Source organism: Caulobacter segnis (assembly GCF_019931575.1).
Taxonomy (GTDB): Bacteria; Pseudomonadota; Alphaproteobacteria; order Caulobacterales; family Caulobacteraceae; genus Caulobacter; species Caulobacter segnis_C.
On the sequence record NZ_CP082923.1, the window covers coordinates 2,316,843 to 2,772,195 of the forward strand.

Annotated in this window: 410 protein-coding genes, 5 tRNA genes, 4 pseudogenes and 1 riboswitch (2 of these 420 only partly in view); of the genes and pseudogenes, 177 read left to right on the forward strand and 242 right to left on the reverse strand. The window is 68.4% G+C overall.

Annotation, left to right across the window (positions count from 1 at the left end; all coding sequences use genetic code 11):
* From K8940_RS10660 to K8940_RS10670, 3 genes are all read right to left on the reverse strand, one after another.
* Positions 1–775, reverse strand: the 5' portion of a protein-coding gene (locus K8940_RS10660; RefSeq protein ID WP_223395382.1) for a cysteine synthase A. 236 nt of this gene lie to the left of the window's left edge; the window shows 775 of its 1,011 coding nt (coding positions 1–775); the start codon lies at positions 773–775; the stop codon falls past the left edge of the window.
* Positions 776–957: 182 nt separating this feature from the next.
* Positions 958–2,187 (reverse strand): SAM-dependent methyltransferase, encoded by a 1,230-nt coding sequence (locus K8940_RS10665; RefSeq protein WP_223395384.1) that lies wholly within the window; start codon positions 2,185–2,187, stop codon positions 958–960.
* Between the two features lie 55 nt (positions 2,188–2,242).
* The gene (locus tag K8940_RS10670) at positions 2,243–3,682 is read right to left on the reverse strand and encodes a cryptochrome/photolyase family protein (protein ID WP_223395385.1); all 1,440 of its coding nucleotides are present in this window, start codon (positions 3,680–3,682) and stop codon (positions 2,243–2,245) included.
* 61 nt (positions 3,683–3,743) lie between these two features.
* Here K8940_RS10670 and kdsA point away from each other — a divergent pair, with 61 nt between their 5' ends.
* The 5 genes from kdsA to K8940_RS10695 all read left to right on the forward strand — a co-directional run bounded on the left by kdsA (position 3,744) and on the right by K8940_RS10695 (position 9,599).
* Positions 3,744–4,607, forward strand: coding sequence for a 3-deoxy-8-phosphooctulonate synthase (gene kdsA / locus K8940_RS10675; protein WP_223395386.1), 864 nt, complete (start codon positions 3,744–3,746; stop codon positions 4,605–4,607).
* A gap of 3 nt (positions 4,608–4,610) precedes the next feature.
* On the forward strand, positions 4,611–5,612 hold the full coding sequence (gene rfaD, locus K8940_RS10680; protein ID WP_223395387.1) for an ADP-glyceromanno-heptose 6-epimerase: 1,002 nt from the start codon (positions 4,611–4,613) through the stop codon (positions 5,610–5,612).
* Positions 5,613–5,725: 113 nt separating this feature from the next.
* The gene (locus tag K8940_RS10685) at positions 5,726–7,192 is read left to right on the forward strand and encodes an OB-fold domain-containing protein (RefSeq protein ID WP_223395388.1); all 1,467 of its coding nucleotides are present in this window, start codon (positions 5,726–5,728) and stop codon (positions 7,190–7,192) included.
* Between the two features lie 11 nt (positions 7,193–7,203).
* The gene (locus K8940_RS10690) at positions 7,204–8,406 is read left to right on the forward strand and encodes an acetyl-CoA acetyltransferase (RefSeq protein ID WP_223395389.1); all 1,203 of its coding nucleotides are present in this window, start codon (positions 7,204–7,206) and stop codon (positions 8,404–8,406) included.
* Positions 8,407–8,450: 44 nt separating this feature from the next.
* The gene (locus tag K8940_RS10695; protein ID WP_223395816.1) at positions 8,451–9,599 is read left to right on the forward strand and encodes a DUF3089 domain-containing protein; all 1,149 of its coding nucleotides are present in this window, start codon (positions 8,451–8,453) and stop codon (positions 9,597–9,599) included.
* Here K8940_RS10695 and K8940_RS10700 read toward each other — a convergent pair.
* Together K8940_RS10700 and K8940_RS10705 are read right to left on the reverse strand one after the other, a co-directional pair.
* Positions 9,570–9,953, reverse strand: coding sequence for a DUF6285 domain-containing protein (locus K8940_RS10700; RefSeq protein WP_223395390.1), 384 nt, complete (start codon positions 9,951–9,953; stop codon positions 9,570–9,572). The two genes, K8940_RS10695 and K8940_RS10700, sit on opposite strands and share 30 nt — an antisense overlap.
* On the reverse strand, positions 9,950–10,915 hold the full coding sequence (locus tag K8940_RS10705; RefSeq protein ID WP_411675594.1) for a phosphotransferase family protein: 966 nt from the start codon (positions 10,913–10,915) through the stop codon (positions 9,950–9,952). Before K8940_RS10705 ends, K8940_RS10700 begins: the two co-directional genes overlap by 4 nt.
* A 105-nt stretch (positions 10,916–11,020) precedes the next feature.
* On the opposite strand from K8940_RS10705, the gene K8940_RS10710 reads away from it, so the two are divergent.
* Positions 11,021–11,965, forward strand: coding sequence for a DUF808 domain-containing protein (locus tag K8940_RS10710; RefSeq protein WP_223395391.1), 945 nt, complete (start codon positions 11,021–11,023; stop codon positions 11,963–11,965).
* A 4-nt stretch (positions 11,966–11,969) separates the two neighbouring features.
* On the opposite strand, the gene recG is transcribed toward K8940_RS10710, so the two are convergent.
* The 6 genes from recG to K8940_RS10740 form a co-directional block, all read right to left on the reverse strand.
* The gene (gene recG / locus K8940_RS10715) at positions 11,970–14,066 is read right to left on the reverse strand and encodes an ATP-dependent DNA helicase RecG (protein ID WP_223395392.1); all 2,097 of its coding nucleotides are present in this window, start codon (positions 14,064–14,066) and stop codon (positions 11,970–11,972) included.
* A gap of 162 nt (positions 14,067–14,228) precedes the next feature.
* Positions 14,229–14,531 carry a hypothetical protein gene (locus tag K8940_RS10720; protein WP_223395395.1) on the reverse strand — a complete coding sequence of 101 codons (303 nt, stop codon included), beginning with the start codon at positions 14,529–14,531 and terminating at the stop codon, positions 14,229–14,231.
* A gap of 149 nt (positions 14,532–14,680) precedes the next feature.
* Entirely contained in the window at positions 14,681–15,418 is a 738-nt protein-coding gene (locus K8940_RS10725) for an amino acid ABC transporter ATP-binding protein (protein ID WP_223395397.1), read from the reverse strand.
* Entirely contained in the window at positions 15,415–16,074 is a 660-nt protein-coding gene (gene tcyL, locus K8940_RS10730) for a cystine ABC transporter permease (protein ID WP_223395399.1), read from the reverse strand. The genes K8940_RS10725 and tcyL overlap by 4 nt, the downstream gene beginning before the upstream one ends.
* Positions 16,075–16,078: 4 nt before the next feature.
* Complete coding sequence (tcyJ, locus tag K8940_RS10735) at positions 16,079–16,864, reverse strand: cystine ABC transporter substrate-binding protein (protein ID WP_223395401.1); 786 nt, start codon at positions 16,862–16,864, stop codon at positions 16,079–16,081.
* A gap of 72 nt (positions 16,865–16,936) precedes the next feature.
* Entirely contained in the window at positions 16,937–18,052 is a 1,116-nt protein-coding gene (locus K8940_RS10740; RefSeq protein ID WP_223395402.1) for a beta-ketoacyl-ACP synthase III, read from the reverse strand.
* 239 nt (positions 18,053–18,291) lie between these two features.
* Between K8940_RS10740 and K8940_RS10745 the strand changes: the two genes are divergently transcribed.
* The 4 genes from K8940_RS10745 (at position 18,292) to K8940_RS10760 (ending at position 21,375) form a co-directional block, all read left to right on the forward strand.
* Entirely contained in the window at positions 18,292–18,825 is a 534-nt protein-coding gene (locus K8940_RS10745) for a porin family protein (RefSeq protein ID WP_223395403.1), read from the forward strand.
* 127 nt (positions 18,826–18,952) lie between these two features.
* Positions 18,953–19,336, forward strand: a complete 384-nt coding sequence (locus tag K8940_RS10750; RefSeq protein WP_223395404.1) for a hypothetical protein — start codon at positions 18,953–18,955, stop codon at positions 19,334–19,336.
* On the forward strand, positions 19,336–20,256 hold the full coding sequence (locus K8940_RS10755; protein WP_223395405.1) for a sterol desaturase family protein: 921 nt from the start codon (positions 19,336–19,338) through the stop codon (positions 20,254–20,256). Before K8940_RS10750 ends, K8940_RS10755 begins: the two co-directional genes overlap by 1 nt.
* Positions 20,257–20,325: 69 nt before the next feature.
* Complete coding sequence (locus K8940_RS10760; protein WP_223395406.1) at positions 20,326–21,375, forward strand: alpha/beta hydrolase-fold protein; 1,050 nt, start codon at positions 20,326–20,328, stop codon at positions 21,373–21,375.
* 2 nt (positions 21,376–21,377) lie between these two features.
* Here the strand turns inward: K8940_RS10760 and K8940_RS10765 are convergent.
* Together K8940_RS10765 and K8940_RS10770 are read right to left on the reverse strand one after the other, a co-directional pair.
* A pseudogene (locus K8940_RS10765) lies at positions 21,378–22,416 on the reverse strand (NUDIX hydrolase).
* Positions 22,355–22,999 (reverse strand): YfbR-like 5'-deoxynucleotidase, encoded by a 645-nt coding sequence (locus tag K8940_RS10770; RefSeq protein WP_223395407.1) that lies wholly within the window; start codon positions 22,997–22,999, stop codon positions 22,355–22,357. The pseudogene K8940_RS10765 and the gene K8940_RS10770 overlap by 62 nt, the downstream one beginning before the upstream one ends.
* A gap of 105 nt (positions 23,000–23,104) precedes the next feature.
* On the opposite strand from K8940_RS10770, the gene K8940_RS10775 reads away from it, so the two are divergent.
* Together K8940_RS10775 and K8940_RS10780 are read left to right on the forward strand one after the other, a co-directional pair.
* On the forward strand, positions 23,105–23,917 hold the full coding sequence (locus K8940_RS10775) for a universal stress protein (RefSeq protein WP_223395408.1): 813 nt from the start codon (positions 23,105–23,107) through the stop codon (positions 23,915–23,917).
* Between the two features lie 34 nt (positions 23,918–23,951).
* Entirely contained in the window at positions 23,952–24,326 is a 375-nt protein-coding gene (locus K8940_RS10780; RefSeq protein WP_223395410.1) for a hypothetical protein, read from the forward strand.
* A 15-nt stretch (positions 24,327–24,341) separates the two neighbouring features.
* Here K8940_RS10780 and K8940_RS10785 read toward each other — a convergent pair whose 3' ends face one another.
* The 5 genes from K8940_RS10785 to K8940_RS10805 form a co-directional block, all read right to left on the reverse strand.
* On the reverse strand, positions 24,342–25,151 hold the full coding sequence (locus tag K8940_RS10785) for a hypothetical protein (protein WP_223395412.1): 810 nt from the start codon (positions 25,149–25,151) through the stop codon (positions 24,342–24,344).
* A gap of 100 nt (positions 25,152–25,251) precedes the next feature.
* Entirely contained in the window at positions 25,252–26,121 is an 870-nt protein-coding gene (locus K8940_RS10790) for an AAA family ATPase (RefSeq protein WP_223395414.1), read from the reverse strand.
* A gap of 89 nt (positions 26,122–26,210) precedes the next feature.
* Complete coding sequence (gene pseH / locus K8940_RS10795) at positions 26,211–26,789, reverse strand: UDP-4-amino-4,6-dideoxy-N-acetyl-beta-L-altrosamine N-acetyltransferase (protein ID WP_223395415.1); 579 nt, start codon at positions 26,787–26,789, stop codon at positions 26,211–26,213.
* A complete protein-coding gene (locus tag K8940_RS10800) occupies positions 26,782–27,501 on the reverse strand; it encodes a cytidylyltransferase domain-containing protein (RefSeq protein WP_223395416.1) in 720 nt (239 codons plus the stop codon). Before K8940_RS10800 ends, pseH (K8940_RS10795) begins: the two co-directional genes overlap by 8 nt.
* Positions 27,498–29,297, reverse strand: coding sequence for a tetratricopeptide repeat protein (locus tag K8940_RS10805; RefSeq protein WP_223395417.1), 1,800 nt, complete (start codon positions 29,295–29,297; stop codon positions 27,498–27,500). The genes K8940_RS10800 and K8940_RS10805 overlap by 4 nt, the downstream gene beginning before the upstream one ends.
* Before the next feature lie 187 nt (positions 29,298–29,484).
* Between K8940_RS10805 and flbT the strand changes: the two genes are divergently transcribed.
* The 11 genes from flbT to K8940_RS10860 all read left to right on the forward strand — a co-directional run bounded on the left by flbT (position 29,485) and on the right by K8940_RS10860 (position 39,301).
* A complete protein-coding gene (flbT, locus tag K8940_RS10810; protein WP_223395418.1) occupies positions 29,485–29,910 on the forward strand; it encodes a flagellar biosynthesis repressor FlbT in 426 nt (141 codons plus the stop codon).
* A complete protein-coding gene (gene flaF, locus K8940_RS10815) occupies positions 29,870–30,232 on the forward strand; it encodes a flagellar biosynthesis regulator FlaF (protein WP_223395419.1) in 363 nt (120 codons plus the stop codon). The genes flbT and flaF overlap by 41 nt, the downstream gene beginning before the upstream one ends.
* 284 nt (positions 30,233–30,516) lie before the next feature.
* A complete protein-coding gene (locus K8940_RS10820) occupies positions 30,517–31,335 on the forward strand; it encodes a flagellin (protein WP_223395420.1) in 819 nt (272 codons plus the stop codon).
* 277 nt (positions 31,336–31,612) lie between these two features.
* Positions 31,613–32,431, forward strand: coding sequence for a flagellin (locus tag K8940_RS10825; protein ID WP_223395422.1), 819 nt, complete (start codon positions 31,613–31,615; stop codon positions 32,429–32,431).
* Positions 32,432–32,562: 131 nt separating this feature from the next.
* Positions 32,563–32,886 carry a hypothetical protein gene (locus tag K8940_RS10830; RefSeq protein WP_411675595.1) on the forward strand — a complete coding sequence of 108 codons (324 nt, stop codon included), beginning with the start codon at positions 32,563–32,565 and terminating at the stop codon, positions 32,884–32,886.
* 180 nt (positions 32,887–33,066) lie between these two features.
* A complete protein-coding gene (locus K8940_RS10835; RefSeq protein ID WP_223395426.1) occupies positions 33,067–33,903 on the forward strand; it encodes a flagellin in 837 nt (278 codons plus the stop codon).
* Positions 33,904–33,968: 65 nt separating this feature from the next.
* Positions 33,969–34,523, forward strand: coding sequence for a UDP-4-amino-4,6-dideoxy-N-acetyl-beta-L-altrosamine N-acetyltransferase (gene pseH / locus K8940_RS10840; RefSeq protein WP_223395427.1), 555 nt, complete (start codon positions 33,969–33,971; stop codon positions 34,521–34,523).
* A 79-nt stretch (positions 34,524–34,602) separates the two neighbouring features.
* Positions 34,603–37,470 (forward strand): hypothetical protein, encoded by a 2,868-nt coding sequence (locus K8940_RS10845; protein ID WP_223395428.1) that lies wholly within the window; start codon positions 34,603–34,605, stop codon positions 37,468–37,470.
* 57 nt (positions 37,471–37,527) lie between these two features.
* On the forward strand, positions 37,528–38,214 hold the full coding sequence (locus tag K8940_RS10850; protein WP_223395429.1) for a hypothetical protein: 687 nt from the start codon (positions 37,528–37,530) through the stop codon (positions 38,212–38,214).
* A gap of 21 nt (positions 38,215–38,235) precedes the next feature.
* On the forward strand, positions 38,236–38,637 hold the full coding sequence (locus K8940_RS10855; protein ID WP_223395430.1) for a hypothetical protein: 402 nt from the start codon (positions 38,236–38,238) through the stop codon (positions 38,635–38,637).
* 154 nt (positions 38,638–38,791) lie between these two features.
* Entirely contained in the window at positions 38,792–39,301 is a 510-nt protein-coding gene (locus tag K8940_RS10860) for a single-stranded DNA-binding protein (RefSeq protein WP_223395431.1), read from the forward strand.
* Positions 39,302–39,516: 215 nt separating this feature from the next.
* Here K8940_RS10860 and K8940_RS10865 read toward each other — a convergent pair whose 3' ends face one another.
* The gene (locus K8940_RS10865; protein ID WP_223395432.1) at positions 39,517–40,011 is read right to left on the reverse strand and encodes a GNAT family N-acetyltransferase; all 495 of its coding nucleotides are present in this window, start codon (positions 40,009–40,011) and stop codon (positions 39,517–39,519) included.
* Between the two features lie 360 nt (positions 40,012–40,371).
* Here K8940_RS10865 and ppdK point away from each other — a divergent pair, with 360 nt between their 5' ends.
* The 4 genes from ppdK (at position 40,372) to K8940_RS10885 (ending at position 45,255) form a co-directional block, all read left to right on the forward strand.
* The gene (gene ppdK, locus K8940_RS10870; protein WP_223395434.1) at positions 40,372–43,059 is read left to right on the forward strand and encodes a pyruvate, phosphate dikinase; all 2,688 of its coding nucleotides are present in this window, start codon (positions 40,372–40,374) and stop codon (positions 43,057–43,059) included.
* A 74-nt stretch (positions 43,060–43,133) separates the two neighbouring features.
* On the forward strand, positions 43,134–43,793 hold the full coding sequence (locus K8940_RS10875) for an SAM-dependent methyltransferase (RefSeq protein WP_223395436.1): 660 nt from the start codon (positions 43,134–43,136) through the stop codon (positions 43,791–43,793).
* A gap of 84 nt (positions 43,794–43,877) precedes the next feature.
* Positions 43,878–44,324 carry a GlcG/HbpS family heme-binding protein gene (locus tag K8940_RS10880; RefSeq protein WP_223395438.1) on the forward strand — a complete coding sequence of 149 codons (447 nt, stop codon included), beginning with the start codon at positions 43,878–43,880 and terminating at the stop codon, positions 44,322–44,324.
* A 16-nt stretch (positions 44,325–44,340) separates the two neighbouring features.
* Positions 44,341–45,255 carry a DUF4861 family protein gene (locus K8940_RS10885; protein WP_223395440.1) on the forward strand — a complete coding sequence of 305 codons (915 nt, stop codon included), beginning with the start codon at positions 44,341–44,343 and terminating at the stop codon, positions 45,253–45,255.
* Positions 45,256–45,361: 106 nt separating this feature from the next.
* On the opposite strand, the gene wrbA is transcribed toward K8940_RS10885, so the two are convergent.
* Entirely contained in the window at positions 45,362–45,961 is a 600-nt protein-coding gene (gene wrbA, locus K8940_RS10890) for an NAD(P)H:quinone oxidoreductase (protein ID WP_223395441.1), read from the reverse strand.
* Positions 45,962–46,051: 90 nt separating this feature from the next.
* Positions 46,052–46,756 carry a pirin family protein gene (locus K8940_RS10895; protein WP_223395442.1) on the reverse strand — a complete coding sequence of 235 codons (705 nt, stop codon included), beginning with the start codon at positions 46,754–46,756 and terminating at the stop codon, positions 46,052–46,054.
* 145 nt (positions 46,757–46,901) lie between these two features.
* Here K8940_RS10895 and K8940_RS10900 point away from each other — a divergent pair, with 145 nt between their 5' ends.
* The gene (locus K8940_RS10900; RefSeq protein ID WP_223395443.1) at positions 46,902–47,801 is read left to right on the forward strand and encodes a LysR family transcriptional regulator; all 900 of its coding nucleotides are present in this window, start codon (positions 46,902–46,904) and stop codon (positions 47,799–47,801) included.
* Between the two features lie 12 nt (positions 47,802–47,813).
* Here K8940_RS10900 and K8940_RS10905 read toward each other — a convergent pair whose 3' ends face one another.
* The 3 genes from K8940_RS10905 to K8940_RS10915 form a co-directional block, all read right to left on the reverse strand.
* A complete protein-coding gene (locus K8940_RS10905; protein ID WP_223395444.1) occupies positions 47,814–48,305 on the reverse strand; it encodes a hypothetical protein in 492 nt (163 codons plus the stop codon).
* 67 nt (positions 48,306–48,372) lie between these two features.
* Positions 48,373–49,965 carry an ice nucleation protein gene (locus K8940_RS10910; protein WP_223395445.1) on the reverse strand — a complete coding sequence of 531 codons (1,593 nt, stop codon included), beginning with the start codon at positions 49,963–49,965 and terminating at the stop codon, positions 48,373–48,375.
* A 173-nt stretch (positions 49,966–50,138) separates the two neighbouring features.
* Positions 50,139–51,464 carry an Hsp70 family protein gene (locus tag K8940_RS10915; RefSeq protein ID WP_223395446.1) on the reverse strand — a complete coding sequence of 442 codons (1,326 nt, stop codon included), beginning with the start codon at positions 51,462–51,464 and terminating at the stop codon, positions 50,139–50,141.
* A gap of 206 nt (positions 51,465–51,670) precedes the next feature.
* Between K8940_RS10915 and K8940_RS10920 the strand changes: the two genes are divergently transcribed.
* Together K8940_RS10920 and K8940_RS10925 are read left to right on the forward strand one after the other, a co-directional pair.
* Positions 51,671–53,515, forward strand: coding sequence for a methyl-accepting chemotaxis protein (locus tag K8940_RS10920; RefSeq protein WP_223395447.1), 1,845 nt, complete (start codon positions 51,671–51,673; stop codon positions 53,513–53,515).
* A 55-nt stretch (positions 53,516–53,570) separates the two neighbouring features.
* The gene (locus K8940_RS10925; RefSeq protein ID WP_223395449.1) at positions 53,571–54,752 is read left to right on the forward strand and encodes an NAD(P)/FAD-dependent oxidoreductase; all 1,182 of its coding nucleotides are present in this window, start codon (positions 53,571–53,573) and stop codon (positions 54,750–54,752) included.
* A gap of 35 nt (positions 54,753–54,787) precedes the next feature.
* On the opposite strand, the gene K8940_RS10930 is transcribed toward K8940_RS10925, so the two are convergent.
* From K8940_RS10930 to K8940_RS10940, 3 genes are all read right to left on the reverse strand, one after another.
* A complete protein-coding gene (locus K8940_RS10930; protein WP_223395818.1) occupies positions 54,788–57,046 on the reverse strand; it encodes a DEAD/DEAH box helicase in 2,259 nt (752 codons plus the stop codon).
* Positions 57,047–57,276: 230 nt separating this feature from the next.
* On the reverse strand, positions 57,277–57,921 hold the full coding sequence (locus tag K8940_RS10935; protein ID WP_223395450.1) for a DsbA family oxidoreductase: 645 nt from the start codon (positions 57,919–57,921) through the stop codon (positions 57,277–57,279).
* Between the two features lie 108 nt (positions 57,922–58,029).
* Complete coding sequence (locus K8940_RS10940; RefSeq protein WP_223395451.1) at positions 58,030–59,355, reverse strand: diguanylate cyclase domain-containing protein; 1,326 nt, start codon at positions 59,353–59,355, stop codon at positions 58,030–58,032.
* 229 nt (positions 59,356–59,584) lie between these two features.
* Here K8940_RS10940 and K8940_RS10945 point away from each other — a divergent pair, with 229 nt between their 5' ends.
* Together K8940_RS10945 and K8940_RS10950 are read left to right on the forward strand one after the other, a co-directional pair.
* On the forward strand, positions 59,585–60,712 hold the full coding sequence (locus tag K8940_RS10945) for a CaiB/BaiF CoA transferase family protein (protein WP_223395452.1): 1,128 nt from the start codon (positions 59,585–59,587) through the stop codon (positions 60,710–60,712).
* Positions 60,713–60,922: 210 nt separating this feature from the next.
* Positions 60,923–61,888 (forward strand): YihY/virulence factor BrkB family protein, encoded by a 966-nt coding sequence (locus tag K8940_RS10950; protein WP_223395453.1) that lies wholly within the window; start codon positions 60,923–60,925, stop codon positions 61,886–61,888.
* Here the strand turns inward: K8940_RS10950 and K8940_RS10955 are convergent.
* The 4 genes from K8940_RS10955 to K8940_RS10970 all read right to left on the reverse strand — a co-directional run bounded on the left by K8940_RS10955 (position 61,857) and on the right by K8940_RS10970 (position 63,886).
* Positions 61,857–62,105, reverse strand: a complete 249-nt coding sequence (locus K8940_RS10955; protein ID WP_223395454.1) for a sulfurtransferase TusA family protein — start codon at positions 62,103–62,105, stop codon at positions 61,857–61,859. The genes K8940_RS10950 and K8940_RS10955 overlap by 32 nt on opposite strands.
* On the reverse strand, positions 62,098–62,841 hold the full coding sequence (locus K8940_RS10960; protein ID WP_223395455.1) for a pseudouridine synthase: 744 nt from the start codon (positions 62,839–62,841) through the stop codon (positions 62,098–62,100). The genes K8940_RS10955 and K8940_RS10960 overlap by 8 nt, the downstream gene beginning before the upstream one ends.
* 10 nt (positions 62,842–62,851) lie before the next feature.
* Positions 62,852–63,760, reverse strand: a complete 909-nt coding sequence (locus K8940_RS10965; RefSeq protein ID WP_223395456.1) for a class I SAM-dependent methyltransferase — start codon at positions 63,758–63,760, stop codon at positions 62,852–62,854.
* A 36-nt stretch (positions 63,761–63,796) separates the two neighbouring features.
* A tRNA-Ser gene (locus K8940_RS10970) sits at positions 63,797–63,886 on the reverse strand.
* 97 nt (positions 63,887–63,983) lie between these two features.
* On the opposite strand from K8940_RS10970, the gene K8940_RS10975 reads away from it, so the two are divergent.
* The 11 genes from K8940_RS10975 to K8940_RS11025 all read left to right on the forward strand — a co-directional run bounded on the left by K8940_RS10975 (position 63,984) and on the right by K8940_RS11025 (position 76,787).
* The gene (locus tag K8940_RS10975; RefSeq protein WP_411675596.1) at positions 63,984–65,000 is read left to right on the forward strand and encodes a septal ring lytic transglycosylase RlpA family protein; all 1,017 of its coding nucleotides are present in this window, start codon (positions 63,984–63,986) and stop codon (positions 64,998–65,000) included.
* A gap of 42 nt (positions 65,001–65,042) precedes the next feature.
* Positions 65,043–65,669 (forward strand): dTMP kinase, encoded by a 627-nt coding sequence (gene tmk / locus K8940_RS10980; RefSeq protein WP_223395458.1) that lies wholly within the window; start codon positions 65,043–65,045, stop codon positions 65,667–65,669.
* Positions 65,666–66,676: a DNA polymerase III subunit delta' gene (locus K8940_RS10985; RefSeq protein ID WP_223395822.1), complete on the forward strand. Its 1,011-nt coding sequence runs from the start codon at positions 65,666–65,668 to the stop codon at positions 66,674–66,676. The genes tmk and K8940_RS10985 overlap by 4 nt, the downstream gene beginning before the upstream one ends.
* Entirely contained in the window at positions 66,673–67,461 is a 789-nt protein-coding gene (locus tag K8940_RS10990) for a TatD family hydrolase (protein WP_223395460.1), read from the forward strand. The genes K8940_RS10985 and K8940_RS10990 overlap by 4 nt, the downstream gene beginning before the upstream one ends.
* Positions 67,458–68,264, forward strand: coding sequence for an MBL fold metallo-hydrolase (locus K8940_RS10995; protein ID WP_223395461.1), 807 nt, complete (start codon positions 67,458–67,460; stop codon positions 68,262–68,264). Before K8940_RS10990 ends, K8940_RS10995 begins: the two co-directional genes overlap by 4 nt.
* 206 nt (positions 68,265–68,470) lie before the next feature.
* Positions 68,471–68,677 carry a hypothetical protein gene (locus tag K8940_RS11000; RefSeq protein ID WP_223395462.1) on the forward strand — a complete coding sequence of 69 codons (207 nt, stop codon included), beginning with the start codon at positions 68,471–68,473 and terminating at the stop codon, positions 68,675–68,677.
* Between the two features lie 287 nt (positions 68,678–68,964).
* On the forward strand, positions 68,965–70,677 hold the full coding sequence (gene kdpA / locus K8940_RS11005; RefSeq protein ID WP_223395463.1) for a potassium-transporting ATPase subunit KdpA: 1,713 nt from the start codon (positions 68,965–68,967) through the stop codon (positions 70,675–70,677).
* Positions 70,678–70,688: 11 nt separating this feature from the next.
* Positions 70,689–72,758, forward strand: a complete 2,070-nt coding sequence (gene kdpB, locus K8940_RS11010) for a potassium-transporting ATPase subunit KdpB (protein WP_223395464.1) — start codon at positions 70,689–70,691, stop codon at positions 72,756–72,758.
* Between the two features lie 27 nt (positions 72,759–72,785).
* Entirely contained in the window at positions 72,786–73,364 is a 579-nt protein-coding gene (kdpC, locus tag K8940_RS11015; protein WP_223395465.1) for a potassium-transporting ATPase subunit KdpC, read from the forward strand.
* Positions 73,364–76,069: a sensor histidine kinase gene (locus tag K8940_RS11020; RefSeq protein ID WP_223395466.1), complete on the forward strand. Its 2,706-nt coding sequence runs from the start codon at positions 73,364–73,366 to the stop codon at positions 76,067–76,069. Before kdpC ends, K8940_RS11020 begins: the two co-directional genes overlap by 1 nt.
* A gap of 7 nt (positions 76,070–76,076) precedes the next feature.
* Positions 76,077–76,787, forward strand: a complete 711-nt coding sequence (locus K8940_RS11025; RefSeq protein ID WP_223395467.1) for a response regulator — start codon at positions 76,077–76,079, stop codon at positions 76,785–76,787.
* A 3-nt stretch (positions 76,788–76,790) separates the two neighbouring features.
* Here the strand turns inward: K8940_RS11025 and K8940_RS11030 are convergent, their stop codons facing one another.
* The gene (locus K8940_RS11030) at positions 76,791–77,507 is read right to left on the reverse strand and encodes an energy transducer TonB (protein ID WP_223395469.1); all 717 of its coding nucleotides are present in this window, start codon (positions 77,505–77,507) and stop codon (positions 76,791–76,793) included.
* A gap of 4 nt (positions 77,508–77,511) precedes the next feature.
* Positions 77,512–79,677, reverse strand: coding sequence for a TonB-dependent receptor (locus K8940_RS11035; protein WP_223395472.1), 2,166 nt, complete (start codon positions 79,675–79,677; stop codon positions 77,512–77,514).
* Positions 79,678–79,680: 3 nt separating this feature from the next.
* Here K8940_RS11035 and K8940_RS11040 point away from each other — a divergent pair, with 3 nt between their 5' ends.
* Positions 79,681–79,908 (forward strand): hypothetical protein, encoded by a 228-nt coding sequence (locus tag K8940_RS11040; protein ID WP_223395474.1) that lies wholly within the window; start codon positions 79,681–79,683, stop codon positions 79,906–79,908.
* A gap of 642 nt (positions 79,909–80,550) precedes the next feature.
* Here the strand turns inward: K8940_RS11040 and K8940_RS11045 are convergent.
* Entirely contained in the window at positions 80,551–82,881 is a 2,331-nt protein-coding gene (locus K8940_RS11045; RefSeq protein WP_223395475.1) for an acetamidase/formamidase family protein, read from the reverse strand.
* A gap of 464 nt (positions 82,882–83,345) precedes the next feature.
* Here K8940_RS11045 and K8940_RS11050 point away from each other — a divergent pair, with 464 nt between their 5' ends.
* Together K8940_RS11050 and K8940_RS11055 are read left to right on the forward strand one after the other, a co-directional pair.
* Complete coding sequence (locus K8940_RS11050) at positions 83,346–85,694, forward strand: TonB-dependent receptor (RefSeq protein ID WP_223395477.1); 2,349 nt, start codon at positions 83,346–83,348, stop codon at positions 85,692–85,694.
* Between the two features lie 252 nt (positions 85,695–85,946).
* Positions 85,947–87,236, forward strand: a complete 1,290-nt coding sequence (locus K8940_RS11055) for a CynX/NimT family MFS transporter (protein ID WP_223395479.1) — start codon at positions 85,947–85,949, stop codon at positions 87,234–87,236.
* An 18-nt stretch (positions 87,237–87,254) separates the two neighbouring features.
* On the opposite strand, the gene K8940_RS11060 is transcribed toward K8940_RS11055, so the two are convergent.
* Positions 87,255–87,860: a TetR/AcrR family transcriptional regulator gene (locus K8940_RS11060; protein ID WP_223395481.1), complete on the reverse strand. Its 606-nt coding sequence runs from the start codon at positions 87,858–87,860 to the stop codon at positions 87,255–87,257.
* A 111-nt stretch (positions 87,861–87,971) separates the two neighbouring features.
* On the opposite strand from K8940_RS11060, the gene K8940_RS11065 reads away from it, so the two are divergent.
* The 4 genes from K8940_RS11065 (at position 87,972) to K8940_RS11080 (ending at position 92,905) form a co-directional block, all read left to right on the forward strand.
* The gene (locus K8940_RS11065; RefSeq protein WP_223395482.1) at positions 87,972–89,399 is read left to right on the forward strand and encodes an efflux transporter outer membrane subunit; all 1,428 of its coding nucleotides are present in this window, start codon (positions 87,972–87,974) and stop codon (positions 89,397–89,399) included.
* Positions 89,400–89,422: 23 nt separating this feature from the next.
* Positions 89,423–90,574, forward strand: coding sequence for an HlyD family efflux transporter periplasmic adaptor subunit (locus tag K8940_RS11070; protein WP_223395483.1), 1,152 nt, complete (start codon positions 89,423–89,425; stop codon positions 90,572–90,574).
* A gap of 24 nt (positions 90,575–90,598) precedes the next feature.
* Entirely contained in the window at positions 90,599–92,146 is a 1,548-nt protein-coding gene (locus tag K8940_RS11075; RefSeq protein WP_223395484.1) for a DHA2 family efflux MFS transporter permease subunit, read from the forward strand.
* Positions 92,147–92,236: 90 nt separating this feature from the next.
* A complete protein-coding gene (locus tag K8940_RS11080; protein ID WP_223395485.1) occupies positions 92,237–92,905 on the forward strand; it encodes a TetR/AcrR family transcriptional regulator in 669 nt (222 codons plus the stop codon).
* Between the two features lie 265 nt (positions 92,906–93,170).
* Here K8940_RS11080 and K8940_RS11085 read toward each other — a convergent pair whose 3' ends face one another.
* The 6 genes from K8940_RS11085 to K8940_RS11110 all read right to left on the reverse strand — a co-directional run bounded on the left by K8940_RS11085 (position 93,171) and on the right by K8940_RS11110 (position 99,889).
* Positions 93,171–94,334 carry a glycosyltransferase gene (locus K8940_RS11085; protein WP_317847037.1) on the reverse strand — a complete coding sequence of 388 codons (1,164 nt, stop codon included), beginning with the start codon at positions 94,332–94,334 and terminating at the stop codon, positions 93,171–93,173.
* Positions 94,335–94,466: 132 nt separating this feature from the next.
* Positions 94,467–95,630 (reverse strand): glycosyltransferase family 4 protein, encoded by a 1,164-nt coding sequence (locus tag K8940_RS11090; protein WP_223395486.1) that lies wholly within the window; start codon positions 95,628–95,630, stop codon positions 94,467–94,469.
* Positions 95,623–96,828: a hypothetical protein gene (locus tag K8940_RS11095; protein WP_223395487.1), complete on the reverse strand. Its 1,206-nt coding sequence runs from the start codon at positions 96,826–96,828 to the stop codon at positions 95,623–95,625. Before K8940_RS11095 ends, K8940_RS11090 begins: the two co-directional genes overlap by 8 nt.
* A 31-nt stretch (positions 96,829–96,859) precedes the next feature.
* Entirely contained in the window at positions 96,860–97,765 is a 906-nt protein-coding gene (locus K8940_RS11100) for a BNR repeat-containing protein (protein WP_223395488.1), read from the reverse strand.
* On the reverse strand, positions 97,758–98,726 hold the full coding sequence (locus tag K8940_RS11105) for a hypothetical protein (protein ID WP_223395490.1): 969 nt from the start codon (positions 98,724–98,726) through the stop codon (positions 97,758–97,760). Before K8940_RS11105 ends, K8940_RS11100 begins: the two co-directional genes overlap by 8 nt.
* A complete protein-coding gene (locus K8940_RS11110) occupies positions 98,723–99,889 on the reverse strand; it encodes a glycosyltransferase (RefSeq protein WP_223395492.1) in 1,167 nt (388 codons plus the stop codon). The genes K8940_RS11105 and K8940_RS11110 overlap by 4 nt, the downstream gene beginning before the upstream one ends.
* A 188-nt stretch (positions 99,890–100,077) precedes the next feature.
* On the opposite strand from K8940_RS11110, the gene K8940_RS11115 reads away from it, so the two are divergent.
* From K8940_RS11115 to K8940_RS11135, 5 genes are all read left to right on the forward strand, one after another.
* Positions 100,078–101,328 carry a glycosyltransferase family 4 protein gene (locus K8940_RS11115; protein ID WP_223395494.1) on the forward strand — a complete coding sequence of 417 codons (1,251 nt, stop codon included), beginning with the start codon at positions 100,078–100,080 and terminating at the stop codon, positions 101,326–101,328.
* Between the two features lie 15 nt (positions 101,329–101,343).
* On the forward strand, positions 101,344–102,537 hold the full coding sequence (locus K8940_RS11120; protein ID WP_223395496.1) for an LptF/LptG family permease: 1,194 nt from the start codon (positions 101,344–101,346) through the stop codon (positions 102,535–102,537).
* Between the two features lie 146 nt (positions 102,538–102,683).
* Complete coding sequence (locus K8940_RS11125) at positions 102,684–103,211, forward strand: RNA polymerase sigma factor (RefSeq protein ID WP_223395498.1); 528 nt, start codon at positions 102,684–102,686, stop codon at positions 103,209–103,211.
* 115 nt (positions 103,212–103,326) lie between these two features.
* A complete protein-coding gene (locus K8940_RS11130) occupies positions 103,327–104,316 on the forward strand; it encodes a FecR family protein (RefSeq protein WP_223395500.1) in 990 nt (329 codons plus the stop codon).
* A 2-nt stretch (positions 104,317–104,318) separates the two neighbouring features.
* Positions 104,319–106,748, forward strand: a complete 2,430-nt coding sequence (locus K8940_RS11135; protein ID WP_223395502.1) for a TonB-dependent receptor domain-containing protein — start codon at positions 104,319–104,321, stop codon at positions 106,746–106,748.
* Here the strand turns inward: K8940_RS11135 and K8940_RS11140 are convergent.
* Positions 106,745–107,713, reverse strand: a complete 969-nt coding sequence (locus K8940_RS11140) for a purple acid phosphatase family protein (protein ID WP_223395505.1) — start codon at positions 107,711–107,713, stop codon at positions 106,745–106,747. The genes K8940_RS11135 and K8940_RS11140 overlap by 4 nt on opposite strands.
* A 199-nt stretch (positions 107,714–107,912) precedes the next feature.
* Here K8940_RS11140 and K8940_RS11145 point away from each other — a divergent pair, with 199 nt between their 5' ends.
* Positions 107,913–108,653 carry a tetratricopeptide repeat protein gene (locus K8940_RS11145; RefSeq protein WP_223395507.1) on the forward strand — a complete coding sequence of 247 codons (741 nt, stop codon included), beginning with the start codon at positions 107,913–107,915 and terminating at the stop codon, positions 108,651–108,653.
* Positions 108,654–108,761: 108 nt separating this feature from the next.
* Here K8940_RS11145 and K8940_RS11150 read toward each other — a convergent pair whose 3' ends face one another.
* The gene (locus K8940_RS11150; protein WP_223395509.1) at positions 108,762–111,086 is read right to left on the reverse strand and encodes a TonB-dependent receptor; all 2,325 of its coding nucleotides are present in this window, start codon (positions 111,084–111,086) and stop codon (positions 108,762–108,764) included.
* A gap of 137 nt (positions 111,087–111,223) precedes the next feature.
* Between K8940_RS11150 and K8940_RS11155 the strand changes: the two genes are divergently transcribed.
* The gene (locus tag K8940_RS11155) at positions 111,224–111,673 is read left to right on the forward strand and encodes a transcriptional repressor (RefSeq protein ID WP_223395511.1); all 450 of its coding nucleotides are present in this window, start codon (positions 111,224–111,226) and stop codon (positions 111,671–111,673) included.
* Here the strand turns inward: K8940_RS11155 and K8940_RS11160 are convergent.
* Complete coding sequence (locus K8940_RS11160; RefSeq protein ID WP_223395513.1) at positions 111,670–112,725, reverse strand: LacI family DNA-binding transcriptional regulator; 1,056 nt, start codon at positions 112,723–112,725, stop codon at positions 111,670–111,672. The genes K8940_RS11155 and K8940_RS11160 overlap by 4 nt on opposite strands.
* Before the next feature lie 187 nt (positions 112,726–112,912).
* Here K8940_RS11160 and K8940_RS11170 point away from each other — a divergent pair, with 187 nt between their 5' ends.
* The 5 genes from K8940_RS11170 (at position 112,913) to K8940_RS11190 (ending at position 121,654) form a co-directional block, all read left to right on the forward strand.
* The gene (locus K8940_RS11170) at positions 112,913–114,478 is read left to right on the forward strand and encodes a glycoside hydrolase family 28 protein (protein ID WP_317847033.1); all 1,566 of its coding nucleotides are present in this window, start codon (positions 112,913–112,915) and stop codon (positions 114,476–114,478) included.
* 65 nt (positions 114,479–114,543) lie between these two features.
* A complete protein-coding gene (locus K8940_RS11175; protein WP_223395515.1) occupies positions 114,544–117,609 on the forward strand; it encodes a TonB-dependent receptor domain-containing protein in 3,066 nt (1,021 codons plus the stop codon).
* A gap of 161 nt (positions 117,610–117,770) precedes the next feature.
* Complete coding sequence (locus tag K8940_RS11180; RefSeq protein ID WP_223395516.1) at positions 117,771–119,384, forward strand: glycoside hydrolase 43 family protein; 1,614 nt, start codon at positions 117,771–117,773, stop codon at positions 119,382–119,384.
* 109 nt (positions 119,385–119,493) lie between these two features.
* Positions 119,494–120,948, forward strand: a complete 1,455-nt coding sequence (uxaC, locus tag K8940_RS11185) for a glucuronate isomerase (protein WP_223395517.1) — start codon at positions 119,494–119,496, stop codon at positions 120,946–120,948.
* A complete protein-coding gene (locus K8940_RS11190; protein ID WP_223395518.1) occupies positions 120,920–121,654 on the forward strand; it encodes an IclR family transcriptional regulator in 735 nt (244 codons plus the stop codon). Before uxaC ends, K8940_RS11190 begins: the two co-directional genes overlap by 29 nt.
* 15 nt (positions 121,655–121,669) lie before the next feature.
* Here K8940_RS11190 and K8940_RS11195 read toward each other — a convergent pair whose 3' ends face one another.
* The 5 genes from K8940_RS11195 to K8940_RS11215 form a co-directional block, all read right to left on the reverse strand.
* Entirely contained in the window at positions 121,670–123,073 is a 1,404-nt protein-coding gene (locus tag K8940_RS11195; RefSeq protein ID WP_223395519.1) for a glycoside hydrolase family 30 protein, read from the reverse strand.
* Complete coding sequence (locus tag K8940_RS11200; RefSeq protein ID WP_223395520.1) at positions 123,073–125,361, reverse strand: beta-glucosidase; 2,289 nt, start codon at positions 125,359–125,361, stop codon at positions 123,073–123,075. Before K8940_RS11200 ends, K8940_RS11195 begins: the two co-directional genes overlap by 1 nt.
* Before the next feature lie 18 nt (positions 125,362–125,379).
* Positions 125,380–126,909 (reverse strand): tryptophan halogenase family protein, encoded by a 1,530-nt coding sequence (locus tag K8940_RS11205; protein WP_223395521.1) that lies wholly within the window; start codon positions 126,907–126,909, stop codon positions 125,380–125,382.
* Between the two features lie 113 nt (positions 126,910–127,022).
* Positions 127,023–129,875, reverse strand: coding sequence for a TonB-dependent receptor (locus tag K8940_RS11210; protein WP_223395522.1), 2,853 nt, complete (start codon positions 129,873–129,875; stop codon positions 127,023–127,025).
* A 154-nt stretch (positions 129,876–130,029) separates the two neighbouring features.
* Positions 130,030–131,070, reverse strand: a complete 1,041-nt coding sequence (locus K8940_RS11215) for a LacI family DNA-binding transcriptional regulator (protein ID WP_223395524.1) — start codon at positions 131,068–131,070, stop codon at positions 130,030–130,032.
* Positions 131,071–131,277: 207 nt separating this feature from the next.
* Between K8940_RS11215 and K8940_RS11220 the strand changes: the two genes are divergently transcribed.
* Both K8940_RS11220 and K8940_RS11225 read left to right on the forward strand, forming a co-directional pair.
* Positions 131,278–132,336 (forward strand): alginate lyase family protein, encoded by a 1,059-nt coding sequence (locus K8940_RS11220; RefSeq protein ID WP_263285794.1) that lies wholly within the window; start codon positions 131,278–131,280, stop codon positions 132,334–132,336.
* A gap of 56 nt (positions 132,337–132,392) precedes the next feature.
* The gene (locus K8940_RS11225; RefSeq protein ID WP_223395527.1) at positions 132,393–132,974 is read left to right on the forward strand and encodes a DUF2939 domain-containing protein; all 582 of its coding nucleotides are present in this window, start codon (positions 132,393–132,395) and stop codon (positions 132,972–132,974) included.
* On the opposite strand, the gene K8940_RS11230 is transcribed toward K8940_RS11225, so the two are convergent.
* Genes K8940_RS11230 through K8940_RS11275 form a run of 10 tightly spaced genes read right to left on the reverse strand, consistent with a single transcriptional unit; the run spans position 132,971 to position 143,177 of the window.
* Positions 132,971–133,456, reverse strand: coding sequence for a tyrosine phosphatase family protein (locus tag K8940_RS11230; protein WP_223395530.1), 486 nt, complete (start codon positions 133,454–133,456; stop codon positions 132,971–132,973). The two genes, K8940_RS11225 and K8940_RS11230, sit on opposite strands and share 4 nt — an antisense overlap.
* On the reverse strand, positions 133,453–134,214 hold the full coding sequence (cobS, locus tag K8940_RS11235; RefSeq protein ID WP_223395532.1) for an adenosylcobinamide-GDP ribazoletransferase: 762 nt from the start codon (positions 134,212–134,214) through the stop codon (positions 133,453–133,455). Before cobS ends, K8940_RS11230 begins: the two co-directional genes overlap by 4 nt.
* A 2-nt stretch (positions 134,215–134,216) precedes the next feature.
* Positions 134,217–135,248, reverse strand: coding sequence for a nicotinate-nucleotide--dimethylbenzimidazole phosphoribosyltransferase (cobT, locus tag K8940_RS11240; protein ID WP_223395535.1), 1,032 nt, complete (start codon positions 135,246–135,248; stop codon positions 134,217–134,219).
* Positions 135,245–136,705 carry a cobyric acid synthase gene (locus K8940_RS11245; protein WP_223395536.1) on the reverse strand — a complete coding sequence of 487 codons (1,461 nt, stop codon included), beginning with the start codon at positions 136,703–136,705 and terminating at the stop codon, positions 135,245–135,247. Before K8940_RS11245 ends, cobT begins: the two co-directional genes overlap by 4 nt.
* Positions 136,693–137,619, reverse strand: a complete 927-nt coding sequence (gene cbiB / locus K8940_RS11250; RefSeq protein ID WP_223395538.1) for an adenosylcobinamide-phosphate synthase CbiB — start codon at positions 137,617–137,619, stop codon at positions 136,693–136,695. The genes K8940_RS11245 and cbiB overlap by 13 nt, the downstream gene beginning before the upstream one ends.
* Positions 137,609–138,394 (reverse strand): ABC transporter ATP-binding protein, encoded by a 786-nt coding sequence (locus K8940_RS11255; protein ID WP_223395540.1) that lies wholly within the window; start codon positions 138,392–138,394, stop codon positions 137,609–137,611. Before K8940_RS11255 ends, cbiB begins: the two co-directional genes overlap by 11 nt.
* Positions 138,391–139,380 (reverse strand): FecCD family ABC transporter permease, encoded by a 990-nt coding sequence (locus K8940_RS11260; protein ID WP_223395541.1) that lies wholly within the window; start codon positions 139,378–139,380, stop codon positions 138,391–138,393. The genes K8940_RS11255 and K8940_RS11260 overlap by 4 nt, the downstream gene beginning before the upstream one ends.
* Positions 139,377–140,210 (reverse strand): ABC transporter substrate-binding protein, encoded by an 834-nt coding sequence (locus tag K8940_RS11265; protein WP_223395543.1) that lies wholly within the window; start codon positions 140,208–140,210, stop codon positions 139,377–139,379. Before K8940_RS11265 ends, K8940_RS11260 begins: the two co-directional genes overlap by 4 nt.
* A complete protein-coding gene (locus K8940_RS11270; protein ID WP_223395545.1) occupies positions 140,207–141,217 on the reverse strand; it encodes a threonine-phosphate decarboxylase in 1,011 nt (336 codons plus the stop codon). The genes K8940_RS11265 and K8940_RS11270 overlap by 4 nt, the downstream gene beginning before the upstream one ends.
* A 7-nt stretch (positions 141,218–141,224) precedes the next feature.
* A complete protein-coding gene (locus tag K8940_RS11275; protein ID WP_223395546.1) occupies positions 141,225–143,177 on the reverse strand; it encodes a TonB-dependent receptor plug domain-containing protein in 1,953 nt (650 codons plus the stop codon).
* A 145-nt stretch (positions 143,178–143,322) separates the two neighbouring features.
* Positions 143,323–143,512, reverse strand: a riboswitch (cobalamin riboswitch).
* A gap of 36 nt (positions 143,513–143,548) precedes the next feature.
* Here K8940_RS11275 and cobU point away from each other — a divergent pair.
* The 3 genes from cobU to mazG all read left to right on the forward strand — a co-directional run bounded on the left by cobU (position 143,549) and on the right by mazG (position 146,755).
* On the forward strand, positions 143,549–144,076 hold the full coding sequence (gene cobU, locus K8940_RS11280) for a bifunctional adenosylcobinamide kinase/adenosylcobinamide-phosphate guanylyltransferase (protein ID WP_223395548.1): 528 nt from the start codon (positions 143,549–143,551) through the stop codon (positions 144,074–144,076).
* 494 nt (positions 144,077–144,570) lie between these two features.
* Positions 144,571–145,959 (forward strand): MFS transporter, encoded by a 1,389-nt coding sequence (locus K8940_RS11285; RefSeq protein ID WP_223395550.1) that lies wholly within the window; start codon positions 144,571–144,573, stop codon positions 145,957–145,959.
* Positions 145,931–146,755, forward strand: a complete 825-nt coding sequence (gene mazG, locus K8940_RS11290) for a nucleoside triphosphate pyrophosphohydrolase (protein WP_223395552.1) — start codon at positions 145,931–145,933, stop codon at positions 146,753–146,755. Before K8940_RS11285 ends, mazG begins: the two co-directional genes overlap by 29 nt.
* On the opposite strand, the gene hflX is transcribed toward mazG, so the two are convergent.
* The 8 genes from hflX to dusB all read right to left on the reverse strand — a co-directional run bounded on the left by hflX (position 146,752) and on the right by dusB (position 156,660).
* Positions 146,752–148,092 carry a GTPase HflX gene (gene hflX / locus K8940_RS11295; RefSeq protein ID WP_223395555.1) on the reverse strand — a complete coding sequence of 447 codons (1,341 nt, stop codon included), beginning with the start codon at positions 148,090–148,092 and terminating at the stop codon, positions 146,752–146,754. The genes mazG and hflX overlap by 4 nt on opposite strands.
* Positions 148,093–148,102: 10 nt before the next feature.
* Positions 148,103–148,351 (reverse strand): RNA chaperone Hfq, encoded by a 249-nt coding sequence (hfq, locus tag K8940_RS11300; protein WP_013079113.1) that lies wholly within the window; start codon positions 148,349–148,351, stop codon positions 148,103–148,105.
* A gap of 157 nt (positions 148,352–148,508) precedes the next feature.
* A complete protein-coding gene (locus tag K8940_RS11305) occupies positions 148,509–149,372 on the reverse strand; it encodes a D-amino-acid transaminase (protein ID WP_223395557.1) in 864 nt (287 codons plus the stop codon).
* The gene (ntrX, locus tag K8940_RS11310; protein WP_223395558.1) at positions 149,373–150,761 is read right to left on the reverse strand and encodes a nitrogen assimilation response regulator NtrX; all 1,389 of its coding nucleotides are present in this window, start codon (positions 150,759–150,761) and stop codon (positions 149,373–149,375) included.
* Positions 150,758–153,019, reverse strand: coding sequence for a sensor histidine kinase NtrY-like (locus K8940_RS11315; RefSeq protein ID WP_223395559.1), 2,262 nt, complete (start codon positions 153,017–153,019; stop codon positions 150,758–150,760). The genes ntrX and K8940_RS11315 overlap by 4 nt, the downstream gene beginning before the upstream one ends.
* An 82-nt stretch (positions 153,020–153,101) precedes the next feature.
* Positions 153,102–154,523 carry a sigma 54-interacting transcriptional regulator gene (locus K8940_RS11320; RefSeq protein WP_223395560.1) on the reverse strand — a complete coding sequence of 474 codons (1,422 nt, stop codon included), beginning with the start codon at positions 154,521–154,523 and terminating at the stop codon, positions 153,102–153,104.
* Positions 154,524–154,525: 2 nt separating this feature from the next.
* Entirely contained in the window at positions 154,526–155,656 is a 1,131-nt protein-coding gene (locus K8940_RS11325; protein WP_223395561.1) for a two-component system sensor histidine kinase NtrB, read from the reverse strand.
* On the reverse strand, positions 155,653–156,660 hold the full coding sequence (dusB, locus tag K8940_RS11330; protein ID WP_223395562.1) for a tRNA dihydrouridine synthase DusB: 1,008 nt from the start codon (positions 156,658–156,660) through the stop codon (positions 155,653–155,655). Before dusB ends, K8940_RS11325 begins: the two co-directional genes overlap by 4 nt.
* A 98-nt stretch (positions 156,661–156,758) precedes the next feature.
* Here dusB and K8940_RS11335 point away from each other — a divergent pair, with 98 nt between their 5' ends.
* Genes K8940_RS11335 through K8940_RS11345 form a run of 3 tightly spaced genes read left to right on the forward strand, consistent with a single transcriptional unit; the run spans position 156,759 to position 159,551 of the window.
* Positions 156,759–157,907, forward strand: coding sequence for a bifunctional 2-C-methyl-D-erythritol 4-phosphate cytidylyltransferase/2-C-methyl-D-erythritol 2,4-cyclodiphosphate synthase (locus tag K8940_RS11335; protein WP_223395563.1), 1,149 nt, complete (start codon positions 156,759–156,761; stop codon positions 157,905–157,907).
* 37 nt (positions 157,908–157,944) lie between these two features.
* Entirely contained in the window at positions 157,945–158,436 is a 492-nt protein-coding gene (locus tag K8940_RS11340; protein ID WP_223395564.1) for a CinA family protein, read from the forward strand.
* On the forward strand, positions 158,436–159,551 hold the full coding sequence (locus K8940_RS11345) for an FUSC family protein (protein ID WP_223395566.1): 1,116 nt from the start codon (positions 158,436–158,438) through the stop codon (positions 159,549–159,551). The genes K8940_RS11340 and K8940_RS11345 overlap by 1 nt, the downstream gene beginning before the upstream one ends.
* Here the strand turns inward: K8940_RS11345 and K8940_RS11350 are convergent.
* Both K8940_RS11350 and lipA read right to left on the reverse strand, forming a co-directional pair.
* Positions 159,548–160,024 (reverse strand): type II toxin-antitoxin system RatA family toxin, encoded by a 477-nt coding sequence (locus tag K8940_RS11350; RefSeq protein ID WP_223395569.1) that lies wholly within the window; start codon positions 160,022–160,024, stop codon positions 159,548–159,550. The genes K8940_RS11345 and K8940_RS11350 overlap by 4 nt on opposite strands.
* 4 nt (positions 160,025–160,028) lie before the next feature.
* Positions 160,029–161,006 (reverse strand): lipoyl synthase, encoded by a 978-nt coding sequence (lipA, locus tag K8940_RS11355; protein ID WP_223395571.1) that lies wholly within the window; start codon positions 161,004–161,006, stop codon positions 160,029–160,031.
* Between the two features lie 83 nt (positions 161,007–161,089).
* On the opposite strand from lipA, the gene K8940_RS11360 reads away from it, so the two are divergent.
* The 3 genes from K8940_RS11360 (at position 161,090) to K8940_RS11370 (ending at position 164,317) form a co-directional block, all read left to right on the forward strand.
* Positions 161,090–162,166 carry an alpha/beta fold hydrolase gene (locus tag K8940_RS11360; RefSeq protein ID WP_223395573.1) on the forward strand — a complete coding sequence of 359 codons (1,077 nt, stop codon included), beginning with the start codon at positions 161,090–161,092 and terminating at the stop codon, positions 162,164–162,166.
* Between the two features lie 89 nt (positions 162,167–162,255).
* A complete protein-coding gene (locus K8940_RS11365) occupies positions 162,256–163,809 on the forward strand; it encodes an AMP-binding protein (protein ID WP_223395575.1) in 1,554 nt (517 codons plus the stop codon).
* A 112-nt stretch (positions 163,810–163,921) separates the two neighbouring features.
* Positions 163,922–164,317, forward strand: a complete 396-nt coding sequence (locus K8940_RS11370; protein ID WP_223395576.1) for a DoxX family protein — start codon at positions 163,922–163,924, stop codon at positions 164,315–164,317.
* Here the strand turns inward: K8940_RS11370 and K8940_RS11375 are convergent.
* From K8940_RS11375 to eno, 9 genes and pseudogenes are all read right to left on the reverse strand, one after another.
* A complete protein-coding gene (locus K8940_RS11375; RefSeq protein WP_223395578.1) occupies positions 164,314–165,777 on the reverse strand; it encodes a DUF6880 family protein in 1,464 nt (487 codons plus the stop codon). The genes K8940_RS11370 and K8940_RS11375 overlap by 4 nt on opposite strands.
* Positions 165,778–165,796: 19 nt before the next feature.
* Complete coding sequence (gene lpdA, locus K8940_RS11380) at positions 165,797–167,197, reverse strand: dihydrolipoyl dehydrogenase (RefSeq protein ID WP_223395579.1); 1,401 nt, start codon at positions 167,195–167,197, stop codon at positions 165,797–165,799.
* Between the two features lie 86 nt (positions 167,198–167,283).
* On the reverse strand, positions 167,284–167,760 hold the full coding sequence (locus tag K8940_RS11385) for a glutathione peroxidase (protein ID WP_223395581.1): 477 nt from the start codon (positions 167,758–167,760) through the stop codon (positions 167,284–167,286).
* Between the two features lie 18 nt (positions 167,761–167,778).
* Complete coding sequence (locus tag K8940_RS11390; protein WP_223395583.1) at positions 167,779–169,074, reverse strand: pyruvate dehydrogenase complex dihydrolipoamide acetyltransferase; 1,296 nt, start codon at positions 169,072–169,074, stop codon at positions 167,779–167,781.
* 12 nt (positions 169,075–169,086) lie between these two features.
* Positions 169,087–169,170 (reverse strand): annotated as a pseudogene (locus K8940_RS11395) (aldehyde-activating protein); the annotation flags it as partial.
* 406 nt (positions 169,171–169,576) lie between these two features.
* Positions 169,577–170,956, reverse strand: coding sequence for a pyruvate dehydrogenase complex E1 component subunit beta (locus tag K8940_RS11400; protein WP_223395584.1), 1,380 nt, complete (start codon positions 170,954–170,956; stop codon positions 169,577–169,579).
* Entirely contained in the window at positions 170,953–171,984 is a 1,032-nt protein-coding gene (gene pdhA, locus K8940_RS11405; RefSeq protein WP_223395586.1) for a pyruvate dehydrogenase (acetyl-transferring) E1 component subunit alpha, read from the reverse strand. The genes K8940_RS11400 and pdhA overlap by 4 nt, the downstream gene beginning before the upstream one ends.
* Positions 171,985–172,150: 166 nt before the next feature.
* Positions 172,151–172,453: an FtsB family cell division protein gene (locus K8940_RS11410; RefSeq protein WP_047405705.1), complete on the reverse strand. Its 303-nt coding sequence runs from the start codon at positions 172,451–172,453 to the stop codon at positions 172,151–172,153.
* 458 nt (positions 172,454–172,911) lie between these two features.
* A complete protein-coding gene (eno, locus tag K8940_RS11415) occupies positions 172,912–174,192 on the reverse strand; it encodes a phosphopyruvate hydratase (RefSeq protein ID WP_223395587.1) in 1,281 nt (426 codons plus the stop codon).
* A 114-nt stretch (positions 174,193–174,306) separates the two neighbouring features.
* Between eno and K8940_RS11420 the strand changes: the two genes are divergently transcribed.
* Positions 174,307–175,077, forward strand: a complete 771-nt coding sequence (locus K8940_RS11420) for an enoyl-CoA hydratase (protein WP_223395835.1) — start codon at positions 174,307–174,309, stop codon at positions 175,075–175,077.
* Between the two features lie 3 nt (positions 175,078–175,080).
* On the opposite strand, the gene K8940_RS11425 is transcribed toward K8940_RS11420, so the two are convergent.
* From K8940_RS11425 to secG, 4 genes and pseudogenes are all read right to left on the reverse strand, one after another.
* Entirely contained in the window at positions 175,081–176,088 is a 1,008-nt protein-coding gene (locus tag K8940_RS11425; protein ID WP_223395589.1) for a retropepsin-like aspartic protease, read from the reverse strand.
* A gap of 121 nt (positions 176,089–176,209) precedes the next feature.
* A complete protein-coding gene (gene rpmF, locus K8940_RS11430) occupies positions 176,210–176,392 on the reverse strand; it encodes a 50S ribosomal protein L32 (protein ID WP_010919589.1) in 183 nt (60 codons plus the stop codon).
* Positions 176,393–176,517: 125 nt separating this feature from the next.
* A complete protein-coding gene (locus K8940_RS11435) occupies positions 176,518–178,170 on the reverse strand; it encodes a CTP synthase (protein ID WP_223395591.1) in 1,653 nt (550 codons plus the stop codon).
* Between the two features lie 209 nt (positions 178,171–178,379).
* Positions 178,380–178,832, reverse strand: a pseudogene (gene secG, locus K8940_RS11440) (preprotein translocase subunit SecG); the annotation flags it as partial.
* 141 nt (positions 178,833–178,973) lie between these two features.
* On the opposite strand from secG, the gene K8940_RS11445 reads away from it, so the two are divergent.
* From K8940_RS11445 to K8940_RS11455, 3 genes are all read left to right on the forward strand, one after another.
* Positions 178,974–179,489 (forward strand): GNAT family N-acetyltransferase, encoded by a 516-nt coding sequence (locus tag K8940_RS11445; RefSeq protein ID WP_223395595.1) that lies wholly within the window; start codon positions 178,974–178,976, stop codon positions 179,487–179,489.
* 770 nt (positions 179,490–180,259) lie between these two features.
* The gene (locus tag K8940_RS11450) at positions 180,260–180,892 is read left to right on the forward strand and encodes a DsbA family protein (protein WP_223395597.1); all 633 of its coding nucleotides are present in this window, start codon (positions 180,260–180,262) and stop codon (positions 180,890–180,892) included.
* Positions 180,893–180,994: 102 nt separating this feature from the next.
* Positions 180,995–182,419, forward strand: a complete 1,425-nt coding sequence (locus tag K8940_RS11455; RefSeq protein ID WP_223395599.1) for a serine hydrolase domain-containing protein — start codon at positions 180,995–180,997, stop codon at positions 182,417–182,419.
* A 7-nt stretch (positions 182,420–182,426) separates the two neighbouring features.
* On the opposite strand, the gene mfd is transcribed toward K8940_RS11455, so the two are convergent.
* The 3 genes from mfd to K8940_RS11470 are packed head-to-tail and all read right to left on the reverse strand — an operon-like array spanning position 182,427 to position 186,945.
* A complete protein-coding gene (mfd, locus tag K8940_RS11460) occupies positions 182,427–185,894 on the reverse strand; it encodes a transcription-repair coupling factor (protein WP_223395602.1) in 3,468 nt (1,155 codons plus the stop codon).
* 20 nt (positions 185,895–185,914) lie between these two features.
* Complete coding sequence (locus K8940_RS11465; protein WP_223395605.1) at positions 185,915–186,208, reverse strand: succinate dehydrogenase assembly factor 2; 294 nt, start codon at positions 186,206–186,208, stop codon at positions 185,915–185,917.
* Between the two features lie 23 nt (positions 186,209–186,231).
* Complete coding sequence (locus K8940_RS11470; protein WP_223395607.1) at positions 186,232–186,945, reverse strand: class I SAM-dependent methyltransferase; 714 nt, start codon at positions 186,943–186,945, stop codon at positions 186,232–186,234.
* Between the two features lie 140 nt (positions 186,946–187,085).
* On the opposite strand from K8940_RS11470, the gene K8940_RS11475 reads away from it, so the two are divergent.
* Positions 187,086–188,648, forward strand: coding sequence for a DEAD/DEAH box helicase (locus K8940_RS11475; protein WP_223395609.1), 1,563 nt, complete (start codon positions 187,086–187,088; stop codon positions 188,646–188,648).
* Positions 188,649–188,709: 61 nt separating this feature from the next.
* Here K8940_RS11475 and K8940_RS11480 read toward each other — a convergent pair whose 3' ends face one another.
* Complete coding sequence (locus K8940_RS11480) at positions 188,710–189,405, reverse strand: HTTM domain-containing protein (protein ID WP_223395610.1); 696 nt, start codon at positions 189,403–189,405, stop codon at positions 188,710–188,712.
* A complete protein-coding gene (locus tag K8940_RS11485) occupies positions 189,402–189,842 on the reverse strand; it encodes a hypothetical protein (protein WP_223395612.1) in 441 nt (146 codons plus the stop codon). Before K8940_RS11485 ends, K8940_RS11480 begins: the two co-directional genes overlap by 4 nt.
* Before the next feature lie 177 nt (positions 189,843–190,019).
* Here K8940_RS11485 and K8940_RS11490 point away from each other — a divergent pair, with 177 nt between their 5' ends.
* Positions 190,020–190,292 carry a hypothetical protein gene (locus tag K8940_RS11490; RefSeq protein ID WP_223395613.1) on the forward strand — a complete coding sequence of 91 codons (273 nt, stop codon included), beginning with the start codon at positions 190,020–190,022 and terminating at the stop codon, positions 190,290–190,292.
* A gap of 59 nt (positions 190,293–190,351) precedes the next feature.
* On the opposite strand, the gene K8940_RS11495 is transcribed toward K8940_RS11490, so the two are convergent.
* Positions 190,352–191,503: a glycosyltransferase family 61 protein gene (locus K8940_RS11495; RefSeq protein ID WP_223395615.1), complete on the reverse strand. Its 1,152-nt coding sequence runs from the start codon at positions 191,501–191,503 to the stop codon at positions 190,352–190,354.
* Positions 191,504–191,568: 65 nt separating this feature from the next.
* Entirely contained in the window at positions 191,569–193,026 is a 1,458-nt protein-coding gene (locus tag K8940_RS11500; RefSeq protein WP_223395616.1) for a coniferyl aldehyde dehydrogenase, read from the reverse strand.
* Positions 193,027–193,220: 194 nt separating this feature from the next.
* Between K8940_RS11500 and K8940_RS11505 the strand changes: the two genes are divergently transcribed.
* Both K8940_RS11505 and K8940_RS11510 read left to right on the forward strand, forming a co-directional pair.
* Entirely contained in the window at positions 193,221–194,282 is a 1,062-nt protein-coding gene (locus K8940_RS11505; RefSeq protein ID WP_223395617.1) for a GGDEF domain-containing protein, read from the forward strand.
* Positions 194,283–194,418: 136 nt separating this feature from the next.
* Positions 194,419–195,234, forward strand: a complete 816-nt coding sequence (locus K8940_RS11510) for an enoyl-CoA hydratase/isomerase (protein ID WP_223395619.1) — start codon at positions 194,419–194,421, stop codon at positions 195,232–195,234.
* Here the strand turns inward: K8940_RS11510 and K8940_RS11515 are convergent.
* Genes K8940_RS11515 through K8940_RS11525 form a run of 3 tightly spaced genes read right to left on the reverse strand, consistent with a single transcriptional unit; the run spans position 195,221 to position 197,941 of the window.
* Positions 195,221–196,543: an acetamidase/formamidase family protein gene (locus K8940_RS11515; protein WP_223395621.1), complete on the reverse strand. Its 1,323-nt coding sequence runs from the start codon at positions 196,541–196,543 to the stop codon at positions 195,221–195,223. The two genes, K8940_RS11510 and K8940_RS11515, sit on opposite strands and share 14 nt — an antisense overlap.
* Before the next feature lie 12 nt (positions 196,544–196,555).
* The gene (locus tag K8940_RS11520; RefSeq protein WP_223395624.1) at positions 196,556–196,951 is read right to left on the reverse strand and encodes a DUF6165 family protein; all 396 of its coding nucleotides are present in this window, start codon (positions 196,949–196,951) and stop codon (positions 196,556–196,558) included.
* Positions 196,952–197,941 carry a glycosyltransferase family 9 protein gene (locus K8940_RS11525; protein WP_223395627.1) on the reverse strand — a complete coding sequence of 330 codons (990 nt, stop codon included), beginning with the start codon at positions 197,939–197,941 and terminating at the stop codon, positions 196,952–196,954.
* A 100-nt stretch (positions 197,942–198,041) separates the two neighbouring features.
* Between K8940_RS11525 and K8940_RS11530 the strand changes: the two genes are divergently transcribed.
* The 3 genes from K8940_RS11530 to K8940_RS11540 are packed head-to-tail and all read left to right on the forward strand — an operon-like array spanning position 198,042 to position 199,731.
* The gene (locus K8940_RS11530) at positions 198,042–198,602 is read left to right on the forward strand and encodes a TetR/AcrR family transcriptional regulator (RefSeq protein ID WP_223395630.1); all 561 of its coding nucleotides are present in this window, start codon (positions 198,042–198,044) and stop codon (positions 198,600–198,602) included.
* 15 nt (positions 198,603–198,617) lie between these two features.
* Positions 198,618–199,412, forward strand: a complete 795-nt coding sequence (locus tag K8940_RS11535; protein ID WP_223395632.1) for a lysophospholipid acyltransferase family protein — start codon at positions 198,618–198,620, stop codon at positions 199,410–199,412.
* A complete protein-coding gene (locus tag K8940_RS11540) occupies positions 199,405–199,731 on the forward strand; it encodes a hypothetical protein (protein ID WP_223395635.1) in 327 nt (108 codons plus the stop codon). The genes K8940_RS11535 and K8940_RS11540 overlap by 8 nt, the downstream gene beginning before the upstream one ends.
* A gap of 12 nt (positions 199,732–199,743) precedes the next feature.
* On the opposite strand, the gene K8940_RS11545 is transcribed toward K8940_RS11540, so the two are convergent.
* The 9 genes from K8940_RS11545 to K8940_RS11585 are packed head-to-tail and all read right to left on the reverse strand — an operon-like array spanning position 199,744 to position 206,982.
* Positions 199,744–200,136: a HesB/IscA family protein gene (locus K8940_RS11545; RefSeq protein WP_223395637.1), complete on the reverse strand. Its 393-nt coding sequence runs from the start codon at positions 200,134–200,136 to the stop codon at positions 199,744–199,746.
* A 14-nt stretch (positions 200,137–200,150) separates the two neighbouring features.
* Entirely contained in the window at positions 200,151–200,513 is a 363-nt protein-coding gene (locus K8940_RS11550) for an SUF system Fe-S cluster assembly protein (RefSeq protein WP_223395639.1), read from the reverse strand.
* Between the two features lie 8 nt (positions 200,514–200,521).
* The gene (locus tag K8940_RS11555) at positions 200,522–201,748 is read right to left on the reverse strand and encodes an aminotransferase class V-fold PLP-dependent enzyme (RefSeq protein WP_223395641.1); all 1,227 of its coding nucleotides are present in this window, start codon (positions 201,746–201,748) and stop codon (positions 200,522–200,524) included.
* The gene (sufD, locus tag K8940_RS11560) at positions 201,748–202,776 is read right to left on the reverse strand and encodes a Fe-S cluster assembly protein SufD (RefSeq protein ID WP_223395643.1); all 1,029 of its coding nucleotides are present in this window, start codon (positions 202,774–202,776) and stop codon (positions 201,748–201,750) included. Before sufD ends, K8940_RS11555 begins: the two co-directional genes overlap by 1 nt.
* Positions 202,773–203,522 (reverse strand): Fe-S cluster assembly ATPase SufC, encoded by a 750-nt coding sequence (sufC, locus tag K8940_RS11565; RefSeq protein WP_223395644.1) that lies wholly within the window; start codon positions 203,520–203,522, stop codon positions 202,773–202,775. Before sufC ends, sufD begins: the two co-directional genes overlap by 4 nt.
* Positions 203,515–203,904, reverse strand: a complete 390-nt coding sequence (locus K8940_RS11570) for a hypothetical protein (RefSeq protein ID WP_223395645.1) — start codon at positions 203,902–203,904, stop codon at positions 203,515–203,517. Before K8940_RS11570 ends, sufC begins: the two co-directional genes overlap by 8 nt.
* On the reverse strand, positions 203,901–205,370 hold the full coding sequence (gene sufB, locus K8940_RS11575; RefSeq protein ID WP_223395647.1) for a Fe-S cluster assembly protein SufB: 1,470 nt from the start codon (positions 205,368–205,370) through the stop codon (positions 203,901–203,903). The genes K8940_RS11570 and sufB overlap by 4 nt, the downstream gene beginning before the upstream one ends.
* Positions 205,370–206,509 carry a cysteine desulfurase family protein gene (locus tag K8940_RS11580; RefSeq protein WP_223395649.1) on the reverse strand — a complete coding sequence of 380 codons (1,140 nt, stop codon included), beginning with the start codon at positions 206,507–206,509 and terminating at the stop codon, positions 205,370–205,372. The genes sufB and K8940_RS11580 overlap by 1 nt, the downstream gene beginning before the upstream one ends.
* Positions 206,506–206,982 (reverse strand): Rrf2 family transcriptional regulator, encoded by a 477-nt coding sequence (locus K8940_RS11585; RefSeq protein WP_223395651.1) that lies wholly within the window; start codon positions 206,980–206,982, stop codon positions 206,506–206,508. The genes K8940_RS11580 and K8940_RS11585 overlap by 4 nt, the downstream gene beginning before the upstream one ends.
* Before the next feature lie 181 nt (positions 206,983–207,163).
* On the opposite strand from K8940_RS11585, the gene K8940_RS11590 reads away from it, so the two are divergent.
* Together K8940_RS11590 and K8940_RS11595 are read left to right on the forward strand one after the other, a co-directional pair.
* Positions 207,164–207,814, forward strand: a complete 651-nt coding sequence (locus K8940_RS11590; RefSeq protein ID WP_184719478.1) for an alpha/beta hydrolase — start codon at positions 207,164–207,166, stop codon at positions 207,812–207,814.
* 140 nt (positions 207,815–207,954) lie between these two features.
* Positions 207,955–209,235, forward strand: coding sequence for an NAD(P)/FAD-dependent oxidoreductase (locus tag K8940_RS11595; RefSeq protein ID WP_223395653.1), 1,281 nt, complete (start codon positions 207,955–207,957; stop codon positions 209,233–209,235).
* A gap of 3 nt (positions 209,236–209,238) precedes the next feature.
* Here K8940_RS11595 and K8940_RS11600 read toward each other — a convergent pair whose 3' ends face one another.
* Entirely contained in the window at positions 209,239–210,342 is a 1,104-nt protein-coding gene (locus K8940_RS11600) for an anhydro-N-acetylmuramic acid kinase (protein WP_223395655.1), read from the reverse strand.
* 42 nt (positions 210,343–210,384) lie between these two features.
* Between K8940_RS11600 and K8940_RS11605 the strand changes: the two genes are divergently transcribed.
* The 5 genes from K8940_RS11605 (at position 210,385) to K8940_RS11625 (ending at position 214,286) form a co-directional block, all read left to right on the forward strand.
* A complete protein-coding gene (locus tag K8940_RS11605) occupies positions 210,385–210,435 on the forward strand; it encodes a hypothetical protein (RefSeq protein WP_024265744.1) in 51 nt (16 codons plus the stop codon).
* A gap of 96 nt (positions 210,436–210,531) precedes the next feature.
* The gene (gene tyrS / locus K8940_RS11610; protein WP_223395657.1) at positions 210,532–211,857 is read left to right on the forward strand and encodes a tyrosine--tRNA ligase; all 1,326 of its coding nucleotides are present in this window, start codon (positions 210,532–210,534) and stop codon (positions 211,855–211,857) included.
* Positions 211,858–211,954: 97 nt separating this feature from the next.
* A complete protein-coding gene (locus K8940_RS11615; protein WP_184719472.1) occupies positions 211,955–212,416 on the forward strand; it encodes a peroxiredoxin in 462 nt (153 codons plus the stop codon).
* Positions 212,417–212,665: 249 nt separating this feature from the next.
* Entirely contained in the window at positions 212,666–213,817 is a 1,152-nt protein-coding gene (locus K8940_RS11620; RefSeq protein WP_223395659.1) for a peptidoglycan DD-metalloendopeptidase family protein, read from the forward strand.
* Positions 213,798–214,286 (forward strand): polymer-forming cytoskeletal protein, encoded by a 489-nt coding sequence (locus K8940_RS11625; RefSeq protein ID WP_223395661.1) that lies wholly within the window; start codon positions 213,798–213,800, stop codon positions 214,284–214,286. Before K8940_RS11620 ends, K8940_RS11625 begins: the two co-directional genes overlap by 20 nt.
* A 164-nt stretch (positions 214,287–214,450) precedes the next feature.
* Here K8940_RS11625 and prfB read toward each other — a convergent pair.
* The 3 genes from prfB to K8940_RS11640 form a co-directional block, all read right to left on the reverse strand.
* Positions 214,451–215,573, reverse strand: a protein-coding gene (prfB, locus tag K8940_RS11630; RefSeq protein WP_223395663.1) for a peptide chain release factor 2 whose coding sequence is annotated in 2 segments (ribosomal slippage) — positions 214,451–215,503 and positions 215,505–215,573 — 1,122 coding nt in all. Because the reading frame shifts where the segments join, the coding sequence is not laid out codon by codon here.
* A 181-nt stretch (positions 215,574–215,754) separates the two neighbouring features.
* Positions 215,755–218,124, reverse strand: a complete 2,370-nt coding sequence (locus K8940_RS11635; protein ID WP_223395665.1) for a penicillin-binding protein 1A — start codon at positions 218,122–218,124, stop codon at positions 215,755–215,757.
* A 169-nt stretch (positions 218,125–218,293) separates the two neighbouring features.
* Positions 218,294–219,484 (reverse strand): N-acetylmuramoyl-L-alanine amidase, encoded by a 1,191-nt coding sequence (locus K8940_RS11640; RefSeq protein WP_223395667.1) that lies wholly within the window; start codon positions 219,482–219,484, stop codon positions 218,294–218,296.
* Positions 219,485–219,923: 439 nt separating this feature from the next.
* Between K8940_RS11640 and K8940_RS11645 the strand changes: the two genes are divergently transcribed.
* The 4 genes from K8940_RS11645 (at position 219,924) to K8940_RS11660 (ending at position 225,182) form a co-directional block, all read left to right on the forward strand.
* A complete protein-coding gene (locus K8940_RS11645) occupies positions 219,924–220,142 on the forward strand; it encodes a hypothetical protein (protein ID WP_223395669.1) in 219 nt (72 codons plus the stop codon).
* Entirely contained in the window at positions 220,066–222,813 is a 2,748-nt protein-coding gene (locus K8940_RS11650) for a ribonuclease E/G (protein ID WP_223395671.1), read from the forward strand. The genes K8940_RS11645 and K8940_RS11650 overlap by 77 nt, the downstream gene beginning before the upstream one ends.
* 172 nt (positions 222,814–222,985) lie before the next feature.
* A complete protein-coding gene (locus K8940_RS11655) occupies positions 222,986–224,401 on the forward strand; it encodes a tetratricopeptide repeat protein (RefSeq protein WP_223395672.1) in 1,416 nt (471 codons plus the stop codon).
* A 34-nt stretch (positions 224,402–224,435) separates the two neighbouring features.
* Positions 224,436–225,182, forward strand: coding sequence for a DsbA family protein (locus K8940_RS11660; RefSeq protein ID WP_223395673.1), 747 nt, complete (start codon positions 224,436–224,438; stop codon positions 225,180–225,182).
* Between the two features lies 1 nt (position 225,183).
* On the opposite strand, the gene K8940_RS11665 is transcribed toward K8940_RS11660, so the two are convergent.
* Both K8940_RS11665 and thiS read right to left on the reverse strand, forming a co-directional pair.
* Positions 225,184–225,996, reverse strand: coding sequence for a thiazole synthase (locus K8940_RS11665; protein ID WP_223395674.1), 813 nt, complete (start codon positions 225,994–225,996; stop codon positions 225,184–225,186).
* A gap of 45 nt (positions 225,997–226,041) precedes the next feature.
* Positions 226,042–226,242: a sulfur carrier protein ThiS gene (gene thiS, locus K8940_RS11670; protein ID WP_013079290.1), complete on the reverse strand. Its 201-nt coding sequence runs from the start codon at positions 226,240–226,242 to the stop codon at positions 226,042–226,044.
* Between the two features lie 79 nt (positions 226,243–226,321).
* Between thiS and aroQ the strand changes: the two genes are divergently transcribed.
* The 4 genes from aroQ (at position 226,322) to aat (ending at position 229,355) form a co-directional block, all read left to right on the forward strand.
* Entirely contained in the window at positions 226,322–226,762 is a 441-nt protein-coding gene (gene aroQ / locus K8940_RS11675) for a type II 3-dehydroquinate dehydratase (RefSeq protein WP_223395675.1), read from the forward strand.
* A gap of 61 nt (positions 226,763–226,823) precedes the next feature.
* Positions 226,824–227,336: an acetyl-CoA carboxylase biotin carboxyl carrier protein gene (gene accB / locus K8940_RS11680; RefSeq protein ID WP_223395676.1), complete on the forward strand. Its 513-nt coding sequence runs from the start codon at positions 226,824–226,826 to the stop codon at positions 227,334–227,336.
* Between the two features lie 5 nt (positions 227,337–227,341).
* A complete protein-coding gene (gene accC / locus K8940_RS11685) occupies positions 227,342–228,688 on the forward strand; it encodes an acetyl-CoA carboxylase biotin carboxylase subunit (RefSeq protein WP_223395677.1) in 1,347 nt (448 codons plus the stop codon).
* A gap of 13 nt (positions 228,689–228,701) precedes the next feature.
* Positions 228,702–229,355, forward strand: coding sequence for a leucyl/phenylalanyl-tRNA--protein transferase (gene aat / locus K8940_RS11690; RefSeq protein ID WP_223395679.1), 654 nt, complete (start codon positions 228,702–228,704; stop codon positions 229,353–229,355).
* Here aat and K8940_RS11695 read toward each other — a convergent pair.
* Positions 229,292–229,948 carry a DUF2155 domain-containing protein gene (locus K8940_RS11695; RefSeq protein ID WP_223395681.1) on the reverse strand — a complete coding sequence of 219 codons (657 nt, stop codon included), beginning with the start codon at positions 229,946–229,948 and terminating at the stop codon, positions 229,292–229,294. The two genes, aat and K8940_RS11695, sit on opposite strands and share 64 nt — an antisense overlap.
* Before the next feature lie 5 nt (positions 229,949–229,953).
* Positions 229,954–230,349, reverse strand: a complete 396-nt coding sequence (locus K8940_RS11700) for an NADH:ubiquinone oxidoreductase subunit NDUFA12 (protein ID WP_223395683.1) — start codon at positions 230,347–230,349, stop codon at positions 229,954–229,956.
* 278 nt (positions 230,350–230,627) lie between these two features.
* Between K8940_RS11700 and K8940_RS11705 the strand changes: the two genes are divergently transcribed.
* Positions 230,628–233,351 (forward strand): ribonucleotide reductase, encoded by a 2,724-nt coding sequence (locus K8940_RS11705; protein ID WP_223395685.1) that lies wholly within the window; start codon positions 230,628–230,630, stop codon positions 233,349–233,351.
* Positions 233,352–233,559: 208 nt separating this feature from the next.
* Positions 233,560–234,432, forward strand: a complete 873-nt coding sequence (locus K8940_RS11710; protein ID WP_223395687.1) for a pentapeptide repeat-containing protein — start codon at positions 233,560–233,562, stop codon at positions 234,430–234,432.
* Between the two features lie 84 nt (positions 234,433–234,516).
* Here K8940_RS11710 and aspS read toward each other — a convergent pair whose 3' ends face one another.
* Both aspS and tpiA read right to left on the reverse strand, forming a co-directional pair.
* Positions 234,517–236,355 (reverse strand): aspartate--tRNA ligase, encoded by a 1,839-nt coding sequence (gene aspS, locus K8940_RS11715; RefSeq protein WP_223395689.1) that lies wholly within the window; start codon positions 236,353–236,355, stop codon positions 234,517–234,519.
* 122 nt (positions 236,356–236,477) lie between these two features.
* Positions 236,478–237,239 carry a triose-phosphate isomerase gene (gene tpiA, locus K8940_RS11720; RefSeq protein WP_223395691.1) on the reverse strand — a complete coding sequence of 254 codons (762 nt, stop codon included), beginning with the start codon at positions 237,237–237,239 and terminating at the stop codon, positions 236,478–236,480.
* A 140-nt stretch (positions 237,240–237,379) separates the two neighbouring features.
* Here tpiA and K8940_RS11725 point away from each other — a divergent pair, with 140 nt between their 5' ends.
* Both K8940_RS11725 and trpE read left to right on the forward strand, forming a co-directional pair.
* Positions 237,380–239,341 carry a peptidylprolyl isomerase gene (locus tag K8940_RS11725; protein WP_223395693.1) on the forward strand — a complete coding sequence of 654 codons (1,962 nt, stop codon included), beginning with the start codon at positions 237,380–237,382 and terminating at the stop codon, positions 239,339–239,341.
* Entirely contained in the window at positions 239,341–240,876 is a 1,536-nt protein-coding gene (trpE, locus tag K8940_RS11730; protein ID WP_223395695.1) for an anthranilate synthase component I, read from the forward strand. Before K8940_RS11725 ends, trpE begins: the two co-directional genes overlap by 1 nt.
* A 22-nt stretch (positions 240,877–240,898) precedes the next feature.
* Here the strand turns inward: trpE and K8940_RS11735 are convergent, their stop codons facing one another.
* Positions 240,899–241,108 carry a hypothetical protein gene (locus K8940_RS11735; protein WP_223395697.1) on the reverse strand — a complete coding sequence of 70 codons (210 nt, stop codon included), beginning with the start codon at positions 241,106–241,108 and terminating at the stop codon, positions 240,899–240,901.
* A gap of 115 nt (positions 241,109–241,223) precedes the next feature.
* Between K8940_RS11735 and K8940_RS11740 the strand changes: the two genes are divergently transcribed.
* The 6 genes from K8940_RS11740 (at position 241,224) to lexA (ending at position 246,296) form a co-directional block, all read left to right on the forward strand.
* Complete coding sequence (locus tag K8940_RS11740; RefSeq protein ID WP_223395698.1) at positions 241,224–241,820, forward strand: anthranilate synthase component II; 597 nt, start codon at positions 241,224–241,226, stop codon at positions 241,818–241,820.
* A gap of 13 nt (positions 241,821–241,833) precedes the next feature.
* Complete coding sequence (trpD, locus tag K8940_RS11745) at positions 241,834–242,859, forward strand: anthranilate phosphoribosyltransferase (RefSeq protein ID WP_223395699.1); 1,026 nt, start codon at positions 241,834–241,836, stop codon at positions 242,857–242,859.
* The gene (trpC, locus tag K8940_RS11750) at positions 242,856–243,644 is read left to right on the forward strand and encodes an indole-3-glycerol phosphate synthase TrpC (protein ID WP_223395700.1); all 789 of its coding nucleotides are present in this window, start codon (positions 242,856–242,858) and stop codon (positions 243,642–243,644) included. The genes trpD and trpC overlap by 4 nt, the downstream gene beginning before the upstream one ends.
* 60 nt (positions 243,645–243,704) lie before the next feature.
* Positions 243,705–244,502, forward strand: a complete 798-nt coding sequence (gene lepB, locus K8940_RS11755; protein WP_223395701.1) for a signal peptidase I — start codon at positions 243,705–243,707, stop codon at positions 244,500–244,502.
* 51 nt (positions 244,503–244,553) lie between these two features.
* Positions 244,554–245,420: a class I SAM-dependent methyltransferase gene (locus tag K8940_RS11760; protein WP_223395702.1), complete on the forward strand. Its 867-nt coding sequence runs from the start codon at positions 244,554–244,556 to the stop codon at positions 245,418–245,420.
* 171 nt (positions 245,421–245,591) lie between these two features.
* On the forward strand, positions 245,592–246,296 hold the full coding sequence (lexA, locus tag K8940_RS11765) for a transcriptional repressor LexA (RefSeq protein ID WP_223395703.1): 705 nt from the start codon (positions 245,592–245,594) through the stop codon (positions 246,294–246,296).
* Between the two features lie 171 nt (positions 246,297–246,467).
* Here lexA and K8940_RS11770 read toward each other — a convergent pair whose 3' ends face one another.
* Together K8940_RS11770 and K8940_RS11775 are read right to left on the reverse strand one after the other, a co-directional pair.
* Positions 246,468–247,235, reverse strand: coding sequence for an isocitrate lyase/phosphoenolpyruvate mutase family protein (locus K8940_RS11770; protein WP_223395704.1), 768 nt, complete (start codon positions 247,233–247,235; stop codon positions 246,468–246,470).
* A gap of 46 nt (positions 247,236–247,281) precedes the next feature.
* A complete protein-coding gene (locus tag K8940_RS11775; protein ID WP_223395705.1) occupies positions 247,282–249,384 on the reverse strand; it encodes a ComEC/Rec2 family competence protein in 2,103 nt (700 codons plus the stop codon).
* A gap of 243 nt (positions 249,385–249,627) precedes the next feature.
* On the opposite strand from K8940_RS11775, the gene gltX reads away from it, so the two are divergent.
* Both gltX and gltA read left to right on the forward strand, forming a co-directional pair.
* A complete protein-coding gene (gene gltX / locus K8940_RS11780; protein ID WP_223395707.1) occupies positions 249,628–251,040 on the forward strand; it encodes a glutamate--tRNA ligase in 1,413 nt (470 codons plus the stop codon).
* Positions 251,041–251,107: 67 nt separating this feature from the next.
* A complete protein-coding gene (gltA, locus tag K8940_RS11785) occupies positions 251,108–252,388 on the forward strand; it encodes a citrate synthase (RefSeq protein ID WP_223395709.1) in 1,281 nt (426 codons plus the stop codon).
* A 55-nt stretch (positions 252,389–252,443) separates the two neighbouring features.
* Here the strand turns inward: gltA and K8940_RS11790 are convergent, their stop codons facing one another.
* Entirely contained in the window at positions 252,444–252,707 is a 264-nt protein-coding gene (locus K8940_RS11790; protein ID WP_223395711.1) for an EscU/YscU/HrcU family type III secretion system export apparatus switch protein, read from the reverse strand.
* On the reverse strand, positions 252,704–254,350 hold the full coding sequence (locus K8940_RS11795) for a flagellar hook-length control protein FliK (RefSeq protein WP_223395713.1): 1,647 nt from the start codon (positions 254,348–254,350) through the stop codon (positions 252,704–252,706). The genes K8940_RS11790 and K8940_RS11795 overlap by 4 nt, the downstream gene beginning before the upstream one ends.
* Before the next feature lie 303 nt (positions 254,351–254,653).
* Between K8940_RS11795 and K8940_RS11800 the strand changes: the two genes are divergently transcribed.
* A complete protein-coding gene (locus tag K8940_RS11800) occupies positions 254,654–256,327 on the forward strand; it encodes an ATP-binding protein (protein WP_223395836.1) in 1,674 nt (557 codons plus the stop codon).
* Here K8940_RS11800 and lpxB read toward each other — a convergent pair.
* The 15 genes from lpxB to rpsB all read right to left on the reverse strand — a co-directional run bounded on the left by lpxB (position 256,289) and on the right by rpsB (position 271,196).
* Positions 256,289–257,473 carry a lipid-A-disaccharide synthase gene (gene lpxB, locus K8940_RS11805; protein WP_223395715.1) on the reverse strand — a complete coding sequence of 395 codons (1,185 nt, stop codon included), beginning with the start codon at positions 257,471–257,473 and terminating at the stop codon, positions 256,289–256,291. The genes K8940_RS11800 and lpxB overlap by 39 nt on opposite strands.
* On the reverse strand, positions 257,473–258,315 hold the full coding sequence (gene lpxI / locus K8940_RS11810) for a UDP-2,3-diacylglucosamine diphosphatase (RefSeq protein WP_223395717.1): 843 nt from the start codon (positions 258,313–258,315) through the stop codon (positions 257,473–257,475). Before lpxI ends, lpxB begins: the two co-directional genes overlap by 1 nt.
* Positions 258,316–258,324: 9 nt before the next feature.
* A complete protein-coding gene (gene lpxA / locus K8940_RS11815; RefSeq protein WP_223395719.1) occupies positions 258,325–259,116 on the reverse strand; it encodes an acyl-ACP--UDP-N-acetylglucosamine O-acyltransferase in 792 nt (263 codons plus the stop codon).
* Positions 259,113–259,592, reverse strand: coding sequence for a 3-hydroxyacyl-ACP dehydratase FabZ (gene fabZ / locus K8940_RS11820; RefSeq protein WP_223395720.1), 480 nt, complete (start codon positions 259,590–259,592; stop codon positions 259,113–259,115). Before fabZ ends, lpxA begins: the two co-directional genes overlap by 4 nt.
* Positions 259,593–259,594: 2 nt before the next feature.
* Positions 259,595–260,614 (reverse strand): UDP-3-O-(3-hydroxymyristoyl)glucosamine N-acyltransferase, encoded by a 1,020-nt coding sequence (gene lpxD, locus K8940_RS11825; RefSeq protein WP_223395721.1) that lies wholly within the window; start codon positions 260,612–260,614, stop codon positions 259,595–259,597.
* Between the two features lie 53 nt (positions 260,615–260,667).
* Entirely contained in the window at positions 260,668–261,306 is a 639-nt protein-coding gene (locus K8940_RS11830) for an OmpH family outer membrane protein (RefSeq protein WP_223395722.1), read from the reverse strand.
* A 2-nt stretch (positions 261,307–261,308) separates the two neighbouring features.
* A complete protein-coding gene (gene bamA / locus K8940_RS11835; protein WP_223395723.1) occupies positions 261,309–263,672 on the reverse strand; it encodes an outer membrane protein assembly factor BamA in 2,364 nt (787 codons plus the stop codon).
* Positions 263,673–263,692: 20 nt separating this feature from the next.
* Positions 263,693–264,889 carry a M50 family metallopeptidase gene (locus K8940_RS11840; RefSeq protein WP_223395724.1) on the reverse strand — a complete coding sequence of 399 codons (1,197 nt, stop codon included), beginning with the start codon at positions 264,887–264,889 and terminating at the stop codon, positions 263,693–263,695.
* 21 nt (positions 264,890–264,910) lie between these two features.
* The gene (gene dxr, locus K8940_RS11845) at positions 264,911–266,110 is read right to left on the reverse strand and encodes a 1-deoxy-D-xylulose-5-phosphate reductoisomerase (RefSeq protein WP_223395726.1); all 1,200 of its coding nucleotides are present in this window, start codon (positions 266,108–266,110) and stop codon (positions 264,911–264,913) included.
* Complete coding sequence (locus tag K8940_RS11850) at positions 266,098–266,943, reverse strand: phosphatidate cytidylyltransferase (RefSeq protein WP_223395728.1); 846 nt, start codon at positions 266,941–266,943, stop codon at positions 266,098–266,100. Before K8940_RS11850 ends, dxr begins: the two co-directional genes overlap by 13 nt.
* Positions 266,903–267,682, reverse strand: a complete 780-nt coding sequence (gene uppS, locus K8940_RS11855; RefSeq protein ID WP_223395730.1) for a polyprenyl diphosphate synthase — start codon at positions 267,680–267,682, stop codon at positions 266,903–266,905. Before uppS ends, K8940_RS11850 begins: the two co-directional genes overlap by 41 nt.
* A 50-nt stretch (positions 267,683–267,732) precedes the next feature.
* On the reverse strand, positions 267,733–268,299 hold the full coding sequence (gene frr / locus K8940_RS11860; protein ID WP_223395731.1) for a ribosome recycling factor: 567 nt from the start codon (positions 268,297–268,299) through the stop codon (positions 267,733–267,735).
* Between the two features lie 28 nt (positions 268,300–268,327).
* On the reverse strand, positions 268,328–269,071 hold the full coding sequence (gene pyrH, locus K8940_RS11865; RefSeq protein ID WP_223395732.1) for a UMP kinase: 744 nt from the start codon (positions 269,069–269,071) through the stop codon (positions 268,328–268,330).
* A 189-nt stretch (positions 269,072–269,260) separates the two neighbouring features.
* Positions 269,261–270,199, reverse strand: coding sequence for a translation elongation factor Ts (gene tsf / locus K8940_RS11870; RefSeq protein ID WP_223395733.1), 939 nt, complete (start codon positions 270,197–270,199; stop codon positions 269,261–269,263).
* Between the two features lie 148 nt (positions 270,200–270,347).
* Entirely contained in the window at positions 270,348–271,196 is an 849-nt protein-coding gene (gene rpsB, locus K8940_RS11875) for a 30S ribosomal protein S2 (protein ID WP_223390181.1), read from the reverse strand.
* A 353-nt stretch (positions 271,197–271,549) separates the two neighbouring features.
* Here rpsB and K8940_RS11880 point away from each other — a divergent pair, with 353 nt between their 5' ends.
* Positions 271,550–272,200: a haloacid dehalogenase-like hydrolase gene (locus K8940_RS11880; protein ID WP_223390182.1), complete on the forward strand. Its 651-nt coding sequence runs from the start codon at positions 271,550–271,552 to the stop codon at positions 272,198–272,200.
* A 146-nt stretch (positions 272,201–272,346) separates the two neighbouring features.
* On the forward strand, positions 272,347–272,541 hold the full coding sequence (locus K8940_RS11885) for a DUF1294 domain-containing protein (RefSeq protein ID WP_223390183.1): 195 nt from the start codon (positions 272,347–272,349) through the stop codon (positions 272,539–272,541).
* Between the two features lie 770 nt (positions 272,542–273,311).
* Here the strand turns inward: K8940_RS11885 and K8940_RS11890 are convergent.
* The 3 genes from K8940_RS11890 to sidA all read right to left on the reverse strand — a co-directional run bounded on the left by K8940_RS11890 (position 273,312) and on the right by sidA (position 277,324).
* Positions 273,312–273,662: a GFA family protein gene (locus K8940_RS11890; protein ID WP_223390184.1), complete on the reverse strand. Its 351-nt coding sequence runs from the start codon at positions 273,660–273,662 to the stop codon at positions 273,312–273,314.
* A 104-nt stretch (positions 273,663–273,766) separates the two neighbouring features.
* Positions 273,767–277,198 (reverse strand): DNA polymerase III subunit alpha, encoded by a 3,432-nt coding sequence (dnaE, locus tag K8940_RS11895; protein WP_223390185.1) that lies wholly within the window; start codon positions 277,196–277,198, stop codon positions 273,767–273,769.
* Between the two features lie 36 nt (positions 277,199–277,234).
* Positions 277,235–277,324 carry a cell division inhibitor SidA gene (sidA, locus tag K8940_RS11900; protein ID WP_156136740.1) on the reverse strand — a complete coding sequence of 30 codons (90 nt, stop codon included), beginning with the start codon at positions 277,322–277,324 and terminating at the stop codon, positions 277,235–277,237.
* Positions 277,325–277,491: 167 nt separating this feature from the next.
* Between sidA and K8940_RS11905 the strand changes: the two genes are divergently transcribed.
* Positions 277,492–278,451 (forward strand): nucleoside hydrolase, encoded by a 960-nt coding sequence (locus tag K8940_RS11905; protein WP_223395837.1) that lies wholly within the window; start codon positions 277,492–277,494, stop codon positions 278,449–278,451.
* A 10-nt stretch (positions 278,452–278,461) separates the two neighbouring features.
* Here the strand turns inward: K8940_RS11905 and K8940_RS11910 are convergent, their stop codons facing one another.
* From K8940_RS11910 to K8940_RS12045, 28 genes are all read right to left on the reverse strand, one after another.
* Entirely contained in the window at positions 278,462–279,148 is a 687-nt protein-coding gene (locus K8940_RS11910; RefSeq protein WP_223390186.1) for an ABC transporter ATP-binding protein, read from the reverse strand.
* Positions 279,141–280,421, reverse strand: coding sequence for a lipoprotein-releasing ABC transporter permease subunit (locus K8940_RS11915; protein WP_223390187.1), 1,281 nt, complete (start codon positions 280,419–280,421; stop codon positions 279,141–279,143). The genes K8940_RS11910 and K8940_RS11915 overlap by 8 nt, the downstream gene beginning before the upstream one ends.
* On the reverse strand, positions 280,421–281,743 hold the full coding sequence (gene proS, locus K8940_RS11920; protein WP_223390188.1) for a proline--tRNA ligase: 1,323 nt from the start codon (positions 281,741–281,743) through the stop codon (positions 280,421–280,423). Before proS ends, K8940_RS11915 begins: the two co-directional genes overlap by 1 nt.
* Before the next feature lie 440 nt (positions 281,744–282,183).
* Positions 282,184–282,444, reverse strand: a complete 261-nt coding sequence (locus K8940_RS11925; protein ID WP_223390189.1) for a DUF1467 family protein — start codon at positions 282,442–282,444, stop codon at positions 282,184–282,186.
* Positions 282,444–282,863: a methylmalonyl-CoA epimerase gene (gene mce / locus K8940_RS11930; protein ID WP_223390190.1), complete on the reverse strand. Its 420-nt coding sequence runs from the start codon at positions 282,861–282,863 to the stop codon at positions 282,444–282,446. Before mce ends, K8940_RS11925 begins: the two co-directional genes overlap by 1 nt.
* Before the next feature lie 74 nt (positions 282,864–282,937).
* Positions 282,938–283,675, reverse strand: a complete 738-nt coding sequence (locus K8940_RS11935; RefSeq protein ID WP_223390191.1) for a rhomboid family intramembrane serine protease — start codon at positions 283,673–283,675, stop codon at positions 282,938–282,940.
* 1 nt (position 283,676) lies between these two features.
* Positions 283,677–285,356: a ribonuclease J gene (locus K8940_RS11940; protein ID WP_223390192.1), complete on the reverse strand. Its 1,680-nt coding sequence runs from the start codon at positions 285,354–285,356 to the stop codon at positions 283,677–283,679.
* Positions 285,356–286,141 carry a type III pantothenate kinase gene (locus K8940_RS11945; protein WP_223390193.1) on the reverse strand — a complete coding sequence of 262 codons (786 nt, stop codon included), beginning with the start codon at positions 286,139–286,141 and terminating at the stop codon, positions 285,356–285,358. The genes K8940_RS11940 and K8940_RS11945 overlap by 1 nt, the downstream gene beginning before the upstream one ends.
* Positions 286,138–286,893, reverse strand: coding sequence for a biotin--[acetyl-CoA-carboxylase] ligase (locus tag K8940_RS11950; protein WP_223390194.1), 756 nt, complete (start codon positions 286,891–286,893; stop codon positions 286,138–286,140). The genes K8940_RS11945 and K8940_RS11950 overlap by 4 nt, the downstream gene beginning before the upstream one ends.
* Positions 286,880–288,325: an NADH-quinone oxidoreductase subunit NuoN gene (gene nuoN / locus K8940_RS11955; RefSeq protein WP_223390195.1), complete on the reverse strand. Its 1,446-nt coding sequence runs from the start codon at positions 288,323–288,325 to the stop codon at positions 286,880–286,882. Before nuoN ends, K8940_RS11950 begins: the two co-directional genes overlap by 14 nt.
* A gap of 7 nt (positions 288,326–288,332) precedes the next feature.
* The gene (locus tag K8940_RS11960; RefSeq protein ID WP_223390196.1) at positions 288,333–289,835 is read right to left on the reverse strand and encodes an NADH-quinone oxidoreductase subunit M; all 1,503 of its coding nucleotides are present in this window, start codon (positions 289,833–289,835) and stop codon (positions 288,333–288,335) included.
* Positions 289,832–291,898, reverse strand: a complete 2,067-nt coding sequence (nuoL, locus tag K8940_RS11965) for an NADH-quinone oxidoreductase subunit L (RefSeq protein ID WP_223390197.1) — start codon at positions 291,896–291,898, stop codon at positions 289,832–289,834. Before nuoL ends, K8940_RS11960 begins: the two co-directional genes overlap by 4 nt.
* 8 nt (positions 291,899–291,906) lie before the next feature.
* Entirely contained in the window at positions 291,907–292,212 is a 306-nt protein-coding gene (gene nuoK, locus K8940_RS11970) for an NADH-quinone oxidoreductase subunit NuoK (RefSeq protein ID WP_223390198.1), read from the reverse strand.
* Entirely contained in the window at positions 292,209–292,826 is a 618-nt protein-coding gene (locus K8940_RS11975; RefSeq protein WP_223390199.1) for an NADH-quinone oxidoreductase subunit J, read from the reverse strand. The genes nuoK and K8940_RS11975 overlap by 4 nt, the downstream gene beginning before the upstream one ends.
* 82 nt (positions 292,827–292,908) lie before the next feature.
* On the reverse strand, positions 292,909–293,400 hold the full coding sequence (gene nuoI / locus K8940_RS11980) for an NADH-quinone oxidoreductase subunit NuoI (RefSeq protein ID WP_184719347.1): 492 nt from the start codon (positions 293,398–293,400) through the stop codon (positions 292,909–292,911).
* A 10-nt stretch (positions 293,401–293,410) separates the two neighbouring features.
* Positions 293,411–293,635 carry a hypothetical protein gene (locus K8940_RS11985; RefSeq protein ID WP_223390200.1) on the reverse strand — a complete coding sequence of 75 codons (225 nt, stop codon included), beginning with the start codon at positions 293,633–293,635 and terminating at the stop codon, positions 293,411–293,413.
* The gene (locus tag K8940_RS11990) at positions 293,632–293,868 is read right to left on the reverse strand and encodes a hypothetical protein (protein WP_223390201.1); all 237 of its coding nucleotides are present in this window, start codon (positions 293,866–293,868) and stop codon (positions 293,632–293,634) included. Before K8940_RS11990 ends, K8940_RS11985 begins: the two co-directional genes overlap by 4 nt.
* Positions 293,868–294,932, reverse strand: coding sequence for an NADH-quinone oxidoreductase subunit NuoH (gene nuoH / locus K8940_RS11995; RefSeq protein WP_223390202.1), 1,065 nt, complete (start codon positions 294,930–294,932; stop codon positions 293,868–293,870). Before nuoH ends, K8940_RS11990 begins: the two co-directional genes overlap by 1 nt.
* Before the next feature lie 3 nt (positions 294,933–294,935).
* On the reverse strand, positions 294,936–296,999 hold the full coding sequence (gene nuoG, locus K8940_RS12000) for an NADH-quinone oxidoreductase subunit NuoG (protein WP_223390203.1): 2,064 nt from the start codon (positions 296,997–296,999) through the stop codon (positions 294,936–294,938).
* A 5-nt stretch (positions 297,000–297,004) separates the two neighbouring features.
* A complete protein-coding gene (nuoF, locus tag K8940_RS12005) occupies positions 297,005–298,324 on the reverse strand; it encodes an NADH-quinone oxidoreductase subunit NuoF (protein ID WP_223390204.1) in 1,320 nt (439 codons plus the stop codon).
* Between the two features lie 3 nt (positions 298,325–298,327).
* On the reverse strand, positions 298,328–298,594 hold the full coding sequence (locus K8940_RS12010; RefSeq protein ID WP_223390205.1) for a hypothetical protein: 267 nt from the start codon (positions 298,592–298,594) through the stop codon (positions 298,328–298,330).
* Positions 298,591–298,815: a hypothetical protein gene (locus K8940_RS12015; RefSeq protein ID WP_223390206.1), complete on the reverse strand. Its 225-nt coding sequence runs from the start codon at positions 298,813–298,815 to the stop codon at positions 298,591–298,593. The genes K8940_RS12010 and K8940_RS12015 overlap by 4 nt, the downstream gene beginning before the upstream one ends.
* A gap of 1 nt (position 298,816) precedes the next feature.
* Positions 298,817–299,506 (reverse strand): NADH-quinone oxidoreductase subunit NuoE, encoded by a 690-nt coding sequence (gene nuoE, locus K8940_RS12020; protein WP_223390207.1) that lies wholly within the window; start codon positions 299,504–299,506, stop codon positions 298,817–298,819.
* Entirely contained in the window at positions 299,503–299,835 is a 333-nt protein-coding gene (locus K8940_RS12025; protein WP_223390208.1) for a nuclear transport factor 2 family protein, read from the reverse strand. The genes nuoE and K8940_RS12025 overlap by 4 nt, the downstream gene beginning before the upstream one ends.
* Positions 299,832–301,082 (reverse strand): NADH-quinone oxidoreductase subunit D, encoded by a 1,251-nt coding sequence (locus tag K8940_RS12030; RefSeq protein ID WP_223390209.1) that lies wholly within the window; start codon positions 301,080–301,082, stop codon positions 299,832–299,834. The genes K8940_RS12025 and K8940_RS12030 overlap by 4 nt, the downstream gene beginning before the upstream one ends.
* A 3-nt stretch (positions 301,083–301,085) precedes the next feature.
* Entirely contained in the window at positions 301,086–301,700 is a 615-nt protein-coding gene (locus K8940_RS12035) for an NADH-quinone oxidoreductase subunit C (RefSeq protein ID WP_223390210.1), read from the reverse strand.
* Positions 301,697–302,293 carry a NuoB/complex I 20 kDa subunit family protein gene (locus tag K8940_RS12040; RefSeq protein ID WP_223390211.1) on the reverse strand — a complete coding sequence of 199 codons (597 nt, stop codon included), beginning with the start codon at positions 302,291–302,293 and terminating at the stop codon, positions 301,697–301,699. The genes K8940_RS12035 and K8940_RS12040 overlap by 4 nt, the downstream gene beginning before the upstream one ends.
* The gene (locus tag K8940_RS12045; RefSeq protein WP_125158569.1) at positions 302,263–302,640 is read right to left on the reverse strand and encodes an NADH-quinone oxidoreductase subunit A; all 378 of its coding nucleotides are present in this window, start codon (positions 302,638–302,640) and stop codon (positions 302,263–302,265) included. The genes K8940_RS12040 and K8940_RS12045 overlap by 31 nt, the downstream gene beginning before the upstream one ends.
* 301 nt (positions 302,641–302,941) lie before the next feature.
* Between K8940_RS12045 and K8940_RS12050 the strand changes: the two genes are divergently transcribed.
* From K8940_RS12050 to K8940_RS12060, 3 genes are all read left to right on the forward strand, one after another.
* A tRNA-Asp gene (locus tag K8940_RS12050) sits at positions 302,942–303,018 on the forward strand.
* A 67-nt stretch (positions 303,019–303,085) separates the two neighbouring features.
* Positions 303,086–303,162 (forward strand) — tRNA-Asp (locus K8940_RS12055).
* 82 nt (positions 303,163–303,244) lie between these two features.
* Positions 303,245–304,240 (forward strand): LLM class flavin-dependent oxidoreductase, encoded by a 996-nt coding sequence (locus K8940_RS12060; RefSeq protein ID WP_223390212.1) that lies wholly within the window; start codon positions 303,245–303,247, stop codon positions 304,238–304,240.
* On the opposite strand, the gene K8940_RS12065 is transcribed toward K8940_RS12060, so the two are convergent.
* From K8940_RS12065 to clpX, 7 genes are all read right to left on the reverse strand, one after another.
* Positions 304,237–305,448, reverse strand: a complete 1,212-nt coding sequence (locus tag K8940_RS12065; protein WP_411675550.1) for a glycosyltransferase family 4 protein — start codon at positions 305,446–305,448, stop codon at positions 304,237–304,239. The two genes, K8940_RS12060 and K8940_RS12065, sit on opposite strands and share 4 nt — an antisense overlap.
* Positions 305,449–305,514: 66 nt before the next feature.
* Entirely contained in the window at positions 305,515–305,715 is a 201-nt protein-coding gene (locus K8940_RS12070) for a hypothetical protein (RefSeq protein ID WP_223390213.1), read from the reverse strand.
* Between the two features lies 1 nt (position 305,716).
* Positions 305,717–306,589, reverse strand: a complete 873-nt coding sequence (locus K8940_RS12075; RefSeq protein ID WP_223390214.1) for an SPFH domain-containing protein — start codon at positions 306,587–306,589, stop codon at positions 305,717–305,719.
* A gap of 125 nt (positions 306,590–306,714) precedes the next feature.
* Positions 306,715–306,789 (reverse strand) — tRNA-Val (locus K8940_RS12080).
* 209 nt (positions 306,790–306,998) lie between these two features.
* Positions 306,999–307,277, reverse strand: a complete 279-nt coding sequence (locus K8940_RS12085; RefSeq protein WP_013079364.1) for an HU family DNA-binding protein — start codon at positions 307,275–307,277, stop codon at positions 306,999–307,001.
* Positions 307,278–307,420: 143 nt separating this feature from the next.
* On the reverse strand, positions 307,421–309,820 hold the full coding sequence (gene lon, locus K8940_RS12090; RefSeq protein WP_223390215.1) for an endopeptidase La: 2,400 nt from the start codon (positions 309,818–309,820) through the stop codon (positions 307,421–307,423).
* 399 nt (positions 309,821–310,219) lie between these two features.
* On the reverse strand, positions 310,220–311,482 hold the full coding sequence (clpX, locus tag K8940_RS12095; RefSeq protein WP_223390216.1) for an ATP-dependent protease ATP-binding subunit ClpX: 1,263 nt from the start codon (positions 311,480–311,482) through the stop codon (positions 310,220–310,222).
* A 338-nt stretch (positions 311,483–311,820) separates the two neighbouring features.
* Between clpX and K8940_RS12100 the strand changes: the two genes are divergently transcribed.
* A complete protein-coding gene (locus K8940_RS12100; protein WP_223390217.1) occupies positions 311,821–312,495 on the forward strand; it encodes an HAD-IB family hydrolase in 675 nt (224 codons plus the stop codon).
* A gap of 83 nt (positions 312,496–312,578) precedes the next feature.
* Here K8940_RS12100 and K8940_RS12105 read toward each other — a convergent pair whose 3' ends face one another.
* The 6 genes from K8940_RS12105 to K8940_RS12130 all read right to left on the reverse strand — a co-directional run bounded on the left by K8940_RS12105 (position 312,579) and on the right by K8940_RS12130 (position 317,332).
* The gene (locus K8940_RS12105; protein WP_411675551.1) at positions 312,579–313,211 is read right to left on the reverse strand and encodes an ATP-dependent Clp protease proteolytic subunit; all 633 of its coding nucleotides are present in this window, start codon (positions 313,209–313,211) and stop codon (positions 312,579–312,581) included.
* Positions 313,212–313,389: 178 nt separating this feature from the next.
* Positions 313,390–314,748 (reverse strand): trigger factor, encoded by a 1,359-nt coding sequence (gene tig, locus K8940_RS12110; protein ID WP_263285773.1) that lies wholly within the window; start codon positions 314,746–314,748, stop codon positions 313,390–313,392.
* Between the two features lie 182 nt (positions 314,749–314,930).
* Positions 314,931–315,015: transfer RNA gene (locus K8940_RS12115), tRNA-Leu, on the reverse strand.
* Positions 315,016–315,059: 44 nt separating this feature from the next.
* Positions 315,060–316,511, reverse strand: a complete 1,452-nt coding sequence (locus K8940_RS12120; protein ID WP_223390219.1) for an NAD(P)H-hydrate dehydratase — start codon at positions 316,509–316,511, stop codon at positions 315,060–315,062.
* A gap of 21 nt (positions 316,512–316,532) precedes the next feature.
* Entirely contained in the window at positions 316,533–317,102 is a 570-nt protein-coding gene (locus tag K8940_RS12125) for a histidine phosphatase family protein (protein ID WP_223390220.1), read from the reverse strand.
* Positions 317,099–317,332: a hypothetical protein gene (locus tag K8940_RS12130; RefSeq protein ID WP_223390221.1), complete on the reverse strand. Its 234-nt coding sequence runs from the start codon at positions 317,330–317,332 to the stop codon at positions 317,099–317,101. Before K8940_RS12130 ends, K8940_RS12125 begins: the two co-directional genes overlap by 4 nt.
* 247 nt (positions 317,333–317,579) lie before the next feature.
* Here K8940_RS12130 and K8940_RS12135 point away from each other — a divergent pair, with 247 nt between their 5' ends.
* The 3 genes from K8940_RS12135 to K8940_RS12145 all read left to right on the forward strand — a co-directional run bounded on the left by K8940_RS12135 (position 317,580) and on the right by K8940_RS12145 (position 321,857).
* Positions 317,580–317,918 (forward strand): P-II family nitrogen regulator, encoded by a 339-nt coding sequence (locus K8940_RS12135; protein ID WP_099577548.1) that lies wholly within the window; start codon positions 317,580–317,582, stop codon positions 317,916–317,918.
* 48 nt (positions 317,919–317,966) lie between these two features.
* The gene (gene glnA, locus K8940_RS12140) at positions 317,967–319,376 is read left to right on the forward strand and encodes a type I glutamate--ammonia ligase (protein WP_223390222.1); all 1,410 of its coding nucleotides are present in this window, start codon (positions 317,967–317,969) and stop codon (positions 319,374–319,376) included.
* Between the two features lie 300 nt (positions 319,377–319,676).
* Entirely contained in the window at positions 319,677–321,857 is a 2,181-nt protein-coding gene (locus K8940_RS12145; RefSeq protein WP_223390223.1) for a TonB-dependent receptor, read from the forward strand.
* A gap of 59 nt (positions 321,858–321,916) precedes the next feature.
* Here the strand turns inward: K8940_RS12145 and K8940_RS12150 are convergent, their stop codons facing one another.
* Positions 321,917–322,309: a putative quinol monooxygenase gene (locus K8940_RS12150; protein ID WP_223390224.1), complete on the reverse strand. Its 393-nt coding sequence runs from the start codon at positions 322,307–322,309 to the stop codon at positions 321,917–321,919.
* Between the two features lie 57 nt (positions 322,310–322,366).
* Positions 322,367–322,726, reverse strand: coding sequence for a Kazal-type serine protease inhibitor family protein (locus K8940_RS12155; protein WP_223390225.1), 360 nt, complete (start codon positions 322,724–322,726; stop codon positions 322,367–322,369).
* Positions 322,727–322,888: 162 nt separating this feature from the next.
* Here K8940_RS12155 and K8940_RS12160 point away from each other — a divergent pair, with 162 nt between their 5' ends.
* The 3 genes from K8940_RS12160 to parE all read left to right on the forward strand — a co-directional run bounded on the left by K8940_RS12160 (position 322,889) and on the right by parE (position 327,936).
* Entirely contained in the window at positions 322,889–324,352 is a 1,464-nt protein-coding gene (locus K8940_RS12160) for an amidohydrolase (RefSeq protein WP_223390226.1), read from the forward strand.
* Entirely contained in the window at positions 324,352–325,704 is a 1,353-nt protein-coding gene (locus tag K8940_RS12165; protein WP_223390227.1) for an amidohydrolase family protein, read from the forward strand. The genes K8940_RS12160 and K8940_RS12165 overlap by 1 nt, the downstream gene beginning before the upstream one ends.
* A 105-nt stretch (positions 325,705–325,809) precedes the next feature.
* Positions 325,810–327,936 carry a DNA topoisomerase IV subunit B gene (gene parE, locus K8940_RS12170; RefSeq protein ID WP_223395840.1) on the forward strand — a complete coding sequence of 709 codons (2,127 nt, stop codon included), beginning with the start codon at positions 325,810–325,812 and terminating at the stop codon, positions 327,934–327,936.
* 642 nt (positions 327,937–328,578) lie between these two features.
* Here parE and K8940_RS12175 read toward each other — a convergent pair.
* Positions 328,579–329,298 (reverse strand): EcsC family protein, encoded by a 720-nt coding sequence (locus tag K8940_RS12175; RefSeq protein WP_223390228.1) that lies wholly within the window; start codon positions 329,296–329,298, stop codon positions 328,579–328,581.
* Between the two features lie 263 nt (positions 329,299–329,561).
* On the opposite strand from K8940_RS12175, the gene K8940_RS12180 reads away from it, so the two are divergent.
* Positions 329,562–329,906, forward strand: a complete 345-nt coding sequence (locus K8940_RS12180) for a hypothetical protein (protein ID WP_223390229.1) — start codon at positions 329,562–329,564, stop codon at positions 329,904–329,906.
* Positions 329,907–330,053: 147 nt separating this feature from the next.
* Here the strand turns inward: K8940_RS12180 and K8940_RS12185 are convergent, their stop codons facing one another.
* Both K8940_RS12185 and K8940_RS12190 read right to left on the reverse strand, forming a co-directional pair.
* Entirely contained in the window at positions 330,054–330,563 is a 510-nt protein-coding gene (locus K8940_RS12185) for a hypothetical protein (protein ID WP_223390230.1), read from the reverse strand.
* On the reverse strand, positions 330,560–331,825 hold the full coding sequence (locus K8940_RS12190; protein WP_223390231.1) for an AAA family ATPase: 1,266 nt from the start codon (positions 331,823–331,825) through the stop codon (positions 330,560–330,562). Before K8940_RS12190 ends, K8940_RS12185 begins: the two co-directional genes overlap by 4 nt.
* A 216-nt stretch (positions 331,826–332,041) precedes the next feature.
* Between K8940_RS12190 and K8940_RS12195 the strand changes: the two genes are divergently transcribed.
* From K8940_RS12195 to K8940_RS12205, 3 genes are all read left to right on the forward strand, one after another.
* On the forward strand, positions 332,042–332,737 hold the full coding sequence (locus K8940_RS12195) for a chromosomal replication initiator DnaA (protein WP_223390232.1): 696 nt from the start codon (positions 332,042–332,044) through the stop codon (positions 332,735–332,737).
* A 205-nt stretch (positions 332,738–332,942) separates the two neighbouring features.
* Positions 332,943–335,180, forward strand: coding sequence for an RNA degradosome polyphosphate kinase (locus K8940_RS12200; protein WP_411675552.1), 2,238 nt, complete (start codon positions 332,943–332,945; stop codon positions 335,178–335,180).
* Entirely contained in the window at positions 335,177–335,563 is a 387-nt protein-coding gene (locus K8940_RS12205; RefSeq protein ID WP_223390233.1) for a hypothetical protein, read from the forward strand. The genes K8940_RS12200 and K8940_RS12205 overlap by 4 nt, the downstream gene beginning before the upstream one ends.
* Here the strand turns inward: K8940_RS12205 and K8940_RS12210 are convergent.
* Positions 335,560–336,543 (reverse strand): phosphotransferase, encoded by a 984-nt coding sequence (locus K8940_RS12210; protein ID WP_223390234.1) that lies wholly within the window; start codon positions 336,541–336,543, stop codon positions 335,560–335,562. The genes K8940_RS12205 and K8940_RS12210 overlap by 4 nt on opposite strands.
* Before the next feature lie 182 nt (positions 336,544–336,725).
* Between K8940_RS12210 and K8940_RS12215 the strand changes: the two genes are divergently transcribed.
* Entirely contained in the window at positions 336,726–338,225 is a 1,500-nt protein-coding gene (locus K8940_RS12215; RefSeq protein WP_223390235.1) for a Ppx/GppA phosphatase family protein, read from the forward strand.
* A gap of 154 nt (positions 338,226–338,379) precedes the next feature.
* The gene (locus tag K8940_RS12220; RefSeq protein ID WP_223390236.1) at positions 338,380–338,652 is read left to right on the forward strand and encodes a hypothetical protein; all 273 of its coding nucleotides are present in this window, start codon (positions 338,380–338,382) and stop codon (positions 338,650–338,652) included.
* Positions 338,653–338,673: 21 nt separating this feature from the next.
* Here the strand turns inward: K8940_RS12220 and K8940_RS12225 are convergent, their stop codons facing one another.
* The 3 genes from K8940_RS12225 to K8940_RS12235 all read right to left on the reverse strand — a co-directional run bounded on the left by K8940_RS12225 (position 338,674) and on the right by K8940_RS12235 (position 341,612).
* Positions 338,674–340,137 carry a serine hydrolase domain-containing protein gene (locus K8940_RS12225; protein WP_223390237.1) on the reverse strand — a complete coding sequence of 488 codons (1,464 nt, stop codon included), beginning with the start codon at positions 340,135–340,137 and terminating at the stop codon, positions 338,674–338,676.
* 153 nt (positions 340,138–340,290) lie between these two features.
* Complete coding sequence (locus K8940_RS12230; RefSeq protein ID WP_223390238.1) at positions 340,291–340,971, reverse strand: B3/4 domain-containing protein; 681 nt, start codon at positions 340,969–340,971, stop codon at positions 340,291–340,293.
* A gap of 14 nt (positions 340,972–340,985) precedes the next feature.
* The gene (locus tag K8940_RS12235; protein ID WP_223390239.1) at positions 340,986–341,612 is read right to left on the reverse strand and encodes a LysE/ArgO family amino acid transporter; all 627 of its coding nucleotides are present in this window, start codon (positions 341,610–341,612) and stop codon (positions 340,986–340,988) included.
* Positions 341,613–341,681: 69 nt separating this feature from the next.
* Here K8940_RS12235 and K8940_RS12240 point away from each other — a divergent pair, with 69 nt between their 5' ends.
* Positions 341,682–342,581, forward strand: coding sequence for a LysR family transcriptional regulator ArgP (locus K8940_RS12240; RefSeq protein WP_223390240.1), 900 nt, complete (start codon positions 341,682–341,684; stop codon positions 342,579–342,581).
* Here K8940_RS12240 and K8940_RS12245 read toward each other — a convergent pair.
* The 4 genes from K8940_RS12245 to rnd all read right to left on the reverse strand — a co-directional run bounded on the left by K8940_RS12245 (position 342,578) and on the right by rnd (position 348,600).
* Positions 342,578–344,065: a PAS domain-containing sensor histidine kinase gene (locus K8940_RS12245; RefSeq protein WP_223390241.1), complete on the reverse strand. Its 1,488-nt coding sequence runs from the start codon at positions 344,063–344,065 to the stop codon at positions 342,578–342,580. The genes K8940_RS12240 and K8940_RS12245 overlap by 4 nt on opposite strands.
* A gap of 121 nt (positions 344,066–344,186) precedes the next feature.
* Positions 344,187–345,488, reverse strand: coding sequence for a serine hydrolase domain-containing protein (locus K8940_RS12250; RefSeq protein WP_411675553.1), 1,302 nt, complete (start codon positions 345,486–345,488; stop codon positions 344,187–344,189).
* 109 nt (positions 345,489–345,597) lie between these two features.
* Positions 345,598–347,232: an ATP-binding protein gene (locus K8940_RS12255; protein WP_223390242.1), complete on the reverse strand. Its 1,635-nt coding sequence runs from the start codon at positions 347,230–347,232 to the stop codon at positions 345,598–345,600.
* Positions 347,233–347,430: 198 nt separating this feature from the next.
* On the reverse strand, positions 347,431–348,600 hold the full coding sequence (rnd, locus tag K8940_RS12260; protein WP_223390243.1) for a ribonuclease D: 1,170 nt from the start codon (positions 348,598–348,600) through the stop codon (positions 347,431–347,433).
* Between the two features lie 137 nt (positions 348,601–348,737).
* On the opposite strand from rnd, the gene purM reads away from it, so the two are divergent.
* A complete protein-coding gene (purM, locus tag K8940_RS12265) occupies positions 348,738–349,763 on the forward strand; it encodes a phosphoribosylformylglycinamidine cyclo-ligase (protein WP_223390244.1) in 1,026 nt (341 codons plus the stop codon).
* Positions 349,763–350,344 (forward strand): phosphoribosylglycinamide formyltransferase, encoded by a 582-nt coding sequence (gene purN, locus K8940_RS12270; RefSeq protein WP_223390245.1) that lies wholly within the window; start codon positions 349,763–349,765, stop codon positions 350,342–350,344. The genes purM and purN overlap by 1 nt, the downstream gene beginning before the upstream one ends.
* 38 nt (positions 350,345–350,382) lie before the next feature.
* Here purN and K8940_RS12275 read toward each other — a convergent pair whose 3' ends face one another.
* A complete protein-coding gene (locus K8940_RS12275; RefSeq protein ID WP_223390246.1) occupies positions 350,383–350,733 on the reverse strand; it encodes a PRC-barrel domain-containing protein in 351 nt (116 codons plus the stop codon).
* Positions 350,734–350,919: 186 nt separating this feature from the next.
* On the opposite strand from K8940_RS12275, the gene K8940_RS12280 reads away from it, so the two are divergent.
* The gene (locus K8940_RS12280) at positions 350,920–351,558 is read left to right on the forward strand and encodes a DedA family protein (RefSeq protein WP_223390247.1); all 639 of its coding nucleotides are present in this window, start codon (positions 350,920–350,922) and stop codon (positions 351,556–351,558) included.
* Positions 351,559–351,563: 5 nt separating this feature from the next.
* On the opposite strand, the gene K8940_RS12285 is transcribed toward K8940_RS12280, so the two are convergent.
* Both K8940_RS12285 and ndk read right to left on the reverse strand, forming a co-directional pair.
* Positions 351,564–352,205, reverse strand: coding sequence for a YoaK family protein (locus tag K8940_RS12285; RefSeq protein WP_223390248.1), 642 nt, complete (start codon positions 352,203–352,205; stop codon positions 351,564–351,566).
* Between the two features lie 81 nt (positions 352,206–352,286).
* Entirely contained in the window at positions 352,287–352,706 is a 420-nt protein-coding gene (gene ndk / locus K8940_RS12290) for a nucleoside-diphosphate kinase (protein ID WP_223390249.1), read from the reverse strand.
* 94 nt (positions 352,707–352,800) lie between these two features.
* Between ndk and K8940_RS12295 the strand changes: the two genes are divergently transcribed.
* Together K8940_RS12295 and K8940_RS12300 are read left to right on the forward strand one after the other, a co-directional pair.
* The gene (locus K8940_RS12295; protein WP_223390250.1) at positions 352,801–354,666 is read left to right on the forward strand and encodes an ABC-F family ATP-binding cassette domain-containing protein; all 1,866 of its coding nucleotides are present in this window, start codon (positions 352,801–352,803) and stop codon (positions 354,664–354,666) included.
* A gap of 87 nt (positions 354,667–354,753) precedes the next feature.
* The gene (locus tag K8940_RS12300) at positions 354,754–355,152 is read left to right on the forward strand and encodes a hypothetical protein (RefSeq protein WP_223390251.1); all 399 of its coding nucleotides are present in this window, start codon (positions 354,754–354,756) and stop codon (positions 355,150–355,152) included.
* Here the strand turns inward: K8940_RS12300 and K8940_RS12305 are convergent.
* From K8940_RS12305 to K8940_RS12325, 5 genes and pseudogenes are all read right to left on the reverse strand, one after another.
* Positions 355,153–355,431, reverse strand: a pseudogene (locus tag K8940_RS12305) (c-type cytochrome); the annotation flags it as partial.
* A 164-nt stretch (positions 355,432–355,595) separates the two neighbouring features.
* On the reverse strand, positions 355,596–358,103 hold the full coding sequence (locus K8940_RS12310) for an MASE1 domain-containing protein (RefSeq protein WP_223390252.1): 2,508 nt from the start codon (positions 358,101–358,103) through the stop codon (positions 355,596–355,598).
* Positions 358,104–358,173: 70 nt separating this feature from the next.
* Positions 358,174–358,518: a peptidase inhibitor I78 gene (locus K8940_RS12315; RefSeq protein WP_223390253.1), complete on the reverse strand. Its 345-nt coding sequence runs from the start codon at positions 358,516–358,518 to the stop codon at positions 358,174–358,176.
* Complete coding sequence (locus tag K8940_RS12320; protein WP_223390254.1) at positions 358,515–358,976, reverse strand: DNA polymerase III subunit chi; 462 nt, start codon at positions 358,974–358,976, stop codon at positions 358,515–358,517. Before K8940_RS12320 ends, K8940_RS12315 begins: the two co-directional genes overlap by 4 nt.
* 1 nt (position 358,977) lies before the next feature.
* Entirely contained in the window at positions 358,978–360,459 is a 1,482-nt protein-coding gene (locus tag K8940_RS12325; RefSeq protein WP_223390255.1) for a leucyl aminopeptidase, read from the reverse strand.
* A gap of 227 nt (positions 360,460–360,686) precedes the next feature.
* Here K8940_RS12325 and lptF point away from each other — a divergent pair, with 227 nt between their 5' ends.
* From lptF to K8940_RS12360, 7 genes are all read left to right on the forward strand, one after another.
* Entirely contained in the window at positions 360,687–361,826 is a 1,140-nt protein-coding gene (lptF, locus tag K8940_RS12330) for an LPS export ABC transporter permease LptF (protein ID WP_223390256.1), read from the forward strand.
* The gene (gene lptG / locus K8940_RS12335; RefSeq protein ID WP_223395844.1) at positions 361,823–362,929 is read left to right on the forward strand and encodes an LPS export ABC transporter permease LptG; all 1,107 of its coding nucleotides are present in this window, start codon (positions 361,823–361,825) and stop codon (positions 362,927–362,929) included. The genes lptF and lptG overlap by 4 nt, the downstream gene beginning before the upstream one ends.
* Positions 362,922–365,351 carry an LPS-assembly protein LptD gene (locus K8940_RS12340; RefSeq protein WP_223390257.1) on the forward strand — a complete coding sequence of 810 codons (2,430 nt, stop codon included), beginning with the start codon at positions 362,922–362,924 and terminating at the stop codon, positions 365,349–365,351. Before lptG ends, K8940_RS12340 begins: the two co-directional genes overlap by 8 nt.
* Before the next feature lie 166 nt (positions 365,352–365,517).
* Positions 365,518–366,888: a peptidylprolyl isomerase gene (locus K8940_RS12345; protein ID WP_223390258.1), complete on the forward strand. Its 1,371-nt coding sequence runs from the start codon at positions 365,518–365,520 to the stop codon at positions 366,886–366,888.
* Entirely contained in the window at positions 366,885–367,883 is a 999-nt protein-coding gene (gene pdxA / locus K8940_RS12350) for a 4-hydroxythreonine-4-phosphate dehydrogenase PdxA (protein ID WP_223390259.1), read from the forward strand. Before K8940_RS12345 ends, pdxA begins: the two co-directional genes overlap by 4 nt.
* A 22-nt stretch (positions 367,884–367,905) precedes the next feature.
* Positions 367,906–368,724 (forward strand): 16S rRNA (adenine(1518)-N(6)/adenine(1519)-N(6))-dimethyltransferase RsmA, encoded by an 819-nt coding sequence (gene rsmA / locus K8940_RS12355; protein ID WP_223390260.1) that lies wholly within the window; start codon positions 367,906–367,908, stop codon positions 368,722–368,724.
* A 5-nt stretch (positions 368,725–368,729) separates the two neighbouring features.
* A complete protein-coding gene (locus tag K8940_RS12360; protein WP_223390261.1) occupies positions 368,730–369,251 on the forward strand; it encodes a GNAT family N-acetyltransferase in 522 nt (173 codons plus the stop codon).
* On the opposite strand, the gene K8940_RS12365 is transcribed toward K8940_RS12360, so the two are convergent.
* Complete coding sequence (locus K8940_RS12365; protein ID WP_223390262.1) at positions 369,248–369,658, reverse strand: MerR family DNA-binding protein; 411 nt, start codon at positions 369,656–369,658, stop codon at positions 369,248–369,250. The two genes, K8940_RS12360 and K8940_RS12365, sit on opposite strands and share 4 nt — an antisense overlap.
* A 69-nt stretch (positions 369,659–369,727) precedes the next feature.
* Between K8940_RS12365 and K8940_RS23895 the strand changes: the two genes are divergently transcribed.
* The 3 genes from K8940_RS23895 (at position 369,728) to K8940_RS12380 (ending at position 372,756) form a co-directional block, all read left to right on the forward strand.
* Complete coding sequence (locus K8940_RS23895) at positions 369,728–370,474, forward strand: glutaredoxin family protein (RefSeq protein WP_223390263.1); 747 nt, start codon at positions 369,728–369,730, stop codon at positions 370,472–370,474.
* 71 nt (positions 370,475–370,545) lie between these two features.
* A complete protein-coding gene (locus K8940_RS12375; protein WP_223390264.1) occupies positions 370,546–372,225 on the forward strand; it encodes a sensor histidine kinase in 1,680 nt (559 codons plus the stop codon).
* Positions 372,226–372,498: 273 nt separating this feature from the next.
* Positions 372,499–372,756, forward strand: a complete 258-nt coding sequence (locus tag K8940_RS12380) for a GlsB/YeaQ/YmgE family stress response membrane protein (RefSeq protein ID WP_223390265.1) — start codon at positions 372,499–372,501, stop codon at positions 372,754–372,756.
* 45 nt (positions 372,757–372,801) lie between these two features.
* On the opposite strand, the gene gmk is transcribed toward K8940_RS12380, so the two are convergent.
* The 9 genes from gmk to K8940_RS12425 all read right to left on the reverse strand — a co-directional run bounded on the left by gmk (position 372,802) and on the right by K8940_RS12425 (position 380,493).
* Positions 372,802–373,449, reverse strand: a complete 648-nt coding sequence (gene gmk, locus K8940_RS12385; RefSeq protein WP_223390266.1) for a guanylate kinase — start codon at positions 373,447–373,449, stop codon at positions 372,802–372,804.
* Positions 373,442–374,323 (reverse strand): YicC/YloC family endoribonuclease, encoded by an 882-nt coding sequence (locus tag K8940_RS12390; protein ID WP_223390267.1) that lies wholly within the window; start codon positions 374,321–374,323, stop codon positions 373,442–373,444. The genes gmk and K8940_RS12390 overlap by 8 nt, the downstream gene beginning before the upstream one ends.
* A 4-nt stretch (positions 374,324–374,327) precedes the next feature.
* Entirely contained in the window at positions 374,328–375,443 is a 1,116-nt protein-coding gene (mltG, locus tag K8940_RS12395; protein ID WP_223390268.1) for an endolytic transglycosylase MltG, read from the reverse strand.
* Positions 375,440–376,720, reverse strand: a complete 1,281-nt coding sequence (fabF, locus tag K8940_RS12400) for a beta-ketoacyl-ACP synthase II (RefSeq protein WP_223390269.1) — start codon at positions 376,718–376,720, stop codon at positions 375,440–375,442. The genes mltG and fabF overlap by 4 nt, the downstream gene beginning before the upstream one ends.
* 166 nt (positions 376,721–376,886) lie before the next feature.
* Positions 376,887–377,123: an acyl carrier protein gene (locus tag K8940_RS12405; protein WP_004615098.1), complete on the reverse strand. Its 237-nt coding sequence runs from the start codon at positions 377,121–377,123 to the stop codon at positions 376,887–376,889.
* 165 nt (positions 377,124–377,288) lie between these two features.
* Complete coding sequence (locus K8940_RS12410; protein ID WP_411675554.1) at positions 377,289–378,182, reverse strand: class I SAM-dependent methyltransferase; 894 nt, start codon at positions 378,180–378,182, stop codon at positions 377,289–377,291.
* Between the two features lie 46 nt (positions 378,183–378,228).
* Positions 378,229–378,969 (reverse strand): 3-oxoacyl-[acyl-carrier-protein] reductase, encoded by a 741-nt coding sequence (fabG, locus tag K8940_RS12415; protein ID WP_223390270.1) that lies wholly within the window; start codon positions 378,967–378,969, stop codon positions 378,229–378,231.
* A gap of 17 nt (positions 378,970–378,986) precedes the next feature.
* The gene (gene fabD / locus K8940_RS12420; RefSeq protein ID WP_223390271.1) at positions 378,987–379,931 is read right to left on the reverse strand and encodes an ACP S-malonyltransferase; all 945 of its coding nucleotides are present in this window, start codon (positions 379,929–379,931) and stop codon (positions 378,987–378,989) included.
* Positions 379,932–380,013: 82 nt separating this feature from the next.
* Positions 380,014–380,493 carry a group II truncated hemoglobin gene (locus K8940_RS12425; protein ID WP_223390272.1) on the reverse strand — a complete coding sequence of 160 codons (480 nt, stop codon included), beginning with the start codon at positions 380,491–380,493 and terminating at the stop codon, positions 380,014–380,016.
* Between the two features lie 115 nt (positions 380,494–380,608).
* Here K8940_RS12425 and K8940_RS12430 point away from each other — a divergent pair, with 115 nt between their 5' ends.
* The 3 genes from K8940_RS12430 (at position 380,609) to K8940_RS12440 (ending at position 383,237) form a co-directional block, all read left to right on the forward strand.
* Positions 380,609–381,148, forward strand: coding sequence for a peroxiredoxin (locus K8940_RS12430; RefSeq protein ID WP_223390273.1), 540 nt, complete (start codon positions 380,609–380,611; stop codon positions 381,146–381,148).
* Positions 381,149–381,217: 69 nt separating this feature from the next.
* Entirely contained in the window at positions 381,218–382,342 is a 1,125-nt protein-coding gene (locus tag K8940_RS12435) for a helix-turn-helix domain-containing protein (protein ID WP_223390274.1), read from the forward strand.
* A gap of 70 nt (positions 382,343–382,412) precedes the next feature.
* Positions 382,413–383,237: a sterol desaturase family protein gene (locus tag K8940_RS12440; protein ID WP_223390275.1), complete on the forward strand. Its 825-nt coding sequence runs from the start codon at positions 382,413–382,415 to the stop codon at positions 383,235–383,237.
* On the opposite strand, the gene K8940_RS12445 is transcribed toward K8940_RS12440, so the two are convergent.
* Entirely contained in the window at positions 383,212–383,886 is a 675-nt protein-coding gene (locus K8940_RS12445; RefSeq protein ID WP_223390276.1) for a hypothetical protein, read from the reverse strand. The two genes, K8940_RS12440 and K8940_RS12445, sit on opposite strands and share 26 nt — an antisense overlap.
* Positions 383,887–384,157: 271 nt before the next feature.
* Between K8940_RS12445 and rpsF the strand changes: the two genes are divergently transcribed.
* The 7 genes from rpsF to alr all read left to right on the forward strand — a co-directional run bounded on the left by rpsF (position 384,158) and on the right by alr (position 391,704).
* Positions 384,158–384,538 carry a 30S ribosomal protein S6 gene (rpsF, locus tag K8940_RS12450; RefSeq protein ID WP_223390277.1) on the forward strand — a complete coding sequence of 127 codons (381 nt, stop codon included), beginning with the start codon at positions 384,158–384,160 and terminating at the stop codon, positions 384,536–384,538.
* A gap of 15 nt (positions 384,539–384,553) precedes the next feature.
* Positions 384,554–384,835 carry a 30S ribosomal protein S18 gene (gene rpsR / locus K8940_RS12455; RefSeq protein WP_223390278.1) on the forward strand — a complete coding sequence of 94 codons (282 nt, stop codon included), beginning with the start codon at positions 384,554–384,556 and terminating at the stop codon, positions 384,833–384,835.
* Positions 384,836–384,848: 13 nt separating this feature from the next.
* The gene (gene rplI / locus K8940_RS12460; RefSeq protein WP_223390279.1) at positions 384,849–385,433 is read left to right on the forward strand and encodes a 50S ribosomal protein L9; all 585 of its coding nucleotides are present in this window, start codon (positions 384,849–384,851) and stop codon (positions 385,431–385,433) included.
* A 198-nt stretch (positions 385,434–385,631) separates the two neighbouring features.
* Positions 385,632–388,073 carry a TonB-dependent receptor plug domain-containing protein gene (locus tag K8940_RS12465; protein ID WP_223390280.1) on the forward strand — a complete coding sequence of 814 codons (2,442 nt, stop codon included), beginning with the start codon at positions 385,632–385,634 and terminating at the stop codon, positions 388,071–388,073.
* Positions 388,074–388,287: 214 nt separating this feature from the next.
* Positions 388,288–389,817, forward strand: coding sequence for a replicative DNA helicase (locus K8940_RS12470; protein ID WP_223390281.1), 1,530 nt, complete (start codon positions 388,288–388,290; stop codon positions 389,815–389,817).
* An 81-nt stretch (positions 389,818–389,898) separates the two neighbouring features.
* Complete coding sequence (locus tag K8940_RS12475) at positions 389,899–390,585, forward strand: MarC family protein (RefSeq protein WP_223390282.1); 687 nt, start codon at positions 389,899–389,901, stop codon at positions 390,583–390,585.
* A 39-nt stretch (positions 390,586–390,624) separates the two neighbouring features.
* The gene (gene alr, locus K8940_RS12480; RefSeq protein WP_223390283.1) at positions 390,625–391,704 is read left to right on the forward strand and encodes an alanine racemase; all 1,080 of its coding nucleotides are present in this window, start codon (positions 390,625–390,627) and stop codon (positions 391,702–391,704) included.
* On the opposite strand, the gene K8940_RS12485 is transcribed toward alr, so the two are convergent.
* A complete protein-coding gene (locus K8940_RS12485; RefSeq protein ID WP_223390284.1) occupies positions 391,701–392,285 on the reverse strand; it encodes a hypothetical protein in 585 nt (194 codons plus the stop codon). The genes alr and K8940_RS12485 overlap by 4 nt on opposite strands.
* 163 nt (positions 392,286–392,448) lie before the next feature.
* Between K8940_RS12485 and radA the strand changes: the two genes are divergently transcribed.
* From radA to K8940_RS12515, 6 genes are all read left to right on the forward strand, one after another.
* On the forward strand, positions 392,449–393,831 hold the full coding sequence (gene radA / locus K8940_RS12490; RefSeq protein WP_223390285.1) for a DNA repair protein RadA: 1,383 nt from the start codon (positions 392,449–392,451) through the stop codon (positions 393,829–393,831).
* Entirely contained in the window at positions 393,828–394,445 is a 618-nt protein-coding gene (locus K8940_RS12495) for a CvpA family protein (RefSeq protein WP_223390286.1), read from the forward strand. Before radA ends, K8940_RS12495 begins: the two co-directional genes overlap by 4 nt.
* Positions 394,442–395,944 (forward strand): amidophosphoribosyltransferase, encoded by a 1,503-nt coding sequence (purF, locus tag K8940_RS12500; RefSeq protein ID WP_223390287.1) that lies wholly within the window; start codon positions 394,442–394,444, stop codon positions 395,942–395,944. Before K8940_RS12495 ends, purF begins: the two co-directional genes overlap by 4 nt.
* Positions 395,945–395,953: 9 nt before the next feature.
* On the forward strand, positions 395,954–396,937 hold the full coding sequence (locus K8940_RS12505) for a bile acid:sodium symporter family protein (RefSeq protein WP_223390288.1): 984 nt from the start codon (positions 395,954–395,956) through the stop codon (positions 396,935–396,937).
* Between the two features lie 48 nt (positions 396,938–396,985).
* The gene (locus tag K8940_RS12510) at positions 396,986–397,741 is read left to right on the forward strand and encodes an SDR family NAD(P)-dependent oxidoreductase (protein WP_223390289.1); all 756 of its coding nucleotides are present in this window, start codon (positions 396,986–396,988) and stop codon (positions 397,739–397,741) included.
* 191 nt (positions 397,742–397,932) lie between these two features.
* Positions 397,933–399,426 carry a PAS domain-containing methyl-accepting chemotaxis protein gene (locus K8940_RS12515; RefSeq protein ID WP_223390290.1) on the forward strand — a complete coding sequence of 498 codons (1,494 nt, stop codon included), beginning with the start codon at positions 397,933–397,935 and terminating at the stop codon, positions 399,424–399,426.
* Here the strand turns inward: K8940_RS12515 and K8940_RS12520 are convergent.
* The 16 genes from K8940_RS12520 to K8940_RS12595 form a co-directional block, all read right to left on the reverse strand.
* On the reverse strand, positions 399,423–400,541 hold the full coding sequence (locus K8940_RS12520) for a serine hydrolase domain-containing protein (RefSeq protein ID WP_223390291.1): 1,119 nt from the start codon (positions 400,539–400,541) through the stop codon (positions 399,423–399,425). The genes K8940_RS12515 and K8940_RS12520 overlap by 4 nt on opposite strands.
* 87 nt (positions 400,542–400,628) lie before the next feature.
* Positions 400,629–402,392: a ribosome biogenesis GTPase Der gene (gene der / locus K8940_RS12525; RefSeq protein ID WP_223390292.1), complete on the reverse strand. Its 1,764-nt coding sequence runs from the start codon at positions 402,390–402,392 to the stop codon at positions 400,629–400,631.
* A gap of 129 nt (positions 402,393–402,521) precedes the next feature.
* The gene (locus K8940_RS12530) at positions 402,522–403,952 is read right to left on the reverse strand and encodes a PQQ-like beta-propeller repeat protein (RefSeq protein WP_223390293.1); all 1,431 of its coding nucleotides are present in this window, start codon (positions 403,950–403,952) and stop codon (positions 402,522–402,524) included.
* Positions 403,949–404,707: a tetratricopeptide repeat protein gene (locus K8940_RS12535; RefSeq protein WP_223390294.1), complete on the reverse strand. Its 759-nt coding sequence runs from the start codon at positions 404,705–404,707 to the stop codon at positions 403,949–403,951. The genes K8940_RS12530 and K8940_RS12535 overlap by 4 nt, the downstream gene beginning before the upstream one ends.
* A gap of 155 nt (positions 404,708–404,862) precedes the next feature.
* Positions 404,863–405,690, reverse strand: a complete 828-nt coding sequence (gene panB, locus K8940_RS12540) for a 3-methyl-2-oxobutanoate hydroxymethyltransferase (protein WP_223395846.1) — start codon at positions 405,688–405,690, stop codon at positions 404,863–404,865.
* Positions 405,691–405,770: 80 nt separating this feature from the next.
* The gene (locus tag K8940_RS12545) at positions 405,771–406,151 is read right to left on the reverse strand and encodes a hypothetical protein (RefSeq protein WP_223390295.1); all 381 of its coding nucleotides are present in this window, start codon (positions 406,149–406,151) and stop codon (positions 405,771–405,773) included.
* Positions 406,144–406,728: an RNA polymerase sigma factor gene (locus tag K8940_RS12550; protein WP_223390296.1), complete on the reverse strand. Its 585-nt coding sequence runs from the start codon at positions 406,726–406,728 to the stop codon at positions 406,144–406,146. The genes K8940_RS12545 and K8940_RS12550 overlap by 8 nt, the downstream gene beginning before the upstream one ends.
* 22 nt (positions 406,729–406,750) lie before the next feature.
* Positions 406,751–407,137: a DUF6249 domain-containing protein gene (locus K8940_RS12555; protein ID WP_223390297.1), complete on the reverse strand. Its 387-nt coding sequence runs from the start codon at positions 407,135–407,137 to the stop codon at positions 406,751–406,753.
* Positions 407,138–407,253: 116 nt separating this feature from the next.
* Positions 407,254–407,562 carry a hypothetical protein gene (locus tag K8940_RS12560; protein WP_223390298.1) on the reverse strand — a complete coding sequence of 103 codons (309 nt, stop codon included), beginning with the start codon at positions 407,560–407,562 and terminating at the stop codon, positions 407,254–407,256.
* Complete coding sequence (locus tag K8940_RS12565; RefSeq protein ID WP_223390299.1) at positions 407,559–408,074, reverse strand: RNA polymerase sigma factor; 516 nt, start codon at positions 408,072–408,074, stop codon at positions 407,559–407,561. The genes K8940_RS12560 and K8940_RS12565 overlap by 4 nt, the downstream gene beginning before the upstream one ends.
* Complete coding sequence (locus K8940_RS12570) at positions 408,074–408,487, reverse strand: hypothetical protein (RefSeq protein WP_223390300.1); 414 nt, start codon at positions 408,485–408,487, stop codon at positions 408,074–408,076. The genes K8940_RS12565 and K8940_RS12570 overlap by 1 nt, the downstream gene beginning before the upstream one ends.
* Positions 408,488–408,500: 13 nt before the next feature.
* A complete protein-coding gene (locus K8940_RS12575; protein WP_223390301.1) occupies positions 408,501–408,680 on the reverse strand; it encodes a hypothetical protein in 180 nt (59 codons plus the stop codon).
* Positions 408,681–408,727: 47 nt separating this feature from the next.
* Entirely contained in the window at positions 408,728–409,402 is a 675-nt protein-coding gene (locus tag K8940_RS12580; protein ID WP_263285799.1) for an HAD family hydrolase, read from the reverse strand.
* A gap of 115 nt (positions 409,403–409,517) precedes the next feature.
* Complete coding sequence (locus K8940_RS12585; protein WP_223390303.1) at positions 409,518–409,865, reverse strand: ArsC family reductase; 348 nt, start codon at positions 409,863–409,865, stop codon at positions 409,518–409,520.
* A gap of 42 nt (positions 409,866–409,907) precedes the next feature.
* Positions 409,908–410,579 carry a DNA alkylation repair protein gene (locus K8940_RS12590; protein WP_223390304.1) on the reverse strand — a complete coding sequence of 224 codons (672 nt, stop codon included), beginning with the start codon at positions 410,577–410,579 and terminating at the stop codon, positions 409,908–409,910.
* On the reverse strand, positions 410,579–411,157 hold the full coding sequence (locus K8940_RS12595; RefSeq protein WP_223390305.1) for a 2'-5' RNA ligase family protein: 579 nt from the start codon (positions 411,155–411,157) through the stop codon (positions 410,579–410,581). The genes K8940_RS12590 and K8940_RS12595 overlap by 1 nt, the downstream gene beginning before the upstream one ends.
* Before the next feature lie 126 nt (positions 411,158–411,283).
* On the opposite strand from K8940_RS12595, the gene K8940_RS12600 reads away from it, so the two are divergent.
* The 5 genes from K8940_RS12600 to K8940_RS12620 are packed head-to-tail and all read left to right on the forward strand — an operon-like array spanning position 411,284 to position 415,304.
* Positions 411,284–411,667 carry a BlaI/MecI/CopY family transcriptional regulator gene (locus K8940_RS12600; protein ID WP_223395848.1) on the forward strand — a complete coding sequence of 128 codons (384 nt, stop codon included), beginning with the start codon at positions 411,284–411,286 and terminating at the stop codon, positions 411,665–411,667.
* On the forward strand, positions 411,657–413,147 hold the full coding sequence (locus tag K8940_RS12605; RefSeq protein ID WP_223390306.1) for a M56 family metallopeptidase: 1,491 nt from the start codon (positions 411,657–411,659) through the stop codon (positions 413,145–413,147). Before K8940_RS12600 ends, K8940_RS12605 begins: the two co-directional genes overlap by 11 nt.
* 46 nt (positions 413,148–413,193) lie before the next feature.
* Entirely contained in the window at positions 413,194–414,732 is a 1,539-nt protein-coding gene (locus K8940_RS12610) for a GMC oxidoreductase (RefSeq protein WP_223390307.1), read from the forward strand.
* Complete coding sequence (locus K8940_RS12615) at positions 414,729–415,058, forward strand: hypothetical protein (RefSeq protein WP_223390308.1); 330 nt, start codon at positions 414,729–414,731, stop codon at positions 415,056–415,058. The genes K8940_RS12610 and K8940_RS12615 overlap by 4 nt, the downstream gene beginning before the upstream one ends.
* Positions 415,059–415,109: 51 nt before the next feature.
* Positions 415,110–415,304, forward strand: a complete 195-nt coding sequence (locus K8940_RS12620; RefSeq protein ID WP_223390309.1) for a hypothetical protein — start codon at positions 415,110–415,112, stop codon at positions 415,302–415,304.
* A 13-nt stretch (positions 415,305–415,317) separates the two neighbouring features.
* Here the strand turns inward: K8940_RS12620 and K8940_RS12625 are convergent, their stop codons facing one another.
* From K8940_RS12625 to K8940_RS12670, 10 genes are all read right to left on the reverse strand, one after another.
* Positions 415,318–415,788 carry a DUF2147 domain-containing protein gene (locus K8940_RS12625; RefSeq protein WP_223390310.1) on the reverse strand — a complete coding sequence of 157 codons (471 nt, stop codon included), beginning with the start codon at positions 415,786–415,788 and terminating at the stop codon, positions 415,318–415,320.
* Between the two features lie 108 nt (positions 415,789–415,896).
* Positions 415,897–416,559 (reverse strand): peroxiredoxin, encoded by a 663-nt coding sequence (locus tag K8940_RS12630; RefSeq protein WP_223390311.1) that lies wholly within the window; start codon positions 416,557–416,559, stop codon positions 415,897–415,899.
* A 106-nt stretch (positions 416,560–416,665) separates the two neighbouring features.
* On the reverse strand, positions 416,666–417,394 hold the full coding sequence (locus K8940_RS12635; RefSeq protein ID WP_223390312.1) for a response regulator transcription factor: 729 nt from the start codon (positions 417,392–417,394) through the stop codon (positions 416,666–416,668).
* Positions 417,395–417,522: 128 nt separating this feature from the next.
* Entirely contained in the window at positions 417,523–420,762 is a 3,240-nt protein-coding gene (locus K8940_RS12640) for an autotransporter outer membrane beta-barrel domain-containing protein (protein ID WP_223390313.1), read from the reverse strand.
* A gap of 205 nt (positions 420,763–420,967) precedes the next feature.
* Positions 420,968–422,773, reverse strand: coding sequence for a CIA30 family protein (locus K8940_RS12645; RefSeq protein WP_223390314.1), 1,806 nt, complete (start codon positions 422,771–422,773; stop codon positions 420,968–420,970).
* Between the two features lie 26 nt (positions 422,774–422,799).
* Positions 422,800–425,310, reverse strand: coding sequence for a zinc-dependent metalloprotease (locus tag K8940_RS12650; protein ID WP_223390315.1), 2,511 nt, complete (start codon positions 425,308–425,310; stop codon positions 422,800–422,802).
* A 16-nt stretch (positions 425,311–425,326) separates the two neighbouring features.
* The gene (locus tag K8940_RS12655; protein WP_223390316.1) at positions 425,327–428,377 is read right to left on the reverse strand and encodes a TonB-dependent receptor domain-containing protein; all 3,051 of its coding nucleotides are present in this window, start codon (positions 428,375–428,377) and stop codon (positions 425,327–425,329) included.
* Positions 428,378–428,787: 410 nt separating this feature from the next.
* Positions 428,788–429,399, reverse strand: a complete 612-nt coding sequence (locus K8940_RS12660) for a YceI family protein (RefSeq protein ID WP_223390317.1) — start codon at positions 429,397–429,399, stop codon at positions 428,788–428,790.
* A 157-nt stretch (positions 429,400–429,556) separates the two neighbouring features.
* Entirely contained in the window at positions 429,557–430,975 is a 1,419-nt protein-coding gene (locus K8940_RS12665) for a family 43 glycosylhydrolase (RefSeq protein WP_223390318.1), read from the reverse strand.
* A gap of 23 nt (positions 430,976–430,998) precedes the next feature.
* The gene (locus K8940_RS12670) at positions 430,999–433,857 is read right to left on the reverse strand and encodes a TonB-dependent receptor (protein WP_223390319.1); all 2,859 of its coding nucleotides are present in this window, start codon (positions 433,855–433,857) and stop codon (positions 430,999–431,001) included.
* Between the two features lie 464 nt (positions 433,858–434,321).
* Here K8940_RS12670 and K8940_RS12675 point away from each other — a divergent pair, with 464 nt between their 5' ends.
* The 7 genes from K8940_RS12675 (at position 434,322) to K8940_RS12705 (ending at position 440,769) form a co-directional block, all read left to right on the forward strand.
* Entirely contained in the window at positions 434,322–435,158 is an 837-nt protein-coding gene (locus K8940_RS12675) for an alpha/beta fold hydrolase (protein ID WP_223390320.1), read from the forward strand.
* Positions 435,159–435,345: 187 nt separating this feature from the next.
* Positions 435,346–436,011, forward strand: a complete 666-nt coding sequence (locus tag K8940_RS12680; protein WP_223390321.1) for an isochorismatase family protein — start codon at positions 435,346–435,348, stop codon at positions 436,009–436,011.
* Positions 436,012–436,075: 64 nt separating this feature from the next.
* Positions 436,076–436,345 (forward strand): DUF1427 family protein, encoded by a 270-nt coding sequence (locus K8940_RS12685; RefSeq protein WP_223390322.1) that lies wholly within the window; start codon positions 436,076–436,078, stop codon positions 436,343–436,345.
* 98 nt (positions 436,346–436,443) lie between these two features.
* Positions 436,444–438,294 carry an amidohydrolase gene (locus K8940_RS12690; protein WP_223390323.1) on the forward strand — a complete coding sequence of 617 codons (1,851 nt, stop codon included), beginning with the start codon at positions 436,444–436,446 and terminating at the stop codon, positions 438,292–438,294.
* Positions 438,295–438,296: 2 nt separating this feature from the next.
* Entirely contained in the window at positions 438,297–438,725 is a 429-nt protein-coding gene (locus tag K8940_RS12695) for a DoxX family protein (RefSeq protein ID WP_223390324.1), read from the forward strand.
* Positions 438,722–439,417, forward strand: a complete 696-nt coding sequence (locus K8940_RS12700) for a YoaK family protein (RefSeq protein ID WP_223390325.1) — start codon at positions 438,722–438,724, stop codon at positions 439,415–439,417. The genes K8940_RS12695 and K8940_RS12700 overlap by 4 nt, the downstream gene beginning before the upstream one ends.
* Complete coding sequence (locus K8940_RS12705; RefSeq protein WP_223390326.1) at positions 439,414–440,769, forward strand: alginate export family protein; 1,356 nt, start codon at positions 439,414–439,416, stop codon at positions 440,767–440,769. Before K8940_RS12700 ends, K8940_RS12705 begins: the two co-directional genes overlap by 4 nt.
* Positions 440,770–440,773: 4 nt before the next feature.
* Here the strand turns inward: K8940_RS12705 and K8940_RS12710 are convergent, their stop codons facing one another.
* The 3 genes from K8940_RS12710 to K8940_RS12720 form a co-directional block, all read right to left on the reverse strand.
* Positions 440,774–442,114, reverse strand: coding sequence for a hypothetical protein (locus K8940_RS12710; RefSeq protein WP_223390327.1), 1,341 nt, complete (start codon positions 442,112–442,114; stop codon positions 440,774–440,776).
* 77 nt (positions 442,115–442,191) lie between these two features.
* Entirely contained in the window at positions 442,192–445,257 is a 3,066-nt protein-coding gene (locus K8940_RS12715; protein WP_223390328.1) for a TonB-dependent receptor domain-containing protein, read from the reverse strand.
* A 46-nt stretch (positions 445,258–445,303) separates the two neighbouring features.
* Positions 445,304–446,635, reverse strand: coding sequence for a dicarboxylate/amino acid:cation symporter (locus K8940_RS12720; protein ID WP_223390329.1), 1,332 nt, complete (start codon positions 446,633–446,635; stop codon positions 445,304–445,306).
* Between the two features lie 243 nt (positions 446,636–446,878).
* Here K8940_RS12720 and K8940_RS12725 point away from each other — a divergent pair, with 243 nt between their 5' ends.
* Both K8940_RS12725 and K8940_RS12730 read left to right on the forward strand, forming a co-directional pair.
* Positions 446,879–448,717, forward strand: coding sequence for an ATP-binding protein (locus tag K8940_RS12725; RefSeq protein WP_223390330.1), 1,839 nt, complete (start codon positions 446,879–446,881; stop codon positions 448,715–448,717).
* On the forward strand, positions 448,717–450,057 hold the full coding sequence (locus K8940_RS12730; RefSeq protein WP_223390331.1) for a sigma-54-dependent transcriptional regulator: 1,341 nt from the start codon (positions 448,717–448,719) through the stop codon (positions 450,055–450,057). The genes K8940_RS12725 and K8940_RS12730 overlap by 1 nt, the downstream gene beginning before the upstream one ends.
* A 6-nt stretch (positions 450,058–450,063) precedes the next feature.
* Here the strand turns inward: K8940_RS12730 and K8940_RS12735 are convergent, their stop codons facing one another.
* The 5 genes from K8940_RS12735 to K8940_RS12755 form a co-directional block, all read right to left on the reverse strand.
* Positions 450,064–451,395: an MmgE/PrpD family protein gene (locus K8940_RS12735; protein WP_223390332.1), complete on the reverse strand. Its 1,332-nt coding sequence runs from the start codon at positions 451,393–451,395 to the stop codon at positions 450,064–450,066.
* Entirely contained in the window at positions 451,392–452,522 is a 1,131-nt protein-coding gene (gene add / locus K8940_RS12740) for an adenosine deaminase (RefSeq protein ID WP_223390333.1), read from the reverse strand. Before add ends, K8940_RS12735 begins: the two co-directional genes overlap by 4 nt.
* Positions 452,522–453,844: an NCS2 family permease gene (locus K8940_RS12745; protein WP_223390334.1), complete on the reverse strand. Its 1,323-nt coding sequence runs from the start codon at positions 453,842–453,844 to the stop codon at positions 452,522–452,524. Before K8940_RS12745 ends, add begins: the two co-directional genes overlap by 1 nt.
* Positions 453,841–454,944 (reverse strand): nucleoside hydrolase, encoded by a 1,104-nt coding sequence (locus K8940_RS12750; protein WP_223390335.1) that lies wholly within the window; start codon positions 454,942–454,944, stop codon positions 453,841–453,843. Before K8940_RS12750 ends, K8940_RS12745 begins: the two co-directional genes overlap by 4 nt.
* Positions 454,945–455,039: 95 nt before the next feature.
* A protein-coding gene (locus K8940_RS12755; RefSeq protein ID WP_223390336.1) for a TonB-dependent receptor domain-containing protein crosses the window boundary here: on the reverse strand, positions 455,040–455,353 show its 3' portion. Its footprint extends 2,653 nt past the window's final position; 314 of the gene's 2,967 nt are visible here — the last part of the coding sequence; its start codon lies off the right edge, out of view; its stop codon occupies positions 455,040–455,042.

Consider the following 455,353-nt stretch of genomic DNA (forward strand, 5'->3'; position numbering starts at 1 on the left):
GGAACGGGAAGTCGACGGCCAGATCCTCCAGATTGGCGGTGACGCGGCCCTGGCCGATGCCCTCGCTGATCGAGGTCCCCTCGGCCTTCAGCTCGCCGTCCTTGTACCAGCTGAAGAGCGAGGCGCCGTAGGGGTCGGCCAGGCCAATCTTCACGCCGGGCTTGCGCTCGCGCAGCGCCGCGGCGACGCCGGCCAGCGTGCCGCCAGAGCCCACCGCGCAGATGAAGCCGTCGACCGCGCCGCCAGTCTGCGCGAAGATCTCCGGGCCGGTGGTGCGATAGTGGGCCTCGCGGTTGGCGACGTTGTCGAACTGGTTGGCCCAGATCGCGCCATTGGGCTCGGTCTTGGCGAGTTCCTCGGCCAACCGCCCGGAATAACGGACATAATTGTCGGGGTTGGAGTAGGGGGCGGCGTCCACCTCGACCAGCTCGGCGCCCAGCAGGCGGATGGCGTCCTTCTTCTCCTGGCTCTGGGTGCGCGGGATGACGATCGTCGTCTTGTAGCCCAGCGCCGAGGCGACCATGGCCAGGCCGATGCCGGTGTTGCCGGCCGTGCCCTCGACGATGCGGCCGCCGGGCTTCAGCAGGCCCTTGGCCTCGGCGTCGCGGATGATGCCCAGCGCGGCGCGGTCCTTGACCGACTGGCCGGGGTTCATGAACTCGGCCTTGCCCAGGATCTCGCAGCCCGTGGCCTCGCTGGCGCGCTGGAGGCGGATCAGCGGGGTGTTTCCGATCGCGTCCAGGACGGTGGGGAGAACGCTGGGCAGGGCGGTCATGATGGGCCTTCGAGGGACGTCTTGGATCGCTGGTAGATCGTGCCGCGCCCCGCCAGCGCAACCCCAATTTTCCTGAACGCGGATGAGCCCGGCCGACAAAGCCTGAGCCCGGCCATAGGTTTGGCGGGCTATCCACAGGTCTGGCGTTTCGATACAGAGCCGATTGGCTTGGTATTCGGCGCCTAGCTCCGGCTCAGGCCCAGCTGGATCACGTTCGTCCGCTCGGTGCGGAAGCCGGCCTCGCAATAGCTGAGATAGAACCGCCACAGCCGCCGGAAGCGCTCGTCGAAGCCGTCCTTGCGGATGTCGCTCCAGGCGGCCTCGAAGCGGCGACCCCATTCGGCCAGGGTGTCGGCATAGTTCTGGCCGAAGCGCTTGAGATCGCTCCATTCCAGGCCCGCGCGCTCGGTCTCTTCCTTCAGGCGCGCCTCGCTGGGCAACATGCCGCCTGGGAAGATGTAGCGCTGGATGAAGTCGGTGCGGCCGCGGTACTTCGAGAACAGCTCGTCGCGGATGGTGATGATCTGCAGGCCCGCGCGGCCGCCGGGCCTCAGGGTCTCGCGGATCTTGTCGAAATAGGCCGGCCAGTAGGCCTCGCCCACCGCCTCGAACATCTCGATGGAGGCGACAGCGTCATACTGGCCCTGGACGTCCCGATAGTCGATCAGCTGGATGTCCGCCTTTTCCGAAAGGCCCTGTTCGAACAGGCGCTTGCGGGCGAAATCGTACTGGGCCTGGGAGATGGTGATGCCGGTGACCCTGGCCCCGACCTCCTTGGCCGCGAACTCGGCGAAGCCGCCCCAGCCGCAGCCGATCTCCAGCACGTGCTTGCCCGGCGTCAGATCGATGGTCCGCGCCAGGGCCGCGTACTTGGCGGCTTGCGCCTCGGGCAGGGGCTGGTTGGGCCGCTCGTACAGGGCCGACGAGTAGGTCATGCTGGGGTCCAGCCAGCGCGAATAGAAGCCGTTGCCCAGGTCGTAGTGGGCGTGGATGTTGCGCTTGGAGCCGGCCCGGCTGTTGCCGTGCAGCAGGTGGTAGAGGACGTTGACCGCGCGCATCACCGGATTGCCCGACAGCAGCGCCGACAGCCGGTCGAAGTTCAGCGAGAAGGCCTCCAGCACGGCCGACAGGTCCGGCGTCTCCCATTCGCCGGCCATGAAGCCCTCGGCGAAGCCGATGGTCCCGGCCGAGAAGGCGCGGCGGATGAAGTTGTAGTCGTTGATCCGAACGATCGCGTCCGGTCCGGGCTGGTCGCCCGTGACCCTCAGGGTCTTGCCGGTTGGCAGGATCCAGGTGACCGAACCCGTGTCCCAGTTGGTCGCCACCACGCGAAGAGCGGCGCGGAAGGCCGTCGGCGCGGCCTTCAGGTCGGGATCGTTCCAGAGCGCAGTATCCAAGGCGAGGCCTCGCATCCGGTGACGCGTTTATTAACGCTGTTAACCACCGTTTCGTAAAGCCCCGGCTCAGCTAGAGGCTGCGGTAAGCCTCCATCGCCTTTTCGCGCGCTTGAGCGTGGTCCACGATCGGTCTTCCATAGAGACGTTTGGCGGCGGCCGGCAGATGCAAGGCCCAGGTCCACGGCTTGTGGATAACGTCGTCGGGAACGCTGGCCAGCTCCGGAATCCAGCGCCGGACATAGGCGCCCCTCGGGTCGAACTTCTCGCCCTGGGCGATGGGATTGAAGATCCGGAAATAGGGCGAGGCGTCGGCGCCGCTGCCGGCCACCCACTGCCAGTTGCCGACATTGTTGGGCAGGTCGGCGTCGACCAGGGTGTCCCAGAACCAGGCCTCGCCCTCGCGCCAGTCGACCAGCAGGTGCTTGATCAGGAACGAGGCGACGATCATCCGCACGCGGTTGTGCATGAAGCCGGTGGCCCATAGCTCGCGCATGCCGGCGTCGACGATGGGGTAGCCGGTCTCGCCCTTCGTCCAGGCCTCGAAGGCGGCGTGGTTCTTCACCCATGGAAAGGCGTCGAACTCGGGCTTGAAGTTGCGGGTCGGCAGGTCCGGCCAATGGAACAGGATGGCGTGGTTGAATTCGCGCCAGCCGATCTCGGACAGGAATTTCTCGACCTCGGCGGCGGGGGCGTCGCCGTGCTCGGCGGCGTTGCGGGCGGCCAGCCAGACCTGGCGCGGGCCGATCTCGCCGAAATGCAGGTGCGGCGACAGGCAGGACGTGGCCTCGACGCCCGGCAGATCCCGCTTCTCGCCATAGCCATCGACCGGCCCCGACAGGAAAGCGTCCAGCTGCGCCAACGCCCCGGCCTCGCCGGGCGTCCAGAGGCCGAACCCCTTGGACCAGTCGGGCTTGCTCGGATGCAGGCCCCAGGTTTCGAGGCTTTCAGCGCGGGGGAAATGCTCCGGCGCTTTCAACGCCTTGGGCGCGGGATCCACGGTGACGTGGCTCAGGTGCTCGCGCGCCGCGCGCCAGTAGGGCGTGAAGACCTTGTAGGGCTGACCCGCCCCGTTCTTGACGGTCCAGGGCTCGTTCAGCAGGCCGGCGTTGAAGCTCTGGCCATCGACGCCGGCGTCCTTCAGGCGGGTCTTGATCGCGGTGTCGCGGTCGATGCTGGCCTTGTCGTAGAGCCGGTTCCACAGCACGCCGGTCGCGCCGGCGTGGCGGATGACGTCGTCCAGCACCTCGGCGGCGACGCCCTTGCGCAGCACCAGCCTATTGCCAAGCTTCTCAAGGCTTTCACCCAGGCTCTTCAGCGACTTGTCCAGCCACCACAGCGAGGCCGCGCCCCTCGGGCGCAGGCCAGGCGTCTCGTCGAGGACGTAGAGGCAGATCACGGGGCGGCCGCTGTCGGCGGCATGGCGCAGGGCGGGATTGTCGGCTATGCGCAGGTCGTTGCGGAACCAGACGATGATGGCCCCACTGTCGTCACTGTTCTTCCGCACTTGCACCGTCCTGCCCGAAGGGTCACCTCTTGGGCGCCCGAAGTCCTAATACGCCGGAATACTCGCCTTGGATCAGCCGCAAGCCGTCTCCCCGAACGCCGTCGTCGAGATCAAGACGCCGACCGGCGCGCCCGTCCGCATCGGCAATGGCGAGAAGCTGTCGATCATCGCTGGCCCCTGCCAGATGGAAAGCCGTCAGCACGCGCTGGAGACGGCGCACGCGCTGAAGGAGATGGCCGACCATCTCGGGATCGGCCTGATCTACAAGACCTCGTACGACAAGGCCAACCGCACCTCGGCCAACGCCCAGCGCGGCATCGGCCTTCACGACAGCCTGCCGATCTTCCAGGAAATCCGCGAGGTCACCGGCCTGCCGACCCTGACCGACGTGCACGAGACTAGCCACTGCCCGATCGTGGCCGAGGCCGTCGACGTCATCCAGATCCCCGCCTTCCTGTGCCGCCAGACCGACCTGCTGGTCGCCGCCGCCAACACCGGCCGGGCGATCAACATCAAGAAGGGCCAGTTCCTGGCCCCGTGGGACATGAAGAACGTGGTCGCCAAGGTGACCGGCGCGGGCAACCCGAACGTCATGGCCTGCGAGCGCGGCGCCTCGTTCGGCTACAACACCCTGGTCAGCGACATGCGGTCCCTGCCGATCATGAAGGAGATCGGCTGCCCGGTGGTGTTCGACGCGACCCACAGCGTCCAGCAGCCGGGCGGGCAGGGCACGTCCTCTGGCGGCCAGCGCGAGTTCGTCCCGACCCTGGCCCGCGCGGCCGTGGCCGTCGGCGTGGCCTGCGTGTTCATCGAGACCCATCCGGATCCCGACAACGCCCCGTCGGACGGTCCCAACATGGTGCCGATGAGCCAGTTCGAGGCCCTGGTCGCCAACCTGCTGCGCTACGACGCCCTGACCAAGGCGGCGTAAGGCATGAGCCGTCGCATCGTTCTCGTCACCGGCGGCGCGGGCTTCATCGGCTCGAACGTCGTCGCCCGCCTCTGCGAGGATCCGGCCCTGGACGTCGTGGTCTGCGATCGTCTGGGCGACGCGGCCGCCGGCAAGTGGCGCAACATCGCCAAGCACCCGATCGCCGACTTCGTCGCGCCCGAGCAGCTCTTCGATTGGCTGGCCAGGCGCGGCGCCGAGGTCGAGCTGATCATCCACATGGGCGCGGTGTCCTCGACCACGGAAGCCGACGCCGACAAGATCGTGCAGTCCAACTTCGTGCTGTCGCGGAATCTCTGGGACTGGTGCGTGGAGCACGGCAAGCGCCTGATCTACGCCTCGTCGGCGGCGACCTATGGCGACGGAAGCCTCGGTTTCGAGGGCAAGGACGACCTGGCCTCGCTGCAGGCCCTGCGACCGCTGAACGCCTACGGCTGGTCCAAGGCCCTGTTCGACATCTATGCCGTGCGCGAGGCCCATCGCGGTCGCGCCCCGGCCCAGTGGGCGGGCCTGAAGTTCTTCAACGTCTATGGTCCCAACGAGGACCACAAAGGCGGCATGAAGTCGGTCGTCGCCCAGATCTGGCCGCGCGTCGCGGCCGGCGAGGGCGTCAAGCTCTTCAAGTCGCACCACCCGGACTACGAGGATGGCGGCCAGCTGCGCGACTTCGTCTATGTCCGCGACGCGGTCGACGTCATCGCCTGGCTGTCCAGGAGCCCGGCCGTGAACGGCGTCTTCAACCTGGGCTCGGGCCACGCGCGTTCGTTCCGCGACCTGGCCGTGGCGACCTTCGAGGCCGCCGGCCGCACGCCCGACATCACCTATATCGACATGCCCGAAGTGCTGCGCGGCAAGTACCAGTACTACACCCAGGCCGACATGAGCCGCCTGCGGGCCGCGGGCTACAACGCGCCGATGACCGCCCTGGAGGACGGCGTGGCCGACTACGTGGCCGGGTACCTCAACACGGACGACCCTTACCGCTGATCCTGGGCCGCCGATCCCTTCCGCTGACGTCAGGGCACGGTTGCGAGGCGCTGTCGCCGGCGTAGGCTGACCTTCGAGATCGAGGCGCGAACCTCGACGTCAGGGAGTTGGTCATGGCCGGCATCGCCGCCTGGGGCGCCTATGCGCCGCGTCTTCGTCTGAGCCGCAAGGCGGTGACCGAGGCCAACGCCTGGGTCGCCCCGAACCTGAAGGCCAAGGGCAAGGGCGAGCGGTCGATGGCCAACTGGGACGAGGACGCCCTGACCATGGCGGTCGAGGCGGCCCGCGACGCCCTGGGTCCCGACGATGATCGTTCTCATATCGACAGCCTCTACTTCGCCTCGACGACCGCGCCGTTCGCCGACCGGCTAAACGCGGGGATCGTCTCGGCGGCCTTGACCCTGGAGAAGTCGATCGCCGCTAGCGATGTCACCGGCTCGCAGCGCTGCGGCCTGACGGCGCTGGGCCAGGCCCTGGCCGCTGGCGGGACCGCGCTGGTCGCCGTCGGCGAGCACCGGAAGGCCCGCGCGGTCTCGGCCCAGGAGCTGGACTTTGGCGACGGCGCGGCGGCGTTCGTGGTCACCGACGATCCCGGCGCGGCGGAACTTCTGGGGCGGGGCTCCGTCACCGACGACTTCGTCGACCACTTCCGGGGCGACGACGGCGGCTTCGACTACTACTGGGAGGAGCGCTGGATCCGCGACGAAGGTGTCGTCAAGCTGGTCCCGCCAGCGATCAGGAAAGCGCTGGAAATTGCTGGCCTAAGCCCTTCCGACATCGATCATTTCTGCTTCCCGTCGACCTTCGCCGGCATGGCCGCGACCCTGGCCAAGGCGGTCGGGATCCGGCCCGAGGCCGTTCGCGATAACCTCGCCGCCGTGATGGGCGAGGCCGGCTGCGCGCACGGACCGATCATGTTCGCGCATGCCTTGGAAGACGCCAAGAAGGACGAAGTCATCCTGGTCGCCCAGTTCGGTCAGGGCGCCGAGGCGCTGGTGTTCCGCGCCACGGGAGCCGGCCACGGCCCGGCGCGCGGCGTCACCGGCTCGTTGGCCGATCGCCAGGAAGAGACCAACTACCTGAAGTTCCTGACCTTCAACGGCCTGGTCGAATGGGACAAGGGCATGCGGGCCGAGAAGGACAACAAGACGGCCCTGACGACCCTGTATCGCAACGAGGACATGATCCTGGGCCTGGTCGGCGGCCGCTGCCGCGAGACCGGCGTCGTCCAGTTCCCGCGCACCCGCATCTCGGTCGCGCCGAACAATCCCGCCGTCGACACCCAGGAGCCGTACCGCTTCGCCGAGCGCAAGGCTTTGGTGCTGAGCTATTCGGCCGACTACCTGACCTTCTCGATGGCCCCGCCAAACCACTACGGCATGATCGTCTTCGAGGGCGGCGGGCGGATCATGATGGACATCACCGACGTCGCGCCGGGCGATGTCGAGACCGGCCTGCCGGTGCGGATGGTGTTCCGCATCAAGGAGGTCGACGAGAAGCGCGGCTTCGTCCGCTACTTCTGGAAGGCCGCGCCGGATCGCGCGGCCATCGCCTCTCAAACCGCTCAAGCCGCCGAATAGGGAGACCGATCATGCCTCAGGGTATCCGCGACAAGGTCGCCATCCTCGGGATGGGGTGTTCGAAGTTCGGCGAGCGCTGGGACGCCGGCCCCGACGACCTGATGGTCGAGGCCTATCTGGAGGCCATGCAGGACGCCGGGGTCGAGCCGACCCAGCTGGACGCGGCCTGGTTCTCGACCCACATCGACGAGATCGGCTCGGGCAAGGGCGGCACGCCGCTGTCGATCGCGCTTCGTCTGCCCAACATCGCCGTCACCCGGGTCGAGAATTTCTGCGCCTCGGGCTCGGAGGCCTTCCGGGGCGCGGTCTACGCCGTGGCGGCGGGGGCGGCCGACATCGCCTTGGCGGTCGGCGTGGAGAAGCTGAAGGACACCGGTTATGGCGGCCTGCCGGTCGCCAATCCCGGCACGCTCAATCCGCAGGTCATGCCGAACGGCTCGGCGCCGGGCAACTTCGCCCAGCTGGCCAGCGCCTATCGCGCCAAGCATGGCGTCTCCAAGGACGACCTCAAGCGCGCCATCGCCCACGTCTCGGTCAAGAGCCACGCCAACGGCGCCAAGAACCCCAAGGCCCACCTCCGGAAGCCGATCACCGCCGAGCAGGCCCTGAACGCGCCGATGATCGCCGAGCCGCTGGGCCTGTTCGACTGTTGCGGCGTGTCCGACGGCGCGGCGGCGGCCATCGTCACCACGCCCGAGATCGCCCGGAGCCTGGGCAAGCACGACCTTGTCACCGTGAAGGCGCTGCAGCTGTCGGTCTCGAACGGCTACGAGAGCCAGTACAACGGCTGGGACGGCAGCCACTTCCACACCGCCCGCGTCGCCGCCGGCAAGGCCTACAAGGAAGCCGGCATCGAGCGGCCGCGCGAGCAGATTTCGATGATGGAGGTGCACGACTGCTTCTCGATCACCGAGCTGGTGACGATGGAGGACCTGTTCATCTCGCCCGAGGGCCAGGGCTGGCGCGACGTGCTGGACGGCTTCTACGACGCCGACGGCGGGGTGCCGTGCCAGATCGACGGCGGCTTGAAATGCTTCGGCCATCCGATCGGCGCCTCGGGCCTGCGGATGTTGTACGAGATGTACCTGCAGCTCCAGGGGCGAGCCGGCGAGCGCCAGCTTTCCAATCCCGTTTTCGGCATGACCCACAATCTGGGCGGCGCCCCGGCCAGCAATGTCTGCTCGGTGGCGATCATCGGCCAGGAAGGGGCGTAGGAAAGGGGCTTAAAGCCTGGCGGGGCTTGGTGTACCCAGGTTTCATGGGCGGTCAGTTCAAAGGCTTTAAGCGTTGGATCTTCGCCGGGGCGGTGCTGTTGCTGGCGCTGATCCTCGCGCCGGCCTTCGTGTGGCGCTACGACATCCTCAGCAACGCCCTGGACCCCAAGGTCCCGTTCCTCACCTATCACCCGCCGCCCGCGCCGGACTACGGCCAGGCCGCCTCGTGGGCGCTGCTGCCCCGTAACGCCGAGCGGACCGCGCCGGCCGACCGGCCGGTCGACGTGTTCTTCGTCCACCCGACCACCTTCGACGGCGGCCGCGACTGGAACGGCGGGATCGACCAGCCCAAGGCCCAGCGCTTCCTGTCGCGGGTGGTGATCCCGAACTACGCCGGGCCGTTCGACCGGGTCGGACGGGTGTTCGCGCCGCGCTACCGCCAGGCCAGCCTCTACACCTATCTGACCCTGCGCGACGACGCCCGCGAGGCGCGGCGCTTCGCCTATGGCGACGTGCTGCAGGCCTTCCGGGCCTATCTGGTCCGCTATGGCCAGGACCGGCCGTTCGTCATCGTCGGGGTCGAGCAGGGCGGTTCGCTGGCCGCGCGCCTGCTGCGCGAGGAGATCGCCACCAAGCCGGAGCTGAAGCGCCGCCTGGTGGCCGCCTATCTGATCGAGACCGCCGCGCCCGCCGACGAATACGCGCCCGACGCGCCCTTGCCGGCCTGCGAGCGCAAGGCCGAGACCGGCTGCGTGGCCGCCTGGATCTCGGCGCCGGAAGGCGATTTCCAGCGGGTGCAGGAGCTTATCGGCCGGTCGCTCGTCTGGGACCGCTCGGACCAGCTGGTCAATCTCGAGGGCCGCACGCCGCTGTGCTTCAATCCGCTGCTCGGCGCCGTCTCGCCCGAGCGGGCCCCGGCGCGGCTGAACCTGGGGGCGACCAACGCCACGGGGCTGGACTGGGGCGCCCGGCCGGCCTTCCTGCAGCGCCAGGTGGCCGCGCGGTGCGAGAACGGCGTGCTGCGCACCAGCAAGCCCAAGTCCAGTGCGCTGCGCGACAGCGGGTCCTGGGCCGACCGGCGCAAGGTCGACGCCTACAACCTGTTCTACGCCGACCTGGAGGCCGACGCCCTGGCGCGGGTCGCGGCGATGACAGGTCGGCCGCTAGCCGCTACGCCCCCCGCCATCCAGTAGGGCCGCCAGGCCGCCATAGGTCGGCTGGTCGATGGCGATCTGGCCGATCGCCGTGGCGCGCAGGTGGGCCAGCAAGGCGGGCTCCAGCGGATCGATCGCGCCGGTCTTCAGCGCCTCGCACAGCCCGGCGTTCAGCGTGGCGAAGTCGCCCGTCTGACCCAGCAGCGCCGTCAGCCGCGCGACCGCCTCGGCCTCCAGCCGCGCGCCGTATTCGGCCTCGCGGGCCAGGGTCGCGCGGGCGTTGTCGGCCACCCGGGCCAGGAAAGCCTGGCGGGCGTCGCCGGGGACGGCCGGTTCGGCGTCGAAGGCGGCGACGGCCTCGGAGAGCTCGGCGGCCGTGGGATGGCTGATCATGCGGCCTCCATCAGGGCCACCAGGTCGATCTCGGTCTCGCTGGTCCGACGGCCGATCATGGCGCGCTCGATCGAGCGGTCCGCGCCCGTCACGAAGCTTTGATACATCATCAGGCACATGACGCCCCACTTCAGCGAGCCCAGGGCCTGCCAGAACCGGACGCGGTCCAGCGTGATTCCGCCGCCGTGGCCGTCCAGCAGGTCATCGTAGTCGCCAAAGCCGCCGACGGGCTTCTTCCATGCGCCGAAACGCCAGGAATTGACGCAGATCCAGCCCAGGTCCTCGGCGGGGTCGCCCAGGTGGGCCAGCTCCCAATCCAGCACCCCGACCAGACCGCCGGTCGGATGGATCATCAGGTTGCCGTTACGAAAGTCGCCGTGGACCAGAACCGGCCGTTCGGGCGGCGGCGGGGCGATGGCCTCCAGCCAACGGAAGGCCGCCTCCAGGATCGGCCGCCGCGCGCCCAGTTCGCGATAGATGGCCTCGTAACGCGCCAGCTCGCCGCGCGCGTCCGAGGTCGCCAGCGGCGGTAGTCCCTCGGTGGGGACGGCGTGGATCCGGGCCAGCACCTGGCCGCAGCGGCGCGCCAGGCCCAGCCGGACGGCGGCGAAGGCCTCATCGCGGACGATCCGGCGGCCCAGGGTCTCGCCCTCCAGGCGACGCATGACATAGGCTTCGCCCAGGCCGTCCTCGGGCGCGCAGACCTGGACCACGCTGGGCGTCGGCGCGCCAGCGGCGTCGGCCGCGCGGATCAGGGCGGCCTCGGCGGCCAGGGCCAGGGCGGTCTCGCGCATGGCCGCGCCCTCGGGGCGGCGACGCAGGATCAGCGGCGTCCCGTCGTCCAGGTCGAAGGCCCAGGTTTCCAGGCTGGCGCCCCCCGACAGCCGGCGGGCGTTGATCGCGCGCGTCGCGGTCGGCGACAGGCGCGGGGCGAGGTGGTCAAGGGCGGCGGCGACGTCCATGGAAGAAGCTTCCAGTCTTGACCCGGCGTCACGCAAGAGCCCCGCATCTTTACGGCGAGGCCGCAGCGCCTTAGGCACGAGGCTCAACTCTTTTCAGGATCGCCCATGCCCTCCGGTCTCGCCGCGCTGCTCGACGACGTCGCGGCCATCACCAAGCTCGCCGCCGCCTCGCTGGACGACGTGGGCGCCGCCGCCGGCAAGGCCGGCACCAAGGCGGTGGGCGTGGTGGTCGACGACGCGGCGGTTACGCCCGGCTACGCCATGGGCTTCACGCCGGACCGCGAGCTGCCGATCGTCTGGAAGATCGCCCTGGGGTCGCTGCGCAACAAGCTGCTGTTCTTGCTGCCCGGCGCCCTGGTGCTATCCGCGTTCGCGCCGTGGGCCGTGACGCCGATCCTGATGGTCGGCGGCGCCTATCTCGCTTTCGAGGCCACCGAGAAGGTCATGGAGGCCTTCACGCCGCAGGCCGAGGGCGAGGCGATTGAGGAACTGGCGCTCAGCGGGCCGGCCCTCGAGAAGCAGAAGGTCGACGGCGCGATCCGCACCGACCTGATCCTGTCCGGCGAGATCATGGCCATCGCCCTGGCCGAAGTGGCCCACCTGGGCCTGGCGATGCAGGCCGGAGCGCTGGCCGCGGTCGGCGTGCTGCTGACCATCGCCGTCTATGGTGCGGTGGCGCTGATCGTGAAGATGGACGACATCGGCCTGCATCTCTCGCGTCGCCAGGGCAAAGGAGCCCAGGCCTTCGGCCGTGGCCTGGTCAAGGCCATGCCGGTGACCATGGAGGCCCTGACCGTGATCGGCACGGCCGCCATGTTGTGGGTGGGCGGCGGCATCATCGTCCACGGTCTGGAGAAGTTCCACCTGACGCCGATCCCGCACTGGGTCGAAGGCTTCTCGCACTGGGCCAGCCTGGTCCCTGGCGTCGGCGCCATCACCGGCTGGCTGGCCTTTGCGCTCGGCTCGGCCGTGGTCGGCCTGGTCATCGGCGGCGTCCTGGCGGGCCTGATGCACCTCTGGCATCACCGCAAGGGCGCGGCGGCGCACTGAGGCCTTAGCCCGCCTCGTTCAGCGGCGAGGCTGGTTTCCAGTCGAACAGCTCCTGCAGCATCCGCAGGGCCTGGCCGCGCGGCGAGGTCAGCTCGGGGTCGCGGGCCAGGATCAGGCGGGCGTCGTCGGCGGCGACGGCGATCAGGTCGCGGTGCGCTACCGGGTCAGCCAGGCGATAGGCCGGAAAGCCGCTCTGCTTGAGGCCCAGCGGGTCGCCGCCGCCGCGCAGCTCCAGATCCTTCTCGGCGATCTCGAAGCCGTCGTCGCTGCGGCGCAGGATGTCGAGGCGCTTCTGGGCCACCTCGGACAGCGGCGGGTCGTAGAGCAGCACGCACGAACTTTCCCGCTCGCCCCGGCCGACGCGGCCGCGCAGCTGGTGCAGCTGGGCCAGGCCGAAGCGGTCGGCGTGCTCGATGACCATGATGCTGGCGTTGGGGACGTTGACCCCGACCTCGACCACCGTGGTGGCGACCAGCACGCTGACCTCGCCGTCGACGAAGCGCTGCATGACCGCGTCCTTGTCGGCGGCCGGCATCTGGCCATGGACCAGCCCGACGCCTGGCAGGTGGCGGGCGAGGTCGGCGGCGCGGTCCTCGGCGGCGCGCAGGTCGACCTTGTCGGACTCGGCGACCAGTGGGCAGATCCAGAAGGCCTGGGCGCCGCCGGCGATGGCGCCGCGCAGGCGCTCGACGATCTCGGGCACGCGCGGGGTCGGCGCGGCGCGGGTGGCGACCGGCGTGCGGCCCGGCGGCTTCTCGTCGATGCGCGAGACGTCGAGGTCGCCGAAGACGGTGAGCTCCAGGGTGCGCGGGATCGGCGTCGCCGACATGGCCAGCAGGTGGACGCCCCAATCCTCGCCCGAGGGGCCCTTGTCCTGCAGGCGCCGACGCTCGTTGACGCCGAAGCGGTGTTGTTCGTCGATAATGGTCAGGGCCAGACGCTTGAAGGCGACATCGTCCTGGAACAGGGCGTGGGTGCCGACGGCGACGTGGTGGGTCCCGTCCGCCAGCCCCGCGAGCTTGGCCGAGCGACCGGCGCCCTTGTCGCGGCCGGTCAGCAGCACCGCCGACAGGCCCAGCGCCCGCAGCGGCGCGGCGATGGTCTCGAAATGCTGGCGGGCCAGGATTTCGGTCGGGGCCATCAGGGCCGACTGGAAGCCAGCTTCGGCGGCGTCGGCCATGGCCAGCATGGCCACCACCGTCTTGCCCGAGCCCACGTCACCCTGCAGCAGCCGACTCATCCGCTCGCCCGAGGCCAGGTCGCCGCGAATTTCCGAAAGGCTGCGGATCTGGGCGCCGGTTAGCTTGAAGGGCAGAGCCTTCTCGGCCGCGTCCGACAGGTCGCCGGACGGGATGCGCGGGCCGGGCGTCGCGCGGCGCGAGGCCTTGCGCTGGGCCAGGGCCAACTGGTGGGCCAGGAGCTCGTCATAGGCCAGGCGCCGGCGCGGCCGGGCCAGGGGCGACAGGTCGGCCTCGCTGGCCGGGGCGTGCAGGACCGTCAGGGCCTCGCGCCAGCCCGGCAGCTTCTCGCGTTCGCGCCAGGCGGCGTCCTGCCACTCGGGCAATTCGGGCGCGCGCGCCAGGGCTTCGAGGGCGAACTTGCGGAAGGTGCGCGAGGGCAGGCCGTGCATGGCCGGATAGACCGTCTCGACCTCGGGAATGTCTCCGGCGCGTTCCTCGTCGACGATATAGTCCGGGTGGGCGATCTGGAGTTCGGAGGCGTACTTGTCCGGCCGCTCGACCTTCCCGCTGACCGCGCGTCGGGCGCCCTTGGGGTGTTGACGCTCAAGGTGAGGGCCATGGCCCTTGAACCAGATCAGGGTCAGGAAACCCGTCCCGTCCCAGGCGCGTATCTTCCAGGGCTGGCTGGGGCGTTGCGACGGGAAATGGGCGTCGATGGTGACGATGAAGGTCTGGACCTGGTCCTCGACGGCCTGGTCCACCGTCGTCACGCTCCGCCGGATCAGGCCGGTCGGCGCTGTGAACAGCACGTCGCGGGTGATCGGCCCGGCCAGCTTTTCGACCAGGGGCGCGACACGTGGGCCCACGCCCTTGAGCGTGGACACCGAGGTGAACAGGGGGAAGAGAATCTCCGGGCGCATCTGACCGGACCATAACCGGTCCCGCGCCCGGAGGCAGACCCCTCGAGCGCGTTAGGTTTAAGTGTGAGCGGTTAAACCGCTCGAACGCGCTCTAAATGTAAAGGCTGGAGTCTGTCTGGTTTAGATGACCTCATCTAAACCAGACAGAGCTCTAGGGGCCGATCAGTCGCCCTGATTCATGATCGGCTGAAGGGCTATGACGATGTCGGAATATTCGTCGGCGCGCGACGCACCCGAGACGTTCAGGCGCGTGTAGAGCCAGGTCGCGCCATGCCGGGCATAGGCCTCGGACCAGCGGGCCTTGGAGTCGATCAGGTTGTTGGCCTCGCCCGCGTAGACGACGGCCCCCTTGGAGTCGACGTACACGTAGTTCCCGGCGATCGTGGTGTTGGGATCACCGTTCTCGGCCAGCTTGTAGCGGTACACGGCGCCCGAGGCGCCCTTGAGTTCGATGTAAGGCTTCACGCTGTCCTCGCCAATAAAAGCCACCCGGCGTAGGGCTTTTGGATTCAATTATTTAGAGTGCGTCTGAGCAGCGAGGCCGCCTACGCATTCGCCTGACGCGATACCACGACGTGAAGCGTCCCGTGGGCCAAATTATGGCTACCGAGAGACTACTGCAGGACGCCAGACCTGGCCAGGAACCGACGGGTCCGCTCCTCGCGGGGAGATGCGAGCAGCTGGCGGGACGGTCCTTGCTCCACGATCACGCCGCCGTCCATGAAAATCGTTCGGTCGGCGACATCTCGCGCGAAATCCATCTGGTGGGTGACGATCACCATGGTCCGCTTCTCGGCCGCCAGGTCGCGGATCACGGCCAGCACTTCGCCCACCAATTCAGGGTCCAGCGCCGAGGTCGGCTCGTCGAACAGGATGACCTCGGGGTCCATGGCCAGGGCGCGGGCGATGGCGCAGCGCTGCTGCTGGCCGCCGGACAGCGCGGCTGGATAGGCATCGGCGCGACCGCCCAGACCGACCTTCTCCAGCAGGGCGATTCCCTTGGCGCGCGCCTCGCCCGGATCGGCCTTGCGGACCACGATCGGGCCCTCGATCACGTTCTCCAGCGCCGTGCGGTGCGGGAAGAGGTTGAAGTTCTGGAAGACGAAGCCGACCTGGCCGTTCAGGGCCCTGGCCAGCGGGACCTTGCCGCCGTTGGCGACGCCCGCGATGGTCAGCTCGCCGCCGTTCAACGGCTCCAGGCCCGCCAGGCAGCGCAGCAGGGTGCTCTTGCCCGAGCCGCTGGGGCCGATCACGGCCACGACCTCGCCGGGGACGACGGTCAGGTCGACGCCCGCCAGCACGGGCGTGTCGCCGAAGCTCTTCCTCAGGCCCTTGGCGTCAATGGCGCTCATCGCCGGCCCTCCGCGGCGCGGCGCTCGAGACGACCCTGCACGGCCGCCAGGACCGTGGAGACGATCCAGTAGATGGCCGCCGCGGCCAGGTACATCGTGAAGATCTCGTAGGTGCGGGCGGTGATCAGCTGGGCCTGACGGAACAGTTCGGGCACCTGGATGGTGGCCGCCAGGGAGGTGTCCTTGACCAGGCCGATGAAGCTGTTGGACAGCGGGGCCACGGCGGTGCGGGCGGCCTGGGGCAGGATCACCCGGCGCAGGGTCTGGCCCCGGCTCATGCCCAGTACGCTGGCGGCTTCCCACTGGCCCTTGTCGACGGCGGCGATGGCGCTGCGCAGGATCTCGCAGGCGTAGGCGGCGATGTTCAGCGAGAAGCCGATGCCGGCGGCGACCAGCGGCGGCATCTCCAGCCCGAACTGCGGCAGGCCATAATAGATCAGGAACAACTGCACCAGCAGCGGCGTGCCCCGGAAGGCCGAGACATAGACCGCCGCCGGCCAGCGTAGCAGCGGGGTGCGCGCCAGCCGCATCAGGGCCAGGCCGAAGCCCAGCAAGACGCCCACGCCCATGCCGATGACGCTGAGCAGCACCGTATAGCCGGCGCCTTTCAGCAGCAGGGGCGCGGACTGGCGCAGCAGGTCGAGACCGGTCTCCATGGGTCTAGCGGGTGACGTCCGCGCCGAACCACTGCTGGGAGATCGCCGTCAGTTTGCCGCTCGCGCGCAGGGCGTTGATGGCCTGGTCGATCACCACCTTGAGGCCCGGATCCTTCTTCATGGCCACGCCCGCGCCCTGGGCGGCGAACGGCGGCCCCGAGGCGACGAATTCCGGCGAGGTCTTGACGAAGTCGGCGGCGACCAGGCGGTCGTTCAGCACCACGTCGATGCGGCCGGCGCGCAGGTCCTGGTACTTGGTCGGATCGTCGTCATAGGTGCGGACATCGGCCTTGGCCACGTTGGCGCGGACCCACTGCTCGTAGTTGGTGCCCAGGCCCACGCCGACCTTCTTGCCGACCAGATCCTCGGGCTTTTCCAGACCGGGCCTGTCCTTCAGCTTGATGATCTGGATGCCCGAGACCGTGTAGGGCTCGGAGAAGTCGTACTTGGCCTGGCGGTCGGGCGTGATGGTGATCTGGTTGATCACGACGTCGACGCGGCCGGATTCCAGCGCGCCCAGCAGGCCGGCGAACGGCGCGGGGCTGAAGGCGACCTTCACGCCCAGCTGCGCGGCCAGGGCCTTGGCGAAGTCGACCTCGAAGCCGGCCAGCTGGCCGTCCTTGTCCTGGAAGTTGAACGGCGGATAGGTGCCCTCCAGGCCGACGCGCAGCGTCCCGGACGCCTTGATCCGCTCCCAGCCGGTGGCGCCAGCCTTGGGCTTGGGGGCGCAGGCGGCGACCAGGGCGAGGCCAAGACCGGACAGGACGGCGCGGCGGGCGGGGAATCGCATCGGAACGACCTTGGGACGAAACAATCCGGCCCAGTTCTATACGCCGGCGCGCCGTTCGCCAGCCCGAACTGGCTACCGCTTGCGGACGAACACCGTGCCGGCCGAATAGCCGGCGCCGAAGCTGCAGATCAGGCCCGTCTCGCCCGCCGCGAAGTCGTCGTTGGCGGTGTGGAAGGCGATGATCGAGCCGGCCGAGCTGGTGTTGGCGTACTCGTCCAGAATGATGACGTTCTCGCCCGGGGCGGGATCGCGACCCAGCACCTTGCGGCCGATCATCTCGTTCATGTTGATGTTGGCCTGGTGCAGCCAGAGACGCTTCAGCGTCGTCGGGTCGATGCCCAGGTCGCTGGCGTGCTCGACGATCATCTCGCTGACCATCGGCACCACTTCGCGGAACACCTTGCGGCCCTCCTGGACGAACAGCTTGTCCTTGGCGCCGATACCCTCGGGCGCGGCGCGGTTCAGGAAGCCGAAATTGTTGCGGATGTTGTTCGAGAACTGGGTCTTCAGGCGCGTGCCCAGGATTTCCCAGCCGTCGGTCGCCTGATCGGCGGCCTCGACGATCACGGCCGTGGCCACGTCGCCGAAGATGAAGTGGCTGTCACGGTCCTTGAAGTTCAGATGGCCCGAGCAGATCTCGGGATTGACCATCAGCACGGCCTTGGCGCTGCCGGTCGTGACGAAGTCGGCGGCGGTCTTGATGCCGAAGGTGGCCGATGAGCACGCCACGTTCATGTCGAAGGCGAAGCCCTCGATCCCAAGGGCCTGCTGAATCTCGATGGCCATGGCCGGGTAGGGGCGCTGCATGTTCGAGGCCGCGCAGATCACCGCGCCGATCTCGGAGACGGGCTTGCCCCAGCGTGCGATCGCCCGCTTGGCCGCCTCGACCGCCATCTCGGCCAGGATCGACAGTTCGTCGTTGGAGCGCTCGGGGATGACCGGGCGCATCAGGTCGGGATCGATGATGCCGTCCTTGTTCATCACGAAGCGCGACTTGATGCCGGACGCTTTCTCGATGAATTCAGGCGAGGAGGGGGCCAGGGCGACGACCTCGCCGGCCGCGATGGCCTGCGCGTTGGCGGCGTTGAACCGCTCGACGAAGGTGTTGAAGGCTTCGACCAGCTCGGCGTTGGAAATGCTGTGGGGTGGGGTGAACAGCCCCGTGGCGGCGATGACGGCTTGCGGCAAGACGGCGGTCCCGATGATACGCGCGGACCTCTTCCTCGATGGGGGCGGGCCCGCGTTCTGACGCTTGTTTGAGCCCGTAGATAGCATGGAAGACGCCCCCGTCATCCCCGTGGCTTTTCAGCCACGACACGCAATGACCTTAAACGCGGCCGTGAACCGCCGCATGGCCGCCGCGTTATCCGCCTAGCCCTAGGCTGGCTGAGGGAGCTGAAGACTACGAGTAGAATTGGAGTACAACAATGAAGACTCTCATCGCCACTACCCTGGTCGCTGGTTCGGTTCTCGCGACTCCGATGTTCGCTCAGGCTCAGAATTCGACGGATGTCTATGGCTCGGTGAACTATGGCCAAACTCGGACGAAGGGCGCGGACACCGGCGCTATTCAAGGGCGCGTGGGCGCCAAGTTTACGCCTAATTTTGGCGTCGAGGCCGAGGTGGCCGGCGGCGTCGACAGCGACACGACCTATACGTCGGCCGGTTCGGCCAAGGTGAAGGCCGAGCACCAGGCGGCCGCCTACGCCGTCGGCTACCTGCCGGTGACCCCGAACCTGGACCTGCTGGCCCGGGCCGGCTACGGCACGACCAAGTTCTCGACGAACAATCCGGCCGCCACCCAGTTCGACGGCAGCCGCGAAAGCTGGAATTACGGCGTCGGCGCCGAATACAAGCTGGACGGCAAGAACGGCATCCGCGCCGACTGGACCAAGTCCGAGTACACCAAGAGCGATCTGAGCTCGAACACGGTGTCGGTGGGCTACGTCCGCCACTTCTAGGCGCGGCCCCACCGACCTGAACGACGGCGCGCCTCTCGCGGGGCGCGCCGTTTTTCATGGGCGCTTGACGCTCGCCGTCGGCTCGGCAATCTGAACGGCAATAAGTTACGGGGGAGACGCGTCGGGTTTGGACAAGGCGCTATTGATTCAACTGGGCGGCTCCGTCGCGGCCGTCGTCCTGCTCGTGGCCTTGGCGGCGTGGCTGGGCGTGACGCGGGCGACCCCGCCGCTGGACGCCGAGGCGGCCAGGGCGCTGCTGGCCCAGGAATTTCCCGATCACCGGCCAGGCGCCGTCTGGATCGCCGCCGACGGCGCCGGGGTCATCGCCCGCGCGGACGCCCTGGCCCTGGTGCTGTACCGGCGTGGCGACGGCTATGTGGCCCGCGACCTGCCATGGGCCGCCGTCGCGGCGCTGAAGCCCACCAATGGCCGACTGATCCTGCGCCTGGCCGACGCCCGTCCCGTCCTGGCCGTCAATGACGACGTCTGGCCGCCGAAAGAGCTCGCCTGATGCTGAAAGCCGCGTTCGATCCCGTCCAGTTGGCCATCCCGTTCTTCGTGGTGGCGATCGTCCTGGAGATCCTCTTGGGCCGCTTCGGCAAGGCCCGCGCGAACTACGAGGCCCGCGACGCGGCCATGTCGCTGAGCATGGGCCTGGGCAGCAACGTGGCCGGCCTGCTGCTCGGCGGCGTGATCTTCGCCGCCACGGTCTGGGTCTGGCATCACCGCATCTTCACGATCCCGATGACGGCCGTCTGGGCCTGGGTCGTGCTGTTCCTGCTGGAGGACCTGACCTACTACTGGTTCCACCGCCTGGCCCACGAGCGGCGGATCTGGTGGGCCAGCCACGTCAACCACCACACCTCGACTCACTACAACCTGACCACCGCCCTGCGGCAGACCTGGACGGGCGGCGTGGCCGGGACCTGGCTGCTGTGGCTGCCGCTGTCGTTCCTGGGTTTCCCGCCGGCCATGGTCGCGATCCAGAAGGGGGTCAGCCTCGTCTACCAGTTCTGGATCCACACCGAGGCGATCAAGCGCATGCCCCGCTGGTTCGAGGCGGTGTTCAACACACCCTCGCATCACCGCGTGCACCACGCCCGCAACGCCCGCTACCTGGACGCCAACTACGCCGGGATCCTGATCATCTGGGACCGCATGTTCGGCACCTTCATCCCCGAGGTCGACGAAGAGCCTTGCCGCTACGGTACGGTGAAGAACCTGGGCAACTTCAACCTGCTGTACAACGTCTTCCACGAGTGGATCGGCATCGGCAAGGACGTGGCCGGTTCGAAGTCGCCGCGCGAGGTCCTGGGCTACGTCTTCGGCCCGCCGGGCTGGAGTCCCGACGGCTCGCGCGACACGTCCCGCACGCTGAAGGCCAAGTGGCGGGCGCGGACCGAGGCGGGTGAGGGGATCTCGCCGCAATAAAGCCTCACTGTGGCGAGCTGATCCTGGGTTGAGTGGCGTCCTCCCCGAAGCTCACACGGAGAGCCCCAGATGCTGCGGTTCATCGGTCTGCTCGTCGCGGCCATGGTCGTGCTCGCCCTCGCGCCCGGCGCTCGGGCACAGAGCCAGATCCGCGATTTCACCATCGCCTCCAGGGCCTTCGACGGAAACAAGATCGGCCTCGACGGCCAGCGGCGCGCGCGGGCCTACCTGCCGGACGGCTACGCCACGTCGGGCCGGCGCTATCCGGTCATCTACTTCCTGCACAATGTGTTTGACGACGAGAAGGCCGTGTTCGACCGCGACGGTTTCGGGCGGCTGCTGGACCAGGCGATCGCGGCCAAGGCGATCCCGCCGGTCATCGTCGTGACGGCCGACTTCAGCACGCCGCTGGGAAGCTCGATCTACGCCAGCTCGCCCGTCACCGGCCGCTGGGACGACTTCCTGGCCGTCGAACTGGTGGGCTGGACGGACCGAACCTTCCGCACCCTGGCCCGGCGCGAGAGCCGAGGTCTGGCCGGCGACCGGATGGGCGGCCACGGCGCCCTGGCCATGGGCATGCGCCACGCCGACGTGTTCGGCGCCGTCTACGCCCTGCACCCAGTTGGCGCGGGCGTCGGGATGCAGCCGATGTGGTCACGGCCAAACCTCGAGCTCCTGCAAAGCGCCAAGTCGCTGGGCGACCTCAAGGGCGACGGCTTTTCACAGCTCTTCACGGCCATCTACCAGGCTCACCTGCCCAATCCGGACAAGCCGCCGCTCTATGTCGACCTGCCGGCGCGCAAGGTTGACGGCAACGTCGTGGTCGACGCCCGCGCGACAGCGCGACTGATCGACAGCTTCGCGCTCGACCATCAGGTTCTGCGCCACGCCGATGCGCTCAAGAGCCTGCGCGGGTTGAAGTTCGACTGGGGCCGCAACGATCCCAATCCCGACCACGTGATTTCCGCCCAGGCCTTCTCGCGTCTGCTGACCGAACTGGGCGTGCCGCACGAGGCCGAGGAATATGTCGGCGGCTGGGGCGACCGTACCTGGGGCGAGACCGGTCGGGTCTACACGGCCATGCTGCCGTTCTTCGCCCGCACCCTGGCCGGCGAGTAGAGTCAGTCCCGCAAAAGCGGCAGCGACAGGCCCGTGGCCTGGCGCGTGGCGACCATGTCGCGGCGGAAGCGAAACAGCTCGGCCGGGCGGCCGCCGGTCTCGGCGTCCAGGCGTCCCAGCCCCTCGACCAGTTCCTCGCGCTCGACCACGCGGCGGAAGTTCTGCTTGTGCAGCTGGACGCCGGCGATGGCCTCGACCGTGCGCTGCAGGGTCGAGAGGGTGAACTCCTCGGGCGTCAGCTCGAACACCACCGGGCGGTACTTGATCTTACCGCGCAGGCGCGAGAGGCCCGTGGCCAGGATCCGACGGTGGTCCGAGATCATCGGTTCGCCCAGCGCGGCCGACAGGGCCTCGGGCTCGGCCGGATCGTGGCCGTCGGCGCGATCGCGGTCGCGTGCGGCCTCAGGGGCCAGGCCGGCCTCGTAGAGCAGCTCGTAGCGCTCCAGCACCCGTTCCTCGTTCCACGGCGCGCCGTCCAGGGCGAAGGCCAGGCGGGCGCGCGACCACTTGGCGGCGTCGTCGCCGGACCAGCGTTTCAGCGCCGGGGCGATGGCCTCGTCCAGCAGGGTGGGGCGACCCAGACGCCAGTCCTCCCAGGGGAAGAACCGCGTCCAGGGCGCCCAGGCGGTGTCGGGCGCGTCGGTGTCGACGGCCTTGGGCGTCAGGCCCAGATAGCCGACCGAGACGACGCGCGCCGCGCCGGCCCCGACCTCGGCGCGCGGCGCGTCGCGGCCCTTGTCGCCGAAGGTGTAGAGCTGCTCGACATAGCCCAGCTGGAACCGGGTCTGGGCGGTCACGAAGGCGCGAAGGCCCAGCTCGAAGGTGCGGTGCGCTTCGGGATCGAACGGGCCGAACGGCAGGCCCGAGAGCGGCGAGGCGATGTCGGTGACGGCGTCGTGCGGTCGCACGGTCAGGACGACGGCCTCGCCGTCGCGGATCGCGACGACCACCGCCGAAAGGCCGATGACGACCGAGATGCTCATTCGGTCTCGAACGCCGCGCTGGGCGCGGACTCGAAGCCGGCGGCCTTCGACAGCACATGGAACCGCTGGACGTAGCGGGCCTGGGCCTCGAAGGGCGGCTGCGGAATGATGCGCAGGTCGTAGCCGACCGGCGGCGCGCCGAAGATCGACAGGGACTCGGCGTGCTCGAAACCCGCCAGCTGGGTGGCCTCGAAGAAGGCGCAGGCGCGGTCGGCCTGCTTGATCAGTTTCTTGATCGGGGCGGGGGTCTTCACGGGCAGGCCGAAGCGGATGTGGATGGCGTCCTCCAGCCTAGCCTCGAAATCCTTGTAGCTCACCCCCAGCGCCGCCTTGAACGGGCTGATCATGTCGCCGATCACGTATTCGCTGGCGTCGTGGAGGAGGGCGGCCAGGCGCCAGCGCGGCTCCAGGTCCGGCTTGATGTGCGCGGCGATCTCCTCGACCACCAGGCTGTGCTGGGCCACCGAGAAGCCGTGGTCGCCGACCGTCTGGCCGTTCCACCGCGCGACGCGGGCAAGGCCGTGGGCGATGTCCTCGATCTCGATGTCCATCGGCGACGGATCGAGCAGGTCGAGCCGACGTCCGGAGAGCATTCTTTGCCACGCGCGGGGCGGTGCGCCCCTATGCAGCCCTTTGGCCACGAGATCGTTCCTTACGGTGAAGGTGGTTGACTGGCGCATCGGTTGAGAAAGATCAATGTGGCGGTCGCCGTCATCTGTGGAAATGCCCTTGAAGGGAGTTCGATCATGAGTTGGGCGAGAATCATGGTTCCGCTGGCCGGAACCCCGAACGACAAGGGCGTCATCACCTCCGCCGCGGCTTTGGCCGGAGCATTCCAGGCCGAGCTGGCCTGTGTCCATGCTCCCGCCGACATGGCCGACCTGATGCCCTGGATGGGCGAAGGGTTCATGGGCGGCGTGCAGGTCACCGCGCTGGAAAGCCTCAAGGAAGCCGCGCAGGAAGGCGCCAAGGCCTGCGGCAAGCTGGCGGCCGACACCGCCTATCCGCGCACGCGGGTCATCAGCCTGGACTCGCCCGTCTGGGCGGGTCTGGCCATGGAAGGGCGCCTGTCGGACGTCATCGTGTTCGACGACGCCTCGGCGCGCGGCAAGGGGCCGTTGGCGGAGGCGTTCCAGCAACTGGTCGCCGACGAGCAGCGCCCGACCTTGGTGGCGCGTCCCGGCTTTAAGGTCGACGGCGTGGCCCTGGTGGCCTGGGACGGCGGCAAGGAAGCCAGCCGCGCCATGCGCACGGCCCTGCCGCTGCTGCAGAAGGCCAGCTCGGTGATCGTGGCCGGGGCGCCCGCCGCCTCGTCGCGGGCCTTCGAGCTGGAGCGGCTGGTGGAATTCCTGTCCGCCCGCGGCGTCAAGGCCGCGGTGAAGGTTCTCGAGGGCGGCAACGACGCCGCGAGCCTGCTGCTGGGGGCGGCGAAGGACACGGGGGCGAACCTCCTGGTCGCCGGCGCGTTCGGTCATCCCAGGCTGCAGGAGTTCATCTTCGGGGGGACCACCCGCACGCTGCTCAACAGCGACGGGCCCTCGCTGTTCCTGTCGCACTGACAATTCAAATCAAGAGAGAAGGGGAGACTGGCGAATGTCCCTGTCCCGTATCGTCATGCGCCTCGCGCGCAATCCCGGCACCGAGTTCGCCGGCGGCGACGACCATCGTGGCTACGCTCTGACCGCGCCTCTGACCGAGGACGGCCATATCGACGAGGGCGAATACGCCAAGGTGAAGGGCGAGTGCAGCGTGCGCCGCTTCGCGCCGGACGAGGACGCCGTGGATGGCCGCCTGAACAGGCGCGGGACCCGCTGGTTCTTCGACTATGACGACGAGGACAGCACCGACGACGAGCCGCTGCACCGCCTGGGCGAGCACCGCTTCGCCCTGGGCGAATACGTCACCGTCACCGATGAGGATGGTCGTCCGCTGACCTACAAGGTGATGGAGGTCGTGCCGGTCCAGTAGGACCGGCGCGGGCCCTCAGCCGCCCACGTTGTGGCGGACCAGGGCCTTCATGTCCCGGAAGATGTCGTGGTCGTCGGTGTTGCGGGTCTTGGCCTCGACGACGGCGACGGCCAGCGGGCCGCCCTTGGGGCCGCGCGCCTCGTAGCCCGCCAGGCGATAGCCCTTGGGGGCCTTGTCGTTGGCCAGGATCAGGGTCGAGCGCACGGCGTCGCCGCCCTTCTTGGCGCGGATTTCGGCGCCGTGGTCGTCGGCCTTGATGGTCACGTCGCCGTCGTGCTCGTCTTCGGCCGAGACGTTGACCCCGCCTTCGGTCTTGACGTTGACGTTCTTGTTGACCTTCACCTCGGCGGCGCCGCCGTCGCTGTTGATGGTCAGGTGGCCGATGCGGATGTCGGCGCTGTCGTCATTGGCGTCGATATTGATCCCCGGCAGGTGGATGCTCGTCTTGTTCTTGCCGGTTTTGCCCGTCTTTTCCGGCGGCTTCGGCGTGGCCGGCGGGGGGGGCATGATCGTCTTCAGCTCGCCCTCGATCGGCGCCAGCGCCGCCTCGGCGTCGCCGCCGTTCAGGCGGACCAGGCGCAGGTTCACCGTGGCCTCGGCCGACTCGTAGCCGCAGGACTGGCCGTCCTCGGCGACGCTGACGCGTGTCAGCTGGCCCTGGCGGTCGGGGCAGTCCAGGCGATCGATGACGCGCATCGGCTCGCGACGGCCGATGCGCCGCTCATGGCGGTCCGGCTGATCGGTCTGGGCGGGGTGGCAGGCGGTCAGGGCCGTCGCGCCGACGCCGATCGTCAGCGCCGCGGCCAGCCATTTGGAATGACGCATGGGTGCTTCCTGGGACCTTCCCTCGTTCGCGCGGGAAGGTGGTCGCACGCTCGGCGCGCGTCCAGTGAATTCAAGGTAACGGCTGTTTGGTCGCGGCCGGCTATTGGCCGGGACGCGCCCCTGAGCCCTCGCGGCGGGCCAGGAAGGCCAGGCGCTCGAACAGGTGCACGTCCTGCTCGTTCTTCAGGAGGGCGCCGTGCAGCGGAGGGATCAGCTTGGTCGGATCCTTCTCGCGCAGGACGGTGTCGTCGATGTCCTCGACCAGCAGCAGCTTCAGCCAGTCCAGCAGCTCGGAGGTCGACGGCTTCTTCTTCAGGCCCGGCACCTTGCGCATGTCGTAGAAGATGCGCAGCGCCTCGGCGACCAGCTTCTGCTTGATGCCCGGGAAGTGGACGTCGACGATGGCCTGCATCGTCGCCTCCTCGGGGAAGCGGATGTAGTGGAAGAAGCAGCGGCGCAGGAAGGCGTCCGGCAGTTCCTTCTCGTTGTTCGAGGTGATGATCATCACCGGCCGGACCTTGGCCTTGATGGTCTCGCCGGTCTCGTAGACGTAGAATTCCATGCGATCGAGCTCCTGCAGGAGGTCGTTCGGGAACTCGATGTCGGCCTTGTCGATCTCGTCGATCAGCAGCACCGGGCGCTGTTCGCTCTCGAACGCCTCCCAGAGCTTGCCCTTCTTGATATAGTTGCTGACGTCCTTGACCCGCTCGTCGCCCAACTGGCTGTCGCGCAGGCGGGTGACGGCGTCGTATTCGTAGAGGCCCTGCTGGGCCTTGGTCGTCGACTTGATGTGCCAGGTGATCAGGGGCGCGCCCATCGCCTTGGCGACTTCGTAGGCCAGCACGGTCTTGCCGGTGCCGGGCTCGCCCTTGATCAGCAGGGGACGCTCCAGGGCCACGGCGGCGTTCACCGCGACCTTCAGGTCCTCGGTCGCCACGTAGTCGGAAGTGCCTTCGAAGCGCTGGCTCATGAATCGGATCCGGTTCGAACAGTTGTTCAAATTGAACGGATCAAACTACCGGCGCGAACGCCGTTGGCAAGTACCGCGATCGATCCGGGTCAAAGCGGAGCGTCGAGGGCGGCTTCGCTGAAGCCCTTGGCGAGCAGCCGGGCCCGCACGCGCGGCCGGTCCGCCCGCCAGTCCTCGGCCAGCAGGCCCAGGCCGATCACGTCGACGGGACGGCCCTGCTTGACCACGTGGGCGCGCAGCAGGGCCTCGCGCTGGAAGCCGCTGGAGAGGTGGGAGGCGAGGGCGGCCGTGTTGGTCGCCAGCACCTCGGACCACAGCTTGCGCAGGCCCAGACCCTCGAAGGCGTGGTCGGCGACCTTGAACTCGGTGAAGCCGCCCACGCCCAGGCCGCGAGCGCCTTCCTCGGCCAGGTAGCGGGCGATGGTGGCGCGGCCCTGGTCGCGGTCGATGTCGACCAGGCTGGTCAGGCCGACGGGCGCGTCGGCCAGCAGGACGATCCAATCATGGCGGCGGCGGTTGGCGGCCAGGCCGTCGAACCAGCGATCGTGCTCGTCGCGCGCGATCAGGTGGTCGGAATACATGAAGGCCGCGACGCGCGGGCTGTTGCGCCAGGCCAGAAGCCGGTCGCGGTCCTCCTCGCCGACAGGGCGCAGACGCACGTCAGACACGGCGGTCGCCTCCCAGCATGGCCAGGTCCGGCCGGCCATGGACGAAGGCGCGGACGGCGTCGGACGTGAAGTCCGGATCCTCCGCGTAGAGGGCGTCGTAGACCGCGCGGACGAAGTCCAGGTCGTCGGGCCGATCGACGGTCCAGCGCACCTCGCCCTCATGGGCGTCCTGGGCGTAGCCGGCCAGCCGGAAGCGCTCCGGATGGCGATACAGGAACGGGGTCACGTGCTCGCGATCATAGGGATCGGTCGTCGCCGCCGCCGCCTGCCGCAGGGCGTCGGCGCGCATCACCTCGACGTCCAGCCCCTTGGGAAAGGTGCGCGGCTCGGCGACGTTCGACGCGTAGTCGGCGCCGGTCTCGCGGAAGCGGGCGACGGTGGTGTCGATCACGGTCGGATCGGCCAGCGGACAGTCTGCGGTCAGGCGGACCAGGGTGTCGGCCGGGCCGAAGGCGTCCAGCGCGCCGATGAAGCGCCCCAACACATCGGTCAGGTCGCCGCGATGGACGGGCACGCCGGCCGCCGCGAGGGTTCGCGCCAGGACGTCGTCGCCGGACTCGACTGAGGTGGCCACGACGATGCGGTCCAGGGACCCGGCCCGCCGCAGGCGCTCGATCTGGCGCAGGATCATCGGCGCGCCGGCCACGGGCGCCAGCACCTTGCCCGGAAGACGGGTCGAGGACATCCGGGCCTGCAGGACGGCGAGGATCATTTCGCGCCGGCGACCTTGTCGGACAGGGCCTGGGCGACCCGCGTCATCACCGGCTCCCAGTCGCTGAAGTCGGCGGGCGAGAACACACGGGTCTGCGGGTACCAGGGATAGTGATCGGTCCCGAGCTTGGTCCAAACCGCCGGGGCGGTCATCAGCCACATCGGCGCGCCGGCGGCGCCGGCCAGGTTGGCGGTGGCGTTGGAGAAGCCGATGACCAGGTCGACCGCTGCGCAGAGGGCGGTCACGTCGTCGAGGTCTTCCTTCAGGTCGATGCCCGGCGGCTGCCAGATGTCCACGCCGAGCTTGGCCTTGGCGAAGGCGATCTCTTCCTCGCAATCGCCGTACTGCAGGTTCACGAAGGTCACGCCGGGGGTCCGCAGCACCGCGCGCCAGGCTTCGAAGGGCGAGAACTGGCGGCCGCGCTCGGCGTTCAGCTTCAGGCTCTTCCACAGCAGGCCGACCTTGGGCGCGGGCCCCAGCTTTTCCAGTTCGGCCTTCCAGTGGGCGACGCGCGCCGGGTCGGGCTTCAGATAGTTCGTCGTCTTGGGGAAAGTCTCGACCGAGCCGCGCAGGCTGGGCAGGAAGTCGCCGATCGCGGCCCAATAGTCGAATCGGTCCCAGTTCTCGACTTCCGGCGCGGTGCGGAAGATCCGGCCCTCGAACGACACCGTGCGGTGCGGAGTGACCTCGATCCCCGGAAATGAACGCTGGAACAGCGGGATCAGGCGGCGCTGGACCGCCAGGGTCAGCGCGCCGTCAGGGCCCAGCCGCTCCAGGATGTCGGGCAGCATGTTGGCGAACATCACCTCGTCGCCCAGGCCCTGCTCGGCGCTGATCATCAGGGTCTTGCCCCGCAGGTCCTGGCCCGACCAGCGCGCGCCGGGGATGTGGAAGCGCGGCGCCTCGCTCATGTCCGGCGAGAAGCGGGCCTCATAGGCCTCCCAGCCCTCGGCCACGCGGCCCAGGGCCAGCAGGATCGTGGCGCGGGCGAAACGCATCATCGCCAGGTCCTCGGCCGAACCGGGGTGGCGCATGGCCGATTCGCAGTCCTCCAGCGCGCCGTGAACGTCGCCCAGGTCCAGCTTGGCGAAAGCCCGGTTGTGGTAGGCCTTCGCGAATTCGGGCTCCAGGCGCAGGGCCTCGTCGAAGAAGACCAGCGAGCCGGCGCTGTCGGCGACATTACAGAGCACCGTACCGAGGGTGTTCCAGAGCAGGGCCGAGGTCGGATTGGCGCCGATCGCGGCCTTCAGCACCTCGATCGCCTCGCTCTCGCGGTTCAGTTCGCGCAGGGCGCAGGCCAGGTTGTTGGCGCCTTCAACGTCGTCGGGCCGGGCCAGGCGGTAGTGGGCGAAGAACTGGGCCGCGATCTCCGGCATGTTCATGCGGAAGGCCAGGCGCCCCAGATCCCCAGCCACAGGGCCATGATCGGGCAGCAGCTTCAGCGCCGCCTCATACGCGCGCAGGGAAGACGCGAAGTCGCCGGTCTTCTCGCGGGCGATGGCCAGGATGTGCCAGGCCAGGCCCAGGCGCTCGTCCTTCTCCAGCAGCTTCAGGGCCGTCTTGTCGGCCGTGGCGTAGTCGCCCAGCTTCACCGCCTGGATGGCGCGCGCCAGGGGCTTGGCGTATTCGGCCTTCTTGGTTTCCTGCGCCTGCCGGTTCAGGCGCTCCAGGGCCTCGGTCGAGGCCGAATCGCCCACCGCATTGGCGATCAGACCGGGATGCGGAACCGCCGCCGCCCCGATATCGACCTGGGCGAGGGCGCTCGCGGAACTTTCCAGGGCTTTCTTGCGGGACATTTCGGCGGACCTCAGACTCTGGTGTTAACCATGTTTTGAGGGGCTATGCTTAATTGAGTCCTAAGCTGCGGCTCACGGTCGCAAGGGTGGCAAGACAGCGTTAACACGTGCGCGTCTAGCTTGCCCTTCAAGCCGTCGTCATCGACGGTACCGGGCGAAGCGGCGTCAACGAAGGAGCGGCCTTAAAGTGCCTTTGAAGCTGTCGCTGAAGCCCGGCGAGAAATTCGTTCTCAACGGCGCCGTGGTCCAGAATGGAGACCGGCGCGGTGTTCTGGTGCTCCAGAATAAGGCGTCCGTCCTTCGCGAGAAGGACATCATGCAGCCGGATCAGGTCACGACGCCCGCGCGTCGGATCTATTTCCCGGTGATGATGATGTACCTCGATGAGGGCGTGGCGGAGAAGTTCTACGAGGAATTCGCGACGCGCCTTAACGATTTCATGGGTGTTGTGCGCAATCCTGTGGTTCTTCAGGACTGCATCGCCATTTCGAAACACGTCATGGCGCGTGAGTACTACAAGGCTCTTATGCTGAGCCGTAAGTTGATTGAATACGAAGACGAGAGGTTGGGGCATGTCTCTTCGGGCGTATCAGCAGGCGGCGACGCGGGCTGAGAATCCCCGTGAAATGGAGTACCGCCTGTTCGGGCAGGTGACGCGCGCCCTCATGGACGCGTCGCAGGCCCCGGTGGACGACTTCAACACGCGGATCGACGCACTGGATTGGAATCGCAAGGTCTGGTCGGCCTTGGCGACCGACTGTTCCATGCCGGAAAATCAGCTTCCGATGGAACTGCGCGCCAGCATCATCTCGTTAAGCCTGTGGGTCGGTCGTCACTCCAGCGCCGTGATGCGCAAGGAGGAGGATTTCGAGCCCCTGATCGAGATTAACCGCATGATCATGCAGGGTCTGTCCGGCCGCGCCGACGCGGCCTGATTTTTCCCGAGGAGCGGCGCGTTGCGCGCCGCCTGATTCTTCGGTTTCCGCAAGACTGAACGTCTTGCCTACCCATTCCGGAAAAACCTGCCGCCCGGCGAATCCTGCATTCGCCGGGCGGCTTCGTTTTCGGGCTTAGTGATTTCACTAATTCAATAAAATCAGCAATTTAGCTGTTGGCGCCGAGCTGGTCTCGGTTGGCCCGCCGCTTGCGATGGTTCGCGCGGGCAAAACGCCCGCCCGGCAATACGCCGGATAAATCCGACCAAAATGGTAGGTATCAAATGCTGAACTCGATCAACACCAATGCTGGTGCGCTTCTCGCGCTCCAAAACCTGAACGCAACTAACACGGAGCTCGCCACCACTCAGAGCCGTATCAACACCGGCAAGAAGATCGCTAACGCCAAGGACAACGGCGCGATCTGGTCGATGGCCAAGATGCAAAGCGCGAGCTCGAGCTCGTTGAACGCCGTGAAGGATTCGCTCCAGCGCGGTCAATCGACGATCGATGTTGCTCTCGCGGCAGGCGACACCATCACCGATCTGCTCACGAAGATGAAGGAAAAGGCCCTGGCCGCTTCCGACACCTCGCTGAACACCGCCTCGTTCAACGCCCTGAAGACCGACTTCGAATCCCTGCGCGACCAAATCCAAAAGGCCGCGGAGAATGCGAAGTTCAACGGTGTCAGCCTGGCTGACGGGACCACCACGAAGCTGAGCTTCCTGGCCAATTCGGACGGGGACAACTTCACGGTGAACGCCCAGACGCTGTCGCTGGCGGGTCTGAACCTGACGGGCGTGACCTTCACTGACGCTGCTGATGCGAAAACGAAGATCACCGATCTCACCAACGCGCTGCAAACGGCGACGAACAAGCTGTCGTCCCTCGGTACGTCCTCGACCGGTCTGGATACTCACCTGACCTTCGTGGGCAAGCTGCAGGACAGCCTGGACGCCGGCGTCGGCAACCTGGTGGACGCGGATCTGGCGAAGGAAAGCGCCAAGCTCCAGTCGCTGCAAACCAAGCAGCAGCTGGGCGTGCAGGCTCTCTCGATCGCCAACCAGACCCCGCAGTCGATTCTGTCGCTGTTCAAGGGGTGAGCCCGATACGCCGGACGGCTGTCAAAAGCCGTCCGGCGCCTCTTTCCTGCTGGGTGCGCAACAAGTGCCCGGCAACAATTGCCTATGTCGAAAGCCTCCCGGCAGGAATTGCCGGGAGGCTTCGTCGTTAATGGATCTATAACCCAAAAAATTCAGCGCCTTAGCAGGATTGTCGCACCCCGGCAGAATTGGCCCGGCAATTGCTGCTGACCTTTTCGAGCAAAACGCTCCCGGCAGCCAAAATGGCGTCGGACACCTTGAAAAGGACCCTATTCGTATGCCGCTGAATAGCATCAATACGAACGCCGGCGCTCTGATCGCCCTGCAGAACCTCAACACCACGAACTCGGAGTTGCAGGTCACTCAACAGCGCATCAACACCGGTAAGAAGATCGCCAGCGCCAAGGACAACGGCGCCATCTGGGCGATGTCCAAGACCCAATCGTCCACCGCTTCGTCGCTGAACGCCGTGAAGGACTCGCTGCAACGCGGTCAGTCCACCATCGACGTGGCCCTGGCCGCCGGTGACACCATCACCGACCTGCTCGGCAAGATGAAGGAAAAGGCCCTGGCCGCTTCCGACACCTCGCTGAACACGACCTCGTTCAACGCCCTGAAGGCGGACTACGATTCGCTGCGCGACCAGATCGAAAAGGCCGCCACGAACGCCAAGTTCAACGGCATCAGCATCTCTGACGGTTCGACCACCAAGCTGACCTTCCTGGCCAACTCGGATGGTTCGGGCTTCACCGTCAACGCCCAGACGCTGTCGCTGGCGGGTCTGAACCTGACGGGCACGACCATCACCAACGCCGCCGACGCGAAGGCCAAGCTGACGGACCTCGCCAACGCCATCCAGACGGCCACCAACAAGCTGGCCTCGCTGGGTACGTCGTCGACCGGCCTCGACACTCACCTGACCTTCGTCGGCAAGCTGCAAGACAGCCTGGACGCCGGCGTCGGCAACCTGGTGGACGCGGATCTCGCCAAGGAAAGCGCCAAGCTGCAGTCGCTGCAAACCAAGCAGCAGTTGGGCGTGCAGGCGCTGTCGATCGCGAACCAGTCGACCTCGTCGATCCTGAGCCTGTTCCGCTAGGGAACGGGAGGAGGCGGGTCCGCGTGACCCGCCTCCGCCTTTCCTAGAGGGCGAGCACGGGAGAAATTTCAACAGAAGAGGAGGGCCGGCCCATAAGCGCCGGTAATGAGAACATGGAACCAAAAGCCGCTTTGTCGGCCATCAGAGACTTCGTCGCTTCTTCGAACGCCCCGGACCTGTCCGAGGGCGCGCAAACCGTTTCGGGCGAGAGCGCGCAAGTCACCGCGCCGCAATCGGTCCACGAAGCCGAGCCGGTTCATCCGGTCGACGATGGTCCCCAGCCGGGCGACCTGCGTCTGGTCATCGAGCAGGACGACGGTACGGGCGACTACATCTACAAGACGGTCGACCGCCGCACCGGCGAGACGCTGAATCAGTACCCGCGCGAGCAGGTCCTGAAACTGCGCGAGGCGACCAGCTACACGTCCGGCGACGTCTTCGACGGCCAAGCCTGAGGGCTACATAGGGTCAGGCGGAAGGGCGGGTGCGACGGCGAGCCGCACCCGTAAACAGACATGGTTTATAAGCGTTAACCATAATCTTACTTTCTGACCTCAATTTTGGCGGCGAACGGATCGCACGCCGAATCGCGCGCGGTCGCAACCAACGGCAAAATCGCCGATCGGAGGCCGCGCATGACGCTGAGCGTCAATACGAACCAGCCCGCGCTGATCGCGCTGCAGAACCTGAATCGCACCAACGATCAGATGCAGGCGGTGCAGACCCGCATCAACACGGGCGAGTCGATCTCCACCGCCAAGGACAACGCGGCCGTCTGGTCGATCGCCCAGGAGCAGCGCGCCGACATGAGCGCGCTCGGCGCGGTCAAGATGAGCCTGGATCGTGCGACCTCGATCGCCGACGTAGCCCTGGCCGCCGGCGAGTCGGTCTCCGACCTTCTGAAGCTGATGCGCGAGAAGGTGGTGGCCGCCAAGGACACCTCCCTGACCACGACGTCGCTGATCTCGCTGAACAGCGACTTCCAGGGGCTGCTGAAGAACCTGCAGCAGGTGATTTCCAGCGCCGTGTTCGACGGGGCCAACCTGCTGGACGGCAGCCAGGCCGCCGACATGACCTTCCTGGCCGACGCCGACGCGGCCCAGGCCATCACGCTCAGCCTGCAGAACCTGTCGCTGGGCGGCACGATCAACACCCTGGCGGCGACTGACGACATCCTGACGCCGGCCAACGCCTCGGCGGTGTTGACGCGCCTGGACGCCACGATGAGCGCGGTCAACCAGGCCGTCGGCAACATCGGCACCCAGGCCAAGCAGATCGACGCCCACAGCAACTTCGTGAGCAAGCTCAACGACGTGCTGGAAACCGGCGTCGGCAACCTGGTCGACGCCGACCTCGCCAAGGAAAGCGCCCGCCTTCAAGCCTTGCAGGTGAAGCAGCAACTGGGCGCTCAGGCCCTGTCGATCGCCAATGGCGCGCCGCAGATCATCCTGTCTCTGTTCAAGGGCTCGTAACGCTAGGTTAGGCGTCGTCGTGGGGCTAAGCTCTTCCCGGGCTGGCTGGGGATTCGGCGACGAGCATGATCGAGTTGCGCGACTTGCGGGACGAAGACGAAGGGGTCCTCTTTCAGTGGCGTTCAGAGCCCGAGGTCGATCGCTGGATGTCGGACGCCGATCTGCCCAGCCGCGAGGCTCACGCCGCTTGGTTCAAGGCCTTGCGGACCGATCCCGATATGCGCGGCTGGATGATCATCCGCGGCGACGCGCCCATGGGGCTGCTGACGCTGACCGGACTCAACAGCCACCACCGCCGCGCCAGCTGGAACTGGTTCCTGGGCTCGGCCGACGCGCGGGGCAGGGGCGTCGGACGGGCCGCCCAGGTGCTGGGCTTGGACCGCGCCTTCGGCGAGCTGGGCCTGCACAAGGTGTTCGCCGAGGTCATGGCCGACAACGACGCCGCCCTGAAGGCGCAGTCGTCCGCCGGGTTCCGCCGCGAGGGCTATCTGCGCGGTCACGTGCTGAAGGACGGCCGGCCGCGCGACGTCGTGCTGCTGGGCATCCTGGCTTCGGAATGGACCGAGCTGCGCGAGGACGCGCGCCGGGCGCTTTCGGACGCAAACCTTATCGCGGCTTAACGTCAATTCTTAACGGGACGTCAGCGGCGGACTGGCAAGGATACGAGCGGGGGATTCCGAGTCCCCGTCAGGACAGGCCGTGATCACGTTCGATTCCAGCATTCTGCTCAGCTACTATCAGGCCCGCTCGGGCGTGACGGCTGCTGCCGCGTCTGGAACGACGACCTCGGCGTCGGGCTCCAAGGCCGTGGTGCCCACCGCGCCGTGGCTGAGCGGCGCCACGCCAGCGGCCAGCGACCTGGTCCGCTCGGCGCTGAACGGCCGCAAGTTCGTCGATGAGGCGGCCAGCGCCACGACCCTCAAGGGCGCCAGCGGCGACTACAAGAAGCTGTTCGCCACCTACCAGGCCCTGAACACCCTGTCGGCGCTGGCGGCCCGCGCCGGCGAGAAGGGCGTCACCGACGGCGAGATCACGCGTCTGCAGACGGCGTTGATGAAGGGGCTGGGCGAGATCAGCAGCTACGTCCAGAACCTGTCGCTGGACCAGGCGCGGCTGACCACCGGCGCGGTCATGACCACGGACAAGAGCACCGTGGGCGTGCCCAAGGCGACCTACGCCTACACGACGGACACGATCTACAGCGGCCAGATCGACGACGAAGTGCCCAAGTTCCAGGGCGATGTCTCGTTCAATGTCGCGGTGAAGAACTTCGGGGTCACCACCGATGTGACCATGGACCTGTCCGAGATGGGCTCGACGCCCCGGACCATGTCCAACGTCGTCAGCTACATGAACAACAAGCTGAAGGACGCCGGTTTCCGGACGACCATCTCGCTGCAGCGCACGACCGGCGAGGAACGCACGGTCCAGGTCGCCGGCAAGCCCGTGACCCTGCCGGCGACCGGCGACGACTTCGCCCTGAAGATCAACGGCGACTCGGCCGAACAGCTGACCTTCAGCGCGCCGACCACGGCGCCGGCGGTCTATGTCACGACCAAGGCCGGCGATCCGGACCCGGACAAGGACACGACCACAGACGACGCCGTCTACGAGACGACCCTGACCAAGTACAGCGCCGCCGGAACGGGCGGCGGGGCGGGCGCGGGCGCGCCGGGCGGCAAGGTCTTCACCGAGACCCTGCAGGGCACGATCTCGGGCGTCCGCAAGTCGGTGACCGGGGCGGACGGCTCGATCTACATGCTGGCCGACGTCGACACCGCGGTGGACGGCAAGACCGACCTCGACGGCCAGGTCATCAAGGGCGAGAGCGACGTCGCGCTGCTGAAATACGACAGCGCCGGCCACCTGCTGTACGCCCGCACCCTGGGCGCGACCGACGAGGCCAGCGGCCTGTCCCTGGCCGTGGCCGACGATGGCAGCGTCGCCGTGGCCGGCTCGGTCACCGGGCGCCTGGCCGGCGCGGTCAACGGCCCGATCAACAGCGGCGACACCGCCACGACCAGCGACAGCTTCGTCACCCGCTACGACGCCAAGGGCGATGAGCAGTGGACGGTGCGTCGCGGCGGTCTGCAAGAGGACGAGGCCACGGCCCTGGCCTTCGGCGCCGACGGCGTCCTCTATGTCGGCGGCCGCAGCAAGTCGGACTTGCCGGGGGCGACCGGCTCGGACCCCAGCGGCGGCTGGGACGCCTATCTGTCGGCCTTCGCCACGGACGCCAACGGCCAGCCCAAGGCGCTGTTCACCCAGAAGTTCGGCACGACCGAGAACGACTCCGTCTCGGACATCGTCGTCAACGGCTCGCAGGTCATCGTCGGCTCCAAGGAGAACGGCGAGGCGATGCTGCGCAGCTTCGACGTGGCCACCAGCGTGGTGACCGAGAACGTCACCCAATTGAACCAGTACGGCGCCTACGAGTCCGTGCCGGTGACCTACACCAAGACCGCGACCGCCACCGCCGGCTCCACGCGCGACCTGGGCTCGCTGAAGGGCGGCGAACTGGTAGGGCTGAAGATCGACGGCGGCCAGCTCTATGTCGGCGGCTACACGGCCAACAACCTGATGTCGATCAACGGCGCCACGACCGCGCCGTCGGGCGGCATGGACGCCTTCGTTGGTCGCATGTCGCTGGACATCTCCAGCAACAGCGCCGACGCCCTGACCTATTACGGCGGCACCGGCGACGACACGGTCACCGGCTTCGACGTCAAGAACGGCACCGCCTGGCTGGTCGGCTCGGCCGGCGCCAATCTGGACGGCCAGACGACGGTCGGGACCAAGGACGGCTACGTCGCCCAGGTCAATGTCGGGACGGGCGATGTCGACTGGAGCCAGCGCCTGACCGGCAAGGACGGCTACGCCACCCCGACCTCGGTGGCGGTCTCGTCGTCGGGCGCCTCGCCCCTGGACCTGTTCGGTCTGCCCGCCGGCAAGATGGACTTCACCCAGTCCGACCGCATCGTCTCGGCGACCGCGGCCCGGGCCGGCGACACCTTCCAGATCCGCACCCGCGAGCGCGGCGCCCTGACCACGATCACCATCGAGGCCAGCGACACGCTCGAGACCCTGGCCGACAAGATCAAGCGCGCCTCCGGCTTCCGGGCCAAGGTCGAGATCGGTTCCAGCGGCGACAGCCGGGTGCTGAAGATCAGCCCGGCCTCGAACACCTCGACGATCGAGATCGTGGCCGGCAAGGGCGGCACCGACGTGCTGACCGCCCTGGGGCTGGGCGGTGGCGTCGTGCGCGCCACCAAGACCGACGACGGCAAGACCGTCTCGGCCGACGGCAACGGTCCGGTCTACGGCCTGCAGCTGCCGCCGGAGCTGGACCTGACCAGCGAGACGGGACGCAAGAACGCCAACGTGGTCATCACCCGCGCGCTCTCGCAGATCCGCACGGCCTATCGCGAGATCTCCGACGCGGCCCTGGGCGTGAAGAGCGACACCGGGACGAGCTCGGGCAAGACCGGCGGCACGGTCCCGGCCTATCTGACCAACCAGCTGGCCAATTACCAGGCCGCGCTGGACCGTCTGACCGGCGGAAGCTAGCCCTCTTTTGAAGTGGCCGAGCTTGAAAGCGTCATCGACGCGTCGTAGCCAGGGGCCATGGACTTTCTGAAAGATCGACGGGTCATCCTCGGCGGCGGCGCGGCGCTCGCGCTGCTGGCGGGTCTGGGCATCGCCGTGGCCGTGATGTCCGGCCACGACAAGAAGCCGACCGAGGAGCCGCCGGCCTCGCGCGCCGGGTTGATTGTCGAGACCGGACGTGACGACGACACCAAGCTGGATCCCGCGCGCCCGTTGCGCTGCTTCGTGGGCGGGGCCTTCGTCGGTGAGATCACCCTGGCCGAATGCGCCAAGAAGAACGGCGTGGCGACCGGGGCCCTGGACGTGGGCGTCGACGAGACGGGCGCCCTGGCCGCCGCCGACCAGGCCGGCACCGTCCTGACGCCGCTGCCGCCGACCCCGACCGTCACCGCGCCGGCGGCCACAACGCCGTCCAGCTCGGCTACGCCCTCGACCCCGACCGGCGCCTCGGCCAACGCGCCGCTGGCCGCCTGCTGGCGCTACGCCGGCAACGAGTGGCGGCGCCTGCCCGGCGAGATCACCCTCAACGCCTGCGCCCAGCAGCTGTTCAATGGCCGCTGCGAGCGGACCGGCGGCGCCACCTACGGCCGCTGGGGCGAGGAGACTCTGCGCCTGGTGCCGGGCCGCGTCGAGATCTCGTCCGACAACCGCAGCTTCCACGCCGTGTTCGAGCAGGGCTCCAACTGCTCTATCCCGAACGGCTGATAGGTTTTATAAGTGTAATCCATGAAGCAGACCGTCCTCGCCGTCGCCGCCGTCCTGGCCGTTTCCAGCCTCGCGCTCACGGGTTGCGAGAAGCAGACCAAGGCGCCCTTCGAGCAGGGCGTCTGCTTCCAGGTGGCGACCAACAAGGACGGCACGCTGCGCTTCAATCCGGTGGCCCGCGACGTGCCGCAGATGGAGGAATGCGCCGCCACGCTCGAGGGCGTGCGCATCCGCTTCGTCCGCATGGGCCAGTCCAACAGCCTGGGCATGGTTGGCGCCTACCAGGGCTCGTTCATCTTCCTCGAGAAGGAAGGGATCTATGTCGGCCAGACCTATGAGGGCCCGCGCTTCATGTCGCTGGTCCGCACGGGCGACGGCCGTCTGGCCGTGCCGGGCGCCATTCGCCGCGAACCGGCCCAGTAGGGCGGGAGAGGGCGGGGCGCATCGTCCGTCCACAGCCCTCTTGCCCGTCCACAAGAACGTTACAAGAACAAAACTTGCGCCGGCATTAGCCTCTCGTTAACGTCTCGCCTCAGATTCCGGCGCGAGGGTCGCCGGGCGAGAACAAGGGCGAGCGATGGCTGGCAGCGTCAATAAGGTCATTCTGGTGGGCAATCTCGGGGCTGATCCCGAGATCCGCAGCCTGGGTTCGGGCGACCGCGTCGCCAATCTCCGTATCGCGACGTCCGAGACCTGGCGCGACCGCAACAGCGGCGAGCGCAAGGAAAAGACCGAGTGGCACCGCGTCGTGATCTTCAACGACAACCTGGTGAAGGTGGCCGAGCAGTACCTGCGCAAGGGCTCGACGGTCTACATCGAGGGCGCGATCCAGACCCGCAAGTGGACCGACAACACCGGCGTCGAGAAGTATTCGACCGAGATCGTGCTGCAGAAGTTCCGTGGCGAACTGACCATGCTGGGCGGTCGCGGCGACAGCGCCGGCGCCTCGGCGGGCGGCGGTGAGGAATACGGCGGCGGCTATTCGGGCGGCGGCGGCTCCAGCTTCGGCGGCGGCGCGCCGCGCAGCCAGCCCAGCGGCCCGCGCGAGAGCTTCTCGGCCGACTTGGACGACGAGATCCCGTTCTAGAAATGACGGTTTTTCCCGGTGTGCGGATCATCACAGCCTGATCCGCCCCGTGGTCTTAGACGAAGCCGGTCTGCTTCTTCTCGGGAGTCGGATCGGTGGGGACAGTGGAGCAGCCCGTACAGCGGCTTCGAGCCAATGACGGAGAGCCTCCACGGGGGCGAGCGGCGAGCGATCCGGGGACGGGCGCTCGCCGCTTTCTTATGGCGCGTGTCTTTCTAGCGGATCAGATCGGCGGGACGCGCCCACCGATACCGCACCACCTCGACCGCGCGACCGCCCGGAACCACCTCGGCATAGCGCGCGGCCTCGACGCCGCCCTGACGCGCGTAGAAGTCCAGCGCCGCGGCGTTGGGCGCATAGACCTCCAGATGCAGCGGCGCGCCGGCGTGGTCCTCGATCAGCCATCGCGCCACCTCGGCCAGCAGCCGCGTTCCCAGGCCGCCGCCCTTGCGCTCGGGCGCGACGTGCAGGTTGTCGAGCAGGGCGCCGACCTCGGGATTCAGCCTGAACGAGGCATAGGCCAGGCCGACCGGCGCGCCGTCCTCCATCGCCGCCAGGATCAGGTCGCGAGCGGGGTCGAAGTCCGCGAACCGGGCGCGCCAGCTGGCGCGCGAGGCGTCAAACAGGTCATGGTCCAGATAGGCGTCGCCATACAGGCCGCGATAGGCGACCTGGCGGCTGCGGGTATGGAGATCCGCGATGGCGTCCACGTCGTTTCGGGACGTCCCGAGTCGGGCGATGTGTGGTTTCACGCCCGCGAGAAGAAGCGTATCGCGCCGCGAAGACAACCCGCTCCAATCGTCCGGTCGCCGCTCAAGTCGCGGGTTTGCCGCGCCCGTGTTCGAAATCTGGCCAAGTCCGCTGAGCGGACAACGTTGTCATTGGAATTATTTGCCGAATTCTCTTGTTGGTCCCCGGAACGCGAACCGCCAGTGGACGCGTTCTTGGACGAAGTGCTAGTGAACGCCCGGATATTGCACTGCGGGATCACGACAAAGCAGCGCTGTTCCAAGGTGAGACGACCCCATCAGAGGGCGCGACCTTCTTCACTGATCGCAGGGTGAGAAAAAATGCCGGTTGAGACGTTGACCAAGGCCCGTTGGGTGTACGCATTCGGCGGAGGCGGCGCGGACGGCGACGCCTCGATGAAGAACCTCCTCGGAGGCAAGGGGGCCAATCTCGCGGAGATGTCGGCCCTGGGCCTGCCGGTGCCGCCAGGCTTCACCATCACCACCGAGGCCTGCGTCCACTACTATTCCAACGGCAAGCAGTACCCGGCCGAGCTGGCCGAACAGGTCAAGATCGGCCTCGCCAAGATCGAGGAGATCACCGGCAAGGCGTTTGGAGACGTGACCAACCCGCTGCTGGTCTCGGTGCGCTCGGGCGCGCGGGCCTCGATGCCGGGCATGATGGACACGGTGCTGAACCTGGGCCTGAACGACGAGACCGTCGAAGGCCTGGCCAAGCTGTCGGGCGACCGCCGCTTCGCCTACGACAGCTACCGCCGCTTCATCCAGATGTACTCGAACGTCGTGCTGAACCTCGAGCACCACATGTTTGAGGAGATCCTGGACGACCACAAGGATCGCCTGGACGTCCATGTCGACACCGGTCTGACGGCCGACGACTGGGCCGCGGTGATCAAGGACTACAAGGCCGCCGTCAGCGACCACCTGGGCAAGCCGTTTCCGCAGGACGCCCAGGAGCAGCTGTGGGGCGCCGTCGGCGCGGTGTTCGCCAGCTGGATGAACGACCGGGCCAAATTCTATCGCCGCATGCACGACATCCCCGAAAGCTGGGGCACGGCCGTGAACATCCAGTCGATGGTGTTCGGCAACATGGGCGACACCTCGGCGACCGGCGTGGCCTTCACCCGCAACCCGTCGAACGGCGACAACCGCCTGTACGGCGAGTTCCTGATCAACGCCCAGGGCGAGGACGTGGTGGCCGGCATCCGCACGCCGCAATCCCTGACCAAGGTGGCCCGCGAGGAGATGGGCGATGTCGCCCCCTCGATGGAAGAGGCGATGCCGGAGGTGTTCGCCCAGTTCAAGTCGGTGGTCGAGACGCTGGAGCGTCACTACCGCGACATGCAGGACATCGAGTTCACGGTGGAGCAGGGCAAGCTCTACATGCTGCAGACCCGCAGCGGCAAACGCACCGCCAAGGCGGCGCTGAAGGTCGCCGTGGACATGGCCGCCGAGGGCGTGATCAGCAAGGAAGAGGCCGTGGGCCGCGTCGAGCCGGCCTCGCTAGACCAGCTACTACACCCGACCATCGATCCGACCGCTCACCGTGACGTGGTCGCCAAAGGCCTGCCGGCCTCGCCCGGCGCGGCGACCGGCAAGATCGTGTTCGACAGCGATGCGGCCGAGAAGGCCGCCGCCAACGGCGAGTCCGTGATCCTGGTGCGCGAGGAGACCTCGCCCGAGGACATCCACGGCATGCATGCCGCCCGCGGCATCATCACGGCGCGCGGCGGCATGACCAGCCACGCCGCCGTCGTGGCGCGCGGCATGGGCCGGGCCTGCGTCTCCGGCGCCGGCGACGTCGCCATCTTCGAGAAGGAAGGCCTGTTCCGCGTCCGTGGCCGTGAGTTCAAGGCCGGCGAGATCATCACCATCGACGGCTCGACCGGGGACATCCTGGCCGGCGCGCCGAAGATGATCGAGCCCGAGCTGACCGGCGACTTCGCCACCCTGATGGGCTGGGCCGACCAGGTCCGTCGCCTGAAGGTGCGGGCCAACGCCGAGACGCCGCTGGACGCCAAGACCGCCCGCCAGTTCGGCGCGGAAGGCATCGGCCTGTGCCGCACCGAGCACATGTTCTTCGACGACACCCGGATCGCCGCCGTGCGCGAGATGATCCTGGCCGACGACGAGAAGGGCCGCCGCGCCGCCCTGGCCAAGATCGCCCCGTTCCAGAAGGCCGACTTCGTCGAGCTCTTCACCATCATGGAAGGCCTGCCGGTCACGATCCGCCTGCTGGATCCGCCGCTGCACGAGTTCCTGCCGCACACCGAGGAAGACGTTCAGGCCGTGGCGACCGCCACGGGTCTCGACGCCGCCAAGCTGCTGCGCCGCGCCAAGGAGCTGCACGAGACCAACCCGATGCTGGGCCACCGCGGCTGCCGCCTCGGCGTCTCGTATCCCGAGATCTACGAGATGCAGGTCCGGGCCATCCTCGAGGCGGCCTGCGAGATCGCCAAGTCGGGCAAGGCCGCTCCCGTGCCGGAGATCATGCACCCGCTGGTCGCCAAGGGCGAGGAGATGAAGTACCTGCGTGACCTGACCGACCGCGTCGCCAAGGCGGTGCTGGAAGAGCAGGGCGTGGCGCTGACCTACACCGTCGGCACCATGATCGAGCTGCCGCGCGCCGCCCTACGGGCCGGCGATCTGGCCGCCAACGCCGAGTTCTTCAGCTTCGGCACCAACGACCTGACCCAGACCACGTTCGGCATCAGCCGCGACGACGCCGGCAAGTTCCTGGGCGCCTATATCGACAAGGGCATCTTCGAAAAGGACCCCTTCGTCAGTCTCGACCAGGACGGCGTCGGCGACCTGATCCGCATCGCCGCCGAGCGCGGTCGCGCAGCCCGTCCGGACGTCAAGCTGGGCATTTGCGGCGAACACGGCGGCGACCCGGCCTCGATCGGCTTCTGCGAGAAGGTCGGCCTGGACTACGTGTCCTGCTCGCCCTACCGCGTGCCGATCGCGCGTCTGGCGGCGGCCCAGGCGGCGCTCGCCAACAAGGCCTAACCCACTTCAAGGGCCTCGGACTGGACAGTCCGGGGCCCTTTCCCTATCCGGGATAGGCATCTCGGGGGACGTTCATGGCCTATCTGCGCTGGCGCCGGTTCACGGAACTGGCTTCGCTGGACCGCCCGTGGCTGGGCGAGCTGTTCATGCGCAAGCGGAACAAGCCGATCGTCGCCGCCCCGGTCGAGAAATGGGACGCCGAGTACCAGGACGGGATCTATGACCGCCTGAGCCGTTCCGAGCAGCGCCACCATCACCGCTTGCTGGCCGCCGTGATCGCCGACCGCTGGCCCAATCCGCGCGTGCTGGAGATCGGGGCGGGCGAGGGGGTGTTCTACGAGGCCCTGCGCGCCCACCGACCGGCGCGCTATGTCGGCGTCGACTTCTCCAGGCCCGCCGTCGAGCGCGGCGAGACCCGCCTGGCGCCCGAGATCGCCATCGGCGAGGTCAAGATGGTGCTGGGCGATGGCCGCACCTTCGCGACCGACGAGACCTTCGACGTCGTGGTGTTCTCCGAGTGCGTCGAGCACCTGGGCGAGGTCGAGGACCTGGTGGCCCATTACGCCCCGAACCTGAAGCCAGGCGGCGCGGTCGGCCTGACCATGTGGCTGGCCTTGAAGCCCTTGCGCCTGTGGCATCGTTTGAAGGTGCTGGGCGAGGTGCTGGACGAGGCGGTGATCAACACGCCGTGGGGCGGCGGCTGGCTGATCGCCGTGGTGCGGCCGAAGATCTGAGTGGAATAACCAATCCGATATTTTGGCTAGACCAATTTTCGCCGCGCGTTATATCCGGAAGCGAGACTTCTGGGAGGAAGCACGATGCTGGCGATCCTGGCGCTTGCCGCCGGTCTGGCGACCGAACCCTTGACGCTTCCCGTCGCCGTCGATCTGGCCAGGGCCGCGATCGACGTCTGCGCCGCCAGGGGCGCGCATGTCTCGGCCGCCGTGGTCGACGCCAAGGGTAACCCGCTGGTCGTCCTGCGCGATGAGCAGAGCCCCAAGCCCCCGATCGCAGCGCCGCGCAAGGCCAACGCCGCCGTGGTCTTCGACCAGCCCGGCAGCGTCATGGAGCCGCGCGAGAAGACCGACTCGGACTTCGCCGCCAGGATCGCCGCCGATCCCGAGCATCTGAACCCGCACGCCGGCTCCCTGCCGTTGCATGTCGGGGCCACGCTGGTGGGCGGTCTGGGCGTCGCCGACACAGGCCACGAGGCCGCCGACGGTTGCGCGCGCGCCGCCCTGGCCCGTTTTCCGCAGTTCCACTGAGCGTAGAGAGCGTCCGATGAAGAAGACCCTGGCCCTCGCCGCCGTCCTGACCTTGTCGCTGGGCGTCGCCCACGCTCAGGAGCACGGCCCGGTCACGCCGCTGCCCAAGCCTGACGCGGAGGGCCAGAAGCCGCGCGCGACCGTGGTGCTGGCCCCGTACCGCTTCAACGACATCCTCTGGGAGAACGACCGCACCGCCCACCGGATCTACAGCCGCGACCTGGAAAAGGCCGAGCCGCCGTCGACCTCGGGTATAGACGCCTGGGGCAAGAGCCAGCGCTGGCCCTATATGGACCGCCAGCTGAAGACCGGCGACCAGCACGCCAACCATGGCGAGGGCCTGGACTTCTACGACGTGGGCACGGGGCGAGGCGCGGGCGGCCTGGGCGTCTGGGCCGACAACAAGCTGTGGACCTCTCGCAACTGGTCCAGCTGGAAGGTGATCCAGAACGGACCGGACGTGGCTTCGTTCAGCGTCGACTACGCCCCCTGGCCGGTGGACGTGGATCGCAAGGTCTGGGAGACGCGGACCTTCACCCTGCCGCTGGGCACGAACTTCACGCGGATGGTCTCGACCATAAGCTCCGACAAGCCGGGGCCGCTGGTGGTCGGCATCGGCATCTCCAAGCGCAAGCGCGCCAGCGGGACGGGCGTGTTCCGCAAGGACCTGGCGCCCGGCCGGGTGACGTTCTGGGAGCCGGCCGATCCGGAGAAGGGTTCGATGGCGATCGCCCTGATGGTCGATCCCGCGTCGGTCGTCGAGGTGCGCCAGGACTTCGACAACTACCTGGTCCTGATCAAGGTCGAGGCCGGCAAGCCGTTCGTCTACTACATGGGCGCGGCCTGGGACAAAGGCCTGGACTTCCATACGCCGGCCGAGTGGGACGCCTATGCGGCCGCCCAGAAGGCGGACTTCGACCCCAAGCACTAGTTCAGACGAAAACCGCCCCGAGGCGGGAGGGAAGCCTCGGGGCGGTTCGTTGGGTCGTCCGCCTTGGGGAGGGCGCGGACGACCGGGCTGCGCGGCCTAGAGCGGCTTAGCCGTGCAGCTTGAGGGCGGTCTCGGCGATCTTGCGGCCCTGGTAGCGGGCGCCGGTCAGCTCGTTCTCGGTGGGCTGACGCGAGCCGTCGCCGCCGGCGATGGTCGTGGCGCCGTAGGGGCTGCCGCCGGTGATCTCGTCCAGGGTCATCTGGCCGGCGTGGCCATAGTCCATGCCGACGATCACCATGCCGAAGTGCAGCAGGTTGGTGATGATCGAGAACAGGGTGGTCTCCTGGCCGCCGTGCTGGGTGGCGGTCGAGGTGAAGGCCCCGCCGACCTTGCCGTGCAGCGCGCCGCGGGCCCACAGGCCGCCGGCTTGGTCGAGAAACGCGGCCAGCTGCGAGCTCATGCGGCCAAAGCGCGTGCCCGTGCCGACGATGATCGCGTCGTAGTCGGCCAGTTCGGCGATGGTCGCGACCGGCGCTTCCTGGTCGAGCTTGAAGTGGGCGCTCTTGGCGACCTCCAGCGGGGCCGTTTCCGGCACGCGCTTGATGTCGACCTGCGCGCCGGCTTCGCGGGCGCCTTCGGCCACGGCCTTGGCCATGGTCTCGATATGGCCGTAGGACGAATAGTAGAGAACCAGAACCTTGGCCATGACGGCCTCCTTGACGATGTGGACGGGGAGGTCGGACGCGAAGCTAGGCAAGCCTCGCGTCCGTTTCTTGAACGCTTACGTCTCGAGCCCCTACGACAGGGCCGCGTCGACCAGAACGAGTTCGGCGTCTTCCAGGGCCGTGACGGTGATCGCGTCCTCGTCCTTGATGCCGGCGCCGTCACGGGCGTTCAGCTTGACGCCGTTGACCTCGACCACGCCGACGGCGGGGACCAGATAGCCGGTGCGGTCCTTGCCCAGGGCGTAGGTCGTGCTCTCGCCGGCCTTCAGCGTCGCGCCCAGGACGCGGGCGTCGGTGCGGATCGGCAGGGCGTCGGCGTCATCGGCGAAACCCGAGGCCAGCGTCACGAACTTGCCAGACCGGTCGCCCTTGGGGAACGGCTTGGCGCCCCACGACGGCGCGGACCCGAAGGTCTTGGGCTCGATCCAGATCTGGAAGATCCGGGTCGTTTCCGGCTCGAGGTTGTACTCCGAGTGACGGATGCCCGTGCCCGCGCTCATCACCTGGACGTCGCCGGCCTCGGTGCGGCCCTTGTTGCCCAGGCTGTCCTGGTGGGTGATCGCGCCGTCGCGGACATAGGTGATGATCTCCATGTCGCTGTGCGGATGCGGCGGGAAGCCGGTGTTCGCGGCGATCTCGTCGTCGTTCCAGACCCGCAGCGCGCCCCAGTTCATGTTGCTGGGATCGTAGTAGCTGGCGAAAGAGAAGTGGTGCTTGGCCTTCAGCCAACCGTGGTCGGCGCCGCCAAGCTTGTCGAACGGTCTGCGATCGATCATGGCTCTAACCTTTCAATCCCTCTGGGCCTTGGCCCTCTGAAGCGCCGCGTCGGCGGCGCGTCCTGTTGAGGAGAAGATAGGCGATCCCATGGGATCCGAAATGGAAACTGTTGAAACTCATCGTTTCCAAAACTAATCTCTAGCCATGTCCAAGCTTCCCGATCTCGAAGGCCTCGCCGTGTTCGCCAAGGTGGTCGAGCTGCGCTCGTTCGCCGCCGCCGCCGATGATCTGGCCATGTCCAAGGCCACGGTCTCCAAGGCTGTCACCCGGCTGGAGGAGCGCCTGGGCGCGCGCCTCTTCAATCGCACCTCGCGCCGCCTGGCCCTGACCGACGCCGGCCAGTCCCTGGTCGAGCGCGCCACCCGCGTCCTGGCCGAGGCGCAGGCGGCCGAGGAGGAGGCGTCCAGCCAGTCCTCGGCCCCGCGCGGCGTGGTGCGGATGGCCGTGCCGATGTCGCTGGGCATCACCAGCCTGGCCCCGGTGCTGCCGGGCTTCTTCACCGCCTATCCGGACGTCTCGGTCGAGCTGCACCTTTCGGACGCCACGATCGACCTCGTGGGCATGGGCTTTGACCTGGCCCTGCGCGTGGCGGCCCTGCCGGACAGCTCGCTGGTCGCCCGTCGCCTGCGGGCGGTGAAGCGGCATGTCGTGGCGTCGCCGGGCTACTGGAACAAACACGGCCGTCCCACCCATCCCGCCAACCTGGCCGAGCATCGCGGCCTGACCTATGGCCACCAGAACGCGCCCGAGACCTGGCGCTTCCAGAAGGGGGGCGAGGAGGCGGCCGTGCGGCCCCGATCGGTGATCCGGGCCAATAACGGCGACGTGCTGGTCCCCTCGCTGATCGCCGGCGTCGGCGTGGCGGTGCTGCCGGACTTCATCGTCGGCGCGGCCGTGGCCGACGGACGGCTGGAGGCGGTGCTGACCGATTGGACGGCGACCCCGATCGCCCTGCACCTAGTCATGCCGCCCGGCGGTCCGCGTCCCGCGCGGGTCGAGGCGCTGGCCAACTATCTGGGCAAGGCGCTGGCCGGCAAAGGCTAGGGCGGGTTTCCGCTACTTCACCCGCTTGAACGTCAGGCTCTGGTCCGGCGGCCCGGGCACGCCGTCGACGTCCTGCTCGACCTTCAGGGTGTCGGGATCGACCAGCCACACCTTCATGGTCTGCTTGCGGCCGGTCTTGTTGCTGGTCACGGCCGAGATCCCGCGCAGGCCGTCGCGCATCACGCTGATCATCACGATCTGGGTGTTGACCACGGCCTTGGTCGGCGTCCCGTCCAGCGGCGCGTCGGCGAACTGGATCGCGGCCAGGCCCTCGTCGTCCTCCTCGATCAGCGTCCAGGCCAGGCTCTTGCCGTCGTCCTTGGTCACGTCGACCTCGGCGGCCAGCGGCGCGGGGCCGGTCAGGGCCTCGTTGAAGGTCGAGGCCTTGAGGTCGATCGTCCAGCGGCCGAGGGCGCCCAGCGGACCGCTCTGGGCCATGGCCGGCGTGACGGAGGCCAGTACAGCTCCAGCGATCATCAGAGCGGAAAAGGCGGATCGGGTCATGCGGCGGCTCCTTGAGGCGCCGCCATCAGACGCCCGTGCGGCGCCCTGCGTCTAGAAGCTTTTGACCCTAGAGGCTGTCTACCTGGGTCGGCGTCAGGGCGCCGACCTGCAGCGGGGTCATGGCCGCCAGGTTGGTGGTCGACAGCCAGTCCAGTTGGTTGATCGTCAGGCCCGGGATCTGGGACGGCAGCAGGTAGCCGATCTGGGTCGTGGTCAGGCCGGCGATCACCGAGGTCGACAGCGAGCCGATCTGGGTCGAGGTCAGGCCGGCCACCTGGGTGGCGTTGAGCTGGCTGAAGGCCGTGCCGGAGAGGCTGCGCACCTGGTAGGACGACAGCCCCTTCAGCGACGAAGCCGTCAGCGAGGACATCTGGGGCGCCGACAGCGCCGCCAGGTCCGTCACCGAGATGGCGCCCAGCTGCGCGCCGGTCAGGGCCCCGACCTGGGTCGTGGAGAACTCGCCGATGTCAGTGGTGGTCAGCCCGCCCAGCTGCGTCGCCGTCAGGCCGGTGACCTGGGTCGTCGACAGGGCCTGGAAGCCGGTGGCGTCCAGTCCCGACAGGTTGGCGACCGAAAGGCCGCCGATCTGGGTCGCGGTCAAGCCGCGGACCTGGGTGCTGGAGAGCTCGGCGAAGTCCGTCGTCGATAGGCCAGCGATCTGGGTGGCCGCCAGGCTGGAGAGCTGGGTGGTGCTCAGGGTCGCCACCTGGGTGGCCGAGAGGGCGCTGATATTGGTCGCCGACAACGCCGCGAACTGGGTGGGCGTGAGGCCGGCGACCTGGGTCGTCGTCAGTTCGGCGAAGTCGGTCTCGTTCAGCCCCCGGATCTGGGTGGCGGTCAGACCACCGATCTGGGTCGAGGTCAGGTTGGCGACCTGGGTCGCCGAAAGGCCGCTGAAGCCGCCGCTGAGGCCCGACAGCTGCGTCGAGGTCAGGGCCGCCACCTGGGTGTCGGAAAGACCCGTGGCCTGGGTGGTGGTCAGGCCCGCCAGCTGGGTCGCCGAGAACTGGTTCAGGGTCGAGCCCAGGCCCGCGACCTGGGTCGAGGACAGCGCGCCGATCTGGGTGGCCGTCAGGCCCTTCAGCTGGGTCGAGGACAGCGCCCCGAACTGCTGATCGCTCAGGGCGGGGATAAGGGATGAGGACAGGGCCCCCAGTTGGGCCGCCGACAGCACCTGCAGCTGGGTCGAGGCCAGCTCGCCCAGGTCCGTGACGTTCATCGCGCCAAGCTGGGCGGCGGTCAGCAGCTTCAGCTGGGTCGTTTCCAGCGAGCCGATCTGGGTGGCGTCCAGGGCCGTGAAGTGGGTGGCGTCCAACGCGCCGATCTGGGTGGCGCTCAGCACGTCCAGGCGGCTGGCGTCCATCTGGGCCAGCTGGGTCGAGGTCAGGGCGTTCAGCTGGTTGCCGCTGAAGGCCGCCAGCTGCTCGGCGTCGAAGATCAGGTTCTGGGCGAAGGCCGGAATTTGGGTGGCCGTCAGGCCCTTCACCGCCGTGTTCGACAGGGCCGAGACCTGGGCCGCCGACAGGCCCGACAGGGCGGTGTTGGAGATCGCGGCGACCTGGGTGCTGGCCAGGGTCTCCAGTTTGGTGGTCGACAGCCCTTGGATGGTGGTCGCCGACAGGGCGGACATCTGGGCGGCGGAGAGGTACGAAATCGGCACTGGACTCGTTGCCCCTCTGATCGCAACGCGAATCGTTCGCGTTAACTATAGGCCAAGGCGAAGGGCGCAGCCATGCGACCTAAAGTCTGGCGGCGGAACCCAGAAATCTCCGCCAAGGTTGTGCCCGCGACGTGAAAACTCTCATAAATATCGCGTTTAATCGGCTGGTAACCTCAGTCGGCGCGCATGGTCCATAGGTCCAGGTCGCTCTCGCGGCCGATCAGGGCCAGGCCCGAGGCGATGGACTCGAACTCGCCGCCGCTCTCGATCTTGGCGGGGCCGAAGCGGCGGAGGAAGATCTCGCGCACGGCCGGCACGAACGAGCTGCCGCCGGTCAGGAAGACGCGGTCGACCCCGGCCTCGGCCAAGCCGGCCCGCTCCAGCGCCTCGCCGACGGCGGTCTCGATGGCGGCCAGTTCGGGGGCGATCCAGCCCTCGAAATCGGTCCGCGCCACGGTCTTCTCGATCTCGACCGAACCGGCCTCGAAGCGGAATGTCGCCTCCGTCTGGCTGGACAGCGCCTCCTTCAGCGCCGAGACCGACTTGTAGAGGGCGTAGCCGTGGTTGCCGTCCAGCACCTCGATCAGGGCGGCGATCTTCTCGGGCTCCAGCGCCGTGCGCTCCAGGGCGCGGATGTCGCGCATGTCCTTCGACGCCCGCAGCAGGGCCAGCTGGTCCCAGCGGGCAAAGGCGGCGTAGTAGCGCTGCGGGATCGGCAGGTTGTTGGAGAACGACCTGTACTCCGACCCTTTGCCCAGCTCGGGCGAGACCAACTGGTCGATGATCCGGTAGTCGAAGGCGTCGCCGGCCACGCCGACGCCCGACCGCGACAGCGGCGTCGAGCGCAGCGTGCCGTCGGGATCGCGCTGGAAGCGAACCAGCGAGAAGTCGGACGTGCCGCCGCCGAAGTCGGCCACCAGCACGGTGGCGTCCTGCGTCAGCTGGCGCGCGAAGAAGAAGGCCGCGCCGACGGGCTCGTAGGCGTAGCGGATGTCGCTGAAGCCCAGGCGCTTGAAGGCCTCTTCATAGCGGGTCAGGGCCAGGGTCTCGTTGGGCGAGGATCCGGCGAAGGTCACCGGCCGACCGACGATGATGCGCGGGGGCAGGGCGGCCAGCTGGTCGCCGGCGTGGTCCTTCAGCCGCAGCAGGAACGCCGCCAGCAGGTCCTCGAACTGGTAGCGCTTGTTGAGGATCCGCGTCTCGGTGAAGGCCTGTGAGGCGGCGAAGGTCTTGAACGACTGGATGAACCGCGTCTCCAGCGGATCCTCCAGATAGGACTCGATCGCCCACGGGCCGGCCTCGACCACGCGCTCGTTCACCGCGCCGGGCGCGCCCTGCACGCTGTGGAAGCTGAGCGCCGAGCGGAAGGCGAACAGGTCGCGGTTGTCGATCGTGTAGCGGACCAGGTGCGCGTGGTCGTCGCCGTGGGTCAGCGAGACGACGGTGTTGGTGGTGCCGAAGTCGACGCCAATGGTCGGCGCGAGTTGTGCGGCCGTCATGGGATGGCTCGATATGGTCGGAACGGGGAGGGGCGTGCGTCGTAGCGCCTCCCCGAAGAACGTCAAGCGACATGACCGGTTTAAGCGCTCATTTACGCTCGGCGCCGGAATCCTGTCGCGTAACGGAGCCGGGCGGGACGATTCTCCTGACACCGGTTCCCTTGCGCATGAAGTATCGGCGCGAAGCGTGGTTTTGGGGGAACGCGGTGAAGCTCGACGACCTGAAGATCTCCTCGAAGGTTCTTCTGCCGGCCGCCGTGCTGGCCGCCGCCACCGTGGCCTGCGCCGGCCTGGGCGTGTGGCAGCAGAAGCGCGCCGACGCGGCGACCGAGGTGCTGGTCAAGCATCGCTCGCCCGCCGAGGTCCAGTCCGCCCGCTTCCTGCGCCGGATCAGCATGATGGGCTACGCGGCCCACCGCACCGTGACCTATGACGGCGCCTCCGAGCAGGCCGTCGCCGCGTCCAAGGAACTCGACAAGGTCTATGGCGAGGGCAAGGAGAGCCTCGACAAGATCGCCGCCGCCGACCCGGCGACCGCCGACTACACGGCCGGCATGAAGACCAGGCTGGACGCGGCCTATGCCGACGCCCGCTCCGCCGCCGACCTGGGCCTGAGGAACGACGACGCCGGCTCGCTGGGCGGGCTGGCCAAGGTCGATCCCGCCATCGACGCCATGGCCAAGGAAGGCAAGGCCTGGGGCGACGCCTACAACAAGGAGACGGCGGCCATGGTCGCCAAGGCCAGCCAGTCCGCCGCGGCCGGCTCGTGGCTGACCCTGCTGTTCGGCCTGGGCGCGGCGGCCTGCGGCATGGGCTTCGCGCTCTATATTGGCTCGTTCAAGATCTCGCGCCCGGTGCGCTCGCTGTCACGGACCATGACGGGCCTCGCCGACGGCCAGTTGGACGTCGAGGTGGTGGGCGCGGCCCGCAAGGACGAGGTCGGGCTGATGGCCCGCGCCGTCCAGGTGTTCAAGGACAACGCCGTGGCCCTGCGCTCGTCCGAGGCCGAGCAGGCCCGGATCTCGGCGGCCAGCGAAAGCGAACGGGCTCGCAACGAGGAAGTCTCGTCGGCCGCCGCCCGCGAGCAGGCCTTCGTCATGGAGCGTCTGGCCGGCGCCCTGTCGCGCCTGTCGAACGGCGACCTGACCGTGCGCATCGACGATGCGTTCCCGGCCGGCTACGAGGCCATCCGCAACGACTTCAACGGCGCCATCGTCCAGCTGGACGACGCCATGGGCGGCATCGTCGCCGTGGTCGGGACCGTGGGCTCCAGCGCCGACGAGATCGCCGCCGCCGCCGACAACACCGCCCGCCGCAGCGAGCAACAGGCCGCCAGCCTGGAAGAGACCGCCGCGGCCCTGGACGAGATCACCGCCACGGTGCGCCGCGCCTCCCAGGGCGCCGGCGAGGCCAGCCGCGTCGTCACCTCGACCCGCTCGGACGCCGAGAAGTCCGGCGACGTCGTACGCGGCGCCGTAGACGCCATGACCCAGATCGAACAGTCCTCGGCCAAGATCGGCAATATCGTCGGGGTGATCGACGAGATCGCCTTCCAGACCAACCTGCTGGCCCTGAACGCTGGTGTCGAGGCGGCTCGCGCGGGCGACAGCGGCAAGGGCTTCGCGGTCGTGGCCCAGGAAGTGCGGGCCCTGGCCCAGCGTTCGGCCGACGCCGCCAAGGAGATCAAGGCGCTGATCAACGCCTCGACGGCCCAGGTCGACGAGGGCGTGCGCCTGGTCGGCCAGACCGGCGAGGCCCTGGACGGCATCGTGCTGAAGGTCGGCGAGATCGATGCTCTGGTCTCCGAACTGGCGGGCTCGGCGAGTGAGCAGGCCCGGGGCCTCAACGAGGTCAACGCCGCCGTCAACCAGATGGACCAGGGCGTGCAGCAGAACGCCGCCATGGTCGAGCAGGCCACGGCCGTCAGCCACGCTCTGAAGAGCGAGATCGGCGGCTTGGTGAGGATGATCGGCCGCTTCGAAGTCAGCCAGAAGGCCGCGCCTCAGCGCCAGCAAGTCGCCTCGCGGCCGGGTTACCGCCGCGCGGGCTGATTGACTTCCCGCCTCGCGTCCGGTCGAACGGGCGCGAGCAAGCAGTGGGAAGATCTTGGAAAACTTCGACGTCCTGGTGATCGGCGCGGGCGCGGCCGGCATGATGTGCGCTATCGAGGCCGGCAAGCGCGGGCGTTCGGTGCTCGTGATCGACCACGCCAAGGCCCCGGGCGAGAAGATCCGCATCAGCGGCGGCGGGCGGTGCAACTTCACCAATACCGGCGCGTCGATCCATAATTTCCTGTCGGCGAACCCGAAGTTCGCCCTGTCGGCCCTGCGTCGCTATCGGCCGAGGGACTTCGTCGCCCTGGTCGAGCGGTATGGCATCGCCTACCACGAGAAGACCCTGGGCCAGCTCTTCTGCGACGGCTCGGCCATGCAGATCATCACCATGCTGCTGACCGAGATGAAGGCCGCCGGCGTGCAGTTGCGGCTGCTGACCGGCGTCGAAAAGGTCGCCAGGACGGACGCCGGTTTCGAGGTCTCGCTATCGTCCGGCGATGTTCGGTGCCGTTCGCTGGTCGTGGCCAGCGGCGGCAAGTCGATCCCGAAGATGGGCGCGACCGGCCTGGGCTACGACATCGCCAAGCAGTTCGGCCTGAACATCGTCGAGACCCGCCCCGCGCTGGTGCCGCTGACCTTCGAGGCCGGCATGCTGGCCCGGCTGACGCCGCTGTCGGGCGTGGCGCTGGACGCCGTGGTCGCCCATGGCAAGACCAAATTCCGCGAGGGGATGCTGTTCACCCACCGGGGCCTGTCAGGGCCCTCGATCCTGCAGATCTCGTCCTACTGGCGCGAGGGCGACGAGATCCGGGTCGACATGGCCCCGGGCGTCGACGTCCTGGCGGCGCTGAAGACGGCGCGCACGGCCACGCCGCGCCAGGCGGTGGCGACGGTGCTGTCGACCCTGCTGCCCAAGCGCGTCGCCCAGGCCGTCGCCGACGAGGAGGCGGCCGGGAAGGGCAATATCGCCGACTGTTCGGATAAGGTGCTGGGCCGGCTCGCCGCGGCGGTCAACGCCTGGACCTTCAAGCCCGTCGGCTCGGAAGGCTATCGCACGGCGGAAGTGACCCTGGGGGGGGTCGACACCGACGGCCTCGACTCCCGCACCCTGGAGGCCAAGGCCGTTCCGGGCCTCTACTTCATCGGCGAGGTGGTCGACGTCACCGGCTGGCTGGGCGGCTATAACTTCCAGTGGGCCTGGGCGTCGGGCTGGTCGGCGGGGCAAGAGGCCTAAGAAAAAGCCCCTCCGGTGAGGGAGGGGCTCGTCATCTACTTCTTCTTGAACGGCTTGCCCGCCGGCTTGCCGCCGGGCTTGGCGTCGAAGCTCTTGGCCTTGAAGGGTTTGGGGCCCTTGAACGGCTTGCCAGGACCGGCGTCGTCGCGCTTGCCGGCATAGGGCTTGGAATAAGGCTTCGGACCGGCGGCGTTGTCGCTGAAGCTCTTCTTGAACGGCTTCTTGGGGGCGTCGCCATCCGGGCGCGGGGCGCGGGGCTTGAACTCGCGCGGCGCGTCGGCGCCGGCCTCGTGGCGCGGCTTGAAGGCGCGCTTGGGGGCGCCTTCCGAGTCCTGCGGCGAATACGGACGCGGGGCGTCGTTGTCGCGCTGGAAGGGGCGAGGCGCGTCGTTGTCGCGGGGGGCGCGGCGCGGCTTGTAGTCGCCCTTGGGCTCTTCGCCGCGGCCGTAGGGCTTGGCGTTGCTGACGCCGTCGTCGCCATAGCTGGACGGACGCGGCGTGTGGTCGCGCGAGCCCGGGGCGTTGGCGCGCGGCGCGCGGGGCGCGTCGTCACGAGGGGGGCGCGGCTTGAACTCGCGCGGCGCGGCGTCGTCGCGCGGCGGACGCGGGGCGTACTCACGGCGAGGACCGGCGTCGCGGGCGGCGGGGGCCGTGGTCGGGGTGATCGAGACGTCCTCGCGCACCGTCTGCTGGACCGCCGCGCCGAACTTCACGGCCGCCTCGGCCGAGATCTCGAACTTGGTGTCGTAGTCGAAGATCCGGATCGACCCGATGTCCTTCTTGGTGATGTGGCCCAGGCGGCAGATCAGCGGGATCAGCCACTTGGGGTCGGCGTTGTTGCGACGGCCGGTGTTAAGGCGGAACCACTCCGATCCGCTCATGTCGACGCGCGGCTCGCGCTCGGGGCGGTCGCCGCCGAAGTCACGATCGCGCCCGAACTCACGCGGCTCGCGGCTGCGCGGGCCCGGATCGGCGCCGTGACGCGGGTCGTCATAGATCTCCTCCGGGGCCGGCAGCTTGGCGCGACGGGTCCGGATCAGCGCGGCGGCGATCTCCAGCGGCGTGCGCTTGGCCAGCATGGCCTCGGCCAGGGCGGTGTCTTCCTCGACCACGGCCTCGTTGAAGATCGGGTCGTCGAGCAGGCGCTCGGTGTCCTTGACGCGGATCTCGTCGGCGGTCGGGGCGCCGCCCCACTGGCCTTCGACACCGGCGGCCATAAGCAGCTGCTCGGCCTTGCGACGACGGGTGTAGGGGACGACCAGGGCCGAGACGCCCTTCTTGCCGGCCCGACCGGTGCGGCCCGAACGGTGCAGCAGGGTCGCCTTGTTGACCGGCAGTTCGGCGTGGATCACCAGACCCAGGTCCGGCAGGTCCAGACCGCGCGCTGCGACGTCGGTGGCGACGCAGACGCGGGCGTGGCCGTCGCGCAGGGCTTGCAGGGCGTCGGCGCGTTCGCGCTGCGAAAGCTCGCCCGACAGGCCGACGACGTCGAAGCCGCGCTCGCGCAGCTTGGAATGCAGCGAGCGGACGCTTTCACGGGTGTTGGCGAACACCAGGGCGCCAGGGCTTTCAAAGTAGCGCAGCAGGTTGACGACCGCGTGCTCGACCTCGTTGGGGGCGACGCGGACGGCGCGGTATTCGATGTCGCGGTGCGGCTCGTTGCGGCCGATGGTGTCGATGCGGATGGCGTCGTTCTGATAGCTCTTGGCCAGCTGCACGATATCGCGCGCCAGGGTGGCCGAGAACAGCAGGGTGCGGCGCTCGGCCGGCGCGGCGTCGAGGATGAATTCCAGATCCTCGCGGAAGCCCATGTCGAGCATCTCGTCGGCCTCGTCGAGGACGGCGACCTTCAGCTCCGACAGGTCCAGGTGGCCGCGCTCGATGTGGTCGCGCAGTCGCCCCGGGGTGCCGACGACGATGTGCGCGCCGTAGTTCAACGCCCGTTGTTCACGACGCGCATCCATGCCGCCGACGCAGTTGACCACCACGGCCATGGCCTGGGCGTACAGCCAGGTCAGCTCGCGATTGACCTGGATGGCCAGCTCGCGGGTCGGGGCGATGACCAGGGCCAGCGGCGCGCCGGCGCGGCCGAAGATCTCTTCGTCGCCCAGCAGGGTGGGGGCGGCGGCCAGGCCGAAGGCCACGGTCTTGCCTGAGCCGGTCTGGGCGCTGACCAGCAGGTCACGGCCTTCGGCGTCGGCTTCAAGCACGGCGGCCTGGACGGGGGTGGGCTCGGCGTAACCCTGAGCGGCGAGAGCCCGCTCGAGAGCGGGGTGGGAGGCGGGGAAGGGCATCTGGGTCCAGTTCATTTGCGGCCGCGCACACAAAAAACGCGCGGCTCGCGCCAATGACCAAATCGGGCCCCCTTGGAGCCTTGATGCTCCCCTCGGACCGCTTCTTGGTCGAATTCCAACGAAAATAGCCCCCTTCCGCCGCCGAGGCGACGTTAGGGGGCTCGATGAGGGGCCTTATGCGCTTGTTGCGCTGCAAAAAGCAAGGGCGACGGTGTCGCGATCTGCGTTCCCTAGCTGGTCAGCGCCTGGTCGATCGCCTGGACGATGCGTTCGGGCGTCTCGGCCCCGACCACGGCGACCTTGCCGGCGAAGATGGCGAACGGCACGCCGGTGACGCCGCCCTGGACGGCCATGGCGTGCTCGCGGGCCACGGCCTCCTTGTCGGCGCCTTCGGAGAGCAGTTGCAGAACGACCAGTCGCTCCATGCCCGCCGCCTCGGCGATGTCGGCCAGCACCATCGGGTCGCCGATGTCGAGGCCCTGCTCGAAATAGGCCTTGAACAGGGCTTCGACAACCTGGTCCTGCACGCCGGCCGTCAGGGCCCAGCGGATCAGGCGATGGGCCGCGTTGGTGTTGGGCGAGACCGCGATGGCCTCGAAGTCGAACGCGATGCCTTCCTCGGCGCCGCCCTCGACCAGGGCCGCGTGGACGGCCTTCAGCCGCTCGGGGTCCTTGAACTTGGCGGCCATGTACTGCTTTCGGTCGACGCCCTCCTCGGGAAGCGTCGGGTCCAGCTGGTAGGGCCGCCAGATCAGCTTGGCCTCGACGTCGGGGCGCAGGGCCACGGCCGACTTCAGGCGCCGCCAGCCCAGATAGCACCAGGGGCAAACCACGTCGGCGACGACGTCGATGATCAAGGGCTGGGACTGGGCCACGGCGAACGCCTTTCGAAACAATGTCCGCTACAGGACAGGTTCCATATAGGACCTGCCGCTACGGCGCCCAAGCTTCACTTTAAAGGCGACGAGAAGCGCGGCTTGGCCTCAGCCGGCGTCGCGCTTCAGGGCGCTGGCGGCGGCGCGTTCCAGGGCCTTGACCGCGCCTTCGCCCGGCTGGACCTCGGCCACGCCGATGTCGAACTCGCAGACGAACGGCGGACGGTCGTCGCCGGCGTCAAAGGCGGTGCAACTGATCACGGCGGCGATCCGCTCGGCCGCGGCGCGGGCCGCGTTCTGGTTGGTCGCCGGCAGGGCCAGGGCGAAGACCTCGGTGGCCAGGCGCGCCGGGGTGTCCTCGACCCGGACCAGGCGACCGACCATCGAGCCGATCTGCGGGATGGCGCGGTCCAGCCAGCCGTTCTGGCGAGCCCAGGCGGTGTCGGACTTTTCGGCGATGCGCAGGACGCAGATCGACAGCGGCCGGGCGCGCTCGACGGCGGCCTTGGACAGGCGCGCCAGGTGGGCGGCGAACAGGTCGCGGGTGAAGAGGCCGGTGGCGGCGTCCATCAGGCCCGAGCTGCGGGCCTTTTCCAGGGCGCCGCGAATGGATTCGCCGCGCCGGAAGCTGCGGGCCAGCTCCATGACCCGCATGGCCGTCTCGACCTCGGGCGTCTGGGGCGAGGCTACGTCCGAGATGCCGCGATGGAAGGCCTCGGACATGGTCACGTAGCTCTCGGCCTTCAGGTAGAGCAGGGCCGGGATGTGGAAGAGGCGCGTGTTGCGGCGCATGCCGGCCGCGATCGACAGGGCTTCCTGCTGGCTGTCGCCGGCCCACAGGACCACGGCGTCGAAAGCCCGCTCGTGCAGATAGTCGAAAGCCGTATAGGCGGTGAAGGCGCCGACCACCTCGGCCCCGCTGGCCTGCAGGGCGTTCGACAGCGCCAGGAACTGCGGGGCGGGCTCGCCGACCGCCAGGATGCGGACCGGAACCTCCGAGGTCTCGGGCAGGTCCAGGCGGCGGCCGCGATCGCCGAAGGTCTCGAGGCGCAGCTCGAACTCTTCCTCGGCGACGGCCGTGCGCACCAGGCTTTCCAGGCGCAGGGCGGCCTGGGACGGGTGCAGCGGCGGCGACAGGGTCAGGTCGAAGGCGGGGTTGCGCTGGTCGCCGTCCGGATCGCCGATGGCGATGACCGGCAGGCGGCGCGGGGTGACGGCGGCCTTGAGGCGACGGGCCAGGCTCTGGGTCTCGGGACCGGCGCTGGCCAGGTCGACGATGACGGCCTCGATCGGCAGGTCGCCCAGGGCGGCGAGGGCGGCGTAGGGCCCCCGGGCGGTGATCGTGCGCCAGCCCAGTCGGTCCAGCCCTTCGGCCAGCGGTCCGGCGCGAACATCGTCGCGCGCCACGATCAGGATCCGGGCGTCAACCGCCAAACCAACCTCCGCCCGAATGCCGGCTCGCTCGCTCATATGAGGACGGCCCAGATTCGAGGCTGCAACATAGCAGAGGCTTTGCGGCGTCAAAGGTACGGAACGCCGCAGGCTGGGGGTGAATCGCCGATCGTCGCCCCCGGTCGCGCAAGGGCTTGCCTGACCGAACGTCATGGCCGCTCTAGTGGCGACCGACCGGCCGCGTTCGAAGAGCCGACAGGGAGATTTGACCATGGGCCAGGGGCCGCTTTCGGGGCTGAAGATCGTCGAGTTCGCCGGCATCGGTCCGGGACCGTTCTGCGGCATGCTGCTGTCGGACCTGGGCGCCGACGTCGTGCGGATCGACCGCAAGGGGCAGGGGCGCGGCTCCCCGGCCGACGTGACGGCGCGCGGCCGCCGCTCTGTGGCGCTGGACCTCAAGCACCCCGAGGCGATCGAGACCTGCCTTAAGCTGCTGGACCAGGCCGACGGCCTGATCGAGGGCTTCCGGCCCGGCGTGATGGAGCGGCTGGGCCTGGGTCCCGACGTGGCGCTGGCCCGCAATCCCAAGCTGGTCTACGGCCGCATGACGGGCTGGGGCCAGACGGGCCCCTACGCCAAGGCCGCCGGCCACGACATGAACTACATCGCCATCACCGGGGCGCTGGCCGCCATCGGCACGGCGGACAAGCCCGTGCCGCCGCTGAACCTGGTCGGCGACTTCGGGGGCGGGGCGCTGTACCTGGCCTTCGGCCTGCTGGCCGGGGTGATCCACGCGCGATCGACCGGACAGGGCCAGGTGATCGACTGCGCCATGAGCGATGGCGCGGCCTCGCTGATGGCCATGTTCTACGGCTTCAAGGCCGGCGGTATGTGGAACGAGGGGCGGCGGACCAACCTGCTCGACGGCGGAGCGCACTTCTACGACACCTACGAATGCGCGGACGGCAAGTGGATCTCGATCGGCTCGATCGAGCCGCAGTTCTACCTGCTGCTGCTGGAGAAGACCGGCATCACCGACCCGCAGTTCCAGCACCAGATGAGCCGCGAGGAGTGGCCGCAGCTGCGCGAGAAACTGGCGGCGGTGATCAGGACCAAGAGCCGGGACGACTGGTGCGCGATCATGGACGCCACCGACGTGTGCTTCGCGCCCGTTCTCACCATGGACGAAGCGCCCAAGCACGCCCACAACGCCGCTCGCGAGACCTTCGTCGAGGTGGCCGGGGTCATGCAGCCGGCGCCCGCGCCGCGCTTTTCGGCCACGCCCGGCGCCATCCAGGGACCGCCGCCGAAGATCGGCGCGGACAACGACCAGGCCCTGGCCGACTGGGGTTTCTCGCCGGACGCCATCTCCGGGCTGAAACACTCCGGAGCCCTCTGAGACCTGACGAACACGTTCAGGTCCGGTTCAGGCGGCGGGCCTCATCTTGCGGGTGTCGATCGGTCGCTGCGCCATCCGTCCCTCGATGTGGCGATCGATTCACAGGTACGTCCTGCGGAGACGCGTCGTTCTTCCCGAACGGCGCGTCTTTGACGATTCCGGGCCCGGTTTTGACTCCGGCCAGTTTTGACTCCGGGGTCCCGCATCGCCATGGTCCGCCAGATGCAAGACCCGCTGCACCGCATCCGCTGGCGCGACCTCGACCTGGATCCGACGCACTGGGCCCGCGAAATCCTGCGTGTGCTGGGCCTGGCCCTGTCGCGGCTGTGGGGTCGCGACGTCATGCTGTACGTCGGCGGCGTCTCGTTCTTCGCCCTGCTGGCCGTGTTTCCGGGGCTGGCGATTCTGCTGGGCCTCTACAGCTTCTTCCTGACGCCCGAGAGCGCCGCGCACCAGGCCACCAAGCTGGCCGAACTGATTCCCTCCGGCGCCCGGTCGATGTTCGTGGACGAGTTCGCCCGACTGGCCCACGCCCCCGGCCAGACCATCTCCCTGCAGAGCGGCGTCGTGCTGATTGTCGGCGCCTACGCCGCCCATCGCGGCTTCAAGGCGCTGTTGGCCGGGCTGTCGTTCATCCACGACGAGGAGAACCAGCGCGGCTTCTTCAGCTTCAACCTGATGGCCCTGCTAGTGCTGATCGCCGCCTTCGGCCTGCTGTTCGTGATGTCGGGGATCTTCCTGACCCTGCGACTGCTGGGGGCGGCCCTCAACCTGCGTCCGCTGGCGGGCGTGCCGTGGATCCAGTCCGAATGGACCTGGGCCAGCTTCGGCATCGTGTTCGGCATGAGCCTGGTCTACCGCTACGCCATGTCGCGCGAGCCGGTCGGCTGGCGCGCCTCGATCGCCGGCGGGACGGCGGCGGCGGCGCTGTGCGTCTTCATGTCCTGGGCCAGTGCCTTCTATGTCGAGAAGGTCGTCCATCTGGGCGCGACCTACGGCTCGATCTCGGCGGTGATCATCTTCCTGATCTGGCTGTCATGGAGCGTGAACGCGATCTTCTTCGGCGGCGCCCTGGCCACCGAGGTCGAGATCGCCCTGGACGAGCGCCCCCGGGCCCTGCTGGAGGGCCCCAAGGCGATCCCGCTCAAGCCGCCTTCAGAATACGAAACCGAATGACCCCGTCGTCCTGGTCGGCGACCTCCAGCACGGTGGCGCCGATCTGGCCGGCGAAGTGCGGGACGTCGATCCGGGCCATCGGGTCGGTGGCCAGCAGCACCAGCTCGGCGCCGGCCGGCGCGGCCTCGTGGGCCTTGCGCAGCTTCAGGGTCGGGACCGGGCAGTGATGGCCGCGGGCGTCGATCAGGATCGGTTCAGGCCCAATTGAACTAGGCATCCGCGAACACCCCCTCGGCCTCGGCGGCCGGCAGGATGCGATGCTGGCCGGGCTCCAGGTCGCCGGGCAAGACCAGGCCACCGATCCGCTCGCGATGCAGCGAGACGACGTGGTTGCCGACGGCCGCGAACATGCGGCGCACCTGGTGATAGCGGCCCTCGGTGATGGTCAGCCGGGCGGTCTTCGGATCGACGACGTCCAGTTGGGCCGGCAGCAGCGGCTTTTCCTCGCCGTCCAGCATCAGCGTCCCGGCGGCGAAGACCTCGCCCTCCGAACCGTCCAGCGGACGGTCCAGGGTCGCCAGATACGTCTTGGGCACATGGCGCTTGGGCGAGATCACCCGATGCAGGAAGTCGCCGTCGTCGGTGATCAGGATCAGGCCGCTGGTGTCCTTGTCCAGCCGCCCGACCGTCGACAGGGCCGGGTCGCGCAGCCGCCAGCGGCGCGGCAGCAGATCGTAGATCTTGTCGCCGTCCTCCTTGTGCGAGCAGGTCACGCCCAGCGGCTTGTGCATCATCAGCACCAGCGGGGCGGGCGGATCGACCGGGACGCCCCGGATCGTCATGCGTTCGGGCAGGGTGGCGTCGACGGCGACGCGCAGGCCGGCGTCCTTCAGGATCTTGCCGTCCAGCACGACCTTGCCGCCCGCCACCAGCGCCTGGACCTCCTTGCGGCTGCCATAGCCCAGATTGGCCAGCAGACGGTCCAGACGGGCCATCAGCGCCTTTCCGCTCATTTCCCCATGCTCACTTTCGGGCCTCGAAGACCTTGTAGCCGCCGCCTTCGCCGACCAGCCGGACCTTGGCGAAGCTCTCGGCCAGGATCGCCTCGTAGGGCAGGTGGCGGTTGGCTACGATCCACAGGCTCCCGCTCTTGCGCAGGGCGCCGGCGGCGGCGCGGATGAAGGCCTGGCCCAGCGTCTTGTCCTCGCCGCCGCCCTCGTGGAACGGCGGGTTGCTGACGATGAAGTCCAGGTCCTTCAGCTCGACCTGGCGCACATCGCCCCAGACGAACTCGGCGCGGGGATCGGCGACGTTGCGCCTGGACACCTCGACCGCTCGGCGGTCCAGCTCGACCAGGGTCAGCTTGGTGACCTTCTTCGACGCCAGGACGTTCAGGGCCAGCAGGCCGATGCCCGAACCGAAGTCGGCGCCGACGCCGGAGAATTCCGGCAGCACCTGCAGCAGGGCGTTGGTGCCGGCGTCCAGGCGGTCCCAGCTGAAAACGCCCGGCTGGGTCCACAGGCCGTTCACGCTGATCCGGCGCGGGGCGCCGGCGGCGATGGTCTCGGCCAGGCCCTTGATCTCCGTCGGGCGGACCACGACGCAGATCCGGTTGTGCCGCCGGGCGCTCTCGCCAACCTCGCCGCCCAGGGCCTCCAGCTCCTTCTTCAGGCGCAGGCCGCCACGGTCCTTGGGGGCGAAGGCCGTCAGGCGACCGCCGGGCGCCAGGATTCGCAACGCCTGGGCGAGGACAAATCGTCGTTCCACCGCGCCAGCCGGGGCGCGAACGGTCACGGCGTTAAGAGATTCGTCCGCGATCGAGGCCAGATCCGTCGAGCCGACGATCAGCGGCGACAGCTGCACGGCGTCCGCCGCCGTGGGCGCCAGATCGTGGTCGGCCTGGCCATAAAGCGCGGTAGAAGTCGCCGACATGCTTGTCCTGAAAGGGTTTTTCGTCGCTGTGCGATGTGGCGGACAGGGTGGGATTCGAACCCACGGTAGGCTTCCACCTACGGCGGTTTTCAAGACCGCTGCCTTAAACCACTCGGCCACCTGTCCGGAGCAGGCGGCTATATCAGCGCGCCCGGTCCTTAACCAGACTTCAAAACAATCGCGTGATCATGTCCGCTCGGAAGAGGTGTGGATCCTCTGGACGATGAGCGGAATGACCCTGCGCGGCGAGACGATCTGGCGGAACCTGTGCGGCCTTGGCCTGATGGTCGTGGCCGCCCTGACCCTGTCCGCCTGCGCCACGCCCAAATACGCCACGGGCAAGGGCGGCTACACGGTTTCGGCCCGCAACGACACCACGCGCGGCTCCGCGCCGCGCGCCGGCTCGACGGTCGGCCGGGACGGCAAGCCGCTGCGCGGCACCGAGAAGCCCTATCAGATCAACGGCGTCTGGTACTATCCGAAGGCGGATCCGAACTACAACGAGGTCGGGATCGGCTCGTGGTACGGCGAGCAGTTTCATAACCGTCGCACCGCCAACGGCGAAACCTTCGACATGGACATCCCGTCGGCGGCCCATAAGACCCTGCCGCTGCCCAGCCTGGTCGAGGTGACCAATCTCGACAACGGCCAGAAGATGATCGTGCGGGTCAACGACCGTGGACCGTTCGTCGGCGACCGTGTCATCGACCTGTCCAAGGCGGCCGCCGAGCAGCTGGGCTATCGCCGCCAGGGCGTGGCCCGGGTGCGCGTCAAGTACATCGGCCCCGCCTCGAGCAGCGCCTTCACCGCGCCGCGCCAATATGCCCGCGTCGAGCCCGCGCCGGTTCGCGCCGGGCCGCGCAGCTTCGACGACATCAAGGAACCGACGCAGCGGGTGCAGGTGCTGCCGCAGCGACAGGCGCCGGATCCGGTCTGGAGCCCGCCGCCCGCGCCGGTCCAGCAAGCGGCCGCCCCACCGATCGGTTCGCCCGATCCTGTCCTGGCCTCGACCAAGGCCTATCGCGTGCAGGCCGGTTCGTTCTCCAACCGTGAGAACGCCGAAAAGGCCGTGCGCCAGCTGGCCGGCGCCGGCCGGGCCTTCATCGACACCATCGAGCGCGCCAGCGGCACGCTCTATCGCGTCACCGTGCTAGCGGGCCAGGACGAGGGCGAGGCCTGGAGCCTGCGTGATCGTGTCGAGTCCCTGGGCTATCAGGGCGCGACCGTGCTTCGGCCCTAAGGGGCTCTGGACAAGCCTCGCGATCCGGCCGAATGGAGGCCGGTGACCCAGGGTTTCTTCATCAGTTTCGAAGGCGGGGAGGGGGCTGGAAAGTCCACCCAGATCCGCCGCCTGGCCGAGCGGCTGCAAGCGGCCGGCCATGACGTCGTCGTGACTCGCGAGCCGGGCGGCAGTCCGGGCGCCGAAGCCATCCGCGAACTGCTGGTCAATGGGGCCGCAGATCGCTGGTCGCCAGTCACCGAGACCCTCCTGATGTACGCCGCCCGCCGCGATCACGTGGAGCGGGTGATCCGCCCGGCCCTCGCGCAGGGCAAGGTCGTGCTTTGCGACCGCTTCGCCGATTCCACCCGGGCCTATCAGGGCGCGGGCGGCGATGCGCCGGCCAGCCTGATCGCCTCGCTGGAGGAGCACGTGCTGGCCGGCACGGTTCCGGTCCTGACCTTGATCCTGGACCTGCCGGCCGAGGTCGGCCTGCGCCGGGCTGAGGCGCGCGGCGGGGCGGCGCGGTTCGAGTCGAAGGGCCTGCCGTTCCACGAGCGTCTGCGGGCCGGCTATCTGGAGATCGCCCGCCGCGAGCCCGAACGTTGCGCCGTCATCGACGCCGACGCCGAGCTGGACGCGGTCACCGCGGCCATCGCCGACACCGTAACCCAACGGCTGGACCTCTGATGATGACGCCGGCCCACCCCCGCGACGTCTATCGCCTGGACGGCCAATCGGCCGCCGAGGCCGCATTCATCGACGCGCTGGAGCGCGGCCGACTGCACCACGCCTGGCTGCTGACCGGTCCCGAGGGCGTCGGCAAGGCGACCCTGGCCTACCGCATGGCCCGTCGCCTGCTGGGCGCGCGGCCCGAGCCATCGCAGGGTCTGCTGGGCGCCGCGCCCTCCGACGTGGTCAGCCGCCAGGTCGCCGCCCGCTCGCATCCCGACCTGATGGTGCTGGAGCGCCTGACCGACGACGGCAAGGCCAGGAAGTCGATTCCCGTCGACGAGGCCCGCCAGTTGCCGGAGTTCTTCTCCACGACGCCGGCCGTCTCGCCCTATCGCGTGGCGATCATCGACGCGGCCGACGACCTCAACGTCAATGCGGCCAACGCCGTGCTGAAGACCCTGGAAGAGCCACCGCCGCGCGGGGTGATCCTGCTGATCAGCCACGCGCCCGGCAAGCTGTTGCCGACCATCCGCTCGCGTTGTCGCCGCCTGGCCGTTCCGGCGCCGGGGATCGCCGCGGCGGCCGAGATGGTCGAGCGGATGGCCGATCTGCCGCATCGCGACGCCGAGCGTCTGGCTCGCATGGCCCACGGCGCGCCGGGCAGGGCGTTGCAACTGGCCACCGCCGGGGCCATCGCCATGGACGACGCGGCCAACGAGATCCTGCGCGGCCTGCCCAAGATCGACGAGGGCGCGCTGTTGGCCATGGCCGACACCTTCCGGGGCGCGGATGGCATGGCGCGGTTCGAGCTGCTGATGAGCCGCCTGGCCGACCAGGTGCGGATCTTCGCCGCCCAGGTCGCCGCCGACGGCAAGAATTCGCCGGGCCTGGACCGCTGGGCGGCCGCGTGGGAGCGGCTCTCCAACGTCCCCGGCGAGGTCGAGGCGGTGAACCTGGATCGCGCCGACGCCTTCTGGAGCGTCATCTCGGACTTGCGCGCGGCGGCCAAGGCGGCGATGTGAGCCGCATGCTCATCGACAGCCATGTGAATCTCCACGCGCCCCAGTTCGCCGAGGACAAGGACGCCGTCATCGCCCGCGCTCGAGAGGCGGGCGTCGCGCTGATGGTCACCATCTGCGACAAGGTCTCGTCCTTTGAGGCCGTGCACGCCATCGCCATGGCCGAGCCGGACATCTGGTGCACGGTCGGCACGCACCCGCACGAGGCCAAGGAGGATCCCGGCTTGACCGCCGCGCGCCTGGTCGAACTGGCCCAGCGCCCGCGCGTCATCGGCATCGGCGAGTGCGGCCTGGACTTCCACTACGACCTGTCGCCCCGCGAGGTTCAGGCCCGGGTGTTCCGCGAGCACTGCATCGCCGCCCGCGAGAGCGGCCTGCCGCTGGTGGTCCACACTCGCGAGGCCGACGAGGTGATGGCGCAGATCCTCGAGGAGGAGCACGCGGCTGGGCCGTTCAAGATCCTGATGCACTGCTACACCAGCGGTCCGGCGCTGGCCGCCCGCGCCGCCGCCCTGGGCGCGTGGTTCTCGGTGTCGGGTATCGCCACCTTCAAGGCGGCCGAGGATGTGCGGGCGGTGATCCGCGACATGCCGGCCGACAGGATCATCGTCGAGACCGACTGCCCGTACCTGGCCCCCGTGCCGATGCGCGGCCGCCGCAATGAGCCGGCCTATCTGCCGCACATCTACGACAAGCTGGCCGAGATCCGGGGCTGGAGCCGGGCCGATACAGAGGCGCGGACCGAGGACGCCTTCTTCACCCTGTTCGACCGGATCCCCAGGGCATGACGGGACCGCTGGAGTTCACCATCCTGGGCTCCGGCTCGTCCGGCGGCGTACCCCGCGCCGACGGCAATTGGGGCGACTGCGATCCGGCCGAGCCCAAGAACCATCGCTCGCGCTGCTCGCTGCTGGTGCGGCGCCAGGGGACGGGTGGGCCGCACCACGAGACCACGGTCATCGTCGACACCGCGCCGGACCTGCGGCTGCAGACCGCCGCGGCCGGGGTGAAGCGGGTCGACGGGGCGCTGTTCACCCACGACCACGCCGACCAGGCTCACGGCATCGATGACCTGCGGCCGTTCTTCCTGAACCAGCGCCAGCGCATCCCGACCTGGATGGACCAGGCCACGCATGACGGCCTGCTGACGCGGTTCGAGTACATCTTCAAGACGCGGGGTGGCTATCCGGCCATCCTGGAGCCGCGTCTGATCCCGCCGCTGGGCGAGGACTTCGCGATCGAGGGGCCGAGCGGGACGATCCCCGTCCACACCTTCGACGTCGATCACGGCGAGATCCGCGCGGTCGGCTACCGCTTCGGCGGGGTGGCCTATACGCCGGACGTCCGCGCCATTCCGGACGGCAGCTGGGCCGATCTCGAGGATCTCGACGTCTGGATCGTCGACGCCCTGCGCTGGACGCCGCATCCGACCCACGCGCACGTCGAGCTGGCGCTGGAGTGGATCGCCCGCGCCAAGCCGCGCCGGGCCATCCTGACCAACCTGCATATCGACCTGGACTACAACGCCCTGACCGCCCGGCTGCCGCCCGGCGTCGAGGCCGCCCATGACGGCCTACGGTTCACGCTCTGAGAATTCGGCGACGGAAAGTCGCTGGCGAAACGTCGTTGTAGGCGTGAACCTCCGGGCGGGATGGCAAGGTCCAGCCGGGTCGCCCCGTTCGCCCGAGTTTGTCGAAACTTGGCCACACGTAACAGAGTTGAAATATGCCCGCCCAACAACACCGTCATAGGGACGCGGTAGAGTCACTTTCCCGTGCGTCACTGACCAGACCTCCCATGGCTGAAACCGTCACCGTCTCTCGTGAAATGTTCCAACGTCTGCGGGCGCGCCTGCCGGCGGTCACCCGCGAGCACCTGTTCGACTGCTATGCGATCAGCGAGACCACCTGGACCAAGCTGCGCGACGGCCGGCCGGTGAAGCGCACCACCCTGGACCGCATCCTGGCCAAGCTGGCGCTGCTGGACGCCCGGGTCGCCGCCTAGCGGACTATCTTTACGCCGCCCTTATGCGGCGGCTCGGCTTCAATATGGAGCCCTTACGCGCCGAAATGGTCTTTCGGCCTCCGACACCAAAGGAGGCCTCGATGGCTGATCTTTTTTATGGGGCGCTGGCCTTGGGCCTGTTCGCCCTGTTCGGCGCTTTCGCCGCCGCGCTGAGGCGCGTCTGACCATGCTCGTGACTCTTCTCTGGGCAGCCGGGGCCGTCGTGGTCGCCGGCTACATGGTCGCGGCCATGCTGCGTCCCGACAAGTTCTGACGGACCAATCCCAATGACCTGGCAAGGATGGGCGGAGATCGCCCTGACCCTGAGCCTGGCGGTCGCTATCGGCTGGCCGCTGGGCGTTTTCATGTCGCGCGTCTGGAATGGCGAGCGAACCTTCCTCGATCCGGTGATGCGCCCGATCGAGCGTCTGTTCTACGCCGCCTGCGGCGTCGATCCGAAGAAGAGCCAGAGCTGGCATGCCTACGCCCTGGCGCTGCTGACCTTCAACCTGGTCGGCTTCTTCCTCGTCTACGCGGTCCTGCGCCTGCAGGGCGTGCTGCCGCTGAACCCGCAGGGCTTCCCAGGCCTGTCGGGCCACCTGTCGTTCAACACGGCGATCAGCTTCGTCACCAACACCAACTGGCAGAGCTATGCGGGTGAGGCGACCATGTCGACGCTCAGCCAGATGCTGGTGCTGACGGTGCAGAACTTCGTCTCGGCCGCCACCGGCGCGACCGTCGCCGCGGCGCTGGCCCGCGCGTTCGTCGCCAACCGGGGCGAGGGCGTCGGCAACTTCTGGGCCGACCTGATCCGCACCACGCTCTACGTGCTGCTGCCGCTGTCCTTCGTCGTGGCGATCCTGCTGGTCGCCCTGGGCCTGCCCCAGACCCTCATCGCCGGCGTCACCGCCCACACGCTGGAAGGCGCCGAGCAGAAGATCTCGCTCTACGCCGTCGCCTCGCAGGAGGCGATCAAGATGCTGGGCATCAACGGCGGCGGGATCTTCAACGCCAACTCGGCCCACCCGTTCGAGAACCCGACGCCGCTGACCAACCTGATCACGGCCGTCTCGATCAACGTGCTGGGCTGGGCCGCCTTCTTCGCCTTCGGCCGCATGGTGCTGGCCAAGAAGGACGTCCGCGCCCTGGTCATCGCCGCCTTCGTGCTGCTGCTGGCCGGCGCGGCGGGGGTGTACGCCACCGAGACCCAGGCCCCGCCGGCCCAGGTCGCCGCCAAGGTCGACGCGTCGGTCAACATGGAAGGCAAGGAGGTCCGCTTCGGCGCGCCCGCCACCGCCGCCTGGGTCGCGGCCACGACCGGCGCCTCGAACGGCTCGGTCAATGGCATGCACTCCAGCCTGATGCCCCTAGGCGGCGGCATTGCAATGTTCCTGATGCAGTTGGGCGAGATCCTGCCGGGCGGCATCGGCTCGGGCGTCGCGATCATGGTCGTCATGGCCCTGCTGTCGGTGTTCGTCGCCGGCCTGATGGTCGGCCGCACGCCGGAATATCTGGGTAAGAAGGTCGAGGCCCGCGAGATCCAGTTCTCGATCCTGGCCGTCGTCATCATCCCGCTGTCGATGCTGGGCTTCTCGGGCCTGGCCGCCGTGCTGCCCGAGGCGTTGAAGGGCCTGATGCACTCAGGACCGCATGGCCTGTCGGAGATCCTCTACGCCTATGTCTCGGGTACGGCCAACAACGGCTCGGCCTTCGCCGGCCTGACCGCCAACGCCCCCTGGTGGGACGTGACGCTCGGGATCGCCATGGCCCTGGGCCGCTTCCTGCCGATGGTGGCCGTCCTGGCCATCGCCGGGGCCCTGGTCGCCAAGCCCAAGCTGGCCCCCACCGCCGGCACCCTGCCGACCGACGGCGGTCTGTTCATCGGTCTCCTGATCGGGGTGATCCTGATCCTGGGCGGCCTGCAATTCTTCCCCGCGATGGCGCTGGGACCGATCGTCGAGCACTTCCAGGCGCTCGGCGCGGTCGCGGCCCTCCGCTGAGTGGTGATCCCATGAGCTCCATCGATATCCATGCCGGCGAAGGCCGCCGCAAGGCCTCGGCCCTGGCTGGCGGCCTCTCCGGCGCCGTCCTGGCCCGCGCGGCCAAGGACGCCTTCCTCAAGCTCGATCCGCGCAAGCTGACCGGCAATCCGGTGATCTTCGCCACCTGGATCGTGGCCCTGCTGTCCACCGCTTCGGCCGTCGCGGCGCTGGCCGCTCATCAGGCGGCGGGCTTCGCCATCCAGGTCGCCGTCTGGCTGTGGGCCACGGTGCTGTTCGCCAACCTGGCCGAAAGCGTCGCCGAAGGGCGCGGCAAGGCGGCCGCCGACAGCTTGCGCGCCACCCGTGTGACGACCAAGGCCAAGCTGATCATCGACCCGACCACGGGGACCTACATCCCAACCCCGGCCCACAAGCTGGGCATGGGCGAGATCATCTTGGTCGAGGCCGGCGATGTGATCCCGACCGATGGCGAGATCATCGAGGGCATGGCCAGCGTCAACGAGGCGGCCATCACCGGTGAGAGCGCTCCGGTCATCCGTGAGAGCGGCGGCGACCGCTCGGCCGTAACCGGCGGCACCACGGTCGTCTCCGACTGGATCAAGGTGCGCGTGACGGCCGAGGCGGGCTCGACCTTCCTCGACCGGATGATCGCCATGGTCGAGGGCGCGGACCGGCGCAAGACGCCGAACGAGATCGCTCTCGCCGTGCTGCTGGCCGGGCTCACCTTGATTTTCCTGATCGCGGTCGTGACCCTGCTGGGCCTGGGCAAGTTCTCGGGCGTGGCGCTGGACCCGCTGGTGCTGGGCGCGCTGTTCATCACGCTGATCCCGACGACGATCGGCGGCCTGCTCAGCGCCGTGGGCATCGCCGGCATGGACCGCCTGCTGAAGGTCAACGTCCTGGCCACCTCGGGCCGCGCCGTGGAGGCGGCGGGCGACGTCGACACCCTGCTGCTGGACAAGACCGGCACCATCACCTTCGGCAACCGCATGGCCACCGAGGTGATCCCGGCGCCGGGCGTGCGGCCGGAGGCGGCGATGCGCGCGGCCCTGATGGCCTCGCTGGCCGACGAAACGCCGGAAGGGCGCTCGATCGTCGAACTGGCCCGCAACCAGGGCCTGGCGGCTGAGCCCCCGGCCGGCGCCACGGCCATCCCGTTCACCGCCCAGACCCGCCAGTCGGGTCTGGATCACGAGGGTCGCAGCTGGCGCAAGGGCGCGGTGGACGCCGTCTATCGCTCGCTGGCCCTGGACCCCAAGAGTGTCGCGGCCGAGTTGACCGCCGCGATCGACCGCATCGCCCGTTCGGGCGGCACCCCGCTGGCGGTCAGCGAGGACGGCGTCCTGGTCGGCGTCATCCACCTGAAGGACGTGGTCAAGCCCGGCGTCAAGGAGCGCTTCGCCGACCTGCGCCGCATGGGCCTGCGCACGGTGATGATCACCGGCGACAACCCGGTGACCGCCGCCGCGATCGCCTCGGAAGCCGGCGTCGACGACTTCCTGGCCGAGGCTACGCCCGAGGACAAGCTGCGGCTGATCCGCGAGGAGCAGGGCAAGGGGCGTCTGGTGGCCATGTGCGGCGACGGCGCCAACGACGCGCCTGCTCTGGCTCAAGCCGATGTCGGCGTGGCCATGCAGACCGGCGCCCAGGCCGCCCGCGAGGCCGGCAACATGGTCGATCTCGACAGCGACCCGACCAAGGTCATCGAGATCGTCGAGGTCGGCAAACAGATGCTGATCACCCGCGGGGCGCTGACGACCTTCTCGATCGCCAACGACGTGGCCAAGTATTTCGCCATCATCCCGGCGATGTTCGTGGTCTCGCTGCCGGCCCTTGGCGCGTTGAACGTCATGCGCCTGCACAGCCCGCAGAGCGCGATCCTGTCGGCGGTGATCTTCAACGCCCTGGTGATCATCGCCCTGATCCCTCTGGCCTTGAAGGGCGTGAAGTACCGCGCCATCGGGGCTGGCAAGCTCTTGTCGCGCAACCTGACCCTCTACGGGATCGGCGGCTTGGTCGCGCCTTTCGTGGGCATCAAGCTGATCGACCTCGTGGTCTCGGCCCTCGGCCTGGCCTAAACACGAGCCATCGGAGATTCATCCGTCATGCTATCTCACCTTCGTCCCGCCCTGGTCTCCATGGGCCTGTTCACCGCCCTGCTGGGCGTGGCCTATCCGCTGGCCGTGACCGGCGTCGCCCAGGCGGCGTTTCCGGCCCAGGCCGGCGGCAGTCTGATCCGCGACGCCGGCGGCGAGGTCCTCGGCTCGGCCCTGATCGGCCAGGTCTTCGCCAGGCCGGAATATTTCCACGGCCGTCCGTCGGCGGCCGGGAACGGCTACGACGCCGGCGCCTCCAGCGGCTCCAACATGGGGCCGCTGAACGACAAGCTGATCGCGCGCGAGAAGACCGACGCCGCCGCCCTGCGGGCCGAGAACCCCGGCGTGGTCATCCCGGCCGACGCGGTGACCACTTCGGCCTCGGGGCTCGATCCCGACATTTCGCCGGCCAACGCCCGCTTCCAGGCGCCGCGCGTGTCTCGCGAGCGCGGGGTTCCGGTCGGCCAGGTGGCGGCGCTGATCGACGCCCAGGTCCAGCCGCCGCTGCTGGGCTTCATCGGCCAGCCCCGCGTCAACGTGCTGGCCCTCAACCGGGCGCTCGACGCCCGCTTCCCGAAAGGCGGATAGTGCCGGCGGACGACCGCTCTCAAAACGAACCCGGGCGTCCTGACCCCGAGGCGCTCCTGGCCGCCGCCAACAAGGCGGGCCGGGGGCGTCTCAAGGTGTTTCTGGGCATGGCCCCGGGCGTGGGCAAGACCTACGAGATGCTGCGCGCCGCTCGCCGCCGTAAGGCTGAGGGCGTCGACGTGCTGATTGGCGTGGTCGAGACCCACGGCCGGCGCGAGACCGAGAGCCTGCTGCGCGGCATGGACGTCCTGCCGCGCAAGCCGATCGAGCATCGCGACCGCGTCCAGATGGAGTTCGACATCGACGCGGCGCTCGAGCGCAGGCCTCGGATCCTGCTGGTCGACGAGTACGCCCACTCCAACGCCGTGGGCTCGCGCCATCCCAAGCGCTGGCAGGATGTCGAGGAACTGCTGGCCGCCGGCGTCGACGTCTGGACGACCCTGAACGTCCAGCACCTGGAAAGCCTGGTCGACGTCATTCAGCGCATCACGGGCGTGCGCCAGCGGGAGACCGTGCCCGACAGCGCGCTGTCTCGCGCCGACGCCATCGAGCTGGTCGACATCACGCCCGACGAACTGCGCGAACGGATGGCTGCGGGCAAGGTCTATGTCCCCGAGACCGCGCGACTGGCCGCCGACAACTTCTTCAAGGTCGAGAACCTCACGGCCCTGCGCGAACTGGCCCTGCGCCGGGCGGCCCAGACCGTCGACGACCAGCTAGTCGCGGCCATGCGCGAGAAGGGTGTCGAAGGCCCCTGGGCGGCGGGCGAGCGGATCCTGGTCCTGGTCAGCGGCGACGCGATGGCCGGGTCACTGGTTCGCGCCGGCCGCCGGCTGTCCGACATGATGATGGACGCCCCGTGGATCGTCGCCCATGTCGAGCGCACCGATCGACCGGCGGCGGGCGAGGGGAGCGCGGCCCGCCTGCGCGACGCCTACCGCCTGGCCGAACAGCTGGGCGGCGCCACGCTGGCGCTGACGGGCGGCGACATCGTCGCCACGGTCATGGCCTATGCCCGCCGCCACAACGTCACCCAGATCGTCATTGGCAAGACGGTCGAGCGCCGGTGGCGCGAGCTGCTGGGGCGCTCCCTGGCCACCGCTCTGCTTCGCGAGGCGCGCGGCGTGGCGGTGCATGTCGTCACAGAGGCGGCGCCCGAGCGCGAGTCGAAAACCGTCCAGCCGGTCGGTCTCGGTTCCTGGCGAGGCTATGTCGTCGGCGCGCTGTTCGTGCTGGCCGCGACCCTGGGCGCCTGGGGCCTGGACGTCGCCTTCGACCGCGTCGATCTGGGGATGATCTTCCTGGCGGCGGTGCTAGCCGCCGGCGTGCTGCATGGCCTCAAGCCGGCCCTCGCCGCGGCGACCGTGGCGTTCTTCATCTACAACTATCTGTTCTTGGAGCCACGCTACAGTCTGGCGATCGGCGCGCCGACCGACTTCATCACCCTGGTGGTCTTCTGGGCCGTCGCCCTGGCGTCGGGCGGCCTCGCCGGCCGGGTGCGCGATCAGGCCCTGGGCTCGCAGCGGCGGGCCGCGGCCGTCACCACCCTGCTGGCGGCCAGTCGCACCCTGTCGGCCGCCGCGGGTCGCGACGCCGTGGCCAGGGCCGCGGCCGAGCAGGTCTCGGCCGCGGCGGGCGGCCGGTCGATGGTCCTGCTGCCCGAGGGCGACGAGCTGGCCCCGACCGCTGGTTCGCCCACCCTGGAGCCCCTGGACGCCGCCCAGATGGCCGCCGCGCGCTGGGCCTGGGAAAAGGGAGAGGCCGCCGGCTTTGGTACGGGCACCCTGCCGCAGGCCCGCTGGACCTTCTGGCCGCTGGAGGGCGTCCGCTCCCGCACCGGCGTGGCCGGGGTCGAGGCCGGCGTCGCGCCGCCTGGCTCCGATCCGGAGCGGCTGGTGCTGGCGCTCTTGGAACAGGCCGCCGTCGCCCTGGAGCGCTCGCAGCTGGCCGCCGAGGCGCTGGAGACCGAAACCCTGCGCCGCGCCGACCGCTTCCGCTCGGCGCTGATGAACTCGGTCAGCCACGACCTGCGTACGCCGCTCTCGACCGTGCTGGGCGCCTCCACGACGCTGATCGAGTACGGCGACAGGATGAAGGCGGCGGTCCGCGACGACCTGCTGCTCAGCATCCGCGAGGAGGCCGAGCGCCTCAGCCGCTACGTCGCCAATCTGCTGGACATGACCCGGCTGGAGGGTGGCGGACTGAAGCTGCGGAGCGACTGGACCGATGTCCGCGACGTCCTGAACGCCGCCGCCGAGCGGGTGTCGCGTCGGCTAGGCGGCCGCGTGCTGTCGCGGGACTATCCAGGAACCCTGACCATGATCCAGGCGGACGCGAGCCTTCTGGAGCAAGTCATTGTCAATATTCTGGAAAATGCCATCGCCTACAGCGATCCGGGCAGCCGGATCGAGATCGCGGCCTACGAGGATCGCGCCAATATCGTGATCAGCATCGAGGACGAGGGCAGGGGCGTCCCGGTCGCCGAACTGGAGCGGATCTTCGACAAGTTCCGTCGCCTGGAGGAGCCCAGCGATCGTCACCAGGGCGCGGGCCAGGGGGCGGGTCTGGGCCTGGCCATCGCCAAGGGCTTCGTCGACGCCATGGGCGGCCGGATCGCCGCCGCCAGCCCGATCCACGACGGACGCGGCACGCGGATGCTGATCAGCCTGCCCAAGACCATCGCCACGCCGCGTGATCTGCTATGAATCGCCCATGACCGCCAAAGGGCTAGCAAGCCGCCAGCGCATCCTCGTCATCGACGACGAGCCGCAGATCCATCGGTTCCTGGGACCGGCGCTGGACGCCGCCGGCTACGAACCGTTGCGGGCCGACAGCGGCCAGGAAGGCCTGCGCGGCGTCGCGCTGTGGTCGCCGGACGCCGTGGTGCTGGATCTGGGCCTGCCGGACATGGATGGCAAGGAGGTGCTGGAGAAGGCTCGGGCCTTCTATGACGGCCCGATCCTGATCCTGTCGGCCCGCGACCGCGAGATTGAGAAGATCGAGGCGCTGGATCGCGGCGCCAACGACTATGTCGAAAAACCCTTTGGTGTCGGTGAGTTGCTGGCGCGTCTTCGCGCCGCGCTGCGCCAGACCGGACGCGCCCAGACGCCCAGCGGTCCGATCCGGGCGGGCGATGTCGAGATCGACCTGGAGAAGCGCCGCGTCACGCGGGCCGGCGTCGCGGTAAAGCTGTCGCCGCGCGAATACGACGTCCTGACCCGTCTGGCGCTCGGGCACGGCAAGGTCCTTACCCACAAGGACCTGCTGACCGCCGTCTGGGGGCCAGCCCACGCCCAGGACACGCAATATCTGCGCGTCTTCGTCGGCCAGTTGCGCCAGAAGCTGGAGGCGGATCCAGCGACGCCTCAGCTCCTGCAGACCGAGCCGGGTATCGGCTATCGCTTCGTCGGCGACGACGCCTAGCCGCTAGCGGAACTGGAACCAGATCTCGAACTCGGTGTCGGCGCGCAGGCCGGCGGGCGGTTTCGGGAACGGTCCGGCGCGCTGGACCGTGGCGATGGCCAGGCGGTCCAGCATGGGATCGCCGCTGGTGCGCGCGATGCGGATGTCGCACGGCGTCCCGTTCGGCATCAGGTGGAAGGCGATCTGGGCTCCGCCGCGCAGATGGGCGGTCGGCGGACGCCGCGCCATGATCATCCGCCACACCAGGTCCTGGTAGCGCTGCAGGGCGTCGTCGGCCCTCGGTGGCGGTTCGACGACCGCGGCCGTCTGGATCGGCGCCGGCGCGGCCGAGGACGGTGCGGGCGAGGGGCCCTGGACCGGCGCGGCCGCCGGCGTCACGGGCGTGGCCGAGGCGAGCGTGCCGGCCGGGCTGGGCTTGGCCGTCGCCTTGCTGGTCGTCTCCGTCACGGCCGGCTTCTTTCCCGGCTCGACCACCTGACGGACGATCGGCCGGGGCGCCGGTTCGGGGTGAATGAGGTCGACCGGCACCAGGCTGACCACGATGTTGGGCGGGGCCGGCGCCGGCGGCGGGGCCGGCGCCTCGAAGGTCACCAGCGCCAGCTGCGCGGCGACGATGCCGCAGGACGACACGAAGGCGACTCCCTTCTGCAGCAGCGCCTGGCGGCCCCACTGCTGAAAGCCGACGTGTCGCCCGGCCGCGAGGACGGCGATTGGGGTCATGGCCCTAGAACCTCGCGGTCAGCCCGACGTCGACCGAGCGGCCCCGGCCGGGCGTCTGGCGCAGCGAACCGGTCGCGCCATAGTCGCCCAGCGAGACGCCGCCCAGCGGCAGGTCGTAGCTCTGGTTGGCCAGGTTCTCGACCGCCAGGCTCAGGGTCACCGTCTTCCACTGATAGGCGGTGCGGACGTTCAGCAGTTGATAGGCCGCGGTCTTGCGCTCGTTGCGGACGGGATCGACACGATCCTTATCGGCGACCAGCTCCAGCTCGACGGCGCTGGTCCAGGGGCCCTTGGCGTGTTGCAGCGCGATGCGGCCGTTCAGCGGCATCTGGCGATAGAGCGGCGCGCCGTTGGCGCGGTTCTCGCCATGCAGGGCGCTGAGCGTCGCTTCCAGGCGCGCCTTGCCGAACGCCTCGCTGGACCACAGCGGCGCCTGGGCCGAGACGTCGACGCCCCGGAACTCGGCGTCCACATTGACGAATTGCAGCTGAACGAACCCACTGGGCATGCCCATCATGTTGGTCAGGTCGGCGATCTTGCGCGCGTCGATGAAGTCGTCGACCCGCGTGTAGAACGGCTCGATCTTCAGCCGCCAGCCGTCCTCGCCGCCGCGGCTGAACTGTACGGCGCCGCTGAAGGTGTCGGCCTTCTGGGCCTTCAGGGCCAGGTTGCCGACATAGCCGTTGCCGTCGCCGTACCAGCCGATCATCTGGCTGGACATAGCGCCGCGACCCCAGGCGTAGAGCTGGTAAAGGTTCGGCGACTGGGCCTTGCGGGCGTAGCCGGCCTCCAGCGTCACCCCGGCGGTCGGCGCGTAGCGGAGCAGGGCAGTCGCGCCCCAGTTCCCATCGTCGTGCTTATGGTCGGCGGCGTTGAAAGCCGTCGCCGCCATGGCGTCCTTCATGCTCATCATGCCGGTGGAGTAGGGCTGGACGTCGCCGGTGTTCATCGACACCGCGTCGTGGCGCACGCCGACCACGCTGGAGAGCTTGTCGGACCAGTGCGAATCCAGCTCGGCGAACACGCCGAAACGGTCGCGGCGGCCGTCATTGACGTTCAGATAGGTGTTGGGACCCATCATCATGCTGCCGGCCACGGCCGGCCAGCTGTCGTCCAGCGCCTGGTGGTGGAACTCGCCGCCGACCCGCAGGGTCTGACGGGCGTCCAGCATGACGTCGGCCTTGGCCGTCACGCCGCTGGACTTGACCCAGGTGTCCATGGGCATGCCGCCGTCGGCGTCGCCGCCCTTGTCGTCCAGGAAGTTCATCTTGTGGCGGACGTCGCGGTGATAGGCGGTGACGTCCAGCGCGCCCCAGGCGAACGCGCCCTGGTAGCGGCCGGTCAGCGCCCAGGACCGGTTCAGGGTCATGTCCATCCACTGGTTGGGAAAGCCTTCGTACGGCGAGTAGTCGAGGCTGCCCTTGATCGTGAACAGGCCCACGCCGGTGCGCCGACCGACCGTCAGCGCGTGGCTGGTCTTGGCGTATTCGGTCGAGCGCGCGGCGCCATCGCCGTCGCCGCCGCGATAGTTGCGGGCCTTGGCGCCCGAGCCGGCGTAGCCGACGCTCCAGCGGTCGTTGGCCACGGTCGCCTGCAGCGCGCCGCCCACGGCGTCGTCGTTGCTCCGGTAGAAGGCCGAGGTCTCGCCGGTGAACAGCATCTGGCCCGGCTGGGCGAACTTGGGATCGGCCGACCGCGCGGCGATGACGCCGCCGATATTGTCGCCCCCGAAGCTGACCGGCGACACGCCCTTGATGACCAGGACGGCGTCCAGGGTCTGCGGATCGACATAGGACAGCGGCGGGTTCATGAAATTGGGGCAGGCCATGTCGACCGGCGCGCCGTCGATGGTGACGATCACCTTGTCTTCGCCCAGGCCCCGGATCGACGGCAGGCTGGAGAAGCCGCCGGCGCCCTGGGCCGCGACGCCAGGCGTGGCGCGCAGGATCTCGGTGAGGTCGCTGGACGAGGCCTTCTTGTGGCCGGCCGCGACGTGATCGACGACATGGGCCGACAGTCCGGCCGGGCCGACGTCCGAGGCGGCGGACGTGGTCTCGACCTCGACATCGCGCAGTTGCAGCGTGGCCTGGGCCGCGGCGGGCGTCGCCGCCAGGGCGACGGCGATGGCCAGCCAGGAGGTCGTGGAGCGGTTGAAGACGGTGCGGATCATGGAGTGGGCATCCAGTCGCCGGGACTTGTGTCCGTCGGCGACTTTTTCTGTTTCAATTTCAAAGAGTTCCCGGAGCGGCTTGACGTGTCCGGCGTGGCGGCTGGTCAGGCCTGGCGCGACGCGATCGGCGCGCCGGGCCTCAGCAAGCGGCGCAGCAGACGAAGCGTCAGCTGCTCGGCGACGGACCAGGAAGTTTCGACCGCGCGGATCATCGCGTATCTCCAAGGCTGAATGAGCCTGGAGCTCACACTAGAGTTCGCCGCGCCGCGTTCTTTGCTCGGGAGCAACCCGGGAACCGTAAGACCGGCGGTCCAGGGAATTGGGCATCTAGTATTTCTGATAATATATCTTAGACGTTATTTGTATCAGCGGCGCCCTGTCAGCTGTCACTTGTCACTGACTCCTATTCCTGCGTATCGCAGCTGGGCCGTTACGAGTTGCCACGACGTTCCGCGTTTTCGCGGATTTCTGACTCCAACCCTGCGACTGGCTGATCGCAATTGCTGCGACTGACGAAGTGCGCCCAAACCGTCGGTCGCCGCTGCGTCCGGGCGTCCAGAACTCGGTAGACAAACCCGCCGACCGCTCCGACCGCAGCGGCGTACGTCCAGCGCCGACGCAGATCCGTTGGCCGGGCCCGTGATCGCTCGCTCAGCTGCAGAACCATTGTTCTCGGCAGCTCTGTCGTCAGCAGAAACAAAGGATCACGCATTGCGTGCGAAAACACGCTTTGCCAGCCAACGACCTTGCTGTGACGATATCGGCTCAGGGCCTGGCTTGCACCCGCGCGGCGAGTTTCGCCCGCGCCTCCGTGACGGTGGCGGGGGGCGTCCGCTGGAACGCCCGCGTCTTGAAAACGTGCGACGCCCCCTGCTAGCTGGCGAACATGGCCTTGCGGATGATGGCGTGGACCCCCCAGTTCCCGTTCGCCACTTGGGTGACACCAAAGTCAACGCCCACGGAAAGCAACGAGATCGCCTCGTCTTCGCTGAGGTTCCGGGTCGTCATCAGGAAGCGCCGCGCTTTCCGGAAGGCGTCGCGCATCGCAAGGTCAATTGAGGACTTCTTGTAGACCTCGCTTTGCGCCGACGGCCCCATCTCTTTCAGGTACTCGGGATGGCTGAAGCCGAAGATCACCCATTCATCCTTGGTTTCGAGCAACGGATAGTCGAGATCCCGCAGCGGCTCGCGCGCGGTGCTGGCGGGGTGGAGAACGACTTGGATTAGCGCCGTCATCGAGCATTCGATCGCCGTGCCGCACAGTTCGGAATCGCCTTGGGAGGCATGCGGATCGCCCAATGAGAGCAGGCCGCCCGGCACGCCGACGGGCAGGAAAAGGCTGGCGCCGGCCCCCAGGCGCCAGTTGTCGATATTGCCGCCAAAGTTGGACGGCGGGACGGAATCGACCGGGTCGGCATGGTTTGGCGCCATGGCCACCACGCCGAAGTGCGGCCGCACGGGCACCTCGATGTCGCGCAGCACGTCGAAGTTCCGCACGACGGTGTCGAGATTCACGGGCACGCCGGGATAGTCGATCCGATCGTGCGTCACGCCGAAAGGATCGGTCTGCGGCGTCCAGCGATAGTTGTAGACGGCGTGCGCGCACGCCCGGCCGTGTTGGTGCTCCACCTCGTAGATGGTCACCACCTCGCGCGGCTTGGGCTCGGTGAGCAGGTCGGTGTAGTGAAAGCCCCAATAGGCGGCGGCGTTGCTGCCGAACGCGCGGCCCCGGAAGCGGCTATTCTGGCTGGGGCGCGGCGTGATCTCGAGGATCTTGACCTCGACCACGTCGCCGGGCCTGGCGCCGGCGATCGCGATCGGTCCGGTGCAGATGTGCACCCCGAACCCCTCCCCCGCCCCGCGCCCCAACGCCGAGCCGTCGATGGGCCCCGCGCCCCGCCGATCGACCGCCTTGCCCTCCGCCGTCCAGCGAAAGACGCTTTCGGCGCCAGGATCGCCTTCGATCATTCGCTCGTAGTCGTCATAGGCGTGGTGGGTCAGCGTCTCGACCGTGACGTAGTCGCCGGACTCGACCTCGATCACGGGTTTCAGGGCGCGGCTGAAATAGCCCCAATGGACGGTTTCGGGAGACGCCTTCAGAAGATGATGGCGAGGGCCGCGCTCGACCGGCGGCTGGCGTATGTCCTCGGACGGCGCGCCGTCCGCGACCTCGCCGTCCTCGTCCTCGACGGGCGCCAAACCTGGCGGGACACGCTTGGGTTTGCGGATCGAGGTGGGCAGCCCGCGAAGCAGGACCCGTCCGTTTTCGTCGTTGGCCGCCGGCGCCTTGCGATATTCGCGCGGGCTGACGCCATACTGCTCTCGGAAGGCGCGGCTGAAGGAGGCGGAGTCGTTGAACCCCCACTGGAAGAGGATCTCGGAGATCGACTTCTGCGCATGCAGCGGGCTTCCCAGATCCAGCCGGCAGCGCTCCAACCGTCGCGCCTTGAGGAAATGGCCGAAGCTCTCGTCAATGGAGGCGAACAGCTTCTGCAGGTAGCGCGACGATATGCCGTGCTCCTTGGCGACCTGCTGCAGGTTCAACTCGGGATCGCTGAGGCGCATTTCGATGGTCTGGAAGACGCGGTCCAGTAGCGAGGCTCGCCCGCCGGCCGAACCGCCCCTGTCCTTGTCGGGGGCGGAGTCGAGCAGCAGAGCGGCGATGAACTCGGGCAAGGCGGCCTCAACGGGCCGCATGTGATCGGCCTCCACCTCATTGAGGGTTTCAGCGACCGAGCTCAGCAAGCCCGAAAGCATGCCCCCCAGGCCGGATGCGCCATCCAGGCAGTTGATCGCGGCGGGCGCAGGCGTTCGGGATTTCAGCGTCGGCAAGGCCTGCGGAACACGGGTGATCAGCAGCCGGCCATCGCCGCGCAAATCCAGGCGCGCGCCGACCAGGTCGCTTCCGCACACGATGGCGCCCTCGGCGAGGATCCGCGCGGTCCGACCGCTGGTCACGGTCAGTTCGCCGTCAAGCAGTAGGACCAGCCAGATGCAGGACGCGCTCTGGCTGAAGTCGACGGCCAGCGACTGCCGCGTACCGGCGATACGGATGAACTGCATTCCCAGAGCCGTGCGGAACGTGACCAGCTCGCCGTAAATCTCAGCCTGGTTGTCCAGCAACTCGATCGACAGTCGCTGCAATGCAAAGCGCCAAGCTTCCTGGCGCTGCTCCTTGGGAAAGGCGTTAGTTGTAAAGCGCACCGTTGATCTCGAAGCAGACTTCCTTCCGGTGACGGAACTGTCCGCCAGCCGAACCTGGATCGAATTGTCCCTTCAAATTCGGGCGGCGCGACGCGGGGGCGACTACAAATCCGGGTCGCGGGGCAATTGCCAAGTATTCGTGCGGAGAGGTCTTCGCCGACGCCGTTTCGAGGCAGAAGCTCAGATCGGTTTGCGCCATGGCGCCCCGCGCGCTTGCACCAGCGCGCACGCCTTGCGCCCCGAGCGTCGATCCTGACACGAAAACCCGGCCTGCCCCGCATCTCGCGATCCCGGCTCAAGCGGCGCCCCCGGGTGGCGCAGCGCAAGAAATGGGACGCTGGACGTCAAGATGGATCGCACGCCCAGCCCCAGTGTGGCCGAGCTAGAGCTCGTTCGTCGGCGCAGGCCAGACGGGTTCAGCCTGGACCACAGAGGGCATGCTGATGCGTTTGCAATATTGTGGAATGGCGACCACCAGGGTGGCGCTGCTGTTGTCGGTTTCGATGACCGTGCTCGCATCCATGGCGACGCCGGCCCTCGCGGTGGAACCGACCGTCGACCAACAGGCCGGCCAGTTGGAAGAGGTGGTGGTGACGGCCGAAAGGCGCCCCGTCGACCTCCAGAAAAGCGCCTTGTCGGTGTCGGCGGTGACGGCCGAGACCCTGACCCAGGGCAACATCACCGACATCACCGGCCTCAACGGCCTGGTGCCCGGACTGGTCGTCGCCCGCAGCGGCGGCGGCGAACGGGTGATCTCGATCCGCGGCATCGGTTCGGAAACCCCGGAGAACACCAACACCCAGCCGGGCGTGTCCTATCACGTCGATGGCGTCTACATCTTCAACTCGATCGCCGCCAACGCCGCTTTCATCGACGTGGCCCAGGTCGAGGTGCTGCGCGGCCCGCAGGGCACGATGTTCGGCCAGGGCTCGACCGGCGGCACCATCAACGTGGTCAGCAACAAGCCCGTGCTCGGTGAATATGCCGGGACCGTCAATCTGGGCGGCGGCAATCACGGGCTGTTCAAGGGCGACGCGGCGCTCAACGTCTTCCTGGGCGACAAGTTCGCGATCCGCGGCGTGGTCCAGCGCTACGAGCATGACGGCTACGCCAAGGCGACCGGGGTGGCCGGACAGCCGGACTATCCGCTGGATGAGGCCGATGAGACCGGCTGGAAGCTGTCGGCCCTCTGGGCGCCCACAGACGACCTCTCGGTGACCCTCAGCACGATCCAGTATAGAAGCGACACCAACGGACCGGCCCAGAAGAACATCCTGGACCCCAACCCTGACCCCCGCGAACTGACCCAGGACTATCCAGGCCACTCGCTGGTGGACACCAAGCTGTATTCGGCGGTCGTCAAATACAGTCTGCCCTGGGCGACCCTGACCTCAATCAGCAGCTACCAGAAGCTGCTCAGCGCGCAGGCGTGGGACGCCGACGCCCTGACGGCCGACCTGTTCTACGCGGAGACCTACAGCCCGCTGACTTTCGGCGGCTATCGCTACGACCACGTTCCCCTGTGGCGTAGCCGGGGTAAGTCCTACACCCAGGAGGTCAACCTCACCTCCAAGACCGACGGACCGTTCCAGTGGATCGCCGGCGCGGTCTATCTGAAGTCGACCAACTCGCAGTACATCGTCGAGTACAACGCCGACGACGACAACCTCGTCACACCGCCTCTTCCCGAGGACACGCCCTGGAACGACCCGCGCGTAGCGGCCCTTTCCTACGCCGAGCTGTCGGCGATCACGCGCAAGTCGTGGGCGGCCTATTTCCAGGGAACCTACCAGATTTCCGACAAGCTCAGCGTCATCGCGGGCCTGCGCTACAACGACGACAAGTACAGCGGCGAGGCCGCGAGCAACGGATCGGCCACGTCCGGCGCCTATCTCCAGCCTCAGCCGACCGAAGGCCTGGGCACGCAGGAGACTACCGGTAAGCTTGCGCTGAACTACCAGTACACTCCGTCCAACATGCTCTACGCCAGCTATACGCGCGGCTACAAGCCGGGCGGGATCAACAGCTCGGCCGCGTCCGGCAATTCCTATTCGATCAAGCCGACCTTCAAGCCAGAAGTCGTCGACTCCCTGGAGGTCGGTTCGAAGAACCGCTTCATGAACAATAGGCTGCAGTTGAACCTCTCGGCCTTCGTCTACGACTACAAGGACATGCAGTTCCTGGAGGAAGACCCGATCCTCTACGGCGAGGGAGCCAGCAACGCGCCCAGCGCCCGGATCTATGGCCTGGAGGCCGAGACGTCGTGGCTGGCCTCCCGGCACTGGCGCATCGAGGGCTCGGTCTCGCTGCTGAAGGGTGAGTTCGACAAGGATTACTACGCGCTTGACCAGGCCAAGGCCGAGGCGGCGCAGAACGCGGCCGGCTATCCAGGCTACCTGTTCTGGACCAACTTCTTCCCCGCCGTCCTGGCGCGCGACGCCGTCCGTCAGAACATCAACGGCAACGACGTGCCCAAGCTGCCCGACGTGCAGGGCTCGCTCAGCGCCACCTACACCAATCACCTGGGGCCGGGCTTCCTCACGGCCAAGGCCGAGTACACCTATCGTGGTCAATACCAGTACCGGCTGTTCAACGAAGGCGCGATCGACACCGTACCGTCCTACGACGTCGTCAACCTGTTCTTCAAATACGAGCCGGACGACAGCAAGGTCGCCTTGTCGCTGTCGGTGACCAACCTGTTCGACACCGCCGGCCTGAACTCGCGGTTCAGCGACCCCTATGGCAGCGCCCAGGTGACCGACACCTTCATCCCGCCGAGGCAGTGGATCGCCTCGGTCGGCTACAAGTTCTGACCGGTCGGCCTGGCGGGAGCGGCCTTCGCCGATCGAAGAGGCGCGGGGTCGCCGCCCTGCCGCCTGATCAACTGCATCGCCGATCGTCAAGTCTTGAGGCGCGAAGCGTCAAGCCTGGGCGCCGGGACCGGCGCACCCTGGGAACACTGGAAAAGGCGCGTCTTGTCGCGTCCGGCGTCGTTTCATGGCCCCAGGGCGGCCAGGCGCAGGCGTCGGACCAGACCCCTGGCGGCGATGGCGAGGAGTTGAGGCATGTCGCGCAGCATCTTGATCATGGTCGTGGTGTCGCTGGGGTTCTTCTTCGTCACGGCGACCACCTTCACCTCTCTGGGCTACGTGCTCTATTCCATGGTGGCCGAGCTGGGCTGGTCGCAGGCCGCCGCGGGCATGAGCTTCTCGATCCTGGGCTTAGCCTGTGGGCTCAGCAGCCCCCTGCCCCCGATGCTGATGAAATGGGTCGGCACCCGCCTGACGATGTTTCTCGGCGGACTGGCCCTGGCGGTCGGCTTCCTCCTGGCGGCCAGGGTTCACGGCATTGGCGTGTTCTTCGCCGCCACGGCGCTGATGGGCGTGGGGTTCTCGTTGGTCGCGCCCTCGCCGGCGGTCTACCTGCTGGCGAGCTGGTTTCCGAAGACCTCATCGCGCATGATCGGCTTCTATTTCATGGCGGGCGCCTTCGGCGGCGTGGTCGGGCCGCTGGTGGTCGGCGCCATCGTCTCGACGACAGGTAGTTGGCGGACGCACTGGATGGTGATGTCCGTCACCGCCCTGGCGGTTGGATTGGTCAGCCTGGCGGCGGTGAAGGACGCCGTCCCCGTCACTGACGTCTCCGACGTCAAGAACGCTGGTCTAACGGAGAAGACCGCCGACGCGCTGGCGAAGCCCGTGTCATGGACGGTGCGCCAGGCGCTGACGAGCCGGTCGTTCATCCTGCTGGCCCTGGCGATGATGATTGTCCAGACCGTCGTGACCACCATGCACTCGTCGCTGGTGGCCCACGTCGCCAGCTTCGGCCATGGTCCCGCGTCCGGCGCCTTCGCCATGAGCCTGCTGGCCCTGACGGGCACGCTGACCAAGGGCGTGACCGGCGCTCTGAGCGAGAAGGTCAACCCCAAGCTCCTGCTGGTCTGGGGCCTGGCCCTCCAGGGCGCGGCCATGCTGCTGCTTTGTGTCGCCGGTACGCCGGCCCTGGCCTATGTGTCCGCCCTGCTGTTCGGCGTCGGCTGGGGCCTGTCCTGGCTCAGCGCCCACGTGCTGCTGCTGCGCTACTTTGGCAGCGCCATCGCCGGTGAGATGGTGGCGATGGCCACCATGGCCACGACCTTCGCCGTCGTTGGCCCGCTGGTGGCCGGTTGGAGCGCCGACACGACCGGCAGCTTCGTTCCGGTATTCCTGATCCTCGCTGGCCTTCTGGCCCTGACGGTGATCATCACCGGTCTCCTTTTGCGGCCGCCGACGCGCCTCGCGATCACCTTGAACACGACGAGCAGCAGCGCCGAACGCGAGCCCATTGACGCACCGTCGCTGAGCGCCGCCGAATGACGGCGCTCGATACGGTCGCTACGCCGTATGCCCGTAAGCCCTAATGAAGGTGTCGGCCGCTGCCTCGGCCGCAGCGGTCAGGACGTCGTCGTCGACGCTGCTCGCCGATCCCTCCAAGAGGCGCTGGACCGGTCCGGCCTCGCACAGGGCGTGCAACTGGTCGACGGCCGTCCAGGGGTCGGCGCGACGCATGCGCCCTTCGTCCATGGCCCGGGCGAAGTCATAGGCCATCCGGGTCCAGCCGCGTTTGGGGCCGTTTTCGTAGAAGAGACGGCCAAGGTCCGACTTGGCGCCCTCGGCATAGACGATCCGGCGAAAGGCGATGACCTCGTCACCCGTGATGAAGCGCACGAAGGCCAGGGCGAAGCGACGCACGGCTTCGGCTAGGTTCTCACCGCCGTGGAAGGTGTCGAACATCGGCTCGACCTGCGCGGCCCCCTTCTCCAGCATCACCGCGACGAACAGGTCCTCCTTCGAGGCGAAGTAGCTGTAGAGCGTCTGTTTGGAGCCGCCCACGCGCGCGGACACCTCGGCCATGCTGGCCGCGACATAGCCGCGCTCGAGGAACACGCCCTTGGCGGCCTCCAGGATGGCCAGCCGCTTCTCTTCGCTCTTCACCCGCATCGGCCCGGGGCCTCCAAACTCATTTCTGGACCGACGTGTACACTTTTCACTTGACGGCGTCATGTCGAAATATAATTAGACCGAACAGTACGGTTTAGAAATGAGAAGCCGATGCCCTCCCCCAACGCTCTTCGCGCCGTGATCGCCAGCGCGCTGCTGACCAGCGGCCTCGGCGCCTGCGCCGCCCTGCCCGCGACCCCGCCCGCCAAGACGCTGAACGCCCCGTCCGCCTACGCCTCGGCGACCAGCCTCCAGGCGCCCGCCGTCAACTGGCCGACGGACCAGTGGTGGACCGCCTACGGTGATGCGCAATTGAACAGCCTGATGGACGAGGCGCTGTCCGGCTCGCCCGACCTGGCCAAGGCCCAGGCGCGCCTGGCCAAGGCCCAAGCCGCCACAGCCCAAGCCCGGGCGGCGACGCTTCCTAGTGTTGAGGCCAACGGGTCCTACGCCTCGGTCAAGCAGAGTTACAACAATGGGATTCCCGCCGCCTTCACCCCCAAGGGCTACAATGACAGCGGCCGCGCCACGCTGGACTTCGCCTGGGAACTGGACTTCTTCGGCAAGAACCGCGCGGCCCTGGCGGCGGCGACCTCGGACGCCGAAGCCGCCAAGGCCGACGCCGCCGAGGCGCGTCTGGTCCTCTCGACCAACATCGCCGCCGCGTATGCCGACCTGGCCCAGCTGTTCGCCGACCGCGACGCCAGCCAGGATGCCGCGCGTATCCGCGAGCAGTCCGCCAGCCTGACCGCCGACCGCGTGGCCAACGGCCTGGAGAACCAGGGCGCGGCCGAGCAGGCCAAGGCGCGTCTGGCCTCGGCCCGCGCCGATCTGGCGGCCTTGGACGAGCAGATCGGTCTGACCCGCAATCGCCTGGCCGCCCTGCTGGGCGAGGGACCCGACCGAGGCCTGGCCATCACCCGCCCCGCCTCCGCCACGATCAAGGCGTTCGGCCTGCCGGCCAATCTCAGCGCCGACCTGATCGGCCGCCGCCCCGACGTCGTCGCCGCGCGCCTGCGCGCCGAGGTCGCCAGCCAGCGCATCAAGCAGGCAAAGGCCCAGTTCTATCCGGACGTGAACCTGTCGGCCTATTTCGGCCAGCAGGCGCTGGGGCTGGACCTCTTGACCAACGCCGGCTCGCGCATCGGCTCCATCGGCCCTGCCGTCCGCCTGCCGATCTTCGAGGGCGGACGCCTGCGCGCCAACTATCGCGGCGCGGCGGCCGACTACGACGCCGCCGTGGCCAGCTACAACGGAACCCTGGCCCAGGCCCTGCAGGACGTGGCCGACGCGGCCGTCAGCGCCCGCGCCCTGGACGTGCGCCTGACCCAGAGCCGCGCCGCCCTCGACGCCTCGACCGCCGCCCACGCGATCGCCGTCCAGCGCTATCGCGGCGCCCTGTCGACCTATCTCGACGTCCTCACGGCCGAGGACGCGATGATCGCCAACCAGCGGTCGGTCGCCGATCTCGAAACCCGCGCCTTCACCCTCGACGTTGCGCTCGTGCGCGCCCTCGGCGGCGGCTACCGCGCCGCCTGATCCCCTATTCCCGGAGCCCTCCCATGTTCGACACCGAGTCCGCCGGCGAAAGCCAAGCCCCCGCCGCCGTCGACGCCCCCAAGGCCGACACCCCCAGGCGCAAGCAGCTGTTCGCCGGCCTGGCGGGCGCAGTGCTGGTCGCAGGCCTCGGCTACGGCGCCTGGTACGCCCTCTTCGGATCGCACCATGTCGAGACCGACAACGCCTATGTCGCCGCCGACGCCGCCCAGGTCACGCCGCTGGTCGGCGGTCCGGTGCGCAGCGTTCAGGTGCGCGACACCCAGACCGTCCAGCGCGGCCAGGTGCTGGTGACCCTGGACGACAGCGACGCCCGCATCACGCTGGCCTCGGCTGAAGCCGACCTGGCCAAGGCCCAGCGCCGGGTGCGCGGCTATCTCGCCACCGACGAGAGCCTGACGGCCCAGATCACCGCCCGCGAGGCCGCCCAGGCCAGCGCCGCCGCCACACTGGCCTCGGCCCAGGCCGACCTGGAGCGAGCCCGCATCGACCTGGACCGCCGCAAGGCCCTGGCCGTCAATGGCGCGGTGTCGGGCGACGAGCTGACCCGCGCCCAGAACGCCTTCGCCAACGCCCAGGCCGCCGCGACCTCGGCCAAGGCCGCCCAGGTCCAGGCCCAGGCCAACCGCGCCGCGGCTGTCGGCTCGCTGAGCGCCAACACCGTCCTGACCGACGGGACCACCGTCGAGACCAACCCCGAGGTCGCCGCCGCCCGGGCCCGCGTCGAGCAAGCCCGGCTAGACCTCGCCCGCACGGTCATCCGCGCGCCGATCGACGGCGTCGTCACGCGCCGCAATGTCCAGATCGGCCAGCGCGTCGCCCCCGGCGCGACGCTGATGCAGGTGGTCCCGATCCAGCAGGCCTATGTCGACGCCAACTTCAAGGAAGGCCAGTTGCGCAAGGTGGCGATCGGCCAACCGGTCGCGCTCAAGGCCGACCTCTACGGCGGCTCGGTGACCTATCACGGCAAGGTCGTGGGCCTGTCGGGCGGCACCGGCTCGGCCTTCGCCCTGATCCCGGCCCAGAACGCCACCGGGAACTGGATCAAGGTTGTCCAGCGTCTGCCGGTCCGCATCGCCCTCGACCCGGCCGAGCTGAAGGCCAACCCGCTGCGCGTCGGCCTGTCGATGACCGCCGTCATCGACACGCGCCGCTGATCCCAAGCGCCAAGGATCGCCGTCATGGCCCAGGCCTTACCCGCCGCCGCGCCCGCCCCGTCCCAGGCCCTGTCGGGTCCGGCGATGATCTTCGCCGGCCTCGTCCTGGCCGCCGCAAACTTCCTGGTGGTGCTTGACACCACCATCGCCAACGTCTCGGTGTCGAACATTGCCGGCGCGCTGGGCGTTTCGCCCAGCCAGGGCACCTGGGTCATCACCTCCTACGCCGTCGCCGAGGCGGTCGTGGTGCCGCTGACCGGCTGGCTGTCGGCCCGGTTCGGAGCGGTGAAGGTGTTCGTCGCCGGCATGATCGGCTTCGGCTTCTTCTCGTTCCTGTGCGGCCTGGCGCCGTCGCTGAGCCTGCTGGTTCTGTTCCGGGTGCTGCAAGGCGCCTGCGGCGGTCCGCTGATGCCGCTGTCTCAGACCCTGCTGCTGAAGGTCTTCCCGCCCAAGTACGCACCAGCGGCGACAGGCCTTTGGGCCATGACCACCCTGGTCGCGCCCATCCTTGGGCCGATCCTGGGCGGAACCCTGTGCGACAATGCCGGCTGGGCCTTCATCTTCTGGATCAATGTGCCGGTCGCGGCGATCTGCGCCTGGTTCGCGTGGAGGCTGCTGCGCCGTCACGAAACGCCGCTGACCCACGCGAAAGTCGACCTGGTGGGCCTTGGCCTGCTGATCGTCTGGGTCGGCGCGCTGCAGATCATGGTCGATCTGGGCAAGGAGCACGAATGGTTCGCCTCGCCGCTGATCGTCAGCCTTGGGATCGTCGCGCTCCTGGGCTTCCTGGCCTTTCTGGTCTGGGAGCTGACCGACGCCAATCCGATCGTCGACCTGCGCGTCTTCCGCCATCGCGGCTTCAGCGCCAGCGTGATCACGCTCAGCGTCGCCTTCGGAGCCTTCTTCGGCATCAACGTCCTGACCCCGCTGTGGCTGCAGCAGAACATGGGCTACACGGCCACCGACGCGGGCTATGTCACCGCCCTGCTGGGTGTGACGGCGGTCATGATGGCCCCGTTCGCGGCCGGCATGTCGGCCAAGGTCGATCCGCGCCGCCTGGTGTTCATCGGCCTGGTCTGGATGGGTCTGATCACCCTGATGCGCAGCCAAGCCAACTCGCAGATGGGCTTCTTCGACATCGGCCACTGGCTGCTGCTGCAGGGCTTCGGCATGCCGCTGTTCTTCGTGCCGCTGACGGGCCTGGCCCTGGCCTGCGTCGACGAGAAGGAGACCGCCAGCGCCGCTGGCCTGATGAACTTCTGCCGCACCCTGTCGGGCGCCATCGCCACCTCGATCGTCAGCACGGTCTGGACCGACAACGCCAGCCGCAACCACAACACCCTGTCGGGAGCGCTGAACGATCCGCAGGGCGTGATGGACCAAATGAACCTGACCGGCATGACCAACGAGCAGGCCCTAGGGACCGTCGACCAGCTGGTCCAGGGTCAGAGCGTCATGCTGGCGACCAACCAGGTCTTCCTGGCGATGGCGGTGCTGTTTGTCGCCGCGGCCCTGATCATCTGGCTGGCGCCGAAGCCGACCCGCGCCATCGACACCTCGGCGGCGCACTGACGCGTCCACCTCGCCCCCACGCCTGGCCGCCGCCCGGTCCGGCGGCCCACGTGGGGGGCGCCCTTTCCGTCGTTTCCAAGGATTTTGCACGTGAGCGCCAGGATCCCGACATTCGAGACGCCGTACGATCGCCTTGTCGAAGCGGCGACCGCCCTCTTCTATGAACACGGCTTTCGCGCCGTCGCGGTCAACGACATCGTCGCTCGCAGCGGCGTCACCAAATCCACGCTCTATCGCTATTTCGAGTCCAAGGACGATCTGGCCGCGGCCTGCCTCAGCAAGCTGGCGCTCGACGACCTGGAAGAACTCGTGGCCATCGCCAAGCGGCTCTCGGCCGCCCCCATGGCGCAGTTTGGCGCGATCGTGGCGGCGGCCGCCGCCAAGATGGGACATCCAGCTTATCGGGGCTGGCTGCTGTCGAACCTCGAGGTCGAGATCCACGACGACCACCACGTCATCAGCAGGGTCTGCAAACTTTATAGGACGCGGCTGCGAAGCCATCTGCGGGAAGCGGCCGAACAGGCGGGCGTCGCCACGCCCGATCTGCTGGTTGGCGGCCTGCTGCTGCTTCTCGAGGGGGCTGGCGTGAGCTTCCGCAGCCTAGGCCACGAAGAGGCGGCGGCTAGCATGATCCGGGGCTGGGAGATCCTTTTGCGCGAGCACGGGGTTCATCATCCCGTCGAGCAGGAGACCCCTTCTATGCGCGTGGCCAGGCCCAAACCTCCGCCTTGCGCAGGATGGAGATCGGCCGCGCCCTGAAATCATCTTCTCTGGTTGGGTGCGCTGGGCTCGGGGGCGCCAGTTCGTGGCCGGTGAAGGTCTTGGCCCTCTGGGCCAGGACCGGCGTGGCGGCGACGATCAGGGGCGCGGCGATGATCAGCTTCTTCATGGGACGACTTCTCCTGCAATGGAGATCGATGGATCCCGACTGACGCTTACGATGCGCCGGCCCGCATTCGCCCACGATGGCCGCGACATTACCGATCCCCAATCGCCGTCCGACGAGGCCAGACCGCCGGCGTCGTCAGGCCGGCTGCTCGTCCCGTCCGCCTTCGAACCCGTGTCGCGGTTTCGGCGGCGGACCAAGCTGCGACATGACGCGGAGATAGGCTTCGGAGGCGTCCTCGAGCGTGAAGCGTCGAGCTTGCGCGAGGCTCAGGGTTTCGTCCTGGGAAGACGGCCGGACCCTTGCGATCGCCTCGGCCAGCGCCTCTTCGTCGCCCACCGGGACGAGCTGGCCCATGGCGCCGTCGCCAAGCAGGGTTCCCATGCTGCGGCTGCAATCGGTGGCGACGATCGGGAGGCCAGCGGCCAGCGCTTCGAGAACGACGGCGGGTACGCCTTCGTAGTTCGAGGAGAGAAGCAGGACGTCGAACGACGGCAGGAGGCTCGCCGGTTCCGGCGCATAGCCCCGGAACATCACCTGCTCCTCAAGTCCGAGCGCCCGCGCAAGGCGTTCGAGCTTGGCGCGTTCCGGCCCGTCGCCGATCACCGTCAGCGTATCGCCTTCCCGGGCCCCGCGTCCGAAAGCGCCAAGCATCAGGGCGATGTTCTTTTGCGGCGTGAGTCGGCCCACGCATACGAAACGTCGGCTGGCGCTTTCGCGCCGCGCGAGGCTTCGGTCCGCTCGCAGGCTTTCGATCAGCGGCCTGGACAAGGCGGGATCGGGAATGATCGTGATCCGGTCGGCCGATACGCCGAGGCTTTCACGGATCTCGTCGCTCATCGGCGTCTCCATGCCGATGAAATGATCGAGACAGCGTCCCTGGACCTTGAGCCACAGGCGGTAGAAGAAGCGAAACCACCGTGGCTGGTCCTGGCGATCGAGGTCGTTGCTGACCTTCAGTAGAACGGGCGGACAGTCGCGGCCGAGCAGGCCTTTGAGGGCCACCGCCACGATGGCGTAGGTGTTGCCCGCGCAGAACAAGACGTCGGGACGGAGTCTTCGCACCACCCTGGGAAGCGTCCAGATCATCCAGAGCGTTTCAATCTTCGCCATGCGCGGGTCGGCGTTGGGCGGCGAGACGAAATCGAGGTCCGCGCCGACATCGTCGCGCATGTCGCCATTGGAGCGGCCCATGAACAGGGGCGCGTCGACGTTCAGGGCGCGCCATTGTCGCACCAGGCGCAACGCGATCCGTTCGACGCCCCCGGGCTCGAAACTATGCAGGAAGGTCAGGACACGCAGGGGGCGCCTCCGGGGCCGGGAGGTCGAGCCTCGTCCAAGGCGACGCTAGCACGCGACCCAAGCAGGATCGTCACCGTGATCATGAAGATTTTTCGCTTGCGCCATCTTCGCAGCGGTGCGCTCTCACGCCAATCACCGCCAGACCGACTGGCCTAGATCCAGCGATCGTCGCGGGGCGTGCGCCCGCGCCTGCGCGGCTTCGGCGATGAAGCCGGGCAACCGCTGGTAGATCGCCGCGCCCGTACGGTCGAAGGCCTTTTGGCCGAAACGCTCGAGCACCCGCGTTCGCGCCGCCGCGCCCATCCCCGCCAGACGCTCGGGCCGCGACAGCAGGCGTCCCAGCGCCTCGGCCAGCGCCCAGGGATCGCCAGGCGGTGCGGTCAGGCCCGTCACGCCGTTCTCGATGCTGTAGGGCAGTTCGCCGACCTCCGAGGCGATGACCGGGAGCCCCGCCTGCATGGCCTCGTGGGCGGCGATACAAAGCCCTTCGGACCGCGACGGCTGCAGATAGAGATGCAGGCCGGCCAGGAACTCGCGGGGGCGATCGCTGTATCCCGCCAGTTCGATCGTGCTCAAGCCGTGGCGGGCGATGCGGTCTTCCAGCGCCGCGCGGGCCGCGCCCTCCCCCGCGATCCGCAAACGGACAGGGGTGGGAAACCGACACCCCTGGGCCTGAAGCCGCGCCAAGGCCTCGATCAGGACATCATAGCCCTTCACCGGGTGCAGACGGCCGAGCGATCCCAGTTCAAGGGTTTGCCCCGGCCGCCAGGGTTGGGCCTGGGGCGCGTCGGGGTCGGCGGCGAACAGCGGCCAGGCGACCAGCCGCGAGGGCGGAACCTCCAGCCGCTCGGCGGTCAGGTCGGTGACGCTGTGGGAGTCGCCGACCCATAGCCGCGAGCGCGCCTGGCGCAGGCGCAGCAGCAGCAGGTTGGCCAGCTTCAGGCGCGCGGCGTGCTGCCAGCTGACGACGGGTACGCACAGTCGCTGTCCGACGATCTGGCCGAGCAGGGTCGCTCGGGTCAGGGAGGTCCAGATCACGTCGGGCTTCCAGTCGCGCAGACGGGCGTCCAGCCAGGCCAGGGTCCTGCGGTGATCCTTCTCGCCGCCCGGCCGGACATGGACGGTTAGGCCCGCGGCCTCCATGGCCGGGATGGCGCGGCCGTCGCGCCGGGTCAGGGCGAAGACCTCCAGACGGGCACCCTGGGCGATCAGGGCGCGCGCCACGGCCGGCGCCGGCAAGGCCGCGCCGCCGCCCTCGACGGAATTGATCACATAGGCGATGCGCAGCTCAGCCATGGGCCCGCTCCGGTTCGGCGAGCGCGGCCACGGGCCAGTTCAAGCCGGCGATGCGCGCCACCACGCGCGCCGCGCGCACGGCCGAGGGCTCCTCGGTCAGGTCGAAGCTCTCGGCGAACATCGCCTGCTGCGCCGGACGCCAGCGCGCCTCGTGCTCGATCCGGGCCGAGACCAGCGCGGCCCCCAGCTGGTCGGGCGTCTCGATGACCGGCCCGGCCCGCCAGTGGCCATAGTTGGGATCGCCCTGCCAGGCGTGGCGATGGCTGTTGAGGAAGACGCACGGCCGAGGTTTCAGCAGGAACTCGTAGACCTGGCTGGAGACGTCGCCGAGATAGATGTCGGCCCGCTGGGTGTAGGCCATGGTGGTCGAGGCGCGGCTGCCCAGGTCGATATGGATGTTGGGCGCGCGCAGATAGCGCTCCTCGATCCGTCCGGCCCGGTCCAGCCGCAGCTTGTCGATCGTGACCACGAACGGCCGCTCGAACAGCATGACGTGCGGGGCGAAGATCAGGTGGTGGTCGTCGTGCTCGACGAACCAGTCCAGCACCTGGCGGCCCGCCTCGTACCAGGACGACAGGTGCGGCGAAACGTGCGGATTGTAGAGCACCACCGGCCGGCCATCGTCGATCAACGGATGAGTGGCCCGTTTCCGGGGCAGGAGATCGAACTTCGGATAGCCGACAACCGAGATCTTTTCGGGATCGACCCCGGTCTCGACGACCAGTCGGTCACGGACCTTACGACCCGAGACCAGCACGTGATCGAAGCCGGCGCTGGCCTTGTCGAAGCCGATGGCGCGGTCGCCGGCCCCATGCCGGGTATGGATGATCTTCAGGTGGTTGAGGCCGTAGCGGGTCTTGAGGATCAGCGAGGTCTTCTCAGCCACGACCAGAATGTCCAGCGACCGGAAGAAGTCGAGGTTGTCGCCGTAGACCAGCAGCTTGGTCGCCGGCAGCACGGCCTCGGCGGTCGCGGCCAGGACCCGCGAGGCCCGCCGCGTCAGGTCCAGTTCGACCAGGTCGACGCCATGGCCGATCAGTCCCGCGCCCAGGCGGACCACCTCGGCGGTCAGCCGCCGGTTGGTGGTCGCCACCACGATCTCCAGGCCGAGTTCCGCCCGCGCCAGCGCCAGGGCGATGGGCAGGCTGTGAGCCACCTGGTGGACCTGATCGTGATTGAAGAGGAAACCGATGCGCATGGCCAAACGACGCCGTGCATCTCGGGCCCTCTCATCGATTTATCGGCGCCCCTTTCAACCGCCGCGGTGTCCAGAGCGATCGGTCGATCCGCTTGACGTCGAACAGGGTGACCGGGCCGCAGGCCGACAGCGTATGCAGGCCTTGCGAATATGGCGTCGCGCCGGGCGGAAGGCTCAAAGACGCCGCCGCCTCGGCCTCGAAGCGCTCGGTGTCGAGCCTAAGGATCGTCAGCAGGCGGATGCCGCCGCCATAGGTGCGCGTGCAATCCTGCACGGGAAGGCGCGGCAGGCCGTCCTCGATCCAGGCCGTGCCACCCGGCCGGCTGGACGCGAGATCGTTGCGGACCGGATTGCCCGGATGGGTCCGCCAAGGTCCGGTCAGGCGCTCGGCGAAGGCGAAATGGAGGCGACCTTGCTTCCAGCGCTGCGGCCCGGTCGGCGAATAGGCCAGCCACCACAGGCCGTCGTAGTGGAACGGGGTGGCGTCGATGGCCGGGGTGTCCAGCTCCAGTCGAACCACCGGCTCCCAGACCTCCGGAAACGCCGCCGCGCGATAGAGCGTCAGCGCGCCGGACCGGTAGGCCTCCGGCAGCATCCAGGTCTCGCCATCGGCCTCGAAGACCTGCGGATAGGACAGGTGCCAGGGTTCCCGCAGCACTACCGAGCGCCGGACCGGCGTGAAGTCGGCGCCCAGTTCGATCAGCTCGATGACGCCATGACGGGTCCGGTAGTCATAGGCTTCGACGAACAGATGAAGACGGCCGTCGCGCCAGACGCCGAACGGATCGGCCAGGAACTTCCGCCGCCCCTCCTCGGGGAGCCAATGGACGGGCGCGTCGGGGGAGAACCCGCGCCGGGCGATCTCGGCGATCGGCGTTTCGACCAGACCGACCCGCCAGATATCCCGGCCCGGGATCTTCAGGCGCCAGCTAGTCATGGGCGCCGCCGGCTTCGATCTCGGCCGGGACGATCGGACCGCGTGATCCGGAGGCGCGCCGCACGCCGCGCGCCAGATCGGCCGCGCCGAGCCCGACGATGACGGCCAGATGCAGGCCCAGGGTCATGACCGCCAGCGCCGCCAGCAGCACGGCGACGGCGGAGTGGGTCCCCAGCAGGAGCAGCATCAGGTTTCCGAACACCAGATCCTTGTTGGAGATCAGCGGAATGCGCGACACCAGGAAGCGGATCGCCAGGAGCACGATCCAGAGGCCAGGGGCGACGCCCGGCAGGGCCATGCTCCAGATCAGAACCGTGAGCGCGGTCCAGACGACCAGGCGAAGGCCACAGACGGCGGCGACATAGACCAGCTGTTCCAGGCGCAGCGAGAACACTCGGCGCCCGAACACCAGGACGCCGACCGAGATCGCCACCGGAATGAGTCCCGACCACAAGGCCGGCCCCAGCCGTTGGGCGAAATCCAGGTCTCGCAGCTGCGTGGCGCTGATCGCCGCCAGGGCCAGGGTCAGGAGATTGCCCAGCAACGCCGAGACGATGTTGGCGTCCTTGATGGCGGCGAACGGCGCGGACACGGCGCCGGCCGCCCGTCGCGCCCAGACATAGAGAAACGCCTCGCCGCTATAGCCGAGCACGACCTCGTTGATGACGTTCTTGCGCAGCAGGGCCTCGAAGCCCGCCAGGGGCAGGTTCCAGAGTCGCCGGAAGACCGCGAAGTCGAAGAGCGTCTGCGTCAGGTAGAGCAGCAGGAAGGCCGGCCAGACGAGAGGCGGCAGTCGGCCGATCGTCTTCAGCACCTCGGAGGACGCGCCGCCCAGCTGCAGGACGATGGCCACGACGAGTCCGATCGACAGGACGCCGCCCAGCCAGATCCACCGCCGCGAGGTCTTCTCGCCCGCGACGTTCGAAACCTCATAATCAACGGTCGACGCCACCCGTGTCATGCCCGCGCGCCAGCCGCGATCGACCGATAGTGGTCGAACAGATCGGCGAAGTGATCGATGTCGCGTCGCACCCAGGCCGCCGCCTCGACCGCCGCGGCCTTCAAGGCCTGGGCGTCGCGAGCGAATAATCGGCGGATGGCCTGGGCGGCGGCCTCGGTGTCGCCGGCGCGGTAAATTTCCGAGGTCGCCGGCTGGGCCAGGTGGGCGAAGCCGCCGCGATCGGGCCCCACGACGGGAAGGCCGCTGGCCATGGCCTCGGCGGGGATCAGGCCGAAGGTCTCGGATTCGCAGCCATGCACGAGGGCGTCGGCGCTGGCCAAATGGGCCGCCAGCAGCGCGCGATCGCGGATCGGCGGCAGAATGCGGACGTGAGGATTGCCGGCGGCGGCGCGGGCCACGCGCGCGCGGTCGATGCCGTCGCCGATCAGAACGAGACCGATCGGGGCGTCGGCGCGGGCGCGCATTGTCGCCTCGATGACCATCGGCCAGCGCTTCTCCGGGTGGAAGCGCCCAACGCCGAGGACCAGCCTGGCGTCATCCGGGCAGGCGCAGGCCGCGAGCAGGCTGGACCTCAACGCCTCGTCGCGCTTGCCGGGCGAGAATGCGCCGCGGTCGATGCCGAGCGGCACGCTTTCCACCGCGCCAACGCCCTGCCCCATCAGACGATCGGCTAGCCAGGGGCCGCCGGCGACGACGGAGCCGAACCCTCCGGCCAGCTTGCGCAGATAGCTCCAGAACCAGCCGAACAGCTGGTCAATCTGCCGGGGGCTGGCGACCGGAGCCAGCCATCTTTGAGGATAGGACGCCACGGGATCGGCGTGCATGAACATCGCCCGCGCGGAAGGCCCCGCCCAGCTGGCGACGACCGCGGCGCCGCGCCAGGGCGAGGAGGCCTCGACCAGATCCGGGGCCAGGGCGTCGAGCTGGCGGTGGACCGACCCAGCGTCCCAGAACATGTGATAGTTGGCGTCGAATGGCAGGCGTGGCGCGCGGACCTGGATCACGCCGCCGGCGGCGCGAGGCTCGAAGCCGTCCCGCGGTCCCGGCGCGATGACGAAGAGTTCGTGGCCCAGTTGGGCGGCCGCCTCGAACTTGCGGTCGATATAGGTCCGCACGCCCCCGCCGGTGGGCGAATAGAACTCGGCGACATCCACTACCCGCATCGTGCTTCCCGAAAAGCCCCGCCGCCACCGCTAGCTCAACACCGTGACGGTGTGATGCCGGCGGCCGCCTTCACAAAAGGACGATGTGAGCCGGTGTAGGTCTCATCGATTTCGAAATTCCGTGTGGTGATGGGGCAAGCGCGTCGTCTTGGTCGGCTGGGACGGGGCGTGCACGTGGAAGGACTATCATGGACATCAAGGCGCTGACGCACACCGATGGTGCGCGCCCGTTGCGGATTGCCTTGTTCTCGGGGAACTACAACTACACCCTCGACGGGGCCAACAAGTCGCTGAACCGGCTGGTCGGCCATCTGCAGAGCACGGTTGGCGCCCAAGTGCGGGTCTACTCCCCGACCGGGCCGAATCCCGCGTTCGAGCCCGCCGGCGAGCTCGTGTCGGTGCCGTCGGTGAAAATCCCGTTCCGGCGCGACTATCGGCTGGCCCTAGGCCTTCCCGGCGCGGTGCGTCGGGACGTCGAGGCCTTCAAGCCAGACCTCGTGCACCTTTCGGCCCCCGACCTCCTGGGTTCGGCGGCCCTGCGACTCGGCCGGAGCCTGAAAGTCCCGGTAGTCGCCAGCCTGCACACGCTGTTCGACACCTATCTCGACTATTACGGACTCGGGCGGCTGCGGCCGCTGGCGCGCCGCCAGCTCTGGAAATTCTACGGCGCCTGCGACTATGTCATGGCCCCGACCGAGGCCATCGGCGACGAGCTTCGGGCCCACAACCCGACCGCCCGCGTGCGGACCTGGGCGCGCGGCGTTGATCCAGAGCTCTTCCACCCCGGACAGCGCAACGAGGCCTGGAGGCTGAGCCACGGCTTCGCCCCGGACCGCCCGGTGATCGTATTCCTGGGACGGATCGTCATGGAGAAGGGCCTGGCGGCCTTCGCGGAAACCATCCGAATGATCGAGGCGGCGGGGCACGCTCCCCAGGTGCTGGTGATCGGCGACGGCCCGGCGCGCGGCTGGTTTGAGGAGCGGCTGCCGGGCGCTGTGTTCGCCGGTTTCCTGTCGGGCGAGGCGTTGGCGACCGCCCTGGCTAGCGGCGACATCTTTCTCAATCCCAGCACCACCGAGACCTTCGGCAACGTCAATCTCGAGGCGATGGCCTGCGGCCTGGCCATGGTCTGCGCCGATGCGCCCAACACCCGCGCCCTGCTGCGGCACGGACGCAACGCCAGGCTCTGCGTCGACCAGCCGAGCGCCTATGCCGAGGCGATGACCGAGCTCATCCTCGCGCCCGATCTTCGCCGGCGTCTGGGCGCGGCGGCGCTGGAGCGCAGCGCCGCCTATCGCTGGACGGAAATCCTCGACGAGGTCGTGGAGGTCTATGCCGAGGCTCTGGGCGCGCGCGCGACCACGCCATCCCCGCGGGTTCAGGCGTGGCGGCGCGGCGCGATGGTCGAGCCACAGGCCGCCAGTCTGCCGGCGCTCTGAGCCTCGCGCACGATCATGATCCCCAACACCCTCGACCGGTATCTGCTGAGGCGGACCCTGACGCCGATGGCCGCCGTGCTGATCAGCACGATGGTGGCGTTCCTGATGGAGCGCCTCATGCGCTCCTTCCAACTGCTCTCGCAGACCACGGACGGCTTCAAGTTCCTGAGCGAACTGCTGGTCAATCTTATCCCGCACTATGTGGGCCTGACCTTGCCCGGCGGCTTCTTCATCGGCCTGTTCGTGGTCGTCAACAGCCTGAACAAGAGCTCGGAGATCGACGCGATCCTGGCCAGCGGCATGTCGCTGGGCCGCTTCGCCGCGCCCTTCGTGAGCCTCGGCGTCGTGCTGATGGCGTTCAGCGTGCTGCTGTTCGGCTTCATCCAGCCCTACAGCCGCTATGCCTACCATGCGGTGTTGCACGCGGCCGAAAAGGCCGGATGGAACGGCGACGTGCGGCCCAAGGCCCTGCTCTCCACGGGGCCCGTCTTCCTGACCGCTGATCGCACCGACGCCAGCGGACGCCGCCTCGAGCGCGTCTTCATCCGCAAGATCGAGGCGGACGGACGAGAGGACGTGCTGACGGCGATCTCGGCGGAGGTCCGCAAGGACGGGGGCGATCGCCGCGTCACGCTTGAGCTGCACGATGGCCGACAGGTGAGCACGACCCGCGACGCCCGGGTCTATGTCACCGACTTCTCGCGTTTTGCCTTCGACCTGCCGCTGTCGCTGTCGGCCAAGCTGTTTCGGGTGCGCGGCGACGACGTCAGCGAGCTGACGCTCGTCGAGCTGGCGCAGCGGGGCTTTGGCAAGGCGCCGCCCGCCCTGCCCCGGCAGACCCTGCTGGCCGAGTTCTACGCCCGCTCGTCGCGCGCACTGATACTGCCCTTGCTGCCGCTGCTGGCCGTTCCCTTCGGCCTCAGCGCCAAGCGCGCGGGATCGGGGTCGGCGATGGCCGCCGGCGGGGTCCTGTTGTTTCTCTTCGAGACCTCGATGATCCTTGGCCAGGCCATGGCCTCGGGCGTTGGCCTTCCGGCGGCGCTGACGATCGGCCTGCCGGCCGCCGTCTTCATGACCGCCTGCTTCGCCACCTGGATCGCCAGCCGAAAGCGCCCCGGCGAGAACCCCGTCAGCTGGATGACCGAACGCATCGCCGCGCTCTTCGCCGCCATCGCCCAGGCCCTCGGCGCGCGCTGCGCCGTCGCCTGAGGCCCGACTTGCCTTCGTCGCGCCACCAAGCCATGTGTCTCTGGCTCCCACCGACTCCCTCAGCGGGCCGAATACCTGGCGATGACGACCGACGCCGAAAGCCAGCTTCCGATCTCGTCCCCCGATCGCCTGGGCCCTCGCGCGCGATGAAGGACGCCATTTCCGATCTTTCGCCGCTGGCGGCGGTCTATCTCGAACGCCGCGAGGACATGCGGCGGTTCTTCCTGGCGCGGCTGAACGGCCGCGGCGACGTCGAGGATCTCGTCCAAGAGCTTTACCTGAAGGTCCAGGCGGTCACCGAGGAGCCGATCGAGAACCCGCAGGCCTATCTCTATCGGCTCGCCTCGAACCTGATGCTGGATCGGCTCCGCCAAGCCCGGCGCGCGGGCGCGCGCGACACCGAATGGCGGCGGACGAACCACGCGACGGTCGGCGTGCTGGACGTCGCCGACACCCCGGACGCGGAGAGCGCGGTCATCGCGCGGCAGCGACTGGAGAAGTTGTCGAAGGCCCTGGAGGCCCTCTCGCCGCTGACCCAGCGCGTCTTCCGTCTACACAAGTTCGAGGGTTTGACCCACGCGGAGACCGCCGAGCGACTCGGCATCTCGCGCAGCGCTGTCGAAAAGCACGTCAGCCTGGCGCTGAGCCACCTCGTCACGCGGGTGGGACGATGACGACTGTGACCTTTACGCCTCACCTTACCGCGATAGGGAGAGAAGGTTGCGACCGCGTGGCGTCAATATGGCGGCGCCCGTTCCAGACCTGGCGCGAAGGAAGCGCGAACCGTCGATGACCGAGTCCGTCCACCAAGATCCGATCCAGCGGGCGGCCGCCGACTGGTTCGCCAGGCTGCAGGGCGATGCGGCCCTGGAGGACTGGACGGCGTTCCAGGCCTGGCTGGAAGCCGACCCGGAGCATGCCGCCGCGTACGAGGCGGTCGAGGCGGTGTGGCTGGACCTTGAGGATCTGCCCGCCAACGACATCCTGGCCGAGCCGGCCGATCAGGCGCCGCTCGCGGCCAATGTCATACCCCTGCGTCGTCCCAGCGCATCCTCGCGGCGGGGCGTTCTGATTGGCGTCGGTGTCGCCGCCGCGGCCGCCGTCGTGGCGCTGGTCGCCGCGCCGCGGTTCGCCCAGCCGACCTTCACCGACTATTCGACCAAGCGCGGCGAGACGCGCGAAGTCGCCCTGGCCGACGGTTCGCGGCTGACCCTGGGCGGCGCGACCACCCTGCGCGTCCATCTCGACGCCAAGCAGCGCGACGTGACCCTGGTCGATGGCGAGGCGAGCTTCGACGTCGCCCATCTGGAGAACCGCCCCTTCCTCGTGATCGTGGGCGCGCGCCAGGTGCGGGTGCTGGGCACGGAGTTCAACATCCTGCACCACGCCGGAAGCCTCGCCGTCTCCGTGCGTCGCGGCCTAGTGTCGGTCTCCGGTGGTCCCGAGGGCGCGGTGCGCCTGGCTCGCGGCCAGCAACTGGCCCAGGCGCCCGGCGCGGTCGCCAAGGTTCGAGACGTCGAGCCCGACACCGCCTTCGCCTGGAAATCCGGCAAGCTGATCTACGACCGCACGCCGCTGACTCAGGTCGTCGCCGAGCTCAACCGCTATGTCGCGACGCCAATCCGCGTTGATCCCAGCGCCGCCTCGGTGACAGTGTCGGGCGTACTGCTGGTCGACGAGGAGGCCGCCATGGTCCGGCGCCTGGAACTGTTCGCGCCCATCGTCGCCGAGACGACGTCCAACGGGGTGATCCTCAAGGCCAAGTCGGCGCGCCGCTGACCGTGCGGGGCAGGATCGACCGCGGCGGGCGCCTCTGGGCCGTGGCCCTAGGAGCGGGCCTGGCCGGCTTCGCCGGCTCGGTGCAAGCCGCGCCGCGCTTCTTCGCCAGCCGCCAATCCCCTGTCGTGCGGCTGCAGATCGCCGCCAAGCCCGTCCATGCGGCCCTGATCGATTTCGCCCTGCAGGCGGAGCTGTCACTGGGCGGGGATCTGGAGGCCTGCAACGGCCAATCGCCGGCCCTGGCCGGTCGTCTGTCGGTCACGGTCGCGCTCGACCGCCTGCTGGCCGGCAGCGGCTGCGGCTACGGCCAACCCGATCCGCATACGGTGATCATCCGTCGCTTGGCCGCCCCACCGCGTCCAGCCAAGTCCGCCCCAGCGGTCGCGCCGCTGGGCCTGGGCGAGGTCGTGATCACTGCTCAGCGTTATCCCAACCTGCCCGGCCGTACGCCCTACGCCATCTCGGTGGTGTCGGGCGGCGCCCTCGAGCGCGAGGCGGTCACCAGCCTCTACGACCTGACCGGTCAGGTCGCGGGGATGACCGTGACCAATCTGGGCCCCGGGCGCGACAAGGTGCTGTTGCGCGGCCTGTCGGACGGCGCCTTCACGGGCCAGGCCCAGTCGATGGTGGCGCTCTATCTGGACGATGTACCGATCACCTACAACGCGCCCGACCCGGATCTGCGGCTGGCCGATGTGGAGCGGGTGGAGATCATGCGCGGCCCCCAGGGCACGCTCTACGGCGGCGGCACGCTCGGCGGGGTGATACGGATCGCCACCCGCAAAGCCGATCTTGACCGTTATCAGGCCAGCATCCTGGCCGGCGTCGGCTGGACAAAGGGCGGCGATCGGAGCGACGAGTTGGAGGCGATGGCCAATCTGCCGATCGTCCATGGTCGCTTGGCCCTGCGCGCCGTCATCTATCGCGACCAGCAAGGCGGCTACATCTCCAACCGCGCCCTGGGGCTCAAGCACGCCAATGGCTCCGAACGGGCTGGCGTGCGAGCCAGCCTCCGGGCGGCCCTGGCCCCGGGTTGGACCGCGACGCTGGGCCTCACCAACCAGTCGATCAACAACAATGACACCCAGTATGGCCTGCGTAGACTCGGCCCCAAGGTCCGCGACACGGTTGTTCGCGAGCCCCACGAAAACGACTTCGACCACCTGTCGCTGACCCTGGCCGGCGAGGGCGATTGGGGACGCACGACGGGATCGGTCTCGCGGCTCTCCCACCATTTCGGCAGTCGCTACGACGCGACCTCGGTCTCGACACTCTATGGTCTGGCCGGGGCGCCGGCGGCGTTCGACGAGGACAAGGGCACCGACCTGACCGTGGCCGAGGTGACCTACGCCACGCCCGGCGAGCATCGGCTGCATGGCCTCGTCGGCGCGTTCGCCTCGACGGGGTCCATCCGGCTTAGCGCCAGCCTGCACGCGCTTCCCGCCGGCTCGCCCGCCGCCTATGCCGAGCGGCGGCGCGACACCATCCGCGAGACCGCGCTCTACGGCGAGGCGACCTTCGACGCCACACCGCGCCTGTCGGCGACGGCGGGCCTGCGCTGGTTCGATTTCCGGTTCGACACCGACTCGACGATCACCCAGTCGGCGGGCCAGCGGCGGACGATCCAGTCCGCCGACGCCGCGGGCTTTTCTTCCAAGATCCTGATTAGCTATGACGCCAGACCCGGCCTGCTGTTCTACGCTCAGACCGCCGAAGGCTATCGTCCTGGCGGCTTCAACACCGCGGGCCGCATCGGCCAGATCTTCGACGCCGCCGGGACTCCGCCGAGCCGCTACAAGGCCGACGAACTCTGGAATTACGAACTGGGGGTGAAGCTGCGCGCCTTCGACGACCGCCTGCAGGGTCGTGCGGCCGTGTTCTACGCCACCTGGGAGTCCGTGCAGAGTGACCAATACCTGGTCGATGGCGCGGCCTATACGGCCAATATTGGCAATGGCGACAACCGCGGCGTCGAGGCCGAGGCCGCCTTCCGGGTGAGCGAACGGCTCGACCTGCGCGCCGCGGCGCTACTCAACGATCCGGAGGTCACCAAGCTCAACCTGGCCTTCAGCACGCGCAAGTACGCCAGCCTTCCCGGCGTCGCGCGCGCCTCGGCCAGCCTTGGCTTCGACTACCACCGGGATCTGGCCAACGGCCCGACGCTTCGGCTGCAGGGCCAGGCGTCCTATGTCGGCGGCTCCTATCTGACGTTCGACGCCGACACCTCCCACGAGATGGGCGAGTATCTGGGGCTGCGAGGCGTGGCCAGCCTGACCACGCCGGGCTGGACCCTGGCCGCGACGCTGGACAACCCCCTGAACAGCCGCGCCAACAGCTTCTCGTTCGGCAACCCGTTCCTGATCACCCGCGATCAGATCATCACCCCGCCCCGCCCCCGGACCCTGACCGTGCGGCTGACGGCGCGGTTCTAGGCGTTCGCCCGGGCGCCGCCCGCGCCCTCGCGGGGCAACCGCGCGCGGTAGACCGCCTGGCCTTCGAGATCGCGGAACTCCAGGTCGAGTGTTTCGGCCTCCAGCCTGAAGGCCGCGAAGCCGGGCCGCGAGAGGCAGAAGCGGGTGCCGGCCACCGCTTCGACCTTGTCACCGGCGTCCGCGCCGGATCCGGTGCAGATGTAGTCGACGCGTCCTCGGCGGATGTGCTGCAGGCTATGGTCGTGGCCGTTGACATAGGCTTGCACGCCATGGGCTTCGAGCAGCGGCGCGACCTTCTCGACGAGCTCGGGACTGTCGCCATGGCCGCCCGAGTAGATGGGGTGATGGCCCATGACGATCTTCCAGGGCGCGCGTGAACGGCTCAGTTCGCGCTCCAGCCAGGCGATCTGCTGGGCGTCGTCGTGGCGCTCGCGGTGACCACGCGCCATCTGCTGGAGCATCTCGTCGTAGTTGCCGCCGTCCACCAGGGGCGCGGTGTCGATCACGAAGAGATCGAGCAGGCTCGAACCGAGGGCCTCGCCGCCGATCTTGAAATAGCGGCTGGGCATGCGCCAGCGCGAGCTCAGCGCGGTATAGTCGATCTGCGCCTGGACCGCGCCGCGATAGTCGTGGTTGCCGAGCGCGGCGTACCAGGGCGTCTGCAGGGCCGGCGCGTCGTAGACGTCTTCGAAGGACGCGCGCCAGTGCGGGTCGTCCACCGACTTGACGCCGGCCGGATAGAAGTTGTCGCCGGCCGACAGCACGAAGCGGCTGGCCAGATCCCGCGCCGTCACGCCCATGACCTGGGCGACCTGGCGCTGGGAGCGCTTGCCGCGACGTCCCCAGTCGCCGAGCGCGACGAAGGCGATCGCCTCGCGCTCGTCCGCGACGGCCGGAGCGGCGAAGACCGTACTCGCGGCGAGTCCTTGCAGAAGCGCGCGGCGGCCCAGGGACGATCGGGACATCAGAACCTCCGGAACGATCCGCGGGCCCAGGCGACCCGTGCTCTCAAGGACGGCGCCGGCCCGCCAACCTCTCACGGTTTGGCGAAAACCTCATGCGCTCAAGACGCCATTAATTGAGAGTCACTTGCATTAGCAAATTGACCGTGGCACGAGCCCATTAAGCAAGGCCGAGACTGGAAAGCGGCCCGTCGAGGTCCGCGTGTCCGAGCTTCCCCCGCCGTCCATTCGCCTCGCCCGCCTCGCGGATCTGTCCCAGGCGTCGCTGCGAGCGCTGATCGAGAACTCGCCGGCCGAAGCCGCCGCGATCCTGCGCGTGGGCGCCGAGGCCGGTCTCGCGGAGGCCCAGGCGGTCTATGGCCAGATGCTGCTGGACGGACGTGGCGTGAAACCCGATCCGGCGACGGCCCTGTCCTGGTTCCTGGCCGCGGCGCGGCAGGACCATGCCATGGGCATGAACATGGCCGGGCGCTGCCTCGACCAGGGTTGGGGCGCGCCGGTCGACAAGGCGGCGGCGGTGGCGTGGTTCCAGCGCGCCGCCGAGGCGGGCCTGGACTGGGGCATGTACAACTACGCCAGTGCGCTGGGCCTGGGCGCCGGCGTGGCCCGGGACGAACAGGCGGCCGTGGCGTGGTTCGAGGCGGCCGCCAGGTTGGGCCACGTGAAATCGATCAACTTCCTGGGCGGCTTCTACGAGGAAGGCCGCCTGAAGCCGCGCGACCTGGAGTTGGCGCGCGCCTGCTACGCCAGGGCGGCGGACGGCGGCGACTTCCGGGGGCAGTTCAACCTGGCGCGGTTGCTGGCCGAGGACGGCCACGTCGATGACGCGCTGGAGCTGATCGCCCTGGCGCGCGAGGCCAGCCCGCCAGGGTTCCGGGCGATCATGGCCCAGTACCTGCGGGCGTCGCCCATCCCGGCCCTGCGCCAGGCCGCGATCGGCTGAGCAAGGCCCCTCGCCTCTTCCGGAGTTTTCGCCGCGCCGACGAAAAAGCGCGCCCCGCCGGCGGGGCGAGGCGCGCAGTCGAGATTCCGATCGCTAAGGGGAGGAAGATCAGAACCGGTAGTTGGCGCTCAGGATCGCGGCGCGGCCGTCGCCGGGCGTGGCCCAGCCGTTGTTGCGGCCGCGCGTGTAGTACTCCTCGTCGGCGATGTTCTTGACGTTGAGCTGCAGGTCCAAGTTGTCGTTGACCTTGAAGGCGGCCATGGCGTTGTGGACCCAGTAGTCCTGGCTCTTGTAGAGCGGGGCCACGCCATTGTTCAGGTAGAACGCGCCCTGATAGGTCGCGCCGTAGCCGATCGTGATGCGCGGCGTGACCTGATAGGTCGTCCACAGGCTGCCCGAGTTCTCGGGCGTGTTGGTCAGCGGGTTGCCGGCCTGGGCGTCGATGCCCGTATTGGCCAGGGTGCGGTCCGAAACGCTCTGGATCACTTCGCTGTCCAGATAGGTGTAGTTGGCGAAGACCGACCACTTGTCGCTGATCTTGCCGCTGGCCCCCAGCGAGAAGCCGTCGACCCGCGACTTGCCGTCCAGGACCTGGTCGGGAAGCGTCGGATCGCCCGAGGCGACCTTGTAGTTGGTGCGCTCGTTGCGGAAGATCGCGGCGGTCAGCAGCAGGCGGCCCTCGAAGGTCTCCCACTTGCCGCCCAGCTCGATGTTCTCGCCCTTCTCCGGATCGACGTTGCAGTTGGCCGCGCCCGTGGTCGAGGTGGCCGTGCAGCCGCCGTTGACCGAGGCCTGCGACGGGGTCTGGGTGTTGCCATAGGCCAGGTACAGGCTGGCGTTCTTGACCGGCTTGAAGACCAGGCCGGCGCGGTACGAGAAAAGGTTGTCGCCGTTGCGGGCGATGGCGCCGACGGTCTCGACCGGACCCGTGGCCGGGTAAGGCGTGGCGATGCTGGTGGGAACGAACTCGCCGTCGGTCTTCTCGTAGCGCAGGCCGAAGTTGAACTCGAGCTTGTCGCTGAGCTTGGCGGTGTCGAACAGATAGACGGCCTGATTGTCCATCTTGCCGTCGCTGCGCGCGGTGACCACGAAGTTCACCGGACCGGTATAGACCGTGTTCGGATTGGTGATCGACATCGCCGGCAGGGTCGGGTTCGGCGTCGCGCCGCCGGGGTTGCGCAGCGAGTTGCCGCTGTCGAGGTGATAGTCCTCGGAGCCGATCGAGAAGCCGACGACCAGGTTGTGCTGGACGCCGCCGGTGGCGAACCGAGCGTTGAAGTCGGTCTGGCTGTAGAACAGCTTGTTCTTGGTGTCGCGCGTCGTGCCGCGCGGACCGCTGGGCGTGAAGGTGTTCGGCGCCGTGCAGGCCGCGCCCGCCGGGGTCTGTCCGTTGGCCAGGCACCAGGTCCCTTGCGGCGGGTCGACGCGGCTGAACTGGGTGACTTCCTGGTAGCGGGTAAGGTTGCGGACCGAGAAGGCCTCGCTGAAGTCGTGCTCGAAGCGCGCCGTGAACGCGTCGACCTTGGTCTTCTGCCTGTCGACGTTCGAGTAGCCGTAGTAGTTGCCGGGATCCACACCCGGCAGCGGGCCGTGATAGAGCGCGTTGACGTAGTATGGCACGCCGTACTGCGGGACATTGTCGTCCGTCTGATGGACGTAGCTCAACGTCACGCGGGTGGGCGTGCCCAGGCCGAAGGCCACTGACGGCGCGATCCCCCAGCGCTTGAACTGTTCGACGTCGCGGCCCGGGACGTCGTTGCGGTGGACCATCGCGTTCAGGCGCACGGCGATCGTGTCGGTCAGCGCCTTGTTGGTGTCGATCGTCAGGCGGCCGTACTTGTCCGTGCCGGCGCCCGCGCCGATCACCGTCTGGTCGCTGGCCTTGGGCGTCTTGGTGACGATGTTGATCGTGCCGCCCAGCGAGCCCGAGCCCGAATAGACCGAATTGGCGCCGGCGATCACCTCGACCTGTTCCAGGTTGAAGGGATCGGTGCGGGTGTACTGGGCGCTGTCGCGCACGCCGTCGACGGTGATGTCGTTATTGGCCGAGTAGCCGCGCAGGTTGATGCTGTCGCCATAGCCGCCGCCGCCCTCCCCGGCCCCGAAGGTGATGCCGGGCTGGGTGGATAGGATCTCGCGAAGCGACAGCAGGTTCTGGGCCGAGATCGTCTCGGACGAGATGATGGTGATCGACTGCGGGGTGTCGCGCAGATTGGCGGTGTTCTTCGAGGAGGACAGCTTCTCCTTCTTGGCGTCGATCTGGACGCCCGAGATCTCGTTGGCGCTGTCGGCCGGGCTGGCGGTCGGGGCCGGAGCGTCCGCCGCGTGCGCCAGGGCTGGCGCCAGGCCGAGACCGGCCAGGCCGGCGACGGCGCTCATGCCCATCGCGCGACGGCTGCGAGCGCGAACATAGCCGCGTGAGATGTGTTGCATGTCTGAACCCCCGAAACGCCGCAACAGCGCGGCCACGCTTGAGATTGCGAGGCGTTCTTAGTTTTTTACCGTAAGATTGCAATAGCAATTAAGAGTCATTATCAGAACAAAATCGAGCACGCCCCGGAGACGCGCACGTGAGCCAGCCCGTGACGGCGTCCGCGCCGCCCATCGAAAACACGTCCGGCTCGAGCGGGCGGACCGGCGTCCGGTTCACCGAGGCGCGACGGGACATCATGGACCTGCTGGGCCAAGCCCCCTCGCCCCTGGACGCGGAAGCCATCTACGCGCGCCTGCGGGACGGCGGTTCCCGGCGCAATCGCGCCTCGATCTATCGCGCCTTGCAGCACCTGCAGGCCCGAGGTGCCGTGCTGGGCTACGCCGTCGGTCGCCGCCGGGTGTTTCGGGTCGCGGACGCAACGCCCGTCGTGCGGATCCTGGATCGCCTGACGGGGCAGCCCTCGCTCGCGGACATCGGCGCGGTGACGGCGCAGATCGAGGCCGCGCTGGAGGCGCAGGGACTTCAGCTACGCGGCTATGTCGAGCTTCACGTGGCGCCGCTGTCGAAGGGGGCTGGCGCCGCCTAGTTTCTCGCCGGGCCGACCGACTGGCGGTGCACCAGGGTCAGGTCGATCCGCTCGTGCGGCCAGCTGGTGCGCGCGCCGCTGATCATGTCCAGCAGCCGCTCGGTCACGGCCTGGGCCATGTCGACCAGCGGCCGCCGGATGGTGGTCAGGGCGGGCGTGATCATCGAGGCGATGTCGCTGCCGTCGAAGCCGGCGAGCGACAGCTGATCGGGAATGGACACCCCGCGTTCGCGGGCGATCTTGGCCACGGCGGCGGCCATGATGTCGTTGGCGGCGAAGATCGCCGTCGGCGGCTGGTCCAGGGACAGCAGCGCCGCGGCCGCGGCCGCGCCGCTGTCGAAGCCATAGTCGCCCTGGCGCAGATAGGCCTCGGGCATGCTCCCGCCGATGCCTTCGAGGAAGCCGGCCTTGCGTTCCTGGGCTGAGCGGAAGTGCGCCGGTCCCTCGACCATGGCGATCCTACGGTGCCCAAGCTCCAGCAGGTGCTGGCCCAGGGCCCGGGTCGCGCCCCGCTCGTTGCTGACCAGCATGCAGGGATATTCGGGCAGCGACACCGACGCGATCCCGACCGACGGCACGCCCAGGCGCGTCAGGCGCTCGGGAATGGCGGCGATCTCGGACGTCGGCGGCAGGACGATCAAGCCATCCACGCGCGAGCGCCGCACGAAGTTCTCGATGTCGGTGGCGATGTCGGGATTGGCGAAATGCACCGGGCGGACGACCAGTTCGTAGCCGTGCGAGGAGCAGGCCTCGACGATGCCGCGCTGCAGGGCGCCGATCACGTGGGCGTTGGGATCGTCCTGGACCATGGCGATCAGGAACGAGCGCCCGGAAGCCAGGGCTCGCGCCCGGGTGCTGGGGCTGTAGCCGAGGCGCTCGATGGTCTCGAGCACGGCCTTGCGCGTCTCGGCGCCGACATGAGGCGACTCGTTGAGCACCCGGGAGACGGTGCGAATCGACACGCCGGCCGCGAGGGCGACGTCGTCGATCGTGACGGACAGCGCCGCGCCAAACTCGCCTCGCCCCACGCGGATCTCCCTTGTTCCCAGCATGTGGCATACAACGGCATTTATATGATTGCTAGCGTTGGCATTCGCGCTGCCAGCGCTGGCATTTTTAATGCTACCGCTACCATTTCCCATTGACTCCACCCTGAGTGCGGCGTTTTCCTCTGGCTCAACGGCCCGCGCCAGACGGGTTTGGGGGAGCGCAAGGATGAGACTCGACCGTAGAGGAATAATGCTGGCGGGCCTGGTCGGGGCCAGCGCGATGACGCCCGCGAACCCCGCGTCCGCGGCGGCGCCCAAGCCCACCTCGCCTGCCGACCACTGGTTCAACATCCGCGACTACGGCGCCGTCGGCGATGGCGCGCGGATCGACACGACGGCCATCAACAAGGCGATCGCGGCCGCCGCGGCGCATGGCGGCGGCACGGTCTATTTCCCGCCGGGAACCTACGCCAGCTACACCCTGCGCCTGAAGAGCAAGGTCACCCTGCTGCTGGACGTCGGCGCGGTGCTGCTGGCCGCCGACACGCCGCCGGGCGGTCCCGGCTACGACAGCCCGGACGAGGGCGCGGCTGACAACAAGTTCCAAGACTACGGCCACAGCCACTGGGCCAACAGCCTGATCTATGGCGAGGGCCTGCACGACATCGCGATCGTTGGCCAGGGGCTGATCTGGGGCAAGGGCCTCAGCCGGGGCCATCGCTTCGAGACCGATCCGCCCGACGTCAGCGGTCCCGGCGTCGGCGACAAGGCCATCGCCCTGAAGAACTGCCGCAACGTGCTGCTCCGCGACTTCAAGGTGCTGCAGGGCGGCTGGTTCGCCCTGCTGGCCACCGGCGTCGACAACATGACCATCGACAACCTGGTCGTGGACACCAATCGCGACGGCTTGGACATCGACTGCTGCCGCAATGTCCGCGTCACCAACTGCACGATCAACTCGCCGTGGGACGACGGCATCTGCCCCAAGAGCTCGTTCGCGCTGGGCTATGCCCGGCCGACCGAGAACCTGACCATCTCGGACTGCTTCCTGACCGGCGACTTCGAGATGGGTTCGGTGATCGACGGCACATGGAAGCGCATGCCGCCGACCTTCTCGGGCTATGGCCGCATCAAGCTGGGCACGGAGTCCAACGGCGGCTTCAAGAACGTCACCATCACCAACTGCGTGTTCGACAACTGCTACGGCCTGGCGCTGGAGACGATGGACGGGGCCCTCACCGAGGACATCGCCATCAGCAACATCACCATGCGTGGCCTGCGCTTCCCGCCCCTGTTCCTGCGCCTGGGCAGCCGGATGCGCGGGCCGGCGGGCGCGGAGGTCGGCAAGCTGCGGCGGGTGACGATCCAGAATATCGTCAGCCACGGCGCCAAGCCCTGGCCCTCGATCATCGCCGGCGTCGCCGGTCATCCGGTCGAGGACGTCAAGATCAGCGACGTCTATTTCCACCAGCAGGGCGGCGGCTCGGCCGAGTTGGCCCGGCGCGATCCGCCCGAGGCCGACAAGGCCTATCCGGACCCCGACATGTTCGGCGACCTGCCGGCCAACGGCTTCTTCATCCGCCACGCCCGCAACATCGAGATGAGCAACGTCGAGATCGCCGTCGAAGCGCCCGACGCGCGCCCGGCCTTCTGGATGCGGGACGTGACCGATATCGACCTCTTCCGCCTGCGCCTTCCCCGAGGGGCCGGCAAGGGGCCGGACTTCGCCCTGAATGAGGTCACGGGCTTCCGGAGCTTCGGCAGTCGCTGGCTCGAGGACAAGCGCTTCGACGGCGCCGTCACACAGACATTCTGACCGGCCGCCAAGGCCGACGGGATCAGCAAAGGGCGGCCGAAGAGCCGTCACAGGAGGGAATTCAAATGAGCAACAAACATTATCTGACCGCGGCCTCGCCGATCGCGCTCGCCGCTTTTCTGCTTTTGCCAGCGCTGGCAAACGCTCAAACCGCGCCCGCGCCCGCGCCCAGCGACGGCGCCGAGGTCGAGACCATCGTGGTCACGGGCTCGCGCCTGGCCTCGCGCGGCTTCGGCGCCCCGACGCCGGTCTCGGTGGTCGACGCCGAGGAGTTCAAGCAGTCGGGCGCCGTCAACGTCGAGCAGGTGCTGAACAACGCGCCGCAGTTCATCGGCTCGCAGAACAACGGCCCGACGGCCAACACCGTCCCCGGCGGCACGGCCACGCTGAACCTGCGCGGCTTCGGCGCCCAGCGGAACCTGGTGCTGGTCAACGGCCGTCGCTTCGCCATCGCCGGCGCGGACCAGACGACCGACATCAACACCATCCCCGCCTCGCTGATCCGTCAGACCGAGGTCGTCACCGGCGGCTCGTCGGCCGTCTACGGCTCGGACGCCATCACCGGCGTGGTCAACTTCGTCCTACGCCAGGATTTCGAGGGCGTGGAGCTGAACGTTCAGGAAAACTGGGACAGCCACACCACAACGCGCACCCACAACATCGACCTGACGGTCGGCGGTAACTTCGCCGACGGCAAGGGCAACGCCGTCGTGTCGGTGAACTATCTGGACCGCGGCGCCATCTCCCGGCGGATGCGGGGGAATTGGGCCTATGACTCGCTGTCGGACGGCTGCGTCACCGCCGCCTCGTTCAGCAAGAGCAAGGCGGGAACACCGTTCTCGCCGCCGTCCGGCCAGACCTGCGTGCAGGCCGGCGGTCGCCAGGGCCTGATCGCCGGCGGCAGCGGCGACATTCCGAACGGCCGCTTCACCGGCGTGCCGCTGGTCGGCTCGTCCACCTCGAACCCGGCCCTGGACGCGGCCCTGACCGCCGCCGGCCTGGGCGGCATGGGCTCGCGCGGTTTCACCTTCAACGACGCCGGCACGACGGCCCGCCCCGCCCTCACCCCGCAGGACGACTTCAACCTGGGCCCCGACAACTACCTCATCATCCCGCAGAAGCGCTGGATGCTGAACGCGATGGGCCACTACGACTTCAACAGCAAGGTCACCGGCTACGTCGAGGCGCACTACAGCAACAACGTCGTCGACATGCAGCTGGCCCCGACCAACATCAACGGGCCGTTCCTGTTCAACGTGAACAACCCCTACCTCTCGACCCAGATGCAGGAAGTCCTGCGCCAGATGGACCTGAAGGAGGTGGGCACGACGACGGTGACGACCGGCACGGCCAGCCGCACTACGGTGGCGGGCGATGGTCTGGCGGTGATCAATGTCGGCCGCCGCCTGCGCGAGGTCGGCCTGCGCCGCAACAACGCCGAACGCAACGTCTTCCGCTTCGCCGCCGGTTTCCGGGGCGAGCTGGGCGACGTGTCGGAAAGCTTCCTGCGCGACCTGAAGTACGACGCCTACTACACCTACGCCCGTACCTCCGAGACCGACCACCAGGACGGCAACGTCTCGCGCAGCCGCTTCCAGGCCAACCTGCTGTCGGTCGGCGGCGCCGCGCCGGTGCTGAACATCTTCGGCTCGAACATCTCGGCCGCCGGCGTCCAGGCCATCGCCATCGGGGCCACCAACATCACCGAGGCCAAGCAGCAGGTCGCCGCCGCCAACCTGTCGGGCGAGGCCTTCAGCCTGCCGGCCGGTCCTGTCGACTTCTCCGCGGGCCTGGAGTGGCGCTACAACGCCGCCAAGTACATTCCCGACGAGTTCCTGCGCTCCGGCGACGTGGTCGGCTTCAACCCCGGCCTGCCGACGGGCGGCAGCACGATCGTCAAGGAAGTCTACGGTGAAGTCCGCGCCCCGATCCTGGCCGATCTGCCGTTCATCAAGAACCTGACCGCCAACGGCGCCTTCCGCTATTCGGACTACAATCTGAAGGGCGTCGGCGGGGTGTGGACCTATTCGGTTGGCGGCGCCTGGGCCGTGACCTCGGACCTGAACTTCCGCGGCCAGTTCCAGCACGCCATTCGCGCGCCGAACGTCGGCGAGCTGTACGGCGGTCTGGCCCAGAGCTTCGACGCGGCCACCGACCCCTGCTCCAGCCGCGCCCCGAGCGCCCAGCAGACCGCCGCCGTCCGCGCCGTCTGCGAGGCCACCGGCGTGCCGGCCGCCCAGGTCTTTTCGGCGGGCGTGCAGTCCAACACCATTATCGGCAACCTGTCGGGCGGCAACCCGAACGTCGGCATCGAGAAGTCGGACACCTACACGGTCGGCGTCGTGCTGACGCCGCGCGGGGTTCCGGGCCTGGCGGTCAGCGTCGACTACTTCAACATCGACCTGACGGGCGCCATCTCGCAACTGGGCGGCGGCCTGAACAACACGCTGAACCTCTGCTACTACGTCGTGCAGAGCGCCAGCAGCGAGTTCTGCCAGGCCATCAAGCGCAACCCGGTGACCGGCGAGATCGCTCCGCCCTACTACGCGACGATCACCAACGCCAACACCGGCGGCCTGAAGACGGCCGGCGTCGATTTCGCCGCCAACTACCGGTTCAAGACCGACTTCGGCTGGCTGCCGGACGACAGCGGCTTCGACATCTCGACCAACTGGACCTGGACCGACGAGTTCACCTCGACGCCCGTCCAGGCCTTCCCGAACATCAAGAACTACTGCGTCGGGGCGTTCGGCACGGCCTGCGGCCAGCCGATCCCGGAATGGAAGGGCGGCACGCGGATCACCTGGCGCACGGGCCCGCTCAGCCTGAGCGTCAAGCACCGCTTCATCGGTTCGGTCACGACCGACAAGTACCTGCTGCCCAAGCGTTCGGGCGGCACGGTGCCGGACCTGGCCACCCTGACCAACCCCAAGCTGCCGGCCCAGAACTATTTCGACCTGTCGTTCAGCTATGATCTCAGCAACGGCGTGCAGATCTATGGCGGGGCGCAGAACATCTTCGACCGCGACCCGCCGATCGTCGGCAGCGCCGCACCGGGGGCCAACACCTACGCGGCGACCTACGACGTCCTGGGAACGACCATGTTCCTGGGCGGCCGCCTGAGGTTCTAGAGATCGCCTGGGCGAGGGCGCTCGTGCCTGTGTGGGGATCCCGACGCGTATCTGTCGGCATGCCCCGCCGCCCTCCCCTGGCGCCGGCGTGCGTGGACGCGGACCTCCCGCCGCTCCACGCGCGCCCGGATCCTTTTGTCTAGTCTGGAGTGCGACCCGCGATGCGACCTGGATCCTTGCCGGCCTGGATCACCGCCCTGGCGCTTCTGCCGCTCGCGGCTGTCGCCGAGCCCGCCGCGACCTATCGCAATCCGATCCTGCACGCGGACTATTCCGACCCCGACGTGATCCGCGTGGGCGACCGCTACTACCTGGTCGCGTCGACCTTCCACTTCTCGCCGGGCCTGCCCGTCCTGGAGTCCAAGGATCTGGTCCACTGGACGATCCTGGGCCACGTGCTGCCGAGCCTGCCGTTCGCGCCGGAATACGACCTGCCCGGGCCGGTCCCGACCGACGACACCGGCTCGCGGATGCCGCGCGACCAGCGAACCGTCGGCCAGCGCTATGCCGGCGGCGTCTGGGCGCCGTCGATCCGGCATCACGACGGCCGGTTCTACGTCTATTTCGCGACCCCCTATGAGGGGATCTTCATGGCGACGGCCGACAAGCCCGAGGGCCCCTGGAGCGCGCCGGTCGCGGTGATCGCCGGACCCGGCTACGAGGACCCCTGCCCGTTCTGGGACGACGACGGCCAGGCCTACCTCGTCCATGGCAAGGTCGGCGCGGGCCCGCTGGTGCTGCACCGCATGGCGCTGGACGGCAAGTCGGTGCTGGACGCCGGGACAGTGATCATCGAGGACGCCAAGGCCCTGCCGGTCCTCGAAGGCCCCAAGCTCTACAAGCGCGACGGCTGGTACTACATCTTCGCCCCGACCGGCGGGGTCGAGACCGGGCCGCAGACCGTGCTGCGTTCACGGAACATCTGGGGGCCTTACGAGCACCGGTCCGTCCTGGTTCCAGGAACCTCGCGGCTGAAGGGGCCGCACCAGGGCGGCTGGGTCGAGACGACTTCGGGCCAGGGCTGGTTCGTCCACTTCAACAGCGCCGGCGCCTATGGCCGCATCGTCCATCTGCAGCCGGTCGCCTGGAAGGATGGCTGGCCGGTCATGGGCGAGGCCCAGCCCGGCGCCGGGCCGGACGCGACGGCGGGGCAGCCGGTGGCCGAATACGCTCTCCCCGACGTCGGCGGGCGTTTCCCGGCGGTGAAACCCCAGACCTCGGACGCCTTTTCCGGCGCAAAGCTGGGTCCGCAATGGGAGTGGAACCACAATCCCGACGACACGCGCTGGAGCCTGACCCGACGCCCCGGATTCCTGCGCTTGACCGCCGCGCCGGCGTCCAACCTGGTCAGCGCCCGCAATACCCTGACCCAGGTCCTGCAGAGCGAGCGCGCCGTCGTCACGACGCGGCTCGACGCGACCGGTCTGGCCGAGGGGCAGCGCGCCGGCCTGTCGATGTTCGGTCAGGGCGTCAGCTGGATCGGCGTGGCGCGTCGCCAGGGCGCGCTGCGGGTGGTCCAGTCCTTCGCCGGCGCCGAGGTCGTCGGTCCGACCTTGAAGGCCAAGACTCTCGAGCTGCGGGTGTCGGTCGCCGACCAGGCCGCCCGCTACGCCTACAGCCTCGACGGCGGCAAGACCTTCGTCGACCTGGGCGCGGTCGCCCCCTTGCGATTCAGTTGGTGGAAGGGCGCGCGGCCCGCGCTGTTCACCTATGGCGACCCTGCCCAAAAGAGGCAGGGTCACGCCGATTTCGACTGGGTGAAGGTCACGCCGTGACTTTGACCGGTTTCCTGAGACGGGGCGGGTTGATGGACCCGCCTGCAACCGCCACCTCCTGGCGGTCGGCGGCCCGCGCCGACCGCGCCTTTTGCCCGAGTTACGCGTCATGCCCAGGCCTCTGAATTTCCATGAAGATCGGTTGTTCCCGGCGGACGCGACGACGCGGTCGTACGCGCGGGGGCTGTATGGGTTGGTCAAGGACCTGCCGATCATCAGCCCGCACGGCCACACCGATCCGGCCTGGTTCGCGACCAACGAACCGTTCCAGGACGCCACCGACCTGCTGCTGGCGCCCGACCACTATCTGTTCCGCATGCTCTACAGCCAGGGGATCGCGCTGGACGCCCTGAAGGTGCGTTCCAAGGCCGGGGTTCCGGCCACCGATCCGCGCGCGGCCTGGAAGCTGCTGGCGTCGAACTTCCACCTCTTCCGCGGCACGCCCTCGTGGATCTGGCTGAACCACGTGTTCTCGAAGGTGTTCGGCTTCACCGAGGTTTTCGACGCGACGACCGCCGACGACTATTTCGACCGCATCAACGAGGCCCTGGCCACCGACGCCTACCGGCCCCGGGCTCTGTTCGACCGCTTCAACATCGAGACCCTGGCCACCACCGAGGGCCCGCACGAGGTCCTCAAGCACCACCAGGCCATCCGCGAGAGCGGCTGGGGCGGCCATGTGATCACCGCCTATCGCCCCGACGCGGTCATCGACTTCGAGGACGAGCGCGGTCCGCGCGCCTTCGAGCGCTTCGCCGAGGTCTCGGGCCAGGACGTCTACAGCTGGAAGAGCTACCTGGAGGCCCACCGCCTGCGCCGGGCCGCCTTCATCGAGGCCGGGGCCACCTCCAGCGACCACGGCCATCCGACGGCGGCCACCGCCGACCTGTCGGACGTCGAGGCCGAGGCCCTGTTCCAGAGCCTGGTCAAGGGTGAGGTCACGCCTGAAAAGGCCGAGCTGTTCCGGGCCCAGATGCTGACCGAGATGGCCAAGATGAGCCTGGACGACGGCCTGGTCATGCAGATCCACCCCGGCTCGCACCGCAACCACAATGTCGGCCTGCTCGGCAGCCACGGCCGCGACAAGGGCGCCGACATCCCGATGCGCACCGAATATGTCGATGCGCTCAAACCCCTGCTGACCCGCCTGGGCAACGACCCGCGCCTGTCGGTGATCCTGTTCACCCTGGACGAGACCACCTACAGCCGCGAGCTGGCCCCGCTGGCCGGTCACTATCCGGTGCTGAAGCTGGGTCCGTCCTGGTGGTTCCACGACAGCCCCGAGGGCATGATGCGCTTCCGCGAGCAGGTCACCGAGACCGCCGGCTTCTACAATACCGTCGGCTTCAACGACGACACCCGCGCCTTCCTCTCCATCCCCGCTCGCCACGACGTCGCTCGTCGCGTCGACAGCGCTTTCCTCGCCCGCATGGTCGCCGAACATCGTATGGACCTCGTCGAAGCCGAGGACCTCATCGTCGACCTGACGTACAACCTGCCTAAGAAGGCCTACAAGCTGGATCAGAGCGCACGCCATGTTCATGCCCACAGACACGCCGGATAAGGCCGAACGGGTCAGCCAGACCCTGCTGCGCGCGCTGGACATCCTGGACGCCGCGCGCGGCGGCCCGGTCGCCCTGACCGAGCTGGAGCGGCGCCTGGGCCTGACCCGCAGCACGGCGCATCGGCTGGCCTCGGCGCTGGTGGATCGCCGGCTGCTGACCCACGACGCGCGCAAAGGCTATCGCCTGGGTCCCAAGCTGATGGACCTGGGCTTCCAGGCGCGCGAGGCCACCAGCCTGGCCGCCGTCGCCCAGCCGATCCTCGACGGGCTCAGCCAGTCCATGGAGGACGCCTCGAACCTGGGCGTTCCCGACGGCGACCATGTGGTCTACATCGCGCGCTCGCCCAGCCGCCGCCGGGTGGCCGTGCGCCACCAGGTCGGCGACCGCAACCGGATCAGCACGACGGCGCTCGGTCGGGCGTTGATGCTGGACGCGCCGGCCGAGAGCTGGGTCGCCTACTTCCCCGACGAGGCGCAACCGGTCGCCAAGGCCGTCGGCGCGGCCTGGCACTTCGACGAGGCGGGCGACTGCATCCGCTGCGTGGCCGCGCCGATCCGCGACGCCAGCGGCGCGATCGTAGCGGCGCTCAGCCTGTCCAGCATCCCCCAGTATATGCCCGAGGATCGGATGGCGCAGGCGGAACGCGAGGTCATCGACGCCGCGGACGCGATCAGCCGCCGCCTGGGCTGGGGCTGGGAGACCTAGAGGCCTCCCAACCAATCACCAGGTGAAGGTGCCGGCGGCCCGAGCCGGCAAGGACGCCTTGAACCGCCGCCCGCTTTCCGTGATGGCGAAGGTCGCCGGCTGGGTTCCCACGTTCAGCACGATCAGCACGCGGCCGCCGTCGCGGTTCTGGAACGCCACGGTGCGCAGGTCACCGAGCTTGGCTGGCGAGCCGATCCGCGTCGCGCCCGGTTTCACGAACCGGCTGGCGTGGCCGAAGGCGTAATATTCCTGGGTGCGGGTGATGGCGCCGCTCGTGCTGTCGATCGACAGGACACCCCGGCAATCGCCGCAGCCGCCGGCGTGCGGGCCGAACTTCTCGTCCAGGGCCAGGTTCCACATCAGGACGCCCCGCGCGCCGCCGCGCGTCGCGCCGATGATCAGGTTCTCGACCATCCACGAGAAGCTGTCGTCGAACTTCGGGGACCATTCGCCGCCCGAGCACTCGGTCAGGAAGATCTCCTTGTCCGGATTGGCTTCGGTCACCGGCTGCTGGGCCGAGACGTCGCCCGCGTAGCAGTGCCAGGCGACGCCGGCGAGGAAGGCTCGGGCCCTGGGATCGGCCAGCACGGTCGTTGGCTGTTCGGGATGATCCCAGTTGTGGTCCCAGTCGAGCACTTTGGTGGTGATCTTCTGGCGTTCGAACACCGGGGCCAGGTTCTCGCCGAAGAACCTCGCACGATCCTTGGCGTTCCAGCGCATGCCCGGGTAGTTGTCGGGCTCGAAGTCCGGCTCGTTCTGGATGCTGAGATAGTCGGTGGGCACGCCGACCTTGGCCGCTTCCTTGACGTAGCGGGCGAAGAAGTCGGCATAGACCGGATAGGCCTCGGGCTTCAGCTGGCCCTTTACCAGCGATCCCGTCGTCTTCATCCAGGCCGGGGCGCTCCACGGCGAGGCCATGACCTTGAGGTCGGGATTGATCTTCAGCGCCGCGCGGACGGTCGGGAAGACGTATTCCTGTGGCCGCTTCAGCGAGAAATGCTCGAGCTTCGGATCCGCCGCCCCGTTCGGAACGTCATCCAGGCTGTAGTGGTCCAGCGAGAAGTCCGAGGCGCCGATGGTGATCCGGGTGAAGCTGAAGCCCAGGCCACCCTCCCCACGCCCGTACAGCTCGCGCAGCAGCTGGTCGCGTTTGACCGGCGTCAGCTTGTTCTGGATCAGCCAAGCCGAGGCGTCGGTGATCGCCGCGCCGAAGCCGACGATGGTCTGGTGGCGCTCCTTGGTGTCGACGGCGATTACCGGCAGGCCGGCGACCGTCTCGGCGCTCGCCACGCTCGACGGCGCCTGGGCGGCCAGCAGCTGGCTCTTGTCGCCCGTCGTCACCCAGCCCTGAAGCTTGGATCCGGCGACAGCGGGCGTCGCCACGACGAGCGCGGCGGCGGCGAGAAGGATGGCGCGCATCACGGCTTCCTCGACCAGGCCTTGAGGTTGGCCTCGCCAGTCAGCGCCGCGTCGCCGGCATGGCGGCCGACATAGAGCGGGTAGCGGCCCGCCGCGATCGACCAGCCCGGCTTGGAGACGTCGTAGTCGGCCAGGATGCGCGGCTCGACGGTGAGGGTGACGCGCCGGGTCTCGCCGGGCGCCAGGTCGACCTTCTCGAAGCCGGCCAGACGGACCATCGGCTTGCGCTTGCCGGCCGTGACGTAGAGCTGCGGGGTGTCGGCGCCGGCGGCGTTGCCGGTGTTGGTGACGTCGAAGCTGACCTTCAGCCCCGCCACGTCCTCGACCTTGAGGTTCCTGTACGCGAAGGTCGTGTACGAGAGGCCGTAGCCGAACGGATAGAGCGGCTGGCGCTGTTCCTGGGCGTACCAGCGGTAGCCGACGGCCGCGCCCTCGACGTACTTCACCGGAAAGCCCTTGATCGGACCGGCCTGCTGGCCGGCGCGGCGAGCGTCGTCGATGGCGGCCTGTTCGGCGAAGCCCGGCGCACTCGCACGCGGAGCCTGGTCGGCGGACTTCGGGAAGGTCATGGCCAGGCGGCCCGACGGATTGACCTCGCCCGTCAGCAGGCGGGCGAGGGCCTGGCCGCCGCGCTGGCCGGGATACCAGGCCTGAAGCACCGCGCCGACGCGGTCCAGCCACGGCATGGTCACCGGGCCGCCGGTCTCGAGGACGACGATCGAATTCTTGTTGGCCGTCGCGACCGCGTCGATCAGGGCGTCCTGGTTCTCGGGCAACACGATCGAGGGCGCGTCCTGGGCCTCGGTCTGCCAGTGCCAGGCGAAGACGATGGCGACGTCGGCGTCCTTGGCGGCGGCCGCGGCGGCGGCCGGGTCCTTGCCGTCGACATAGATCACCTCGGCGCCCGGCGCGGCGGCCTTGATCGCCTGCAGCGGCGAGGACGCGTGCCAGGTGACGCGGACGAACGAGGCGGCCTCGCCGCCGTTCAGCGGGATCTCGACCGGCGCGCCGCCGACCGACCGCACCTGGGACGAGCCGCCGCCCGAGATCACCCCGACGTCGGCATGGGCGCCGATCAGCACGATCTTCTTGGCGGTCTTGGCCAGAGGCAGCAGGCCGCCCTCGTTCTTCAGCAGCACCGCCCCGCGCTCGGCCACCGCTTGGGCGACCTTGGCGTGGGCGTCATAGTCGATCGGCTGGGGGCTGGTCGGGGTCGGGTCGTCCATCAGGCCCGAGGTGATCACCCCGTGCAGGATGCGGCGGACCATGTCGTCGAGGCGAGCCCGGCTGACCTCGCCCTTGGCCACGGCGGCCTTCAGGTCGTCGCCGAAGAAGATCTGGGTGTCCAGCTCCTGACCCGACTGCTGGTCCAGGCCCGCCAGCGCGGCCTTCACCGTGCTGTGCACCGCGCCCCAGTCGGACATCACGAAGCCCGGATAGTTCCAGTCGCGCTTGAGCACCTTGTTCAGCAGGAAGTCGTTCTGGCACGCCCAGTCGCCATTGACCTTGTTGTAGGCGCACATCACCGACGCCGGACTGCTCTTCTCGATCGCGATCTGGAAGGCCAGCAGGTCGCTTTCCCGCAGGTCCGCCTCGTCGATCTGGGCGTCCATCACGTGGCGGCCGGTCTCCTGGGCGTTGAGGGCGAAGTGCTTGATCGTCGAGACGATGTGGTTGGACTGCACGCCCTTGATCTGCTCGCCGGCCATCTCACCGGCCAGCAGCGGATCTTCGCCGAGATATTCGAAGTTGCGGCCGGCCCACGGGTCACGGGTCAGGTTGACGCCGCCGGCCAACAGGACGTTGAAGGTCTTGGCGCGGGCCTCGGCGCCGATCATCGCGCCGCCGGCATAGGCCAGCTTCGGCTCGAAGGTCGAGGCCAAGGCGAGGCCCGACGGCAGGGCCGTGGCGACGTCGCCCTTGCGCTGCTCGACCTGGTTGGCCACGCCCAGGCTGGCGTCGCTCTCGCGCAGGGTCGGGATCTTCAGGCGAGACACGCCCGGGACATAGCCGGCCGAGGGGATCATGTCGGCGGGCGCGGGCTTGGTGTTGGGCGGGAAGAGGCCGTGCAGATAGGCGATCTTCTCATCCAGCGTCATCTGCTTGACCAGGGCGTCGGCGCGGGCCCAGGCCGGATCATTGGCGCGCGGGGTCAGCGGCGCGCTGTCCTTGGTCGGCATGACCTCGGCGAGCACTCCCGACAGCGGGACGAGGGAAAGCAACGCCACGGCGGCGGTAGTCCGGCACAGGATCCGCAAGGCGGATGAAGGCAGGGCGGCGGTCGTCATGGCGTACTCCAAGCGTCTCTAGGGAATGGGAACGGGGGCCGCGTTGAGCGGCGGGGCCTGGCAGGTCCGGGCCACGAACTCGGCATGGCTGGGCATGACGTTCAGGCACTTGCCGATCACCGTTTCGATGTTGGCGAGATGGGCTGCGATGGCCTCGTCCGACTGGACGCGGACCAGCGGGTCATAGCCGCGCGGGATCACGCCCTGGCCCAGGAACACCTGGATCCAGCTCTCCTCGGTGAAGAGTTCGTCGTCCTCGCGGAACACCCGGCCGTTGGCGGCGAACAGGTCCATCTTCCGCTGCAGCGTCGCGGGGACCTCCATGTCGCGGCAGGAACGCCAGAATGGCGTGTCGTCGCGCTGGGTGGCCTTGTAGTGCAGGATGATGAAGTCGCGGATGCGCTCGTACTCGAAGTCGCTCTGGCGATTGAACTCGTCGACATTGGCCTGGTCGAAGCCGCCGTCCGGCAGCAGGCGAACCATGCGGATCACGGCCGACTGGATCAGGTGCAGGCTGGTCGACTCCAGGGGCTCCATGAAGCCGCTGGCCAGACCCACCGAGACGCAGTTCTTGTTCCAGATCTTCTTGCGTTTGCCGGTCGTGAAGCGGATGCGCAGCGGGTTGGCCCGCTGGGCGCCGTCCAGGTTCGACAACAAGACGCGCTCGGCTTCGTCGTCGTCGATGTATTTGGACGAATAGACGTGGCCGTTGCCGGTGCGGTGCTGCAGTGGGATGCGCCATTGCCAGCCGGCGTCGTGCGCTGTCGAGCGGGTATAGGGCGTGAAGTGCTCTGAGCGCTCGGTCGGCACGGCGATGGCCCGGTCGCAGGGCAGCCAGTGTGTCCAATCCTCATAGCCCGTCTTCAGCGCCTGCTCGATGATCAGCCCCCGGAAGCCCGAGCAATCGACGAAGAAGTCGGCGGCGATCACCTCGCCGTCGTCCATGGTCACCGACTGGACGAAGCCGTCCTGCGGCCGCAGCGTCACGTCGACGATCTTGCCCTCGCGCCGCTTGACGCCGCGCGCTTGGGCGTAGGTCGACAGGTGCTTGGCGTAGAGGCCAGCGTCGAAATGGAAGGCGTGGGCGATATGGCCGATCGGGGACTCGGCCATGTCCGCCCGGGCGCGCATGAACCTGTCGTTCAGCGCCATGGCGTTGTTGATCGACAGATCGTTGAAGTCGCCCGCGCGGCCCAACTCGCGCATGCGCAGCCAGTACTGGTGGACGCGCAGCCAGCCCAGGTCCTGGCCCAGCACGCCGAAGCCGTGCAGGTAGCTCTCACCCTTGCGGAACCAATCGCGGAACTGGATGCCCAGCTTGAAGGACCCCTGCGTCTTGCGCAGGAAGTCATCCTCGTCGAGGCCGAGCAGCTCGTTGAACTTCTTGATGGCGGGGATAGTCGCCTCCCCCACCCCGACCGTGCCGATCTCCTCGGACTCGACAAGGACGATCTCGTAGAGACCCTGGAACAGGCGCGAGCACAGCGCCGCCGTCATCCATCCGGCGGACCCGCCGCCGGCGATCAGAATTTTCTTGAGCGGTTGCAACCACCCGCCTCCCGTTGAGCGAAGGTCGGGGACGCCTTAGGCGCCCCCGCCTCCGATTGGTTCTTGCCTGGCGAGCCTGGCCGCGGGGGAGCGCGGCGAGCTCAGCCCTCTGCTTAGAACCGATAGTTCACGCCGAACAGGATCTGACGGCCGTACTTCTCGTAGGTCTCGGGCAGCGAGCCGCCGTCGCTGGTCTTGGTCCCGCCGTTGTCGAGGCCGAGGCGCGTGCGGTACGGGGAATCCGTCAGGTTGTTGACCTGCAGCAGCAGGCCCAGGTTCTGCAGCGGACCATCCTGGAAGGTGTAGCCGATCTGGGCGTCCACCTGCTTGTCGGCCAGGATCTCGGTGAAGCCGCGCGTGGCGTAGAGCTGCACGACCTCGCCCTTGAAGGCCGAGCGATACCGCTGGCTGATCCGCGCCTGGAAGCCGCCCCGCTCGTAGTAGCCCGTGATGTTGTACACGGTCTTCGAGAGCCCCGGGATCCGGACGGGATCCGTGCCGGTGGTCGGGTTCAGGTTCGACTTGGTCAGCGACAGGCTGCCCTGGACGCCCAGCCCCTTCAGCAGATCGGCGAATTGACCGAAGTCCATGGCGCCGCTGAATTCCAGGCCTTTCAGGTTACCGCCGTTGCCGTTGGCCGGCAGGGTGATCTGGCCCATCGGGTTGACGGTGGTGCCCGCCGGGATGCTGGCGCCGACCGGAATCGGGATCCCGGTGAAGTCGAACACGCCGGTCTGGTTGTAGATGTAGGTGTCGAGCTTCTTGTAGAAGGCCGCCACCGACAGATAGGTCGCGGGGCTGACGTACCATTCGTAGGCCAGGTCGGCGGCCTTCGCCATCCAGGGCTTCAGGTGCGGGTTGCCGCCCGAGGCCGACCACGGATTGACCGTCGTGCCCGGACCACACGGCTGGCTGGAGCAGACCAGCGAATTGAAGCCTGGCGTGACGTTGGCGCGCATGTCGTCCATGCGCGGGCGGGCCATGGTCTTGGACAGGGCGAAGCGCAGGCGATGTCCGCCGCCCAGGTCGTAGATCAGGTTCAGGCTGGGCAGGACGTCGGTGTAGTCGTCCTTGGCGTCGATCTTGGTCGGCACGATCGGCTGGCCCGAGGCCAGGCCGTTGATCACGACGCCGCTCGACTCCTGCTTCTGCTTGACCACCTGGACGCCCACATTGCCGCGCAGGTCGCCGGTCTGGAAGTTGGCGCGGGCGAAGAAGGTCGTGACCTCCTCGGTGATGTCCCAGTTCTTGTCGTAGTAGTTGGCGTCGAGGATCGGGGCCGCGTTGTAGTACTTCTTCCAGACGTCGCCGATCTTGACGCTGAGCACCTGGCCGAAGCCGGCGAAGCCCAGGCTGGTCGGATCGACCAGGTCCGCGGCGTCGACATAGACCTGCTGGCGACCGTTCTTCAGGAACAGGTCGTTGTCCGAGACGGTCTTGCCCTTGTCGCGCTTGGTGTAGTTCACGCCGCCCGACAGCTGGGTGATGAAGCCGTCCATCTCGTGCTCGAGCCGGATGTCGACGGCGGTGACGTCTTCCTTGACGCGCGGAAAGCGGATCGCGCCGTCGTGGCCCCAGCCGCCCCACGGGGCGCGGTCGCCCAGGGTGACCTTGCTGGCGTCGGCATAGTTCAGGCCTTCGTCATATTGCGAGAAGCCGTTGTCGGCGACCTTGAAGCCGATGGTGTCATAGGTGCGGCCCACGTCCGGCGTGGCGCCGGTCACGCCGCCGACGCCGCGGCCGTAGCCCGCGTACGTCTCCATGATCTGTTCCTTCCGCTTGTTAGAGGAATAGGACAGATCGGCGACCAGCCGGGTCTTCTCGGTCAGCTGAAACTCGTTGTTCAGGCCGGCGGAGAACAGCTGGTCCTGGCGAGTGTTGTAGTCGTTGCGCAGCTGCAGGACGCCGTGGTTCAGCGTGCCGCCGGCGGCGAATTTCGACCCGCCGATATCTTCGGTGGTCACCCCCGTGAAGGTGACTCCGTCGGCATAGGGGTTCGAGAACCACTGGGCGCCGCGCGTGACCTCGGTCTGCTTGAACGTTGAATAGTAGACGTCCAGCGTCGAGTGGATGCGGTCGTTGGGCTTGTACTCGAAGATGCCGATGACGGCGTCGCGCTTGTTGTTGCGCGACGTGGCGAAGATCTCCTGCCCGTTCAGCATCAGCACGCCGTCGGCGCTGTCCGGCGAGGTCGACTCGGCCGGGAAGGCCTCGTAGCCGTAAGCCTTGTAGTGCTTCACCTGCGAGGGCGAATCCAGGTGAGCGTAGCCGAGGGCCACGCCGATGGTGTCGTCGGCGAACTGGTTGATGTAGCTGGCGCTGAAGCGGCCGCCCACGTTGTGGGAGTCGTCGTTCAGCTTCTTGCCCGAGGTCTTCTCGCCGCGAAGGTTCACGGCCAGGGCGCGCTTGCCGAATTCCAGAGGGCGCACGGTGCGCAGGTCGGCGGTGCCCGACAGGCCCATGCCCGAGACCTGGGCGTCCGGCGTCTTGTAGATCACGACGCTGGACAGCAGCTCCGACGGATACTGGTCGAACTCGACGGCGCGGTTGTCACCCGAGCTGGCCTGCTGGCGGCCGTTCAGCAGCGTGGTGGTGAAGTCCGGCGCCAGGCCGCGGATCGAGATCACCTGGGCGCGGCCGTTCACGCGCTGGGCGGCCAGGCCCGGCAGGCGGGCGATAGACTCGGCGATCGAGACGTCCGGCAGCTTGCCGATGTCCTCGGCCGACACGGCTTCGACGATCGAGGTCTCGTTCTTCTTGATGTTGATGGAGTTCTGGATGCCGGCCCGGATGCCGGTGACCACGATGGCCTCGACGGTGTCGTCCTCGGCCTTCGGCGCCTGGTCGGCGGACTGCGCCCAGGCCGCGCCCGGCCCGGCGATCGCCAGGGTGATCGCGGCGGCCGAAGCCGTGGCGTAGAATCGCTGAATGGACGGACGCGCGCCGCTCGTCGTGCGGTTTCGCATGAGCTCTCCCCTCTGAACTCGCCCTCTGAGCAGGGCGATGTCTTGTTCTTGTTCCAGTCAGCGTAGCTGTGGAAGCGCTTCCATGGAAGCGCTTCCAATTGCTCCCGACGCGACAACGTTGTCAAGGCGGAAACAAACCGGACCCTGGGAGTCTTTACCGCGCCGTGGTGGTCTGGCGTGACACGACCGCGTGTTCGAGCTGTTCGAAGACGGGTTCGGGCGCGAGATTGGCGCCGGTCAGCCGGGCCACTAGGAGCTCGACGGCGCGCTGGCCCAGCACCTTCACGGGCTGGTGCACGGTGGTCAGCGGCGGCCAGACGATCGCGGCGACGGGAGCGTCGTCGAAGCCGGTGATCGACAGGTCGGCGGGGATGCTGAGGCCCCGCGCATGAGCGGCTGACAGCACGCCGGCGGCCATGTCGTCATTGGCGCAGACCAGCGCCGTCGGCTTCAGCGGATGGTCCAGCAGTTGCGGCGCCAGGTGGGTGCCGGACCGGAAGGTGAAGTCGCCGCGCAGGACGACGCAGTCGCCCTCCCCCAGCCCCTGCTCGGCCAGGGCGCGCTGGAAACCCCTCAGGCGACGGTCGGCCGAAAGGTGGCCCTCGAGGCCGGCGATGAAGCCGAACCGGCGGTGGCCCAGGCGGAGCAACTCGCGGGTGACGTCGTAGCCGCCGGCCTCGTCGTCGACCCCGACCCCGTCGGCCTTGCCCTTGCCCGGACCGCCGGGCGACACCGTCACGACCTTGCAGCCCTGGGCCAGGGCGGCCTCGATCAGGGCGACGTCGTCGCTGTAGGGCGGCGACAGGATCAGGCCCTCGCAGCGCTGGGTGGTGATCAGGTCCAGGATCCGCTTCTGACGGTCGGGGGTTTGCTGCGGCACGTTCTGGACCAGGACCTGGTAGCCGAGAGCCAGACAGGCGCGCAGGGCGCCCAGCTCCAGGGCGGATTCGTAATACGAGTTCGGCTCGTTGTCGGGATCCGAGGCGAAGACGAAGGCCAGCAGCCGGCTGGCGCCGCCCGCCAGGCTGCGGGCCTGCGGATTGACCTTGTAGTCCAGCTGCTCGACCGCCTGCATGACGCGGGCGCGGACCTCGTCGCGCACGTTGGGACCGCCGTTGAGCACCCGAGACACCGTCACGCGCGCCACGCCCGACAGCCGGGCGACGTCGTCGATGGTGGGTCTCTTGCTCGTCAAATCACGCTCCCTCAGACGGGCCGGAAGATGGTCAGGAAAACCGCGCAACACAAGCGATTCAACCGGAGCGCTTCCAGAGTGACGCCTTATCGGTCCGACCAGTGCATCCATATTGGCATGACCAATAATTGACAAGCTGGGAGATTGGCCAGATATCTTCGCAAACCGCTCGCGGAGTTGGCGGGCGAAAAGCTTGGGGAGATCGCCTTGAAGACCATCTGGCTGGCCGCCTGCGCCCTGTCCGCCGTCGCGTCCGCGGCCCACGCCGCCGATTCCGCCTTGCTGGGGCCCTCGTTCGGCAAGGGGCCCGTCGCCCCCGCCCTGTCGGAGATGATCGTCTCGCGCGCCACGGCAAACCTCGACCGACCGCCGGGCGCCATCCCCCACGCGCACACCGAAGGCACCCTGCCGGGCAAGGGCATCCGCGAGATCAGCCTCAAGGCGCGGGAAGACCAGCCGATCGTGCTGAACTTCGCCATCGCCTATCGCCTGACGGGCGATCACCAGTTCCTCGACGCGACCGGCCGCTATCTGGAGAACTGGGCCGACATCTACCAGATCTCGTTCAACCCGATCGACGAGACCGGTTTCGACACACTGCTGATGGCCTACGACCTGACCGAGGACGACCTCCCCGCCCCGGTCCGCGCCAAGGTCGACGCGTTCTGGCGCAAGATGGCGGTCGGCTATCTCGACGCCATGGACGCGGGACCAAGGAACGCCAACACCAACTGGCAGAGCCACCGGGTCAAGCTCGCGACCATGGCGGCCTTCCAGACCGGCGACGCGGCGATCATCGATCGCGCCCGCAAGGCCTATGAGAAGCAGGTAACCGTCAACCTGCTGCCCGACGGCAGCATGTTCGACTTCCATGAGCGAGACGCCCTGCACTACGTCACCTACAACCTCGACCCGCTGATGATGGCGGCGCTCTCGGCCCAGGCGCACGGCCAGGACTGGTTCGCCTGGAAGAGCTCGACCGGCGCCAGCCTGCCCCGCTCCCTTGACTGGCTGGCGGCCTATGCGCGGGGCGACAAGACCCACATCGAGTTCGCCAACTCCAAGATCCAGTTCGACCGCGACCGCGCCGCCGCCGGCCAGAAGGAGTACGCGCCACACCCATGGGACGTCGGCAACGGCGTCTCGACCTACAGCCTGGCCAGCCTGCTGGACGGCAAGCACCTGGCACTGCGCGACGACCTGGTGAAGCGCACCGGCAAGCGCCCGCCCGTCTGGACCGAGATCCAGCGCGCCTCGAAACGCTGACCCGGTCCGGTTGACCCCGCTTCTCCCGTCTGTCCCAATCGAGGCGGGAGAACCTGATGACTCGTAACAACCGCATCCTGGTCGGCGCCGGCGTGGGCGTGCTCGCCGCCTTCCTGATCGCCGCCTATTTCGTCTCGCCAATCATCGCCCTGCATGGCCTGACCACGGCGGCCAAGGCCGGCGACCGCGCCAAGCTGGAACGCAGCATCGATTTCCCCGCCGTCCGCGAGAGCCTGAAGTCGCAGCTCAAGGCGGTGATGACCCGGTCCATCGCCGACGACCCCAAGCTGCGCGACAACCCGTTCGCGGCGCTGGGCCAGATGCTGCTGGTCGGCGTGATCGACAAGGCGGTGGACGCCTACGCCACCCCGGACGCCATCGCCGAGATGGTGGCCACCAACAAGGCCCCGGAACGCATCTCGACGGACGCGCCTCCGCCGCCGGTCGAGCAACCCAAGCCGAAGGCCAAGTCGACCACCGAGGCCCACTACGCCTACCAGGGCCTGAACCACTTCCACGCCGCTTATCGCGACAAGGCCGACCAGCCCGGCGACGAACTGGGCCTGGTCCTGGAGCGACGCGGCCTCTTCACCTGGAAGCTGGTCAAGATCGAGTTGCCGCCGAACCTCGGCCGCTAGTCGAGCGCCCAGTCGACCGTCGAGCCCTCGTAACAGTCGACACCCCGGCCGATGCCGGCGACAGCCGCGCTCATCGCGCCGCCGCGTTCCAGCGCCGCGTCCGCCAGCGCCACCATCAAGATGTTGGGCGTCGCCTCCGGGCTGGCCGCGCGCAGCTGCGCCGCCAAGATCGCTTCCTCGCCCTTCGGTCGAACCGCGCAGGCCAGGATGTAGGCCGCCGCCGTCGAGCGGCTGACGCCAGCGTGGCAGTGGATCAGCAGGGTCGGCGTTTCCCGTAGCGCCAGGATCGCCGCGATGTCCGCCGCCGAGGGCATGACCAGGCCAGGCCGCGCCTCGACGATGTCGTTGAACCGCAACAGCGTGCGGGGCGCGCTCGGCGGCGGATTCTCGGCGTCGGGCGAGACCAGGGTCAGGACGTGGTCGACCGGCGCGCTGGCCAGCAGGCGCTCCACGGCCGTGACCGGACCGACCAGCAGCCTCATGCCAGCGCCGCCACGCCCAGCAGGAAGCCCAGCTCGAACACCTGCTCGATCGCGCCCAGGACATCGCCGGTGTGGCCGCCGATCAGGCGCTTGGCCAGAGCCGCCATGAGGATCGCCAGGAGGGCGCCGCCCGCCACGCCGGCCAGGGCCGCGCCGGGCGGTAGAAAGGCCAGCGGCCAGGCGGCGAACAGCAACGCCGCGAGGACCTCGCCGGGACGGACGCCCTGGGGCACGGGCTTCCACTTCCCCGCCTCGCCCTGGGGCGCGTAGGGCGTGGCGCGCATGGCGACGACGGCCGCCGCGCGTCCCAGGCCATGGGCCGCCAGCAGGGCGACGGCGGCGGTCAGAACTGGCGTCGAGGTCAACACCGCGCCCTTGGTCGCCAGGATCAGCCCCAGGGCGCAGACGCCATAGGTCCCGACCCGACTATCCTTCATGATCTCCAGGCGCCGCGCCGGCGTCTGCCCGCCGCCCAGCCCATCGGCGGTGTCGGCCAGGCCATCCTCATGGAAGGCGCCGGTGATCAGCAGCCCGACCGCGATGGCCAGGACCGCCGCGACCGCGCCGCCCCAGACCCGCTCGGCCCCGATCAGCACCAGGGCGCTGACCAGGCCCACGCCCTGCCCGACCAGCGGAAAATAGCGCGCCGAGCGGGTGATCCAGTCGGGTTCGAAGGTCGAAAGGTTCGGCGTGGGAACGCGCGTCAGGAACTGCACGGCGCACAGCAGCAGCCGGATCTGGTGGCGCGCCCAGCCCATGATCAGAGGCGGCCGCTCAGGACGTCGTCCAGGCTGGCGACGTCGCTTAGCAGCCGCGAGGCGGCGCGGACGATCGGCAGGGCCAGCAGCGCGCCGGTGCCTTCGCCCAGGCGCAGGTCCAGATGCAGCAGCGGCGAGGCGTCGAGCGCCCGCAACATCCCCTGATGTCCGCGCTCGGCGGACTGGTGGCAGAACACGCAGTAGTCCTTGGCCGCCGGGCTCAACCGGATGGCCGCCAGGGCCGCGGCCGAGACGATGAAGCCGTCGATCAGCACCGGAACCCGCGCGGCCGCCGCGCCCAGCACAGCCCCGGCCATCATCGCGATCTCCAGGCCGCCGAACTCAGCCAGCACGGCCTCGGGCGCCGTGGCGTCGGCGCGGGCGGCCGCCCGTTCCAGCGTCGCCAGCTTTCGCGCCAGGCCCGCGTCGTCATGACCCGTCCCGCGCCCGACGCAGTCCGCCAGCGGCGCCGGCGCCAGCCGGTGCATGACCAGGGCCGCCGAGGCGGTGTTGCCGATGCCCATCTCGCCCAGCGCCAGGACCTCGAAGCCCTCGGCGATCGCCTCCCGCGCGACCTGCGCGCCGCGTTCCAGCGCCTGGGCGACCTCGTCGGGCGTCAGGGCCGGCTCGACGGCGGCGTTGCGGGTTCCGCGCCGGACCTTCCGGTCCAGCAGGGCGCGATGTGGCGGCAGGTCGGCGTCGACCCCGGCGTCGACCTGCCGCAGCTCGGCGCCGACCGCGTTGGCGAAGGCGTTGGCGCTGGCCTTGCCCGCCAGGAAGGTCGCGACCATGGCCTGGGTCACGCTGGACGGATAGGCCGACACGCCCTCGGCGGTCAGGCCGTGATCACCGGCGAAGACCAGCAGCAGCGCCTTGTCGAAGGCCGGCGGCGATCCCCCGGCGATCAGGCCCAGTTGGACCGCGAGGTCTTCCACCCGTCCCAGCGCGCCCGGCGGCTTGGCCTTGCCGTCGAGCAGAGCGCGCCAGGTCGCCGCGCCGGCCGTGTCGACCGGGATCACAGGAGGTAGGTTCATCGGGAGGACTCCAGGCCCGCCAGGCGCATGAGGGCGGGAATGTCGAAGGATCGTTCGAGCACGGCGGCGATCTCGTCCAGCGCCTGGTCGACGCGGACCGTCTGGTCCTGGCCCTCGGCCGTCGCGCCGAGTTCGGCCAGCAGCTCGGCCCGCGCCTCGCCGCTATCGAACAGGCCGTGGACGTAGCAGCCCTTGACCCGGCCATCGGCCGACCGGGCGCCGTCCGTCGCGCCGTCGTCGAAGGTCAGCATCGGGGCGACCGCGCCGGCGGTGCGGCCGACGTGCATCTCGTAGCCCTCGAACCGCGCGCCGTCCGGCAGTCGCCCCGTAACGGGACGCAGGGTCTTGTCGCCGGTCATCACCGTCTCGACGTCCAGCAGGCCCAGCCCCTCGATCGAGTCCGGCGCGCCCTCGACGCCGTCGGGATCCGACAGTCGTCGGCCCAGCATCTGATAGCCGCCGCAGACGCCCAGCACCCGCCCGCCGCGCCGGACGTGGGCCGCGAGGTCGATGTCCCAGCCCTGGGCGCGCAGGAAGGCCAGGTCGGCCAGGGTCGCCTTGGTGCCGGGCAGGATGACGAGGTCGGCGTCGCCGGGCAGCGGCGTTCCGGGCGGGACGAAGGTGAACGCGACCTCCGGCTCGGCGCGCAGGGCGTCGAACTCGTCGAAATTGGCGATCCGCGACAACATCGGCACGACGATCCGCACCTTGCGGCGATCGGCGCTGGCGGCCTGGTCCAGCACCACGGCGTCCTCGGCCGGCAACCGTCGCGCTGCCGCTAGCCAGGGCGCCATGCCCAGGTCTGGCCAGCCGGTGCGCCGGACGATCTCGGCGCGGCCGTCCTGGAACAGGGCGGGATCGCCCCGGAACTTGTTGATCAGGAAGCCCCGCACCATGGCGCGATCCCCGTCGTCGAGCACGGCGTGCGCCCCGACCAGGGCGGCGATCACGTGGCCCCGATCGATGTCGCCGACCAGCACCACCGGGACGTCGACGGCGCGGGCGAAGCCCATGTTGGCGATGTCGCCGGCGCGCAGGTTGATCTCGGCCGGGCTGCCGGCGCCCTCGACGATGACGAGGTCACATTCGGCTTCCAGTCGACGGAAGCTCTCGACGACGGTGTCCAGCAGCGCCGCCTTGCGCTCCTGATAGCCGCGCGCCTTCCAGGTTCCGGCCATCTTGCCGCGCACCACCAGCTGGGCGCCGACGTCGCTCTGAGGCTTCAGCAGCACCGGGTTCATGTCGACCGTCGGCGGCGTACGGCAGGCGACGGCTTGCAACGCCTGGGCGCGGCCGATCTCGCCGCCATCGGCGGTGACGGCGGCGTTGTTGGACATGTTCTGCGGCTTGAACGGCCGGACCGTCAGGCCGCGATTGGCGAACAGCCGGCAGAGCCCGGCCACCAGCACCGACTTGCCGACGTCGGAACCGCATCCCTGGATCATCAGCGCGGCCATGCGAATCCTCCCAGCAGGAGCATCAGCCACAGGATCCCGCAGGCAAGCAGATAGACCTTCAGGGCGCGGTCGAGGTCCTCCGCCACGGGCGCCCCGCCCTCGCCCAGCACCGGCCGTTCCGAGCGAACGCCATCGTACCAGGCCGCGCCGCCCAGCCTGACGCCCAGCGCGCCGGCCATCGCCGCCTCGGGCCAGCCGGCGTTGGGCGAGGCGTGTTTGCGGGCGTCGCGCAGCATGATCACCGCCCCGCCCTTCCCCGCCAGCGCCACCAGGCCGCCGGCCAAGCGGGCCGGAATCCAGTTCAGCACGTCGTCGGCCCTTGCCGAGGCCCAGCCGAACGCCCGCCAGCGGGGCTCGCGATGGCCGATCAGGCTGTCGGCGGTGTTGACCGCCTTGTAGACGAACAGGCCCGGCAGGCCGCCGACCACGAACCAGAACAGCGGCGCGACCACGCCGTCGTTGAAGCTTTCGGCCAGGCTCTCGATCGCGGCGGCGGCGACGCCGGCCTCATCGAGCCGCTGCGCATCGCGGCCGACGATCTTGCCGACGGCGAACCGGGCCGCGCCCAGGTCGCCGGCGCTCAACGGCTTGGCGACCGCGCGGACATGGTCCCACAGGCTGCGCTGCGCCAGGCCCAGCCAGCCGACGGCCACGACGGCCCACGCGCCGCCGAACCGCGTGATCAGCCACCCCGCGCCGCCGCTGACCGCGATGATCGTCAGCAGGGTCATGACGCCGAACACGCGCCGCAGCGCCTCGCCGAACACGGCCTGGTTCAGCATCTGCTCGAGACGCGAGATCAGAGCGCCGATCCAGGCCACGGGATGGGGGACGCGCCGATGCAGCGCCTCCGGATAGCCGATGGCGGCCTCCAGGGCGGCGGCGGCCAGCACGATCCAGGGACTAGCTGACACGGCCCAGCACTTCGATCAGCGGGCCGATCTCGCCGGTGTGGCGACGGATCAGCACGCCGTAGACGTCCGACAGGATCTCGGGCGCCAGGGCGATCTCCGGCGCGGCGTCGATCGCCAAGGCGCCGTCGCTGAGCACCAGCACCCGGTCGGCGAAGCGCGCGGCCAGGTTCAGGTCGTGCAGGGTGACGATCACGCCCTTGCCCTGGTCGTGCGCCATCCGCCGGAACAGGGCCAGGGCGTCCAGCGCGTGGCCGGGGTCCAGCCCCGTCAGCGGCTCGTCGGCCAGCAGCCAGTCGGTCTCGCCGGCCAGGGCCCGGGCGATCAGGGCGCGCGCGCGCTCGCCGCCGGACATCCGGGTGATGGGACGATCGACGAAGGCCTCGAGCCCGGCCGCGGCGATGGCGGCGTCGATCGCCGCCCGGTCGCCGTCGCTGGGGCCGAAGGCGCCCAGGTGCGGCGTGCGCCCCAGGCCGACGAAGGCGCGGATGTCGACGTCCCAGGCGATCTCGGGCGTCTGGGCCAGGAAGGCGATGCGTCGCGCCCGCGCCCGGCCGGGCAAGGCCGCGACCGGCGTTCCGTCCAGGACGGCCGCTCCGGCGTCCGGCTTCAGCAGGCCGGCCAGGCAGGCCAGCAGGGTCGACTTGCCGGCCCCGTTGGGGCCGACGATGGCGATCACCTGGCCCTTGTCGAACCGCGCGGAGATCCCGCGCAGGATCGGGCGTTCGCCGAAGCGGATCGCGAGGTCGCTCGCGCGCAGGCCTTGTTCGGTGCTCATGCCAGCCTCCGTCGCATCGAGATCAGCATGGCCAGGAAGAATGGTCCGCCCAGCGCGGCCATGGCGACGCTGAGCTTGATCTCGCTGGCCGCCGGGGTCATCCGCACCAGGACGTCGGCCGCCAGGGTCAGGGCCGCGCCGCCCAGGAACGACGGCAGCAGCACGGCGCTGGGCTTGGAGCCCAGCAGCGGTCGCAGCAGGTGCGGGGTGATCAGGCCGACGAAGCTGATGACGCCGGTCACCGCCACGCTGGACCCGACCGCCACGGCGACGCCGACGGCCATCAGCAGCCGGGTTCGAGACAGGTCCACGCCCAGCGACCTGGCGCCCTGCTCGCCCAGGGTCAGGGCGTCCAGCGACCGGCCAAGGGTCAGCAGCAGCAGCCCGCCGACGACCACGCCCGGCGCGGCCAGCCTGACCTCCTCGACGCTGCGGTCGGCCAGCGAGCCCAGCAGCCAGTTGACGATCTCGTTCACCGCCCACGGATTGGGAGCGAGGTTCAGGGCCAGGGCGATGCCAGCGCCGCAGACGGTCTGGATGATGAAGCCGGCCAGGATGAAGGTGACGATGCTGGAGGTGATCCCCGCCAGGCTCAGCAGCACGGCGACGCCGACGCCCGCCCCGACCATGGCGGCCAGCGGCAAGATCCAGTGCGCCTCGCCCGCCGCGCCCAGATACAGCGTCAGCACCGCGCCCAGCGCGGCCGCGGCCGACACGCCGAGCGCGCCGGGATCGGCCAGCGGGTTGCGGGTGTAGCCCTGCAACGCCGCGCCGCTGAGGCCCAGGGCCCCGCCGACCAGGATGGCCAGGATGGTGCGCGGCAGGCGCAGACCGAAGACGATGGCCCAGCGCGGGTCCTGGCCGTGCGAGATCCAGGCGCTCCACGGCGTCCAGACGCGGCCGGCGCATAGGCTGACGCCGAACAGGACGACCAGCAGCGCCGCCAGGACGCCGCAGACCATCCAGGGTGACTTGGCGGACTTCATGCGCCCTCCTTCAGCGCCTGGGCGCGGGCTCTGGCCATGGCGGCGGCGGTGTCGATCAGGACCGGGCCGCCGCAATAGAGCAGCTTCTCGGGCATGCGGACCTGGCGCATCTGGCCGGCGACGGCCTTCAGGGCCGGATGGGTCATGATCCGGTCGGCCCAGCTACGGGCGCCGGGCGCGGGCTCGCCGACCAGCAGAACTTGCGGCGGATCGGCCAGCAGCCGCTCCAGCGGAACATTGCCCCAGGTCCTGAGGCCGAAACGCCGGGCGACGTTGTCAAAGCCGGCGTGCTCCATCACCTCGTCGACCAGGGTGCCCGGACCGGCCGCGAAGCCGTTCGGCTGGTAGATCAGAGCGCTCAGCCGCCGCACGTCCGGCGCGGGCGTGGCCGCCGCGATCGCCGCCTGGATCCGCGCGACCAGGGCCTCGCCCCGGTCGGCATGGCCTATCAGTCTGGCCATCCTGCGCACCTGGGCCAGGCTCTCGTCGACCGACTTGGGCACCTTGAAGCGCTGCACCGGCACGTCCAGCCGCTTGAGGGCGTTGCGGGTGGCCAGGGCCGAGTGCTGGCTTGCCAGGACGAGGTCGGGGCGCAGGGCGATGACCTCCTCGGCGCTCTCCCAGGTGAACGGCAGGGTCCTGGCCTGGGCCGCCACGGTCGAGCCGTGCGCCTCTCGGGCGTAGTGGCTGAGGGCGGCGATCTGGTTTCGATCGGCCAGGTGGACCAGCATTGCGTCCAGGCAGCTGTTCAGCGAGACGATCCGGCGCGGGGCCGGTGTCGCGCCCGCCGTCATCGCCAGGGCGCCAGCAATGACCTCGCGCCGGTTCATGACCGCACCGCCTGAAGGACTTCTTCGAAGCGCCTGAAATCGTTGCGGGAAGGCAGGCCGAACCTCAGCCGGTCGGGCCGATCGGCGAACGGCCGGGTCAGCACGCCCAGGCCGCACAACCGCGTGAACAGGTCATGGGCGTCGGCGACCTCGACCAGGCGGAAGAGATCGCAGCCCCCGACGGTCTGCAGGCCCACGTCGGCCAGGACCGCGTCGACCTCGCGGGCGCGGGCGGCCAGCGTGGCGCGGGTCGAAGCCCTCCAGGCCTCGTCGGCATAGGCGCCCAGGCCCAGCGCCAGCGCGTCGGCGCCGACCGGCCAGTCGCCTATAAGCGCGCGAATATTCCGCCCGAACATCTTGTTTCCAATGGTGAAACCCAGTCTCGCTCCAGGCAGGCCGTAGAACTTGCCGAACGACCGCAGCGTCACCAACCGGTCGATCTCGAGATCCGCCACGCTAAGCTCGGGCGCAACCTCGACGAAGGACTCGTCGACGACCGTCCAGAGCCCGCGATCCGACCGCTCGACCGCCAGCTCCGCTAGGACCTCGCGTTCGATCCGGCGACCATCGGGATTGTTGGGATTGACCACGATCAGCACGTCGGCGCGCGCGATCCTCGGATCGTCCAGCGTGGCGACCAGGCTGGGCGACGCCGGGCCCCAGGCCTCGAGATGGCCGCCATAGATCGGCGCCAGCAGCGCGACGCTACCGTTGTCGATCAGGCCCGGCAGCAACCGCAGCGCCGCCTCCGCGCCGGAGACCGCGACTACCCGGCCGGGATCGGCGACGCCGAACGCGCGAGCCGCCAAGGCCTCCAGATCGTTCAGCGCCTGGGGATCGGGCAGCCGCGTCAGGGCGTGCGCCGGCGCCCTCGGCCCGGACCACGGCTCGGGATTGATCCCGGTCGAGAGGTCGAGCCAAGGGCGCGGCGCGTCCGGATGAGCGGCCATCGCCTCGCGGAGACGGCCGCCGTGCCGGAAGGCGCCGATGGTGGGAACCGACGCCATGCTCGGCTTAGAACCGCGCGCGCAGGCCCACGAAGGCCCCGCGTCCGGGCGTCCCGTAGTTCAGGATGGTCTGGTAGTCCTTGTCGAACGCGTTCTCGACACGACCGAAGACCTCGTAAGTCTCGTTGATCGTGTACGCGGCGCGCAGGTCGACCAGGGTGTAGTCCTTCACCACCTGGGTGTTGGTGTCGTTGTTGTAGGTCTTGCCCACGTAACGCGCCGCCACGGTGGTGGTCAGGCCCACCGGCCAGCGATAGGCGACCGACAGGTTGCCCATGTTCTTGGGGCGACGGGTCAGCTGCTTGCCCTTGCTGGCGCCCGATTCCGACTGGGCGTCGGTGTAGGTGTAGTTGCCGGTGATGGTCAGAGCCGCGACCGGCTTGACCTCGCCGATCAGCTCGACGCCTTGGGTCTTGGTCTTCTGGACATTGCGATAGTAGCCGTACCGGAAGACGCCGCCGGGCGTGCACAGCGGGTCGGTCGAGCCCGACGAGCAGCTGTTGTAGCGGATCTCGTTGTCGGCCTCGCGCTGGAACCAGGTGGCCGAGGCGCGGGCCTTGCCGCCGAAGAAGCGCTGCTCGACGCCGGCGTCCCAGCTGTCGAACTTCTCGGGCGACAGGTCCAGGTTGCCGTACTCGCTGTAGAGCTCGTAGAGGCCCGGGGCGCGGAAGCCCTGGCCGAAGCTGGCGCGCAGGACCGTGTTCCCCTCGTTCAGCGCCCAGGCGGCCGAGGCCTGGCCCAGGGTGTGCGAACCGTAAGTGTCGTGGTCCTCGTAGCGGACGCCGGCGGTCAGGGTCAGGCCCTTGATCGGCTCGGCCTGCAGCTGGCCATAGACGCTGTCGACACCGACCTTGCCAGTCTTGAACGCGGGGTTCGGGTCGAAGGTCGATGGCGAGCGCGTGCGCATGCGGGCGTTCTCGCTCTCGGCCCCGAACGTAGCGCTGAACGTGTCGGTGAACGCGAACACGCCCTGATATTCCCAGCGCTTGTTCTTGCCGGCGGCGTCGAAGGTCAGCGGCGCGGCCGGGCGAAGCGGATTGACGTTCTCGCGGTCGGTGTCGGTGTAGGCGTAGCCGAGGCGGTTGTTCCAGCGGCCGTCCAGCAGGGCGAAGTTCAGGCCCGAATAGACGACCAGTTCCTCGGTGCGGCCGTACTCCGAGCTGTCGCCGGCGAAGCCGTCGAAATCGTTCTTGCCCTTCGACCAGACCGAGCGGACCTCGGCCGAGACCGCGTCGCTGAGCTTGAAGCGGACGCGGCCCGACAGGCCGGTGTTGTGATAGCCGTCGGTCTCCGTGCCGGCCTTGTAGGCCGAGAAGCCGTCGGTCGAGTAGAAGCCGCCGGCCACGCGCCACGTGATCCTGTCGCCGGCGCCGCCCAAGCCGGCCCGCAGGTAGCCCGTCTGGCGCGCGCCGCCCTCGACGTCGACCGAGGTGGTGAACGGAACCGTCGGATCGGCGGTGACGATGTTGACCACGCCGCCGATGGCCTGGCTGCCCCACAGGGTCGACTGGGCGCCGCGCAGGATCTCGATGCGCGAGATGTCGCCGACCAGCAGATTGCCGCTGTTGAAGCCGCCCTGGGTCGAGGACGGGTCGTTCAGCTTGACGCCGTCGATCAGCACCACGGTGTGCTGGGTCTCGGCGCCGCGGATGTTGAGGCTGGTCGAGGTGCCCGGCCCGCCGTTGCGGGTGTAGCTGACGCCCGGCGCCTGGGCCAGGAGTTCGACCACGGAGACGGATTGGCTGGCCTCGATGGCGCCTTGCGTCAGGACGGTGACCGAGGCCCCGACTTTCTCGATCGGCTGGGCGGTGCGGGTGGCGGTGACCACCAGTTCGGCGACGCCGTTGGCGCCGGCGGCGCCCGCGACGTCGGCCTCGGGGGCCTTCTGGTCGTCGGCCATGGCCGCGCCGGAGACAAGGACGGTGGCGAGAGCGGTGGAGCTTAGAAACGCTCGGATCATATTCATTCCCCTTCTGAACGACCCGCGCGCCTGCCCACGACGCACCCGAAAGCTTGCAAAGCCACGCGTACGCCCCGGACCGTCGCGCGGTCCTGTGACTGCCGTTTCTCGGGAGAACCCGTTCGTTTGGCGCACCCCGGCCAAGCGATGAACGACCGCGTCGGGCAGGTCTCCTGGCTCACGGGTCGTCGCTCTTGGCGCCGCCTTCCCAGGCCTTGAGGGCCCAGTGGCATGTGACGCTAGAACTCGCCGCTTACAGTTGCGGGGGCAGCCGAGGTCTTGAACCTCGTTCCCTTTTAATCCTCTTTCGAGGAGCCTGACGCGCCGCCAGCCCTATATGCTGCGCCGCACACCGTCAATGTGGAGCTTCCATGACATCGACCCTGGTGCTGGGCGGAGCCCGTTCCGGCAAGAGCGCCTTCGCCCAGAAAGCCGCTGAAGCCGCGGTTTCCAGAGCTGCCGGGGTGCGCCCGACCCTGATCGCGACCGGCCAGGCCTTCGACGACGAGATGGCCGAGCGCATCGCGCGGCACCAGGCCGAGCGCGGCGAATCGTGGGTCACGGTGGAGGCTCCGCTGGCTTTGCCCGCCGCGATCGCCGCCCTCCCCGCCGAGGCGGTCGCCGTCGTCGACTGCCTGACGCTGTGGCTGTCGAACCTGATGCTGGACGAGTTGGATGTAGAACTGGCGGCGACCGCGCTGGTCGAAGCGGTGGCGGCTTCTTCCGCCCGTCTCTGGCTGGTCAGCAACGAGGTGGGCCTCGGCCTGGTGCCCGAGACGCCGCTGGGGCGCCGATTCCGGGACGAGGCCGGCAGATTGCACCAGCGGCTCGCCGCGCGGGTGGACGAGGTCTATTTCGTCGCGGCGGGATTGCCGCTGCGGATGAAGCCGCAGGGGTGAATGCTCATCAGGGGAAAACCATCCAATGTCATCCCGGAAACGCCGCAGGCGTTATCCGGTCCGCAACTGCACCATCCCCGAGGTAGTCGACCCTGGAACACAGAAACGACGGTGGATGCAGGCCGAAGAGCGCGACAGGCGGTTGAAGCAGCCGCATCCGGGACCGGATCACGCAGTCCGGCCCGCCCGTCGGAGGCTTCAAGGGGGGGCGGGCGCCAACAACGTCGGACCATCACGCTTCCGGATAACGACCGCGCGGAGCGTCCTGGCTTCGTCGAAACGGTATCAACTCTATCCAACTCCGGACGATGTCCGGCGCTCCGCGTCCCTTTCCAGAAACTTCAGCGGCAAGCCGCGTGAAGCGGCGAACCCGTGTATGGGCGGGTCGCGAAATGGACTGGCGCTGGAAGAACAATGCTCGCACACTCGTTTGAAACGGCCGTCCAACGGCCTCGTGTCCAGGCGCGAGCAACAGCGCGGGGAGGAGTAACGCGATGACGCAGCGTAGATCGTCATGGGCGATGGCCAGGTTCGCGGCGCCGGCCATCCCGATCGCGGCCATGGGCCTGCCGCTCGTCGTGTACCTGCCGGAATACTACATCAACTCCCTGGGCCTCCCCATGGCGACGGTGGGGGCGGCCTTCCTGATCGTCAAATTGCTGGACATGCTGCTGGACCCGGTGCTGGGCGGCATGATGGACCGCACGCGCAGCCGCTGGGGTCGCTTCCGGCCGTGGCTGGCCGCCGGCACGCCGGTGATCGCCATCGGCACCTTCGCCCTCTTCATGGCCCAGCCCGGCGTTGGCCCCATCTACCTGTGGTTCTGGCTGAGCGTTCTCTACGTCGGCTATTCGATGGTGGTCCTCTCGCAGACCGCCTGGGGCGCCGTCCTGTCCACCGACTATCAGCAGCGCTCGCGCGTTTATGGCTGGTGGCAAGGCGCCAATGTCGTCGGCATGATCCTGGTGCTGTGCCTGCCGCCGATCGTGACCGGCGTCTTCAAGGGCGACCATCTCGACAGCATCAGCGCCATGGGCTGGTTCATCGTTCTGCTGGCGCCCGTCACCGTCCTGCTGGCGGTCTCGACCGTGGGCGAACCCGCGCCGCCGCCGCGCCACGGCGCCACCGGTCTGCGGCAGTACGCGAAACTGCTGGCGCGCCCGTCGGTCCAGCGGCTGCTGACGGCCGACCTGCTGATGGGCCTGGCGCCAGGGATCACCGGCACCCTCTTCCTGTTCTTCTTCCAGCGCATGAAGAACTTCGACAAGACCCAGTCCGGCGTGCTGCTGCTGATCTACTTCATCGCCGCCCTGGCCGGCGCGCCGCTCTGGCCGATGCTGGCCAAGCGGATCGGCAAGCATCGGTCCCTGCTCGTCGCGTCGCTGCTCTACGCGGCCGTGCAGCTGGCGGTCGTCGTCACGCCCGCCGGAAATGTCGTGATCGGCATGGTGGTGCTGGTCCTGGCCGGCCTGCCCTACTCGGCCGCGCCACTGCTGGTGCGCGCCATGATGGCGGACATCGGCGACGAGGAACGCCTGGAGAGCGGCGTCGACAAGACCGGCCTGCTCTACGCGATCGTCACCGGGACGCTGAAGCTGGGCTATGCCCTGGCCGTCGGCGTGTTCATCATCCTGGGCTGGCTGGGGTTCGATCCCAAGACGCCAACGCGCGCCGGCGACGCGGCCCTGGTCGGGCTCTACGCTTTCGCGCCCGCATTCCTGGGACTGGTGGTCGCGGCGATCATGTTGCGCTATCCGCTGGATGCGAACCGTCTCGCCGAGATCCAGCGCCAGCTCGCGGCGCTGGATGCGGCCGAGACGAAAGCCGCCCAGTCCGCAGTCGAGTCAGGTCCGAATGCCATCCTCCCCGCGCCCGCCGAGTGACGACCAGCACCCGCTCTTTCGTCTCGTCGAGATCATGGCCAGGCTGCGCGATCCGGACGGCGGCTGCCCCTGGGACCTGGAGCAGACCTTCGCGACGATCGCGCCCTACACGGTCGAGGAGGCCTACGAGGTCGCCGACGCCATCGAGCGGGGCGACCTGCCGGAGCTGAAGGAAGAACTGGGCGACCTGCTGCTGCAGGTGGTCTTCCACGCGCGGATGGCCGAGGAACAAGGGGCGTTCGACCTCAAGGACGTCGCCGCCGCCATCAACGACAAGATGATCCGCCGCCATCCCCACGTGTTCGGCGACCACGCCTATGACGACCTCTCGGCCCAGGTCGCCGGCTGGGAGCAGTTGAAGGCCGAGGAGCGCAAGGCCAAGGCCAAGCACGGGGTGCTGGACGACGTGCCCACGGGCCTGCCCGCCCTCACCCGCGCCGTGAAGCTGACCAAGCGCGCCGCCCGCGTCGGCTTCGACTGGCCAACGGCCGCCGAGGTGCTGGCCAAGCTGCGCGAGGAGACCGAGGAGATCGCCGTGGAGATCGAGGCCGGCGACATGGCCAAGGCCCGCGAGGAACTGGGCGACATCCTGTTCGTTTGCGCCAACCTGGCCCGCAAGCTGGACGTCGACCCGGAAGACGCCCTGCGCGCCACCAACGCCAAGTTCGCCCGCCGCTTCGCCTTCGTCGAGGCGGGCCTGGCCCAGCGCGGCAAGACGCCGGACCAGTCGGACCTGGCCGAGATGGACGCGCTGTGGAACGACGCCAAGGCGGCCGAGAAGGCCGCCAAGCCCTAGTCGACGGCGGCCGCGACCTGGGCTTCCGGGAACTGGCGCTCGAAACGGCCCAGGGCCTGGCTGTCCAGGCGCGCCACCAGGGTGACCTCGCCGGCGGGGCCGTCATAGCGGCTCAGCACGCGACCATTGCGGTAGATCCAGGCCAGGGCCTGGCCGTCCTTGGCCTCCAGCCGCACCTCGACCGGCGGCGAGTCGTCGATCAGGCCGCTGATCCGGCGCAGCAGGGCCTCGCAGCCCTCGCCCGTGACGGCCGAGACCGCCGAGGCCTCGGCGCGGCGAGCCTGGCCCTCGATGATCTCGCGATCGTCCTCGGACAGCAGGTCGACCTTGTTCCAGACCTCGACGACGGTCTTGCCCTCGTCGAACGTCACACCCAGCTCGGCCAGCACGGTCTCGACATCGCGGGCCTGGGCCTCGCTGTCGGGATTGGCGACGTCGCGGACGTGCAGCACCACGTCGGCTTCCTGCACCTCCTCGAGGGTGGCGCGGAAAGCCTCGACCAGCTCGTGCGGCAGGTCGGAGATGAAGCCCACGGTGTCGGACATGATCGCCGGCCGCCCGTCGGGCAGCTTCACGGTGCGAAGCGTCGGGTCCAGCGTCGCGAACAGCATGTCCTTGGCCAGCACCTCCGCCTCGGTCAGGCGGTTGAACAGCGTGGACTTGCCGGCGTTCGTGTAGCCGACCAGGGCGACCGTCGGGTAAGGGACCTTCTTGCGGGCGCCGCGGTGCAGGGTCCGCGTGCGGCGCACTTCCTCGAGCTCTTTCTTGAGCTTGACGATCGTGCCCGCGATCAGGCGGCGGTCGATTTCGATCTGGGTTTCGCCGGGGCCGCCGGTTGAGCCGGTGCCGCCCCGCTGGCGTTCCAGGTGGGTCCAGGTGCGGACGAGGCGCGAGCGCTCATAGTCGAGCCTGGCCAGCTCGACCTGCAACTTGCCTTCACGGGTCCTGGCGCGGCGGGCGAAGATCTCGAGGATCAGCCCAGTGCGGTCCACGACCTTCACCTTCAGCGCCTTTTCGAGGTTGCGCTGCTGGATGGGCGTGAGCTGGTCGTCGAAGACGGCGACGTCGATGTGCTCAACCTCACAGATCGCCGCGAACTCCTCGACCTTGCCCTTGCCGAACAAGGTGGCGGGCGTGACGACGCGCAGAGGCGCGATCATCGTCTCGACGATGTCGAGATCGAGCGCGACCGCGAGGCCGACGGCTTCCTCGAGCCGGGCGTTGGGATCCCGGGCCTCGAGGGCCGCCTGGCCGCGCAGCTGCCGCGCCGGATGGATGACGAGCGCCTTCAGGATCGGCGCGGCGTGGTCAATCGACCTGGATGTGGATTTGGACAAACGTCTCTGATCAGTCGTCGGAGTCGGCGCTGGGCTCGTAGAGCTGAACGGGTTGCGCCGGCATGATGGTGGAGATGGCGTGCTTGTAGACCAGTTGCGACTGGCCATCGCGGCGCAGGAGGACGCAGAAGTTGTCGAACCAGCTGACCACGCCCTGCAGCTTGACGCCATTGACCAGGAAGATGGTGAGCGGCGTCTTCGACTTGCGCACGCTGTTCAGGAAGGTGTCCTGAAGGTTTTGCTTCTTTTCGGCGGACATACGGGGGTTCCCCTCTCGTTGTTCTCGGAGGGCAACACGCCCCCCACACAAACAAGACCATGCTAGAGGATTTTTCGCCGAAAGCGACAAGCCCTCGGCGAAAATTTCCGCAAGGTCACGCGACGGATGGCCGCCCCGGTCGAATATTCGTCCGATCTCAGACCGCTTTTTGACGCGCCCGCTCAATATAGAGACGCCGTAGCCGCGTCGCCACCTCGCCCGGCTTTCCATCCCCCAGTTTCACGCCGTCGACCTGCACGACCGGCGTCAGCAGCGAGCCCGCGCCGGAGATGAAGGCCTCCCTGGCGGCCTGGGCCTCGGCGATGGTGAAGGGCTTTTCGCTGAACGGGACGCCCGTCTCGCGGATGACCTCGAGCAGGGTCGAGCGCGTGACGCCGCGCAGGATGTTGGCGTTGGTGTCACGGGTGCGCAGCACGCCGGCGTTGTCCACGATCCAGGCGTTGGACGAGGCGCCTTCGGTGACCAGGCCCATGTCGTCGACGAACCAGGCCTCGATCGCGCCGCGCTCGCGCGCCGCCTGCTTGGCCAGGGCGTTGGGCAGCAGGCCGATCGACTTGATGTCGCAGCGGCCCCAGCGGTTCTCCGGCACGGAGATCACCGAGGCGCCGATCGCGGCCTTGGCGTCGGCGGCCGCGCGGTCGACCGACTTGGCGGTGATCACGACCGACGGGAGGACGGCGGGGTTGGGGAAGGCGTGGTCGCGCTTGGCGACGCCGCGCGTGACCTGCAGGTAGCACAGGCCTTCCTTGACCTTGTTGCGGCGGACCGCCTCGCGCAGCACCAGGGTCAGGGAGGCTTCGCTCATCGGATGGGCGATGCGCAGTTCGTCCAGGCTGCGCCTGAGGCGGGCGAAATGGCCCTCCGCGTCGGCCAGCTTGCCGTCGAACACGGCCCAGACCTCGTAGACGCCGTCGGCCAGCTGATAGCCGCGATCCTCGATATGGACGGCGGCCTCGCCATGACGCACGAAGCGGCCGTTCACATAGGCGAAACGCGACATCTACTCTTCCTCTTCGGCCCGGGCGCCGGCGACGCCCAGGGACTTCAGCTTGCGGTGCAGCGCCGAGCGCTCCATGCCGATGAAATTGGCGGTGCGCGAGATATTGCCGCCGAACCGCAGAATCTGGGCATTCAGATACTCCCGCTCGAACAGCTCGCGAGCCTCGCGCAGCGGCAGGGCGATAATCCGCTCGGCCCCGATCGCTCCGGCGTTGCCGGCGCTGGGCTGGTCGGCGCCGGCCAGCATCTCGGCGGTGATCAGTTCGCCGGGCTCTCCCGACGCCAGGATCAGCATCCGCTCGACGTTGTTGCGCAACTGGCGGACGTTGCCCGGCCAGGTCTGGACCTGCAGCGTGGCCAGAGCGTCCTCGCCCAGGAGCCTGCGGGCCAGGCCGGTGGCTTCGCTGATCTTGTCGACGAAATAGTTGATCAGCTCGGGGATGTCCTCGCGGCGCTCGGCCAGGCCCGGCACACGCACCGGCACCACGTTCAGGCGATGGAACAGATCCTCGCGGAAGCGGCCGCCGGCGATCTCGTCGCGCAGATCGCGGGAGCTGGACGAGATGACCCGCACGTCGACCTGGACGTCATTGTCGCCGCCGACCCGGCGAAAGCGCTGCTCGACCAGGACCCGCAGGATCCGTCCCTGCGTCTCGCGCGGCATGTCCGCCACTTCATCCAGATAGAGGGTGCCGCCGTGGGCCCGCTCGAACACGCCGATCTTGCGCGGCCGGCCGCCCTCGCCTTCCTCGCCGAACAACTCGACGTCGAGACGTTCGGGCGCCATGCCCGCGGCGCTGACGGCGACGAACTCCTGCTTGGCCCGGGTGCTGGCGCCATGGATCAGGCGCGCCACCAACTCCTTGCCCGAGCCCGGCGGGCCGGACACGAGGATGCGGCTGTTGGCCGGCGCGACCTTCAGGATCAGCTGGCGCAGCGCCTGGGCCGGCGCCGACTTGCCGATCAGGCCGTCCGGGGCCAGGGTCTGAGTGCGAAGACGACGGTTCTCCCGCCGCAGGCCCGCCGCTTCCAGCGCCCGCTCGACGATCAGCAGCAGCCGATCGGATTTGAAGGGCTTTTCCAGGAACTCATAGGCCCCGCGCTTGATGGCGCTGACGGCGGTCTCGATGTTGCCGTGGCCCGAGATCATGATCACGGGCAGGTCGGCGTCCAGCGCCTTGACCATGTCCAGCAGTTCGAGGCCGTCCATGCCGCCGCCCTGCATCCAGATATCCAGGACCAGCAGTGCGGGTTTGCGGGCGCGGATCGCGGCCAGGGCCTGGTCGGAATCGGCGGCCGTTCGAACCGCGTAGCCTTCATCCTCCAGGATTCCGGCCACCAGTTCGCGGATGTCGGCCTCGTCATCCACCACAAGAACGTCGGCGCTCATATCATCTCCTCAACGCCACTTTGGTCCGCAGCACTATGGGGGGCCGCGGCGGGCAGACGCGCGGTCGTCGGAAACTTCAGGATCACGCGGGCTCCGGGGAGGCCGCGCGCGTCGGTCAGGGCCAGGCTGCCACCATGGTCCTCCATGATCCGCTTGACGATGGCCAGGCCCAAGCCTGTCCCCTTCTCGCGGGTGGTCACATAGGGTTCGGTCAGGCGATCCCGGTCCTTGGCGGGTAAGCCGACGCCATTGTCCTCGATCGTCACGCACAGGTCTTCGGCGTCCGACACCAGCGTGGCCGTAATGCGGCCGCGCAGCGCGGGCTCGGTCTGACGGCGCGCGCCCACGGCCTCGCCGGCGTTCTTCAGGATGTTGGTGAGCACCTGGCCGATCATCCGCTCGTCGCAGGTCGCCCAGACGTCGTCGCCATCGGACTGTTCCAGCGTCACCTCGATCTCGGCGTCCTGGAAGCGCTGGGCGAAGACGGCCTGACGCAGCATTTCGGTCAGGTTGGCCGGCGCGAACCGGGGCGCGGGCATGCGGGCGAAGGCCGAGAACTCGTCGACCATCCGGCCGATATCGCCGACCTGACGGATGATCGTCTCGGTGCAGCGGTCGAAGGTCTCCAGATCGCTGGCGATCTCCTTGCGATACTTGCGGCGCAGGCGCTCTGCGGACAACTGGATCGGCGTCAGCGGATTCTTGATCTCGTGGGCGATGCGGCGCGCGACGTCCTTCCAGGCGGCATTCCGTTGGGCGGCCACCAGGCGGGTGATGTCGTCGAAGGTCAGGACGAGGCCCTCGGCGACATGACCGGCGGCGCGGACGCGCAGGCGGCGGGTCTCGCCCTCGCGCATCAGGTCGACCTCGACATCCGTGTCGGGCCGGCTTTCCTGGAGCGCTTCCATCACCGGTTCGAACTCGGGCGCCAGCTGGATCAGGTCGACGCCCAGAGCGTCGTTCGGCAGGCCCAGCAGAGTCACCGCCCGGCGGTTCACGGCCGAGACCTTGCCGCGCTCGTCCAGACCGACGACGCCGGCGCTCACGCCCGACAGGACGGTTTCGATGAACTGGCGGCGGCTCTCGGCGTCCAGGCTGGCGGCCTTCAGCGCGGCCTGCTGCAACTGCAGCTCGCTGGTCATCATGTTGAACGCGTTCGAAAGCGCGCGGATCTCCTCTGGTCCCGAGTCGGCCTCGACCCGTGCGTCGAGGTCGCCGCCCGATACGCGACCGGCGGCCTCCACCAGGCCCGCGACAGGGCCCGCGATCGAGTTGGCGGCGGCGATCCCGACCCAGACGGCGGCGACCAGGACCAGCAGCGCCGTCTCCAGATAGCTGAGCCCGAAGATCGCCTGGATGCGCCCCCGGCTCCGCTCCGCGTCGCGGTACGACACCAGGGCGTCCTGGGTCTCGATCAGGTGGTTGAGGATGCCCTTCTCGATCGGCCGGACGACATAGAGATAGGCATCGGGAAAGGCCTTCAGGCGATACAGCGCCCGGAAGAGGTCGGCCGACACAAAGCGCTGGGCGGTGACCTCGCCGCTGTCGGTGGCCTCATAGCTGGAGGGCGGCGGCGCCAGGAACGGTGGGGCGTCCTTGAGTTCAGCCCGCGCCAGGATGCGTCCGTCGCGGTCCAGAACATAGGCGGCGGCGAACCCATTGTCCTTGGTCTGGTCGGCCAGGAAGTGGCCGAACGCGACCGGCGAGTGGGCCAGAGCGGGGGCGACCTCGTTCAGGTTGTTCGCCATCGGGCCGATGTGCTCGGAGATGTATTTGGTCTGCTGTTCGACGTACGAGTTGGCGACCTTGGCCGAGTTGCCGACCACGGTCTGGACCCGCTGGCTGAACCAGCCGTCCACACCCCGGTTGACCAGCACGCCGAAGAACAGGGCCACGATCACGGCCGGGGCCACCGCGGCGAGCGAGAACAGGCTGACGAACCTCAAGTGCAGGCGGGCGCCGGCGTCGCTGGCCCGCGCGTCGATCAGGTCGTAGAGCCGCAGACCGACGATGGTGGCGACGCCCAGGATCAGGACAAGATTGAAGCTCAGAACGACCAGGATGACCGTGCTGGCGGTGCTGATTGAATCTGTGCGCGGCGGCGACGAGGCCAGCGCCACGCCGGCCACGGTCAGGATCACCGCCAAGGCGTAGCCGCCCCCGATCAGGTATCGCGACCGCAGGAGGTCCCGCCACCAGGTCCGGCTGAACCGGGCCGGCGGGTCGTCCGATCCCGTCGCGTAAGCCACTGAAGACATCGCCGCGGAGTTTAGGAGCGTGTGTCCTAAATTCAACAGTTATGTGCCGCGAAAGGCTCAGCCGCCGTGGCGCTTCCGCCTCTTAACGACGGCCGCGGGTCATTTCCACGCCCAGGTCCTGGATCTTCTTGCGCAGGGTGTTGCGGTTGAGGCCGAGAATTTCGGCCGCGCGCACCTGATTGCCACGGGTCGCCGACAGCGTCAGCTGGATCAGCGGACGCTCCACTTCCTGCAGGACGCGGTCATAGAGGCCGGCCGGCGGCACGCCGTCGGGCTGGTCGGCGAAATGCGAGGCCAGGTGGCGCTCGACCAGGGTCGACAGGGTGACAGGCCCCTCTTCCGACCGGACGGCCGGCGTGTGGTCCTGCAGTTCGCGGTCGACGATGCGGGCGGTGATGAGCTCCTCGGCGTAGAGGGCGCACATCCGGCGCATCAGGTTCTCGAGCTCGCGGACGTTGCCCGGCCACGGGTGGGTCTTCAGGCGGTCGAGCGCGCTCTGGTCGATCGTCTTGGCCGGCAGGCCTTCGCGGGCGGCGCGCAGCAGGAAGGTGCGGGCCAGATCCGGAATGTCCTCGGCGCGATCGCGCAGCGGCGGCAGGCGCACGGGCGCGACGTTCAGGCGGAAGAACAGGTCCTCGCGGAACAATCCCTGCTGGATCAAACCCCGTAGGTCACGATTTGTGGCCGCGATGATCCGCACGTTCGGGCGACGGCCGGTCTTGGGGTTGATCACCGGCTCGGTGCCGTCGATCACGCGCAGCAGGCGGGTCTGGGCGTCGAGCGGCATGTCGCCGATCTCGTCCAGGAACAGGGTGCCACCGTCGGCCTCGACGAGGCGGCCGTTGTCGCCCTCCCCGCGCCCGAACAGCTCGGCCTCGACCCGCTCGCGCGGGACAGCGGCCAGGTTCAGGACCACGAACTTGCCGTCGCGACGGCGGCCCAGCTCGTGCAGGGCGCGGGCGACCAGCTCCTTGCCGGTGCCGCTCTCGCCCAGGATCAGGACGGTCAGATCGGCCCCGACCAGGCGGGCGATGGTGCGGTAGACCTCCTGCATCGGCGCCGAGCGGCCGATCAACGGCAGGCGCTCGTCGCGCATGGCGCGGGCCTGGGCTTTGGAGGCCTCGGTGTCGGCCGGACGCGACAGGGCGCGCCGCGCGGCGGCGGTGACGTCGTCGAGGTCGAAGGGCTTGGAGACATATTCGAACGCGCCCGCGTCGGCGGCGTTGACCGCCGTCAGCAGGGTGTTCTGGGCGCTCATCACGATGATCGGCAGCTTAGGCCGTTCCTTGCGGATGCGCGGCAGCACGTCGAACACGTTCTCGTCGGGCATCATCACGTCGGTGACGACCAGGTCGCCCTCACCGTCGGTGACCCACTTCAGCAGCGTGGTGGCGTTGCCCGTGGCGCGGACCTGATAGCCGAGGCGCGTGAAGGCCTGGCTGAGCACCAGACGCACCGAGCTGTCATCGTCGGCGATCAGGATCTTCTTGCTCGCGGCGTTCATGCTCAGGCGTCTCCGGAAAGAGTATCGGGGGCCCCGTTGTGGGGGGCGACCGGCAGCAGCACGCGGAACACGGTGCGACCGGGCTCGGACTCGAAGTCGATCAGGCCGCCGTGGGCGGTGACCAATTTGGTGACCAGGGCCAGGCCCAGGCCGGTGCCGTTGACCTTGGTGGTGACGAACGGCTGGAACAGGTGCTCGCGCAGGCTGGCCGGTACGCCGGGGCCGTTGTCGATCACCTTGACCTCGATCGGCGCGCCGCTGGTGGACTTGCCGTCGGCGCCGCGCACCCGGACGCCGGGGCGCCAGGCGGTATGAATCGAGATCTGGCCGCGATCGTCGCCACGCATGTGGGCGGCCTCGGCGGCGTTCTTGGTCAGGTTCAGGAAGATCTGGATCAGGTGGTCCTCGTCGCCCCAGACCGGCGGCAGCGACGGATCGTAGCTTTCCTTCAGTTGCAGACCGTCGGCGACGCCATTGGCGACCAGGGCCCGGACGCGGTCCAGCACCTGGTGGATGTTGACCGGCTCGCGCGGGGTCGGGACCTCGTCGGAGAAGGCCTCCATGCGATCGACCAGGCGGCGGATGCGGTCGGTCTCGTCGACGATCAGCTGGGCCAGCGGCTGGTCGACCGCGCTGGCGCCGGTCTTCAGCAGTTGGGCCGCGCCGCGAATGCCCGCCAGTGGGTTCTTGATCTCGTGGGCCAGCATCTTGCCCAGGCCCACGACCGAGCGCAGGCCGGCCGCGTCGGCGGCCTTGTCGACGCCTAGGACGCCCTTGACGTGCAAGGTGAGCAACACGGAGCCATCGCCCAGCGGCGCGGCGGCGCCGTCGGCCTCGAACGGCGGCTGGCCGAACAGATTGACCTCGACGCCGTGCTCGCGGACCAGCGCGCCCTCGAAGATCGCGCGATCCAGCAGCGACACCAGAACCGAGCCCGGCGGCAGGGCCGCGCGGAAACGACCCCGGGCCAGCAGCGACAGGCCGTGACCGAACAGCGCCTCCGCGGCCTCGTTGACCGCCACCAGCCCGCCCTCGCGGTCGACCACCAGGGCCGGCTCGGGGCTGAGGTCGAAGGCGGCGGCCTTCAAGGCTTCGGGAGCAACCCCTCCCAGGACGCGGGCGCGGTCGGTCATGCGGCTAATCTCCCGCCCGCTAGCCACAGGTCGCGCAAGGCGACCTCAACGGCGGCGGGATCCTCAATGCGGCACAGGGTTGCGCGAGCGGCCCGTCGCGCCTCGGTCGTCTCTGGCCATGGCGCGGCCTCGATGTACGAGGCCAGGTGCTTGCGGAACATCTTCAGTCCCAGCCGCTCGCCGTAGAACGACAGGCTGCGACGGAAATGGGTGAGCGCGATGGCCAAGCGCTCCTCGGCCTCGGGCTCGGCGAAGCCTCGCCCCTCGAGGGCGGCTTCGATCGCGCCGGCGATCCAGGGGCGACCATAGACGCCTCGACCGATCATCACGCCGTCCGCGCCGGATTGCTCCAGGGCCAGGCGAGCAGTGTCGCCGTCGACGATGTCGCCGTTGACGAGGACCGGGACCGAGACGGCCTTCTTGACCGCCGCGACGGCCATCCAGTCGGCGACGCCTTTGTAGAACTGGTTGCGGGTGCGGCCATGAACCGTGATCGCCTTGGCGCCGACGGCTTCCGCGCGGCGGGCGATGTCCGGCGCGTTCAGGCTGTCCACGTCCCACCCCAGGCGCATCTTGACCGTCACCGGCACATCGACCGCCTCGACCGCGGCGGCGACCAGGGCCTCGGCCAGGTCGGGCTCGCGCATCAGGGCCGATCCACAGGCGGCGCCGGCGGCGACCTCCTTGGCGGGGCAACCGAAATTCAGGTCGATGATCTCGGCGCCGGCGTCCTGCGCCATCCGCGCGCCCTGGGCCATGAAGTCGATGTCGCGGCCGACCAGCTGGATCACCGTCAGGGGCAAGCCTTCGCCGACCGCCGCGCGACGCACGACGTCGGGACGCCCCTTCGCGAACTCCGCGCTGGCCACCATCTCCGTCGCCACATAGGGCGCTCCGAGCGCCGTGGCCGTTTCTCTGAAGGGCAGGTCCGAAACCCCGGTCATGGGCGCAATCCACACCCGACCGGGGACCTCGATCCCGCCGACCTCGAGCTTGTTGCTCATTTTGTGATCATCCCCGTAGCTACCTTTTTAGGCACATTGTGCGGCGCAGTAAAGTCCAATCGGCTGGACATCGGCGGAGGCCGGACTAAACAGCCGCCATGACCTTTTCCGCCGTGATCGTCGCCGCCGGCTCTGGAACCCGGGCCGGGCCCGGCCAGGCCAAGCAGTGGCGGCTTGTCGCCGGAAAGCCGGTCCTGCGCTGGTCAGTCGAAGCGTTCCTGGCCGCCGGCGCGGCCGCAATCGTCATTGTAACGACCGAAGACGGCGAAAAGGCGCTTTCCGAAGTACTGGCCGGCCTGACTGGCTGGAGCGCGGCGCGAGGGGGCGCGACTCGCGCCCTATCGGTTCAGTCGGGCCTGGCCGCCCTCGCCCATCGCCCCTCGGATGAGCCCGTCCTGATCCATGACGCCGCCCGGCCGTTCTTGATGGGCGCGACCATCGAAGGCGTGCTGAAGAGCCTGGAAGGCGCCGACGCGGCCCTGCCCGCCCTGCCCGTCGCCGATACGCTGAAGCGCGCCGAGCCCGGCCAGAATCCGACCACCACCTCTCGCGAGCATCTGTGGCGCGCCCAGACGCCGCAAGCTGCGCGCCGCGAGACCCTGCTTGCCGCCTACGCCGCCTGGTCCGGCGACGAGCCGACCGATGACGCCCAGGTGGTGGAAGCCGCCGGCGGCCGCGTGGCCATCGCGCCGGGCGATCCGCTCTTGCTGAAACTGACCTATCCCGAGGATTTCGCCATGGCCGAACGACTCGCCGGCGCCGCGCGCATCACCCGAGTCGGCCAGGGCTTCGACGCTCACCGCTGGGGACCGGGCGAGGAGGTCTGGCTGTGCGGCGTGGCCATCAAGCACGACGAGACCCTGATCGGTCATTCCGACGCCGACGCGGGCCTGCACGCCCTGACCGACGCCATCCTGGGCGCGATCGGCGAAGGCGACATCGGCGACCACTTCCCGCCGACCGATCCGCAATGGAAGGGCGCGGCCTCGGACCTGTTCCTGAAGCACGCCGCCGCGTTGGTGACCGCCAAGGGCGGCGCGATCGTCAATGTCGACGTGACCCTGATCTGCGAGCGACCCAAGATCAAACCGCACCGCCAGGCGATGCGCGAGCGGCTAGCCCAGATCCTGTCGCTGCCGCTCGACCGGGTCAGCGTCAAGGCGACCACGACCGAGAAGATGGGCTTCACTGGTCGCGGCGAGGGTCTGGCCGCCTCGGCGGTCGTGGCGGTCGAGACGCCGGCCTGAACCGGCTAAGGTAGCCCCACGAATCTGGAGGCTCCCGATGTTCCCGCTGGAAATCCAGACCCTGGCCCGACTGCTGATCGACGAGGCGCGCGAGAAGTCGCTGCGTCTGGTCGCCGCCGAGAGCTGCACCGGCGGTCTGGTGGCCGGGGCGATCTGCTCGATCTCCGGCGCCTCCGACGTCTTCGAGCGCGGGTTCGTCACCTACACCAACGGCGCCAAGTCCGAGATGCTGGGCGTGCCGGGCGACCTGATCGCCGATCACGGCGCGGTCTCCGAGCCCGTGGCGCGGATGATGGCCGAGGGCGCTCTGCGCGAAAGCAATGGTCACGTCGCCGTGGCCATCACCGGCGTCGCCGGTCCCGGCGGCGGCACGCCGATGAAGCCCGTGGGCACGGTCCACTTCGCCGTCGCCCGCGCCAACCGCTCGGTCGTCCACCGGCACGAGCGCTTCGATGGCCAGACCCGCGAGGCCGTGCAGCTGGCGGCGGTGCGGACGGCGCTGGAGATGCTGCGCGAGGCGGTGGCCTAGTGCCTGAGACCGCGCCCAGCGACTGGCGGCGCTTCGCGGGCCGCAACCTCTCGCAACGGGCGTTGAAGGCCGCCGCCGCCCGCCAGACCGAGATCCGCCACGCCATCCGCGTCTCGGCCGCCGTCGGCGCGGCCTTCGCCCTGGCGACGTTGCTGCGGCTGCCGCAAGGCTACTGGGCCGTCTTCACCGCCGTCATCGTGGTGCAGTCCAGCCTGGGCGCGACCATCACCGCCTCGGTCGAGCGGTTCATGGGCACGGTCGTCGGCGCTCTCGCCGGCGCGGGCGCGGCCTATTTCCATGCGCGATGGCCGGAGTTCGGCGGGGTCATCCTCTGCGTAACCGTGGCGCTGCTGGCGTTCCTGGTCTCGATACGGCCGGCGCTGAAGGCGGCCCCTGTCACCGCCGTAATCATGCTGATCGGCACGACCACCCACATGGATCCGCTGATCGCCGCCGCCCTGCGGGTGGCCGAGATCACGGTCGGCAGCGTCGTCGGGGTGGCCGCCACCCTGCTGATCTTCCCGGCGCGCGCCCACGCCTCGGTGGTGTCCAGCGTCCAGACGATCGCCGGCTTGCAGGCCCATATCCTCGACAGCCACGTCCTCAGCCTGCGCGGAACGCCGGGTCCGACCGACTATCTGAAGGCTCAGGACGACCTGCGCGCGGCGCTGGCCAAGCTGCAGACGGCCGTGACCGAGGCCGATCGCGAAAGCGCCAGCAAGCTCAGCGACCGCTCGGTGTCCGACGCCCTGCCCCGCACGCTCTGGCGGCTGCGCAACGACACCGTGATGGTTGGACGCACCCTGCACGAGCCCCTCCCCGCGCCCGACCTGGCGCCCGCCGCCGCCGACATGCTGGAAGCCAGCGCCCGGTTCCTGCGCGGCGCGGCGGACCTGCTGGCTGGCGGCCCACGTCCGGACCGCATCGCCTTCGCCGAGGCGCATCAGGCCTTTCAGACCTGCGTCGAGGGTCTGCGCGAGAACGGAGTCACCCGCGACCTGGAGTTCGACGACGCCGCGCGGGTGTTCGGCCTGGCGTTCGCGATCGAGAATCTGTTCGCCAACCTCGGCGACTTCGAGGAGCGGATCGAGGAGGCGGTCGCCAAGAAGGACTAGGGTTCAGAAGGATTGGGCGCGCCATAGATCTGCCGTGCGCGATCCTCGAAACAGGCGATCAGCTTGTTGGCGGCCCTGTCGATGTTGGCGGCCAGCATGGCGTCCAGCAGCGCGGCCTTGAAGGCGAAGTCGATCACGAACTCGATGCGAGTGGCCTCGCCCCCATTTTCGTTCTCCGGGACGAACCGCCAGCCATTGATCAGGCGCTTGAACGGCCCGTACAGCAGACTGACGTCGATGGAGAGCGCCTCACGGTCACGGCGAACACGCGTGGCGAACTTCTCGCGCAGGAACGAGAAGCCGACCTGGGCCTCGGCGTCGACAGTGCTGACGGCGCCGTCTTCGCGACCGTTCCAGGTGCGCATGCCGGTGATCCACGGCACGAACTTCGGATAGGCCTCGACGTCGCCGACCAGATCGAACAGCTGCTCGGGCGCGTACGGCAGGACGCGCGTGACAGTATGGCGGTGCAAGGCTTTACGCGGTGCGGGCGTCGAGGGCCCTGCGGGCCGCCTGCAGCTTGGCGAAGTCCTCGCCCGCGTGGTGCGACGAGCGGGTCAGCGGGCTGGACGAGACCATCAGGAAACCCTTGGCCCGGGCGATCGCCTCGTAGGCCTTGAACTCTTCCGGGGTCACGAAGCGATCGATGGCCGCGTGCTTGCGGGTCGGCTGCAGATATTGACCGATGGTGATGAAGTCGACGCCGGCCGAGCGCATGTCGTCCATGACCTGCATGACCTCCTCCTTGGTCTCGCCCAGGCCGACCATCAGGCCGGACTTGGTGAACTGGGAGGGATCGCGCTGCTTCACGCGGTCCAGCAGGCGCAGCGAGTTGTAATAGCGGGCGCCCGGGCGGATCTTCAGATAGAGGCGCGGCACGGTCTCGAGGTTGTGGTTGAAGACGTCCGGCTTGGAGTCGATCACCACGTTCTCGGCATTGTCCTTGCGCAGGAAATCCGGCGTCAGGATCTCGATGGTCGTGCCCGGGGCGGCCGCGCGGATGGCGGTGACCACCTCGGCGAAGTGGCGGGCGCCGCCGTCGATCAGGTCGTCGCGGTCCACCGAGGTGATGACCACGTGCTTGAGGGCCATCTTGGCGACGGCCTCGGCCACGCGGCGCGGCTCGTCCGGATCCAGCTGGGTCGGCAGGCCGGTGGTGACGTTGCAGAAGGCGCAGGCGCGGGTGCAGATCTCGCCCATGATCATCATGGTCGCGTGCTTCTGGCTCCAGCACTCGCCGATGTTCGGGCACGCCGCTTCCTCGCAGACCGTGTGCAGCTTGTGCTCGCGCACAATGCCCTTGGTCTCGTTGTACTGACCCGAGCCCGGCGCGCGCACGCGCAGCCATTCGGGCTTGCGGAGCACCGGCGTGTCGGGGCGGTTCTGCTTTTCGGGATGGCGCACCGCCCGGTCTTCCGGGCCGCGAGCCTTGAGGGTGTCGATCACCGTGGCCATGGCGCCTAAATCGGTCTTCTTGGCCTTCGGATCAAGCGCTCGATCTTGCTTAAGGCGACGATGCGCGAAATGAGTGTCCGCGTATGCGTCTCCGCCGTCTCGCAGTCGCCCTGGCCCTGGTCCCGATCCTGACCGTTTCCGCCTGCGGCGACGGAACCGTGCGCGCGCCTTTCGCCGACAGCCGAACGCCGCCGTCGCTGGGCTCCCGCTTCTATCCGCCGCAGGGCTGGGCCTGGGGTTTCGTGCATAGCGGCGAAGGTCCCGTTCAGCGTTACGGCGTCTCGTCGCCGCCGGTCGCGCCGCGCGCCACGATCCTGATTCTGACGGGCTATGGCGAAAGCGCCGAGACGTGGTTCGAGACGGCTTCGGATCTCAATCGGCAGGGTTTCACTGTCTGGATTCTGGAGCGCCAGGGCCAGGGCGGTTCCGAGCGGGAAACGCCCTGGCGTGATGTTGGCCATGCCGACAGCTTCGATCCCGACGTCGCCGCAGTCCGGGCCATGATCAAGGGCGTGATCCGGCCAGGCGGCGACGCGCCGCTGGTGGTGATCGGTCATTCGGAAGGCGGCCTCGTCGCCCTGCTCGCGGCCCAACGGGGCGCGCCGATGGACGGCCTCGTGCTCTCCTCTCCGGCCTTTGAACTGACCGCCCTACCCCGGTCGCACGCTGACTTCGCCCGCTTCACCCCCGCCATGCGCGCCTTGCGGCTGGGCTGGATCCGCACGCCGGACCAGCACGGCTGGCGTCGGGACGGACCGGACGGCGTCCAGGCGGGGCCGACCCACGACGCGATGCGCGGAAAGGTCCAGGCCGCTTGGATGCTGGCCAATCCGGACCTGCGCATGGGTGGGCGCAGCCTGGGCTGGTACGCGGCCTTCCTCGACGCCAGCGGCGCCGCCGTGCGCGATATTCGCAAGGTCGCCGCGCCGACCCTGATGCTGGACGCGGGCGAGGATCGGGTGGTCGCCGCCGCGCCGCAGGGTCGTCTCTGCGCCGCGATGATCGACTGCGAGGAGACCCGCTACGCCGGAGCCGGCCACGACCTGCACATGGAATCGGACGCCGTTCGCCGGCCCTGGCTGGCGGCGATCGTCGATTTCACCCGCGCCCGGATCGACGCCAAGGCCCGTGCTGAAAGGGCTGGACCTCACGGTTTGTGACTCTTTCTTGCAAAGCTGGACCTTCCCCGGCAGACTCGGCGTTTAAGAACCTAGAGCGCGCTTTCGCTCTTCGGGGAGGTTTCGCCGGGATGCCGGTAGTTTACGACGTGCGGAACGGCCAAAAGGCCATCTTCGACGCCCTTATCGACGCTCGCGACAAATACGGCGCCAAGAAGCAGATCCTGGAAGACCAGGACCGCAACCCGCTCACCTATACGGACCTGATCCGCGCCAGCTTCGCGCTGGGCCGCAAGATCGCGGCCATGACTAAGCCGGGCGAGAACGTCGGCGTGCTGCTGCCGTCGGGCGCCGGGTCCGTCGTGACCTTCTTCGCCTTGCACGCCTTCGGTCGCGTGCCGACCATGCTGAACTTCACGGCGGGCCTGCGCAACATCCGGGCCGCCTGCAAGCTGGCCCAGATCAAGCGTGTGCTGACCGCCCACAAGTTCGTCGAACTGGGCAAGCTGCACGACATCATCGACTGCATCGGCGAGCACGCCGAGGTCACCTACCTGGAAGACGTGCGCGCCACGATCGGCCTGCCTGACAAGCTGTTCGCGGCCGCGGCGGGGCTGTTCCCCCGCCAGTTCCGCGCCTCGGCCAAGCCGTCGGACAAGGGCGTGGTGCTGTTCACCTCGGGCAGCTTCGGCGCGCCGCGCGGCGTGGTGCTGAGTCAGGAGAACCTGGTTCAGAACGCCATGCAGGTCGCCGCCCACATCGAGCTTGACCCGGACTGGGTGATGTTCAACCCGCTACCGGTGTTCCACTGCTTCGGCCTGACCGGCGGGGTGGTGCTGCCGATCCTGACCGGTATGAAGGCGTTCCAGTATCCGTCGCCGCTGCACACCAAACAGATCCCGCCGCTGATCAAGGACGCTAGGGCCTCGATCCTGCTGGCCACCGACACCTTCGTGAACCAGTACGCCCGCGCCTCGGAGACCGACGAACTGGGCGGGCTCAAGTTCATCGTCTGCGGCGCCGAGAAGGTGCGAGACGAGACCCACGCCCTGATCGCCGAGCGCTTCGGCGGCGTGCCGGTGCTGGAGGGCTATGGCGCCACCGAGGCCTCGCCGGTGATCGCGGTCAACAAGCCCACCGACAACCGCCCCGGCACCGTCGGTGGTCTGCTGCCCGGCCAGGAAGTTCGCATCGAGCCCGTCGAGGGGATCGCCGAAGGCGGCCGCTTCTTCGTGCGCGGCCCCAACATCATGGCCGGCTATCTGCGCGAGGACGGCGGCGTCGACGCGCCCGAGCAAGGCTGGCACGACACCGGCGACGTCGTCACCATCACCGACGATCAGTGGATCACCATCAAGGGCCGCGTGAAGCGCTTCGCCAAGATCGGCGGCGAGATGGTCTCTCTGACCGCCGCTGAGGATCTGGCCACGGCCGTCTGGCCCGACGGCCGCCACGCCGTGATCTCCATGCCCGACAAGAAGAAGGGCGAGAAGCTGATCCTGATCACCGATCGCCACGACGCCGACGTCGGCCCGCTGGTGGCCCACGCCCAGACGATCGGCGCGCCCGAGCTGGCCGTGCCGCGCAAGATCCTCAAGGTCACCGAGGTGCCGGTGCTGGGCAGCGGCAAGACCGACTATGTCGCCATCCAGCGCATGGCCGAGACCGATACCCGCGCGGCCTGAACCCATTCGGCCGGCGAGGCCATCGCGCTTCGCCGGCCGCTCCACTTCCCGTTTTCAGTAAGCGTCGGGCCGCCAAGAGCCCAAAGCGTCTGGCATCAAGGAAGGATACCGAATGGAACGTCTCGCCGTCTGGGCCCCGCGCGTGCTCAGCCTGCTTCGCATCGTCACCGCCCTGCTCTTCATGGAGCACGGCCTGATGAAGCTCTTCCACTTCCCGGCCGCCCAGCCGGGCGCGCCTGAACCGTTGCCGCCCATGCTGCTCGCCGCCGCCTGGCTGGAAGTGGTCGGCGGCGGCCTGGTGGCGCTGGGCCTCTTCACGCGGCCGGTGGCCTTCATCCTGTCGGGCCAGATGGCCGTGGCCTATTTCCTGGCCCATGCCAGCCAGGGCTTCTGGCCGGCGCTGAACGGCGGCGAGGCCGCGATCCTGTTCTGCTTCGTGTTCCTGTACCTGGTCTTCCAGGGGCCCGGTGAGTGGAGCCTGGACGCCCAGGTCCGCAAGCGTCCCTAGAACACGCCGCCCAGGGCTTCCAGCTCCGCGCGGAAGCCCTGTTTGCGGGCGTGCATGGCGCGGAGATCGGCGACGAACGCCGGGTGGTCGGGATATTCGCCGTAGTCGGCGATCATGACCGACAGCGACTCCGCCTCCAGCAGCTGGCGGGCGGCCTCGGCGTAGCGAGTGGCGACGCCATAGGTCAGGACGTACTGGATCGAGGCCCGAAGCAGCAGGGTCGCGGCCAGCGGATAGCCGCCCTCCAGACGCCTGGCCGCCTCGGCCATCAAGGTGTCGTCGGCGCCGTTGATCTCGCCCGAGCGGGTCAGAACCAGGCGCGAGGCCGCCAGCAGGTCGGGCCAGGATACCAGGAAGGCCAACGCCGTGTCGAACCGCGGGAAGCGCCTGGCGACGGCCTTGGCCTGATCCTCCGCCTCGACGTCGTCGAAGTCCGGCAGACCCTTCAAGTACGACCGCAGACGCGGGATCGACAGCGTGCGCTCGAACTCGGCCCAGCGGCGCTTCTGCGCCTCGTCGTGGTGACCGGTAGCCTCAAGGGCCTCCAGCATCGCCTCTTCCCAGCCCAGGCGTTCCTCCAGTGAGCTCTGGTGGCGGCCGCCCTTGTCGCTCGGCGCGCCGGCCTGCAGCGTGGCCAGGGCGTCCTCGGCGCGCCCGGCCGTCAGCAACCGTCGAGCGATCTCGGCCGAGACCAGGGGCGTGCGGCGCAGGTCCGGCGCGAAGGTCGCCTCGAAGGCGTCGACGTCGCCGCTGGCGTCGGCCAGGCGGCGCAGGGCGTCCTTGTAGACGGCTCCCCGGGCGTCGTAGCCGCTGGTCGAACGGGCGCCGCGCGCCGCCAGCAGCTTTTCCAGAGTATCACGCAGGCTCGTCTGTCCCTTCGACCCCAACGCCGGGGCCAGGGCGTTCACCAGCGGTCCAAACTGGGTGTAGTCATCACGGCGCAGCAGCTTGGCGATCCGGTCCGCCAGGACGACCGGATCCGGCATGGCGTTGGCGGCGATCGCCCCGATCCCGTCGCGGGCGGCCAGGAAGACGTCGCCGATCGGCCCCTCGGCCTGGCTGAGGCGATCCAGGACTGGCGTCGCCAGGTCCAGCAGGTCCAGCATCAGATCTAGCGCGGCGGTGGCGTCGTCCTCGGCCAGCCGCTCGATCATCCGACGATGCAGGTCGAGGTCCTTGGCGAAGGCGGCCCGCTTGCGCCAATGGATGCGCGAGGACGATTTGCCGATCGTCGCTAGGCGCTTGGAAACCTCCAACGCCAACCCGTCGCCGCCCGCCTCGGCGAACAGCTCCAGCCGCAGCACGCGCTTGACGTGGCTGTCGCTGGAAAGGTCGAGCAGGATGGCGGCCAGGCGCTCGGGACCCAGGTCGACCAGATTGGCCTCGGAAAGGGTCGTCTTGGACCCTTTCCGAACCTTGGCCGGCTTTTCGTCCGTCGTCGTCGCGGCCTTGCGCGCCATCCAGTCTCCTTGAGCGGACCTAGATGTGCAGCACGCGGCCGTAGGCGTCCAGCGCAGCCTCGTGCATGGCCTCCGACATGGTCGGGTGGGCGTAGACGATGCCGTGCAGATCTTCCTCGGTGGCTTCCAGGGTGATCGCGGTGACGAAACCCTGGATCATCTCCGTGACCTCGTGGCCAATCATGTGGGCGCCGATCAGGGCGCCGGTCTTGGCGTCGAACACGGTCTTCACGAAGCCTTCGGTCTCGCCGGCGGCCACGGCCTTGCCGTTGACCTTGAACGGGAAGCGGCCCGCCTTGACCTCGATGCCTGCCGCCTTGGCGCCGGCTTCGGTGTAGCCGACCGAGGCGACCTGCGGGTTGGCGTAGGTGCAGCCCGGGATCGGCGAGTGGACGTTCGGCGTCTTGTAGCCGGCGATGGCCTCGGCGGCGTGGATGCCCTCGTGGCTGGCCTTGTGGGCTAGCCAGGGCGCGCCGGCGATGTCGCCAATGGCGTAGAGGCCCGGGACGTTGGTCTTGCCGTGCTTGTCGGTGACGGCGTGGCCGCGGTCCAGGTTCAGGCCGACGGCGTCCAGGCCCTCACTGTTCGGCGCGATGCCGACGGCGACGATGCACTTCTCGGCGGCCAGCTGCTCGATCTTGCCGCCGACGTCGACGGTGACCGAGACGCCGTCCTTGGTCTTCTCGACCTTGGCGACCTTGGCGCCGATACGGAACTTGATGCCGCGCTTCTCGAACGCCTTCTGGGCGGCCTTGGAGACCTCTTCGTCCTCGACCGGCATGATGCGATCGACGGCTTCGACGACGGTCACCTCGGCGCCGAGCGCGCGGTAGAAGCTGGCGAACTCGATGCCGATGGCGCCCGAGCCGATCACGACCAGCGACTTGGGCATGCTCTTGGGCGCCAGGGCGTCACGATAGGTCCAGATCTTGTCGCCGTCCGAGACCGCGCCAATGGCCGGGATCTCGCGGGCGCGGGCGCCGCTGGCCAGGATCACGTTCTTGGCCTGGACCGTGCGACTGCCGCCGGCCTTCAGGGCGATGACCAGCTTCGGGGCCGGATTACCCTTCTCGAGCTTGGCCTCGCCCTCGATGACCTCGATCTTGTGCTTCTTCATCAGGAAGGCGATGCCGCTGGACATCTGCTTGGCGACGCCACGCGAGCGCTCGATGATCTTGCCGAAATCGAACGAGGCCTTCTCGACCGACAGGCCGTAGCCGCCCAGGTGCGACAGCTGCTCGTAGATCTCGCCGGACTTCAGCAGGGCCTTGGTGGGGATACAGCCCCAGTTCAGGCAGATGCCGCCCAGGTTTTCACGCTCGACGATGGCCGTCTTCAGGCCCAGCTGGCTGGCGCGGATCGCGGCCACATAGCCGCCAGGACCGGCGCCGATGACGACGACATCGAATTCCGTGGACATGTTCTTCTTACCCTAGCTTGAGCGCCTGTCCGGGGGAGCGGAGCGGCGCCGGTCGACCGGCCCTTGGGGGGCGAGTCTGGGAGAAACTAAAGCAGCGCCTCGACCGCGACCTTCAGGTCTTCGGGCTTCACGGTCGGCGCGAAACGCTCGACGACCTCGCCGTCCTTGCCGATCAGGAACTTGGTGAAGTTCCACTTGATCGCCTCGGTGCCCAGCACGCCCTTCTGCTCCTTCTTGAGGAACTTGTAGAGCGGGTGGGCGTCGGCGCCGTTGACGTCGATCTTGCTCATCACCGGGAAGGTCACGTCGTAGGTCAGCGAACAGAAATTCGCGATCTCCTCGGCGTTTCCCGGCTCCTGAGCGCCAAACTGATTGCAGGGGAAGGCCAGGATCGTGAAGCCACGATCCTTGTAGGTCCGCCACAGCTGCTCCAGCCCCTCGTATTGCGGGGTGAAGCCACACTTGCTGGCCGTGTTGACGATCAGCAGCACCTGCCCGCGATAGTCGGCCAGGCTCACGTCCTGGCCGTCCAGCGTCTGGGCCGAGTAGTCGTAGACGGACATCGGGTCCCTCCCCGCGCCTTAGACGATCAAGGTCAGCGGCTCTTCGATCAGCGGCTTGAAGGCCGCCAGGAACTTGGCGCCGATGGCCCCGTCGACCACGCGGTGATCGCAAGTCAGGGTCACGGTCATCACAGTGGCCACGGCCAACTGGCCATTCTTGACCACCGGGCGCTGCTCGCCGGCCCCGACGCTCATGATCGCGCCTTGCGGCTCGTTGATGATCGACGAGAAGGCCTTGATGCCAAACATGCCCAGATTGCTGACCGAGAAGGTGCCTCCCTGGAATTCCTCGGGCTTCAGCTTCTTGGCCTTGGCGCGGGCGGCCAGGTCCTTCATCTCGGTGGAGATCTGCGCCAGGCCCTTGGTCTCGGCGGCGCGGATGATCGGGGTGATCAGGCCGCCGTCGATGGCCACGGCCACGGCGATGTCGGCGTGCTTGTGCAGGGCGATGCCTTCCGGCGTGTAGGAGGCGTTGGCTTCCGGCACGCGCTTCAGCGCCACGGCGGCGGCCTTGATGACGATGTCGTTGACCGACACCTTCACGCCCTGGCCTTCCAGCAAGCTGTTGATCTTGGCGCGGGCGGCCAGCAGCGTGTCGATCTCGATGTCGATCGTCAGCGGGAAGTGCGGGACGTCACGGAAGCTCTCGGTCAGGCGACGCGCGATCGTCTTGCGCATGCCGTCCAGCGGGACCAGGTCGTACGAGCCGGCGGGGATGCCCATCTGCTCCAGCGACAGCACCTTGCGCGGCTCGGCGGCCGAAGACGCGGCGGCTGGCGCGGCGCTGGGGGCGGCCTTGGCGGCGGGAGCGCCCGACTTGGCGCCCTCGACGTCCGACTTGACCACGCGGCCATGCGGGCCGGTGCCCTTGATGCCCTTCAGATCCAGGCCGGCGGCCGAAGCCAGGCGGCGAGCCAACGGCGAGGCGAAGACGCGCGAACCGTCAGCCGCGACCGGGGCGGCCGGCGCGGGCGCGGCCGGAGCCGGCGTCGCGGCGGGGGGCGCAGCGGCAGGCGCCGGAGCGGCGGCGGCCTTGGGGGCTTCGGCCTTCGGGGCCGGCGCGGGGCTTTCGCCCTCGCCCGCCAGCTTGGCGATCAGCGCGTTGACCTTGACGTTCTCGGTCCCGGCGTCGACCAGGATGGCTTCGATCACGCCTTCATCGACGGCTTCGACTTCCATGGTCGCCTTGTCGGTCTCGATCTCGGCGATCACGTCGCCGGCCTTGACGGTGTCGCCGACCTTGACGTGCCACTTGGCGAGGGTTCCCTCCTCCATGGTGGGCGACAGGGCGGGCATCAGGATGTCGATCGACATTGAGCTTCTTCCTCAAGCGTTCGGGACGGCTTCGACCAAGGTGGTCGGCGTCCATTTGGCCTTGCGACGAGCAAGGCGTTGTTCGTCCGTTTCGTCGTGATAGTCCATACGCTCCGGCTCGCGATCGGCGAAGCCGGGCATGTCGGTCCCGACGATGTTGACGACGGCGTAGGCTTGACCCTCGTCCTCGATCATCGCGCCGACATAGACGCCGCATTCGCGGCAGAGCAGGAAATCGACCTTGCGGCGGTTGAACCGGTAGCGATGCAGCGATCCGGGCGCGGCCATGATGTGCAGGCGCCCGTCCGGATCACTGGTCGTGCGCCCGCCCTGCCGACGGCAGAAACCGCACTGGCAGGCGCGAAGCGGCAGCTCGGCCAAGGGCTTGCCCGGTTCGAGCTGCACATGCACCGCGCCGCAATGGCAGGAGCCGTTCAGGACCGTCATCGGAGCGCCCTCGCCCGCTCACACGGGCCGGAGCCGGGGTGAGCGGGCATCGGGATCACTTGTAGCTGACCGCCTTGGCCGCCTTCACGATCTTGTCGACCGAGGGCAGCGACAGGGCTTCCAGGTTGGCCGCGTACGGCAGCGGCACGTCTTCCTGGTGGACCCGCAGCGGCGGGGCGTCCAGGTAGTCGAAGCCGAACTCCGTGATGCGCGCGACGATCTCGGCGCCGACGCCCATCGGGCCCCAACCTTCCTCGACCGTGACCAGGCGGTTGGTCTTCTTGACGCTTTCCAGGATGGTCGCGTGGTCCATCGGACGGATCGTGCGCAGGTCGACGACCTCGGCCGAGATGCCTTCCTTCTCCAGTTCCTCGGCTGCCTTCAGGGCGAAACCCACCATGCGGCTGTAGGCCACCAGGGTGACGTCCGAGCCTTCGCGGCGGACCTTGGCCTTGCCGATCGGCACGACCCAGTCCTCGACGTCCGGAATGTCGAACTCGTGGCCGTACATCATCTCGTGTTCGAGGAAGACGACCGGGTTCGGATCGCGGATCGCGGCCTTCAGAAGGCCCTTGGCGTCGGCCGCGTCGTACGGCGCGATGACCTTCAGGCCCGGGACGTTGCCGTACCAGGCGGCGTAGTCCTGGCTGTGCTGGGCGCCGACGCGCGAAGCCGCGCCGTTGGGGCCGCGGAACACGATCGACGACTTGATCTGGCCGCCCGACATGTAGAGCGTCTTGGCGGCCGAGTTGATGATGTGGTCGATCGCCTGCATGGCGAAGTTCCAGGTCATGAACTCGACGATCGGCTTCAGGCCGGCCATCGCCGCGCCGACGCCCATGCCGGCGAAGCCGTGCTCGGTGATCGGGGTGTCGATGACGCGCTTGTCGCCGAACTCCTGCAGCAGTTCGCGGCTGACCTTGTAGGCGCCCTGGTACTGAGCGACTTCCTCGCCCATCAGGAAAACGCGGTCGTCCTTGCGCATCTCTTCGGCCATAGCGTCGCGCAAGGCGTCGCGGACCGTGATCTTCTTCAGGGCCGTACCCGCCGGAATTTCCGGGTCGGCGAAGGTCGAGGCGGCCGAGATCGGCCCCCCAAGCGACGAAGAGGGGGCGGCCGGGGCCGCAGCCACGGGAACCGGAGCGGCTTCAGCGGCGACGGGGGCAGCAGCCGGAGCGGCCGGAGCCGCGGCTTCGCCGTCGCCCTTCAGGCGCGCGATAAGGGTGTTGACCTTGACGTTCTCGCTGCCGGCCGGGACCAGGATGGCTTCCACCACGCCTTCGTCGACGGCTTCGACTTCCATCGTCGCCTTGTCGGTCTCGATCTCGGCGATCACGTCGCCGGCCTTGATGGTGTCGCCTTCCTTGACGAGCCACTTGGCCAGGGTGCCTTCCTCCATCGTGGGGGAAAGCGCGGGCATCAGGATGTCCGTCACTCGGCGGCCTCCAGGTAGACGTCGGTATACAGTTCCGAGGGATCGGGCTCGGGGCTCGTGCGGGCGAACTCGGCGGCCTCGGCGACGATGCGCTTCACCTCCGCGTCGACGCCCTTCAGGTCGTCTTCGGTGACACCGGCCTTGGCCAGGCGTTCCTTGATGTGGTCGATCGGATCGCGGGTGGTCTTGACCTCGTCGACCTCTTCCTTGGTGCGGTACTTGGCCGGGTCGGACATCGAGTGGCCGCGATAGCGATAGGTCTTCATCTCGAGGATGTACGGGCCCTGGCCGCTGCGGGCGTGCTCGGTGGCGCGGTTGCCGGCTTCGCGGACGGCGACGACGTCCATGCCGTCGACTTCCTCGCCCGGGATGCGGAACGACGTGCCGCGCTTGTGGAACGCGGTTTCCGAGGCGGCGCGCTCGACGCTGGTGCCCATGGCGTACTGGTTGTTCTCGATCACGTACACGACCGGCAGCTTCCACAGCTGGGCCATGTTGAAGCTCTCGTAGACTTGGCCCTGGTTGGCCGCGCCGTCGCCCATATAGGCGTAGGAGACGTTGCCATTGCCCTTGTAGTGGTTGGCCAGCGCCAGGCCGGTGCCGAGCGCCACCTGGGCGCCGACGATGCCGTGACCGCCGTAGAAGCCGGCGGCGATGTCGAACATGTGCATCGACCCGCCCTTGCCCTTGGACGAACCGCCGGCGCGGCCGGTCAGTTCGGCCATGACCTCGCGGGGATCCATGCCGGCGGCCAGCATGTGGCCGTGGTCACGATAGCCCGTGATGATCTGGTCGCCCTTCTGCGAGATCGACTGCATGCCGACCGCGATGGCTTCCTGACCGATGTACAGGTGGCAGAAGCCGCCGATCAGGCCCATGCCGTACAGCTGGCCGGCGCGCTCCTCGAAGCGGCGGATCAGCAGCATGTCCTGATAGAATTTCAGGAGTTCGTCCTTGCCGACGAAAGCGTTGACACCGGTGTCTACGCCCTTCGCCTCAGAGGCCTCAGCCTTGCGCGTACGCGCCATTCAAATCTCCCTGGCCAATCTTCATCGCGGCCTTCGTCCTGAGAGCGCATCCCGCCGAAAATTCGTCGGTTCCGCGAAGGAAACGCTCTGGTTTGCCGTCAAGATCGTTCCGGGATCTGGATGACCCACGGGCCGACCGGCAGCCGATTCCAGGATAGGCGACCGGTCAGCTCGGACGCTTGACGCGGATCACATAGTCCCTCGGGTCGGCATATCCTAGGAGGGAACGCGCGCGTTCCTCCAACAGATCGGCCGACAGGCTGCCGCTGCGTAATAGACGAGCGCGGGCCTCCAGGTCCATCCTCTCCGCACGTATCTTCCTGAGTTCCTTTGTTTTTGCTGCGAGGTCCGCATTGCGTTGCGAGATCGACAGCAGGCCTCGATCACCCGTCAGAGCGTGAAAGGCGAAGTAGAAAATCAGGAAAAAGATCGCCGCAGTCGGCAGGAAGGGTTGCAGTCGGGCGAACATCTCAGTGTCCCAGAGAGGGATTCGTAGGATCGCCGACCGTGCTTAACGCCTTCTAAATCCAGGCGTTGGGAAGGGTTATCATCAGCTCGCGAATTCGGCGAATGATGCTTTCAGATGAGATGGTTTCACCAGCATCTAGATACTGCATCGCCGAAGCCATTTCGCGACCGCGAACACGCCAAAACTGGTCTCGTTTGAAACCACTGCCCAGCTTTTAGAAAATTTGTGGGTTAACCGTGGCGCTAACCCTCTCCACCAACGCCGATGAGGACGAACTGCTCCCAGAATCGCCGGGCTTGACCGCCGACCGAGGCGTCGTTTCGGGCGATGAAAACGATATCCGACGTGTCGAGACCCGGTTTTGGGCCTTGGATCGGCGCCAATCAGACACCCGTGACGCAAAAGGCGCGGCCCCTTTCGGAAGCCGCGCCTCGATAGTTCTTGCGATGTGAAGAGCCTTAGCGGCCCTTCAGCGCCGCGCGGCCGGCGTAGACGCCTTGGTCGTCCAGCATCTGCTCGATGCGCAGCAGCTGGTTGTACTTGGCGGTGCGGTCCGAGCGGGCCAGCGAGCCGGTCTTGATCTGACCGCAGTTCAAGGCGACCGCCAGGTCGGCGATCGTCGAGTCCTCGGTCTCGCCCGAGCGGTGGCTCATGACGCTGGTGTAGCCGTGGCGGTGGGCCAGATCGACGGCGTCGATGGTTTCCGACAGCGTGCCGATCTGGTTGACCTTCACCAGGATCGAGTTGGCCAGGCCCTTGTCCAGGCCCAGCTGCAGGCGCTTGGGGTTGGTCACGAACAGATCGTCGCCGACCAGCTGGACCTTCTTGCCCAGCGTGTCGGTCAGCAGCTTCCAGCCGTCGAAATCGTCCTCGGCCATACCGTCCTCGATCGACAGGATCGGGAACTTGGCGACCAGGCCGGCCAGGTAGTCGACCATGGCGGCCGGATCCAGCGACTTGCCCTCGCCTTCCAGCTCGTACTTGCCGTTCTTGAAGAACTCGGTCGAGGCGACGTCCAGGCCCAGGACGAAGTCGTCACCAGCCTTGTAGCCGGCCTTCTCACCGGCCTTGACGATGAAGTCGAGCGCGGCCTCGGCCGAGGCTAGGTTCGGGGCGAAGCCGCCCTCGTCGCCGACGTTGGTGTTGTGGCCGGCGTCCTTCAGGGCCTTCTTCAGGCTGTGGAAGATCTCGGCGCCCATGCGCAGGCCTTCGCGGAAGTCCTTGGCGCCCGTCGGCAGGATCATGAACTCCTGGATGTCGATCGGGTTGTCGGCGTGGGCGCCGCCGTTGATGATGTTCATCATCGGGGTCGGCAGCACGCGGGCGTTCACGCCGCCGACGTACTTGTAGAGCGGTTGGCCGGCCGACTCGGCGGCGGCCTTGGCCGTGGCCAGCGAGACGCCCAAGATGGCGTTGGCGCCCAGGCGGGCCTTGTTAGGCGTGCCGTCCAGCTCGATCAGCAGGTTGTCGACGCGGCGCTGGTCCTCGGCGTCCACGCCCGACAGGGCGTCGAAGATCTCGCCGTTGACGGCGTCCACCGCCTGCAGGACGCCCTTCCCCAGATAACGGGCCTTGTCGCCGTCACGCTTCTCGTTGGCTTCGTGGGCGCCGGTCGAGGCGCCCGACGGCACCGCGGCGCGACCGAACGCGCCGTCTTCCAGGATCACGTCGACTTCGACGGTCGGGTTGCCCCGGCTGTCGAGAATTTCGCGGGCGATGATGTCGACGATCTCGGTCATGACTGCTCCTCAAGGCCTAAAGGCGCGGCAGCCTTTAGCCGCCAAGCGCTTCGGGCGCAACTTGACTTCCCCTCGGGCGGGCGACTGAACATGCGTCACAAACGGGAGGATCCCATGCTGGACGTCGAACGGCGCGGCCCGGTGGCCATCGTCACCCTCAATCGGCCCGAGGCGATGAACGCCCTGTCCAAGGCGCTGCGGAAGGCCCTGCACGACGCCATGGTCGAACTGGACAAGGATCCGGACGTCAGCGTCGTCATCCTGACCGGCGCCGGCGAGAAGGCCTTCACCGCCGGCCTGGACCTCAAGGAGCTGGGTGGCGATCCCGCCGCGATGGGGGCGGCCAACGACCAGGACGCCCGCTCCAATCCGGTCCGCGCCGTTGAGCGCTGCCGCAAGCCGGTCATCGGCGCGATCAACGGCGTGGCGATCACGGGCGGCTTCGAGCTGGCCCTGGCCTGCGACGTGCTGATCGCCTCCGAGACCGCCCGCTTCGCCGACACCCACGCCCGCGTCGGCATCATGCCGGGCTGGGGCCTGTCGCAGAAGCTGTCACGCCTGATCGGCCTCTATCGCGCCAAGGAACTGTCCCTGACCGGCAACTTCCTGGACGCCTGCACCGCCGCCGAGTGGGGCCTGGTCAATCGCGTCGTCCCGGCCGCCGACCTGCTGGCGACCGCGCTGAAGCTGGCCGAGGACATGGCGACCATCCCGGTGGAGACGCTGTCGTTCTACAAGGGGCTGATCGACGACGGCTACGCCCGCTCGTTCCGCAAGGGCCTGGAGATCGAGCACGAACGCTCCAGCAAGCATAACCGCGAGGTCACGCCGGAAAAGGTCGAGGCGCGCCGCCGCCAGGTCATGGATCGGGGCCGCGCCCAGTAGGCGTCAGGCGTTCAGCACGGGCGCCACGACACCGCCCTGCCCCAGCCGGAACAGCACCCGTCCCGCGCCGAAGTCCAGCTCGACCCGGGCGAATAGGCGCAGCACGTCGACGCCCAGCAGCGCCGCCGGGCGGTCGTTCAGGTTCCAGACGTTGAAGATGTGCAGGTCGGCGAAGGCCATCGGGATGTTGGTGATGCGCAGCTCGCCCATGACGATCGAGGGCACGATACGGAACTCGCCCAGCTGCATCTCGCCGCCGGCGGTCAGCAGCCTGGCCTGCTGGACGACGTCGGCCGAGCGACGCCGCCGAGCGGCGATGGCCCGCGCCAGGGCCATGTTGCCGATGCTGACCCCGCCGCCGGAGTCGATGAAGGCCAGCGACCGCGCCCCGGCGATCCGCGAGTCGGCCAGGGTCAGACGTCCGAACTTCTCGTCGGCCAGGACCGAGACTTCGCGCGGCAGACGCATCAGGCCCGAGGCGGTCTGGCTGCGGCGAACTTCCAGCTGCTTCCTGCGGAAGTCGATGATGACGTTGCGGTCTTCCAGGATGTCGACGCCCAGCAGGCCGTCGGCCCCGACCCGGTCGTAGGGCAAGACCGGCAGGACGACGTCGGCCAGCTTGGCGTCGCCGGTGCGCAGCTGGGCGACGCGCGCCGTGGTGCTGATGATCGAGCCCGAAACGCCATGCACGATGACGTCCGGTCCGCGCGGCAGGGCCAGGCGCTCGGCCAGGCCTGGGGTCAGGACGCTGCGGTCCGCGCCGGTGTCGACGACGAATTGGAAAGGCCCCTGCCCGTTGATCATGACCGGCACGGTCAGGCGGGCGTCCTGGTCCAGCGAGGCGTCCAGGATCAGCAGCGGCTGTTCCGTCGACGCGGCCTGGGGCGTGGTAAGCGGCGTTTGGGGCAGTGAAACCGGAGCAAGCGAAACCGGCGTGATCGCACCGGCCAGCGCGGACGGCGCGGCCAGCGAAAAACCCAGTCCCGCCGCTATATGACGGCGTGTGAACATGGGCGTACCTCCCTGTCTGGGAGGCTAGCACCTTTTCGACGCGCACGACGAAAATACGACGAAAAACGCCGCCCGGCGGACCGAGCGGCGTTTTCGAAGCCGTCAGAGGCGGAAGGAGACCTTAGTCTTCCTTCGGCGTCAGAATCTGCTTGCCGTTGTACATGCCGGTCTTCAGATCGACATGGTGCGGACGGCGCAGCTCGCCGGTGTCCTTGTCCTCGATGAACGAGTTGGCGCCCAGGGCGTGGTGCGACCGGCGCATGTTCCGGCGAGAAGGCGAAGTTTTTCTTTTGGGAACGGCCATCGAAGTGACTCTGCTCGCTGAGCGTGAAAATCGAGAGCGGCGACTCGGGCAATGCCCAGGCCGCCGCGTGAGGGCGCGCTTATGCCCGAATCTGTCCCCCGATGCAAGACCTGGGGAAAACGCCTCTAAACGAGGCGTCCGTGCTCCTTCGCCGCCGCGATGAAGCTGGCGAAAAGCGGGTGCGGCGCGAACGGACGGCTCTTCAGTTCCGGGTGGTACTGGACGCCGATGAACCACGGATGGTCGTCCCGCTCGACGATCTCGGGCAGCACGCCGTTGGGCGAACGGCCGGTCAGCTTGAGCCCCGCGTCCTCCATCAGGTGGACGTAGCCGATATTGACCTCGTAGCGGTGGCGGTGGCGCTCGCTGATCTCGGTCGCCCCGTAGATCTCGGCAACCTTCGAACCCGCCGTCAGGACGGCGTCGTAGGCCCCCAGGCGCATGGTGCCGCCAAGATCGTCGTTGGCGCGGCGCTGGACGGTCTCGTTGCCCTTGATCCACTCGGTCATGATGCCGACCACCGGACGCTCTGTCGGTCCGAACTCGCTGGACGAGGCGTCCTTGACGCCGGCGACGTTCCGCAGGGTCTCGATCACGGCCATCTGCATGCCGAAGCAGATGCCGAAGTACGGCACCTTGCGTTCTCGGGCGAACTGGGCCGCGCGGATCTTGCCTTCCGCGCCCCGCTCGCCGAAGCCGCCGGGCACCATGATGGCATGGGCGTTCTCCAGGCGGGCCGCGGCCGCGCCCTCGTCGCCCTCGAAGGTCTCGCTCTCGACCCAGTCCAGGTTGACCTTGACCTTGTTGGCCAGGCCGCCGTGGTGCAGGGCCTCGATCAGCGACTTGTAGGCGTCCTTCAGCACCGTGTACTTGCCGACGACGGCGATGGTCACCTCGCCGTCCGGATGCTGGACGGTTTCGTCGATCGTCTTCCAGCGCGTCAGGTCCGGGGCCGGCGCGTCGTGCATGCCGAAGACGTCCAGCACCTCGGCGTCGAGGCCTTCCTGGTGATAGTCGATCGGCACGGCGTAGATGGAGGAGCTGTCCAGCGCCTGGATGACCGCGCTGGGCCGCACGTTGCAGAACTGGGCGATCTTGCGCTTTTCCTCCGCCGGGATCTCCTGCTCGCAGCGGCACAGCAGGATGTCCGGCTGGATGCCGATCGAGCGCAGTTCCTTGACCGAGTGCTGGGTCGGCTTGGTCTTCATCTCGCCGGCCGTCTTGATGAACGGCAGCAGGGTCAGGTGGACGTAGCAGCTCTGGTTGCGCGGCAGGTCCTGGCGCAGCTGGCGGATGGCCTCGAAGAACGGCAGGCCCTCGATGTCGCCGACCGTGCCGCCGATCTCGACCAGCACGAAGTCGACCGGCTTCTTGCCCGTCTCGTCCATGGCGGGCGACAGGACGAAGTCCTTGATCTCGTTGGTGACGTGCGGAATCACCTGGACGGTCGCGCCGAGATAGTCGCCGCGGCGCTCCTTCTCGATGATCGTCTTGTAGATCTGACCTGTCGTGATGTTGTCGGCCTTCTTGGCCGACACCCCGGTGAAGCGCTCGTAGTGGCCGAGGTCGAGGTCGGTTTCCGCCCCGTCGTCGGTCACGAAGACCTCGCCGTGCTGATACGGGCTCATCGTGCCTGGATCGACGTTGAGATAGGGGTCGAGCTTACGAAGACGGACTGTGTAGCCACGCGCTTGCAGCAGCGCGCCGAGCGCCGCCGAGGCCAGACCCTTGCCAAGCGAGGAAACCACGCCGCCGGTGATGAAGATGTACCGCGTCATGGGCGATCAGATTACCCGTGATTCGACGACGCCGGTGAAAAGACCTGCGTTCATCAACAAGATTAAACCCCCGAGGTTGCCCTCGGGGGTCGGTTCAGATCCGTCTTTGACGGTTATGGCTTGGGCTGTTCCGCCGGCGGCGCGGCGACCGTCGGGGTCGCCGCGGCGGTCGGGGCCGTTTCGGCCGGCTTCTTGGCGGCCGCCTTGGGCGCGGCGACCGACTTCTTGGCCGGTTCGGCGGGGGCCAGCAGCGAGGGCTGCGGGGCGGCCGGAGCCGGGGCGTTGATCTGCGGGGTCGGGGCCTGGATCACGCCCGGCTGGGCGGTCGAGGGCGAAACGTCCGTCGTCGGAGCCGGAACGGCGGGCGCCGCGTTCAACGTCTTGGCGTCCAGGCTCTTGATGTTCAGGCGGTCGGTGACCGAACCGCCGGTGTTCATGCGGCCGGTGAGAATCGTCAGCGCCAGGCTGATCAGCAGGAAGACCGAGAACAGGATCCAGGTGATGCGCGTCAGAAGGTCGCCCGCGCCGCGCGCGGTCATGAAGCTGCCCGAGCCGCCGCCGCCCATGCCCAGCGCGCCGCCTTCCGAGCGCTGCAGCAGCACCACCCCGATCAGACCGAGGCAGACGACGATGTTGATGGCCAGCAGAACGCCGATGAGCATGACGAATGTGTTCTCGATCAGTGCGCGGGCGAAATGCCGCGCGAAAAACGAAGCGGCCCCTCTACCACTAGAGGACGCTCCGCGCCATAGCTGGGAAGCGTGCTCCCTCACGCAAGCCCCCAACCCGAATCTCCGGACCGCATGATCCTCGAGACCGAACGCCTGACCCTCGCTCCCCTGACGGTCGACGACACGCCCCTGATCTATCCGTTCCTGAGTGACGCGGAGGTGATGTCCAACCTTGACCAGGAGCCGATCGAGGATCCCGACGAGGTGGCCAGCCGCGTCGCCGCCCAGGTCGACGAGATGGCCGCGGGCGACGCCGCCTATTGGACGATCCGCCACACCAAGAGCGGCGCCTTCCTGGGCTATTGCGAGTTCATCGACATCGACCGGCGTCACGACCGGGCCGAGATCCGCTTCGTGATCGACCGCAAGGGCTGGGGCAAGGGATTCGGAACCGAGGCGGTCAGCGCCCTGCTCGCCCACGGCGCCGGCGGCGGCCTCAAGAGCCTGGTGGCCAGCACCCACATCGGCGACAACCGCGCCGAACGCCTGCTTCAGAAGCTGGGCTTCAAGGCCGAAGGCTACCTGAAGGGCGCCGTGCACCGCGACGGCGAGCGACGCGACCGCCGGCTCTACGGACTGGTTCTCTAGAGTTCGGAGCATGCGCTCTCCTCTTCACGCGATGCCTCGCTGAAGTTTCTGGAAAGGGACGCGGAGCGCCGGACACCGTCCGGAGTGTGAGTAGTGAATACCGTTTCGACGAAGCCAGAGCGCTCCGCGTGGCGCGTTATCCGGTGAGCCCACGAGGCGCGGGGTCTTAACCCGCTCTCACGAGAGGCCCCCGACGGGCGGGCCGGGGCGACGACCCCGGTCCCGGAACGCCCGGGCGATTTCAGCCCGGACCTGTCGCGGTCGCCGAAGCCTTCGCCGCCAGCCTTTCGTCCCGATGTTTCAGGGAGCCCGTGCTGGATCCGTCGCGAAGACGAGTCTCCGAGGAGACCCCGGCGAGCGCTTCCCGCTCGACCACCCCTGACAGCCGTCACGATCGCCGGCCGGACGTCCCTTCCGCGCCATCAGGTGAGAAGCAGTATGGGGGCGGTTCTGAACGCGGATCATTCAGCGGCGTCTAAAATCGACAAGCGATTGATTTCGCGGGAGTCGATCTCGCGAATTCCGAGGACAAGGGCCGCTCAATCCCCGTGAATCCCTCTCTCATGGAGAGAGGGAGGGGCCCAAGCGAAGCTTGGGAGGGTGAGTGGTTACACCCTCTACCGGCGTGCCGGCACTGACCCCACAACAGCGCCAGGAGCATCCACGGGCTTCGCCTACCCTCTCACCCTCCCACCGCTACGCGGCGCCCCCCCCTCTCTCCATGAGAGAGGGATTCAACTGCCCCACCCGAATCCGATACCCCTGCGCCCATGACCTCCCTGAGCCTTTCCCGCCGGTCCGTGGCCCTGTCCGTTGTCGCCCTGGCCGTCGCCACGCCGGTCGCCGCCGCCGACTACGGGTTCAAGGACTTGCTCGCCAACCCGGGGACGCCGCGCGCCGGGGCCGTGGACGCCGACGTCGTCATCGTGATGTACGCCGACTATAACTGCGGCTTCTGCAAGCGCATGGAGCCGGTCCTGGCCAAGGCGCTGGCGGCGGATCCCCGGCTGGCCGTCGTCCATAAGGAGTGGCCGATCTTCGGCGACGTGTCCGAATACGCCGCGAGGGTGGCCCTGGCCGCGAGCTATCAGGGTCGGTACGAGGCTGTCCATCGGGCCTTCATGCTCGCGCCCACGCGCCTCAGCGACCGGGAGACCATCGAGACCGTCGCCAAGCAGGCGGGCGTCGACTGGCCCCGCCTGGCCCGCGATCTGAAGACCCGCGCCCGCGACATCGACGCCATCCTGGCCCGCAACGAACGCGAGGCCGCGCTCCTGGCGCTCGACGGGACGCCGGGCCTGGTGATCAACGGCTACCTGGTGCGCGGCGCGCTGTCGGACGAGCAGCTCAAGGCGCTGGTCCAGAAGATCCGCGCGGCCGGAACGCGGGCGCCGGCGGTCTAGACGGCCAGCGACCCGAGCCTTCCCGCCTGGAGACGCGGATTGACTTCAAGAATTACGGTCGTAAGTTTTAAGGACTTACGTGCGTAACTTTTTGGGGTGACGATGCGAAACCTTCTCGGCCCTGGCCTGTGCTTCGCGCTGGTCGCCGCCACCGCCACGGCCGCCCCGCTCACGCCCGACCAGAAGACCCGCATCCGCGCCATCGTCGCCGAGGCGCGCACCAAGGCCCCGGCCCCGTCGACCTCGGTGGCGGTCGTCGTCGACGGCCAGTTGGCCTATGCCGAGGCGTTCGGCCTGGCCGACCTGGATCCCGCGCGGCCGGCCACGCCGGAAACCCGCTACGACATCGGCTCGGTCAGCAAGCAGTTCACGGCCGCGGCGGTGATGCTGATGGTCCAGGACGGCAAGCTGTCGCTGGACGACAAGGTCGGTCGCTTCCTTCCCAAGCTGGCCAGGGCCGACAAGGTGACGATCCGCCACCTGCTGTCGCACACGGCCGGCTATCGCGACTATTGGAGCGACGCCTCCGGCGCGGAGGAGATGGGCGCGCCGATCGCCCACCAGACGCTGGTCGACCGCTGGGGCGCCCAGCCGACGGCGTTCGAACCCGGCTCGACCTGGGACTACAGCAACACCAACTACGCGATCGCCGGACGGATCGTCGAGATCGTCTCGGACCGCCCCCTGGCCGAGGTGCTGGCCGAGCGCGTATTCCAGCCCCTGGGCATGACCGGCGCGATCGACAGCGACGGCCTGCCGACCGGCGCCCGAGACGCGGCCCGCTATACCCGCAACCTGCTGGGGCCGGCCCGGCCCGCGACCAATCCGGCGCGCGGTTGGGCCTTCGCGGCCGGCGGCCTCTCGATGACGGCCAGCGACCTGGCGCGCTGGGACGCCAGCCTCATCCGCCGCTCGCTGCTGGCGCCGGCCTCCTACGACGCAATGACCCGCGAGACGATCCTGACGGACGGCAAGGGCTCGGGCTATGGCCTTGGCCTTTATGTCGACGGCGCTCCTGGCCATCGGCGCGTCTATCACAACGGCTTCGCGCCGGGCGTCATCACCGAGAACCGGATCTATCCCGACGACGGCGTGGCCGTGGTCGTCACCGTCAACGCCGAGTTCGGCATGGCCGTGCCCGACATCGCCGAAGGGATCGAGAAGCTGTTGCTGCCGGTGGCCTTTCCCAAGCCGGCGACCTTCGGCGAACCAGACCCACCCAAGACGACCAGGGGCCCGTCGCCGCTGATCCGCGCCTATGTCGACCAACTGCGCGCCGGCCGGCTGGATCGCCGCCGCCTGACGCGCCAGGCCAGCGCCTATTTCACGCCCGAGGTCCTGGCCGACTACCGCGACAGCCTCTCGCGCCTGGGCCCGCCCAAGCGCTTCGTGATGCTCAGGCGGGAGCGCATGGGCGATGTGGATGTCAGCCTGTTCGAGCTGACCTGGCCGGGGCAGCGGGTGCTGGGGATCTTGCGCCTGCGCGACGACGGCAAGGTCACCGACCTGTCGCTGATGGCCTTCTGAAGCCGTCCTACTCCTTGGCCAGTTTGGCCAGGACGCTGAGGATCTTCTCGGCCGCGTCCAGGCGCTGGGCCGGGGTGTCCCACTCGCCCTTGATCACCACCTTCTGGTCCGGGCGGACCTTCCAGATCAGGCTGTTCTTGGCCACGTACTGCATCAGGCCCAGCGGGTTGGCGTAGGTGTCGTTGCGGAAGCTGGCGACCGCGCCCTTGGGACCGACGTCGATCTTGGCGACATTGGCCTCGCGGCACAGGCCCTTGATGGCCACGACCTTGAGCAGGCTCCCGGTCTCCGGCGGCAGCGGCCCGAAGCGGTCGATCATCTCGGCGGCCAGGGCCTCGCGGTCGGCGGCCTGTTCGGCGTCCGACAGGCGGCGATAGAGCGACAGGCGCACGTTGAGGTCGGGGACGTAGTCGTCGGGGATCATCACGGCCGCGCCGGTATTGATCTGCGGCGACCAGCCCCGGTCTTCCAGCAGGGCCTCCTGGCCCTGACGCTGGCGCAGCTCGGCGACGGCGTCCTCCAGCATCTGCTGGTAGAGCTCGACGCCGATCTCCTTGATGTGGCCGCTCTGCTCGTCGCCCAGCAGGTTGCCGCCGCCGCGCTGGTCCAGGTCGTGGCTGGCCAGCTGGAAGCCGGCCCCCAGGCTGTCCAGCGACTGCAGCACCTGCAGGCGCTTCTCGGCCGACAGGGTCAGCGACTTCTCGACCGGCGTGGTCAGATAGGCGTAGGCGCGGGCCTTGGAGCGGCCCACCCGGCCCCGGATCTGATAGAGCTGGGCCAGACCGAACATGTCGGCGCGGTGGACGATCAGGGTGTTGGCCGACGGGATATCGAGCCCACTCTCCACGATCGTGGTCGCAAGAAGCACGTCGTATTGCCCCTCGTAGAAGGCCGTCATCACGTCTTCAAGCTGGGTGGCCGCCATCTGGCCGTGGCCGACGACGTACTTCACCTCGGGGACCTGGGTGCGGAGGAACTTCTCGATGTCCTCCAGGTCCTTGATGCGCGGCACGACGTAGTAGGACTGGCCGCCGCGATACTTCTCGCGCAGCAGGGCCTCGCGCAGGGTGACCGGGTCGAACGGGCTGATATAGGTGCGCACCGCCAGGCGGTCGACCGGCGGGGTGGCGATGATCGACATCTCGCGGATCCCCGACAGCGCCATCTGCAGGGTGCGCGGGATCGGCGTCGCGGTCAGGGTCAGCATGTGCACGTCGGCGCGAAGCTCCTTGAGCTTCTCCTTGTGCTTGACCCCGAAGTGCTGCTCCTCGTCGACGATGACCATGCCCAGGTCCTTGAACGAGACCTGCTTGGAGAGCACGGCGTGGGTGCCGACCACGATCTCCAGGCTGCCGTCGGCCAGGCCCTCGCGGGTCTCGGCGGCTTCCTTGCCGGTGACCAGGCGCGACAGGCGCGTGACCTTGACCGGCCAGCCCTGGAAGCGGTCCTTGAAGGTCTTGTAGTGCTGACGGGCCAGGAGCGTGGTCGGGCAGACCACGGCGACCTGCTTGCCGCTCATCGCCACCACGAAGGCGGCGCGCAGCGCCACCTCGGTCTTGCCGAAGCCGACGTCGCCGCAGATCAGGCGGTCCATCGGCTTGCCGGACGCCAAGTCCTCCAGGACGTCGTGGATGGCGCTGAGCTGGTCGTCCGTCTCCTCGTAGGGGAAGCGGGCGCAGAACTCGTCGAACACGCCCGACGGCGGATCGGTCTCCTCGACATGCTTGAGCTGCCGGGCGGCGGCGATCTGGATCAGGCCCTCGGCCATGACCCGCAGACGCTCTTTCGCCCGGGCCTTGCGTCCCTGCCAGGCCGCGCCGCCCAGCTTGTCCAGCTGAACGTTCTCGGGATCCGAGGCGCCGTAGCGGGTCAGGAGGTCGATGTTCTCGACGGGCAAGTAGAGCTTGGCCTCGCCGCCGTACATCAGGTCCAGGCAGTCGTGCGGCGCGCCCTGGACGTCGAGGGTCTTGAGGCCCTCGTAGCGGCCGATGCCGTGGTCGATGTGAACGACCAGGTCGCCCGGCGTCAGGGCGCTGGCCTCGGCCAGGAAGTTGGCGGCGCGGCGCTTCTTGCGCGGGCGGGCCAGGCGATCGCCCAGGATGTCGGTCTCGGAGATGACCGCCAGGCTTTCGGTCTCGAAGCCGTGATCCAGCGGCAGCACGACCCGCTGCGGGGTCTTGGGGTCGTTGGCCTTGGCCGCCTGCCAATAGCCGGCGAACGGGATCTTCTTCAGGCCGTGGTCGGCCAGCATGGTCCCCAGGCGCTCGGATGAACCCTCTGACCACGAGGCGAAGAGGACGCGCTTGCCGTCGGCGGCCAGTTTCCGGGCGTGGTCGGCGGTGGCCTCGAACAGGTTGACGCTGTCCTGGGCCCGCTCGGCGGCGAAGACCCGGCCGAGCTTGGCGCCCATGTCGACGACGTCCAGGCCCTGAGGCTGGAACGGCGTGAACCGGCGATGGGCGCGGTCGGACAACTCGCGGTCCCACTCCTCGGTGGTCAAGTACAGGGCCTCGGGCGGCAGCGGGCGGTAGGCCGACTTGCGGTCGGCGCTGGCGCGGGCCTCATAGGCGTCGAGGATCATCGACAGGCGCTCGTCGCGCGCCTCGGCGGCCTGGTGGTCGACGCCGATCAGGGCCCCGGCCGGCAGATAGTCGAACAAGGTCGCCATCCGCTCGTAGAACAGCGGCAGCCAGTGCTCGAGGCCGGCGCGACGGCCGCCCTCGCTGACGGCGGCGTACAGCGGATCGTCGCCCGGCGCGCCGAACTCGGCGACATAGCCCTTGCGGAACCGCGAGATGCCCTCGGCGTCCAGCAGGGCTTCGCTGACCGGCAGCAGGTCGATCGCCTTCAGCTGCTTGGTCGAGCGCTGGGTCTCGGGATCGAAGGCGCGGATGCTTTCCAGCGTGTCGCCGAACAGATCGAGGCGCACGGGCTCCTCTGCGGCCGGCGGATAGACGTCGATGACGCCGCCCCGGATCGCGAACTCGCCGCGCTCGGAAACGGTGGAGGCGCGGGCGTAGCCGTTGACGGCGAAGTAGCGCTCCAGGTCCTTGATATCGACCACGGCGCCGACCTTGGCGCTGTAACTGGCGCGCAGCAGCACGTCCTTGGTCGGCACGCGCTGCAGCAGGGCCGGCGCGGCGATGACCAGGATGGCCGGCTTGGTCTCGCCCAGACCCCGGGCCAGGCGCGACAGGGTCGTCATCCGCGTGGCCGAGACGCTGGCGGACGGACCTATGCGGTCGTACGGCAGACAGTCCCACGACGGGAACAGCACCGCCTCGATCTCGGGCGCGAAGAACTTCAGGGCGTCGATGAAGGCGCCGGCGCGGGCGGTGTCGCGGGCCACGAAGGCGGTCAGGCCGCCGCGCGCCCGGGCGATGTCGGCCATCACCAGCGCGTCGAAGCCCTCCGGCGCGCCGGCCAGGGTCAGGCCGCCGGCGGCCTTGGCGATCTGTTTGGCGTCGTAGGCCATGAAGTCTCTTTATTTACGTCTCAAGCGCCATCGCCCGTCGGGCGCGAGGCGTGCGCCTCGAAGCGGAACGTCCGGATCATGCCCATGACATCGGTCTCGAACGCGTCAGGAGTCGGCTCCTGGCCGACGATCCAGGCGTAGATCTCGCGGTCTGACTGCTCGAGCAGGGCTTCCAGCGTGTCGAGCTGCTCAGGGCTGAGGCGCGGGCCATGGACGTCCGCGAACGGGCCCAGAATAAGGTCCGCTTCCCGGAAGCCGCGATGCCAGGCGCGGAAACGAAGGCGCCGAAGGCGGGAGTCGTGGTCGATGCTCATGTGCGGGCGGATATAGAGCGGCGTCAGGACTTGCGCCACTCCATGATGAAGTACCAAGGCGCGCGGCGGTATCTGGCGGCGCGCTCGGGCGGTCCGCCGGTCGGCTCTGGTTCGTCGAAATGGGTCAGGACGAGACCCTGGCCCAGGAACCACTGCATGTAGTCCTTGAGCGGACGGTGCCAGTTCAGGATCTCGATGCCCCGCCAGCGCTGCCACTCGGCGCGGGTTTCCAGATAGCGGTCGATGACCACCCCGATCCGTCCGCCGAGCAACCTGCCGCGCCAGCCCACCTGGACGCGAGCGGTCGAAAAGCTGGTCAGGTTGGCGATCAGCAGCGTCCCGCCAGGCTTCAGCACCCGGACCATCTCGGCGATCGCCAGATCGGCCGGCGCGATGTCGATCAGCGAGAGACAGCTGACGACCAGGTCGAAGCTTTCGTCGGCGAAATCCAGCGCCTCCGCCCGCCCCTCGACATAGACACCTTCCGGATCGCGAGCCCGGGCGGCGGCCAGCAGCTCGAGGGTCGGGTCGACCCCCACGGGTTCGAAGCCCTCGCGGCGAAGGATCCTGCAGAATCGCCCCTCTCCGCAGCCCACGTCCAGCGCCCGGCCGCCGCCCAGTCCACGCAGCCTCTCGACCATCGGCGCGTCGAGCACCCACTGGCGGCCGTAGTCGCCGGTCTCTCCCATGTCCGTGATCCAGGCCTTGGCGGACCTGTTCCAACCATCGTCGCCCATGCTTCCAGCATCCCCTATCGCCTTGCCAAGATTGACTTTGCCGACTTTCCGCCTATTTATCGCCAGCTTCGGAGCAGGTCTGGCGAATCCGCGCCGCCCGCTCGCCCAAGCACGGGCGGCTCCGAGCAGACCAGCGTGTAATGACTGAATTTTCCGACCTAGGGCTTTCGCCCACGACCCTGCAGGCGGTCGCCGACACCGGCTATACCACTGCGACCCCCATTCAAGCCCAGGCCATTCCGGTCGCCCTCGCGGGCCAGGACGTCCTCGGCATCGCCCAGACGGGCACCGGCAAGACCGCCGCCTTCACCCTTCCGCTGATCGACAAGCTGCAGTCGGGCCGCGCCAAGGCCCGCATGCCGCGCGCCCTGGTCATCGCCCCGACCCGCGAGCTGGCCGACCAGGTCGCCTCCAGCTTCGAGAAGTACGCCAAGGGCACTAAGCTCTCGTGGGCGCTGCTGATCGGCGGCGTCTCGTTCGGCGACCAGGAGAAGAAGCTGGACCGCGGCGTCGACGTGCTGATCGCCACGCCCGGCCGCCTGCTCGACCACTTCGAGCGCGGCAAGCTCCTGATGACCGGCGTGCAGTTCCTGGTCGTCGACGAAGCCGACCGCATGCTGGACATGGGCTTCATCCCGGACATCGAGCGCATCTTCAAGATGACGCCGCCCAAGAAGCAGACCCTGTTCTTCTCGGCGACCATGCCGCCGGAAATCACCCGCCTGACCAAGCAGTTCCTCAAGGATCCCGTGCGGATCGAGGTGGCCAAGCCGGCGACGACCAACGCCAACATCACTCAGCTGCTGGTCAAGGTGCCCTCCTCCGACCCCAAGGCCAAGCGCCTGGCGCTGCGGGCCCTGATCGAGAAGGCCCAGATCGAGACCGGCATCGTCTTCTGCAATCGCAAGACCGAAGTCGACATCGTCGCCAAGTCCCTGAAGGTGCACGGCTTCGACGCCGCCCCGATCCACGGCGACCTGGACCAATCCCAGCGCATGAAGACCCTGGCGGACTTCCGCTCGGGCGCGCTGAAGATCCTGGTGGCCTCGGACGTCGCCGCGCGCGGCCTGGACATCCCGGCCGTCAGCCACGTCTTCAACTACGACGTCCCGCACCACGCCGACGACTACGTCCACCGCATCGGCCGCACCGGCCGCGCCGGCCGGACGGGCATCACCTACATGCTGGTGACCCCGGCCGACGACAAGGGCTTCGACAAGGTCGTCAAGCTGATCGGCTCGACGCCGGACGAAGAGAAGCTGGACCTCGACTACTCGAACGCCGTGACGGTCAAGCGCGAGGGCGATCGCGATCGCAAGCGCGGCGGCCGTGACCGCGACCGTGGCGAGCGTCCGGCGCGCGGCCGTAGCCGCGGCCGCTCGGAAGACGCCGCCGAAGCGCCGGCCGAGACCGTGGCGGCCGAGGCGTCGGAAGCCTTCGTCGCCGAGGAACGTCCCGCCCGCGAACGCAAGCCGCGCCGCGAACGCGAACCCCGCGCCGCCGCGCCGGCGCCTGTCGAGGCCGAGCGCCCCGCCCGCGCCGAACGTCCGGAACGCGCCGAACGCCCTGACCGTCCGGAACGCCCCGAGCGTCCGGTGCGCGGCGTCCAGCCGATCCGCGATCGCGACGACGACGATCGTCGCGTGGTCGGCTTCGGCAACGACGTCCCGGCCTTCCTGGCCCGCCCGCCGCGCGGCAAGTAGGACTTCAAACGATTGAGATGCGAAGGCGCCGGACAAGTTCCGGCGCCTTTCGCTTTTCCGGCTAGGGCATAAGCCGCGCCTGCAGCCACAGGATGGCCGGATAGACCGCCAGCCAGGTCCAGAAGAAGCGGTTCAGCCCGAACAGGCAGGCATTGGCCAGGTGGAAGGTCCCAGCCACCACCAGGCCGGCGATCAGGGCCGGCTTCCACAGCAGGGTCAGCGGGAAGGCCAGCTCGAACAGCATCACCGCCCAAGACATCGCCAGCAGCACGCCCGGCCGCCCGGCCCAGGCGCGCAGACCTTCGCTGACCGGATAGGCCGAGAACTGGAAGACGTCGGCCAGCGCCCTGCCCGACCGCCAGTCCGGGTTCACGATCTTCACCGCGCCCGAGATGAAGTAGGACAGGGTCAGCTGCGCGCCCAGATAACCGAAGGCCAGCTCCCGCGAGGCCGGGGTTGGCGCCAGGCTCGCCAGGGTCAGGCACCACAGCGCCAGGAGGCCCATGCGATCGCTGCCGCCGTTGTAGGGGCCCTGGAAACGGTGAAGGATCATCAGCGACAAGGCCGCCAGGGCGACCAGCGGCCAGGGCGACGCCACGCCGGCCACGACCAGCCCGCACAGCACGATCCGCGTCCCGAACAGCACGCGCTCGTTCCGAAAGCCGCGCAGGTGCTCCAGGCTCTGCTGGATCAGGGCCAGGGCCAGCAGGATCTCGGTCAGGCGGACGGCGGCCTCCAGGCTCATTGGCGGCGTCATGCGACCGCGATCTCCGCCAGGCGGCGCGGCGCGGGCTGGAACAGCACCTCGCTCGACACCGCCTCGGCCTCGCGGCTCAGGAAGACCAGCCGAAAACACAGCCAGGGACGCTCGGGGTCCTCGGGTCCGCCGCGCAGATCGGCGGCGATGCGCCTGAAGATCTCGTCCTCGCTATGCGCCGTGGGCGCGTCGGTCAGCCGCTCGGCGCAGCTGACCAGAAACAGGGTCTCGTTCCAGCGCGGGTTCCAGAAGAGACGCGTCAGCATCTCTAGCGGCGGAACCCGCGTGGGACGCGGCCTGAACTCCCGCCAGTCGCCCGAAAGGTCGCCGATCGACTTCAGCCGGGCGTATTCGACGCGCGGCGACGGGGCGATCACGTCGAAGAAGTTCCACGACGGGATCAGCGCCGGCAGGAGCAGCTTCAGGAGGCTGCGCACGGTCCCTCCAGAATCGACGAGCAGGATCCCAGACTATCCGCCGGCGCGTCGCTCGCCCAATGGCCACGCTCGCGGAACGCTGTTATCCTGCCACACGTTTTCGGCTCGATCGCGCCGGAGCCCGGCCGGTCCCGAAACCCAAAGGGGTAAAACCCAACAGAATGGGAGGACTGCAACGTGGCCGCCATCGAACCCGAACTCGACAAGGAAGCCATCCTGATCGCGCATGAGAAGACCTACCACGCCTTCTCGGTGCTGCTGCGCTGGTCCATGCTGGGCCTGGCCTCGGTCATCAGCGGACTGACGGTGTGGTTCGCAACGCCCGGCGGCTTCTGGGGCGGACTCGTGGTCTTCGCGCTCGTCTGGGCGGCCGGTTACTACGGCATGGTCAAGCGCGAGGAACAGCAGCCGCTGGATCCGTGGGTTCCCGGCCGCAAGGGCATCCTCTAGCCGCTTGTCCTGGAGCGCGTTCGGACGGCGAAACCGCGAACACTTTCGCCTAACGCGCTCTACAGCGCCGCATTCACGAACGCCAGCAAGTCGTCCAGCGGCGGCTTGAAGGCGAACTTGAAGCCTCGGCGGAACCTGGCCAGCACCGGCGCCTCCCGCGCCGGGCATGGTGACGCGCAGACATAGCCGCGCCAGTCGACCCCGACCTGGCGGCAGGCCGCTCTTACCCACTGGCTGGTGAAGTTCAGGGGCTGGATTTCCACGACCCGCGCCCCGCGTGGCAGGAACACCGCGTTGGCCAGGGCTGCGCCGCTGGCGCCGACTACGACCTCGGCCTCGCGCATCAGGGCGATCTGCTCGCCGGCGCTTAAAGTCTCCGGGCGGACAATCGTGAAGCCTCGCGCGGCCAGGGCCGTCTCGAAGGCCGCCTCGCCGACCATCACCCGCATCGACTGGCCGCGCCGCGAAAGATAGACGCGCCGCGCGCCCTGACTGGGCGGCGCCCGCTCCAGAACCCGCCCCGCCAAGTCGGCCAGCAGGCCGTTCGGGTGGTGCAGGAAGTGATCCATGCTGGTGGCGAAGACCGCCTTCCTCAGACGCACCACGGGCGCATCGACTTCACGGACCTCGCGGTCCGGAAACACCAAGGCGATCAGGTCGCGCTGCCACGGCGTCAGCCTTGGCGCCAGTATCGGCAGGTCGCCCAGCAGACCAGCCTGGTCCATGGCCAGCAGCGACGGCAGGGCGTCGATGACGAAGTGGCCGTAGTTGAAGCTCGCCCCCCAGGGCAGGAACACCGCGCCGCCCTCCAGGTCAGGCGCGACGGCGGGCGGGGTGAAGCGCGTGGCGTTCTCGCGCAGGCCGGGGATCGCCGACAGATCCTGGGAGCCGTGGCGGACCTCGCCGACCGTGGCGTTGTAGAGCGCGCCGTCCGCGCCGATCAGCGCGCCGAAGCGCGGAAACCACCAGGCCTCGCCGATCGCGCACAGGGCCGGCACATTGACCGGCGGCGAGGCGGCGATGTCGTGGGGCCAGGCGCCAGCCTCGGGACCGCCCAACGTTCCTGGCGGCGCGCCGGCCGAGGCGTCGTGCTCGGGCGTCCAGGCCACGCCGGTCTCGCCCTGCGCGAAATGCTCGCGCAGCTCGGAAACCGGCATGCGCGGCAAATCCTGGGCTTCGACGATGGGGCGCACGGATAGCGACGCGGTCATGCGCCGCTTGGAGCATGACCGGACGCCACTGAAAACCCTCCCCCCCGCCTTATGGACGAGGAGATCTATTTCTTGATCTGGCTCGCCAGGTAATTGCGGATCCCCTCCCCGTACGGTGGGCGCAGCCCCAGCATCGGGGCGATGTCCTTCTTCAACTGCTGGAACACCGCCTTGCGGTGGCTGAACTCGCGGAAGCCGTCGTGGCCGTGATAGGCGCCCATGCCGGCCGGGCCGACGCCGCCGAACGGCAGGTCCTCCTGGGCGACGTGGAAGATCACGTCGTTGACCGTCACCCCGCCGCTGGTGGTGCGCTGGAGCACGCGGTCCTTCTCGGCCTCGTCGGTCCCGAACCAGTAGAGGGCCAGCGGCCGGTCGTGGGCGTTCACATAGTCCACGGCCTCGTCGACGGTCTTGTAGGTCTTCACCGGCAGGAGCGGCCCGAAGATCTCCTCCTGCATCACCTTCATGTCGTCGGTGGGGTCCAGGATCAGGGTCGGGGCGATCTTGCGGTGCTCCTGCTGTGACAGGTCCTCGCCGGCCGGATTGATCTCGACGATCCGCGCGCCCTTGGCCCGAGCGTCGTCGACATAGCCCTTCACGCGGTCGTAGTGGCGCTGGGCGACGACGGCCGTGTAGTCGGGATTGTCCTTGATGGTCGGGAAGTAGCGGCCGACCGCGGCCTTGGCCTCGGCGACGAAGGTCTCGACGTCCTCCTGCGGGGCCAGGACGTAGTCGGGCGCCAGGCAGATCTGGCCAGCGTTCAGGGTCTTGCCGTTCATGATCCGCGCCGCGGCCGTGGCCAGGTCCGCGCCGCGCGACAGGATCACCGGGCTCTTGCCGCCCAGCTCCAGGGTCACGGGCACCAGGTTCTCGGCCGCCGCCCGCATCACGTGCCTGGCCACAGAGGTCGCGCCTGTGAAGACCAGGTGGTCGAAGGCCAGGCCCGCGAAGGCCTGACCGACCTCGGGTCCGCCGACGAACACCGCGACCTCCTCCTCGGAGAAGGCCTCGGCGAACATCGCCTTCAGGAGGTCGGAGGTGGCTGGCGTGTATTCCGACGGCTTGATCATGGCCCGGTTGCCGGCCGCGAAGATCCCGGCCAGCGGCGCGAAGGTCAGGTTGACCGGGAAATTCCAGGGGCTGATCACCCCGACCACGCCCTTGGGCTGCCATTGCACCGTGGCCTTGGCGCCGAACAGCCCCAGGATCGCTGGGGTGGTCTTGCGCTTCTCAGGCCTCATCCACTTGGCGACGTTCTCGCGAGCGAATTTCAGCGGCCCGATCGAGCCGGCGACGTCGGTCAGAGCGGTGGCCTCGGGCGAGCGCGAGCCGAAGTCGGCGTTGACCGCCTTGGCGATCGCGGCCTGATGGCCGATCAGAAGGTCGATGCAGCGATCCAGCCAGGCGATGCGCTTTTCCAGGCTGGGCGGGCCGTCTCGCAGATGCGCGGCTTTTTGGCGCTGCAGGACGTCTTCCATGGTCGCCTTGTGGGCCTCGAAAGACAAATTCACAGGTGCATTCATGGCTTGTCGCTCCTCCCCGGGGCGCCGCCGATCAGCGCGGCGCTCATCTTATCATTGATCACCATGAGCGAGCGTGCGTTCGCGCGCAAGCGAACGTTGTTCGTTCTTAACGGCTCGTAAGAACTCTCCTGTCTAAGCTCCCTTTCCAAGCGATCGGGGCTTCCGCACGGGAAGCGTCGATGGGGGAAGAAGAGATGTCGGACGTCGAAACCACGCTGCGCGGACCTGAGGCTTACAAGATCGCCTCGCGCGCCGTGGAGCTCATGGAGCGTCACCAGGTTTGGCCAACCGCGCTGAACTTCGAGCTGTGGACGCACTATGTGGCCGACCCCGACGGCGCCCTGGCCCGGGAGCTGACCCGCCTGATTTCTCTGGGCGAACCCATGACCGAACTGGTCAGCGAGGAACTCGCCGCGGCCTACCTGCCCAAGGCCCGCCTGAACGAACAGATCCGCGACGCCGGCGACCTGCTGTCCAAGGAACTGGAAGCCGTCGCCAAGGCCATCCAGAACGCCCAGAAGTCGAACGCCGCCTTCGGCAAGGAACTGGCCGGCGCCAGCAAGAGCCTGGACAAGTCGACCGACGTCGAAGCCATCAAGATCGTGGTGGAGAACCTCGCCGAGGCCACCCGCCGCGTGCACAAGGAAAACCAGTCGCTGGAAACGCGCCTGGCCGATTCCACCGCCGAGGTCGAACGCCTGCGCGAGCACCTGGAACAGGTCCGCCGCGACGCCACCACCGACGGCCTGACCAACCTCGCCAACCGCAAGGCCTTCGACGAGGAACTGGACCGCGCCTGCGCCGACGCCGACGACAGCGGCACGACCCTGTGCCTAGCCGTGCTCGACATCGACCACTTCAAGGGCTTCAACGACACCTGGGGCCACCAGACCGGCGACCAGGTCATCCGCTACGTCGCCTCGGTGATCGGCCGCGTCGCCGCCCCGCCGCGCTTCGCCGCCCGCTACGGCGGCGAGGAGTTCGCGATGATCTTCCCGCGCGAGGCTTCGGCCATCGTCGCCACGACCCTGGAAGAGATCCGCGTCGAGGTCTCCTCGCGCATGCTCAAGCGTCGCTCGACCAACGAGGACCTGGGCGCCATCACCATTTCGTCGGGCTTCGCCGAGCGTCGCCCGAACGAGACCGGCCACTCGATCATGGAACGCGCCGACGCGGCGCTCTACGCCTCCAAGCGCGGCGGCCGCAACCGCGTCACGGCGGCGGAAGCCATGCCGGCCTCGGCCAACGCCGCCTGATCTTCCTTCAGCAGAAGACCTACCTTACGCGCCGCCGGTCTCACGATCGGCGGCGTTTCCTTTTGAAGATTCCGCTAGCCTTCCCAAGGGGCAAAGGCGCCTAGACTCCCCGCAACGAGCAAAGGGAGCCAGCGCCATGACCGCCCATGGGGACTATCAGAAGATCCGCGTCTCGACACAGGACGGCGTCGCCACCGTCATCCTCGCCGATCCGAGCACGCTGAACGCGGCCAGCCTCGAGATCGCCCGCGAGCTGATCCACGCCTTCTCGTCCATCGCGGCCGGCAAGATCGCGGCGCGGGCGGTGATCCTGACCGGCGAGGGTCGCGGCTTCTGCTCGGGCGCCAACCTCTCGGGCGGCGGCGCGGCCGGGCGCGAGCTGGACGTCGACGGCAAGCCCGACGCCGGCTCGGCCCTGGAGAACACCTACAACCCGCTGATGACCCTGCTGCGAGACTTCCCGCTGCCGATCGTCACGGCGGTGAACGGGCCGGCGGCGGGTGTCGGCTGCTCGATCGCCCTGATGGGCGACATCATCGTGGCCGCCGAGAGCGCCTATTTCCTGCAGGCCTTCCGTCGCATCGGCCTGGTGCCCGACGGCGGCTCGACCTACCTGCTGCCGCGCCTGATCGGCAAGGCCAGGGCGATGGAGATGATGCTGCTGGGCGACAAGATCCCGGCCGCCACCGCCCTGCAATGGGGCCTCGTCAACCGCTGCGTCCCCGACGAGGAGCTGGTCGGCGCCGCCACGACGATCGCCCTGGAGCTGGCGCGCGGCCCGGCGGCCCTGCAATCCATCCGCAAGCTGGTCTGGGACAGCCTGGACAGCGACTGGACCGGCCAACTTCACGCCGAGCGCAAGGCGCAGAAGTTCGCCGGCAAGACCGAGGACTTCCTGGAGGGCGTCAGCGCCTTCCTCCAAAAGCGCGCGGCGGCGTTCAAGGGGCGCTAGGACCCTTGGCCGGCAGCATGGCCAGGACCGTCTTGGACAGCCTGGCCACCACGTGCGGGCGCGGATCGACGACCTCGGCGATGTCGTAGACCACGGACGCGCCCATCACGGCGGCGATCTCGGAATCGTCGAGGCCGTAGCGCTCCTTCAGCCAGCGCGCCAGACCCGAGGTCGCCATCTTCAGCGCCTCGTCCAGGGTATTGTCGACACCCGAGACCATCACGAACTCGGGGTCCTCGCTCCACGGCTGGCCCAGCGACCGGCCCTTGATCAGCTCGACGGTCAGGCTGACGTCCAGCGAGGTCTCCAGTCCCTGGCCGGTGATCTCGCCATCGCCCTGCAGCGCGTGGCCGTCGCCGAACGACAGCAGCGCCCCGGCGCGGAAGACCGGCAGGTACAGGGTGGCGCCCGCGCCCAGGCGCGAATAGTCCAGATTGCCGCCATGGAACCCCAGGTCGCCCGCCGTCAAGGCCTGGGCGCCCGGCGGGGCGACGCCGATCGAGCCGATCATCGGCTTCAACGGCAAGGCGAAAGCCGACAGCTTCCCGCCGACCACCGGACGTCCCACGTTCCGCTCGCGATCCAGCGCCCAGGTCGAATCCCAGCCGGCGCGCGGCGTCTGGACATGGCCTGCCTGGACGGCTCGGGCGCTCAGACGGCCGCTGGCCATCTTGGCCGTGTCGCGGTTAAGGGCGACGCGGTCGAAGCGGATCACCAGGGTGTCGCCGGGCATGGCGCCGTCTACGTAGAACGGACCGGTCAGGGTGTTGCCGGGCATGCCGCGCCAGGTCAGATCAGCCCCGCGCCCCTCGTTGTCCAGCGTGGTGGTGCGGATCGTGTCGCCCGGCGCGATGTGCAGGACGGGCGGCGCGTCGGGCGAGTAGCGCGTCTGAAAGGTGGTCGGCGCGAAGTCGTGGACCTTGGGCGGACGGCGCCCGGGATCACGCGCGCCGGTCACGGTCATCGAGACGCCGTACAGCGTCCCCTCGCCCGCCAAGCCGTCCTTGCCAGGCCGCAGGGTCAGCGCGCCGACCGCGAGGCTTCCGCGCGACAGGGTCAGGACCAGACGTCCCCCTTCCTCACGGCCGGACACCGACAGGGGCCAGGTCCCGACCTCGTCCAGAGGGCCGGAGGTTCCGGTCACCGCGCCGCCTTCGCCCCGCGTCAGGGTCATGACCGCCGCCGAGCTGCCGCCGGCGAAGCGCGCCGCCAGGTTCCAGGGGCCGGTCCAGTCGACCGAGGCCTGGGCCGCGTACGCGGCGGGCGGCGACAGCAACAGAGCGATCGCCAGCAGACTCGCGCGCAGCATGTTTCCTCGCTCTTACCCTTGCAGGTAAGGCTTGTAGCTCTTCTCCTCGACGATGTCCGAGCCCGCCGCCTCGTTGATGGCGCGCTTGATGGCGGCGCGGCGGTCGTTGTCGATATAGACGCGGCGGGCCAGCGCGACGAAGCCTTCGCCGAAATCCTGGCGGCGTTCGCAGTCACGCTTGCCGTCCTCGATGTCCCAGAGGGCGGCGTTGACGGCCGTCAGTTCCTCGGTCAGGCGGGCGATGTCGGCGGTGTCGGGCAGGTGCTCGCGGGCCGTGGCTTCCAGCAGGGCCAGTTCCTTGCGGACATTGGCCTCCTTGGCCGGATCGCCGATGCGCTGGGCCTTCACCCGCAGGATGGTGATCTTGTCGACCAGTTCGCCCGCCGAGATCGGCGCGAGGATGGACATTCAGGAGGCTCCGGAGACCAGTTTCTGGAGCGCCGACCAGGCCGCGTCGACCGGCAGGGCGCCCATGCCGCTTCCGTAGTCCTCCGCGACCAGCATCTCAAGCCGCTGGGCGGCGGGACGGAACTTCACCGACTTGCGGCGGTCCTGCTGCAGCGACAGCAGGGGCGCGCCGCCGGCGGCCAGCATGTGGCCGGGCCCGGCGTCATTGGCTACGCCCGCCGCCAGGCGCCCGGCCAGGGCGATGACCAGCAGCGACCCCTTCACGCCCGAAAAGCCGTCCGTGCGGTTGCGCTCGGGCTGCAGGGCTTGCGGGATCTCGCGCGCGACGACGGCGGCGTCCTCGGCCTCGTCGGGGCCGAAGAAGAAGACCGGCGTCCAGCCGTTCGCCACAATATCGCGGGCCAGCGCCAGATAGTTCTCCAGCGGCCAGCGCTTGTCCTGGCCGCCGGCGCCGGGCGCCAGGCCCACATAGGTCGGGCCGGCCGGCAGCAGGACCTCGGCGGCCTTCAGGGCGTCGGGATGAGTCAGGGCAAGGGGCATGGGCGCGGCCCGCCCGTCCGTCGCCAGGGCCAGCAGCCGCGCCAGGCGATCGGTGACCGCCACGGGCCAGTCCTGGTCACGCGCATGCTTGGCGGCCGAGACGAAGCGGACACCATCTTGCTTCTTGGCCGCGCCCCGGCGGGCCACGCCGCTCCGGCGCAGGTTCTCCTGGGTGTCGATGACGAGGTCGAACCGGCGGCCGTCGAACGGCTTCACCCACGGCAGGCTGTCCAGCGGCGCGGCGCCGTTGCGGCCTTCCAGGATGACCTCGTCGACATAGCCGGCCACGACGCCCTTCAGCGGGCCGGCATAGACCGTCTCGCCCTTGGCGGCGCACCAGCTGATCCGCGCCTCGGGGAACGCCGCGCGCAGGCCGGCGATGAAAGGCAGCTTGATCAGGCCGTCGCCAATGACCTCGCCCATCGAATAGATCAGAACCGTCTGGACCATGGCCGTGTGTCGCCGCCTGAAAGGCCCGGGTCAATCGCGATCACGGAAATGTAAGTGAACGCTCACTTGCATCTCAACGCCGCCGTGCGATGCTCCCGTTATGAGCGCTAAGCCCCGCATCGAACGCGCCGCCCTCGAAGCCTTTGTTGTCGAAGGCGTCGACGCCACGACGACCAAGACCATCGCCGCCCGCGCCGGCGTCTCCGAGGGGGCGATCTATCGCCACTGGAAGAGCAAGGACGCCCTGGCGGTCGGCCTCTTCATGGACTGCCACCGACGACTTTCCAGGCTGATCGAGGATGAGGCGGCCGCCGCGGATGGGATCAAGGCCAAGGCCGCCGCCCTGGTGAAGGCCTATTGCGCGGTGGCCGACGAGGACTGGCTGCTGTTCTCGTTCCATCTGCTGCAGCTGCACCACTTCCTGCCCTACTACCAGGAGGACGGCCGCGATCCGGTCACCCTGGTCGAGGACGTGATCAAGCGGGCGATGATCAACGCCGAACTACCGCCGGGCGATCCGCGCGTGCTGGCCGCCATGGCCATCGGCGTGATCAGTCAGACCGCCCAGAACAAGGCCTATGGCCGCCTGGGCGACGACGCCCTCTCGGCCCACGCCTCCCTGATGACGGCGGCCGTCCAGGCCGTGCTCTTCGCTCGTTAAGAGAGACTCCGCCCGATGCGCAGCGCGCTGTTCAACGCCTACTACTGGGTCCTGTCGATCTTCTACGGCCTGTCGGCGGCCTTCGCCGCCCTGGCGCCCGGCCGCGACGCCGTCACCTTCGTGTTGCGCCTCTACAGCCGCCGGATGCTGATGACCTTGGACGCCTTGGCCGGCGTGAAGGTCCAGCTGAAGGGGCTGGAGAACCTGCCGCCCGGCCCGTGCATCATCGCCGCCAAGCATCACAGCTGGGGCGACGGCTTCGTGATGTTCGCCAATGTCGAGAACCTCAGCTTCGTCACCGGCGACCACCTGGAGAAGTTTCCCCCGGTCGGGGCGATCCTGAAGAAGTTCGGCGCCATCGTCGTCGACAGCTGCGGCGGGCCCGAGGCTCGCAAGGCGCTATCCGAGAGCGCCGCTCAGGTCGCGGCCGAGGGGCGGCGCATCCTGATCTACCCCGAGGGTCACCTGGCCGCGCCGGGTGAACGGTTCCGTTACCGGACGGGCGTATATTACATGAGCAAGGACTTCGGCCTGCCGGTCATACCGGTGGCGACAAACCTGGGCTGCTTCTGGAAGCAGCAAGAAAAGAAGAAGACCCCGGGAACCGCGACCGTCGAGTTCCTGCCGCCCCTGCCCCGGGGCCTTGAGAAGGACGCGTTCATGCAGCGCATGGAGGCCGTGATCGAAGGCCGGACGAACGAACTGATCGCCCAGGCGACCGGCCGGCCGGTCAAGCCGTCGGTGCTGGTTGAATGGAACGGGCGGACGAACGTGGTGTCGCCGACGGTAGAGGCCGCCGCCCATGGCTGACGATCAACCGATCACCGACAAGGAACGGCAATTCCACGCCTCGGCCGTCATGGGCGTCTGGGGTCTGCTGGCGCTTTTCGGGGCCTATCTGGCGTTGACGTCGATCGCGGTGATGGACGAACCAGGCGCCGCGAAGGATCCGAAGATCGTGATCTTCGTCATCAGCTGCTGGGCGCTTCCGGTGTTCGCCGGCCTGGCCGCCGTTGGCGGCTATCATGGCGTCAAGCACGCCAGGCCGCGCATCGCCCTGCTCACCGCCATTCCCGCGGTCGTGACGCTGCTGGTCTTCGCCAGCGCCTTCGGGGCCTGGTGGACCTAGCCCGGCCCGGGCTCAGTCCAGCGCTTCGGGCGCCGGCTGGATCGTGACGCTCTCGCCGCAGCCGCAGGCGTCGGTCTCGTTGGGATTGTGGAACACGAACTTCGAGGAGAGCTTGGTCACCTCGTAGTCGATCTCGGTTCCGATCAGGAACAGCACGGCCTTGGGCTCGATCAGGATGGTGACGCCCTTGTCCTCGACGACCTCGTCGATCGGGCCCTTCTCCTTGGCGTATTCGAAGACGTATTCCTGGCCCGCGCAGCCGCCGTTCTTCACGCCGACCCGCAGGCCCGCATAGGGCTGGTCCGCCCGATTCATGATCTCCGTCACGCGCGCGGCCGCGGCGTCGGTCAGGGTGACGACCTTGGGGCGCGGGCGGCGGGGACGTGCGGTGATCGCGGTTTCCATGACTCTCGAACCGATCAGAACATGTTCAGTTGCAGCTTGGCCTCGTCGCTCATCCGCGACGGATCCCACGGCGGCTCGAAGACAAGCTCGACATTGCACGACTTCAGGCCGGGGATCTCGAGCACCGCGTCACGCACCCAGCCCGGCATCTCGCCGGCCACCGGGCAGCCCGGCGCGGTCAGCGTCATGTCGATGGCCACGTCCTTCTCGTCGCTGACGTCGACCTTGTAGATCAGACCCAGCTCATAGATGTCGACCGGGATCTCCGGGTCGTAGACGGTCTTCAGCTTTTCAATCAGCTGGTCCGTGATCTTGTTCAGCTCCTCCTGCGAGAGGGCCGAGACAGGCTCGGAAGCGGCGGCGGCGGCGTCGGTCATCGATCGGCTCAACTGAAGAAGCTACGCGCCTTGGCCAGCGCGTCCACGAACGCGTCGGCTTCGGCCTCGGTATTATATAGGGCGAAGGAAGCCCGCGCGCTCGATGTCACCCCGAAACGGCGCATCAGGGGCTCGGCGCAGTGGGTGCCGGCGCGGACGGCCACGCCGTACCGGTCCAGCACCTGGGCGATGTCGTGGGCGTGGGCGCCCTCGACCGTAAACGAAAGCACCGCGCCCTTGCCGGGCGCCTCGCCCAAGATCCGCACGCCGTTGACGCCGCGCAGGCGTTCGGCGACGCGCTCATAGAGGGCGTGCTCGTGGGCGAAGATGGCGTCGCGATCCAGGCCGTTCAGCCATTCGATCGCCGCGCCCAGGCCGACGGCCTCCAGGATCGCCGGGGTGCCGGCCTCGAAGCGGTGCGGCGGATCGGCGTAGGTGATCCTGTCCATGGAGACCGAGCCAATCATCTCGCCGCCGCCCTGGTACGGCGGAAGGGCCGCCAGTCGCTCGGCCTTGCCATAGAGCACGCCGATGCCGGTCGGGCCGTACAGCTTGTGGCCGGAGAAGACGTAGAAATCGACGTCCAGCGCTTCGACGTCGACGCGGGTGTGGACCACGCCCTGGCAGCCGTCCAGCAGCACCGGCGCGCCAGCCGCATGGGCCAGGCGGACGATCTCGGCGACGTCGTTGACCGTGCCCAGCACGTTCGACATGTGGGTGACGGCGACCATCTTGGTGCGCTCGGACAGCAAGCCCTGATAGGCCTCCATGTCCAGGCGCCCGTCGTCCAGCACCGGGATGAACTTCAGCACCACGCCCTTGCGCTCGCGCAGGAAGTGCCACGGCACGATGTTGGCGTGGTGCTCCATCTCGGAGATCACGATCTCGTCGCCGGCGTTCAGGCTGAGGCCGAACGAACTGGCGACCAAGTTCACCGCTTCCGTGGCGCTCTTGGTCCAGACGACCTCGTTGGCCTCGGCATTGATGAAGTTCGCAACGGTTTCACGGGCCTTTTCATAGGCTTCGGTCGTTTCGTTGGCGAGTGTGTGCAGGCCGCGATGGACGTTGGCGTACGAGGTGCGGGCCAGGCCCGTCATGGCGTCCAGCACCACGTCGGGCTTCTGGGCGCTGGCGGCGCTGTCCAGATAGATCAGCGGCTTGCCGTGCACGGTCCGTTGCAGGATCGGGAACTGCTCGCGGATCGCGGCGACGTCGAAGGGCGCGTCGAAAGCCATTACTGCGGGCTCCCGAGCTTGCGGGCGACCCAGGTGGCGGCGATCTCGCGCGCGCCCTCGTGCTCGATCCGCTCGACCACCTCGCCGACGAAGGCGACGGTCAGCATGGCCTTGGCCTCCAGCTCGGGGATGCCGCGCTGGCGGGCGTAGAAGATCGCTTCGTCGTCCAGGGCGCCGATCGTGTTGCCGTGCGCACAAGAAACATCGTCGGCGAAGATCAGCAGCTCGGGCTTGGCGTCGATCTCGGCCTTGTCCGACAGGATCAGGGCGTGGTGGCCCATGCGCGCGTCGGTCTGGTCCGCGCCCGGCGAAACGACGATGCGTCCCTGGAAGACGCCGCGCGCCTGGTCGGCGACCATGCCCTTGGTCAGCTGGCTGGTGACGCCGTCGACGCCCGCGTGGGTGACGACGGTAGTTTGATCGGCGTGGCGCTGGCCATCCAGCAGATAGACGCCATCCAGGCGGACCTGGGCGTGAGCGCCGGGATGGTTGACGCGGGTCTCGATCCGCTGGCGCCGCGCGCCCGACGTCAGGACGGTCTGGGCGTAGGTCGCGCCGGGGGCCAGGTCGACCTCGGCGGTGACGACGTCGATGGCCTCGGCGTCGTCCTCGACCAGGACGATGCGTTCCAGCGAGGCGCCCTCGCCCACGGCGATGTCCAGGGTGACATCGGAGACGTAAGCCCCGGCGCGGCCTTCATGGCTTTCCAGCAGGACCAGACTCTCTCCCGGCTTCACCACCAACGCGTGGCTGGCGGCTTGCGAAGCCTTGTCGGCCAGGGCGACGAAGCGCAGCGCCACGACGCCCGAGGCGACCTCGGCGCAGGAGACGCGGCGGCCGTTGACGAAAACGGTCTGTGCGTCGGTCAGCGCGGCGAACGGGCCAGCGGGAATGTCGCCGTCATGCGCCGGCGCGGCCGCCGGCAGGGCCCGCAGCAAGCCCCGCAGGTCCGTCCAGCGCCAATCCTCGTCGCGCCGCGAGGGCAGCGCGGTCAGGTCGCCGGTCTTGAGGGCGGTCGAAAGGGTCACGCCGCCACGCTCGCGTACTTGTCGTAGCCCTCGGCTTCCAGCTGCAGGGCCAGTTCCGGACCGCCCGAGGCGACGATGCGGCCGGCGGCCAGTACGTGCACCTTGTCGGGTTTGATGTAGTCCAGCAGGCGCTGGTAGTGGGTGATGACCAGCATGCCGCGCTCGGGCGAGCGCAGGGCGTTGACGCCTTCCGAGACGATCTTCAGGGCGTCGATGTCGAGGCCGCTGTCCGTCTCGTCCAGGATCAGGAACTTCGGCGACAGCATGGACATCTGGAAGATCTCCATCCGCTTCTTCTCGCCGCCCGAGAAGCCGACGTTCAGGCCGCGCTTGAGCATCTCGAAGTCGATCTTCAGCGCGGCGGCCTTCTCCTTGGCCAGCTTCAGGAAAGCCGGGGCGGCGATCTCGTCCTCGCCGCGGGCGCGACGCTGGGCGTTCAACGCGGTGCGGATGAAGGTCAGGGCCGGAACGCCGGGGATTTCCAGCGGATACTGGAACGACAGGAACAGGCCCTTGGCGGCCCGCTCGTTGGGCTCGAGCGCCAGCAGGTCGTCGCCGTTCAGGCTGGCCGAACCCTCGGTGACCTCGTAGCCGCCACGGCCGCTCAGCACGTACGACAGGGTCGACTTGCCGGCGCCGTTCGGCCCCATGATGGCGTGGACCTCACCGGCCGGCACGTCCAGCGTGACGCCCTTCAGGATCGGCTTGTCCTCGACGCGGGCATGAAGGTTCTGGATCTTAAGCATGGGTCTCGTCGAATTTTCTGTATTCCGCGTCGTGACCCGCGAAGGTCCCGGCGATGGCGATCTGGCCTTGGATGGCCGCGTTTAACAGCGAAAGATCCTCAGGAGGGATCCAGTATTCCTCGTGCCCGCGCACGCCGGCGGCCCGGTTCTCGTAGGCGTTCATGAAGGCCTTCGAGACCGTGAAGCGCACCACGTAGCCGCGGCGATAGGTCGTGTGGGCGGCGTTCCAGTCGCGGGCCAACTGAGCCGCGAAGACCTCGTCCAGGACCGGACGGAAGATCGGCTGCTCGGGATCGTGCGGCGGGAAGGCCTTCCAGCCCGACTCCCGGATCGCCTGCAACTCCTCCATGCCGACCGGCTGGTAGAGCGTGACGGTCGTCATCCGACGCTGCCCTCCAGGCTGATCGCCACCAGCTTCTGGGCCTCGACGGCGAATTCCATGGGCAGCTGCTGCAGCACGTCCTTGACGAAGCCGTTGACCAGCAAGGCCACGGCCTCTTCCTGGGAAAGGCCGCGCTGCTGGCAGTAGAACAGCTGGTCGTCCGACAGGCGCGTGGTGGTGGCCTCGTGCTCGAACACCGACTGGCCGTTGCGGGCTTCGATGTACGGGACGGTGTGGGCCGCGCAGGTCTTGCCGATGAGCAAGGAGTCGCACTGGGTGAAGTTGCGCGCGCCCTTGGCCTTGGGGTGGGCCGAGACCAGGCCGCGATAGGTGCTAGTCGACTTGCCAGCGCTGATGCCCTTGGCGACGATCCGCGACTTGGTGTTGGCGCCCAGGTGAATCATCTTGGTGCCGGTGTCGGCCTGCTGATGGCCGTTGGTCACGGCGATCGAGTAGAACTCGCCCGACGAACCCTCGCCGCGCAGCACGCAGGACGGATACTTCCAGGTGATGGCCGAGCCGGTCTCGACCTGGGTCCACGACACCTTGGAGCGGTCGCCCCGGCAGTCCGCGCGCTTGGTCACGAAGTTGTAGATGCCGCCCTTGCCGGTCTCGGGATCGCCCGGGTACCAGTTCTGGACCGTGGAGTACTTGATCTCGGCGTCGTCCAGCAGGACGAGCTCGACCACGGCCGCGTGCAGCTGGTTCTCGTCGCGCATCGGGGCCGTGCAGCCCTCCAGGTACGAGACGTAGGCGCCCTTGTCGGCGATGATCAGGGTGCGCTCGAACTGGCCGGAATCCTTGGCGTTGATCCGGAAGTAGGTCGACAGCTCCATCGGGCAGCGCACGCCCGGCGGCACATAGACGAACGAGCCGTCCGAGAACACCGCGCTGTTCAGGCAGGCGAAGTAGTTGTCCGAAGTCGGCACCACGCTGCCCAGGTACTGGCGCACCAGATCGCCGTGCTCGCGGATCGCCTCGCTCATCGAGCAGAAGATGACGCCGGCCTGGGCCAGCTCCTTCTTGAAGGTGGTCACGACGCTGACGCTGTCGAACACCGCGTCCACGGCGTAGCGCGGCGCGCCCTCGACGCCAGCCAGCACGGCCTGCTCCTTCAGCGGAATGCCCAGCTTGGCGTAGGTCGCCAGCAGCTCCGGATCGACCTCGTCCAGGCTCTTGGGGCCGTCCTTGGTCTTGGGCGCGGCGTAGTAGTAGGTGTCCTGGTAGTCGATCTTGGGATAGCTGACCTTGGCCCAGTCAGGCTCTTCCAGCTCGAGCCAGCGACGATAGGCCTCCAGGCGCCAGTCCAGCATCCACTGGGGCTCGTCTTTCTTGGCCGAGATGAAGCGCACGATGTCCTCGGAGAGCCCCTTGGGAGCGAACTCCTGATCGATATCGGTCGTGAAGCCGTGCTCGTATTTCTCGAGCGCGGCGACGGTTTCGACAGTTTCCTTGACCGCGGCCACTACGCCACCTCCCGGCGCCGAGCGCCGATACGCTTCCAGGCGGCGAGCCAGGCGTCGCCACACTTGATCCAATCTGCTTCCGTACTGGCCCAGCCGCCGCTGACACGCAGGGCGAACGGGGCCAGGTCGGTCCGGCCCATGGCTTCCACCACGCGGCTGGCCTTGACCTTGCCCGACGAGCAGGCGCTGCCGGCGCTGACCATCACGCCGGCCAGGTCCATGTTCATGACCTGGACCTCGGAGCCAAAGCCCTCGCCGGCGAAACACAGGGTTTGCGGCAGCCGTTCCGCGCGCTCTCCGAGCACGACCGCGCCTTCCGCCTTGACCCGCTGGGCCAGGGCGTCGCGCCAATGGGCCTGTTCGGCCAGCGAGGCAAGGCCTGCTTGAGCGGCGATAACCGCCGAACCGAACGCGGCGATGCCCGCGACGTTCTCGGTGCCGGCCCGCCGGCCGCGCTCCTGGCCGCCGCCGTGCTGGCGACGGGTGACGGTCGCGCGGGTTCCGGCCACCAGGGCGCCGACGCCCTGCGGTCCGCCCAGCTTGTGGGCCGACAGCGCCATGGTGTCGGCGCCGAGGGCGGAGAAGTCGACGGCGATCTTGCCGGCCGCCTGGACGGCGTCGACGTGCAGCCAGCCGTCACGGGCGCGGACCAGGCTGGAGGCCTCGGCCACCGGCTGGATGACTCCCGTCTCGTTGTTGGCCAGCATCAGGCAGACCAGGGTCTTGCCCGGCTGTTCAAGCGCTTGCGCCAGCCAGTCGAGATCGGCGACGCCGTTCGCATCGACCGGCAGGCTCTCGACCGGCAGGCCAGAGGCCCTGGCCGTCTCGGTCACCGCGTCGTGCTCGATGGCGCTGACGATGATGCGCTCGAAGCCGGCGGCCTTGGCGCTTTCGAGGGCCAGGGCGTTGGCCTCGGTGCCGCCGCTGACGAAGGTGACCGAGCCGGCCGGCACGCCGACCAGGGCCCCGACCTGGGCGCGGGCCCGCTCGACCACATCGCGCGCGGCGCGGCCGGCGGCGTGGACCGACGAGGGATTGGCCGGGCTCTCCAGGGCGCGCAGCAGCGCTTCCCTCGCCTCCGGCCGCAGGGGAGCCGTGGCGTTGTAGTCCAGATAGACCGATGTGCGGGGGATGCTCACTCGGCCGCGATCTCCATGGGACGGCCCACCTTGTCCCCATTGGGACGCAGCTCGCCCTTCAGCACGTCGGCGACGGAAACCGAGGCGAGATAGCCGTGGATCTGGCGGCCCATCTCCTCCCACAGGCCGTGGGTCATGCAGCGTTCGCCGCCGGCCATACAGCCCTTGGCCTGGTTCTTCGACAGGCCGCAGCGCGTGGCGCGCAGCGGCTCGTCGACCGCCAGCACGATGTCGGAAATGAAGGTCTCGCTGGACGCCTTGGCCAGGCGATAGCCGCCGCCGGGGCCTCGGGCGCTGATCACCAGGCCCTTGCGACGCAGGCGCGCGAACAGCTGCTCCAGATAGGAAAGCGAGATCTGTTGACGCGAAGCGATCTCGGCCAGAGCCACGGCGCGGCCCTCGCTTTCGTCCTGGCGCTTGGCCAGGTCGGTCATCGCCATGACCGCGTATCGTCCCTTGGTGCTCAGGCGCATCGCCTTACCCCTTGCAGATTCCGCGCGCATCGGCTTTTGCGTGTGCTACAAGCCGCGACTTCGCGCGCGGGCCCTCCAGCCCGCGAACTGGTTGCGATCTAGGAAGACCAAGCGCAGTAGTCAAGTATTCGGCGACCCAAATCGTCGGATGACGGACCGCTGGCGAGCTCAAGGGAACGACATGCCTGATGTGATTTTGACCGGCGCGTCCGGGCGGATCGAAGGTCGCTACTCTCCGGGCAAGACCGAAACGGCGCCGATCGCGCTGATCCTGCACCCCCACCCCAAGGCTGGCGGCCACATGAACCACCCGGTGGCGGTTCAACTGTACCACCTGTTCATGAAGCGCGGTTTCGCGACCCTACGCTTCAATTTCCGCGGCGTGGGCCGCAGCCAGGGCGAATTCGACGCCGGCATCGGCGAACTGGCCGACGCGGCCACCGCGCTGGACTGGCTGCAGACCTCAAATCCGGCCGCCAGCCAGACCTGGGTCGCCGGCTTCGACTTCGGCGCCTATATCGGCATGCAGCTGCTGATGCGCCGCCCCGAAACGGACGGCTTCATCTCGGTCTCGCCGCCGACCAACATGTACGACTTCAGCTTCCTGGCCCCCTGCCCGGCCTCGGGCCTGTTCCTGACGGGCTCGGCCGACACCATCACCCCGCCGGTCGAGGTGGAACGGGTGGTCACCAAGCTGCGCACCCAGAAGGGCATCACGATCGACTACGAGGTCATCGACAAGGCCACCCACTTCTGGGCCGAGCACCTGCCCAGCGTCGAGAAGAGCGTCAGCGACTATCTCGACAAGCGGCTGGCGGAAAACCCGATCTAGCGAGCTTCACAAGGCCTCCCTCCTGGGAGGCCTTTTTCGTTGTGTCCCATCCCGTTGTGCGTTGCGGCGAGGCGTCACTGGCGTAACAGTGGTCAGCGCCCTATATTTTCACCGATTGATGAATATCAAGCGAGGCGGTGATGCACTACGACATCGTCATCGTCGGCGGGGGCGCCGGCGGACTGGAACTGGCGTCGCGACTGGGCCGCAAGCTCGGTGGCCGGCACGGCAAGCGCCGCGTACTGCTGATCGACCGCTCCAGCTTCCACATCTGGAAGCCGACCCTGCACGAGGTGGCGGCCGGCACGCTGGACGTCCACCAGGAGGGCATTTCCTACTCGATCCTGGGCCGCTCGAACGGCTTCAACTTCCTGCTGGGCGAGCTGGCGACCTTCGATCCCGCCGCCAAGCGCCTGACCCTGAAGGCGATCACCGGCGACGACGGCCAGGTCCTGGCGCCCGAGCGGGCCATCAGCTTCACCTATGGCGTGCTGGCGATCGGCTCCGGCTCGAACCTGTTCGGCACGCCCGGCGCCGAGAAAGCCCACCTGCTGGAGCGCACCGAGGACGCCGAGGCTTTCCACGCCCGGCTGTTGGCCGCCTTCACCAAGGCCTCGTTCTCCGGCGACCGGATCATGCGCGTCGCCATCGTCGGCGGCGGGGCCACGGGCGTCGAACTATCGGCCGAGCTGATCGAGGCCCATCGCGAACTGCTGGGCAGCCTGGGCGACGAGCAGCGCTTCCGCCTGGACATCACCGTGGTCGAGGCCGCGCCCCGGATCCTGAACGGCCTGCCCCAGAAGATCGCCGACAAGGCGACCCTAGCCCTGGAGCGCAAGGGCGTGGCCGTGAAGACCGACGCCAAGGTGCTGGCCGTCCACGCCGACCGGCTGGAGACCAGCCAGGGCGACGTTCCCGCCGACCTGATCGTCTGGGCCGCCGGCATCAAGGCCGCCGAGGCCAATGCCGGCTTTGGCCTCGAGACCAATCGCGGCAACCAGTTCGTGGTCAACGACCGCCTGGAGACCTCCGCCCACGACGTCTGGGCGCTGGGCGACTGCGCCGCCGCGCCGTGGAAGGACGGCAAGACCGTCCCGGCCCGCGCCCAGGCCGCGCACCAGCAGGCCAGCTATCTGGAAAAGGTCCTGCTGGCTCGCCTGCGGCAGGGCCGGATCGAGACGCCGTTCGTCTATCGCGACTTCGGCTCACTGGTTTCGCTGGGCGACAACAAGGGCGTCGGCGCTCTGATGGGCGGGCTGGGCGGCCCGAACTTCTTCGTCGAGGGCCTGATCGCCAAGTGGGCCTACATGTCGCTGCACCTGGACCATCACCGGGCCATCCTGGGCGTCGGCCGCACAGCGACCCTGGCGCTGGCGCGGCTGCTGCAGCAGCGCGTATCGGGCCGGCTGAAGCTTCACTAGCCGCTAGGGCTGGACGATCCGTCCGCCGGTCATCGGCTCCTTCACACCAGTGGTGCCGGGAAAGCTGATCGGCAGCCCCTTGGCCGTGCGGGCCGCCAGATAGGCGAAGGCCTCGGCCTCGATGCTGTCGCCGCGCCAGCCGTAGTCCTCGGCCGTCCTGACCGGCACCGGGGCGCGCTCGGTCAGAACCTTCATGATCTGCGGATTGTGGCGCCCGCCGCCGCAGACGATCAGGGCGCTGGGCCGCGCGCCGTGGTCGAAGGCCTTGATCACGGCTTCGGCGGTGAAGGCCACCAGGGTGGCGGCGGCGTCCTCGGCCGACAGCGGCTCGACCAGATCCAGCGGGAAGTCGTAACGGTCCAGCGACTTGGGCGCGGGGCCGGAGAAGTACGAACTGGCCAGGAACTGGTTCAGGATCCCCTGGTCCACGCGGCCCGAGGCGGCCAGCCGGCCATTCTCGTCGAAGCGGCCCAGGCCCCGCTCCTGCAGCATCAGATCGATCATGCCGTTGCCGGGACCGGTGTCGAAGGCCAGCAGGTCATCGTGATCGTTGATCAGGGTGATGTTGGCCACGCCGCCGATGTTCAGCGCCGCCACGGGCGCGGCAAGGCCCGAGGCCCGGGCGCGGGCGGCGTGATAGATCGGGGCCAGCGGCGCCCCCTGCCCGCCGGCCGCCACGTCGGCGGTGCGGAAGTCGAAGGCGACCGGGCGGCCGCTGGCCTTGGCCAGGCGCTCGGCGTCCAGCAACTGCACGGTCCGGCCGATCCGCTCCGGCGTCGGGCGTTCGTGCAGCACCGTCTGGCCATGCACGCCCAAGAGGTCGAAGTCACTCCAGGACAGGCCGTGCTCGGCCAGGAAACTCTCGGCCGCGTGGATGTGCTCGTCGGCCACGGCGCGGGCGGCCTCGGCGAAGATCTCGGGCTCGGCCTTGTCGCGCGGCCAGCCCCGGGCGATCTCGGTCGCCACCAGCAAAAGGTCGCGGGTTTCGTCGCGCAGCTTGCGCTCGCCCGCCGGGCCGAAGGCCTGGATCTCGTGGCCGTCGGTCTCCAGCATCGCCATGTCGACCGCGTCGAGCGAGGTGCCGGTCATGAATCCAAGGATACGCATGCGCCGTTGACTGCCATGGCCGCGAAACGGTAGCTAGGCCCCATGATCGACGCTTTCGTCCTGGCCCGCCCCTATTACCGCCCGCTGCCATAGCGGGAGGCCGACCAGACACGTCGCAAAGCCCCCGCCTCGCCGGGGTCGCTTCATTCCAGTCGATCATGCGCTCCGGCTTCCTCCCCGGAGTCCGAAATGAACCGCTCACAAGCTGACCTCGCCGTGCTAGACGGCGCCCCATCGCAATCAGAGAGTCGATCCATGTCCGCCGCGTCGCCCTTCAAGTCAGAGTTCCTGCGAACCCTGGAGGCGCGCGGCTACATCCACCAGATCACCCATCCGGAAGAACTGGACGCGGCCTGCGCCGGCGGGATCGTCACCGCCTACATCGGCTTTGACGCCACCGCGCCGTCCCTGCACGTCGGCAGCCTGATCCAGATCATGATGCTGCGCCGCCTGCAGCAGGCCGGTCACAAGCCGATCGTCCTGATGGGCGGCGGCACGACCAAGGTCGGCGACCCGACCGGCAAGGACGAGAGCCGCAAGCTGCTGTCGGACGCCGACATCCAGGCCAACATCGCCGGCATCAAGCAGGTGTTCGCCAAGTTCCTGACGTTCGGCGACGGCCCGACCGACGCCATCATGGTCGACAACGACGAGTGGCTGAGCAAGTTCGGCTACGTGCAGTTCCTGCGCGACTACGGCGTGCACTTCACGGTCAACCGGATGCTGGCCTTCGACTCGGTCAAGCTGCGGCTCGAGCGCGAGCAGCCGATGACCTTCCTCGAATTCAACTACATGCTGATGCAGGCCACCGACTTCCTGGAGCTGAATCGCAAGTACAATTGCGTTCTTCAGATGGGCGGCTCGGACCAGTGGGGCAACATCCTGAACGGGGTGGAGTTGACCCGTCGCGTCGATCACAAGGCCGCCTTCGGCCTGACGACGCCGCTGCTGGCCACGGCCTCGGGCGCCAAGATGGGCAAGACCATGGCCGGCGCGGTGTGGCTGAACGCCGAGCAACTGAGCCCCTACGACTACTGGCAGTTCTGGCGGAACACGGAAGACGCCGACGTCGGCCGTTTCCTGAAGCTGTTCACCGACCTGCCGCTGGAGCGCATCGCCGAGCTGGAAGCCCTGCCGGGCGCCCAGATCAATGACGCCAAGAAGGTGCTAGCCGACGAAGCCACCCGCATGGCCCACGGCGACGAGGAGGCCCGTAAGGCCCGCGACGCCGCCGAGAAGGCCTTCGAGCAAGGCGCGCTGTCCGCCGACCTGCCGACCTTCGAGGTCCCGGCCGCGGACCTGGAAGCCGGCATCGTGCTGGCGGCCCTGTTCGCCGACGCCGGCCTGGCCGCCTCGCGCGGCGAGGCCCGCCGCCTGGCCCAGGGGGGCGGCCTGAAGGTCAACGACAAGGCCGAGGTCGACGCCAACCGGACGATCACCCCGGCCGACCTCGTCGAAGGCGTCGTCAAACTGGCCGCCGGCAAGAAGAAGATCGTGTTGGTGAAGCCCGTTTAGTTATCTAGTTGATTATCGTCCCGGCCGTGGCGTAGCCAAGGATTCGCGTCCCTGCGACGCGCGGCCGGGACGGCCTTTCAAGGTGGAGACGCGTTCGATGCTGCAACCCGGCGACAAGGCCCCCGACTTCGATCTGCCGACCGACACCGGTCGCGTCAGCCTGTCGGGCCTGAAGGGCAAGAACGTGGTCCTCTACTTCTACCCGAAGGACGACACCGCCGGCTGCACGTCCGAAGCCCTGCAATTCTCGTCGGAAGTCGAGGAATTCCAGAAGCTGGGCGCGGTGATCGTCGGCGTGTCCAAGGACAGCGCCGCCTCGCACGCCAAGTTCCGCAAGAAGCACGACCTGACCATCGAGCTGGCCGCAGACCCGCTGGGCGACGTGGTCGAGGCCTATGGCGCCTGGGTCGAGAAGAGCATGTACGGCCGCAAGTACATGGGCATCGATCGCTCGACCTTCCTGATCGACCGCGAGGGAGTGGTTCGCGAGGTCTGGCGCAAGGTGAAGGTGCCTGGCCACATCAAAGCGGTGATGAACGCCGCCAAGGCCATCAAATAGAGTTCACCGGTCTTTTCGTCTCTTGGCGGAACGGTTCGGTCGCGGCGGTGTTGTATCCGCGCCTCAACCTGTGACCTTTCGGCGCGTGCATAGCCTTAATTGATGACTTTCCCGGTCAGGAAACGTTAAGGGTCGAGGCGCAAAATTCATATTTCGCGACTCACGCCTTCTTCGGGCGCGAAGAGTCTTGCACGTTCCCGCTTTATCGTAGCATATCGCCCAGACCTGAAACGGGGGGTTTCTTGGGCGATGGCGATCACGCGCTTCAAGCGACTGCGACAATCTCTCGAAACCCTGTTCCCTGAACGGCACATCTATATCCGCTCTGGCGGTGAGATGCGCGGCTACGTCTTCTCCACCAACAAGCAGATCCTGGGCGCGACCTGCGTCGCCGGCGCGGCGCTGTGGATGGGAGTCTGCACCGCCTCGATGATGATCAACGCCCTGTCGGTCAGCGCGACCGACCAGCAGGTCATCAAGCAGAAGGCCTATTACGAACGCCTGAACGCCGACAGACAAGCGCGCCTGAACAGCGCGGTCGCCCAGTTGTCGGCCACCAACGGCTCGCTGGACGACCTGGCCACCTCGGTCGAGAAACGCCACGCCGCCCTCGCCCTGCTGGTCTCCGATTTCAAGGGCGTGCCCGGGGCCGCCGAGGCCCTGACCGTCGCCAAGCCGCGCCTGCTGGCCGCCAGCCCGGTCCAGCGCATCCAGGCCACCCGGATGGACCAGGAGCGCCTGATCGACGCCGCCGAGAGCTTCGCCAAGAGCCGCGCCGAGCGCCTGCGCCTGGCCATGCGGATGGCGGGCCTGGACGCCGGCAACTTCACCGGCCGCGGCGTCTCGCTGGGCGGCCCGCTGATCGAGGCCAAGGATCCCCGCGCCCTCGCCGCCGTCCTCGACGTCGACGAGGAATTCGCCAGCCGCATCCAGCACGCGGCCAACGACATGTCGGACATGCGCAGCCTGGGCGCGGCGGCCAAGAAGCTGCCGTTCTACCGCCCGACCAGCAATCCGGCCCTGTCGTCCAGCTACGGTGTCCGCTTCGACCCGTTCACGCGCCGACCGGCCTTCCATTCGGGCCTGGACTTCCCGGGCGCCTTCTACACCCCGATCATGGCCACGGCGCCGGGCGTCATCTCGTTTACGGGCGTGCGCTCGGGCTATGGCAACACGGTCGAGATCGACCACGGCGGCGGCTTCAAGACCCGCTACGCCCACCTGGCCACCATCGGCGTCCGCGTCGGCCAGCGCGTGTCGATCGGCTCGCGCGTCGGCGCCATGGGCTCGACCGGCCGCTCGACCGGTCCACACCTGCATTACGAAGTCTGGGTCAATGGCAAGGCCCAGAACCCCAATCGCTTCTTGAAGGCTGGTGAGTATGTTCAGCAAGCAAGCTAAGTCGACGCCCAAGACTGCGGCCCGCATCGAGGCGCTGCCCGCTCCCACGGCCATCGGTCCCGCCGACCAGGCCCGCCGCGCCACGCCGAAGGTGGCCTCCCTGCTCTCGGCCGACCTGACCTTCCAGGGCGACATCTCGGGCGAAGGCGAGCTGCAGGTCGACGGCATGATCAAGGGCGACATCCGCGTCGGCCGCCTGACCGTCGGCGAGACCGGTCACATCGAAGGCTCGATCTACGCCGAGATCGTCGAGGTCCGCGGCCGCGTGGTCGGCACGATCACCGCCAAGCAGGTCCGGCTGTACGGCACCTCGTACATCGACGGCGACATCACGCACGAGCAGCTGGCCATCGAGAGCGGCGCCTTCTTCCAAGGCCGCAGCCTGAAGTTCCAGCGCCCCGCCCCGGTCGTCCAGCCGGCGCCGCAGTCCGAACCGTCGCTAGCCATCGTCAAGCCGGTCGCCGGCTAGAGCGTCAAGTCTTCCGAAACGACAACGCCCCGGAGCGATCCGGGGCGTTCTTCGTTATCAGGCCCGTCTCCGCGCCAGGAATGCTGAGCTCGATCCAGCGGTGGCGGCTACGGTCTGCAATGGTCCTCATCCTGAGCTTGTCGAAGACGAGGACCACGCATTGATTAGACCTCGGCGCCGTCGCGGGTGTGGCCCACGCGCTGGGCCAGCGAGGCGCCCATGAAGGCGTCCAGATCGCCGTCCAGCACGCCTTGGGTGTCGGAAGTCTCGACGTTGGTCCGCAGGTCCTTGACCATCTGGTAGGGCTGCAGGACGTAGCTGCGGATCTGGTGACCCCAGCCAATGTCGGTCTTGGTGTCCTCCAGCGCCTGCTGGGCGGCTTCCCGCTTCTGCAGTTCGGCCTCGTAGAGGCGCGCGCGCAGCATCTTCCAGGCTTCCTCGCGGTTCTGGTGCTGCGAGCGGCCGGCCTGGCAGGCCACCGCGATGCCGGTCGGGATGTGCGTGAGACGCACGGCCGAGTCCGTCTTGTTGATGTGCTGACCACCGGCGCCGGAAGCGCGGTAGGTGTCGGTCCGCACGTCGGACGGGTTGATCTCGATCTCGATATTGTCGTCGACCACGGGATAGACCCAGGCCGAGGCGAACGAGGTGTGGCGACGGGCGCTGCTGTCATACGGGCTGATGCGCACCAGACGGTGCACCCCGGCCTCGGTCTTCAGCCAGCCATAGGCGTTGGGGCCCTTGACCAGCAGGGTCGCGGACTTGATGCCGGCCTGGTCGCCGTCGGTCTCTTCGATCAGCTCGGTCGTCATGCCGTGGGCGTTGGCCCAGCGGGTGTACATGCGCAGCAGGATGCCAGCCCAGTCGCAGGACTCGGTGCCGCCGGCCCCGGAGTTGATTTCGACATAGGCGTCGTTGCCGTCGGCCTCGCCGGACAGCAGGGCCTCCAGCTCGGCGCGGCCGGCGCGCTCCTTGATGGCCTTCAGCTGGGCGCGCGCGTCGTTCAGCGACTCCTCGTCGCCTTCCATGTCGGCCAGTTCGGCGTACTCGACGGCGTCCTTGACGTCACGCTCGATCGAGCGGACGGCCTCGACCTTGGCCGCCAGGTTCGCGCGCTCACGCGACACGGCCTGGGCCTCGGACGGACGGTCCCAAAGGGTCGGGTCCTCGACCCGGGCGTTCAGCTCATCGAGCTTTCGGAGGGCGACATCCCAGTCAAAGACGCCTCCTGAGCAGTCCCACGGACTGCTCGATGTCGGCCGCGGCGGCCTCGACATCCGGTCGCATCACGTAACTCCGTGACAGTGTTGAAGGGCGCGGGAGAGAGAGCGCGCCAGGGTTAAGTGTGCGCGGTTAACCCGCCCGGGCGCGCTCTAAACTTTTGAATCTAGAGCCCGCTGATCCGGTTCAGATCGAAAGATCTGAACCGGGCAGGCTCTAGCGTGCGTCGCCCGCCGGCGCAATGTCCCTAGTAGAGACCGCTGAGCGGATCCACCTTTTGCGGCGGCGGCTTGCCGGGCTGGGCCTGGGGCTGCGGGACCGGCGGCAGGCCAGCCGGCAGCTGCTCGTATGGGATCGGGCCGGTCGGGGCGACCTCGACCTTGGGCTCGGTACCCGGACGGAAGGCCTCGCGAACGCCGCGCACCATGGCGAACTTGGCCGTCTTGGGCGGCTTGAAGTCGACGACGGGCTGGCCTTCCAGGGCGACCTTCATGAAGTCCATGAACACCGGGACGGCGTCGGTGGCGCCCGTCTCGCCCTCGCCCAGCGAGCGGTTGTCATCGAAGCCGACAAACACCCCGACGACCAGGTTCGGCGAGAAGCCGACGAACCAGGCGCTGCGATACTCGTTGGTGGTGCCGGTCTTGCCGGCCAGCGGGCGGCCCAGCGAGCTGACGGCCGCGGCGGTGCCGCGCTGGACCACGCCCTGCAGCATCGAGGTGATCTGATAGGCGGTGACCGGATCCATGACCTGCTCGCCTGGCGCGGCGAACCGGGGGCTCTCGTCGCCGTTGAAGCCGGCCTCGCAACGTTCGCAGTCGCGCTTGTCGGCGCGGAAGATCACCTTGCCCTCGCGATCCTGCACCAGCTCGATCAGGTGCGGCTCGACCCGGCGGCCACCGTTGACGAACGGAGCGTAGGCGGCGGTCAGCTTGAACGGCGTGGTCTCGCCCGCGCCCAGGGCCATGGCCAGCACGGGATCCATGCTGCGAACCACGCCGGTGCGCTTGGCGAAGTCGACGATCTTCTTCATGCCCACGCCCTGGGCCAGACGCACGGTCATGGCGTTGATCGATTGCTCCAGCCCCTTGCGCAGCGGCTGAGCCCCGTAGAACTCCTTGTGATAGTTCTCCGGGCTCCAGTCCTGGCCGTTGGCGCCCTTGAAGGTGATGGCGCTGTCGACGATGACGCTGGCCGGCGTGTAGCCGTTCTCCAGGGCCGCAGCGTAGACGAACGGCTTAAACGACGAACCGGGCTGGCGCATCGCCTGGGTGGCGCGGTTGAAGTTCGACAGCGAGTAGGAATAGCCGCCGACCAGCGCCACGACACGGCCGGTATAGGGTTCCATCGCCACCAGGGCCCCGTTGACGGCCGGCGCCTGGCGCAGGCGGTAGCCGCCGCTGGCGGCCTTCTCGACAAAGACCAGGTCGCCGGCCTTCAGACCCTTGCCGTTCTTGGCCCAGGCGACGTCCTCGCCGACGATCTGGCCCTCGCCCTCGTTCTTGACCAGGCGCACGCGGCCGTCGTTTGAGGTGACCAGGGCCGGACGCCAGGTGTTGCGCTCGGAGGGGATCGGCCGGGCCAGGGCGGTCTTTTCCCAGGCGAGGTCCGTCGACTCGACGTGACCCCAGGCGCCGCGCCAGCCGTGGCGGCGGTCATACTTCTCCAGGCCGTCCATCAGCGCGACCCGGGCGGCCGTCTGCAGGCGCGGATCCAGGGTCGTGCGCATGTAGTAGCCGCCCTCGTTGAGGCGCGGCCCCAGCGTGGCCATGCCGCGCTGGCGCACTTCCTCGACGAAGTAGTCGGCGTCGCGATAGGCGGCGCGCTTGGGCGCGGCCTGCACGACCAGATCCTCGGCCATGGCCTTGCGGGCGTTCTCCTTAGAGACCCAGCCCTGCTCGGCCATCTGGCCCAGCACCCAGTTGCGCCGGGCCATCGCCTTGGCCTTGTTGCGGATCGGATGGTAGTTGTCCGGCCCCTTGGGCAGCGAGGCCAGGTAGGCGCACTGGGCCAGGGTCAGGTCGGGCAGCGACTTGCCGAAATAGTTGTAGGCGGCCGCGCCGACGCCAAACGAGCGATAGCCCAGCCAGATCTCGTTCAGATACAGCTCTAGGATCTGCTGCTTGGTCAGCGACTGCTCCAGGCGGTGGGCCAGGATCGCTTCCTTGAACTTACGGCCGACCGTGGCGTCGCTGGTCAGGAGGACGTTCTTGGCCACCTGCTGGGTGATGGTCGAGCCACCCTCCAGGCGCCGACCGCGGATGGCGTTGCCGACATTGTTGAGCATCGCGCGCGACAGGCCGCCGACATCGACGCCGCCGTGCTGGAAGAAGTTGCGATCCTCGGCCGCCAGGAAGGCCTGAGCCAGCTGCGGCGGGATCTGGTCGTAGGGGATGAAGATCCGGCGTTCTTTGGAATATTCGCCGATCAGGGTGCCGTCCCACGCATAGACGCGCGTGGCGGTCGGCGGACGGTAGTCCTGCAGCTCACCGGCGTCGGGCATGTCGTGGAACAGCCAGGCGGCGTAGATCGCGATCGCGAATCCCGCGACCGCGATGGCCGAGAGCACCGTCACGCCCGCGATGGCCATCCATCGTTCGCTGGGTTTCAGATCCACGCGACCTCCGTCGGACGGGTCCCCTCGCCCGCCACACACCCTTCACTAGATCGCTTGTCGCGGAACCGTAAGCGGTTTCGCGGCCACGCTTTCGCTTACGAAGCGCGAACGATCGCCCTGTGATTAGAGCGCGGCGGAGAAAAGGGAAAGTCGCCGTGGGGAGACGATCTTACGACTTGCGCGCATCCGCCGAGAAATAGGCCTCGATCGAATCGGCCACGGCCCCGACCAGACGGTTGCGGCTGGACTTGGTGGTCAGGAACGCCTCGTCGTCCGGATTGGTGATGAAGCCCATCTCCAGCAGCACGGCCGGCACGTCGGGCGCCAGCAGCACGATGAAGCCGGCGTCGCGGTGGCTGCGGCGCAGCAACGAGGTTTCCTCGCCGACATTGGCCAGCAGCAACTGGGCGAAGGCGGCCGAGCGGTTCTTGGTGGCGCGCTGTGACAGGTCCAGCAGGATCTGGCTGACGGCGCGGTCGCGGCCCGGCAGGTTGGCCTTCATCAGCCAGTCGTTCTTGTCCAGGACCAGGCCGACACGCTCGGTGCCCTTCTCGGACAGGGTGTAGACCGACGCGCCCCGGGTGCCGGTGTCGGGACCCGAGTCGGCGTGCATGGAGATGAAGAGATCCGCGTCGGCGCGCCGGGCGACCTGCACCCGCGCTTCCAGCGGGACGAAGGTGTCGGTCTCGCGGGTCAGCACCACCTGGAAGCGGCCGGTGCGCTCCAGCCGCTCCTTCAGCGCCTTGGCGGCGGCCAGGGTGACGTCCTTCTCGTAGACATTGGCGCCCAACGAGCCGGGATCCTTGCCGCCGTGGCCGGCGTCGATGACGATGACCTTCTTCAGGCGAAGCGGCGCGGCCTTGACCGACGCGCTGGCCAGGGTCAGGCGCGGCGTCCGCGGCGTGGCGACAGCGTCATCCACCGCCTTCAGGTCGATCACATAACGATAGGCGGTCGCGCCATCGCCGGGCGGCAGCAGGAAGCGGCGGCGGACCTCGGCCTTGCCGGCCAGATCCAGGCGCAGACGGGCGCCGCCGGCGGCCTCGTCGATCACCCAGCGCTTGACCAGGCCCTGTCCCGAGCCCTGCAGGTCGCCCGAGACCACGACGTTGGGCAGCGCCATGACCAGGCGTTGATCGTTCATGCCGTCGGAAATCAGCTTGCCGGCCGAGGCCCGGTCCAGGTCGATCACCACGCGGGTTTCGGCCCGGTCGCCGCCGAAGCGGACCTTCTGCACCCCCGCCGGCGCGGCGGGCCCCTGGGCCGTGGCGACCGCGACGCCGGCCGTGGTCAGACCGCCGACGATCAACGCCGCCCGAACCCAGCCCATGCGGGCCAAACTGATGAGAACCTTACGCATCCCCGCCCGCGTAGCCGGATTTGGTGAACCGATCGTCAATATCGCTCGGCCCTGGTAGCGAAAGGGTTAAGTCCTGATCGTCCGTCGAAAGCTTTTCTTTTGTGCGCCGATGTGGCTACAGTCCCGCCGCGCGCGAAGTCCGTGATCGTCACGACTCCATGCGGGCTGACTTTGCCTCGAAAGTGGTCTGAACCTCTTCCGATGCGAAGGCGGCAGACTAGATAGTGTTCGAGACGCGGCCGACCTGGCGGGCAAGACGCCTACCGAAACGCCGTGTCGAGGGGCTCGCGTCGGGCTCAAACGCCCTTCTGGCGACGACGCGCCATCCGATCCGCGCCTTCTGGCGCGACAACAGACACCTTCTCGCGCCACTCGTGACGCGACAGGCACAACACTCCGGTCCGCGCCTCGCCGCGCGGGAGGGATAAACGAAACCCCCATGGGCTGCGCCGCACCCGATCGCCTTTGGCACCTGACCCTTCGCAACCGCGCTGACGGTGCGACGGTCGGCGACGCGCGCGCCCTTCATTCAAATCGGCGACCGGGCCTCGCGCCCGCCGCGCGCCGTGGAGACTTCCTTAATGTCGAAGAAGATGCTGATCGACGCAGCACACGCCGAAGAGACGCGTGTGGTCGTCGTGGACGGAACCCGGGTTGAAGAGTTCGATTTCGAGAGCCAGACCCGCAAACAGCTTCGCGGTAACATCTATCTCGCCAAGGTAACCCGCGTCGAACCCAGCCTGCAGGCCGCGTTCGTCGAGTATGGCGGCAATCGCCACGGCTTCCTGGCGTTCAACGAAATCCACCCGGACTACTACCAGATCCCGGTCGCCGATCGTGAAGCGCTGATGCGCGACGACTCGGGCGACGACGAGGACGACACCCCCGTCTCGCGCCGCGCCTCGGGCGGCGACGACGAGGACGACGTCAACGGCGACGGCCACGCGGTCGACGACGAGGACGACGACGTCGAAGAAGAACTGGCGCGCCGCAAGCGCCGCCTGATGCGCAAGTACAAGATCCAGGAAGTGATCCGCCGCCGGCAGATCATGCTGGTCCAGGTCGTCAAGGAAGAGCGCGGCAACAAGGGCGCGGCCCTGACCACCTATCTGTCGCTGGCCGGCCGCTACGGCGTCCTCATGCCCAACACCGCCCGTGGCGGCGGCATCAGCCGCAAGATCACGGCCGTGTCCGACCGTCGTCGCCTGAAGAGCGTCGTCAACAGCCTGGACGTGCCGCAAGGCATGGGCCTGATCGTCCGTACGGCCGGCGCCAAGCGCACCAAGGCCGAGGTCAAGCGCGACTACGAATATCTGCTGCGTCTGTGGGAAAACATCCGCGACAACACGCTGCACTCGGTCGCGCCGGCGCTGATCTACGAGGAAGAAGACCTCGTCAAACGCGCCATCCGCGACATGTACGACAAGGACCTGGAGGGCATCTGGGTCGAGGGCGACGCCGGCTACAAGGAAGCGCGCGACTTCATGCGCATGCTGATGCCGAGCCAGGCCAAGAAGGTCTTCAACTACCGCGACCCGACCCCGCTGTTCGTCAAGAACAAGATCGAGGACCACCTGGCCCAGATCTATTCGCCGGTCGTGCCGCTGCGCTCCGGCGGCTATCTGGTGATCAACCAGACCGAGGCCCTGGTCGCCATCGACGTCAACTCGGGCAAGGCCACGCGCGAGCGCAACATCGAGGCCACGGCGCTCAAGACGAACATCGAGGCCGCCGAGGAAGCCGCTCGCCAGCTGCGCCTGCGCGACCTGGCCGGCCTGATCGTCATCGACTTCATCGACATGGATGAAGCCAAGAACAACCGCACGGTCGAGAAGGTCCTCAAGGACGCGCTCAAGGACGACCGCGCCCGCATCCAGATGGGCAAGATCTCGGGCTTCGGCCTGATGGAGATCAGCCGTCAGCGTCGCCGCACCGGCGTCCTGGAAGGCACCACCCACGTCTGCGAGCACTGCGAAGGCACCGGCCGCGTCCGCTCGGTCGAGTCCAGCGCCCTGGCCGCCCTGCGCGCGGTCGAGGTCGAGGCCCTGAAGGGCAGCGGCGCGGTGATCCTGAAGGTCGCCCGCTCGGTCGGCCTCTACATCCTCAACGAAAAGCGCGCCTACCTGCAGCGCCTGCAGCAGACTCACGGCCTGCACGTGACGGTCGTGGTCGACGACAGCCTGCACGCCGGCGACCAGGAGATCGATCGCACCGAGTTGGGCGAGCGCATCGCCGTGGCTCCGGCCCCGTATGTCGACGAGGATGACGACTTCGACGTCACCGCGTTCGAGGACGAGGAGGAAGACGACGAGATCATCGCCGACGAGGACGAAGACGATCTCGAGCGCGAGGACACCGACGACGACGACGCCTCGGCCCGCAAGCAGGCCCGCGACGACGAGCGTGGCGACCGCAAGGGCCGTCGCGGCCGTCGCGATCGGGGCCGCAACCGTGGCCGTCGCGACGAGCGCGAGACCGAAGCCGACAGCGAAGCTGAAGTCGAGGACGACGAGGTCGAAGGCGACGCCGAGGACCGCGCCGAGTTCGGCGACGAGGACGAGGACGCCCGTCGTCGTCGTCGCCGTCGCGGCCGTCGCGGCGGCCGTCGCGGGGGGCGCGAGGATGGCGACCGTCCGACCGACGCCTTCGTCTGGATCCGCCCGCGCGTCCCGTTCGGCGAGAACGTCTTCACCTGGCACGACCCGGCCGCCCTGGTCGGCGGCAATGGCGGCCCCGCCAGCGAGCCGCGCCGCCCGGCGCCCGAAGCCCGCGCCGAAGCCTCGGAAGCCGCCGAGCGTCCGGAACGCGCCGAGCGTCCCGAGCGTGAGGATCGCCCGGCCCGCGAACGCGGCCGTCGTGGCCGAGACCGTGGCCGTCGCAACCGCGACGAGGCTCCGGCAGCCGAGACGGCTGTCGCCGAAGCGGCTCCGGCCACCGAGACGATCAGCGAACCGGCCGAGCCGTTCGAAGCCCCGATCCTGGCCCCGCCGGTGATCGCCGGCCCGCCGGCCGACGTCTGGGTCGAACTGCCGGAAACCGAGGAAGCGCCGAAGAAGCCCAAGCGCGCCCGCTCGCGCGGCAAGAAGGCGACCGAGGCCGCGCCGGAAGCCGCCGAGGCGGAGGCCGTGGCAGAGACGGTGACCGAAAGCGTCGCCGTGGTTCCGCCGGAACCGGTCGCCGAACCGGTCGTCGAGGCCGCCCCGGCGCCCGCTCCGGCCCCGAGCCCCGAGCCCGTGGCGGAATCGGCGCCAGCCGCTCCGGCCGAGCCCGATCCGAACGAGATCACCACCCCGCCCGAAAAGCCCCGCAAGGGCTGGTGGCGCCGGTAGGGTGAACTGATCGCGGCCCGCGTGTCTGAACGACGCGCGGGCCGAAATCTTCGCGCCCTAAAAACGCCGTCCAAAATCGTCGCTATGGGGGACGGAAACCCTTGTTCCCTCGCGTCGAACTTCCAAGTTAGACTGGTCGGGGTTCGCGGGGGCGCGATCTGGAGATCATTCGATGACCTCGCGTAGCGGGCATGCCGGGAAAAGGCTGGGCGTGGCGTTGTCCGCGCTGTCGATTCTCGCGTCCGCGGTTCCCCAGGTCACCCTGGCCCAGGACGACGGCCCCTCCCTGATCCGCGACACCGAGATCGAGGAGATCCTGCACCACGACGCCGATCCGATCTATGCGGCGGCGGGCCTTGATCCCAAGACCGTGCGCATCTTGATCGTTGGCGACAAGTCGCTGAACGCCTTCGCGACCCAGGGCCTGCAGATGGGCCTCAACACCGGCCTGATCCTGCAGACCGAGAACCCCAACCAACTGCGCGGCGTCATCGCCCACGAAACCGGACACTTGGCCGGCGGCCATCCGATCCGCTCCGGCGAGATGATGCGCGCGGGCCTCAAGCCGATGATCCTGACCATGGGCCTGGGCGTCCTGGCGGCCCTGGCCGGGTCCGCCGACGGCGCCGCCGTCCTGCTGGGCAACGCGCAATATGCCGGGGCGCTGGGCGCCCTGGGCTACAGCCGCGAGCAGGAATCACGCGCCGACCAGGCCGGCGCGGGCTTCCTGGAGGCCACCGGCCAGTCGGGTCGAGGTCTCGTCGAGTTCTTCGACAACTTCCGCTACCAGGAAGTCTTCGATCAGGCCCGCCGCTACGAATATTTCCGCAGCCACCCCCTGTCCTCCGAGCGGATCGAGGTGCTGCGCAGCCGCGTCGAACGCCAGCCGCACTACAGCGCCGTCGACACGCCGGAAGACCTGGCCCAGCACGAGATCATGAAGGCCAAGCTGGAAGGGTTCCTGAACCCGCAGGTCGCCTTGATGAAGTACAAGGAAACCGACACCGGCTTCCCGGCCCGCTACGCTCGCGCCATCGCCTACTACCAGATGAAGGAGCCCGACCGGGCCCTGAACCTGCTGGAGCCGCTGATCGCCGACCATCCCGACAATCCCTATCTGTGGGAGCTGAAGGGCCAGATCCTGTTCGAATTCAACCGCGTGGCCCAGGCCGAGGAGCCGCAGCGCAAATCGGTGCAGCTGAAGCCCGACGCGGCCCTGTTGCGCGTCAATCTCGGCCAGACCCTGATCAACCTGAATGATCCCAAGAAGATCGAGGAAGGCGTCCAGGAGCTGAAACGCAGCCTGCTGAACGATCCGGACAACTCGGTGACCTGGCGCCTGCTGGCCCAGGCCTACGACACCCAGAAAAAGGACGGCGAGGCGCGCCTGGCCACCGCCGAGCAGTACTTCTCGCTAGGCGCGGTGCGCGAGGCCAAGGTCTTCGCCATGCGCGCCCGGGAACTGCTGCCCAAGAACACGCCGGACTGGCGCCGGGCCACGGACATCGTCCTGGCGTCCCGACCGTCCAACCAGGACCTGAAGGACCTGGCCAAGGACAGCGCCATGCCATCCAATCTCGGGCGCTGAAGCGCCCTCCTCTTTCCAAGACCTCGAGATCTAGATGACCCTGTTTCGTCGCGCCGCGACCCTCGCCGTTCCGCTGGCCATCGCCGCCCTGACCTTGGCCGGCTGCGAGCGGCCCGAGCCCAAGCCCAGCAAGCTGTTCGGCGAGAAGGTCCGCGCCTATCTGCTCGAGCACCCCGAGGTGCTGATGGAGGCCAGCCAGAAGCTGCAGGAGAAGCAGGCCGCCCAGCAGGCCGCCTCGTCCCAGAAGGCGATCGGCCAGTACCGCCAGGCCATCGAGCGCGATCCGCGCGACATCGTCATCAACCCGGCCGGCTCGATCACGGTCACCGAGTTCTTCGACTATCGCTGCGGCTATTGCCGCCACGCCGCGCCCGAGATCGTCGAGCTGGTCCAGAAGAACCCCGACATCCGCCTGGTGCTGAAGGACTTCGTGATCTTCGGCCACGACAGCGAGGCTGCGGCCCGCATCGCCCTGGGCGCCAAGGACCAGGGCAAGAGCCTGGAGCTCTACAAGGGCCTGATGGCCGAGAACGCCCTGGACGCCGCCGCCGCCCTGCGCATCGCCAAGGGCCTGGGGATCGACATGGACAAGGCCAAGGCCGCCGGCGAGAGCCAGGCCGTGACCCAGCACCTGGCCGACACCGAGGCCCTGGCCAAGACCCTGGCCCTCTCGGGCACCCCGGCCTTCATCGTCGGCGACACCCTGATCCCCGGCGCCGACATCAACGCCCTGAAGCTGGCTATCGAGCAGACCCGGGCCAGCAAGGCGAAGGCGGGCTGATCTAGATCAGCCCCGCCAGCGGCGAGCTGGGGTCGGCGTACAGGCGCTTCTGCATCCGGCCGGCGAGGTAGGCCTCGCGGCCGGCGATCACGGCGTGCTTCATCGCCTTGGCCATGCGGATCGGGTCCTTGGCCTCGGCGATGGCGGTGTTCATCAGGATGGCGTCACAGCCCAGTTCCATGCCGATCGCCGCGTCCGAGGCCGTGCCGACGCCGGCGTCGACCAGGACGGGGACCTTGGCGTTCTCGACGATGATCCGCAGGTTGACGCGGTTCTGGATGCCGAGGCCCGAGCCGATCGGCGCGCCCAGCGGCATGATCGCCACGGCGCCGGCCTCTTCCAGCTTGCGGGCGTAGACCGGGTCGTCCGAACAGTAGACCATGACCTGGAACCCGTCGGCGACCAGCAGCTTCAGCGAGCGCAGGGTCTCTTCCATGTCGGGAAACAGGGTCTTGGGATCGCTGAGGACCTCCAGCTTGACCAGATCCCAGCCGCCGGCCTCGCGGGCCAGGCGGAGCGTGCGGACGGCGTCCTCGCCGGTGAAGCAGCCCGCCGTGTTCGGCAGATAGGTGAATTCGCTCGGCTTGACGTAGTCGACCAGCAGCGGCTGGCTGGGGTCGGTCAGGTTCACCCGGCGCACGGCCACGGTGACGATCTCGGCCCCGGCCGCGCGGGCGGCGGCGGCGTTGGTCGCGTAGTCCTTGTACTTGCCCGTGCCGACGATCAGGCGTGAGCGGAAGGTGCGACCGGCGACGGTCCAGGTCTCATCGCTATCGGTCGCCGTGACGGAGTCGGGGGAAACGTGCGCGTTCATGGGCGTGGTTTACGCCCCGGCGGGCGGCGTTTCAAATGCGGAGGATCACCCGCCACCGATAAAAGTGACGATCTCGATGCGATCGCCGTCGGCCAGCGCCGTGTCGGCATAGGTCGAGCGCGGGGCGATCTCGAGGTTGCGCTCGACCGCCACCTTGCGGGCGTCCAGGCCCAGCGACGCCACCAGATCGGCGATCGTGACCACGCCGGCCACGTCCCGCTCTTCCCCGTTCAGCAAAAGCCTCATCTCACCTCCGAAGCGAGCCGTGCTTGTGACCCGGCGGAACCGGCTATACAAGACCTCCCGGAATCGACGGCGGAGCCGCATGGTAAAACCGATCCACGTGCTGAGCGGGCCCAATCTCAACCTGTTGGGGACCCGCGAGCCCGAGATTTATGGCAAGGACACCCTCGAGGATGTTCGTACGCGCTGTGAGGCGCGGGCGGCTTCGCGTGGTGTTTCGGTGGTCTTCCGCCAGTCCAACCATGAGGGCGTGCTGATCGATTGGGTGCAGGAGGCGCGTGAGTCTGCCTCGGCGCTGGTCATCAATCCGGCCGGCTACGGCCACACCTCGATCGCGCTTCTGGATGCGCTCAAGACCTTGAGCATCCCGGTGATCGAGTGCCACCTGTCCAACCCGGCGGCGCGGGAGGAATTCCGCCGCCACACCTTCGTTTCGCTGGCCGCCACCGGGATCGTCTCCGGCTTCGGCGCGGCGAGTTATGAACTGGCGCTCGAGGCCGCTTTCGGCCTGATCCGCGTTTAGCAACGATATCGCCCGGCGTTTTCCGCCGCCGAGGCGCTTCAGAAGAACAAGGTAAGCTTCAATGTCGAACCCCAAGGCCCCCGCCGATCCGGTCGAAGCTCCGGCCATCGACGCCCGTCTGGTCCGCAAGCTGGCGGACATCCTGAAGGACACGGGCCTCTCGGAGATCGAAGTCGAGCACGCGGGCCTGAAGATCCGCGTGGCTCGCGAGCTGACCGCCGCGCCGGTCAACTACGTCCAGGCCGCCGCGCCGGCCTACGCCCCGGCTCCGGTCGCGGCCGCCCCTGTCGCCGCCCCGGCTCCGGTCGCCGAAGCCGCTCCGACCCCCGCCGCCGCCCGTGGCGACGCCGTGAAGTCGCCGATGGTCGGCACCGCCTATCTGTCGCCCCAGCCGGGCGCCGACGCCTTCATCAAGGTGGGCGACACCGTCTCGGCCGGCCAGACCCTGCTGATCGTCGAAGCGATGAAGACCATGAACCCGATCTCGGCTCCGAAGGCCGGCAAGATCGTCGAGATCCTGGTTGAAGACGCGCAGCCCGTCGAGTTCGGCGAGCCGCTCGTCGTCATCGAGTAACGCTCATGTTCGATAAGATCCTGATCGCGAACCGGGGCGAGATCGCGCTCCGGGTTCACCGCGCCTGCAAGGAAATGGGCATCGCCACCGTGGCGGTCCATTCCGAGGCTGACCGCAACTCGATGTGGGTGCGCCTGGCGGACGAAAGCGTCTGCATCGGCCCCGCGCCCGCCGCCAAGAGCTACCTGAACATCCCGTCGATCATCGCGGCGGCCGAGATCACCGGCGCCCAGGGCATCCACCCGGGCTACGGCTTCCTGTCGGAGAACGCCCGCTTCGCCGAGATCGTCGGCGCCCACGGCTTCACCTTCATCGGCCCGAAGCCCGAGCACATCCGGATGATGGGCGACAAGATCACCGCCAAGCAGGCCGTGAAGGACGCCGGTATTCCCGTCGTCCCCGGCTCGGACGGCGGCGTCTCGACCGAGGAAGAGGCCTTCGAGGCCGCCGAGAAGATCGGCTTCCCGGTGCTGATCAAGGCCGCCGCCGGCGGTGGCGGGCGGGGAATGAAGGTCGCCCAGACTCGTGAAGACCTGGCCGAAGCCGTCTCGACGGCTCGCGCCGAGGCCCGCGCCGCCTTCGGCGACGACACGGTCTACATGGAGCGCTACCTCCAAAAGCCGCGCCACATCGAGCTGCAGGTCATCGCCGACAGCCACGGCAACGTGGTGCACCTGGGCGAACGCGACTGCTCGCTGCAGCGCCGTCACCAGAAGGTGCTGGAAGAAGCCCCCTCGCCGGCCCTGTCGGCCGAAGGCCGCGCCAAGATCGGCAAGGTCGTCGTCGATGCGGTCAAGGCCATCGGCTACCTGGGCGTCGGGACCATCGAGTTCCTGTGGGAGAACGACGAGTTCTTCTTCATCGAGATGAACACCCGCCTGCAGGTCGAACACCCGGTCACCGAAGCCATCACCGGCATCGACCTGGTTCGGGAACAGATCCGCATCGCCGCCGGCCTGCCGCTGTCGTTCACCCAGGAAGACGTCGTCTTCGAGGGCCACGCCATCGAGTGCCGGATCAACGCCGAGAACGCGCGGACCTTCACCCCCTCGCCGGGCACGATCACGGACTTCCACGCCCCTGGCGGCCTGGGCGTCCGACTGGATTCGGCGATCTACACCGGCTACGCGATCCCGCCCTACTACGACAGCCTGATCGGCAAGCTGATCGTGCACGGCCGCGACCGCGCCGAGTGCATCGCGCGCCTGAAGCGCTGCCTGGGCGAGATGGTCGTGGGCGGCGTCGAGACCACCATCCCGCTGTTCCAGGACCTGCTGGTCCAGCCCGACATCCTGGCCGGCGACTACGACATCCACTGGCTGGAACGCTGGATCAAAGCCCAGGAAGCCTAGCTCCGAGGCAGGCATGGAAGACGCCTTCTCGGTCGACGACCTGATCGCCTGCTACGCGCGTGGCGTCTTCCCCATGGCGGACGCCCGCGAGGACGAAAGCGTCTTCCTGATCGATCCCGAGCGGCGGGGCGTCCTGCCGCTCGGGGACCTTCACATCCCCAAGCGCCTCGCGCGCACCGTGCGCAACGGTCCCTACGAGGTCCGGATCGACACCGCCTTCGATGCGGTGATCGAGGGCTGCGCGGCCTCACGCCCGGGTCGGGTCGAGACCTGGATCAACCACCCCATCCAGAGGCTCTACGGCCAGCTCTACGCGCGCGGCCTGGCCCACAGCGTCGAGACGTGGCTGGACGGCGAGCTGGTCGGCGGCCTGTATGGCGTCTCGCTGGGCGGGGCGTTCTTCGGCGAGAGCATGTTCTCGACCGCGCGGGACGCCAGCAAGGTGGCGCTGGTGCATCTGGTCGCGCGCCTGATCGCCGGGGGGTACCAACTTCTGGACACTCAATTCCTGACCGAACACCTGACGCAGTTCGGCGCGACCGAGATCAGCCGCGCGGACTATCGCCGGCGACTGGCCAAGGCCTTGGCGGTCCAGGGCGACTTCTACGGCTTGGCGGGCGGCGCGACCGGGACCGACTGCCTGCAGGCGATCAGCCAGGCGTCATAGACCGGGTGCTGCAGCGGGTTCAGGCCCGGCGAGCTGGCGTACATCCAACCCTTGTAGATCTGACGTCCAGGCGGGGCGGCGCGGCCGACCTGGGCCTTGGGCTGGGTGTCGACCACGACATAGGCGGCCGTCTCCGGCGCGATCTCGTCGGAAGCCGCCGTCTCGCAGGCGCGGACGGTGAAGATCAGGGTCTTGTAGCGGATGGGCTGGCCGACCGGGACCTCGAACCGCATGGTCTCGGTCGTGACCTTGTCCAGCGCCTGCAGGATGGCGACCGCGTAGCGCTGGCGCTTGGCCGGCTCCGGCGGCTTGGCGGGCGTCGTCGGCTTGACCGTGGTCGCGGGAACGAGCTCGGGCGTGGCCGGCGCACCGAGGGTTGCGGCCGCCGGCGGGGCCAGGGCCGGCTGGGCCTGGCGCGGCTCGCCGGCCTGAGGAGGCGCGACGGGACGCGGCGCCGCCGTGGCCGTGGGCGCTTGCGTCGCCGACGGCGGGGTCTGGGGTTGCGGGGCGTTCTGGCGCGCGAGCGCGGCGCCCGTCACGGTCAGGCCGGACAGGGCCGCGAGGACGGCGACCAGGGACGCCCGGCGGGCCACCCGCCCTATTCCGGCGTCCAGGCTTGATAGTCGCTGGTGGCGGCCGCGCGTTCGCCGCCGCGGGTCAGCGACCCCTTCGGACGCCAGGCGTACACGGTGCCGGTCAGGTTCGGCAGGTGATCCTTTTCCCACTCACGGCGCTTCAGCGGCGCCTCGGTCGGCGGCTCGTCGAAGGTGTAGTGCAGCCAGCCGCTCCAGTCCGGCGGGACCTTCGAGGCTTCGGCGTAGCCGTTGTAGATCACCCAGCGGCGCTTGCGCTGGTCGTAGCTGTCGCTGTTGTCGCGCGCTTCGAAGTAGCGGTTGCCCTGCTCGTCCGTGCCCACAAACACGCCGCGGCGGCCGATATGGAAGCGCTGACCCAGGGTCGCGCCGTTCCACCACGTAAAGATCGCTTTCAGCACTACGTTCGCACCTGAATTTGCAAGGCTTTGGCGACGCCCGGCGAGCGTGGCGAAGCGGCCGGAACATAGCGTCCCCAGTCCGCAGCGTCCAGCGCCGCTCACCCGAGGCCAACTTCAACATCTTGTGGATTAGAGCCCCCAGACCCGCAACATCTATTGAGGCTCGGCGAGCGAGGTTCTAGCTTGGGGTGCGACCTTACGCGCATCCCCTCGGCACGGAATCAGTCGTTAGGGATTTGGTAAGATATCACGACCGCCGCCCGGACCGGAACTCGCCCATGCGCACGCCCGCCAAAGCCGCCGGACTTGTCCCCGCCATGGAATGGCGCGATCTCGAGCGCGCCGACGAGATCGTCGTGGTCTCCGCGCCGTCGTCGTGGACCGACGCCCGGGTCGAGGCCTGGCTGGACTGGGCCGGCGAGATCCAGGCCAAGGCGCCGCTGGGCGGCGGCCCGGCCCGTTACGCCGATCGTATCGCCCAGGCCGGCCTGGCGCGCGGCCTGTTCGGCGACAAGGCCGACGCGGCGGCGTTCCGCGAGTCGCTGCTGGCCACCATGCTCTCGGGCGTCGCCACGCCCGCCGGCGGACAGACCGGCCTGGCGCTGTTGCCCGACGTCGGTGAGTTCGAATTCGAAAGCGCGGTAAAGGACGCCCTCGGCCAGCGCCGGGCCCGGATCCTGGCCGCCCAGGCCGCCGCGCGCCTGGACGCCGCCCTTACCCAGGTCGCCGACGCCGTCCGCCGCTGCTCGGGCGATCCGCGCGCCTGCGGCGACGTCCGCAAGAACCCTGCCCTGGCCCGCGCCGCCCGCAAGGCTCGCGAGCTAGGCGCCGACGACCGCACCATCCTGGACGCCATCGCCACGGCTGATGCCGCCCGCCCGCCGCTGAGCGACCAGGGCTCGGAGCGCGAAGCCTCCATGATCGCCTCGGCCAGCCGCCAAGGCGTGTCCGCCGGCGACGAGGCCGCCACCCTGGCCGCCCAGGTCGGCTGGGAGACCAGCGCCCTCACCCTGGCCCTGTCGCCCACGGACGCCGAGATCCTGTCGCGCGGCGTCGGCGTCGGCGCAGCGATCGACGCCAGCGCCTTCCTCGACGACGACAGCTTCGACATCGAGCGCTTCACCTATGTCTGCCACCTGTGGGGCACGGCCCTGGAGTTGGAGCGAGGCGACCGCCCGGCCCGCCTGGGCCTCGCCGGCGTCGGCGACTGCCTGCTGAGCCAGGGCCTATCCCAGACCAGCATCGAGGGCCGCGACGCCGCAGCGGCGCTGTGGGCCCTGGCCGTCGGGGCGGCCCTGTCGGCCAGCGCCGAGGCCGCCGCCGCACTCGGTCACGACGAAACCTTCGCCCAGGACCGGCAGGGGGTGTTGAAGACCCTGGCCGAGCGCCGTGTGCGCGCCGCCGCCCTGCGTTCGGAACTGGCCACCGAGGCCGCCGCCGCCCTGGCCACCGCCCATGCTCTGGCCCGCAAGCACGGCCTGCGCTCGACGGCCCTGGTCGGTCCGTTCGAGGACGCCGAGGCCAGCTTGCGCCTGGGCGGCGCGCCCGTCGGCGCGGCCGGTGCGATGTCGCCCGTCTCGGTCACCCAGACCGCCGACGGCTGGCTGCTGCCCGCCTTCAGCCCCGCCGCGTTCGAGGCGCTGTCGACCGAGGGCGTCGATCTGGACGCCGCCCGCCGCCATGCCCTGGGTCACGGCTCGCTGCTGGACAGCCCGGCGATCGACCACGTGATGCTGCAGGCCCGGGGCTTCACCGCCCACGAGATCGAGAAAGCCGAAAACGCCCTGCGCGAACACCAGGGCCTGCGCGCCGCCTTCGCTCCCGCCGTCGTCGGCGCCGGCTTCCTGCGCGACGTGCTGGGCGCTTCGGCCGAGGACGTGGCCCGCCGTGACTTCGACACCCTGGCCTTCGCCGACTTTTCACCCACCGAGATCGCGGCCGCCGAGCGCCACGCCCTGGGCGCGGGCCTGCTGAACGACTGCGAGACCCTGAATCCCGAGCTGCGCGAGGCGTTCCGCTCGGTCGAGGCTCCCGCCTTCGCCGATCGGCTAGCCATGCTGGTCGCGGTCGAGAGCTTCGCCTGCCTGCCGACCGCGGTCGCCGTGCCGGTCGCCTTCGACAGCCGCCCTGCCGACGCCGTCCGGGCCCAGGCCGCCGCCGCGCGACTGGGCGTCCGCGCCCTGCGCCTGCAACGCGCGGCCGCCCCGGCCGACTTCACGCTGGACCTGCCCGAGGAGCCTGCCGCCGAGCCCGCGCGCGCGGCGCCGGCTCGCGAAGCGGTCGTCACCGAGCGCGTGGTCGAGAAGATCGTCGAACGCGACCGCTCCCGCCGCCGCCTGCCAGATCGCCGCAAGGGCTACATCCAGAAGGCGGCCGTCGGCGGGCACAAGGTCTATCTGCACACCGGCGAATACGAGGACGGCGAGCTGGGCGAGCTGTTCATCGACATGCACAAGGAAGGCGCGGCCTTCCGCAGCCTGATGAACAATTTCGCCATCGCCGTATCGTTGGGCCTGCAGCACGGCGTGCCGCTGGACGAGTTCGTCGACGCCTTCGTCTACACCAAGTTCGAGCCGGCGGGCCCGGTATCGGGCAACGACTCGATCAAGTCGGCGACCTCTATCCTGGACTACATCTTCCGCGAGCTGGGCGTGTCCTATCTGGGCCGCGATGACCTGGCCAACGGCGACGCCGGTCAGTTCAACGCAGACGGCCTGGGCTGGGGCAAGCCGTTGTCGGAAGACGAGATCGACGACGTCGGACCCGATCCGGTGCTGGCCAGCAAGTTCATCTCCAAGGGCTTCTCGCGCGGGGCCGCCCCCGACAACCTGGTCTTCGCCTCGTTCGGCCGTCGCCGGGTCGAGGGCTCCGAACGTCCCGGGGCCGAGGGCGAGATGTGCCCGGCCTGCGGCGACCTCTCGCTGATCCGTCGCGGCGGCCTGACCGTCTGCGACACTTGCGGGGCCCAGTCGGACCGTCCCGGACCAGTCGCCTCCTCGTAGTCCCCAAAAGGGGTCTCGCGATCGTCCTCCGCCAGACCGGTTGAGAGGGATTCTCGGCGACGACTTCACGTTGCCGAATAGGCGTTTCTCTCTCCTCCGCCGCCGTTAAATCCCCGTCATTACCGCGATTTAAGTGGCTTCAGCCCCTCCGTCGGTTCAAACCGTAACTCACACAGTCGCGTATCGTATGGACTGCACGGAGAAGTCGATGTCCCGCTTGGGCGTTTCCATCGCCGCCTTGACGCTGAGCCTGCTGGCCCTGTCCGGCCAGGCTCACGCCTCGATCGAAGACAAGGACGTCGCCAAGCTGACCTCCTTCGGCGGGATGTGCGCCAACTGCGACCTGGCCGGCCGCAAGCTGATGAACGCCAAGTTCACTGGAGCCAACTTCGTCAAGTCCGTCCTGATCGGCGCCGACCTGCGCGGCGCGATGTTCTACGGCAGCAACTTCGCCGGCGCCGACCTCAGCCGGGCCGACCTGCGCGGCGCCGAGATGCGCGGCGCCAACTTCGTGGCCGCCAACTTCACCGACGCCAAGATGTCGGGCATGGAAGGCAGCGGTGTGAACCTCCAATCGGCCACGTTGGTCCGCGTCGACCTGTCGTCCTCCGAACTTCACGGCTCGCAACTGGTCGGCGCCAACCTGCAACGGGCCCGCCTGTCCAACGCCGAGCTGACTGGCTCGAACCTGTCCGGCGCGAACGCCCGCGACGCCGACTTCTCCAATTCGGATCTCAACCACGCCATCCTGGCCGGCGCGCGGTTCGAAGGCGCCAATTTCCGCAACGCCGACCTGACGGGCTCCAATCTGCGCGGCGCGATCTTCAATGGCGCCGATTTCCGCAACGCCGACCTCAGCGCCGCCGTGCTGTCCGGCGCGGACTTCACCGGCGCCCGCGGCCTGGACCAGGACCAGCTGGACGAGGCCTGCGGCGACGGCGGCGTCCGCCTGCCCTCCGGCCTGACGGTGCGCCCCTGCAACGGTCTGCGCGGTGCGCGCTTCATGCTGCTGCGCGAGATGCCAAAGGCCCCGCCCGCGCCGCCGGCCCCGCCGAAGCCGCCCAAGCCTCCGAAGGACTGACCACCGTCAGTCCATATCGGCCAAGAAAAAGCCCTCCGATCGGCGAGATCGGAGGGCTCTCTTGTTTCTGGCTTCCGCCGCGCCTCACACCTTGATCGGAGGCGCGGTGCGGATGTGCAGCTCCTTCAGCTGCTTGTCGAGCACGTTGGCCGGCGCATTCATCAGCAGATCCTGGCCCTGCTGATTCAGCGGGAAGGCGATGACCTCACGGATGGCCACCTGGTCGGCCAGCAGCATGACGATGCGGTCGATGCCGGGCGCCAGGCCGCCGTGCGGCGGGGCGCCATAGCGGAAGGCGTTCAGCATGCCGCCAAACTGCTCCTCAACCACTTCCGGGCCGTAGCCGGCGGTGGCGAAGGCCTTGAGCATGATCTCGGGCTTGTGGTTCCGGATCGCGCCCGAGCACAGCTCGTAGCCGTTGCAGACGATATCGTACTGGTAGGCGCGGATGGTCAGCGGGTCCTGCGTCTCCAGGGCCTCCAGACCGCCTTGCGGCATCGAGAACGGGTTGTGCGAGAAGTCGACCTTCTTCTCGTCTTCGTTCCACTCGAACATCGGGAAGTCGACGATCCAGCAGAACTTGAACTGGTTTTCGTCGACCAGCTTCAGCTCCGTGCCGACGCGCGTACGCGCCAGGCCGGCGAACTTGGCGAACACGGCCGGGTCGCCGGCCACGAAGAAGGCGGCGTCGCCCGAGCCAAGGCCCAGCGACTCCATCAGCGCCTGGGTCGGCTCGCCCAGGTTCTTGGCGATCGGGCCGCCCCAGCCGCCCTGGTCTTCCGACCAGAAGACGTAGCCCAGGCCCGGCTGGCCTTCGCCCTGGGCCCAGCTGTTCATGCGGTCGCAGAAGGCGCGGCTGCCGCCGGTCGGGGCCGGGATCGCCCACACCTGGTTCTTGGCGTCCGCGCCCAGGATCTTGGCGAAAAGGCCAAAGCCGCCGTCACGGAAGTGCGCCGAGACGTCGGCCATCTTGATCGGGTTGCGCAGGTCCGGCTTGTCGCTGCCGTACCAGGCCATCGACTGGGCGTAGGTCAGACGCTCGAAGCCCTTGTGCTCGAACGATTGGCCGACGTCGTTGGTGAAGGTGTGGGTCCCGCTGATCGGCGAGACCGGCTTGCCGTTCGAGAACTCCTCGAAGACGCCGTGCATCACCGGCTCGATGGCCGCGAACACGTCTTCCTGGGTGACGAAGCTCATCTCGACGTCGAGCTGGTAAAATTCCAGCGAGCGGTCGGCGCGCAGGTCCTCGTCGCGGAAGCATGGGGCGATCTGGAAGTAGCGGTCGAAGCCCGAGACCATCAGCAGCTGCTTGAACTGCTGGGGCGCCTGGGGCAGCGCGTAGAATTTCTCCGGGTGCAGACGCGAAGGCACCAGGAAGTCGCGCGCGCCCTCGGGCGAGCTCGCCGTCAGGATCGGCGTCTGGAACTCGTTGAAGCCCTGGGCGAACATGCGGTTGCGGATCGACTGGATCACGCGCGAGCGCAGGACGATGTTCCTGTGCAGGGTCTCGCGACGCAGGTCGAGATAGCGGTGCTTGAGGCGGATCTCTTCGGGATAGTCCGGCTCGCCGAACACCGGCAGCGGCAGCTCGGCGGCTTCGGAGAGGACCTCGACGGCCGAGACGCGGATCTCGATCTCGCCGGTCGGGAGGTTCGGGTTCACCACGCTGGCGTCACGAGCGATGACTTCGCCGTCGACGCGGATCACGCTCTCGGCGCGCAGGCGCTCGACGATCGAGAAGCCCGGGGTTTCCGGATGCAGCACCAGCTGGGTCAGACCGTGGTGGTCGCGCAGGTCGATGAAGACCAGACCGCCGTGGTCGCGCTTGCGGTGGATCCAGCCCGACAGGCGCACCGTGGAACCGGTGTCGGAGGCGCGCAGAGCGCCGCAGTTGTGGGTGCGATAGGCGTGCATGGAGGTCATGAAAGTCTTGAATACGCGGTGATTTGCAAGGCGCGGTAAGGCGCACGTGGGCGCCCGTATGTCAAGGATTCTGGGACGAACCACGCGCTGGCGCGGCCCGTCTGGAAAAGGTTCTCGGCGCGTCAGGCCGCTTCGACGATGGCCAGGAAGTCCTTGGCCTTAAGCGAGGCGCCGCCGACCAGGGCGCCGCCGACTTCCGGCGCGGCCAGGATCTCGCGGGCGTTCTCGGGCTTGACCGACCCGCCGTAGAGGATCGGCGTCACCCTGCCCTGCTCGCCGAACCGGGCGACCAGCTCGGCGCGGATGGCCGCGTGCATCTCGACGATGTTCTCGACCGAGGCCACGTGGCCGGTGCCGATGGCCCACAGCGGCTCGTAGGCGACGTTGAAGGCCTGGCCCGCCAGGCTGGACGGCAGGGAATTGCGAAGCTGGCCGATCACGAAGCTCACCGCTCCGCCGCCCTGGCGCTGTTCCAGGCTCTCGCCGACGCAGACGATGGGCTCCAGGCCCGCCGCCAGGGCCGCCTGGGCCTTGCCGGCCACCTGCTGACAGGTCTCGCCGTGGTCGGTGCGGCGCTCGGAGTGGCCGACGATCACCATCGTCCCGCCAGCGTCGGCGACCATCTCGGCCGAGATGTCGCCGGTATGGGCGCCGCTGGCCTTGCCGTGGCAGTCCTGGCCGCCGACCAGGACGAACGAACCCTCGACCGCTTCGCCGAGGCGGTGCAGCAGGGTGGCGGGCGGGAAGATGGCGACTCGGGCGGCGGCGGGCTGGCGGTCCAGTCCGGCCGCGATGGCCCGGGCCTCGTCGAGAGCGGTCGAAAGACCGTTCATCTTCCAGTTTCCGGCGATCAGCGGCCGGGGAGTCGTGCTCGAAAGGGTCATGAGCGCCTTCTTGGGGTCATGCTCGCCTGGGAAGTCAAGCCCAGGCCGCTTGCCCGGTCACCCACGGCTCTACTATACCCGCTGCTCTCGACCGCCTTGCCCATTCGTTCGGCGGGTCCGACTGGAAGGTTCTCGTCCCAATGCTCGCCGGTTTCCGCTCCTTCGCCAAATCGCCGTTCGCGGTTCTGCTGTTCGGCCTGCTGATCGTCAGCTTCGCCATCTTCGGCATCAGCGACGTGTTCAAGGGGCCGCGCGGCTCGGGCGTGATCAGCGCCGGTTCGCGCAGCCTGTCGGCCCAGGACTTCAAGGCGCGGTTCGACAACTACCGCAAGGCCATGGAGCAGCGCGGCGGCGAGGCGATCACGCCCGACCAGGCCGTCGAGCGCGGCATCGACCGACAGATCGTCCAGGAACTGACCCTGCAGGAATCGATCGCAGCCGCGATCCAGAAGATGGGCGTCACCCCGTCGGACAAGCTGGTCGGCGACATCGTCCACCAGCAGATGAGCCAGTTGCCGCCCGGCCAGCGCCCATTCAGCCCGATCACCGGCAAGTTCGACCAGCAGGCCTACGCTGCCCTGCTGGCCCAGAACAACCTGACGCCCCAAGCCTACGAGGCCTCGCTGCGCGACGAGATCGCCAACGCCCACTTCTTCTCGGCCGTCGCCGACGGCATGCGCGCGCCGCGCATCTACGCCGCCCTGCAAGGCGCCTACCTCTTGGAAGCGCGCGACGTCGCCGCCTTCGCGGTCAATCCCGCCTCGGTCGAAAAGCCCGGCCAGCCGACCGACGCCCAACTGACCGCGTTCATGAACGAGAACCGCGAGCGCCTGACGCGTCCGGAAACGCGCGTGCTGTCGATCATGCGCGTCAGCGCCAAGGCCCTGGAGCCGACCGTCACGCTGAACCCGGCCGACGTGCAGAAGGCCTTCGACTTCCGCAAGGACAGCTTGGCCAAGCCGGAGACCCGCTCGATCGTCCAGATCTCGGCCCCCGACGCCAAGGCCGCCGCCGTGATCTCGCAGCGCCTGGCCAAGGGCGAGGATCCGGCCGCCGTCGCCAAGGCCTACGGCAAGACCCCGCTGGTCCTGGCCGACAAGCCCAAGTCCGCCGTGCCGGACCGCAAGGTCGCCGACGCCGCCTTCACCCTGGCCGCCGGCCAGGTCAGCGGCCCGATCGCCGGCGAGCTGGGCGTCTCGGTGATCAAGGTCACCAAGGTCACGCCGGGCGTCGTCGCCACGCTGGACAGCGTCCGTCCGCAGATCGAGGCCGAGGTCCGCGCCCAGACCGCCCAGGCCAAGGCCTACGACCAGACCCAGACCTATCAGGACGCCCATGACGGCGGCGCCGACCTGGTCGCCGCGGCCAGCAAGGCCGGCGCCCTGGTGCTCACGACCGCCCCGATCACCGCCCAGGGCGCCGATCAGACCGGCCAGCCCGTCCCCGGCCTGACGCCCGACATCCTCAAGACCGCCTTCGAGCTGTCGCAAGGCGGCGAGAGCGAACTGGTCGAGCTGGGCAAGGGCGAATACTACGCCGTGAAGGTCGAGAAGGTCGTGCCGGCCGCCATGCCGCCGCTGGCCGAGATCAAGCCGCAGCTGACCGCCGTCTGGCAGGCCCAGGAGATGGGCAAGCGCCTGAAGGCCAAGGCCGACGAGCTGGCCGCCCGCGTCAAGAAGGGCGAGAGCCTGGACGCCGTCGCCGCCTCGGCCCAGTCGAAGGTCCAGAAGGTCCCCGGCCTGTCGCGCCAGAACGCTCGCGAGCACATGGGCCTGGGCCAGGAGTTCCTGGGCGCGGCCTTCCAGGCCAAGAACGGCGAGACCTTCGTGGCCCGCGCCGGCCAGCAGGGCGAGGCCTTCGTCGTCGCCAAGCTCGAGACCGTCCACGCCGCCCCGGCCGACCAGGTCGCCCAGATCGCGGCGTTCACCCAAGCCCAGACGGCCAACGGCCTGATGCGCGACCTGGGCGAGGCCTCGCGCAACGCCGCCAAGACCCAGTTGAAGACCAAGAGCAACCTGACCCTGGCGCGCCAGGCCATCGGCGTCGACACCGACGCCCTGGCGAAGGCGCAAGGCGCCACGGGCGGAAAGAAAGCCGAGTAATGAGTCTGGAACCCGCCTTCGACGCCTTTTCGGAAGCCTATGATTCCGGACGTCAACAGGTCGTCTGGACCCGTCTGATCGACGATCTCGAGACCCCGGTCTCGGCCTATCTGAAGATCGCCCAGACGCGTCCCTACAGCTTCCTGTTCGAGAGCGTGGAAGGCGGCGCCTGGCGCGGTCGCTATTCGATCGTGACCATGAACCCGGACCTCGTCTGGCGCTGCCGCGGCGACCAGGCCGAGATCGCAGAGGGCGACGACATCGCCGCCGGCCGCTACGCGCCCCAGCCGGGCGGCGCGCTGGACAGCCTGCGCGACCTCGTGGCCCGTTCGCGCATGGAGCTGCCCAAGGGCCTGCCGCCCATGGCCGCCGGCGTGTTCGGGGCCCTGGGCTACGATCTGGTCCGCCTGGTCGAGCGTCTGCCCGACATCAACGAGGACACGCTGGGCCTGCCGGACGGGATCATGACCCGCCCGCAGATCGTCGCGATCTTCGACGCCATCGCCCAGGAAATCATCCTGACCACGGCCGTGCGCCCCAAGGCCGGCGTGTCGGCCCAGGACGCCTACGCCGCCGCCCGCGCGCGAATCGAGACGGTGATGGCCGACCTGCATCGTCCTCTGGCCCACGACGCGCCCCGCGCGCCTCGAGACCCGATGGCGTTCACGACGCCGGTCAGCCGCGCCGACTACGCCGACGTGGTCGCCAAGGCCAAGGACTACATCGCCGCCGGCGACATCTTCCAGGTCGTGGCCAGCCACCGCTTCCGCGCGCCCTTCGACCTGCCGCCGTTCGCCCTGTACCGCTCGCTGCGCCGGACCAATCCGTCGCCGTTCCTGTTCTTCCTGAACCTGGACGGCTTCAACCTGGTCGGCTCCAGCCCCGAGATCCTGGTTCGCCTGCGCGACGGCAAGATCACCATCCGGCCGATCGCCGGCACCCGTCCGCGCGGCGCCACGCCCGAGCAGGACGCGGCGCTGGAAGCCGAGCTGCTGGCCGATCCCAAGGAACGCGCCGAGCACCTGATGCTGCTGGACCTGGGCCGCAACGACGTGGGTCGCGTGGCCATGCTGAACCATCAGGGCCGCAACACGCCGGCTGAGCGTCCGAAAGGCCCGAACGTCCGCGTGACCGAGAGCTTCAAGATCGAGCGCTACAGCCACGTGATGCACATCGTCTCGAACGTCGAGGGCAACGCGCCCGAGGGCGTCGATCCGGTCGACGTGCTGATGGCCGCCCTGCCCGCCGGCACGCTCTCGGGCGCGCCCAAGGTGCGGGCGATGGAGATCATCGACGAACTGGAAGTCGAGAAGCGCGGCATCGGCTATGCCGGCGCGGTCGGCTATTTCGGCGCCGACGGCTCGGTCGACACCTGCATCGTGCTGCGCACGGCGCTTGTGAAGGACGGCATGATGTACGTGCAGGCCGGCGGCGGCATCGTCGCCGACAGCGATCCGGACGCCGAGTACGATGAGACTCTGCACAAGTCCCGCGCCCTCAAGCGCGCGGCCGAGGAAGCCTGGCGATTCAGCTGAGCCTTAGGGCTGCTCTTCCGTTCTACGGACCGCCCAGCCGGTCGTCCGGGAGGTGCTGCGTGACCGCCGGCGGCGCCAGCACCATCACCGTGGCGAAGCTGATCGCACACAGCGCGGCGAAGGCCGCGGCGGCCAGCACCGGCGTCATCTTCTGGACGCGCGCCTTCTGCCGCAGCAGCGCGCGGACATAGGCGACGGCGACAGGGTCCAGGGCGGAATCACGCGGGTCCATCCCCATATGATGCTCCAGACCGCGTCCGCTGTAACCGTAACTGAAAGCCGCAGGCGAAATTGCCGCTACACATCGGCCGCGCTCAGGCTAGAACCGCACTTCGAAAGGCGGCGTCATGATCCTCGTCATCGATAACTACGACAGCTTCACCTACAACCTCGTCCACTATCTGAACGAGCTGGGGGCCGAGACGGTCGTCTACCGCAACGACGCGCTGACGGTGCAGGAAGCCCTGGGCCTGCATCCGGCCGCCGTGCTGCTGTCACCCGGCCCCAAGGCCCCCGACCAGGCCGGCATCTGCCTGCCGCTGCTGCGCGCCGCGCCGGAAGACCTGCCGATCCTTGGCGTTTGCCTCGGCCACCAGGCCATCGGCCAAGCCTACGGCGGCGAGGTGATCCGCGCCAAGCAGGTCATGCACGGCAAGGTCAGCAAGGTGCGCCATAACGACAAGGGCATCTTCAAGGGCCTGCCCAACCCGTTCACCGCCACCCGCTACCATAGCCTGGCCGTCCGCAAGGAGGACTTGCCGCCCGAGCTGGAGGTCACCGCCTGGACCGACGACGGCGAGATCATGGGCGTGCAGCACAGGACGCGCCCCGTGTTCGGCGTCCAGTTCCACCCGGAATCGATCGCCACCGAGGGCGGCCACCAGATGCTGGCCAACTTCATGGACCTCGCGAACGTCAAGCGCGACGCGGCGGTCTGGGTCTAGGGCGAGCCGCATCATGTCCGACGCTTTCAAGCCGCTGCTGGCCAAGCTGGCCGACGGCCAGACCCTGGGCGACGAAGACGCCGAGATCTTCTTCGCCGCCTGCCTGCGCGGCGAACCGACCCCGGCCCAGGTGGCCGCCGCCGTCACCGCCATGCGCCTGCGCGGCGAGACGGTCGGCGAGATCGCCGCTTGCGCCCGCGCCATGCGACGCGCGGCCGTCCAGCTGGAGCATCCGTACGACGTCATCGACGTCTGCGGCACCGGCGGCGATGGCCTGCACACGCTGAACATCTCCACCGCGGTAGGCTTCGTGGCCGCCGGCGGGGGCCTCAAGGTCGCCAAGCACGGCAACCGCGCCATCACCTCGAAGTCCGGCACCGCCGACGTCCTGACCGCTCTGGGCGTCAATATCGACGCCACGCGCGAGCAGCAGCGCCGGGCCCTGGACGAGGCCGGCATCTGCTTCCTATTCGCCCAGGCCCATCACGGGGCGATGAAGCACGTCTCGCCGATCCGCCAGCAACTGGGCTTTCGCACGATCTTCAACCTGCTGGGCCCGCTGACCAATCCGGCCGGCGCCAAGCGGCAGGTCGTCGGCGTTTCGGCCCCGCGCTTCGTCGAGCCGATCGCCAAGGCGCTTGGGGCCCTGGGCGCCGAGCGCGCCTGGTCGGTGCACGGCGCGGGCATGGACGAGCTGACCACGACGGGCGAGACCGAGGTCGCCGAATGGCGCGACGGCCGCATCCACCTGTTCAAGATCACGCCCGAGGCCGTCGGCCTGCCGCGCGCCTCGCTGTCGGACATCACCGGCGGCGATCCTGAGTTCAACGCCGCCGCCCTGACCCGCCTGCTCGACGGCGAGAAGGGTCCCTATCGTGACATCGTGCTGCTGAACGCCGCCGCCGCCTTCCTCGTCGCCGACAAGGTCGAGACCCTGGTCGAGGGCATCGAACTGGCCGCCAACGTCATCGACGACGGCCGCGCCAAGGCCGCCCTCGCCGGCCTGGTGGCCGCCACCAACTCGGAAGCACCCGCGTGACCGATATCCTGGCCAAGATCGCCGCCTACAAGCGCGAAGACGTCGCGGCCCGCAAGGCCCGCCGCTCGCAGGCCAATGTCGACGCCGCCGCCAAGACCGCCTCGGCGCCGCGCGGCTTCAAGACCGCGTTGGAAGCCAAGCACGCCCCCGGCAAGCTGTCCCTGATCGCCGAGATCAAGAAGGCCTCGCCGTCCAAGGGCCTGATCCGCGAGGACTTCGATCCGCCGGTGCTGGCCAAGGCCTATGAGGTCGGCGGCGCGGCCTGCCTGTCGGTGCTGACGGACGGTCCCAGCTTCCAGGGCGCCGACGACTATCTGGTGGCCGCCCGCGCGGCGACCGCCCTGCCCTGCATCCGCAAGGATTTCCTGGTCGATCCCTGGCAGGTGGCCGAGAGCCGCGCCCTGGGCGCCGACGCCATCCTGGTCATCCTGGCCATGATCGACGATGGCCTGGCCGCCGAGCTGATGAGCGAAGCCAAGCGTCTGGGGATGGACGCCCTGGTCGAGGTCCATGACGAGGCCGAGATGGCCCGCGCCGGCGCCCTGGGCTCGGACCTGGTTGGCATCAACAACCGCGACCTGAAGAGCTTCGTCGTCGACCTGGCCGTCACCGAGCGCCTGGCCGCCCAGGCGCCCGAGGACGCGCTCCTGGTCACCGAGAGCGGCGTCTTCACCCACGCCGACGTCGTGCGGATGGAGGCGACCGGCGCCAAGGCCATGCTGGTCGGCGAGAGCCTGATGCGCCACGCTGACGTCACGGCCGCCACCAGGGTCCTGATCGGCTAAAACGCCACGTTTTGGCCAAGCTTGCCGCCCTAACCTTCGCGTGAGCGAAGGAGGGACATCATGAGCAAGCCGCGCTGGGCCGAAGGCCTGATCGAGACGATCAAGACGGTCGCCATCGTCTTGGTGGTGGCCCTGGTTCCGCGCACGGTCTTCAGCCAGCCGTTCACGATCCCGTCCGGATCGATGGAGCCGACACTGATGGTCGGCGACTACATCCTAGTCTCCAAATATCCTTATGGCTGGAGCCGGCACTCGATCCCGCTCAGCCCGCCGGTCGGCCACGGCCGCCTGATGGACAAGGCGCCCCAGCGGGGCGACATCGTCGTCTTCAAGCGCCCCAGCGACGGCCGCACCGACGTGATCAAGCGCGTCATCGGCCTGCCGGGCGACCGGATCCAGCTGACCAGCGGCGTGCTTCGGATCAACGGCGCTCCCGTCCAGCAGACCCTGACCGGGGTCGACGCCGAGGGTTCGCCTGGAAACTATCCGATCCCGGTCCGCCATCTGCGCGAGACCCTGCCGAACGGTCGGACCTACGCCACCAACAGTTTCGGCGCCGACACGCCGGCCGCCAATACCGGCGTCTACACCGTGCCGGCCGGCTGCTATTTCGTAATGGGTGACAATCGCGACAACTCGCTGGACAGCCGCTTCAACCCCGGCTCGACGCCCAAGGGGTACGCCTCCTGCGCCTGGGACGTGGCGCGCGACGCCGGCCTGCCGCCAGAGCTGGGCATGGGCTTCATCCCCGCCGAGAACCTGGTGGGCCGCGCCGAGCGAATCCTGTTTTCGTGGACCGGCCACGGCCTGCGCCTGGACCGCACCTTCAAAAAGCTGCCCGCCCCGACGGTTGGCTGAGCGCTCCCGCCTCGCTAGGGTCCGCTCCACTTTGGATTGAAGAGGATTCGGATGCGGGACGGTTCTTTCCTGACGGCGCTTCGTAACGTCACGCCCGCGCCCCTGCGCCCGGTGCTGGGCCGCCTTCGCCGCGCTCTGCTGCCGGCCTCGCTTCCCACCGCCGCGCCCGCGCCGCCGCCCGCCGATCCTGACGCCGTCGCCGCACCGCAGGAGCTCTGGCACCTCGTGGGCGCCGCCGACGCCGACTACGTCCGCGTGGGCCAGGAGTTCAAGCGGCTGTTCATCGAGGCCGGCCTGCGGCCGCACCACGCCATTCTCGACGTCGGCTGCGGAATTGGCCGCGCCGCCGCCCCGCTCGTCGACTATCTGGACGAGAACGGCCGCTACGCGGGCTTCGACGTGATGGCCCAGGCCATCGACTGGTGCAAAGCCCACATCGCCGTCGGCGACCCGCGCTTCGACTTCGTGCACGCCGACATGCACAGCGACCGCTACAACCCGGCCGGCTCGCAGCCCGCCAGCGCCTATGTCTTTCCCTATCCGGACGCCAGCTTCGACTATGTATGGCTGGGCTCGGTTTTCACCCACCTGCTGGCCCCCGACCAGGCCCAGTTCGCCCGCGAGATCGCCCGCGTGCTCAAGCCCGGCGGGACCAGCATCGTCTCGTGGTACCTGATCGACGACGAGGCCCGCGCCAACACCGGCAACGGCCAGATCGCGTTCGACATGGTCCATCGCCTGGACGGCTGCTGGACCGCGACGCCCGAGCTGCCGGAGTCGGTGATCGGCTATGACATCGAGCCGATCCTGGCCCAGTACGACGAACTGGGCCTCGACGTGCTGAACCAGGCGCTGGGCGTCTGGCGCCGTCAGCCCTTGCAGGACCAGGACATTATCGTGGCTCGCAAGCGCGCCTGAAAGCTTTTGTTAAGCTTTTGATTCTTGGCGACATTTACCCTGCCGACCAGCCTAGGCCTTGATTTTGCAAAGCTTTTCACGCGATCAGCGCCCTGACTTGACTTTAATGCGGAACGCCTAGAGAACATTTGCGAGGTTTGCGGTTTGTTCCGCGCTCCAGCCGAGGTCGACATGCTCACCCGCAAGCAGCACGAACTGCTTATGTTCATCCACGAGCGTATCAAGGAGACCGGCGTCTCCCCGTCCTTCGACGAGATGAAGGAGGCCCTGGACCTGGCGTCCAAGTCGGGCATCCACCGCCTGATCACGGCCCTGGAAGAGCGCGGCTTCATCCGCCGCCTGGCCCATCGGGCCCGGGCGCTGGAGGTGGTGAAGCTGCCGCAGCAGGCCACGACGGCCGCCCCGCCCAAGGGCCGTGGCGCGTTCCGTCCGCAGGTGTTCGAGGGCGGCGGCGCCCCGCCGACCGCGCCGGCCGCCTCGGCCCCGGCCAATGACAGCCGCGAGCTGCCGATCCTGGGCCGCATCGCCGCCGGCACGCCGATCGACGCCATCCAGCACGAGCGCGAGCGCCTGCCGGTGCCGGAAGCCATGCTGGGCAACGGCGAGCACTATGTCCTCGAGGTGCAGGGGGACTCGATGATCGAGGCCGGCATTCTCGACGGCGACTACGTCATCATCAAGAAGGGCGACACGGCCACCTCTGGCGAGATCGTCGTCGCCCTGGTCGGCGAGGAAGCCACCTTGAAGCGCCTGCGCAAGAAGGGCGGCTCGATCGCCCTGGAAGCAGCCAACCCCAAGTACGAGACCCGCATCTTCGGCCCCGACCAGGTCGAGGTGCAAGGCAAGCTGGTCGGCCTGATCCGGCGGTACCACTAAGTCCGCCCCATTCGCTCATCCCCGCGAAAGCGGGGACCCAAGCTGAATGCCGGAACAAGTTTCGCCTTCCTCGGCTCTGTGCCCAGGGAGGCGTATTTGTTTGCGTGCTCGCCAACCGCGAAGCCGTTTGGATCTCCGCTTTCGCGGGGATGAGCGGTTTGGGGTGAACGGCTAGGGCTTGGGCTGCAGCCGACCCTCCTCCGCCAGCCGCTTGGCGGCGACGTCGAAGCCGGCCCAGGCCGCGGCAGCCAGGGACGCGCCGGTGCTGACCCGGCGCACGCCCAGGTCGCCCAGGCTCTCGACCGACATCTCGGGTCCCCAGAAGAGGACATTGACCGGCTTGGGCGCCACGGCCTGGACGATGGCCCTGATCTCCTCGGGATCGGTGACCGCCGGGGCGTAGAGGCAGTCCGCGCCCGCCTCGGCATAGGCCTTCAGGCGTTCCAGGGTCGGCGCCAGGTCGCGGACGCCGCGCAGATAGCCTTCGGTGCGGCCAACCAGGATCACGTCCTGACCCGAGGCGTCGATGGCCGCGCGCGCCGCCTTGAGGCGCGCGACGGCGGTCGGCAGGTCGTACAGCGCCGAGCCCGACCAGTCCTCAATCGACAGCCCCGCGACGCCGGCCGCGATGACCAGGGTCACGCTCTTGCCCACGCCTTCAGGCGTATCGGCGAAGCCGGCCTCGAAGTCGGCGTTCACCGGCAGGCTCGTCGCGGCGCACAGCTGCGTCAGGTGGGCGATGACCTCGTCGCGGGTGATCTGGCCGTCGTCCTTGCCCAGGGCCCAGGCCGCCCCAGCGCTGGTCGAGGCCAGGGCCTTGAAGCCCAGCTTCTCCAGCCGCCTGGCGCTGCCGATATCCCACGGATTGGGCAGGGCGAAGCAGCCCTCGGCGTGCAGGGCGCGAAAGGCCGCGCGGCGGGCGGCGAACGGGTTCGACATCACTGATCCTCCGGCGCGTTGGTCCGCGCGTGTTTCCTGACGACGCTTAGCGCTCGCTCGTGACATCAGGTGTCAGCAGGCGGCTCTCCGGCGGACGACTCCAAGGGCGATCGCCGCGCAAGGGCTGGGCCCAGACGATGCGCCAGCCGTCGGGGCGACGATAGAGCTCGGCCGCCCCGCCCCGCGCGAAATCCTCGGCGGTCAGCAGCACGGTGTCGGCGCATAGCGGCGGCGTATGCGCCGGGGCCGCTCCGCGAACGACCACGACCTCGCTGTTCACGCACAGGCCCGACAGGGTCTCGGCGTCGGGCGTCCTTCGGCTCCAGGCCAGGGACAGCCGCACGGGCGCGCCGAGGGCTGGCGCGCAGACCCGCTTGTCGCAAGCGTAGAGGCTCCAGGTCGCCGGCGTCAGGCCGCGCCGCCGCGCCCACAGCTCGGCCCCGAACCGCTTGGCGTCGGTGCGCAGCAGCACGGCCGCGTCGCCCGAGCGCACGGCGGCGGTGGCGCCGTCGGCGGCGATCCAGGCGTCGGGCGCGGCTGGCCGGGGCCACAGGGCGACGGCCAGGGCCAGCGGCGCGCCGATCCAGCGCAGCCTGCCCCTCCACAGGCACAGGGTCATCAGGCCCAGAAAGGCGATCACCAGCACCTGTGGCGGCGCGCTGGCCACGATCCGCTGCGCGCCGTGAGCGTCGGCGAAGGCGTTAGCGATGCCAACCATGCCGTCTATGCCCCAACCGGCCACGGCCAGAAACGGCGCGCCCAGACCGAAGGGCTCCAGCAGCGTGCCGATCGCCAGGAACGGCATGATCACGAACGACGACAGCGGCGCGACCGCCAGATTGGCCGGCAGACCCCAGACGGCGACGCGATTGAAGTGCTGCATGGCGAACGGCGCGGTGGCCAGACCCGCCACCAGGCTGGCGGCGACGCTGGCGGCCAGCCACGTGATCCCGGCCTGCGGCCAGCGGATCCACCACGGCGTCGAGATCTCGCGCACGGGCTGGGGCCAGGCCTCGGCCAGGGCGACCAGGGCGGCGGTGGCCGCGAACGACATCTGGAAGCCCGGCTCGCCCGCCGTCTCCGGCTTCAGGGCCAGGATCAGCAGGGCCGCCAACGCCAGACCGTGCAGGGTGATGGCCCGCCGGTCGAACAGGATGGCCAGGAAGGCAACGCTGGCCGTGATCGCGGCCCGCTCGGCCGGCGGCGGCGCGCCGGAGATCAACAGGTATCCCAGCACGGCCACGAGCCCGGCGACGGCGGCGATCTTCTTGCCCGGCGCCCGCAGGGCCAGCCAGGGCCAGGCCGCGACGCCCAGGCGCGCCAGCCCGAACACGAAGCCTCCGACGATGGCCATGTGCAGGCCGGAGATGGAGAGAATATGCGCTAGCCCCGAGGCGCGCATGGCCTCGGTCTGGTCCTCGCTGATCCAGGCCTCGTGGCCCGTCACCATCGCCGCTCCGATCCCGCCGCTGCTGGGGCCCATGCGCGCCAGGATCCGCTGGGCCAGGCTCCAGCGGAAGGCGTTCACCGCCATGGACAGGCGCAGGCGCCAGGGCGGCGGATCCAGCCGCGCCGGCGCGATCTCGCCGATCGTGAAGCCCACGCCGCCGATCGAGTCGAACCAGGCGTCGCGGGCGAAATCGTAGGACCCCGGCGCGGCGGGCGGCGGCGGGGAACCCAGCATGGCCTTCAGCCGCACCGCCCGCCCTGGCGCTGGCGTCTCGTTCTCGCCCAGGGTCACCCGGATCCGGCGCGGCGTCCGCTCGGGCGCGAGCCCCGACACCGTGACCGGCGCGATCAAGACACGCGGTCCGCCCGCGCCTGGGCTGACGACATCGACGACGAAGCCGTCCACGCGCCGCACGACGCGCTCGCCGGCCATGATCGGCGCCGCCACCCGGTCGCTCCGGATCTTGGCCGCCAGGCCGCCGGCCGCGCCAAACGCCGCGAGGCTGATGAGAACCAGGACCAGCTCCGGCGCGTCGCGACGACGCAGGCCCCGCCAGATCGCCGCCAGCAGCAGGGTCAGGCCCGCCAGCGCCCACAGGACGGGCTCTCGGCTCGCCTCCAGATAGGCCGCCGCGCCGAGGCCGAACGCGACGGGCGTCCAGAGGAAGACGCGGCCCGCATTGACTCGCAGTTCGGCCATCGCCAGCGCGGTCAGGCCCCGCCCCGAGAACCGCGTCGCGGGCGCTGGCGACGCCGCATCGATGAATTCGACGCCTAACACCCCGAAACCGTTGTATTTTTGACGGCCAAGCCAAGTTCGCCGCGATGCGGAAAAGCGCTGGTCCCGGCGCGAACCGGCGTGCTAAGACGCCCCGCCCAAGCCGCGTCGCGGCCCGCGTTTTCCGACGCCGTTTCGGCGTCCCGTCCTACAGCCCTGAAGTCCATGTCGAACCCCACCCCTACCGGCGTCGTCACGCGCTTCGCCCCCTCGCCCACCGGCTTCCTGCATATCGGCGGCGCCCGCACGGCGTTGTTCAACTGGTTATATGCGCGGCATACGGGAGGGAAGTTCCTTGTTCGCGTCGAGGACACCGATCGCGAGCGCTCGACCGAGGCGGCCGTCGCCGCCATCTTCGAGGGCCTGGACTGGCTTGGCCTGAAGTCGGACGACGAGGTCATCTTCCAGCACACCCGCGCGCCGCGTCACGTCGAGGTTGTGCAGGCGATGCTGGCCAAGGGCCGCGCCTATCGCTGCTGGATGACCGTCGAGGAACTGGAAGTCGCTCGCGAGAAGGCCCGCGCCGAAGGCCGCGCCATCCGCTCGCCCTGGCGCGACGCGCCGGAAGGCGACCTGTCGGTGCCGCACGTCATCCGCTTCAAGGGTCCGCTGGATGGCGAGACCGTGGTCGACGACCTGGTCAAGGGTCCGGTGACCTTCCGCAACATCGAGCTGGACGATCTGGTCCTGCTGCGCGCCGACGGCGCCCCGACCTACAACCTGGCCGTGGTCGTCGACGACCACGACATGGGGGTCACGCACGTGATCCGCGGCGACGACCACCTGAACAACGCCGCCCGCCAGACCCTGATCTACCAGGCGATGGACTGGACCGTGCCTGCCTTCGCCCACATCCCGCTGATCCACGGGCCCGACGGCGCCAAGCTCAGCAAGCGCCACGGCGCGCAGGCCGTCGGCGAGTTCGCCGACCTGGGCTACATCCCCGAAGGCATGCGCAACTATCTGGCGCGCCTGGGCTGGGGTCACGGCGACGACGAGGTCTTCAACGACGAGCAGGCGATCAGCTGGTTCGACGTCAAGGACGTGGTCAAGGCGCCCGCCCGCCTGGACTGGGCCAAGCTGAACCACATCAACGCCCAGCACCTGCGCAAGGCCGACGACGCGCGCCTGACCGAGCTGGCCCTGACGGCCGCCGAAAAGCGCGGCGAGCCCCTGCCAGCCGACGCCCGCGAGCGCATCGCCCGCACCGTCCCGGAAGTGAAGGAAGGCGCCAAGACCATCCTGGAGTTGGTGGACCACTGCGCCTTCGCGCTGAAGACGCGCCCGCTGGCCCTGGAAGAAAAAACGCAGAAGCAGCTGACCGAGGAAACGGTCGAGCGACTATCGCGCCTGCGCGCCCAACTGGCCGCCGCGCCGGCCTTCGACGCGGCGGCTCTGGAGAGCGTGTTGAAAACCTTCGCGGAATCCGAGGGTGTCGGCTTCGGCAAGTTCGGCCCGGCGTTGCGCGGGATCCTGACCGGCGGCGCGCCGGCTCCGGACCTGAACAAGACGATGGCCGCGCTCTCCCGCGAAGAGAGTTTGGGGCGCCTTGACGACGCCCTGGCGTCGCGCGCATGAGGCGCTATAACGCACGTGCGAAAACGAAAGTTGGACTGCTCGTTCCAATTTATGAAGGGGTCTAAGTATGACCGATAAAGCCACGCTGACGATCGGCGACAAGAGCTACGACCTGCCGATCCTCAAGGGCAGCACGGGTCCTGACGTTCTGGACATCCGAAAGGTCTATGCCGAGAGCGACCACTTCACGTTCGATCCGGGGTTCACCTCGACCGCCTCGTGCGAGAGCAAGATCACCTATATCGACGGCGACGCCGGCATTCTGCTGCACCGCGGCTATCCGATCGACCAGCTGGCCGAGAAGTCCTCGTTCCTCGAGGTCTGCCATCTGCTGCTGAACGGCGAACTGCCGACGGCGGACGAATTCGCCAAGTTCGAGCGCAACATCACCTACCACACGATGCTGCACGCTCAGTTCGACCGCTTCTTCGAGGGCTTCCGCCGCGACGCCCACCCGATGGCCGTCATGACCGGCGCGGTCGGCGCCCTGTCGGCCTTCTACGCCGACAGCATCAATGTCGACGACGCCCGTGAGCGCGAGATCAGCGCCCATCGCCTGATCGCCAAGATGCCGACGATCGCCGCCCGCGCTTACAAGTACACGGTCGGCCAGCCGTTCGTGTCGCCGCGCAACGACCTGTCGTACTCGGAAAACTTCCTGCGCATGTGCTTCGCCGTGCCGGCCGAGGACTGGAAGCCGAACCCGGTGCTGACCCGCGCCATGGACCGGATCTTCATCCTGCACGCCGACCACGAGCAGAACGCCTCGACCTCGACCGTCCGTCTGGCCGGTTCGTCGGGCGCGCACCCGTTCGCCTGCATCGCCGCGGGCATCGCCTGCCTGTGGGGCCCGTCGCACGGCGGCGCCAACCAGGAAGCGCTGGAGATGCTGGAGACCATCGGTTCGGTCGAGAACATCCCGGACTACGTCCAGGGCGTGAAGGACCGCAAGTACAAGCTGATGGGCTTCGGTCACCGCGTGTACAAGAACTTCGACCCGCGCGCGAAGGTCATGCAGAAGACCGCGCACGAAGTGCTGGGCGAACTGGGCCACAACAACGACCCGCTGCTGCAGGTCGCCCAGGAGCTGGAAAAGGTCGCCCTGAGCGATCCGTACTTCATCGACCGCAAGCTGTACCCGAACATCGACTTCTATTCGGGTATCACCCTGCGCGCGATGGGCTTCCCGACCAACATGTTCACCGTGCTGTTCGCCCTGGCCCGCACCGTCGGCTGGATCAGCCAGTGGAAGGAAATGTTCGAGGATCCCACCCGCAAGATCGGTCGTCCGCGTCAGCTCTACACGGGCGCCACGCAACGCGACTACGTGCCGGTCGAAAAGCGCTAAGCGCTTCGTCTTCAGGACAATGGATCAGGCCCCGCTTCGGCGGGGCCTTTTTCGTTCAGCGCTTGAGCAGGAACCCGAGGACCTCGGCCACGGCGCGGTAGAGCGCCTCAGGGATCTCCTCGTCAATTTCGATGGTCGACAGGGCCTGGGCCAGCACAGGGTCCTCCTCGATCGGCACGCCGTGTTCGCGGGCCGTCTCGATGATCTTCTCGCCCACCCAGCCCTGGCCGGACGCGACCACCTTGGGCGCGTTGGGATCTTCGTAGAGCAGCGCCACGGCGATGCGCGGACGGGCGGAGGGGCCGGTGATCCCGCTCATGAGGCCTGGTCCACGAAATGGCCCAGCGGGCTGACGCCGCCAGCGCTGGACGGCGAGCCCGAATGAATGGCGACCTCGGGCGACAGATCGGCTTGGCGCAGGGCCGCGCCCAGGCTTTCCTCGCCCGCCCGCAACCGGGCGATCGTCTCGGCCCGCTCGGCCCAGAGCGAAACGCGGGCCCGCGCGCCCGTCAGGGTGACCAGGGCATGGACGGGCCCCAGCGGCTCGACGTCGATCGAGAAGCGGGCCTTGTAGGTGCGTTCCGCCGGACCGGCCGCGCCGCCGCCAGAACCGCCGCCGTCGTGGCTGATCTCGAACTGGGCCACGGCGACGCCCTGGGGCGTCACGAACGGCAGGTCCAGGTTCAGCCGCGCGCCTTGTGGCCGCGCCTCGGCGGCCTCGGCCTCGCCGTGGCGCGGCGGCTCGGGCAGCGAGGCGATCTGCATCAGGTCCTGCCTGGCCAACGCCCCGCTGACGCCCTTGAGCAGGCCGCGCACCACGTCGGCTGGCGACTGGTCGGCCAACATGGCCGGCGGATTGGGCTTCTGGCCCGCCATGGGACCGCTGGCGTAGGGCGGCGGCGGAACCTTGGAGCGAGCAGCGTCGGCTGCGGGCGCGCCATAGCCCCGCGCCACGGCGGTCTTGGCCTCGGCGAGCGGACCGGCCGGCGCAGCCTCCATCACCGCGTCCTCGGCCAGCAGCCCGGCCTGGATCAGCGGCGACAGCGCCGCGCGCGCGGCGGTCGTCGGGCTTGGCGCCGCCTTGGGCGCGGCCGTGAAGGCGGCGAAACGCGGTTCATCCTCGGCGGCTGGAAGCGGAACCCCGGGCTTCGCGAGCGCGCGCCCTTCCTCCGCCGTATCGAGCTGTGACGCCGGGGCGGACGAAGGGATCTCGCCTGGCGCGTCGTCACGCGCCGGAGTCGGGGTCGCTTGAGCCTGAACCGTGGGACGCGCGGCCGGCGGCGAGACCGGCGACGCGGCGGCTGGCAATGACGAGCGAGCGCCAGAGATGGGCGTTTCGAAGTCGAGCGCGCCGTCCACGACCGGCTCGACGGTCGGATCGGTCAGGTCCTGAGGCGCGGCGTGGGCCAACCAGGCGTACAGCGCGCCCCGGAACACCAGCAGCGCGGCCTTCATGTCGCCCCCTGGCGACGGCGCGGGCGCGCCTCCCGTGACGGGGGCGGTGGCGGCGCGGGCCATGCGGGCTTCCAGGAATACGCCCGAATGCTCGACGGCCCGGCGCAATCCCTGGGCGGTCGTGATCTCATCGGCGTGGGGCGTCATGGCCAGCAGGGCGCCGCCCGCCTCGCGCACCTCGGCCGGCATGTCGTCCCGATCGACGACGGCCCGGACATTGGCCATCAGCGGCGCCAGGCCAGTCTGGCGCGGCACGGCCTCGGCGGCGGCGGTGCGCACGGCGCGGGCCATCCGGGTTTCGGGCGATCCCTTGGCCGCCAGCGCCTGCTGGGCCGGCGGCGCGCCCTTAGCGGCGCCCGAGGCATCGTCCGCGTGTCCCGTGTCCTGCGTCGAGGCCCGGCCAGCCTGCTCCACCGGCGCGCCCGTCCTGGGCGCCTGGGGCGTGGTCGGACGACCGACGATTTGGCCGAGCTCGGCGGCCGTGTTGGCCAGCGCCTGGCGTGCCATGGCCTGCAAAACCGCCAGAGAATCCGGTGCGGTTCCAGCCGGGACGGATGGAAGGATCGGGGTCAGGGGCGTGGTCGGGTCGATGGCCACGACGACGGCTCCGGGTGGCTGTTATTTCGAAAGTATGGGGCGATCGTAAATCAGTGGTTAACCTTAAGCATAACACTCTGCGTATGTTCACTTTTTCCAAGCACTCGACGCCGGACGTGAACAACGTAACCGTATTTTCGCAGCGCGGAGCGCGTTCAGGTCATGGGCTGGCGCAGTATCGTCGAACATCGACGGCGTGATCTGTTGTCCATCGTGCCGATGACTCTGCTGGCGGCCGTCGGCGCCATGGTCTGGCTGGGCGTCCAAACGAGCCTGATCTGGCTGGCCGCCGCCCTGATGCTGATCCTTTTCAACCAGTTGTTGTGCAGCGCCATCGCCCGCCTGGGAGACGCCGCCGACGGGTTCGAGACAGGCCTGGCGGCCTTCACCCTAGCCTATACCTTCGTCTACGCCGCCCTCCCCGGCGCCCTGGTGCTGCACGGGACACGCACCTCGGTCCTGGCCGGCAGCGCCATGATGGGCGCCATCGCTCTGTCCAGCACGGCCGAGTTCGTGATCTCGCGCCGCATCGGCGCAGCCGCCCTGGCGGCGCTGTTGCTCCACGTGCTGGTCACGGCGTGGCTGACCTTCAAGACGACGCCGCCCCAGCAGGTGGCGCTGTCGCTGGTGGCGATCGTCTGCTTCTTCGGCTACGTGCTGCAATACGCCCTGCACCGCGAGAAGGCCGCCCGCCGCATGGCCGAAGCGACCGCCCTGGCCCAGGCGCGCGAGGCCGAGGCCGCCAGCGCCAACCGCGCCAAGACCGCCTTCCTGGCGACCATGAGCCACGAGATCCGCACGCCGCTGAACGGCATCCTGGGCATGGCCCAGGTCATGGAGGCCGACGCGCTCTCCGCCCCGCAGCGCGAGCGCCTGTCGGTGGTCCGTCAGTCGGGCAAGGCGTTGACCGACATCCTCAACGACGTGCTGGACCTGGCCCGTATCGAGGCCGGTCAGCTGGAGCTACGGCCCGAGCCCTTCGACCTGCGCGCGCTGCTAGTCGGCTGCGGGCGTACTTTCGCGGCCCTGGCCGAGGGCAAGGGCCTCACCCACGACCTGGTCATCGCCTCGTCGGCCGAAGGCGCTTATCTGGGCGATGCGGGCCGGCTGCGGCAGATCCTGCACAACCTGCTGTCCAACGCCGTGAAGTTCACCGAGGCCGGGGGCGTTTCGATCGCGGCGCGGTTCGAGGCCGGCCTTCTGGAACTGACCGTGGCCGACACTGGGCCCGGCGTCGCCCCCGACGAACAGGAGCGCCTGTTCGGGCGCTTCGTGCTGCTGGATGACATCGCCACGCGGCGGCACGGCGGCGCGGGCCTGGGCCTGGCCATCTGTCGCGAACTGGCCCGCCGCATGGGCGGCGACATCACCCTCTATAGCCGTGTCGGCGTCGGTAGCGCCTTCACGGTGACCCTGCCGCTGACGCGGGTGCAAAAGCCGGTTTCCATCCGGGACACGGCCAAGGCCGACGCCGCCCCGGGCCTTCGGGTGCTGGCCGCCGAGGACAATCCGACCAACCAGCTGGTCTTGCGCTCCGTGCTGCGCCAGGCCGGCGTTGAGCCCGTCATCGTCGACGACGGCGCCAAGGCCCTGGAAGCTTGGCGCGCCGGCCGGTGGGACGTGGTGCTGATGGACATCCACATGCCGGTCATGGACGGCCTGACGGCGCTGAAGCAGATCCGCCGCCTAGAGGCTGTCGAGGGTCGGCCGCGCACACCGGTCATCGCCCTGACCGCCAGCGCCATGCGCCACCAGATCGACCACCTGCTGGCGGCCGGGATGGACGATCATGTCGGCAAGCCGCTCGACGTCGCGGAGCTGCTCGGCGCTCTCGACCGCGCCACGCGCTTAGCCGATCGCGCCCCTCGCCTTCAGGAAGTCCAGTAGGGCGTCCGCGGCGGCCTCGGACGGGTCGGGCATGCCTCGTCCCATCTTGTCCAACGCCGCGCTCTGTTCGGCCGCCTGACGGGCGCGCAGGGCCGGATCGTCGAGCAGTCTGGCCACCTCGCGCGCCAGCCCTTCGCCTTCACAGGCGTCCTGCAGCAGTTCCGGCGCGACCGCCTTGCCGGCGGCGATGTTGAACAGGGTGACCCAGCGCGGCTTCATCAGGCGCTTGAGAAGGGCGTAGGTGATCGCGCCGGTCTTGTAGCCGACCACCATCGGCGCGCCGGCCAGGGCCAACTCCGTGGTCACCGTGCCGCTGCAGGCCAGGGCGACGTCGCCGGCGACGAAGGCGTCGTCCTTCAGCGCCTCGTCCTCGATCACGTGGGCGCGGAACGGCCAGCCGGCCACGCGGGCCTTCACGGCCTCGGCGACGGTGTAGGCGGCGGGAATGACCACGACCAGTTCGGGCCGGTCGGCCTTCAGCCGACGCACGGCGTCCTCGAAGGCCGGCATGACTCGTTCGATCTCGGACGGCCGGCTACCCGGCAGGACCAGCAGGATCGGATCGGTCGTCGACGCCGCGACGGCCGCGCGCAACCGGGCGCCGTCGGCGTGGTCGAAGCGCTTGGCCAGGGCCGAATTGCCGACGAAGACGTTCTCCAGGCCCGCGGCGTCGAAATAGGGCTTGTCCATCGGCTGGATCGACAGCAGCAGGTCCACGGCCTTGGCCAGGCCGTAGGCGCGCTTCTCGCGATAGGCCCAGACCTGGGGCGCGACGTATTTCACGAGCGGCAGTTTGGGATCCAGCTTTCGCAGCGCCTTGGCCAGGCGGATGTTGAAGCCCCAGCTGTCGATCAGCACGGCGACGTCGGGCTCTTCCCGGGCCGCCAGGGCCACCGTGTCGTCCAGGCGGGCCTTGACCGTCGGATAGGCCTTCAGCCCCTCCCAGATGCCCAGGATCGACAGTTGGGCGATGTCGAAGGGGCTCTGGATCCCCTGCTCGGCCATCTTGGCCCCGCCGATCCCGACGAAGGTGACCCGGTCGCCCAGTCGCGCCCGCAGCGCCTTGGCCAGGCTGGCGCCCAAGGCGTCGCCCGAGGCCTCGGCGGCGACCAGCATGACCTTCAGCGGCGTTGCGGGGGCCGGCATCACGGCCGCCCCTGCGGATCGACCCCCAGCACGAAGAGGCCAAGGTCATCGGCGCAGGCGATCACCGCGTCGCGATCGACGACCAGCAGGCGGCCGGCCTCGCCGACCACGCCGGCCAGGCCCGCGCGGGCGGCGCGCTGGATGGTGGCGACGCCGATGGTCGGCAGGTCGACCTTGGTCTCCTGGATCGGCTTGGGCGCCTTGGCCAAGACGCCCTTGGAACGCTCGGTCGAGCCGCGAATGGCCTGGGGCAGTTGCTCCACGCGCCGCAGCATGGCGTCGGTGCCTTCCTGGGCCTCGACCGCCAGGACCAGGCCGTCGCAGACCACAGCGCCCTGCCCCACGTCCAGTCGACCGATCTCGCGGGCCACATGCAGGGCCTTGTCGATGTCGGCCATGTGCTCGGGACGGGGCGAGATCTTGCCCAGGCGGCCGCGCGGCAGGGTCATCTCGCCCATCACCTCATGGGCGCCCTCGATCTCGAAGCCTTCCTTCTCGAACTCGTCCAGCACGCGGCGCAGCAGGGCGTCGTCACCCTTGCGGGCGGCGACGATCAGGCTGGGCAGCACCTTGACGCCCCGGCCGTCGGGCATCAGGGCGGCGAAGTCGGGACGGCTGACATTGCCCGCGAAGCAGACAACCTCGCAGCCCTCGGCCCGCAGAGCCTTGAACACCTTGCCGAACTCGCCCAGGCCGACCTCGACGCCGGGATAGCGAGCCAGGGTCGGTTCGGCGAAGCTGCGCAGGCGCATGACCGAGAAGGCGCGTCCGGCGGCCTCGCAATGGGCCGCCAACTCGACGGGAAGCGACCCGCCGCCGGCGATCAGACCCAGCTTGCGCATATCCCGACCCTAGACCTCGCGCTCGGGCAGGCAGAGCGGGCGGTTGGCGTCGGCGCGGATGAAGTCGACGATCTCCATCACCTCGGGAATGGCCGCGTGGGTCTCGGCCACATCGTCGAGCCGCTCCTGGAAGGTGCCCTCGTCGGCGAACATCAGGCGGTAGGCCGCACGCAGGGCGTTGATCGTCTCGCGCGAAAAGCCCCGGCGCTTGAGGCCGACCAGGTTCAGGCCCTCGAGATGAGCATGGTTACCCCAGACCGAGCCATACGGAATGACGTCCTTGGTCACCGCGGCCAGGCCGCCGATGAAGCTGTAGCGGCCGATGCGCGAGAACTGGTGCGCGGCTGCGAGGCCGCCCATGAACACGTAGTCGCCGATGGCCACATGGCCGCCCAGGGTCGCGCCCTTGGCCAGCACCACGAAATCGCCGACCACGCAGTCGTGCGCCACGTGCGAACCGACCATGTAGAGGCCGTCCGAGCCGATCGTAGTCACACCCTTACCGGAGGCCGTGCCGGTGTGCATGGTCACGTGCTCGCGGATGATGTTGCGCGGGCCGATCAGCAGCTCGGTGCGCTCGCCCTTGTGGCCCAGGTGCTGCGGCGGCCCGCCCAGGTTGGCGAACGGGTGGACGATGCAGTCCTCGCCAATCGTCGTCGCGCCTTCCACCACCACGTGCGACAGCAGGCGCACGCCGGCCGACAGGGTCACGTCGGGACCGACGATGCTGTAGGGCCCGATCTGGACGTCCGAGGCGATCCTGGCCTCAGGCGCGACGATGGCGGTGGGATGGATGGTCATGCCTTGGATCCCGTCTCGACCACCATGGCGGCGAACTCGGCCTCGGCGGCCACCTTGTCGCCGACCTTGGCCACGCCCTTGAACTTGAAGATCGACGAACGCGCGCGGACGACCTCGACCTCCATGCGGATCACGTCGCCGGGGCGCACGGGATTGCGGAAGCGGGCGTTGTCGACCGACATGAAGAAGATGGTCTTGCCCTCGGTGTCGACTTCCAGCGACTTGCTCATCAGCACCGCGCCCGTCTGGGCCAGGGCCTCGATGATCAGCACGCCGGGCATCACCGGGTTGCCCGGGAAGTGCCCCTGGAAGAACGGCTCGTTGATCGTCACGCACTTGATGCCGACGATCGACTGGTGAGGATTGTAGTCCTCGGCGCGGTCAACCAGCAGGAACGGATAGCGGTGGGGGATGCGCGCCAGGATCTCGGCGATGTCGATCTCGGTCTGCACCGTTTGCTCGGTGTTCTGGCCCATACTCAGCCCCTCGTCCCTCGGCCGCCCGCCATGCGCGACAGCCATGCGGTCTCCCGGAGCCACCGCTTGAGCGGTCGCGCCGGAAAGCCCGTCCAAGTTTCACCTTCCGGCACGTCCTTGAACACCGAGGCCGCGGCCCCGATGCTCGCGCGCGAGCCGATCTTCAAATGGTCGGCGACGCCGGCCTTGCCGCCGAACGCGACGCCGTCGCCGACGACCGTGCTGCCAGAGATCCCGGTATAGGCCGCCAGCACGCAATTGCGACCCACACGGACGTTGTGCGCGACATGCACCAGGTTGTCGATCTTGGTGTTTTCCCCGATCGTCGTATCGGCGAACGCGCCGCGGTCGACGCAGCTGTTGGCGCCGATCGTGACGTTGTCCTGGATCACCACCCGGCCCAGCTGCGGCAGGTCGACCATGCCGGCCGGACCGACGGCGGCGCCGAAGCCCGCCTCGCCCAGCACCGCGCCCGCCGAGATCGACACCCGGTCGCCCAGCAGGGCGAAGCCGATCACGGCGTTGGCGCCGATCACGCAGTCACGCCCGACCAGAACACCGGGCCCGATGACGACGCCGGGGCCGATGCGCGCGCCGCGCCCGATCCGCGCGCCCTGCCCGATCGTCACATTCGGCGATAGCAGGACGCCGTCCTCGAGCTCGGCCTCGGGATGGATGGCGGGCGCGCCCGGTTCGTGCCGGCGCGGCGCGTGCAGGCGATTCACGGCCGCGGCCCAGGCGGCCTGCGGATGGCGGGTCACCAGCGCCGCGCAGGTCGCGGGCAGGAATTCCTTGTGTTCCGGACGCACGAAACAGGCGCCGGCCCGGGTGGCCCCGGCGGCGTCCTTGCGCTTGGCGTCGGAGAAGAAGGTGACCGCCTGGTCGTCGGCCGCATCGAGCGGCGCGGCGTGGGCGATCAAGCGGTCGCCACGGGCGGCGTCCGCCAGTTCGGCGGCGCCAGCCCGGGCCAACTCGGAAAGCGATGCCGGACCCAGGCTGTCAAAAAAACGCGGGTCCGGCATGGTTCCTCACGGCGGAAACGTTCCCCTAGGTAACCCTAAAGGAGACGATTCGCTTACTTATTGGTCGGCTGCAGCGGCGCGGCGCCCGGGACCTGCTGGTCCAGACGTTCGCGGTCGAAGGTCAGCGTCTTGATGCGCGCGTCCAGGGCGGTGACCACGGCGTCGGTGATGTCCATGGCCGGGTTGGCCAGCATCACCGATTCACGGTCGAACAGGATGCTGCACTTCTGGGCCTGGTAGACCTGCTTGATCGGCGTATCGAGCTCTTGATAGACGCGCGACAGCGCCTTTTGCTCGGTCGCTTCCACTTCCTTCTGGCGCAGTTGGCCCTTGCGCTGCCAGGCGTTGGCCTTGACCTGCAGGGCCGAGGCCTGCTGCTCCAGGGCGTCCTGGGCCAGGGTGGCGCGCTTGCCGTCGAGAGCCTTGGCCTCGTTGTCCAGGGCGGTGCGCTCACCGGTCAGCTCGGCGTTGACCTGCTGGATGATGGTCTTCAGGCGCGTATCGACAGCCTTGCCGACCTGCGAGCTGGCGACCGCGCGCGGGCTCGAGAAGATGCAGACGCCCGGGAGCGCCGGACCGTGCGTGACGGCCGGAGCGGCCGGGGCGGCGGCCGGAGCCGTCTGGGCCGAAGCGGCCGTCGCGATAGCGAGAGCGACGACGCTGGACGCGGCCGCGGACAGGAACTTGGACATGTCTATTGGAACCTTGTGGAGGTGGAGAACCGGAACGTTTCGGTTCGGTCGTAGCTTTCCTTGGCCAAAATGCGGCTGATATCGAATCGAATGGGCCCCATGGGGGATTTCCAGTCAATCGAGATACCGGCCGAGGCACGCAGGCCGAGGTTATCCTTGATGTTCGGATCGAAGACGCCCGGCGAGCTCTGACGATCGACATCGTCCAGCAGGCCGGCCGTACCCACGTCGCTGAACAGCGCGGCCTTGATGCCGTACTGCTCGGGCAGGAAGGTCGGAACGGTCAGCTCGAACGTGCTGATGGCGTAGAGCTTGGCGCCCATCGAGTTGTTCGTGCTCGAGATGTCGCGCGGACCGATACCGGCGATCTCGAAGCCCCGGAACGAGGTGCCGCCGCGATAGAAGCGGTCGTTGATGCGGACGTTGTCGCCGCCCCAGCCCTCGATGTAGCCGAACGAGCCAGTGGCGCTGAACACCAGGTCCTTGTTGAAGCCCCAGTACCAGCCGGCGTCGGCTTCGGTCTTCAGGTACTTCACATCGCCGCCGATGCCGGCGAGGTCCTGGTTCAGGTCGGCGAACCAGCCGCGGGTCGGGTTGATCGGGTCGTTCCGCTTGTCGATGCGCAGGCCGTAGCCCACCAGCGAGGTGATGTACGAACCACGCTGCAGGCAGAGGATCTGCGAGACCGAACCGCTGGTGCAAAGGCTGTCGGCGACGCTCACGTTATCCTGGCGGATCGTGTAGCGCAGGCTCATCGACGAGTCGTTGGTCAGCGGGAAGCCGAGGCGGATGTCGCCGCCGACCGACTTGGTGTCGTAGGCCGCGTAGTCCGACAGGTCGTAGCGGAAGGTGTAGAGGTTCACGCCCGCGACCAGGTTACGGCCCAGGAAGCGCGGCTCGCTGAAGCCGAAGTCGATCTGTTGGCGCAGCGAACCGACCGAGGCGCGAGCCCGCAGGTTCTGGCCGCGACCGCGGAAGTTCCGCTCGGTGATGCCGACGTCCAGCACCAGCTTGTCGACCGAGCTGTAGCCGGCGCTGAAGGACAGTTCGCCCGTCGGCTGCTCCTCGACCTTGACCCGCAGCGCGGTACGGTCCGGGGCCGAGCCTGGCGCGTCCTCGATCTCGACTTCCTTGAAGAAGCCCAGGCGGCGCATGTTGTTCTTCGAGCGATCGACCAGCACGCGGTTGTAGGCGTCGCCTTCGGCCACTTCGAGTTCGCGGCGCAGGACGTAGTCCAGCGTGCGGGTGTTGCCGACGATGTCGATGCGATCGACATAGACGCGCGGGCCTTCACGGACCTGGAAGACGACGTCGACGGTCTTGGTCTCGCGGTTGGGCACGTAGCGCGGACGCACGTCCACGAAGGCGAAGCCGGCCGCGCCCGCCGCGAAGGTCAGGGCGTCGGTGGCCTGCTCGATGCGCTCGTCCTCGTACAGCTGGCCGGCGCGGATCGGGAGGATCTGGGCCAGCAGGTTGCCGTCCAGCTTCTTCAGCTCGGTTTCGACGGTGACCTTGCCGAACTTGTACTTCGGGCCTTCGTCCAGGGTGTAGGTGACGGCGAAGCCGTTCTTGTCCGGCGCCAGTTCGGCCACCGACGAGACGACGCGGAAGTCGAAGTAGCCGCGGTTGCGGTAGAACTTGCGCAGCTGCTCGCGGTCGTACTCGATCCGGTCGGGGTCGTAGTTGTCGTTGCTGGTCAGGATCTTGTACCAGCGGCTTTCCTTGGTCACGACGACGTCGCGCAGGTCGTTGTCCGAGTACTCGCTATTACCCAGGAAGTTGATCCCCAGCACGCCGCTCTTGGGGCCTTCGCTGATTTCGAAGACCAGGTCGACGCGCTTTTGCGGCAGCTCGACCACCTTGGGCGTCACGGTCGCCGAAATGCGGCCCGAGCGGCGGTACAGTTCGATGATGCGCTGGACGTCGGCCTGAACCTTGGCGCGGGTGAAGATGCCGCGCGGACGGATCTGCACTTCGTCCTTCAGCTTGTCTTCCTTCAGGGACGAGTTCCCCTCGAACACCACTTGGTTGATGATCGGGTTCTCGACGACCTTCACGATCAGGTCGCCGCCCTGCATCTCGATCTTCACGTCGGCGAACAGGTCCGTACGGGCCAGGGTCTTCAGCGCCAAGTCGAGGCGCTGGGAATCGACGGTGTCGCCCGGCTGGATCGGCAGATAGGACAGAACCGTGCCCTGTTCGATGCGTTCGTTGCCCTGGACGACGATGCGCTGGACCACGCCGGTCTGAGCGGCCTGCGCGAAAGCCTGATGCGGAGCCACCAGGGCCGTGGAGCCGAGCAGCAGCGCCATACCAGTGGCGAACGCGGCGCTTTGGGCGCGAAGTTTGTTCATGTGACCAATCATGGACGGAGGGCTGGCTTTGTTCACGTGAACAAGCCGCCGATGAATTTGAACACGTCGTAGCGGTTGAGGTCGTTCCACGCCGCGAACAGCATGAAACCCAGGATCAAGGCAAGCCCCGCGCGGAACCCGGCCGCCTGGAAATCCGCCCGCAGAGGCCGTTTGGCCACGGCTTCATAGGCGTACATCAGCAGGTGGCCGCCATCGAGGACCGGGATCGGCAGCAGGTTCATGAAGCCGATGCTGACCGAGAGGCTGGCGATCAGCAGCATGGACGAGATGAAGACCCGCAGCGCCATGGTGGCGACGTCCGGCGCGCCGGCGGCGCTGGCCTTGGTCACCGCCCCGGCGGTGTGGCCGATGCCGATCAGGCCGCTGATCTGGTCGGCGGGCAGCTGACCCGTGACCAGGCGGCCCAGATAGAAGCCGATCGTCTTGATCATGCCCCACACCTCGACCGTGGCGTCGGGGATGGCGGAAAGCACGGTCGAACGCTTGAACTGGGTGATCCCGGCGTTCTCGATGCCCAGTTGGCCGGTCTTCATCCGGCCGCTGATCTTGTCGTTGATCTCCACCAGACGCGGCGTCGCGGTCAGGTGGACCTGTTGCTCGCCGCGCTTGACCGTGAAGTCGATCGGCAGGTTGGCGCGCAGCGACACATAGCCCTGCAGGTCCTGGAAGGTGCCGATCTTGCGGCCGTCGGCGGCGAGGATCACGTCGCCCTTGCGGAAGCCGGCCGCCTCGGCCGCCCCGCCCGGCGCCACGCCGTTGACCGTGGCCGCGCGCTGCGGCGAGCCGACCATGACCAGGAACACGGCCATGATCAGGATAGCCAGGACGAAGTTCGCCACCGGACCGGCGACCGCGATGATCGCCCGCTGCCACACCGGCTTGAAATGGAAGTATTTGGCGACGCTCGCTTCGCCCTCTCGCCGCACGATCGACTCGCGCATGGCGGCCAGGTTGTCCTGGTCCGGAACGCTGGCGGCGTTCTCGTCACCGGAGAAGCGGACGTAGCCGCCCAGCGGGATCGAGGCGATGCGCCACTCCACGCCGCGCTTGTCACGCCAGGACACCAGCGGCGCGCCGAAGCCGATCGAGAAGCAGTCGATGGCCACGCCGCACGCACGCGCGGCCCAGTAGTGGCCCAGCTCGTGGATGGTCACCACGACGGACAGCACGAAGACCGTGGACAGAATGAAGATCAAAACGTCGGTCATTAGGTGGCCGGGTCCCCCGGATCAGAGCCGGCGATGCTTTTGCGCGACAACCTCGGCCGCAATGCGGCGAGCGCTGGCGTCGATCATCATCGCGTTGTCGACTGCGTCACTTTCCGCGACGGCGAGACTGCCAAGACTGTTCATACGCTCGAGGGTCCCCGCCACCGAGGCGGCAATATCGAGAAAGCCAATCCGCCGGTCAAGGAAAGCGGCCACGGCGACCTCGTTGGCGGCGTTCATGGCCGCCGGCGCGCCGCCCGCCAGGCGCAGAGCCTCGCGCGCGATGCCGATCGAGGGGAAGCGGTCCAGGTCGGGCGATTCGAAGGTCAGCTGGCCGTAGGCGGCCAAATCCAGGCGCGGCGCGGGCCACGGCAGGCGATCGGGCCAGGCGAAGGCGCAGGCGATCGGCGCGCGCATGTCCGGCGGGCCCAGTTGGGCCAAGGTCGAGCCGTCGGCGTATTCCACCAGGCTATGGATGACGGATTGGGGATGGATCACGACGTCGACGCGGTCTTCAGGGGTTCCGAACAGGTAGGAGGCTTCGATCATCTCGAGCCCCTTGTTCATCATCGTCGCGGAATCGACCGAAATCTTGGCGCCCATCGACCAGTTCGGATGGGCGATCGCCTGCTCGGGCGTGGCGACCGCCATGGCGGCTTTTTCCCAGGTGCGGAAAGGCCCGCCCGAGGCGGTGAGGATCAGCCGCGCGACCTTGTCGGCGCAGGCCGGCTGCAGCACCTGAAATATTGCGGAATGTTCGGAGTCGACCGGGATCACCGAGCCGCCGGCCGCCTTGGCGATGGCCAGCAGGGCCGGCCCGGCGCAGACCAGGCTCTCCTTGTTGGCCAGGGCAATAACCGCGCCGGTGCGGGCGGCGGCCACGGTCGGCGCCAGACCGGCCGCGCCGACGATGGCCGACATCACCCAGTCGGCGCCCATGGCGGCGGCCTCGGCGACCGCGGTCGCGCCGGCGGCCGCGCGCACGCCGGCGCCGCTAAGGCCGTCCTTCAGCCGCGCCAACTTGGTCTCGTCCTCGATCACCGCGACCTGGGGCCGCCAGCGCAAGGCCTGCTCGATCAGGCGCTCGACATTGCGCCCGGCCGTCAGGGCCAGGATCTCGACCGGGACGCCGGATTCCTCGAAGAGGCTCAAGGTCGAAAGGCCGATCGATCCGGTCGAGCCTAGCACCACCACCTTGCGGGGGAAGGTCAATGCGCCCATCCCCAGTGGTCGATCAGGCGCACGGCGGCGATGACGATCGCCGCGAACATCAGCCCGTCGACGCGGTCCAGCAGGCCGCCATGGCCCGGGATGATGTCGCCGCTGTCCTTCACGCCGAAGCGGCGCTTGAGCATCGATTCCCAGAGGTCGCCGGCCATGGTCGCCAAGCCGCCGAGGAAGCCGACCAGCGCCGCCGCCGGCCAGACCAGCTTCAGGTGGGCGAAATGGGCCACCAGCACGGCGCCGATCGTCGCCGCCACCAGCCCCCCGACGAAGCCCGACCAGGTCTTGTTCGGCGAGATCTGGGGCCACAGCTTGGGGCCCTTGAAGATGCTGCCGGCCACATAGGCGAAGATGTCGGCGAACCAGGTCACCACGAACAGCAGCAGCGTCCACCACAGGCCGTCCGACAACGAGCGGATCCAGACCAGGGCGATGACCGCCGGCGCGATATAGACGACCCCATAGGCCGCGTCGGCCCGCCGCTCGACCGCGCCGCGCGCGATCAGGCCGGCCAGGAACGCGCCGACCAGGACGACCGACCAGGCGATGAAGAAGTGGTGCAGGAAGCCGGCCAGGACCGCGATGGCGCAGAAGACCCCAACCACGGCGCCGACCGCCCGGGGAGCCTTGGGCGCGCTGATCTTGCCCCATTCACGGGCCAGCAGGGCCACGCAGACCAGCGCGAGCGCCAGAATCCAGTAGCCGCCCAGCCAGACGGCGGCCACGACCGTGGGCACGAGCACGGTGGCCGAAACCACGCGCATTCGAAGATTGCCCCAGTTGAAGCGCTTAGCCGGCGACGGCGACGTCATCGGCCGCGATCCCTCCATACCGTCGATCCCGGCGTCGATAGTCGGCGATGGCCGCCGCCAGCGCCTCGGGGCCATAGTCGGGCCAGAGCACGTCCTGGAACACGAGCTCGGCGTAGGCGCACTCCCACAGCAGGAAGTTCGAGATGCGGCGCTCGCCGCTGGTGCGCACGATTAGGTCCGGCGCCGGCGACGACGCGGTCGACAGGAACCGCTCGAACGTCGCCTCTGTCAGGTCCGAGGCCTTGGCCTCGCCCCGTTCGACCTTCTCGGCGAAGGCCCGCGCGGCGTCGGTGATGTCGGCCTGACCGCCATAGTTGAAGGCGACCTGCAGCGTGAATTCGGTATTGTTCTCGGTGCGCTTCTCGGCCCGCTCGATCACCTCGGCGATGTCGGCCGACAGCCCCGTGCGGCGGCCGATGATGCGGACGCGGACGCCCGCCTTGGCCAGGCGCTCGAGGTCCGATTCGACATAGGCCTTGAGCAGGCTCATCAGCTCGGAGACCTCGTGCGCCGGCCGGCGCCAGTTCTCGGTCGAGAAGCCGAAGACCGTCAGCACGCCGACATTCTGGCTCTGCGCGCCCTCGACGGTGCGCTTGAGGGCGTTGACCCCGGCGCGATGGCCCAGGACACGCGGCATGCCCCGCTGTTTCGCCCAGCGGCCGTTGCCATCCATGATAATGGCCACGTGCAGACGTTGATCGGATCCGCCCCCTCCGGCGCGCTCCGAAACGTTCTGCAGACCGGTGGTCGCCGGCATTCGCTTCAACCTTCCCTCGTCGTCTCCCCCACTCACTCTAGGGAGGGCGATCAGACCTGCATGATCTCTTGTTCTTTGGTTTTCAAGGCCTCGTCGATGCGCTTGATGGCCTCGTCGGTGATCTTCTGGACCTCCGTCTCCATCTTCTTGCGCTCGTCCTCGGCGATCGCGCCGTCCTTCTCGGCCTTCTTCAGGTCGTCATTGGCGTCGCGGCGGACGTTGCGGACGGCGATCTTCTGCTGCTCGGCGTACTTGCCGGCGATCTTCTGGAGATCCCTGCGACGCTCTTCCGTCAGCGGCGGGATCGGGATGCGCAGGTTCTGGCCCTCGACGACCGGGTTCAGACCCAGACCCGAGGCGCGGATGGCCTTCTCCACCGAGACGACGACGCCGCGATCCCAGACGCTGACATTGATCTGCCGAGGCTCGGGCACGCTGACCGAGGCCACCGCGTTCAGCGGCGTGGTCGAGCCGTAGGCCTCGACCATCACCTGATCCAGCAGGCTGGCCGACGCGCGGCCCGTGCGCAGGCTGCCGAACTCTTCCTTCAGAGCGGCGATAGCCTTGTCCATGCGATCGCGGTAGCGCGACAGGACGGGTTTTTCGGCGGCGGCCATGAGGGGCTCTCCTCGCTAGGTCTTGGTCTTAGGCGGTAGGGCGGTCGGCGGCGACCACAGTGAATGTCCCCTCGCCTCGCAGGACGCCCAGCAGATTGCCGCGTCCCTTGATCGAGAAGACCACGATCGGAATGTTGCTGTCGCGCATCAGCGCCACGGCCGAGGCGTCCATGACCCGCAGGTCCTTGGCCAGCACGTCCATGTAGGTCAGGCGCTCGTAGCGCCGGGCCGCCGGGTCCTTCTTGGGATCGGCCGTATAGACGCCATCGACGCTGGTGCCCTTGAACAGGGCGTCGCACTGCATCTCGGCCGCGCGCAGGGCCGCGGCGGTGTCGGTGGTGAAGAACGGGTTGCCGGTGCCCGCCGCGAAGATCACGACGCGACCCTTTTCGAGGTGACGCTGGGCGCGGCGGCGGATGTAGGGCTCGCAGACGGTGGCCATCGGAATGGCCGACTGCACGCGGGTCTGGACGCCGATGCGTTCCAGGGCGTCCTGCATGGCCAGGGCGTTCATCACGGTGGCCAGCATGCCCATGTAGTCGGCGCTGGAGCGCTCCATGCCCTTGGCCGCGCCAGCCATGCCGCGGAAGATGTTGCCGCCGCCGATCACCAGGCACAGCTCGACGCCCGACTTGACGATCTCGGCCACGTCCTCGGCCACGGCCTGCACGGTGTTGGTGTCGATGCCGTAGGGCGTGTCCCCCATCAGGACCTCGCCGGAGACCTTCAGCAGGATGCGGCGATATTTCTGGGGCGCGCTGGTATCGGACATGGGACCGCTATTCCTGAGTCGTCGGCACGCACATTACGTGCGTTCTACAGAAGTGGGATGTGTTTTGCCAACCGGCGCGCGCCTTTGAACAAGAGCTGACGCCATGGGCGCAAAAAGGGCGCGGCGCGCGTCTAGACGCGCCGCGCCCTGATTGTTTGCCGGGAGTTCGAAAACCCCCGACGGCAGGTCTTAGGCCTGGCCGGTCATCGAGGCGACTTCGGCGGCGAAGTCGTCCTGCTTCTTTTCCACGCCTTCGCCGAGGGCGAGACGGGTGAAGCCCTTCACGGTGATCGGCGCGCCCAGGGTCTTGCCGGTCTCGGCGACCAGCTGCTCGACCGTCTGGTCCGGGTTCATGACGAAGGCCTGCTTCAGCAGCACGACTTCTTCCAGGAACTTGCGGATACGACCTTCGATCATCTTTTCGACGACCGCCGGCGGCTTGCCCGACTCCAGAGCCTGTTCGGTGAACACGGCCTTTTCACGCTCGATGGCGGCCGGATCCAGATCGTCCGGCGACAGCGACAGCGGGGCGGTCGCGGCGACGTGCATGGCGATCTTGCGGCCCAGCTCGCGCAGGGCGGCCTTGTCGCCGGTCGACTCAAGGGCGACCAGCACGCCGATGCGGCCGAGGTCCGGCGCGGTGGCGTTGTGGATATACGAGGCGACGACGCCGTTCTCGACCGTGTGCTTGGCGGCGCGACGGACCATCATGTTCTCGCCGATCGTGGCGATCAGGTTGGTCAGGTGGTCCTGCACGCTCTCGCCGCCGGCCAGCTTGGCGGCGGTGATGGCCTCGACCGAACCGTCGGTGCTCAGAGCGACGCCGGCGATCTGACGAGCAGCGCCCTGGAACAGGTCGTTGCGCGACACGAAGTCGGTTTCGGCGTTCACTTCGACGGCCGTGGCGGTTTCACCCGCGCCCTGGTCGGCCGTGGCGATGGCCACCAGGCCTTCGGCGGCGGCGCGATCGGCCTTCTTGGCGGCCTTCGAGAGGCCCTTGGCGCGCAGCCAGTCGATGGACGCTTCGATGTCGCCGTTGTTTTCCGACAGCGCCTTCTTGCAGTCCATCATGCCGACGCCGGACTTCTCGCGCAGTTCCTTGACCAGCGCAGCCGTGATCTCAGCCATGGAAAATCTCCATATTCAAACGGTTAGCGACCGGGCTTGTAGCCCGCCTAATCCATAAAGAGTAGCGACCGGGCTTGTAGCCCGGTCGCGTGTCAGGGTCGCGACGGCCTCACGTCCCGGCCCAACCGGGACGGAGGCGCGTGGGAAATCAGCCTTCGGCCGATTCCGGAGCAGCTTCGACGGCGGCTTCCGGCGCGGCTTCAGCAGCAGCCTCCGGAGCGGCTTCCGGGGCTTCCGGAGCCAGAGCGCGAGCCAGGGCCGGCTCGGTCGGGTTCACGGCGGCGCCCAGGTCGACGCCAGCGCCGGCTTGACCGGCGGCCAGGCCGTCCAGGACGGCGTCGGCGATCAGGTCGCAGTACAGCTGCAGAGCGCGGGCGGCGTCGTCGTTACCCGGGATCGGGTAGGTGATGCCGTCCGGATCGCAGTTGGTGTCGAGGATGGCGACGACCGGGATGTTCAGCTTGCGGGCTTCCAGGATCGCGATCGCTTCCTTGTTGGTGTCGATCACGAACATGATGTCGGGGATGCCGCCCATGTCCTTGATGCCGCCCAGCGACAGTTCCAGCTTGTCGCGCTCGCGGGTCAGCTGCAGCAGTTCCTTCTTGGAACGGCCTTGGGCTTCGCCGGCCAGGACGCCTTCCAGCTCGCGCAGGCGAGCGATCGAGCCCGAGACGGTGCGCCAGTTGGTCAGGGTGCCGCCGAGCCAGCGGTGGTTCACGTAGTACTGGGCGCAGCGCTTGGCGGCCGTGGCGACCGGGTCGCTGGCCTGGCGCTTGGTGCCGACGAACAGCACGCGACCGCCGGCGGCGGCGACTTCACGGACCTTCACCAGGGCCTGGTGCAGCAGCGGGATCGTCTGCGACAGGTCGATGATGTGGATGTTCGAGCGCGAACCGAAGATGTAGCGGTCCATCTTCGGGTTCCAGCGGTGCGTCTGGTGGCCGAAGTGGGCGCCGGCTTCCAGGAGCTGACGCATGGAGAATTCGGGAAGAGCCATCGGGCCTTTATCCTTTTTCCGGTTGAACCTCCGCGGACACCCCCGTTCCAGACCATTCTGGAGCGGGACCGGAACGGCGGCGTCGGGATGTCTCCCCGGCGCAACCGAACGTCCACGTGTGGAATGGCCGCGCAGATAGTCCCTTGTCGGCAAAAATGCAAGCCCTGAAGGGGCCTTGCGCCGCCACGAAAACGATCGATGAGGCGTTCAAGAGGGCATGGCGTCATTTCGATGAGGCCGTCCACGGGCGCGCGAGTTCTCCACCGAAGATCGGAGAGGCTTTCGCGAGACCGACACACGGACGTGCCTCAATCGTGTGGCCCCGACGGGCTCGGCGCATGGAGGACGGTGTCATGCTGGCGGTCTTCGACCTGGACGGAACCCTGCTGGATGGCGATTCCACGGCCCTGTGGCTATGGGATCGCGTGCGTCGCTCGCCGCTCCGCGCCCTGGCGACGCTGGCGATTCTCCCGCTCGCGGGCCCGATGGTCGCCCTGCCCCGCACCCGTCGCGCCGGGGCCTCCATCCTGCTGTGGATCGCCACGGCGGGCCTCTCTGAGCGGGCCTTGCGCGAATCCTGCGCCCGCTTCGGCGCGGCCTTCCACGCGGGCGGCGGCGCCCTGGCCTGGCGGCCCGAGGGCCTGGCGACCTTGAACGCGCACCTGACGCGCGGCGACCGCGTGATCGTGGTCACCGCAGCGCCCGCCATGCTGGCCCAGGCCCTGATTGGCCCGCTGAACCGTCCGATCGAGGTGCTGGGCACCTCGCTGAAGCGCCGGGGCGGCGGCTGGGTCGCCGACGTCCACTGCCGCAACCAGCGCAAGTGCCAGGCCCTGGCGGAGGCCGGTCACGGCGCCCATTGGACCTACGCTTATACCGACAGCCTCGACGACCTGCCGCTCCTGCGCGGCGCCGAGCGGCCCGTGATCGTCAAGGGCGGCAAGGCGGCCGAGCGACGACTGTTCAAGGCGGGACTGGCGAACGGCCGGGCGGCGGCCTGGTAACTGGAGGTCCTCGGAGATCCTCCGGGCGCGACCTTCGGCGCGACGGCGCCGAGTCGGGTTCCGCCCCATCGCGGCGGGGCGCCCGAACCCGAGACGCCCAAGACCTCGACCGCACCATCGATAAGCGGGGATAATATCGGCGCCCCATGTTTGAACGTGTTCCGACGGCTCGGTCTCCACCTGCTCGGCGTCAACGCCGCGCGATCGCCAACGATCGGCGTGCGCCGGAGAGCGCTCTTCTGAAACTGGCCGCCCTAGGGGGAACTTTCGGCGCCCTCGCGGCTCAACGGCTCCTGCGGCACAAGACCCGCAAGGAGCCTTCCGCACCCAGCTCTGGCTGATCGCCGTCATACAACTGAGTCTGCTTGTCGGGGCGGCCGTCTGGAGGCGCGGCTAGAGACGAGCGGATCATCCTCGCCCGGCCCCTTGGCGGACGTTCAGCTCAATTGCTCCGGCCTACCGGCGGAACGGGCGATATCGGCAACGTGATGCCGACCTGTCCAGCGCACCATCTTAGCGCGCGATAGCGCGCGGCGCTAAGGCCCGTAGCGCCTTTCGTTCGCAGCCGGCAGACGACCTCCGGTCCCTTCGCCGCGCGTGAATAATATACAGCGATGCTTCTGCCGCCGCCTTCGGTGATGGCCTTGTAGCCCAGCGGTTCCGGCCTCGTGTTCTCCATGATCGGGCCGTCATTCCAGGCCTTAAGATGTTCAGCCCTTACGACTTGCTCGGCGAAGACGTCCGCGCTGACCGCCTTGGGAAGGCTGATCACCTGCGCGTCGATTCCTTCGCCCTGGAGGTCCGCGCCTCCAGGGTCGCCAGCACGGTGAACCCTGCATCCTGCGCCATGAGCAAGATCGCCAGGCTTCGAGCGAGCATCATCATATCGCGAGCCTCTGGAGAGGATTGAAAAGATGGCTATCGGCCCTGCGCGCTCAGCGCATTGGAAACCACACTCAGCCTGAGCATTGAAGCCTTCGGACGGCCAGCGGGGCGCGTGTGAAAGCCACCATCTCGACGGTGACCCGGCGACCAGAACGTCTTCCGGCGAAGCGGTCCGCTTCCCGGATTGGACGTCGCCATCGCTCGGGCGCCGCTCGGACGATCGCCGTCAGAACGACCGCCCGTCTACCTGCTGAGGCCTCAACGAGAAGACGTCGACGTCGTCCAGGCAGCGGACGTTCACCGCCACTATCTGTAGGCCATTCGGCGCGGTCCCCCGGCCGAACGACTGGATGCCGCAGGTCTCGCAGAACAGGTGCGAGATCTTGTGGGTGTTGAACTGGTATTCGGTCAGGGCGTCCTCGCCGCTCCGCAGGTCGAAGGCGTCGGCGCCCGCGAAGGCCAGGATCGATCCCAGCTTGCCGCAGCGCGAGCAGTTGCAGCTGATCAAGTCGTCCAGCCCGACCTCGACCGTGAAACGGACTCGCCCGCACTGGCATCCGCCTTCATGACTGGCCATCACGCCTCTCCCTGCCCAGGCCCGTTCGTGGGCTCTCCAGATCCATGGTCCCGCCAGCAGCGCGCTCGATCAACCGCCACGCGCCGCGGATCAGGAATATATTCCTACACATCCTCCAGCAGCGCCACGCCCGGCGCGGTCTTGAGCGCCCCGCGCAGGGCCGCGTCCAGCGTGTAGCGCCCCGGCAGGCGCAGCTCGATCTCGCGGCCGCCGCCGATCGCGGCGACGAAGGTCACCTCGCCGCCCTTCTGGCCCTGGGCCGGTTCGAGGCGGCGCTTGAGCGCCTCGATCTCGGTCGCCGATGGCGACAGGTGGACGCGCAGGCCGGCCACGACGTTCTCGATAGCCTTCTCGATCGGCTCGGCGTCGTCGCCGAAGAAGCGAACCTCGCCATCGCGAGCCTTGGCGCGGACCTTGATGACCACGGCCTTGCCCGGCTCCAGCACATCGCGACACTTGCGCAGGCTTTCCGGCGGGAACAGCACCTCGTACTCGCCGGACGGATCCGACAGCGAGACGAAGGCGAACTTCTCGCCGCTCTGCGAGGCGCGTTCCTGGCGGCGACGGACGACGCCGCACATGCGAAGCGCCTCCATGCCGGCCTCGGCCTGCCCCATGGCCTCGGTCACCAGCGCCACGCGCTTGCGGCGCAGCATGCCGACCAAATCCTCCAGCGGGTGACCGGTCAGGTAGAAGCCGACGGCCGACAGCTCCTCGTCCAGCAGGTCGACCTGGTTCCAGTTCTCGGTCTTGGCCAGGCGCGGGCGGCCAGCGCCCGGATCCGAACCGAACAGGCCGCCCTGCCCGCCCTGACGGTCGGCGTGGCAGCTCTGGGCGTGGGCGATCAGCACGTCGGCCGACGCCACGATCTGGGCGCGGTTCTTGTGGATCTGGTCGAAGGCCCCGGCCCGGGCCAGGTTCTCGATGGCGCGCTTGTTGACCTGCTTGGGATCGATCCGCTCGACGAAGTCGAAGATGTCGCGGAACGGCCCGCCTTCCTCGCGGATCGCCACCAGGTGCTTCATGGCCTCGAGGCCGACGTTACGGATGGCGCCCAGCGCGTAAAGCACCTCGCCGTTCTCGACCTCGAAGTCGGCGCCCGAGACGTTGACGTCCGGCGCCCGCACCGTGATCTCGAACTTGCGGGCGTCCTGGTGGAAGACGGCCAACTTGTCGGTGTTCGACAGATCCAGGCTCATCGAGGCGGCGAAGAACTCGACCGGCGTGTTCGCCTTCAACCAGGCCGTCTGGTACGAGATGAAGGCGTAGGCGGCGGCGTGCGACTTGTTGAAACCGTAGCCGGCGAACTTCGCCACCAGTTCGAAGATCGAGCCCGACTGGTCCTCGGGGACGTTCTTTTCCTTGGCGCCGGAGACGAAACGGATCTTCTGGAGATCCATCTCCTCCTTCTTCTTCTTACCCATGGCGCGGCGCAGAAGGTCGGCCTCGCCCAGGCTGTAGCCCGCCAGGATCTGGGCGATCTGCATCACCTGTTCCTGGTAGACGATGACGCCGTAGGTCTCTTTCAGCACCGTCTCCAGCGACGGATGCAGGGTGTCGACGGGCTTGCGGCCGAACTTGCAGTCCACGAACGTGTCGATGTTGTCCATCGGGCCCGGGCGATAGAGCGAGATCAGCGCGGTGATCTCCTCGATCGAGCCGCAGCGCATCTTGCGCAGCGTGTCGCGCATGCCCTGGCTTTCGAGCTGGAACACCCCGACCGTCTGGCCCGACGCCAGCAGTTCGTAGGTCGCGGTGTCGTCGAACGGCAGCTTGCCCAGATCGATTTCGAAGCCGCGCTTCTTCAGGTGTTTCACCGCGCGATCCAGCACGGTCAGCGTCTTCAGGCCCAGGAAGTCGAACTTCACGAGGCCGGCGCTCTCGACCCACTTCATGTTGAACTGGGTGGCCGGCAGGTCCGAGCGCGGATCCTTGTAGAGCGGCGTCAGCTGGGTTAGCGGCCTATCGCCGATCACCACGCCGGCGGCGTGGGTCGAGGCGTTGCGGAACAGGCCTTCCAGTTGCAGCGCCACGTCCAGACAGGCCGAGACGTTGGCGTCTTCCTTCTTGGCCTGCTTGAGGCGCGGCTCCAGGTCGATGGCCTGGGCCAGGGTCACCGGCGCGGCCGGGTTGTTGGGAACCATCTTGCAGAGACGGTCCACGAGGCCCAGCGGCAGCTGCATCACGCGGCCGACGTCGCGCAGCACGGCGCGGGCCTGCAAGCTGCCGAAGGTGATGATCTGGGCCACGCGGTCGCGGCCGTACTTCTCCTGCACGTAGGAGATCACCTCTTCGCGTCGCTCTTGGCAGAAGTCGACGTCGAAGTCGGGCATCGAGACCCGCTCGGGATTGAGGAAACGCTCGAACAGCAGGCCAAAGCGCAGCGGGTCGAGGTCGGTGATGGTCAGCACCCAGGCGACCAGCGAGCCGGCGCCCGAACCCCGCCCCGGACCGACCGGGATCCCATGCGCCTTACCCCACTTGATGAAGTCCGACACGATCAGGAAGTAGCCCGGGAACCCCATCTTCTCGATGATGTCCAACTCGAACTCGAGCCGATCCCAATAGTCCTGCTCCGGGGCCGACAAGGTCAGGCCCTCGAAGCGCATCTTCAGCCCCTCGCGCGCCTGGTGACGCAGTTCCTCGGCCTCGTTGCGGCCGTCTCCGGTCGGGAAGCTGGGCAGGATGGGCGCGCGCTTGTGGACCATGAAGGCGCAGCGGCGGGCGATGTCGAGGGTGTTGTCGCAGGCTTCCGGCAAGTCCGAGAACAGCTTGCGCATGACGTCGGCCGGCTTGAACCAGTGCTCGGGCGTGACGCGCCGGCGCTCGTCCTGGCCGACGAACGAGCCATCGGAAATGCAGAGCAGCGCGTCGTGCGCGTCGTAGAAGTTCTCCTTGGCGAAATAGACGTCGTTGGTGGCGACCAGCGGCACGTCGTTGTCGTAGGCCCAGTTGACCAGGCCCGGCTCGGCCGCCGCCTGCTTGGGCAGCCCATGGCGCTGTAGCTCGACATAGAACCGGTCGCCGAACACCCGGTGCATTTCGGCCAGGGCGGTCGAAGCTTCGGTCGTCTTGCCGGCGGCGTAGAGGGCGTCGACCGGGCCGTCGGTCCCACCCGACAGCAGGATCAAACCCTCGCTGTACTCGACGACCTTAGCCCAGGGCACGATCGGCTCGGGCAGCTCGGCGCTGTCGAGATAGGCGATCGACGAGAGTTCGGAGAGATTGAGATAGCCCTGCTCGTTCTGGGCCAGCAGCATGACCGTCGGGGCGCGGGCCCAGCGCTCGGTCGGGCCGCCGCCGATGCCGGTGACGGGAATGGCGCAGCCGATGATCGGCTGGACCCCCGCGTCCTTGGCGTAGGACGAGTATTCCAGGGCCCCGAAGAGGTTGGCGCGGTCAGCGATGCCGGCGGCGGGCATGCCGGCCCCAGCGGCCAGCTTGCCGATCTGGTCGGCCTTGATGGCCCCTTCCAGCAGCGAATAGGCCGAGCGGACCCGCAGGTGGACGAATCCTTGTCCTTCCCCGTCCGCCATGACCGACCTCCGCTACACGACAGCCGCCTGAACGACTCAGGCCACCAACTGGGCGACCGTGCACATCATCCAGACGAAGCTGGCGACGGACACAAGGGCCAAAGACTCACGCGCGATACGGATCATCGGAACCTCCACAGATTTCTTGTTTTGTTCCATATTCCGGTTTTGTTCTGTTCACAAGATGTTCCGCGACGCTCCACCGCATTTTCTTCGAAACAGTCACTGGGTAGGCCGCGCGGCGCACCGAAACTCCTATGGCCAAGCCGGACGGATCAGGGCAGATCGAAGCCATGCGCCTGATCATCGACACCGACACCGCCGGCGACGACGTCTTCTCGCTGATGCTGGCCTTCACCCGCCCCGGCGTGAGCGTGGAGGCGATCACCATCGCCCATGGCAATGTCGGCTTCGTGCAGCACGCCGAGAACGCCCTGGTGACGCTGGAGCGATGTGGCAGGGCCGGCGAGGTCCCGGTCTATCTCGGCGCCCAGGCCCCGTTCACTCGCGCGCCGCTGGACGCGGCCTATGTCTTCGGTCGCGACGGCATGAGCGACAGCGGCTTCCCCAAGACCGCCCAGCGCCCCGCCGAGGGCCACGCGGTCGACGAACTGGTCCGCCGGATCATGGCCGCGCCCGGCGAGATCACCCTGATCGCCCAGGCGCCGCTGACCAATATCGCCCTGGCCTATCTCCGCGAGCCGCGCATCGCCAAGGCCCTTAAAGCTCTATGGATCATGGGCGGCACCGACAACGGCGTCGGCAATGTCACCCCGGCGGCCGAGTATAATTTCTATGTCGATCCCGAGGCCGCCAAGATCGTCGTCAACGCCGGATTCAATCTGACGATCGCCACCTGGACCCTGACGCTGAAGGACGGCCTGTGGAGCAGCGCCCAGCTGGCCGAACTGGGGGCGCTGGGCACCGACAAGGCCCGGTTCTTCACCGACGTGAACCGGGCCTCCCTGGCATTCGCCCGCGAGACCGAGGGCCTGGACGGCAGCCTGCACCCCGACGCCCTCACCTGCGCCATCGCCCTGGACGAAAAGCTGATCCTGGAGGCGGAGAACTGCGTGGTCGACGTCGAGACCATGGGTGAACTGACGCGCGGCTACCTCTCGGTCTCGCACGCGATCCTGCCGGACATCGAGATCGCCGACCCCGCCCTCAAGCGCCGGCCGCCCAACGCCCGCGTCATCAAGGCCATCGACCAGGCGAGGTTCTTCGCGGCGATGAAGCGCGCCCTGCTCTGATCCTGTCCGATCAGAAGGTCCGGGCTTCCAGATGTCCGTCCTTCAGGGCCAGGACGCGGTCCATGTAGCGGGCCAGCTCCATGTTGTGCGTGGCGATCAGGGCCGCGACGCCTTGCTCGCGGCAGATCTGATACAGCGCCTGGAACACCGCCGAGGAGGTCGCCGGATCGAGGTTGCCGGTCGGCTCGTCGGCCAGCAGCAGCCTGGGACAGTTGGCCAGGGCGCGGGCGATGGCGACGCGCTGCTGTTCGCCGCCGGACATCTGGGCCGGCTGGTGGGTCAGGCGATGGCCCAGGCCCAGGCCTTCCAGCAGCTCCTGGGCGCGCGCATCGGCCTCCTTGCGGCTCTTGCCGGCGATGGTCAGCGGCATGGCCACGTTTTCCAGCGCGGTGAACTCGGGCAGCAGATGGTGGAACTGGTAGACGAAGCCGACCGTGCCCAGACGGATGCGGGTGCGCACCCGCTCGGACAGCTTGGAGCAGTCGCGGCCTTCCAGCGACACCAGGCCGCCGTCGGGACGCTCGAGCAGGCCGGCCGAATGCAGCAGCGAGGACTTGCCCGAACCCGAGGGGCCGATCAGGCCCACCACCTCGCCGGGATAGACGTCGATATCGACGCCGCGCAGCACCGGCAGGTCGCCGGCCTCGGTCTTATAGACGCGCTCGACGCCGCGCAGGGCCAGGACGGGCTCACTCATAGCGGAGCGCCTCCACCGGATCGAGGCGCGAGGCGCGCCAGGCGGGCGGCAGGGTCGCCACGATGCTCATCAGGGCCGAGGCGGCCACGATCCCGCCGACCTCGGTCCAATCGATCTTCGCGGGGATGTGCGAGAGCATGTAGACGTCGGCGCTGAATACGGCCGTGCCGGTGACCCATTCCACGAAGTTCTGGATCGGGGTGATATAGGCGCTGAACAGCACGCCCAGGGCCAGGCCGCACAGCGTGCCGGCCACGCCGATCGAGGCGCCGGCCATGACGAAGATCCGCAGGATAGCGCCCTGCCCCGCGCCCATGGTGCGGAGGATGGCGATGTCCTTGCCCTTGTTCTTCACCAGCATGACCAGGCTGGAGATGATGTTCAGGGTGGCGATGGCCACGATGCAGAACAGGATCAGCCGCATCACCTTCCGCTCGACCTGGAGGGCGGTGAAGTAGCTGTGGTTCTTGTCCTGCCAGTCGCTGACCAGGGCGCCAGGACCGCTGGCCACCTCGACGGCGTGCTTGAGATCCTTGGCCTTGTCCGGGTCCTCGACCTTGATCTCGACATAGTCGACCGAGGTGTCGCGGCCGAAGAACAGCTGGGCCTGTTCCAGCGGCATGTAGACGAAGGCCTCGTCGAATTGGCTCATGCCGACGCTGAAGACGCCGCCGACGATGTAGTTCTTCTCGCGCGTCGAGGTCCCGAACGCCGTGGCCGGGCCCGACGGCGAGATCAGGGTGATGGGGTCGCCGACCCGAACGCCGAGGCTCTGGGCCATGCGGTCGCCGATCAGCACGACGTCGCCGCCGTATTCCCCCTCGCCGAAGCCGGCGAGCGAACCTTGCTTGATGTTGCCGGCGATCAGCGACATGTGCCGCAGGTCGGAAGTGGTCACCCCCCGCACGATGGCGCCGGTCACCTGGGTCGGGCCGATGACCATGGCCTGAGCCTCGACCATCGGCGCGGCCTGGATGACGCCCGGCGCGGCCTTGATACGCCGGATGATCGCATCACGGTCCGGACCATTTATGAGCGGCGACTGGGCGTAGAGATGGCCGTTGAAGCCGAGGATCCGGCCTAGCAGCTCCGCCCGGAAGCCGTTCATCACACTCATCACGGTGATCAGGGCGAAAACCGCCAAGGTCACCGCGCAGAACGAGATCACCGCGATGAGCGCCACGCCGCCGTTCTTGCGCTTGGCGAACAGGTACCGGCGAGCGACCGAGCGCTCCCAGCGACTGAAGGGACCGGCGGCGCGGGCGTCTGGCATCAGTTGCCTTTGGTGAGATTGGCGATGACGGCGTCCAGCGAGGCGGTATAGCGCTCGCCGGTCTTGCGGTTCTTGACCTCGACCACACCCTCGGCGACGCCCTTGGGACCGACGATCAGCTGCCAGGGCAGGCCGATCAGGTCCATGGTGGCGAACTTTGCGCCGCCGCGGGCATCGGTGTCGTCGTACAGCACGTCCTTGCCGGCGGCGCTCAGCGCGGCATAGGCCTTGTCGCAGACCTCGTCGCAGGCGGCGTCGCCCTGGCGCATGTTGACGATGCCAACGTCGAACGGCGCGACGCCTTCCGGCCAGATGATCCCGGCCTCGTCGTGGCTGGCCTCGATGATCGCGCCCAGCAGGCGCGAGACGCCAACGCCGTAGCTGCCCATCTGGACCGGAACATCCTTGCCGTCGGGACCCATGACCAGGGCCTTCATGGGCTCGGAATACTTCGTGCCGAACGAGAAGATGTGGCCGACCTCGATGCCGCGCGCCGACAGGCGGTCGCCTTCCGGTACGGCGGCGAAGGCCGCCTCGTCGTGCATTTCCTCGGTTGCGGCGTAGAGCGCCGTGCGCTGGTTCACCAGCGGCTGCAGGTCGCCGTACCAGTCGACGTCCGGGCCGGGGGCCGGCATCTCGACCAGGTCCTTGTGGCAGAAGACGGCGCTCTCGCCGGTATCGGCCAGGACGATGAATTCGTGGCTGAGATCGCCGCCGATCGGGCCGGTGTCGGCGCGCATCGGCACGGCCTTCAGACCCATCCGCGAGAACAGGTTCAGGTAGGCCACGAACATGCGGTTGTACGACTTGCGCGCGCCGTCGGCGTCGAGGTCGAAGCTGTAGGCGTCCTTCATCAGGAACTCACGGCCGCGCATCACGCCGAAGCGCGGGCGGCGCTCGTCCCGGAACTTCCACTGCACATGGTACAGGTTCTTCGGAACGTCCTTGTAGCTCTTCACATAGGCCCGGAAGATCTCGGTGATCATTTCCTCGTTGGTGGGCCCGTACAGCAGCTCGCGCTCGTGACGGTCGGTGATGCGCAGCATCTCCGGGCCATAGGCGTCGTAGCGTCCAGATTCACGCCAGAGGTCGGCCAGCTGCAGGGTCGGCATCAGCAGCTCGATGGCGCCGGCCCGATCCATTTCCTCGCGGACGATCTGCTCGATCTTCTTCAGCACGCGGAAACCCAGTGGCAGCCAGGCATAGATGCCCGCGGCTTCCTGGCGGATCATGCCGGCGCGGAGCATAAGCTGGTGCGAAACGATCTGGGCGTCGGACGGTGCTTCCTTCAGCACCGGCAGGAAATAGCGCGACAAGCGCATGCGCGTGGAAACTCCGGGAATTCGAGAAGGGCCTGAGATAGCCCCTCCCCCGACAGCTTGGCAACGCGATAGAGCCTGCCCGGTTCAGATCTTTCGATCTAAACCGGATCAGCGGGCTCGTTCCCCCAAGAGTGGAAGCGCGACTATCGCAGAAACCAGCCTCCACTTTCTGCGGTCGCGCTTCGGGCGAAACTATGGCTCCGATACGACAATAAAAGAGAGGCCGCGCGGATCGCCGCGCGGCCTTTCAAGTTCATCGTCGGGGAAGACGCCACAGAGCGAGACCGGCAAGGCCGATCTCATGAGGTCACCTTACCGACCGAACACGTGTTGGGGCACGCCCATGCGGTGGAAGCGCTGACAATGAGGCGCTTCGCCCAAGGCTTGGGCGATCGAGGGCAAATCGCCCGCCTCGCGCCCAAGGCTTGTGCATTCGCACGTCAGATGGCGGCCGGTAGGTCGGGCAAAGTCACCAGATGGAAGTGCACGATCGCGAAGAACAGCGCGAACACGACGGCCGAGACCCAGGTCGTGGTGATGAACTTGCGTTTTAGGTTCGGATTGACCGGCGCGCCGGGATCCGCGCCCGGCGGCGGCGTGATGCCCAACTCGTGGAAGCTGCGCGAGCCCAGCGGCAGGACGGCGAACAGCACCGTCCACCAGATGGTCAGATAGATCGCGAACCAAGTGATCGGGCTCATCAGTGATGCGCTTCCTTCGGCGTCTCCATGAGCTCGACCAGCAGGCCGCCCATGTCCTTGGGGTGTACGAAGATGATCAGCGTGCCATGGGCGCCGATGCGGGGCTCGCCCAGCACGGTCGCGCCCTTGGCCACCAGGTCGTCGCGGGCCGTGTAGATGTTTTCGACCTCAAAGCAGATGTGGTGCTGGCCGCCCTTGGGGTTCTTGGCCAGGAACCCGTGGATCGGCGAGTTCTCGCCATACGGCTCGATCAGCTCGATCTGGCTGTTGGGCAGGTTGACGAAGCAGACCCAGACGCCCTGCTCCGGCATCGCCCACTTCTCGGTCACCGAGGTGGCTCCGAGCAGCTCGCGATACATCTTCACCGAGTCGTCGATCGACGGCGTGGCGACGCCGACGTGGTTGAGCTTGCCGATCATGTTCCTGCTCCCGCGCGTGTTTTTGCTTTGCGATTGCCCTAACACCGTTGCTGCGGTGCGAGAAGAGCGGCCGTTCAACGCGGCGCGTGACCCTCCGAAAGCCACCAGAAGCGGGCGGGAAAGAGGTGGACCAGGAACAGGCCGGCGACGAAGCCCCCGACGTGGGCCTCCCACGCCACCAGCACGCCGCCCGCGCCCGACAGCACGCCCAGCGCCCCGCCGATGGCGACCAGGATCAGGTTCATGACCAGGAATGACCGGGCCTGCCGTCCCACGGACCTCGACCAGATCGGCGCGAGGTCGGTCGTCTCCGTCATCCGGGCCATCGCGCCCCACAGGCCGCAGATCGCGCCGGACGCGCCCAGCATCGGCGCGCCTCCGCCCCAGTGCAGGGCCAGATAGAACGCCCCGCCGGCCAGGCCGCACAGCACAAAGAAGCCAAGGAACAGCAGGCCGCCGATCGCGTCCCGCCCCAGACGTTGCGACACCGCGGGCCCGAGGGCTCCGAGCGCGCTGGAGTTCATGGCGATGTGCAACAGGCCGCCATGCAGGAAGATGTGCGTCAGCGGGGTCCACCAGACGCCTACGCGAAACGCCGGCGGATAGAGCGCCCCCAGCAGCAACACCTGCTCGCCCCGGCCGGTCAGATCGGCGAGGGTCTGGCCGGCGAACACGACCCAAAGCCCGACCAGCAGCGCCGCCACCGGCCAGGCCTGCGTCCAAAGGATCGAGAAGCCCGAACGCCAGATCGGCCTGCGCCGGCCGTCGGTGACGGCGGCCAGGACCGCGGCGCGCGGAGCGTCGTCGCTCACATCAGATCCGCAGGACCGTGGTCTCGACGACCGGCTTACGTTCCCAGATGCGGAACGCAGCCTTCTTCACAGCGCGGGAGATAGCGCTCTCGATGCTCTCGTCGATCTCGCGCGCGTCGCCATCCAGCTTCTTGTAAGCGGTCTCGGCTTCCTCGGCGAGGTCGTCCAGAGCGTCGTCGAGGCTGTATTCCTCGTCGCCGGTCAGGCCGATGCCGCGGACCTGCGGGCCAGAAACGATCTTGTTGCGACCGTCCAGCACGACCGACACCGCCAGGATGCCGTTGAACGCCGCGTGACGCCGCTCGCGCAGGGCCTCGCCGTTCTCGGGCGTGACGACGCCGCCGTCGACGTACAGGCGACCGGCCGGCACCTCGTCGATAATCTCCGGCTTGCCCGGCGCCAGGCGCACCATGTCGCCATTGCGCGGCGAGATGGCGTCCGGAACCTGCAGGTCCTTGGCGAAGGCCGCATGCTCGATCAGGTGACGGCGCTCGCCGTGGGTCGGCACGGCGATCTGGGGCCGCACCCAGCTGTACATCTGGCGCAGTTCGTCCCGGCACGGGTGGCCCGAGACGTGGATGCCGGGCGTGTCGCGCTCGGTGTGCAGGCGCACGCCCCGGTCGGCCAGCTTGTTCTGCAGGTTGCGGATCGGGATCTCGTTGCCCGGGATGACCCGCGAACTGAAGACCACGTGGTCGCCCGAACCCAGCTTGACGTGCGGATGGCTGCCGTCGGCGATGCGCGACAGGGCCGCGCGGGCCTCGCCCTGACTGCCGGTGCACAGGAACAGGATCTCGTTCTCGGGCAGGTGCTTGGCCTGGTCGTCGTTGATGAAGGGCTCGATGCCCTGCAGCAGGCCGACCGAGCGGGCGGCGGCGGCCATGCGGTGCATCGAACGGCCAGCCAAGCAGACCTTGCGGCCACAGGCCTGGGCGGCGCGGATCACGGTGTCCATGCGCGCCACGTTCGAGGCGAAACAGGCCACGGCGATCTTGCCGCTCAGGCTCTTGATCAGGTTGCCGAGAGCCTCGCGGACATCGGCCTCCGAGCCTGCCTGGCCCTCGACGAAGACGTTGGTGCTGTCGCAGACCATGGCCAGCACGCCCTCGTCGCCCAGGCGGCGGATGGCGGCCTCGTCGGTCGGGGCGCCCAGCTGCGGCTCGGGATCGATCTTCCAGTCGCCGGTGTGCAGGATCGTGCCCAGCGGCGTCTTGATCGCCAGGCCGTTCGGCTCGGGGATCGAGTGGGTCAGGGTGATCAGTTCCAGTTCGAACGGGCCGAGCGTGAAGCGGCCGCCCAGCGGCACTTCGGTGATCTCGACCTCGTCCAGCAGGTCAGCGTCGCGCAGCTTCTCGCGCAGCAGGAAGGCGGTGAACGGCGTGGCGTACACCGGCGCCTTCAGGCGCGGCCACAGCCAGTGCACCGCGCCCAGGTGGTCTTCGTGGGCGTGGGTCAGGACGATGCCGACGATGTCCTTGGCGTAGGGCTCGATATACGACGGGTCCGGCAGGATGATCTCGACGCCGGGCGTCGTCTGATCGCCGAAGGTCACGCCCAGGTCGACCACGATCCACTTGCGATCATGCGCCGGGCCGAAGCCATACAGGTTGAAATTCATGCCGATCTCGTTCGACCCGCCTAGCGGCAGGAAGACGAGCTCGTCGTTCTTGGATTTTTTCATCAGGTCTCGGAAACGGTGTTTCGACGATAGATTTCTAGAAGACCCCGTATCGTCAGGTCGGAGTCGAAGTGGTCGATGCTGTCGGTAGCGCCCTCGAACAGGGAGGCGACGCCGCCAGTGGCGATGACGGTCATGGGCTCGCCGCGCTCGGCCTTGATGCGCGTGACGAGGCCTTCGATCAGCGAGATATAGCCCCAAAACACGCCGGACTGCATGGCCGACACGGTGTCGGTGCCCACGATCCTGTTACCGGCCGGCCTCTGGATGGCGATCCGAGGCAACTTGGCGGCCGCTTCGTGCAGGGCCTGCATCGAAAGATTGATGCCGGGGGCGATGATGCCGCCCTCGAAGGCGCCGTCGGCCGCCACGATGTCGAAGGTGGTGGCCGTGCCGCTGTCGATCACGACCAGCGGCCCCGGATAGACCATGGCCGCCCCGATGGCGTTGACCAGACGGTCGGCGCCGGCCTCGGAGGGTTTCTCGATGCGGACGTCGATGCCCAGCCTGGCATTCTCGCCGATCACGAGAGGTTCGACGTTGAAGTAGCGCCGGGAAAGATTGCGCAGGTTGAAGATCGACTGCGGCACGACGCTGGAGATGATCACCGCATCGATGGCCCGAAAGCCCAGGCCCTGCATCGAAAGAAGCTGCGAGAGCCAGACCACGTACTCGTCGGCGGTGCGGGTGCTCTCGGTCGCCGAGCGCCATTGAGCCACCCACGACGCGCCGTCGTGTATGGCGAACATGGTGTTGGTGTTGCCCTGTTCAATGGCCAGCAGCATCACGCGCCTCCAAAGAAAACGTCGCCGGCGGTGATCCGGCGGAGTTGGCCGTCATCCAGACGGAGCCTCAGCGCCCCGTCGCCGTCCAGTCCCTCGGCGATCCCCTCGACCGTCTCGACGCCGAGGCGAGCCACGCAGGGCTCGCCCAGGCCGTGGGCGCGGGCCGTCCAGGCGTCGGCGATGGCGGGAAAGCCAAGGGTGTTCCAGGTCCGGGACCAGCGCTCGAACGCTCCGGCCAGGACCTCGATGGCCTCGGTCGGGTGTGGCGGCGGGATTTCGCGATAGGTGGCGATAGAGGTAGCCGGACGCTCGGCGTCGATCGGTCTGCGGGCCAGGTTCACGCCGATGCCGACGGCCAGCCACAGCCCACCCAGCGGCGAAGCCCCGGACTCGATCAGGATGCCGCTCACCTTCAACCCGCCCAGCAACGGGTCGTTGGGCCACTTCAGGCTGACGATGGAGGCCGGCACGTACTGGGCCAGCATGTCCGCCACGGCCAGGGCGGCGACGAACGAGACCTGGGCGGCCTCGGCCGGCGGCTTGTCGGTTCGGAAGAGCAAGGTGGCGGCGAGGTTGCCCTCGCCCGTCTCCCAGGCGCGACCCCGGCGGCCGCGACCGGCGGTCTGGCGAAGGCCGACGAGCCACACGGGGCCGGCCTCGCCCGCCTCGGCCCGGCGACGGGCCTCGGCGTTGGTGGAGTCGATCTCGTCGAGGACGACGACGGGCGGGACGCCCGTCACGTCACGCGTGACCAAAGGCGGCCGCGGCGGCCTTGGCGGCGGGATCCAGCCAGACCAGGGCGACGAGCACGATCGGGAACGAGAAGATCGCGGCGGCGAAGCCGACGGCGCGGGCCGACGGCGACGGAGCGTCGACCGAACCCGCCGAGGCGTCGAACCACATCGCCTTGATCAGGCGGAGGTAATAGAACGCCGCGACGACCGAGCCGACCAGGCCCAGCACGGCGGCCCATTGCAGAACCACGTCGCCGGCGCCGATGGCGGCCTTGAAGACGTAGAACTTCGACCAGAAGCCCGAGAACGGCGGCAGGCCCAGGGCCGACAGCGAGAACGCGGTCATGGCCAGCGCGATGCCCGGGCGCTCCTTCACCAGGCCCGCCATGTCCTCGATCGTCTCCATCGGCTTGCCGCTGCGGTTCAGCGCCTGCAGGCAGGCGAAGAAACCGGTGACGTCGACCATGTAGAGGGTCATGAAGACCAGCATCGACTGCAGACCGACCTCGCCGCCGGCCGCCACGCCCAGCAGGGCGTAGCCGACATTGGCGATCGAGGAATAGGCCCACAGGCGCTTCAGGTTGGTCTGGGCCAGGCCCGCGAAGGCGCCGACGAAGACAGACAGCAGGGCCGCGATCACCAGGATCTGGCGCCATTGGTCGACCGAGCCCGGGAAGGCGTCGCCCAGCACGCGGGCGAACATCATCATGGCGGCCAGCTTCGGCGCGGCGGCGAAGAAGCCGACGACCGGGGTCGGGGCGCCTTCGTACACGTCCGGCGTCCACATGTGGAACGGCGCGGCCGAGACCTTGAACGCCAGGCCGCAGATCAGGAACACTAGGCCGAACAGCAGGCCCACGCCGTGCGAACCGCCGTGGGCGGCCGCCAGGGCGATCTGGCTGAAGTGGGTCGAACCGGTGAAGCCGTAGATCAGCGAGCTGCCGTACAGCAGCAGGCCCGACGACAGCGCGCCCAGCACGAAGTACTTCAGGCCCGCTTCCGACGACTTGGCGTCGTCGCGGCGCATGGCGGCCAGGACGTACAGGGCCAGCGACTGCAGCTCGACGCCGACATACAGGCTGATCAGGTCGCCGGCCGAGGCGGTGACGCCCATGCCCAGGGCGGCGAGGATGACCAGGACGGCGTATTCGAACTTCTGGTCGCCGCGCTGGGCCAGCCAGCGGTCGCCCAGCACCACGGCGATGGCGCTCGAGAGATAGATGGCCACCTTGGCGTAGGTCGCCGCGGCGTCGGCCGCGTAGACCCCGTTGAAGGCGTGGCCGTGCGGACCAAGCACCGCCGTGGCGGCGGCCGCGACCAGCGAGGCGACGGCGGCCAGGGTGAAGATGGCCCCGACCTTGCCCCGGAAGGCGCCGGCGACCAGCAGGACGAGCGCCGCGATCGCAAGAACGACCTCAGGCAGGACGAGCGAGAAGTTGGCGGAAAAGGTCATAGGCTCCTCACCCGCCCACGGCGGCGCGCCAGGCGCCGACGAGCGCGTCGACAGACGTCGCGGTCAGGTTGAACACGAGATTGGGATAGACGCCCAGCAGCAGGGTCATCGCGATCAGCGGCACGAACAGCAGGATCTCGCGAGCGTCCAGATCCGTGATGGTCTTCAGCTCGGGATTGGTGATCTCGCCATACATCACCCGGCGGTACAGGGTCAGGGCGTACATGGCCGACAGGATCACGCCGGTGGCCGCCACGATCGCCGTCCAGGTCGAGGCCTTGTAGACACCGGTCATCGTCAGGATTTCACCGACGAAGCCCGAGGTGCCCGGCAGGCCGACATTGCCCATCGTGAACAGCAGGAACACGAAGGCGTAGTGCGGCATGCGGTTGGTCAGGCCGCCGTAGAAGGCGATCTCGCGGGTGTGCATGCGGTCGTAGACGACGCCGACGCAGAGGAAGAGCGCGCCGGAGATCACCCCGTGGCTCAGCATCTGGAACAGGGCGCCCTGCTCGCCCGCCGCGTTGCCCGAGAAGATGCCCATGGTCACGAAGCCCATGTGGGCGACCGACGAGTAGGCGATCAGCTTCTTGATGTCGGTCTGACGGAAGGCGACCAGCGAGGTGTAGACGATGGCGATGGCCGACATCGCGAACACCAGCGGCTGGAACAGCTCCGAAGCGTTCGGGAACATCGGCAGGCTGAAGCGCATGAAGCCGTAGCCGCCCATCTTCAGCAGGATGCCCGCCAGGATGACCGAGCCGGCCGTCGGCGCTTCCACGTGGGCGTCGGGCAGCCAGGTGTGCACCGGCCACATCGGCATCTTCACCGCGAACGAGGCGAAGAAGGCCAACCACAGCCAGGTCTGGAGCCATGGCGCGAACTTGAAGGTCATCAGCGCCGGGATCGACGAGGTGCCGGCGATGCCGATCATCGCCAGGATCGCCGCCAGCATCAGCACCGAGCCGAGCAGCGTGTAGAGGAAGAACTTGTAGGCCGCGTAGACCCGGCGCTTGCCGCCCCAGATGCCGATGATCAGGAACATCGGAACCAGGCCGCCCTCGAAGAAGAGGTAGAACAGGATCAGGTCCAGCGCGCAGAACACGCCGATCACCAGGGTCTCCAGGACCAGGAAGGCGATCAGGTACTCGACGACGCGCTTCTCGACCGACTTCCAGCTGGCCACGATACAGATCGGCAGCAGGAAGGCGGTCAGCAGGACGAACAGCACCGAGATGCCGTCGACGCCCATGCGGTAATGCAGGCCCGCGAACCACGAGACGTCTTCCACGAACTGGAAGCCGGGGTTCTTCGGGTCGAACTGCAGGGTCAGGACGATCGACAGGCCGAACGTGACCAGGGTGGTCGCGAGCGCGATCCACTTGGCCAGGGTGTCGGTCTTTTCGCTGGCCCCGTTGAAGGCGCGCGCGGCGAGGATCACCGCGACGCCGACCAGGGGCGCGAAGGTCGTAAGGCTGAGAAGGCCGCTCATTAGCTCCGTCCCCCTCAACGGAAGGCGTACAGGGCGAAGGTCAGCAGACCGGCGACGCCGAGCAGCATGACAAACGCGTAGTGGTAGACGTAACCGGTCTGCAGCTTGCCGGTGCGCTTGCCGACCTCATACGAGACCGCGCTGACGCCATCCGGGCCGAGGCCGTCGATGATCTTCTGGTCGCCGCCCTTCCAGAACAGGTCGCCGAGGAACTTGGCGAAGCGCACGAAGGTGGCGTCGTACAGCTCGTCGAAGAACCACTTGTTGTAGAAGAACACGTAGAGCGGCCCCTTGCGCTCGGCCAGCTTCAGGCCCAGGCGCTCGTTGCCCTTCAGCAGGTAGACATAGGCGGCGATAGCCAGGCCGATCAGCGAGGCGATCAGCGGGCTCCACTTCACCCACTCGGCCACTTCGTGCGCCTGGTGCAGCACGTGGTTGGCCGGCGCCGTGAAGATCGCGCCCCGCCAGAACTCTTCCTGGTGGTGACCGACGAAGTAGTCGGTGAACACGAAGCCGGCGGCGACCGCGCCGATCGACAGCGCGACCAGCGGGAACAGCATCACCCACGGGCTTTCGTGCGGCTTGTGGTCGTGGCCATGGCCGTGATCGTCGTGCGCGTGAGCGTGGTCGTCGTGGCCGTGCGCATCATGCGCATGGGCGTCGTGACCGTGAGCGTCGTGGGCGTGGTCGTCATGACCCCAGCGGGCCTTGCCGTTGAAGGTGAAGAAGGCCAGGCGCCACGAATAGAACGAGGTCAGGCCCGCCACCAGCACGCCGATCACCCACGCGAACATGGCGATCGAGTTGTGGCCGCCGGCGGCGAAGGCCGCTTCGATGATCGTGTCCTTCGAGTAGAAGCCGGCGAAGCCCAGGTGCAGCGGCGGGAAGCCGAGGCCCGTGATGGCGATCGTGCCGATCGTCATGGCCAGGAAGGTCACCGGCAGCAGCTTGGCCAGGGCGCCGTAGCGACGCATGTCCTGCTCGTGGTGCATGCCGTGGATCACCGAACCGGCGCCCAGGAACAGCAGGGCCTTGAAGAAGGCGTGCGTGAACAGGTGGAACATGGCCGCCTGGTAGGCGCCGACGCCGGCCGCGAAGAACATGTAGCCCAGCTGCGAACAGGTCGAGTAGGCGATCACGCGCTTGATGTCGTTCTGGGTCAGGCCGACCGTGGCGGCGAACAGGGCCGTCACCGCGCCGATGACCGTGACGATGTTCTTGGCCACCGGGGCGTACTCGAACATCGGCGACAGCAGACACAGCATGTAGACGCCGGCGGTCACCATCGTGGCCGCGTGGATCAGGGCCGACACCGGGGTCGGGCCTTCCATGGCGTCCGGCAGCCAGGTGTGCAGGAAGAACTGGGCCGACTTGCCCATGGCGCCGATGAACAGCAGGAAGCAGGCGATGTCCATCAGCGGGAAGCTGTGGCCCGCGAACTCCCAGGTCCGGCCGGCGTTGGCGGCGATCTGCGGGAACAGTTCGGCGAACTGGATCGTGCCGAACGCCCAGTAGGTGGTCATGATGCCCAGGGCGAAACCGAAGTCGCCGACCCGGTTTACCACGAAGGCCTTGATGGCCGCGGCGCTGGCCGAGGGCTTCTTGAACCAGAAGCCGATCAGCAGGTACGAGGCCAGGCCCACGCCTTCCCAGCCGAAGAACAGCTGCATGAAGTCGGCGGCGGTGACCAGCGACAGCATGGCGAAGGTGAACAGCGACAGGTACGCGAAGAAGCGCGGCTTGCTGTCGTCCTCGGCCATGTAGCCCCAGGAATAGATGTGCACGAGGGCCGAGACCGTCGTGACCACGATCAGCATGGTCGCCGAAAGGGCGTCGATGCGGATTGACCAGTCGGCCTGGAAGTCGCCGATGTGGATGAACGGCAGCAGGTGGACGGTGAAGGCCTCCATGTGCCCCCAGGTCCACTGGCTGAACGTGTACCAGGACAGGCCGCAGGCGAGGATCAGCGCGCCGGTGGTGACCGACTGCGACGCCACGTTGCCGATGCGGCGGCCGAACAGGCCGGCGATGGCCGCGGCGATGATCGGCGCGAAAACGAGAATGGTGACAAGCGTCTGCATGACGTCGCTTAGCCCTTCATCATGCTGGCGTCGTCAACCGCGATATCGCCGCGGTTGCGGAAGAAGGTGACGAGGATCGCCAGACCCACGGCCGCCTCGGCGGCGGCGACGGTCAGGACGAACATGGCGAAGATCTGCCCCGCCACGTCGTGCAGGTAGGCCGAGAACGCCACGAGGTTCACGTTCACCGCCAAGAGGATCAGCTCGATCGACATCAGGATGACGATGATGTTCTTGCGGTTCACGAAGATGCCGAAGACGCCGATCGTGAACAGGATCGCGGCGACGACGAGATAGTGCGGCAGGCCGATCATTCGGAGATCCCCTCACCCGGCTTGATCTGAACCAGCTCCATGCCGGTCTTGGGGGTGCGGGCGACCTGCTTGCCGATGTCCTGGCGCTTGACGCCCGGCTTGTGGCGCAGGGTCAGGACGATGGCACCGATCATGGCGACCAGCAGCACCAGGCCCGCCAGTTGGAAGAAGAAGACGTAGTCGGTGTAGAGCACGCGACCGATCGCCTCGGTGTTCGGAACCCCGCCCGGCGAAGCGTTCGGCAGCGGGTTCTTGGCGGCCGCGCCGTTCGTGGCGACCGAGGCGGCCACGAAGATCATCTCCAGGGTCAGGACGCCGCCGACCAGACCGCCGATCGGCAGGTACTGGGCGAAGCCCTGGCGGAGCTCGGCGAAGTCGACGTCCAGCATCATGACGACGAACAGGAACAGCACCGCGACCGCGCCCACGTAGACGACGATTAGCAGCATCGCCAGGAACTCCGCGCCCAGCAGGACGAAGAGGCCTGCGGCCGAGAAGAAGGCGGTGATCAGGAAGAGCACCGAGTGCACGGGATTGCGCGCCGACACGACGAGAAGACCCGCCGCGATGGTCACGAATGCCAGCAGATAGAAAGCGATCGCCTGCAAGGCCATTGGCCCAGGTGCTCCCCTGAAAACTTAAGTCCAATGACGACGCCGCCGAACGGCGCGTCGCCTCCTAGGATTCGCCCGTCCTTTAGCGGTAGGGCGCGTCCAACTCCAGATTCTTCGCGATCAGGCGTTCCCAGCGGTCGCCGTTATCGAGAAGGCGTTCCTTGTCGTAGTAGAGTTCTTCGCGGGTCTCGGTCGCGAACTCGATGTTCGGACCTTCGACGATGGCGTCGACCGGGCAGGCCTCCTGGCACAGGCCGCAGTAGATGCACTTGACCATGTCGATGTCGTAGCGGGTCGTGCGGCGGCTGCCGTCCTCGCGCGGTTCGGCCTCGATGGTGATGGCCTGGGCCGGGCAGATGGCTTCACAGAGCTTGCACGCGATGCAGCGCTCCTCGCCCGAGGGATAGCGACGCAGGGCGTGCTCACCGCGGAAACGGGGCGACTGCGGGCCGCGCTCGTTCGGATAGATCACGGTCTTCTTCGGCGCGACCAGGTACTTCATGGCCAGGCCGAAGGCCCCCGCGAAGTCCAGAAGGGCCGCGCCCTTGGCCGCTTGCGTGATGCGCTGGAACACCAGAGCTCTCCTAACACTTTTCCTTGGGGAAAGGACGGACGTCCCTGCCCTGCTCTTTCTGCTGCCGCCGCATCTGCTGCTCGAGGACGCATTTCTTGGTCTTCTCGTCCGCCTTACGGCGGGCTTCGACCTGCTCCTCGTGCGTCCGCTGCGGCGGATGCTGAATTCCGCGCCCCCAGGTCGAACAGCCGGCCAGCAGGCCGACCACCATGATCCCGAGGACAACCCGAGTCATTTTCCCGCTCGCGGAATGACGCAGGTGTAGTTCGAAAGCTGGGCGGGATCTCCCCCGTCCTGCTTGGCCCGGATGGTCCCACCCGAGGCCTTGCACTTGTCGCCCTCGCGCCGCAGGTCGTCATAGCTGACGACCCCGTCGCCCAGGGAGTACGACCGGTCCTGAGCGGCGACGGCGCAGGCCGTCAGGCTCAAGGCGGTCAGACCCAGGGCCGCGAGCGCGAGCCGGCGCATCAGGCCGCCGGACCGAACACGCGCCAGGCGGCGACCGCGGCCACCAGCACCAGCGAGGTCGGCAGGAACACCTTCCAACCCAGGCGCATCAGCTGGTCGTAGCGGTAGCGAGGCACGATGGCCTTCGCCATGGCGAACATGAAGAACCAGAAGACGATCTTGGCGTAGAACACCAAGGCCAACAGGAAGTTGACCAGGAACGGCGGCCAGCCGGCGGTGAAGCCGATCGGGAAGCCCGGGTTCCAGCCGCCGAAGAACAGCACGCTGATCATGGCGCACATCAGGACGATGTTCGAATACTCGGCCACCATGAACAGCAGGTACGGAGTCGAGCTGTACTCGACCTGGTAACCGGCCACGAGTTCGGATTCGGCTTCCGGAAGGTCGAACGGCGGGCGGTTCGTCTCGGCCAGACCCGAGATGTAGAACATGCCCATGGCCACGACCATCACCGGCAGCAGGATGAGGTTCTTGAGACCGCCGCCGCCGAAGACGTTCCAGTTCCAGATCCAGCCCGACTGCTTCTCGACGATGGTCGACAGGTTCATCGAGCCGGCCAGCAGGATCACCGTGATGATGATCAGGCCGATCGAGACTTCGTACGACACCATTTGGGCCGCCGAACGCAGGGCGCCCAGGAATGGATACTTCGAGTTCGAAGCCCAGCCGCCCATGATGATGCCGTAGACGCCCAACGAGCTCATCGCCAGCAGGTAGAGAATGCCGACGTTGAGGTTCGAGACGACCCAGCCCGGGGCGAACGGCACCACGGCCCAGCCGACGAAGCCCAGGATCAGGCTGATCAGCGGGGCCAGCAGGAACACGATCTTGTCGGCGCCGGCCGGGATCACGATCTCCTTCAGGACGAACTTGAAGAAGTCGGCGAAGGACTGCAGCAGACCGAAGGGGCCAACGACGTTGGGACCCTTGCGCATCTGGACGCCGGCCCAGATCTTGCGGTCGGCGAGCAGCAGGAAGGCCAGGCTCAGCAGAACCCAGATCACGACCAGCAGGATGCCGCCCGTCGTGAGACCAAACCAGAGAAGCGGAGAGTTCGGGCCCACGGTCTACTCCGCAGCGATCTTGGCGGCGCCGGAAGCCACGGCCGCGCATTCGGCCATGGTCACGCTGGCGCGCGCGATGGGGTTGGTCAGGTGGAAGGCCTTGATCGGGCTCTCGAACGGGGCGTCCGAGACCTCGCCGTCGGCGCCCAGGGCGCCCAGGTCGAACGACGTGGCGACCGAGCCCGGCGCGTAGTCGATCTGGCCGAAGGTCGGGTGGTCGGCGAACAGCTTGGCGCGTAGCTGGTCCAGGCTGTCATAGGGCAGCTTGGCGCCCAGCACCTCGGACAGCGCCCGCAGGATCGACCAGTCTTCCTTGGCCTCCCCCTTCGGGAACACGGCGCGACGGCCCTGTTGCACGCGCCCTTCGAGGTTCACGTAGAGACCGTTCTTCTCGGTGTAGGCCGCGCCCGGCAGGATCACGTCGGCCTTGTGCGCGCCGGCGTCGCCGTGCGTGCCCAGATAGATCTTGAAGGCCCCCGTGGCGGCCGTCTCGCACTCGTCGGCGCCCAGCAGGAACAGGACGTCCAGAGCGCCCGACTTCAGCATGTCGGCCGTGGCCAGGCCGCCCTCGGTCGGGACGAAGCCCATGTCTAGGCCGGCGACGCGTGCGGCGGCGGTGTGCAGGACGTTCCAGCCGTTCCAGCCCTCGCGCACGACCTTGATGGTCTTGCCCAGGCTGGCGGCGGCCTTGAGGATCGCGCCGCCGTCAGCGCGGGCCAGAGCGCCCTGGCCGATGATGATGGCGGGACGCTCGGCGGCCTTCAGGGCGGCGACGAAGTCGTTCTTGCTCTTGGCCAGGCCCGACAGGGTCTTGGCGCCGGCGCCGAGATAGTCGTAGCCGAAGGTCAGGTCGGCCTGCTCACCGATCACGCCGAAGCGGGTCTTGCCGGCGATCCACTGCTTGCGGAAGCGGGCGTTCAGGACCGGGGCCTCGATGCGCGGATTGGCGCCGACGAACAGAACGACGTCGGCGTTCTCGATGCCGGCGATCGTCGAGTTGAACAGCCAGCCTTCGCGGGCGCCTTGGCCCAGGCTCGAACCGTCCTGGCGGCTGTCCAGGTTCTTCACGCCCAGGGCGGTGAAGAGGTCCTTGGTCGCCTTCAGGCTTTCGGCGTCCTGCAGGTCGCCGGCGATGACGCCGATGCGCTCCGGCGCGGTCGCCTTGATCTTGGCGGCGACGGCGGCGAAGGCCTCGGCCCAGGTGGCCGGTTTCAGCTTGCCGTCGGCGCTGCGCACGTACGGACGATCGAGGCGCTGGCGGCCCAGGCCGTCGACGGCGTAGCGCGTCTTGTCCGAGATCCACTCTTCGTTGATGTCGTCGTTGTTGCGCGGCAGGACGCGCAGCACGGCCGAACCGCGGGCGTCGACGCGGATCCACGAGCCCAGGGCGTCCTGGACGTCGACGCTCTCGGTCTTCTTCAGTTCCCACGGACGGGCTTCGAAGGCGTAGGGCTTGGAGGTCAGGGCGCCGACCGGGCAGAGATCGATCACGTTGGCGCTGAGCTCCGACGTCACCGCCGCGCCCAGATAGGTCGTGATTTCAACGTCTTCGCCGCGCGAGATCAGACCGATTTCCGGCGAGCCGGCGACCTCGGTGATGAAGCGGACGCAGCGCGTGCACTGGATGCAGCGCGTCATCACGGTCTTGATCAGCGGGCCCATCGACTTTTCTTCGACGGCGCGCTTGTTCTCTTCGTAGCGGCTGTCGTCGCGGCCATAGCCCACGGCCTGGTCCTGCAGGTCGCACTCGCCGCCCTGGTCGCAGATCGGGCAATCCAGCGGGTGGTTGATGAGCAGGAACTCCATCACCCCTTCGCGGGCCTTCTTGACCATCGGAGTCTTGGTGAAGATCTCCTGGCCCTCGGCGGCCGGCAGGGCGCAAGACGCCTGCGGCTTCGGCGGGCCGGGCTTCACCTCGACCAGGCACATCCGGCAGTTGCCGGCGATGGACAGACGTTCGTGGTAGCAGAAGCGCGGGATCTCTTCCCCGGCCAGTTCCGCGACCTGCAGAACCGTCATGCCGGGCTCGAACTCGACTTCGACGCCGTTGACCTTGGCGATAGCCATAATCGTTACTCCGCCGCGATCAGCTTGGCGCCCTGCACGTGCAGGCGACCGCTACGATAGGAAGCGATCCGCTCCTCCACCTCGTGGCGGAAGTGGCGGAACAGACCCTGGATCGGCCAGGCGGCCGCGTCGCCCAGGGCGCAGATGGTGTGACCCTCGACCTGGGTCGTGACGTCCAGCAGGGTGTCGATCTCCTTCGGATCGGCCTCGCCGGTCGCCATGCGCTCCATGACGCGCCACATCCAGCCGGTGCCCTCGCGGCACGGCGTGCACTGGCCGCAGCTCTCGTGCTTGTAGAAGTACGACAGGCGGGCGATGGCGCGGACCAGGTCGGTCGACTTGTCCATGACGATGACGGCGGCGGTGCCGAGGCCCGAGCGCAGGTTGCGCAGGGCGTCGAAGTCCATCGGCAGGTCTTCGCACTGTTCGGCCGGGATCATTGGCACGGACGAGCCGCCCGGGATGACGGCCTTCAGGTTGCCCCAGCCGCCCCGGATGCCGCCGCAATGGTCTTCCATCAGCTGACGGAAGGGAATGCTCATGGCTTCTTCGACGTTGCAGGGAAGGTTCACGTGGCCCGAGACGCAGAACAGCTTGGTGCCGGCGTTGTTCGGACGGCCGAAGCTGGAGAACCAGGCCGCGCCGCGACGCAAGATGGTGCCGGCGACGGCGATGCTCTCGACGTTGTTGACCGTGGTCGGCATGCCGTAGAGGCCCGCGCCGGCCGGGAACGGCGGCTTCAGGCGCGGCTGGCCCTTCTTGCCTTCCAGGCTTTCCAGCAGGGCCGTCTCTTCACCGCAGATATAGGCGCCGGCGCCATGGTGGACGTAGATGTCGAAGTCCCAGCCGTGGACGTTATTCTTGCCGACCAGCTTGGCCTCGTAGGCCTGCTTGATCGCCGCTTCCAGGCGCTCGCGCTCGAAGACGTACTCGCCGCGGATGTAGATGTAGCAGGCGTTGGCCAGCATGGCGCGCGAGGCGATCAGGCAACCCTCGATCAGGAGGTGCGGGTCATGCCGCATGATCTCCCGGTCCTTGCAGGTGCCCGGCTCGGATTCGTCGGCGTTGACCACGAGGTAGTGAGGACGACCTTCCTTCACTTCCTTGGGCATGAACGACCACTTCAGGCCGGTCGAGAAACCGGCGCCGCCCCGGCCGCGCAGGCCAGAGTTCTTCATGTTGTCGATGATCCAGTCGCGCCCGGCGTCCAGGATGTCCTTGGTGCCATTCCAGCAGCCGCGCTTCTTCGCGCCCTCGAGGCCCCAGTCCTGGAGACCATAGAGGTTGGTGAAGATGCGGTCCTTGTCTTCGAGGATACCGACCATGACTCAGCTTTGCGGATCGAATGGATGGGCGCGCACATAGCGCGTCCGACGAATGATGACATAGGCGAAAAGCAACCAGCCCGCGCCGATGATGGCGAGACCGGCGACGACCGCCCAGAACGGCGCGCCCTCGATGGTGCGACCCCAGATCAGCAGGATCGCGCCGACGAGACACGCCACGAAACCCACGCCGCGTTCGCGACGATGCAGGCCCCGAATGGTGTCGGCATAGGCCGCCTTGCGGATATTGAGGGCGCTGTCGTCGATCATGACGAAGCCCCCTCGCCCTTGGATCCGCGCATCCAGCCCAGGATGAACCAGACGTGCGAGAACAGGCCCGCGATGATGGCGCCCAGGAAGACCAGCCGCAGCCAGTCGATCCGCAGCGACACCGCGCCATAGATCGCGACGCCAGCCAGCACGAAGCACACCACGTTGATGACGAGCATCACGATCAGGCGCTTCTTCTGGAGGGTGGCGTCGGCGGTCATGTTAGGCGGTCGGCTCCGACTTGGCCTTCGAAGCCTTGGGCTTCTCGGGCAGGTTCGGAATCTTGATCTTCTTGGCGTACGAGCTGTCGTACAGCTTCGGATCCGTCAGGGTGTGGATCGCGCCTTTCGGCTCCGAGGCCCCGCGGCCGTCGTAGCTGCCCGGCTTCGGGGCCTTGCCCGCCGCGAAGTCGTCGAGGATCTTGGCCAGGCTCTCCGGCGTCAGGTCCTCGTAGTAATAGTCGTTGATCGCGGCCATCGGCGCGTTGCAGCACGCGCCCAGGCACTCGACCTCTTCCCAGCTGAACTTGCCGTCGGCCGAGACGTGGTTGGCGTCGCCAATCTTGTCCTTCAGGACCTTCTTGAGGTCCTCAGCGCCGCGCAGTTGGCACGGCGTGGTGCCGCACAGCTGCACGAAGGCGACCTTGCCGACCGGCTGCAGCTGGAACATCACGTAGAAGGTGGCCACTTCCAGCACACGGATGACCGGCATCTCGAGCTGCTTGGCGATCTCCTGGATCGCCGGCTCGGACACCCAGCCCTCTTGCTTCTGGGCCAGCCACAGCATCGGGATCACCGCCGACTGCTTGCGGGCGGCGGGATACTTGGCTTTCCACCAGTCGGCCTTGGCCTGGCTGTCCTTCGAGAAGGCGAAGCTGGCCGGCTGTTCCTTGGCGAGACGACGTACGCTCATCGGGCGAAATCCACGCGGACGATCTTGTCGCCCTTGAAGGTGTAGATGGCGGCGACCTGGAACGGCGCATCGCCGTTGCCGCGGTCGACATGCTCGTGGTCGATCACGTTCGAACCGACCACGATGCGGTTCAGCAGCTTCGCGTGGTTCTTGGGGAACTCGGCGAAGGTCTTGGCGTAGAAGGCGCGGTAGGCGTCGAGGCCGGTGCGCGCCACGTCGCCGTTCAGGCCCGCCACGACGACGTCGTCGGCGAAGTGGGCGCAATGGGCGTCCAGGTCCTGGGCGTTGTAGGCGTCCAGCTGCGCTTGGGCGATCGTCTCCAGGCTCACCGGTCCACCTCGCCGAACACGATGTCGAGCGAGCCCAGGATGGCCGAAACATCGGCCAGCTGGTGGCCGCGGTTCATCCAGTCCATGGCCGCCAGGTGCGAGAAGCCCGGCGCCTTGATCTTGCAGCGGTACGGCTTGTTGGTGCCGTTGCTCACGACATAGACGCCGAACTCGCCCTTGGGCGCCTCGACGGCCGCGTAGACCTCGCCTTCCGGCGTCTTGAAGCCCTCGGTGTAGAGCTTGAAGTGGTGGATCAGGGCTTCCATCGAGCGCTTCATCTCGGCGCGACGGGGCGGAGCCACCTTGTTGTCCTCGCTCAGGACCGGACCCGGCGTGCCACGCAGCATGGCGACGGCCTGCAGGATGATCTTCGTCGACTCGCGCATCTCCTGCATGCGGCAGAGATAGCGATCGTAGCAGTCGCCGTTCTTGCCCAGCGGGATATCGAACTCGAACTCGTTGTAGTTCTCGTACGGCTGGTTGCGGCGCAGGTCCCAGGCGATGCCCGATCCGCGCACCATCACGCCCGAGAAGCCCCAGGCCCAGGCCTCTTCCTTGGTCACGACGCCGATGTCGACGTTGCGCTGCTTGAAGATGCGGTTGTCGGTGATCAGGCCTTCGATGTCGTCGCAGATCTTGGGGAAAGCCTTCGCCCAGGTCTCGATGTCGTCGATCAGCTCGGGCGTCAGGTCCTGGTGGACGCCGCCCGGACGGAAATAGTTGGCGTGCAGACGAGCGCCGCAAGCGCGCTCGTAGAAGATCATCAGCTTCTCGCGCTCCTCGAAGCCCCAGAGCGGCGGCGTCAGGGCGCCGACGTCCATGGCCTGGGTCGTCACGTTCAGCAGGTGATTGAGGATCCGGCCGATCTCGCAGAACAGCACGCGGACGATCTGGCCGCGACGCGGCACCTCGACGCCCAGCAGGCGCTCGATGGCCATGCAGAACGCATGCTCCTGGTTCATCGGCGCCACGTAGTCGAGGCGATCGAAGTACGGGATGTTCTGCAGGTAGGTGCGCGCTTCCATCAGCTTCTCGGTGCCGCGATGCAGCAGGCCGATATGCGGATCGACGCGTTCCACGATTTCGCCGTCCAGCTCCAGCACCAGGCGCAGCACGCCGTGCGCGGCCGGGTGCTGCGGGCCGAAGTTGATGTTGAACTTGCGGACGGGCGTTTCCGGGATGGCCGGAACCGTCGGTTCGTCACGGAAGAAGTCGGTCGCCGCGGCGGGCGCGTTCGTGCCAGTCATGACTTAAGCGTCCCCTGCCCGCTTCTCGGCCTTCTCGTCGCCCGGCAGGGCGTACTTGGCGCCCTCCCACGGAGACAGGAAGTCGAAGGCGCGGAACTCGGTGATCTTCACGGGTTCATAGACGACGCGCTTGAGCTCGTCGTCGTAGCGGACTTCCACGTAACCCGTCATGGGGAAGTCCTTCCGCAGCGGATGGCCGTGGAAGCCGTAGTCGGTCAGGATCCGGCGCAGGTCCGGATGGCCTTCGAAGAAGACGCCGTACATGTCGAACGCCTCGCGCTCGAACCAGTCGGCGACCGGGAACACCGGCGTGACGCTGGGGACCGGGGTATCCTCGTCGGTCTGCACCTTCAGGCGGATACGCGTGTTCTTCACCATCGACAGCAGGTGATAGACGACGTCGAAACGACGCTCGCGCTGCGGATAGTCGACGGCCGTCAGGTCCACCAGCTGGTGGAAGCGGTAGTCCGGATGGTCGCGCAGCAGTTCCAGGGCCTGAACGACGCGGTGCGCCGGACCGTGGATGTTCAGCTCGCCGAACGCCACGTCATAGCCGGTGATCGCGCCGGTGGCGTTGGCGACGATCGACTGGCCGAGGGCTTCGAGGTCTTGGCTCATCGCTCGATCGTCCCCATGCGACGGATCTTCTTCTGGAGCTGCAGCACGCCGTAGACCAGGGCTTCGGCCGTGGGCGGGCAGCCCGGCACGTAGATATCAATCGGCACGACGCGGTCGCAGCCGCGCACGACACTGTAGCTGTAATAGTAGTAGCCGCCGCCGTTGGCGCAGCTGCCCATCGAGATGACGTAGCGGGGCTCCGGCATCTGGTCGTAGACCTTGCGCAAGGCCGGGGCCATCTTGTTGGTCAGGGTGCCGGCGACGATCATCACGTCCGACTGGCGCGGGCTGGCGCGCGGCGCGAAGCCATAGCGCTCAAGGTCGTAGCGCGGCATGGCCGAGTGCATCATCTCGACGGCGCAGCACGCCAGGCCGAACGTCATCCACATCAGCGAACCCGTGCGGGCCCAGGTGATCAGGTCGTCGGCGGCGGCGGTGATGAAGCCCTTGTCGGCCAGCTGCTGCGAGACGCCGTCGAAGAACGGGTCGTGCAGCTTGGGGTCATAGCCCTCGACCGTCGAACGACCGGCCGACAGCGCGGGAGCCGAGTTGGCGGGAACGATCACTCCCATTCGAGGGCGCCCTTCTTCCATTCATAGATAAAGCCGACGGTCAGGACGCCGAGGAAGGTCATCATCGACCAGAAGGCGAACTGGGCCACGTCGTGCGGCAGCTTCATCAGCGTGACCGCCCAGGGGAACAGGAACGCCACCTCCAGGTCGAAGATGATGAAGAGGATCGACACCAGATAGAACCGGACGTCGAACTTCATGCGCGCGTCGTCGAAAGCGTTGAAACCGCATTCGTACGCGGACAGCTTTTCCGGGTCCGGCGCCTTCGGTGCGAGCACGGCGGCCGCGAGGATGAAGACGATGCCGATGGCCGCCGCGATCCCTAGGAAGATCACGATCGGCAGGTACTGGAGGAGGAAGGCGGTCATGACAGCCCTTGGCTTGAATCGAGCGGGTTGTAGCCCACTGTCGCCAACGCTTCAAACACCCGAAGCACATTGAGAAACGATCGCAACTGGACCTGCTTTCCCTAACGCCGGTCTGGGAAAAACAAGGGGTCGCGCATTGAACACAAGGCCGGGGTCTTCCCGACCGTTCAGAGGAAAAAGGGCCCGGTCCGGACGCTATTTGTCGCTTCTTCGATATCGCCGTTGACACGAGTCTTCGAGCGACATATCAGACGCGCCTCGCCGATCGGCGGGTCGCACTTTCGCTTCGGCGAAGGGATATGCGGATGTAGCTCAGTTGGTTAGAGCGCCGGCCTGTCACGCCGGAGGTCGCGGGTTCGAGCCCCGTCATTCGCGCCACCCCTTCCAAGGTGGTATGCTTCCCCCCTCTCGGTTTACGGACGACCGTCGCGCCTCGGCGCACGACGCGGATGTAGCTCAGTTGGTTAGAGCGCCGGCCTGTCACGCCGGAGGTCGCGGGTTCGAGCCCCGTCATTCGCGCCACCGTCCAGTGGTTCTTCCCCTCAAATCGAGAATGGTTTCGGCAACGACTTGAGTTGCTGAAGGCGCGCGCCATCTAGCAACGATGACCAGCGCCGCTTACCCGCCCTTTTCCGTTCTCGACCTAGCTCCGGTTCCGCAGGGAACACCCGTCGGCCAGGCTCTCAACAGCAGCCTGGACCTCGCGCGACACGCCGAATCCCTCGGATTCCACCGCTACTGGCTGGCCGAGCACCACAACATGCCCGGAATCGCCAGCGCCGCGACCGCCGTGGTCATCGGGCACGTGGCCGGCGGCACAAAGACGATTCGGGTCGGATCGGGCGGCGTCATGCTGCCCAACCATGCGCCGCTGATGGTCGCCGAACAGTTCGGCACCCTCGCCGCCCTCTATCCGGGCCGCATCGACCTGGGCCTGGGCCGGGCGCCCGGCACCGACCAGGCCACCATGCGGGCTCTGCGCCGCTACGCCGGGGCGGTCGATTCGTTCGCCCAGGACGTCGTCGAGTTGCAGCAGTGGTTCAAACCCGCCGCGCCGGAGCAGAGCGTCCGCGCCGTGCCAGGCGAAGGCCAGGATGTACCGATCTGGATCCTGGGCTCGTCGACCTGGGGCGCGCAGCTGGCGGCGGCGCTAGGCCTGCCCTACGCCTTCGCGGCCCACTTCGCCCCCGACGCCCTGCTAGACGCCCTCCTGCTCTATCGCCGGCATTTCAAGCCGTCGGAGGTTCTGGACAAACCCTACGCCATGGTCTGCATCGGCGTCTGCGCGGCCGACACCGACGCGGAGGCGGCTCGCTTGGCGACGTCGACCCAGCAGCAGTTCCTGGCCCTGCGCCGCGGCCGCCCCGGCCTTCTGCCGCCGCCGGTCGACGACATCCGCGAGCACGCCTCGGCGGCCGAGCTGGCGGGCCTGGACCATACCTTCCAGTATTCGGCGATCGGCTCGCCCGAGACGGTGAAGCGCAAGATCGATCGGATCCTGGAGATGACGGGCGCCGACGAGCTGATGGCCGCCTCGCAGATCTACGATCACCAGGCCCGCAAGCGCAGCTACGAGATCCTGGCCGGCCTCCGGGCCTAGTGGTCGCGCGGTTGCGCCAGGCCGCCGAACCCCGGGTGGCCGGTCAACTCGCCGTAGATACCGCATAGCCGGCGGAAAACCGCGTTCCAGCCGTGACGCTCGACCGCGCGAAGACGGGCGACCATGCCGATGGCGGCGATGTCGCGCGCGAACAGGGCCTCGATCGCCTCGGCGAAGGCGGCGGGCTCCGAAGCGACGGCCAACTGGCCGACTTCCTCGTCGACGGATTCGGCCACCCCGCCGGCGGCGACGCCGACCACGGGCAGGCCGCAGGCCATGGCCTCCAGCACGATCAGGCCGAAGGGCTCGTTGTCGTTGGCGTGGACGAAGGCGTCGGCGCTGGCCAGGACGCCCGCCAGCTCGGCCGGGTCGCGGACATAGTCCAGGCAGATGGTCCGGTCGCTGACCGGCGCTCCGCCGCCGGCGCCGACGAACAGCAGCTTGTAGGGCGCGCCCAGCCGCTCGACCGCCCCAACCAGCACGTCCAGCTTCTTCTCGCGCGCCGGCCGGCCGGCGAAGACCAGCAGGCGCTCGTCGGCAGACACGCCCAGGCGGCGGCGAAGGCCGTCGCGATCGCCCCGCGAGGGGTGGAAGATCTCGGTGTCGACGCCCAGGGGCAGACCGATGGCGTTGTGCACGCCCGCCTCGATCAGCCGCCCCGCGATGAATCGGCTGGGCGCCACGGCCTGGTCGAACTGGCGATAGATCGCCGCCCAGCGTTTCTGGACGGGCTTTTCGGCCCACTCGCCGATGTGCAGCGCCGCCAGCTTGCCCAGGTCGGTGTGGCAGAAGCCGACGACCGGCACCCCCAGGGCGTCGCCGGCCCGCAGCGCGGCCAGGCCGGGCGTATAGGGATCGCCGGCCTCGATGATGTCGGGACGCTGGCGGATCAGCCGCTCCATCCAAGCCGCCTTGACCACGGGCCAGCGATAGCCGGCCCCGAACGGCAGCGGCGCGGCGTAGATCGAGACCCGCCCCTGGCCGTCGTAGGAATCGCGGGACCCCGGCACAACCAACGTGTGACGAACCTCGGGCCGGTTGGACGCCAGCCAGGCGCGCTTCGACGCCAGATAACGTCGCACGCCGCCGCTGCGCGGCGCGTAGAGCATGGTGGTGTCGACGAGACGTACGATATCGTCAGCGGACGGGCGGGCTATGACAGAAGAACCGCTCAGGCCGAACGGCCGGTCCGATCTGGTTTCCGTCACGCCGAATCCTCACCGCTACTCCAGGCCGCCCCATTCGGCCTTGGAACGATAAAGCTTTTGCGACACTCAGGGTTCCTCGCCGTTCCCGGACGATTTGACCGTCGCGCCGCGCCGCGCCAGGGCCTCGCGCAGCAATACCTCTACCTGAGCATTCACGCTGCGCAACTCCGCGCTGGCCAGGCGTTCGACGGCGGCCAGCACCTCGGGGCGGACGCGCATCAGGAATGCGCGCCGTCCGCCCTTCGCTTCGTTCGGATCGCCCGCCACGTCAGCCGTACAGCGTGCCGGTGTTGACCACGGGCTGGGCCTCGCGGTCGGCGCACAGGACCACCAGCAGATTCGAGACCATCGAGGCCCGGCGCTCGTCGTCCAGACTGACAACGCCGCGTTCGCTGAGCTGGCTCAGGGCGCTCTCGACCATGTCGACGGCGCCGGCCACGATCGTCCGGCGAGCGGCCAGCACGGCCTCGGCCTGCTGGCGCTTCAGCATCGAGCCGGCGATCTCGGGGGCGTAGGCCAGGTGCATCAGGTGGGCCTCGTCGATGGCGACGCCGGCCACGGCCGTCCGCTCCTGCAGGTCCTTGCGCAGGCGATCGCCGACCACCTCTGCATGGGCGCGCAGGGTCGGCTCGCCCTCCTCGGCGTGATCGTAGGCGTAGTGCGAGGCGACCTCGCGCAGGCCGGTCTCGATCTGGATGTTCACGAAGGCGATATAGTCGTCGACGTCGTACAGGGCCTGGGCCGAATCCCGCACCCGCCAGACGATGTTGGCGGCGATCTCGATCGGATTGCCGCGCTTGTCGTTCACCTTCAGCATCTCGCTGGTGACGTTGCGGACGCGCAGGCTGATCTTCTTGCGGCCGTACCAGAACAGGATCCAGCGCAGGCCAGTCTTACGATCGGTGCCGACATACGAGCCGAACAGGGTGATGGCGTAGGCCTCGTTCGGCTGCAGCGAATAGAAGCCGCACGAGACCAGCACGAACAGGAACACCAGCACGCCGCCGATCACCGGCTGTGTCTGCGAGAACGCGAAGATCCCGCCGGCCAGCAGGAACGGCAGGGCCAGCAGCGGCAGGCCGCCGCCCATGCCGCCGTGGGGACGCTCGACGGTCGGATTGATGGTGTGGGTCTCGGACATGGCGCTCCTCCAGCGGTGCAATCAAAGTGATATCACTTTGATTGCAGCCCACAAGGTCGAGCCGAGCGCGCGCGATCACGCTCCGGTGAGACGTCCGGAGCCGCGACCTGGATCTGGAGGAGGAATGGTGGGCAGTGAGGGGATCGAACCCCCGACCCTCTCGGTGTAAACGAGACGCTCTACCGCTGAGCTAACTGCCCGCCGAGCCTGTCCGCTTCGAATGGACATTCGAAATGGATGAATGGGCTCGTCTCTAGTATTCGGAGCGCGCCGAAACCGCATACGCTTTCGGCTATCACGCTCCAGGTGCGCGCTTCTAGCCGCACCCGCGCGTCGCGCAAAGCGCGAAAACGAAAAGGCGGAACGTCAGCCCCCTGACGCCCCGCCTCTCCCTAAGCGGAAAACTGGTTTAGCCGTTCAGCGAGGACTTCAGGCCTTCGCCGACCTGGAAGCGCGCGGTCTTCGACGCGGGACGGTTGACCGTCTCGCCGGTGCGCGGGTTCCGGGCGGTGCCGGCGGCTCGGGTCACGGCTTTGAAGGTGCCGAAGCCGACCAGGCGAACGTCCTGACCCGATTTGAGCGAGTCGGTGACGGCGTCGATGAAAGCTTCCAGCGCGTCCTTGGCCTGGTTCTTGTTGATGCCCGCCTTCTCGGCGATCGCCGTAACGAGTTCGGCTTTTGTGGTCATGTTTTTCTCCCAGCCTGAGCAGCGCCGTTTATTCCTTACGGCGCCTGGCTCAGCGGGGGATTATGGCGGCAGAAAATGCCCCGTCAAACGCGAGCGGCGCGGGAAACTCCCGCGCCGCCTAAGTTATCGACGATTAGTTGGGTTTAGTGGGTGAGAACGGCGTCCGCGTCGCCCTCATCCTTCTTCGCACCCGCAGCAATCGGCTCGTCGGCCTCGTTCCATTCGACGGGCGTCAGCGGGCCGGTGAGGCCGTGCTTGAGCACCTCGTCCATGGTCGAGACCGGGATGATTTCCAGACCGTCCTTGACGCTCTGGGGCACATCCGCGAGGTCCTTCTCGTTCTCCTGCGGGATCAGGACGGTCTTCACGCCCGAGCGCAGGGCCGCCAGCAGCTTCTCCTTCAGGCCGCCGATGGCGGTGACCCGGCCGCGCAAGGTGATCTCGCCGGTCATGGCGATGTCCTTGCGGATCGGGATCCCCGTCAGGACCGAGACGATGGCCAGGCCCATGGCCGCGCCTGCGGACGGACCGTCCTTGGGCGTGGCGCCATCCGGCACGTGGATGTGGACGTCGGTCTTCTCGAAGACTGGCGGCTTGATGCCGAACTGCAGCGACCGCGAGCGAACGTAGCTGTTGGCCGCCGAGATCGACTCCTTCATCACCTCCTTGAGGTTGCCGGTGATCGACATGCGACCCTTGCCCGGCATCTTCACGGCTTCGATGGTCAGGATGTCGCCGCCGAATTCCGTCCAGGCCAGACCGGTGACGATGCCGACTTGGTCGACCTCGTCGGTCTCACCGTAGCGGTACTTCTTGACGCCGGCGTACTTGGCCAGGCGCTCGTCGTCGATCGTGATCGAGACCAGCTTCTCGCGGGCCAGGTCACGGACCGTCTTGCGCGCCAGGGCGCCCAGTTCCCGCTCCAGCGACCGCACGCCGGCTTCCCGGGTGTAGTAGCGGATCAGGTCGCGGATCGCCTTGTCCGGAACGATGAACTCGGCCGACTTCAGGCCGTGGTCCTTGATCAGCTTGGGCAGGATGTGCCGCTTGGCGATCTCCAGCTTCTCGTCCTCGGTGTAGCCGGGGATGCGGATGATCTCCATGCGATCCAGCAGCGGCTGGGGCATGTTCAGGCTGTTGGCCGTCGTGACGAACATCACCTGGCTCAGGTCGTAGTCGACCTCCAGATAGTGGTCGCCGAACGTCGAGTTCTGCGACGGATCCAGCACTTCCAGCAACGCCGAGGCGGGATCGCCGCGGTAGTCGCTGCCCATCTTGTCGATCTCGTCCAGCAGGACGAAGGCGTTCGTGGTCTTGGCCTTCTTCATCGACTGGACGACCTTGCCGGGCATCGAGCCGATGTAGGTGCGGCGGTGACCGCGGATCTCGGCCTCGTCACGCACGCCGCCGAGGCTCATGCGCACGAACTCGCGGCCCGTCGCCTTGGCCAGCGACTTGCCCAGCGAGGTCTTGCCAACGCCGGGAGGACCGACGAGGCACAGGATCGGGCCCTTGAGCGAGTTGGTCCGGGCCTGGACGGCCAGGTACTCGAGGATCCGTTCCTTGACCTTTTCCAGACCGTAGTGATCGGCGTCGAGGATTTCCTCGGCCTCCGCCAGGTCGATCTTCTTGGTCTTGGCCTTGCCCCACGGGATCGACAGAAGCCAGTCCAGATAGTTGCGGACCACGGTGCTCTCGGCCGACATCGGGCTCATGTTGCGCAGCTTCTTCAGCTCGCTCTCGGCCTTGGTGCGGGCTTCCTTGGAAAGCTTGGTCTTCTTGATGCGCTTCTCGAGATCGATCAGCTCGTCGCGCGAGTCATCCGGGTCGCCCAGCTCGCGCTGGATCGCCTTCATCTGTTCGTTCAGATAGTACTCGCGCTGGGTCTTCTCCATCTGGCGCTTCACGCGCGAGCGGATCTTCTTCTCGACCTGCAGCACCGAAATCTCGCCCTCCATGAGGGCGAAGACCTTCTCCAGGCGCTTCACGACGTCGAAGATTTCCAGCAGGTGCTGCTTGTCGCCGATCTTCACCGACAGGTGGGCGGCGATGCTGTCGGCCAGCTTGCCCGGCTCGGCGATCTGAGGGATCGACGCCAGGGCCTCAGGCGGCACCTTCTTGTTCAGTTTGACGTAGTTTTCGAATTGCTCGACGACCGCGCGCGACAAGGCCTCGGCCTCGGGGCCGGCGCCTTCGTCCTCGCTGACCTCGCCGATCTGGGCTTCGTAGAAGGACTCCTGGTCGGTGAACTTCACGACGGCGGCGCGGCCCTTGCCCTCGACCAGCACCTTGACGGTGCCGTCGGGCAGCTTCAGCAGCTGCAGCACGGTGGCCAGCACGCCGACGTCGAAGATGTCGCCCGGCGCCGGATCATCATCCGCCGAGTTCTTCTGGGTGACGAGCAGAATCTGCTTGTCGCCGCGCATCACTTCCTCGAGGGCGCGCACGGATTTGTCGCGGCCCACGAAGAGCGGCACCACCATGTGCGGGAACACAACGATATCCCGCAGCGGCAAGACAGGAAGCGTACGTAGTTCGGACATGTGCTCAATACTCCCGGCCGAAGCGCCCTTGAGACGCTTGGCCATGCGGGCCGCCGTAACATCAGACGATGCGCCTGAGTCGAACGACCCGTCCGCCCGTGACTGGGCGAATGGTCGTTATTTATGTGGACGTTTTACAACAGGGTTCAAGCACACTCACCTCACAGCGGCGACAGGTCGCGCGCGCCAGGCCAAGCTGGGGTGCGCATGCCCCCTGCCCCGCGCCGAAGGGGCATGTTCGCCCAAGGCTCGGAGTTTTCGAGGTTTTCGCTCGCTCAAGCTGCCCGTGGCGCCGAAGCCTCACCGGTCGTCCAACAGGTGTACGAAGTCAGGTTATCCACGAAAAAGGCGCGCCTTCACGGGAAGGCGCGCCCTAATTTCGCGGCGAAGCCGGCGGCCTTAGGCCGAGGCCGCCCCGCCCTTCTTCTCGGCGTAGATCAGCAGCGGCTGGGCCCGGCCTTCGACGACCTCGGCGTTGACCACCACTTCCTCGACGCCCTCATAGTTGGGCAGTTCGAACATGGTCTCCAGCAGGATGCCTTCCATGATGGAGCGCAGGCCGCGGGCGCCGGTCTTGCGGGCGATGGCCTTCTTGGCGACGCCGTGCAGGGCGTCTTCCGTGAAGGTCAGGCCGATGTTCTCCATCTCGAACAGACGCTGGTACTGCTTGACGAAGGCGTTCTTCGGCTCGGTCAGGATCTTGACCAGGGCGGTCTCGTCGAGATCCTCCAAGGTCGCGACCACCGGCAGACGGCCGATGAATTCCGGGATCAGGCCGAAGCGCTGCAGGTCGTCGGGCTCGACGTTGCGCAGGATCTCGCCGGTGCGGCGCTCTTCCGGATCGGTGACCTTGGCGCCGAAGCCGATCGACTTGGCCGCGCCGCGCGCCGAGATGATCTTCTCGAGCCCGGCGAAGGCGCCGCCGCAGATGAACAGGATGTTCGTCGTGTCGACCTGCAGGAACTCCTGCTGCGGATGCTTGCGCCCGCCTTGCGGCGGCACGGAGGCGACGGTGCCTTCCATGATCTTCAGCAGGGCCTGCTGCACGCCCTCGCCCGACACGTCGCGGGTGATCGACGGGTTGTCGGACTTGCGGCTGATCTTGTCGATTTCGTCGATGTAGACGATGCCGCGCTGGGCGCGCTCGACGTTGTAGTCGGCGGCTTGCAGCAGCTTCAGCACGATGTTCTCGACATCCTCGCCGACGTAACCGGCTTCGGTCAGCGTCGTGGCGTCGGCCATCGTGAAGGGCACGTCGATGATTCGGGCCAGCGTCTGGGCCAGCAGCGTCTTACCCGTACCGGTCGGACCGACCAGCAGGATGTTCGACTTGGCCAGTTCGACGTCGTTGTTCTTCGACGCGTGGTTCAGGCGCTTGTAGTGGTTGTGCACCGCGACCGCGAGCACCTTCTTGGCGTGACCTTGACCGATCACGTAATCGTCCAGGACTTCGCAGATCTCGCGCGGCGTCGGCACGCCGTCCTTGGACTTCACGAAGGCGATCTTGTGCTCTTCGCGGATGATATCCATGCACAGTTCGACGCATTCATCACAAATGAACACCGTCGGCCCGGCGATGAGCTTGCGCACCTCGTGCTGGCTCTTTCCGCAGAAAGAACAATACAGAGTGCTCTTGGTGTCGCCGCTCGCGGCTTTCGTCATGATCGCTTCTCACACTATGGCGACTTACGGCTTAACGCCGCGACGCCCCTCCGAGCGCATACGCCGCCACCGAAGCAGACAGGATATACGCCGGGAGTTGTCTAATCCTTGACATTCCCCGATCCGGGCTCGGTTCACAACCCTTCGCGGCTCCTTTCAAGCCTCAAACGTTCAAACGGGCCGGATCGTGTCATGACCTCGTCATCTAAATTGGGCGATTGGCGCTCGGGCGCAAGCGTCGCACGTCTTGGCCCTTACGGTTGCGGCGGGAAGACCGTATTACCGAAGCTGGAATCGCAAGGAAATGAGCGCGCCCGACGCGCTCCAATGGTAGGTCGATGGCGAAGCGTTCGTTGATGTCCAAGGGGTTGAGCGCGTCGCGCCCGATGACCGGCGACATGGGGCACGAGCCCGGTCTGGTCGCCTTCGACTTCGACGGCACCCTGACCGTCAAGGACAGCTTCAACGCGTTCCTGAAGTGGCGCGCGGGGCCGCGGAAGTGGACGCGCGGCGTCCTGCGCCTGACCCCGTCGCTGATCGCCTACGTGTTCGATCGCAACCGCGCGAAACTCAAGGCCGCCGCGGTTCGCGAGTTCCTGAAGGGCGCCACGGTCGAGCAGATCGAGAACGACGCCCGGGCCTTCGCCCAGACCCACGCCCCCGCCCTGCTGCGGCCCGACGCCGTGGCCGTCTGGCGTTCGTGGCGGGCCAAGGGCGCCAAGCTGGTGATCGTCACCGCCTCGCCCGAGATCACCGTCGCGCCGTTCGCTCGAGGCCTGGGCGCCGACATGCTGATCGGCACGCGCCTGATGACCAACGAGGACGGCCGCATCCTGGGCGGCCTGGACGGGAACAACTGCCGGGCCAAGGAGAAGGTGCTGCGCCTGCGCGAGATCTTCGGCGCCGACGTCCACCTGACGGCGGCCTATGGCGACACCTCGGGCGACACCGAGATGCTCGCCATCGCCGACGAGAAGGGCTACCGCGTCTTCCGGGGCAAGCCGATCACCTGAGCGGATTTGCCGCAGGCTCCGGGATAACAAAAAAGCCGCCGATCTGAAGATCGGCGGCTTTGTCGTTTCAGCGAAGCTTCGCCCTATTCGGCGCCGGCCTCGGCCGCTTCGCGGCTGTCGTAGACGTGGTCGACCAGACCCCAGGCCTTGGCCTCGTCGGCGCTCATGAAGTGGTCGCGGTCCAGGGTGCGCTCGACCTCTTCATAGGTGCGGCCGCAGTGCTTGACGTAGATCTCGTTCAGGCGGCGCTTGGTCTTGATGATGTCCTCGGCATGGCGCTCGATGTCCGAGGCCTGACCGCGGAAGCCGCCCGACGGCTGGTGCACCATGATGCGGGCGTTGGGCAGCGAGATACGCTGGCCCGCGGCGCCGGCGGCGAGCAGCAGGCTGCCCATCGAGGCGGCCATGCCCATGCACACCGTCGAGACCGGGCTCTTGATGTATTGCATGGTGTCGTAGATCGCGAGACCAGCCGTCACCACGCCGCCCGGCGAGTTGATGTACATGGCGATCTCTTTCTTGGGGTTCTCGGACTCCAGGAACAGCAGCTGGGCGCAGATCAGGCTGGCCATGCCGTCTTCCACCGGACCGGTCAGGAAGATGATCCGTTCCTTCAGCAGACGGGAGAAGATGTCGAACGCGCGCTCGCCGCGGCTGGTCTGCTCGACCACCATCGGAACCAGGTTCATCGCCGTCGCCATCGGATCGTACATCATAGGGATCGCCCTTCGTCGTGTGTGCTGGCGGTGCGAAAACGAATCAGCCCCCGCGCGCCGTCGCTATCGCATATCGCGTGGCGCTTAACAGGTTGCAAGGAGCGGGCGTTTTCGCGGCGATACGAAAAGGGCGCGGCCCTCGCGGACCGCGCCCCATTTCATTGGACTTTAGACAGCCTTAGCCGCCGTAGCCTTCCGGCAGGTCGTCTTCTTCCAGGAGCTCGTCCTTGGAGACTTCCTTTTCGTCGATCTTGGCCTTGCCGAAGATCAGGTCGACGACCTTGTCCTCGTAGATCGGGGCGCGCAGGGCGGCCTGCAGGTCGGCGCGCTGGCGGTACATGTCGAACACCTGCTGGGCTTGCGCGCCGTACTGGCGAGCTTCGCGCATGATGGCGTCGGTCAGTTCCTGGTCGGTGACGACGACGTCGTTCTTGCGACCGATCTCGGCCAGCACCAGACCCAGGCGCACGCGGCGCTCGGCGATCTTCCGGTACTCGTCCTTCAGCTGGTCTTCCGACTTCTCGGCGTCTTCCGGCGGCAGACCGCCACGGGCCTTGTCGGCCTCGACCTGTTGCCAGATGCCGGCGAACTCGGCGTCGACCATGCGCGGCGGCAGCGGGAAGTCGTGCTTGGTGTCCAGCACGTCCAGCAGGGCGCGCTTCAGCTTGAAGCGCGAGCTGTTGTCGTAGCGGCTGCCCAGGTTCGAGCGCAGCAGGTCCTTCAGGGCGGCCAGGTCCGACAGACCCAGGCGCTTGGCCAGTTCGTCGTCGGCCTTGCCGTCGACCGGCGCGCGGACTTCTTGCACCTTGGTGGCGAACTCGGCGTCCTTACCGGCCAGTTCCTTGGCCTGGTATTCTTCCGGGAACTTCACCTTCACGACCACGTCGTCGCCCGGCTTGGCGCCGACCAGCTGGTCTTCGAAGCCCGGGATGAACTGACCCGAACCCAGGACCAGCTCGGCGCCTTCGGCCTTGCCGCCGGCGAATTCGACGCCGTCGATCGTGCCGACGAAGTCGATCAGCAGTTGGTCGCCGTCCTTGGCCTTCAGGCTCTTGCCCGTGCGCGGCTCGTAGGTGCGGGCCTGCTTGGCCAGCTCGTCCAGGGCCTCGTCGACCTCGGCGTCGCCGACCTTGTAGACCGGCTTGGTCAGCTCGATCGAAGCCGGGTCGATCGGTTCGAATTCCGGCATCACCTCGACGGCCAGCTCGAAGGCCAGGTCTTCACCGCCGGCGATGACCTTTTCCATGTCCGACGACGGGTTCAGCTCGGGCTGACCGGCCGGACGCAGCTTGTTCTCTTCGAGGACCTTCTGGGTGGTCTCGTTCAGGGCCTGCTCGACGACTTCGCCCATCAGGGCCTTGCCGTACAGGCGACGGACGTGGGCGGTGGGCACCTTGCCGGGGCGGAAGCCCTTCACGTTCATCTGCGGGGCGACTTCGGCGATCCGCGCATCGAGGCGCGTGGCCAGTTCACTCGCGGGCACCGTGACGCCAAAAACGCGGCTGAGGCCTTCGCCCGACTTTTCAACGATCTGCATCGACATTCTTAAATTCTCGGGTCGAGGCGCCGAGCGCCCGAGCTCCGCCCTGGGGTCCAAAAGATCGACGCCGCCCGCGAGGCCGGGGCGGCGAAAGAGCGCCCTTATGTCACGACGTGCGCGAGCATCCAAGAGCGGGATAGGTAAAACTCGCGACAGTCGGCTGACCGTCACGAGGCGTCTGGTGCGGATGAGAGGACTCGAACCTCCACGCCTCTCGGCGCTAGAACCTAAATCTAGTGCGTCTACCAGTTTCGCCACATCCGCGTGCGACGGGGATTACGGACTTGAGGCCGGACGCGCAAGCCCGCTCAGCGTCGCGCGTACAGCTGCGCCAGCACGGCGGGCGCCAGGCCGGGCAGGTCCTCGGCGATCAGGCCCGGGCCGTGACGACCGCCCGCTTCGGCGTGGATCCAGGCTCCGGCGCAGGCCGCCTCGAAACTCTCCATACCCTGGGCGATCAGCCCGCCGATGAAGCCGGCCAGCACGTCGCCCGAACCGGCGGTGGCCAGCCAGGGCGAGCCGTTCAGCGACACGGCCGCCCGGCCGTCCGGCGCGGCGATCACGGTGTCGGCGCCCTTCAGGAGCACCACGGCCCCCGCCCGCCTGGCCGCCTCCCGCGTGGCCGCGATCCGCTCGGGCGACCTCGTCAGCAGCCCCGGGAAGATCCGCTCGAACTCACCGGGATGCGGCGTCAGCACGTCGTCCCGGTCGAGGCAGGCGAACAACGCTTCCGGATCGTGCCGGAAACTCGTCAGGGCGTCGGCGTCGACGACCAGGGCCGCGCCGGTCCGGGCCAAGGCCGCCAGGTTGCGGGCGGTCGCCTCCCCCACCCCGGCCGCCGGACCGATGATCACCGCGTCGGCCAGCTCGCCGGCGCTCTCCAGGTCGGCGTCCGACTCGAACGGGGCCAGCATCACCGCCTCGAGATGGGCCGCGTTCACCGCCAGGGCGTTTGGCGGCGACAGCACGGTCACCGCGCCGGCCCCGATACGCAGCCCCCCACGCGCCGACAGCCGCGCCGCCCCGGTGTTCCAGGCCTCGCCGCTGACGACCTTCAGCCGGCCTCGCGTATGCTTGTGGGCGTCCAGCGCCGGCCAGGGAAAGCGCCGCGCCCAGAGGTCGGGATCGTTCTCGAACAGGTCCGCGCCCTCGCCGGACGACAGGCCGATGTCGGCGACGAGGATCTCGCCGCACGCCTTGCGCCCCTCGACCAGCACGTGGGCCCGCTTGCGGCGGTGGAAGGTCACGGTCAGCTCGGCGCTGAAGGCCGCCTCGCCCAGGGGGCGACCGGTATCGCCGTGCAGGCCCGACGGCGTGTCGACCGCGACGATGGCCAGCGCCCGCTCCCGGCACAGCCGAGCCAGCCCCGCGACCTCGCCCTCCAGCGGACGCGACAGTCCCGCCCCGAACAGCGCGTCTATATAGAGTGCGCCGCCCGCCAATTCCGTCGACAGCGGCCGGGTCTCACCCTTCCAGCGCGAGGCAGCCCAGCGGGCGGCGTCGGTGGACGGTGAATAGGCCGCCTCGACCACCACCTGCCAGCCGCGCCGACGCAGGTGGCGCGCGGCGACATAGCCGTCGCCGCCGTTGTCGCCGGGGCCGCACCAGATCACCACCGGGCGATGGGCGTAGCGGGCGCGGACGGCCCGGGCCACGGCGTCGCCGGCCCGCTCCATCAGGACCGGCGTCGGCGTTCCCCGCGCGACGGCGGCGCGATCGGCCGCGACCATCTCGGCGACGGACAGTATCTCTCGCGGCACGCCGACTCCTTACTGCAGGCCCTAAAGCACCTGGCTCCGAGCTTCGCGCCCTTTCTCCACCAGGATCAAGCGGTCGCCGTCGATGTCGAAGACGGTGCGCGAGCAGTGGTCGGGCCGGAACGCCATCACCTCGGCGCCACCCGTCGCGGCGGAGACCGCCGCGTTCAGCGCCACGAAGTGACTGAACACCGCCGCGCCGCCATGCTCGCGCAGGGCCCCGGCCACGGTCCTGGTCCAGCCGACATAGTCCAGGTCGCCGACGATCTCGTCCCAGCGCCCTTCGAACGCCCGTCGCAGCCAGGCGGGCCGCTCCTCGTGGCTCAGCGCCGCCGGCGTGGGAATCTCGCCGACGCGCGGATCGATGATGATCTCGACGCCCAGGGCCTTGGCCAGCGGCTGGGCCGTCTCGCGGCAGCGGCGCAAGGGCGAGGACACTACATGCGTCGGTCTCTGCGCCCCGGGCAGGGCCAGGATTTCCTCGGCGATGGCCGCCGCCTGCGCCAGGCCCGCTTCGTCCAGACCGGGATCCTGGTCGGCGTCGCCCCAGGTCGAGGCCGGACGGCCATGGCGGATGACGTGCACACGGATCATGACGTCCGATCCCCAATGAGAAGGCCGCGCCCGTCGCCAGTCGCGCCGACACCGAACATCGCGACCGCCAAAGCGCCCGGATCGGCAAGAACCGACCCTTTGAAGCCCGCATCGAGACCCGGGCGTTCCGCCGCAACTTTCAGCAACTCCGGCCAGAATGGTGAATTTCGCGCGCCATCCAGATACGAGAATTGGCCTCCGGTGATCGAAACCGGCGTGTGGTTGCGCATTTCCACCCCTGTTCAAACGAACGTTTCGCGCGATCGTAGGGGCCAAACGAGGCATCGCAAGGCCATTTGGCGGCCATTCCGAAAATGCACATTTCATCGGCGCCATATGCTCACTTCTTGATCACATGCCTGCAAGTCAATCGATCGGTCATGTTTGTCGCAGGCGCTCGCTTGCGGCGCTCCGGGCGGCGTGATGGTTGCGCGCTCAGTGAAGGCGGTTCGCCGCCGACGGGCCCGAGTGGAACCGATGAAGAAGATCGAAGCCGTCATCAAGCCGTTCAAGCTGGATGAGGTGAAGGAGGCCCTGCAGGACATGGGCGTCCAGGGCATGACCGTGCTCGAGGCCAAGGGCTATGGCCGCCAGAAAGGCCACACCGAACTCTATCGCGGCGCCGAGTACGTCGTGGACTTCCTCCCCAAGATCAAGGTGGAGGTGGTTGTCGAGGACAGCCAGCTGGAACCCGCGCTGGAAGCCATCACCCGCGCCGCCCGCACGGGCCGCATCGGCGACGGCAAGATTTTCGTCTCGGAGATCGCGGAAGTGATCCGCATCCGAACCGGAGAAAGCGGCCCGGCCGCCGTCTAGGCGTCCGGATCGTCAATACTTACGAAAGTTCTACAAAGGGGATACGGAATGACCACCGCCAAAGATATCCTGAACCTGATCAAGGAAAAGGACGTCAAGTACGTCGACGTCCGCTTCACCGACGTGCGCGGCAAGATGCAGCACGTCACGTTCGACATCGATCTGGTCGATGACGACTTCCTGAACGACGGCACGATGTTCGACGGTTCGTCGATCGCCGGCTGGAAGGCCATCAACGAGTCGGACATGAAGCTGCGTCCGGACCTGGACAGCGCCATCATCGACCCGTTCTACCAGCAGACCACGCTGGCCCTGTTCTGCGACGTCGTGAACCCCGACAGCGGCACCCCCTACAACCGCGACCCGCGCTCGATCGCCAAGGCCGCGCTGAACTACGTGAAGTCGGCGGGCGTGGGCGACACCGTCTACTTCGGCCCGGAAGCCGAGTTCTTCATCTTCGACGACGTCCGCTGGTCGACCGCGCCGAACAACACCGGCTACTCGTACGACTCCACCGAACTGCCGGTGAACTCGGCCAAGGAATATCCGGAAGGCAACATGGGCCACCGTCCGGGTCCGAAGGGCGGCTACTTCCCGGTGAACCCGGTCGACAGCTGCCAGGACCTCCGCGGCGAAATGCTGGCCGTCATGGGCGAGCTGGGCATGAAGCCGGAAAAGCACCACCACGAGGTGGCCCCGGCCCAGCACGAACTCGGCCTGAAGTTCGACACCATGGTCACCATGGCCGACCGGATGCAGCTGTATAAGTACGTCATCCACAACGTCGCCGCCGCCTACGGCAAGACGGCCACCTTCATGGCCAAGCCGATGTTCGCCGACAATGGCTCGGGCATGCACGTGCACCAGTCGATCTGGCAGGACGGCAAGCCGCTGTTCGCCGGCGACAAGTACGCCGGCCTGTCGCAGGAATGCCTGTGGTACATCGGCGGCATCATCAAGCACGCCAAGGCCATCAACGCGTTCTCGAACTCGACGACGAACTCGTACAAGCGCCTGGTGCCCGGCTACGAAGCCCCGGTGAAGCTGGCCTACAGCTCGCGCAACCGCTCGGCCTCGATCCGCATCCCGCACGTCGACTCGCCGAAGGCCAAGCGTCTGGAAGCCCGCTTCCCCGATCCGATGGGCAACCCCTACCTGACCTTCGTCGCCCTGCTGATGGCCGGCCTGGACGGCATCATCAACAAGATCGACCCGGGCGCTCCGGCCGACAAGAACCTGTACGACCTGCCGCCCCGCGAGCAGAAGAAGATCCCGGAAGTCTGCGGCTCGCTGCGCGAAGCCCTGGAAAGCCTGGACAAGGACCGCGCCTTCCTGAAGGCCGGCGGCGTCATGGACGACGACTTCATCGACAGCTACATCGAGCTGAAGATGGAAGAGGTGATGCGCCTGCAACTGCACCCGCACCCGGTCGAGTTCGACATGTACTACAAGTGCTAATCGCGTAAGCGTTAGACGAATGCGAGGGCCGGAGAGCGATCTCCGGCCCTTTTTCGTTGCGCCGCACAACAACGGACCGAGCAAGGACTGGGAACGACTTATTACTTACAGGCAGCGACTGAACAAAAATGTCGCAAGTTCGCAACATAACCGCCGCAATCGGCCGTTCAGGGCCTAAATCGCATGGCGCGAGATATCCGCGAGGCCGAAACTTGGCCTATCGCAGCGCAAACGGAATCGCCGCCAACGCTTGTTCAGAAACGGCGACGCGGCGTCTCAAGATCACAACAGGATCTCTCCATGCCCCAGCTCAACCGCTCCCTTCGTCGCGCCTTGACGGTGTCTTGCGGCCTGACCGCCCTCGCCTCGGCCTTGGCCGTCTCACCGGCCGCCTTCGCCCAGGAGACCAAGGTCGGAGAAGTGATCATCACCGCCCAGAAGCGCAGTGAAAACCTGCAGGACGTCCCCGTGTCGGTGGCCGCCATCGGCGGTGAGAAGCTGCAGGCGACCTTCGCCGCCGGCGACGACATCCTGGCCCTGTCGGCGAAGGCCCCGGGCCTCTACGCCGAGTCCTCGAACGGCCGCGCCGCGCCGCGCTTCTATATCCGCGGCCTGGGCAACGCCGACTTCGACCTAGCCGCCTCGCAGCCGGTGTCGATCATCCAGGACGAAGTCGTCCTCGAGAACGTCGTGCTGAAGAGCTCGCCCCTCTACGACCTCGACCACGTCGAGGTCCTGCGCGGCCCGCAAGGCACGCTGTTCGGCCGCAACACCACCGCCGGCATCGTCAAGTTCGACACGGTCAAGCCGTCGGAGGAGATCAAGGGCCGCCTCTCGGCCACCTACGGCAGCTACGGCACGACGACCTTCGACGGCGGCGTCGGCGGCGCCCTGGTCCCAGGCAAGGTCGCGGCCCGCGCCTCGGTGCTGTACCAGCACCGCGACGACTGGATCGACAACACCTACACCAAGGAAAACAACGCGCTGGGCGGCTTCAACGAAAAGGCCGCCCGCCTGCAGGTGCTGTTCACGCCGACTGAGAAGCTCTCGGCCCTGTTCAACGTCCACGGCCGTGACCTGGACGGCACCGCCGCGGTGTTCCGCGCCAACGTGCTGACCAAGGGCTCGAACAAGCTCAACAGCAACTACGACCGCGACAAGGTCGCCTATGACAACACCGCCAACAACCCGCAGAAGTACAAGGGCTACGGCGCGTCGGCCAACATCGAGTACGACTTCGACGGCGCCAAGCTGACCTCGATCACCGCCTACGAGAACACCCACGGCTACAGCCTGGGCGACATCGACGGCGGCAACCCGACCGGCCCGGGCTTCATCCCGTTCCAGTCGAACACCCAGGACGGCATCAAGAACCTGTTCCAGTGGACGCAGGAAGTGCGCCTGGCCAGCGACACCGACGGCCCGCTGAGCTGGCAGGTCGGCGGCTTCTACTTCGACACCAAGTACGACATCCGCACCGATCCGTTCTTCATGCCCGCCACCACGCTGCGCCAGAAGAACAAGGCCTGGGCGGCGTTTGGTCAGGCCTCATACAAGGTCAACGATCAGCTGACCCTGACGGGCGGCCTGCGCTACACCGACGACGACAAGGACATGAATGTCGTCTCCGGGCCGAACCCGGCGCCTTCGGTCTCCGTATCCGACTCGAAGCTCACCTGGGACCTGTCCGCCTTCTACAAGGTCGACGAGGACGTCAGCGTCTACGCCAAGGTCGCCTCGGGCTTCCGCGGTCCGTCGATCCAAGGTCGCGACATCGCCTTCGGCTCGCCGGCTTCGGCCGCCAAGTCGGAGACCATCATGTCGTACGAGCTGGGCCTGAAGAGCGAACTGTTCGAGCGCCGCGTCCGCCTGAACGGCGCGGTCTTCGCCTACACGATCGACGACCCGCAGTTCAGCGCTGTCGGCGGCGGCAGCAACTCCAACCGCCTGATCAACGCCAAGAAGGGCGAGGCCTACGGCCTGGAACTGGACAGCGAGTTCGTGGTCACCCCGAACTTCGTGGTCACGGCCGGCTACAGCTACGCCCACACCAAGATCAAGGACAGCACGCTGGCCGTGGCCCCCTGCGCCGCCTGCACCGTCACCGATCAGCTGACCGCCGCCGGCCTGGCCCTGGTGAACGGCAACCCGTTCCCGAACGCGCCGAAGTACACCTTCGACGTCACGGCCCGCTACGCCTACCCGATCGCCTCGGGTGAGCTGTTCGCCTACACGGACTGGAAGGTGCAGGGCTACACCAACATCTTCCTGTACCAGTCGAAGGAGTTCTACACGAAGGGCGACTTCGAGGGCGGCCTGAAGCTGGGCTACGCCAACAAGGAAGGCGGCTGGGAAGTCGCGGCCTTCGCCCGCAACATTACCAACGAGAGCAACATCAAGGGCGCGATCGACTTCAACAACCTGACCGCGTTCGTCAACGAACCGCGCGTGGTCGGCGTCTCGGTCGACGCGCGCTTCTAGGCGCAAACTTCTGAAGACAAGGAAGGCCGCGGAGCGATCCGCGGCCTTTTCCTTTGGCCTCAGACCTTCAGGCCGTGGCCGGTGACCGGGATCGTCTCGAAGTGCTGGGGAAAGCCGGCGATGATCGGCCGGGCCTTGGCGATGGCGGCCTGCACCGCCGGCAGCTTCAGCGACGCGGCGTGAGCTGCCTTGTCGGTCCAGACCTCGGTGATCCAGAGAGCGTCGGCATTGGCCGGATCCTGGGCGATCACGTAGCTGAGGCAGCCGGGCATGTCGCCCGTGCTCTCGCCCAGGATGGCCAGCAGCTCGTCCCGCTTGCCGGGTGCGGCCAGCATCTGTCCGATCAGTCCGTACATCGGCGTCTTCTCCTGCGCTTGGGCGGCGGTCGCGAGGGCGGCGGCCGCGAGACCGCCGGCCAGCACGTCACGCCTCACGATGACTGTATCCGTCATGGTGGATCCTCTTCGCCCGCACCATGGTCTGCGCGCCGACCGGGTTTTGTCAGCAGCCTATTCGGTCTTGCACGCGCCCTGTTTGGCGACGCTGACACCTCGGGTCAGCGCCTGACAGCTGTTCCCATAGGTCTTGCCGTCACAGCCGCAGACCGGCTGGTAGATCATCGGGCAGATATGGGGGACTCGACGGCAGACGCCCGACGCGTCGGCGATCCGATGGCAGGCTCCCGCCTCCAGTTGGCAGGTCAGCCCCGCCTGGCATTGGAACCCGGCGAACCCGCCACACATGCCGCCCTCCGCGACCGGCGTCCGATGCGGCGGCGGCGCCGGCTGGGGTCCGCTGGATGCGGAAGGCCCAGGGCTTCCGCAAGCCGTCAGCAGGACCACGGCGAGACAAGCAAGCAGGCGGCGCATCGACGACCTCCGGTAGACAAGTTGTTCGTTGAACGCGCGGTTCGGCCTTATGGTCGCCGCGAAACGATTTTGCCGCCGAATGCGTCAGCTGCATCTCGTTCGACTTGATAACCCGGTTCTTTTCGTCTGTCCTTCCCGCCTGTTCGAGAGTCGGGGTTTTTCATGATCAGATGGCGTTACGCGGCGACGGCCGCGAGTCTGCTGGCGCTGGGTCTATCGGCCTGCGCGACGACCGGGACGACCAATCCCTCCAAGACGCCGCCCAAAGCGCCCGAAAAGGCCGAGGCCAAGCCGCTGCCCAAGGGGCTGGACGGCCAGGCCTCGACGGGTTTCCCGTCGACCTATCAGCCCCTGCCCTCGCGCCCCACGGCCTTCATCGGCGCCACGGTGCTGACCGCGACCGGCCAGCAGATCGAGAACGGCGTGGTCTTCGTCTCGGGCGGCAAGATCAGCGCCGTCGGCGGCCCCGACACCCCGATCCCGGCCGACGTCGCGGTGATCGACGCCAAGGGCAAGTGGATCACCCCCGGCATCATCGACGCCCACAGCCACCTGGGCGTCTATCCCTCGCCCGGCGTCCAGGCCCGCTCCGACGGCAACGAGGCCACCGACCCGAACACCGCCCAGGTCTGGGCCGAGCATTCGGTCTGGCCGCAGGATCCCGGCTTCAACCGGGCCCGCGCCGGCGGCATCACCACCCTGCAGATCCTCCCCGGTTCAGCCAACCTGTTCGGCGGCCGCTCGGTGACGCTGAAGAACGTGCCGTCCCTGACCATGCAGGGCATGAAGTTCCCCGACGCGCCCTACGGCCTGAAGATGGCCTGCGGCGAGAACCCCAAGCGCGTCTATGGCGGCAAGAGCCGCTCGCCCTCGACGGCGATGGGCAATGTCTTCGGCTATCGCAAGGCCTGGATCGACGCCGCCGACTACGCCCGCAAGTGGGACGACTATCGCGCCAAGCAGCAGAAGGGCGAGAAGGCCGACGCCCCCAAGCGCGACCTGCAGCTGGAGACCCTGGCCGGCGTGCTGAAGGGCGAGATCCTGGTGCAGAACCATTGCTACCGCGCCGACGAGGAAGCGGTGATGATCGATATCGCCAAGGAGTTCGGCTACAAGGTCACGATGTTCCACCACGCGGTGGAGAGCTACAAGATCGCCCCGCTGCTGGCTCGCGAGGGCATCTGCTCGGCGACCTGGGCGTCCTGGACCGGCTTCAAGATGGAAAGCCTGGACGGCATCGACGCCAACGCCGCCATCCTCTGGAAGAACGGCGCCTGCGTCGTCATCCACTCCGACGACCCGATCATGACTCAGCGGCTGAACCAGGAGGCCGCCATCGCCATGACCGCCGGCAACAAGCTGGGCTATGGCATCAGCCGCGCCGAGGCGATCAAGTGGATCACCGCCAACCCGGCCAAGGCCATGGGCATCGGCGACAAGACCGGCAGTCTCGAGCCCGGCAAGGCCGCCGACCTCGTCGTCTGGAGCCGTGACCCGTTCAGCGTCTACGCCCAGGCCGAGAAGGTCTTCATCGACGGCGCGCTGATCTACGACCGCCAGGACAAGCGCTTCCAGCCCAAATCCGATTTCGAGCTCGGCCAGCCCGGTCAGGGAGCGTTCAACTGATGATCCGGTCATTGCTTCTCGCCAGCGCCGCCTGCGCGCTCGCCCTCCCCGCCGCCGCCCAGACCGTGGCCATCGTCAACGCCCGCATCGAGCCGGTCTCGTCCGCCGCCATCCCGAACGGCGTGCTGGTCATCAAGGACGGCAAGATCGCCGCTGTCGGCGCCGGCGTGGCCGTTCCGGCCGGCGCCAGGGTGATCGACGCCAAGGGCGGGGTCGTCACGCCCGGCCTGGTCGCCCCGGCCTCGAACCTGTCGGCCTCCGAGATCGGCGGGGTCCGCGAGACCCGCGACGACGGCACCGGCAGCGCCCTCAGCGCCGCCTTCGACATCGCCTACAGCGTCAATCCGGCCTCGCCGATGATCGGCCTGGCCCGCGATGGGGGGATCACCAGCTCGGCCGTCACGCCCGTCCTCTCCGGGACCGGCGGCGGCGCTCACGAGCACGCCGACGACGGCGTGGTCGAGGAGATGACCGCCGGCAAGGACGGCGATGGCGATCCGCCGCTGTTCGGCGGCCAGGCCGCGTTCATCCGCCTGAAAGCCGGCGCGCCCGACATCGTCGAGGCCTCTAAGCTGGCGGTCACCGTCTCGCTGGGCGAGAGCGGGGCCCGGGCGGCTGGCGGCTCGCGCGGCGCCGACCTCGTTTTGATCCGCTCGGCCCTGGAGGACGCCCGCGCCTTCGCCAGCCGCCGCGCGGCCTTCGAGCAGGGCGCGACCCGCGACTTCGGCCTCTCGCGCCTGGACCTCGCGGCCCTGATCCCGGTCGTTCAGGGCAAGACGCCGCTGCTGATCCGCGTCTCCCGCGCCGCCGACATCCGCCAGGCCCTGAAGCTGGCGGCCGAGGAGAAGATCAAGATCGTCCTCGAAGGCGTCGAGGAAGGCTGGCTGGTCGCCGCCGAGATCGCCAAGGCCGGCGTCCCGGTCATCGTCGATCCCCAGGCCGACCTGCCCGACAGCTTCGAGGCCCTGGGCTCGCGGCTCGACAACGCCGCTCGACTGAACGCCGCCGGGGTCACGGTGGCGATCAACGGCTCGCGGGACTTCAACAACCTGCGCCAGGAACGGCTGAACGCCGGCCTGGCGGTGGCCAACGGCCTGCCCTACGCGACCGGCCTGGCCGCCGTGACCCTGACCCCGGCCCGGATCTGGGGCCAGGACAGCAGGATCGGCTCGCTGGACGTGGGCAAGCTGGCCGACGTCGTGGTCTGGAACGGCGATCCGCTGGAAACGACCAGCTGGCCGCTGAACGTCTTCGTCGGCGGCGTCGAGCAGCCGCAAGACAGCCGCCAGACCCAGCTGCGCGACCGCTACGCCGCCTCCGACGGCAGCGGCTATCCGCCGGCCTATCGTTGAGCTTGAAGGTCCGCCCCCGGCTTCGGTTGGGGGCGGATTTCGCTTTTCAGTGGAAGCGGGCGGGCTCATACGAGGCCCCCGCGTTCGAATCGCCTAAGACTTCCACTGATGTCCTCCGATAAGATCCCCTCCCTGTTTGGCGACGATGACGCCCTGGCGCCGGTTCCGGCCGCGCCGTTCCGCGCCAGCGTCGAACCGCACGTCGAGCCGACGCCGCGTCCGATCCCGCCGCCGCCGCCGTCGTCCAAGGCCGCGCCAGCCCCGGCGCCCGCCCCCTCGACTGGCAGGACCAGCGCGCCCGGCGAATATTCGGCCGCTGACATCGAGGTGCTGGAAGGGCTGGAGCCTGTTCGCAAGCGGCCCGGCATGTACATCGGCGGCACCGACGAGCGGGCGCTGCACCACCTGTTCGCCGAAGTGCTCGACAACTCGATGGACGAGGCCGTGGCCGGCTTCGCCAAGACCATCGAGGTCAAGCTCGACGCCGACGGCTTCCTGTCGGTCAAGGACGACGGCCGCGGCATGCCCGTGGACCCGCACCCCAAGTACCCCGGCAAGTCGGCGCTGGAGGTCATCATGACCGTCCTGCACGCCGGCGGTAAGTTCACAGGCAAGGCCTACGAGACCTCGGGCGGCCTGCACGGCGTCGGCGCCTCGGTCGTGAACGCCCTCTCGGAACGCGTCGAGGTCACCGTCTGGCGCGACGGCTTCGAGCACCTGCAGGTCTTCTCGCGCGGCAAGCCGCTGGGTCCGATCCAGCAGATCGCCCCGTCGAAGAAGAAGGGCACCATGGTGCGCTTCAAGCCCGACGACGAGATCTTCGGCGACGGGACCAATTTCAAGCCGGCCCGCCTGTACCGCATGGCCCGCTCCAAGGCCTATCTGTTCCGCGGCGTGCAGATCAAATGGTCCTGCGATCCCTCGCGGATCCATGACCAGACCCCGCCCGAGGCCGTCTTCCACTTCCCCAACGGCCTGGCCGACTTCCTGGCCGAGCGCACCAAGGGCCTGAACACCGTCACCCCCGAGAGCTTCTCGGGCCGCATCGAGCGCCAGGGCGAGGCCGGGGCGGTCGAGTGGGCCGTGACCTGGACGCCCCAGGGCTTCGGCGAGCACGACGGCTTCATGCAGTCGTACTGCAACACCGTGCCCACCCCCGAGGGCGGCACCCACGAGAGCGGCTTCCGCGCCGCCCTGACGCGCGGCCTCAAGGCCTACGCCGACCTCAAGGGCGAGAAGCGCGGGACGATCATCACCGCCGACGACGTCGTCGCCCAGGCCGGGGCCCTGATCTCGGTGTTCATCAAGAACCCGGAATTCCAGGGCCAGACCAAGGAGAAGCTGTCGACGACCGAGGCCCAGCGCTTCGTCGAGGCGGCCCTGCGCGACCCGTTCGACCTGTGGCTCTCGTCCAGCCCGAAGAACGCCCAGGCCCTGCTGGAATTCGTCATCGAGCGGGCCGAGGAGCGCCTCAAGCGCCGCAAGGACAAGGAAGTCTCCAGAGCCTCGGCGACCCGCAAGCTGCGCCTGCCCGGCAAGCTGGCCGACTGCGCCGGCGGCGCGGTGGACGGCGCCGAACTGTTCATCGTCGAAGGCGACTCGGCCGGCGGCTCGGCCAAGCAGGCCCGCGACCGCAAGTACCAGGCCATCCTGCCCCTGCGCGGCAAGATCCTGAACGTGGCCAGCGCCAGCGGCGAGAAGTTCACCGCCAACAAGGAGCTCAGCGACCTGATGCTGGCCCTGGGGGCCCAGGGCGGCGCCAAGTACAGGGAAGAGGATTTGCGCTACGAGCGGATCATCATCATGACGGACGCCGACGTCGACGGCGCCCACATCGCGTCCCTGCTGATCACCTTCTTCTACCGCACCATGCCGGACGTGATCCGCCAGGGTCACCTGTTCCTGGCCCTGCCGCCGCTGTACCGCATCGCCCACGGCGGCAAGAGCGAATACGCCCGCGACGACGCCCACAAGGACGAGCTCCTGGCCACGGTGTTCAAGGGCAAGAAGCCCGAGATCGGCCGCTTCAAGGGCCTGGGCGAGATGATGGCCTCCCAGCTGAAGGAGACCACCATGGACCCCAAGAAGCGCACCCTGGCCCGCGTGACCCTGCCGCGCCACGAGGAGAGCGTCGAGGAGCTGGTCGAGACCCTGATGGGCCGCAAGCCCGAACTGCGCTTCCGCTTCATCCAGGAAAACGCCGAGTTCGCGTCGGCGGACCTGGATCTGTAGCGCGCATGCCGCCGCCGCTTCACGCGGCGGCCGCTGAAGGGATGGAAAGGGACGCGGAGCGCCGGACACCGTCCGGAGGTTTGGAGAGTGAATACCGTTTCGACGAAGCCAGAGCGCTCCGCGTGGCGCGTTATCCGGTGAGCCCACGAGGCGCGGGGTCTTAACCCGCTCTCACGAGAGGCCCCCGACGGGCGGGCCGGGGCGACGACCCCGGTCCCGGAACGCCCGGGCGATTTCAGCCCGGACCTGTCGCGGTCGCCGAAGCCTTCGCCGCCAGCCTTTCGTCCCGATGTTTCAGGGAGCCCGTGCTGGATCCGTCGCGAAGACGCCTTCCCGAAGGAAGACCGGCGAGCGCTTCCCGCTCGACCACCCCTGACGGCCGTCTCGATCGCCGGCCGGACGTCCCTTCCGCGCCATCAGGTGAGAAGCAGTATGGGGGCGGTTCTGAACGCGGATCATTCAGCGGCGTCTAAAATCGACAAGCGATTGATTTTGCGGGACTCGATCTCGCGAATTCCGAGGATAGAGCGCGCTCAATCCCCTTACTCGCCCCCTCCGCGCTGACGCGCTCCTCCCCGGAGGGGGAAGAAGGACGGCGCGCGCACCTTCCGCCCCCTTTGGGGGCGGACGACCGCGAAGCGGTCAGGTGGGGGCCTGCGGCATCGCCCCCTGCTCCGCCCGCATCCGGTAGGCCATCACCGCCGTGTGGCCCAGGCGCTCCACCAGCCGCCAGTTGACGATCGCCCCCAGCGGCGCGCCGACGATCGGCAGGAACTGGGCCAGCTTGGCCAGGTCGATGTGGTCGCGGTACTGCTGCTGGAAGGCCCGCCAGTCGAAGTCGTCCAGGTGGGCCGGATGGGCCTTGGCCTCCCAGTCGTCCAGGGCGTCCATCACCCGGGCCCGATGCTCCGCGTCGGAAAACGCCAGCTCGAAGACGTGCAGGATGAACAGGCGCTCGGGCAGCGCCGTCCCGTCGTGGCCGAAGATCGCGGCGATCTCGAACAGCAGCTTGATCTTGAAGCTCATCAGCAGCGGAAAGTCGGCCGCCGCCGCCAGGAAGCCGCCCAGGCCCGTGACCCCGCCCTCGGCCGCCGCCGCCTTCTTCCAGCCGTCGATGGCCTTGGCCGCCCGGGCCCGCCGCTCGTCCAGGGTCAGGCCGACCAGCGGCGAGCCAGTCGCGAAGTCCGACCCGACCAGCAGCGCCCGCGTCATGCCCTCGATGGCCGTGGTGATGGCGGCGTGGACCTTCTCGGGGATCAGCCGGTTGATCCGCTGCTGCGTGGCGCGCGCCAGGCCGTTCAGGGGACCGGGCGGGGCCAGCAGGTCTTCGCGCCAGGCGACGAGGTCGGGAGAGAGGGTCATGGTGTTGAAGTAATCCTTCTCCCCCCGCGGGAGAAGGTGGCCCGCGCAGCGGGTCGGATGAGGGGGCGCACCGCCCTATCCCCCTCCTCCACCGCTCATCCCCGCGAAGGCGGGGACCCAAGCGGGCTTTCAGGTCCTTCTCGAACGACGACGCGATCCGTCAACGCGGCTTGGGTCCCCGCCTTCGCGGGGATGAGCGGAGTTGGGGTCTCTAAGGATCTTCCCGCGCTACCCGCCCTCGCCCCGGCCGCTACCCTGCCCGCATGACCAACGCCCAGCGCCTGACCCTGGTCCGCGCCGTCCACACGGCGATCTATGTCGTGATGGCCAGCGCCGCCCTGGCCGTGCTGGCCGCCGGAATCACCGGCGCGCGCGGCCCCTGGCTGTGGGTCGCCCTGGCCCTGACCGCCCTCGAGAGCGCCGTCTTCGCCGCCAACGGCTTCAAGTGCCCCCTGACCGCCCTGGCCGTAAAGTACGGCGCGAGCATGGATGGCGCGTGGGACACCTTCTTCCCGGAGCGCTGCACGCGGCACACGTTCCGGGTGTTCGGGCCGGTGATCGTGGTGGGGGTGGCGTTGTTGGTGGGGCGGTGGGTGGCGGGGGCGTAGGAGAACTGTACCGCTCATTTAACTGCCACACGAACCTTGTCAGGGATGAGACAATTGATCTGCTGCCGAATAGCGCAGGAGAGGCCGTTCAATGGATAGAGCGGGCAGAGGATCTTGGCCCGTCAGGTGGGAAGCCAGGAGAAAATATCAATTTCGTCTTCTGGGTTGCAACACTGGCGCTTGCGGCTCATAGGCCTTCAAACCCGCATCACCTGTTATGATCTCGACGGACATACCCGCTTGCGCGTACCACTCCGCGACATCCTTGATTGTAGCATCACCAATCGAGGTTCTTGCGGCAGCCAGAGGTGGCCAATCATTTGCTAGCTTCTTAAGACGATCACTTCCCCAAAGGTCAGCCTGATCAGTAAAGGCCGCCCACGGCGTCTTGGCATCCGCAGCTTTGATAATAATATCTGATAAATCCCTAGCTACCTTGAAGCGATCTCCGCCAGATTGTGCAATGTGATTCCCCGTTTCAATCAAAGACGCAAGCGGCAATACAAAGGTACTACCACCCTTCTCTTCTTTCTCAACAAGGTTTGATATCCGAACCCTATCCCACCTATCCTCATCGGGCCCTGCAGTTTCTTTGCCTGGTATCGCCAGCCAACAACAGAGAACGGAAGTATCCATAACCAAGACGCGTCGGCTCATGCGACAGCCTCCGCTTGGTCTTTAAGAGCCCCTTCGATTAGCCCCTTACTCGAAAGCCGCCCCACAGGCCCCTGCGCGAGCAACTTTGGCAACTGCTCTATATCTTCAAGAAGAGTGAGGTGAGTAACCCCGGTACTAACATCACGATGCACGACCGTGATGAAGGGAACCATCCTAGTACCCATAGCGTCTAGAAGAGCCGGATTATGAGTCGTTACCATGACGTCTACAGATCGGTTAGTTCCAACCTCTTTCAACATATCAAGAAGAAGATTGGATCTAGATGGGTGCAGCCCATTGTCGACTTCCTCTACAACCAAGAGACTGCCTTTTGGGCGAGTAAGCAGAGCCGTTAGGATAGCCAAAAATCTAAGCGTTCCATCCGACATCCCACGCGCGTCGACAACATGGATGCCACCTAATGAACCAAGATGCTCTTCGCAGTAGAGCATTGCATCACTGTTGAACTTCCCAACCGTCTCAGCCCAAACACGAGCAATGTCGCGCTCAGGTAGACGGCTTGCATACTTGGTGAGCGTCTTTTCAATTTCACCCTTTAATTCATCGGAAAGGGCCGCTAGCACTCCGGCAATATTTGCAGCATCAAAATCTAGCCGATCTGATAGCGGTGAGAATGAGCGCATGTGCGAGGGTATTGGATCCAGGATGAATATATTCCGAAGACCGGCAACAACGGCTTCGATTCCCTCCTGAATTTCGGACCTTAAAGTTAAACCGAATAGCTGGAAGAGCACAGCATTCGCCCTGCCAAGCTGCTTCGGAGTCCCACCCTTTTCGTTATACAGCCTAGCCACAATAGTCGGACTTCCATCTTGAGAAGGGTCCGTCTTGAAGAGGGATATTTTTCCGGCGACTTTTCTTTCGCCATCCTTCTTTGTCCTGTATTTAACCCTATCAAGCTGTTCGGCTTTTAGCTCGCAACGGTTACCCTCAGTCTTGCACTCAACACGGTACTGGTACTCTACGGAGTCGCCACTCCGAAGAGTGACACCTAGAGCGAAACTATCTCCCGGTTTACGCGCGGCCCATTCGACACCCCCACGAAGTGCAGAAAAAGCACCGTCTCCCTGCAAAGCCGATGTGAGCATTGCTCCGCTGGAAATTCGATTCAGGAATAGAAGCGCATCTAGGACATTGGACTTCCCGCTCGAATTCGTCCCAATCAGGACGCTGAGCGGATCAATGTTCAACGTCGCGCTTTCGAGGCTTTTCCAGTTCTCAACAGTGAGAGCCGTGATCAATGTCAAATCTCGCAATTCTGGAGAGCGCAAAAGGCCTGTGGTACGCCTACATGGCTAGCCATCATATTCACTACCGCCGCGAGCAATTGCAACGTTACAGATTTTGCTCACACCTCCCACGCCTCCATCCCCACCATCCACACCCCCGCCGCCTCCCCTTCCGCGCCGACGCCCCCTATATCCCTACCCTGACGTTCACCACGCCGGGCCCCAGGCTTGTCCACCCAGTTCAGACTGCCGCTGACCGCCGCCCCGACCTGGGGTCGGGAGGACTTCGCCGTGTCGGCGGCCAACAGCGACGCCCTGGCGCGGCTGGACGGCTGGCCGGACTGGCCCGAGGGGCGGCTCGCCTTGATCGGGCCGGCCGGGAGCGGCAAGACCCATCTGGCGCGCGCCTGGGCCGCCCAGGCCGGCGCCGTGGTCGTCGACGCCGCCGACCCGGCCTCGGCCGCGCCCGACCTGCCCGCCCTGCGCGGCAAGGCGATCCTGGTCGAGGACGCCGACCGGCGGGCGGAAGGCCAGGCGCTGTCGGACGAAGCGCTGTTCCACATCCTCAACATGGCCGGGGTCGACGGCGGGACCGTGCTGCTGACCGGCCGGACCGCGCCGCTGGTCTGGGCGGCCGGCGTGCCGGACCTGCGCTCGCGGCTGAACGCCCTCGGCGTGGCCATGATCGACGAGCCGGACGACGTGGTGTTGGAGGCGGTGCTGCGGCGGGCCTTCGCGCAGCGGCTGCTGAAGCCCGATCCGGACCTCTATCCCTATCTCGTCTCGCGCCTGCCCCGCTCGGCGGCCGAGGCGATCGCGGCGGCCGACCTGCTGGACGAGGCCGCCGACCAGCTGCGGCGCGAGCTGAACAAGGCCCTGGCCCGTGAGGTGCTGGGGGATTTCGAGGGGGATGAGTTCGAATAGACCCGCTCATCCCCGCGAAAGCGGGGACCCATGCGGCATCGGACGATCCCTGGCGCCACACGTACTCCCCAGACTCGGCTTGGGTCCCCGCTTTCGCGGGGATGAGCGCGATTGGGTTTCAATATTTAAGCAGCTTCCGCCCTGTCTTCGTCCCGTCACTTGTCTCGTTCACCATGCCGGAACAAACTCGGCCTATAGTGAACCCATGACCGACGCCGCGACCATGCCGCCCAGCTCGATGCAAGCCGCCAAAGTTCCGCAGACGGAGAACCCCCAGGGCCTCACGCTCGACGGGGAGCTGATGGCCTCGCCTGAACGGTTCTTCAATCGCGAGCTGTCGTGGCTGGCCTTCAACCAGCGGGTGCTGGAGGAGAGCGGCAATCCGCGCCACCCGCTCTTGGAGCGGCTGCGGTTCCTGTCGATCAGCGCCAACAACCTCGACGAATTCTACATGGTCCGCGTGGCCGGCCTGAAGGGCCAGGTGCGCGAGGGCGTGCGGGTGATCAGCCAGGACGGCTTGACGCCCGGCGAGCAGCTGACCCGCCTCAACGCCTCGGCCTTCGAGCTGATGAGCCAGCAGCAGAAGATCTGGCGCCAGGTCCGCACCGAGCTGTGGGACGAGGGCCTCAAGCTGCTGGACGCCAAGGACATCGAGGGCGAGGACCGGGTGAAGGCCGAGGAGATCTTCCTCAACCAGATCTTCCCGGTGCTGACGCCGCTGGCCATCGATCCGGCCCACCCGTTCCCGTTCATCCCGAACCTGGGCTTCTGCCTGGCTTTGAAGCTGCGCCGGATCGCCGACGACAAGCACCTCTACGCCCTGGCGCCGGTGCCCTCGCAGGTGCGGCGGTTCTGGGAGCTCTCCTCGGTCGTCTCGCGCGGCAAGAAGCGCCAGCGCAAGATCGTGGCGCTGGAAAGCTTCATCATCCTGTTCCTGGACCACCTGTTCCCCGGCTACGAGGTCGAGGGGCGCGGCCTGTTCCGCCTGATCCGCGACAGCGACCTGGAGATCGAGGAAGAGGCCGAGGACCTGGTGCGCGAGTTCGAGGCGCGGCTGAAGAAGCGCCGCCTGGGCCGCGTGGTGCGGGTCAAGATCCAGACCACCATGCCGCAGGACCTGCGCGACTTCATCATCGAGGGCCTGCGCGCCGAGCCCGAGGACGTCGTCCTGGTCGACGGCAAGCTGGGCTTGGCCCAGATGTCGGAGCTGATCCCGCCGGACCGTCCGGACCTGAAGTTCCCGCCCTTCAACGCCCGCTTCCCCGAGCGCATCCGCGACCACGGCGGCGACTGCTTCGCGGCGATCCGCGAGAAGGACATCCTGGTCCACCACCCGTTCGAGAGCTTCGACGTGGTGGTGCAGTTCCTGCGTCAGGCCGCGCGCGATCCCAACGTGCTGGCGATCAAGCAGACCCTGTACCGCACCTCCAAGGACAGCCCGATCGTGGCGGCCCTGATCGAGGCGGCCGACAACGGCAAGAACGTCACGGCCCTGGTCGAGATCAAGGCGCGCTTCGACGAGGAGAACAACCTCAAATGGGCGCGCGACCTGGAGCGGGCCGGCGTGCACGTGGTGTTCGGCTTCGTCGACTGGAAGACCCACGCCAAGCTGTCGGTGGTGGTGCGCCGCGAAGCCGACCAGACGCTGCGGACCTACTGCCACTTCGGCACCGGCAACTATCACCCGCAGACGGCGCGGGTTTACACCGACCTTAGCCTGTTCACCTGCGACCCGGCCCTGGGGCGCGACGGGGGCAAGCTGTTCAACTTCATCACCGGCTACGCCCAGCCCGGGCGGCTGGAGAAGCTGTCGTTCTCGCCCCAGACCCTCAAGCCCGACCTGCTGCGGATGATCGAGGCCGAGGCCCAGGCGGCGCGCGAAGGCCGGCCGGCGGGCATCTGGGCCAAGATGAACGCGGTGGTGGATCCGCAGATCATCGACGCCCTCTACGCCGCCAGCCAGGTCGGCGTGCAGATCGACCTGGTCGTGCGCGGCATCTGCTGCCTGCGGCCGGGGATCCCGGGGCTGTCGGAGAACATCCGGGTCAAGAGCATCGTCGGTCGCTTCCTGGAGCACGCCCGCATCGTGGCCTTCGCCAACGGCGCGCCAATGCCCAGCGCCCAGACGCGGGTGTTCATCAGCTCGGCCGACTGGATGCCGCGCAACCTGGACCGGCGCGTCGAGAGCCTGGTGCCCGTCGAGAACCCGACCGTCCACCAGCAGGTGCTGGACCAGATCATGGTCGCCAACCTCAACGACGAGGCCCAGAGCTGGAAGCTGGACGCCGAGGGCGACTACGCCCGCGACCCGGCCTGGAACAGCAAGGGCGCCTTCTCGGCCCACGACTACTTCATGACCAATCCCAGCCTGTCGGGCCGGGGTCACGGGGCTCGCGACCTGCCGCGCGCCTTCGACCACGTGGGACCCAAGCGCAAGGGGTGAGGCGCGCCCTCGCCCTCCTGCCGCTGCTGTCGCTGGCCGCCTGCGGCCCGGAGCCCGCGCGGCAGGCCGAGATCTGCGCCATCCAGGCCCTGCCCGCCCGTCCGGGCGTCGACCGCTTCGGCGTCCCGCCGGGCGTGGAGCGCGAGGCGCAAGCGGTGGGCGCGGTCTACGGGCCGGGCGTGCTGCTGACCGGCCGGATCGGCTGGTGGGGCCGCTGCCCGGCGCGCGCCGACACCACCGACATGCTGCTGATCGGCCCCGAGCCCTGGGCCCTGACCAAGGGCGGCGAGCGGGCGCATGGCCGGCAGGTCAGCTACGGCACCTGCTATCACCGGCGGACCGGGGACGGCTGGAAGACGGTGGCCTGTAGAATAAACCCCTAGGCCGCGACGGCCGCCGCCTCGGCGAACGCCGGCGAGGCCAGGCTGGCCGCCGCCGTCCGCAGCCGCGCCAGGCCGTAGGCCAGCCGCCCCTCGGGCGTGTCCAGCAGCGGCTCGCCCAGGGCCAGGCCTCGGTGGATCGCGTCCAGGTCCGGCCCGTCCAGGCTCGAGGCCCTCGCCCGTCCCGCGACGCCGGCGACGAAGATCGCCGCGTGGAAGACGTGGCTGACCTGGCGAAACAGCCACAGCCGCGCCCGCTCGTCGGCGCTCGCCGCGCGCCCGAAATAGGTCGCCAGCAGCAAGGCCTCGGCCTCGGAATCGGCGGCGAAGGTGTTGGCGATTGCGGCCAGGTCGACATAGCGGTCGGCCCGGAACGCCGCCTCCCAGTCGATCAGCCAGACCCGCCGGCCGTCATGCAGCAGGTTGCGGGGGTTGAGGTCGTTGTGACTGGAGACCGGCTCCGGCCTCAGGCGCTGGCAGACCGCGTGCAGACGCGGCCAGGGGTCGAAGGCGTCCAGGGGGACCACGCCGCTTCGCCCGGCTTGGCCGACCAGGGCGTCCAGCCCGTCCAGATAGTCGACCAGCGGCGGGAAGCCCTCGATCGCGTGCAGCGCCCGCAGCGCGTGGCCCAGCTCGACGACCAGTTCGGCCCGCGGGCCGGGATGGTCCAGAACCGAAGCGCGCGCCTCGACGTGGTCGAGGATCATCACCCCGTCGTCCGGATCGGCGTGGCGCACGCGCGGGGCCAGGCAGGCCTCGGCCGCCAGCCTCATGCAATGATAGCCCCGATGCGGATCGCGCAGGGCGTCGCGCGCCGGCGCCTCGACGCGCAGCAGATAGGCGATCCCGCCGACCCGCACGCGCCAGACCTCAGCCCCCGACAGCCCGCCGGACAAGGGCGTCCAGGCGTCGAGCTCATCCGTGCCGAACGCCATGCGCAGGGCCTTGGCGACGGCGGGACGTTGATTGGGCGGAGCGGACATCGGCGGAACCTCTTCGGCAGCGGCCGCCTTATTCACCCGGGTGAAATTAGAGTCAATATAACCCGGATAATATTTTGAAACGTTTTCCGACAAGGCTTTCGGCGCGGTCATCCCCATGGAAAATGGTCGAGGAGTTCGCGCCAGCGCTTCCCCCGCCGGCCGAATACGCTAAACCGGACCCCATGCCATTCCAGGCGCCGCGCGACGCGGCCGTGATCGATATCGGCTCCAACTCGGTCCGCCTCGTGGTGTACCGGCTGGAAGGCCGCGCCATCTGGACCGTCTTCAACGAGAAGGTCCTGGCCGGCCTGGGCCGCGACCTGGCCAAGACCGGGCGCCTGTCGACCGACGGCGTCGTCCAGACCCTGCAGGCCCTGAAGCGTTTCCGCGCGGTGCTGGAGGCCGTGGGGCCGGCCGAGACCTTCGTCGTCGCCACCGCCGCCGCCCGTGACGCCCAGGACGGCGCCGACTTCATCGCCCGCGTGAAGGCCGAGACCGGCTTCACCGTCCGTGTGCTGACCGGTGAGGAAGAGGCCCACTACGCCGCCGTCGGCGTGCTGGCCGGCGCCCCCGCCGCCGTCGGCGTGGTCGGCGACCTGGGCGGCGCCAGCCTGGAGCTGATCCGACTGTCGGCCACCGGCGCGGGCCAGGGCGTGACCCTACCGCTGGGCCCGTTCAGCCTGGCCGGGGCCAACGGCGCCCATGCGGGCTTCGACGGCGAGCGCGTGCGCCGCCTGGCCCGCGAGCGCGTCGCGGCCGTGGCCGCCGACTTCCGCACCGACACCTTCCACGCCGTGGGCGGCGCCTGGCGCAACCTGGCTCTGCTGCACATGCGGCTGTCGGGCTACCCGCTGCACGTGGTCCACCAGTACGAGATCCCGGCCGCCGAGGCGCTGGAGGCCGCCCGCCTGGTCAGCCACCAGTCCAAGAGCTCGCTCGAGCGCATCGAGGGCATGAGCAAGAAGCGCTCGGAGACCCTGCCCTACGCCGCCGTGGTGCTGGAGATCCTGATCGAGCAGCTGGCGCTCAAGCGCATCGAGATCTCGGCCTATGGCGTGCGCGAGGGGCTGCTGTTCGAGGCCATGCCGCCGCGCGTGCGCGGCCTGGACCCCCTGGTCGAGGGCTGCACGGCCCTGGGCGCGCGCCAGGGCATCTCGGACGACCTGGGCCCGGCGCTGGAAACCTGGATCGCCCCGGCGTTCCGCGCCCTGCCCCCACTGTTCGGCGAGCGCGACGAGACCCTGGTCTCGGCGGCCTGCCGCCTCTCGGACGTCGGCGCGCGCCTGCACCCCGACCATCGCGCCGACCTGGTGTTCGAGCAGGTGCTGCGCGCCCCGATCGCCGGTCAGAGCCACGCCGAGCGCTCCTTCCTGGCCGTGGCCGCCCACGCCCGCCACGCCACCAACTTCAACCCGCCCGAACTGGCCACGCTGGAACGCCTGCTGAGCCCGGCTCAGCTGAAGCGCGCCCGCGCCCTGGGGGCGACGATCCGCCTGGCCTGCGACCTCTCGGGCCGCAGTCCCAGCCTGCTGGCCCATTCGCGTCTGGCGCTGGACAAGAACCACCTGACACTGGCCGCCGAGCCGGGCTTCGCCGACCTGCTGCTGGGCGAACAGACCAGCAAGCGCGCCAACACCGCCGCGCAACACCTGGGCCTGAAGTCCAAGATTATTACTGGATAAATCAGGCATAGATCGCCCGATCGGCATGCTTAATCGCGCCTGAACTTTCCCGATACGGGGAAAATGACAAGTTGCCGCAGCCAAACGACGTTCATCGAGAAGGGTTTGTTAGCCCTGCTCTCGCATCGTGCCTCCAACGACATACAGGAGGTCCATGATGCTGAAGCGTAAATTCGACTACCTGGACGCCATTGCCCCCGCCGCGGACGCCGCCAAGCGTCCCGACCTGCGCATCGCCAACGATCACGACGCCCCCGTCTCCAGCGGCGCGCGCACCCTGCAATCGGAACTTGGCCGCGTCTTCGCCCAGGAAAACACCTGGTCGGTCCGCCGCACCGTCGCGATCGGCGTGATCTTCCACCTGGGCGTCTTCTGCGCCCTGGGCCTGGCCGCCGGCGGCGCCCTGACGGTGATCGGGCGGCAATAGAGGCGGCGAACGGACGCGCGGCTACCGCCGGACATAGGCCTGGCCGTCGTAGACGAGCTTGCCGGGCGCTTCGAAGCGAATGATCTGGCCTGTGAGTGGGATCAACTCGACCCGTACACTTTCCGGATTGGTGGCGGCCTCCGCCAGCGCGCGCATCGCGCCGGCCTTAACGATCATGCCGCCGGACTTCTCGGCGATGTCGATGCGGCCCATCGCAGGGTTCTCGTAGACACCGACATAGGTCCGCGTCGGCGCTCTCAGCGACCACGGGCGCGCGGCGCGCTCGGTCCGGCTGGTCGCCAGGCCCTTGAGCCGCTTGTCGCGGCGCGCGATCAGCGCCGCCAGCTCTGCGTCGTAATGGGCTTCGATATCGGGGCGGCTCGCGAAGCGATCGTAGACATAGTCGGCCACCAAATCGACCAGCTCGCCGGCCACGGCGTCCTCGTTGGCCATGACCGCCACGCCCAGGCCGCGCGCGGGCATGAATGAGACGTGGGCCCGCGATCCGGCGAAGTTGCCGAAATGATGGATCAGCGCCGCATCGCCATAACGACCGATCTGCCAGCCCAGGCCATAACCGTCGCGGACATAGGGGCCGAACGTGGTCTGCTGGGCGACCAGAGACCGGTGCGTGGAGGCGACCAGGCCCGGCGGAAACACACGATGGCCGTCCAAGACACCGTCGTTCAACTGGATCTCCAGCCAGCGGGCCATGTCGCGCGCGGTCGAGATCAGGCCGCCGGCCGACTGCATGGTGGCGTCGGTCTTTTGCAGCGGGCTCGGGGCGATGCGCCCGTCCAGGCCGGGCGTGTGACCGACCGCGACCCGCATCGTGCGCCGCGCCTGGTCGATCCGGGCCGTGGTGTGGCCCATCCCGGCCGGACCCAGGACCTCCTTGTCCACCATGGCGCGCCAGTCGCAACCGAAGTGGTCCTCGATCAGGGTGCTGGCCAGGTTGTAGCCGGTGTTGGTGTAGCGGAACGTTCCGTAGGGCTGGCCCTGGCGAGTGTCCGCCAGTAGAGCGCTCATGATCCTGGGCGTATGCTCGCCCGAATAGGCCGCGCGGAAGGCTATCGGTTCATTCTCGAGGCCCGAGCGGTGGCTCAGCATATCGTTCAGGCTGATCGAGGATGCGAGGTCGGCCGGCAAAGGGCTCTTGCCGATCCAGGTCTTGAGCGGGGCGTCGAGGGCGAGTTCCCCGCGTTCGGCCATGGCGGCGATCGATAGGGCGGTGAAGGCCTTGGTCGCCGAAGCGATGTAGAAGCCTGTGTCAGCGTCGACGGCTTTGCCGGTTCGCAGGTCCGCTAAGCCGTAGCCGGCCGTCATGACCACGTCGGGCCCCTGGACCGCAGCCACGGAGAGTCCAGGGACGACCTCGATCCGATCCATCGCCTTGCGGACGAAAGTGTCGATGTCCTTGACCTCGGGGCGAGCCTCTGGACTGGAGACCAAAAGGGCGATGGCTAAGAACGCGGCGACGGACATGATGGGAGCCTCCTAGAGGTTAGAGGCTTCGGCGGCGGTGTTTGGAGGCGCGCCCCGTGAAATTTCCGATCCAGGTTCCCGACTGACCTGACATGGCCCCTGGGTTCGGCGCGACGAATGTACGACTAGGGTCGAAAGCCGACGCTCCCTCCTTCACCCCCTCAGCAGCACCGTCGACGCCGTCACGTTCGGCCCCAGCCGCTTCAGGCCTTCGACAAGTTCGGCGGCGGCCTGTCGCAACGCCTCGATCGGCATCGGCTCCAGGCGCTCCAGCACGAACCACATGCGGGTCGTCCCGGCGCCGATGCGGGTGCGGACGCCCTGGCGCCAGTTCCATCGCCGGCAGGTCACGCCCTTGGCGTCGCGCCAGACGACCTCGCCGGGGTCGACGGGCTCGACCTTCGGCTGGCCGTCCCGCGTCGTATCGAACGGCTCGCCGCCGATGGCGCGGATCAGCGACGGCGCGCCGTCATAGACCGCCGCGTCCTCGCCGCCGACCGGGATCGCGTAGCGGACGCTGATGGCGTTGTAGAGGTCGACCACGGCGTTGACGGCGGGCAACTGGCCGTCCCGCAGCGCGCGGCTCCGCAGGGCCTCGGCCGAGCACGGCGTTCTTTGCGGCTTGGCCCCGAAGGCCCGATAGGCGTCGCGCCACGCCGCCAGATGCTCGTCGGCCCAGGGCGCGGCGTTCAGCGCCGCGCAGGCCTGGCTCAGCAGCGCGAGGCTGTGGGCGTCGCTCTCGGTGTTCGGGACGCTCTCGGCGAGAATGCTGAGCGCGGTGAAATCCGGACGCAGGGCGTGGATCTCGGGCGCGATGGTCGGAATGAACGACATCAGGTCCTCCCCGCTCAGGCGACCAGCGCGCCGCGCGCCAGGCTGGCGGCCAGGGCCAGCATCATGACGCCGACGGCGAGGTCGAGCACCTTCCAGGCGATCGGCCTGGCGAAGAGCGGCGCCAAGAAGCGCGCGCCGAAGCCAAGCGACGAGAACCAGGTCAGGCTGGCCAGCGCCGCGCCGGCCATGAACAGCGGCCGCTCCATCGGCGGCAGGCTCGCCCCGACCGCTCCCATGAGCATGACCGTATCGATGTAGACGTGAGGATTCAGGAAGGTGAAGGCCGCCGTCCCGGCCAGGGCCGCGCCCAAGGTCAGGCCCGCTTCGCGGCTCACGACCAGGGCGGCCGGCCTGGCCGCCCGGCGCAAGGCCGAGACGCCGTACCAGCTCAGGAAGACCGCGCCCCCCAGGCTGAGCACGCGCGACAGGCTCGGGACCAGCGCCAGAACACCGCCGAGGCCGCTGACGCCGGCCACGATCAGGGTCGCGTCGGCCAGGGCGCAGAAGAGCACGATGGGCGCGACGTGCTCGCGCTTGAGCCCCTGGCGCAGCACGAACATGTTCTGGGCGCCGATCGCGATGATCAGCCCGGCGGAGAGAACGAAGCCCTTGGTGAAGGCGGGAAGAAGCGCGTCGGTCATGGGCGACTTGATGCCCGCCGCGCCCAGTGTAGTCTAACTCAGGTTTCTAAGCCTGATTTAGGAAGCCTAATGCTGGACTACGCCTCCTTGGCGGCCGTGGCCGCCGTCGCCCGTGAAGGCAGTTTCGAGCGCGCCGCCGTCGCGCTCGGCGTGACGCCCTCGGCGGTCTCGCAGCGCGTGAAGGGACTGGAGGAACGGGTCGGCGCGATCCTGCTGACCCGAGGCGCGCCCTGCCGGCCGACCGAGATCGGCGTCAAGCTCTGCGCCCATGTCGAACAGGTGCGGCTTCTGGAAAGCGAGGTCATCGGCGACCTGCCAGGCCTCGCCGGTCCGGCCCTGGAGCCCTCCACCATCCGGGTGGCGGTCAACGCCGACAGCGTCAGCACGTGGTTTCCGCAGGCCGCCGCCGCCTTCGCGGCCGAGACCGGGGCGATGCTGGACCTGGTCCTCGAGGACGAGGCCCATACGGCCGATCGCCTCCGGTCCGGCGAGGTGCTGGCCGCCGTGACCGCCGATCCGGCGCCGGTTTCCGGCTGCAAGACCTATCCGCTGGGGACCATTCACTACCAGGCGGTGGCCAGCCCGGCGTACATGGCGCGCTTCTTCGCCGGCGGCGTGGACGCCGACAGCCTCCAGACCGCGCCCATCCTGCGCTTCGATCGGCGCGACCAGTTGCAGGCCCAATGGGTGCGCGAGGCCTGGGGCGTCGAGATTTCCCCGCCGACGCACTGGGCGCCGTCTACGCCGGGGATGCTGGACATGACCCTGGCGGGACTGGGCTGGGCGACGACGCCCGAGGTGCTGGCCGCGCCGCTCCTGGCCGACGGACGCCTGGTCGAGCTGCCGCCGGGGCAGCGCATTTCGGTGTCCCTCTACTGGCAGCGCACGCGGCTGTCGGCCCGGCTGCTGGACCGCCTGACCCACGCCATCCGGACAACCGCGGCGGAAACCTTGGCGCCCCCGGCCTAGAGCGCGCCCGCCACCGCGCTCAGCAGGGTCCGGTCGTCGAACGGCTTGCGCAGCACGGCCGCGCCGCTGATGCCGTCCAGGGCCAGGGTGTCGTAGTAGCCGCTGACGAACAGGATCGGCAGTTCCGGCAGGCTCCGCTGCAGCCGCCGCCCGACCTCGTCGCCGTTCATGCCCGGCATCAGGAAGTCGACGACCGCGACGTCCGGCTTGACCTCGTCCAGCTTGGCCAGCCCCTGGTGACCGTCGGACGCCTCGACGACATTGTAGCCGGCGCCCTTCAGGGTCTCGACCAGCACGGCGCGGACGCTGTCGTCGTCGTCGATCACCAGCACGACCTGGCCTTCGCCCTCGACCACCTCGAGCGGGCGATCCTCGGTCTCGACCACGGACGCCCTGGGCGCCTCGGCTCGCTTCAGGCGCAGCTCGATCGTCGCGCCGGCGCCCGGCGCGCTGTCGATGCGCAGGGTCCCGCCGCACTGGGTGACGAAGCCGTAGACCTGGGCCAGGCCGAGGCCCGTGCCCTTGCCGCGCTCCTTGGTGGTGAAGAACGGCTCGACCGCCTGGCGGGCCACCTCGGGGGTCATGCCCATGCCGGTGTCGGTGACGCGGACCAGCACGTGGTCGGCGCCGTCGGCGCGGCTCTCGATCCGCAGCGCGCCGCCGTCGGGCATGGCGTCGCGGGCGTTCAGCGCCAGATTCAGGATCGCCAGCTCCAACTGGTCGGGATCGGTCAGGACGAAGGCCTCGTGGCCGTCCAGCGCGACGTCCATGGCGATCGCCGGCGGCAAGGCGGTGCGAACCAGCTCGCGGGCCTTTTCCAGCACCTGATCCAAAGGGGCGGGCTGGATGTTCAGCTTCTGGGTCCGCGAGAAGGCCAGCAGCTGGCTGGTCAGCTTCGAGCCCTTGTCGGCGGCCGAGGCGGCGCTGTCGACGAAGCGCCAGCCCGGATGGTCCTCGGAGATCCGCTTGGCCAGCAGCTGCAGATTGCCGACGATGGCCATCAGGAGGTTGTTGAAGTCGTGGGCGATGCCGCCCGTCAGCTGGCCCACGGCCTCCATCTTCTGGGCCTGGCGCAGGGCGTCCTGGGTGGCCGACAGGTCAAGCTGCAGGCGCAGGCGCGCCGAGATGTCCTGGGCGTGATGGAAGGCGCCGATGATCCGGCCGGTCTCGTCGCGCAGCGGCGCGTACCAGATCTCCCAGTAGGGCCGGTCCAGATTGGGATCGCCGAACTCCTCGACGACGCTGAACACCTCGCCGGTCAGGGCCCGGGCCATGAAGCCGCGGATGGTCGGCGCCTGCTCGGGCAGGAAGAGATCGGGAAAGACGTCGCCCAGCTTCACCCGATATCCGTAGATCCGGAAGAACTCGTCGCTGTGGGCCTGGTTGAAGCCGATCAGCCGGAAGTCATGATCGAACGCGCAGATCGGCGAGCGATCCGACTGGCCGATGATCTCCCAGAGCTTGTCCTTAACGACCGCGCCCATTCGTCTCCTGGAAGTGCTCGGGACCAAGACGCGCCCCATGGTTGCAGTTTAGACGGCGGGATGCGGCCCCGCCAAGAGTGATCACGCTACCAGTCGCCTGCGCCAAACAGTCGCAGGATGGTCAGCCCTGATCGCCCGAGACCTCGGCCGGACTGGAGGTCGGCGAACCGCTCTTCAGGTCCAGATAGTCGGTGAACGGCAGGCGGTAGGCGCGGTCGAAGAACTCGGCCTGGAAGCGGAAAGGCAGGTTGGCGTCGCTGTTCCACAGCATGACCACGCCGGTCTTCGTCGCCGGATCGAACATCATGGTCGAGCGGTAACCCGACACGCCGCCGCTGTGGCCGATCAGGTGGTGGCCCTTGTAGTCGAAGCTGCGCATGCCCAGGCCGTAGCCGGGGCTCTTCAGCTCGCGGGCGATGTTCAGGCGGCCATAGGGGCGGCCGGTGGCGACGCGGGGGCGCTGCACCGCGTCCAGCACCGCCGGCGGCAGGACGTCCGGCCGCAGTCCCATCTGGGCCTGCATCCAGATGGCCAGGTCCACGATCGTCGAATTGACCCCGGCGGCGGCCGGCACGCGGTAATAGGCCTCTGACAGCTTCAGCTCGGCGCCGTGGCGGTGCGGCCGGGCCCAGTGGGCGGCGGAGGTCAGGCCCGCCATGCCGACCGAGGCGCCGGTCATGCCCAGCGGTCCGAACACGCGGTTCTTGACCGCCACCGCGTAGGGCGCGCCCGTACGAGCGGCGATGACCTCGCTGATCGTGTCGTAGGCGATGTTCTGGTAGGTGTGGCAGGTGCCCGGCGGGCAGACCGGCTTCAGCCCGCCCAGCGCGTTCCGGATCCGGGCCGGGTCCTGCCCATCCTCCAGCTGGCCGTCATAGGCGTTCTTGCCCAGGCCCGTGCGCTGCGACAGCAGCTGCTCGACCGTCAGGTTGTTCTGGGCGTCGCCGGGCAGACGCAGGCTGGTGTTGAAAGTCGCCACCGGATCGGACAGCGAGAAGGTCCCCTCGTCGGCGAGGCGGGCGCTCAGCGTGCCGGCGATGGTCTTGGACAGCGAGGCCCAGCGGAACACGGTGCGGGCGTCGACCGGCTCGCCGTCGCGGGTCGCCGTGACGCCGTAGCCCTTCACGAAGGCCAGGCGGCCGTTCTCGACGACGGCGACGGCCAGCCCTTCCATCGAGCGGTCCGTCATCATCGCCCGGATGCGGCCGTCCAGCGCCGGATAGTCGATGCTGCCATGCCAGTCGGCCGGGGTCTCGGGCAGCCGGGCCGCCTCCGCCGTAGCGGCCGGACCGACCTTCGGCGCCTTGTCCTTGGCGCGCGGCAGCAGCACCGCCCCGACGATGACCAGCAGCACCCCGCCGGCGATCAGCCATTGCGCGTGCCGCTTCCGGCCTATGACGTTTTCCGTCCCGACTTCCGACACCGCCGCCCGTACTCTTGCAAACCGTCCTGGATCGCGGGCGCGACTCGCGCGCGCCGCCTCCCGTCTTCTAGGCAGGTTCGCAGACGCTGTGGGGCGAAAATGCGGGCGGCTACTCGAAGAGGGCCGCGTAGAGGTCGCGGGCGTTCACGGGCTTCTCGACCCAGCCGGTCATGCCCGCCGCGCGGCAGGCGGCGACCTCCTCGGGCGAGACCGCGCCGGTGACGGCGATGACGGGCGTGGCCTTGTTCGCCCGGCTGGCGCGCAGGCGGCGGGTGGCCTCCAGCCCGTCGACGCCGGGCATGCGCACGTCCATCAGGATGGCGTCGAACACGTTGCGCTCGGCCATGGCCAAGGCGGTCAGGGCGTCCTCGGCCGTCTCGACCCGCGCGCCGAACGCCTCCAGCATCTGGCGCAGGGCCCGGCGGTTGATGTCGTGGTCGTCGACCACCAGGATCAGCGGCGCCTCGGCGCGAACGGCCAGGGCCTGGGCTTCGTGGGGCTCGGGCGCGGCGGGCGCGACGCCGGGCGGGGTCGGCAGGCGCAGGGTGAAGCGGGCGCCGCCCTCGGCCGTGTTGGCCGCCCACAGCTCGCCGCCCATCAGCCGGGCGAGGTCGCGGCTGATCGCCAGGCCCAGGCCCGTGCCGCCGAAGGCGCGGGCGGTCTCCACGCCGGCCTGCTCATAGGGGCTGAACAGGCGCTCGATCTGGTCTTCCGAGAGGCCCGGCCCGGTGTCGCGGACGTCGATGCCGATCATCTCCGGTCCCTTGACCCGGACGCCGACCGTCACCGCGCCCTCGGCCGTGAACTTGATGGCGTTGCTGAGCAGGTTGTTCAGCACCTGGCGCACCCGCATCGGGTCGCCGCGCACCCATTGCGGCAGGAGTTCAGCGCCCTCCAGCTCCAGACGGACGCCCTTGGCCTCGGCCGCCTTGCGCCAGAAGTCGAGGGCGTCGCTGACCAGGACGCGCAGGTCGTGGTCGACCACCTCGACGCCCATGTGGCCGGCCTCGATCTTGGAGAGGTCCAGCAAGTCGTTCAGCAGGGTGCGCATCATCACGCCGGCGTCGGCGATCAGGGCGGCGTTGGCCACCGAAGCCCCCGGACGACCGCTCTCCAGGGCTTCAGCGCCGTTCAGGATGGCGTTGATCGGCGTGCGCAGTTCGTGGCTGACCATGGCGACGAAGGCGGACTTGGCCGCGGTCTGGGCCTCGGCGGCGCGTCGCGCCGTCCGCTCGGCCTCCAGGGTCCGTCGCGACCACAGGAACACCAGCGCCACCGTCAGGCAGAACAGCCCGACGCCGGCGGTGAAGAACGGCATGACCGGATCGTGGATCCCGCCCGCGACCAGGGGCGTGATCAGCACATAGGCCAGATGGGGCGTGGCCGACGCGGCGAAGGCGGTCAGGCAGCCCTCGGCGCCCATCAGCGCGGTGATGATCGATCCGGAGAGCAACAGCACCGCCCCGGCGGCCCCGACCGGCGTGCCGGTCGCCCAGACCGGGATCGCCAGCCAGCCGAACACGACCGCCAGCGCGAAATCCGCCATCAGGTTCAGGGTGACCGTCCCGCGCCCCGGCCTGGCCCGGCGCAGGAAGTTGTTCAACGCCAGGACCTCGCTCACCTGGACGATCAGGTAGAGGACCGACCAGCCGAACACGAAGTTCATGCCCGGCTTCACCAGCGCCAGGGCGGCCAACACCAGGACGACGAACAGCCTGAGGGAGACCTGCTTGCGTCGTGACACAGCGGCCGGCCGGTACGCGACCGCCAGATTCTCCCAGAACGCACCCAACGCGACCCCCTACTCGACGCGCCCGCCCTCCCCAAAGGGCGAAAGCCTCGCCGCAGTACGCCAGCAAACCTTTGCACGGCGTTTACCAGAACTCGATCCGGGTTCAAAAACCCGAGGCTCCTTAAGGAAGCCGCGCTCTGGTGGGTCGTCCTATTCGGCCCGAGGCGCGCGGCGCACCTCGACCACGCGGACCTTGGCGCCGTCCAGCACCAGGGCCAGCTCGCCGCGCTTGATCTTCAGGGCGTCGGCTCCGAAGGCGTCGCGGCGCCAACCGGCCAGGGCCGGGGTGGCGGCGTTGTCGTCGGCGGCGATCTTCTCCAGGTCCGAGACCGTGGCGATCAGCTTGGAGGCCACGCCGGCCTCTTCCGCGCGCGCCTTCAGCAGCACCTTGAGCAGCTCGACCACGGCGCCGGCGTTCTGGGGCGGCGGCGGACCGGGCTTGTCGACGACCGGGGCGTAGCCTTCCGGATCGGCCAGGGCGGCCTTGATCGCGGCCAGCAGGTCGGGACCGAACTTGCTGCCGCCGAAGCCCTTGGGCACGCCGCGCAGGTTGTTCAGCGCCTCCAGGCTGGTGGGCGCCTGGGTGGCCAGCTCGTCGATGGCCTCGTCCTTGAGGATCCGGCCGCGCGGCTGGTCGCGGTTCTGGGCGGTGCGCTCGCGCCAGGCGGCGACCGCCTTGAACACGGCCAGGTACTTCGGCGCGGTCTTGCGCGGGCGCAGGCGGCGCCAGGCCTTTTCCGGATCGACGTCATAGGCGGCCGGATCCGAGATGGCGGTCATCTCTTCCTCGACCCAGGCCAGACGGCCCGAGGTCTCCAGGCGTTCGCGCAGAATCGGGAACAGCGCCGCCAGGTGGGTGACGTCGGCCAGGGCGTAGGTCAGCTGGGCGTCGGTCAGCGGCCGTCGGGCCCAGTCGGTGAACCGGCTGGACTTGTCCAGCTCGATACGCAGCATCTGGCGGACCAGGGCGTCATAGGCGATCTGCTCGCCGAACCCCGCCGCCATGCCGGCGACCTGGGTGTCGAACAGCGGACGCGGCATAGCCTTGAGATTGTTGAAGATCTCGACGTCCTGGCGGGCGGCGTGGAACACCTTGAGGATGCTCGTATCGCGCATCACCGCCAGCAGGGGCTCCAGATCGATGTCGTCCGCGAGCGGGTCGATGACGGCTTCGTGCGTGGGCGACGCGACCTGGATCAGGCACAACTTGGGCCAGTAGGTCGTCTCGCGCATGAACTCCGTGTCCACGGCGACGAAAGGCTCGCCCGCGAGTGCATTACAAAACGCCGCCAGCTCGGCGGTGGTGGTGATCGGCTTCATCCGCTGCTAATAGCCTCGCGCACCCCCGAGTCTGCAAGCGTCAAGACGCGCTCACCGTACCCGGGAAGCAAATTTTCCGCGTGTTCGGAGGATCTTACCCTCCTCCGACAGACGAAAGAGCGAGCGCCAGAGCGACCATGAGCGATCTGCCCAACGGCCTTACCTACGCCCAGGCGGGTGTCGACATCGACGCGGGCAATGCGCTCGTGGACGCCATCAAGCCCCTGGCCAAGGCCACCCGCCGCCCTGGCGCGGAAGCCAGCCTGGGCGGTTTCGGCGCCCTGTTCGACCTGAAGGCGGCCGGCTACGAGGACGCCCTGCTGGTCACCACGACCGACGGCGTCGGCACCAAGCTGCGGATCGCCATCGACGCGGGCATGCACGCCACGGTCGGGATCGACCTGGTGGCCATGTGCGTCAACGACCTGCTGGCGCAAGGCGCCGAGCCGCTGATGTTCCTGGACTACTTCGCCACCGGCAAGCTGGACGTCGAGACCGCCAAGAGCGTGGTCGCCGGCATCGCCGACGGCTGCAAGCTGGCCGGCGCGGCCCTGGTGGGCGGCGAGACGGCGGAAATGCCGGGCATGTACGGCGACGGCGAGTACGACCTGGCCGGCTTCTCGGTCGGCGCGGTGGAACGCGACGGCGTCCTGCCCAAGCTGGACAAGCAGCGGGCCGGCGACATCATCATCGGCCTGGGCTCGTCGGGTCCGCACTCCAATGGCTATTCGCTGGTGCGCCGGGTGGTCGAGCGCTCGGGCCTGGCCTGGGACGCCCCCTGCCCGTTCGAAGACGGCAAGACTCTGGCCGAGGCCCTGATGGCCCCGACCCGCATCTATGTGAAGTCGCTGCTGCCCCTGCTGCAGTCGGGTCGCGTCAAGGGCGGCGCCCACATCACCGGCGGCGGCCTGATCGAGAACCCGCCGCGCGCCATCGCCGAAGGCCTGGCCGCCGAGTTCGACTGGAACGCCTGGGCGACGCCCCCCGTGTTCGAATGGCTGGCCCAGGTCGGCGGCGTCTCCGAGCACGAGATGCGCCGCACCTTCAATTGCGGGGTCGGCTTCATCATCATCGTCGCGCAAGCCGACGCCGAGCCGGTCCTGGCCGCCCTGCTGAACGCCGGCGAGGACGCCTTCATCTGCGGCCAGCTGGTCAAGGCGTAATGCAGGCCAAGACCAAGGTCGCCGTCCTGATCTCGGGCCGGGGCTCCAACATGGAGGCCCTGGTCCGTGCGGCGGCGGCCCCCGGCTGCCCGTTCGAGATCGCCCTGGTCCTGGCCAACAAGCCGGACGCCGGCGGCCTGGCGATCGCCGCCGAGGCCGGGGTCGAGGCGCTGTGCGTCGATCAGAAGCCGTTCGGCAAGGACCGCGAGGCCCACGAACGGGCCATCGACGCGGCCCTGCGCGCGCGCCGGATCGAGGTGATCGCCCTGGCCGGCTACATGCGGATCCTCACCCCGTTCCTGGTCGACGCCTGGGCGGGCCGGATGCTGAACATCCACCCGTCCCTGCTGCCCGCCTATCCGGGCCTGGACACCCACGCCCGCGCCATCGCGGCCGGCGAGGTCGAGGCCGGCTGCACCGTCCACCTAGTCACCGCCGGGGTCGACGAGGGTCCGATCCTGGGCCAGGCCCGCGTGCCAATCCTGCCCGACGACGACGACCATAAGCTGGCCGCGCGGGTGCTGGAGCAGGAACACAGGCTGTACGCCGACACCCTGGCCGCCTTCGTCAAGACGCTCTAGGACCCATTTCCGGGCGCGCGGCGCGAAGCGGAATTCCTCTAGGGCGCGACGACGACGTCCGAAGCGACGTCGAAGTATCGGTTGGACTGCTCGTCCCAGGCGTATTCCGCGCTGCCGATCTGCGCCCGGTCATAGCTGGGAGAGCCCTTGAACCGATCTTTCGAGACATCGGCTTGGAACACCTTGGCCATGGGGTCGTAGCGGACGATCGTCCAGGGCACGGGATGGTACTTCCCGGACCCGCCGATTAATCCTGGCGCCTCGACGACCAGGAACTCGATCCGCCCCGTGTCGAGATCGATGAAGGTCTCGCGAATGAGGCCGAGCTTCGCGCCGCCCTGCCCGATCAGATCCTGGTCCAGGATGTCCTTGCTCTTCGTCAGCGGCATGGGGCCCTCGCGCTTGTGGTTCGTTGTCGTTTCTCCAGGAGATAGCGTGTTCGCCGGCCACAGGTTTCCTGGCCCTTGTCACCGGGCGTCTCGCCAAGGCCTGATCCTGGCGTGAGACCCCGTGTCACAGGTTGTAAAGGCTAGCGGGTCAGAACTTTGTCACCATGTGCGGCGATGATGCCGTTCATGGACGCCTGGATCGCCGATCTCTTCAAAGTGGCCGCTGACAACGCCGGTTTCGCCGGCGCGGTCCTGTTCGCCATGACCTTGCTGGAGGCCCTGCTGATCGTGGGCCTGCTGATCCCGATCCTGGGCGTCATGCTGGCCGCCGGGGCCCTGGTGGCCCAGGGCGCACTGCATCCGGTCGAGGCGATCCTGTGGTGCAGCGCCGGCGCGGCCGTCGGCGACGCCCTCTCCTACCTGATGGGCCGTGGCCTGGGCGGCCGCCGGGCGACCCGCCTGCTGTTCGCCGGCCCTTCGGACAAGAAAAAGGGCCGCCGGCTGCTCGCGCGCGCCAAGCTCCTGACCCGCCGCCACGGCGTGCTGGCCATCGCCGCGGCCCGCTATCTGGGTCCGGCCCGGCCCTTTATTCCCATTCTGGCGGGCATGTCGCGCACGCGCGGCTGGAGCTTCCAGCTGGCCAACGTCCTGTCGGCCCCGATCTGGGTGATCTCACTGCTGGCGCCCGGCTACCTGGCCGCGCGGAACCTAAAGATGTTCGGTAGCAATCCGGCCCTGGCCAGCGGCCTGGCCCTGGGCGTGATCCTCGCCGTCGGGCTGGGCGTGCTGTGGGTCAAGCGCGCCAGACGCGTCCGCGCCGCCTAGCGTCCTCAGACCGACCGCCAGCGCCGCTCGGCCCAGAGCGCGCCGCCCGTGACCACGGCCACGGCCAGCCACAGGGCGGCGGCGCCGATCGTCACATAGGTCAGGGCTCCCAGCGCGCCGCCGGCCGCCAGACCCGTCCACAGCAGCACGTAGCGCGGCCAGTCCGAGGGCTCGCCGCCGACCAGGGCCCCAGCGATGCGCTGGCCGGCCTTGACCAGGGCGCCGGTCATGTAGGTCAGACCCACGGCCACGTCGCCATTGCGCTGGAAGACGGCGTTCTCGGCTCCCATGGCCATGGCCACGGCCGTCACGCCGGCGGTGTCGAAGCCCAGCGCCAGCAGGCCCGCGCCCGCCGCCAGCAACACGGCCTCCAGCGCCAGGACCGGCGAGCGCCGGTTCTCGCCACACGCCCGCGCCGTCAGGGCGCCCAGCACCACCCCGCCCACGAACGAGCCCACCAGGGTCACGACCGTCAGCACCGCGTGCCAGTTGCCGGTCGCCAGGCCCACGCCCAGCCGCGTGGAGTTGCCGCTCATGAACGAGACGAAGAACCCGCCCAGCTTCAGGAAGCCGATCGCGTCGACATAGCCGGCCACGCCGGCCAGCACGACCGCCAGCGCCACCTCGCCTCGCTCGTAGTGTTTCACCCGAACGCCCCGCCACAAAAGAAAACGGCCGGATCGTCACCGATCCGGCCGCTCGCCGTCACTAGAAAAGTCTGGCTGGGATCAGCCGACGATTTCGTCGTCGGTGAAGAACTGGGCGATTTCGATGCCCGCGTTCTCCAGGCTGTCCGAGCCGTGGACCGAGTTTTCGCCGATCGACAGGGCGAATTGCTTGCGGATGGTGCCTTCGTCGGCGTTGGCCGGGTTGGTGGCGCCCATGACTTCACGGTACTTCAGAACCGCGTTGTCGCCTTGCAGAACCTGGACGACGACCGGCTCGGCGGTCATCTGGGCCACGAGTTCGCCGTAGAACGGACGCTCGGCGTGCACTTCGTAGAACTTCTTGGCTTGGGCTTCGGTCAGCTTCACGCGACGCTGAGCGACGATGCGCAGGCCGGCGGCCTCGATCACAGCGTTGATGGCGCCGGTCAGGTTACGACGGGTGGCGTCCGGCTTGATGATCGAGAAGGTGCGTTCGGTCACGAGAGATCTCACACAAGAGTTGTGAATTGGGAGGTTGCGGGCTTATAGCCGTGCGCCTCCTCCCCGCCAACCCCGCCGCGTAACCTTCACAAAAATGCTTCAGATCAACGACCTGACGTTCAACGCCTGGGGACGGAAGTTCTTCGACCACGCCAGCGTCAGCCTCCCGCCCGGCGCCAAGGTCGGCCTGATCGGCCGCAACGGCGTGGGCAAGTCCACCCTGTTCAAGCTGATCCTGGGCCAGCTGCACGCCGGCGACGACGAGATCAGCCTGCCAAAGGCCGCGCGGATCGGTTCGGTGGACCAGGAGCACCCAGCCACGCCCTTCACCTTGCTGGAGACGGTGCTTGAGGCCGACGAGGAACGCCACGGCCTGCTGACCCGGCTGGAAACGGCCGATCCCGAGGAGATGGGCGAGATCTGGGGCCGCCTGATCGAGATCGATTCCGACGCCGCCCCGGCCAAGGCCTCCGAAATCCTGGTAGGCCTGGGCTTCAGCCAGGACGACCTGACCCGGCCGATGAGCGAGTTCTCGGGCGGCTGGCGCATGCGCGTGGCCCTGGCCGCGGCGCTGTTCGCCGAGCCCGACATGCTGCTGCTGGACGAACCGACCAACTATCTCGACCTGGAAGGCGCGCTGTGGCTGGAGGCCCGCCTCCAGAAGTATCCGCACACCGCCCTGATCGTCAGCCACGACCGCGAGCTGCTCAACAACAGCTGCACCCACATGCTGCACCTGGCCGGCGGCAAGCTGGAGCTCTATGTGGGCGGCTACGACGACTTCGAGAAGCGCCGCGCCGAGAAGGCCCGCCTGCAGCTGTCCGCCAAGGCCAAGCAGGACGCCGAGCGCGCCCACCTGCAGGCCTTCGTCGACCGCTTCAAGGCCAAGGCCTCAAAAGCTGCGCAGGCGCAATCCCGTATGAAGCGCCTGGCCAAGATGGAGCCGGTGAGCACCACCATCGAGGAGCGCGTCGCCCCCTTCACCCTGCCCTCGCCGCCGCGCCCCCTGCCCCCGCCGCTGATCCGACTGGAAAAGGCGTCGGTCGGCTATGAGCAAGGCCGCGCGATCCTCAAGAACCTCAACCTGCGGATGGACCTGGACGACCGCATCGGTCTGCTGGGCGTCAACGGCGCGGGCAAGTCGACCTTCGCCAAGATGATCGCCGGCGCCCTGGGCGTGCAGGCCGGCGAGTTCCACCGCGACAAGAAGATGAAGGTCGGCTGGTTCCACCAGCACCAGATCGAGGCGATGGATCCCGAGGACACGCCGCTGGAAATCATCCGTCGGGCCATGCCGGAAGCCTCGGAAAGCTCGCGCCGCTCGAAACTGGCCCAGTTCGGCCTGGGCTTCGAGAAACAGGAGACCAAGGTCGACAGCCTCTCGGGAGGCGAGCGCGCGCGCCTGCTGCTGAACCTGGTGGCGATGGACGCGCCGCACATGCTGATCCTGGACGAACCGACCAACCACCTGGACATCGACAGCCGCCGGGCCCTGCTGGACGCCCTGAACGACTACATGGGCGCGGTGATCCTGATCACCCACGACCGCTCGCTGATGGAGCTGGTCGCCGACCGCCTGTGGCTGGCCGCCGACGGCACGGTGAAGCCGTTCGACGGCGACATGGACGACTACGCCAAGTTCGTGCTGGAGCGCGCCAAGCAGGCGGTGAAGCCGACCCAGGTCGCCCGCGAGCCCGAACCCGCCGCCGCTTCCGCGCCGAAGAAGACCGCCGTCGAGCCGCTGCGCCGCAAGGTCGACGCCGCCGAACAGGCCATGACCCGATGCGCGCGCAACCTGGCCGAACTGGACGCCCAGCTCGCCGATCCGGACCTCTATGTGAAGACTCCTGCCAAGGTCGCGGAGCTGACCAAGCGCCGCGACAACGCCAAGGCCAAGCTGGACGAGGCCGAGGAAGCCTGGATGAACCTGGCTGAAGAACTGTCGCTGGCGGAGGCCTGAACGCCTCTCTCCCTCAAGGAGAGGGTAAACGGTCCTAAACCATGAAGTTTAGTGGTTAAGCGACATCTCGCGTTCATGGTGTGCGACATGACAACGCACCCCGCACGCAATCACATCGTCGCGAACCCCGAAGGCCTGTCGGCCGACGTGGTGCTGGACGCCTTCGCCCAATGGGTGAACGATCGCATCGGCGAAGCCATGCGTATTGAGATGGATCTGGCGTTCCGCGACCGTCCGTTCGACATCGAGATCGGCCGCACGCCGGCGCTCGTGGGCTGGGAACACAAGTTCATCCCGCCGGGCGCGCCGAGCCCCAAGGGCAAGATGTGGACCGTCTACCGCCTGCACGATCAGGAAGGCCGCCCGGCCCACCTGCCGCACTCGGGCGACCTGGTCGAGGACATGACGCCGCTTCTGGGCGAGCTGGGCTATCTGGGCGTCTTCGACGGCCAGCCGGCGATGTTCCCCGGCGTGGGCAAGCGCTAGCTAGCGTTCCCGTCGCGTCCTGGGCTCGTCGTCGAGCGAGCGGATATAGGCCGTGACGTCGGCGATCTGGATCGCCGTCATCGCCTTGGGCGGCATGGCGTAGTGCCCCACCGAGGCGATCGTCTCCAATTCCCAATCCAGCCGGTAGTCGGCGTATTTGCGGCTCACCTCGCCGAACGGCGGGGCCTGCATGCGCGGGCTGACGCCGTCCTTGGTGATCGCGTGGCATCCGGCGCATTCCCGCGTCGCGAACGCCGCGCCCCGGGCCGGAGAGCCCGACTGCTCGCCCGGCCGCTCGACGCCGCCGCGCGCCTGCCCCAGCGCCAGACCGCCCGCCGCGATCGCCAAGACCGTTCCCATCATCACCGCGCGCCACATGCCAGCGTCTCCCGTTCGCGGCGATGATCGCCCGGATGACCGGCGACGCCAGTTCGGGATTCTGCTTAGGCGGTCGCCGGACGGGGCGCGGCCAAGGCCGTCGCCAGGGTCGACAGCAGGGACAGCACGGTCAGCGGCTTGGGCGTCGCACCGTCGAACACCGGATCCAGCGGACCCGAGCGGACGTCGGCCGAGAAGGCGATGATCGGCGAGCGGGCGCTGGGTCCCTCCTCCGCGCGGATCCGCTGGGCGGCCGCGACGCCGTCCAGGCGTGGCATGCGCAGATCCATCAGAATGGCGTCGAACGGCGCGGCGGCCGCCGCGGCGACACCCTCTTCCCCGTCCACGGCCTCGGCCACTTCGACCCCGACCGCCTCCAGCACCGAACGGACCAGTTCGCGATTGCCGGCGTTGTCGTCGACGACCAGCACCCGGCTGCCCGGCGGCGGCAACGGAATATCGTCCTCGCCGCCCGCCTCGTCGGCGTCGTCGCCGGGACCGGTCTGAGCCGGGATCTCGAACCAGAAGCGCGCCCCCTGGCCCAGGGTGCTCTCGACCCCGATGTCGCCACCCATCAGCTCGATCAGCCCGCGCGAGATGGCCAGGCCCAGCCCGGTGCCGCCGTGCTCGCGGGTCAGGGCCGCGTCGATCTGGGCGAAGCGGGCGAAGATCAGCGCCTGGTCTTGCTGGGTGACGCCGGGCCCGGTATCGGTGACGCTGACCCGCAGGCGGCCGGCCTGGACGTCATAGTCGGTCTCGAGACGCACCTCGCCGACCTCGGTGAACTTCACGGCGTTGCCGACCAGGTTCAACAGCACCTGCCGCACCCGCTCGGGATCGAGGCGCAGCTCCGGCGGCGCGACCTCGTCGCCCACGGCGCGCAGCACCAGGTTCTTGGCGGCCGCGTCGGCCGCCAGCATCTCCAGCACCTCGGACACCAGGTCGGCGATCGCCACCGGGCGCGGGTTCAAGGTGATGCGCCCCTGCTCCAGCCGCGAGAAATCGAGAATATCGTTGATCGTCGCCAGCAGGGTGCGGCCGCCCGTGGCGATGCGGTCAACATAGCGCCGGCCGCGCGGGCTCAGGTCCGGCTCGTCGGCCAGCAGGTTGGCGAAGCCGATCACGGCGGTCAGGGGCGTACGCAGCTCGTGGCTCATATTGGCCAGGAACTCGCCCTTCACGGCCGCGGCGGCCTCGGCCTCGGCCCGCGCGGCGCGCAGGTCCATCTCCAGGGTCTTGCGGGCGGTGACGTCGCGGATGATGTCGGTGATGCCCGTGGGCTCGCCCGTGACCGGGTCGCAGGCCAGGGTCGGCCGCGACTCCAGCCAGATCATCCGTCCGTCCTTGCGGAAGGCGCGATACTCGACCGTCTCGGCCGGCGGAGCGGTGACACCCTTGGGACAGTTGCGCTGCACCTCGACCACGCGCCGGATCGTGGCTCGATCCTCGTCGAGCAGGATCTTCAGATATTCCGCGCCCAGCAGTTCTTCCGGCTCGTAGCCCAGGATCGCCCGGGCGGCGGGCGAGACATAGGTCATCTGCCCGTTCAGATCGCTGTGGGCGATGATGTCGAGGGCGCTTTCGGCCAGCAGGCGATAGCGGGCCTCGCTGCGTTCGGCCGCCGCGCGGGTCTCGACCACATGGGCCAGGATGGCGCGACGCTGGCGCTGGAAGGCGGCGACCGGCAGGCTGACGAAGGTCGAGACGGCCAGGAACAGCTGCAGCACCGTCGACTGCGTGTCCGTGCCGGCCAGGATCAGGTGGATAGGCCCTCGGCCGGAGATGGTCAGGACCATGGCGATCGCCGCCACCAGGGCCGAACTCAGAGCCGCGCCCAGCACCTCCTGGCGCCAGGCCGCCAGCAGCATGGCCGGCGGCACCAGGAACAGCAGCGGGTACTTGGTCTGGGCGAAGACCACGGCCGTCATCAGGCAGCAGATCACGATCGACAGCACGCCGTCGCGCGACAGCGGCCGCTCGCGCAGATAGAGCCCCGCCTTGAAGAACACCACCAGGCACGGGCCGATGGTCAGCATGCCCAGGATGTCGTTCAGCACCCAGCCGAGAACATTGGTCAGCAGGTCGCCGCCAACGATCAGGGTGTGGATCGACGACGCGGCCGTGCCCGCCACCATCGGGGCCATGAAGCCGCCCAGCAGCACGAAGGCCATCATGTCGCGCGGCCGGCCCAGGTCGATCATCTCGCCCGTCACCCGCCGCACGGCGACCGCCGCCAGCAGCGCCTCGGAGAGGTTCAGGGTGACCAGGATGACGTTGACCAGCGGGCTGTCGCCGGCGTGCGCCCCGGCCGTCAGGGCGCCGACCGCCGCCCCGGCCATCAGCGCGGGCCAGCGCCGCGACGGCGACGACAGCAGGCAGGCGGCCAGGAAGCCGTTCGACAGCCAGATCGGGGTCAGGTGATCGTAGGCGCGCGGGACCTCGACGCAGAGATAGGCCAGGAACGCGAAGCCTATGGCGACGCCCAGCGCAGCCAACAGCGTGGCCGCCAGGTCGTCACGGGTCTTGGGTCCGATCGTCGGCTGGTCGACCATGCTTTGGAACCGGCCGGTCACGAATCTCCGGCTGTCCGAGTTATTTCATCTCAAACGCACGGAAGCCACAAAAGCTTGTCGCGGCGGCGATTCAGCCGCACTTGACCTCTTGGACCACACCCGTGTCGGCGTTGAACAGGATGTTCAGGCGGTCAGCGCGGTAGTCCATGGTCACCGGACAGGTGGTGCAGGCGACTCGCCAGCGCGAGGGGTCGACCGGCGCCGGCAGGCTGGTGCGCGGCTTGCCGACAAAGGCTTGAGCCTCTTTCAGGCCGCACTGGTCCTTTGCGGCCTCGGCCGTCGGGGGCTTGGCCGGCAGGGCGATGGCCGGCGGCGCGGTGGGCGTGGCGGGCGGCGGCGGCGGGGCCGGCTCGGGCGCGCTGGAGCACGAGGCCACGACCAGACCCAGGGCCAAGGCCAGAACGACGCGCTTCATGCCTGCTTCTCCCAACCGCGTTCGGCGCCCTGGCGCCAGTACGACACCGGATGACCGGCCTTCTTGAACACCGCCCAACGTCCGCGGGCCAGCGCCAGGGCCTGCTCGTCCCGGCCGTCGAACAGCAGGACGCAGCGCGAAACGCCTGAAAGATCGCCAGGTTCGGCCCCATCGATCAGGAACAGCGCGTCGCCCGCATTGGGGTTCCCGTCCTGCTCGGTCAGCAGCACAGGCTGGCGCTCGGCCATCGGCTCGGTCGCCAGGCCGTGCGGCAGGAAGCTGTCCTCGCGATAGGTCCACAGGTGCTGGTCCAGCGCCTCCAGCCGCCGGGGATCGCCCCCGCGCACCAGCGCCTTCCAGCCCCGCCCGAGCGTCTTTTCCAGAAGCTCGGGCAGCACCGCCTCGAGCGGCGAGCGCTCCAGATGATAGAACCAGACCTCGCAGGGGCCAGCGGTCATGTCAGCCTTCGTAGGCGTCGGCGACGAGGCGGTTCAGCAGACGCACGCCGTAGCCGGCCGCGCCGTCGGGCACGGTCGGGTCGGTCGAGGGCTTCTTCCAGGCCACCGAGGCGATGTCGAGGTGGGCCCAGGGCGTGCCGTTGACGAACTTCTGCAGGAACAGGCCCGCCGTGATCGAACCGGCCGGACGACCGCCGATGTTCTTCATGTCGGCGATCGGGCTTTCGATCTGCTTCTCGTAGGACGCCGGCAGCGGCAGGCGCCACAGCGGCTCGCGCTCGGCCTTGCCGGCGGCGAGAAGTTTTTCCGACAAGCCGTCGTTATTGCTGAACAAACCAGCGTAGTCATGACCCAGCGAGATGATGATCGCGCCGGTCAGGGTGGCCAGGTCGATCATGAACTGGGGCTTGAAGCGGTCCTGGCAGTACCAGAGCGCGTCCGCCAGCACGAGGCGGCCCTCGGCGTCGGTGTTGATGACCTCGATCGTCTGGCCGGACATCGAGGTGACCACGTCGCCCGGACGCTGGGCGTTGCCGTCGGGCATGTTCTCGACCAGGCCGAGGATGCCGATGGCGTTGACCTTGGCCTTGCGGCCGGCCAGGGCGTGCATGACACCGATCACGGCGGCCGCGCCGCCCATGTCCCACTTCATGTCCTCCATGCCGTCGGCGGGCTTGATCGAGATGCCGCCGGTGTCGAAGCAGACGCCCTTGCCGACGAAGGCGATCGGCTGGGCGGCCTTATCGGCCGCGCCCAGCCAGCGCATGATCACCAGCTGGCTCTCGCGGACGCTGCCCTGACCGACGCCCAGCAGGCTGCCCATGCCCAGTTGCGCCATTTCCTTCTCGCCCAGGATCTCGACCTCAAGGCCCAGGCTTTCCAGGCTCTTGGCGCGGGCGGCGAACTCTTCGGGATGGAGGATGTTGGCCGGCTCGGAGACCAGGTCGCGGCTGAACAGGATGGCGTCGGCCAGGGCCGACAGCGGCTCGAAGGCCTTCTGGGCCTTGACCGGGTCGGCGGCGGCGACCTTGACCACCTGGACCGACGGTTTCTTCTCGGCCTTCTCGGTGGTGCGGTACTTGTCGAAGCGGTAGGCGGCCAGGCGCGCGCCGAACGCGGCGCGGGCGGCGCTCTCGGCGTCGGCGCCCAGCTTCAGGACCAGTTCGGTGACGCCCGTGGTCTTCACGGCCTGATAGGCCGAGGCGGCGGCGGTCTCGACGGCTTCCGGCTCGACCGCGCCCGAACCGTCGACGCCGACCAGCACCAGGCGGGCGGCCTCGAGGCCGTGCGGCGCGACGACGTCCAGGGTCTGGCCCTTGGCGCCGGTGAAGCGGCCGCCGGCGATGGCGCGCGCCAGGGCGCCACCGGTGGCCTCGTTGGCCGCCTTGGCCTCCGGCGACAGGGCCGCGCCCTCATGGGCCAGGACCGCGAGGGCGGCGGTGGCGCCGGCCTGGGTGTCGACGGGGACGAACTCGATACGCATGCCGCGCTCCTGCATCTGGGCGACTTCGAAGCGGCGCGTCGCGACGGCGCTGCCGCTTACTCTAGACTAGGCGGCATAGTCCAATGCCGCGCCTTAGAAAAGGCTCCGTTCGGCCCCAGTCGGAATGGTCAAGTCAGGTCCCCGGTTGTGCCGACGCGAAGCCCCCGTGTAGAACGGCCCATCTTCGGGGTTCGTCCCACGAATCCATCCGCCCCGAACATCTCTTCATGCGCCTCATAGAACGCTATCTCTTCCGCCAGTTGCTGGGTCCGACGCTTCTGGCGACCGCGGCCCTGGTGGCGCTCGCCCTGCTGGCGCGCAGCCTGTCGGAGTTCGACGTGCTGGTGGAGCAGCGCCAGAGCGCGCTGGTGTTCCTGAAGATCATCGTCCTGGCCCTGCCCCAGCTGCTGGGCATCATGATGCCGCTGGCCCTGTTCGTGGCCGCGCTGGTGGCCCTGAACCGTCTGCACACCGAGCAGGAGATCGTCGTCTGCTTCGCCGGCGGCATGAGCCGCTGGAGCGTGATCTCGCCAGCCATGCGCCTGGCGGTGTTCGCCGCCCTGGTCTCGCTGATCTCGGGCCTGTGGCTGCAGCCCTGGAGCGCGCGGCAGATCCGCGAGACGGCCTTCGAGATCAAGACCGACGTCGCCTCGACCCTGGTCCAGCCGGGCCAGTTCACCGAGCCGGGCCCCGGCCTGACCGTCTACGCCCAGTCGATCGATCGCGACAACAAGATCCAGAACCTGTTCATCCACCAGGAACTGCCCAACGGCGGGGCCTCGACCTATTCCTCGCGCGAGGCCGAGATCGCCACACGCCGGGGCGAGCCGGTGCTGATCATGCGCCATGGCTCCAACCAGCAGTTCTCGCGCCAGGGCGTGCTGCAATACACCTCGTTCGACGAATACACCTTCGACCTGTCCAGCCTGTTCCACAGCGACGAGCTGCTGCACTACAAGATTGCCGACCGCTATCCGCACGAGCTGTTTTTCCCGGACATGAGCCAGGACTGGGAGCAGAAGAACCGCGAGAAGATGCTGGCCGAGGGCCATTCGCGCTTCGCCGGGCCGCTGTACAACATCGCCCTGATGACCATGGCCCTGGCGGCCGTGCTGGGCGGCGCGTTCAGCCGCATGGGCTACGGCAAGCGGATCGCCGCCGTCGGCGCGGCCGCGGCCATCGTGCGCATCGTCGGCTTCGGCGTGCAGGCCGCGTGCGAGGACGATCCCTGGCTCAACATCCTGCAGTATCTGGTGCCGCTGGCGGCCATGTGGTGGGGTCTGTCGCAGATCTTCCGCCAGAAGGTCTCGGCCCGCGTCCGGCGCAAGCTGGCCAAGGCCGCGCCGGCCTGGACGGGAGCGGCCTGATGCTGACCATGGGCATGCTGGAACGCTACGTCCTCAAGCGCACCATGAGCGCGCTGGTCGGCGCCCTGGCCGTGCTGGGCGCGATGGTGATGCTGATCGCCTTCGTCGACATCGCCCGCAACGTCGGCACCCGCGCGGACGCCAGCTTCCTGCAGCTGCTGTACCTGACGATCCTGCAGGCCCCGGCCACCATCCTGGTGCTGGCGCCGTTCGTCTTCCTGTTCGGCACCATGTGGGCCTTCGTCGAGCTGAACCGGCGCAGCGAGCTGATCGCCATGCGCGCGGCCGGCGTCTCGGCCTGGCGGTTCATCATGCCGGCGGCCACGGCCTCGTTCGTGATCGGCCTCCTGACCATCAGCCTGCTCAACCCTCTGACCACGGCGATGACCGCCAAGTTCGAGACCGAGCGCGACGCCCTGATGAACGGCTATCTGAAGGAAGCCCCCAAGGGCACCTGGCTGCGTCAGGGCGACGACAAGACCCAGATCGTCATCCGCGCCCGGGCCCGTGACGTCATCGACGGTTCGGTGCGGCTCAAGGGCGTGTCGCTGTTCGTCTACAGCCTCAACAGCAAGGGCGTGATGGACTTCACGCGCCGGATCGAGGCCAACGAGGCCAAGCTGGAGCCGGGCTTCTGGCGCCTGACCGGCGTACGCGAAGCCACGCCCGGGGCCGGGGCCATCCGCTCCGACAGCCTGTCGATTCCGTCCAACCTGGACGACCGCACCGCCTCCGAGCGGTTCAACACGCCCCAGGCCGTGGCGCTGTGGCGCCTGCCGGCCACGATCGAGCGCACCGAGGACGCCGGCTTCTCGGCCGCGCCGTTCAAGCTGCGCCTGCAGCAGGATCTCGCGACGCCTCTGCTGTTCGCGGCCATGTCGGTGCTGGCGGCGGCGTTCTCGCTGCGCCTGATGCGCCTGGGCGGCCTGGCGGCCCTCGCCGGCTCCGGCGTCGCCCTGGGCTTCGGATTCTTTTTCTTCAACGAGCTGTGCAGCACCTTGGGCAAGGCGGACGTTCTGGCCCCGTTCATCGCCGCATGGACACCGCCGACCGTCGCGCTTTTGGCGGGCTTCACTTTGCTTTGCTATACGGAAGATGGGTGAGTCATTGCCAAGGTCGTTCATGACTGAACAGCGTCCCAGCGTCCCGCACGCCTGCCGCGCCCTGCTCCTGGGCGGCGCGACCTGGCTGGCGTTCGCCTGCGCGGGCGAGGCCAACGCCCAACAGAGCCTGGCGGCGATCCCGCCGACGCCGGTGGTTCCCGCCGCGCCGTCCGACGGCCTGGGCGACGACGGCTACTATCTGGAAGCCGACCTGCTGATCCGGGACGACAAGAACGAGATCATCACGGCGCGCGGCTCGGTCGAGACGCGCTACCAGGGCCGCACCCTGCGCGCCGACGAGATCGTCTACGACCACAAGACCGGCGCGGTAACGGCCGACGGCCACGTCCAGATTCTCAATCCCGACGGCACCGCCGAGTTCGCCGACCACTTCGAGGCCGACAAGGACTTCAAGGCCGGCTTCGCGCGCAACTTCGCCGCCCGTCTCGACAAGAACATGAAGGTGGCCTCGGTCACCGCGGTGCGCCGCAGCGCCACCATCCAGGAACTGAACAAGGCGATCTACACGCCCTGCGAGGTCTGCGCCGAGAAGCCGACCCCGACCTGGTCGGTCTCGGCCGACAAGATCGTCCAGGATAAGAAGAAGCAGCTGGTCTACTACAAGAACGCCGTCATCCACCTGTGGGGCGCGCCGGTCCTGTACATGCCGCTGTTCTGGCACCCCGACCCGCAGGCCAAGCGCAGCTCGGGCTTCCTGGCCCCCAAGATCACGCCCTACTCGAAAAGCCGGGGCGTCTCGTACGAGCAGCCCTATCTCTACGTGATCTCGCCGTCGTCGGACGTGGTGGTCACGCCCCAGATCAACAGCAAGGTGAACCCGTTCGTGAACGTGGATTACCGCAAGCGCTTTTATTCGGGGATGCTCCAGGCGCGCGGCGGCTTCACCTACGACAAGGACTTCGACATCCGCGGCGACCGGTTCGGCAAGGCCACCGCCATCAGCTACATCCTGGCGAACGGCAAGTTCGACATCGACGAGAAGTGGAAGTGGGGTTTCTCGGCCGAGCGCGCCTCCGACGCCCTGATCTTCGACCGCTACAAGATCAACGACGTCTACCAGCAGCGCGGCCTGTTCACGAGCGACGACCATCGCCTGGTCTCGCAGCTGTACGCCACGCGCCAGGACGAACGGTCGTGGTTCTCGGTCTCGGCCGTCTCGGTCCAGGGCCTGCGGGTCGTGGGCACCAGCGCCACCGGCACGGCCAACGCCTTCGAGAACAGCGGCGCCTTCCCGCTGATCGGCCCGCTGGTCGAGGCCCGCTGGGAGCCGGACGCCCCGGTGCTGGGCGGCCGCCTGCGCCTGCAGGGGTCGGGCGTCATGCTGAACCGCTCGGAAAGCCAGTACGGCGAGGCGCCCTACTATCTCGGCGCCTACAAGGGCCAGGACGGCGTCGATTCCAGCCGCGCCAGCGTCAAGGCCGACTGGCGCACCAGCACCATCGTCGGCAACGGCCTGAAGATCTCGCCGTTCGCCCAGGCCCGCGCCGACGCCTATTCGATCAAGACCTATGTCACCGCCGAAGCCGCCGCCCTGGGCGACGACTCCAGCGAGAAATACACCCGCGCCCTGGGCGTGGGCGGCGTCGACTTCAGCCTGCCGTTCTACAAGCCGCTGAAGAACGGCGGCAACATCGTGCTGGAGCCCCTGGCCCAGATCGCCGTCGGCTCGGACAGCTCGCGCGTGCCGACGGTGGTCGCCCGCAATGGGACGACGACCTACCTCTACAACGAGGACAGCGCGACGCTGGAGTTCGACGAGACCAACCTGTTCAGCGCCAACAAGTCGCCGGGCTTCGACCTCTACGAGGGCGGCCAGCGGCTGAACGTCGGCGGCCGGGCGACCTACAGCCTGCCCGACGGCCGCGGCGGCAGCGTCCTGGTCGGTCGCAGCTTCCGTTCGGAGTTCGACTCGCTGCTGCCGGCCCGTACGGGCCTGCAGACAAAGTCGTCGGACTGGATCGTGGCGGCCACGGTCACGCCGATCCGCGGGGTGACCGCCTTCGCCCGCACGCGCCTCGACTCGGAGACCCAGGAGATTCACCGGATCGAGACCGGGGTCGACGCCTACACCACGCGCGCCAACGGCTCGATCCGCTATCTGAAGGACGAACTCGACGCCAACGGCAACCGCCAGGAAAGCTTCGAAGCCCGGGGCGAGCTGAAGCTGACCAAGCGATTCTCGCTGACCACCTTCGGCCAGCGCGACATGGTCGAGGACGTCTGGCGCCGCCGGGACGTCGGCGTGGCCTACCAGGACGATTGCATCCGGATCGACGTGATCTACCAGCAAGAGGACCGCTACGCCTCGACGGCGACCGGTCTTCGGCTGCAGCCAGACCGAACGATCGTCTTCCGCCTAACGCTCGCCACATTGGGTGATACAGGGTACAGCTCGAACTAAGTGACCGCGCTTGGGGGGCGTGCGGCGGCGCCGCGTGCCAGGCAGGCGTGTCTTGGGGGCGACGGTCGACAGGAAAACGCCGGCTCGGCGTTCGCCGTCTCCGAAAACATGATAATCGACCGCGCTCCCGCTGGGGGCGGCTGGGCCTAGAGGAACGACACTATCCATGCGGTCTGCGCGTAGCGTTACGACTTTCGCGGCCGGCGCCGCGTCCATTCTCGCCCTGACCGTGGCGAGCCTCGGCTTGCCGTCGATGGCCCAGGAACAAGCCCCTCCCCAGGCGGCTCCGCCCCAGGTCGACGCGCCGCCGGCGGCCGCGCCCCAGCCCGCTGGCCCCCAGCCGCTGCAGGAAAGCGTGGCGGCGGTCGTCAACGACGAGATCGTCTCCAGCTATGACCTGATGCAGCGCATGCGCCTGCTGATGGCCACCTCGGGCATGCAGCCCACCCAGGAGAACCTGCCCCAGATCGAGCAGGAAGCCCTGCGCTCGCTGATCGATGAGCACCTGCAGATGCAGGAGCTGCGTCGCGTCGAGAAGCAGCAGAAGATCACGATCATCTCGACCGACAAGGAAGTCGACGAGCAGATCGCCGACATCGCCCAGTCCAACAAGATGACCGCCGACCAGCTGAAGCAGTCGCTGGTGCAGCAGGGGATCGGCCTGGACACCTGGCGCGCCCAGCTGCGGGCCGACTCGAGCTGGCAGTCGTGGATCCAGGGCCGCTACGGCTCGCGCCTGCGCATCGGCGAGGACCAGATCAAGGCCTATCAGCGCCGCCTGGCCGAGTCGGCGGCCAAGCCGCAGTACCAGGTCAGCGAAGTGTTCCTGGACGCCGGCCGCGTCGGCGGCATGGAGGTTGCCGTCAACGGCGCCAGCCAGCTGATCACCCAGATGCAGCAAGGCGCGCCGTTCGCCGCCGTCGCCCGCCAGTTCTCGTCGTCGGCCACCGCGGCCAACGGCGGCGACGTGGGCTGGATCAGCCCGGGCGAAATGGCCCCCGAGGTCGACGCCGCGCTGGAGCAACTGCGCCCCGGCCAGCTGTCGCGCCCGATCCAGGTCAAGGACGGCGTCTACATCGTCTATCTGCGCGACAAGCGCGCCGGCTCGAAGACGGCCATCGTCGACCTCAAGCAGGTCGCCGCGCCCCTGGCCGCCGACGCCACCCAGGCCCAGGTCGACGCGGCTGCCAAGCTGCTGACCGACCTGAAGCCCAAGATCACCAGCTGCGAGACGCTGGAAGCCGCCGCCGGCAAGGTGGACGGCCTGGTCGCCGGCGACCTGGGCGAGGCCGAGATCACCGACCTGGCGCCGGCCTTCCAGGACGCCGCCAACAAGCTGGACGTCGGCCAGATCTCGGACCCGATCCGCACCGACGCCGGCATGCACCTGATCGCCGTCTGCGGTAAGCGCCAGGGCGGCGCCAACGCGCCGAACCACGACCAGATCGAGAACCGCCTGCGCGGCCAACAGCTGGCCCTGATCGCCAAGCGTTACCTGCGCGACCTGCGCAACCAGGCCACCATCGAAACCCGGTGACGCGGCCGCTCGCCCTCAGCGCCGGTGATCCCGCCGGCGTCGGCGCCGAGATCATCGCCAAGGCGTGGCGGGCGCTCCGCCAGGACGGCCCGCCCTTCGTGGTCGTGGGCGACGCCCAGCTGCTGGCCTCGGCCGGCGGCGACGTGAAGGTCCGCCCCGTGACCGGTCCCCGCGAAGCGCTGGACGTCTTCGCCGAGGCCCTGCCGGTCATCGACATTCCCCTGCTCTCGCCCGTGGTCTCCGGCCAGCCCTCGCCGAGCTACGCGCCGCAGGTGATCCGCTGGATCGAGACCGGCGTGGGCCTGGCCCTGTCCGGCGCGGTGTCGGGCCTGGTCACCGCCCCGATCGCCAAGGCCCCGCTGTACGAGGCGGGCTTCAAGTTTCCGGGCCACACCGAATTCCTGGCCGAGCTGACCGCCGCCGAGCGCTTCGAGGGCGCGCGCGGGCCGGTGATGATGCTGGCGGCCGGCGACCTGCGCGCCACCCTGGTGACCATCCACACGGCCATCGCCAAGGTGCCCGGCGCGCTGGACGTCGAGAGCATCGTCAACAGCGGCCTGGTCACCGCCCAGGCCCTGCGCAACGACTTCGGCGTCGCCAACCCGCGTCTGGCCGTCGCCGCCCTGAACCCCCACGCCGGCGAAGGCGGGGCCCTGGGGCGCGAGGAGATCGAGATCATCGCGCCCGCCGTCCGCGCGCTGCGGGACCTGGGCGTCGACGCCTTCGGCCCCGCCCCGGCCGACACCCTGTTCCACGCGGAAGCCCGCGCCCGTTTCGACGGGGTCCTGTGCATGTACCACGACCAGGCCCTGATCCCCGTCAAGATGCTGGACTTCTGGGGCGGGGTGAACATCACCCTGGGCCTGCCGATCGTGCGCACCTCGCCCGACCATGGCACGGGATTCGACATCGCTGGACGCGGGCTCGCCCGTCCCGATAGCCTGATCGCCGCCATCAAGCTGGCGGACCAGATCGCCGCCCGCCGCGGCGCCTGAGAACGCCTGAGAAAGACGTAAGATGAGCCTGGCCGACCTGCCGCCCCTGCGCGAGGCCCTGGAGCGCCACGACCTGATGGCGCGCAAGAGCTTCGGCCAGCACTTCCTGCTGGACCTGAACGTGACGCGGAAGATCGCCCGCCTGGCCCAGATCGGCCAAGGCGACACGGTTGTCGAGGTCGGCCCAGGCCCCGGCGGCCTGACCCGCGCCCTGCTGGAAACCGGCGCGCGCGTGGTGGCCATCGAGAAGGACAGCCGCTTCCTGCCCCTGCTGTCGGAAGTCGCCGAAGTCGCCGACGGCCGCCTGGAGCTGGTCGAGGGCGACGCCCTGAAGGTCGACGCCGCCTTGGCCGCCGGCGGACCGGCCCATGTGGTCTCCAACCTGCCCTACAACGTCGGCACCCAGCTGTTGATCAACTGGCTGACGGGTCCGTTCCGGCCGCTGTCGATGACCCTCATGTTCCAGAAGGAAGTCGCCGACCGCATCGTCGCCGCCACCGATGACGACGCCTATGGCCGCCTGGCGGTGATCGCCCAGACCCTGTGCGAAGCCAAGACGGTCATGGACCTGCCCGCCAAGGCCTTCACCCCGCCGCCCAAGGTGGCCTCGGCCGTGGTGCGCCTGGTCCCCAAGGCCGATCCGCCACCGGCCGACGTCGTGGCCGCCCTGGAGCGCGTCACCGCCGCCGCCTTCGGCCAGCGCCGCAAGATGCTGCGGTCCAGCCTCAAGGGCCTGGGCGGCGCAGAGCTATGCGAGCGCGCCGGCGTCAGTCCCGACGCCCGCGCCGAGGTCATCGACCTGGCGGGCTTCCTGGCGCTGGCGAAGGCCACGCAGGCCTGACGCCCATGATCAGCCTCGAGACCCCGCGCCTGCGCCTGCGCACCGCCCGGCCGGACGACGTCGAGGCGATGCACGCGGTGCTGAGCTCGGTCGAGGCGACCCTCTACTGGTCGACGCCGCCCCACGCCGACCTCGACCGCACGCGCGCCTGGCTGCGGGGCATGATCGACATCCCCGCCGGCGAGGGCGAGGACTTCGTCGTCGAGCATCAGGGCCGGGTGATCGGCAAGGCCGGGCTGTACCGCTTTCCGGAGATCGGCTTCATCCTGCATCCCGACAGCTGGGGCCAGGGCCTGGCCGGCGAGGCCCTCGTGGCCGTGCTGGGGCGCGGCTTCGACGTCCACGGCCTGGACGCCGTCGTCGCCGACGTCGACCCGCGCAACGCCGCCAGCCTGCGCCTGCTGGCCCGCCACGGCTTCCGCGAGACCGGCCGGCGCGAGCGCAGCTGGCTGGTCGGCGAGACCTGGTGCGATAGCGTCGACCTGGCGCTCACGCGGGACGACTGGCTGGCCGCCCGGCCGCGCTAGCCGCCATCGGCCTGGAAGGCCGCGATGATCGGGCATGGCCCCGCCCGCCCGTCCCCGCAAGCCGTGGCCAGTCTTCGCAGACTCTCCCGCGCCGCCTCAAGCTCGGCGATCTTCCGGTCCAACGCCTCGATCCGCTCCCGCGCCAGCGCCCGGGCCCGCGCGCGGTCCTCGCTGGCGTCCAGGTCCAGCAGTTCGCCGACCTGCTCCAGGGTGAAGCCCGCCGCCTGGGCGGCGCGGATGAACTTCAGTCGCCGGATATCCTCGGCGTTGTAGCGCCGGATCCCGCCCGACAGCGCCGAGCCGCCCGACTTCTCGGGCGTTCGAAGCAGTCCCCGGCGCTGGTAGTAGCGCACCGTCTCGACGCCGACGCCGCCTTCGCGCGCCAGGGCCGCGATCGTGTTGGCCATGCCTTGACTCCGTACCATGGTACGGAACCTACATGGGAGGGGTCCGATCGCGAATCCAGGAGTGATGCGATGCGCCCCACAAAATCCGCCCAGCTCTACCGCATGGTCATGCCTGGGCACGTCTGTCCCTACGGCCTGAAGGCGCTGCATCTGCTGAAATCCAAGGGCTACGTGGTCGAGGATCATGGGCTGGAGACCCGCGAGGACACCGACGCCTTCAAGACCGAGCATGACGTGAAGACCACGCCCCAGGTCTTCATCGACGGCCAGCGGATCGGCGGCTACGACGACCTGCGCCGGCGTTTCGGCCAGAAGGTCCGCGATCCCAAGGCCCTGACCTACGCGCCGGTCATCGCCCTGTTCGCCGTGGCCGCCCTGCTGGCCCTAGCGGCCAGTCAGGCCGCGTACGGCAGCCCGCTGACCGTGCGCGCCGCCGAATGGTTCGTGGCCTTCAGCATGGTCCTGCTGGCCCAGCAGAAGCTGCGCGACGTCGAGAGCTTTTCGACCATGTTTCTGAACTACGACCTCCTGGCCCGGCGCTGGGTCCCGTACGGTTATGTCTATCCGTTCGCCGAACTGACGGCGGGCGTGCTGATGGCCGCGGGCGTCCTGACCTGGCTGGCCGCGCCGCTGGGACTGTTCATCGGCGTCGTGGGCGCGGTGTCGGTGTTCAAGGCCGTCTATATCGACAAGCGGGCGCTGAAGTGCGCCTGCGTCGGCGGCGACAGCAACGTGCCGCTGGGCTTCGTGTCCCTGACCGAAAACCTGATGATGGTCGCGATGGCGATCTGGATGTTGACCACCTTTCACGGGTAGAAGGGCCCCGAAAGCTATTGACGGTAGAGCCTCTGGTCTCCAGCCTTGGACCAGGGCTGAGCGGGGCGAACGTGACCACCAACAGCGCGGTGAATGCGCCTTCAACCGTCGCGCGACGGCTATTGTTCATGGCCCTCACCCTGGCCGCGCCCGCCATCCTGCTGATGGGCGCCCTGGTGGCCATGCAATATGGCGAGGGTCAGCGCCGTTTCTCCACCCAGCTGGTGGCCATGACCAGAGCCTTGTCCCTGGCCACCGACCGCCAGATCGGCCAGGGCCAGAGCGTGCTGCAGGGCCTGGCGGTCTCGCCCGCCCTGGCCGAAGGCGACCTCGCCACCTTCGAGAAGCAGGCCCGCGAGGCCGTCGCGGGGCGCGAGGGCTGGATCGTGCTGATGACCATGGATCGTCAGTTGATCAACACCCGGATCCCGCCCGGCCAGCCGACCCCGATCGCCCCCGTCACGCCGCAGTCCTGGGGCGAGATGACGACCGGCAAGTCGAACGTCAGCAACCTGATCCCCCGTCATGGGGCCGGCCCGCTGGTCGGCACCAACGTGCCCGTGCTGGTCAAGGGCAAGCTCCTGGTGCTGGCCTATATGCAGCACCCAGCGGCCTTTCACGCCCTGATGACCGGCCAGGCGTTCCCCGACAGCTGGACCGCCAGCATCGTCGATCGCAACGCCGCCCTGGTGGCCCGCTCGCGCGACCAGGAGAAGATGCTGGGCAAGCACGCCAGCCCGGACATGCGAAAGGCCATGGCGCGCGCCAACGACGGCGTGGTGCGCACCCACACCCTGGACGGCGTCCAGACCCTGTCGGCCTTCAGCCGCTCGCCGACCTATGGCTGGACCTTCATCGTCGGGGTGCCGCGCGAGGAGCTGAACCGGGCCGTCATGACCTCGCTGGGCCCGGCCGTCGCTGGGGCGGCGCTGCTGATCGCCCTGGGCGTCACGGCCGCCTTCGCCTTCGCCCGCCCGATCTCGCGCGACGTACGCGGCCTGGTCGGCGAGGCCGAGGCCCTGGCCGCCGGCGCGCCGCTGGACCCCGCGCCGTCGCACCTGCAAGAGATCGCCGAGGTGCGCGGCTCGCTACAGGCCGCCGCCGACATCCTGCGCGCCCGCGACGCCGAGGCCCGCCGCGCGGCCGAGCGCCAGCAGCTGATGATCAACGAGCTGAACCACCGGGTGAAGAACACTCTGGTCGTCGTCCAGTCCCTGGCCCGCCACAGCCTGCGCGCCAAGACCGACGAACTCAGCGGCGACCAGGGCCTGACCCAGTTCAACGACCGCATCCACGCCCTGGCCACGGCCCACGACCTGCTGACCCGTCGCAGCTGGGAGGGCGCGGACCTGGGCGAGCTGCTGGCCGAGGTCCTGCAGCCCTACGCCAGCCAGGTGAGCCTCGAGGGGCCGCCCCTGCCCCTGCCCCCGAACGCCGCCGTGGCCCTGGCGATGATCTTCCACGAACTGGCCACCAACGCCTCGAAGTACGGGGCCCTGTCGACCCAGGCCGGCCGCGTCGCCGTGCGCTGGAGCCTGGATGGCCGCACCCGCCTGGTGGTGGACTGGCGCGAAACCGGCGGCCCCGAGGTCAGGCCGCCCCAGCGCACCGGTTTCGGCTCGCGCCTGATCGCCGCCAGTTTGAAGGGCGACCTGACCGGCGCGGCCGAGTTCGACTACGCGCCGGGGGGCCTGACCTGCGTGCTGACCATCCTCGCCCCGCCCCGGATGGCCCAACCGACGGGCGCCTGAACGACCGATCGTCGCAGCGCCCCGATGTCGCCTTGGCTTGGCCACCGTGCCTCTGCAATAGGTTCCCGTGCGCATCACAAGGGGATCTTCGCGGTGGACCTGACCTTCCTGATCGGAGCCGTCCTGGGCTCGGGCCTGTTCATCGCGTTCGGCCGTCCGCCGGCCGAGAAGCTGATCGCCTATGTTCAGGAGCGCATGCGCGGGAACTAACGGCGCCGTTGGGCTCTTGATTGGGCAGGGTCGCACAGGGCGACCGCTCACGGAGTCCCTACGATGTCCATTCTCGCCTGGCTCCTTCTGGGCCTGATCGCCGGCTTCATCGCCAGCAAGCTCGTCAACCGCACTGGCAGCGGCGTGCTGCTGGATATCGTGCTCGGCATCGTCGGCGCGTTCGTCGGCGGCTGGCTGTTCAATCAGTTCGGCAACAGCGGCGTGTCGGGTTTCAACCTCTACAGCCTGCTGGTGGCCACTGTCGGCGCCATCGTCATCCTGGCGCTTTACCACCTGATCTTCGGCCGTCGCGCGCTCTGACGCGTCCGGCTCGCGGCGGCGGACGATCGTCCGCCGCCAGTGCTTCTAGATCTCTTCCTTGAGAAGATCGCCCACCAGGTCGCCGATCCACGGGTTACGGGCCCGCTTCAGGCGTTCAGCGTGATAGATGTGGGCCAGATCCGCGTAGGCGCGGTCGAAATCCTCGTTGAGAATGACGTAGTCAAAGCGCTCCCAGTCGGCGACCTCGTCCTTGGCGCGCGAGAGACGGCGATGGATGACCTCCTCGCTGTCCTGGCTGCGCGTATGCAGGCGGCGGCTCATCTCGGCCAGTGACGGCGGCAGGATGTAGACCAGCACGCTGTCTTCCCCGGCCTGGGCATGGACCTTCATCGCGCCCTGGAAGTCGATGTCAAACAGGGCGCTCTCGCCCCGCTCAAGGGCCTGCATGATCGGCGGCTTGGGACTGCCGTAGTAGTTCCCGTAGACCTCGGCCCACTCCAGGAAGGCGTCCTGGTCAATCATCTCCTTGAACTTTTCACGGGTCACGAAGTGATAGTCGCGGCCGTCGTGCTCGCCCGGGCGCGGATCGCGGGTCGTGGCGCTGATCGACAGGTGCAGGTCGTTGTGGTCGGCCACCAGGCGGCGGGTCAGCGAGGTCTTGCCGACGCCCGATGGGGCGACGACCATCAGCAGGAGACCCCTGTGAGGCGAATGGGGGTGGGGCTTATTCAACGTTCTGGACCTGCTCTCGGAACTGCTCGATCACGGCCTTGAGCTCCAGACCGATCGCGGTCAGGGCGGTCAGGGCCGACTTCGAACAGAGGGTATTGGATTCTCGCATGAATTCCTGGGAGAGGAAGTCGAGCCGTCGGCCCGACGCGCCCTCGCCCGACAACAGGCCGCGCGCGGCCACGACGTGGCTGGCCAGGCGGTCGAGCTCCTCGCGCACGTCGGCCTTCACGGCCTGGGCGGCGGCTTCCTGGACGATGCGCTCATCGTTTGCCGCCTCGCCGATCAGTTCGGCCATGCGGCGGGCGAAGCGCTCCTTCAGCACCGCCGGCTGGCCGGCGGCCTCGCGCTCGGCGTCGGCGGTCAGGGCCTCGATGCGGTCGACCAGGCCGTTCAGCACCGGATCTAGGGCCGCGCCCTCCTCCAGCCGCGCGGCCTTCAGGCCGTCCAGGGCCTGGGCGATCGAGGCGGCCATGGCCGCCTCGACGGCCGCGCGCGCCTCGGCGTCGTCCTCGTCGTCGCGGGCCTCAATGACGCCCTTCAGAGCCAGCAGGCCGTCCAGGCTGGGCTTGGCGACCATGCCGGTGGCCACATACGGCCCGCCGGCGGTCAGGTAGCGTTCCAGAACCTGGATGTTGACCTGGACCTCGCCGCCGGACTCGGACCGCTTGGCCTGGACGCCGACGGTCAGCTGGCCGCGCTGGAAGCGCGCCTGCGCCCCGTCGCGAGCGGCGCGCTCCAGGGTCTCGAAACCGGGCGGGCCGCGAAAGCGGGTCTCGAGGTTGCGGCCGTTGACGCTGCGCGCCTCGACCGCCCAGGACCAGGCGCCATGGGCGCCCTCGACCCGGGAAAAGCCGGTCATGCCCGAGAGCGGCATCGTCCTAGTTCCTCGCCGGCTTGGCCGGCGCGACGGGAGCGGGGTCGCCGGCGCGCTGGCGCTCGATCTGCCGCCACTTGGCGACATTGGCGTTGTGCTGCTCCAGGGTGGAGGCGAACACGTGGCCGCCCGTGCCGTCGGCGACGAAGTAGAGGTCGCCGCTCTTGGGCGGATTGAGCACCGCCGCCAGGGCCGCACGGCCCGGATTGGCGATCGGCGTCGGCGGCAGGCCGTCGATCAGATAGGTGTTGTACGGCGTCGGGCGCTGCAGCTCCGACAGGCGGATGCCGCGACCCAGCGGGCGACCGCGCGAGATGCCGTAGATGATCGTCGGGTCCGACCCCAGGCGCATGCCGGTGCGCAGGCGGTTGACGAACACGGCGGCGACCTTGGGACGCTCGGCGGCCAGGCCCGTCTCCTTCTCGACGATCGAGGCCAGGGTGACGGCCTCTTCCTTGGTCTGGAACGGCAGGCCCGGCTGACGCTCGGCCCACAGCGCGTTCAGGAGCTGGTCGCGGTCGTCCATCATGCGCTGCAGGACGGCGGCGCGGTCCTCGCCGCGCTGGACCTCGTAGGTCTCCGGCAGGATGGCGCCCTCAGGCGGCGTCGCGGCGCTGCCGGTCAGCACGTCAGACGCGTTCAGGATGTCCATGACCATGTCCGACGTCCGCCCCTCGGGGATGGTGATCCAGTGGCGGACGATACGGCCGTGACGGATGGCGTCCAGGATCTGGGCCATCGAGGCGCGCGACTTGAACTCGTACTCGCCGGCCTTCAGCGTCCGGGCCGCGCCCGTGACCTTGGCGGCGGTCATGAAGACCGACGAGGAGCGGATGACCCCGCCCCGCTCCAGGCTGGCGGCGATCTCGGGCAGGCTGGCGCCCTTGCGCAGGATCACCGTGGTCTTGTCGCCGGCGGTCGCGGCGGGACCGGGGCCGTTGTAGACAAACACCGCGCCCAGCAGCGCGATCACGCCGATCACTACCAGGGTCGTGACCGCGCCCAGCAGGGCGCGGGTCAGCCGCCGCCCCGCCGAGGCGGTCTCCCGACGCGAGGACTTGCCCCGCCCCTTCGCGGGGGTCCGGGGCGCTCTGCGGGAGGGCGATGCCTTCTTGCTCACGAGACCTTCTTGAACACGACCGAGGCGTTGGTGCCGCCGAAGCCGAAGCTGTTGGACACGGCCACGTCGATCTTGTGCGGCACGGCCTTGTTCGGCGCCAGGTTCATGGCGACGTTCACATCGGGATTGTCGAGGTTGATGGTCGGCGGCGCGATCTGGTCGCGGATCGCCAGGATCGAGAAGATCCCCTCGATCGCGCCGGCCGCGCCCAGCAGGTGGCCCGTCATCGACTTGGTCGAGGACATGACGACGTTCTTGGCGTGGTCGCCCAGGAAGCGTTCCACCGCGCCGGCCTCGAGGCCGTCGGCCATGGTCGAGGTGCCGTGGGCGTTGACGTAGTCGATGTCAGAGGGTTTCAGGCCTGCGTCCTTGACCGCCGCCGACAGGGCGCGGAAGCCGCCCTCGCCGTCTTCCGAAGGGGCGGTGATGTGGTGGGCGTCGCCCGACAGGCCGTAGCCGACCACCTCGGCGTAGATCTTGGCCCCGCGCGCCTTGGCGTGCTCGTACTCCTCCAGCACCAGGACGCCGGCGCCCTCGCCCATGACGAAGCCGTCGCGGTCCTTGTCGTAGGGACGCGAGGCCTTTTCGGGCGTGTCGTTGAAGGCCGTGGCCATGGCGCGGCAGGCGATGAAGCCGGCCACGCCGACCTTGCAGACGGCCGCTTCGGCGCCGCCGGCGATCATCACGTCGGCGTCGCCGTACTTGATCAGGCGCATGGCGTCGCCGATGGCGTGGGCGCCGGTGGCGCAGGCCGTCACGACCGCGTGGTTCGGGCCCTTGAAGCCGTACTTGATGGAGACCTGGCCCGAGATCAGATTGATCAGGGCCGAGGAGATGAAGAACGGGCTGACCCGGCGGGGGCCCTTGGCCTCCAGCTCGATGGCGGTGTCGGCGATCGTCGACAGGCCGCCGATGCCCGAGCCGAGGATGACGCCCGTGCGCCACTTCTGCTCGTCGGTTTCGGGAACCCAGCCCGAATCCTTGATGGCCTCATCGGCCGCGGCGATGCCGTACAGGATGAAGTCGTCCACGCGCTTCTGGTCGCGCGGGCTCATGGTCTGGTCGGGATCGAACGAGCCCTCGACGTCCGGACCGCCGCCGCCGCGGCCGTCGACGCGCGGCACTTCGCAGGCGACCTGGCAGGCATACTCGGTCGGATCGAAGGCCGTGATGCGGTTGGCGCCGGACTTGCCGGCCAGGATGTTCTTCCAGGTGATATCAACGCCCTGGCCCAGAGGGGTCAGCAGGCCCAGCCCGGTGACGACGACTCTACGCATGGATCACTCCCAAACCTTCGATGCGGGGAGCGGGATGTGGGGAGCGTCCCCGACCCACGCCAGCCGCGAATCTTGGCCTCAAACGAAAACCGCCGCGCACACGATGGCAAGAGCCCGTGCGACGCGGCGGAAATGGTCAGGTTCGCTACGGCGAACGCGACGCCTTTTAGGCGGTCTTTTCCGTGATGAACTTCACGGCGTCGCCAACCGTCTGGATGTGCTCGGCGGCGTCGTCCGGGATTTCGATGTCGAACTCTTCTTCGAACGCCATCACCAGCTCGACGTTGTCGAGGCTGTCGGCGCCCAGGTCGTCGATGAAGGAAGCCTTCTCGGTGACCTTCTCGGGATCGGCATCCAGGTGTTCGATGACGATCTTACGCACGCGCTCGAGAATGTCGGACATTCTGTTCAGTCCCTCTTGGTCAATTTATCGCGGCCGCAGAAGCCTCTCCCAGAGAGACCACCACGGCTAGTCGGGCCACCGCCTATCACGTTCTTTTTCGGGTGACCAGCGGCGCGATGGCCCGCGATGGGCTCGCGTAGCCGGCGGTTTCAACGGACAGCGAAGTCAAGCACGCTGGAAAACGTAATTGATGTATTCACCATCCCTCTCGCTATCAACAACCTTAAATCCGGTTCGTTCCGCCAGAACAAAAGGCGACCTGCCCAGCAGGAAGACCGAATGGAAGCGCGTGAAGGCGAAGCAGTAATCGTAGCAGGGCGAGGCGTGCGCCATTCTACCTTCGGGGCGCAGCAGTTCGTGGAATCGCCGGAACTGCGCCACCGGATCACGGAAATGCTCGATGACGTTGTTCGAAAACAGCCCGTCGAAGCCTCCGGACACGCCATCCCAGACGGGCGCGCCCAGATCCGTCGTCGCGGAGCTGGAGTTGGGCTCGTGCGCGACGAGGTTCCAGCCCTCGTCCCGCAGGATCGCCAAGGTCCGATTCCACCCGCCGCCCGCGCCCCAGTCGAGATAGCGCCCGCCCTTGTCCGCACTCAGCGCGCGAAAGGCGCGCAGCTCGTTCTCGGTGGAGTCGCCCTCCGAATAGCGCGAGTACAGGACCTGGTAGTCGCGAGCGACGAAGGCCTCGTCGAGATCCAGGTACTTCTGGGGACCGAACACGCAGTCGCAGGCGGGGCAGACATAGCGCTCCAGCCGCCCGCCGCCGAAATAGCAGCGATCCTCGCGAATCTCGAAGCCGTCGCGGCCGGCGGTGTGGCCGCAGACCACGCAGGTCAACGGCCGATGCGGCAGAATCGCCTCGTAGGCGACGTCGAGGGCGTTCCAGAAGCCCTCGGTGAAGTAGCGCTCGGTCAAGGCGACCTGGGCCTCCAGGGCGTCCAGGCGGCCCCGTAGCGCCTCTGCGTCCGCCGCCGCGTCGCGCGCGGCGGCTTCCTTCAGGTCGTCCTGATGGCTGGACGGACGTGACCGCCCAAACCAAGAAGCCCCCGACGGCATGGCGCGCCTCCCTTCGGCGCGCCATTCGGCTCGGGGCGCCTCAACTTCAGATCATCGCCATGCCGCCGTTCACGTGCAAGGTCTGACCGGTGACGTAGCCGGCGTCATCGCTGGCCAGGAACACGCAGGCGGCGGCGATGTCGCTGCCCTCGCCCAGCTTGCCGGCGGGAATCGTCGACAGGATGCCGGCCTTCTGCTGCTCGTTCAGGGCGTCGGTCATCGGGCTGGCGATGAAACCCGGCGCGACGCAGTTGACGGTCACGCCGCGGCTGGCCAGCTCCTGGGCCAGGGCCTTGGAGAAGCCGATCATGCCGGCCTTGGAGGCGGCGTAGTTGGTCTGGCCGGGATTGCCGGTCACGCCCACGACCGAGGTGATGCCGATGATGCGGCCGGCGCGGCGCTTCATCATGCCCTTGGCGGCCGCGCGGGCCAGGCGGAAATAGCCTTCCAGGTTGACCTTGATGACGGTCTCCCAGTCCTCGTCCTTCATGCGGACGATCAGGCCGTCGCGGGTGATCCCGGCGTTGGCGATGACGATGTCCAGCGGGCTACCCGCGACCTCCTCGGCCTTAGCGACGAGGCCGTCGACCTGCTCGGCGTCCGAAAGATTGGCCACGACGGTCGAGGCGCGCTCGCCCAGTTCGGCCTTCAGCTCGGCCAGGGCCGATTCGCGAGTGCCCGAGAGGACGACGTGGGCGCCTTGGGCGTGCAGGGCGCGGGCGATAGCGCCGCCGATGCCGCCGGTGGCGCCGGTGACGAGGGCGGTCTTGCCGGTCAGATCGAACATGTCGGCTTTCCTTGAGATTAGAGCGAGGCCGCGAAGGCTTCGAGATCGGCGGGCGTGTTCAGCGGGGTCGCCTCGGCGTCCGGGGCGATGCGCTTGGCCATGCCCGAGAGGACCTTGCCCGCGCCGGCCTCGGCGAAACGCGTGACGCCGCCGTCCGTGGCCAGCCAGGTCATGCTCTCGCGCCAGCGGACACGGCCGGTGACCTGCTCGACCAGCAGCTTGCGGATGACGTCCGGATCGTGGACCGGGGCGGCGGTGATGTTGGCGACCAGCGGCGTGCGCGGGGCGATGATGGTGGTGCGGGCGAGCGCCTCGGCCATCTCGTCGGCGGCCGGCTGCATCAGCGGGCAGTGGAACGGAGCCGAGACGTTCAGCGGGATGGCGCGCGCGCCCAACTCCTTGGCCTTCTCGATGGCCCGATCCACGGCGGCCTTGGCGCCCGAGATCACGACATTGCCGTTGTTGTTGTCGTTGGCCACGACGCAGACGCCGACTTCCGAACCCGCGGCGGCGGCGGCTTCGGCCAGGGCCAGGTCGGTCTTCGGACCAATGAGCGAGGCCATCGCGCCCTCGCCCACTGGCACGGCGCGCTGCATGGCCTGGCCGCGCAGCTTCAACAGGCGCGCGGTGTCGGCCAGGCTGATGGCGCCGGCGGCGGCCAGGGCCGAGTACTCACCCAGGCTGTGACCCGCGACGAAGGCGGCCTTGTCGATCCCGACGCCGAAGTCCTTCTCCAGCGTCCGGGTCACGGCCAGGCTGACGGCCATCAGGGCCGGCTGGGCGTTCTCGGTCAGGGTCAGGTCGCCCTCGGGGCCCTCTTTCATGAGGGCGAACAGCTTCTGGCCCAGGGCGTCGTCGATTTCCTGGAACACTTCGCGGGCGGTTCCGAAAGCCTCGGCGAGATCGACGCCCATGCCGACCGACTGGCTGCCCTGGCCCGGGAAAATGAAGGCGATGCTCATGGAAGCCCGCTCCGTCCTTTAGAGATTCAAGGCCGGGAGGGTTAGGCCAAAGGGCGCGGGGCGGCAAGTCACCCCAGCCCCTTCACCCCAGCCAGGGGCCTCCGGGCGGTCCCCAGCCCCAAACCGGCATCGGCGGCTCGCCCTCCGGCTCGGGAACGCCTTCGGCCGAGTTGATCACCGCCAGACGCGTGCCCCACTCCAGATAGCCAACGAAGGCGGCGCGGAACTCCGGATCATCGGGCAGGCCGACCTCGTCGGCGGTGTCTAGCATCAGGGCGATCCAGGCCCTGCGCTGCGCCTCGGTCAGATGCCGGCCCATGTGCTTGCGGATCATCGCCGCGTGGCCGCCGCCCGCCTCGGTATAGGCCTTGGGCCCGCCGAACACCTCGCCGACGAAGGCCGCCACGTGCTCGGCATGGCTGGGATCCATGTGGGCGAAGACCGGCGCCAGGACCGGGTCGTTCGGGACCTTGGCGTAGAACGCCGAGAACAGGGCCTTGAACCTTTCGGGGCCGCCGGCCCACTCGGCCAAGGTCGGTGTCTTGGTTTCGCCTAGCGCCATGTCTTCCTCCCGCCCGTCGCAAGCGCAGGTAACGACGAAGGTAGCGGTTTGGAAGATGGAAGAATGGGGTTATCCAAGACGCGACTGTAAAACATCCCTCCCGCAGGAGCTTTTGATGTCCCGTCTGCTCGCCGGTATCGCAGCGGCCGCCCTGACCCTGGCCGCCACCTCGCCCGCCCTCGCCGCCCTGAAGGTCGGCGACAAGGCGCCCGACTTCTCCGCCAAGGCCGCCCTGGCCGGCAAGGACTTCGACTTCAAGCTCTCCAAGGCCCTGAAGAAGGGACCGGTGGTGCTGTACTTCTTCCCCGCCGCCTACACGGCCGGCTGCACGGCCGAGGCCCACGAGTTCGCCGAGGCCACGCCCGAGTTCGAGAAGCTGGGCGCCACGGTGATCGGGGTGACGGCCGGCAATGTCGACCGCATCAAGGACTTCTCCAAGGAGCACTGCCGCGACAAGTTCGCGGTCGCCGCCGCCGATGCGGCCCTGGTCAAGAGCTACGACGTCGTGCTGTCGATGAAGCCGGAGTGGTCTAACCGCACGTCCTACGTGATCGCTCCGGACCACAAGATCCTGCTCTCGTACACCGACGGCAACTTCCAGGGCCACGTCACCCAGACCATGGACGCGGTGAAAGCCTACAAGGCCAAGAAGTAACGAGCCTTTTGCGGTTTCGGCCAGCCGCGCGGGTTGAGGCTCGCGCGCGCTGGAGGAGATGATCGGCCCATGCCTTCTCCAGCGACCGATCCAGCCCAACTCGAACTGGCGATCCGCGGCGTGGCCGTCGGCGCCTTCGCCGCCACGGGCGTGTCCCTGGCCGCCAGCCGCAAGATGACGCCCACCCGCTGGGTCGGCGTGCTGATGATGGTCTGCGCCATCGCCCACGTCTTCGAGAGCCACTTCTATTACACCGAGGGCCGGCATTTCAGCCAGGTGACCTGGGCGCTGGCCGCGTCGGCGGCGGGCGTCTTCTGGCTGTTCTGCTCGGTGCTGTTCGAGGACGAGCCGAGGATCCCGGCCTGGCGCTACGCGATTCCCGGCGCGGCGCTGACCCTATGGCTGATCGGGGCGGTGCTGCCGGCCTCGCCAGTCCGCGCCGCCGTCTGGTGGTCGTTCGCGGCCTATTCGCTGGTCCTGCATATCCACGTCATGCTGATGGCCTGGCGCGGCTGGCGTATCGACCTCGTCGAGCGCCGCCGGCACCTGCGCGCGCCGATCGCGGCCGCGGCCACGGGCTACATGTTCATCCAGACCCTGTGCGATTTCGGCCTCGGCCACGGCCCGGTGCTGCCCAGCATGGCCCAGACCGTGACCCTGGCCGTCCTGGGCGTCGGCTCGGCCCTGGCGCTGCTGCGCGCCGAACCGGTGCTGGTCCAGGCCGCGCCGATCGCCGGCGAGACGCCCGCGCCCAAGCCCGCCGAGACCCTCGACCTCACCCCGGCCGACCGCCTGGTGCTGGCGCGGCTGGACAAGGCGATGAACGAGAACGAGGTCTGGCGCGGCGAGGACCTGTCGATCGGGACCCTGGCGGCCCTGGTCGGCGCGCCCGAGCACCGGCTGCGCAGGCTGATCAACGGCACGCTGGGCCACCGCAACTTCGCCGACTACGTCAACGGCCGGCGGATCGCGGCGGCCAAGGTCGCCCTGGCCGATCCCGAACAGGCGCTGAAGTCGGTCTCGACCATCGCCTATGAACTGGGCTTCGCCTCGCTGGGGCCGTTCAACCGCGCCTTCCGCGCCGCCACCGGCGTCACCCCGACCGCCTGGCGCCAGAACGTCACCCCGGCCCATCCGCACCTGCGGCTGGTCGAAACCGGCGAAGGCGCGCCGAAAGCCGACAAGCGGGCCTGATTTCGCGAACGGCGCGACGGCTGGCGTCCGTCCCTTTGTCCTGGAGCTCTCTCATCACCCGGAGCCCGAGATGTTCGACGCCCTTCTCCCCTTCGCCCGCAGCTGGCTGGACGCCATGCAGGTCGATGTCACCCGCTATGTGATCTTCTCGGTCGGCGTCTGGCTGGCCCTATGGGTCGTGCTGGCCGCGCCGCTGGCCGGCCGCAAGATCCGCGACAGCCGTCCGGCCGCGCGTCAGCTGCTGATCGAGTTCCTGACTTCGATCCGCTCGATCGCCATCTTCTCCACCGTGGGCCTTCTGACCTTCGCCCTCTTTCGCGCCGGCTGGCTGCCCGGCCCCTACATCGCCAAGGGCTGGGGGCCGATCTGGTTCTGGGCCAGCCTGGTCCTGATGATCGTCGCCCACGACGCCTGGTTCTACTGGACGCACCGGTTGATCCACGACCGGCGGCTGTTCCGGACCTTCCACCGCCGCCACCACCGGTCAAACAATCCCTCGCCGTTCACGGCCTACAGCTTCGACCTGGGCGAGGCCTTCATCAACGGCGTGTTCGTGCCGCTGTGGATGATCCTGGTCCCCACCCAGTGGCCGGTGCTCGGGCTGTTCATGCTGCACCAGATCGTCCGCAACACGATCGGCCACTCTGGCTACGAGCTGTTCCCCGCCCGCAATGACGGCCGGCCGCTGATCCCCTGGCTAACGACCGTGACCCACCACGACCTGCACCACGCCCAGGCGGGCTGGAACTACGGTCTCTATTTCACCTGGTGGGACAAGCTGATGGGCACCGAGAACCCGGGCTATCTGAAGCGCTTCGCCGAGGTCACGGCCAAGAAACGGAAAGGCGGCAAGGACCGGGAGCTGGAGACTACCAGCTCGCCTTCACCAGCTTGACCATGGCGCGGGCGTCCTGCAGCCGCCACTCGTCGCGGGCGTTGACACCCCGGACGTTGGCGGCGCGCAGGCTGACCGTGATCTCGGCGGGGATGTCGAACGGCCGGGTCAGGCTCAGGTCGACGCCCTCGTCTCCGGTCGAACCGCCGCCGAGCGCGATCGAGCCGATGGGCTTGCCGTCCAGGGTCAGCGACGAGCGGACATTGGCGCGGGTCACCGGGATCTTGCCCGGCACGGCGATGGCCTGGCTGGCGTCCATGTCCATCGAGACGCGGACATAGTTGGCGCGCGGCAGGAGACCGAAGCCGAACAGGCGCGACATCGACGAGCGCAGCCTGGCCTCGTTCTGGTTCCAGGACGCGCCGAGCGCCATGGACCGCTCGCCCACCCGATCCGCCTCGGGCTTCTTCGACAGGTTCAGGTCGAAGTCGTAGGTCGGGTTGTCGAGCATGCCCGACGACTTGACCGTCAGGGCGACCTTCTCGCTGTCGGTCGACAGATCCAGCGGCAAGGCGGCCGAATAGCCGGTGAAGCGGCCTTCATAGGCCGAGACCGAGGTGACGGGCTTCTGGACAACCTCGGCATGCGCCGACGCGCCGGCGGCGGTCGCCGCCGCGAACACCATAAGAAGGCGTGTCGCGATCCCCATGGTTCGCCTGCTAGCATAACTGGCCGAAGGGATGAACCCCCGCGTCGCGTGAATTGTAAGACCAATCAACGGCGCGCTCGTCCAGAAGGCAGGGGCCCTCTCGGCTTGCCTTTCCCCCACATCTTCTGTAATAGCGCGCGTTCTCACGGAAGGCGGTCTTGCACGCACCCATCCGGGACCGGGGTCCTCCCCGCTCGGCGTGCCGGATCCATCGTGGTCGACGGACTTCCGTCGTCGTCCACGCCGCCTTCCATAACGGAAGAAGGAAAACATGGCGTTCTACGAACACGTGGTCATCGCGCGGCAGGACATCTCGCCGCAACAGGCCGAAGCTCTGAACGAGCAACTGAAGACCCTCATCGAAGAGAATGGCGGCCACATCGCCAAGATCGAGTACTGGGGCCTTCGTAACCTCACCTACCGCATCAAGAAGAACCGCAAGGGCCACTACTCCCTGCTCGCGATCGACGCCCCGGCGCCGGCCGTGAAGGAAATGGAGCGTCAGCTGCTCATCAACGAAGATGTGCTGCGCTTCATGACCATCCGCGTGGAAGAGCTGGACCTCGAGCTGTCGCCGGTCCTGGCGCGTCGCGACCGCGGCGATCGTCCGGAACGTCCGCGCGACGACTTCGGCGCTCAGGCGCAAGCGTAAGGGAGACTGAAGATCATGACCGATACGACTGCTCCCGAAGCCGGCACCGCGCCGGCCGCCGCCGCTGGCGGCGCTCGCCGCCCGTTCTTCCGTCGCCGCAAGGTTTGCCCGTTCTCGGGCGCCAACGCGCCGAAGATCGACTACAAGGACGTGAAGCTGCTGCAGCGTTACGTCTCGGAGCGCGGCAAGATCGTTCCGTCGCGCATCACCGCGGTGTCGGCCAAGAAGCAACGCGAACTGGCCAAGGCCATCAAGCGCGCCCGCTTCCTGGCTCTGCTCCCCTACGTCGTGAAGTAAGGGAGACACCACGATGAAAGTCATTCTGCTCGAACGCGTCGAAGGCACCGGCGTCCTGGGTGACGAAGTCACCGTGAAGGACGGCTTCGCCCGTAACTACCTGCTGCCCCGCGGCAAGGCCCTGCGCGCCACCAAGGCGAACCTGGCCACCTTCGACGCTCAGCGCGCTGAGATCGAAGCCCGCAACGTGAAGAACCGCGAATCGGCCGCCAAGAACGGCGAAGCGCTGGACGGCACGCAATACGTCCTGATCCGTCAGGCTGGCGAAAGCGGCCAGCTGTACGGTTCGGTCGCGGGCCGCGACGTCGCCGACGCCATCAAGGCTGAAGGCGGCAAGGTCGACCGCTCGATGGTCGTGCTGGACAAGCCGATCAAGACGCTGGGCGTCCACGAAGTGAAGGTGAAGCTGCACGCCGAAGTGACCATCACGGTCACCCTGAACATCGCGCGCAGCCAGGACGAAGCCGAGCGCCAGGCGCGCGGCGAAAACGTGATCAACTCGCAATTCGAGGAAGATCGCGCGGCCGAAGCCGAAGCCGCCCAAGACATGGCGGAAGGCGGCGCCGGCTCGTTCGAAGGCGACCACTACGAAGCCTAATCTCGTCAGAGATCGGAGCTTTAGACAAGAAAACGGCGCGGATCACTCCGCGCCGTTTTTTTCTGCACTTTGGCGCAGAAATGCTTAGCTTGTACGCATAATGGCGAAATCCCATGTTCGCGATGGGGGATGAAAACCCCCGTGGGGGCGCGACGCCGGTCGGCATGACCGTCCCCTGAAAAAGAGAGGGGATATCTCATGCGTTACAGAAGCTTGTTGCTGGCCGCCGCATCGCTGACGGCCTTCGCCGCCACCGCGCGCGCCCAGACGGCCGCGCCGGCCGCCGAAAACACCAATGTCGAGGAAATCGTCGTCACGGGCACCCGCACCGCGGGCCGCTCGCGCCTCGACACCCTGGCGCCGGTCGACGTCGTCACCGCCAAGACCCTGCAGCAGCGCGGCAGCACCGAACTGGCCGCCGCCCTGGCCGCCACTGTTCCGTCCATCAACTTCCCGCGCCCGTCCAACACCGACGGCACGGACTCGGTCCGCCCCGCCGTGCTGCGCGGCCAAGGCCCCGACCAGACCTTGGTGCTGGTCAACGGCACCCGCCGCCACGCCACCGCCCTGGTCAATCTGAACGGTTCGGTCGGTCGCGGTTCGGCATCAGTCGACCTGAACGCCATCCCGTCGGTCGCGCTGGAGCGCATCGAGGTGCTGCGCGACGGGGCCTCGGCCCAGTACGGCTCGGACGCCATCGCCGGCGTCGTCAACCTGCGCCTGCGCGAAGCCAGCAGCGGCGGCGGCGTGACGGTGACGACCGGCAAGTACATCACCAGCTTCACGGGCCTGCAGACCGGTCAGAAGCAGAAGCGCCGCGACGGCCTGACCACGACGGTCTCGGGCTGGCAAGGCCTGAAGCTCGGCTCGGACGGCTTCCTGACGCTGTCGGCCGAGTACCTGGATCGCGACTACACCAACCGCTCCGACATCGACACCCGCGTCACGCCCCAGCGCGTCACCTCGCGCTTCGGCGATCCCGAGGTCGAGCAGGTCAGCTTCTACGCCAACGCCGGCAAGCCAATCGGCGACAATTGGGAAGCCTACGGCTGGTACGGCTATCAGCAGCGCGACGCCGAGGCCTCGGCCACCTATCGCCTGCCGACCGACGCCAGCCAGAACATCCCCAGCGTCTATCCCAACGGCTACCTGCCGCTGATCACGACCAACACCGAGGACGTGACGGCCGCCGTCGGCCTGCGCGGCGAGTTGGCCGGCTGGAAGCTCGACACCAACCTGGTTTATGGCAAGAACGACCTCGACTTCGGGGTCAAGAACACCATCAACCCGTCGTACGGCGCGGGCTCGCCGACCAGCTTCAAGGCCGGCGGCCTGACCTATGATCAGCTGGTGTTCGGCCTGGACGCCAGCCGCGAGTTCGAGGTCGGCCTGGCCGGTCCGCTGAACGTGGCCTGGGGCGTGGAAGCCCGTCGCGAGACCTATCAGGTCAACGCCGGCGAGGTGGCCTCCTACGCGCGCGGCACGGTCTCGCCGACGCTGTCGTTCGGCTCGCGCGGCTTCACCGGCTTCACGCCCGGCAACGCCGTCGACGTCGATCGTGACGCCGTGGGCGTCTATCTGGACCTGGAAGGCAAGCTGACCGAGAAGCTGACCGGCTCGGCCGCCGTCCGCTACGAGGACTATTCGGACTTCGGCACCAACACGAGCTGGAAGCTGGCGGGTCGCTACGACTTCACCGACGCGTTCGCTCTTCGCGGCGCGGTGTCGACCGGCTTCCGGGCTCCCAGCCTCCAACAGCAGTACTTCACCTCGACCTCGATCCTGTACATCAACCAGACGGTCGGCGGCGTGACGACGGCGGTGCCGTTCGAGACCGGCACCTATCCGTCGGTCAGCGCGGTCGGCAAGGCCCTGGGCGGCAAGCCGCTGGAGCCGGAGAAGTCCAAGAACTTCTCGCTGGGTGCGGTCTATCACAAGGGCGCCTTCGAGCTGACGGTCGACGCCTATCGCATCGACGTCGACAACCGCATCGTTCTGACCGAGACCCTGACGGGCAGCGCAACGGCGGCGGCGGGCACCAACGCGCGGGTGATCTTCGATCTGCTGGCGCCCTATGGCGCCTCGGCGGCCCGCTACTTCACCAACGGCGTCGACACCAAGACCGTCGGCGTCGACGTGGTGGCCCGCTACCGGATCGTCGACGACCAGGCCGGCACGTTCGACCTGACCGCCGCCGGCAACGTCAACAACTTCGACGTCCGCCGCACGCCGACCACGACGGTGCTGCCAACCCCGGTGACGCTGTTCGCCCGCCAGGCGACGCTACGCTTTGAGGAAGGCACGCCGGAATGGAAGGTCACGCTGCAGGGCGACTGGAGCAAGGGTCCGTGGGGCGCGACCCTGCGCACCACGCTCTATGACGACGTCCTGGCGCCCGGCACCGCCGCCGACGGCAGCGGCGACTGGCGCACGGGCACCCAGGGCATCGTCGACCTGGAGGCCCGCTACCGCTTCGGCCAGCACACCACGGTCTCGGTCGGCGCGGACAACCTGTTCGACCAGTATCCCGACCAGGTGCCGCCGAACCTCAACACCAGCGGCGGCAACCCCTGGTCCAGCTTCTCGCCGTTCGGCTTCAACGGCCGCTTCCTCTACGGTCGCCTGGCGGTCAGCTGGTAGTTATCCACAGGCTTCACAGGCCGCAAACGTTTGGGCGCGGAGAGCGATCTCCGCGCCCTTTCCTTTGCCTGCTCACGTCAGAAACGGACGCCCCGAAGGGCTCGTGCGCTTGCACTCACAGTCGGTCAAAACATACACAGAACATCCCCGTTCATCTGAGTCGCCGGGCCAACTCGCCCGCGCGTCCGAACCGTCGTCGCGTTAATTTCCTCCGATGTCCCTCGTTCCCGCGCTCGATCTCGTTCTCCCCGGCCTACCCGAGCCCACGATCAACGTGGCGCCGCACAACATGGAAGCCGAGCAGGCGCTGCTCGGGATCCTGCTGTACGACAACGCCGCGTACGAGCGCCTGACCGACAGCCTGCAGGCCCGCTGCTTCTACGAGCCCTTCCACCAGCGCCTGTTCCAGGCGATCGAGACCCACGTCCGCAAGGGCCAGCTGGCCGAACCGATCCTGCTGGCCGACGAGTTCAAGGCCGACGCCGCGTTCGAAGAGCTGGGCGGCCTGCGCTACCTGGCCGACCTCGTCGACCGCGCCCCGCCCGCCGCCAACGCCGGCGACTACGCCCGGGTGATCTTCGACCTCTCCCTGCGTCGCGAGCTGATCCGCATCGGCGGCGACATCGCCACGGCCGCGCAAGGGACCGCCGAGGTCAAGGACGGGGAGAAGAAGACCGCCCGCGACCAGATCGAGTCGGCCGAACAGCAGCTGTACAGCCTGGCTGAAAGCGGCACCGCCTCGTCGGGCTTCGTCAGTTTCGGCGACGCCCTGCGCGGCGCGGTCGAGATGACCGCCGAGGCCTACAGCCGCGAAGGCGGCATGTCGGGCGTCTCGACCGACCTGATCGACCTGGACCAGAAGATCGGCGGCCTGCACCCCTCCGACTTGATCGTCCTGGCCGGCCGTCCCTCGATGGGCAAGACGGCCCTGGCGACCAACATCGCCTTCAACATCGCCAAGAAATACGCCTACGAGATCCAGCCCGACGGCACGAAGAAGACCGTCCAGGGCGGCGTCGTGGCCTTCTACTCGCTGGAAATGAGCGCCGAGCAGCTGGCCCTGCGTATGCTGGCCGACGCCTCGGGCGTGTCGGGCGACAAGCTGCGGAAGGGCGAGATCGACGCTTCCGAGTTCGGGCGCGTCCGCGACGCGGCCATGGAGCTGCAGGAAGCGCCCCTGTTCATCGACGCCACCGGCGGTATCTCGATCGCCAAGCTGACCGCCCGGGCCCGTCGCCTCAAGCGCCAGCACGGCCTGGACCTGGTGGTGGTCGACTACCTGCAGCTGGTCACCGGCTCGGACCTGTCGTCCAACGCCAGCCGCGTGCAGGAAGTCTCGCAGATCACCATGGGCCTCAAGGCCCTGGCCAAGGAACTGGCCTGCCCCGTCATCGCCCTCTCGCAGCTGTCGCGTCAGGTCGAACAGCGCGACGACAAGCGGCCTCAGCTCTCCGACCTTCGGGAATCCGGTTCGATCGAACAGGACGCCGACATGGTGTGGTTCGTGTACCGCGAGGCCTATTACGTGGGCCGCGCCGAGCCGCGCGAGGGTACGCCCGAGCACCTGACCTGGCAGGAGGAGATGGACCGCCTGCACGGCCTGGCCGAGGTGATCATCGCCAAGCAGCGTCACGGTCCCATCGGCACCGTGCGCCTGTCGTTCAACAGCGACACCACGCGCTTCGGCAACCTGGCCCGCGACCACTACTTCGCCCAGGCCCGGAACATCCCGTCGGACGAATAGGCCCTTCGGAGGAGGCGGGTTTGACTTCCGCCTCCGCCCCGCGCCACGGTCGGCGCCTCGCCCTCCTGCCCGACGAGTCGCATGGACTTCAGCCCCCTGCCCACCTCCAGCCTGGTCGGCGCCTTCCTGCTGGCGTTTCCGGCGCTGTTCTCGATCGTCAATCCGGTCGGAGCGTCGCTGATCTTTCACCAGGCCATGGCCGGACGCTCGCGCGAGGAACGGCGCGGGCTGGCGCGGCGGATCGGCTTCTACGCCTTCCTGGTGCTGCTGGGCTCGCTGCTGCTGGGCGGCTACATCCTGAACTTCTTCGGCGTCAGCCTGGGGGCTTTGCGGGTGGCCGGCGGCCTGGTCGTGGCCATCCGCGCCTGGGGCCTGCTGATGGATCCGCAGCAACACGAGGACCGCAAAACCAGCCAGACCGAGTCCGCCCAGACCCACGAAGACGTGGCGTTTTTCCCGCTGACCATGCCGTTCACGACCGGACCAGGTTCGATCTCGGTAGCCATCGCCCTCTCCTCTCAGCGCCCGACCGAGGGCGCGGCGGTGGCGCCGTTCTTCATCGGCGCCAGCCTGGCCGCCGCGCTCGTGGCGGTGATGGTCTGGGTGTTCTACAGCGCCTCGGGCCGGGTCATGCGCCTGTTGGGTCCTTCCGGCGCCCGGGTGCTGTCGCGGCTGGTCGCCTTCCTGTTGCTGTGCATCGGCGTTCAGATCATCGCCTCGGGCGCGGAGAACCTGGTGGCCAAGTTCATGGCCTCGCATTCCGGTTAGACCGTTGAACGGCAAGGCCGCGTCCGCTACGCCGTCCCCGTGACCGAAGCCCGCCTGACCCTCGACCTCGACGCCCTGGCCGCCAACCACGCGGCCTTGCGAAAGCGCGCCGGCGACGCCGAACTGGCGCCGGCGGTCAAGGCCGACGGCTACGGCCTCGGCGCGGCGGACGTCGCCGACCGGCTGTGGGCCGAGGGCGCGTGCAGCTTCTATGTCGCTCGTCTGTCGGAAGGCGTCGCCCTGCGCCAGGCCTTGGGCGACCGCGACGCGATCATCTACGTCCTCGACGGCGCCACGCCCGGCTCCGGCGACACGCTGGAGGGCGCGGGGCTGATTCCGGTGCTCAACAGCCTGCCGCAGATCGAGGCCTGGAACGCCCAGGCCCGCTCGGGCCGGCTGAAGGCGGCGCTGCATGTCGACACCGGCATGAACCGCCTGGGCCTGCGCCCGGAGGAGGTGAAGGTGCTGGTCGGCGCGACCGACCGGCTGAAGCGCCTGGACCTCGATCTCGTCATCAGCCACCTGGCCTGCGCCGACACGCCCGAAAGCCCGATGAGCGCTCGCCAGTTGGAGCGTTTCGAGGCCGTCACGGCCCTGCTGCCGAACGCCCGGCGCAGCCTGGCCAACTCGGCGGGCCTGTTCCTGGGCGAGGCCTATCGCTTCGACCAGGCCCGTCCGGGGATCAGCCTCTATGGCGGCGGGCCCGAGGGCGTCCCGCATCCCGAGATCCGCGCCGTCGCCACGGTCGAAGCCCCGATCCTGCAGGTCCGGGTCGTGCCGCGCGGCGAGAGCGTGGGCTACGGCGCCGGCTGGACCGCGCCCGACACCACCCGCGTGGCCATCGTCGCGGCCGGCTATGCCGACGGCGTGCCGCGCGCCAGCCATCCGAATGGCCAGGCCTGGTTCGACGGCGCCCGGCGCCGGCTGCTGGGCCGCGTCTCCATGGACCTGCTGGCGATCGACATCACCGACTGCGACGCCGCGCGTCCCGGCGCCATGGTCGAGCTGTTCGGCCCGAATCTGCCGATCGACGACGCCGCGACCGCCGCCGGCACCTCGGCCTATGAACTGCTGACCCGTGTCGCGCCGCGCGCCCGCCGCGTGGTGATCGGCCGCTAGCCCGCCAGGGCCCGCAGCCGCGCGGCGTTGACCGTGTGAACCGCCGCCTTCAGCACGTCGACCGTCTCGGCCGAGCCTTCCGCCGAGACCGCGAACCGGTCGGCCGCCACGATGCTGTAGCGCCCCGACTTCGAGGCCGTGTCCCAGGCCTCCGTGACCAGCCGCCCGCCAGCCGTGGTGATGGTCTCATAGCCGGTCGCCGTGCGTCGCGTGCTCTCCGCGCCCTGGGCGTCGTCCGAGGCGCCGACGCTGCCGATGGCCCCGAGATCGGTGACCTCCAGCACGAAGGCCGAGGCGCCTTTCACATACTTCGCCCGCGCCTTGGCCATGCCCGGCTCGGGCCCGAGCTCGCTGGTGACGGGGCCGCGCGCGAACCCGCCGACGCTGGCCGGCAGCAGATCCTTCAGACTAGCGGCCGCCAGGGGGCGCGCGCCCTTCCGCGCCGCCCGCTCGGCCTGCTCGGAGTCCTTTTCCAGCTGGCGCAGGTCGATCGGCTTGCCGTTGACCTCGACCGGTCCGGAGGACGAACGCTCGCCTTGCCGCCCGCAGCCGACCACGACCATCACGACGGCGACAGCCACGCCGCGACGCCAAGTCCTGCTTCCAGCCTCAATCCCTGGCATGAGCCAGCTCCTTCCAGCGCCCTGCCACCCTAACGCGTGCTGCGCACCTTGGCTGCGTCCGGCTTTGGCGCACCGTCCCGCCAGCCTGTAGACTACCGACATCCGAGAATCAGGAGACCTCATGGCCCGCGACGGCGCCGTCTACGCCTGCCAGTCCTGCGGCGCGGTCCAGACCAAGTGGTCCGGACAATGCCCCGCCTGCCAAAGCTGGAACACGCTGGTCGAGGAGGTCGGGGCCAAGCCGCCGGGCGCGCTGTCGACGACCAAGTCCACGCGCGTGCGCGGCCTGCAGTTCACCGGCCTGGAAAGCCAGTCCGCCCCGCCGCCCCGGATCATGACCGGCGTCGACGAGTTCGACCGCGTCTGCGGCGGCGGCGTGGTGCCGGGTTCGGCCCTGTTGATCGGCGGCGACCCGGGCGTGGGCAAGTCCACCCTGCTGCTGCAGGTCTGCGCCAGCGCCGCCCTGCGCGGCGTGTCTTGCGCCTACATCTCGGGCGAGGAAGCCGTCGAGCAGATCCGGGGCCGCGCGGACCGCATGGGCCTGGCCAAGGCCAATGTCAGCCTGGCCGCCGAGACCTCGCTGCGCGACATCCTGGACGGCCTGAAGCGCGACAACTTCGACCTGGTGGTCATCGACTCGATCCAGACCCTGTGGAGCGACGCCCACGAAGCCGGGCCCGGCACCGTCACCCAGGTCCGCGCCTGCGCCACCGAGCTGGTGCGCCTGGCCAAGAAGAAGGGCGTGGCCATCCTGCTGGTCGGCCACGTCACCAAGGACGGCCAGATCGCCGGCCCGCGCGTGGTCGAGCACCTCGTCGACGCCGTACTCTCGTTCGAGGGCGAGCGCGGCTATCCGTTCCGTATTCTCCGCGGCGCCAAAAACCGTTTTGGCGCTACGGACGAGATCGGCGTCTTCGAGATGGGCGACGTCGGCCTGCGCGAGGTCAAGAACCCCTCGGCGCTGTTCCTCAACGAGGGCGGCGAGCGGGCGGCGGGCGCGGCGGTGTTCGCCGGCATCGAGGGTTCACGGCCCGTGCTGGTGGAATTCCAGGCCCTGGTCGCGCCCTCCGCGTACGGAACGCCGCGTCGCGCCGTGGTCGGATGGGATTCCGGACGCCTGGCCATGGTCTTGGCCGTACTTGAAGCCCGATGCGGCCTTGGTTTTGGCGACAAGGACGTCTATCTGAACGTCGCTGGCGGCCTTCGCATCACGGAACCGGCGGCGGATCTCGCGGCGGCGGCGGCCCTGGCCTCCTCCGCCCTGGACGTCGCCCTGCCCCAGGACTGCGTCGTGTTCGGCGAGCTCAGCCTGTCGGGCGAAGTACGGCCCGTCAGCCGGATGGAGACACGTTTGAAGGAAGCCGCGAAACTGGGATTTGGCCGGGCGCTGGGACCGCTCGCCGGCCTGCCTGAAGGCGGCGGAGCCCTGCCGGTGGCGGGCGTGGCGCGTCTGACCGACGCAGTCCGCCGCATCGGCGACGAGATCTGGACGAGCCTGACGTGACGCCTTTCGACATCATCGCCGGCCTCCTGCTTCTGGTCTCCGGCGTCACCGGCTGGATTCGCGGCGCCTCGCGCGAGCTGACCTCGGCGCTGTCGTTCATCTTCGCCGCCGCCATCGCCCTGTTCGGCCTGCGGATCAGCGGCCCGGTCTTCCGCAAGCTCATGGACCCTGACTGGGCGGCGACCGGCGCGGCGGTGCTGGTGGTCTTCGTCGTCTTCTTCCTGATCTTCCGCCTGATCGGCGGCCGCCTGACCGCCAGCCTGCAGCAGAGTTCGGCCGGCATGCTGGACCGCGCGATCGGCGCGACCTTCGGCGCGATCCGCGCCTGCGTGATCCTGGGCGTCTTCAACCTGCTGCTGCACCTGGCGACGCCGCCGGACCGCATGCCGCACTGGGTCGAGGATTCGCTGTTCTATCCCCTGTCCGAGGCCAGCGGCGAAGTGCTGAAGGTCTTCGCGCCCAAGGGCAAGGCGCTGGCCGGCAAGCTGGCGCCAGCGATCAAGGACGCCGTTCATGAGGGCGGCGACAATACGTCCGGCGAGAAATCGTCCGGAAAAGGCTATGATGAAAACCAGCGTCGACAGCTCGACGACCTGGTGGAGAAATCGCGATGACCTTCCTGGGCCAGTCGACCGACCGCTATTCCTCTTCGCCATGGCGTGATCCGGAAGACGACACGCTGCGCCTGGAGTGCGGCGTCTTTGGCGTCTTCGGCACGCGCGACGCGGCGGCCATCGCGGCCCTGGGCCTGCACGCCCTGCAGCACCGCGGCCAGGAAGCTTGCGGCATCGCCGCCTTCGACGGCAACCGCTTCCACACCGAGCGCCACATGGGCCATGTCGGCGACGCCTTCACTGGCGCCGACCTCGTCCAGCGCCTGCCGGGTAACATGGCCATCGGCCACACCCGCTACTCGACGGCCGGCGGCAGCGGCATCCGCAACGTCCAGCCGATGTTCGCCGATCTCGAGACCGGCGGCGTGGCCATCGCCCACAACGGCAACCTGACCAACTTCCTGACCTTGCGCGAACGCCTGGTGCAGGAAGGCGCAATCTTCCAATCGACCTCGGATTCCGAAGTCATCCTTCACCTGATCGCCCGCTCCCGGAAGGCCAGGATCGTCGACCGCTTCATCGACGCGGTCGGCCAGATCGAGGGCGGCTACGCCCTGGTGGCCATCACCAACAAGAAGATGATCGGCCTGCGCGACCCGCTGGGCATCCGCCCGCTAGTCCTGGGCGACCTGGACGGCAAGCCGATCCTGGCCTCCGAGACCTGCGCCCTCGACATGATCGGCGCCCGCTTCGTGCGCGACATCGAACACGGCGAGATGGTGGTGATCGAGGAAACCGGCATCACCTCGACCAAGCCGTTCCAGACCCAGGCCGCGCGCCCCTGCGTGTTCGAATATGTCTACTTCGCCCGTCCCGACAGCGTCGTGAACGGCCGCTCGGTCTACGGCGTGCGCAAGCGCATGGGCCGCAACCTGGCCAAGGAAACCGGCATCGAGGCCGACGTCGTGGTGCCTGTGCCGGACTCGGGCGTCCCCGCCGCCCTGGGCTTCGCCCAGGAGAGCGGCATCCCGTTCGAGATGGGCATCATCCGCAACCACTATGTGGGCCGCACCTTCATCCAGCCCACCCAGGGCGTTCGCGAGCTGGGCGTGCGCATGAAGCACAGCCCGAACCGAGCCATCCTGGCCGGCAAGCGCGTGGTGCTGATCGACGACTCGATCGTGCGCGGCACCACCTCGCTGAAGATCGTCCGCATGGTCCGCGAGGCCGGCGCCAAGGAGGTCCACCTCCGCTCGGCCAGCCCGCCGATCAAGTGGCCCGACTTCTACGGCATCGACATGCCCGAGCGCGAACAGCTGCTGGCGGCCAACAAGTCGCTGGAAGAGATGGCCAAGTTCCTGGAAGTGGATAGCCTGGGCTTCCTGTCGGTCGAGGGCCTGTACGACGCTCTGGAGGCGGGTCCGCGCGATCCGGCCGCCCCGCAGTTCACCGACCACTACTTCACCGGCGACTATCCGACCCGCCTGACGGACCGCGAGATCGCCGAGGGCCGCAACGAAACCAACGACAAGCAGCTGTCGCTGCTGGTCAGCGCCTAAGTCCGTCTTGTGAACCTGAAGAGCGTTCTCGAGAAGCTGAAGCTCGAGCCGTACGTCCTCGCCCTGTTCGGCATGGTCGTGCTGGCCTCGATCATCCCCGTGCGCGGCGAGGCGGCGCATGGGCTGAACATCGTCGTCAAGCTGGCCATCGCCCTGCTGTTCTTCCTGCATGGCGCCAAGCTGTCGCGGGAGAGCGTGGTCGCCGGCGTGACGCACTGGCGGCTGCACCTGCTGATCCTGGCCTTCACCTTCGTGATGTTCCCGATCCTGGGCCTGGCCATCAGCAAGATCGGCGTGCTGCCGCCGACCCTGGCGGCTGGGATCCTGTTCCTGTGCTGCCTGCCCTCGACGGTGCAGTCCTCGATCGCCTTCACCTCGATCGCGCGCGGCAACGTCGCTGCGGCCGTGGTGGCGGCCAGCGCCTCCAACCTCTTCGGCATCTTCATCACGCCGGTGCTGGTGGGCCTGCTGATGCACACCCAGGGCGGCGCCGCGGGCGGCTGGAAGTCGGTGCAGGACATCGTCGTCCAGCTGCTGCTGCCGTTCATCGCCGGCCAGTTGGCCCGGCCGCTGGTCAGCGGCTGGATCGCCAAGCACAAGGGTCTGATCGGCTATGTCGATCGCGGCTCGATCCTGCTGGTCGTCTACGCCGCCTTCAGCGAGGCCGTCGTCGGCGGCATCTGGCATCGGATCTCGCCGCTGCAGCTGGTCTTGCTGCTGGTCGTCTGCGGCGTGCTGCTGGCCATCGTGCTGGCGGCCACCACCTTCGGCGCGCGGGCCCTGGGCTTCTCGCCCGAGGACGAGAAGGCGATCACCTTCTGCGGCTCCAAGAAGAGCCTGGCGACCGGCGTGCCGATGGCGGGCATCCTGTTCCCCGGTCCGACCGCCGGGATCCTGGTCCTGCCGCTGATGATCTTCCACCAGATCCAGCTGATGGCCTGCTCGGTCATCGCCCAGCACTACGCCAGGAAGGCCAGCGAAGCGGAAGCTTAAGGGCTTCTCCCGGTTTCCGTTCGCCCTCCTCTGATCTAGAACCCGCGCATGACTTCCGACTCCCAAAAGCCGCTGGCCGGCCGCATCGCCCTCGTCACCGGCGCCACGCGCGGCATCGGCGAGGCGATCGCCCTGGGCCTGGCCAAGGCCGGCGCCCATGTCATCGCCGTGGGCCGCACGCAAGGCGCGCTCGAGGCCCTGGACGACGCCATCCTGGAAGCCACCGGCGAGCGCGCCACCCTGGTCCCCCTGGACCTGCGCGAACCTGACGGCCTGGATCACCTGGGCGCGGCCATCCACCAGCGCTGGGGCAAGCTCGACATCCTGGTCGGCGCGGCCGGCCTGCTGGGCCCCCTGACGCCGGTCAGCCACCTGGACCCCAAGGGCTGGGACATGATCCTGTCCACCAACCTGACGGCCAACTGGCGCCTGATCCGCGCCATGGACCCGCTGCTGCGCGCGTCGGACGCCGGCCGGGCCCTGTTCTTCTCCAGCAGCGTGGCCAAGAGCCGCCCAGCCTTCTGGGGCGCCTACGCGGCGACCAAGGCGGCGCTGGAAGCCATCGTCGACGTCTATGCCGACGAGACCGAGAACACCGCCATCCGCGCCCTGTGCGTCGATCCCGGCGCCATGCGCACTCGCATGCGGGCCGGCGCCTTCCCGGGCGAGGATCCCAAGACCGTGCCCGCGCCGGAGACCATCGTCCCGTTCGTCGTCGACCTGGTCCGCCCCGACCGCCAGCCGCCCAAGGGCGTCGTCCGCTTCAAGGACCGCGGCCAGGAATCACCGAGCATCGACGCCTGAGCGAAACCTCACGCGGGGGTTTGAATTGTTACGGAAATAGCCGCACGGGTTGTACAGAGGTTAAAAATACCACCCTGACGCTGATCCAAGGAACAATGTTTTGCGACCCGGTGACAAATTAGCGGCTCATTAACCAGCGTCGCCGGAGACGTTTAAGCGCGGCAACGACGTCGCGTCCTTGGGGCCTTCACATGGCGCTGTTCTCTCGTGGCCGCGATGCGGCGGACACGGCTCAGGTCTCCGATCTCGCGGGCATCGTCGCGGCGATCCAGCGTTCCCAGGCGGTGATCGAGTTCAGCCTGGACGGCACGATCCTGACGGCCAACGAAAACTTCCTGCGGACGATGGGCTACACCCTCTCCGAGATCCAGGGCCGCAAACACAGCATCTTCGTCGACGCCGCCCAGGCCGCGTCCCCGGCCTATCGCGAGTTCTGGGCCGCGCTGAACGCCGGTCAGTTCGTCGCTGACAAGTTCAAGCGCGTTGGCAAGGGCGGCAAGGAGGTCTGGATCCAGGCGTCTTACAATCCCGTCCTCGACAAAAACGGCCGCCCCTTCAAGGTCATCAAGTTCGCCGCCGACGTCACCACCGTCGAGATCGAGCGCCGCGAGACCGAGGCCGAGCGCGAGCAGGTTCGCCAGGAGCAGGAGCACATCGTCTCCGTCCTGGCCGAAAGCCTGGGCCGCCTGGCGCGCGGCGACCTGACGGCGCGCATCGACACCCGCTTCGAGGGCCGCTACGCCCAGCTGCGCGAGGACTTCAACGCCGCGATCGACAGCCTGCGCGACGCCATGTCCGCGATCGCCGAGGCCGCCAACAGCATGGAATCCGGGGCCAACGAGATCGCCAGCGCCTCCAACGACCTGTCCAAGCGCACCGAGCAGCAGGCCGCCAGCCTGGAAGAAACCGCCGCGGCGCTCGACCAGATCACCGCCACGGTCAAGCGCAGCGCCGAGGGCGCCCGGCAGGCCTCGGCCGCCGCCTCGGCCGCCAGCACCGACGCCGACCGCTCGGGCGAGGTCGTCCAGCAGGCCGTCGCGGCGATGGGCGAGATCGAGAAGTCCTCGGGCCAGATCACCCAGATCATCGGCGTCATCGACGAGATCGCCTTCCAGACCAACCTGCTGGCCTTGAACGCCGGCGTCGAGGCGGCGCGCGCCGGTGAAGCCGGTCGCGGCTTCGCGGTCGTCGCCCAGGAAGTGCGGGCCCTGGCCCAGCGTTCGGCCGAAGCGGCCAAGGAGATCAAGACCCTGATCGCCAACTCGTCCACCCAGGTCGAGCATGGCGTGCGGCTGGTCGGCGACACCGGCCAGGCCCTGACCGGCATTGTCGCCAAGGTCGGCGAGATCAACGGCCTGATCCGCGAGATCGCCGAGTCCTCGCAGGAGCAGGCCACCGGCCTGAACCAGGTCAACGCCGCCGTGAACCAGATGGACCAGGTCACCCAGCAGAACGCCGCCATGGTCGAGGAGGCCAACACCTCGTCGGCCTCGCTGCGCGGCGAGGCCCAGGACCTGGCTCGCCAGGTGGCCCGGTTCCAGACCGGCGGCCGCGCGGCCGTCCGCCATCCGGCGCCAGCCCCGGCCCGCAACCCGGTCGCCGAGCAGCGCGCCCGCATCCAGAGCTTCGCCCGCCCCGGCGGCGCCGCGACGGCCGCCGCCCCGGCCGAATGGGAAGAGTTCTAGTGGGGGGCGAGAACCTGCCCTAGCAGCAGGTTCGCCGCGGCCGCCGCCGAGCCGTCACCGGTCAGGGCGGCGGCCACGATCGCTCCATCCTTCACCGAATAGGCCACGACCGCGCTGGCGCCGGGCGTCCCGCCCAGGTGGCCCAGCCACAGGCTCCGGGAACCCTCCGCTCCCGGAACCTCCACCGCCATCGCGCCCAGGCCATAGAAGCTTCCGGCGTCGAACATCGGGTAGAGCTTCCCGAACATAGCCCCGACGGTCTCCTGCTTCAGCAGCTGACCGCCCAGCAGCGCCGCCCACACTCGCGCCATGTCGCCCGCCGAGCCCACGGCCGGCCCCGCCGCCCCGGCCCAGGCGGGCGCGATCGGCGCCTCCTTGGCCGAGACCAGCCTGGCGACATCCTCGGCCTTGTCGCCGTCAGCCAGCATCCGCAGCGACTTCAGCCCCAGCGGCTTGACGATCCGGGCGTCGACGGCGTCCTGCCAGGATCGCCCGTCCACGGTCTCGATCACCTTGCCCAGCAGGCCGTAGCCGGTGTTGGAATAGCGCCAGCGCTCGCCGGGACAGGACATCGCGCCATGGCGAGCGATGATCTTCACGTCCTCGTCCAGAGTGTGCGCCTGCCGCTCGGCGCGGGCCTTCAGGTCCTCGTTGGCGCTGAACAGGCCGCCGGTATGGGCCAGCAGGTCGCGGATGGTGACCACGTCGCCATTGGGGACCCCGGCCACGTACTGGCCGATCGGATCCTCCAGTTTCAGCTTGCCGGCCTCGACCAGCTGCAGGACCACGATGGCGACGAGGCTCTTGCCCGCGCTGGCCCAGAACAGCAGCGGCGGCTGGTCCCCGCTGTCGGTGCGCTCCCAGCCCCCCTTGCCGGGAACCAGGATGGCGGCGGTGATGACCGGCGCCTGGGTCGCGGCCTTGGCGCGGAGAAAACCGGCCTCCAGCCGCGCGACGGTCTCGGGATCCAGCGCGGCCTTGGGGACCTCGGGAAGCAGCGGCGGCGCGACGGGCGCGTGCAGCGGCGGACCGGCATAGGTCACCGCGCTCTTGCAGACGACGGGCTTGTAGTCGGCCGCCAGCGCGACGGCCGGCAAGCCCGTCACAAGCAACATCAAGACAGGCGCCGCCAGTCCCGTGCCCCGCATCATCGTCCTCCGCGTTCCACCCAGCAGGCTAAACGCGTATGGCGAAGTTTGGGCTCAACGTCCCTTCGGACGGCCCGGACCGGTATTGCCGCGCACGGTGCGCGAGCCGGCCACCGGACGCTTGGGTCCGGCCGCCTTGCCGCCCGCCGACTTGGCGCCGACCTTGTAGCTGGGCGTGGTCGAGACCTTCTTCTGGACCTTGGGGCCCAGCTTCTTGACCGACTTGACGGCAGCCTTGCCCGGTTCGGACACGACGCCCTCGACAGGAGCGGCCGTGACCTTCGGCGCGGCCGAGGTCTTCTTCTTGACTGGCTGCTTCACGGTCGGATCGGGCAGGCCCGCCTCGGCCGCGGCCTTGGCGGCGGCTTCATCGGCCAGGCGCTTGGACTTCTTGACCGTGTTGCGCGAGGCGCGGATGCGCTCCTCCTCGCGCTCGCGGCGTTCGAACTCGCGCTTGCCCCGGCCGCTGTGGCCCTTGGCCTCGCCGTCGGCATAGGGATTGGCGCCCGACTTGATGGTGATGCGCAGCGGCACCCCCGGCAGGTCGAAGCTTTCGCGCAGGCTGTTGATCAGATAGCGCCGATAGTGGTCGGGCATCTGGTCGGCGCGGCTGGAGAACAGCACGAAGGTCGGCGGACGCGCCTTGGTCTGGGCCATGTACTTGGGCTTCACGCGGCGGCCGCTGACGGCGGGCGGCGGGTGGCGCTGCATGGCCATCTGCAGCCAGTCGTTCAGGTCGCGGGTCTTGACCTTGGTCGACCAGTCCTTGTGGATCTTCAGCACGGCCGGCATCAGCTTGTTGACGCCGCTGCCGGTCTCGCCCGACAGCGCCACCACCGGCGCGCCGCGCACCTGGGGCAGCATACGCTCGGCGTGCTCGCGGAAGGCGGCCAGGGTCGCGGCCTGATCCTCGATCAGGTCCCACTTGGCCAGCACGAACACCAGGGCCCGCCCTTCCCGCTCGGTCAGGTCGGCGATCTGCAAGTCCTGGATCTCGAACGGATGGGTGGCGTCCATCACCAGCACCACGACCTCGGCGAAGGTGATGGCGCGGATGGTGTCCTGGGTGGAGAGCTTCTCCAGCTTCTCCTGCACCTTGGCCTTCTTGCGCAGGCCGGCGGTGTCGACCAGGCGGACCTTCTTGTCGCCCCAGACCCAGTCGACCGAGATGGAGTCGCGGGTGATGCCGGCCTCGGGGCCGGTCAGCAGGCGCTGCTCGCCGATCAGGCGGTTGATCAGGGTCGATTTGCCGGCGTTCGGACGACCGACGATGGCCAGGCGGATCGGCTTGTCCTCGTCGTCCTCGTCATCGGAGTACTGGTCCTCGGGAACGGCCTCCAGCATGGCGGCGTAGAGCTCGGCCATGCCTTCGCCGTGCTCGCCCGAGATCGGGATCGGCTCGCCCAGGCCCAGCTTGTAGGCTTCGCCGATGCCCGACTGGCCGGCTTTGCCCTCGGCCTTGTTGGCGGCGATGATCACCGGCTTGCCGCGACGACGCAGCAGCGCGGCGAACACCTCGTCCAGCGGCGTGACGCCTTCGCGGGCGTCATAGATGAACAGCGAGAGATCGGCTTCCTCGATCGCCAGCTCGGTCTGGGCGCGCATGCGCGCCTCCAGGCTCTCGTCGGCGACGTCCTCGAAGCCGGCGGTGTCGATCAACTGCAGGTCGAGGTCGCCCAGGCGGCCGTCGGCGTAGCGACGGTCGCGCGTGACCCCCGGCTGGTCGTCGACGATGGCCAGCTTCTTGCCGGCCAGACGATTGAACAGCGTGGACTTGCCCACATTGGGGCGGCCGACGATGGCGAGTTTCAAAGGCATAGGCGTCCAGTAGTCGATTTTCGCCTTAACAGCAAAAGGGGCCGCAAAAGCGAAGGCCCGGGCCGGCTTCCACCGTCCCGGGCCCGAAGGCGTTCGGTTGTCTTTCAGGCCCCGCGAAGGGCTCGAAAATCAGCGGATGGCCACAACCTCGGCGTCGTCGGTGACGAGGTAGATCGTGTCGCCGACCGCGATCGGATTGATCAGCACGGGCGAGCCGATCTTCAGGGTCTTTTCCTTGGCGCCGGTCTTGGCGTTCAGGGCCACGGCCTCGCCGTCGCTGGACACCGTGATCAGGCGGCCATTGGCCAGGATCGGGGTCGACCACAGACGCGGGTGCTTGGCGCGCTTCTTCTTCTGCTTCTTGCTCAGGGCCTCGGTGTTGTTGAGGTCCTGGATCCAGTAGACCGAGCCGTTCTCGCGCGAGACGCAGATCACCTGGCCGGCCTTGTCCACGACGAAGACGACGTCGCCGGCGGCCCACGGGGTGGTGATGGCGGTCACCGGCAGGCTCCAGCGCGCCTGGCCCGAGCGCAGGTCGGTGGCGGCGAAGACGCCCGAGTGGCTGACGGCGAAGACGTCGCCCTTGTAGATCACCGGGCGGCCCGGGATGTCGCGGATCTCGGACAGGGCGTTGGTGCGGCTGGCGCGGCTGAGGGCCTCGCTCCACAGATCGTTGCCGTTGGCCGCGCGCAGGGCCACCAGTTCGCCCGAGGCGAAGCCGGCCACGACGGTGTCGCCGCTGACGGCGGGCGTCGAGGCGGCCAGGATGCGGGCCGGCTCGCTCAGGGCCTGATAGGTCCAGCCCGGCGCGCCGGTCTCGGTGTTGTAGGTCAGCAGCTCGTTGTCGGTCGACACGACGAACAGGCGGCCATCCACGACCGTCGGGGCGCCATGGATCGGGGTCGAGACCTGCTGGGTCCAGCCCAGGGCGCCGGTCGCGGCGTCCAGCTGAGCCACGAAGCGGAAGCCCGAGGCGACATAGAGCTTGTTGTCCGGACCGACGGCGACCCCGCCGCCGAAGCCCAGGCGATCGTTCTTCTTGGGCAGCAGACCCAGGAAGCCGCCCTTCTTGGTCGGGCCGGCAGCCGGACGCAGGTCCTTGCGCCAGATCTGCGAGCCGGACCGGGCGTCCAGCGCCACGACGTCGGCCTCGCCGTCCATCACGTAGATGCGACCCTGAGCCGACACCGGCGGAGCGGTGACGTGGAACGTCTTGCCGCCCTTCTTGCCGAAGCCCTTTTTCCAGGCGATCTGGAAGCCCTTGCCGGCGTCGACGTGCTCGATCGACTGCTCGGCGTTGCCGCCCGGCAGGCGCCATTCGGTGACGACGGTCGGCTCGGGCAGGAAGAAGTCGGCGCCCTTCAGCGACTCATTGGCCTCGACCTTCTGGTCGAAGGCGATGATCGAGATGCGCTGGCCCTGGCTGGCCTGGGACTTGTTCTTGTCCTTGCCGCCGAAGGGATTGAGCTTCGAAACCGTCGAGCAGCCGGTGACGGCCATGGACGCCGACATCAGCGCGACCAGGGCGACGGAACGCTTGGAAATCATCAGGCGGCTCATTGGGCGGGGGCGGCGTTGGGCGCGGCGGCGGGCGGCAGTTGGCCGATCTGAGGCATGGCGGGCAGTTTGGCGGCGGCCTTGACGGCCGCGCCCAGTTCCTTGGCCGCGCCGGAGTCGATCAGTTGCATGGCGGCCTGGGCGCGCTGACGCACGTCCTCCGACGTGCTGGTGTCCAGCGAGTTAGCCAGGATCACGAAATCGGCGCGCGCGCCGGCCAGGTCACCGGCCTGCAGCTTGGCGAAGGCCAGCGCCTCCTTGGCGTACACGCGGTACGGACTCTTTTCCCCCGCCAAAGGCGTCAACCTCGACTCGATATCCTTGTAGGAGGCGGTGTCCATCAGGGCGAAGGCGGATTTGAGGCGGGCAAGGTCACCGAGGATTGCGTTCGGCGCGGCCTTCGCGGCCTCGTCGAAATAGCCGACGGCTTCCTGGGTCTTGTTTTCCTCGAGGCGGATGTCGCCCATCTGCAGCAAGGCCAGGGCCTTGTAGCCCTTGGCGCCGCCGTCGGCGACGGTCTTGAACTGGCCGAAGGCCTTGGCCGGCCCCTGCTTCTGGGCGGTCTCCAGCGCGGCCTGATAGCCTTCCGAGGCCTTGTCGGCCTGGTTGGTCTGATACGAGGTCCAGCCCCAGTAGCCCCCGACGCCGATCACCACGGCCGCCGTCGCCGCCGCCACCCAGGGCAGCGACTTCACCGCCAGGCTGCGATAGCGCTCCGACCGAAGCTGCTCTTCGACTTCGTCAAAAACATCGACCACGAAACGAGGCTCCGAAACGGGGGCGCTGCGCCCCTTGGACGTCGCGCCCGAAACTCGGCCGACGTCGCTGGTTTAAGACAGAATGTGGCTAGCGAAGGGCCGCTCGCCGAGGCGGCGAACCTATAGCGTGCCGCGCCACGCCGCAACGCGCGCTTTCACACCTTCTTGGCGTAGTAGGTTTCAGCCTCGCCGGGGAAGCTGCGATCCTTCACGTCGCTGGCGTATTGGGCGGCGGCGCGCTCGATTTCGCCCTTCAGGTCGGCGTAGCGGCGCACGAACTTCGGGGTCCAGTCGAACAGGCCCAGCATGTCGTCGGTGACCAGGATCTGGCCGTCGCAGCCGGCCGAGGCGCCGATGCCGATGGTGGGCGCATCGATGGCGGCGGTGATCTCGCGGGCCAGGCTCTCGGCCACGCCCTCGACGACCACGGCGAAAGCCCCGGCCTCGGCGGTCGCCTTCGCCTCGACCAGGATGCGCTCGCGCTCGGCGGCGTCGCGGCCCTTGGCCTTGAAGCCGCCGTCGACCAGCACCGCCTGCGGGCGCAGGCCGACATGGCCCATGACCGGCACGCCGCGCTGGGTCATGTAGCGGATGGTCTCCGGCACCGTCGGGCCGCTCTCGACCTTCACCGCCTGGGCTCCGGTCTCCTTCATGATCCGCACGGCGTTGGCATAGGCCTCTTCCTGCGAGCCCTCGTACGAGCCGAAGGGCATGTCGATGACGACCATGGCCTTCTTCGAGCCGCGCATGACCGCCTGGCCGTGCAGAATCATCATCTCTAGGGTCACGCCGACGGTGTTGGGCAGGCCGTGGACGACCATGCCGACCGAATCCCCGACCAGCAGCAGGTCGCAGGCGTCGTCCAGAGCGGCGGCGACCGGCGCGGTGTAGGCCGTCAGGCAGACGATGGGCTCGCCGCCCTTGCGGACGGCGATGTCGGGCGCGGCCAGACGGCGGACCGCAGCTTCACGATGGGCGGACAGGGCGAACCCTCCCTAAGACGCATTTTTGCGCGCCGTTGTGGGCCGGATCGCGTCGCGCCGCAACATGGACGCGTGGACCGCTAGAAGTCTTCGACCATCCGCGTCACGGCGAAGGCCAGCGCCACCACCGCCAGGCACGCCGCCAGCCACACAGCCTCCGAGCTGCCCGGCGAGGCGAACAGCGCGTTGAACTTGGAGTAGCCCGCGTCGAGCTCGGTCTGCAGGTTGTGACCGGTGTTGCGCGACAGCTGCGTGACCTCGCTGGAGAAGCGCGAGCTCAGGATCTGGAACGCGGCGATCAGGCCCGCGGCCGTACCGGCCAGGCCGATGAACATCCGCCGCATCGTCCAGCCACGGTCCAGCTTGGCCGCGACCTCGGCGTTGAACAGCGACGCGTCCGGGAAGGACGGCGCTTCGGCGAACATGCGGGTCAGTTGGGCTTCGAAATCGGGTTCAGCCATGTGCTTCCCTCCTCGCCCCTTCCTCGGGCCGGGCCAGTCGCGCCCGGAGTTTATCCAAACCACGTTTGACATGGGATTTGACCGTGCCGATCGGGATGTTCAAGGCCTCGGCCGCCTCGCCGTGGGACCAGTCGGCCCCATAGCATAGCGAAACGCACAGGCGCTCGCCGCGTGACAGCGTCTTGAGCGCCTCGTCGAGATCGATGCGGCTGGCGGCGTCCCCCGACGCGTCGCGAGCCATCGCGTCCTCGACCGGCTCCACAGTGTCCGAGAAGATCAGACGCGCCTCGCGCTTGACCTTCTTCAGATAGAGCCTCGCGGCGATCTTCTTGATCCAGGCGCCGAAGGTCCCCTCCCCTCGGAACTCGGCCACTTGCTCGAAGCCGGCCATGAACGCGTCCTGGGCCAGGTCGTCGGCGGTGGCCGAGTCGGCGCCCAGGCGTCTCAGAAGACCCCGAACGGCCGAGCCGTGCCGACGCACCAGCTCCCCATAGGCCCGGCGGTCGCCCGCCGCCGCGGATGCGGCGAGTTCGACGTCGTGACCGGTTGGCGGGCGATCCATGCCCATTGCTCTCAAGCCCCTCCCAAGGCTTCGGGCGCTAGACCCGCTCTTCCTTGTTCGGATTGAAGAAGCTCAGGACGATGTAGGCGACGCCGATCACGGCCGGGATGCAGGCGATGCCGAAACCATCGGAGTCTCCGTCGCCATGGATGAAGTCGCCGAAATAGGTGGCCAGGGCGACGCCGATGCCGATGGCCAGCCAGATCACGCCGGTGCGCAGGTCGCGCAGACGGGTCGGCGGCAGCTTAACGCTCTTGGTCATGGCCTCGATCACCTCGGGCGGGATCGGCTGGCCCTTGTCGATGGCCGCGCGCAGGGTCGCGTGCAGTTCGCGACGCTCGCGGCTCTTGAACAGGAACGGGAAGATCACGATCGAGGCGATCATGATGCAGCCCGCGACGGGAACGACAATTTCGGGACCCATATCAAATCCTCCAAAGACTTGTTGAACGACGCCCCCAGCGCCGCCTTCACAAGTAAGAGGCGTTCAAGGCGCCGTTTGGAGGCGCCCGCCCCGATGAAACTTTCGTAAGGCGGGAATCAGCCGATCGACAGCCCCAGTCTTCGCCAGACCCCGGGCCCGCCGGCGATCATCGCCGCGCCGACAAAGGTCAGCAGCGCCGCGACCGGGGCCAGGCTAGGCGCCAGGCGCGAGACGGCCAGGTCCAGCACCGGCGCGCAGGCCCAAAGCACCAGGCCGATGGCCACAGCCCCGGCGGCGACCGTCCACAACCGATCGATGAACACGCGACGCTCGACCGCCTTCATCACCTCGGCGCTGAAAAGGTCGGCGCGGCTCTGTCTGGGCGTCTCGCCCAGGAAGGCGGCCAATTGATCATCCAGGCTCATCGCGAACCTCCCATAACCGCCAGCAGCCGCTCGCGGCCGCGGGTAACATGCGATTTGACGGTGCCTAGGGGAAGCCCCAGGGCGTCGGAGACTTCGGCGTGCGACCAGCCCTGGCCAAGGCACAGGGTGACGCAGGCGCGTTGGTCCTCCGGCAGGGTCGCCAGGGCCCCCTCGAGGGCCATGCGGTCCTCGGGCCCGACCTCGGCGGCGGTCTCCAGTTCCTGCTCCCCGCGCCAGGCCTCGTCGCGGGCGGCCGCGCGCTGGGCGCCGCGCCGGTGCGAGAGGGCCTTCCTCCACGCCACGCCATAGAGCCAGGCCCGGAAGCCCTCGTCGTCACGCAGCTTGTGCAGCCCCGCCCAGGCCGCCACGAAGGCCTCCTGAGCGATGTCGTCGGCGTCGATCCAGCCGCTCTTGCGCAGGAAGCCCCGCAGCGGCTTTTCGTGGATCGCCACCAGTCGGGCGAAAGCGGTCTGGGATCCGGCGCGCGCCTGTCTGACGAGCGCGGCGTCCATCAGATGGTCGGACCGTTCCGGTCGATCAGAACTTGGACCAGCGTCGCCGCGCACAGGGCGCCCATGACGAAGGCCACGATGACGAAGGCCTGGCCCGCGCCGTAGATGTCGGTCGCGGCGGCGACCGCGAAGCCAAGGCTCAGGATCCCGAACAGCACCACCTGGTACCAGGACCGCTCGCGGCGGCGGCGATAACGCGGACGCTCGTCCTCGTCCTCGTCGTCCCGTAAGCGTCGGCTAAGCCGGTTCAGCAGCTCCGCCGGCGGCTCGCGGCCGGAGGCGACATAGGTCTTCATCAGGTCCAGCGCCTCGCGGTTGGCGCGGTAGGACAGCCAGGCGCGGAAGGCGCCCAGCAGCATGAAGCCGACCGGAAAGATCAGCCACCAGAACTGCCAAAAGATATGCTCGGGCATCTCGACCTCGCTCTTAGCGGTTCAGCTGGGCGACAAGAGCGGCCGGCGGCTCGCGGCCGGCCTTGGCCAGTTCGCGCAGGGCTTCCACCACTTCGCGGCGGGCGCGGTACGAGAGCCAGCTGCGGAAGGCGCCCAGCAGCATGAAGCCCACCGGGAACATCAGCCACCAGAAGTTCCAAAACAGGTCGTCCATCGGTTCGTCCCTTCGATCAGACGCGCGATCTCTCGCGCTTTCGAAGGTTAGTCGCCGCCGACGGCCACCTTGGATGCGCCGACGTACGAAATAATTTCGGACATCGAATTGAACGACACGGTCGGGCGGTGTTCAGCCAGGATCGAGGGCTTGGCGTAGCCCCAGCCGACGGCGCCGCAGTCCAGACCCACCGCGCGGGCGGCCTCGATGTCACGGGTCTCGTCGCCGATGCAGATGACCTTGTCGCGGCTGACGCCCTTGGACGTCACTTGCTTGAACTTGCGGGCCTTGCCGAACAGCGACGCGCCGCAGGCGTAGAGGCTGACCAGGTCTTCCAGGTCGGGGCCCAGCACGCGGCGGATCACCGCCTCGCTGTTGGAGCTGACCACCGCGATCTTGACGCCGGCCTCATGCAGGGCGCGCAGCATGCGGGCCGTCTCGGGGAACAGCGGGATCGTGTGAGCGTCGGCGGCCATCAGCTTCTTGCCGGCCCGGGCGATCAGCGGCAACTTCCAGGGCGAGACACCCAGATAGCGGATCACCTCGCGCGTGCTGCGGCCGCGCAGCATTTCGATCTCGTCGTCGGTGACGGTCTTGAAGCCGTACCGGCGGGCCATGGGATTGACAGCCCGCATCATCCACGCCGCGCTGTCAGCCAGCGTGCCGTCGAAGTCGAAGATGACCAACTCGTACCGCGAGACGGCGTCCCCCACGCGCGCAATGTCCTTTTTCAAGTCCGTTCGAGGCGGACGTTCCGTTCAGTGATAGACTGATCCCCGCGAAGTTGTCGTCTTAAACTTCGCTCACGACGCGGAAAGCGTGGATAGTTTCCACAGCTTAGCCCAGCGCCTTCCCGTAGATGTCCGGTTTGAAGCCGACCAGGCGACGGTCGCCGAGGTCCAGGACAGGACGCTTGATCATCGACGGCTGAGCCAGCATCAGGCCGATGGCCTTGTCGGCGTCCAGGTTCTGCTTGTCGGCCTCGTCCAGCTTGCGGAAGGTCGTGCCAGCGCGGTTCAGCAGTACTTCCCAGCCCAGCTCCTCGACCCAGGCCGCCAGGCGCGGGCGGTCGATACCCACGGCCTTGTAGTCGTGGAAGTCGTAGGCCAGGCCGCGATCCTCCAGCCACTTGCGAGCCTTGGCGATCGTGTCGCAGTTCTTGATGCCGTACATCGTCAGGGTCATGGCCGGGCTTCCTGGAAGCGAATCCGCTCTATCCGCCCAGGCCTAGCCAACTCGCGCCTTCTTGCCCAGTTGGCGCAGGGCGTCCTTGCCGTTCCAGCGCGCCGTCGGGTCGCTCATCGCCGCCAGCCGCGCGGCGCAGTCCAGGGCGGCGGCCCGCAGGACCGGGCTCTTGCGCGAGCCGATCGCCCGCAGCGCCCAGTTGACGCCCTTCTTGACGAAGTTCCGGGGATCGGTGCTCCCGGTCTCGATCAGCGGCAGGCGCTCCAGGAACGGCGCGTCGGACAGCTCCTTGCGGTGCAGGGCCACGCAAGCCAGCAGCACGAAGCCCGCCCGCTTGTCGAACTCGCCGTCCAGCGTCACCCATTCGTCGATCTTGGCCAGGGCGTGGGGCGTACGGTCGAAGAGGTCGAAGCACAGGGTGTCGGTGACCGCCCAGCTGTCGAACTCGGCGCGCCAGGCGTCCATCTGGTCGGGCGTAACCTGCCTGGGATCGTCAACCATGCCGGCCAGCAGTCGCGCTTCGTACCAGCGGGTGTCCCACAGGGCCTGGGCCAGGGCGTGGTCGCGGCCCAGCCGCTTGGCCAAGGCGCGGAGCTGGCCGACCGAAACGCCGAACGCCTTCTCGTAGGTGATCGCGAAGCCGGCCATGCGCTGGCGGTAGCCGTCGTCGCCGAGCGTTTCCAGGTCCTGGAGCACCTCGGCCGCGGTCGCCATCAGGCCAGGTCCCAGGCCTTGAGCACGATGTGCCGGGTCTGGCCCAGCTTGCTCTGGACGAGGACGAAGCGGTTCACCGTCCAGCGGATCGGCGCGATCGCCTGGGCCGGGACCACCTGGCCATCATAGAGCAGCGTGATGTGCGGGACGAACTGCTTGTCGGGTTTCAGCCCCACGCCGGCCATCTTCAGGCCCAGCGCCTGCTGGAAGGCGATCAGCGCCGAGACGCCCTCCCCGCCCTGCAGCGTGAAGGGATTGTTGCCCGGCCGGTTGGCGAAGCTGACGGCCTTGTCGAACACCACCTCGAACGGCGCGGCCGCCAGGGCCTGCCCCGCCGCCTCGCCCTTGCGGACCATGTCGCCCGGCAGGCTGACATAGTCGCCCAGGTGATGCAGGGTGATGTGGAAGCGGTCTGTCAGCAGGGGCTGGCCGCGCAGACCCAGGGCGTCCTTCAGGCGGCGCGCCTCGCGCGCGATGGCCTCGGCCGTGGCGGGATCGGGATACAGCAGGAACATCAGCCGGTCGGTCGGCGTCGGCGGGTCGAAGCCCGGCAGGCCCATCTGCAGCGTCTCGGCCATCCGGGCCCTCCTTGTCGGCCGTCAGGATTACGCCGCTTCGGCGGAGCGGCCAACGCCGCATTACATTTCGTTTACATGCGTAATCGATCGCTTGACGGGAACGTTTACGTGCGTAATCGTCAGGTCATGGACACGAACCCGCACCGCATCAGCGCCGCCGAGAGCGAAGTCATGAAGGTCCTGTGGGCCGACAGCCCCAAGCCCGCCGAGGACGTCCTGGCTATCTTGGCCAAGGACCAGGGCTGGGCCGAGGGCACGGTGAAGACCCTGCTCAATCGCCTGCTGAAGAAGGGCGCGATCGCCGCCGAGAAGGACGGCCGCCGCTTCCTCTATCGCCCGCTGATCGGCCGCGAGGACTATGTCGACGCCGAGAGCCAGGGCCTGCTGGACCGCCTGTTCGACGGCCGCCTGGCGCCCTTGGTCAGCCACTTCTCCAAGCGCGAGAAACTGAACCCCGAGGATGTCGCCGAGCTGCGCCGCCTGCTGGAGAAACTCGACGATGGCCAGTGATCTCACCAGCGACCTGATCCTATTCCTGGCCAAGGCGAACCTGGCCCTAGCCGCGGCGGTGGTGCTGGTCCTGATCCTGCGCAAGCCGGCCCGGGCCGCGTTCGGCGCGCGCAGCGCCTACGCCCTGTGGCTGGTCGCGCCGCTGTCGACCCTGGCCCTGCTGGTCCCTGCGCGGACCATCACGGCTCCGCTGGAGCCGGTTCGCCCCACGAGGGCGATCGTCGGCGCGCCCTCCGAGGCCGCCTCTTCGGTGGTCACCTCCATGAAGGCTTCTGGAGCCTCCGCCACGCTCGTCGCCGCCCGCCTGCCCGAAGCGGCGCTAGCGCTGTGGATCCTGGTCGCCCTCGGCGCGCTGGCCGTGCAGGCCGAGCGTCAGCGGCGGTTCGTCCGCTCACTGGGCCGGCTCAGCGCTACGGACGAGACCGGCCTCGTCTGGTCAGACCGCCCCGGCGTCGGCCCCGCCGTGATCGGCGCGGTGGCCCCGCGCGTGGTGCTGCCCGCCGACTTCGCCGAACGCTTCTCGCCCGAGGAGCAGACCCTGATCCTGGCGCACGAGAAGAACCATCTGGCGGCCGGCGACGCCCAGATCAACGCCATCGTCACCGCCTTGCGGTGCCTGTTCTGGTTCAACCCGCTGGTCCATGTCGGCGCGGCCTTCGCGCGGATCGACCAGGAGATCGCCTGCGACGCCGCCGTCCTGGCCCGTCACCCCAAGACCCGCCGCGCCTATGGCGAGGCCATGCTGAAGACCCAGCTGGCGCCCTGCGCGCCGCCGCTGGGCTGCTGCTGGCCCGCCTCGGCCAACAACCAACTGAAGGAGCGTTTCACCTTGCTCGCCCACCACCACGCCAATCGCCGTCGCCACCTGGCCGGCGCGGCCGCCGTCGCGGTCCTCTCCCTCTCGGCCGGCGTCGCCGCCTGGGCCGCCCAACCGCCGCAGGTCGTCCAGCAGAGCCCGGACCAGGCCAAGCGCGCCGTCGCCCGTCATCTGAGCCAGCCCCTGTTCGACGCCGTCCAGGCCCGCGACGTGGCGTCCGTCCGTGAACTGATCGCCCTTGGCGCCAATGCGAACGCCGTCCTGCCCGGCGATGGCTCGCCGCTGATCGAGGCCTCGCGCCGCGGCCAGCTGGAGGTCGTCCAGATGCTGCTGGCGGCCGGCGCCGATCCCGACCTGGCCGTACGCGGCGACGGGGCGCCGCTGATCCAGGCCTCGCTGTCGGGCAATCTCGACATCGTCCGCCTGCTGGTCGAGCGCGGCGCCGATATCGAGGTGTTCGTCCCGGGCGACGAGACGCCGCTGATCAATGCCGCCCAGGCGGGCAATCTCGGCGTCGTCGAATATCTCGTCCAACGCGGCGCCGACGTGAACCGCGCGGTCCAGGCCAACGCTGGCCAAATGCGCTCGCCCCTCGGCGAGGCTCGCCGGAACGGCCATGGCGACGTCGCCGCCTACCTGAAGAGCCGGGGCGCGCGCGGCTAGCCCCGCGCCCCGTCAATCCTCAACAAAATCAGCGAGTTCTTCAACGATGGCGATCATCGACGCCCGAACCTTGCCTGACGCCAGCCCGATCGAGGCCGATCTGTTGATCATCGGCGGCGGCATGGCCGGCATCGCCCTGGCCAAGGAACTGGCCGGCGGCCCGCTGAAGGTGGCGATCCTGGAAAGCGGCGGCCTGGAGATCGAGGCCGACAACCAGGCCCTCTACGCCGGCTCGGGCGTGCAGCGGGCTCCGGGCAATCCGGACCGGCCGTTCGACGACTACCCCATCCAGTCGCGGGTTCGGGCCCTGGGCGGCTCGGGCATGGTCTGGGGCGGCAAGTGCGCGCCGCTGGACCCCGCCGACTTCGCCGAACGCCCGTGGATCCCCCACAGCGGATGGCCGGTGACCCGCGCGCAGATGCAGCCCTACTACGACCGAGCCTGCGACCTGCTGGAGATCCCGCGCTTTCCGCTGGACCGACCCAGGCCTGGCGAGCCCGAGCGCCAGCCCCTGGCGCTGGACCCCGCCGACGGCTTCTTCCCCGCGCCCCGCGAGTTCTCCCGCTTCTCGGGCGGAAACGACAAGACTGCCTTCGACGCCTTCCGCACCCAGTTCGCGGAGGCGGCCAACATCACCGTCTATCTGTACGCGAACGTCACGAGGATCCGGCGCGAAGGCTCTGAAATCGTTGGGCTGGATGTCGCCTGTCTCGACGGCAAGCGCCATACGGCCAGGGCGGCGCGATACGTCCTAGCCGTCGGCGGCATCGAGAACGTCCGCCTGCTGCTGGCCTCTGACGGCCTGGGCAATCGCGACGACCTGGTCGGCCGCTTCTTCCAGGGCCACGTCACCTATTCCAACGACGGCGACGACCAGAACGAGGGCACGGCGATCGCCATCACCCGCGCCGCGCCTATGGACCTCTACGCGCCAGGCAAGGGCGGCGTCGCCCACTGCGTGATCGGCGCGGGCCTTCCAGCCCAGCGGCGAATGAAGACTGGCAATTTCACCGCCACCCTGTTCCGGGTGAAGCCCTCGGAGCCGGCGACCCCGGTCTCCGCCGACACCGCGACCATCGGCAAGGCCGCCGCCCGCCTCGCCGGCCAAGACGACGGCCAGATGCTCGGCTACTTCGCCATGGCCGAGCACTTTCCCAATCCCGACAGCCGCGTGACCCTGGACCCGGACCACAAGGACGCCCTGGGCATGCCGCGCGTGCGTCTGAGCTGGGCCTATGGCGACAAGGACTACGCCGACCTGGAACGTTCGGTCACGGGCCTGGCCGACGCCCTGGGCGCGTCGGGCGAAGGCCGGCTGTGCTGGTCGCTCGAGCGTAACCAACTGCTGGCCATCTCCCGAGCCTCGCGCCACCACATGGGGACGACGCGGATGCACGCTGATCCCAGGCAGGGCGTCGTCGATCCGGACCTGCGCCTGCACGAGGCTCGGAACCTCTATGTCGCCGGCAGCTCGGTCTTCCCGACCTCGGGCATCGCCAATCCGACCCTGACCCTCCTGGCGCTGACCATTCGCCTGGCCGACCATCTGAAGAGCAAGCCCCTCAAAAGCGAGATTGGCCGATGACCAGCCGCCGCGATCTGCTGGCCGCCCTGGTGGCGCTGGCCGCCACGCCCGCCCTGGCCGCCGCGCCGGACGCCTTGGCCGGCCTGGACCGCGCCGCCGTCGACCGCATCGGCAAGGCCTGGCGCGACCGAAATCCAAAGGTCACGGCCAGGCAGCTGAACGCCCGCCTCTTCCCGGTCGGACGAGGCTCCGACGCGCTCGCCCGGCTGCGCGCCCACGCGGCCGCCGACTTCCGCCAGGGCGCGGTGTTCGTCCATCGCGGCTGGCGGCTGTCAGAGACGGAAGGCGCGCTTTTCGCCCTGCTGTCCCTCGAAGGTTGGCCATAGGAACCCCGCTCACCCTGGCTGGTTAGAATTCACCAGTAAGGGAGATCCGCCATGCCTCGCGGCGACAAGAGCAAGTACACCGACAAGCAGGAACGCAAGGCCGACCACATCGCCGAAGGCTACGAAGCCCAGGGGGTCTCCGAGAAGGAGGCCGAACGGCGCGCCTGGGCCACCGTCAACAAGGATGACGGCGGCGGCAAACAACCCGGCGGTTCTGGTCGCGGCAAGCACACCGCCCACCACTGAGCGGCGAAAACGCCTAGAGCGCGCGGCCGACCGGCGCGGTGGCGGTGTCGACCCGCGTCCAAGTCTGCGACTTGCACAGGAAGTTGGGCAGCAGGCAGCCCTTGGCGCGCAGCGAGACCCGGTCCAGCAGGCGCACCTGGCCCGAGAAGGTCATGTCCAGGTCGGGCACGAAGACCCGGCCCTTCCACTCGTTGGGATCGGTGGCCGAGAAGTCGCGCAGCAGCTGCATGCCGACCAGGTCCTGGTTGTTCTTCTTCTTCACGTCCGCCCGCGCCTCGGCGTTAGCCCAGACGACATAGCCGCAGGTCCTGGTCTCGCATGGCTTGATCTCGATGTGGACGCTGCCCTTGGGATTGCGCCACACGCCGTAGATGTCGCCCGGCTTGGGGGGCGACACGTCCGCGGCCAGCGACGCGCTCGCCGCGCCCCAAAGCGCCAGCACGGCCACCGCCAGGGACAGTCCGCCCGAATTCCTTCGGCTCATAAAGGGCCCTCTTCCACTCGTCACGCGCGCACGGCATCGAACGCGCGCAAAGGCTAGACGTTCGATGAGATCAGGTGAAGCCGTCAGAATCGTGGCGGAAGCGACGCCTCAGCCCTTGGGCTGGGCGACGACGCGCAGATAGGGCTTCAGAGTCTTCCAGCCGTCCGGATACTTGGCCTTGGCCTGTTCGTCGGTGACGGCCGGCGGGATGATCACGTCGTCGCCGGGCCGCCAATTTACCGGCGTCGCTACCGTGTGCCTGGCCGACAGCTGCACCGAATCCAGCAGGCGCAGCACCTCGTTGAAGTCGCGCCCCGAGGTCATCGGATAGATCAGCATCGCCTTGATCTTCTTGTCCGGACCGATGATGAACACCGCCCGCACAGTGGCGTTGTCGGCGGCCGTGCGGCCCTCCGAGGTGTCGCCCGCGCCTTCCGGCAGCATGTCATAGAGCTTGGCGACCTTCAGATCGGTGTCGCCGATCATCGGGTAGTTCACCGCGTGGCCCTGAGTCTCCTCGATGTCGGCGGCCCACCTGGCGTGGTTCTCCACCGGATCGACGCTGAGGCCGATGACCTTGGTGTTGCGCTTGTCGAACTCGGGCTTCAGCCCCGCCATGTAGCCCAACTCGGTCGTGCAGACCGGGGTGAAGTCCTTGGGGTGCGAGAACAGGATCGCCCAGCTGTCGCCGATCCACTCACGGAAGTTGATCTCGCCCTGAGTGGTTCGCGCCGTGAAGTTCGGCGCCTCTGAATTGATCCTCAGCGACATGAGACGGTCTTCTCCATCCAGATTGGCGACGCCGGCACGCTACGCGCGGACGCCGCGGCGGTCATATGAAGAATTCTCTCGACGCCGCCAGACCCTTTGGACGCCGCTAGTCGACGGTCAGGCTCTCGACCGGCACGGTCAGCAGGTAGCCCTGCCCCCGCACCGTCCGGACCAGGGCCTCGCCGCCCTCGACCCGGGCCAGCTTGGCGCGCAGCCGGCTGACGATCACGTTGATCTGACGCTCGCCGTCAGAACGGTCGCCGGTCTTGGGGTCCTGCAGCAGGCGCGCGCGCGGCACGATCTGCTGCGGGCTGGCCAGCAGGGCGCTGAGCAGGGTGAACTCGCCCGAGGACAGCTCGACGCTGCGATCGTAGGGGTCGAACAGCTGCCGGGTGATGATGTTCAGCCGCCAGCCGTCGAAGCGGTAGACATTGGCGCGGTCGTCGTCGCGTCGCACGCGCAGGCCGGCCTGGCGGCGGCGCAGCACCGAGCGGATCCGCGCCAGGAGCTCGCGGGAGCGATAGGGCTTGGCCACGTAGTCGTCGGCGCCGATCTCCAGGCCGACCACCACGTCGCTCTCGTCGGCCATGGCGCTGACCACGATCACGCCGGGCTGGGGCTGGTGGCTGCGCAGCCGGTTGCAGACCGAGAAGCCGCCCTCGCCGGGCAGCATGATGTCCAGCACGACCGCGTCGACCGGCACGGTCGTCAGGATCTTGTCCATCTGGCGCGCCGACGAGGCCGTGACGACCTCGTACTCGTGCCTGCACAGCAGGTCGTACATTTGCGATCGCGCGGCCTGGTCCGCGTCGAGAAGTAGGATCCTTTGCCGCACGCCCGTTACTCCTTCTGGCACGGGTACGGCTTAGCTGGACGGGGCGGCGAAATTACCTTCTGTTTGTATTGCTACATTCGCGATCAAGGCGCGATTGTGGCGAAATTCGCCACAATCCTGGCCGGGACCTAGAACATCGACCGGCCCGAGAAGCGCATGTAGTAGCGGGTCTGCTTCTTGGCCGCTTCCGCCCCGCCCTCGAGGGCCAGGTACGACATGGTCGAGCCAGCGCGGATGGCGAAGCCCAGGGTCGGCGCGCCCTTCTTGTCGGCGACCGAGGTCAGGGTGAACGACTCGCCGCCCCGGAAGCGGGCCACGGTGTCGTCGATATTGCCCGACAGCGTCTTGCGGTAGCCAATGCGGATCTCGGGCCGCCACCATACCGCCTCGCCGAACTGGGCGCCCAGCACCAGGCCGACATCGCCGCTGAGATTGCTGAAGCTGCGCGCATCGCGGATCAGGTCGAAGCCGTCGCCGCCGCCCGTCTCGCTGCGCTTGCCTTCCGAGAAATAGACGTAGTCGAGGCGGCTCTCGGGGCGGACGAAATAGCGACCCAGCTTCTGCTCGTAGGCCACGCCCGCGAAGGCGTTGGCCATGGCGCCGTTCCAGTGGGCGACGTTGGTGGCCGAGGCGTCGGCCTCGCCGTCGCCGTCGACGTCCTCGCTGTAGAAGCTGCGGTCGCCCGTCAGCCAGCCGTAGCCCGCGCCGCCGCCGAGGTTGAAGCGCCAGCCGCCGACCGAACGGCGCCAGTAGAGCCCGGCCTGGACCATCGAGTTGACCGTGTGCTCGCCGGCCTTGGCGGTGGTGTCGTGCTCTTCGATATTGACCAGGGCCAGGGTCACGCCCAGCGCGCCGCCCGCGGCGCCCATGGCCTCGTAGCCGGCCACGAAGCCCAGGGCCTGGGTGTCCGAGCCCTGGTCCGAGCCGTCCTCACGCTTGACCATGGTGTTGATCTGCTGGACCCAGACGCTGTCGGGGCCGTAGCGATCGCCCAGGTCGGGGCGGATCATGGTGGCGGCCGAGATCTGCTGGTTGACCGCCTGCAGGGCCGAGAACATGCCCAGCCCCTGGTCGGGCAGCATCTGGTTGTAGAGGTTGTAGAAGCCGTCGCGGGTGTTCTGGTTCAGGAAGGCGCCGGCGATGTCGTCGTTCTTGGACAGGGCCGCGAACACGGCGTCGTAGGCGGCGGTCTGGTTGGCGGTCATGCCCGCCTCGCTGGCCGTGCGCCGTCGGACGTCGATATTGACGCTGTTCCCCGACTGATAGGCGTTGGCGACATAGAGGTACGGCGCGTCACCCAGCAGGTCCTGGCTGATGTCGCCTGCGGTCAGGGTTCCGGCCTGGATGACCTCGAACGTCGAGGCGTTGGTCAGCAGGTTGTTGAGCACCAGGCCCAGGTTGGCGCCGGTCTCGATCGTCGCCGTGTCGGCCACGATGCGCGTCCACGTCCCAGCGGACGGGTCGATGCTGAAGATCAGCTTGCTGCTGGATCCGAGTTTGAGGTTGGTGACCTTCAGGTCGTTGGTGTTGGTCAGGCCCAACACCCCGTCGCCGATCGTGATGTTCAGGCGGCCATCGGTGTCGGACAGACCGGTCAGCACATAGCCGCCGCCGTCGATGGTCAGGTTGTCGGCGCCGTCGCCGAACGAGATGTCGCCGATCACCGTGCCGTTCAGGATGTTCAGGGTGTCGTCGCCCGAGCCGAAGCGGATCTTGCCGATGATGGCCGGCTCGTCGGCGTCGTCCACGCCGTCGCCGTCCGTGTCGGTGTCCGCCACGTCGTCGTCCCCGTCGTCGCCATCATTGACGCCGGTCTGGGTGATGGTCACGCCGGTGGTGTTCTTCGAGACGTCGATCGCGATCGGCTTGCCGGTGACCACCTCGTCCGAGGCGTCGGTGTTGTCGTCGTCGGTGTCGTAGTCGTCGTCGGTGGCGACGACATAGGCGGCGATCGTCCGGGTGTTGTTGATCGTCGTCAGCGCGCCGGAGTTGTCGAGGATCGCGTATGAGGTCCCCTTCTCGCCCGAGACCGAGGCGGTGATCACGCCGTCATTGTTGAGCACGCTGGTCACGGCGCCGGAGTCGATGACCAGGGCCCTGGCCGAGAAGTCGCCCTCCGAGATCGACGTGGCGCTGATCGTGCCCGCGTTCCAGATCGTGTCGGCGATGGCGCCCGACTTCAGGATCAGGGCGTTGGTCTGCGCCTCGTAGGCCGAGGCTCCGATCGATCCGGTGACTCGGATGCCGTTGGTGATCAGGGTTTCATAGCCGGCGTCGCCGCCGATCTGGACCCCGGTGGTCTCGACGCCATCGTAGACGCTGGCGGCGCTGACCGAACCCTTGATGACCAGGCCATAGGCGTCGTCGCCCGTGCCGACCGCGCCGATCGTGACGGTGCTGGTGTTCGAGCCGATCTTCAGCGCCGGCGCCCCGCCGTAGACGCTGATCGAGGCCGAGCCTTCCGAGCTGTCGGTGACGCCGTCGCCGTCCTCGTCGTCGCTGGTGTCGTCGTTGGTGTCGGTGGGCGGCACGTCCAGCAGCACCCCGCCCGAGACATTGGCCGAGATGTTCACCCCGCCGCCGCCTTCGAGCATGTCGTCGGCGTCCAGCAGGGCCCGGTCGTCCGGATCGCTGTAGCGCGAGGTGACACGGTAGCCGCTGGAATAGACCGAGCCCTGCAGGACGAAGGCGCCGTCGATCGCGGAATCGACCGCCACGCCGACCGATCCCTCGCCGGTGACGCTGGTCGAGCCCTCGATCTGGACCTTGCCAGTCACCGGCGCGGCGATGTGGATCCCGTACCCCCGGTCGCCGGTGACGCTGATCGAGCCCGAGTGGACCAGGTCGCCGACCAGCGGGGCCTCGATGCTGATGCCGGCCGAATCCATGCCCTCGATGGTGATCGTGCCGGAGTTGGTGATCGTGCCGGTGAAGGCGTCTGTTCCGGTGACCTGGATCCCGTAGCGGCGATAGCCCTTGGCGAAGAGGCCGTCGTAGTCGCCGTCGTCGTCGCTGTCCTCGTAGTCGTAGTCCTCGGTCAGGCTGATCGTGCCGTCGTTGGTCACCGTCCCGGTGTGGCCGCCGATCACCAGGATGCCGACCGAATCGTCGACGTCGGCGCTGGCCAGGCCGCCGTTCATGGTGACGGTGTTGTCGCTGTTCAGCGTGATGATCGCTCCGGACGAGCTCAGGGTGATGACCCCGTCATCAGTGACCTTGACGTCGTCGGCGCTCCCGCCGTTCGGGCTGGCGGTGGTGATCGCCGTGGTCCGCGTGCTGCTGGTGACCTCGACCTCGGCGAAGGCGTAGCCGGCGTAGAGGAGCATCGGAGCGGCGGCGGCCGTGGCGACGAGGAACTTGCGCGGCATAGGGGACCTTCGAGGACAATCCCCGCAGCCCTAGCGAGCCCGCTTGGCCGCCGCGTGGCTGGCTTGTTTCTCGCCCGCCGCGCCGCGCAACCTGACGCAGCCTTCCGTGATCTTCCGTTATGTTTGGAGACATTCGATCGCCCCAAAGCAAGAAGCCCCCGCCTTGCGGGCGAGGGCTTCCGGCTATTTAGCGGAGAGCAACGGCTCAGTAGAAGGTCACGTCGTCCAGCTCGAACCACAGCTTGCGGCCGGCCGGACGCGAGCCCGAGACGCCCACCTCCAGCAGGTCCGTTCCGGTCCAGGCGCCTTCGCCCCGGCCCGCGCGCTTGAAGTCGGCGAACGGCACGGTGACCTTGCCCCAGGTCTTGTCGGCCGAGACCTTGGCGACCCACGAGCCCGAGACGCTGTTGATCGTCACGATATAGGGACCGCCGTCGCCGCGCAGGTCGAAGGTCACACCCTTGAACGCCGAGGCGTCGACCGGCTCGACCGAACCACGGCTCAGCGGCAGCAGCACGCCGGCGTCCGGCTCGGCCTTCTGGGCCATCTTGGCCGCCACGCTCAGCATATGGTCGCCATCGCCCTTGTCGATCGTCTGCAGGACCTCGACGCTGCGGTCGCGGCCGCCGTCGAAGTCGCTGAGGCGCAGGGTGTCCAGGCTGGTGCGGCCGTCGGCGCGCTCGAAGTCGTCGACCAGCGGGCCCTTGGCCTTCAGGGTCGGCATGGTCGGCTGGTCGTTCGCGGGCGAACGCGTCGAACCCGGTCCGAACACCGCCTTGCCGTCGATGAACACGCGGTCGACCTTGCGGATGTCGGTGATGGTCGCCCAGGGCTGGCCGGCGATCAGCACGAAGTCGGCGCGCTTGCCCTTCTCCAGCGTGCCACGATCGGCCAGCAGGTTCATGGCCTTGGCGCTGGTGGCGGTGCCGGCGATCAGGGCTTCCGACGGGGTCAGGCCGGCCTGGACCAGCAGCTCCATCTCGCGCAGCGTCGAGGCGCCGTGCGGCGTGCCAGGCATGCCGGCGTCGGTGCCCAGGGCGATCGGCACGCCGGCGTCCTTCAGCGTCTTCACATTGGCCAGGGCGTAGCCGAACTTCTGGACCGCCAGCTTGGCGCGCGGGCTATTGGGATCGGCCGGCGGCTTCTGGCCCGGCTTGACCGGCTCGTAGACCGCCAGGGTCGGGGCGTAGAACGTGCCGTTGGCCTTCAGCTTGGCGACGGTCTCGGCGTCGATCGGCTGATCCTGCAAGCTGTGGGCGATGATGTCGACGCCGCTATCGGCCGCGACCGCGCCGCGCTCGACCGTAACGGTGTGCGACAGGACCTTGAGGTTCAGCTTGTGGGCCGTGTCGGTCAGCGACTTCAGCGTCCAGCCGTCCATGCTGGTGTTGTCCGGGGCCGCGCCATAGCGCCAGCCGTCGGTGAAGGCCTTGATGGCGTCGGGCTTGTACGGGGCCAGGCCCTCGATGGCGGCCTTGGCCGCCTCGGGGGTGTCGACCCAGCGGGTGGTCGCCTCGTCCGCCCAGTCGGCGCCGTGGCCGCCGGGCGTGCTGACCCGGGCCACGAAGTTGACGTGCGGCGTGGTCAGGGTCGACAGCCACTGGCGGCGCGGGGCGAAGGATTCCGGCTGCTGGTGGAAGTCGTTCACCGTCGTCACGCCCGAGGCGACATAGGCGTCGGCGATCTTCGGCGTGATGTTCGGCGCGCCGGCGGGGGTCCAGTGGGTGTGGACATCGAAGAAGCCCGGCACCACGGCCTCGCCCTTGGCGTCGACCGTCTTGGCGCCCTTGGGAACCTTCACCTTGGGACCGACATCGACGATGCGGCCGTCCTGCACCACCAGGACGCCCTTGTAAGGCGCCGCGCCGGTGCCGTCGAAGATCTGGGCGTTGACGATCGCCACGGTGGGCGTCGCGGCGTGCGCCGCCGCCAAAGGCAGCAGCACTCCGGCGGCGACGATCACCGCCCCCCTGGAGCAGGCCTCGAGCAGCCTGGCGTGGTGAGCGGTCATGGGACGCTTTCCTTCTTGGATACGCATTACAAACCCGCGCTTGGGGCGCAGAACCAGCAGTCTTCCCCACCGATCGGCATGCCGGGCGGCAGGGTCTCGACCGCGCCGGAACGGGGCGCGGCCAGGGCCTGTTTGGCGGTCGCGTCGTCGCTCAGCAGAGCGCGCGACAGCACGGCGGCCTGGTCGCCCTCGGCCCCGCCGCCCTGATAGGCGGCCAGGGTCTTGCCGAAGGTGCGCAGCGCCGCCTCGATCTGGGCCGCCGCCGTCGGCGACAGCGCCTTGTCCCCAAGGACCTCGACCAGATCGCCGACCACGCGCGCCCGGATGCGGCGACGCAGGTCACCCAGCCGGCCCTCTGCGTTGCTCGGCCCCACGCTCGCCAGCAGGCGCTCGGCCAGCTCGCCCACGCCCAGCTGAGCCGGATCACGGCGGTTCTGCTCGACCACCCGGTTCAGCCGCTGCGGGTTCAGCAGCAGCGACACGGTCTGGTCGGCGGCCATCTCGGCCGCGGTCGGCAGGTCGAAGACGGCCGGCCCCGAGGTCGGGAAGATCTCGATCTCATAGGCTTTGTCGCGCGCGCCGGACTGAGCCGACGACAGCAGGCTGAGCAGGCTGTCGGGCAGGTCCAGGGTGGCCGGATCGGTGGTCCGCAGCAGGGCGTCCAGCGCCTTGCGCTGGGCGGCCGCCGACGGGATCGACGCGGTCTCGTGGCCGTCGCCGCGCACGGCGTAGGAATAGTCCACCCCGCCGATCAGCTTCACGGCGGCTTCGACCTGGTAGCGGTGGAACAGGTAGATCGGCGCCAGGACGCGCTTGAGGTCCGAGGCCGGCGCGCCCTTGGGCAGGTTGGCCAGGCCGAACCGGCTGAGCGCGATCTTGCGCACGGCCAACACGTGATCCAGCTCGGCGACGGCGTCGGGGCCGTTGTCCCACAACGCGCCGAGAGGCTGGCCGGCGGCCCCGCCACGGGAGTCCCCGTCGGTGACGAAGCGCAGGCCCCGACCTTGCGCATCGCGCGCCAGGCGGTCCAGGCGCGCGGCCTCGTCCGAGCCTGGCGTCCCCTGCGAATACAGCCAGTTGATCGCGAAGCGGTCCCAGGCCCCCACGCCCTTGGCGTAGGCGTCGGACAGATCCAGCCGGTCGCCCTCGATCTTCACCAGCGGCGCGGGGTAATCCATGACCGAGGCGCGGCCATAGGTGCTGCCCGCGAAGTTGTGGGCCAGGCCCAGGGTGTGGCCGATCTCGTGCACCGACAGCTGGCGGATGCGGGCCAGGGAGACGTTCAGCGGATCGTCGGGACCGCCCTTCCCCGTCTTGTCCGCGCCAACCAGGCCCTCGAAGATCAGGCGGTCCTGGCGCACGCGCAGCGAGCCCAGCTGGACGACGCCACGGACGATCTCGCCGGTGCGCGGGTCGACCACCGTCGTCCCCGTCGACCAGCCGCGCGTCTGGCGGTGGATCCAGTTCACGACGTTGTAGCGCGCGTCCATCGGATCGACGCCCTCGGGCAGCGACTCGACCCGGAAGGCGTCGATGTAGCCGGCTTCCTCGAAGGCCTTGGCCCACCAGCGGCCGCCCTCGATCAGGGCGGTGCGGATCGGCTCGGGCGCGCCGCGATCGACATAGTAGACGATCGGCTTCTTGACCCGCGAGCGGGCGGCGGTTGGGTCGGTCTTCTCCAGCCGGAACCGGCGCGCCAGGCGCTGGACGATCGGCTGGTCCAGCGGCGTGGCGTAGTCGGCGAACAGCACCTGGGCCGAGGTGCCGGTGCGCGGGTCCTGCGGACGCGGGACGAAGCCCGGCCCCGGCAGGCGGATGAAGCTGTGATGGACGCCGAAGGTCACCGACCGTCCGTCCGGGACGATGCCGTTGACCTCGGGACCCGGATCGTCGGCGGTGAAGGTCTGCCGCGTCTCGAACTCGAGGTTGTCGGGGAAGACGCCGGTGACCGGCAGATCGACGTAGCTCAGGGCCGGCGCCAGCTTGTAGGCACCCTGCTTGCCCCGCTTGAGGCCACCGGTGATGTCGAAGGCGTCGCGCAGCAGGAACGAGGCGATGTCGACGGTGACGCCGCCATCCGGGGTCTCGGCGATCACGTCGCCCGACCAGACCACCGAGGGCGGGAAGCTGTCCTGGACGGTCCGGGTTTCCTCGGGCGTCCCGCCGATGGCGCGGAAGCCGTAGTTCTCGAACGCGATCAGCACCTTCTTACCGACGCGTCGGAAGATCAGCACCTGGGTCTCGCCCGTCGCGGCCCGGTCCAGGCCCACCGGCGTCGACCCGAGGCCGCCACTGAGGCTGGGCTGGTAGAGGAACCGTCCCGACACCCCGTCGGCGCCAGGCGCCGGCAGGGTGACGACGACGGCGCCCTTGGCCGCGTCGGTCTTCACCGGCAGCAGGCCCGAGGGCGAGGCGGCCGCCGGCGCGGGAGCGCCGGCGGCTTGAGCGAAGGTCGCTGGCGCGGCGGCGAGCGCGAGCGCGACAAGCGCGCTCGAAACCCGCCAGCGCGCCCGTTCAGCGCTGAACTCGTACTTCACGATCCGCCCCCTGTTCCTAGAACGTCTTCTTGACCGAGACGTACCAGTAGCGAGCGTAGGGCAGATACACCGTCCCGTCGTAGCCCGCCGAGCTGAGCGGCGGATCCTTGTCGGTGATGTTCCGAACGCCCAGCCGCAGCTTGGTGTTGGCCTGGGCGAAATCGTACTCGCCGTACAGGTTGCCGGTGACCTGCGATTCCACGACCCACGGCGCGCCGGCCGAGTCCAGGAGAGCGGTGTCGTTGTACTCGCCGATGTACTGGGTGAAGCCGCCCACGGTCAGCTGCTTGTAGCGCCAGGTCAGCGAGGCCGAGACCTTCCAGTCCGTCTTGCCGTTCTGCTGCAGCAGGTTGCCGCCGCCGGTGATGGTGGTGCCGGCGTTGATCTTGCCCGCGCTGCGCGCCGCCATCAGTTCGGCGATGCCCGGCGACGGCGACTGGTAGTACTTGATCAGGTGCGCGGCGTTCACGTTCAGGTCGAAGTCGCCGAGCTTGTCCGTCGACAGGCGATACATCACGCCAATGTCCAGGCCCTCGACGTCCTGCGGCTGCAGGTTGGTGTACTTGTCGTTGACGTAGAGCACCTGACCGGCCGCGGCGAGGCCGGTGCCGGCGAAGGCGGCGATGTCGTCGGCCGTCGGGGCGGCGCGGACCACGTTCGGATTGCTCGAACCCGACTGACGCAGCAGGTAGTCCAGGATCAGGGCGTTGCCCTCGCCGAACACGCCGATCAGGCCCTTCTGCTTCACCTTCCAGTAGTCGACGGTGAAGGTCAGGCGGCCGTATTCGGCGGGAATGAACTTCGGCTCCAGGACCACGCCGTACGAGATGGTCTCGGACTCTTCGGGATCCAGGTCGGGGTTACCCGCCCGGCGGGCCGTGGTCAGCAGCGAACGCGAGCAGCCCGCGAACGAGGTGATGCGGTTCGCCCGCAGATCGGCTTCACAGAAGGCGTAGTCGGTGCGGGTGTTCGAGCGCGACACCACCGTGGCGTTGATCTGCTCCAGGTTCGGGGCGCGGAAGCCCTTGGCCCACGACCCGCGGAGGCGCAGCCCGTCGACGATGTCCCAGGCGCCGGCGACCTTGGGCTTCGCCGTATTGCCGAAGTCGCTGTAGTGCTCGTAGCGGCCGGCCAGCTGCAGGTCCAGGCGATGGACCAGCGGGATCGACATCTCGGGCGAGACCAGCGGAACGGCGAACTCGATATAGGTCGAGGCGACCGAGCGGTGGCCCTTGGTGTCGGGGTTGATGCTGGAATTGATCAGGTCGCTCAGCACCGCGCCGCTGATCGGGTCGGTGAAGGTGATGGTGCCGTCGATGCGCTTGTCGCGGTCGTCCAGCTGGGTCTCGCGGCGGACCTCGACGCCCGACGCGACGCCGACATCGCCGCCCGGCAGGCTGAAGAGATCGGGCTTGGAGACCTTGAAGTCCCACGAGGCCAGGCTGCTCTTGGTGCGGCGCTTGATCTTGACGCGGATGGCGTCGATCGCCGCCTCGCTGTTGCGGGTGGTGTCCGCGCCGCTGGGGTTGGTGATGTCCGAGCCGTTGAAGACGTTGTAGGCGTCGGGCGTGGACAGGGCCAGCTGGGCGTAGAGCTTGGTGTTGGAGATGTTGTCGCTGATGTCGTCGGCGGTGGCTTCCGAATAGACCAGCGCCGATTCCCAGTCGAAGCCGAACTTCTGGCCCCGGACGCCGGCCAGCACGCGGTACTGGTCGTTGGTGACGTCGACGGCGGTCAGGCCCAGGTCGGCGAAGGTGTAGCCGCGCAGGGTCAGCGACAGGCCGCTGGCCGGAACGTTCAGGTTGGGCAGGCGGTTGGGGTTGGTCGTCCCGTTGGCGAAGGTCACCGGGCCGAAGGGGTTCCAGTAGTTGCTGGCGGGGATGCTGATCACGCCCGACGACAGGGTCGAGATCGGCGCCTGCAGGGCGCTCGTCTTGGCATGGTACAGGCCCAGCTCGCCGAAGACGGTCAGGTCGTCGGAAATGTCATAGTGGCCGGTCAGGAAGACGTTGGTCCGCTTCAGCTCCGGAATCACCGTGGTGCCCAGGGCGGCCGAGTTGAAGCGCAGGTCGCGGTCGGCGGCCGAGGTGGCCAGGGCGCCGTCGTCGATGCACATGCCGCCGCTGATGTTCAGCTGGCAGCCGGCGAAGGTCGACGGCTGGATGTGGAAATAGCCGGCGCTGCTGGTCAGGGCCGTCGTGCCCTGGCGCACCGTGCCGAAGCTCTGGGGCGTCTGGACATAGGCCCAAGGCGTCGTCGTGCTGCGGCCGTCCAGGCTGGCGACGCCGTCGAAGCGCGTGCCAGCAAACAGCGCGCGGCGATCCGACGAGGCGGTGTAGTCCTGGTCGGTCGAGCGCATGCGCGTGCGCTGGTCGTACGACACGAAGGCGCTGATATTGCCGCGACCGTCCGCGAAGTTCTTCCCACCGAAGGCGTTGAAGTTGTACTCCTTGAGGTTCGTGCCCTCTGCGAAGCCGTACTGGGCCGAGGTGGTCAGGCCGTCGACATCGTCGCGCAGCACGGTGTTGACCACGCCGGCCACGGCGTCGGCGCCGTAGATGGCCGCCGCGCCGTCGCGCAGCACTTCCAGGCGCTTGAGGCCCGATACCGGGATGGCGCTGGTGTTGTAGGTCAGCACCGGCACCAGGTTGTCGTTGGCCTGGCTGGTCGGGTGGGCCACCACGCGACGGCCGTTCAGCAGCACCAGGGTGTTGCCGATGCCCAGGTTGCGCAGGTTCACCGAGCCAACGTCGCCCCGGGCGCTGTTGCTGGTGCCCGGCAGGTATTGGGCGTTGAAGTTCACGTCGCCCATCTGCGGGATCGAGCGGAAAAGCTCGTCGCCGGACACCGCGCCGGACGCCCCGATCTGGTCCTCCCCGACCACGGTCACCGGCAGGGCCGCATTCACCTTCGCACCCTTGATCTGCGAACCGACGACGACGACGGCCTCGATCTCGGTGGCGTCGGCCCCGGTCGGCGGCGCGGTCTGCGCCCAGGCGTGGGCGGCGAAGCTCGCGGCGCATAGCGCCGTGGTCGCAAGCACGAGTTTGCGGTGATTGATGATCATGGAAGCCCCTCCAATAAACGCGATGCGCGAGCCACTCCCCGCCCTGCTTCAGCCGAAGCAGCGCATGGCCCACGCCACACTCCGAACACAAATGGATCGGACGGAGGTTAATCCCATCAAATTGGTTGGATTTAAAAGTGGAGTTTTTCTGACACCCGCCGCAGCGATTGTCATAGAAACAACCTCAAATGAGCGGCTTTGCCCAAGGGAAAGGCAAAGATTTGCCCATGTATAAAGGGATTGACGCAGCGCGAGAATTTGGTCTGCAGCAGGAGGCGTCAACCCCTGCAATTCATCTCAGACCAAGGACAACCTTGCAGGGCGACGGATTCGGATCACCACGTTCTTTCACTGCGCCGTGATCCGAACTTCATCGACTTACCCGACGATCGACTTCGCCGATCTTCAGGTCACTTCTTGATCTGGTCGAATTCGATGTCGATCTGGATATCGACATCGTTGCCGATCGGGCCGGACAGAGTGGTGAAGCCGAAATCGCGACGGTCGAACCGGGCGGTGGCGGCGAAACCCAGCTTGGCGCCGTCCTTGGCCTTGCCCACGCCGCCGAAGGTGACGTCCAGCACCACCGGCTTGGTCACGCCCAGGAAGGTCAGGTCACCCGTCACCTTGCCCGAGGTCGGGCCGCTGAGCACGACCGACTTGGACACGAAGGTGATGGTCGGGAACTGGGCCGACTTGAAGAACTTGTCGCCCGCCAGTTCCTCGGCGAAGCCAGCAACCGGCGTGACGATCGACTTGGGATCGATAGTGACCGACAGGCTGGACTGTTCGGGCTTGGCGCCGTCCCACTTCAGGGTCCCGTCCAAGCCGTCGAAGCGGAACACGCTCTTGGAAACGCCGCCCTGGTGGTCGATGCGGGCGATCAGGGCCGCGTGCCGCTTGTCCAGCGCGTAGTCGCCGCTGGGCGCGGTCGCGGGGTTCTTGTCCGGCGCCGCCGCGGCGGCGGACGCGGTGAGCAGCGCGACGGTCGTCGAAAGCGCGAGAATGACAGCCCGAACCATTTGGGATTCCTCCGGAGTCTTGCAGGCGCGCCAAACTCGGCCGCGCGCGCCGCATATCGGCAGAATGTTCGCCCCGACGATATAGCGTTTTCTCATATGCATATCCGGAGCGGCGACATGCGCGCGACGGAGGCGTGAGCGCCCGCCCCCCTCCCCGCTAGGTCACACGGAAGGTCGCGGCGGCCCGGCCCGTGGCGTCCCCGACCGGGCCGACGAGGACCGCGCCGTCGCGGTGGCGCAGATGACCGCCAGCCAGGGCCGCGAACGACACGCCCCTGGCGCCCGCCAGGCCCGGAACCTCTCGGAACGCGGCGCGCCGCGGATCGCCGCCCGCCCGCGCGACGCCGACCACGCCATCGGCGCCCACGGTCAGCACGTGGCCGGGCTTGAGGATCGGCTCCAGCGAAACCGCGCCGCCGCCCAGCGGGCTGGGAATCTGGCGGAACTGGGTGGTCGGCAGCGGGCCGGCTCCAACGCCGACGCGCTCGCCCTCGTGGCGCAAGAAGACGTCCGGACGATCCAGCGGCGAGAACCGGTCGGGAACCGGCCCCGCCCCGACCGGCGCGCCGAAGTCGGGCGTCCCGTCAGCTTTGTAGTAGAGGCGCTGCACGCGGGTATGGCGGTTAGGGTCGAACAGCGGATCGCCCTGGATCTTCTTGTAGTCGCGGCCATGGTAGACGAGGACGTCACGCCCCAGCTCGTCGACGGTGAACGAGTTGTGGCCAGGGCCCCAGACGCCGGTCTCCTCCGACGAGACGAAGACGGGGACCGGCGACTTGCTCCAGGCGTCCGGCGACATCAGGTCCGCGTCCTCGTCGGCCGTCAGCAAGCCCAGGCAGTAGCGATCGTCGGTGGCGCTGGCCGAATAGCTGATGAACACCTTGCCATTGCGAACCAGGGGCGCGGGCCCTTCGGCGACCTTGAAGCCCTGGATCTCCCAGTCCAGCGTCGGCATGGTCAGACGCGCCGGCGGCCTGGCCAGGGTGGTCGGGGTGGCCAGCGGCGCTAGATAGAGGTTGCTGTTGGTCTTGATGCCCGGCTCCTGCTGGGCCCACAGCAGGTAGCGGACGCCGCGATGGCTGAAGACCGTTGAGTCGAGGGTGAAGGTGTCCCAGGGCGTCTGCAACTGGCCGGCCATCTCCCAGCGGCCCGTCAGGGCGTCCTTGTCCAGGCAGCGCAGGACGTAGGTGCGGATGTGGAACGGTTCGCCCGCGTCGCCGGCCGCGAAATACATGTGCCAGCGACCGTCGATCTCGTGCAGTTCGGGCGCCCAGATGTAGCCGCCCAGCTTGCCGGTCTTGGGTCGCCGCCAGATCACCGCCTCCGGGGCGGTGGCCAGCCCCGCCAGGGTCGGCGCGCGTCGGATGGCCAGCCGGTCGTACTCCGGCACCGACGCGGTCATGTAGTAGAGACCATCGGTGTGCCTGAAGATCAGGGCGTCGGCCCGCTGGCGCACCAGCGGGTTCGACGGGACCGGCGCGCGCCCGGTGGCGCGGGCGGCCGCGGGACCGCCGACAGCCAGGGCCCCGGCGCCGGCCAGCAAGGTCCGGCGGGAGGGCGTGGAATCGGGAATCATGAAGGCTCTCCTCGCCGGATCGGTCAGTTGAACGAATACCGCAGGCCGACCGCGAACGTCCGGCTGAGGATCGTCGAGCCGAAGTTGTCGGTCGTCGGGCCGCCGGCGTCGCCGAAAGCGTAGTAGGACTGGGCGATCTCGTCCGTGAGGTTCACCGCGTCGAAGCTGACCGACAGGTTGTCGCGCACCTGATAGTTCAGCTGGAAGTCCAGGCTCTTTTCCGGCTTGCTCCAGATGCCGATCGGGTTGGCGAACAACGCCGCTTCGTTCCGGGCCAGGAAGTCGTCGCGCCAGACATACGACAGGCGCGCGCCGAGCTTGCCCCGCTCGTAGGCCAGGGTGACGTTGTACGAAAGGTCAGACACGCCGAAGAACGTGGTCCTCTGCTGGCCGGTGATGGCGCCCGACGCGTCGGTCGACGGCACGTTCTGCGAGGACTCCAGCTTAGTCAGGCTGGCCTGGACGCCCAGCCCCTTCAGCACGCCCGGCAGGTATTCGGGGAAGTAGACCAGGCCGACCTCCAGCCCCTTCAACACGCCGTCCGAGGCGTTGACCGGCTGGCTGATGACGAACGAGTTGGTGTTCTGGCCGCTGTTGGCGATGGTCTGGCGACGACGCAGCGACACCACCAGGCCGTCGATCTCGCGGCGGAAGGCCGTGGCGTAGAGCGCACTGCCCGGCTGGAAATACCACTCGGCCGTCAGATCGTAATTGGTGGCGCGGGTGGCCTCGAGGTCGGGATTGCCGCCCGTGCCCGAACCGTAGCCGACGTTGGTCAGGTCGCCGGTCAGGTTGTAGTTCGGATTCAGGTCCGTGAAGTTCGGCCGCCGCAGGGTCTTGCCGTAGTTGAAGCGCAGCACGAAGTCGTTGGCGACATCGTAGCGCACCGTGACGCTGGGCAGGAGATCGCTGACCTTGGTCGACGCCAGCCTGCGGGCGCCGGTGAGCTGGTCGTTGAAGGCCATGTCGGTATCGACGCTGACATAGCGCAGGCCTGCCTGAGCCTTCAGCGGGCGGCCGAACAGGTCCTGTTCGAAGTCGGCCTGCAGATAGGCGGCGGTCGTTGCCTCGTCGATCGCGAAATTCTTGAACAGGCGCAGCTGGTCGGTGGTCTTGAAGGCTGGATTGACCGTCTTGTACAGCGCTCGGATCTCGGTGGCGTGGTCGCGCAGGTAATAGCCGTTGGCCAGCACCCACGAGGTCGGCACGTCCGCCCGGCCGTCGAAGAAGTCCGCGTTAGTGAACTGCAGGCCCTTGTCCAGCGTGCTGAGCGGCCGCCCCAGGAAGCCGTCCTGGGTGCGCTGGGATTCCGACGCGCCTCGGAAGTCGTAGCGGCCGCCGAATTTCAGCGTCCTCAGCGCGCCCCAGTCGGCGTCATAGACGCCGTCGAATGACAGCGTGATCGCGTCGCCCTCGTTCTTGTTGGCGTTGTCGTAGAACTGGGCGACGTTCCACTGGGCCGGGTCCTTGAGCAGGGCGTTGTTGTCGAACTTGAACGCCGTCACCCCATTGCCCGGATTGAAATCGACCGTGATCGAGTTGGCGACGCGGTCGGTGCGCATGGCCAGGAATTGCGAGCTGAACTGGCTGTCCTGGTACGAGAAATCACCGGTCAGGTGCAGGCGGTCGCCGATCTCCCACTTGCCGTTCAGGGCGTAGACGAAGCTGTCGGTCTTGGCGCTGGTCAAGTCGCCGCTGTTGAAGCCATAGACCGAGCCGACGGTGCGGGTCTTGATGACGTTGGCGCCAGGATACAGCGTGTAGGTCGAGGCCGGGTTCGGGCCGAGGTTTCCCCACCAGTCGACGAACGAGAACAGCAGGCTGTTGAAGGTCGTGTTGCGGTAGCCGTCGTAGAAGAACTCGAAGGTGTATTCGCTGCGATCGTTGGGCGCCCATTGCAGGGCGGCGTTGACGGCGGGGCGCTTGCGGTCGCCGTAAAAGTCGCTGGCGAACACCGCGTCGCGGGCCAAAAAGTAAGGCGTGGCGACGCCGTTGACGGTCAGGGTCGAGCCGGCCTTGCTGGGCAGGCCGCTGTTGCTGCCGGGAATCCACAGTTGCTGACCGGGCGCGCGGCCGTCGGTCGGCTGAATGCGCTCCAGCGGCGTCCAGCCGGCGGCGGGTGTGGCGGTCATGAACGGCACCAGGGCCCCGGCCGTGACGCTCTGGTCGCGGAACTTGGTGCGGGCGTAGCTGACGCTGAGCAGCGCCCCGACCTCGCCGGCCTTGGTGTCCCAGCGATTGCTGACCAGGGCGCTGAGGTTGGGATTAAACTTGTCGGCCTGCTCGTGCCAGATGCCGCGCGCGGCCAGCGAGAAGGCCGGGCCGGAGAAGTCGAAGGGGCGGCGGGTCTGGACGTCGACCTGGCCGGCGATGCCGGTCTCGATCTGCTCGGCGGCGCGAGTCTTGTAGACGTCGATGCGCTTGACCAGATTGGCCGGAATGTCCTGCAGGGCGAATTGACGGCCCGAGGCCGTGAAGACGTTGCGACCGTTCCAGGTGGTGGTGATGTCGGGCAGGCCCCGGATCGAGATCGCGGTCGCCTCGCCGCCCGAGCGGTTGGTCACCTGTACGCCGGCGATCCGCTGCAGGGCGTCGACGACGTTATTGTCCGGCAACTTGCCGATGTCCTCGGCCACAACCGATTCGACCACCTGACTGGCCTGGCGCTTGACCGCGAGGCCCTTCTCGAGGCTGGCGCGGATGCCGCGCACGACCACCTCCTCGACTTCGTTGTCCTCGCCTCGAGTCGCTGAAACGCCCGACTGGGCTTGGGCTTGAGCGCCGGTGGCGACACCGAGGAACAAGGCTGAAACGGCGACAGAAGCCAGCCAGGCGCGACGCGCGCTCGAGGCTCCGCGCGGATTGGCGGATTGAACCAACATGAGACTTCCCTCCCTGGAACCAGTTCCCTCGTCTTTGCGAGGGCTCGAACACCTGATTATTGTCTGACAAATATGACATAGACAAGAGGGAGATCGAATTCATCGACCCACGTTCGGCGGACACAACCTCGTGACCGTTGAATTGACAGCGCAGGCAGGCAATTTCCGGCAGGTCCGACAATTGGCAAATCTTGGGCCCTCAGCGCCAATCCAAGCGCTCGACGGTCCTCGCGACCGGTCAGGATTCGCCCGGATCGTAGGCGTCGCGGGGCCTGTATCGTTCAAGACGTGCAATCTTCCCGGGACTTCAAGGGAGGCCGACAACAACCCCATCGACACGCGTACGACACGGCGCCGTGTTCTAGTCGCCGACGCCGGCGCGGCGATCCCGACGGCCTCGCCGTCCGCTTCCCTGGCGCCGGCCCAACCCCGCGTCTTCCACCCAAGCCTAAGGATTCCATGACATGAGCAGCGGCTTCGTCACCACCCAGGACGGCGTGCAGATCTTCTACAAGGACTGGGGCCCCAAGGACGCCCAGCCGATCGTGTTCCACCACGGCTGGCCGCTGAGCGCCGACGACTGGGACGCCCAGATGATGTTCTTCCGCCTGCAGGGCTTTCGCGTCATCGCCCATGACCGCCGCGGTCACGGCCGCTCGACCCAGACCGACACCGGCAACGAGATGGACACCTACGCCGCCGACGTCATCGCCCTGGCCGACCACCTGGACCTGAAGAACGCCTTCCACGTCGGCCACTCGACCGGCGGCGGCGAGGCGATCCACTACGCGGCGCGCGCCAAGCCCGGTCGCGTGGCCAAGGTCGTGCTGATCGGCGCGGTGCCGCCGATCATGGTCAAGTCCGACAAGAACCCCGGCGGCCTGCCGATCGAGGTCTTCGACGGCTTCCGCGCCTCGCTGGTCGCCAACCGCGCCCAGTTCTTCCACGACGTGGCCGCCGGTCCGTTCTACGGCTTCAACCGTCCCGGCGCGAAGGTCAGCCCCGCCGTCGTCGAGAACTGGTGGCGCCAGGGCATGCAGGGCGGGGCCAAGGCCCACTACGACTGCATCAAGGCTTTCTCCGAGACCGACTTCACCGACGACCTGAAGACCGTCGATGTCCCGGTCTTCCTCATGCACGGCGAGGACGACCAGATCGTCCCGATCGCCGACAGCGCCCTGATCGGCATCAAGCTGCTGAAGAAGGGGACGCTGAAGACCTATCCGGGCCTGCCCCACGGCATGGCCACAACCCACGCCGACATCATCAACGCCGACCTCCTGGCCTTCTTCAAGGCTTAGGCCAAGAGACCGTCCTGGAGCGCGCCGCTCGGCGCGCTCCGTTCGGCTTCAATTCATGCCAAAAATAGAAACTATGGGTTTCAACTATTTCCATTTCTGATCCGATTGATCGAGGTCAAAGTCACTTCATCGGAACAGACGCGGCGGCCGAAACGGTTCGCCAAAGCCCCAAGAGATGGACCCAGTCATGACCCTGCAAGCCAAGGCCACCCCCGGCGCGCGCCTCCTGACGCCGACCGACCACACCCTGATCATGATCGACTTCCAGTCGCAGATGGCCTTCGCGACCAAGTCTATCGACGCCAGCCTGCTGCGCACGAACGCCGCCCTGGTCGCCAACGCCGCCGCCGGTTTCGGCGTCTCGACCATCCTGACCACGGTCGCCGAGAAGAGCTTCTCGGGTCCGATGTTCTCGGAAGTCACCGAGCCCTTCCCGGGCAAGGTCCTGCTGGACCGCACCTCGATGAACACCTGGGAGGACGAGGCGGTCATCGCCGAGGTCAACGCCATCGGCAAGCCGCGTATCGTGCTGGCGGGCCTGTGGACCAGCGTCTGCATCGTCGGCCCGGCGCTGTCGGCCCTGGACCAGGGCTTCGAGGTCTTCGTGATCACCGACGCCAGCGGCGACATCTCCACCGAGGCGCACGAGCGCGCGGTGACCCGCATGGTCCAAGCCGGCGCCCAGCCGATCACCGCCCTGCAATACCTGCTGGAGCTGCAGCGCGACTGGGCCCGGGGCGAGACCTACGACATGACCACCGGCGTGGCCCGCAAGTTCGGCGGCGCCTACGGCCTGGGCATCACCTACGCCAAGACCATGTTCGGCGCGTCCGAAGGCCACGCCTCGGCCTGACGCCCGTCCGGGGCGGAGCCAGTCCCCCAAGGCTCCGCCCTCCCCCTCCCACCTGGAGCGCGTCATGAAACCCTATCTGCTCTCGCTGGGCGCCGGCCTCCTGGTCGGGATCATCTATTCGCTGCTGGGCGTGCGATCGCCCGCCCCGCCGGCCATCGCCCTGCTGGGCCTGCTCGGCATGCTCCTGGGCGAGCAGATGGTCCCGGTCGCCAAGCGGCTGATGACCAAGGCGCCGGTCGTAGCCTATCTCAAGACGCCCGACTGCGCCGGCCAGGTGCTGGGACCGCAAGCCGTCGCCGGCGACGGTCCCGACCCAAAGGGGGATCAGGCATGACCCGCGATCCTCGCCCCCTCGACCGTCGACAAGCCGTCGCCCTCGGCGCGGCCTTCCTGTCCAGTTCCGCTTTCGTCCAGCCCCGGAGGCCCGGCCCCATGACTGACCTGCTCCTCGTCAACGGCAAGTTCACGACCCTCGACCGCTCCAACCCGCGCGCCAACGCCGCGCTGGTCCGCGATGGCAAGTTCGCCGCTGTCGGCGAGGAGGGCGAGGTCCGCGCCGCCGCCGGCCCGAACCCGACGATCATCGACCTGAAGGGTCGCCGCGTAATTCCCGGCCTGATCGACAGCCACATGCACATCATCCGCGGCGGACTGAACTACAACATGGAGCTGCGCTGGGACGGTGTGCCGACCCTGGCCGACGCCATGGCCATGCTGAAGAAGCAGGCCGCCAACACCCCGCCGCCCCAATGGGTGCGCGTCGTGGGCGGCTTCACCGAGCATCAGTTCGTCGAGAAGCGCCTGCCGACCCTGGACGAAATCAACGCCGCCGCCCCCGAGACGCCGGTGTTCATCCTCCACCTTTACGACCGCGCCCTGCTGAACCGCGCCGCCCTGCGCGCCGTCGGCTACACCAAGGACACGCCCAACCCGCCAGGCGGCGAGATCCAGCGCGACGCCTCGGGCGAGCCCACGGGTCTGCTGCTGGCCCAGCCGAACGCCACGATCCTCTACGCCACCCTGGCCAAGGGACCGAAGCTGCCGCCCGAGTACCAGTTGAACTCCACCCGCCACTTCATGCGCGAGATGAACCGCCTGGGCGTGACCGGGGTGATCGACGCCGGCGGCGGCTTCCAGAACTATCCCGACGACTACGAGATCATCGAGAAGCTGCACGCCGACGACCAGCTGACCCTGCGGATCAGCTACAACCTCTTCACCCAGAAGCCGAAGGCCGAGCTGTCGGACTTCCAGTCCTGGTCCAAGCAGGTCAAGCCGGGCCAGGGCGACGACAAGTATCGCCACAACGGCGCGGGCGAGATGCTTGTCTACAGCGCCGCCGACTTCGAGGACTTCCGCGTCGAGCGCCCCGAGATGCCGGCCAACATGGAAAGCGACCTCGAGCCGGTGATCCGCCACCTGGTCGAGAACCGCTGGCCCTGGCGGCTGCACGCCACCTATGACGAGACCATCACGCGGGCGCTGGACGTCTACGAGAAGGTGAACAAGGACATGCCGTTCGACGGCCTGCACTGGTTCTTCGACCACGCCGAGACGATCAGCGAGCGCAACATCGACCGCATCGCGGCCCTGGGCGGCGGCATCGCCGTGCAGCACCGGATGGCCTTCCAGGGCGAGTATTTCATGGAGCGCTACGGCGCGAAGGCCGCCGAGGCGACGCCCCCGATCGGCAAGATGCTGAAGGCCGGCATCCCGGTCGGCGCCGGCACCGACGCCACCCGCGTCGCCAGCTACAACCCGTGGGTCTCGCTGAACTGGCTGGTCACCGGCAAGACGGTGGGTGGCACGCGCCTCTATCCGCCGGCCAACCGCGTCGACCGCGAGGAGGCTCTGCGCCTCTGGACCACCGCCAACACCTGGTTCTCGAACGAGGAAGGCAAGAAGGGCCAGATCGCCGTCGGCCAGCTGGCGGACCTCGCCGTGCTGTCGGACGACTACATCACCGTGGCCGAGGACGAGATCCCGCACCTGTCGTCGGTGCTGACCATGCTGGGCGGCAAGGTGGTGCATGGCGAGGGCGACTTCGGCAAGCTGGCTCCGGTTCTTCCTCCGCCGATGCCCGACTGGTCGCCGGTGCGGACCTTCGGTGGTTATCAGGACCGCTCGCGCGGCCATGCCCGCGCCCTGGCCTCGGCCTGCGGCTGCGCCAGCAGCTGCAACGTCCACGGCCACGACCACGCGGCCGCCTACACGCGGGAAGCTCCAACGTCTGACGCACGCTCGTTCTGGGGCGCGATGGGCTGCGGCTGCTGGGCGGTGTGATCATGATCCGCTCGACACAGACCCCGCGCTTCGTCGAGACCCTTCTCGACTGGCGTCCCACCGCGCACGTCGCCCGGCTGGCCCTGGTTAGCGCCTATCTGCTGGGCGCGGTCGTCAAGGCCAGCGACTTTCCCGGCGCCGTCGCAGAGCAGGCGCACTTCGGCATGACCCCGCCAGCCTTCTGGGCCGCGCTGACCATCGCCGTCGAGATCATTGGCCCCATGCTGATCCTGACCCGCCGCTGGCTGTGGCTGGGCGCGGGCATGCTGGGCGTCTTCACCCTGCTGGCTGCCTTCAAGGCCAACGCCTTCTGGACGATGGCGGCGGGTCACGACCGCTTCATGGCCACGAACGCCTTCGTCGAGCACATCGGCCTGGTCGGTGGCTTCGTGCTGGTGGCGCTTCTCGACCGCCGGGAGCGCGCCGCATGACCGCCCATCAAACCCGCCTGGCCGGCGTGACCGGCATGGGCATGGCCTTCGTCGGCGGCTATGTCGACGTGATCGGCTTCGTGCTGCTGTTCGGCCTGTTCGTCGCCCACGCCACCGGCAATATCGTCATGCTGGGCGTCGGCCTGGCCGGCGACGCCGGCGGCTTGGCGACCAAGCTCCTGGCCCTGCCTGTGTTCATCGGCGCGGCCGCCGCGACCTACGCCCTGATCCGCTGGCGCAACGCCCGGGGACAGCCCTGCGAGGTGCTGGTCCTGGCGCTTCAGGCGGCCTTGCTGCTGGTCTTCATGCTGCTGACCGCCCGCGCCTTGCCCGCCGCCAGCGCCAACGAACCGGCGGTCATGCTGGCCGGCCTGGTCGGCGTGGTCGCCATGGCGGTGCAGAACGTCGGCGCCCGCGCCGTCTTCACCCACCTGGCGCCGACCACCATGATGACCGGCAACGTCACCCAGCTGGCGATCGACATCGTCGACCTGGTGATCGCCCGGGGCCGTCCGGACGACGCGCTGAAGGCGCGCATCCTCAAGACCTGGCCGCCCGTGCTCGCCTTCGCCCTCGGCGCGGTCGGCGGCGCGATCGGTGTGCTGGTCGCTGGCGCCTGGAGCCTCGCGCTGGGCGTCGTCGTGGTCGCCCTGCTGGCGGTCGCCCACGCCCTCCGCGGGGAACGGTCGTGAAGATCGCCTCTGCCGCCCTGCTGGCCGCCACGGTCGCCGCCGGCGTCGCCCACGCCGCCGAGCCCCCCGCCTTCAAGCCGGTGCGCTCGGATGAGGACTACGGCTACCTGAAGAATGTCCAGGACCGCGAGGGCCTTGATCCGCTGCGCTACATCCCGCTGGGCGGCGAAGCCTATCTCAGCCTGGGCGGCGAGGCGCGGCTGCGGGTCGACGCGATCGACTCCCCGCGCTTCGGCCTGGACGGCGAGCAGCCCGATACCTTCGCCCTGGGCCGCCTGCTGCTGAGCGGCGACCTGCACCTGACGCCGGCGCTGCGCGTCTATGGCGAACTGGGCCTGCATCGCGACATCGGCAAGCGCGACGCCCCCGCCGCCATCGACCGGGACGACGTCGACGCCCAGGTGTTGTTCGTCGACATCGCGCCCGCCGCCGGCTGGCGCGTGCGCCTGGGTCGCCAGGAGCTGCAGCTGAACTCGACGCAGCGCTTCATCGCCGTGCGGGAGTCGCCGAACATTCGCCAGAGCTTCGACGGCCTGCGCGTCACCCGCGCGATCGGCGCCCTGAAACTGGACGCCTTCTATCTGCAACCGGTCGCCCTCTCGCCCGGCGCCTTCGATGACACGCGCAGCCGCAGCCAACGGTTCTATGGCCTATACGCCTCGACCCGGCTGTCGCCCCGTCAGACGCTGGACGTCTATGCCCTGGGCCTGGAGCGCGATCGCGTGCGGTTCGGGACGGTCACGGGCGACGAGCGCCGCGCCAGCCTGGGCGCGCGCCTGGCCGGGACGGCCGGAGCCTTCGACTACGACACCGAAGGCATGGTCCAGGGCGGACGCTTCGCGGGCCGCAAGATCCGCGCCTTCGCCGCCTCGGCTAGCGGCGGCTACACGCTGGACCGGCCCTGGAAGCCGCGCCTAGGCCTGCGCCTCGACCTGGGCTCAGGCGACAAGGATCCGACCGACGGGACTCTGGGGACCTTCAACCCGCTGTTCCCCAAGGGGGCCTATTTCAATGAAACCACCCTGTTCAGCTGGGGCAACCTGGTCTCGGTCCGGCCCAGCCTGGGCGTGACACCGCGCAAGGGCGTCAGCCTGGAGGCCAGCTACACGACCCATCGCCGCTGGACCGGCGCGGACGCCATCTACATCCAGCCCCTGGCCCCGCTGGCGCCGGCCGGAAGCGACCGCGCCAAGGCGGTCGGCGGCGCCGCCCAGCTGGACGGAACCTGGCAGGTCAACCGCAACCTGAAGCTCCAGGCCCAACTGGTCCATCAGGAGGCGGGCCCGGCGATCCGCGCCCTTGGCGGCAAGCCGGTGAACCTGGCGGTGCTGTTCACCCAGGTCCGCTTCTAAGCGGCTACTTCGCGAACAGGCCAGGCTTGGCGCGCGGATAGCTGCGGGCAGAGAGCGCCGGAACCTTGTAGTCGACCTGGAAGTGACAGGCCTCGCCATAGGTCTTCACCGCTTCGGCGCAGCCGGTGGCCAGGCTGGCCGGCGACGGCTTGGTCCCCTGCTCGATCCAGGCCGTCATGGCGCGCAGCAGGGCCGCGTATTCGGGCGTGGCCAGCTTGGAGTGCTCGTGCTCGTCGGTGAAGGACTGGACCAGCAGGTCGCCCTTCCCCGCCTTGGCGACGGTGTCGTGCAGCACCTGCTCCAGCTCGACGAAGGCCGTGGGGTCGTCGATGGCGTGCAGGGTCAGGGTCGGGACCAGCAACCGGCCGGTCAGGTCGCTGTCATCCGCCAGGCGGCGCACGCCCTCCGGATCGGCGGCGAAGCGGACGACGCCCTTGTTCAGCGCCTTGTCGTTGTCCGAACCCTTGTAGACCACGCCGACGTTCGTGAACGGGTTCTTCCCGCCCAGCCGCTTGTTGACCATGTCGGCGAAGGTGAAGGTCGCCCAGGACAGGTGGCTGTCCAGCGTCCGCTCGGGGATCCTGGTCACGGCGAGAATGTTGATGAGGTTGCGCTGCTGCTGGGCCGTTCGCTCGCTCGCGGGCCGGTTCACGCCCGTGCAGGCGTCGAGGCGCTCGTCCAGTTGCCTGTTGGTCAGCTTGGAGCCCACCGGTTGGCCCTGCCACAGGGGATACTGGACCTCGTCCTTGGCCGGGTGATTACCGCAGTAGAACTGGTAAACGGCCCGCAGATCGGCGCGAAAATCGTAGGCCCGCGTGCCGCCCGAGACCACGCCGCTGGTCAGGATGACACCGTCGTAGTTGAGCTTGCCCTCAGCGTCCTTGCCGTAGAGCTCGGCGGTCTTGGCCGCGACATTGCCGCCCCACGACTGGCCGTGCAGCACGGTGCGCTTGGGCCGACCGAAGGTGTCCCAGAAGATCTTGCGCAGGTTGTCGCTGTCCTCAGCCGCCGAGCGGACGCCGTAGCCCTCGCGGCGATAGTTCGAGCCCGCCCAGGCGTAGCCCTCGGCGACGGTGATGGCGAAGCGCTGCAGGTCCTCGACCGCGTCGTCGGGCTTGGGCGTCTTCAGACGCGGGCCGCCGTGGATGTGCAGGACCAGGGTTCCGTTCCAGGCCTTGGGAATGGCGATCCAATAATAGGCGCCGTTCTGGTCCTGGCCCGCCAGGCACTTGGTCTCGGCGGGCAGGCCCTCGGGACAAGCCTTCTCGGCGGGCGCTTCCGCGCGGGCGGCGGTCGCGGCGAGCATCAGGCCCAGAGCCAGGGCGGCGGCGGACAGCTTCTTCACCTGAAAGGACCTCTTCACGCGAAACTAAAGAAAGGGCCGGCCGCTCGGGGAGGAGGAGCGGCCGGCCGGAACGAGCATCAGAACGACTTGCTGACGCTCATGTACCAGTAGCGGGCATAGGGATTGTAGATCGACCCGATGTAGCCCGACGACGACAGCGGCGGATCCTTGTCGAAGATGTTCCGCGCGCCCACCCGGATGCGAGTGTCGTTGGCCAGGCCCTTCTGCTCGAAACGATATTGGGCGTAGAGGTTGACCGTGGTCTGCGGCTTCACGCGCCAGGGCTCGCCCGTGGTCGACAGGAGATCCATGTCCAGCATCGAGCCCGTGTAGATCACCGAGGCGCCGATCTGGACCGGACCGCCGCGCCAGGTGCCCGTGCCGGTCCACTTCCACTTCGGCTTGCCGTTCTTCTTCAGCAGGTCGCCGACGTCGGTCAGCGGCGTGGCCGGGTTGATCGTGCCGGCGGCGCGGGCGGCGAACAGCTCGGCGACCGGCGGGGCCAGTTGCTGCGAGAACTTGTCCATGAAGGTGCCGTCGACATCGACGCTGAAGCGGCCGGCGCTCTCGGTGCGCAGGCTCCAGTTCAGGCCGAAGTCGATGCCGCTGACCGTCTGGGGCTGCAGGTTCTTGAACTGGTCGCGGATCTCCAGGATCTGGCCGACCGGGGTCAGGCCCGTGCCCTGGAAGAAGGCGATGTCGTCCACCGTCGGGGCGGCGCGAATGACGTTGGCGTTGCTGGAGCCGCCGACACGGGCCAGGTAGTCCTGGATCGCGATATTGGCCGAGCCCAGCGTGCCGACGATGCCGTCCTGCTTGATCTGCCAGCGGTCGACCGTGACCGTGAAGCGGCCGAACTGGTCCGGGATGAAGGTCGGCTGCAGCACGACGCCCACCGAATAGTTCTCGCTCTCCTCGGCCTTCAGGTTCGGATTGCCGGCGGTGGTGAAGCGGATGCCGACGCCGCGTGAACAGGCGGTGAAGGTCGAGATGCGGCCGGCGCGCAGGTCGGCCTCGCAGCGGTAGTAGTCGGTGACGGTGTTGGTCCGCGAGTAGCTGAAGGGGTTGGTGGTCTCCAGGTTCGGAGCGCGGAAGCCCTGCTGCCAGGAACCGCGGAAGCGGACGCCGTCGATGACGTCCCAGGCGAAGGCGATCTTGGGCTTCGCGACTGAACCGAAGTCGCTGTAGTTCTCGTAGCGGCCGGCCAGCTGGAGATCGATGCGGCGGACCAGCGGGATGTTCATGTCCGGCGAGACCAGCGGCACGGCGAACTCGAGGAACGCTGAGCCAACGTCGCGCGAGCCCTTGGTGCTGGGCGTGTCGTTAACGCCCGTGACGTTGCTGTTGCTGGTGTTGCCGGTCACCGGATCGGTGAATGGCGTGCGGCCGTCCAGCTGCGGGTCGCGGCGGTCGGCTTGCGTCTCGTGGCGGAACTCGACGCCGGCGGCGATGCCGACCTCCCCCGACCAGATGGTCAGCAGGTCCGGCTTGGAGACCTTGAAATCGGCCAGGGTCAGGGTGGTCGTGGAATGACGCTTCAGGCGGAAGCGGATCGCGTCCAGCGCCGCCTGCGAGCTGGGCGTGCAATCACGGCCGCCCGTGCCGTCCAGGCAGCCGCCGTTGAACGGGTTGTAGGCGTCGGGGGTCGACAGGGCCAGCTGAGCGGCCAGCTTCTTGCTGTCGATGCCGTCGCTCTCGTCCTTGGCGTCGGCCTTCGAATAGAGCAGCGCCGAGTCCCAGGACCAGCCCCACTTCTCGCCCTTCAGCCCGCCCAGGAAGCGGGTCTGGTAGTTCTCGACCTCGACCTTGTTGGGGCCCAGGTCGTTGAAGCGATAGTTGGTGAAGGTCACCGGCAGGCCGCTGGCGGGCACGTTGGTCAGGTTCGGCAGGCGGTTCGGATTGACCTGGCCGTTGGCGAAGACCACCGGGCCGAAGGGGTTCCAGTAGTTGCTGGCCGGCACGCCGATCACCACCAGGCTGGTGCCCTGGGTCGTCAGCCCCTCGGACGTGGCGTGATAGAAGCCGACCTCGCCATAGGCCGTCAGGGTGTCGCTGATGTCGTAGTGGCCGTTCAGGAAGACGTTCTGGCGCTCGATCTCCGGCGTGATGGTCGTCGCGTCGTTCTGGACGGCGTTGTAGCGGTAGGCGTTGGCGGTGCTGCCGGTGGCCAGGTTGCCGGTTCCCAAGCACAGGCCGTTGCCGATCTGGGTGGCGCAGCCGGCGATGGTGTTGGGCTGGACGTGGGTCGCGCCGGCCGCCGTGGTCAGGGCCGTCGCGCCCTGGCGGATCACGCCGGGGCCGCCGAACACCGTGAAGTTGGCGAACGAGTTCTGGTTGCCGCGGTTGTCCGGCGCGCTGCTGGCCGCGTACTCGGGATAGGCGGCGAACAGCGAACGCAGGTCCTGGGTGGCGGTGTAGGGCCGGTCGCTGGGACGCTGGGCCGTGCGCCAGGTGAAGTTGCCGTTCAGCGAGATGTTCCCCCGGCCGTCGGCGAAGTCGCGGCCCGCGAAGATGTTGCTGGTGTATTCCTTGCGGTGCGTACCTTCGGCCCAGCCGTACTGGGCGTCCATGGTCAGGCCGTCGAAATCGCTCTTCAGCACGGTGTTGACCACGCCGGCCACCGCGTCCGAGCCGTAGATGGCCGCCGCGCCGTCGCGCAGCACTTCCAGGCGGTCCAGGTTCGAGGTCGGGATGGCGTTGGCGTTGAAGCCCAGCAGCGGCACGGTGCCCGACGACTGGCTGGTCGGGTGCGAGACCAGGCGGCGGCCGTTCAGCAGCACCAGGGTGTTGCCGACGCCCAAGCTGCGCAGGTTGATCGAATTGACGTCGCCGCGCGTCGAGTTGCTGGTCTGCGGGTTGTTGCTGGGGTTGATGAACACGTCGCCCATCTGCGGGATCGAGCGGAACAGGTCATCGCCCGAGACCGCGCCCGTGGCGGCGATCTGGCTCTCGCCCAGCACCGTGACCGGCAGGGCCGCCGTGGTCTTGGCGCCCTTGATCTGGCTGCCGACGACGACGATTTCCTCGACCTTGGTGGTCTCGGCGGCCTCCTGGGCCTCGGCCGCGCCGGCGGCCAGCAGGACGGCCAGGGCCGCGCCTCGGGCGAGATGGCGGCGATAGCCGCGATTTGGTTGGTTGATCACTTCAGTTGCTCCCCAATGTCTTCTTGTTCTGGTGGTCCGGGCGCCCTTATGGGCGCGCCGGATCCGGTATCGGGCCGCCGGCGGCCGGCGGGTGTTTCTTCGGGTCGAGGGCCGACCTCAGGGCCGCGACGTCCAGGCCGCGCTCCCAGCGCGAGACGACGATCGCCGCCACCGCGTTGCCGGTGAAATTGGTCAGGGCCCGGCACTCGCTCATGAAGCGGTCGACGCCCAGGATCAGGGCCATGCCGGCCACCGGGACCGAGGGCACCACCGACAGGGTGGCGGCCAGGGTGATGAAGCCCGCGCCGGTGACGCCCGCTGCGCCCTTGGAGCTCAGCATGGCCACGCCCAGCAGCAGCGCCTGCTCTTCCCACGAGAGATGCACGCCGGTGGCCTGGGCGATGAACAGCGCCGCCAGGGTCATGTAGATGTTGGTGCCGTCCAGATTGAACGAGTAGCCCAGCGGGACGACCAGGCCGACGACCGACTTCGGACAGCCGGCCTTCTCCAGCTTCTCGATCAGACTGGGCAGCGCGGCTTCCGACGAACTGGTGCCTAGCACCAGCAGCAGCTCGGCCTTCAGGTAGCGGATCAGGCTGAAGATCGAGAAGCCGTTGGCGATCCCGACCGCGCCCAGCACCACGACCACGAACAGGATCGAGGTCAGGTAGAAGGTGCCGACCAGCATGGCCAGGTTGGCGACCGATGCGATGCCGTACTTGCCGATCGTGAAGGCGAAGGCCCCGAAGGCTCCGATCGGCGCGGCCTTCATGACGATGTGCACAAACTTGAAGAAGGCCTGGGCCACCAGCTCCAGGAAGTCGACCACCGGGCGGGCCGGCTCGCCGACCAGGGTCAGCGACAGGCCGAACAGGATCGAGATCAGCAGCACCTGCAGGATCTCGCCGTCGGCGAAGGCGCTGACCACGGTGTCCGGGATGATGTGCATCAGGAAGCCGACGATGGACTGGTCGTGGGCCTTGGCGGCGTACTGGGCGACCTTGTCGGTCTTCAGCGTGGCCGGATCGATGTTCATGCCCGCGCCCGGCTGGACGACGTTGGCGACGATCAGACCGACGATCAGGGCCAGGGTCGAGAAGATCAGGAAATAGACCAGCGCCTTGATCGCCACGCGGCCGACCTTCTCCAGGTCGCGCATGCCGGCGATGCCGGTCACCACGGTCAGGAAGATGACCGGGGCGATGACCATCTTCACCAGCTTGATGAAGGCGTCGCCCAGCGGCTTCAGGGACTGGCCGACCTCGGGCTGGTAGTGGCCGATCGCGCCGCCCAGGACGATGGCGACCAGGACCTGGAAATAGAGGTGCCGGTAGAAGGGCTTGGCCCGCGCCGGAACGGCCGGTTGGATCGTCTGCACTGGCGCCTCTTGGCTTGGCCCGAAGGCCGCGTTTCCATCCCGCGCCCCTTTGCCGGGACGCTTGGATAGACGATCCTAGGCGGAAGGAAGCCGCGCAAGCGGCCTCGAAAAAAGCCGCTCACCCTTGATTTATATGGACTTTCATACGCATCCGCCGTTCTGGTCGGTCGCGCTATCGGCGAAAAACCTCACGCCGCCGACGCGGTTTGTGCGAAAATCCGCACAAACCAGGGAAGCGTTTCCATGAGCCGGCCATTCCCGCCGAATCTGGCCGACCCGATCGTCCGGCGCTGGGCGGTGTTCGTCGTGGCCTGCGCGGTCCTGCTGGCGGGGGTGGTCGGCTTCGCCGGCGCCCTGGCCGAGCGGCGCGCGACGGCCGATCTCGCCCGCCAGGCCCAGGCCTCGGCGACCCTGCACGCGGCGGTGCTGCGCAGCGAACTGGCCAAGCATCGCTCCCTGCCTTTCGTCCTGGCCCAGGATCCGGACGTCGCCGAGGTGCTGCGTTCGGGGGACCCGCGCGGCCTCGACGCCATGAACCGCAAGCTGGAGGTGTTGAGCGGCGGCACCAGTGCGGCGGTGATCTATGTGCTGAACGCCCGGGGCATGACCATCGCGGCCAGCAACTGGCGCCTGCCCACCACCTTCGTCGGCTCGGACTACAGCTTCCGCCCCTATTACAAGGACGCCCGGGCCAACGGCGTGGCCGAGCTGTTCGCCCTGGGCACGGTCAGCCGCCGGCCTGGTCTCTTCATGTCGCGCCGCGTCGACGGTCCCGAGGGCGTGCTGGGCGTGGTCGTCGTGAAGGTCGAGTTCGAGGCGCTGGAGGCCGAATGGTCCGCCGCCGAGCCGGCCTTCGCCGCCGATCCCCGGGGCGTGATCCTCGTCACCTCGATCCCGGCGTGGCGGTTCTCGACGCTCGCGCCCCTGCCCGGCGCCGAGCAGGCGCGGCTGCGGGCCGAGCACCGCTTCGGCGATGCGCCGTTCGCGGTGCTGAAGATCACCCCGCCGCCCCAGGCCGGACGGCCGCCGGTCCTGACCAGCCTCTCGGCGCCAGGCCAGGACGAGACGCGCTACATGGCCGCCAGCGCCGATCTCGGCGCGGTCGGGTGGACGGTCTACACCCTGACCCCGGTCGGCGCGGTGCTGCGCGCGACGGTGGCCGGCGCGCGGGCGATCGCCCTGCTGGCGGGCCTGGTGGCCTGCGCCCTGGCCGCCGCGGTGCTACGCTGGCGCGGCCAGGCCAGCGTCCGCGCCGCGCGCCAAGAGGCCGCCCGACTGGAGCTGGAGGCGCGGGTCGAGGAGCGCACCGCCGAACTGCGCGAGACCAACCAACGCCTGACCGTGGAAATGGACGAGCGCCGCCGGGCCGAGGCCCATGTCCACCTGATGCAGGACGAGTTGGCCCAGTCCAACAAGCTGGCCACCCTGGGCCAGATCGCCGCCGGCGTGGCGCACGAGATCAACCAGCCGGTAGCGGCCATCCGCGCCTATGCCGACAACGCCGCCGTCTTCCTGGAACGCGCCGACGACAAGACGGCCAAGGCCAATCTCGGCCTGATCGCGGGCCTGACCGACCGCATCGGCCTGATCACCGACGAACTGCGCGCCTTCGCCCGCAAGTCCAGCGCCCCGCCCGCTCCGGTGGCGGTGCGCGAGGCGGTCGACGGCGCCCTGCTGCTGGTCGGTCCGCGCCTGCGTCAGCAGGGCGTGCGCGTCGTCCGAGACGAGGCCGACGAGGCCGCCCGGGTGATGGCCGAGCGCTTCCGCCTGGAGCAGGTGCTGGTCAACCTGCTCCAGAACGCCATCGAGGCGCTGGAGGATCGGCCCGATCCGGAGATCCGCGTCCAGGTCTCGGTCAAGCGCTCGCAGGTCCGGATCCTGGTCGCCGACAACGGTCCCGGCGTCGCGCCCGAGGCCGCCAAGACCCTGTTCACCCCGTTCGCGACCGCCAAGGCCCGAGGACTGGGCCTTGGCCTGGTGATCAGCCGCGACATCGTCGCCGAGTTCGGCGGCGAGCTTTCCCTGGAAGCCGCGCCCGGCGGGGCCCGCTTCGTCCTGTCCTTGCCCAAGGCGCGTTCGTAATGCCCGTCACCGTCAATCAGGTCGCCTTCATCGACGACGACGACATCCTGCGCGACGCCAATGTCCAGACCCTGCAGTTGGCCGGCTTCGACGTCCTGGCCTTCGGCTCGGCCGAAACCGCCGTGGCCGCCCTGCCCGATGGCTTCTCCGGCGTGGTGGTCAGCGACATCCGCATGCCGCGCATGGACGGCCGCCAGCTGTTCCGACGCCTGAAGGAGCAGGATCCAGACCTGCCGGTGATCCTGATCACCGGCCACGCCGACGTCGCCGAGGCGGTCGAGGCCATGCACGACGGCGTCTATGACTTCGTCGCCAAGCCCTACGCACCCGAGCGGCTGGTCAGCAGCATCCGGCGGGCGATCGAGAAGCGGCGGCTGGTGCTGGAGAACCGCGAGTTGCGGACCCTCGCGGCCCAGGCCCAGAGCGACTGGCCCCTGATCGGCCAGACACCGGTGATGGAACGCCTGCGCGCCACCCTGCGTCAGCTGGCCTCTGCCGATGTCGACGTGCTGCTGGAGGGCGAGACCGGGGTCGGCAAGGAGCTGGCCGCCCGCGCCCTGCACGCCTGGGGCCGACGCCGCGACCGCGAGTTCGTCGCCGTCGACTGCGCCGCCCTCCCCGCCGGCGCGCTGGACAGCGAGCTGTTCGGCCACGAGCTGGGGGCCTTTAGCGGCGCGGTGCGCCAGCGGATGGGCCGTATCCAGCAGGCCGACCGCGGCACCCTGTTCCTCGACGAGATCGAGACCTTGGCGCCCGAGGCGCAAGGCAAGTTCCTGCGGGTGCTGGAAGAGCGCGAGGTCACGCCCCTGGGCGCCAACCGCGCCCAGACCCTGGACCTGCGCGTCGTCGCGGCGGCCAAGGGCGACCTCTCCGACGCCGTGGCGGCCGGGACCTTCCGCGAGGACCTGTTCCACCGCCTGGACGTGGTGCGCATCCGCATCCCGCCGCTGCGCGAGCGCCGCGAGGACGTGCCGCTGCTGTTCGCCCATTTCCTGGCGCGCGCCTGCGAGCGGCTGGACGGTCCGCCGCCCGTGGTCGACGACCAGGTGCGCTGGCGGCTGCACAATCACGACTGGCCCGGCAATGTCCGCGAGCTGGGCCACTACGCTCAGCGCGTCGCCCTGGGCCTGGCCGACCAGGCTGTCGCTAACGCGGGCGAGCCGCCGCCCCTGCCGGAACGGGTGGCGACCTACGAAGCCCATGTCATCGAGGAGGCGTTGGCCGCCTGCGGCGGCGACGTCCGCACGGCGCTGGAGATCCTGCGCATTCCGCGCAAGACCTTCTACGACAAGGTCGAGCGTCATGGGATCGACCTGGCCCGCTACCGCCGGCGGAGCTGATCGGCGTCAGCGCGTCCGGGCCATCAGCGCGCCCAGGTCGTCCAGCTCGCCTAACCGCGCGATTTCGGACATCAGGGCGCTCGCGCGCGCCGCGCCCAGCCTCGGCTCGACCAGATTCAGAAACTTGGTCCGCAGCGTCTCCGTCAGGACCGTCAGATCGCCGGCGGGCTCCGAGACATCGTGGCTTGCGACCAGCAGGCGGCCGTCGACAGTCTCGACCCTGACCTCGGTGACGTCCTCGGGCCAGCCGGGCGGCGCCAGCTCGACGGTGGTGATCGCCCGGATGGCTTCCAGCTCGGGCTGCAGCACGACCGCGTCGTCGTAGGCGGCGATATCGGAGCTGTCGACGCCGTGTAGCGCCAGGGCGGCGTTGAAGCGCAGGCTGAACTTCGCCTCCAGGCCCGACCGGGGTTCGGCGATGTTGCACATGGCGTCGGCCCCGGCGTCGACCTTCAGGCGGATCGTACGGACGGCCTCTGGGGTTAGACCCTGGCGGCGCAGGGCGCCGACTGCCTCCAATGTCCCGTGCGTGCCGAAGCAGGCCGCGTGGTGCTTGAAGAGGTTCTTGTCCAGGGCGTAGCCGTCCCAGCGCAGTCCCTCTGGCCGCAGGCCGTCGCTCTGGGTGGCCGCGAAACCACGCGGATGCTCCAGGATGTCGGGCCGAGCGCTCAGGCCCGCCCGCGCCCACAGCGCCGCCATCACGCCCGCCTCCGCCGCGCGGCCAGCGTGCAGCGGCTTGGTCATGGTGCCGAACTGAGCCTTCAACCCCGCGGCCTGCGATCCGGCCAGGCCGTAGGCGCGCGCGGTCGCTTCCTCGTCCAGGCCCAGCAGATGGGCGCAAGCCGCCGCCGCGCCGAACGCGCCGATCGTGCCGGTGGCGTGGAAGCCTCGGGCGTAATGGCTAGCGCTGATCATGGTCCCGATCATGCCGGCGGCTTCATAGCCCACGACGAAGGCCTCGATGACCGCGCGCCCCGACAGGCGCTCGGCCTCGGCCAGGGCCAGCAGGCCGGGCAGGATCACCGCCGTCGGATGGACGTGCATCGCCAGGTTGACGTCGTCATAGTCCAGCGCATGCCCGGCCACGCCGTTGACCAGGGCCGCCTGACGGGCGCTGAAGGCCCTGCCCGCCCCCACGACCGAGGCGACAGGCGCCGCACCCTCGGCTATCGCCACCGTGCGCGTCAGCCGCGTCGCCGGCTCGTCGGCCCCGCCGATCGCCAGGCCGAACCAATCCAGCACGCACAGCCCGGCCATCTCCAGGGTCTCGGCCGGGATGTCGGCCGCCGCCGCGCGGCTCTGGCGGATGATCGCCGCCGTCAGGCCAGGCGCGCTCACCCGGGAAACACCGCCGGCGCGGGCCAGGTCGTCGTGGCGACCAGGGCGTCGAACTCGTCGGGCCAGCGCGCGCGCCACTTGGCCTTCTGGTCGTCGTCGGCCCAGGCGCCGTCGACGCCATTCAGCATCATCTGGCGCAGATCAGCCATGTCGTAGCCCAGGTGGCTGTGCATCAGCTCCCACGCGCCGCCCGGCGTGACATTGTGCAGGGTCGGGTCGTCGGTGTTGGGGTGCAGCTTCAGGCCCAGGCGCGACATCGCGCGGATCGGGTGATCGACGGCCCACCGCTCGGGCTCCAGCGTGCGCAGGTAGTACGAATTGGTCGGCACGATCGTGAACAACAGCCCCCGCTCGGCGTAGCGCCGGGCCAGGTCCGGATTGTCGACGATGGTGTAGCCGTGATCGACACGGTCGACCTTCAAGAGGTCGACGGCGGTCTGGACATTGGTCCACGGCATTCCGAACTCGCCGGCGTGGGCGGTGGCCTTCAGGCCGTTGCGGCGCGCCAGGGCGTAGGCCTCGTGGAAGAGCTCGGGCGGGCGGTCGTTCTCGCGATAGTCGATGCCAATCCCCGGCACGGCCGGATCGCGGCACTCCAGCATCAGCTCGACCATCTCCAGCGCGCTGGAAGCCTCGGCCTCGCGGTCGATGCTGGGGATCAGGAGGCCACTGACGCCGAAATCGGCTCGCGCCGCGCGGATACCGGCCAGGATGCCCGCCTGCGCCTCGCGATAGGCTAGGCCCGTGTCACGGACGGTGGCGGTCGGGTTCCAGAAGAACTCGGCGTGACGCACGCCCTCGCCCGCCGCGTCCTGCAAGTACTCGTAGGCGATCCGGCGGAAGTCGTCGGCCTCGAGCAGCAGATACCGCTCCAGCGCCCGCAGCACGCGCAGCACGCCGATCGGCTTGGAGCCACGCTCGTAGAAGGCGGCGATCTCGGCCTCGGTGATCGGCGCGCCCCGCCGCCACACCATCTCGGTGAAGGTCTCGCGCCGCACCGAGCCCAGCAGGTGGCAGTGCAGCTCGACCTTGGGGATCGCGCGGAACACGGCGCGCTGGGCGTCGGTCGTCTGGCGTCCCAGCGTGGTCGCAGGGACGGCTCCGATGGATTTGGCGATGTCGGTCATCAGTGGGTGGCGGCCGTGTAGAAGTAGTAGCCGAGCGGAACGGCGAGGATGAACAGCCCGACCGGGATCTCGCGCGCCTTGCCGGCCAGCACCTGGACGATGACATGGACCAGCAGGCCGCCGGCGATGCCGGTGCCAAAGCTGTTGGAAATCAGGGTCAGCAGCACCATGGCGATGGCCGGGAAGAGATCGGTCACGGCCTCGCTGCGCAGGTGGCGGATGGTGCCCAGCATCGAGACGCCGATCAGGATCAGCGCCGGCGCCGTGGCCTGTTTCGGAATGGCCATGGCCAGCGGCAGCAGGCACAGCGCGCCCAGGAACAGCACCGCGGCGGTGACCGGCGTCAGGCCGGTGCGTCCCCCCGCCTCGACCCCGGCGGCGGACTCGACCAGGGCGGTGCCGGCCGGGATGCCGATCAACGGCCCCAAGGCGGCGGCGAAGGAGTCGACCAGGAACGGCCGCTCGATGCCCGGCAGGTTGCCCTCGGCGTCCGTCAGGCCCGCCTTGGCCCCGATGGCCAGGGTGGTGCCCAGGGTCGAGAAGAACTCGCCGGCGAAGAAAGCGAAGACATAGGGCAGCGCCGCCAGGCTGAACGCGCCCGCGAAATCGACCTGCAGGGCCACCGGCGTCAGGCCGTGCGGCAGCGACACAGCGCTGGCCGGGAACTTGGTCAGGCCCAGCGGAACGCCCGCGATGGCGGCGGCGGCGATGCCAGCCAGCACCGCGCCGGGGATCCTGCGCGCCTGCAAGGCCAGGGCGACGGCCAGGCCGATCAGGGCCACCACGGGTCCGGGCTGGGAGAAGTCGCCCAGCTTCAGGGCCATGGTCTTGACGTTGACCGCCACCATGCCGGCGTCGCGGCAGCCCAGCATGGCGATGAACAGGCCGATCGAGGCGCCCAGGCCCAGCTTGATCTGCGGCGGGATCATCTTGACGACCAGCTCGCGCGCGCCGGTCAGGGTCAGGACCATGAACAGCAGGCCAGAGGTCATGGCGATGGCCAGGCCGGTGGCGAACGGCACATGCTCGTTGTGCGCCAGGGTCACGCCCAGGATCACCGAGCCGCCGATGCCGGGCCCGACGATGAACGGCAGGTTGGCGTAGATGCCCATGGCGATGCTGCCCAGGGCCATGACCAGGATCGCGGCCGTGGTCGCCGCCCCCCGGTCCATGCCGCCGGTCGACAGCAGCGACGGGATGACCACGATCAGATAGGCGGCCGCCAGGAAGCTGGTCAGGCCCGCCATCATTTCGCGCCCAGCTGTGGTCTCGCGCGCGCTCAGGGCGAAGCGACGGTCGAGAAAGGCGTGGACGCGGCTCATTTGGAGGCCTGCGCGACGAAGGTCTCGACGAAGCGCGGCACGTCGATCGCTCGTACGATGTGGACTTCACGTTCGCCGGCGTTGGGGGCCATGTCGGTCTTCCAGACGACGGGCTGGCCGTACGACGGCCCGGCGAAGGTGTCGACATCCATGCGCGCCACCAGTTCCTCGGTGACCAGCGAGCGGTCGATGGCCACGGCCACGGTGATCTCGTCCCACAGCGGCTGGCCGATGCGGGCGTAGGTCTTGACGTAGGTGGCCACCGGCGTCCCGGCCGCGCCAATGCGGTCGACCACCTCTTGCGTCGCCTTGGCGGCGGCGGTGACGTTGCCCATCACGGTGATCTTCCTCCACGGCGCGGTCAGCACGATGTGGGCCGCCTCGGGGTCGAAGATGAAGTTGAAGTCGGTGGCGTAGTCGGTGTTGCCGGTCACCCGCGCCACGGCGGTGTCCAGCTTGCCCGGCTCGATGACGATCTCCTTGGCCAGGGCCGCAATGTCGGGTGCGATACGCAGGGCCAGGGCGATGTTGGTCAGGGGTCCGGCGCTGACGATCGTCACTTCGCCGGGATGGGCGCGGACGTTGCGGATCAGGGCGTGGACGGCGTCCTCGTCGGACGCCTTGATCTTCGGCTCGCCCTCCGGCATCGGCGGGATCAGGTCGGGGTCCTGCGGGTGATAGGTGCGGCCGGGACGCGGCGTGCTCCAGGCGCCCTTGAACGGCACCTTGCCATAGCGCGCCTCCCAGTTGGCCATCTCGGCCTGGGTGCGGATCAGCGGCATCTGCGCGCCCAGGTGCACCGGCGCCTCGGGATGCTTGGCGATCTCAAGGAAGCGCAGGGCGTGGGCGGCCTCTTCCTTCAGCCAGGCGTCGCCGGTGACGACGCCGATCCCCAAGAGCTTGACCCGCTCGTCGCGCAGCAGCGGGATCAGCGACTGGATGTTGCTCTGGCCGGGGCCGAGGAAATCGTTGTCGAAGAAGATCGCGACCTTGTCCTTGGGAAGGGGCGAAGCGGCCTGAGAAGAGGTTTGGGCGGAAGCGCCGCCCGCGAGCGACAGGCTCGCGAGCAGCGCCGCCAGGCCAAGGGCTGCTGGACGCAAACAAGGGGTGAAGCGGCTAGGCAGCATGAGAGGGTCCTTGGCCTGGACGCGGGAGGAAATACGCCCCTCCCTCGTCTGGATCAGAAACGGGTCGATCAGAAGCGCGCGGTGGCGCCGACGAACATGTAGCGACCCAGCGAGTCGTACATCCCCGCGAAGAAGGCGCCGTTCGACGTCTGGCCGCCCGTGCTGGCGGTCAGCGGCGGATCCTTGTCGAGGGCGTTGTTGACGCCGACGCGCAGGGTGACCTTCTCGGTGACGTTCGCCGAAGCCGCGAAGTCGACATAGCTGACGCTGGGCATCTTCAGGTCGTAGGGCTGATAGGTCCCGGTCAGATAGATCGAGCTGCTGGACTTGTCGTTCTTCGTGCCGCCGATGTAGCGCCAAGTGGCCGACAGGTTGACGCCGC

Bases quoted from the DNA above. Each gene is read 5' to 3' on its own strand.
- K8940_RS10665 (WP_223395384.1), bottom strand. From the start codon at position 2,187: ATGCGAGGCCTCGCCTTGGATACTGCGCTCTGGAACGATCCCGACCTG.
- rfaD (WP_223395387.1), top strand. From the start codon at position 4,611: ATGAGCCGTCGCATCGTTCTCGTCACCGGCGGCGCGGGCTTCATCGGC.
- K8940_RS10685 (WP_223395388.1), top strand. From the start codon at position 5,726: ATGGCCGGCATCGCCGCCTGGGGCGCCTATGCGCCGCGTCTTCGTCTG.
- K8940_RS10690 (WP_223395389.1), top strand. From the start codon at position 7,204: ATGCCTCAGGGTATCCGCGACAAGGTCGCCATCCTCGGGATGGGGTGT.
- K8940_RS10695 (WP_223395816.1), top strand. From the start codon at position 8,451: ATGGGCGGTCAGTTCAAAGGCTTTAAGCGTTGGATCTTCGCCGGGGCG.
- K8940_RS10700 (WP_223395390.1), bottom strand. From the start codon at position 9,953: ATGATCAGCCATCCCACGGCCGCCGAGCTCTCCGAGGCCGTCGCCGCC.
- K8940_RS10705 (WP_411675594.1), bottom strand. From the start codon at position 10,915: ATGGACGTCGCCGCCGCCCTTGACCACCTCGCCCCGCGCCTGTCGCCG.
- K8940_RS10710 (WP_223395391.1), top strand. From the start codon at position 11,021: ATGCCCTCCGGTCTCGCCGCGCTGCTCGACGACGTCGCGGCCATCACC.
- recG (WP_223395392.1), bottom strand. From the start codon at position 14,066: ATGCGCCCGGAGATTCTCTTCCCCCTGTTCACCTCGGTGTCCACGCTC.
- K8940_RS10725 (WP_223395397.1), bottom strand. From the start codon at position 15,418: ATGAGCGCCATTGACGCCAAGGGCCTGAGGAAGAGCTTCGGCGACACG.
- tcyL (WP_223395399.1), bottom strand. From the start codon at position 16,074: ATGGAGACCGGTCTCGACCTGCTGCGCCAGTCCGCGCCCCTGCTGCTG.
- tcyJ (WP_223395401.1), bottom strand. From the start codon at position 16,864: ATGCGATTCCCCGCCCGCCGCGCCGTCCTGTCCGGTCTTGGCCTCGCC.
- K8940_RS10745 (WP_223395403.1), top strand. From the start codon at position 18,292: ATGAAGACTCTCATCGCCACTACCCTGGTCGCTGGTTCGGTTCTCGCG.
- K8940_RS10755 (WP_223395405.1), top strand. From the start codon at position 19,336: ATGCTGAAAGCCGCGTTCGATCCCGTCCAGTTGGCCATCCCGTTCTTC.
- K8940_RS10760 (WP_223395406.1), top strand. From the start codon at position 20,326: ATGCTGCGGTTCATCGGTCTGCTCGTCGCGGCCATGGTCGTGCTCGCC.
- K8940_RS10775 (WP_223395408.1), top strand. From the start codon at position 23,105: ATGAGTTGGGCGAGAATCATGGTTCCGCTGGCCGGAACCCCGAACGAC.
- K8940_RS10780 (WP_223395410.1), top strand. From the start codon at position 23,952: ATGTCCCTGTCCCGTATCGTCATGCGCCTCGCGCGCAATCCCGGCACC.
- K8940_RS10785 (WP_223395412.1), bottom strand. From the start codon at position 25,151: ATGCGTCATTCCAAATGGCTGGCCGCGGCGCTGACGATCGGCGTCGGC.
- K8940_RS10790 (WP_223395414.1), bottom strand. From the start codon at position 26,121: ATGAGCCAGCGCTTCGAAGGCACTTCCGACTACGTGGCGACCGAGGAC.
- K8940_RS10800 (WP_223395416.1), bottom strand. From the start codon at position 27,501: ATGATCCTCGCCGTCCTGCAGGCCCGGATGTCCTCGACCCGTCTTCCG.
- K8940_RS10805 (WP_223395417.1), bottom strand. From the start codon at position 29,297: ATGTCCCGCAAGAAAGCCCTGGAAAGTTCCGCGAGCGCCCTCGCCCAG.
- flaF (WP_223395419.1), top strand. From the start codon at position 29,870: ATGTCTCTTCGGGCGTATCAGCAGGCGGCGACGCGGGCTGAGAATCCC.
- K8940_RS10820 (WP_223395420.1), top strand. From the start codon at position 30,517: ATGCTGAACTCGATCAACACCAATGCTGGTGCGCTTCTCGCGCTCCAA.
- K8940_RS10825 (WP_223395422.1), top strand. From the start codon at position 31,613: ATGCCGCTGAATAGCATCAATACGAACGCCGGCGCTCTGATCGCCCTG.
- K8940_RS10835 (WP_223395426.1), top strand. From the start codon at position 33,067: ATGACGCTGAGCGTCAATACGAACCAGCCCGCGCTGATCGCGCTGCAG.
- pseH (WP_223395427.1), top strand. From the start codon at position 33,969: ATGATCGAGTTGCGCGACTTGCGGGACGAAGACGAAGGGGTCCTCTTT.
- K8940_RS10850 (WP_223395429.1), top strand. From the start codon at position 37,528: ATGGACTTTCTGAAAGATCGACGGGTCATCCTCGGCGGCGGCGCGGCG.
- K8940_RS10855 (WP_223395430.1), top strand. From the start codon at position 38,236: ATGAAGCAGACCGTCCTCGCCGTCGCCGCCGTCCTGGCCGTTTCCAGC.
- K8940_RS10860 (WP_223395431.1), top strand. From the start codon at position 38,792: ATGGCTGGCAGCGTCAATAAGGTCATTCTGGTGGGCAATCTCGGGGCT.
- ppdK (WP_223395434.1), top strand. From the start codon at position 40,372: ATGCCGGTTGAGACGTTGACCAAGGCCCGTTGGGTGTACGCATTCGGC.
- K8940_RS10875 (WP_223395436.1), top strand. From the start codon at position 43,134: ATGGCCTATCTGCGCTGGCGCCGGTTCACGGAACTGGCTTCGCTGGAC.
- K8940_RS10880 (WP_223395438.1), top strand. From the start codon at position 43,878: ATGCTGGCGATCCTGGCGCTTGCCGCCGGTCTGGCGACCGAACCCTTG.
- K8940_RS10885 (WP_223395440.1), top strand. From the start codon at position 44,341: ATGAAGAAGACCCTGGCCCTCGCCGCCGTCCTGACCTTGTCGCTGGGC.
- wrbA (WP_223395441.1), bottom strand. From the start codon at position 45,961: ATGGCCAAGGTTCTGGTTCTCTACTATTCGTCCTACGGCCATATCGAG.
- K8940_RS10895 (WP_223395442.1), bottom strand. From the start codon at position 46,756: ATGATCGATCGCAGACCGTTCGACAAGCTTGGCGGCGCCGACCACGGT.
- K8940_RS10900 (WP_223395443.1), top strand. From the start codon at position 46,902: ATGTCCAAGCTTCCCGATCTCGAAGGCCTCGCCGTGTTCGCCAAGGTG.
- K8940_RS10905 (WP_223395444.1), bottom strand. From the start codon at position 48,305: ATGACCCGATCCGCCTTTTCCGCTCTGATGATCGCTGGAGCTGTACTG.
- K8940_RS10915 (WP_223395446.1), bottom strand. From the start codon at position 51,464: ATGACGGCCGCACAACTCGCGCCGACCATTGGCGTCGACTTCGGCACC.
- K8940_RS10930 (WP_223395818.1), bottom strand. From the start codon at position 57,046: ATGCCCTTCCCCGCCTCCCACCCCGCTCTCGAGCGGGCTCTCGCCGCT.
- K8940_RS10945 (WP_223395452.1), top strand. From the start codon at position 59,585: ATGGGCCAGGGGCCGCTTTCGGGGCTGAAGATCGTCGAGTTCGCCGGC.
- K8940_RS10950 (WP_223395453.1), top strand. From the start codon at position 60,923: ATGGTCCGCCAGATGCAAGACCCGCTGCACCGCATCCGCTGGCGCGAC.
- K8940_RS10955 (WP_223395454.1), bottom strand. From the start codon at position 62,105: ATGCCTAGTTCAATTGGGCCTGAACCGATCCTGATCGACGCCCGCGGC.
- K8940_RS10960 (WP_223395455.1), bottom strand. From the start codon at position 62,841: ATGAGCGGAAAGGCGCTGATGGCCCGTCTGGACCGTCTGCTGGCCAAT.
- K8940_RS10965 (WP_223395456.1), bottom strand. From the start codon at position 63,760: ATGTCGGCGACTTCTACCGCGCTTTATGGCCAGGCCGACCACGATCTG.
- K8940_RS10975 (WP_411675596.1), top strand. From the start codon at position 63,984: ATGAGCGGAATGACCCTGCGCGGCGAGACGATCTGGCGGAACCTGTGC.
- K8940_RS10995 (WP_223395461.1), top strand. From the start codon at position 67,458: ATGACGGGACCGCTGGAGTTCACCATCCTGGGCTCCGGCTCGTCCGGC.
- K8940_RS11000 (WP_223395462.1), top strand. From the start codon at position 68,471: ATGGCTGAAACCGTCACCGTCTCTCGTGAAATGTTCCAACGTCTGCGG.
- kdpA (WP_223395463.1), top strand. From the start codon at position 68,965: ATGACCTGGCAAGGATGGGCGGAGATCGCCCTGACCCTGAGCCTGGCG.
- kdpB (WP_223395464.1), top strand. From the start codon at position 70,689: ATGAGCTCCATCGATATCCATGCCGGCGAAGGCCGCCGCAAGGCCTCG.
- kdpC (WP_223395465.1), top strand. From the start codon at position 72,786: ATGCTATCTCACCTTCGTCCCGCCCTGGTCTCCATGGGCCTGTTCACC.
- K8940_RS11025 (WP_223395467.1), top strand. From the start codon at position 76,077: ATGACCGCCAAAGGGCTAGCAAGCCGCCAGCGCATCCTCGTCATCGAC.
- K8940_RS11030 (WP_223395469.1), bottom strand. From the start codon at position 77,507: ATGACCCCAATCGCCGTCCTCGCGGCCGGGCGACACGTCGGCTTTCAG.
- K8940_RS11035 (WP_223395472.1), bottom strand. From the start codon at position 79,677: ATGATCCGCACCGTCTTCAACCGCTCCACGACCTCCTGGCTGGCCATC.
- K8940_RS11050 (WP_223395477.1), top strand. From the start codon at position 83,346: ATGGCGACCACCAGGGTGGCGCTGCTGTTGTCGGTTTCGATGACCGTG.
- K8940_RS11055 (WP_223395479.1), top strand. From the start codon at position 85,947: ATGTCGCGCAGCATCTTGATCATGGTCGTGGTGTCGCTGGGGTTCTTC.
- K8940_RS11060 (WP_223395481.1), bottom strand. From the start codon at position 87,860: ATGCGGGTGAAGAGCGAAGAGAAGCGGCTGGCCATCCTGGAGGCCGCC.
- K8940_RS11065 (WP_223395482.1), top strand. From the start codon at position 87,972: ATGCCCTCCCCCAACGCTCTTCGCGCCGTGATCGCCAGCGCGCTGCTG.
- K8940_RS11070 (WP_223395483.1), top strand. From the start codon at position 89,423: ATGTTCGACACCGAGTCCGCCGGCGAAAGCCAAGCCCCCGCCGCCGTC.
- K8940_RS11075 (WP_223395484.1), top strand. From the start codon at position 90,599: ATGGCCCAGGCCTTACCCGCCGCCGCGCCCGCCCCGTCCCAGGCCCTG.
- K8940_RS11090 (WP_223395486.1), bottom strand. From the start codon at position 95,630: ATGGCTGAGCTGCGCATCGCCTATGTGATCAATTCCGTCGAGGGCGGC.
- K8940_RS11095 (WP_223395487.1), bottom strand. From the start codon at position 96,828: ATGCGCATCGGTTTCCTCTTCAATCACGATCAGGTCCACCAGGTGGCT.
- K8940_RS11100 (WP_223395488.1), bottom strand. From the start codon at position 97,765: ATGACTAGCTGGCGCCTGAAGATCCCGGGCCGGGATATCTGGCGGGTC.
- K8940_RS11105 (WP_223395490.1), bottom strand. From the start codon at position 98,726: ATGACACGGGTGGCGTCGACCGTTGATTATGAGGTTTCGAACGTCGCG.
- K8940_RS11110 (WP_223395492.1), bottom strand. From the start codon at position 99,889: ATGCGGGTAGTGGATGTCGCCGAGTTCTATTCGCCCACCGGCGGGGGC.
- K8940_RS11115 (WP_223395494.1), top strand. From the start codon at position 100,078: ATGGACATCAAGGCGCTGACGCACACCGATGGTGCGCGCCCGTTGCGG.
- K8940_RS11120 (WP_223395496.1), top strand. From the start codon at position 101,344: ATGATCCCCAACACCCTCGACCGGTATCTGCTGAGGCGGACCCTGACG.
- K8940_RS11125 (WP_223395498.1), top strand. From the start codon at position 102,684: ATGAAGGACGCCATTTCCGATCTTTCGCCGCTGGCGGCGGTCTATCTC.
- K8940_RS11130 (WP_223395500.1), top strand. From the start codon at position 103,327: ATGACCGAGTCCGTCCACCAAGATCCGATCCAGCGGGCGGCCGCCGAC.
- K8940_RS11140 (WP_223395505.1), bottom strand. From the start codon at position 107,713: ATGTCCCGATCGTCCCTGGGCCGCCGCGCGCTTCTGCAAGGACTCGCC.
- K8940_RS11150 (WP_223395509.1), bottom strand. From the start codon at position 111,086: ATGCAACACATCTCACGCGGCTATGTTCGCGCTCGCAGCCGTCGCGCG.
- K8940_RS11160 (WP_223395513.1), bottom strand. From the start codon at position 112,725: ATGCTGGGAACAAGGGAGATCCGCGTGGGGCGAGGCGAGTTTGGCGCG.
- K8940_RS11170 (WP_317847033.1), top strand. From the start codon at position 112,913: ATGCTGGCGGGCCTGGTCGGGGCCAGCGCGATGACGCCCGCGAACCCC.
- K8940_RS11175 (WP_223395515.1), top strand. From the start codon at position 114,544: ATGAGCAACAAACATTATCTGACCGCGGCCTCGCCGATCGCGCTCGCC.
- K8940_RS11180 (WP_223395516.1), top strand. From the start codon at position 117,771: ATGCGACCTGGATCCTTGCCGGCCTGGATCACCGCCCTGGCGCTTCTG.
- uxaC (WP_223395517.1), top strand. From the start codon at position 119,494: ATGCCCAGGCCTCTGAATTTCCATGAAGATCGGTTGTTCCCGGCGGAC.
- K8940_RS11190 (WP_223395518.1), top strand. From the start codon at position 120,920: ATGTTCATGCCCACAGACACGCCGGATAAGGCCGAACGGGTCAGCCAG.
- K8940_RS11195 (WP_223395519.1), bottom strand. From the start codon at position 123,073: ATGCGCGCCATCCTTCTCGCCGCCGCCGCGCTCGTCGTGGCGACGCCC.
- K8940_RS11200 (WP_223395520.1), bottom strand. From the start codon at position 125,361: ATGACGACCGCCGCCCTGCCTTCATCCGCCTTGCGGATCCTGTGCCGG.
- K8940_RS11210 (WP_223395522.1), bottom strand. From the start codon at position 129,875: ATGCGAAACCGCACGACGAGCGGCGCGCGTCCGTCCATTCAGCGATTC.
- K8940_RS11225 (WP_223395527.1), top strand. From the start codon at position 132,393: ATGACTCGTAACAACCGCATCCTGGTCGGCGCCGGCGTGGGCGTGCTC.
- K8940_RS11230 (WP_223395530.1), bottom strand. From the start codon at position 133,456: ATGAGGCTGCTGGTCGGTCCGGTCACGGCCGTGGAGCGCCTGCTGGCC.
- cobS (WP_223395532.1), bottom strand. From the start codon at position 134,214: ATGGGCTGGGCGCGCCACCAGATCCGGCTGCTGCTGTGCGCCGTGCAG.
- cobT (WP_223395535.1), bottom strand. From the start codon at position 135,248: ATGAACCTACCTCCTGTGATCCCGGTCGACACGGCCGGCGCGGCGACC.
- K8940_RS11245 (WP_223395536.1), bottom strand. From the start codon at position 136,705: ATGGCCGCGCTGATGATCCAGGGATGCGGTTCCGACGTCGGCAAGTCG.
- K8940_RS11255 (WP_223395540.1), bottom strand. From the start codon at position 138,394: ATGAGCACCGAACAAGGCCTGCGCGCGAGCGACCTCGCGATCCGCTTC.
- K8940_RS11260 (WP_223395541.1), bottom strand. From the start codon at position 139,380: ATGAAGTCCGCCAAGTCACCCTGGATGGTCTGCGGCGTCCTGGCGGCG.
- K8940_RS11265 (WP_223395543.1), bottom strand. From the start codon at position 140,210: ATGAACCGGCGCGAGGTCATTGCTGGCGCCCTGGCGATGACGGCGGGC.
- K8940_RS11270 (WP_223395545.1), bottom strand. From the start codon at position 141,217: ATGGCGTCGGTTCCCACCATCGGCGCCTTCCGGCACGGCGGCCGTCTC.
- K8940_RS11275 (WP_223395546.1), bottom strand. From the start codon at position 143,177: ATGATCCGAGCGTTTCTAAGCTCCACCGCTCTCGCCACCGTCCTTGTC.
- cobU (WP_223395548.1), top strand. From the start codon at position 143,549: ATGACATCGACCCTGGTGCTGGGCGGAGCCCGTTCCGGCAAGAGCGCC.
- K8940_RS11285 (WP_223395550.1), top strand. From the start codon at position 144,571: ATGACGCAGCGTAGATCGTCATGGGCGATGGCCAGGTTCGCGGCGCCG.
- mazG (WP_223395552.1), top strand. From the start codon at position 145,931: ATGCCATCCTCCCCGCGCCCGCCGAGTGACGACCAGCACCCGCTCTTT.
- hfq (WP_013079113.1), bottom strand. From the start codon at position 148,351: ATGTCCGCCGAAAAGAAGCAAAACCTTCAGGACACCTTCCTGAACAGC.
- K8940_RS11305 (WP_223395557.1), bottom strand. From the start codon at position 149,372: ATGTCGCGTTTCGCCTATGTGAACGGCCGCTTCGTGCGTCATGGCGAG.
- ntrX (WP_223395558.1), bottom strand. From the start codon at position 150,761: ATGAGCGCCGACGTTCTTGTGGTGGATGACGAGGCCGACATCCGCGAA.
- K8940_RS11315 (WP_223395559.1), bottom strand. From the start codon at position 153,019: ATGTCTTCAGTGGCTTACGCGACGGGATCGGACGACCCGCCGGCCCGG.
- K8940_RS11320 (WP_223395560.1), bottom strand. From the start codon at position 154,523: ATGAACGCCGCGAGCAAGAAGATCCTGATCGCCGACGATGACAGCTCG.
- K8940_RS11325 (WP_223395561.1), bottom strand. From the start codon at position 155,656: ATGACCGACCGCGCCCGCGTCCTGGGAGGGGTTGCTCCCGAAGCCTTG.
- dusB (WP_223395562.1), bottom strand. From the start codon at position 156,660: ATGAGCAACAAGCTCGAGGTCGGCGGGATCGAGGTCCCCGGTCGGGTG.
- K8940_RS11335 (WP_223395563.1), top strand. From the start codon at position 156,759: ATGACCTTTTCCGCCGTGATCGTCGCCGCCGGCTCTGGAACCCGGGCC.
- K8940_RS11340 (WP_223395564.1), top strand. From the start codon at position 157,945: ATGTTCCCGCTGGAAATCCAGACCCTGGCCCGACTGCTGATCGACGAG.
- lipA (WP_223395571.1), bottom strand. From the start codon at position 161,006: ATGGCCACGGTGATCGACACCCTCAAGGCTCGCGGCCCGGAAGACCGG.
- K8940_RS11360 (WP_223395573.1), top strand. From the start codon at position 161,090: ATGCGTCTCCGCCGTCTCGCAGTCGCCCTGGCCCTGGTCCCGATCCTG.
- K8940_RS11365 (WP_223395575.1), top strand. From the start codon at position 162,256: ATGCCGGTAGTTTACGACGTGCGGAACGGCCAAAAGGCCATCTTCGAC.
- K8940_RS11370 (WP_223395576.1), top strand. From the start codon at position 163,922: ATGGAACGTCTCGCCGTCTGGGCCCCGCGCGTGCTCAGCCTGCTTCGC.
- K8940_RS11375 (WP_223395578.1), bottom strand. From the start codon at position 165,777: ATGGCGCGCAAGGCCGCGACGACGACGGACGAAAAGCCGGCCAAGGTT.
- lpdA (WP_223395579.1), bottom strand. From the start codon at position 167,197: ATGTCCACGGAATTCGATGTCGTCGTCATCGGCGCCGGTCCTGGCGGC.
- K8940_RS11385 (WP_223395581.1), bottom strand. From the start codon at position 167,760: ATGTCCGTCTACGACTACTCGGCCCAGACGCTGGACGGCCAGGACGTG.
- K8940_RS11390 (WP_223395583.1), bottom strand. From the start codon at position 169,074: ATGTCGATCGACATCCTGATGCCCGCCCTGTCGCCCACCATGGAGGAG.
- pdhA (WP_223395586.1), bottom strand. From the start codon at position 171,984: ATGGCGCGTACGCGCAAGGCTGAGGCCTCTGAGGCGAAGGGCGTAGAC.
- K8940_RS11410 (WP_047405705.1), bottom strand. From the start codon at position 172,453: ATGTTCGCCCGACTGCAACCCTTCCTGCCGACTGCGGCGATCTTTTTC.
- eno (WP_223395587.1), bottom strand. From the start codon at position 174,192: ATGACCGAGATCGTCGACATCATCGCCCGCGAAATTCTCGACAGCCGG.
- K8940_RS11420 (WP_223395835.1), top strand. From the start codon at position 174,307: ATGCTGGACGTCGAACGGCGCGGCCCGGTGGCCATCGTCACCCTCAAT.
- K8940_RS11425 (WP_223395589.1), bottom strand. From the start codon at position 176,088: ATGTTCACACGCCGTCATATAGCGGCGGGACTGGGTTTTTCGCTGGCC.
- rpmF (WP_010919589.1), bottom strand. From the start codon at position 176,392: ATGGCCGTTCCCAAAAGAAAAACTTCGCCTTCTCGCCGGAACATGCGC.
- K8940_RS11435 (WP_223395591.1), bottom strand. From the start codon at position 178,170: ATGACGCGGTACATCTTCATCACCGGCGGCGTGGTTTCCTCGCTTGGC.
- K8940_RS11445 (WP_223395595.1), top strand. From the start codon at position 178,974: ATGATCCTCGAGACCGAACGCCTGACCCTCGCTCCCCTGACGGTCGAC.
- K8940_RS11450 (WP_223395597.1), top strand. From the start codon at position 180,260: ATGACCTCCCTGAGCCTTTCCCGCCGGTCCGTGGCCCTGTCCGTTGTC.
- K8940_RS11455 (WP_223395599.1), top strand. From the start codon at position 180,995: ATGCGAAACCTTCTCGGCCCTGGCCTGTGCTTCGCGCTGGTCGCCGCC.
- mfd (WP_223395602.1), bottom strand. From the start codon at position 185,894: ATGGCCTACGACGCCAAACAGATCGCCAAGGCCGCCGGCGGCCTGACC.
- K8940_RS11465 (WP_223395605.1), bottom strand. From the start codon at position 186,208: ATGAGCATCGACCACGACTCCCGCCTTCGGCGCCTTCGTTTCCGCGCC.
- K8940_RS11470 (WP_223395607.1), bottom strand. From the start codon at position 186,945: ATGGGCGACGATGGTTGGAACAGGTCCGCCAAGGCCTGGATCACGGAC.
- K8940_RS11475 (WP_223395609.1), top strand. From the start codon at position 187,086: ATGACTGAATTTTCCGACCTAGGGCTTTCGCCCACGACCCTGCAGGCG.
- K8940_RS11480 (WP_223395610.1), bottom strand. From the start codon at position 189,405: ATGACGCCGCCAATGAGCCTGGAGGCCGCCGTCCGCCTGACCGAGATC.
- K8940_RS11495 (WP_223395615.1), bottom strand. From the start codon at position 191,503: ATGACCGCGTCGCTATCCGTGCGCCCCATCGTCGAAGCCCAGGATTTG.
- K8940_RS11500 (WP_223395616.1), bottom strand. From the start codon at position 193,026: ATGAATGCACCTGTGAATTTGTCTTTCGAGGCCCACAAGGCGACCATG.
- K8940_RS11505 (WP_223395617.1), top strand. From the start codon at position 193,221: ATGTCGGACGTCGAAACCACGCTGCGCGGACCTGAGGCTTACAAGATC.
- K8940_RS11510 (WP_223395619.1), top strand. From the start codon at position 194,419: ATGACCGCCCATGGGGACTATCAGAAGATCCGCGTCTCGACACAGGAC.
- K8940_RS11515 (WP_223395621.1), bottom strand. From the start codon at position 196,543: ATGCTGCGCGCGAGTCTGCTGGCGATCGCTCTGTTGCTGTCGCCGCCC.
- K8940_RS11520 (WP_223395624.1), bottom strand. From the start codon at position 196,951: ATGTCCATCCTCGCGCCGATCTCGGCGGGCGAACTGGTCGACAAGATC.
- K8940_RS11525 (WP_223395627.1), bottom strand. From the start codon at position 197,941: ATGGTCCAGACGGTTCTGATCTATTCGATGGGCGAGGTCATTGGCGAC.
- K8940_RS11530 (WP_223395630.1), top strand. From the start codon at position 198,042: ATGAGCGCTAAGCCCCGCATCGAACGCGCCGCCCTCGAAGCCTTTGTT.
- K8940_RS11535 (WP_223395632.1), top strand. From the start codon at position 198,618: ATGCGCAGCGCGCTGTTCAACGCCTACTACTGGGTCCTGTCGATCTTC.
- K8940_RS11540 (WP_223395635.1), top strand. From the start codon at position 199,405: ATGGCTGACGATCAACCGATCACCGACAAGGAACGGCAATTCCACGCC.
- K8940_RS11545 (WP_223395637.1), bottom strand. From the start codon at position 200,136: ATGGAAACCGCGATCACCGCACGTCCCCGCCGCCCGCGCCCCAAGGTC.
- K8940_RS11550 (WP_223395639.1), bottom strand. From the start codon at position 200,513: ATGACCGACGCCGCCGCCGCCGCTTCCGAGCCTGTCTCGGCCCTCTCG.
- K8940_RS11555 (WP_223395641.1), bottom strand. From the start codon at position 201,748: ATGGCTTTCGACGCGCCCTTCGACGTCGCCGCGATCCGCGAGCAGTTC.
- sufC (WP_223395644.1), bottom strand. From the start codon at position 203,522: ATGCTTAAGATCCAGAACCTTCATGCCCGCGTCGAGGACAAGCCGATC.
- K8940_RS11570 (WP_223395645.1), bottom strand. From the start codon at position 203,904: ATGACGACCGTCACGCTCTACCAGCCGGTCGGCATGGAGGAGTTGCAG.
- K8940_RS11585 (WP_223395651.1), bottom strand. From the start codon at position 206,982: ATGCGCCTGAGCACCAAGGGACGATACGCGGTCATGGCGATGACCGAC.
- K8940_RS11590 (WP_184719478.1), top strand. From the start codon at position 207,164: ATGCCTGATGTGATTTTGACCGGCGCGTCCGGGCGGATCGAAGGTCGC.
- K8940_RS11595 (WP_223395653.1), top strand. From the start codon at position 207,955: ATGCACTACGACATCGTCATCGTCGGCGGGGGCGCCGGCGGACTGGAA.
- K8940_RS11600 (WP_223395655.1), bottom strand. From the start codon at position 210,342: ATGCGTATCCTTGGATTCATGACCGGCACCTCGCTCGACGCGGTCGAC.
- tyrS (WP_223395657.1), top strand. From the start codon at position 210,532: ATGAACCGCTCACAAGCTGACCTCGCCGTGCTAGACGGCGCCCCATCG.
- K8940_RS11615 (WP_184719472.1), top strand. From the start codon at position 211,955: ATGCTGCAACCCGGCGACAAGGCCCCCGACTTCGATCTGCCGACCGAC.
- K8940_RS11620 (WP_223395659.1), top strand. From the start codon at position 212,666: ATGGCGATCACGCGCTTCAAGCGACTGCGACAATCTCTCGAAACCCTG.
- K8940_RS11625 (WP_223395661.1), top strand. From the start codon at position 213,798: ATGTTCAGCAAGCAAGCTAAGTCGACGCCCAAGACTGCGGCCCGCATC.
- K8940_RS11640 (WP_223395667.1), bottom strand. From the start codon at position 219,484: ATGCGTAAGGTTCTCATCAGTTTGGCCCGCATGGGCTGGGTTCGGGCG.
- K8940_RS11645 (WP_223395669.1), top strand. From the start codon at position 219,924: ATGGGCTGCGCCGCACCCGATCGCCTTTGGCACCTGACCCTTCGCAAC.
- K8940_RS11650 (WP_223395671.1), top strand. From the start codon at position 220,066: ATGTCGAAGAAGATGCTGATCGACGCAGCACACGCCGAAGAGACGCGT.
- K8940_RS11655 (WP_223395672.1), top strand. From the start codon at position 222,986: ATGACCTCGCGTAGCGGGCATGCCGGGAAAAGGCTGGGCGTGGCGTTG.
- K8940_RS11660 (WP_223395673.1), top strand. From the start codon at position 224,436: ATGACCCTGTTTCGTCGCGCCGCGACCCTCGCCGTTCCGCTGGCCATC.
- K8940_RS11665 (WP_223395674.1), bottom strand. From the start codon at position 225,996: ATGAACGCGCACGTTTCCCCCGACTCCGTCACGGCGACCGATAGCGAT.
- thiS (WP_013079290.1), bottom strand. From the start codon at position 226,242: ATGAGGCTTTTGCTGAACGGGGAAGAGCGGGACGTGGCCGGCGTGGTC.
- aroQ (WP_223395675.1), top strand. From the start codon at position 226,322: ATGGTAAAACCGATCCACGTGCTGAGCGGGCCCAATCTCAACCTGTTG.
- accB (WP_223395676.1), top strand. From the start codon at position 226,824: ATGTCGAACCCCAAGGCCCCCGCCGATCCGGTCGAAGCTCCGGCCATC.
- accC (WP_223395677.1), top strand. From the start codon at position 227,342: ATGTTCGATAAGATCCTGATCGCGAACCGGGGCGAGATCGCGCTCCGG.
- aat (WP_223395679.1), top strand. From the start codon at position 228,702: ATGGAAGACGCCTTCTCGGTCGACGACCTGATCGCCTGCTACGCGCGT.
- K8940_RS11705 (WP_223395685.1), top strand. From the start codon at position 230,628: ATGCGCACGCCCGCCAAAGCCGCCGGACTTGTCCCCGCCATGGAATGG.
- K8940_RS11710 (WP_223395687.1), top strand. From the start codon at position 233,560: ATGTCCCGCTTGGGCGTTTCCATCGCCGCCTTGACGCTGAGCCTGCTG.
- aspS (WP_223395689.1), bottom strand. From the start codon at position 236,355: ATGACCTCCATGCACGCCTATCGCACCCACAACTGCGGCGCTCTGCGC.
- tpiA (WP_223395691.1), bottom strand. From the start codon at position 237,239: ATGACCCTTTCGAGCACGACTCCCCGGCCGCTGATCGCCGGAAACTGG.
- K8940_RS11725 (WP_223395693.1), top strand. From the start codon at position 237,380: ATGCTCGCCGGTTTCCGCTCCTTCGCCAAATCGCCGTTCGCGGTTCTG.
- trpE (WP_223395695.1), top strand. From the start codon at position 239,341: ATGAGTCTGGAACCCGCCTTCGACGCCTTTTCGGAAGCCTATGATTCC.
- K8940_RS11735 (WP_223395697.1), bottom strand. From the start codon at position 241,108: ATGGACCCGCGTGATTCCGCCCTGGACCCTGTCGCCGTCGCCTATGTC.
- K8940_RS11740 (WP_223395698.1), top strand. From the start codon at position 241,224: ATGATCCTCGTCATCGATAACTACGACAGCTTCACCTACAACCTCGTC.
- trpD (WP_223395699.1), top strand. From the start codon at position 241,834: ATGTCCGACGCTTTCAAGCCGCTGCTGGCCAAGCTGGCCGACGGCCAG.
- lepB (WP_223395701.1), top strand. From the start codon at position 243,705: ATGAGCAAGCCGCGCTGGGCCGAAGGCCTGATCGAGACGATCAAGACG.
- K8940_RS11760 (WP_223395702.1), top strand. From the start codon at position 244,554: ATGCGGGACGGTTCTTTCCTGACGGCGCTTCGTAACGTCACGCCCGCG.
- lexA (WP_223395703.1), top strand. From the start codon at position 245,592: ATGCTCACCCGCAAGCAGCACGAACTGCTTATGTTCATCCACGAGCGT.
- K8940_RS11770 (WP_223395704.1), bottom strand. From the start codon at position 247,235: ATGTCGAACCCGTTCGCCGCCCGCCGCGCGGCCTTTCGCGCCCTGCAC.
- K8940_RS11775 (WP_223395705.1), bottom strand. From the start codon at position 249,384: ATGGCCGAACTGCGAGTCAATGCGGGCCGCGTCTTCCTCTGGACGCCC.
- gltX (WP_223395707.1), top strand. From the start codon at position 249,628: ATGTCGAACCCCACCCCTACCGGCGTCGTCACGCGCTTCGCCCCCTCG.
- gltA (WP_223395709.1), top strand. From the start codon at position 251,108: ATGACCGATAAAGCCACGCTGACGATCGGCGACAAGAGCTACGACCTG.
- K8940_RS11790 (WP_223395711.1), bottom strand. From the start codon at position 252,707: ATGAGCGGGATCACCGGCCCCTCCGCCCGTCCGCGCATCGCCGTGGCG.
- K8940_RS11795 (WP_223395713.1), bottom strand. From the start codon at position 254,350: ATGGCACGCCAGGCGCTGGCCAACACGGCCGCCGAGCTCGGCCAAATC.
- lpxB (WP_223395715.1), bottom strand. From the start codon at position 257,473: ATGCCGGCCCCCGCAACGCCGCTGAAGGTCATGCTGGTCGCCGCCGAG.
- lpxI (WP_223395717.1), bottom strand. From the start codon at position 258,315: ATGCGCAAGCTGGGTCTGATCGCCGGCGGCGGGTCGCTTCCCGTCGAG.
- lpxA (WP_223395719.1), bottom strand. From the start codon at position 259,116: ATGACCATCCATCCCACCGCCATCGTCGCGCCTGAGGCCAGGATCGCC.
- fabZ (WP_223395720.1), bottom strand. From the start codon at position 259,592: ATGGGCCAGAACACCGAGCAAACGGTGCAGACCGAGATCGACATCGCC.
- lpxD (WP_223395721.1), bottom strand. From the start codon at position 260,614: ATGCCGGACCCGCGTTTTTTTGACAGCCTGGGTCCGGCATCGCTTTCC.
- K8940_RS11830 (WP_223395722.1), bottom strand. From the start codon at position 261,306: ATGTCCAAGTTCCTGTCCGCGGCCGCGTCCAGCGTCGTCGCTCTCGCT.
- bamA (WP_223395723.1), bottom strand. From the start codon at position 263,672: ATGATTGGTCACATGAACAAACTTCGCGCCCAAAGCGCCGCGTTCGCC.
- K8940_RS11840 (WP_223395724.1), bottom strand. From the start codon at position 264,889: ATGACCGACGTTTTGATCTTCATTCTGTCCACGGTCTTCGTGCTGTCC.
- dxr (WP_223395726.1), bottom strand. From the start codon at position 266,110: ATGGGCGCATTGACCTTCCCCCGCAAGGTGGTGGTGCTAGGCTCGACC.
- K8940_RS11850 (WP_223395728.1), bottom strand. From the start codon at position 266,943: ATGGAGGGATCGCGGCCGATGACGTCGCCGTCGCCGGCTAAGCGCTTC.
- uppS (WP_223395730.1), bottom strand. From the start codon at position 267,682: ATGCCGGCGACCACCGGTCTGCAGAACGTTTCGGAGCGCGCCGGAGGG.
- frr (WP_223395731.1), bottom strand. From the start codon at position 268,299: ATGGCCGCCGCCGAAAAACCCGTCCTGTCGCGCTACCGCGATCGCATG.
- pyrH (WP_223395732.1), bottom strand. From the start codon at position 269,071: ATGTCCGATACCAGCGCGCCCCAGAAATATCGCCGCATCCTGCTGAAG.
- tsf (WP_223395733.1), bottom strand. From the start codon at position 270,199: ATGGCTGAGATCACGGCTGCGCTGGTCAAGGAACTGCGCGAGAAGTCC.
- rpsB (WP_223390181.1), bottom strand. From the start codon at position 271,196: ATGGCTCTTCCCGAATTCTCCATGCGTCAGCTCCTGGAAGCCGGCGCC.
- K8940_RS11880 (WP_223390182.1), top strand. From the start codon at position 271,550: ATGCTGGCGGTCTTCGACCTGGACGGAACCCTGCTGGATGGCGATTCC.
- K8940_RS11885 (WP_223390183.1), top strand. From the start codon at position 272,347: ATGTTTGAACGTGTTCCGACGGCTCGGTCTCCACCTGCTCGGCGTCAA.
- K8940_RS11890 (WP_223390184.1), bottom strand. From the start codon at position 273,662: ATGGCCAGTCATGAAGGCGGATGCCAGTGCGGGCGAGTCCGTTTCACG.
- dnaE (WP_223390185.1), bottom strand. From the start codon at position 277,198: ATGGCGGACGGGGAAGGACAAGGATTCGTCCACCTGCGGGTCCGCTCG.
- sidA (WP_156136740.1), bottom strand. From the start codon at position 277,324: ATGATCCGTATCGCGCGTGAGTCTTTGGCCCTTGTGTCCGTCGCCAGC.
- K8940_RS11905 (WP_223395837.1), top strand. From the start codon at position 277,492: ATGCGCCTGATCATCGACACCGACACCGCCGGCGACGACGTCTTCTCG.
- K8940_RS11910 (WP_223390186.1), bottom strand. From the start codon at position 279,148: ATGAGTGAGCCCGTCCTGGCCCTGCGCGGCGTCGAGCGCGTCTATAAG.
- K8940_RS11915 (WP_223390187.1), bottom strand. From the start codon at position 280,421: ATGCCAGACGCCCGCGCCGCCGGTCCCTTCAGTCGCTGGGAGCGCTCG.
- proS (WP_223390188.1), bottom strand. From the start codon at position 281,743: ATGCGCTTGTCGCGCTATTTCCTGCCGGTGCTGAAGGAAGCACCGTCC.
- K8940_RS11925 (WP_223390189.1), bottom strand. From the start codon at position 282,444: ATGAGCCCGATCACTTGGTTCGCGATCTATCTGACCATCTGGTGGACG.
- mce (WP_223390190.1), bottom strand. From the start codon at position 282,863: ATGATCGGCAAGCTCAACCACGTCGGCGTCGCCACGCCGTCGATCGAC.
- K8940_RS11940 (WP_223390192.1), bottom strand. From the start codon at position 285,356: ATGAAAAAATCCAAGAACGACGAGCTCGTCTTCCTGCCGCTAGGCGGG.
- nuoN (WP_223390195.1), bottom strand. From the start codon at position 288,325: ATGACCTTTTCCGCCAACTTCTCGCTCGTCCTGCCTGAGGTCGTTCTT.
- nuoL (WP_223390197.1), bottom strand. From the start codon at position 291,898: ATGCAGACGCTTGTCACCATTCTCGTTTTCGCGCCGATCATCGCCGCG.
- nuoK (WP_223390198.1), bottom strand. From the start codon at position 292,212: ATGATCGGCCTGCCGCACTATCTCGTCGTCGCCGCGATCCTGTTCACG.
- K8940_RS11975 (WP_223390199.1), bottom strand. From the start codon at position 292,826: ATGGCCTTGCAGGCGATCGCTTTCTATCTGCTGGCATTCGTGACCATC.
- K8940_RS11985 (WP_223390200.1), bottom strand. From the start codon at position 293,635: ATGACTCGGGTTGTCCTCGGGATCATGGTGGTCGGCCTGCTGGCCGGC.
- K8940_RS11990 (WP_223390201.1), bottom strand. From the start codon at position 293,868: ATGCGCCGGCTCGCGCTCGCGGCCCTGGGTCTGACCGCCTTGAGCCTG.
- nuoG (WP_223390203.1), bottom strand. From the start codon at position 296,999: ATGGCTATCGCCAAGGTCAACGGCGTCGAAGTCGAGTTCGAGCCCGGC.
- nuoF (WP_223390204.1), bottom strand. From the start codon at position 298,324: ATGGTCGGTATCCTCGAAGACAAGGACCGCATCTTCACCAACCTCTAT.
- K8940_RS12010 (WP_223390205.1), bottom strand. From the start codon at position 298,594: ATGATCGACGACAGCGCCCTCAATATCCGCAAGGCGGCCTATGCCGAC.
- K8940_RS12015 (WP_223390206.1), bottom strand. From the start codon at position 298,815: ATGACCGCCGACGCCACCCTCCAGAAGAAGCGCCTGATCGTGATGCTC.
- nuoE (WP_223390207.1), bottom strand. From the start codon at position 299,506: ATGAGCGTACGTCGTCTCGCCAAGGAACAGCCGGCCAGCTTCGCCTTC.
- K8940_RS12030 (WP_223390209.1), bottom strand. From the start codon at position 301,082: ATGACTGGCACGAACGCGCCCGCCGCGGCGACCGACTTCTTCCGTGAC.
- K8940_RS12035 (WP_223390210.1), bottom strand. From the start codon at position 301,700: ATGAGCCAAGACCTCGAAGCCCTCGGCCAGTCGATCGTCGCCAACGCC.
- K8940_RS12040 (WP_223390211.1), bottom strand. From the start codon at position 302,293: ATGGAAGAAGGGCGCCCTCGAATGGGAGTGATCGTTCCCGCCAACTCG.
- K8940_RS12045 (WP_125158569.1), bottom strand. From the start codon at position 302,640: ATGACCGCCTTCCTCCTCCAGTACCTGCCGATCGTGATCTTCCTAGGG.
- K8940_RS12060 (WP_223390212.1), top strand. From the start codon at position 303,245: ATGACCAGCGCCGCTTACCCGCCCTTTTCCGTTCTCGACCTAGCTCCG.
- K8940_RS12075 (WP_223390214.1), bottom strand. From the start codon at position 306,589: ATGTCCGAGACCCACACCATCAATCCGACCGTCGAGCGTCCCCACGGC.
- K8940_RS12085 (WP_013079364.1), bottom strand. From the start codon at position 307,277: ATGACCACAAAAGCCGAACTCGTTACGGCGATCGCCGAGAAGGCGGGC.
- lon (WP_223390215.1), bottom strand. From the start codon at position 309,820: ATGTCCGAACTACGTACGCTTCCTGTCTTGCCGCTGCGGGATATCGTT.
- clpX (WP_223390216.1), bottom strand. From the start codon at position 311,482: ATGACGAAAGCCGCGAGCGGCGACACCAAGAGCACTCTGTATTGTTCT.
- K8940_RS12100 (WP_223390217.1), top strand. From the start codon at position 311,821: ATGGCGAAGCGTTCGTTGATGTCCAAGGGGTTGAGCGCGTCGCGCCCG.
- K8940_RS12105 (WP_411675551.1), bottom strand. From the start codon at position 313,211: ATGATGTACGATCCGATGGCGACGGCGATGAACCTGGTTCCGATGGTG.
- tig (WP_263285773.1), bottom strand. From the start codon at position 314,748: ATGCAGATCGTTGAAAAGTCGGGCGAAGGCCTCAGCCGCGTTTTTGGC.
- K8940_RS12125 (WP_223390220.1), bottom strand. From the start codon at position 317,102: ATGATCCGTGTGCACGTCATCCGCCATGGCCGTCCGGCCTCGACCTGG.
- K8940_RS12130 (WP_223390221.1), bottom strand. From the start codon at position 317,332: ATGCGCAACCACACGCCGGTTTCGATCACCGGAGGCCAATTCTCGTAT.
- K8940_RS12135 (WP_099577548.1), top strand. From the start codon at position 317,580: ATGAAGAAGATCGAAGCCGTCATCAAGCCGTTCAAGCTGGATGAGGTG.
- glnA (WP_223390222.1), top strand. From the start codon at position 317,967: ATGACCACCGCCAAAGATATCCTGAACCTGATCAAGGAAAAGGACGTC.
- K8940_RS12145 (WP_223390223.1), top strand. From the start codon at position 319,677: ATGCCCCAGCTCAACCGCTCCCTTCGTCGCGCCTTGACGGTGTCTTGC.
- K8940_RS12150 (WP_223390224.1), bottom strand. From the start codon at position 322,309: ATGACGGATACAGTCATCGTGAGGCGTGACGTGCTGGCCGGCGGTCTC.
- K8940_RS12155 (WP_223390225.1), bottom strand. From the start codon at position 322,726: ATGCGCCGCCTGCTTGCTTGTCTCGCCGTGGTCCTGCTGACGGCTTGC.
- K8940_RS12160 (WP_223390226.1), top strand. From the start codon at position 322,889: ATGATCAGATGGCGTTACGCGGCGACGGCCGCGAGTCTGCTGGCGCTG.
- K8940_RS12165 (WP_223390227.1), top strand. From the start codon at position 324,352: ATGATCCGGTCATTGCTTCTCGCCAGCGCCGCCTGCGCGCTCGCCCTC.
- K8940_RS12175 (WP_223390228.1), bottom strand. From the start codon at position 329,298: ATGACCCTCTCTCCCGACCTCGTCGCCTGGCGCGAAGACCTGCTGGCC.
- K8940_RS12180 (WP_223390229.1), top strand. From the start codon at position 329,562: ATGACCAACGCCCAGCGCCTGACCCTGGTCCGCGCCGTCCACACGGCG.
- K8940_RS12185 (WP_223390230.1), bottom strand. From the start codon at position 330,563: ATGAGCCGACGCGTCTTGGTTATGGATACTTCCGTTCTCTGTTGTTGG.
- K8940_RS12200 (WP_411675552.1), top strand. From the start codon at position 332,943: ATGACCGACGCCGCGACCATGCCGCCCAGCTCGATGCAAGCCGCCAAA.
- K8940_RS12210 (WP_223390234.1), bottom strand. From the start codon at position 336,543: ATGTCCGCTCCGCCCAATCAACGTCCCGCCGTCGCCAAGGCCCTGCGC.
- K8940_RS12215 (WP_223390235.1), top strand. From the start codon at position 336,726: ATGCCATTCCAGGCGCCGCGCGACGCGGCCGTGATCGATATCGGCTCC.
- K8940_RS12220 (WP_223390236.1), top strand. From the start codon at position 338,380: ATGATGCTGAAGCGTAAATTCGACTACCTGGACGCCATTGCCCCCGCC.
- K8940_RS12225 (WP_223390237.1), bottom strand. From the start codon at position 340,137: ATGTCCGTCGCCGCGTTCTTAGCCATCGCCCTTTTGGTCTCCAGTCCA.
- K8940_RS12230 (WP_223390238.1), bottom strand. From the start codon at position 340,971: ATGTCGTTCATTCCGACCATCGCGCCCGAGATCCACGCCCTGCGTCCG.
- K8940_RS12235 (WP_223390239.1), bottom strand. From the start codon at position 341,612: ATGACCGACGCGCTTCTTCCCGCCTTCACCAAGGGCTTCGTTCTCTCC.
- K8940_RS12240 (WP_223390240.1), top strand. From the start codon at position 341,682: ATGCTGGACTACGCCTCCTTGGCGGCCGTGGCCGCCGTCGCCCGTGAA.
- K8940_RS12245 (WP_223390241.1), bottom strand. From the start codon at position 344,065: ATGGGCGCGGTCGTTAAGGACAAGCTCTGGGAGATCATCGGCCAGTCG.
- rnd (WP_223390243.1), bottom strand. From the start codon at position 348,600: ATGAAGCCGATCACCACCACCGCCGAGCTGGCGGCGTTTTGTAATGCA.
- purM (WP_223390244.1), top strand. From the start codon at position 348,738: ATGAGCGATCTGCCCAACGGCCTTACCTACGCCCAGGCGGGTGTCGAC.
- purN (WP_223390245.1), top strand. From the start codon at position 349,763: ATGCAGGCCAAGACCAAGGTCGCCGTCCTGATCTCGGGCCGGGGCTCC.
- K8940_RS12275 (WP_223390246.1), bottom strand. From the start codon at position 350,733: ATGCCGCTGACGAAGAGCAAGGACATCCTGGACCAGGATCTGATCGGG.
- K8940_RS12280 (WP_223390247.1), top strand. From the start codon at position 350,920: ATGGACGCCTGGATCGCCGATCTCTTCAAAGTGGCCGCTGACAACGCC.
- K8940_RS12295 (WP_223390250.1), top strand. From the start codon at position 352,801: ATGCTTCAGATCAACGACCTGACGTTCAACGCCTGGGGACGGAAGTTC.
- K8940_RS12300 (WP_223390251.1), top strand. From the start codon at position 354,754: ATGACAACGCACCCCGCACGCAATCACATCGTCGCGAACCCCGAAGGC.
- K8940_RS12315 (WP_223390253.1), bottom strand. From the start codon at position 358,518: ATGAAGCGCGTCGTTCTGGCCTTGGCCCTGGGTCTGGTCGTGGCCTCG.
- K8940_RS12320 (WP_223390254.1), bottom strand. From the start codon at position 358,976: ATGACCGCTGGCCCCTGCGAGGTCTGGTTCTATCATCTGGAGCGCTCG.
- K8940_RS12325 (WP_223390255.1), bottom strand. From the start codon at position 360,459: ATGCGTATCGAGTTCGTCCCCGTCGACACCCAGGCCGGCGCCACCGCC.
- lptF (WP_223390256.1), top strand. From the start codon at position 360,687: ATGCGCCTCATAGAACGCTATCTCTTCCGCCAGTTGCTGGGTCCGACG.
- K8940_RS12340 (WP_223390257.1), top strand. From the start codon at position 362,922: ATGGGTGAGTCATTGCCAAGGTCGTTCATGACTGAACAGCGTCCCAGC.
- K8940_RS12345 (WP_223390258.1), top strand. From the start codon at position 365,518: ATGCGGTCTGCGCGTAGCGTTACGACTTTCGCGGCCGGCGCCGCGTCC.
- rsmA (WP_223390260.1), top strand. From the start codon at position 367,906: ATGAGCCTGGCCGACCTGCCGCCCCTGCGCGAGGCCCTGGAGCGCCAC.
- K8940_RS12360 (WP_223390261.1), top strand. From the start codon at position 368,730: ATGATCAGCCTCGAGACCCCGCGCCTGCGCCTGCGCACCGCCCGGCCG.
- K8940_RS12365 (WP_223390262.1), bottom strand. From the start codon at position 369,658: ATGGCCAACACGATCGCGGCCCTGGCGCGCGAAGGCGGCGTCGGCGTC.
- K8940_RS23895 (WP_223390263.1), top strand. From the start codon at position 369,728: ATGCGCCCCACAAAATCCGCCCAGCTCTACCGCATGGTCATGCCTGGG.
- K8940_RS12380 (WP_223390265.1), top strand. From the start codon at position 372,499: ATGTCCATTCTCGCCTGGCTCCTTCTGGGCCTGATCGCCGGCTTCATC.
- K8940_RS12390 (WP_223390267.1), bottom strand. From the start codon at position 374,323: ATGCCGCTCTCGGGCATGACCGGCTTTTCCCGGGTCGAGGGCGCCCAT.
- fabF (WP_223390269.1), bottom strand. From the start codon at position 376,720: ATGCGTAGAGTCGTCGTCACCGGGCTGGGCCTGCTGACCCCTCTGGGC.
- K8940_RS12405 (WP_004615098.1), bottom strand. From the start codon at position 377,123: ATGTCCGACATTCTCGAGCGCGTGCGTAAGATCGTCATCGAACACCTG.
- K8940_RS12410 (WP_411675554.1), bottom strand. From the start codon at position 378,182: ATGCCGTCGGGGGCTTCTTGGTTTGGGCGGTCACGTCCGTCCAGCCAT.
- fabG (WP_223390270.1), bottom strand. From the start codon at position 378,969: ATGTTCGATCTGACCGGCAAGACCGCCCTCGTCACCGGCGCCACCGGC.
- fabD (WP_223390271.1), bottom strand. From the start codon at position 379,931: ATGAGCATCGCCTTCATTTTCCCGGGCCAGGGCAGCCAGTCGGTCGGC.
- K8940_RS12425 (WP_223390272.1), bottom strand. From the start codon at position 380,493: ATGGCGCTAGGCGAAACCAAGACACCGACCTTGGCCGAGTGGGCCGGC.
- K8940_RS12430 (WP_223390273.1), top strand. From the start codon at position 380,609: ATGTCCCGTCTGCTCGCCGGTATCGCAGCGGCCGCCCTGACCCTGGCC.
- K8940_RS12435 (WP_223390274.1), top strand. From the start codon at position 381,218: ATGCCTTCTCCAGCGACCGATCCAGCCCAACTCGAACTGGCGATCCGC.
- K8940_RS12440 (WP_223390275.1), top strand. From the start codon at position 382,413: ATGTTCGACGCCCTTCTCCCCTTCGCCCGCAGCTGGCTGGACGCCATG.
- K8940_RS12445 (WP_223390276.1), bottom strand. From the start codon at position 383,886: ATGGGGATCGCGACACGCCTTCTTATGGTGTTCGCGGCGGCGACCGCC.
- rpsF (WP_223390277.1), top strand. From the start codon at position 384,158: ATGGCGTTCTACGAACACGTGGTCATCGCGCGGCAGGACATCTCGCCG.
- rpsR (WP_223390278.1), top strand. From the start codon at position 384,554: ATGACCGATACGACTGCTCCCGAAGCCGGCACCGCGCCGGCCGCCGCC.
- rplI (WP_223390279.1), top strand. From the start codon at position 384,849: ATGAAAGTCATTCTGCTCGAACGCGTCGAAGGCACCGGCGTCCTGGGT.
- K8940_RS12465 (WP_223390280.1), top strand. From the start codon at position 385,632: ATGCGTTACAGAAGCTTGTTGCTGGCCGCCGCATCGCTGACGGCCTTC.
- K8940_RS12470 (WP_223390281.1), top strand. From the start codon at position 388,288: ATGTCCCTCGTTCCCGCGCTCGATCTCGTTCTCCCCGGCCTACCCGAG.
- K8940_RS12475 (WP_223390282.1), top strand. From the start codon at position 389,899: ATGGACTTCAGCCCCCTGCCCACCTCCAGCCTGGTCGGCGCCTTCCTG.
- radA (WP_223390285.1), top strand. From the start codon at position 392,449: ATGGCCCGCGACGGCGCCGTCTACGCCTGCCAGTCCTGCGGCGCGGTC.
- purF (WP_223390287.1), top strand. From the start codon at position 394,442: ATGACCTTCCTGGGCCAGTCGACCGACCGCTATTCCTCTTCGCCATGG.
- K8940_RS12510 (WP_223390289.1), top strand. From the start codon at position 396,986: ATGACTTCCGACTCCCAAAAGCCGCTGGCCGGCCGCATCGCCCTCGTC.
- K8940_RS12515 (WP_223390290.1), top strand. From the start codon at position 397,933: ATGGCGCTGTTCTCTCGTGGCCGCGATGCGGCGGACACGGCTCAGGTC.
- K8940_RS12520 (WP_223390291.1), bottom strand. From the start codon at position 400,541: ATGTTGCTTGTGACGGGCTTGCCGGCCGTCGCGCTGGCGGCCGACTAC.
- der (WP_223390292.1), bottom strand. From the start codon at position 402,392: ATGCCTTTGAAACTCGCCATCGTCGGCCGCCCCAATGTGGGCAAGTCC.
- K8940_RS12530 (WP_223390293.1), bottom strand. From the start codon at position 403,952: ATGAGCCGCCTGATGATTTCCAAGCGTTCCGTCGCCCTGGTCGCGCTG.
- K8940_RS12545 (WP_223390295.1), bottom strand. From the start codon at position 406,151: ATGGCTGAACCCGATTTCGAAGCCCAACTGACCCGCATGTTCGCCGAA.
- K8940_RS12555 (WP_223390297.1), bottom strand. From the start codon at position 407,137: ATGGGTCCCGAAATTGTCGTTCCCGTCGCGGGCTGCATCATGATCGCC.
- K8940_RS12560 (WP_223390298.1), bottom strand. From the start codon at position 407,562: ATGAGCCTGGATGATCAATTGGCCGCCTTCCTGGGCGAGACGCCCAGA.
- K8940_RS12565 (WP_223390299.1), bottom strand. From the start codon at position 408,074: ATGGACGCCGCGCTCGTCAGACAGGCGCGCGCCGGATCCCAGACCGCT.
- K8940_RS12570 (WP_223390300.1), bottom strand. From the start codon at position 408,487: ATGCCCGAGCATATCTTTTGGCAGTTCTGGTGGCTGATCTTTCCGGTC.
- K8940_RS12575 (WP_223390301.1), bottom strand. From the start codon at position 408,680: ATGGACGACCTGTTTTGGAACTTCTGGTGGCTGATGTTCCCGGTGGGC.
- K8940_RS12585 (WP_223390303.1), bottom strand. From the start codon at position 409,865: ATGACCCTGACGATGTACGGCATCAAGAACTGCGACACGATCGCCAAG.
- K8940_RS12590 (WP_223390304.1), bottom strand. From the start codon at position 410,579: ATGGCGACCGCGGCCGAGGTGCTCCAGGACCTGGAAACGCTCGGCGAC.
- K8940_RS12595 (WP_223390305.1), bottom strand. From the start codon at position 411,157: ATGGCCGAGACGCTGCAGATGGGCCTGCCGGGCTTCGACCCGCCGACG.
- K8940_RS12600 (WP_223395848.1), top strand. From the start codon at position 411,284: ATGGACACGAACCCGCACCGCATCAGCGCCGCCGAGAGCGAAGTCATG.
- K8940_RS12605 (WP_223390306.1), top strand. From the start codon at position 411,657: ATGGCCAGTGATCTCACCAGCGACCTGATCCTATTCCTGGCCAAGGCG.
- K8940_RS12610 (WP_223390307.1), top strand. From the start codon at position 413,194: ATGGCGATCATCGACGCCCGAACCTTGCCTGACGCCAGCCCGATCGAG.
- K8940_RS12615 (WP_223390308.1), top strand. From the start codon at position 414,729: ATGACCAGCCGCCGCGATCTGCTGGCCGCCCTGGTGGCGCTGGCCGCC.
- K8940_RS12620 (WP_223390309.1), top strand. From the start codon at position 415,110: ATGCCTCGCGGCGACAAGAGCAAGTACACCGACAAGCAGGAACGCAAG.
- K8940_RS12625 (WP_223390310.1), bottom strand. From the start codon at position 415,788: ATGAGCCGAAGGAATTCGGGCGGACTGTCCCTGGCGGTGGCCGTGCTG.
- K8940_RS12630 (WP_223390311.1), bottom strand. From the start codon at position 416,559: ATGTCGCTGAGGATCAATTCAGAGGCGCCGAACTTCACGGCGCGAACC.
- K8940_RS12640 (WP_223390313.1), bottom strand. From the start codon at position 420,762: ATGCCGCGCAAGTTCCTCGTCGCCACGGCCGCCGCCGCTCCGATGCTC.
- K8940_RS12645 (WP_223390314.1), bottom strand. From the start codon at position 422,773: ATGACCGCTCACCACGCCAGGCTGCTCGAGGCCTGCTCCAGGGGGGCG.
- K8940_RS12655 (WP_223390316.1), bottom strand. From the start codon at position 428,377: ATGATCATCAATCACCGCAAACTCGTGCTTGCGACCACGGCGCTATGC.
- K8940_RS12660 (WP_223390317.1), bottom strand. From the start codon at position 429,399: ATGGTTCGGGCTGTCATTCTCGCGCTTTCGACGACCGTCGCGCTGCTC.
- K8940_RS12665 (WP_223390318.1), bottom strand. From the start codon at position 430,975: ATGATTCCCGATTCCACGCCCTCCCGCCGGACCTTGCTGGCCGGCGCC.
- K8940_RS12670 (WP_223390319.1), bottom strand. From the start codon at position 433,857: ATGTTGGTTCAATCCGCCAATCCGCGCGGAGCCTCGAGCGCGCGTCGC.
- K8940_RS12675 (WP_223390320.1), top strand. From the start codon at position 434,322: ATGAGCAGCGGCTTCGTCACCACCCAGGACGGCGTGCAGATCTTCTAC.
- K8940_RS12680 (WP_223390321.1), top strand. From the start codon at position 435,346: ATGACCCTGCAAGCCAAGGCCACCCCCGGCGCGCGCCTCCTGACGCCG.
- K8940_RS12685 (WP_223390322.1), top strand. From the start codon at position 436,076: ATGAAACCCTATCTGCTCTCGCTGGGCGCCGGCCTCCTGGTCGGGATC.
- K8940_RS12690 (WP_223390323.1), top strand. From the start codon at position 436,444: ATGACTGACCTGCTCCTCGTCAACGGCAAGTTCACGACCCTCGACCGC.
- K8940_RS12695 (WP_223390324.1), top strand. From the start codon at position 438,297: ATGATCCGCTCGACACAGACCCCGCGCTTCGTCGAGACCCTTCTCGAC.
- K8940_RS12700 (WP_223390325.1), top strand. From the start codon at position 438,722: ATGACCGCCCATCAAACCCGCCTGGCCGGCGTGACCGGCATGGGCATG.
- K8940_RS12725 (WP_223390330.1), top strand. From the start codon at position 446,879: ATGAGCCGGCCATTCCCGCCGAATCTGGCCGACCCGATCGTCCGGCGC.
- K8940_RS12730 (WP_223390331.1), top strand. From the start codon at position 448,717: ATGCCCGTCACCGTCAATCAGGTCGCCTTCATCGACGACGACGACATC.
- add (WP_223390333.1), bottom strand. From the start codon at position 452,522: ATGACCGACATCGCCAAATCCATCGGAGCCGTCCCTGCGACCACGCTG.
- K8940_RS12745 (WP_223390334.1), bottom strand. From the start codon at position 453,844: ATGAGCCGCGTCCACGCCTTTCTCGACCGTCGCTTCGCCCTGAGCGCG.